Genomic DNA, 446,754 nt, shown 5'->3' with positions numbered 1-446,754 from the left:
GACCATGGCCATCGCCCCGGACGGGTCGCGTAGCGCGAGCGAGCACTGGAAGAGCGGCTTCTGGCGCATCGCCCGGGCGGCTGACATCCCGGTGCTGCCCTGTGCGCTCGACTATGGCCGGCGCAGTGTCCGTTTCGGGCCGCTGATGCGGATGTCCAGCGACATCGCCGCCGACCTCGCGGTGCTGACAGATTTCTATCTGGGGACCCGCGGCGCCCGGCGGACCATCGACCGGCCGCTCTCCTTCAAGGACCTGGGAGGGGAGTCGGCCTGACCGGCCCCGTGCCGCTCCCCGCGCAGGGCGGTGCGGCCGTATTAGCCGACCAGTCCCCTTGCGGGGGGGCGCGGCACCCGCTATCCCGTTGATCCGTTCCGCGCCGATCCCGGTGCGCGTCACGAGGAGAAGGGGCCCATGTCCGCCATCATCGACATCCATGCCCGCGAGATCCTGGACAGCCGTGGCAACCCCACCGTCGAGGTGGAGGTGCGGCTGGAGTCCGGGGCTTTCGGTCGGGCTGCCGTGCCGTCCGGCGCGTCCACGGGCGCCCATGAGGCGGTGGAGCTGCGCGACGGCGACAAGGCCCGCTACGGCGGCAAGGGCGTCCTGCGCGCCGTCGAGTCCGTGAACGGCGAGATCTTCGACACCCTGTCGGGTCTGGAGGCGACCGAGCAGGTCGCCATCGACTCCATCATGATCGAACTGGACGGCACGCCCAACAAGAGCCGCCTCGGTGCCAACGCGATCCTGGGCGTCAGCCTGGCCGTCGCCAAGGCCGCGGCGGATGAGCTGGACCAGCCGCTCTACCGCTATGTCGGCGGCGCCAACGCCCGCACCCTGCCGGTGCCGATGATGAACATCATCAACGGCGGCGCCCATGCCGACAACCCGATCGACATCCAGGAATTCATGGTGATGCCGGTCGGGGCCGAGACCTGCGCCGACAGCATCCGCATGGGCGCCGAGATCTTCCATGCGCTGAAGAAGAAGTTGAAGGACGCCGGCCACAACACCGCCGTCGGCGACGAGGGTGGCTTCGCGCCGAACCTGAAGTCCACCGACGAGGCCCTGGGCTTCATCATGAAGGCCGTGGAGGCCGCCGGTTACCGCCCGGGCGAGGACGTTCTGCTGGCGCTCGACGCCGCCTCCACCGAGTTCTTCAGGAACGGCCGCTATGAGCTGGCCGGAGAGGGCAAGAGCCTGGACGCCGCCGGCATGGTCGCCTACTGGCAGGATCTGGTCGGCCGCTATCCGATCGTCTCCATCGAGGACGGCATGGCGGAGGATGACTGGGACGGCTGGAAGGCCCTGACGGACGCCATCGGCGGCTCGGTCCAGCTCGTCGGCGACGATCTGTTCGTCACCAACCCGGTCCGCCTGTCCGACGGCATCTCCCGCGGCATCGCCAATTCCATCCTGGTCAAGGTGAACCAGATCGGCTCCCTGACCGAGACGCTGGAGGCGGTCCGCATCGCCCAGAGCAACGGCTACACGGCCGTGATGTCGCACCGCTCGGGCGAGACGGAGGATTCCACGATCGCCGATCTGGCGGTGGCGACCAACTGCGGCCAGATCAAGACCGGCTCGCTGTCCCGCTCCGACCGGATCGCCAAGTACAACCAGCTGATTCGCATCGAGGAGGGCCTGGGCCGGGCCCGCATCTTCCCCGGCCGGACGGCGCTGAAGCGCGGCTGAGGCAGATCCGACCCGTTGCAAGGGGGTGGCCGGCGCCGGCCACCCCTTTTCCGTGTCTTTCGGGAGCGCGTTTCCGCTGCTTTCGGCCGACAGCGCAGGCTGGTGCCGGCCTTCACGATCCCGGACAGGGTTCCACCTGCGGAAGCATTGACGGGCGCGGGCGGCAGTGTTTCCATGCCAGCATGATTGCAATGCACGCCCTCGGCTCCGCCTTCAACCGCGCCTTCCGGCAGATCATCGGGCCGGTCCTCGGCGCGTCGGTGGTCGCCTACTTCGCCTACCACACGGTCCAGGGGGACCGGGGGCTGGTGGCGCTCACCCACCTGCAAGGTGAGGTGGAGGAGGCGTCGCGCGTGCTGGCCGACGTGCGCCATGAACGCGAACAGCTCGAACACCGCGCCCGGCTGCTGCGGCCGGACAATCTCGACCCCGACATGCTGGAGGAACGGGCGCGCCTGCTGTTGAACAAGACGCATCCGGACGATCTGGTGATCCTTCTTCCGGGCCGGCCTGCCCCGCAATCGCCGCAGGACACGCAGCCTGTGTCCCGTTAACCTGCTGATCCGGCATCGATTAACGAAAATCCGGTTAACTGTCTTTTTCTCTGCAAAAACAGCATATTGCAGCGCACACACCTTGCAAAGGCCGTGGGGCGGCGCTAGCTCTACCTCCAATCCGCCGGGTGTATCACCACACCTGCGCCCCCGTGCACGAGGGAGGAGCCTGTGGCCATGTCCAAGCGCCGCGCCAAGGGTGCGGCTCCTGAAGCTGCGACGCTGCCCGGTCCCGAAGAGCTGCTGAAGTACTACCGCGAGATGCTGCTGATCCGCCGCTTCGAGGAGAAGGCCGGCCAGATGTACGGCATGGGCCTGATCGGCGGCTTCTGCCATCTCTACATCGGCCAGGAGGCGGTCGTCGTCGGCATCCAGAACGCGCTGCGGCCCGGCGACAGCATCATCACGAGCTACCGCGACCATGGCCACATGCTGGCCTGCCAGATGGACCCCAAGGGCGTGATGGCCGAGCTGACCGGCCGCCGCGGGGGCTATTCCAAGGGCAAGGGCGGCTCCATGCACATGTTCAGCCGCGAGAAGAAGTTCTTCGGCGGCCACGGCATCGTCGGCGCCCAGGTTCCCATCGGCACGGGCCTCGCCTTCGCCCACAAGTACGCCAAGGATGACGGCATCGCCGTCTGCTACATGGGCGACGGGGCGGTGAACCAGGGCCAGGTCTACGAATCCTTCAACATGGCCGCCCTCTGGCACCTGCCGGTCCTCTACATCATCGAGAACAACAAGTACGCCATGGGCACGGCGCAGACGCGCTCCTCGGCCGGCGAGCTTTACATGCGCGGCAGCGCCTACGGCATTCCCGGCCGTCAGGTGAACGGCATGGACGTGCTGGAGGTGAGGGGGGCGGCCGACGAGGCGGTGGCCCATGTGCGCGGCGGCCAGGGGCCGATGATCCTGGAGATGAAGACCTACCGCTACCGCGGCCACTCCATGTCCGATCCGGCCAAGTACCGGACGAAGGAGGAGGTGAACAAGATGCGGTCGGAATCCGATCCCATCGACCACCTCAAGACGATGCTGCTTGAGAAGTCCTACACCGACGAGGACGCCCTGAAGGCCATCGACCGCGAGGTCAAGCAGGTGGTCACCGAGGCCGCCGAGTTCGCCACCCAGAGCCCCGAGCCCGATCCGTCCGAGCTGTGGACGGACGTGCTCGTGGACGCCTGACCCGTCGCCGATCCGGAGGGAACGAGATGCCCGTGCAGGTCCTGATGCCGGCCCTGTCGCCGACCATGACGGAAGGCAAGCTGGCCAAGTGGCTGAAGAAGGAAGGGGACGAGGTCAAGGCGGGCGACGTGCTGGCCGAGATCGAGACCGACAAGGCCACCATGGAGGTGGAGGCCGTGGACGAAGGCACCCTGGCCAGCATCCTGGTGCAGGAGGGGACCGAGGGCGTGGCCGTCAACACCCCCATCGCCGTCATCACCCAGGAGGGCGAGAGCGCCGAGCAGAATCTGGCCCGGACCGAGGAGAGCACGCCGAAATCCGCCGCCGCCCGGCATGTGAAGGGTGAGGAGGGGCCGGCCCCGTCGCTGCCGTCCACCCCGCCGCCCTCCTCCCCGGCGGCCGCCCCCGCCTCCGACGAGGACCGCTTCTTCAAGGACGCGCCGGTCATCACCGTGCGCGAAGCCCTGCGCGACGCCATGGCCGAGGAGATGCGGCGCGATCCGACCGTGTTCCTGATGGGCGAGGAGGTGGCCGAGTACCAGGGCGCCTACAAGGTCAGCCAGGGCCTGTTGCAGGAGTTCGGCGCCGAACGGGTGATCGACACGCCCATCACCGAGCACGGCTTCGCCGGCCTGGGCGTGGGGGCGGCCTTCGGGGGGCTGCGCCCGGTCATCGAGTTCATGACCTTCAATTTCTCGATGCAGGCGATCGACCAGATCATCAACTCGGCGGCCAAGACGCTCTACATGTCCGGCGGCCAGATGGGGTGCCCCATCGTCTTCCGCGGCCCCAACGGTGCCGCCGCCCGCGTCGCCGCCCAGCACAGCCAGGACTTTGCGAGCTGGTACGGCCATATCCCCGGCCTGAAGGTGGTCGCCCCCTATACGGCGGCCGACGCCAAGGGCCTGCTGAAGGCCGCCATCCGCGATCCCAACCCCGTGATCGTGCTGGAGAACGAGATCCTCTACGGCCACTCCTTCCCGTGCCCGACGGACCCGGACTTCATCGTTCCCATCGGCCGGGCCAAGGTGGTCCGGCAGGGCACCGACGTGACCGTCACAGCCTATTCCCTGATGGTGGCGCATGCCCTTGCCGCCGCGGAGCGGCTGGCGGAGGAGGGCACCAGCGTCGAGGTGATCGACCTCCGCACCATCCGGCCGCTGGATGTGGAGACCGTCGTCGCCAGCGTGAAGAAGACCAACCGCCTTGTCTCCGTCGAGGAGGGCTGGGCCTTCGCCGGCATCGGGTCGGAGCTGGCCGCCCTGATGATGGAGCACGCCTTCGACCACCTGGACGCGCCCGTGGTCAGGGTCCATGCCAAGGACGTGCCGCTGCCCTATGCCGCGAACCTGGAGAAGCTGGCGCTGCCGCAGCAGGACGATGTCGTTCAGGCCGTCAAGGCCGTGACCTACAGGCGCTGAGCCGGGAAACCGCTGGAGAATCTACCGATGCCGATCGAAATCCTCATGCCGGCGCTGTCGCCCACCATGACCGAGGGCAAGCTGGCGCGCTGGCTGAAGAAGGAAGGGGACGAGATCAAGGCGGGCGACGTGCTGGCCGAGATCGAGACCGACAAGGCCACCATGGAGGTGGAAGCGGTGGACGAAGGCCGCCTTGCCAAGATCCTGGTCGCCGACGGGACCGAGGGCGTGGCCGTCAACACCCCGATCGGCCTGATCGCGGAAGAGGGCGAGGAGGTGTCCGCCGCCGCGGCCTCCAAGGCCGCCCCTGCGCCGCAGCCGGCCGCCCCGGCCCCGCGCGAAGGCGCGACCGGCCCGGCCGATGCCGCCGTGGCACCGAAGCCCGGCCAGCCCGCGACCGGTCCGGTCGGCGGCGCCAGCCCCAGCCTGCCCGAAGGCCGCGAGCCGGCCGCGCCGGCCCGGCACGACGGCGGGGACCGCGTCTTCGCCAGCCCGTTGGCGCGCCGCATGGCGCAGCAGGCCGGGCTGGACCTCGCCTCCCTCTCCGGCAGCGGTCCGCAGGGCCGCATCGTGAAGGCGGACATCGAGGCGGCCCTGGCCCGCGGCCCGCAGCGGAAGGAGGAGGCCCGGCCCGCGGCGCACCCGTCGCCGGCTCCCGCCGCCCCGTCGGCAGCGCCGCAGCCGGCCGCACCGCGCGGGATCGACGCGAAGGACTATGCCGACAAGCTCGGCATGCCCTACACGGTCGTGCCCAACACCGGCATGCGCAAGACCATCGCCAAGCGCCTGACGGAGGCGTGGCAGACCATCCCGCACTTCGCGCTGACGGTGGACCTGGAGATCGACCGGCTGCTGGCCCTGCGGGCCGAGCTGAACGAGCGGTCCGGGGAGAAGGTCTCGGTCAACGACTTCGTCGTGAAGGCGGCGGCCCTGGCCCTGCGCAAGGTGCCGGCCGCCAACGTCTCCTGGCACGAGGACGGCATCCTCCAGTACGAGAACGTGGACGTGTCCGTCGCCGTCGCAACGGAGGGCGGGCTGATCACCCCGATCGTTCGCAACGCCGACCGCAAGGGCCTTTCCACCATCTCCGCCGAGGTCAAGTCGCTGGCCCAGAAGGCGCGCGACGGCAAGCTGAAGCCGGAGGAGTTCCAGGGTGGCACCTTCAGCGTGTCGAACCTGGGCATGTTCGGCATCCGCACCTTCACCAGCATCATCAACCCGCCGCAGAGCTGCATCCTGTCGGTCGGGGCCGGGGAGAAGCGGGCGGTGGTGAAGGGCGACGCGTTCGCCATCGCCACCCTGATGAGCTGCACGCTCTCGGTCGATCACCGCTCGGTGGACGGCGCCGTCGGCGCCGAGTTCCTGAAGGTCTTCCGGCAGATGATCGAAGATCCCATCACCATGATGCTGTAAGGGAAAATTTAATTCGGAGTTTAGGTATGCGGTATTTTTTACTCTCCCTTGTCGCTAGCATGCTGGGTTCAGCGATTTACTGCGCTCCCTTTTTGCATGGGGGCAACTTATTTGGGGCAATCCATTTGGCGGTATTCATGTCTGTACTTATTTCAATATTGCCGTATTATATTTCTGGGTTTATTTTCCTTCCGCCCGAAGCGAGGAAACTTTTTGCTAGCAACCGTCGCATTCTTAGATTTATAAATCCAATAGATCGAATTGGAAGAAGGTATTTGTATTTTTATTTTTCGATCCAAATAATTTTAATTATTTGGGGGATATCTTCGTCAGATTGGGTTGTTATTTTGGAGAAAATTAACCTAAACACAATGTTCAGAGATTATTTTTACTTATTTTCTTGTTTTATTTTTATTTGTTGTGACGCGAATCGTGTGAGCCACTCTAGAGTGAGTGGACTTTTTACTTTCTACAAGTGAGGCGAGCATGGCCCACACGCAGTTCGATCTGATCGTCCTCGGCGCCGGTCCCGGCGGCTATGTGGCGGCGATCCGCGCGGCCCAGCTCGGCATGAAGACGGCCGTGGTGGAGCGCGAGCATCTCGGCGGCATCTGCCTGAACTGGGGCTGCATCCCGACCAAGGCGCTGCTGCGCACGGCCGAGGTGGCGCACCTGATCCAGCACGCCAAGGACTATGGCATCACTGTCGAGGGCCCGGTCCGCTTCGATCTCGCGCCCATCGTCAAGCGCTCCCGCCAAGTGGCGGCGCAGCTCTCCGCCGGCGTGAAGGGACTGCTGAAGAAGAACAAGGTCACCGTCATCGACGGCAGCGGCCGGCTGCTGGGCAAGGGCCGCCTCGCCGTCGAGAAGGACGGCAAGCCGGTCGGCGAGTACGCGGCGAAGCACATCATCATCGCCACCGGCGCCCGCGCCCGCGTCCTGCCGGGCCTGGAACCGGACGGCAGGCTGGTCTGGACCTACAAGGAGGCGATGGTCCCCGAGCGCATGCCGAAGAGCATCCTGGTCGTCGGCTCCGGCGCCATCGGGGTGGAGTTCGCCTGCTTCTACCGCCAGATGGGGGTGGAGGTGACGCTGGTGGAAGTCCTGGACCGCATCCTGCCGGTCGAGGATGAGGAGATCAGCGCCATCGCCGCGAAGCAGTTCACGAAGCAGGGCATCCGCATCCACACCGCGACCAAGGTCACCAAGCTGGAGAAGGGGGCGGACAGCGTGACCGCCACGCTGGACCTCGGCGGCGGCCGGACCGAGACGGTGACGGTGGACCGGGTGATCGCCGCCGTCGGCATCGTCGGCAACGTCGAGAACATCGGGCTGGAGACGACCAAGGTGACGGTGGAGCGCAACCACATCGTCACGGACGAGTGGATGCGCACCGACGAACCCGGAGTCTACGCCATCGGCGATGTCTGCGGCGCCCCCTGGCTGGCGCACAAGGCCAGCCACGAAGGCGTGCTCTGCGTCGAGAAGATCGCCGGCGTGGAGGGCGTGCATCCCATGGATGTGCGCAACATTCCGGGCTGCACCTACTCCCTGCCGCAGGTGGCCTCGGTCGGGCTGACGGAGCGCAAGGCGCGGGAGGCCGGTCACGAGGTCCGTGTCGGCCGCTTCCCCTTCATCGGCAACGGCAAGGCCATCGCCCTGGGCGAGCCGGAGGGGCTGGTCAAGACCGTTTTCGACGCAGCCACGGGCGAGTTGCTGGGCGCCCACATGGTCGGTGCCGAGGTGACGGAACTGATCCAGGGCTACACCATTGCCAAGACCATGGAGACGACGGAGGCGGAGCTGATGCACACCATCTTCCCGCACCCGACCCTCTCCGAGATGATGCATGAGAGTGTGCTGGCCGCCTACGGACGCGCCATCCACTACTGACCGCAGGCTGCCTGCGCCGCGTCGGTGCGCGGGCGGCATCCGGCCGAAACCCGGTTTCCGAACGCCCCGCCGTCGCCACGGCCGGGGAACCCGCCCGGACGCGGACAAGATCCAAGGCGGCGCAACGCCGCGCTTGGCCTTGTCTGCGCCCGGACCTATGTTGGCGCTGTCACAGCAAGGTCATCTCCGCCATGCCCATCGCTCCCGACCGGGTCCGCCATCCCGAAAAGGCGAACCGGCCCGACAACCCCATCCAGCGCAAGCCGGAGTGGCTGCGGGTCAAGGCGCCGACCAGCCCCGAATACGGGGAGACGCGGTCCCTGATGCGGGGGCTGCGCCTGAACACGGTGTGCGAGGAGGCGGCCTGCCCCAACATCGGGGAATGCTGGAAGAAGAAACACGCGACCTTCATGATCCTGGGCGCGGTCTGCACCCGCGCCTGCGCCTTCTGCAACGTGGCGACGGGCCGGCCGGAGCAGCTCGACCCGCATGAGCCGGAGAAGGTGGCCGAGGCCGTCGCGCACCTGAAGCTGGAGCACATCGTCGTCACCTCCGTGGACCGCGACGATCTGGAGGATGGCGGCGCCGGGCATTTCGCCCGGACGATCCGCGCCATCCGCGCCGCCGCTCCGGAGACGACGATCGAGGTCCTGACCCCCGATTTCATGAAGAAGAAGGGGGCGGTCGAGACCGTGGTCGAGGCCCGGCCCGACGTCTTCAACCACAATCTGGAGACCGCGCCGCGGCTCTACCCGACGATCCGTCCGGGGGCGCGCTACTTTACCTCATTGCAGCTTCTGGCCCGGGTGAAGGAGATCGACCCGTCCATGTTCACCAAGTCGGGAATCATGGTCGGGCTGGGCGAAACGAAGGAAGAAGTGTTCCAGGTCATGGACGACCTGCGGGCCGCCGATGTTGACTTCATGACCATCGGCCAGTACCTCGCCCCGACGCCCAAGCACGCCAAGGTCGATCGGTTCGTGACTCCGGACGAGTTCGCCGGCTACGTGACGGTCGGCCGTGGCAAAGGGTTCCTGATGGTGGCCAGTTCGCCGTTGACCCGCAGCTCCTATCACGCAGGGGCGGATTTCGAGCGGCTGCGGGCCGCGCGGGAAGCGAAGCTCGCCGGACGGCCGGTCGCCGCCCCGGAAGCGACGTCCGCCGAGTAAGCCGGGAGTTTCTTGAGAGCATGCCCAGACATACCGAACAGAAGGTTTTTCCCTACAGCCCGGACCAGCTCTTCGCGCTGGTGTCGGACGTCGAGCGCTATCCGGAGTTCCTGCCATGGGCCGTGGCGGCCCGCATCCGGCGGCGCGACGGCAACGTGTTCTGGGCCGACCTCGTGATCGGCTTCAAGATGGTGCGCGAGCGCTACACGTCGCGGGTCGTGCTGTCGCCGGACAAGCGCCGGATCGACGTGGAATACGCCGAGGGGCCTTTCGAGCACCTGGAGAACCACTGGGTCTTCCACCCGCATCCGGACGGCTGCGTGGTCGACTTCTATGTGGATTTCGAGTTCCGCAACAAGGTGTTGCAGAAGATCATCGGCGCCCTGTTCCATGAGGCCGTGCGCCGCATGGTGGCCGCGTTCGAGACGCGCGCACACCAGCTCTACGGTGCGCCGACCGTCCGGCCGGCCGCCCGCCCGGTGCTCTGACCGCAGGGTTCCGGTCCGGGCAGGACCCGGTCAGAGCAGATCGAGCGCCAGTTCCAGGGAGCGCCGCACGGAGGCCAGACGGACCGCCGTGCGGTCGCCCGGGAAGACGTGGCGCTCGACCCGCACCGGGCCGCCGCGCCGGACCGCCCCCAGCCAGACCAGCCCCACCGGCTTCGTCGGCGTGCCGCCTGTCGGTCCCGCGACTCCGGTGACCGAGAGCGCCACGTCGGCCCGGCTGTGCGCCAGGACGCCGCGCGCCATGGCGGCGGCGACCGGCTCGCTGACCGCGCCGTGGGCGGCGATCAGCTCCGCCGGCACGCCCAGCATCTCCGTCTTCGCCTCGTTCGTGTAGGTGACGAAGCCCCGGTCGACCAGGGCGGAGGAGCCGCTGACCGAGGTCAGGCAGCCGGCGATCAGGCCGCCGGTGCAACTCTCCGCCGTCGCCAGCCAGAGCCCGCGCGCCACGAAGGCGTCGCGGACCCGTTCGGCCAGGGCGGCCAGGTCGTCCGGGAACACCGTCTCACGTCCCCGCCGTCGGCAGGCCCGGCATGGGCAGCCGCACGGTCGCCGTCGCCAGGGCAGCGATGCCTTCGCGCCGGCCGGTGAAGCCCAGCCCCTCCGTCGTCGTCGCCTTGACGCTCACGCGGTCGGCGGCGATTCCCAGAAGCTCCGCCATGCGGGCCTGCATGGCCGGGCGGTGCGGACCGACCTTCGGACGCTCGCAGATCAGCGTCACGTCCACATGGGCGATGACGCCGCCCCGCTCCCGCACCATCTCCGCCGCGTGGCGGAGGAAGACGGCGCTGTCGGCACCCTTCCAGCGCGGATCGGTGGGCGGGAAGTGCTGCCCGATGTCGCCCGCGGCCAGCGCCCCCAGCAGCGCGTCAGTCAGGGCGTGCAGCCCGACATCGGCGTCGGAATGGCCTTCCAGCGCCTGATCGTGGGGCACGCGCACGCCGCACAGGGTGACATGGTCGCCCGGATGGAACTTGTGGACATCGTAGCCGCTGCCGGTGCGGATGTCGGAAAGCCCGGCGTAGATCAGTCGCTCCGCGCGGGCCAGGTCGTCGGCGTGGGTCACTTTCAGATTGTCCGGATTGCTGGGGACGAGGGCGACGGCGAGGCCGGCCCGTTCGGCGACGGCCGCGTCGTCGGTGAGGTCGAGACCGCCCGCCTCGCGGTGGGCACCGACAATGTCGTGGTAGCGGAAGCCCTGCGGGGTCCGCGCCCGCCACAGGCCGGTGCGGTCCACGGTCGTGCTCACGCGCCCGTCGCGCTCACGCTTCAGCGTGTCGGCCAGCCGCGTCGCGGCGACGGCAGCCGGATGCTCCGCCAGCGCGGCGATCACCCGGTCGATGGTCCCGGCATCCACCAGCGGGCGGGCACCGTCATGCACCAGGACCAGATCCGGCTTCTCCTCCGCCAGCGCCTCCAGTCCGTTCAGCACGCTCTGCTGCCGGCTGGCGCCACCGCGGATCGGCTCGGGCAGGCCGAGTCCGACCACGGCCGCGTCGTAGAGGTCGCGGTGCTCGGGATTGATGACGACCCGCACGCCGGTCACGCCGGGATGGCGCAGGAACGCCTCCACCGCATGGCGCAGGACGGTCTTGCCGGCCAGCGGCAGGTACTGTTTCGGAATATCGGAGCCGAACCGCTCACCGCGGCCGGCGGCGACGATCAGGGCGATGCAGGCGGGCATTGACGGAAACGCTCCCCAGGCTGTGGTGCGCGGAGCCTAGCGGGAACGGGGCCGCACGCCAATCCCGGCCGCGTCGATCGGTAGCCCCGGTCCGGTCATGTCGCACCCCGGGAGGGTCGCTTTTCCGCAGGTCATTCATTCGCCGGCCGAACCCTTGCCATGCTTGCAAATTCTCTCCGGCGTGCTAGCGTCCGACGCCTAATTTTCATGCAATCGCCATGGATGCCTAACAGATGGGCAAGCGCCTTGCGCCGCTCCGGATCGGCCCCGTCACGATCGACGACCCGGTGATCCTCGCCCCCATGTCCGGCGTGTCCGACATGCCCTTCCGCCGTCTGGTGAAACGGACCGGCGCCGGCCTCGTCGTGTCGGAGATGATCGCCAGCCAGGCGATGATCCGGGCCTCGCGCGAGAGCATGCTGAAGACGGAATGGTCGCCGGAGGAGGCGCCGATCTCCATGCAGCTCGCCGGTTGCGATCCCGAGGCGATGGCGGAGGCGGCGAGGCTGAACGAGGATCGCGGCGCCCACATCATCGACATCAATTTCGGCTGCCCGGTGAAGAAGGTGGTCAACGGTTTCGCCGGGTCCGCCCTGATGAAGGACGAGCCGCTCGCCGGCCGCATCATGGAGCAGACGGTCAAGGCCGTGTCCGTGCCCGTCACCATGAAGATGCGCAAGGGCTGGGACGCCGAAACCCTGAACGCGCCGCGGCTGGCCCGCATCGCGGAGGAGTGCGGCATCCGCATGGTGACCGTGCATGGCCGCACCCGCTGCCAGATGTACAACGGCACGGCGGACTGGAAATTCATCCGCACGGTGAAGGAGGCGGTCTCCATCCCCGTCATCGCCAACGGCGACATCAACACGCTGGCGGATGTCGTCCGCTGCCTGGAGGAGAGCGGGGCGGACGGGGTGATGATCGGCCGCGGCACCTATGGCCGGCCCTGGTTCCTGGCGCAGGTCATGCACTATCTGCGCACGGGTGAGGCGCGGCCCGACCCGACGCTGGCCGAACAGCTCACCATCGTGCTGGAACACTATGAGGCGATCCTGGAGCACTACGGTGCCGAGGCCGGGCTCAGGATCGCCCGCAAGCATGTCGCCTGGTACTCCAAGGGGCTGCCGGGTTCGGCCGATTACCGCAACGCCATCATGACCATGGACCAGCCGGCGCGGGTCAAGCAGGCCATCGTGGACTTCTACCGCGCCCTGATGGACCGCGGCATCACCGAGCGGGTCGCCGCCTGATGACGAAGCCCGCCACCCTGACGCGCCGGCGGCCGCAGGAAGAGATCGACCCCGCCGTCGTCCTCAACGCCCTGCCGGACCCGGTGCTGGTGGTGGACAGGGCGGGGGCGGTCCAGTTCGTGAACCTGGAGGCGGAAGAGTTCTTCGATGTCTCCTCCGCCCGGGTCGTGGGCACCCCCCTGACCGACCTGATCCCGGCCGACAGCCCGATCCTGGGGCTGATCGAGCAGGCGCGGGAGACGCACGGCAGCGTCTCCGAATACGGGGTCACGCTGGAGACTCCGCGCATCGGCGCGCACTTCATGACGGTGCAGGCGGCCCCTGCCAGCGATCCGCCCGATCTGGTGGTGCTGACGCTGCACCAGCGCTCCATCGCCCGGAAGATCGACAACCAGTTGAGCCATCGCGGCGCCGCCCGGTCCGTCATCGCCATGGCGGCGATGCTGGCGCACGAGGTGAAGAACCCGCTCTCCGGCATCCGGGGCGCCGCCCAGTTGCTCGAAGAGAGCGTCGTGGAAGAGGACCGGCTGCTGACCCGGCTGATCTGCGACGAGGCCGACCGCATCGTCGCCCTGGTGGACCGGATGGAGGTCTTCGCCGACCGCCGTCCCTTGCAGAAGGCCGCCATCAACATCCATTCGGTGCTGGAGCATGTCCGGCGCATCGCCCAGAACGGCTTCGCCCGGCACATCCGCTTCGTCGAGCGCTACGACCCGTCGCTGCCGCCGGTCCTGGGCAACCGCGACCAGCTCATCCAGGTGCTGCTGAACCTGGTGAAGAACGCGGCGGAGGCCTGCCCCGAGCAGGGCGGCGAGATCGTGCTGAGCACGGCCTATCAGCACGGCGTCCGGCTGGCCGTCGCCGGGTCGGACAGCCGGGTGCATCTGCCGCTGCTGGTCAGCGTGCAGGACAATGGCGACGGCATCCCGGAGGACATCCAGGCGAACCTGTTCGATCCCTTCGTCACGACCAAGCTCAACGGAACCGGCCTGGGTCTTGCATTGGTGGCGAAAATCGTCGGGGACCACGGCGGGGTCATCGAGTTCGAGAGCGTGCCGCGGCGCACGGTCTTCAAGGTGTCCCTGCCGATGGCGGCGGATGCTGGAGCCTTGGTGGAGGGTGCCTAAAATGGGTGCAACGATCCTCGTTGCAGATGATGATCGCGCCATTCGGACGGTTCTTACACAAGCCCTGGCGCGGCTCGGCCATGAGGTGCGCTCCGCCGGAAACGCGGCGACGCTGTGGCGGTGGGTGTCCGAAGGGCAGGGCGATCTGGTCATCACCGACGTGGTGATGCCGGACGAGAACGGCCTGGACCTGATCCCCCGCATCAAGCGGACCCGGCCGGACCTGCGCATCATCGTGATGAGCGCGCAGAACACCCTGCTGACCGCCGTCAAGGCGGCGGAGCGGGGCGCCTTCGACTACCTGCCCAAGCCCTTCGACCTGAAGGAGCTGGTGGCGATGGTGCAGAAGGCGCTGTCCTCGCCGCGTCCGCCGGCCGAGCCGGTGGCCCTGCCGCCGGCCGAGGCGGAGGAGGAGACGCTGCCGCTGATCGGCCGCTCCCCCGCCATGCAGGAAATCTACCGCGTGCTGGCGCGGCTGATGGGAACCGACCTCACGGTCATGGTCACCGGCGAGTCCGGCACCGGCAAGGAGCTGGTGGCCCGCGCCCTGCACGACTACGGCAAACGCCGCGAGGGGCCCTTCGTCGCCATCAACATGGCGGCGATCCCGCGCGAACTGATCGAGTCCGAGCTGTTCGGGCACGAGAAAGGGGCCTTCACCGGCGCCACCATGCGCTCCACCGGCCGCTTCGAGCAGGCCCAGGGCGGCACCCTGTTCCTGGACGAGATCGGCGACATGCCGCTGGAGGCGCAGACGCGCCTGCTGCGCGTGCTCCAGGAGGGCGAGTACACGACCGTCGGCGGCCGCACGCCGATCAAGACCGATGTCCGCATCGTGGCTGCCACGCACCGCGATCTGCGCACCCTGATCCGGCAGGGCCTGTTCCGCGAGGACCTGTTCTACCGCCTGAACGTGGTGCCCATCCGCATTCCGCCCCTGCGCGAGCGGGCAGAGGACATCCCGGCCCTGGTCCGCCACTTCTTCCATCTGGCGACGCACCAGGGCCTGCCGCTGAAGAGCCTGGACAACGCCGCGATGGAGCGCATGAAGCGCCACCGCTGGCCGGGCAACGTGCGCGAACTGGAGAACATGGTGCGCCGGCTGGCGGCGCTCTATGCCCAGGAGGTCATCGGACTCGATGTCATCGAGCAGGAACTGGCCGAGGCGGCCCCCGCCAGCCAGCCAGCCGAGGAGCCGGTGAACGAGGGCCTGGGGGCGGCCGTCGAGCGCCACCTGAAGGAGTATTTCGCCGCCCACAAGGACGGAATCCCCGCTGCCGGTCTCTACGACCGCGTCCTGCGCGAGGTCGAGCGCCCGCTCCTCTCCCTCTCACTGCTGGCGACGAAGGGCAACCAGATCAAGGCCGCCCATCTGCTCGGGCTGAACCGCAACACCCTGCGCAAGAAGATCCGGGAACTGGACATCCAGGTCGTCCGTGGCCTGAAATAGCGTGGCTTTCCGGCTGCCGCCCGGCCGAGTGGGACGCTGGCGCGGAGTGTAGCTTTCTGGTAACACGGTGCCCGGAACATGCCGTCCCGGCCGGGATCTCCGGCTCCCTTACGCCTCAGCCAGGGTTACCGCTTGCTCCTCGACTGCTCCGTTGTCCGCTGCCCGCCCGGTGCGTGGCGGCAGGATGCCGTGCCGGAAGGCGCCATGCCGGAAAGCGCAGGGTCACGGCCATGACCGCGGTTGCCGATGCGGCCGCACGGCCGCCCTGGTGGCGCCGGCTCGTCCGTTGGGCATCGGGGCGGGGGCTGGGCAACAAGCTCGCCATCGCGCTTGCCATCGCCGCGGTGCTCGCCGGCTCGGCCACCTATGCCGCCCTGACCGAGACGCCGCCGTTCGGCAAGGACCCGAACACCGTCAGCCTGCTGCTGACGCTTGATCTGGCGCTGCTGCTGCTGCTGTCCTCGATCATGGCCCGGCGCATCGTGACGCTGTGGCTGGAGCGGCGGCGGGGGCTGGCGGGCGCGCGCCTGCACGCGCGGCTGGTTGCGGTGTTCTCGCTCCTGGCGGTGCTGCCGGCCATCATCATGGCCGCCTTCTCCGCCCTGTTCTTCTATGTCGGCGTCCAGTCCTGGTTCAGCGACCGGGTGCGGACGGCGGTGAATGAATCCCTGGCGGTGGCAGAGGCCTATCTGGCCGAACACCAGCAGGCCATCCGCGCCGATGCGCTGACCACGTCCTACGAGCTTCAGCGCGCCGGCGGGGCCTTCTTCCTCTGGCAGCCGGCCATGATGCAGCAGATCCTGCGCAATCAGGCCTATGCCCGCTCGATCACCCAGGCGGTGATCTTCGACTCCCAGGGCCGGATCTACGCCCGCGCCGGTCTGGCCTTCGACTTCGACGTCTCCGACGTGCCCCGGTCCGCCCTGGACGAGGCCCGGCGCGGTGATGTTGCCGTCGTCGTCGGCGGCCGTGCGGACCGGGTCAGCGCCCTGGTCCACATCGACCCGGACTTCGACGTCTTCCTGTTCGTCGGCCGCCCGGTGGAGGCCCGCGTCCTGGCCCATGTCGAGGCAACCCAGAGCGCAGTCCAGGAATACACCCGTCTGGAGGTCGAGCGCTTCGGTCTCCAGACACGGCTCGCCCTGATCTTCGTCGTCGTCGCCATGCTGCTGCTGCTGGCGGCGATCTGGGCCGGCCTCAATTTTGCGACCTATCTGGTGCAGCCCATGAGCGCCCTGATCGCGGCGGCCGAGCGGGTCCGCGCCGGCGACCTGACGGCGCGGGTTCCCGAGATGGAGACCGAGGCGGAGGACGAGCTGACCTCGCTGTCGCGTGCCTTCAACCGCATGACCAGCCAGATCGAGGGCCAGCGCGGCGCCCTGGTGGAGGCGAACCGTCTGCTCGACCTGCGCCGGCGCTTCACGGAGGCGGTGCTGGCCGGTGTGTCGGCGGGGGTGCTGGGGCTGGATCAGGAGGAGCGGATCAACCTGCCGAACCTGTCCGCCGCCGAGCTTCTGGGCGTGGAGGACCCGCAGTCCCTGGTCGGGGAGCGGCTGGACGACGTGGTGCCGGAGATGGCCGAGCTGCTGGCCACGATCCGGCGGCGTCCTGGCAAGCTGGTCGAGGGGCAGGTGCAGATCCGGCGCGGCACGCAGATCCGGACTCTGCTGGTCCGAATCGGCGCCGAGGTGGTGGCGGGCACCATCCGCGGCTACGTCGTCACCTTCGACGACGTTTCGGAGCTGCTGTCGGCGCAGCGCAAGGCGGCCTGGGCCGACGTCGCCCGCCGGATCGCGCACGAGATCAAGAATCCGCTGACGCCGATCCAGCTTTCCGCCGAGCGCCTGCGGCGCAAGTACCTCAAGGAGATCCAGAGCGATCCCGAGACCTTCCGCACCATGACGGACACGATCGTCCGGCATGTGGACGACATCGGGCGCATGGTGGACGAATTCTCCGCCTTCGCCCGCATGCCCTCGCCGGTGATGAAGCCGACCAGTTTGCAGGAGCTGTGCCGTCAGGCGATGCTGCTGCACGCCACGGCGCACCCGGCCATCCACTTCGAGGCGGATCTGCCGTCCGAGCCGCTGGTGGTCGTCTGCGACGGCAGGCAGATCGGTCAGGCCCTGACCAACCTGCTGAAGAACGCGGGCGAAGCGGTCGAGGGACGCGAGGAGACCGCCGTCGGGGAGGAGCTGCCCGCCGGGCGTGTCACGGTGCAGCTCCGGGCCGACGAGGAGCGCGTCACGCTGCTTGTCGAGGATAACGGGAAGGGCCTGCCGACCGAGCAGCGCGACCGGCTGACCGAACCCTATGTCACCACGCGGGCCAAGGGCACCGGCCTGGGGCTCGCCATCGTCAAGAAGATCATGGAGGACCACGGCGGCGCGCTGACGCTTGAGGACCGGCCGGGCGGCGGCGCCCGGGTCGGCCTTGTGCTTCCGCGCGTCCAGCCGGCCGTCGTCGCCGATCCCGGCGCTGCCGACCGGACGGAAGAAACCGCAGTGCCAGCCGGTGCGAAGGGCTGAAACGATGGCGCACGACATTCTGATCGTCGACGACGAATCCGACATCCGGATGCTGATTGCCGGCATCCTCAACGACGAGGGGATGAAGACGCGGGAAGCGGCGGACGCAGACCAGGCGCTGGCCGCCGTGGCCACCCGCCGTCCCAGTCTGGTGATCCTGGACATCTGGCTGCAAGGCAGCCGGCTGGACGGACTCCAGATCCTGGACGAGCTGAAGCGCGACCACCCGGACGTGCCGATCGTCATGATCAGCGGGCACGGCACCATCGAGACGGCCGTGGCTGCCATCAAGAAGGGCGCCTACGACTTCATCGAGAAGCCGTTCAAGGCCGACCGTCTGCTTCTCCTGGTCGAACGCGCCATCGAGGCCGCCCGGCTCCGCCGCGAGAACCGGGAGCTGAAACTGCGGGCAGGGGCCGAAACCGACCTGATCGGCAAGAGCCTTCCCGTCAACCAGCTCCGCCACGGGGTCGAGAAGGTGGCGCCGACGGGGTCTCGCGTGCTGATCTCCGGTCCGCCGGGCAGCGGCAAGGAGGTGGTCGCGCGCATGATCCACGCCCGCTCCCGCCGCGCCGACGGCCCCTTCGTGGCGCTGAACTGCGCCACCATGCGGCCGGACCGGCTGGAGATCGAGCTGTTCGGGACCGAGCATGCGTTGGACGGCGGCGGCCGCAAGGTCGGTACCTTCGAGCAGGCCCACGGTGGCACCCTGTTCCTGGACGAGGTGGCGGACATGCCGCTGGAGACCCAGGGCAAGATCGTCCGCGTCCTCCAGGAACAGACCTTCGAGCGGGTCGGCGGCTCGGCCCGGGTCGAAGTGGATGTCCGCGTCATCGCCAGCACCAACCGCGACCTGACGCTGGAGATCGAACTGGGCCGCTTCCGGCAGGACCTTTATTACCGGCTGGCCGTGGTGCCGCTGAAGGTGCCGCCGCTGCGCGAGCGGCGGGAGGACATTCCGCTGCTGGCCCGCCACTTCATGCAGCGGACGGCCGAGTCCGCCGGCCTTCCCCAGCGGAGCTTCGGCGAGGACGCCATGGCGGCGCTCCAGGCCTATGACTGGCCGGGCAACGTCCGCCAGCTCCGCAACGTGGTGGAATGGCTGCTGATCATGGTGGCGGGCGACCCGCACGAGCCGGTCCGCGCCGACATGCTGCCGCCGGAGATCGGCGCCATCACCCCGACCGTGCTGAAATGGGAGAAGGGAGGCGAGATCATGGGCCTGCCCCTGCGCGAGGCGCGCGAGGTGTTCGAGCGCGAGTACCTGCTGGCCCAGGTCACCCGCTTCGGCGGCAACATCTCCCGGACGGCAGCCTTCGTCGGCATGGAGCGGTCGGCCCTGCACCGGAAGCTGAAGTCCCTGGGCGTGCATGGGACGGACAAGAACGGGACACGCCTGACCGTCGAATGACGGTGGTGGCCCCAGGACGCCACGGCAGCCGGCCTGCGCCGGTCACCATCACCAGGACAGTGGTAGCGCCATGAAAGTCATCGTCTGCGGGGCCGGACAGGTCGGGTCCAACATCGCCCGCTATCTCGCCTCCGAAGGCAACAACGTGACGGTGATCGACCAGTCGTCGGAGCTGATCCAGAAGATCAGCGACACGCTGGAGGTCCAGGCGATGGTCGGCTTCGCCTCGCATCCCCATGTGCTGGAGGCCGCGGGCGCCGCCGACGCCGACATGATCGTCGCCGTCACCCTGGCGGACGAGGTCAACATGGTGGCCTGCCAGGTGGCGCACTCGCTCTTCAACGTGCCCACCAAGATCGCCCGTGTCCGCCACCAGAGCTATCTGGCGCCCATCTGGGCCGACCTGTTCTCCCGCGATCACCTGCCGATCGACGTCATCATCTCGCCGGAGATCGAGGTGGCGCGGGCCGTCGCCCGCCGGCTCCAGGTGCCGGGCGCCTTCGACATGATCCCGATGGCCGACGGCAAGGTGAAGGTCATCGGCGTGATCTGCGGCGACAACTGCCCGATCATCCATACGCCGCTGCGTCAGCTCACCGGCCTGTTCCCGGACCTGAACATCGAGATCGTCGCCATCGTCCGCAACGACAGGCCGATCATCCCGTCGGGTGACGACCAGATGCTGCCCGGCGACGAGGTCTACTTCGTCGCCGATACCAAGCATGTCAGCCGCGCCATGGCCGCCTTCGGCCATGAGGAACCGGAGGCGCGCCGGGTCATCATCATCGGCGGCGGCAATATCGGCCTGTGCCTGGCCGAGGAGATCGAGGCAAAGCACCAGGGCGTCTCCGCCCGCATCGTCGAGATCGACCGCAAGCGCGCCCAGATGGTGGCCCAGCGCCTGTCGCGCACCATGGTCCTGCACGGCGACGGCCTGGACCCCGACATCCTGGAGGAGGCGAACGTTCGCGCCAGCGAGACGGTGGTCGCGGTCACCAACAACGACGAGGGCAACATCCTCGCCTCGCTGCTGGCGAAGCGCTACGGCTGCGAACGCGCCATCACGCTGATCAACAAATCGACCTACCAGCCCCTGGTGCAGCCGCTCGGCATCGACGCGGTGGTCAGCCCGCGCTCGATCACCGTCTCCTCGATCCTCCAGCATGTCCGCCGCGGCCGCATCAAGGCGGTCCACAGCCTGCGCGAGGGCTTCGCCGAGGTGATCGAGGCGGAGGCGCTGGAAACCTCATCGCTGATCAACACCCCCCTGCGGGAGATCAGGCTGCCGGACGGGGTGATCGTCGGCGCCATCGTCCGCGGCGGCGACGTCATCATTCCACGCCCGTCCACCGTCATCAAACCGAACGACCGGGTCATCATTCTGGCGGAGGTCGGACAGGTGAAGAAGGTCGAGAAGATGTTCGCCGTGAGGCTTGAATTCTTTTGACGATTCGTCCCGCTTCAGAAACCGGTTCAAGAACGATCGGACATCCGGATCATGCCCCGCTTCGCCTATGTCAACGGACGTTACCTCCCGCATGACGAAGCCGCCGTCCATATCGAGGACCGCGGCTTCCAGTTCGCGGATGGCGTCTATGAGGTCGCCACCATCGTCGGCGGGCGCTTCGCCGACCTGGAGGGGCACCTTGCGCGTCTGGAGCGCTCGCTCCGCGAACTCCGGATGCCCTGGCCGGTGAAGCCGGCCTCGCTGCGGCTGATCATGCGGGAACTGGCGGCGCGCAACGGCGTCCGCGACGGGCTGGTCTATGTGCAGGTGACCCGGGGTGTGGCGCCGCGCGACTTCCGCTTCCCGGCGGACGCAGTCCCGACCCTGGTCCTGACCTGCCGCCGGTCGCGCTTCCAGACGGCGCGGCAGCTCGCGGAAGGCGTGTCGGTCATCACGATCCCGGACATCCGCTGGCTGCGCCGCGACATCAAGACGGTGGGCCTGCTGGCGCAGTCGCTGGGCAAGCAGAAGGCGGCGGAGGCGGGCGCCTACGAGGCCTGGCAGGTCGATCCCGACGGCACGGTGACGGAGGGCTGCTCCTCCAATGCCTGGATCGTCACGGCCGACGGCACGCTGGTGACCCGTCCGGCCTCGAACCTCATCCTCAACGGCATCACCCGGCTGTCGCTGCTCCGGATCGCGCGGGATCTGGGCATCCCGGTCGAGGAACGCCCCTTCACCGTGGCGGAGGCCCATGCAGCCCGCGAGGCACTGATGTCCAGCGCCGGCAGCTTCGCCCTGCCGGTCACCCGGATCGACGGCCAGCCGGTCGGGGAGGGCAGGCCGGGGCCGCTGACCCTGCGGCTGCGCGCGGCCTATCTGGCCGATGTCGGCGCCCCCGATCCCGTCGGCCGGGTCTGACGCCATGGATGACGCCATCGCTGACGCCAGCGTGTCCGCGCCTCTGCCGCCGCAACGGCTGCCCCGTGCCGTCCTGTTCGACTGGGACAACACGCTGGTCACCAACTGGCGCTGCGTCCATGCCGCGATCAACGCGGCCCTGGAGCGCTTCGGCCACCAGCCCTGGACGCTGGAGGAGAGCTACGGCCGCGTCCGCCACAGCCTGCGCGACAGTTTCCCCGTGATCTTCGGGGATGACTGGATGGCGGCGCGCGACGTGTTCTACGCCCACTTCCAGGAGCACCACCTGGACTATCTGGAACCGCTGCCCGGGGCCGCGGAGCTGCTGGAACTTCTCTCCGGCGCGGGCATCTATCTCGGGGTGGTGAGCAACAAGACCGGCAGCTTCCTGCGCGCGGAGGCGGACAGCCTTGGCTGGACGCGCCATTTCGGGAAGCTGGTCGGCGCCACCGATGCCGCGGCCGACAAACCGTCCGTGGCGCCGGTCGAAATGGCGCTGGCGCCGGGTGGAATCGTCGCGGGTCCCGATGTCTGGTTCGTCGGCGACGCCGATATCGATATGGAATGCGCCCACAGGTCCGGTTGCCTGCCGATCCTCGTCGGCTGTACCCCGGACGTCGCGGCGGGGCTGGGGCGTTTCCCCCCGGCCGTGAGGCTTGATGGCTGCTCAGCGATTTCCGCCTTGGTGCAACAGATGCATGATACCATATCGCTAGACGGTGCCCTACGGACGTCCTGATCCCGCCGGCTGCCGCAGAACCAGAAACCCGGGCGCTCGACAAGAGGCCCCAAGAACGAGCGAAGCGAGGCTGCTCCAATGTCGGAAAAATCGCAGAACGTGCAGGACGTTTTCCTGAATCACGTCCGCAAGAACAAAACTCCGGTGACGGTATTTCTCGTCAATGGCGTCAAACTTCAGGGTATCATTACCTGGTTCGACAACTTCTCCGTCCTGTTGCGCCGTGATGCGCACTCGCAGCTTGTCTACAAGCATGCGATTTCGACGGTGATGCCGGCGCATCCGATCCAGCTGTTCGAGCCCGCCAAGGAGACGGAACACGACTGAGATCCAGCCTGCCGAAGGGCGCGGGCCTGCCACCCGCGCCTTCGTCATCCATCCGGTCCTGCCCGAGGACCGGATGGCGAGCCGTAGCCCGGAGGCGCAGCTGGATGAGGCCGTCGGCCTTGCCCGCGCCATCGAGCTTGAGGTGGTCGGGGCCCGCTCCATCCGTGTGATGCGGCCGCGGCCCGCCGCTCTCCTCGGCCAGGGGGCCGTGGAGGATCTGGCCGCCGCCATCGAGGCGGAGACCGCCGCGCTCGTCATCGTCGACCACGCCCTCACGCCCGTACAGCAGCGGAACCTGGAGAAAGCCTGGAAGGCCAAGGTCATCGACCGCACCGGCCTGATCCTGGAGATCTTCGGCGCGCGCGCCCGCACGCGCGAGGGCCAGTTGCAGGTCGAACTGGCGGCGCTGACCTACCAGCGCTCCCGCCTCGTGCGGTCCTGGACCCACCTGGAGCGTCAGCGCGGCGGCTTCGGCTTCCTGGGCGGCCCGGGCGAGAGCCAGCTTGAGATCGACCGCCGCCTGATCGGGGAGCGCATCGCCCGCCTGAAGGCGGAGCTGGAGGAGGTCCGGCGCACCCGCGGCCTGCACCGCCGCGCGCGGGAGAAGGTGCCCTATCCGGTCGTCGCCCTGGTCGGCTACACGAACGCGGGCAAGTCCACCCTGTTCAACCGGATGGCCGGCGCGGACGTCTTCGCCAAGGACCTGCTGTTCGCCACGCTGGACCCGACCATGCGGGCGATCACGCTGCCGTCCAACCGGAAGATCATCCTGTCCGATACGGTGGGCTTCATCTCCGACCTGCCGCACGGGCTGGTCGAAGCCTTCCGCGCCACGCTGGAGGAGGTGCAGGCCGCCGACATCGTGCTGCATGTCCGGGACGTCTCGCACCCCGACACCGAGGCGCAGAAGGCCGATGTGGAGACGGTGCTGCGCGAACTCGGCATCGAGGTCGACTCGGACGCCCGTGTCGTCGAGGTGCTGAACAAGATCGACCTGGTGCCGGAAGGGGAGCGCGATGCGCTGCTGCGGCAGGCGCGCCGGGCCGGCGACACGGTGGCCATCTCCGCCCTGACGGGTGAGGGGCTGGGCGGGCTGTTCGACCTGATCGACCGGCGGATGGTGGCGGACCGCGATGTCGTCTCCGTGGCCGTCGATCTGGCCGACGGTGCCGCGCTCGCCTGGCTCTACCAGCGCGGCGAGGTGCTGGAGCGCCAGGATGACGACGCCCGGGCCCTGGTCCGCGTGGGGCTGGAGACGGCCGATGTCGGACGCTTCCGCGAGCGGTTCGGCTACCTGCCGATTCCGGCGGCTCCTGTCGGAACAGCCGCCCCGGACTCGGGTCCCTGGGAAGCCCGCCGCGCCTGACCGGCCGGCGGGCTGACCTTCCGGTCAGCGGAACACGACCGTCTTCGAGCCGTTCAGCAGGACCCGACGCTCCAGGTGGTACTTCACCGCCCGGGCCAGGACCATGCATTCGATGTCCCGGCCGACGGCCACCAGATCGTCGGGCCCCAGCGTGTGGTCCACCCGCTCCACCGCCTGTTCGATGATCGGGCCCTCGTCCAGATCCGTCGTCACATAGTGCGCCGTGGCGCCGATCAGCTTCACCCCGCGGGCGAAGGCCTGATGGTAGGGCTTCGCCCCCTTGAAGCTGGGCAGGAAGGAATGGTGGATGTTGATGCAGCGCCCCGGCAGGCGCTCGCACAGCGTCGGGGACAGCACCTGCATGTAGCGGGCCAGCACCACGAGGTCGATGCGCTCTCCCTCGATGATCTCCAGCAGCCGTTCCTCCTGCCGTTCCTTGTTCCCGCCGTTCACCGGCAGATGGTGGAAGGGCACGTCGTGCCAGGCGGCAAGCTGGTAGAAGTCGCGGTGGTTCGAGACGATGGCCGGAATGTCCATGGCCAGCGCGCCGATCCGGTAGCGGTACAGCAGGTCGTTGAGGCAGTGGCCGAAGCGGGAGACCAGGATCATCACCCGCGGCCGCCGGCCGGCGTCGTGGAGGTGCAGGTCCATCCGGAACCGCTCCGCCACCTCGGCCAGGGCGCGACGCAGGGTGTCCACCCTGCCGTCCTCCACCTCGAAGGAGATTCGCAGGAAGAATCGGCCGCTGATCCGGTCGCCGAACTGGGCGCTGTCCAGGATGTTGGCGTCGTGCCCGGCGAGCAGTCCCGACAACGTGGCGACGATACCGACGGCATCGGGACAGGACAGGGTCAGAACATAGCTCTGCATGCGGCTCTCCGGTTACCGGAAAGGACCTATCACGCAGATCCGACCCTTTGGAATGAAAATTCCCAACGTCCGATCGTCCGGGCAAGCAGGGCAGTCTGGCCGCTGATTTGCGATGACGCCGCGCGGCAAGCCCTGCGCGGGTCGCAGGGCTGCGCGCAAGTTCCCTTTGTACCGGGGGGAGCGGACCAGTATGAAGGGCCGTCGGCCCGCGGGGCCGCTCCGGAGGGGTGCCCATGGTCCCGGATATCGCCCGAGTTGCCGACATCGTGCGCGAGGTTGCCGCGAGCGAGATCATGCCGCGCTTCCGCCACCTGGAAGACCGCGACGTGCGGGAGAAGGGGCCGGGTGATCTGGTCACCATCGCCGACGTGGCCGCCGAGCGGCAGCTTTCCGCCCGGCTGACGGAGCTGCTGCCCGGTTCTGTGGCGATCGGGGAGGAGGCGGCGACGGCCGACGAGCGGGTCCTGGAGCGCATCCAGGGCGACGATCCCGTCTGGATCATCGACCCGGTGGACGGCACCGCGAACTTCGTCGCCGGCCGGCCGGTCTTCGCCGTCATGGTCGCCCTGGCCCGTGGAGGCGAGACCCTGGCCGGCTGGATTCACGATCCCTGCGGCGGCAGCATGGCCGTGGCCACCCGGGGCGGCGGCGCCTGGCTGGACGGGGCGCGTCTGCGCGTGGCACCGCCCGTTCCGCTGGAGACCATGACGGGTGCCGTCGGCACACGCTACTTCGAGCGCCGGGTCCGCGAGCATCTGGAGAGCCGGATGCCAAGGCTGGCCGGGACCTTCACCCTGCAATGCGCCGGGCATGAGTATCTCCGGCTGCTGCGCGGGGTGTCCCACTTCTCGCTCTACCGCCGCATCATGCCCTGGGACCATGCCGCCGGTGCCCTGATGCATGCGGAGGCCGGCGGCTATGCCGCCAAACTGGACGGCATCGGCTACACGCCCATGGAACTGGCGGGGGGCCTGCTCCTGGCCCCCGACCGCGCAAGCTGGAACGCCCTGCGCACCCTGCTGTTCGGCGACTGAGCGGGGGCGCAGGGCGTTTCCCGTCAGGCCTTCGGCGAACGATGGACGCCGAGGGCGCCCGGTCCCTGGGTCGTCGGCATCAGTTCGATCCGGTTGATGTTGAAATGCGGCGGCAGGGTGCCGGCCCAGACCACCGCCTCGGCCACGTCGTCCGCGGTCAGCGGCGTGGTGTCGGCATAGACCCTGGCCGCCTTCTCCGCATCGCCCTTGAAGCGGACGAGGCTGAAATCCGTCTCAACCATGCCGGGCTCGATGGAGGTCACGCGGACCCCGGTCCCGATCAGATCCGCCCTCAGGGCCAGACTGAACTGCGTGACGAAAGCCTTTGACGCGCAATAGACATGGCCGCCGGGGTAGGGGTAGCTGCCGGCCGTGGAGCTGATGTTGATGATGTGGCCGCGGCCGCGCGCCACCATGCCCGGCAGGACCAGCCCGGTCATCACCGCCAGCGCCTTGTCGTTGGTGTCGATCATCACCTCCCAGTCGTCCAGGTTCGACCGGAAGGCGGGATCGGCGCCGAGCGCGAGGCCGGCATTGTTGACCAGCAGGTCGATCGCGGCGAAGTCGGCGGGCAGTGCCGCCAGCGCCGCCTCCACCGCCGGACGGTCGCGCACATCGACCCGGACCGTATGGGTCGGCACCGTCAGACCGGCCGCCAGGGCATCGAGTTTCGCCGCATCCCGCCCGACCAGGACCAGCTTGCAGCCGAGCCCGGCGAAGCGGCGGGCGAAGGCGGTTCCGAAGCCGCCGGTGGCCCCGGTGATCAGGACGGTATCGGGGCGGTAGCTCTGGCTCATGGTGCTGTCCTTGCTGTCAGGTCAACAGGTTGCGGCGTCAATCCGGTGCGGCGGGCGAGGGGGCGCGGGTTCAGTCGTGGGGCTCCAGGCGCTTCGCCTGCTGCCACAGCGCCTCCATCTCCTCCAGGGTCGCGTCCCCGGGCGTGCGGCCCTGAGCGGCCAGCCGGTCCTCGATATGGCGGAAGCGGCGCTCGAACTTCGCGTTGGTCCCGCGCAGGGCGGATTCGGGATCGACCTCCAGCCGGCGGGCGAGGTTCACCAGCGCGAACAGCAGGTCGCCCGTCTCGTCGCGGATACGGTCGGGGTGCGGCGTGGCGGCGCGCAGCTCATGGCGCAGCTCGCCGATCTCTTCCTCGATCTTGTCCAGGATCTCGTCCGCCCGGGTCCAGTCGAAGCCGACGCGTGCCGCCCGCTTCTGGAGCTTCACGGCACGGGTGAGGGCGGGCAGGCCGCCGATCACCCCGTCCAGGGCCGAGGGACGGCGGCCCTCGGCGGCGGCTTTCTCCGCCCGCTCGCGCGCCTTCAGGTCCTCCCAGCGCTGCGTCTGGTCGGCGGCCGTGTCCACCACGGTCTCCCCGAAGACGTGGGGATGCCGGCGGATCATCTTGGTCGTGATATGAGCCGCCACGGCGTCGAAATCCCAGGCGCCGCGCTCCTCGGCCATCCGGGCGTAGAAGACGACCTGGAACAGCAGGTCGCCCAGCTCGTCCTTGAGGGACGCCATGTCGCCTTTCTCGATGGCATCGGCAACCTCGTAGGCTTCCTCGATCGTGTGCGGCGCGATGCTGCGGAAATCCTGCTCAAGGTCCCAGGGGCAGCCGCCCTCCGGGTCGCGCAGCTTCGCCATCAGATCGACAAGTCGCTTCATGCTGTCGGACATCGCGGCACCCCGTTGGCGGACGTGCCGCGACCTTAACCGACGCGGTGGCGCGGGAAAACCCGACGGCAGGAGAAGGCCGCCCTGACATCGCCGCGGGGCGTGCGGGGGACCTGCCCTGGGCCACGGCTTAAGTCCGATAAGACATATTATGGAAAATATAGCTGATTTCCGACCCGGCTCTGACACTCGCAGGGCAAGTCCGGTCGGCCTTGGCGACGGTACGCGTCCGGTGAAAACCCTGAGCCCCTTTCGAGTGATCAGGTCGCACTTGGCGAGACCTTCTTACGCGAAGGCGCCAGCGATTCCGAGGCGATCGTTTCCGACGCTACGTTGCGCAGTCCCCAGGCTCTGGTAGAGTTCTGCACAGGGTGCAGGCTACAATGTGGTTCCCCTTCCAACGAAACGGAAGATTGGTTGTTTCAATGGAAGAAATTGCCCGTTTCGGTATCCACGGCCTGGACGATGTCCTGGCCGGTGGCCTTGTCCGCCAGCACCTCTATCTTCTGGAGGGGCATCCTGGGACGGGCAAGACGACTGTCGCGCTGCAATTCCTGTTGGAGGGGGCGGCCCGGGGCGAGAGGTGCCTCTACATCACGCTTTCAGAGACGGAGGCGGAACTCCGCGACTGCGCCGCGTCGCACGGCTGGACCCTTCCGGAAGCGATCACGATCTTCGAGCTGATCCCGCCCGAGGCCCTGGAGGACGCTGCGCACCAGAGCTTGGTCTACGCTGCCGATCTGGAACTGGGCGAAACAACCCGGCTGATCCTCGATGCCATCGCCCGTAGCCGGCCGACCCGCGTCGTCCTCGACAGCCTGTCGGAGATCCGACTGCTGGCGCAGAGTTCCCTTCGCTATCGCCGTCAGATTCTGGCCTTGAAGCATCATTTCACGGTTTCTGGCAGCACCGTCCTGCTGCTCGACGACCTGACTGCCGAGGTCCAGGACAAGACCGTCCACAGCGTCGCCCATGGGGTGATCCACCTGGAGGGGGTCACGCCGCTGTACGGGGCGGAGCGCCGGCGCCTGAGGGTCGTCAAATACCGGGGACGCGCCTTCCGCGGCGGCTTCCATGACTTCACCATCGTCGGCGGAGGTGTCCGGGTGTTCCCGCGCCTGATCGCGGCGGAGCACCACCACGCGTTCGCCCGCGACCGTCAGGGCAGTGGCGATGCGGCTCTCGACGCGCTGCTGGGCGGCGGCATCGAGCAGGGCTCGAGCACGCTGCTGCTGGGCCCGTCCGGCACGGGCAAGTCCCTGCTGGCCTTGCAGTTCATCAGGGCCGCGGCCGCCCGCGGTGAACGCAGTGCCATGTTCGTGTTTGACGAGGAGCTCGGCCTGCTGGTCGCGCGCGCCCGGGGCTTGGGCTTAGACCTGGAAAGGCTGCAACGGGACGGTCTCCTGCTGCTGGAGGCGGTGGACGCCGCGGAACTTTCGCCCGGAGAATTCGCCCACAAGGTCCGCCAGGCCGTGGAGGACCGGAACGTCCGGACGGTGGTTGTGGACAGCCTTAACGGCTATCAGACGGCCATGCCCGAGCAGACCTTCCTGCTGCTGCACATGCATGAGCTCATGACGTTCCTCAACCGCCGGGGCGCCTCGACCTTCCTGACCGGCGCCCAGCATGGGCTGCTGGCCGAAACCGGGTCTTCAGTGGACTTCTCCTATCTTGCGGACACTGTGATCCTGATGCGGTATTTCGAGCGTGACGGGCGCGTCTGTCGCGCCCTGTCAGTGGTCAAGAAGCGCGCCGGTCCACACGAGGACACCATCCGCGAGTACCAGATCACGGCTTCGGGTTTCCGCATCGGTGAGCCGGTCTCTGGCTTCCAGGGCCTCCTGTCGGACGAGCCCTCCTACACCGGGACCGGGGGGCGCCCGATGCCGGATGAGAGCTGATGCCCTCCGCGCCCCAGGATGAGCGGGTGATGATCCTGGCGCCAACCGGCCGGGACGCGCATGTGGCCGAGGCCATCCTCACAGAGGCGGGGATCGTGGGACAATCCTGCCGTGACCTGTCGGATCTGCTATCGGAACTGGCCTGTGGCGCCGGGGCCGCCGTGATCACAGAGGAGGTGTTCAGGGGGGGCGATATCCGGTCGCTGTCCGCTTGGCTGGAGGCACAGCCCTCATGGTCGGATTTCCCCATCATCGTGCTGACCCGCCAGGGCGGCGGGCCGGAACGGAGCCGGCAGGCGCTCAGCCTGATGGAGCTGCTCCACAACGTTACCTTCCTGGAACGTCCCTTTCACCCGACCACCCTGATCGCCGTCGTGCAGACGGCCCTGCGGAGCCGGCGACGACAATACGACGCGCGTGCCCGCCTGGAAGCACTGAGCGCCGCGACCGCCGCCGCCGCGGCCGCCCAGGCGGCGGCCGAACAGGCGAACCGGTCCAAGTCCCACGTCTTAGCGGCGGCCAGCCACGACCTGCGGCAGCCGCTCCAAAGCCTGTTTCTGCTTACCGGCAAACTGGCCACCGGCTCCCTCGGCCCATCGGAGCAGGAGACGGTCGACAATCTCGGGCGGGCGCTGGCGGCGATGAAGGTGCTCCTGGACGCGATGCTCGACGTTTCAAAGCTCGACGCTGGCATCGTCGCGGTCAGCAGACGGGACATCCGCGTCAGCGACCTCCTGAACGACATCACCGCCAGCTACAAGGACCGGGCCCTACAGCAGAATCTGGACCTCCGGGTGGCGCCGTGCTCGGCAGTGGTGCACTCGGACTCTGCGCTGCTGGCGCGCATCCTGCGCAACTTCGTGGAGAACGCTCTGCGCTACACCCGGCGGGGCCGCGTGCTCGTCGGCTGTCGGCGCCGGGGTGGGCACCTGCTGATCCAGGTCACCGACACGGGTATCGGCATCCCAGCTGAGAAGCAGCGCGAAATCTTCGAAGAGTATGTCCAGGTCGACAACAGCGCGCGCGACCGGGAACAGGGGCTCGGGCTCGGCCTCGCCATCGTCCGCCGCATCTCCGATCTGCTGGCCCACCCGGTCAGTGTCCGCTCCGAACCGGGGCGTGGCTCGACCTTCGCCGTCGCCGTGCCGCTCGCCGAGGTGCCGGCCGCAGCCGTGCCGCCCCCACCGGAACCGGATGCGCCGCAGCCGTGGCGCCTTGTGCTGGTAATCGACGACGACGCCCTTGTCCTGATGGGGCTGGTCGCCATACTGGAACGCTGGGGTGCGCGCACCCTGTCCGCCAGTTCCTGCCTTGAGGCGGTGGAGAAGCTGCGCGGAAGCGCCGCCCTGCCCGACCTGATCATCGCCGATTACCGGCTGCGTAGGGGCGAAACCGGGTTCGACGCGATCGACGGGGTGCGCCGCGCGGCCGGCCGCCGGATCCCCGCCCTGCTGCTGACGGGAGACACCGCGCCGGATATCCTGCGCGATGCCCGCAGCCGCGACCTACGGCTACTGCACAAGCCCGTGTCTCCCGCCGATCTGCGGCTCGCGCTGGCGAACCGCTGGGAGTAGGCCCCCGTATTCCTACGGTCCGACCTCGATCACCATGCCGTCGTAGCCGGGCTCGACGCCCGGCGGCAGGATCGCGCGCAGGGTCTCATAGTCCATCATGTGGTTCATATGGGTCAGGATCGCCCGCTTCGGCTTCAGCCGCTCGATCCAGGACAGCGTGATCGCCAGATGCGCATGGACCGGATGCGGCGGCTCGATGCGCACGCAGTCCACGATCCAGGTCTCCACCCCCTCCAGCACCCGGAACGCCGCCTCGTCCAGCCGCACCACGTCCGTCGAATAGGCGAAGCGGCCGAAGCGGAAGCCCAGGCTGGACGACAGGCCGTGGTCCTGTACGAAGGGCTCGATCTCCAGCGAACCGATGCTGAACGGTCCGTCCGCCCGGTGCGAGCGCAGCGCCGGACGCGCATAGAACTCCGAGTCCGGATGCGGCTGGAAGCAGTAGGCGAAGCGCGCATGCAGTTGCGCCAGCGTGTCCGCATCGGCCCAGACGTCGAGGGTCCGGCGCATCAGCCAGTTCATGGCGCGCAGATCGTCGATGCCGTGGCAGTGATCCGCATGGGCGTGGGTGAACAGCACACCGTCCAGGTACTGCACGCCGGCGTCGATCAACTGCTCGCGCAGGTCCGGCGTGGTATCGACCAGCACCCGCGTGGCGCCACTCTCCACCAGGATGGACGGGCGGCGGCGGCGGTTCTTCGGGTTGGACGGGTCGCACCGGCCCCAGACATTGCCGATCAGCGGCACGCCCGAAGAACCCCCGCAGCCGAGGATGGTCACCTGCATGGCGTCACCCTGCCAGGGCGTCGGCCGGCACGCGGTCGAACAGGCGCAGGAAGTTGGCCGTCGTGGCGGTCGCCAACGTGTCGTAGGAGACGCCCTTCACCTCCGCCAGCAGGCGGGCGGTATGGACGGTGAAGGCCGGTTCGTTGCGCTTGCCGCGCAGCGGCACCGGCGCCAGGTACGGCGCGTCGGTCTCCACGAGCATCCGGTCCAGCGGCACCATCCGCGCGACCTCGCGGAGATCTTCCGACTTCTTGAAGGTGACGATGCCGCTGAAGGAGATGTGGAAGCCGAAGTCCAGCGCCTCTTCCGCCAGCCGGCGGGACGAGCTGAAGCAGTGCAGCAGGCCCTTCAGCCCCTTCCCCGCCCCCTCTTCCCGCAGAATGCGGATCGTGTCCTCTTCGGCATCCCGGGTGTGGACGATCAGTGGCAGGCCCGTCTCCAGGCAGACGCGGATGTGCCGGCGGAAACTCTCCTGCTGCACGTCGCGCGGGCTCTGGTCGTAGTAGTAGTCCAGCCCCGTCTCGCCGATGCCGACGACCTTGGGCCGGGCGGCCAGCGCGACCAGATCGGCCACCTCGCTATGGGCGGCCTCGTCCAGGGCGTGGTGCGGATGGATGCCCAGGGTGCAGTAGACATGCGGGTAGGCCTGGGCCACGGCCCAGACCTGCTCGAACCGGCTGACATGGGTAGAGATCGTCAGCATCAGCCCGACGCCCGCCTCCCGCGCCCGCTGCACCACCTGGTACCGCTCCTCCTGGAAGTCGGGAAAGTCCAGATGGCAGTGACTGTCCACCAGCATCAGACCGCCCCCTTCCCGGCCGCGTCCGGCTCCACATAGCGGGGGAACGCCGGCTGCGGCGGCGGAAGCTGGACGCCGGCCGCAAGCACCGTATCGAAGTCGGCGAAGCTGCGGGCCTCGGCCGGGACGACGAGCTGGTCCAGGATGCGGGCTGAGATTTCGGGCATGAAGGGCTGCGTCAGCAGCGCGACCCGCCGGATCGTCTCCGCCAGCGTGTAGAGCACGGTGCCAAGCCGCACCGTATCCGTCTTACGCAGCGACCAGGGCGCCTGTTCGTCGACATAGCGGTTGGCATCGCCCACCACCTGCCAGAGAACGTCCAGCGCCTTGTGGAAGGCCTGCTGGTCCAGCTCGGCCCGGACGGCGGGCAGCAGGGCCCTGGCGGCGTCCAGCAGGCGGTTGTCCGCCTCCCCGAACGCCGCGGGCTCCGGCAGGCGGCCGTCGCAGTAGCGCTGCACCATGGACAGCACGCGCTGGACCAGATTGCCGTAGTCGTTGGCCAGCTCGCCGTTGATCCGCTGCACCATGGCCCGGCGGGAGAAGTCGCCGTCGTTGCCGAACGGGATCTCGCGCATCAGGAAATAGCGGGTCTGGTCCAGGCCGTAGGTGCCGATCAGCTCCTCCGGCTTCACGACGTTGCCAAGGGACTTGGACATCTTCTCGCCTTCCACCGTCCACCAGCCATGGGCGAAGACGCGGCGCGGCGGTTCCAGCCCGGCGGCCATCAGGAAGGCCGGCCAGTAGACGGCATGGAAGCGCAGGATGTCCTTTCCGACCATGTGCAGGTCGGCCGGCCAGTAGCGGCCATAGGGCGTGCCCTCGCCCGTCTCCGGATAGCCGATCGCCGTGATGTAGTTGGTCAGGGCGTCCAGCCAGACATACATCACATGCTTCTCGTCCCCCGGAACCGGGATGCCCCAGTCGAAGGTCGTCCGGCTGATCGAGAGGTCGCGCAGGCCGCCGCGCACGAAGCTCACCACCTCACTGCGCTTGCCGGCGGGCAGGATGAAGTCGGGCCGGGACTCGTAAAGCTCCAGCAGCCGCTCCTGCCAGGCCGACAGGCGGAAGAAGTAGCTCGGCTCCTCCACCCATTCGACCGGAGCGCCGGTCGGGGCGAAGCGCTTGCCGTCGCGCTCGACCAACTCGTCCTCGCCGAAATAGGCCTCGTCGCGGACCGAGTACCAGCCGGAATAGCTGCCCAGGTAGACGTCGCCACTCTCCTGGAGGCGCTGCCAGAGGGCCTGGACCGCCGTGACATGGCGCGGCTCGGTGGTGCGGATGAAGTCGTCGTTGCTGACGTTCAGCAGCCGGGCCAGCTCGCGGAAGTTCTCCGAATTGCGGTCGGCCATCTGCTTCGGCGTGATGCCGGCCAGTTCGGCCGACTTCTGCACCTTCTGGCCGTGCTCGTCCGTGCCGGTCAGGAACTTGACGTCGAACCCGTCCAGCCGCTTGAAGCGGGCCATCACATCGCACGCCACCGTCGTGTAGGCGTGCCCGATGTGGGGCGCGTCGTTCACGTAGTAGATCGGCGTCGTGAGATAGTAGGGCGAGCGCCCGGTCATGGCTTTTCTCCGGCGGACGGAACGGGAGCCCGGGCCGGCGGCCGATCCCCTGCGCGGCGGGCGGCTCAGGCCGCGGCCGCCTCGATCGACAGCAGGGCGTTGAGCAGGACCTGCCGGCGGTCCAGGTTGGCGGAATCCGCCCGGGCGAACAGGCGGGTCGTGTTCTCCCACACCTCCACCCAGCGATCAAGGCCGCCGTCCCGGCGGGCCGGCTCCACCAGACGGGCGATCAGCGGCCCCTCGCCCGCCACCACCTCGCCCGGGAGCTGGCCGCGCGCCGTCGTGCGGGCCAGCCGCCCCAGCCACCAGACCAGCAGATCCGTCACCGCGCTCCAGGCGGCATCGTCGTTGCCGCGCAGCACCTTGTCGATGAAGCCATAGGCGGCCAGCACGTCCAGCCGCGGCAGCGTCTCCAGCAGGCCCAGCATCTGGCGGTAGAGATCCAGGCCGCCCGCGTGGTGCAGGTCGAGCGCGCGGCCGATGCTGCCCTCGGCCAGACGGGCGAGTGCGATCTGCGCCTCCCGGTCCAGCTCCGGCGCATAGCGGCCCAGCAGGCTGACGACCGTCGCCTCCGGCAACGGCTCCAGCATCAGCTTGCGCGAGCGCGAGCGGATGGTCGGCAGCAGGCTGCCGACATTGTCCGCCGCCATCAGGATCAGCGACCGGGCCGGCGGCTCCTCCAGGATTTTCAGCAGCGCGTTCTGGCCGCTCAGGTTCATCTGGTCGGCCCCGTCCACGACGACGACGCGCCAGCCCCCTTCCGCCGAGGTCAGGCGCAGGAAGGGGGCGATGCGGCGGACCTCGTCCACCGGCAGGTCGCGCTTGAACCGCTTGCGCTTCTCGTCCCAGGTCCGCTGCACCGTCAGCAGGTCGGCATGTCCGCCGGCGGCGATGCGGCGGGCGACCGGATGCTCCGTGTCCACGGCGAGGCTCACCGGCGGCGGCGGTGCGCCGAACAGGCCGGCGTCGCCCCCGCCCGTCATTCCCTGCTTCAGCACGAAGCGGGCCATGCGGAAGGCCAGCGTGGCCTTGCCGATCCCGGGCGGGCCGCCGATCAGCCAGGCATGATGCATCCGGCCGGAGGCCCAGCTCTCCAGCAGGAGCCGTTCCGCCTGATCATGCCCCACCAGATGGGGATTGCGGCGGGGAGCGAAGGGATCGTCCCCGCCATCCTCCGGGCGGCTCACGGCAGGTCTCCTCGGGCCGTATCGGAGAGAGCGCCGGGGCTGCGGCCTGCCATCACGTCAGCCTCAGGGGCCGCCGCCGACGACCTGCCGGGCAGCCATCAGCAGCCGGCCGAAGAAGCCCATGCGCTCGACATCCGCACCGGCAAGCACGGGGACCTCCCGGGTCGTGAAATCGGGCGCCTCGATGCGCAGGGTACCGATGCGCGTGCCCTTTGCCACCGGAGCCGCGACCGGACCATCGCTGAGCAGCGTGACCTTCAGATTGCGCTGCTGCGCACGGGTCAGGGTGATCTTCAGTTCCTGGTCCAGGATGGCCGGCACCGTCTCCGCGGCGCCCAGCCAGACAGGCAGGGTATCGATCGTCTCATCGGCCTTGAACAGGGCGACGCTGGTGAACTCCCGCCAGCCCCATTCCAGCAGACGGGCGGACTCGTCGGCGCGGGCCTGCATGTTGGGCAGACCGTTGACCACCAGCACCAGGCGGCGACCGTCGCGCTCGCCCGTGGCGATCAGGCCGTAGCCGGCGCTTTCCGTATGGCCGGTCTTCAGCCCGTCCACCCCCATGTTGCGGTAGAGCAGCGGGTTGCGGTTTCCCTGCTTGATGCCGTGATAGGTGAATTCCTTTTCCGAGTAGTAGTGCAGGAATTCGGGGAAGTCCTTGATCAGGCGCTGCGCCAGGGTCGCAAGATCGCGCGCCGTCGAATAATGGTCCGGGTCGGGCCAACCCGAGGCGTTCATGAAGTTGCTGGCCGTCATGCCCATCTCATGGGCTTTCCGGGTCATGTCGGCGGCGAAGGCGGGTTCGCTGCCGGACAGCCCTTCGGCCAGCACGATGCAGGCATCGTTGCCCGACTGGATGATGACGCCGCGGATCAGATCTTCGACCCGGATGCTGTTGCCCAGCTCGACCCACATCTTGGAGCCCTGCATCCGCCAGGCGTTCTGGCTGACGGGAAGGGTGTCGTCCAGGGACAGGCGACCGGAGCGGATGCGGTCGAAGACCATGTACATGGTCATGACCTTGCTCATCGACGAGGTCGGCGTCCGCTCGTCGGCGTTCTTCTCGAACAGGACCGTGCCGGTGCTGGTGTCGATCAGGATCGCCTCCCGGGCGATCGTGTCGATGGTCGCGGCCTGGGCCGGCAGGATCGTGCCTACCAGGGTCAGGACTGCGATGGCGGCCAGACGGCGCGCGGCATCGACCGCGATGCCGAGGAAATGGCGAGCCTGACCGGAAGATGCCTGATCGGCGGGAGTCGAAGGGGAGAAATCCATCTCTTCAGCCCGGAAAGCGGAAAACGGTCCGCCGCGATGCGGCGGAACACCCTAGATCGGAGGGTAGGACGGAAATATGGCGCCGTCCTGCCCTACTCCACGATGACACGGGCCGCATTGCTGCCGTCCGCGATGACCTGAGCGAGCACCGCATCGGCGCGCTCCACGGTCGGCAGCGGACCGACACGGACCCGGAAGAACTCCGTATTCCCGACCATGGCGGAGGAGATCAAGGTCGGCCCGATGCGGGACAGCTTCGCCCGCAGCCGGTTCGCGTTGTCATAGATGGTGAAGGCACCGGCCTGAACCCAGAGGCGCTGCGGACCGGAGACCGGCCGCTGCTCGACCACCGGTGCCGGCAGGAAGCGGCCATCCTCGGCCGTGCGGCCGGGAACGCCGGTCGGCACCGGCGTCGGGCGGCCCGCCGGCCGCTGCGGCGGGAGGGTTTCCCCTTCCACCTGGACCGAAGGACGGGGCGACGCCTTGGGCACGGGGCCGCCATCGCTGGCGACCTGGACCCGGCCCGACTGGGCCGCCGCCGCGATGGCGCGGCTCTCATCGGCCAGGATCTGCACCCGGACCTTCGCCGTGCCCTGCTGCTCGAAGCCCAGGAGCTGCGCACCGCGGCGGGACATGTCGATGATGCGGCCCGGAACGAAGGGGCCACGGTCATTGATGCGGACGACGATGGAGCGGCCGTTCTCCAGATTCGTCACACGCACCAGACTGGGCATCGGCAGGGTCTGGTGCGCGGCGGTCAGTTCGTTCTCGTTGTAGTTCTCGCCGTTGGCGGTCGCCCGGGTATGGAATCCGGGGCCGTACCAGGAGGCGATGCCGGTCTGATTGTAGGTGTAATCGACCGCCGGATAATACCAGACGCCGTCGATCTGGTAGGGATCGCCCACCTTGTAGGTGCCGCCCGGAACGACGGCGGGGCCGCTCTGGGCCGGTGGCGGGGCCGGTGCCCGGGTCGCGCAGGCCGACAGCAGCAGGATGCCCGCCAGCGCCATCATCGACCGGGCCGGCAGCCGCATCCCCACCAGGGTCGACCGCACAACATCTGTCCGGAGCATCACAACCTGCCTCTATGGATTGTGGGACGGACCCTACATCAAGTCAGTCCGCCCCGCCAATACGGTCGGCGAGCAGGCCGACCGCGGTGGCGAAGTAGGTCGAACGGTTCCAGTCCATGATGGTCCGGTAGTTGTCATAGACGAGGAAGGCGCGTCCCTTCGGGCCGTCGGGCAGCACCAGCGACGCCTCCAGGGCGACGACCGGCAGCGGACCTCCATCGACCCGCCGGACCCCCAGGGTCTGCCAGTCCCGGAGTGTCCTGCGGGTCTGAAGGCCGGCGTCGGACTCTTTGAAATTCTTCGGAATCCGGACCTCACGCCCCCAGGTCCGGTCGGGGTTCCATCCGACGGTGGAGAGGTAGTTGGCAGCCGACGCGAAGACGTCCGGCAGCGTGCCCCAGATGTCGCGCTTACCGTCCCGGTCGAAGTCCACCGCATAGCGCAGGAAGCTGGACGGCATGAACTGGCTCTGCCCCATGGCCCCCGCCCAGGAGCCCAGCATCCGGTCAGCCCCGATGTGATCCTCATCCAGGATACGAAGGGCGTTGATCAACTCCTTGCGGAAATAGGCACTGCGTCGTCCGTCGTAGGCCAGCGTCGCCAGCGCGTCGATGACCTTGAAGCCGCCCTGGTTGGAACCGAAGCTGGTCTCGATGCCCCACAGCGCCACGATGAAACGCGGCTGCACGCCGTACTTCCTCCCGACCTGCTCCAGCACCGCCCGGTGCTGGCGGTACAGGTCCTGGCCGCGCCGGACCCGCTGGGGCGTGACCACCCGCTCGATGTACCGGGCAAAGGTGATGGTGCCTTCCGGCTGGCGTCGGTCGAGTTCCAGCACCCGCGGGATCGGTTGCACCCCGGTCAGCGCCTCGCGCAGCGTGGCCTCGGAGATGCCCTGTGCCCCGGCTTCCTGTCTCAGCGCCTCCAGCCAGACCGCGAAATCCGTTGCAGCCTGGGCAGGGGCTGCCTGCATGACCGGCGCCACGGCCAGGGCGGCTGCCAGGGCTGTCGTGCGCAACCAGCTCAGCATGCTTGTTCCGTCTCCCAGAGAATCGTCAGGTCCGGCCTTCGCCGCGCTGCCGGTTCTGCCACAGGGGGGCGGCTACCTCAATCCCACGAGGACGGTGGCCGCGACCACCCTTAACGATGTCACGCGGGCCCGGCTCAGCCGCCGTCGGCCGGAGAGCCGCCGGGACCGGGCAGCAGGGCATCGGTGCGGTCCAACCAACGGTAGACGGCAAGACCGATATATTCATGAAGCGCGTAGGAGAGATTCCTCAACCCGTCCGTCAGGTCGAAACCGATCCGACGCAGAGAGCGGTCTGTCACCTGGAAATCAACAGGATAAGCAACGACGTTCCAGCCGATTCTGCGGAAGATCCCGACCGACCTGGGCATATGCAGGGCCGAGGTGACCAGGAGCCAGACCTCGCCCTCCAGCGGATGTGCAAGATCGCGGCTCAACACCGCGTTTTCCCAGGTATTCCTGCTCTCCTGCTCGAACAGGACACGGGCCGTGTCGAAGCCCATCCGCTCCCAGGCGGCCCGCGCGACGGGGGCTTCCTTCAGATCCTGCTCGAAGACAAGGCCGGAACCCCCTGTGAAGACGACACGTGCTTCGGGATAGCGCTGCGCCAGGGCGGGAATTTCGGTCAACCGTTCGGCATGTTCATTCAGTGCCGGCTGGCCACGGTCCGCCGTCAGGATCGGGCGGACCGCCCCGCCCAGCACGATGATGCCGTCCACCCGCTCAGGCAGCGTAGCGGGACTCGGGAAGCGGCTTTCGAGCGACCACAGCATCCAGGCGCCGACCGGCAGGGCGGCCACGGCGGTCAAGGCCACCGTGGCGCCGCCCGCCAGCCAGAGGCCCGTCCGCTGCCAGCCGGCCAGCATGAACCCCATGCCGGCCAGCAGGATCAGCAGCAGCGCGTTACCCGGGGCGGCCAGGGTCCAGAACAGCTTGGACAGGATGAAGCTCACGGCCGCCCCCGGTTCCGACCGCCGGTCCCGGTCAGATGTCGGCGAAGCAATGCGTCTCCGCCTTGCCGCCCGGATGGGTCACGGCCCCCTTCTCCGCATCGCCCACCGTCTGGGCGTACTTCCAGAGTGCGCCGGACTGGAAGTCGTGCCGGCGCGGCTGCCACGCCTTGCGCCGCTCCGCCAGTTCCGCGTCGGAGAGTGCCACCGACAGCTCGCCCGTGGTGGCGTCGATGGTGATGACGTCGCCGTCGCGCAGCAGGCCGATCGGCCCGCCCACGGCCGCCTCCGGCCCGACATGGCCGATGCAGAAGCCGCGGGTGGCGCCGGAGAAGCGGCCGTCGGTGATCAGGGCCACCTTGTCGCCCATGCCCTGGCCGTAGAGGGCGGCGGTGGTGGCCAGCATCTCCCGCATGCCGGGGCCGCCCCGCGGCCCCTCGTAGCGGATGACCAGGACCTCGCCCTCCTTGTACTCGCGGCGCTCGACGGCGGCGAAGGCGTCCTCCTCGCGGTCGAAGCAGCGGGCCGGACCGGAGAAGCGCAGGTTCTTCATGCCCGCGACCTTCACGATGGCGCCCTGCGGGGCCAGGTTGCCGCGCAGGCCGACCACGCCGCCCGTGGGCGACAGCGGCGCGCTGGTCGGCCGGATCACCTCCTGGTTCGTGGGGAAGACCACGTCGGCCAGATTCTCGGCGATGGTCCGGCCGGTCACCGTGATGCAGTCGCCGTGCAGGAAGCCACCGTCCAGCAGCGCCTTCATCAGCACCGGCACGCCGCCGACCTCGAACAGGTCCTTGGCGACGAAGCGGCCGCCCGGCTTCAGGTCGGCGATGTAGGGCGTGCGCCGGAACACGGCGGCCACGTCGTGCAGGTCGAACTCGATCCCGGCCTCGTGCGCGATGGCCGGCAGGTGCAGGGCGGCGTTGGTGGAGCCGCCGCTGGCCGCGACGACGACAGCCGCGTTCTCCAGCGCCTTGCGGGTGACGATGTCGCGCGGGCGGAGATTCATCTCCACCAGCTTCATCACGGCCCGGCCGGATGCCTCGGCATAGGCGTCGCGGCTCTCATACGGTGCCGGGGCGCCGGCCGAGCCCGGCAGGGCCAGCCCGATTGCTTCTGAAACGCAGGCCATGGTGTTGGCCGTGTACTGGCCGCCACAGGCGCCCGACCCCGGACAGGCGCAGCATTCCAGCTCGTGCAGGTCCTTCTCGTCCATCCGGCCGGCGCTGTAGGCGCCCACCGCCTCGAACACGTCCTGCACGGTGACATCCTTGCCGCGGAACTTCCCCGGCAGGATGGAGCCGCCATACATGAAGACGCTGGGCACGTTCAGCCGGACCATGGCCATCATCATGCCGGGCAGGCTCTTGTCGCAGCCGGCCAGCCCGACCATCGCGTCGTAGCAGTGGCCGCGCATGGTCAGTTCGACCGAATCGGCGATCACCTCGCGGCTCACCAGCGACGCCTTCATGCCCTGGTGGCCCATGGCGATGCCGTCGGTGACGGTGATGGTGGTGAACTCGCGCGGGGTGCCCTGCTCCGCCTTCACCCCGGTCTTCACCGCCTGGGCCTGACGGTTCAGCGCGATGTTGCAGGGGGCTGCCTCGTTCCAGCAGGTCGCCACGCCGACGAAGGGCCGGGCGATCTCCTGCTCCGTCATGCCCATGGCATAGTAGTAGGACCGGTGCGGCGCACGCTCGGGACCGACGGACACATGCCGGCTCGGCAGCTTGGACTTGTCCCAGGTCTTCTCGGGGCCGGTGGGCATTTCAGGCATCCTCGCGCAATATCGTTGCGCCATAAGGCGCGGTTCGGAAACGAAGCTGAGAATACCCAGCCGTCACCGCCCTGCCTAGCCCCGGATGCCGCGCCTCTTCGTCCCGCACGCGGGGGAGCCATGCGGGGACCGGGAGGCGCTCCGGTCCCCGCAACGATGGCCGTCAGCCCAGCCGCTGCAAGGCCTCGCGCAGCTTGGTCGCCGCCTCCTCGGCGGTGGCGCGGCGCTCGCGCTGCTCCTCGATGACCTCCTCGGCCGCCTTCTCGACGAACTGGGGGTTGGACAGCTTGGCGTCGATCTTCCCGATCTCCTGCTCCAGCTTGCCGATCTCCTTCAGCAGCCGGGCCTTCTCCTTCTCCACGTCGATGAAGTCGGCCAGGGGCAGCACCAGGGTGGCATCCTCGATCACCGCCTGCGCCGCGCCCTTCGGCAGATCGGCGGAGACGAACTCGATGCCGGAGACGCGGGCCAGCCGCAGGATCAGCTCGCGGTGCCGGTCCGACAGCTCGCGCGCCCGGGTCCCGGCATCCTTCAGCAGCAGCGGGATCTGGGCCGAGGGCGGCACGTTCATCTCCGCCCGGACCGTGCGGATGGTGGAGATCAGGCGGACCACCCACTCCATCTCCGCCCCGGCCTCGGCATGCACGAGACCGGGCTGCGGCTCCGGCCAGGCGGCGGAGATCAGCAGCGCGTCCTTGCCGCCCAGCTTCTCGTTCAGCTCCTCCGTCAGGAAGGGCATGATCGGGTGCAGCAGGTGCAGGATATGGTCCAGCACCCAGGCCGTGGTGGCGCGGGTCTCGGCCTTCGCGGCCGCGTCCTCGCCGTTCAGGATCGGCTTGGTGAACTCCAGATACCAGTCGCAGAAGGTGTTCCAGGCGAACTGGTAGATGGCCCCGGCCGCCTCGTTGAACTTGTAGCCTTCCAGCGCGTCGGTCACCCGGGCGGCCGCCTGCTGCGCCGCCCCGATCACCCACTTGTTCACCGTCAGCGTGACCGCGGCCGGATCGAAGCCCGGCGCCGGCGCCACCTCGTTCATCTGGGCGTAGCGGGCGGCGTTCCAGAGCTTGGTGGCGAAGTTGCGATAGCCCTCCACCCGACTGACGGCCAGCTTGATGTCGCGGCCCTGGGCCGCCATGGCGGCCAGGGTGAAGCGCAGCGCATCGGCCCCGTACCTGTCCACCACGGTCAGCGGGTCGATGATGTTGCCCTTGGACTTGGACATCTTCTGCCCCTTCTCATCCCGCACCAGGGCGTGGATGTAGACGGTGCGGAAGGGCACATCGCCCATGAAGTGCAGGCCCATCATCATCATCCGGGCGACCCAGAAGAAGATGATGTCGAAGCCCGTCACCAGCACGTCGCCGGGGTAGTAACGGTCCAGTTCCGGCGCCTTCTCGGGCCAGCCGAGCGTGCTGAACGGCCACAGCGCCGAGCTGAACCAGGTGTCCAGCACGTCGGCGTCGCGGGTGATCTCCACCCCGTCCCCGAACCGGGCCACGGCCTGGGCCCGGGCCTCCTCCTCCGTCTCGGCGACGAAGATGCTGCCTTCCGGGCCGTACCAGGCCGGAATCTGGTGGCCCCACCAGAGCTGGCGCGAGATGCACCAGGGCTGGATGTTGCGCATCCACTCGAAATAGGTGTTCTCCCACTGGCGCGGGACGAACACGGTGCGGCCCTGCTCCACCGCCTCGATGGCCGGCTTCGCCAGGGTCTTGGCATCGCAGTACCACTGGTCGGTCAGCCAGGGCTCGATCACCACGTCCGAACGGTCGCCGTGCGGCACGGTATGGGCGTGCGGGTCGATCTTCTCCAGCAGGCCCAGCGCCTCCAGATCGGCGACGATGCGCTTGCGCGCCTCGAAGCGGTCGAGGCCGCGGTATGCTTCCGGCATCTCCTCGAAGAAGGGATCCATGCCGCCGCCCACTCGCGGCCGGAAGCCTTCGAAGCGGTGCAGCAGCTTCGCGTCGCGGTCCAGCAGGTTGATCAGCGGCAGGCCGTGCCGACGGCCCACCTCGAAGTCGTTGAAGTCGTGCGCCGGGGTGATCTTCACCGCACCGCTGCCCGTCTCCGGGTCGGCGTATTCGTCCGCCACGATGGGAATCAGCCGCCCGACCAGCGGCAGCCGGACCATCCGGCCGATCAGGTCCTTGTAGCGCTCATCCTCCGGATGCACGGCCACGGCCGTGTCCGCCAGCATCGTTTCCGGCCGGGTGGTGGCGACGGTGATGAAGCGCCCCTCCTCCCCGTCGATCGGATAGCGGAAGTGCCAGAGGTTCCCCTTGACGGGCTTCTGCTCCACCTCCAGGTCGGAGATGGCCGTGTGCAGCTTCGGGTCCCAGTTGACCAGCCGCTTGTCGCGGTAGATCAGCCCCTGCCGGTAGAGCTCCACGAACACCTTGCGGACGGCGCGGTTCAGCCCCTCGTCCAGGGTGAAACGCTCGCGCGCCCAGTCGGCGCTGGCTCCCAGGTGGCGGAGCTGGTGGGTGATGGTGCCACCGGACTCGGCCTTCCACTCCCAGACCTTCTCCACGAACCGCTCGCGGCCGAGGTCGAGACGGCTCACGCCCTCCTTCGCCAGATTGCGCTCGACCACCATCTGGGTGGCGATGCCGGCATGGTCCTGGCCGGGTTGCCAGAGAGCGTCCTGGCCGCGCATCCGGTGGAAGCGGATGAGCACGTCCTGAAGGGTGAAGGTCAGCGCATGGCCCATGTGCAGGCTGCCCGTCACGTTGGGCGGCGGCATCATGATGGTGTAGGGCCGCTGGTTGGACTCGACGTCGGCAGCGAAGGCGCCGGCGTCTTCCCAACGCCTGTAGTGCTTCGCTTCAACCTCGGCGGGGGTGAAAGTCTTCTCCAGCATGGCCGGGCCTTTGGTGTTCCAGGGGAATGGCTGTCAGGGGAATGGCGGTGATAACGAGACGGGGCGGCACCATCAAGGCGCCGCCCCGCGATCTGCTCATGCGAATGGGTGGCGCGTCAGTCCAGGCCGCGCCTTACGACCTTCTCGATCTCCCGCTTCACCAGCCGCTCGACGAGCTGGGGCAGGTTGTCGTCCATCCATTCGCGGATCAGCGGACGGACGATGTCATAGACGATCTGCTCAAGCGTGAGGTCGCCACGCCCCACGGGACCTTCGCCCGTCAGGCTGGGGCCACGGCGGAAGCCGGCAAGACCCGAGAAGGCCCGGCTGGCGGCGGCGGCCGTCAGGTCCGACATCAGGGTGTCGTCATCGGGCGGCGGACGCCGACGGGGGGGCGGGGGCGGTTCCGGTTCGTCCATCTCGAACGGGTCCGGAAGCGGCGCCGGAGCCGGCGGCTCCTCCGGGACCATCTGGGTCAGTTCGAGGACGTCATCCTCGGCCGGCTCGTCCAGCATCACCGGCGGAGGCGGTTCCGGCAGCGGCGGCGGAGGAGGAGGCGGTGGCGGAGCCGGAGGCGGCGCCGGTGGTGGCGGCGGCGGGGGAGGCTCGGGTTCTGCGGCGGCGGCCGCAGGCGGCGCGTCACTGTCCTCGGAAATGATCCGCCGGATCGAGGCGAGAATCTCCTCCATCGACGGTTCTTGTTGGGTCTTGTTATCGGCCATCTCAGAGAACCCGACTGCCTGATCCGCAGGCGGCAGACTAGGGCAGAACTTTCGAAAACTCCACGGACTTATCGCCGTCCGGGCGGTCCCCGTCGTGACAAGGGACCGCCGGACGACATGCTACTCAGTCGATGGACGTACCCCAGAGCTTGCCACGGACCTTGTCGTAGTGCGCCTGGAAGTCGTAGGTGGCGACCGGCAGGCCGAGACGGCCCGCGGTGAGCTGACCGGTGGCCGCCAGAACCTGGAACACGGCGACCAGCTCGTCACGCTGGGAGCGGACCAGCTCGACGCGCGCATTCAGGAGTTCCTGTTCGGCGTCCAGGACGTCCAGCACGGTACGGGAGCCGACGGTCGCCTCCTGGCGGACACCCTCGAGAGCGATGTCGGCCGACCGGACCTGTTCCTGGCGGGACAGGATGGAGGCGCGGGCCGTGACCAGGGCTTCCCAGGCGCGGATCGCCGTCTCGCGCGCCGCGCGGGACGTCTCCTCGATCTGGATGCGGCGCTGGTTGGCGACCTGCTTCGCCTCGCGCACGCGGGCGGTGGTGGCGCCACCTTCGTAGATCGGCACCGTCACGCGGGCGACGATGGAGGCCTGCTCGCTTTCATCGACGAGCTGGGACTGGTCCCAGTTCTTCGACAGCGTGCCAGCGACGCTGACGGAGGGCAGCAGCTCGCCCCGGACCAGATCGATGTTGTCTTCCGACGCCTGCTGGTTGAAGCGGGCGGCGATGACGTTGGGGTTGTTCTGCTCCCCGAGCGCGATCGTCTCCTGGAGCGTCTTCGGCAGAGCGACCGTTACCGTCGGCTGCACCAGCCGGGCCGGCGGCGCGCCGATCAGGCGGGCGAACTGGGCCCGGCTGGCGTTCAGCAGCCCTTCGGCCTGGATGCGGTCCGAGGTGGAGCGCGCCAGACGCGATTCGGACTGGCTGACGTCCGTCCGGGTGATCTCGCCGACGCGGAAGCGGTCCTGCGCCGCCTCCAACTGGCGGCGGAGCACCTGCTCGTTGTTGACGGTCAGGTCGAGGACCGCCTGGTCGCGCACGACGTCCAGGTAGGCCGTCGCAGCGTCCAGCAGCACCGACTGCTCGGTGGCGACCAGGGAGGCGCGCTGCGCCTGGACCAGATTTTCGGCGCGGTTGACGGCGGCGACAGTGCGGCCGCCCCGGTAGAGCGGCTGCGTCACCGTCACATCGACCGATCGCGGCGAGATCGCCACCACGTCCGGCCCCTGCTCGTTGCGCACGCGGCCAGCCTCACCGGTAGCGGTCACATTGGGCAGGAATCCGGACCGGGCATAGGGGACCTGCTCGTCCGTGGCGCGGAGGGCGGCCCGTTCGGCGTCGAGCGTCGGGTTCGACTGGTAGGCCTGCGCCAGGGCCTCTTGCAGCGACTGTGCCGCGGCAGGCGTTGCGCCAAGGCCGGCGGCCAGCGCCAGGGCGGGCAGAGTGCCGCTCAGGGCGCGGCGGAGACGGTTTCTCAGACTCTTGGCGTCCATCTTCAATACACCTTCATGGTCGGGTCGATCCGCCGGGCCCAAGCGTCGATTCCTCCGGCGAGATTGACGGCCCGGTCGAACCCTTGGAAGCGGAGCCAGGATATGGCCTGGGCACTGCGGAAGCCGTGATGGCAGACACCCACCAGCGGCCTGTCCGTCGGCAGCCCGGCCGCATGCCGCGGAAGCTGCCCCAACGGAATGGTAATGCTCCCGTCGATGGAGCAAAGGTCCACTTCCCAGGGTTCACGCACATCCAGGATGGCGACCGGCTGGCCCCCCTTCAGCATCGCGTCGAGGGTTTCAACCTCGATCTCGGCGCATCCGGGTCCGGCCATCGGCCACCTCCTGGTGTCGGAACTGTCTGGTTTCAGAACTGGAATCCCGGCTTCGCCTGGAAGCCGGGAAGCGGATGCACGGTCGCGTCGAACAGCGGCCGGCTGGAGACGATGCCGGCGACCTTCTGGTAGATACGGGCCAGCCCCAGACGTTCCGACGCCGCCACCACGGTGACAAGGCGCCCGCCCTCGGCAAGCTGGTCGAGAAGCGCCTCCGGCACCTCGGCCACGGCCCCGTCGATCAGGATGACGTCGTAGGGCTGCTGCGCCGGCCAGCCCTGCTCCAGCGGTCCCTGCATCAGCAGCACATTGTCGGCGCCGGCCTCCCGCAGGGCCCGGCCCGCGGTGGCCGCCAGGGTGGCGTCGCTCTCCACGGCGACGACCGTCGCAGCCAGACGGCCGATCACGGCCGCCGAGTAGCCGGTGCCGCAGCCGACATCGAGCACGACATCCTGGGTGCCGATGCCGGCCGCCTGCAACAGGCGCCCCAGCACCATGGGCTCCATCAGATAACGGCCGTCGCCCAGCGGAACATCCTCGTCCACATAGGCGATACCGCGCAGCGTGCGGGGCACGAAGAGTTCGCGCGGGACGTCCAGGAATGCGTCGACCAGCCGGAGATCCGTCACCTTGTTGGGGCGGATCTGCCCTTCGACCATGTTGACGCGGGCATCGGAGTAGTCCGTCGTGGCAGCCATCGGGGGTCTATCAGGGTCTTCGGGAGGGCGGACGGAGGCGGGTGCGCTCGCGCTTTTCAGCAGGCTATATATCCGCGCAGGCCGGCGAACACAATCTGGCGCGGCACACGGTGACGCTCTAGCGGACGGATATAGCACGGGTGCTTGACCGCGCGCGGCGCGCCATCCTATATGTCCACCCCTCGGCCGGGCACGTCCCGGCGGGCTCTCACCGGCGCGGTGGCAGAGTGGTGATGCAACGGACTGCAAATCCGTGAACCCGGGTTCGATTCCCGGCCGTGCCTCCAGAGAGCCCCATCCTCCGTAACGGGACAGGTCCAGGAAGGGCCGCCCGCTTGCGATCAGGGCGTGGGCGCCTCCTTCCCCGATCCCCTTCTGCTTATTAAGGCCGACCCGTCAGGCCAGCCCCTTGGCGACCGCCGCCGCCAGATCGGGCGGCAGGGTTCCGGTGTCCGCCAGCAGGCGCAGCCGCATCAGCGCGAGCTGGCTGAGGGAATCCGTGATCCGTCCGTCCAGCACCATGGCCAGCGCCTCTCCCAGCGGCAGGCGCCGGACCTCTAGGCGCTCGGTTTCCTCCGGGGCCGGCTCGCCGGCCCGCAGTCCCCAGGCGACATAGGCGAAGCCGACCTCGTCGGTGACGCTGTTGGAGAGGTCGGCGCGTCCGATTTCCAGCAGGTGCCCGGCCACGAGTCCCGTCTCCTCCGCCAGTTCGCGCAGCGCCGCCGCCTCGGGCGTCTGCCCCTCCGGCGCCCCGCCTTCGGGAATCTCCCAACTGTAGCGCCCCAGCGGATAGCGGAACTGACCGACCAGCCAGGTGCTGCCGTCCGCATCCACGGGAACGACCCCGACCGCCCGGTTCAGGAACTGCACCACGCCGTAGATGCCGGGACTGCCGGCCGGCGTCAGCACCCGGTTGTGGACGACGCGGACCCAGGGATTCTCGTAGCGGGTCCGGCTGTCGAGCGTGATCCAGGGATTGTCGCGCCCCGCCTCCGCGCCGGCACTGGCGCCGGTCTGTCGCTGTTCCGTCATGATCTGCAAGTGTCTCTGGTCAGGAAAACCGGCGCGTTCACGATTCCGAAAAAAACCCTCGATTAGGGGTTTGCATCGTCAAAAACCCTTTGCTATATAGCCGCCCACCGCACGACGGGACGCCCCACGGCGCACCGGACGGCGGCACTGATCCCAGGTAGCTCAGCCGGTAGAGCAGGTGGCTGTTAACCACCGGGTCGGGGGTTCGAGTCCCTCCCTGGGAGCCAATTCGGAAACGGGCCGGATGGAAACATCCGGCCCGTTTTCCATTTCCGGGCAGCGGTCCATCGCCGCTCCCGTCCGCCGGAACCGGCATTCCCTTCCCCGTCACAGCTCATCGTAGAGGGTGTTGTCGTCCAGCGCGGCCGCGGCCGGTGCATGGCGCTGCCATTCCCCGCACCAGTCGGTGGACAGGGTGGTCGGAAAGGTGCCCGCGGGGGCGCGGTCGGTCACGACCGGCGGGAAGCGGCGGCAGGTCCCCTTGGGGCCCCGTTCCCGCACACCACCGCCCAGCCAGAATCGGCAGGAATAACAGTTGTCGCTGCGGCGCACCCCGACCTCCTGGTCCCGGCCCTCGAACCACGGCTCGCCGTCGTCGAAGGTGATCTTATCTCCAGGAGCTATATCACGCGGCGACCCCAGGTCGACGAAGGCATGTGCGGCGTCGGTGCGCAAGGCTGCGTCGGGAAGGTGGACGGGGGGCAGAGGCCGCCCGAGCCCAGCGCAAGGGCCGCGCTTGCCCGCCGGCCGCACGGTCATCGGGCCGAATCGACGCTTCCGCAGCGCCGGAACCGATCGAGCCCCCGCGCCCGTGCTGGTAACGGCACGGACGGCAAGGCTGTGCAGGACGGGCTCACCGGGGCGGCTTGGCCCGCCGCATCTCGTCGCCGTTCTGCATGTAGAAGGCCTTGATGTCGGCATCCAGTTCCGCCCGCCGCATCCCGTCCGGGCTGTCGGCGGGGGCATCGCGCAGGCCCTGGAACTCCTGCACCGCGCGCTCGTACTCTTCCTGTGTGCGAATCGCCATGATCCGGCTCCTTCATCGCTGCGTCCCGCCAGCAACCCGGCCACCGGGTCCAGGTTCCCGCCCTTCCCCCTCGTCAAGCACGGTGAGGATCTCCGGCACCGACTCCAGCGTCCGGTGAACGGGGCAACGTCCGGCGATCTCCAGCAGCCGCTGCCGCTGTCCGGCGTCGAGCGGTCCCTTGAGAATCAGCCGGCGGTCGAACCGGTCCACGCGGCCGCCGCCGCTTCCGTCGACCTTGCCATGCGCCAGATCGACCGCGACTCCCGCCAACGGCCAGCCCTTGCGCTCCGCATAGAGGCGCAGCGTCATCACCGTGCAGGCGCCCAGCGCCGCAAGCAGGAGCTGGTAGGGATCGGGGCCGCTGCCGCCGCCGACGGGAGGCGGCTCGTCGGCCCGGAACACCTGACCGCCCGTCGTCACCAGGACGCCCAGGCGCGAGTCCCCGGCTTCCCGGACGGACGCCCGGCCGACCTCGTTGCGCGGCGCGGCGCCGCTGTCGGCCGGTGCCAGCCGCAGGGCACGCGCGGCCCAGACGGCCGCGATCTCGGCGACACGGGCGGCATCGTCACGGTCCGCCACCAGATGGCCGGCTCCGTCCAGGGCGATGAAGCTTTTCGGATGACAGGCTGCGGCCAGGATCCGGTCGGCATTCTCCACCGGAACGACCGGGTCACCCGGATCGTGGAAGACCAGCAGCGGCCGCCCCAGCGCCGTGAGCGCCTCGGCCATGGGCTGATCGCCGATGTCCTCCAGGAAGTCCGCCGTGATGGGAAAGCTGCGCCCGCCGATCTCGATCAGGACCCGCCCCTCGGCCGCGATCTCCGCTTCCCGCCCGGCGACGAGCCGGCGGAGATGCTCCGGGCCGAAGGGCGCGTTCACGGTGACGACCGCCCCGACCTCCGGCAGGGCGGCCGCTGCCCGGATCACCGCGGCCCCGCCCAGGCTGTGCCCGAGCAGCAGGCGCGGCGGGGCGACCGCATCGGCCAGCGCCCGGGCGGCGGCGGCCAGATCGCCGACATTGCTGCTGAAGCCGGTGTTGGCGAAATCGCCGGCGCTGTTGCCCAGGCCGGTGAAGTCGAACCGCAGCACCGCGAATCCCCGCTCGGCCAGGGCGCGGCTGATGCGGACGGAGGCATGGTGGTCCTTGGAACAGGTGAAGCAGTGGGCGAACAGCGCCGCCGCCCGGGGCTCCCCCGTCGGCAGGTCGAGCCGGCCGGACAGCCGGTGCCCGGAGCCTCCCGTAAAATCGAACTGCCGTGTGCTGGTCAGGGACATGCCGTCTCCCCTTCGGTCGCCGGAGACCCGGGCTGGCCTTGCGCGTCTTCCCGGGTCTACCCTGGTTGAACGGCCGGCAGCCCCGGTCGTCACGACCGATCCCGTCATCCGCCGGACCGCCATGACCGACCGCCCTTCCTCCCCGCCCGCCAAGGCACCGTTCGGCCGGGACGATGTCCAGGTCCTGGAGCGGCGTCAGGCCTATCGCGGCTATTTCCGCGTGGACGTCTTCCGGCTGCGCCACCGGCTGTTCGCCGGGGGCTGGAGCGGAGAGATGAGCCGGGAGCTGTTCGACCGCGGCCATGCCGCCGCCGTCCTGCTCTACGATCCGGGCCGCGATGCCGTGGTGCTGGTGGAGCAGTTCCGCGTCGGCGCCCTGGCCGCGGACCGGGAACCGTGGCTGGTGGAGGCGGTGGCCGGGATTGTCGATCCCGGGGAGACCCCGGAGCAGGTGGCGCGCCGCGAATCCGTGGAGGAGGCCGGCTGCACCGTCAGCGATCTGGTCCTGATCGGGGAGTTCCTGCCGAGCCCCGGCGGGTGCAGCGAGGTCATCACCCTCTACTGCGGCCGGGTGGACAGTGCCGGGGCGGGCGGCCTGCACGGGCTGGCGGAGGAGAACGAGGACATCCGGGTCCTGGTCCTGCCGGCGGACGAGGCCGTCGCCCGCGCCGACCGCAACGAGATCCGCAACGGCGTCACCCTGGTGGCGCTCCACTGGCTGGCGCGGCACCGTCTGTCCCTGCGCCGGCGCTGGGCGGACTGAGCCGCTGATCGAGTCGCGGCACTTTCCTTGATCGCCGCCGGATGCGCCGTTAGCATCCGGACTTCGGGAATTTTCCTTTTGTTTCCGGGGGAAATGCCATGACCCTGCTGTTCCGCGAATCCCCCTGTGCCCGGACGGCTGAGGCGACGGTCCTGTCGGCCGGGCCGGAGGGTATCCGGCTCGACCGCACCCTCTTCTATCCGGCCGGCGGCGGACAGCCGGGCGACACCGGCACGATCGCCTGGGAGGGCGGGACGCTGCGGATCGCCGACACGCGCAAGGCCGGGGAGGCCGCACCGCTGTCGGGCGACGACGTGCTGCACATCCCCGAGGACACGTCCGCCCCGCTGCCCGCGCCCGGTACCCCGGTGACCCTGGAGATCGACTGGGAGCGCCGCCACCGTCACATGCGGATGCACACGACGCTGCATCTCCTCTGTGCGGTCGTGCCCGGGTCCGTGACGGGCGGACAGGTCGGGGCCGACCGCAGCCGGCTGGACTTCGACGTGCCGTCCGGCAGTCTGGACAAGGCGGAGATCGAGGCGCGCCTGAACGCCCTCATCGCGGCCGACCATCCGGTGGCCGAGCGCATCGTCGACGATGCCGAGCTGGACCGCCGGCCCGATCTGGTCCGCACCCTCTCGGTGCAGCCGCCGCGCGGCGGGGGACTGCTGCGGCTGCTGCTGATCGGCACGGACGAGGCGCCGGTGGACCTCCAGCCCTGCGGTGGCACCCATGTCGGCCGCACCGGCGAGATCGGCCCCGTCAGCGTCGTGAAGATCGAGAACAAGGGCAGACAGAACCGGCGCATCGTCGTCGCCTTGAAGGAGTGAGAGTCGATGGTTTCCGATCCGCTGGTCAGTCCACGTTGGCTGGCCGAGCATCTGGCCGATCCGTCCGTGCGCGTCGTGGATGCGTCCTGGCACATGCCCGGCGTCGCGCGCGATGCGCGGGCGGAGCATGCGGCGGCCCGCATCCCCGGTGCCGTGTTCTTCGACATCGACGGGATCGCGGCGCCCGACACGGATCTGCCGCACATGCTGCCGGCCCCGGAGGTGTTCGCCCAGGCCGTCTCCATGCTGGGGATCGGCAGCGCGGACACGGTCGTCGTCTATGACAGCAACGGCATCCTCAGCGCGCCGCGGGTCTGGTGGACCTTCCGGGTCTTCGGCCACGCGAAGGTCTTCGTGCTGGATGGCGGCCTGCCGCGCTGGCAGGCGGAGGGACTGCCGCTGGAGGATACGCCCCCCCCGATGCCCGCGCCCCGGCCCTTCCGGGCGCGGCTCGACCCGTCCCTGGTCCGCGATGCCGGCGACATGCTGGCGGGGCTGGAGACCGGCGCGGCGCAGATCGTCGATGCCCGCCCGGCCGGCCGCTTCGACGGCAGCGTGCCCGAACCGCGGCCGGGCCTGCGCGGTGGCCACATGCCGGGCGCGCGCAACGTGCCCGTCTCCGACCTGATGGACGCCGGCACGAAGACGATGCTCCCGGCGGACGCGCTGGCCGCACGTTTCCGCGCCGCGGGCCTGGACCTGGAACGGCCGGTCGTCGCCTCCTGCGGCAGCGGCATCACGGCCTGCGTGCTGGCCCTGGCGCTTCACCGTCTCGGCCGCAGCGACGTGCCGGTCTATGACGGCTCCTGGTGCGAATGGGGTGCCCGCCCCGACCTGCCGGTGGAGACCGGCCCCGCTGGAGGTCTATGATGACGGACGATGCGGTCCCGGCCGGCAAGCTGCGCACGATCGTGACCTTCCTGGAGATGGCGGAGGCGCCGCGGCCGCGGCACCGGCCGCCCCCCTTCGAGCGCATGGCCCTGCTGCGGGCCGAGGGCTGCACCGTCTCCTTCTACCGCTACCTCTACGCCACGGTGGGCGAGCCCTGGCTCTGGCACACCCGGCGTCGGCTGTCCGATGACGCTCTACGCGCCATCATCCAGGACGAGAAGGTCGAGGTCTTCGTACCCTATGTCGCCGGCGTGCCCGCCGGCTATGTCGAGCTGGACCGCCGCAAGGCGGGACAGGTCGATATCGCCTATCTCGGCCTGATCCCGGAGTTCATCGGCCACGGCCTCGGTCCCTGGCTGCTGGACTGGGCGATCGAGGCGGGCTGGAACGGCGCGGGGGTCACCCGGATGGCCGTGAACACCTGCACCTTCGACCATCCCAAGGCGCTGCTGATGTACCAGCGCGCCGGCTTCGTTCCCCTCCGGCAGGAAGAACGGCTGGAGGACGACCCCAGGCTGGAGGGCGTGATGCCCCTCGACGCCGCCCCTCAGATCCCCTTGGCAGAACCTCCCGTCCGATGACCGCCGATCCAGACAGCACCGCTTCCTCCGACCTGGCCCTTTCGACCCGCCTCGCCCATCTCGGCCGCGACCCCGGCGGGCATGCCGGTGCCGTGAACATCCCGCCCTACCGGGCCTCCACCATCCTGCACCCGACCCTCGCGGCCTTCCTGACGCCCGATCCGGAATACCGTTCGATCCGCTACGGCCGCACGGGTACACCGTCCAGCCACGCCTTCGAGGAGGCGATGGCAGAGCTGGAGGGCGGTTGCGGCGCCGTCGCCGTCGGCTCCGGCCTACAGGCGATCACCGTCGCGCTGAGCGCCTTCGTGCAGGCGGGCGACCACATCCTGGTGACGGACAGCGTCTACGGCCCGACCCGTCACTTCTGCGGCCAGATGCTGGCCCGCCTGGGCGTGGAGACGGAGTTCTACGATCCCGGCATCGGGGCCGGCATCGCCGGTCTGATCCGGGAGAACACCCGCCTGATCCTGCTGGAGTCGCCGGGCTCGCTCACCTTCGAGATGCAGGACGTGCCGGCCATCGTCGCCGCGGCGCGGGCGCGCGGGTGCCTGACCCTGATCGACAACACCTGGGCGGCCGGCGTCTTCTTCAAGCCGCTGGCCCTGGGAGTGGATGTCTCGATCCAGGCGGCGACGAAGTATGTCTGCGGCCATTCGGACGCCACCCTGGGCGTCATCATCGCCCGGGAGGAATCCTGCCGGCTGGCGGTGAAGCAGTCGGCCGTGACGCTGGGCGCGGCGGCCGGGGCGGACGACCTGTTCCTGGCGCTGCGCGGCCTGCGCACCCTGCCCGTCCGTCTCGTGCGCCACCAGGAGACCGGCATCCGGCTGGCCCGCTGGCTGGCCGGACAGCCGGAGGTCCGGCGCGTCCTGCATCCGGCCCTGCCGGACGATCCCGGCCATGCCATGTGGCAGCGCGATTTCACCGGCGCCTGCGGCCTGTTCGCGGTGGAACTGGAGCGCATCCCACAGGATGCCCTGGCCGCCATGCTGGACGGCCTGTCCCTGTTCGGCATGGGCTACAGCTGGGGCGGATTCGAGAGCCTGATCCTGCCCGCCTTTCCCGACCGGATCAGGACCGCCGTTCCCTGGCGCGGCCGGGGAACGCTGATCCGGCTGCATGCCGGGCTGGAGGATGCCGAGGACCTGATCCGCGATCTCGACCGCGCCTTCGGCCGCCTGCGGGGGGCCCGCCGATGACGACCGGAGCCCTGGACGCTCTCCTCGCCGAACTGCAATTCGATGCGGACGGCCTCGTCCCGGCCATCGCCCAGCAGCACGACACGGGCGAGGTGCTGATGCTGGCCTGGATGAACCGCGACTCCCTCCGGGAGACGCTGGCCGGCGGCCGCGTCGTCTACTGGTCCCGCTCGCGCCGGGCGCTCTGGCGCAAGGGCGACACCTCGGGGCAGGTGCAGCATCTGCGTGAGCTTCGCATCGACTGCGACGGCGATGCCCTGCTGCTGCTGGTGGATCAGGTGGGCGTCGCCTGCCACACCGGGCGGCGCAACTGCTTCTACCGCGCCGTGCGGGACGGCGCGCTGGCCGTTATCGCCGAGGTCGAGGTGCCGGCGGAGGAGCTGTACGGCAAGGGCTGACGCCGTTCCGGCACCCCGGGGAATATTAGGCACCCTTGATCCATATCAATGTGGGGAGGAAAGCCCCTTCCTAGAAAGGGGTGTCTCTTAACCCTCCCTATCCACTCAGGCCGGCGCTTCCTGTTGGAAACGCCGGCTCTTTCTTTTGCGCGCGGGTCCGGACACCTCTGGTCGTGCGCGGTCGCAACGGCTAGAATCGGGGCGATCAGAACAGGGAATGGCCCCATGAAGGAGCTGCGCTGCATCGTCTTCAACGACCGCGAGGTGGTCGCTTCGGTGATCGACCGGCGCCGGCGCCTGAAGGACCCGCTGCCCGAGGGGGAGATCACGGGCATCCGCTTCGCCATGGAGGACGGGGTGAAGACCTACCTCGACCTTGACGGCGGCAAGCAGGTCCTGACCCTTGCCGAGGAAGAGGTGCAGGCGGCGCTCATCACCCATTGCATGGCGAAGAACATCCCCCTGCCCGTCGATGCGGAGAAGGTGCTCTACGTCATCAAGGGGCATGCGACCCTGATGATCACCATGAACTTCAACCGCCCCGCCCGTCTGGTCGCCATGGGCCCGATCGCGGGCCTCGCCTCGGGATCGGGGCGCTGACCGGCCAGCCCCCGGATCGGCGGAACCGCTTCAGGGGCCGCGGATCCCGGGACAGGGTCGCGGACAGGATCAGGCTGAGGAATCAAAGATAAGGATCGCTGCCGCCGGAACGCCGGCGCTGCCGGATCAGGCGCAGCAGCAGGACAATGACGGCGACCGGCACCACCACGATGGCACCGGTCAGGATATAGGGCACGGCCCAGCCCGCGGCGTCGGCAATGGCCCGCGGCGCATCCTGGATCGCCGCCCAGGCGCCGTTCAGCAGCGCCACGGGGTCGATGCCCAGCCAGGTCAGCAACAGGCCGACCAGGAGGCAGGCGACCAGCAGATTGATCACGAACCGCATCCAGCCACCTCTTCCGCGGCCCCGTCGGCGCGGCCCCCGCTGCCAACGCAGCCGGCGCCCCATGGTTCCGGAAGCGGCCGGGTTGGCGCGCCCTACAGGATTCGAACCTGTGACCTACCGCTTAGAAGGCGGTTGCTCTATCCGACTGAGCTAAGGGCGCCCTGGGTCCGGACCCGTCAGAACCGGCCGATGCGGGGCCGGTCGGACCGGAAATTGTCCGCGTAGCTCTTGGGCGTGACGCGGCGCGTATGGCTCTCGGCCACGTCGCAGGTCCAGCCCTTCTTCTCCGCAAAGGCGATGGCCGCCTCCTTGCTGTCGAAGCGCAGGCGGACCTGGTTCAGCGTATCGCCCGAGGAAATCCAGCCCATCAGGGGTTCCGCCCGGCGCGGCGTCTCGATCTCGTATTCCAGGAGCCAGCCGTTGGTCTTGGCGCGCCCCGACTGCATCGTCGTCTTGCTGGGCTGGTAGATCCTGACCTTCATGACCGCAAGCCGCCTCTCGTCCTCGGGACGGGCCCGTGGGCCCCGGAAGTGCGCCAGCAGGCTGGCGCGGGAAGCTGGTCGGAGCGAGAGGATTCGAACCTCCGGCCTGCTGGACCCAAACCAGCCGCGCTACCAGACTGCGCTACGCTCCGTCACGGTGGAGATACACCACGCTCCCGGCCGGGGCAAGGCCACCGGCCCCGACCGTTCGGATGGGCCGACCGGAGGCCCCGTCCGGACGGGCATGCGGCGGGTCAGCCGGCCTCCCCGGCCGCCATCCTGGGCTTCAGCCGGAGGCTCCCCGGCGCCATCACCAGAATGTTGCCCCCCACCGCCAGCAGCAGACCCAGCGCGGCCGACAGGTTCCACTGGTAATCCTCGAACAGGGTGGAGATGACCAGGGCGAGGATCGGCGTCATCACCGCGGTATAGCCGGCCCGGTCCGCCCCGATCCGCCCCAGCAGCGTGAAGTAGCTGAGGAACGCGGCGACCGACCCGAACAGGGCAAGGTAGAGCAGCGACAGCACATAGGGCAGCGACGGGTCGAAATCGAACGGCACGCCGCGGACGACCGCGGTCAGCGCCGTCAGGGCGGCGCCGCCCAGCATGCCCCAGGCGGTCGCCGCCACCAGCGGCACCTGCGCCCGGCGGGCCTTGGACACGGCCATGTTGCCGAGCGAGGCGCAGTAGTTCCCCAGGAACACCAGCCCCAGGCCCAGCAGCGTGCCGCCGACCCAGCCGTGCCGCTCGATCTCCGGAGAGAACAGCAGCAGCACGCCGCCCACCCCCATGAGACCGCCGAGCAGCACCGCCGGGCGCATCGGCTGGCCGAGGAAGATCCGGGAATTCAGCACGTTCATCAGGCTGAGGGTCGATCCGGCCACCGCCACCAGCCCCGACGGCAGCAGCCCGGTCGCCTTGTAGATCAGCAGGTAGTTCAGCGAGAAGGTGAAGACCCCGGTGACCAGGATGGCCGGCCAGCCGGCCCGCGGCGGCAGCAGGCGCTGGCGTGTGACGGCCAGCCAGCCCAGCATCAGGGAGCCGGCCAGGGCGAAGCGGTACGTCACCGAGACGGCGGGGTCCACGACGCCGAGCTGGAACTCGATGGCATACCAGGTGGAGCCCCAGATCAGCACGGCGGCGGCGTAGAGGACCGGATTGGAGGACATGGCGGCGGACCGGAAGACGGACGTCCGGGCGGAAATGGCACCGGCGGCGGGACCCCGGTCCCGCCCGGACGGTGATAGCACCCGATTGTTGCGCCGGTGACAGGTCCGGTGCCGCGTCCTATGAATGGGTGATCTGCACCACCGACGCGGGAGGGTCCGATGTCGCCGCGAACCATCGGGATGGACGACCGGCTCTATGCCTATTACCGCGCCACCTCGGTGCGGGAACCGGCGGTCCTGGCCCGCCTGCGTGAGCAAACCGCAGCGCTCGGCAGTCAGGCGTCGATGCAGATCGCCCCCGAACAGGGGCAGTTCCTGGCGCTGCTGGTGGAGCTGACCGGCGCCGTGCGTCTGCTGGAGGTGGGGACCTTCACCGGCTATTCCGCCCTTGCCTGCGCCCTGGCGCTGCCACCGCAGGGGCGCCTGATCTGCTGCGACGTGTCAGAGGAATGGACCGCGGTCGCGCGGCGCTACTGGGCCGAGGCCGGTGTCGCCGGCCGGATCGAGCTGCGGCTGGGACCGGCGCTGGACACGCTCGACGCTCTGCTGGCCGAGGGGCTGGGGGAGACGTTCGACATGGTCTTCATTGATGCCGACAAGCCCAACTACGATGCCTACTACGAACAGGCGCTGCGCCTCGTCCGGCCGGGCGGGCTGGTGGCGCTGGACAACACGCTCTGGAGCGGCCGGGTCGCCGATCCTGAGGACACGACGCCCCGGACGGAGGCGATCCGGGCGCTGAACGCCAAGCTGGGGCGGGACGACAGGGTCTCGCTCTGCCAGGTGCCGATCGGCGACGGGCTCACCCTGGCGCGGCGACGCTGACGGCCGGCCCCGGGGTCAGACGTCCAGCCCGGGTCAGACGTCCAGATCGACCACATGCACCTCGCGCGTCGCCACCATCAGGCCATGGATGTAGGCGGCGATCTTGGTCGCCCGGTCGCTGTGCAGCATCAGCAGGCGCCGCACCTCCTCCCTGAGGCGGCGGCGGTTCTCCCGCTCGTCCGCCGGCAGTTCCGCGCTCGGCGCGGGAGCCATGGCGGCGACGACGGTGTCTGCCGCCTCTTCCGGCGAAGGGGGCGGCGGAACCGGCTGGTCCGGGGACCGCAGCGACTGGCGCTGCACGAATCCGCGCAGATTGTCCCGCACCAGAGCCTTCTGGTCAGGCTCTAGTTCCCGGATCTCATGGACCTCCTGCATCAGGAAGTCGAAGAGGGCACGGCGCCGGCGGTTGGCATCGCTGCCCGACCGGCGGTCGCGGCGGTCGCTGATGGCCGCCGCGGGCACGACCTTCACATCCTGCCGGACGGGGGCGGCAGGCTGCTGCAAGGGCGGCACATGGTTGGGAACCCAGACCATGTGTGTACTTTAAAGGGTGTGACGCGCCCCGGTCCATCGGATTTACGGAAGACGTCGCTACCCCTTTAGGACGGGATTTCCCGCAGCAGGCCCGTCCTTTCCGCAGAAATTCTGATGATGTCCGGAACTGCCCCGGAAGAAATCTGCTGAGGGTCCCGGAATTACTTTCCCTTCTCGAACGCACTGTGGACGACGCGGTCGCCGGGTCTGATGCCCAGCTTCGCGGCCAGCCCGCCGCCGATCTCCAGAACACCCAGGATGGGGCCGTCCGAGGGGAGCGGCGTCTCGTCCAGCGGTCTGGCCTCGGCCGCGATGTTCACGATCCGCCCGTCGGCGGCGATGAAGATGATGTCCAGCGGGATCAGGGTGTTGCGCATCCAGAACGAGGCCGGCTGCGGCCGGTCGTAGAGGAAGAGCATGCCGGCCGCGGGATCGAGATGGTCCCGGTACATCAGCCCGCGCGCCTGATCCTGCGGGGTCAGCGCCAGTTCCACCTCGAAGCGGTGGCTGGCACCGGAGGCAGTCTCGACACGGACGCTGGAGCGGTCCAGCCGAGCCGCCGCCGGCAGCGCGGTGACGAGGACCAGCAGGAGCGGGAGAAGGCGGCGGAGAACGGTCTGCATCCCTTGCAGATACTCCAGCGGGAAACCGGAGTAAACGGGGAGCCTTGTCCCGCCGCCCGGACAGGGCAGGTGCGGAGGCGGGCCGGCTGTGCGGACCTTGCCATACCGGCTTGACAAGCCCTGCCTGGCGGAGAATGGCTATCCCGAGAGGCTGACTGGGGAAATCCCCGGTCCTGGCAAGCATCGGCCGGCGCTGGTGGCCTGTCGCAGCACGGATTTCGGAGTACCACTGCCTTGCGCCTGTTGAAATCGCTCGCCCCGGCCGTCGCCCTTGCTTCCGCCTGCGCCTTCCCGGCCTGGGCCGCAGACGGGCCGGCGGAGACACCGCCTCTGGACGCTGCGGCACCCCATCTCGACGGGTCCGATCTCAGCCTGCTCTGGGGGCTCCCCTTCGTCGGCATCCTCCTGTCCATCGCCCTGATGCCGCTCTTGCTGCCAAGGGTCTGGCATCACAATTTCGGCAAGGTCGCGGTTTTCTGGGCGCTGGCCTTCGCCCTGCCCTTCGTCGCCGTGGAAGGGATCGACATCGCGGGACACGAACTGCTGCATACGCTGCTGCTGGACTACCTGCCCTTCCTGATCCTGATCTTCACTCTGTTCGTCGTATCGGGCGGCATCCTGGTTTCGGGGAACCTGATCGGGACTCCGAACACGAACCTGTCGCTGCTGGCCTTCGGAACGCTGATTGCAAGCCTTGTCGGCACCACGGGCGCCTCCATGCTGCTGATCCGGCCGCTGCTGCGCGCGAACCAGGAGCGCAAGACCAAGGTCCATGTCTTCGTCTTCTTCATCTTTCTGGTTTCCAACATCGGCGGTTCGCTGACCCCATTGGGCGACCCGCCGCTCTTCATCGGCTATCTGCAAGGTGTGGACTTCGACTGGACGGTCGAGCACATGTTCGGCCCGATGATGCTGATGTCAGTGGTCCTGCTGGCGGTATTCTACGTGATCGACAGCATTGCCTGGCGGCGTGAGGGCCTGCCGATGCCCGAAGAGGAATCCCGCCAGATCCGCATTCAAGGCGGGCACAACATCCTCTATCTCGCCGCTGTCGTCGGCGTCGTGCTGACGACCGGCCCGTGGGAGCCGGAGTGGTCGCTGCACATCTGGCACCTGAGCTTCCCTCTGGACAGTCTGGTCCGCGATCTGGCGCTGATCTCCATCGCGGCGATGTCGCTGAAGTCGACGCGCAGGAGCATCCGTGTCGAGAACGCCTTCACCTGGACTCCCATCCAGGAAGTGGCGATTCTCTTCTTTGCGATCTTCGTGACCATGATCCCCGCACTCGCCATCCTGCGCTCCGGGACCGACGGCGCGCTCGCAGGTCTGGCGCACTTCGTCACAGGCCCCGATGGCAACCCGATCCCCGCCGCCTACTTCTGGCTGACGGGAGCGCTCTCCAGCTTCCTCGACAACGCGCCGACCTATCTGGTGTTCTTCAATCTGGCCGGAGGCGATCCCGAGATTCTGATGGGTCCGTTGGCTACAACGCTGGCCGCCATCTCCGCTGGGGCGGTCTTCATGGGTGCGAACACCTATATCGGCAATGCCCCCAACTTCATGGTTAAGTCGATCTGCGAGGAGCAAGGCATCCGGATGCCCAGCTTCTTCGGCTATATGGCGTGGTCGATTGTCTGCCTCGGGCCGTTGTTCATCGCACTGACATTCCTGTTCTTCCACCACGCCTGACCGAAGCAGGCACAACCACACGGCCGCGGTGGACGTCCGGGAAGGTTCCGACCCGGTACGTCCCTGCGGGTGTGCGGCCCGGACCCCGCTTGCCGGGGTCCCGTAACGGGTTTACCGTCCCGGATATCCGATCGGCTTGCCAGAGGGAGCCGCACCATGGATATCAACGGCGAATACCGCATCGACGCGCCGCGCGAGCATGTCTGGTTGGCGCTGAACGATCCCGAGGTGCTGCGCCGCTGCATTCCGGGCTGCGAGACTCTTGAGCAGACCTCTGACACCGGGTTCGCCCTCAAGGCCAAGGTCAAGATCGGTCCCGTCAGCGCCCGTTTCGCCGGCAAGGTCACCCTGACCGACCTTGATCCGCCGAACGGCTATACTCTTTCCGGTGAGGGTCAGGGCGGTGCAGCCGGCTTCGGCAAGGGCATCGCCAGGGTCGCGCTGACACCGGAAAGCGACAGCATCACCATCCTGACCTATACGGCCGAGGCCCAGGTCGGCGGCAAGCTCGCCCAGTTGGGCTCCCGCCTGATCCGGGGCACGGCCCGCAAGATGGCGGACGACTTCTTCGATAAATTCCACGAAATCCTGGGGGTGCCCGTGAAATCCCTGAACCAACCCGAAACCGCCGACGAAGCTGCGACCGAACTGCTGGTCGAAACGGCCGAAGAGGTCGAAGCCGCGCCGGAAGTTCCCTCCTCCGGTGTCCCTGGTCTGGCCTCGGTGCCGCTGGTGACGCGCCCGGACAGTGTCGCCCAGGTGGACGAGGAGACCGCGCCCGTCCTGAACGAACTGGCCGAACCGCACCACCGGCTGGATGACGAGACGGCGGAGCCCGCCCCGGCGTCCGAACCGGCAGCGGAACCCGTGGCACCGGAACCCGTAGCCACTGAGCCCGTGGCGGTGACGGAAAGCCCTGCCCCCACCGCGGTCGATGCCGCGCCGCGCGAGCCTGCCCCGACGCCGCAGGCCTCTCCGGATGCGCCCTTCGGGTTGCGCCCGGCGGTCTGGGTGCCGCTGCTCCTGCTCGTGCTTCTGGTGCTGGTCATGCTCGTCTGAGCGGGACCGGTTGCCTTGACCGGCAAGCGCCCCCCGGGATACGCTCACCTCGAATCCCTGACTGCCCTGGATTCTCCGGCCCGAACCATCCGGCGGGGACAAGCCGGTACCGGTCCGTGAAGGTGAGAACGCCACGAACCGGGAGGGCGCATGCCGATCACCGTATCGCTGACCGTCAACGGTCGGCCCGTCTCGCGCGCGGTCGAACCGCGCACCCTGCTCGTCCAGTTCCTGCGTGAGGAACTGGGCCTCACCGGCACGCATGTCGGCTGCGACACCAGCCAGTGCGGGGCCTGCGTCGTCCATCTGGACGGCCGCTCGGTGAAGAGCTGCACCCTGCTGGCCGCAAGCGCCGACGGGGCCAGCATCACCACCATCGAAGGGCTGGCGGCGCCCGACGGCACCCTGCACCCGATGCAGGCCGCCTTCCGCGAGAACCACGGGTTGCAGTGCGGATTCTGCACCCCCGGCATGGTGATGAGCGCGGTCGAGCTGCTGCACCGCACCCCCTCCCCCAGCGAGACCGAGGTCCGCGGCTGGCTGGAGGGCAACATCTGCCGCTGCACCGGCTACCACAACATCGTGAAGTCCGTGCTGGCCTGCGCGGAAGAGATACGTGCGGGATCGGCGAGCGCGGCGGTGGCGGCCGAATAGGCCGCCCTGCGCACGCCGCCCCGGCCGGTACAGACGACGACAGGCATACACGACGACCGGCACAGACGACGACAGAGCGGATTTCCGGCCCAGGCGCCCGACAGAGGCTCCGGGCCTTCGTCCCCCAGGGAGGACACGCATGACCGCACCCCTCGATACCGCTCCGACCGGCATCGGCGCCGCCGTGCGCCGCCGCGAGGACCTGCGCTTCCTGACCGGCCGCGGCACCTACACCGACGACATCAACCGGCCCGGCCAACTCCACGCCTACATCCTGCGCAGCCCGCACGCGCACGCCCGCATCCGGTCCATCGACACGGACGACGCGATGCAGGCGCCGGGCGTGGTCGCCATCTTCACCGGGGCCGAAATGGCGGCGGACAAGGTCGGATCCCTGCCCTGCGGATGGCTGATCCACAACAAGGACGGTACGCCGATGGCGGAGCCGCCGCACCCGCCGCTGGTGCCGGACGTGGCCCGCCATGTCGGCGATCAGGTGGCGGTCGTGATCGCGCAGACGCGCAACCAGGCGAAGGACGCGGCCGAGCTGATCCTGGTGGACTACGAGCCGCTACCCTCCATCGTCGTCACCGCCGACGCCGGTGCGCCCGATGCCCCGCAGGTGCATCCGCAGGCGCCGGGCAACCTCTGCTACGACTGGCACATCGGGGACCGCGACGCGACGGAAGCCGCCTTCGCCAAGGCCGCGCACGTCACCACGCTGGATCTGGTGAACAACCGCCTCGTCCCCAACGCCATGGAGCCGCGCGCCTATATCGGCGAGTACGACCGGGCGACGGACGAGACGACGCTGTGGACCACCAGCCAGAACCCGCACGTCATCCGTCTGCTGATGGGCGCCTTCGTGCTGGGCATCCCGGAGCACAAGCTCCGGGTGGTGGCACCGGACGTCGGCGGCGGCTTCGGCTCGAAGATCTATCATTATGCCGAGGAGGCGATCGTCACCTGGGCGGCGCGCCGGCTCGGGCGGCCGGTCAAGTGGGTGGCGGAGCGCGGCGAGGCGTTCATGTCCGACGCCCACGGCCGCGACCATGTCACCCGCGCGCAACTCGCCCTGGATGCGGACGGGCACTTCCTGGGCCTGCGGGTCCGGACCACGGCGAACATGGGGGCCTATCTCAGCACCTTCTCCACCTCCATCCCGACCTATCTCTACGCCACGCTGCTGGCCGGCCAGTACAGGACACCCGCCATCTATGCGGAGGTGACGGCCGTCTTCACCCACACGGTGCCCGTGGACGCCTACCGCGGCGCCGGCCGGCCGGAGGCGTGCTACCTGCTGGAGCGACTGGTGGACATGGCGGCGCGGGAAACCGGCATCGACCGGGTCGAGCTGCGCCGGCGCAACCTGATCCCGAAGGAGGCGATGCCCTACGCCACGCCGGTCGCCCTGACCTATGACAGCGGCGACTTCGTGAAGAACCTGGAGGATGCGCTGGCGCTGGCCGACCATGCCGGCTTCGCCGCCCGAAAGGCCGAATCCGCCCGGCAGGGCAAGCTGCGTGGCCTGGGCATCTGCGCCTATATCGAGGCGTGCGGCATCGCCCCGTCCAACGTCGCCGGTGCCCTGGGGGCGCGTGCCGGTCTCTATGAGAGTGCCGAGGTGCGTTTCCACCCGACCGGCTCCGTCACGGTCTTCACCGGATCGCACAGCCACGGCCAGAGCCATGAGACGACCTTCGCCCAGATCGTCGCCGACCGGCTGGGCGTCCCCATCGAGAACGTGGAGATCGTCCATGGCGACACCTCCAAGGTGCCGATGGGCATGGGCACCTACGGCTCCCGCTCGCTGGCTGTCGGCGGTTCGGCCATCGCCAAGGCGATGGACAAGGTGGTGGCCAAGGCCCGCAGGATCGCGGCGCACATGATGGAGGCGGCGGAAGGCGATATCGAGTTCAAGGACGGACGCTTCACCGTGGCCGGCACCGACCGCTCCATCGGCATCGCCGACGTTGCCCTGTCGGCCTACGTCCCGCACAGGTTTCCGCTGGACGAACTGGAACCCGGCCTGGACGAGCAGGCCTTCTACGACCCGAAGAACTTCACCTTTCCCAACGGCACCCAGATCTGCGAGGTGGAGATCGACGCCGACACCGGCGTGACCCGCGTCGTCTCCTTCATCGCGGTGGACGATTTCGGCCGCATCATCAACCCGATGGTGGTCGAAGGGCAGGTCCATGGCGGCGTCGTCCAGGGCATCGGCCAGGCGCTTTATGAGAACTGCGTCTACGACCCGGAGAGCGGCCAGCTTCTGACCGGCTCCTTCATGGACTACTGCATGCCGCGGGCGGACGACGTGCCCTGCATGACGGTGAAGACGAACGAGCACGCCCCCTGCACGCACAACCCGCTGGGCGTGAAGGGCTGCGGTGAGGCCGGCACGATCGGCGGGGCCGCCTGCGTGATGAACGCCGTGGTCGATGCCCTGTCGGACCTGGGCATCCGCCATCTCGACATGCCGGCCACGCCCGAACGGGTCTGGCGCGCCATCCAATCCGCCCGCCACGTTCCCGCCGCGGCTGAGTGAGGGAGCCCGCCCATGTACAGCTTCGAGTACCACAGGCCCCTGTCGCTTGCCGATGCGACCGCCCTGCTCCAGGGTCGGGAGGATGCGAAACTGCTGGCCGGGGGGCAGACGCTGCTGCCCACCCTGAAGCAGCGGCTGGCCCAGCCCACGGATCTGATCGACCTTGGCCGTATCCCCGACCTCCGGGGCATCTGCGCCGAGGGCGACGGCGTCACCATCGGCGCCGGCGTCACGCATCACGAGGTCCGGTTCGACCCGACCGTCAAGGCCACGATCCCGGCGCTGGCCGAGCTGGCCGGGCTGATCGGCGACCCGCAGGTGCGCAACCGCGGCACGCTCGGCGGCTCCATCGCCAACAACGATCCGGCAGCGGACTATCCCGCGGCACTCCTGGCGCTGGGCGCCACCGTCCGCACCGACCGTCGCCGGATCGCGGCCCACGACTTCTTCACCGGCCTGTTCGAGACGGCCCTGGAGCCGGGAGAGATCGTCGTGGCCGTGCATTTCCCCCGGCCGGAGCGGGCGAAGTACACGAAGTTCCGCAACCCGGCCAGCCGCTATGCCGTCGTCGGCGTCTTCGTGGCCGTCATCGGGGGCGGGGTGCGCGTGGCCGTGACGGGGGCCGGCGCCTGCGTCTTCCGCTGGACGGAGGCCGAGCGCGCCCTGGCGGCCGACTTCTCCCCCGCCGCGCTGGACGGGCTGACGGTCGATGCGTCGGACCTCAACAGCGACCTGCACGCCAGCGCGGAGTACCGGGCGCATCTGGTCCGGGTCATGGCGCAGCGCGCGGTGGCGGGCGCGTGACCGGGGGTCCCATGCCCCGCGCGCTTCCCGCGTCGGTCGAGGAAACGCTGGCCCTGCTCCAGGCCGGGGACTATGTCGCCGACCGTGCCCTGGCCACGGCCCTGTTCCTGGCGCTCAAGCTGAAGCGCCCGCTGTTCCTGGAGGGAGAGGCGGGCGTCGGCAAGACGGAGATCGCCAAGGTGCTGGCCGGCACGCTGGGCCGCCGGCTTCTCCGCCTGCAATGCTATGAGGGGCTGGACATCGCCTCCGCCGTCTACGAATGGAACTATCCCCGCCAGATGATCGCCATCCGGCTGGCGGAGGCCGCGGGCGACCGCGACCGGGCGGCGCTGGAGCGGGACATCTTCGCCCGCGACTTCCTGATCGAACGGCCCGTCCTCCAGGCGCTGGAGCCGCGCCCGGAGGGGCCGCCCGTGCTGCTGATCGACGAACTGGACCGGGCGGACGAGCCGTTCGAGGCGTTCCTGCTGGAGGTGCTGTCCGACTGGCAGGTGACGGTGCCCGAACTGGGCACCATCCGGGCGGAGGAACCGCCGCTGGTGATCCTCACCTCCAACCGGACACGGGAGATCCACGACGCGCTGAAGCGGCGCTGCTTCTACGCCTGGGTGGACTATCCGACGGCGGCGCGGGAGCTGGAGATTCTCCGCCGCAAGGCGCCCGGCGCCCCTGAACGGCTGGCGGCCGAGGTGGTGGGCTTCGTCCAGGCCCTGCGGCGGCAGGACCTGTTCAAGCTGCCCGGCGTGGCGGAGACGCTGGACTGGGCGCAGGCGCTGGTGCAGCTCGACACGCTGGAACTGTCCCCGGAGACGATCAACGACACGCTGGGAACGCTGCTGAAGTACCAGGACGACATCGCCCGCATTCAGGGCTCCGAGGCCGCCCGCATCCTGACCCAGGTGCGGACGGAACTGGCGACGGCGCGGCTGGGCCAGGAGGGCGCATGACCGCCCCGTCCCGCCTGCTGGACAACCTGATGCATTTCGGCCGGGCCCTGCGCGCCGCCGGGCTGCCGGTCGGCCCCGGACAGGTGCTGCGCGCCGTGGAGGCGGTGGAGGCCGTGGGGCTGGGCGACCGGCGGGATTTCTACTGGGCCCTGCACGCCGTCTTTGTCACCCGCCGCGACCAGCGGGAGCTGTTCGACCAGGCGTTCCACCTGTTCTGGCGCAACCCGCAGATCCTGGAGCGGATGCTGGATCTGCTGCTGCCGACCGTGCGCACCGAACTCCGGCCCCAGGGGCCGGACCTGTCCCGCCGGGTGGCGGACGCCTTCGGCCGCCCCGACGCGGAGGAGCCCCCGCGGGATGCCGCGGACGAGGTGAGCATCGACGCAACCCTCACCTTCTCCGCCGAGGAACGGTTGCAGACCCTGGATTTCGAGAAGATGAGCGCGGCCGAGGTCGCCGCCGCGAAACAGGCCATCGCCCGGATGCGGCTGCCGCTCCCGGAGGTACGCACCCGGCGTTCCGAACCCGCCCGGGCCGGCCGGCGGGCCGACCTGCGCGCGACCCTGCGCCGGAGCCTGCGCACCGGCGGGGCGCTGGTGGAGATCGCCCGCCGCCGGCCGCGCACCCGGCACCCGCCGCTGGTGGTGCTCTGCGACATCTCCGGGTCGATGGGTCCGTACAGCCGGATGCTGCTGCATTTCCTGCACGCCGTCACCAACGACCGCGACCGCGTGCACTGCTTCCTGTTCGGAACGCGGCTCAGCAACATCACGCGCCATCTGCGCACCCGCGACGTGGACCTGGCCCTGGAGAAGGTCGGCAGGACCGTGCAGGACTGGTCCGGCGGCACCCGCATCGGCCCGTGCCTGCACGAGTTCAACCGCGTCTGGTCGCGCCGCGTCCTGGGCCAGGGGGCGCTGGTGCTGCTGATCACCGACGGTCTGGACCGTGACGCAGCCGAGGGGCTTTCGGCCGAAATGGAGCGGTTGCACCGGAGCTGCCGCCGGCTGATCTGGCTGAACCCGCTGCTGCGCTGGGAGGGATTCGCCCCGAAATCGTCGGGCGTCCGCGCGATGCTGCCCCATGTCGACGACTTCCGTCCGGTGCATAATCTGCGCAGCCTGTCCCAGCTCGCCGCCGTGCTCGCCCCCACCGGGCCGCGGCGGGCACCCGGCATGGAGCGCTGGCTCGGGGACGCAGCACGAACGGAGGCCGCATGAGCACACTGTCCGCCGACACCACCCAGGTCCTGGCGCAGGCTGCGGACTGGCTGGAGAGCGGCCGCCGCGTGGCGCTTGCCACGGTGATCGCCACCTGGGGCTCTTCCCCCCGCCCGGTCGGCAGCCAGATGGCCGTGAACGACACCGGCGCCATGGCCGGGTCCGTCTCCGGCGGCTGCATCGAGGGCGCCGTCGTCCACGAGGCCATGGCGGCACTCCAGGACGGCGAGCCGCGGCTGCTCCAGTTCGGCGTCACCAACGAGATGGCCTGGGAGGTCGGCCTCGCCTGCGGCGGGCAGGTCCAGGTCTATGTGGAGCCGGTGACGTGAAGCGCCGCATCTTCGACGCGCTGCGCCGCGCGACGGCGACGAAGCTGCCCACCGCCCTGGTGACGGACCTCGGCACCGGGATGCAGACGCTCGTGCATCCGGAGCATGTGGAGGGCGACGCCGGGCTTGAGGACGAACTGCTGGAGATGGTGCGGCAGGCCCTGCGGGAAGACCGCAGCGGCATCATCGAGTTCTATGAGGGCCGCTACTTCGTCCAGACCGTGAATCCGCCGCTGCGGCTGGTCCTGGTCGGTGCCGTCCACATCGCCCAGGCGCTCGCGCCGATGGCGGTGCTGGCGGGCTACGAGGTGGTGGTGGTCGATCCGCGCCGCGCCTTCGCCACGGATGCCCGCTTCCCCACCGTGAGCCTGAACGGGGACTGGCCGGACGATGCGCTGCGCGCGCTCGCACCGGACCGGCGCACGGCCGTCGTCACCCTGACCCACGATCCCAAGCTGGACGATCCCGCCCTGATCGCGGCGCTGGGGTCCCCGGCCTTCTATATCGGTGCCCTGGGCAGCCGGAAGACGCATGCGGGCCGGCTGGCGCGGCTGCGGGAGGCGGGAGTCGCGGAGGACGGGCTCGCCCGCATCCACGGCCCCGTGGGGCTGGACATCGGCGCCCTCACGCCGGCGGAGATCGCCGTCGCCATCATGGCCCAGGTGACGCTCGCCCTGCGCGGCGGCCCGAAGGCCCGGACGGACGGGGCGTGAGATGCGCTTCGGCCCCCTGCCGCTGGCCGACGCCGCGGGGGCCGTCCTGGCCCATTCCCTGAAACTGGCGGGTCTGTCCTTCCGCAAGGGCCGCGTCCTGTCGGGGGAAGATGTCACCGCCCTGGCCGCGGCCGGGCTCGACACGGTGGTCGCGGCCCTGCCGGAGCCGGGGGACGTGGCGGAGGATGCGGCGGCGGCGCGTCTCGCCCGTGCGGTGGCAGGGTCGGGCCTGACGGTCAGCGCCGCCTTCACCGGCCGGGTCAACCTGTTCGCCGCCGTGGCCGGTCTTGCGGTCGTGGACAGGGACCGGGTGGACCGCCTGAACCTGCTGCACGAGTCCCTTACTCTTGCCACGTTGCCCGCCCATACGCCGGTGGAGGCGGGGCAGATGGTGGCGACGGTGAAGGTCATCCCCTTCGCCGCGCCGGGGGACGCGGTCACGGCGGCGGAGGCCCTGGCGGCCCCCGGCCCGCTGCTGCACGTCGCCCCCTGGCAGGGCCTGCGGACCGGTCTCGTGCAGACGCTGCTGCCGGGGCTGAAGCCGGCCGTGCTGGAGAAGACCGTGGCCGCCACGCGCGACCGGCTGGCCGGCGTCGGCGCGACCCTGGCGGCGGAACGGCGGGTGCCGCATGAGGGCGCCGCCGTGGCCACGGCGCTGACGGACCTGCACGATGCCGGCTGCACCCTGCTGCTGGTCGCCGGCGCCTCCGCCATCACGGACCGCCGGGACGTGGTGCCGGCCGGGATCGTCGAGGCGGGCGGTGAAGTCCTGCATTTCGGCATGCCGGTGGACCCCGGCAACCTGCTGCTGCTGGGCCGGCTGGGGGACGTGCCGGTGCTGGGGCTGCCCGGCTGCGCCCGCTCCCCCAGGCTGAACGGATTTGACTGGGTCCTGCACCGGCTGGCCGCCGGTCTGGAGGTGACAGGCCCGGACATCATGCGTATGGGCGTCGGCGGGCTTCTCTCGGAGATCCCGACCCGCCCGCTGCCGCGCGCCCAGGCCACGGCCCCGCCCCGCGCGCCCCGGATCGCGGCGCTGGTGCTGGCGGCCGGCCTGTCGCGCCGGATGGGTCGGAACAAGCTGCTGGCCGATGTCGGCGGGGTTCCCCTGGTCGCCCGCGCCGTGGATGCGGCGCTGGCCTCCCAGGTCCGGTCCGTCACCGTCGTCGTCGGCCATCAGCAGGATGCCGTGCGCGATGCCCTTACCGGCCGCGCAGTCCGGATCGTGGAGGCGGCGGAGCATGCTGCCGGCCTGAGCGCGTCGTTGAAGGCCGGTCTGCGCGCCCTGCCGGACGATGCCGACGGCGTGCTGGTGCTTCTGGGGGACATGCCGCGGGTGGAAGCGGCAGCCATCGACCGTCTGATCGCTGCCTATGCTCCGGCGGAGGGTCGGGCCGTCTGCGTCCCCGCCTTCCGGAGCCGGCGGGGCAACCCGGTCCTCTGGGACCGCCGCTTCGTCCCGGAGATGCTGGAGCTGATCGGCGACACCGGGGCGAAGGCCCTGCTGGACCGCCATGCCGACCTGGTCTGCGAGGTGGAGATGCCGGACGACGGCGTGCTGGTGGACGTGGACACGCCGGAGGCGCTGGCGGCGCTGAGGGGGGGACCGTAACGGGCGGGAGGGGCCATCAGCGGCGGGGCCATCAGGGGCGTGGAATGAGGGCGGTTCCCCGCGGACGCTCCTGCTCGATCACCGCTGGCTCGACCCGCCCACCTGGTCTGTCGAGGGTGGCGACGAAGTCCACCACCACCTCCGCCAGCCCGTGCTCCATCATGTCGTTGTGCCCCGCGCCGGGCAGACGGACGATGTACTTGGGCTCCGCCGCCGCCCGGAACAGGGTATCGGACAGGGCGGTGGGCACCACCGCGTCCCGCTGTGCCACCACCACCAGCAGGGGCGCCGCGATCTGGCCGATGCGGGACAGGCTGTCGTAGCGGTCGCGCAGCAGGAGGCGCACCGGAAGGATCGGGTAATGCGCGGCAGCCACGTCGGTCATGGAGGTGTAGGGCGCTTCCAGCACCACCCCGCCGACCCGGCGTTCCGCGGCCATCTGGACGGCCACGCCGGTCCCCAGCGATTCCCCGTAGAGCACCAGCTTCTGGCCGGATACCCCTTGCTCCACCAGGAAGTCGAGCTGGGCACGGGCATCCGCCATCAGCCCGGCTTCCGTGGGCTGGCCGGGATTGCCGCCATAACCGCGGTAGCCCGCCAGCAGGACACCGACCCCGGCGTCGCGCAGCACCCGCGCCTTGTCCGCCCGCAGCCCCAGGTGCCCGGCATTGCCGTGGAACAGCACGACCGTGGGCCGGCCCGCCGCGGCCGGGGCGTACCAGCCGTCGATGCCCAGCCCGTCGGCCGTCGTCACCGTGACGACGCGGAAGTCCGGCAGACCCTGGTCCGCCGGAACGACAACGGCGGTCGAGGGGAAATACTGGAGCTTGCGCTGGTTGGCGTAGAGGGTGGCGAGACCGCCGCCGACGACCAGGACGATCAGCAGAAGTGCCCAGAGCATCGCCGCCGTCCCTCTCCCCGTCATCCCACGGCCGCCCGCTCGAACCCGGCCTGGAGCGCATGGTAACGGCTGTAGGGGCCGCCATGGCGGATCAGCTCCGCATGGGTGCCCCCTTCCACCACCTTGCCGTTCTCCAGCACGTAGATGCGGTCGGCGTCGATGATGGTGGAAAGGCGGTGGGCGATCACCAGGGTCGTGCGCCCCTTCTGCAACCGCTTCAGCGCCTCCTGGATGGCGCGCTCGGACTCGCTGTCCAGCGCCGACGTCGCCTCGTCCAGCAGCAGCACGGGCGCGTTCTTCAGCATGGCGCGGGCGATGGCGATGCGCTGGCGCTGGCCGCCGGAGAGCTTCACCCCCTGCTCGCCCACCATCGTGTCGTAACCGTCGGGAAGCTCCAGGATGAAGTCGTGCGCCGCGGCGTCGCGCGCGGCCTGCACGATCTCCGCCTCACTGGCATCGGTGCGGCCGTAGGCGATGTTGGCGCGGACCGTCTCGTCGAACAGCGCCGTCTCCTGGCTGACGATGGCGATGTTGGCCCGCAGCGAGGCGAGGGTCAGGTCGCGCACATCGTGGCCGCCGACCATGACCCGGCCGTCGCTGACATCGTAGAAGCGGGGGATCAGGTTCAGCACCGTGGACTTGCCCGCCCCCGAGGCGCCGACCAGGGCCACCATGCGGCCGGCGGGCACCTCCAGGTCCAACCCGTCCAGCGCCTCCCGCCCACCGTCATAACGGAAATGGACATTCTCGAACCGCACATCGTGGACAGCGCGCGGCAGCACGGCCGCATCGGGCCGCTCCACGATCTCCGGCTGCGTGTCCAGCACCTCGAACACCCGCTCGGCCGCGGCCAGACCGACCTGGAGCTGGGCGTTCAGCTTGCTGAGCTTCTTCATGGGGTCGAAGGCCAGCATGAAGGCGGTGATGAAGCTGAGCAGCGAGCCGGGGGAATTGGCGCCGCTGATGACCTGCATGCCGCCATAGACGATGACGGTGACGATGGCGATGCCGCTGACCACCTCGTTGATCGGGGTCAGCATGGCGGAGGTCCGGAAGCCCTTGTTCGTCAGGCTGAACAGCTTCTCCACCATGCCGTCCACCCGGCGCACCTCGTGCCCCTCCATGCCGTAGGCCTTGACATGGCGGACCCCCTGGAAGGTCTGGCCGAGGAAGGTGGCGAAGACGCCCAGTTCATGCTGCGTGCGGGCGGAAACCCGGCGCAGCCGGCGGCCGATCCGGGCCAGCGCCAGGGCGGCGAGCGGAAAGGCCGTGAAGGCGATGAGCGAGAGCCCCCAGTCCTGGTGGAACATGACCCCGACCAGGATGAGCAGCGACAGGGTGCTCTTGCCGATGCCGGTCAGACACTCCGCGACCGCGTTCCGCATCAGGCTGACATCGTTGACCAGACGGGAGATCAGGTTCCCCGACGGGTTCGCATGGAAATAGGCAAGATCGGCCTGCATCAGGTGGCCGAAAAGCGCCGACTGCACATTGGCGACGATGCGCTGGCCGACACGGTTCAACAGCACCGCGTGCAGATACCCCGCCAGCCCGCGCACGACGAAGGCGGCGAACACCGCCCCCGCGACGGGCCAGAGGGCGGAAGCCCGCTGCTGCGTGAAGATGTCGTCGATCATCGGCTCCATGAGCTTGGCCAGCGCGCCGGTGGCGGCGGCATCCAGCGTCATCATGAAGAGCGCGAGCGCGAGGCTGGCCCGGTGCGGCAGCAGATAGCTCCCGGCAAGGCGCTTCACGAGCGGCCACGTCGCCGTGTGGCGGGGGGGTTGGCTTGCGGATGAAGACAAGTCGGTTACCGGCAGACTGAACGGCACGAAAGGCCACCGTCGCCGGTGGCGACGGTTTGAATAGCACAGATGAACGGACGCTTCACTGCGGAAGCCCTGCACCCCCGTCCAACCGCCTCCGCAGAGGTTTCTGCCCCCTCCGGTCGGGGAGGCCATGGAACCTGTCGGGGATAACCGGGGTTTAGGGCGCAGAGGGAACCCGGACGGGAGACAGTGCCATGCCTGCACGACGGACAGCCGCCGCCTGCGCGATCGCCGCCCTGCTCCTGGCCGGATGCCAGCAGGGCACAGGCGGCGGGATCGACCGGGAGACGGTAGGCACCCTGGGGGGTGCGGCCGGTGGTGCCTTGCTCGGCTCCCAGATCGGCGGCGGCGGCGGCCGGACGGTGGCGACAGCCGTCGGGGCCGTGCTGGGGGCACTGGCCGGGCGCGAGCTGGCCCGCAACCTCGGCGACCAGGACAAGGAGCGTGCCATCGCCGCGGAGGAAGCGGCCGTGACCCGCAACGAGCAGATCACCTGGAACAATCCCGACACGGGCAACCGCGGGACGATCGCACCGACGCGCAGCTACACGAACGACGCCGGCAATCTGTGCCGGGAGTATACTCATACCGTCCATGTGGACGGTCGGGCCGAAACGGCCCGGGGCACCGCCTGCCGCCAGGACGACGGTACCTGGCGGCTGGTGGGCTGACGGAACACGCCGGAGCGCGTGAGGGGGCGACGGGGCCGGGGGCACGGTCCGCGAGCGGAGATCTGTCCGATGGTGAATCACATCCGTACACGAACGGTCCTGGCCTGCGGCATCGCTGCCCTGGTCTGGACGGCGCCCCCGGCGATGGCGGGGGTTGATGAGGGGATCGCCGCCTATCAGGCAGGTGAGTACGAACAGGCCCTGACCGAACTGGAGCCGGCGGCGCGCCAGGGCGATGCCCAGGCCCAGTATTACCTCGGCAGCATGTACGCCGAGGGACAGGGGGTGCTGCGCGACCCGTCCCTCGCCCACACCTGGCTGACCCTGGCCGCGAACCAGGGCATCACCGAGGCGCTCTACGCCAAGGCAAGAATCGGCGACAGCCTGAGCCAGCGGGACATCGTCACCTCGCTGCGCCGCCAGAACGAAATCCTGACGGCCTCCGCCGACGGCGGCAGCGGTCAGGAGGAAGTGGCGATGGCCAGCCCGGCCGCAGCTTCATCGAATGAGAGCGCCCCCGCGCAGACGGCGGCCGTGGACGACATCGCCTCCATGGGGCGGCGGGAGCTGGTGCGCAACATCCAGCAGGAACTGAACCGGCTGGGCTATTCCGCCGGAAAACCCGACGGGCTCTACGGGCCCAGCACCCGGTCGGCCATCGAAGGCTTCCAGAAGGACCGCGACCAGTCGGTCGATGGCGAGGCGACGGCGGACCTGCTCCGGGCACTGCGCTCGGCGGAGGCGGGCTGACGAGAGTGAGGGGCGGCCCGGTCCGGGCCGCTCACTCCCCGTCCGGGGACGGGACGTCCGTGGCGGACGACCGCCCCTGGACCCAACCGGCGACGATGGCGCCGATACCGTCCTTCAGGAACTCGACCCCCGATCCCGCCGGCGTGCTGCGGACGATCCGCACCTCGGCGCGGATGAGGAGTTCCGGAACCTCCAGGACAGCGATGATGCCGTCGGCGGCGTCCAGCCGCGGGCTCAGAAAGGCGCCGCCGGGAGAGACGTCCTCGATCCGGCAGAAGCTCGGCACATCATCAAGCCAGAGGCGGACGGCGGCGCCGACCGACCGTCGCTCGAACTCGCGCCGGTCGGGACATCCGGGACAGGATTCATCGGGGCTGGGGGACACGATCGCTGACACCGTTACTGGCCCGAGTACTGGCCCGTGACCTCCCCCGTCCGATCGCCGGACGGGTCGATCACAGCGCCCGGAAGCGTAGCAGAGATCGGTTTCCGGGGAGAGGGGTATCGCTGAGCCCGCCCTGCGGATCAGGCGCGGAGCAGCACAGGCTGGGACTGTTCCGCCAGGTCGAGGAGGAAGGCTTCCAGTTCAGCCCGTTCCTCGTCCGTGGCCAGGGAATAGACCTCGGTCAGCCGGAACGCCTCGATCAGGAGGTCTTCGGCATCGAACGAATCCCGGACTGCGGCACGCTGGATCATTCCACCCTCATGGCTTGATGACCCCAGTCTAAATTTCGAGGTGCCTTTCCTCTAAGTGTGCAAAAGGAGTAGCCAGTCCTTGGGATAGTCGGTCCCGTCATGCAAGGGACAGTGCGGTTCGTCTCTGTCATCTCATGACATTCGGACGTATTCGAAACACGAAAGGATATGGCTGCCGCTCTTTTCACTTCGGCAGGTATGCAATTCCGCTGCATGAAAACAGGAACACAGTCGGACGGGCAGAGAGCATGCGGACTCCGGGAGGTATCTCCCCTGCCCGGAGGCACAACCGGAGGATCAACTCCTCATCTACGGACTGGATTCCGCGCGAACCGGTTCCGCGGAGGACAGGGGGGACCGCTGTCGACCCCTTGAAAAATTGGTGATCCCGCTGGGACTCGAACCCAGGACCCTCTGATTAAAAGTCAGATGCTCTACCGGCTGAGCTACGGGATCGTTGCCGCGGCGCACCATAGGCAGGACATGCCGTCCGGTCAACAACGCGGGAGATTGCCGGAGCCACACTGTCCGTCAAGCATACCGACGGACAGGTCCGGCCCCGGGCGGGTGTTGGCGGCGTATCGTCCCCGGGATCAGGGCGCCGCCTGGAGCGGCAGCGTCTCATCCGCCGGAAGGCTTTCCTGCGCGAAACGGGACAGCAGCCGCTTCGCCACCCGCGGACTGACGAAGGGGCGGATGTCGCCGCCCAGCCGCCCGATCTCCTTCACGAAGCGGGAGGAGATGAACTGATGCCGGTCCGAGGCCATCAGGAACAGGGTCTCAACCTGCGGATTCAGCCGATGGTTCATCCCCGCCATCTGGAACTCGTACTCGAAGTCGGAGACGGCGCGCAGGCCGCGGATGATGACCTGCGCCCCCATCTCGACGGCGAAGTGCATCAGCAGCGAATCGAAGGCCCGCACTTCGACCGTCGCTCCATGGGTCGAGATGTGCGGCAGTTCGTCGCGGACCATCTCCACCCGCTCGTCGGTGGAGAAGAGAGGCCCCTTGCCCGCGTTGCGCGCCACCCCGACGATCAGGTGGTCCACGACCAGGGTCGCACGCTGGATGATGTCGAAATGCCCGTTCGTGATCGGGTCGAAGGTGCCGGGATAGACCCCGATGCGCTTGCGTACCGACATCCGCGCCCTCTCCTCTCGGCTCAAGCCCCGTCCGGACCCGGCGCGTCAGCCGCACCGTTTCCGTTGCCCTCGATCCCCTGACCGTCGCCGGCGGCCTCCTCGGCCAGCCGGGCGACAGACACCACACGCTCGTCAGGCCCCAGCCGGAACAGGGTGACGCCCTTGCTCTTGCGGCCGGTGAGGCGGATGTCGTGGACCGGCATGCGGATGACCTGGCCGTTGTCGCTGATCATCATCACCTGATCCGTTTCGGAGATGGGGAACACGGCCGCGATCGCCTTGTTGCGCTCGCCCATGTCCATGTTCCAGATCCCCTGCCCGCCGCGGCCGGTCAGCCGGTACTCGTAGGCGGAGGTGCGCTTGCCGAACCCCTGTTCGGAGACGGTGAGGATGATCTCCTCCGCCGCCTGCATCTCGATGAACAGCTCCGGCGGCAGGACGAGGGAGGTCTCGACCGGTTCCGCCTCCACGTCCGGCGCCTCGTCCGCGTCGGTCGGCTCGCCCATCGCCTGACGGAGCTGGCGCGCCTGCTTCAGGTAGGCGGCCCGCTGCTCGGCGGAATAGTCGGTGTGGCGGAGGATGGACATGCCGATCACCTCGTCGCCGTCCTCCACCAGCTTGATGCCGCGCACGCCCGTCGAAGTGCGCCCGCTGAAGACGCGGATCTCACCCACGGGGAAGCGGATGCAGCGGCCCAGCCGGGTGGACAGCAGCACGTCGTCCGCCTCGCTGCACGGCCGCGCCGCGATCAGGCGCTCGCCCTCCTCCTCAAGCTTCATGGCAATGAGGCCGTTGGAGCGGATGTTGGCGAAGTCCGACAGCCGGTTGCGGCGCACGCCGCCGCGGCTGGTGGCGAACAGGACGTGCAGGTCGCCCCAGCTCGCCTGATCCTCCGGCATCGGCATGACGGTGGTGATGAAGTCCCCCTCCTCCAGCGGCAGCAGGTTCACCAGCGCCTTGCCGCGGGTCTGCGGCGTGCCCTGCGGCAGGCGCCAGACCTTGAGGGTGTAGACCATGCCGCGGTTCGTGAAGAACAGCATCGGCGTGTGGGTGTTGGCGACGAACAGGTCGGAAACCGTGTCCTCCGCCTTCAGGCTCATGCCCGAGCGGCCCTTGCCGCCGCGCGCCTGCGCCCGGTAGGTGGAGACCGGGACGCGCTTGATGTAGCCGCCCTGGGTGACGATGACGACCATGTCCTCGCGCTGGATCAGGTCCTCGACGTCGGCCTCGAACTCCAGCTCCTCGATGGTCGTGCGGCGCGGGTTGCCGAACCGCGCCTTCATGTCCACCAGCTCGCCGCGCAGGATGTCCAGCAGCAGGCCGCGGTCGGACAGGATGGCCAGCAGGTGGCGGATCTGGTCCACGACCTGGTTCAGCTCCTCGCTGATCTTGTCGCGCTCCAGCCCGGTCAGGCGGTGCAGGCGCAGGTCCAGGATGGCCTTGGCCTGCCCCTCCGACAGACGGTAGGTGCCCGCCTCCGAGAGGCCGCGGCCCGGCTCGTCGATCAACTGGATCAGGGGCGCCACGTCCAGGGCCGGCCACTCGCGCGCCATCATCTGCTCGCGCGCCGTGCCCGGGTCGGGCGCGTTGCGGATCAGGGCGATCATCTCGTCGATGTTGGCGACGGCGACGGCGAGACCGACCAGGGTGTGGGCCCGTTCGCGCGCCTTGCCCAGCTCGAACTCGGTGCGGCGGGTGATGACCTGTTCGCGGAACCGGACGAAGGCGGCGATGATGGACTTCAGGTCCAGCAGCTCCGGCCGGCCGCCGTTCAGCGCCAGCATGTTCACGCCGAAGCTGGTCTGCAACGGGGTGAAGCGGAAGAGCTGGTTCAGCACCACGTCGGCCACGGCGTCGCGCTTCAGCTCGATCACCACCCGCACGCCGTCGCGGTCGGATTCGTCGCGGACGTCGGAGATGCCCTCGACCAGCTTCTCGTGGACGACCTCGGCGATGCGTTCCTGGAGCTTTGCCTTGTTGACCTGATAGGGGATCTCGGTGACGACGATGGCCCAGCGGTCCTTGCGGATCTCCTCGATGTCGGTCTTCGCCCGCATCACGACAGAGCCGCGGCCCGTGTGGTAGGCGGAGCGGATGCCCGACCGGCCCAGGATCAGCGCGCCGGTGGGGAAATCCGGGCCGGGGATGATGTCGATCAGCTCGTCGATCGTGATCTCGGGATTGTCGATATAGGCGCAGCAGGCGTCGATCACCTCACCCAGGTTATGGGTCGGGATGTTCGTCGCCATGCCGACGGCGATGCCGCCGGCGCCGTTGACCAGGAGATTCGGGAACTTGGCTGGCAGAACCGTGGGTTCGAGGGACGATTCGTCATAGTTCGGCTGGAAATCGACCGTTTCCTTGTCGATGTCGTCCAGCAGGAATTCCGCCGCCTTGGCCAGCCGCGCCTCGGTATAGCGCATCGCCGCCGGCGGGTCGCCGTCCATGGAGCCGTAGTTGCCCTGCCCGTCGATCAGCGGCAGGCGCATGGAGAAATCCTGCGCCATGCGGACCATGGCGTCGTAGATCGCACCGTCGCCGTGGGGGTGGTACTTACCCATCACGTCGCCGACGATGCGGGCCGACTTCTTGTAGGGCTTCGTGCTGTCGTAGCCGCCATCCTTCATGGCGTAGAGGATGCGGCGATGGACCGGCTTCAGCCCGTCGCGGACGTCCGGCAGGGCACGGCTCACGATCACGCTCATGGCGTAATCGAGGTACGACCGCCGCATCTCCTCTTCGATGGTGATCGGCGAGATGTCGGACGGAGTCGGGATCGTGGAAGTCACCGAATACAGCTCTGACGTCAGCGGAAAACAATGCCGGAGGCCGCATTTCGGCGGGGTCTCCGAGGTTTGCGACCTTTTATCATCATTCCCGGGGACGAACAACGTGCCCGGCCCCGCCGCGTCCTGCCGGGAACTGCCCCTGCTCCTGGGCGGTCAGCGCCGGGACAGCCAGGCGAAGCGGGCCGAGAGCACGCCGACCGAGATGACGCTGGCGACGAAGATGCCCTCGAACAGGCCCATCACCCCCCGGTCCGCCCGGATGCCGAGGAACCAGCACAGCGGCACCATCACGGCGAAGTAGCTGAAGAAGTGCAGCACCGTCGGCATCCAGGTGTCGCCGCGGCCGCGCAGGGCCTGCGCCATCACCACCTGTCCGCCGTCCGCGACCAGAATCCAGGCACTGAAGCCGACAACGGGGATGATGACCGCGATCAGGGCCGGATCGGCCGCGAAGCCCCGGGCGATCTCCGCCGGGAACAGGGCGAAGGCCAGCGCCGTCAGCCCCAGCAGCAGGGTGGTGACACCCAGCCCGGTCCAGCCGGCCAGGGCCGTCTCCCGCCGGTCCTTGGCTCCGTGCGCGTTACCGACCCGCACCGCGGTGGCCGCGGCCAGCCCCAGCGCGCTCATGAAGGGCAGCGCGATCAGGTTCAGCCCCACCGTATAGGCGGCCAGCGCCAACGGCCCCATCCAGCCCGCGAACAGGGTCAGCGTGGCGAAGGCCGATGCCTCCAGCCCGTTGCTGGCCCCGGCGGCATAGCCCAGACGGCGCTGCTCCGCCCCGGCCCGCCAGCCACCGCCCGCCTGACGCACCCCGTGCGCCTGCTGGTCCGGCATCCACCAGACATAGGCGATCAGACCGGCCGCCATGCCCCAGCGGATCAGCGTGGTCGCCCAGGCCGACCCCTCCGCCCCCAGCTCCGGCAGGCCGAACAGGCCGAAGACCAGCACCCAGTCCAGTCCCAGATTGACCAGGTTGGCGATCACGATGGCGACCATGCCGGGCAGCGGCCGCTTCAATCCCTCCAGGAACAGGGTCGTCGTGGCGAACAGGGCGCCGCCGACCATGCCGTAGCCGTACACTTCCATCAGCCGGCCGCCGCCGGCCGCCAGTTCCGCCGACTGGCCGGTCAGCAGGAAGAACGGCTCGCCCAGGAAACTCAGGGCCGTGCAGATGAGGCCGACCAGCAGCGCATAGGACAGCGACTGCCGCCAGATCCGCCCCGTGGCGACACGGTCGCCGGCACCGACCGCCTGGGCCGTCATCACCACGGTGCCGAGCAGCAGGCCGACAAGCACGGCGAACATGGTGCTCTGCGCCGCGCTGGCGAGCCCCAGCCAGGCGAGGTCCGAAGAGCCGTACTGGCCGACCACCAGCGTATCGACCACCACCATGGTCATCATGCCGGCGCGCGCCACCATCACCGGGACGGCAAGCCGGATCAGGTCAACAGCATGGCGGCGGATCTGCGCCGCAAGGGGGGGCGTCTCGGTTACGGCGGTGGACATGGGAAACCCGGGGTCTGAAGACAGGAAAATCATCCGATATCGGAACAATGACGGATCAACAACAGTTGACCATGGGCCGTCAACCCTGATGCGGCGCAATCCCGCCCCGCGGGCAGGCTCCGACCGCAGGGGGAACCCGGACACGCCGGGCCGGTTCTCCCGGAAGCGCTGGCGTCGCAGGACGCCGGACAGCCCACGGCCGGACTGACCAAGGGGCGGACTGACCAAGGGTCGGACGGCTTACAGACTGGAGACGGTGAGAATGGCCATCGCACCCAGCCCGCCCGGCACGCCGACGCCGGGGCAGACGGAAATCCCGCCGCCGGGGGAAACCCCGGCCCCCGGCCCGACCGAGCCCGCGCCGGTGCCGCCGGGGACGGACAATCCCGGCCCGGAGACGCCGGCCCCCGCCCCGGCACCGGACCCGCCCGGCGCCCCGAAGGCCGGCAGGTGACCGGGCGCCCGCTCAGCGGCCGGACGGTCCGGTCGTGTCGGCGGCCCCCGCGTCCGGCATGTCCGGGGCGGCCTTGTCGAAGCGGAAGCCACCCTCGACCGTGTCCCGGACCGCCTCGCCAGCGCCGGTGAAGCCACGCTCCCAGACGCGGGTGAAGGCGGACTGAACGGACATCTGGATGATCAGATAGGCGGCCCTGCCGTCGGGATCGGCGCAGTCCGTCCCGACGGTGTTGCCGGAAAAGTTCCATTCGCCGCGGCGGTACAGCACCACCTCGCAGCCCGCGATCCGGTCGAGCTGCTCCGGCATCAGTTCCTTCAGGCGCGACGGATCGCGCCAGGCCCCGACCGCGGCGGCGGGGTCGGGCAGACGGTAGCTGCGCAGTTCCACCCCGCCCCGCTCCGGTGCGAAGCGGATCTGCACGATGCGCTGGCGGGCCGGCCGGCCGCGGTCAGCCTCCGGCGCCTCTTCCACATAGAGCCAGGGCCCGTCATGCCGGCGCGGCCAGATCGGCGTGACCTGGCGCCGCAGGAGCGGGACCTGCGGGTCGCCCGCCGCCTGCTGTGCCGTGCTGAAGCTGCCTGTGAGCAGCGCCGCCAGGGTCTGGCTCTCATCGGCACGCGCCGCCCCGGCCGGTGCCAGCCCCCCGATCAGAACCCCGACCAGGGTCAGGGCGACGAGGGCCGGACGGCCGGGCCGGACGACAGCGCGGGAGAACGGCATCAGAACGGGATCTCGTCGTCGAGATCATTGCTGGCCGGCGGACGGCCACCGCCCTGGCCACCGCCCTGCCCGGCGCCCGCTCCGCCACGGGCGCCGCGCTGGGGCGATGCGCCATAGCCGCCCCCGCCACCGCCATAGCTGCCGCCGTAGTCGCCGCCACGGTCGTAGTCCCCGCCGCCGCCGTAATCGCCCCCACCGCTGCCACCACCACTGCCCTCACGGCCGTCAAGCAGGGTCAGCTCGCCCCGGAACTGCCGGAGCACGACCTCGGTCGTGTACTTCTCCTGCCCAGACTGGTCGGTCCATTTCCGGGTTTCGAGCTGGCCCTCGATATAGACCTTGGAGCCCTTGCGCAGGTAGCGCTCGGCGATCTGGGCCAGATTCTCGTTGAAGATGACGACGGAATGCCACTGGGTGCGCTCCTGGCGCTCCCCGGTGTTGCGGTCCTTCCAGTTCTCCGAGGTGGCGATGCGCAGATTGCAGACCTTGCCGCCGTTCTGCATGTTCCGGATTTCCGGGTCCTTGCCCAGATTGCCGATCAGGATGACCTTGTTGACGCTGCCTGCCATGGGTCGTTCTTTCGCTGTCGTTCCGTTCTTTCGCCAAACGTCCTGAGCGCCAACCGGCCGGGCCCCCTGTGGCGGGTCCTGACCGTCGGCTGCGTACCGGTAACCGTCCGGGCGCAGAAGGACGCCACCCTACACGGCCCGACCTGCGCAGGGAAGTCGCCGCCATGGCGCCGCCCTTACCCCGGCCCGTACCCCGGCGACACCCACCTGGAACAGCGGGCCGTGCGCGTTCCGCTCAGCCCGATATATGAAACACTTACGGAACTTCTGGAAGGGGCGCGGGCCGGACAGGGAACGCCCCGATGCAGCCGCCCGAGTCCCGCCCCGTTGCCGCCCGCCGGACCGTCCGAGCCGTCCGCCAGGGGCCGGGGCGGTATGCCCATCCGGCATCGCATCCGGGTTTTTCCGTCCTGCGTTCCGATCCATATTGGTGGCACCGTGCTTGCCCCTTCCCCTGCGGCCGGGCCTCATATACAGAACACAGCATGAACAAGACGATCAGCGTCCGCGGTGCGCGCGAGCACAACCTCAAGAACGTCGACGTGGATCTGCCGCGCGACAGTCTGGTGGTGATCACCGGGCTGTCCGGGTCCGGCAAGTCGTCCCTGGCGTTCGACACCATCTATGCCGAGGGGCAGCGCCGCTATGTGGAGAGCCTGTCGGCCTACGCGCGCCAGTTCCTGGAGCTGATGCAGAAGCCGGACGTGGACAGCATCGAGGGGCTGTCCCCGGCCATCTCCATCGAGCAGAAGACGACCAGCCGCAATCCCCGCTCCACCGTCGGCACGGTGACGGAGATCTACGACTACATGCGGCTGCTCTATGCCCGTGTCGGCGTGCCCTATTCGCCGGTCACCGGCCTGCCGATCGAGAGCCAGACGGTCAGCCAGATGGTGGACCGCATCCTGGCGATGCCGGAGGGCACCCGCCTCTACCTGCTGGCCCCCATCGCCCGCGGCAAGAAGGGCGAGTTCAAGAAGGAACTGGCGGAGCTGCGCAAGCGCGGCTTCCAGCGCATCAAGCTGAACGGCGAGTTGATGGAGATCGAGGACGCGCCGGCGCTGGACAAGAAGCTGAAGCACGACATCGAAGTGGTGGTGGACCGCATCGTCGTGCGCGAGGGACTGGGCAACCGGCTGGCCGACAGCATCGAGACGGCGCTGGAGCTGTCCGACGGGCTGCTGTTCGCCGAGAACGCGGACACCGCCGAGCGCACCACCTTCTCCGCCAAGTTCGCCTGTCCGGAGAGCGGCTTCACCATCGAGGAGATCGAGCCGCGCCTGTTCTCCTTCAACAATCCCTACGGCGCCTGCCCGGCCTGCGACGGGCTGGGGGCGCGGCTCTACTTCGATCCCGGTCTGGTCGTCCCGGACGACCGGCTGAGCCTGCGGGAAGGCGCCATCGCCCCCTGGGCCGGCAGTTCCTCCCAGTACTATCTCCAGACACTGGAGAGCATTGCCCGGCACCACAAGGTCAGCCTGGACACGCCCTGGAAGGACCTGCCCGAGGCGGTCCGGCGGACGATCCTGTTCGGATCGGACGGCAAGGCGATCACCATGCGCTATGACGACGGCCTGCGCGCCTATGAGACCAACAAGCCGTTCGAGGGCGTGGTCACCAACCTGGAACGCCGCTGGAAGGAGACGGAGAGCGCCTGGGTGAAGGAGGAGCTGGGCAAGTACCAGTCCTCGCAACCCTGCGAGTCCTGCGGCGGCGCCCGGCTGAAGCCGGAGGCGCTGGCCGTCCGCATCCGCGGCCTGAACATCTCCCAGGTGTCGGCGAAGTCGATCCGGGAGGCCGGCGACTGGTTCGGAGAACTGGACGCACACCTGACGGCGAAGCAGCGCGAGATCGCCCACCGGATTCTGAAGGAAATCAACGAACGCCTTGGTTTCCTGAACAATGTCGGGCTGGACTATCTGGCGCTCGACCGCGCCTCGGGAACCCTGTCGGGCGGCGAGAGCCAACGCATCCGGCTGGCCTCGCAGATCGGCTCCGGCCTGACGGGCGTGCTCTACGTGCTGGACGAGCCCTCCATCGGCCTGCACCAGCGCGACAACGACCGCCTGCTGGAGACGTTGAAGCGCCTGCGCGACCTGGGCAACACCGTGCTGGTCGTGGAGCATGACGAGGATGCCATCCGCCAGGCCGACTATCTGGTCGACATGGGACCGGGTGCCGGCGTGCATGGCGGCACGGTGGTCGCGCAGGGCACGCCGGAGGAGGTCAAGGCCAATCCGGAGTCCGTGACGGGCCAGTACCTTACGGGCCAACGCTCGATCCCGGTGCCGGGCCTGCGCCGGAGCGGTCACCGCGATCAGGTGCTGGAGCTGACCGGCTGCCGGTCGAACAATCTGCGCGACGTGACGGCGCGCATCCCGCTGGGCACCTTCACCTGCGTCACCGGCGTGTCGGGCGGCGGCAAGTCCACCCTGGTGATCGAGACGCTGTACAAGGCGCTGGCGAAGAAGCTGATGGGCGCGCGGGAGCATCCCGGCGAGTTCGACACCCTGCGCGGGATCGAGCACCTGGACAAGGTGATCGACATCGACCAGTCCCCGATCGGCCGGACACCGCGCTCGAATCCAGCCACCTACACGGGCTGCTTCACCCCGATCCGCGACTGGTTCGCCGGCCTGCCGGAAGCCAAGGCGCGCGGCTACGGCCCCGGCCGGTTCAGCTTCAACGTCAAGGGCGGCCGCTGCGAGGCCTGCCAGGGCGACGGCGTCATCAAGATCGAGATGCACTTCCTGCCGGACGTCTACGTCACCTGCGACGTCTGCCACGGCCACCGCTACAACCGCGAAACCCTGGAGATCACCTACAAGGACAAGAGCATCGCACAGGTCCTTGAGATGACGGTGGAGGAAGGGGCCGAGTTCTTCCGGGCCGTGCCCTCGATCCGGGACAAGCTGGACACGCTGGCGCGGGTCGGGCTCGGCTACATCAAGATCGGTCAGCCGGCCACCACCCTGTCCGGCGGCGAGGCGCAGCGCGTCAAGCTGGCGAAGGAACTGTCGCGCCGGGCCACCGGCCGCACCCTCTACATCCTGGACGAACCGACCACGGGGCTGCATTTCGAGGATGTGAGGAAGCTCCTGGAAGTCCTTCATGCCCTTGTGGAACAGGGCAACACGGTGCTGGTGATCGAGCACAATCTGGAGGTCATCAAGACGGCCGACTGGATCATCGATCTGGGGCCGGAGGGCGGTGCCGGCGGCGGCCAGATCGTGGCCGCCGGCACGCCGGAGGACGTCGTCGGCGCCGAGCGCAGCTACACCGGGCGTTATCTCCGGCCGTATCTGGAGAGCGCCCGGAAGTCCCGTAGACGCGCCTCCTGACACCGCCCGGGCCCGCACCGTTCAGCCGCGCTGGTGGCGGGCGTCGAGCAGACGCTTCAGCCGCTTCACCTCCGCCTCCAGCCGCGCCACCTCCGCCGCCATCTGGCGCAGCCGCGACTGCGCCGCCGCGGCGGGATCATGAAAGGCGTCGTGGAACGGCCCGCGCGGCCGGCGGCGCTCCGTCTCGCTCATGCGGCGCGGCGCCAGCAGGGCCGCCCAGTCCGTTCCCCAGCCCCGGACCAGCCGGTGCGCCGCCAGCGCCGCCGCGGCCCGCTCTCCGGCATGGTCGGAGCCCAGCATTCCCAGCACGCGGACCAGCTTCAGCCACTGCCCCCGGGACAGGACGGCGGTTCCCCCCGTCGTCTGCATGCCTTCCTCCCTGCCTGTCGCCGCCCGGAGATGAGGCCGGACGGCACCGGGCGCCACGGCCGGTTCCGCCGGCCAGATCCGCAGAACCGGCGCTGGTTCCGGACGGGGGGTTCGCATAGGCTGACACCATCGCGCACCTGTGTTCGGCCCCTCTCGGGGCGTGCGCGGCGGCTGCGTTCAATCGATCGGGGTCGATTCCCCGCACTTCAATCATTCCGCCGAGGCGCGGGCACAGAACCCGCTTTGCGGGCTTTTCCCTTCGGAACACAACCATTTCATTGACTTGCAACGGCCTGCCGGTATCTTTTGTCTCTGTCCCGTCCGCGCGGCCGAAAAGAGGGCTCCGGCCGGTGTTCATCAGCTTTCTGGCGCCAAGGAGGGCGAAGCCATGCAAGTCAGCCCTGTTCGTCTTGCCACCTCTCCCATCCGGTTCCTTTTTCCCGTCAGGGACATTGAACAGCTTTTGATTTTCATACTTTCGCCACTCACCTGCTACTTCCTCATAGAATTGATAAGGGGTGGCGGAAAGGGTTGGGATGCAGCCCTTGCATGTCTTGTTGCCATTTGGATCTTATTGCTTTTGCGCTTGCCGGTTCTTTTTGCCGTCGGAAAAGTCGGCAGCGATGACGTGCAGGAAATTTTCCGTTCCGTGGAAAAGAACGGATATGTGAAGGATGATCAGAAATCAGGAGAAAGCCTCCACTTCTTTCGGCCACCCGGCTCTCGCCTGTTCCGGTTTGGCTCCGATCTGGTTTCGGTATCCATTCATGATGGACGAGCGGAAATAACCGGACCGTTCACTGAGATCCGCCATGTCCGGTCCAGGTTGCTGACAGCAGCGCCTTCGTAACTCTGGCATGGCAACGTGGGATCTGAGAGCTTTACCGATTACTGTTTAGACCTGTAGTTGCCAGCAGATCCCGTCCGTCGTGCCGTCCGATGGCAGCCGAGCGCGGCTTGGCTGCCGCGGCGGCGACGCCCTATAGTGGGCGGATGTCAGAACCGTCCGCCCACCCGTTCCCCTGGTCCGCCTGGGCCATCCATCTTCTGACCGCGACCGGCGCCGTCTGGGCCTTCCTGGCTCTGCTGGCGGTGATCGACGGCGACGCCCAGGCGGTGTTCCTCTGGCTTGCCCTCGCCCTTCTGGTGGACGGGATCGACGGTCCCCTGGCCCGCCGCTTCGAGGTCAAGGCGCGGGTGCCGCTGTTCGACGGGGCGGCCTTGGACCTGATCGTCGACTACCTGACCTATGTCTTCGTTCCGGTCGCCTTCCTCTGGCGCTTCGACCTGCTGCCACAGTCCCTTGATCTGGTGGGCTGTGCCTGGGTCCTGCTGACCTCGCTGCACCTCTTCGCCAAGCTCGACATGAAGGAGCCGGACAACCATTTCCTGGGCTTCCCGGCCGTCTGGAACGTGGTGGTGCTGTACCTCTTCCTGCTCGACGGCGGCCCCTGGACGAACGCGGCGGTGGTGCTGGCCTGCGGTATCCTGACCTTCCTGCCGGTGCGCTTCCTGCACCCGTTCCGGGTCCGCCGCCTCCGGCCCGTGACGGTGGCGCTGACCGCGGGCTGGGGCGCGGCGGCGCTCTGGCTGGTGCTCGCCTACCCGGCGCGTCCCCTGTTTCCCCTGGTCCTCTTCCTGGCCGCCAGCGCCTGGGTCGCCGGCCTCAGCCTGTGGCGCACGGTCTCCGGCCCCTGGCGCTGAGGGCGCGCACACACGCCATTCTTCCGTCGGGAGGGCTGTGCTAGGGTCCGGGCACATCGCGCAGAGAACTGCGCAACAGGCTTCGTTCTGGGGGAGCGACACAATGCAGTTGAAGATGTCCCTTCTCGCCCTGGCGGCGGTGGCGACCCTCGCCGCGGCGCCGGCGCGCGCCGACATCGTGGTCGGGCTGGGCGCCCCGATCACCGGCCCCAACGCCGTGTTCGGCGAGCAGATGCGGCGCGGCACCGAGATGGCGGTCAAGGACCTGAACGCAAAAGGCGGCGTGCTGGGCGAGAAGCTGCGCTTCGTCGTCGAGGACGATGCCTCCAATCCCAGCCAGGGCGTCGCCGTGGCCAACAAGATGGCGACGGCCGGCGCCGCCCTTGTCGTCGGTCACTTCAATTCCGCCGTGACGATCCCCGCCGCCAAGGTCTATGCGGACGAGGGCATCCTCCTCATCACCCCCGCCTCGACCAACCCGCAGCTCACCGAGCAGGGCCTGGAGACGGTGTTTCGCACCTGCGGCCGCGACGACCAGCAGGGCGACGTCGCCGCCAGCTACCTGATCAAGAATCACAGGAACGACCGCGTCGCGGTGATCCACGACCAGACCACCTACGGCAAGGGTCTGGCCGACGCCACCAAGGCGGCGATGAACAAGGGCGGCCTCCAGGAGGTCATGTACCAGGCGGTCACGGTGGGCGAGCGCGACATGTCCGCCCTCATCACCCGCATGCGCGACGCCGGCGTGAATGTCGTCTATTTCGGCGGCCTGCACACCGAGGGCGGCCTGATCGTGCGGCAGATGGCCGATGCCGGCATGAAGGCCGTCTTCATGTCGGGCGACGGCACCGTCAACCAGGAGTTCTGGAACATCACCGGCCCGACCGGCGAGGGCGCCCTGGTGACCTTCGGTGCCGACTACCGCGACGAACCGATCGCGGCCGACGTGGTGAAGCGCTTCCGCGACCAGGGTTATGAACCCGAGGCCTACACGCTCTACAGCTACGCCGCCGTCCAGGCCTGGGCCGCGGCGGCGGAGAAGGCCGGAAGCCCGGATTCGGATAAGGTTTCCGAAGCCCTGCGCGATGGCGAGTACCAGACCGTGATCGGCCCGCTCTCCTATGACGGGAAGGGCGACCGCCGCTCCACCGACTACATCATCTACCGCTGGTCGAACGGCGCCTACACGCCGATCAAGTGATCCGGCGCTCCGCCTTCCCGCCTGCCGCCGCCCGGTCCTGCCGGGCGGCGTGCGGAGCTGCGGGCAGTCCGATCCAGCCCCAGTGACGCCCCTCCGATCGGGAGAGTTCCCGTGCGCATCCCCTCTCTGTCCGCCGTGCTGATCCCGGCGGTGCTGGGCACCGCCGTCCTCATGGCGGGTCCGGCCGCGGCGGAAACGGCCGTTGGCCTCGCCGCCCCGCTGACCGGCCAGCTTGCCGCTGTCGGCGAGCAGCTCCGCCGCGGTGCCGAGCAGGCCGTGGCCGACATCAACGCGGCCGGCGGCGTCCTGGGCGAGCCGCTGCGCCTGATCCCTCTGGACGACGGCGGCGTGCCGGCGCAGGCGGTGGCCGTGGCCAACCGGCTGGCGACGGAGGGCGTCGCCCTGGTCGTGGGCCACCTCCAGTCCGGCACCACGATTCCGGCCTCGCAGGTCTATGAGGACGAGGGGATCGTCACCATCACCCCCACCGCCACCAGCCCCGAAGTGACGGAAGGCGGACGTACCCTGGTCTTCCGCACCTGCGGCCGCGACGACCAGCAGGGCGACATCGCCGGCGGCTGGCTGGCGCGCCATTTCGCCGGCCGGCGCGTGGCCGTGGTCCACGACCAGACCACCTACGGCAAGGGGCTGGCCGACGCCACCCGTGCCGCGATGGCCGCCAAGGGGCTGCATGAGGTGCTCTACACCTCCCTGACCCTGGGCGAACGGGACTTCACGGCCCTGGTCACCCGGATCAAGGCCGCCAATGTGGACGCCGTCTATTTCGGCGGACTCTATACCGAGGCGGCCCTGCTGGTCCGGCAGGCGCGGGAGGCCGGCGTCACCGCCCTGTTCGTCTCCGGCGACACGCTCGCCTCGGACGAGTTCCAGGCCATCGCCGGGCCGGCCGGCGAGGGCATGACGATGACGTTCAGCGCCGATGCCCGCGCGAAGCCGGAGGCACAGGACCTGATCGCCCGGCTGCGCGGCAACGGGGGCGAGCCGGGGGCCTACACACTCTACGCCTATGCCGCCGTGCAGGTCTGGGCCAAGGCGGCGGAGAAGGCCGGCAGCACCGACGGCGCCCGGGTCGCCGCGACGCTGCGCCAGGGTGACTATGCCACGGTCGTCGGCCCCCTCGCCTTCGACGCCAAGGGCGACCGCACCAGCACGGACTATGTCATGTACCGCTGGGGTACGTCCGGCTACGCCCCGCTTGCCGCCGACTGAGGACGGATGTGGGGCGTAGGCGGGAGGGACCCGCCTACGCCCCGCCGATCCGGTCCGGCAGCCGGGCCAGCCAGCCCTCCACCCGCGCCCGGTTGACCCCGAAGTCGCGGACACCGAACACGGCCCGGCTGTAGACCAGCAGCGTGCTGCCGCCGCCCTCCGCCGGGCGGATCTCAATGCTCACGAAATCCGGGAAGCGCATGGCGCGGGACTGCTGCACGGCAGTCAGACGCATGCCGTCGTCGGAGCGTCGGACGATGCGGGTCCGCGGCTCCGCCTCCACCAGGGCGGTGACGGCATCGCGCAGCCGCCCGGCCGGCACGGAAAGGACGGGGGCGGCGGCGTGGGGCTGTGCCAGCGGCGTCGCTCCCCGCGGGGCGACGAGGAACTGGTTGGGCTTCCAGTCCAGCTCCAGGGTCTGGAAGTCGATCAGGCCGCCATGCTCCTGCTCGATGGCGCCGATCCGGGCCGTGATGAAGACCTGCCAGCCGACGAACAACACGGCGACGATGCCGATCGCCCAGACAAGGAGCTTGCCGAGAAACGCAGTCACCTCTTTCCTCCCTCTTATTCTTAGGTGCCACCTTACCGAGGCTGCGACCGTCCCGTCAGCCCCTTTCCCACGCCCGCCGCGTTCCTCCGCCCGCGAGGCTTGACGGCGCGCGGGCGGGTCGCCACACCTAGCCGCATGACTGACACAGCCCCCATCCATGTCGTCGGTGCCGGCCTCGCCGGCAGCGAAGCCGCCTGGCAGATCGCGCAGGCCGGCATCCCGGTCGTGCTGCACGAGATGCGCCCCGTCCGCCGCACGGACGCGCACCAGACGGACCGCTGCGCCGAACTGGTGTGCTCCAACTCCTTCCGCTCGGACGATGCCGAGTACAACGCCGTCGGCCTCCTGCACGAGGAGATGCGGCGCTGCGGCTCGCTGATCCTGACCACCGGCGACGCGCACAAGGTCCCCGCGGGCGGCGCCCTGGCGGTGGACCGCGACGGATTCGCGGACGCGGTGACAGCCGCCCTGGAGGCGCACCCGCTGGTCCGGATCGAGCGAGGCGAACTGACCGGCCTGCCGCCGTCCGACTGGGACAGCGTGGTGCTGGCCACCGGGCCGCTGACCTCGCCCGATCTCGCGCGCGCCATCCTCGATCTGACCGGAGAGGCGCAGCTCTCCTTCTTCGACGCCATCGCGCCGATCGTCTATTTCGAGAGCATCGACCTGTCCAAGGCGTGGTTCCAGTCCCGCTACGACAAGGAAGGCCCCGGCGGCACGGGCAAGGACTACATAAACTGCGCCATGGACAAGGAGCAGTACCTGGCCTTCATCCAGGCCCTGCTGGAAGCGCCGAAGACCGAGTTCAAGGACTGGGAGAAGGGCACGCCCTACTTCGAAGGCTGCCTGCCCATCGAGGTCATGGCGGAGCGCGGGGTGGACACGCTGCGCTACGGCCCGATGAAGCCGGTCGGCCTGACCAACCCGCACACCGGCCGCCGTCCCTATGCCGTGGTCCAGCTCCGCCAGGACAACGCCCTGGGCACGCTCTACAATCTGGTCGGCTTCCAGACGAAGCTGAAGTACGCGGAGCAGACCCGGGTCTTCCGGATGATCCCCGGCCTGGAGACGGCCGAGTTCGCCCGGCTGGGCGGCATGCACCGCAACACCTTCCTGAACAGCCCGCGGCTGCTGGACCCGGTGCTGCGCCTGAAGGCGATGCCGCGGCTGCGCTTCGCCGGCCAGATCACCGGCTGCGAGGGCTATGTCGAGAGCGCGGCCGTCGGGCTCCTGGCCGGGCGGTTCGCCGCCGCCGAGCGGCTGGGCCGCACGCCCTCCGTCCCGCCGGCGACCACGGCCCTGGGGGCGCTCCTGAACCATATCACCGGGGGGGCGGAGGCCGAGACCTTCCAGCCGATGAACGTCAATTTCGGCCTGTTCCCGCCGCTGGACGCCCGCCAGCCCAACGGCAAGGAACTGCACGGCAAGGACCGCAAGCGCGCCTATACCGGCCGCGCCCTGGCCGATCTGGACGGCTGGCTGGGCCGCGACCCGGCCGCCGCGGCCTGAGCGACCGGCCGGGCGCCTTACCAGCGCCCGGTCAGCGCGGCCCAACCCAGGCGGAGCTGGCGCAGCGGATGGGGCATCTGCATCCGCGGCGCGAAGGGATCGAATCCCGCCTTCACCAGCGCGGACAGATAGAGGTCGCAGAGCGGCCCCGTCAGCAGGGCCGGCAGGGCCGCCGCCGGCACCTGCCGGCGCAGGGCGCGGGCCTGTGCCTGCCGCCGTGACGCCTCCTCCGCGACCGCCCGGACGACGGCCGCCAGCCCGGCCGGCGGCGTCCCGGCGAACAGCGCCGCCTCCGTCACGCCATGGCGCGCCATGAGGTCGGCCGGCAGCAGCAGACGCTGGCGCGAGGCGTGGAACGGGACCGCGCGCAGCACGCCGGTGAGCGCCCAGGCCGTGGCGGCATGGCGCGCCGCCTCCATCGCAGCGTCATGGCGCACCCCCAGAACCTCCAGCGCGAGCTGGGCCAGCGGCGCCGCGGTGGACTCGGCGTAGGCGGTGAGGGCATCGAGGCTGGCCGGCGGCGGCTCCTCCAGATCGGCCTCGCGCGCCTCGATCAGCCGGTCGAGACGGGCAGGGTCCAGGCCGTGTCGCCCGATGGCACCGGCCAGCGCCTCCACCACCTCGTGCCGCCGCACCTCGCCCCGGCCGATTCCCTCCAGCGCATCCCGCCACCATTGCAGCCGGATCAGACCCAGCGTCGCCTCGCTCACCACCTCGCGCGTCTTGGCGACCTCCAGATTGCAGGCGTAGAGCGCAAACAGGGCCTCCCGCCGGTCGGCAGGCGCGAACAGAGCCGTCAGGAAGCGGTCATTGTCGAACCGGCGTACCTGATCTGCGCAGTAGGAGAGATCGGAGGAGGCCATGAGGGGCCGGGTGGTTGCGGACGGGCGTCGCGCTTATATGGCAAAGCGGGAGCCGGCCGGAAGTCCCGGCGGCTGGAAAAGCGGCCCCGCCTGCCTTGACCCCCTCCGGCACCGGACGTATCTCTCGCGCGGCGCCCCGCGCCTGGGAGTTAACGAGACAACCACAGGAGCCGAAACATGGCCTTCACCCTCCCGGAGCTTACCTATGACGTGACGGCGCTGGAGCCGCACATCGATGCGCAGACCATGGGCCTGCACCATGGCAAGCACCACCAGACCTACGTCACGAACCTGAACAACGCCCTGGCTGAGCACAGCCAGCTCCACGGCCTGTCGCTGACCGACCTGCTGAAGCGCCTGGGCGAGCTGCCGGAGGGCATCCGCACCGCCGTGCGCAACAATGGCGGCGGCCATGCCAACCACAGCATGTTCTGGACCATCATGGGACCGAACGGCGGCGGTGAGCCGACCGGCGCCGTCGGAGAGGCCATTGCCCGCGACTTCGGCGCCTTCGAGGACTTCAAGAAGAAGTTCAACGAGGCCGGCACGAAGCAGTTCGGCTCGGGCTGGGTCTTCGTCACGGCCGACACGGAAGGCAAGCTGGAGATCGTCGCGCGTCCGAACCAGGACACCCCGCTGATGGACGGCAAGCCGGTGCTGATGGGCAATGACGTGTGGGAGCACGCCTATTACCTGAAGTACCAGAACCGCCGCGCCGACTATCTGGCCGCGTGGTGGAACACGGTGAACTGGAGCGCCGTCAACGAGCGCCTGTCCGCCATCCGTAACGGCGGCGTCCTCTGACGCCCCCGCCCCCGATGCCCCCGATCGGGCATCCCTGACCCGGCCGTGCGCGCCCTGGGGAGACGGCTCCCCGGGGCGCCGGCAGGAGGGCCGCCAGGGAGCCGGTCGTCCGGCTTACCCTGGGGCAGAATGTCGGCCAAGCGTCCTAGGCGCTATCCCGTCTTCATTGCACCGTCGGGTTCTGGCACAGTAGCTGTCCAAGCCCGTTGCCGAGGGCCGTGATGGCCGATTTCCGCACCGCCCCCCTGGTTCCGGAGCAGTCGGAGCCCGCTCCCCGGAAGAGCGCGGGGGAAGAGAATTTCCCGGTCGCCTCGCGGCTGGTGCCCAAGCACCTGCGGCCGCACGTCATGGCGTTCTACGGCTTTGTCCGGCTGGCGGACGATATCGCCGACGACCCGAACCTCGATCCCGAGGTGAAGATCGCCCAGCTCGACGCGCTGGAGCGCGCGCTGGTCAGCGGCATCGGCGCCCAGCCCTGGCTGGCCCCGGCCCTCCAGCTCAAGGCCAGCCTGGCCGCCACCGGCGTCTCCGGCCTGCACGCCCGGCAGATGCTCCAGGCCTTCCGGCGCGACGCCCATTGCGGCCGCTGCAAGCAGTGGGCGGACCTGCTGCTCTATTGCCGCTACTCCGCCAATCCCGTCGGCCGCTACCTGCTGGAACTGCACGGCGAGCCGATGGCGGCCGCGCCGGCCGCGGATGCCCTGTGCAGCGCGCTCCAGATCATCAACCACCTTCAGGACTGCCGGACCGACTGGGTCGATCTCGGCCGCTGCTACCTGCCCACGGCCTGGTTCCGCGAAGCCGGCGGAGACCCCGAACAGCTTGTGGAGACGGCGGCGACGCCGCCCGTCCGCGCCGTCATCGACCGCTGCCTGGACGAGGTGGACGCCCTGCTGCTGCGGGCGGACACCCTGCCCCGCCAGATCGCCGACCGCGGCCTGCGGCTGGAGACGGCCGTCATCATCCGGCTGGCCCGGTCTCTGGCGCGCGAGCTGCGCCGCCGCGATCCCCTGGCCGAACGGATCGAGCTGAAGGGCCTCGCCAAGCTGGGCGCCGTGCTGCGCGGGGTCGGCGACGGCATCGCAGCCCGGCCGAAGGCGCACCGGCGGACCGGCGGCGCGGCCGGGTCGCGCACCAGCACCTTCTACTGGCCCCTGCGTTTCCTGCCCGCCGCCAAGCGCCGCGCCATGTTCGCCGTCTACGCCTTCTGCCGGCAGGTGGACGACATCGCGGACGAGCCGGGGCCGCTGGAGGCCAAGCGCGCCGCCCTGTCCGACTGGCGCCGCCGGCTGGACGCCGTGTACGGCGACGAGGGCGACATCACCGATCCGCTGCTGCGCGATCTGGCCGAAGCAGTACGGCACTATGCGCTGCCCCGGGCCGAGTTCGATGCCATCGTGGACGGCATGGCGATGGATCTGGAAGGCCCGATCCGGGCGCCGTCGCAGGAGGACCTGACCCTCTATTGCCGCCGGGTCGCGGGCGCGGTCGGCATGCTGGCGGTACGGGTCTTCGGCTCCCCCGACGACCGGCACGACCGCTTCGCCATCGCCCTGGGAGAGGCGTTGCAACTGACCAACATTCTGCGCGACCTGACGGAGGATGCGGCCCTGGGCCGCCTCTACCTGCCGCGGGAGGCGCTGGCCCAGGCCGGCCTGCTGACCGACGGCACGGAGGTGGAGCCCGCCGCGGTACTGGCCGACCCCGCCGTCGCCCGCGTCTGCGAGAGCATGGCGGCCCGCGCGGACGCCCGTTTCGCGGAGGCGCAGGAAGCGCTGCCCCGCCAGGACTGCCGGATGCTCTGGCCCGCGGTGGCGATGATGCTGCTCTACCGCCGCCTGCTCGACCGCATGACGGCGCGCGGCTGGTCCGATCTGGCCGACCGCCCCACCCTGACGAAGCGGGAAAAGGTGATGACGGCGCTGCGCTGTGCCGTCGGGCATCCGCCCCGGACCTGAGCGAGCAGATCGGTCCGCGCATGTCCGCCTTCCCCCGATCCCCCGCCCGGCACGGTGCCGGCGCCGTTTCCCGCATCCATGTCGTCGGCGCCGGACTGGCCGGGCTTGCCTGTGCCACGGCCCTCGCCGCGACCGGCCGGCCGGTCACCCTCTACGAAGCGGCGACGCAGGCCGGCGGGCGCTGCCGCAGCTACGGGGATGCCCGGCTGGGCTGCCGGATCGACAACGGCAACCACCTGATTCTGGGCGCCAATCCGGACACCTTCCGCTATCTCGACCGGACCGGCGGCCGGGACGGGCTCTGCCCCGTCGCCCCGGCGGCGATCCCGTTCCACGATCTGGCCGATGGCAGCACCTGGACCGTGCGCCCCGGCGCGGGGCCGCTGCCGCTCTGGCTCCTGGACCCGGCGCGCCGGGTGGCCGGGGTCGCGGCCCTGCCGCATCTGGCGCCCCTGCGGCTGGCACTGGCCGGCGCCGATGCCACCGTGGCGTCGATGCTGCCGCTCGACACGCCGCTGGGCCGGCGGCTCTGGCGGCCGCTGGCCGTCTCCATCCTCAACACCGAACCGGAGGCCGCCTCGGCCCGGCTGCTCTGGAGCGTGCTGTCGCAGACGCTGCTGAAGGGCGAGGCGGCGTGCCGGCCGCATATCGCCCGTGAGGGCCTGTCCGAGGCGCTGGTCGATCCGGCCCTCGCCTTCCTGAGCGGTGCGGGAGCGGAACTGCGCCTCCCTGCCCGGCTGCGCGCCCTGGAGGTCGGGAACGGCGCCGTGACGACCCTGCGGTTCGACGGCGGGCAGAGGGTCGATCTGTCCCCGGGGGAGCGGGTCGTGCTGGCGGTGCCCGCCTGGCAGGCGGCGGACCTGCTGCCCGGCCTGCGCGTGCCGACGGAGCACCGGGCCATCCTGAATGCGCATTTCCGGCTGCCCGCCCCGGTTGCCCCCGCCCCGGCCGCCCTGCCCGGCGGGCTGCCGCTGCTCGGGCTCGTCGGAGGCACGGCGGAGTGGCTGTTCCAGCGCGGCGACGTGCTGTCCGTCACGGTAAGCGCCGCCGACCGCCTGACCGGGGAAGACAGCGATACCCTTGCCGTCCGGCTCTGGTCCGATATCGCCCGCGCCCTGTGCCTGCCGGACGCCTGTCCGCCGGCCCATCGGATCGTGAAGGAGAAACGCGCGACCTTCGCCGCCACGCCTGATGTCGTGGCTGACCGGCCGGGACCGCGCACGGATCTGGGCAACCTGCTGCTGGCGGGGGACTGGACCGATACCGGCCTGCCGGCCACCATCGAAGGGGCCGTGCTCTCCGGCCACCGGGCGGCGGAAATTCTGCTCCGGGATCAGATCGGCAACAGTGCCGCCGCGACGCGGCGGCCTTCGGCCAGCAGGACGTTGTAGGTCCGGCAGGCGGCCGGGGTATCCATCGCCTCGACCACGATGCCGGCACGGCGCAGATCCTGCCTCACGGCTGCGGGCAGCAACTGCATCCGCGGCCCGCAGCCCAGCAGCAGCAGTTCGACCGGCGGTTCCGCCGTGCGCACGGCCTGGAAGCTCGCCGTGTCCAGACCGTCGAAGGTACGGATATCCCAGAGGAGGGTCCGATCCGGGAAGACCAGAACCGCCGTCTCATAGAGCGTGTTGCTGATCCGGAAGCGGCCCGGCCCGTAGGTGTCGATCACCTGCCGGTCGGCAGGGATCAGCGGCGTGATGTCCATGCACATTTCCTCCCCGGGGCGCATCTCCTCCCCGGGACGGGGGACCCGGCCAACCGGGTCCCCCTCCGCCGGGAGCGGTCAGATGGGGACGGTCTTGGGCCGAGTCCGCCGCAGCCAGACCACCACCATCAGTCGCGTCACCATGATCGCGGTGAACATGGAGGCGAGAATGCCGATGGACAGCGTAACGGCGAAGCCCTTCACCGGTCCCGATCCGAACATGAACAACAGCAGCGCGGCGATGAGTGTCGTCAGGTTGCTGTCGATGATGGTCGTGAGGGCGCGGTTGTAGCCCGCGTCAATGGCCGCGATGGGCGTGCGGCCGAACCGCAGTTCCTCACGGATGCGCTCGAAGATCAGCACGTTGGCGTCCACCGCCATGCCGATCGTCAGGACGATGCCGGCGATGCCGGGAAGCGTCAGCGTCGCCTGGAGAATGGACAGCGCCGCGAAGATCAGGGCGATGTTGAAGACCAGGGCAAGATTGGCGAACAGGCCGAACAGCCCGTAGCAGAGCGCCATGAAGGCGACGACCATCACCAGACCGGCGATGCTGGCGATCCGCCCGGCCTCGATGGAGTCGGCGCCCAGGCCCGGACCGACCGTGCGCTCCTCCAGCACCGTCAGCGGTGCCGGCAGGGCGCCGGCCCGGAGCAGCAGTGCCAGATCGTTGGCCGTCTCCACGGTGAAGCTGCCGCGGATGATGCCGCTGCCGCCCAGGATGGGCTCCTGGATACGGGGGGCGGAGATCACCTGGTTGTCCAGGACGATGGCGAACCGCTTCTCCACGTTGGCGCTGGTCGCCTCGCCGAAGCGGCGGGCCCCCAGGCTGTCGAAGCGGAAGCTGACGACCGGCTGACCGTCCTGGAAGCTGGGCTGCGAGTCGACCAGGGTCGAGCCGTCCACCATCACGCGCTTGCGCACGACCTCGACGCCGCCGTCCCTGCTGGGAAGCAGTTCCGAGCCGGGCGGGATGCGACCGGCCTGGGCATCGGCCGGAGAGATGTCGTCATCCACCAGCCGGAAGGTCAGCTTCGCCGTCTGACCCAGGAGGCGCTTCACGCGCTCCGGATCATCCACACCCGGAAGCTGGACGAGAATGCGGTCCTCGCCCTGCCGCTGGATGGTCGGCTCGCGCGTGCCCGTCTCGTCGATACGGCGACGGACGATCTCGATGGACTGGTCCACCGCCGCCCGGCGCAACCCCTCCACCGTCGCATCGGTCAAGGAGGCGACGATGCGGTTGCCGCCCTCGATCTGGATGGAAAGGTCGCTCTCCACGTTGCGCACGGCGGAGCGGGCACTGTCCAGGTCCGCCGGATCGCGCAGCGTGAAGGCGATGCCGTTGCCGACGACGCCCAGATCGGTATAGCCGATCCTGGCATCACGCAGCCCGGCGCGCGCGCCATCCTGCAAGGCGTTCAGGCGCTCCTGAACGACCACGTCGACCTTCACCTCCAGGAGCAGGTGGGACCCGCCCTGGAGGTCAAGTCCGAGATTGACGGTCTTCGTCGGCAGCCACCCCGGAAGGCTGGCCGCCCAGGAGTCGACCTTGGCGCGCCCCAGCACGTTCGGCGCCGCATAGAGCACCGACAGCAGGCAGACGCCCACGACGAGGACGACCTTCCACTTGGCAAAATAGATCATGGTGCGTGCCGACCCCGGGAAAACGGCTCAGGCGGAAGAGCGGAATTACTTCTTGGCCGCGGCATCGGCCGCGTCGTCTGCCTTGGAATCGGCCTTGGCCTTCGCCGGTTCGGTCTTTGCCAGAACGGCGGAGACGGTACCGCGGATCACGCGCACGCGCACGCCCTCGGCGATCTCGACGGTCAGTTCGTCGTCCGGCCCGACCTTCACGACAGTGCCGACGATGCCGCCGCCCGTGACCACCCGGTCACCCCGGCGCAGCGCCTCCAGCATGGCCTTGTGCTCCTTCATCTTCTTCTGCTGCGGACGGATCAGCAGGAAATAGAAGACGACGAAGATCAGGATCAGCGGGAGCAGGGACACCAGCGCATTCGGCTCCGCGGGTGCGCCCGCACCCTGGGCGAAGGCCGTGGAAATGAACATGGAACTCTCCTTGGGGATGTCATTCGCGCGGACGGCGCGACTATACCCGCCCCGGCCACGCTTGCAATGGAAACCGGCCCGGTCCGATCGGCGCAGGCCGCAGGGGAAAGCCACCCCGCTTGCGGCCGCACCGGCCTGTAGCTACGGTCGGGTCGTGGCTTCAAATGGTGACGGACGACGGTCCCCGCAAATGACCCAGAGCGAGATTTCCACCCTTCTCCCGGTCCTGACCCGCATCGCGGACGCGCTGGACCGCCTGACCCCGCCCCCGCCGCCCGCCGCCGATGCCATGGCCGCCGACGCCTTCGTCTGGCAGGCGGAAGGCGGGCGACTGGTGCCGGTCACCCAGGTCAACCGGGTGGAGATCGGCCTGCTGAAAGGGGTGGAGCGGCAGCGGGACACCCTGCTGGACAACACGCGCCGCTTCGCCGCAGGGCTGCCGGCGAACAATGCCCTGCTCTGGGGGGCCCGCGGCATGGGCAAGAGTTCGTTGGTGAAGTCTGTCCATGGAGCCGTGGCGGCGGAGCATCCTGGCGCCCTGGCGCTGGTGGAGATCCACCGGGAGGACATTCCCTCCCTGCCCCGGCTGCTCACGCTGCTGCGGGCCGCCCCGCGCCGCTTCCTCGTGTTCTGCGACGACCTCTCCTTCGCGGCGGAGGATGCCCATTACAAATCGCTGAAGGCGGTGCTGGAGGGCGGGATCGAAGGCCGCCCGGCCAACGTCCTGTTCTACGCCACGTCCAACCGCCGGCACCTGATGCCACGCGACATGATCGAGAACGAACGCTCGACCGCGATCAACCCGGCCGAAGCGGTGGAGGAGAAGGTCAGCCTGTCCGACCGCTTCGGCCTCTGGCTGGGCTTCCACAACTGTGACCAGGAAACGTTCTTCGCCATGGTCGAAGGCTATGCGGCCGCCTACGGCCTGGACATCGCCCCGGAGGCCCTGCGCGCCCAGGCGGTTGAATGGTCGGTGACGCGCGGCGCCCGCTCCGGCCGCGTGGCCTGGCAGTTCTTCCAGGATCTGGCGGGCCGGCTGGGCCACCGGCTGACCTGATTCTCACCAGGGCCGGAGCCGGTTTCCGTGCGGCGGGAATCGTCAGGAGAGACCCACGGGACCAGCTTTTCGTCAGCGTTTACGCCGCCAACAGCAGTTGCCGCAACGCTCCTGCTTCCGAAATCGGAATAACCGTTGCCACGTCACGGATACGTCCGATGTCGTCTTCCCGATACAGCGCGCGGCGGTCATCCAGTGCCGCGACGCGCTGCCCCTGCCAGTCACGCAGGTCGTAACAGCGGGCGAACACCTCGTTGGCTCGGGTCTTCGCGGCGCTGGGATAGCTGCTTTCGGCGGGCAATGTGAACACCGCCGTGTCAACGCGCGGCGCGCGGATCAGGAAATCGACGGGAACGATCACGTTGCCGCGCCCCGGCAGCTTGGCGTTCGGTTCATAGTCCAGGCCAGTGTCGTCGATCAGGCTTTCCACCTCTTCGGCAAAACTGCCCTGTGCGGCGAGGCGCTGGGTAAAGGTCAGATCAGCGACGCGAATGCACGCCTGTCCCAAGCGGATGACGCCGGCAAGCAGTTCGTCAACGCTCACCTCACATGACAATGCGCCCCTGGTGTGGGTGACGCTGTAGGTTTTCAGAACGTCTTCGGTCAGCCGCTTGCGTCGCGCCGACTTCAGCGGCCGGATGTCGAGTTGGTCCAGCCACAGGAAGGTGTTGCCGAAATCGGTCAAGGTCAGCGGGCCAAGCTCGGACAGCAGATCACGGCGGTTGACGATGAACAGATCGACCGTCGATCCATCCGGGTAGCGGAAGGCCGTGGCGATGCGCAGATGCCCCTTCGGAACGGTATCGACCGTTTCGATCAAGGGGGTGTGGTGCAGGATTGCCGCCGCTTCGTTCATCCCCATCATGGTCTACATGCCCCGTCCGCTTCGGGAGGCACGATCAACTCACCGACATGAATTATGTGGGCCATCCGGCAGAAGGCGTCAAACACCGCTTTCAGCGATTGCCCGTTCAGGTCGCCACGGTCGATGACGCCCCGCTTCAGGTTCTCGCGCGGGCAATCAGGGGTGTGCAGCGCGTGCTTGTGGCTGCGCCCGGCGGGCTTGTGCGGACGACCGTCCACCTCAAGCCGACAGATCGGCCCGATACCCGTGACTTCGCCCGGAGCGGTTTCCGGGCGACGGCAATCGGGAAGGACTCCCACGGGTCCGATTCCGTGATCCGTCCTGCCGGTGGGTATCGAGACCAACCTGCATGGGGCTTGGTCTTGCGCAATCTCTTCACCGCAGCAGGATAAGACCCTGACTGAACGGAGACCGCTCTACCGTAGCTCGCTGGTCTGCCGTGCCGCCGGTCCGGAAGCGTCGAGATGGTCGCGGGGATCGAGCACCCGGCTGCCGCGCCGGACCTCGAAATGGAGCTGCGGACTGCGCACGTTGCCCGTCTGCCCGACGGTGCCGATCTGCTGGCCCCGCCGCACCGTCTGGCCCCGGTCCACCTGGAGCGTGTCGAGGTGGGCGTAGGCGGTGACAAGGCCGCCCTCATGCCGGATCAGGAGCAGGTTGCCGAAGCCGCGCAGCTCGTTCCCGGCATAGGCGACGACGCCGGACTCGGCAGCCAGGACGGGGGTTCCCCGTGCCGCACCTATGTTGATGCCGTCATTGTGCAGGCCCCCCTCCTTCGGCCCGAACTCCGACACCACGGGTCCCTCCACCGGCCAGGCAAAGCGGCCGGCCTTTCCGGGCGGCGGTCTGGCCGGCGCGGCGGCTGGCGGCGGAACGGACGGCGCAGCGGCGACGATACCGCCTGCGGCTGAAGGCGCGGGGGCCGGCTGCGACCGCGGCGGGGATGCGGCCGGCGGCAGAGGCGCGGGGTCGCGTGCAGCCGTGGACGGACCGACCGTTGACGGGGCAACCGTTGACGGGGCGTTGGTGGACGGGGCGATGGTGGACGGGCCGGCCGCTGACGCGGCTGAGCCCGCCGGGGTCGGCGGGCTGCCCGCGGGGGAAGCCGGCGCCGGCGCGGGATCGCCCAGGGCCGGCAGCTCCTGCACCTCCACACCACGCCGCGCCGACATCGTCGTCGGGGCGGGGCGGCTGGCGGGCGCCGCCGGCGCGGTCCCGTCCAGCGGCGGCAGTTCCGCCGTCTCGATGGTACGGCTCGACCGGGACGGCGGCGGCACGACGGTGGGGGGCGGCCCCTCCGGCTTGCGCACGGGCATGCCGGCGGCCGGCGCCTGTGCGATCATCGTTCCCTGTCCCGGCCGTCGGCCGGGCAGACGGAGCGTCTGTCCCACGCGGATGGTGTAGGGCGCGCCGATGCCGTTGAGCCGGACCAGCTCGCCCATGTCGAGCTGGTACTGGCGGGAGATGGCGTAGATCGTATCGCCCTTGCGGACCACGTATTCCTGCGGCACCGGCAGAACCAGCGGCTGCCCGGCGCGCAGGGCATAGGGCGGTTCCAGGCGGTTGGCTTCGATCAGGTCGCGCAACGGCACACCGTAGCGCCGGGCCACGTCGTAGACCGTTTCCCCCTTGGACACGAAGATGGTGCCCGTCGGCGCCTGCCGGACCGGCAGGGGCCGCGCTCCGGGATCGGCGCAACCAGCCAGGAACAGAAGGCCGACCAGGGCGGCGGTCAGGCGGCGCATCGCCATTCCCCGTCAGGAAGCCCGCTCGGCGCGGGGCGCTTCGGGAGCCACGTCCGGCAGCAGCGGCACGAAGCGGACGGGCCACAGATCCTCCCGCGCCAGCCCGCTCTCCGTCCGGCGCAGGCGGACAACGCGCTGCTCGCGGCGGTCCGGCCCCAGCGGGATCACCATGATCCCGCCCATGGCCAGTTGCTTCACCAGTTCCGCCGGCGGTTCGGCGCCGCCGCCGGCGGTGACCAGGATACGCTCGAACGGCGCCGCTTCGGGCCAGCCGCGCATCCCGTCGCCGAGACGGGCGGTGATGTTGTGAAGACGCAGGGTGCTGAAGCGCCGCTCGGCCTCCAGCAGCAGGGGGCGGTGGCGCTCGATGGTGTAGACCCGGCGGACGATCCGGGACAGAACCGCTGCCTGATAGCCGCTGCCGGTGCCGATCTCCAGCACCCGCAGCCGGTCGTGCAGGTCCAGCACCTGGGTCATCAGTCCCACGACCAGGGGCTGGCTGATGGTCTGGCCATGGCCGATGGGCAGGGCGGTATCCTCATAGGCCTGATCGTGGAAGGTCGGGGGCACGAACACCTCACGCGGGATCATCTCGATCGCCCGCAGGACGCCGGTGTCGCTGACGCCGTTGCGGCGCAACAGCATCAGCAGCCGGATCTTGCGGGCGGCCGTGCTCACGCGAACGCCCCCTTCAATGCCTCCAGGCAGGCATAGTGAGTCAGGTCGAGATAGAGCGGGGTCACCGCCACACCGCCATGGGTCACCACATGGATGTCGGTATCCTCCGGCACCTCCGCCTCGCTGCGCACCGCGCCGACCCAGAAGTAGCGCCGGCCACGCGGGTCGATCCGCTCGTCCAGCTCGTCGCCGATCTTGCGGTTGCCGTGGCGGACGACCTGGATGCCGGTCACCTGCTCCGGCGGCCGGTGCGGGAAGTTGACGTTGACCAGCACATGCCGCGGCCAGTCCAGCGCCAGGGCCTTGCGCACCACCTCCGGCCCGAACCGCTCGGCCGTCTCCCAGAAGGGAGGCTCACCCGGCTCGATCCGCTGGCTCATGGCGATGGCCCGCACCCCCAGCAGGGTCGCCTCCATCGCGGCCGCGATGGTGCCGGAATAGGTGACGTCCTCGCCCAGGTTCTGGCCGTGGTTGACGCCGGACAGGACCAGTGCCGGCCGCTTGTCGGCCAGCAGGTGGTTGAGCGCCAGCAGCACGCAGTCGGTCGGCGTGCCGTCCACGCTGTGGCGCCGCTCGCCCACCTGCCGCAGCCGCAGCGGCCGGTGCATGGTCAGGGAGTGACTGGCGCCGGACTGTTCCAGTTCCGGTGCCACCACCCAGACATCGTCGCTGAGCCCCCGCGCGATCCGCTCCAGCACCTGTAGTCCGGGGGCGTTGATGCCGTCGTCGTTGGTGACGAGGATGCGGGCGCCCCGCAGATCCACCTCAGCCATGGGCCGTGATCCGTTCCTGCCCGCCCATGTAGGGCCGCAGGGCCTCGGGCACGAGGATGGACCCGTCCCGCTGCTGGTAGTTCTCCATCACGGCGATGAGGGCACGGCCGACGGCCACACCGGAGCCGTTCAGCGTATGCACCACCTGGGTCCCCTTCTCGCCCTTCGGCCTGGACCGGGCCTTCATGCGCCGGGCCTGGAAGTCGCCGCAGTTGGAGCAGCTCGAAATCTCGCGGTAAGCGCCCTGGCCGGGCAACCAGACCTCGATGTCGTAGGTCTTGCGCGCGCTGAAGCCCATGTCGCCGGTGCAGAGGACGACCGTGCGGAACGGCAGCCCCAGCCGCTCCAGCACCGTCTCCGCCGCCTTCGTCATCCGCTCGTGCTCGGCCTCCGACTGCTCCGGCAGGGTGATGCTGACCAGTTCCACCTTCATGAACTGGTGCTGCCGGATCATGCCGCGGGTGTCCTTGCCGGCGCTGCCAGCCTCGGACCGGAAGCAGGGCGTCCGCGCCGTCAGGCGCCAGGGCAGCGCCTCGGCATCGATGATGCTGTCGTTGGCGAGGTTGGTCAGGGTGACCTCCGCCGTCGGGATCAGCCAGTGGCCGGTCGTCGTGCGGAACAGGTCGTCGGCGAACTTCGGCAACTGTCCGGTGCCGAACACCGCCTCATCGCGCACCAGCAGCGGCGGCGACACCTCGGTATAGCCGAACTCGCGGGTGTGCAGGTCCAGCATGAAGTCGCCGAGCGCCCGCTCAAGCCGGGCGAGCTGCCCTTTCAGAACGGTGAAGCGGGCGCCGGACATGCGGGCGGCCCCCTCGAAATCCATCAGGCCCAGCGCCTCGCCCAGCTCGAAGTGCTGCTTCGCGCCGGGGATGTCCTGCGGGGTGCCGACGCGGCGGATCTCCACGTTGTCGTGTTCGTCCTTGCCCTCCGGCACATCGGCGGCCGGCAGGTTCGGCAGGGCGGCCAGCAGGGCGTCCAGCTCGGCGCCCAGGCGCTTGTCCTCTTCCTCCAGGGCGGGGATGCGCTCCTTCAGCGCCGCCACCTCGTCGAGCAGGGGCTGCGCGTCCTTGCCGTCCTTCTTGTAGGCGCCGATCAGCCGGGACGCCTCGTTGCGCCGGGCCTGACACTCCTGGAAGGAGGTCTGGGCGGCGCGGCGGCGCTGGTCGAGGTCGAGGATGGCGGCGGACGCCGGCGGAAGCCCGCGACGGGCAAGCCCGGTATCGAAAGCCTCGGGGTTGTCGCGGATGGCGCGGAGGTCGTGCATGATCGTCGGGTACGGTGAACGGGTGTGGACTTATACGGCGCAGCCGCCGCCCGGTCCAGTGACCCCGGGCGGCGCGGACCGCGCAAACCGTGGGGTCCGCCGTCCCGCCGTAAATCCTGCCGTAACCCTTCAGTGCGCCGATGCGCCCGTCAGGCGGTTCAGTCGCCCGCGGTCTCGGCCGCTTCGTCCTCGTCCCGCTTGCGCTCCATGCGCCGCGCCAGGAAGACGGATACCTCGTAGAGCGCCAGCAACGGTATGGCGAGTCCGACCTGGCTGATGACGTCCGGCGGCGTCAGCACGGCAGCGACGACGAAGATGGCGACGATCGCATAGCGCCGCTTCGAGGCCAGCCCGTCGGCCGTGACGATCCCCGCCCGCGCCAGCAGCGTCAGCAGCACCGGAAGCTGGAAGGCGATGCCGAAGGCGAAGATCAGCGTCATCACCAGCGACAGGTACTCCGCCACCCGCGTCTCCGCGACGATGGGAAGGGTCCCCTCACCGCCCACCGTCTCGAAGCTGACGAAGAAGCTGAGCGCCAGCGGCATGATGAAGAAATAGACCATGCAGCCGCCGATCGTGAACAGGACCGGAGTCGCCACCAGGAACGGCAGGAAGGCCTTCCTCTCATGGCGGTAGAGGCCGGGGGCCACGAATTTCCAGATCTGGTTGGCGATGATCGGAAACGAGACCAGGGCCCCGGCCCAGAACGCCACCTTCATGTAGGTGAAGAAGGCTTCCTGCGGAGCGGTGAAGATCATCCGCCGGTTCACCGCGTCCGGGCCGTAGGCCTGGACCAGCGGCCACATCAGGGCCTGATAGATCTGCGGTGCCACGAAGTAGCAGCCGATGAAGGCCACCAGCAGCGCCGCGGCGCTGTACATGAGGCGGTTGCGCAGTTCGACCAGATGGTCGAGCAGCGGCATCTTGGCCGCATCCAGCTCGTCGATCTCGTCGGGACGGTCGGTGCCGGACATGGTGCCCTACCCCCGCTTCTCGGCTGCCGGCTGGTCCGCGACCGGGACAACGGCCGCAGGCACGTCCCGCGGCGCCGCCGGGGGTGCCGCTGAAGGTATGACGGACTGCGGGGCGGCTACCGGAACCGTGGATACCGGGGCCGCGGAGGCCGGAACGGTACCGGCCGGTGCCGGCTGCGGCGCCTGGGCGTCCGTCGTGGCCGTCCGGGCCAGGGGAGTCGGCGCCGGGCGTCCGCCCTCGTCCTCCTCCGCCTCGTCGCCGTCCAGCGGCACGGGATCGAAGCTCAGCGACTCCTTGAGCGTACCCTTCGGGTCGATGTGCTTTTCGAGCTGGTCCTTGAGGTTGAGCTGGCGGGCGCGCTCGACCTCCTTCTTCAGGTCCTCAAGCTCCGCCTGCCGCACCATCTCGTCCATGTTGGACTGGAACTCGCGCGCCAGCATCCGGGCCTTGCGCACCCACTTGCCGACGGTATGCATGGCGCGCGGCAGGTCTTTCGGCCCGATCACGATCAGGGCGACGATCAGGATGACCGCCAGTTCGGGCCAGCCGATATCGAACATGGATCAAACGTCCGGCTGATGCGGAAGCGCGGCGACAGTCGCGTCGGAAACAGGGTACGGCGGGACGGGGCGTCAGCCCTTGACCGTCTCGTCCTTCTTCACGGTGGCGTCGGTCGCGACCGGCGTCTCCGAGCGGAGGACCTTGGGCTCGTCTGCCCCCTGATCGTCGCTGTCGTCCTTGAGGCCGGACTTGAAGTTCCGAACCCCCTTGGCGACGTCCCCCATCACCTTGGGCAGCTTGCCGGCGCCGAAGATGATCAACACGATCAGAAGGATGAGGACGACCTGCCAAATACCGATGGACATTGCCACAACTCCTTGGCGCCGGGGGACCCCCGGCCGACGGGCGGGGATAATGGCAGAAAGGTCCCGGCGCCGCAACGACGGCACCCGGCCCTTTCCTGCCCCCGGACAGGTGGGAACGATCATCGGTGGAACAATGGCTTGGCCCACGCCCGCACCGGGAAGCAGCCGCGCGGGCTCAGCCCTCCGCCGGCTCCTCCTCCCGCTCGGACAGGAGGCCCGGCCCGCCCGGCAGGGAGGTGATGGCCGGCCGCGCGTCCAGCAGTCCGGCCGCGCGCAGATCCTCCACCCCCGGCAGGTCGCGTAAGGACTCCAGTCCGAAATGGTCCAGGAAATGGGGCGTCGTCACCCAGGTCACGGGCCGCCCCGGAGTCTCCCGCCGGCGGCCGGGCTTGATCCAGCCCGCCTCCATCAGGATGTCCAGCGTGCCCTTGCTGGTGGCGACGCCGCGGATGCTCTCGATCTCCGCGCGGGTGACCGGCTGGTGATAGGCGATGATGGCCAGCGTCTCGACGGCGGCGCGGGACAGCTTCGCCGTCACCTCCGTCTCCGTGCGCAGGAAGACGGCCAGGTCCGGCGCCGTGCGGAAGGCCCAGCGGCCGCCGCTGGCCACCAGGGTGACGCCGCGGTTCTCGTAAAGCGCCGCCAGCTCCTGCAACAGGGCGCGCACGTCCACCCCGTCGCCCAGGCGGTACTGCAAGGCCGCCTCCTCCACCGGCTCGGCAGAGGCGAAGAGGACCGCTTCGAGAAGGCGCAGGCGCTGGACATGGTCATCGGGAACGATCATGGGGACTCTGCCTGTGTGCTGCCTGTGCGTGCTGCCTGTGCGTGCTGGCTGTGACTGGGGGCGCCGGGGACCCGCGGGGGCGGGTCAGGCCGTCGGCCGGCGGAGATAGATCGGGTCGAAGGGGCGGTCCTGGCGCAGCTCCACCTGCCCGGCCTTCGCCAGCTCCAGCGTGGCGACGAAGGTGCTGGCCAGCGCCGAGCGCGCCTTCAGCGGATTGCCGCGCCAGCCGGCGGGCAGGAAGCTGCCGAGGCGGGTCCAGTCCGGCAGGCGCCCCAGCATCTCCGTCATCCGCTCCAGCGCCTCCTCAATGGAGTACAGCTCGGTCGGCCGGATGTGCAGCGGGTCGCTGCGGCTCTGGCGCTGCTTGTGCTCGCCATAGGCCTTCAGCAGGTCGTACAGCGTGACGTCCACCACCCGCTTCTCCAGCACGGGCAACGCCTCGGGCGCGCCGCGGGCGAAGCGGTCGCGGCCGAGCTGCGGCCGTGCCAGCAGCCGGGCGGCCGCACCCTGCATCGCCTCCAGCCGCTGGAGCTGGAAGGCCAGGGCGGCCGCCAGCTCCTCCCCGCTCGGCTCCTCCTCCTCCGGCTCGGGCAGCAGCAGGCGCGACTTCAGGTAGGCCAGCCACGCCGCCATCACCAGATAGTCCGCCGCCAGTTCCAGCCGCAGGCGCCGGGCCTCCGCCACGAAGGCCAGATACTGTTCGGCCAGTTGCAGGATGGAGACGCGGGTGAGATCGACCTTCTGGTCGCGCGCCAGCGTCAGCAGCAGGTCGATCGGCCCCTCGAACCCGTCGATGTCCAGCAGGAACTGCTCGGCCGGATCGACCGGCGGACGTTCCGCGGTTTCGAACGTGTCGGGCGCGGGGGCGCGGGCCATCGGGACCTCAGGAGAGCCCGGTCACCCGGGCGATCAGGTCGATAATGTAGTCCACCGGCGGGCCGATGATCCAGCGCAGCGGATCCACCGGATACCCGAACTCGCGCGAGGCGAAGGGCACCAGGATCAGCGCCAGCAGCAGGATCAGGATGCCGTAGCGCTCCAGCCGGGCCAGCGGAAACGCCAGCACGTCCGGCAGCAGCCCCACCGCCACCCGGCCGCCGTCCAGCGGCGGCAGCGGCAGCATGTTGAAGACGGCCAGGATCACGTTGATCAGGATGGAGACCTGGAGGTTGTTGCCGAGCCACTCCCCGACATAGGGCGGCAGCAGCGGCACGACATGCAGCAGCAGCGCGGAGACGAGCGCGAGCGCGATGTTCACCCCCGGTCCGGCCAAGGCGACCCAGACCATGTCGCGCCTGGGGTCGCGCAGGTTCCGGAAATCGACCGGGACCGGCTTCGCCCAGCCGAACAGGAATCCGGTGGTCAGGAACATCAGTCCCGGCAACAGCACCGTGCCGACCGGGTCGATGTGCTTCAGCGGATTGAACGTCACCCGCCCCTGGAGATAGGCGGTGTCGTCGCCCAGCCGTCTGGCGACCCAGCCGTGCGCCGCCTCGTGGAAGGTGATGGCGATGACGACCGGCAGGGCGATGATGGAGATCTGGAAAAGAACGGAACCGATATCGGGCATGTCTCAGGCGATCCGCGCGGCCAGCAGGGCGTCCAACTCCCGGCGCAGGGCGCCGGCATCGGCCGGTTCGACCGCATCGCGCAGGGCCGCCGCGCGGGCCCAGCGCGCGGCACCGGTTTCACTCAGATGGGGGGCCGCGGCCGCGATTTCGAGCATCTCCGCCAGGATGCCGTTGCAGTGCAGGGCGACGTCGCAGCCGCCGGCGAGCACGGCCCGGGCCCGCTCGCCAGGACCGCCGCGGAGCGCCTGCATGGACAGGTCGTCGCTGAACAGCAGTCCCTGGAAGCCGATCCAGCCGCGGATGACGGTCCCGATCACCGCGGCCGAGGTGCTGGCCGGCCGGTCGGGATCGAGGGCGGTGTAGACGACATGGGCCGCCATGCCGCAGGGCAGATCGGCAAGCGCCCGGAAGGGGGCGAAATCCGTCGCCTCCAGCACCGCCCGCTCCGCCGTCACCACCGGCAGCTCCTTGTGGCTGTCGGCACAGGCGCGGCCGTGGCCCGGCAGGTGCTTCACCACGGGCAGGACACCGCCGGCCAGCAGCCCTTCCGCCTGCGCCCGGGCCAGCCGGGCGACCAGCCCCGGATCAGCGCCGAAGGCGCGGTCGCCGATCACGTCATGCGCGCCCGGCACCGGCAGGTCGGCCACGGGCGCACAGTCCACGTCGATACCGACATCCGCCAGCAGGTGCGCCAGCAGGCGACCGTCCAGCCAGGCCGCCCGCGTCCCGGCCTCCGGGTCGCGCTCGGCGAGGTCGCCGAGGCGCCGGGCGGCGGGGAATTCCGGCCAGTGCGGCGGGCGCAGCCGGGCCACGCGGCCGCCCTCCTGGTCGATCAGCACCGGGGCGTCGCGGCCGACGGCATCCCGCAGGTCGCCGGTCAGGCGGCGGACCTGCTCCGGCGTCTCCGCATTGCGCCGGAACAGGATGAAGCCGAAGGGATCGGCCTCGCGGAAGAAGGCCCGCTCCTGCGCCGTCAGGTCGGGACCGGCGCAGCCGAAGGCGACCGCCAGCGGCTGCCGCGGAGGCTCATTTGACGATGATGCAGCCGACATTCTGGGCCTTGAGCTGGGTACAGATCTCGCGGGCCCGGCTGTCCTCAACGGGACCGGCCTGGATGCGGTAGTAGGTGCCCTTGGCGCCGAGATCGGCCCGCACATAGCGCACGCCGAGCCCGCCGAGCTGGGCCGCATAGCGCTTCTGCAAGCGGCTCCATTCCGACTGCGCCTTGGCCTCGCTGTCCACAGCGGCGATCTGCACCCGCACGCCGCCCGTGACCGGAGCGGGCGGTGCGGCAGGCGCCACGGCCGCCGGAGCCGGCGTCGCCTTGGGCGGGGCGGCGGCGGGGGGCACGACGACCGGCGGGGCGGCGGCGGCCACGGTCGGCGGAGCGACCGGCTGGCGGGCCGCAGGGGGCGGCGGGGCCGGCGCGGGAGCGGGTTCCTCCACCGGCGCCTCCTCCGGTTCCTCCGTCAGGGCGGCCGAGGCCGGCGGCTCGCCCAGCCCGGGCTCCCCCTCCGCCAGGGCGGCGGGGTCGGAGTCCGGCTCGGGCGGACGCGGCCGGTCCAGCGGGGCCTCGGGCGGCGGCAGCAGCCGCTCGACGCCCGGTTCCGGTGCGGCGGCGGGGTTCAGCCGATCGTAGACGAGCTTGTCCTGATGCGGGACCTGCATGCCGCCGGGCTGTTCCGGGCGCACCTTGGTCGGACCCGCGTCGGCCCGCAGCACGGGGGCGACGCTTTCGCTGCCGGCACGCATGCCCTGGCTGTAGGCGTACCAGATGATGCCGCCGAAGGCGCCGACGCCGAGCGCGACGACCAGGATGCTGGTCAGCCGGCGCCGCGGCGGCGTCTCCGCCTCGTAGCCGTAACCGTAGCCGTCGGCGCTGTCGCGCCGGTAATAGCCCTGGTCCGCCCGGTAGTCGTCCCGCGGATACTGGTCGCGCGGATACTGGTCGTCGTCATGCATGGACATGGCTCGGGGTCCTCAGCGCATTTCCTCGACCGGCACCACCCCCATGACCTGGAGGCCGGAGGCGATCACGATGGACACCGCCTTCACCAGCGCCAGCCGCGCCTTGGTCAGGTCGGGATCGGACTCGATCAGGAAGCGCAGGGTGGCGTCGTCCTTGCCCTTGTTCCAGAGGGCATGGAAGGCGGAGGCGAGGTCGTACAGGTAGAACGCGACGCGGTGCGGTTCGTGCGCCTCCGCTGCGGCCTCGATCTGACGCGGCCAGGACAGCATCTGGCGGATCAGCTCGATCTCCTCGGGCGAGGAGAGCCGAGAGAGGTTCACCCCGGCCAGCGCCGGGCCGGAGATGTCCCAGTCCGGATGCGCCTCCTCCGCGTGCCGCAGGACGGAGCGGCAGCGGGCATGGGCGTACTGCACGTAGAAGACCGGGTTGTCCTTCGACTGCTCCGTGACCTTGGCGTAGTCGAACTCCAGCGTCTGGTCGTTGCGCCGGGTCAGCATGATGAAGCGGACCACGTCGCGGCCCACCGCCTCCATCACGTCGCGCAGGGTGACGAAGGTGCCGGCGCGCTTGGACATCTTCACCGGCTGGCCGTTCTCCAGCAGATGGACGAGCTGGCAGATCTTCACGTCCAGCATGCCGGCGCCGCCGGTGACGGCCTTCACCGCCGCCTCCATCCGCTTGACGTAGCCGCCATGGTCCGCGCCCCAGACGTCGATCAGGGTGGGGGTGCCGCGGCGCACCTTGTCGTAATGGTAGGCGATGTCGTTGGCGAAGTAGGTCCAGCTCCCGTCCGACTTCTGCAAGGGCCGGTCCACGTCGTCGCCGAACTGTGTGGCCTTGAACAGGGTCTGCGGGCGCGGTTCCCAGTCGTCCGGCTTCTTGCCCTTGGGCGGCTCCAGCACGCCGACATAGATCAGGTCCTGGTCGCGCAGGGTCTGGAGCGCGGCGTCCACCGCCCCGCTCTGCACCAGCGCCCGCTCGGAGGTGAAGACATCATGGTGGATGTTCATGGAGGCGAGATCCTCCTTGATCCAGCCCATGATCATCCCGACGGCGTAGTCGCGCATCACCGGCAGCCATTCCGCCTCTGGCGCCGTGAGCCAGCGGTCGCCGTCGCGCTGGGCGATGGCCTGTCCGACCTCCTTCAGGTACTCGCCCGGATAGAGGCCGGCGGGAATGCTCGCCTCCTCCCCCGTCACCGCCTCGCGGTAGCGCAGGTAGGTGGAGCGGCCCAGCACCTCGACCTGCGCGCCGGCGTCGTTGATGTAGTACTCGCGCGTGACCTCGAAGCCCGCCTTCTCCAGCAGCGCCGCCAGCGCATCGCCGACGACGGCGCCGCGGGCATGGGCGGCGTGCAGCGGCCCGGTCGGGTTGGCGGAAACGTATTCGACATTGACCCGGCTGCCGTTGCCCAGCGTGCTGGCGCCGTAGGTGACCCCGGCGACCAGCACGTCGCTCAGCCGGCGGCACCAGTAGTCCGGCGCCATGCGCAGATTGACGAAGCCCGGACCCGCGACCTCCGCCGCCGTCACGTCGGCCACGCCGCGCAGCCGCGCCACCAGCGCCTCCGCGATGGACCGCGGCGGCTTGCCGGCCGGCTTCGCCAGCACCATGGCGGCGTTGGTGGAGACATCGCCATGGCTCGGATCGCGCGGCGGCTCCACCGTCACGCGGGAAAGGTCCAGACCCTGCGGCAGCGACCCGTCCGCCATCAGCTCTTCAAGCGCGGCCTTGATCTTGGCCTCGAAATCTTTGAATACGTTCATTTTTCCGATCGGACGCAGAACTGGGTTCCGTAGGCGCCGGCGTGCCGCCACCCACCTTTCATGCTGCGCACCCTAGCGCATCCCTTCGCACGCGCACAGGGGCCTTGCGGTGACCGCCCCGGCCCGGCCCGCCCTCATCCGGCGATGAGCTGCGCCTGACGCAGGGCGAAGCGGTCCGTCATGCCGGCGATGTAGTCCACCAGCCCGCGCACCCAGGACGGGCGGTCATAGGGCATCTGCCGGATCGTCGGCATCGTCTCCAGCAGCGATGCGAAGCGCCGCGGCAGGTCCGCCCCGGGTCCGGCCTCCTCCCGCGCCAGCAGGGCCTCGCCGAAGGCGTCCAGCAGCGTCGTGATGGTGCGCGCGGCGACGATATCTGTCTCGCAGCGCTGCTGGCCGCGATAGATGCGGGTATAGCTGATCTGCTCGATGGCCTTCAGCGCGGTCGCCCGCTCCGTCATGTGCAGGAGCGCCGGGCACGGCCTGCCCTGCATCAGCTCCGGCAGGCGCTCCAGGAACATCTCCGCCGCGTCGTGGACCAGCCGGTCGATGGCGCGGGCGCGCAGGTAGATCAGCCGGCGGTCCTCGTCGTCGATCTCGTCATATTCCTGCCGGTCCACCACGACCAGCGGCGCCAGCAGGGATTCGGCATCGGCGAAGCTCAGCATCCGCATCTTCACCGCGTCCTCGATATCGACGACGCGGTAGCAGGCATCGTCGGCCGCCTCCACCAGATAGGCGAGCGGGTGGCGGCACCAGGTGTCGTCGCCGGTGGGGATCAGCCCGACCTCCTCCGCCATCTCGCTGAACAGCGCGCGCTCGCTGCCGAAGAAGCCGTACTTGCGCGGATGCGGCCGCGGCAGCCCGTCGTCGCCGGGCGCGCTCCAGGGATACTTGCTGTAGGCCGCCAGCGTGGCGGCCGTGAGCTGCAGGCCGCCCGTGGCCCGCCAGCCCTGGAGCCGGGTCAGCACCCGGAAGCCCTGGGCGTTGCCCTCGAAATGGCGCAGCTCGTTGCGCTGCTGTTCCGGCAGGCCGGACAGGATCTCGCGGCCCACGGCACTGCCCCGGAACCAGTCGGAGACGATGTCCTCACCCGTGTGGGCGAAGCAGGGCGTGCCCAGATCGTGGGCCAGCGCGGCCGCGGCCACGACGTGGCCGATGTCGAAGGGGGTCGCCCCGACCTCCTCCCCGCCGTAGCGCTCCACGATCTCCCGCCCCGCCCAGGTGCCGAGAGAGCGGCCGACCCGCGCCGCCTCCATGGAGTGCGTCAGGCGGGAGCGGACATAGTCGGAGCCGCCGATGCCGTGGACCTGCTGCTTGTCCGACAGCCGGCGGAAGCTGGTGGAAAAGGTGATGCGGTCTATGTCGATCTCGAAGGCGCTGCGGTAAGGCAGTTCCGGATCGCGGACAGGCTTGGCGAGCCGCTTGCGCGACAGCAGGCTCTTCCAGCGCATCATGGCTGCCTCCTCGGGAGTGCCGGGTTCTCGCCCGTGACCGGGGTACGGACCAGATCCGCCGGCCGCGCTTTGACGGAACGCAATTCGGCGCTTACATAGTCAGCGACAGTTTGTCCAGTAGCGACGAGACGGAACCGGCTCATGGCAACCCTGGCGACCCACGGACCCGCATCCCCTCCCCCCGCCGCCGCCCCGTCCGGGCGGCGCGTTCTGCTGACGGCCAGTGCGGCACGGCGGATCGCGCATCTGGCGCAGCAGGAGGGCAACCCCGCCCTGATGCTGCGCCTGTCGGTGTCGGGCGGCGGCTGTTCGGGCTTCCAGTACGGCTTCTCCTTCGACGACCGCACGAACGACGACGACCATGTCTACGAGCGGGACGGTTCCCGCCTCGTGGTGGACGAGGTCTCGCTCGATCTGCTGGCCGGGGCGGAGGTCGATTATGTCGAGGATCTGATGGGCTCGGCCTTCCGGATCAACAACCCGAACGCCTCCTCCTCCTGCGGCTGCGGCTCCTCCTTCTCGCTCTGATCCGCCTCCGTTCCCCTGCCCGCGCCGTCAAGGAAGCGCCGTGAAGATCGCCACCTGGAACGTCAATTCCGTCAAGGCCCGCCTGCCCAACGTGCTTTCCTGGCTGACGGCCGCCGCCCCCGACGTGGTGCTGTTGCAGGAGATCAAGTGCGAGACGGCATCCTTCCCGGCGCTTGAGTTCGAGCAGCTCGGCTACCGTGTCCACGCCGTCGGGCAGAAGAGCTACAACGGCGTGGCGATCCTCTCCCGGCTGCCGGTGGAAGACCTGATCGAGCGCCTGCCCGGCGAGCCCGAGGACCCGCAGGCCCGCTATGTCGAGGGCACGGTCGGCGGCCTGCGGATCGCCAGCCTGTACCTGCCGAACGGCAACCCGGTGGGCTCGGAGAAGTATCCCTACAAGCTGCGCTGGATGGAGCGGCTGAAGGCGCACGCGCAGGGGCTTCTGGCGCGGGAGGTCCCCTTCGTCCTGGGCGGGGACTACAACGTCATCCCCGCACCGGAGGACGTCTACGATCCCGAGGGCTGGAGCGAGGACGCCCTGTTCCGCCGACAGACGCGGGAGAAGTTCCGCGAGATCCTGAATCTGGGCCTGACGGAGGCGTTCCGCGCCCTGCATCCCGCTGCCCGCCACGCCTACAGCTTCTGGGACTACCAGGCGGGCGCCTGGCCGCGCGACCTGGGTCTGCGGATCGACCATTTCCTGCTGTCCCCGCAGGCGGCCGACCGGCTGGCCGCCTGCACCATCGACCGCGGCCCCCGCGGGCAGGAGAAGGCGTCGGACCATACGCCGGTCCTGCTCGAACTGGCCGACTGACCCGGCGGCGCGTTTCCGGGCAAGGCATTTCGCGGTAGCGGGCGACGGGACGGAGACCATGGCGGACAGGGGCGACGCGGACACGGGCGATCTTGAGGGCGGCTGCCTCTGCGGTGCCGTTCGCTACCGCATCGCGGGCGCGATCACGCCGACCGGCGTCGCCTACTGTCACTGCCGCACCTGCCGCCGGTCCTCCGGCGCGCCGGTGATGGCCTGGGCCACCTTCCCCACGGCGGCGGTCTGGCTGACGCGGGGCGCACCGGCGGCGCATGCCTCCTCCCCGAAGGCGCTGCGCCAGTTCTGCCCCGCCTGCGGGACGCAGCTCTTCTTCGCCTACACGGAGGGCGAACCGGAACTGGACGTCGCCCTGGGCAGCCTGGACGATCCGACGGCGCTGGTGCCCGCCTACCATATCTGGACCTCCAGCCGCCTGCCCTGGTTCGACACGGCCGACAGCCTGCCGCGCCACGCCGACGACGGCCCGGACTGGTCCCCCTACCGGACCGATCCCTGATCCGTGGCGTCGGCCCGGGTTTCGCGTTAAACTGGCGCAGGATGTGACCGGCTGGAGATTTTCCATGCCCAGGGACTATGTCTTCGCCTTCTGGAACGTGGAGAACCTGTTCGACGTGGCCGATTCGCCCCGGCGGGAGGAGCGCATCCGCTCCCGCATCGCCCGCGAACTGGTGGGCTGGGACGAGGCGGTGCTGTCGCGCAAGCTGGCGCAGCTCGCCGCGATCATCCCGGCCCTGGGCGGCGGTCGCGGCCCCGACGTGCTGGGCGTAGCGGAGGTGGAGAACGCCCATGTGCTGGGCCGGCTGGCGGCGGCGCTCGGCCCCGGCCGCGACTACGGAATCGTTCATGCGGAGGGACAGGACGGGCGCGGTATCGACGTCGCCCTGCTCTATGACCGGACCCTGTTCACGGTGAACCGGGAGGAGATCTTCTCCCGCTTCATCGTCCGCCGCTCGGCCACGCGCGACATCCTCCAGGCGACGCTGACCACGGTGGCCGGCGGCAACGCGATCGTGGTGCTGGTCAACCACTGGCCCTCGCGCAGCGGCGGCGCGCATGAGAGCGAGCCCTACCGCATCATGGCCGGGGAGAGTCTGAGCTACTTCCACCAGCGCATCCTGGAGGAGAAGGGCCGCGACGCCGCCATCCTGGCCATGGGCGACTTCAACGACGAGCCGTTCAACCGCTCGCTCCAGGATTATGCGCTGGCGACGCGGGCGCGCAGCAAGGCGACGCATCCGCAGAGCCAGTCCTTCTACAACCCGATGTGGCGCTTCCTGGGATCGGCCGGCAGCTATGTCTATGACGGGGAGCCGAACGTGCTGGACCAGATCCTGGTCTCCCGCGGGCTGCTGCGCCGCGGGGCGCCGCTGACCCTGCGGGAAGAGACGCTGGCGATCGAGGCGCTGCCGGCCCTGCGGACCGCCAAGGGCGGCGGCCGGAAGTTCGGCCGCCCGTCGGAGCCGAAGAGCTACAATCCGGACGGCTATGCCGACCATTTCCCCGTGTCAGTGACCGTCAGCGAGGCGTGAGGCGGGGATCGGCCGCCGGGATCAGAACCGGTCCGCGGCCGCGACCTGGAGGGCCGCGCCACGCTCCAGGCAGGCCGAGAGTTCGCGCGCCCGGACATCGCGGTTAGCCTCCCCCGGCCAGGCCGCCTGGACGGTCTGCGCACAGAAGCCGAAGCCCGGATGCTCCACCGTCGTGCGGTCGGCCGAACCGGCCGGAATTCCGGCACAGGCTGCCAGGGCCAGCAGCGCCGGGATCGGGAGGAGACGTGCAAGGGGGCCGCGCATGGGAAGTGCCGCAGGTTGACGATGCGGCAGACCCTATGCGGCCCCCTGAACCCGGTCAGTGCGCCCGGTCACAGGGGGATACCCGTCCCGTGCCCCGTCCGGTATCCCCGTCAGGCGACCTTGACCGCGGCATCGCCGCCGGTCCGGCTGCCTTCCTGGGTGCTGTACTTGGACAGTTCCAGCTTGGCGATCTGGTTGCGGTGGACCTCGTCGGGGCCGTCCGCCAGCCGCAGGGTGCGCGCCCCGGCATAGGCGTAGGCGAGGCCGTGGTCCTCCGTCACGCCGGCACCGCCGAAGGACTGGATGGCCCAGTCGATCACCTTACAGGCCATGTTGGGCGCCACGACCTTGATCATGGCGATCTCGGCCCTGGCGACCTTGTTGCCGACCGTGTCCATCATGTAGGCGGCCTTCAGCGTCAGCAGCCGGGCCTGATCGATCAGCAGGCGCGATTCGGCGATGCGCTCCTGCCAGACGGTCTGCGCGGCCAGCGCCTTGCCGAAGGCGTTGCGGTTCAGGGTGCGGCGGCACATGCGCTCCAGCGCCCGCTCGGCCAGCCCGATCAGGCGCATGCAGTGGTGGATACGGCCCGGCCCCAGGCGGCCCTGCGCGATCTCGAAGCCGCGCCCCTCGCCCAGCAGCATGTTGGAGGCGGGCACGCGGACGTCGCGGAAGACGATCTCGGCGTGCCCGTGCGGCGCGTCGTCATAGCCGAACACGGGCAGCATCCGGCGCACGTCGATTCCGGGCGCATCCATCGGGACCAGGATCATGGACTGCTGGCGGTGGCGGTCCGGGCTGTCCGGATCGGACTTGCCCATGACGATCAGCACCTTGCAGCGGGGATCGCCGGCCCCGCTGGTCCACCACTTGCGCCCGTTGATGACGTATTCGTCGCCGTCCCGGCGGATCTCGGTGCGGATGTTGGTGGCGTCGGAGGACGCGACCTCCGGCTCCGTCATGGCGAAGCCGGAGCGGATCGAGCCGTCCAGCAGCGGCTCCAGCCAGCGCTTCTTCTGCTCCGGGGTGCCGTAGCGGACCAGCACCTCCATGTTGCCGGTATCGGGGGCGGAGCAGTTGAAGACCTCCGGCGCCCAGTGCGACCGCCCCATGATCTCGCAGAGCGGGGCGTATTCCAGGTTGGTCAGCCCCGCGCCCAGCTCGCTTTCCGGCAGGAACAGGTTCCACAGCCCCTCGGCCTTGGCCTTGGCCTTCAGCTCCTCCAGCATCGGCACCGGCTGCCAGCGGTCGCCGCTCTGCCCGACCTGGGCGAACAGCGTCGCCTCGTTCGGGTAGATGTGCTCCGCCATGAAGCGGGAGAGCCTTTCCTGAAGGGCCTTGGTCTTGTCCGAGTACTCGAAATCCATGGAAGCGTTCCTCCGGTACCGTCATTGGCCGCATTTCCGCGGCGAATCCTGGGCCCGCCGCCGGGCGGGCCACGCTCAGGATAGCGTCGGCCCGGACCCGCATGCCACCGGCTCATGGCGACGCACCGCCCATCGGTTAACCCGAGCTTGCGAGGGGGTTAAGGCAGGCACCGGAAACCGCATGGCTGCGGCACGACTTCCCTGAAAGTGTTGCTTGCGGACTGATATGGGACTGATAACGATTAGGGGCTCCCCTCGCGGGGTAACCCTGGAGTCCCGCTCCGCCGATGACCGTCCCACGAACGCGCCGCGCGCCGCAGTCCGTTCCGCCCGTCCCTGTCATCACCCTCGACCCTCCGCACCCCCGCTCCCTCTATCCGGCCGCCTTCGCCTTGGGCGACGGCTACCCCACGGAGGAGGATTTCGCCGTCTCCCGCCGGGAGGACGGCAAGGGCCTCGGCGTCTATGCCCGCCAGGCCTTCGCCCGCGGCCACCGCATCTGCCGGATCAGCGGCACCGTCGTTCACGCGGTGCGCCAGCACACCTTGCAGATCAGCCCGGACAGCCATCTCTACGACCCGTACTTCACCGGCTATCTGCTGCATTCCTGCGACCCGAACTGCTTCCTCGACATGCAGCGGTTCGAGCTGTGGGCGATCAAGGACATCGCCCCCGGTGAGCCGCTGACCATGGACTACGCCAGTACCGAGGACGTGCTGTTCAAGCAGTTCCCCTGCCTGTGCGGCGCGCCCAACTGCCGGCGCTGGATCACCGGGCGGCGCGAGCCGATCCAGGCCCCCGCCACGGCCGAGTGAGGATACCCGCCATGACCCCGGATGCCCTCGCGGCGACGTCCGCCGCGGCTTTTCCTTGCGCGCCCGCGCTCTGGTGGGAGCGGCCGGACCTGCGCTATGTCGGCCGCGACCTGCACCTTGCCGGCCGGAACCTGGCCGACCTGGCGCGGCAGGCCGGCACGCCGGCCTATGTCTATTCCGGCCCCAGGGTGCTGGAGAATCTGCGGCGGCTGACGGCGGCGCTGGAGTCCACCGGCCTGCCGCACGCCCTGCGCTATGCCATGAAGGCGAACCGCCACGGCCCGCTGCTGACCTGGATGAAGGCGTCCGGCCTCTGCGGCATCGACGCCTGCTCCCCCAACGAGCTGCGCTTCGCCGTGCAGTGCGGCTTCCGGCCGGAGGAGGTGTCCTACACCGCGACCTCCGTCTCGGAGGCCGATCTCGCCGTGCTGGCGCGCCATCCGGAGACCTGGGTCAACGCCGACAGCCTCTCCACCATCCGGCGGCTGGCCGCCGTCAGCCCGGGGCGGGAGATCGGCATCCGGGTCAACCCGGCCCTGGGGGTGGGGTACGGGGAGAACCAGCTTCTCCGCTACAGCGGCGAGCGCACCTCCAAGTTCGGCATCTACCGCGACCGGTTCGAGGAGGCGCTGGCGCTGGCCGCGTCCCACGGGCTCACGGTCCGGGGCATCCATTTCCATGTCGGCTGCGGCTATCTGAACGCCCAGCTTCCCGCCTGGGCGGAGGTGGTGCGCGAATGCCTCTGGTTCCTGGACCGGGTGCCGCAGGCGCGCCTCGTCAACCTGGGCGGCGGCCTGGGCGTGCCGCATGTGGCCGGCGACCGGCCGCTGGACCTGGAGGCCTGGGCCGCGGTGATCCGCGACAGCTTCGCCGGCCGCGGGGTCGAAGTCTGGGTCGAGCCCGGCGACTATGTCGTCAAGGATGCGGGCGTGCTGCTGCTCCAGGCCAACACGGTGGAGCGCAAGCGCGCCACCACCTTCGTCGGCGTGGACGGCGGCTTCAATCTGGCGGTGGAGCCCGTGTTCTACCGCCTGCCCTGCGAGCCGGTGCCGGCCCGGCTGCGCCAGGACCCGGCCCGCGCCTGGGCGGCGGACGCGCTGGCCCCCGTCACCATCGCCGGCAACATCAACGAGGCGCTGGACCTCTGGGCCGAGGCCCTGCCCTTCCCGGCGGTGGAGGAGGGCGACGTGATCGCCTTCCTGAACGCCGGCGGCTACGCCGCGGCCATGGGCTCGAACCACTGCATGCGGGCACAGGCGAGCGAGCACCTGCTGCTCTGACCGCCCCGCCCGCCTGGGCAGCCCTTCGGCGCGGCGGGCCCCTCCCCGGCCCCCGCGACCGAGGGTCCCGGATCAGGCCCCGGGGAGAACGCCGGCGGGACCGCCGGAGGAAACGCCCGAAAGGACCCCGGCGTGCGAACCCCCTTGCGAAGCCGCCGCGCTGCGGTTACCAGTTGGCCCAGCCGGATGGGTGGCCGAGCGGTTTAAGGCAGCGGTCTTGAAAACCGCCGTGGGTGTGAGCCCACCGTGGGTTCGAATCCCACCCCATCCGCCAGTCTGGCCACAAAAGCCCGTTTGAAAGGTTTGGCGTTAAGGGCCTGATGTGTTCAAACTTCGGATGTGGACCGAAGCGACGCGCAGCCGGGTCGCCAGGATCGAGAACCACACGGAGCGGTATTCGACGGACCTGACCGATGAGGAATGGTCTTTGATAGAACCGCTGATGCCGCAGAAGGCCGAGACCGGCCGTCCAAGGTCTGCTGACCTTCGGGACGTCTTGAACGCCTTGCGCTACCTGGCCCGGACGGGCTGTGGCTGGCGGCTTTTACCGAAGAACTTTCCACCGTGGCAGGCGGTGTATTAGTAGTTCCGGCATCTCCTGCGGCGATTGCTGTTTCAGACGATTCACGACGTGGCGTTGATGATCGACCGTGAGCAGGCCGGCCGCAACGCCAGCCCGAGCGCCGGGATCGTGGACAGTCAATCGGTGCAGGCTCCCGCCGCCAGGGAGCGTGGATACGATGCGGGCAAGAAGATCAACGGAGGCAAGCGGCACATCGCGGTGGATACTGATGGCCGCCTGCCGATGGTCAAATGACCACCACCGACATTTCCGACTCCGCCGGGGTCCGGAAGATCCTGGACGCGCTGCGCAAGCGCTGGCCGTAGATGAAGCATCTGTTCGCCGACAGCGCCCATGACCGGACCAAGCTGATGCTCAAGGCCGCCTTCCTCGACTTCACCGTCGAGGTGGTACGCCGCACCGACAGCGATCCCGGCTTCAAGGTCGTGCCACGGCACTGGGGGCGAGCGGACCTTCGGATGGATGACCCGCTGGAGACGACTGGTTCGAGACGACGAAGCCAGGATCGATGTCTCCGTCGGCATGATACAACTCTTCAGGCAAGCCTGCTGCATCGAAGAGTCTGCAACTGAAGCGGTTCTCGAACAAGCTCTCACTATAGGACCCAGAATGAAGAACCCCTGGAACGCCCTCAGGCAGTGGTGGTATCGTATGAATCGTCTCGAACTCTACGAGAACGACCCAGCGTCACCCGTGATCTTGATTCATTTTGAGCGCGGCCCCATCAGGCAGTTTCGTGAAGAATTTGCCGCTTGGTGGGCGAAGCACTGGCAATGGACAATAGGCACCACACTGGCGGTTGCTGGTCTCATAGTCTCAATCATGACAATGTAACAAGACGATTAGGCAGGAGCGAAAAATGTCGGATTGGATCTACGTAGACAATTCGAATGTTTATATAGAAGGACAGCGAGTGAGCGCTGTGCGTCAGCAGATGGCATTGGACATTTATGACGCCATTCAGAATCGTGTTCTTGATTTAAATTATCGCATTAGTTTTGGGAAGCTCTATCAATTTGTAGCTGGAACAGATCGCACAAGAACCTCAAGAGCGATGTTGTTCGGGTCGCGTCCCCCGCAGAACGATGAAATTTGGAATCTGGCGCGCAGGGCGGGATTCGAGGTTATTACGCATGATCGGAATGCATCTAACAAAGAAAAGAAGATCGATACGGGAATAGTCGCTGCACTTACGCGCGATGCGTACCGCAGCGCGCAGCAGGGGGATGTGTTCACCTTGGTTGCGGGTGACGGTGACTATGTGCCGGCCATTGAACATCTGATTAGCGACGGTTTCGAGGTCGATGTGGTGTTCTGGGGACATGCATCCCGTGAACTACGCAAAGTCTGCTCGAGATTTATCGATCTGGACCCACACCTGGATCTTCTGCGCCCCTAACAACCCGTTTCGAAAGGCTTGAAGCCGAGCTAGCTGCGTGATTCAAGCTCGGGATTTGAACGCGAGCGAGCCATGGCCGGATGGCCGGGATTGAGCAGAGGACGAAGCGCAACCCGCGGACCTGACCTATGCGGAATGGTCGCGGACAATACCGCCGCCGGGCAGGACCGGCCGGAAGCTGCATGTGGAGTTGCGCGAGGTCCTGAATGCGATCTGCGACAGGACCCACTCCGGCGGGCGAAGCCGCTGAAGGTTTTCCCGCCCTGGCAGACGGTCTACGGGCTGTTCCGCGTGTTCGCGCGCCGCCTGCTGTTCTGAACCGTCCACGACATGGCCCTGATGATCGACTCCGGCCCGGAGGCTTCAGCGGCGCCGCGATCCCCCTGCGTTCCCCGCCATTTTCTGCCGGGAGTTCGGCGGGAAGGCCGATGGTCGCCTCCACGGGCGGGGTGAGCGGAGCCGTCACGTCGTCGGACCGGCCATGGGGTTCCGGTGCTGACCGTCTCCACGGCGTGCCATCCGGTCGCACCCTTCAAATGCGCCCCCCAGGTTTCATGCCCCCAGGCCGGCCCGGCGCCGCTCCCCCTGACCGGAAGGCCAAGGTGACCGGAAGTGCGCTCGCCCTTTGTCCGCATTTGACGCAAATCAATGGGATGCGCCCCGTATGAGCGGAAGGTCGCGCGGTGGTCGGTACCTTGGACCGGGACGGGTGGAGGACGGGAGTGCCCCAGGCAGTGGCGGGCAAGGCTGGGCGTAAAGGCGGCGGACGGACGGGCGGATTCCTGGCGACGACGGTGCTGGGCGTGCTGGCGACGGCGGCGCTGCTCTGGTTCGTGGTCGGCACCGGCGGCAGCGCCGTCTTCTTCTACAATGAGGAGGGGCTGGTCATCGTGGTCGGCGGCGTCGCCTGCGTGGCGCTGCTGGCCTTCCGCGGCGACGAGATCTGGCACGCGCTGGGCGCCCTGGCCTCGGTCGTGCGCGAGCATGTCTCCATCGACGCCGACGTGGCGGAGCTGCTGGACGTGGCCCGGATGCTGCACGAGAAGCGGGTGAAGCTGGCGGAGGACCGCGTGCGCACGGTGCGCAACCCGTTCCTGCGCCTGGGCCTCCAGCTCGTCGTGGACGATACCGACCTGGACGATCTGATGCATGTCCTGACCTGGCGCATCCAGAAACAGTCGGAACTGGACGCGGCGCAGTCGCGCGTCTTCCGCGTCCTGGCCTCCTTCGCGCCGGCCTTCGGCCTCTTGGGCACGCTGGCCGGCATGGTCGGCATGCTCAAGCAGCTCGGGTCCGGCGACATCGGCCTGATCGGCAACAGCATGGCCGTCGCCATGCTGGCCACGCTCTACGGGCTGATCCTGGCGAACCTCGTGTTCAAGCCCATCGCCATCAAGCTGGAACAGCGCTCCGCCCGGCGGGTGGCGATGATGAACGTGCTGATGGACGGCGTGGTGCTGACCCGGCTGGGCCGCTCGCCCCTGGTGATCGAGGACCTGCTGCGCACCTATCTCCGCGACGGCGACGGGGCACACCGTGCCGCCTGAAACCGGCGAGCCCCGGCGCGGGTCCCGGCGGGAGAACCGCCGCGGCCGCGGCCTGCGCACCACCCCGCCGCCGCCGGCACCGGCGGCGCAGGAGGAATCCGAGGAGTGGGTGATCAGCTACATGGACATGGTCACCCTGCTGATGACCGTGTTCCTGGGCATGATCGCCATCCTGGGCATGCAGGGCCGCCTCGCCCCGCCCGACCCGGGACCGGACCCGGCCGGGGAAGCCACCCAGGCGGCAGCCCAGGCGGGAACGGAGGCCGTACCGCCGCCGGCCCGCACCACGCTGGCCGCCCCGGTCAGCCCGGCCCCTGTCAGCCCGGCTCCGGTCGATCTGACCCCCAGCCTGCCCGGCCCGGCGCCGACGGTGCCGGTTGCAGGCTCCCCCGACCCGGGGCCGGCGGGCGGGGACACGGCAGCGGCGCCGGAGGGACCGCCCCCGCCGCCGCTCTCACCCGCGGCCCGGGCCTGGCTCCAGGCGCTGGAGGCGGCCGGGCTGCCCCCGGATGTCGGCTTCACCGTGGAGGACCGCCGGATCGCCATCGAGCTGCGTGACCGCGTGCTGTTCCGCTCCGGCTCCGCAGCGCTGGAGACGGCGGGCACGGCGGTGCTGGACCGGCTGGCGCCCATGCTGGCGCGGATGCCGGGGACGATCACGGTGGAGGGGCACACCGATCCCGTCGCCATCGCCACCGCCCGCTTCCCCTCGAACTGGGAACTGTCCGCCGCCCGCGCCGCCGCCGTGGTCCGCCACCTTGTCGCGGCGGGACTGCCGGCGCAGCGCCTGCGCGCCACCGGCCTTGCCGACAGCCGGCCGCTCACCACCGACCCGGCGCGCTGGGCCATGAACCGGCGGGTGGAGATCGTCATCGAGGGCGGCCCGGCTCCCGGGGACACCGCCGCGCCCTGAACAGACGCGCCCTGAAGAGACGTGCCCGGGAACACCCTACCGATCGGGGGGGCTTCTTCACGCCGGCTTCTTGACGGCATCGGGGGGCCTTCCCATCTAGGCCCTCTGTCAGGGTCCGGGCCCCTCTGGCGACATAGACGTGGTCGCGATGTCGGATTCCTTCACCTGCCTTGCGCCGACGGGCGCGATTGCACCTGGAGGGACAGCGATGCCGTTTCCGCCCGGCACCCGTCGCACCGGCGCCCTGGCGCCCCTTCCCTGACCTGACCTGATCGTCCGCCCGCCCTTCCGGCCGCGGCCCTTGCCGGCTGGACCGGACCGGCGTCCCGCGGACCCTTTCCGGAGATCCCCATGGACCATACCGAACGCCAGATCATCGACGAGCTTTTCACCAAGCTGCGCCAGGCCGAGGCGCAGTCCGGTCCCCGCGATGCCGAGGCCGAGGCCCACATCCGCGACCAGGTCGCGCGCCAGCCGGCATCCCCCTACCTGATGGCCCAGGCCATCGTGATGCTGGAGCAGGCGCTGGCGACCGCGCAGACCCGCACGGAGGAACTGGAGCGCCAGCTCCGCGAGCGCCCGGCCAGCACGGGCGGCATCTTCGGCGGCCTGTTCGGCGGCGGGCCGAAGCCGCCGCCGGCGCCCGTGCCGCAGCGTCAGGCCGCCTCGCCCTGGGGGGCGCCCGCCGCTCCCACCTACGGCGATCCGCGCGTCGCCGCCTATGCCAACCCCAATGCCATGGGCGCCACCGCGATGGGCCGCCCGGGCGGCGGCTTCATGGCGGGGGCCTTGCAGACGGCCATGGGTGTCGCCGGCGGCATGCTGCTGGGCAACGCGCTGGCGAGCGCCTTCTCCGGCGGCGAGGCCATGGCGCAGGAGGCCGTGAACGAGGTCATCCCGCCGGCGGAGGACACCCCGCCCGAGGAACCGGCCGCCGACGAGGCGGGCTGGGATGACGGCGGCTTCGACGACAGCGGGTTCGACGAGATCTGATCGGCCGCTCTCCCGCATGAAAAGGGCACCCGACGGTCGGGACAATTCCCGGCCGTCGGGCCCCGCCCGTCAGTCCTCCGCCGTCGCCGGCGTGCGGCCGTACTCCCGGTGAGACGGCATCCCGCCGCGCTGGTGCCCCAGGGACGGACGGCCGCCCGGGTCGCCGGACAGGGCGCTGCGCACCGGGCAGCGGCCGTAATAGCCGCCCAGGGTCAGGTAGGCGCCGCCGGCAAGCGCCAGCACGTTCAGCAGCGGGTTCGGCCGGGGCTTCGCGGCCGCCGCGGCAAGCCCCAGGCCGCCGACGACGTACAGGGCCCGCTCGCCGAACGACAGGTTCGGTTCACCGCCGAACAACGGTTCGATCAGGGACGGCATCTCGCTCATCGTGCTCTCCTTCCGGGGGGACCCTTGTCCGGGCTCCCCCCGCGAACGCCTGTCCCCCCGGATGGTTCCGATCCCGGGCCGGCCGCGCTGCCGGCATCCCATGGCCGGCGCCCCGTGGAAGTCCCCTTTGTCGTTCCCTGTGGCGTTGCCTGTGGCGTCCCCGCCCTTGCCCACCGGCGGTCCCGCCGTCTAGCCTCGGCGGCAGGCCGGCAGCGTGACCGGCGACCGGACCAGGGACCAACGGGCATGCCTCTCGACCTTACCCGCCGCGACGTCCTGCGCGGCACCGCCGCCGTCGCACTGACCGCCGTCACCGGCCTGCCCGGGCGAGCGCGCGCGGCGGACGATCCTCGACTCGCCGCCTTCTTCGAGGAGACCTGGGCCGAGCAGATGGCCCGCAGCCCGGAAGGGCAGACCTATCTGCGCTGGCCCGGCGCGGGCAACGACCGCTGGGACGATGTCTCCGACGCCGTGGCCGACGAGTCCGCGACCCTGGTCCGGACCCGGCTGGAGCAGCTCCGGACCCTGGCCGGGTCGGCGGACCTGTCCCCGGCCGACCGGCTGAACGTCCGGCTCTACGACTATGCCGCCCGGCAGGCGCTGGAGGACCACCGCTGGCGGCTGCACGACTATCCGCTGGAGCATTTCTACGGCCGCCACCTGTCCTTCCCGGCCATGCTGACGGACATCCAGCCGATCCGGAACCGGGCCGACGTGGACGCCTGGCTGGCGCGGGTGCGCGCCCTGCCTGCGGCCGTGGACCAGACCATCGCCATGGCGGAGACGCGGGCAGCCCTGGGCGCCATCCCGCCGAAATTCTCCGTCCTGAAGTCGCTGGGCGCCATCCTGGGAACGCTGGAGGGCGAGCCCTTCGACGGCAGCGGCACGGACTCGTCCCTGCTGGCCGACATCCGCAAGGACATCGCCGCGCTGGACCTGCCCCCGGCGGAGAAGGACACCCTCGTGGCATCGGCCAGGACGGCGCTGGCGGAGTCCTTCGGCCCGGCCTACCGCCGGCTGGCCGACTATGTGGAGGCCCTGCACGGCCGGGCGGACGAGAATGACGGCGTCTGGAAGCTGCCGGAGGGTGACGCCTATTACCGCGCCTGCCTGAAGCGGCACACCACGCTCGACCTGTCGCCGGACGAGGTGCACGAGACCGGCCTGCGCGAGGTGGCGCGCATCCACCGCGACATGCACGCCATCATGGCGCGGACCGGCTTCACCGGCAGCCTCCAGGACTTCTTCCGGTTCCTGCGCGACGATCCGCGCTTCTACCTGCCCGGCACGCCGGAGGGGCACGAAGCCTATCTCGCGGAGGCGCGGCGGGTGCTGACCGCGGTGGAGGCGGCACTGGACGGACAGTTCGGGATCAAGCCGAAGGCCCGCGTGACCGTGCAGCGGTTCGACCCGTACCTGGAGGGCAGCCGCGCCATCGCCCAGTACGGTCCGGGAACGCCGGACGGCTCGCGCCCCGGCATCTACTACGTCAACTTCTCCAACATGAAGGAGATGCCGCTCTACCAGCTCGAAGTGCTGGCCTTCCACGAGGCGATCCCGGGTCACCACCTCCAGATCTCCATCGCGCAGGAGCTGACCGACGTACCGGCCTTCCGCCGCTTCGCCTCGCCCACCGCCTATGTCGAGGGCTGGGGCCTCTACAGCGAGCGGCTGCCGAAGGAGCTGGGATTCTACAAGGACCCCTATGCCGATTTCGGCCGCCTCTCGTTCGAGCTGTGGCGCGCGATCCGGCTGGTCGTGGACACCGGCATCCATGCCCGGCGCTGGACGCGGGAGCAGGCGACCGACTACTTCGTCACCAACTCCTCCTTCGCGCGCGAAACGGCGGCGCGCGAGGTGGACCGCTACATCGCCATTCCCGGCCAGGCCTGCGCCTACATGATCGGGATGCTGAAGATCCTGGACCTGCGGGAGAAGGCCCGGACCGCGCTGGGCGGGCGCTTCGACATCCGCGCCTTCCACGACACGGTGCTGCGGAACGGGGCGGTGCCGCTGGCGATCCTGGAGGAGATCGTGGACGACTGGATCGCCGCGACGAAGGCGTGAGACCGACCGGAGCGGCGGCGCGGGCCGCCGCCGCTCACGGCACGCGGGAATAGCGGGCCGCGGCCTCGCTGCGATCGACCATGACGATGGTATAGGGAGAGGTCAGCATCTGCGCCCGGGCGCCGCCGGGCGGCGGCTCCGTCTCCCGGTAGCGCACCAGCAGTCGGTCGCGCTGGCCCGGTCGCCGTTCCAGCCGGACATCGACGATCTCCACCCCGTAGCCCGCGGTCGTCCGCGTGCCGAGGAAGACCGCCAGCGCCATCAGCCGGTCCGGCAGCTTCGCCGGAGGCGGCTGGCCGACCAGATCCCAGAGCGCCCGCCACTCGGCCTCCGTCCGCGCGACCAGGAAGCTGGCGCTCTGCGCATTGCTGACGGCTCCCGCCCAGGAGCCGCGGCCGACAAGGCCGGGAGAGGCGATGTCCCGCATCTCCGCCATCACCGCCGGGGGAGGCTCGCCGGCCAGCCAGTTGGTGGCCGAGGCGCACCCGGTCAGGCTTCCGGCCAGCAACAGGCAGAGCGCCGGCAGCGGCGCCCGCCGGCCCTCATTCCGCAGCGGCACGCGCGTCTTCCCGCGGCAGGGCCGTCTCCACCAGGAGCGCCCAGTAGCTGGCACCGATGGGCAGGATCTCGTCGTTGAAGTCATAGCGCGCATTGTGAAGCATGCAGCCGAGCGCCGAGCCACCCTGGCCGATCCAGGCATAGCTGCCCGGCCGTTCATTCAGCATGAAGGCGAAGTCCTCCGCCCCCATGCTGGGACCGACATCGCGCAGCACCCGCTCGCTCCCCAGCAGCGCCGCCGCCACGGCGGCGGACAGCTCGCTGGGGCCGTCGGCGTTGATGGTGGGCGGGTAGCCCGCGATGTAGTTCAGCGACGCCTCGGCGCCGAAGGCGGCCGGCAGCGTATCCACGATCCGGCGCAGGCCGGACTCCAGCAGGGTGCGGACCTCGTTGGTCAGGGCGCGGACGGTGCCGCGCAGCACCACCTCGCCCGGGATGACGTTGAAGGCGCTGCCCGCCTGGATCTGGGTGACGGAGACGACGCCCGCCTCCGTGGGGCTGACATTGCGGCTGACCAGGGTCTGGATCGCCAGCACCATCTGCGCCGCGACCACGACGGGGTCCACGGTGTGGTGCGGCAGGGCGGCGTGGCCGCCATGGCCCGTCACCGTGATCTCGAACTTGTCGGCGCCGGCCATCACCGGGCCGCTGCGCACGGCCATCCGGCCCGGCTCCAGCTCCGGCCAGTTGTGCAGGCCGAAGACCATGTCGCAGGGAAAGCGCTGGAACAGCCCCTCTTCCACCATGCGCTTGCCGCCGCCGGCCCCTTCCTCCGCCGGCTGGAAGATGAAATGCACGGTGCCGTCGAACCGCCGCGTCTCGGCCAGGTACTTTGCGGCCCCCAGCAGCATGGTGGTGTGGCCGTCATGGCCGCAGCCATGCATCTTCCCCGGCACGGTGGAGCGGTGGGCGAAGTCGTTGTCCTCCTCCATCGGCAGCGCGTCCATGTCGGCGCGCAGCCCGATGGAGCGGCCGGTGGGTCCGCCGGCCCCGTGCAGGACCCCGACGACGCCGGTGCCCGCGATGCCCCGGTGGACCTCGATGCCCCATTCCTCCAGCCGGGCCGCGACGGCGGCGGAAGTCCGGTGCTCCTCGAAGGCGATCTCCGGATGGGCGTGGAAGTCCCGACGCCACGCGGTCATCTCGTCATGGAACTCGGCAATGCGGTTCAGGATCGGCATCGGGATCGGTTCCTGGGCCTCGCGGACAGAAGCGCGCACCCTATCAGATGGTGCGTCGCCACACTACCCGCCAACAGGCGGAAACGGGGGGGAATCCGGCCCGTCACGGCCGGCCGATCTCAGCGCCCCGCCGTCTCCAGCGGCAGCACGACGGCGACCCGCAGCCCCCCTTCCGGCCGGTTGGACAGCCGGATCTCCCCGCCATGGGCGCGGACCACGTCGTTGGCGACGGACAGGCCCAGCCCGGTCCCGCCGGTATCGCGGGAGCGCGACGCCTCCAGCCGGTAGAACGGCCGGAAGACGTTCTCCATCTCCGCCTCCGGAATGCCCGGACCGTGATCGTCGATGGTGACGACGACGCTCTCCCCCGTACAGATCAGGCCAACCTCGGCGGCACCGCCGTACTTCACGGCATTGTCCATCAGGTTGCCCAGCGCCCGCTTCAGCGCGGTGCGCCGGCCCATGATCCGCACCGGGCAGGCGGGCGGGACCAGACCGACGGGATGCCCGGCCTCGCGCGCGGACTCGGCCAGCTTGGCCACCAGGGAACCGAGATCCAGCGGTTCGATCGCCTCCTGGCTCGCCTCCTCGCGGGCGAAGGCCAGCGTGGCGCCGATCATGGCCTCCATCTCCTGGAGGTCCTCCAGCATCTTTTCGCGCACCGTGTCGTCGTCGATGAACTCGGCGCGCAGGCGCATCCGGGTCAGCGGCGTGCGCAGGTCGTGGCTGATCGCCGCCAGCATGCGCGTGCGGTCCTCCACGAACGCCTTCAGCCGGCGCTGCATCTTGTTGAAGGCGCTGGCGGCCAGCCGCACCTCGCGCGGGCCAGCCTCGTCCAGCGACGGGGCGTTCATGTCCACGCCCAGCCGGTCGGCGGCGGCGGCGAAGCGGCGCAACGGCCGCGTCGTGAAGCCCAGCACCCAGGCCGAGAGCAGGATGGCGACGGCGGCGCTGCCGGCCAGCGAGGCGAGGAAGCCCGGTTCGCGCAGCGCGTCCGTCGCCGTCACCGGGGCGTAGAACTTCATCCAGGTGCCGTCCTTCATCTGGCGGCTGACCTGGATCGTCTTCGGCTCCGGCGGGGGCGTCGTGACCAGCCCGAAGGGCGGCACGGACACGGCCGGGGAGATGTCCCGCTTCGGCAGGCTGCTGCGCTCGTAGACGTCCAGCACCACCTCGTGACCGGCGTTGGTGCGGATCGTGACCTGACGTTCCTTGAGGTTGCGCAGGATCATCGTGCGCACCTCGGGCGGCTGCTCCTCGATCGCGCCGACCATGCCGTCCAGGCAGTTGGCGAGCTGCCCCCCTTCCGCGTCGGCCACGGCCTCGGCCCTGTCCGTGCGGTAGAGGCCGAGCGCGATGGCCTGCGACAGCAGGATGCCGCCGACCAGCACGGCGAAGATCGAATAGGACATCCGATCCGTCAGCGCTCTCATTGCGGGGTCACCTCGGGCGAGAAGATGTAGCCGCCGGAACGGACGGTCTTGATGATGGCCGGGTCGGCGGGATCGCGCTCGATCTTGCGCCGCAGCCGGCTGATCTGCACGTCGATGGAGCGGTCGAACGGACCGGCCGAGCGCCCGCGGGTGATCTCCAGCAGGTCGTCGCGGGAGAGCACCCGGCGCGGCCGCGTCGCCAGCGCCACCAGCAGCTCGTATTCGCCGGCGGTCAGCGTCACCTCCGCCCCCTGCGGGTCGGTCAGCCGGCGCTGCGCCTGGTCCAGCACGTAGCCGCAGAAGGCCAGCGCCCCGGCGCCGTTGGCGGGCGTCGCTCCGGGGGTCTGCACCCGGCGCAGCACCGCCTTGATGCGGGCCACCAGTTCGCGCGGGTTGAAGGGCTTGGGCAGGTAGTCGTCAGCACCGATCTCCAGCCCCAGGATGCGGTCCGCATCCTCTCCCATGGCGGAGAGCATGACCACCGGCGGGCCGCCGTCGGCGCGGATGGCGCGGCAGAGCGACAGCCCGTCCTCGCCCGGCAGCATCAGATCCAGCACGACCAGGTCGATGTTCCGGTCCGCGAGATACCGGCGCATCTCCTGCCCGTCCTTGGCCGCGGTGACACGGTAACCGTGCCGGGCCAGATACCGGGTCAGGAGATCGCGGATCTCGCGGTCGTCATCGACGATGAGAAGATGCAGGGAGTCCGTCATGGCCCGATAGTACCGCCGCTCCGAAAGGGTGCCGACAGACGAGTTGTTACCACAGCGTAACGCCGGGCCACCCGGGAAACGAACTGTTTCAAATCCCGCGGCCGCCCGACAAACGCCAGCAAAGCCCGGGTGCTTAGCTTTCCCTGTCGCGGCGGCCGCCATCCCTTCCCCACCCGGGAGCGGCAGCCGCGTCAGAGCTTCCGCCGGACTGCCCCGTCCGGTGGAGACGGGGGGCGGCCAACCCCGGTCAGCCGGCCGCCCCTCACCCCGATCCGGCGGGCGGTTCCTCCCGCAAGGCCGCCCGCCGGTATCGACCCGCTCCGACGGGTTTCCCGCTCCTGTTCCGGGGGCTGGCCCGCCGGCGCCAAGACCCGGAGCCGCATCCGCATGAAGGTCTCGCAAGGTCCCCTGCTCGCCCTGTTCGACGACGGCCAAGGCCCCCTCCAGCACCGCCTGTTCGAGCGGCTGCGCGAAGCGATCGTCGGGGGCGCCCTGCGGCCCGGCGAGCGCCTGCCTTCGACACGGACCCTGGCCCGGGACCTGGACGTCTCCCGCAACACGGTGGTGGCCGCCATCGACCGGCTGGCCGCCGAGGGCTATCTGGAGGCGCGGGTCGGGTCCGGCACCTATGTCGCCCGCGTCCTGCCCGACGAGATGATGACCCCCGCCCTGCGGCTGGCCGACACGGCCGGACGGGCGGCCTCATCCCGCGCCGCCGCGGCCGAAGCGGTGCAGCCCTTCCGCCCCGGCCTGCCGCCGGGGGACCTGTTCGATGCCGACGGCTGGCAGAAGCTGCTGGCGAAGCGCTGGCGCAGCTCCGGCGCCGCCATGCAGGAGCGCGACGGTGCCGGCGGCTGGCTGCCGCTGCGCCGCGTCCTGGCAGCGCATCTCCAGGCGTCGCGCGGCATCCGCTGCGAGGCCGACCAGATCCTCGTCCTGCCCGGCCGCACCGCGGCCGCGTCCCTGGCCGCGGCCCTGCTGCTGCGGCCAGGCGATCCGGTCTGGCTGGAGGAGCCGGGCTGTCCCCGGCTGCGGGCCCTGATGGAGGGGCGCGGCCTGCGCCCGGTCGCGGTCCCGGTGGATGCCGACGGCCTGGACCCCGAGCGCGGTCGCCGGCTGCTGGCGGAGCCGCGGCTGGCCGTCGTCTCCCCGGCCTGGCAGTTCCCGCTGGGCGGCACCATGCCGCTGCGGCGCCGGCTGGCGCTGCTGGCCTGGACGCAGCGGTCCGGGGCGTGGCTGCTGGAGGACGACAGCGACGGCGGCTACCGCTACGAGGGTCGGCCGCTGCTGTCCCTCGCCGGGCTGGACGAGGCCGGGCGGGTGCTGCATCTGGGCACGCTGGAGCGCATGGTCGCCCCCGCCCTGCGCGTCGCCTGGCTGGTCGTTCCCCCGGCGCTGGCGGCGGAGGCGGCACGGCTGCGGACGCTGCTGGACCTGTCCGTGCCGGTGGCCGAGCAGATGGCGCTGCACGACTTCATCGCCGAGGGGCGGCTGGCCGCGCATCTGCGCCGGGCCCGCTGCGCGGCGGAGGAGCGCCAGCAGGCCCTGGTGGAGGCGGCCCGGCGGCACTGGGCCGGCGGCATCGAGGTGGCACCGGCCCCGGCCGGCCTGCATCTGCTCGGCCGGCTGGACAGCCGGACAGGTGCTGGCGACCGGGCGCTCCAGGCCCGCGCCGCCGCCGCGGGGATCGAGCTGGCGGCGCTGTCGGACTTCCATGCCGGCCCGGCGGAGGGCGGCGGGCTGGTGCTCGGCTTCGCGGCGCACCCGCCGGAGCGGATCGAGCGCGCCGTTGCCCGCGTCGGCCAGCTTCTGCCCGCCCTGACCGGACGGCGGGCGGCCGTGGGCTGAGCGCAGCTCCGCCTTCCCTTCCGGAGGCGTGACAAAGCGCAACCGGCGTCGCACCATTCCGCCCGTTCTCTCGACTGAACGGGACGGAACCCATCATGCCCTCCACTGCCCCCCATCTCGGCAATTCCATCGCCAGCCGGGACATCGCCTCGCTGCTGCATCCCTACACGAACCTGAAGGCGCACGAATCCGTCGGCCCCATGGTCATCACCGGGGGCCGCGGCGTCACCGTCGTGGACGATGCCGGTCGGGAGTATATCGAGGGCGTGGCCGGCCTCTGGTGTACGTCGCTGGGCTTCGACGAGCCGCGGCTGGTGGAGGCGGCGGTGCGGCAGCTCCGCACCCTGCCGTTCTACCACGCCTTCGCCCACAAGTCGCACGAGCCCGGGATCGAGCTGGCGGAGAAGCTGGTCGCCCTGGCCCCGGTGCCGATGAGCAAGGCCTTCTTCGCCTGCTCCGGGTCCGAGGCGAACGACACCGCGGTCAAGCTGGTCTGGTACTACAACAACGCCCTGGGCCGGCCGCAGAAGAAGAAGATCATCGGCCGCATCAAGGCCTATCACGGGGTCACCGTCGCCTCGGCCAGCCTGACCGGCCTGCCGAACAACCACCGCGACTTCGACCTGCCGATCGACCGCATCCTGCACACCGACTGCCCGCACTGGTACCGCTTCCACGAGGAGGGCGAGGACGAGGAGGCGTTCGCCAGCCGCCTTGCCGCCAGCCTGGAGGCGCTGATCCAGCGCGAAGGGCCGGAGACGGTGGCCGCCTTCATCGCCGAGCCGGTGATGGGGGCCGGCGGCGTCATCGTGCCGCCGCGGACCTATTTCGAGAAGGTGCAGGCCGTGCTGCGGAAGTACGACGTGCTGCTGATCGCGGACGAGGTGATCTGCGGCTTCGGCCGGACCGGCGCCATGTTCGGCAGCGAGACCTTCGGCCTGAAGCCCGACATCATGACCATGGCGAAGGCGCTCACCTCGGCCTACATGCCGCTGTCGGCCGTGCTGGTCAGCGAGCCGATCTACCGGGCCTGCGTGACGGAGTCCGAGAAGATCGGCGTGTTCGGCCACGGCTACACCTATTCCGGCCATCCGGTGAGCTGCGCCGTCGCCCTGGAGACGCTGAAGATCTATGAGGAACGGGACCTCGTCGCGCATGCCCGCACCGTGGGCGCGCGCTTGCAGGAGGCGCTGGGCCGCTTCCGCTCCCATCCGCTGGTGGGGGAGGTGCGCGGTGTCGGCCTGATCGCCGGCGTCGAGCTGGTGGCGGACAAGGCGACCCGGCAGCCCTTCGACCCGAAGCTGGGCGTCGCCGCCCGGCTGGCCGGGTTCGCCCAGGGCCATGGCGTCATCCTGCGCCCGATCGGGGACACGCTGGGATTCTCCCCGCCGCTGATCATCACGCCGGAGGAGGTTGACGAGCTGGTCGCCCGCTTCGGGCGGGCGCTCGACGACACCACCGCCTGGCTGGAACACGAGCACCGCTTCCGTCCGGCGTGACCAACCGCCGCGCTCGGCGGGGAATTGCGGACTTGCGCAGGCCCCGCCGACGGACCAAAGAATTGACCGACATCAACGCTCCCTGGTTTCCCGAGGGATCATGTTGATCGAGCGCGACGTGAGGCCGCGCGACCTCCGGTGAACGGAGTGCCCCACCGCCGATACGGCGTGTACGGGCCGCTCCGGCCGGGGTGGAAATCGATGGCCATTAGGACGCAGGGCCCATGGATTACGAGAGCTTCTTCAAGAGCCAGATCGACGGCCTCAAGCGGGAGGGACGCTACCGCGTCTTCGCCGATCTTGAGCGGCGCGTCGGCGAATTCCCGGTCGCCTCGTTCTTCCCCGAGCCCGAGGCGACTCCGCGTGACGTGACCGTCTGGTGCTCCAACGACTATCTCGGCATGGGCCAGCACCCGGTGGTGATCGGGTCCATGATCGACGCGCTGCACAAGTGCGGCGCCGGTGCCGGCGGCACCCGCAACATCTCCGGCACGAACCACTACCACGTGCTGCTGGAGCAGGAACTCGCCGACCTGCACGGCAAGGAGAGCGCGCTGCTCTTCACCTCGGGCTACATCAGCAACGAGGCGACGCTGAGCACCCTGCCGCGCCTGCTGCCGGACTGCGTGATCTTCTCCGACGCCCTGAACCACGCCTCGATGATCGAGGGCATCCGGCACAGCGGCGCCGAGAAGCACATCTTCCGGCACAACGACCCCGAGCACCTCGACCAGCTCCTGGCCCGCTACCCGAAGGAGCGGCCGAAGCTGGTGGCGTTCGAGTCCGTTTACTCCATGGACGGCGACATCGCCCCGATCGCCGAGATCTGCGATGTGGCCGAAAAGCACGGCGCCATGACCTACCTGGACGAGGTCCATGCGGTGGGCATGTACGGCCAGCGCGGTGCCGGCGTGGCCGAGCGTGACGGCGTGATGCACCGCCTGACGGTCATCGAAGGCACGCTGGGCAAGGCGATCGGCGTCATGGGCGGCTACATCACGGGCTCCAGCGCCCTGGTGGACTGCGTCCGCAGCTTCGCCTCCAGCTTCATCTTCACCACCTCGCTCGCCCCGGTGCTCGCCGCCGGTGCCGCCGCCAGCGTGCGCTTCCTGAAGGAGCACAACGAGCTGCGCGAGAGGCACCAGGAGCGCGCGGCGACCCTGAAGCGCCGCCTCTCCCAGGCCGGGCTGCCGGTGCTGCCGTCGGTCAGCCACATCGTTCCGGTGCTGGTCGGCGACGCGCGCCTGTGCAAGCAGGCCAGCGACGACCTGCTGCGGCTCCACAACATCTATGTGCAGCCGATCAACTACCCGACCGTTCCCCGCGGGACGGAGCGGCTGCGCATCACCCCGACGCCGTTCCACGACGACGCGAAGATGGACCATTTCGTCGACGCGCTGCTGGACGTCTGGAGCCGCCTGGAGATCCGCCGGGCCGCCTGATCCGTCGGCATCGTTCCGGTTCGAAGGTCAGGGCCGTCCCGTCCGGGGCGGCCCTTTCCTTTTCCACCCTCTCCCGAGCCCGCGACCTAGCGCTGCCGCGCGTCCCCGCCGCTGTCGAAGGCCTGTTCCTGCGGCCCCAGTTCCGCCCGGGTCATGGCGACGCGCAACTCGCGGCCGCCGGTATCGACGGCGACGACCTTCTCCCACTGGATGGCATAGCGCGTCTCCCCGACGCCCAGAAGACCGCCGGTCGCCACCAGGATGCGTTCGAGCCGACCGGTCTCCAGGTTCAGGACCACCTGTGCCACGGTTCCGAACTCCTCCGTGTCGGCCAGATGGACCGCGTAGTCCTTGAGTTCCTCGGCGAAGACGCGGCCCTCGCCCGGCACGGCGCCGCCGGCGGGTCCGGGAACGCCGCGGTAGGCCTGGGACGGCTCCGGCACGGCGGGCAGGCGGTCGCGACCCTCCGCCTCCAGGCGACCGGACCCCGGGCGGCCAGGACCGTCCGCCGGCGGACGCGCCGTTCCCTCCGTCCCGTCCGGCCGCGGCCCCTCGGCCGTCTGGGCCATGCCAGCGCCGGGAAGGACGGCCAGCAGGATGGCGAGGGCCAGCGCGGCGGCGGACGGCGATCGGGACATCGTGATCCTCGGGTCGAAGGCAGGGAGGGGACGTCCTGGGAAACAGCCCGCCCCCCGCCCCGTTCCCGCTTCCTGTCACACCCGTCGGTCGCGCCCGCCGGCAACACCCGCAATCCACACCCGCCGGGCGCCCCGGCGGGACCCTCCGCCGCATCCCCCTTGCGTCGGGCCTTTCCGGCATGCAAAAGGCGTCGCGCCAGGGGTGGCGCGTCGCTATAGTGCGCCGCGACCGCTTCCGTTCCCGCGACCAGGATCGTCAGCAGACCATGAAGCCGCTCCGTTTGGTTCCCGACAATACCGCCATCGATTTCGCGAAATGGCGTTTCTTCGGGTTCGGCATCTCCCTGATCCTGATCCTCATCACCGTCGGCGGCCTGTTCTCCCCGGGGCTCAATCTGGGCATCGACTTCCGCGGCGGCATCCTGATCGAGGCGCGGGCGCAGCAGACCATCGATACGGCCGCGCTACGCCAGCAGCTCGGCGGTCTGGGCCTCGGCGAGGTGCAGCTCCAGCAGTTCGGCGGCCCGAACGACGTGCTGATCCGCGTGCAGCAGCAGGAGGGCGGGGACGCCGCCCAGAACGAGGCCGTGCAGAAGGTCAGGACCGCGCTGGGCGACGCCTACGAGTACCGCCGGGTCGAGCTGGTCGGCCCCCGGGTGGGGGGTGAGCTGATGCGCCAGGGGGCGATCGCCACGGTGCTGGCGATCCTGGCGATCGCCGCCTATGTCGCGTTCCGCTTCGAATGGCAGTTCGGCGTGGCGGCCCTGATCGCGACCTTCCACGACGTGTTCGTGACGCTCGGTCTGTTCATCGTCCTGCAACTGGAGTTCGATCTCACGGCCGTGGCGGCCCTGCTGACGCTGGCGGGCTATTCGATCAACGACACCGTCGTCGTCTTCGACCGGATGCGTGAGCAGATGCGCAAGCACAAGTCCGCCGACCTGAAGACGATCATCAACATGTCGGTGAACCAGACCCTGGGCCGCACGATCCTGACCAGCGGCACGACGCTGCTGGCCATCCTTCCGCTGCTGCTGTTCGGCGGCAGCGCCCTGCACAACTTCACCCTGGCCCTGTTCTGGGGCATCCTGGTGGGGACCTTCTCCTCGATCTACGTCGCGGCCTCGATCCTGCTCTACCTGCCGGCGATCCGGCGCGGCGGCGAATCGGCGAAGCAGGGTCCGGCCGACGCCGCTGCCTGACCCGGCATCTCTCACGGCGCGACTTCCGGATAGGGGGCCGCGACGGGCCTTGGAGTCCGTCCGGCTTCCGCTATCTTCGACCGGTATCGCGGCTGTTGGGCGGCCAGGGGCCGCATCGGGGACACCATAGAACCGCAGCAACGCACCTCCGACATGCTAACGGCGCTGCTGTCGTCGGCCGGTCCGGACCGCGTCAGCATCGGCGAGTTGATCGACGGCCTGGGCGACCGGGCCTTCGGCGTGCTGATCCTGCTCTGCGCCCTGCCCAACTGCATTCCGGGACCGCCGGGCGTCAGCACCGTCACGGGCCTGCCGATCCTGCTGTTCGCGTTGCAGCTCCTGGTCGGGGGAGACCGGCCCTGGCTTCCCCGGTCGTTACGGAACCGGTCGTTCTCCCGGGCCGACCTGCTGGGCGTCGTCCGCCGTGCCGATCCCTGGCTCCGGCGCCTGGAGCGCCTCTCCCGCCCCCGCCTCCCCGCCCTGGTGGCCGGCTGGGCGGAGCGCGCGGCGGGGTTCGTGGTGTTCCTGCTGGCCGTCATCCTGATCCTGCCGATCCCGCTGGGGAACCTGTTCCCCGCCATTGCCATCGCCGTCATCGCCGTGGCGCTGATGGAGCAGGACGGCGCGGCACTCCTGGTCGGCTATACCTGCGCCGTCCTGTCCATGGCGATTTCCTTCGCCGGCCTGCTGGTCGCCCTCCTGATCCTGGCGGAAGTGCTGGAGCGGCTGCTCGGATAGTCTCTGGCTCCGCTGGAGTATTGATCGCTGCGGGAAGCCCAGCCTACAGTGGCAGGGTAAGAGCCGACTTCCCACCCGGGAGCAACCCGGGCCGGCATTCCCGGCAGAGGACGGCGGCTGGAGGAACAGGCCCGACATGACGACCCGTGCGCCCGACAGCCATGCTCCGTCCGTCCGCAGCATCCTGGTGGCGGATGACGAGCCCAGCATCGTCCTGTCGCTCGAATTCATCCTGAAGAAGGCCGGCTTCCGCGTCCGCGTCGTCACGACCGGCGGGGCGGTACTTCCCGCCATGACGGAGGAGGCACCGGACCTCGTCCTCCTGGACGCGATGATGCCGGAGCGCGACGGCTACGACGTCTGCCAGGAGATCCGGTCGAATCCCGCCTGGGCCGGCATCCCGGTGATCATGCTGACGGCCCGGAGCCGCGAGGTGGAGCGGCAGAAGGGGCTGGCCCTGGGTGCCAACGACTATGTGACGAAGCCGTTCTCCACCCGCGAACTGGTGGAGACGGTGCGGCGGCACCTGGATGCCGCCGGCGCCACCGGCTCGGCCGCATGAAGCGCGGCCCCGGCCCCGGCGCGCTGTTCTCCGGCATCGCGGCGGCGGCGGTCGTCTTCGCCTTCACCCTGCCCCTGTTGCTTTCCGAACAAGGCACGGACGTGCCCGCGGCGGCCATCGGGACCGCGGCGGCCTTCGGCACTGCGCTGTTCCTGGGCCTGCTCTGGCTGGTGATGCAGCGCCAGCTCCTCGCCCCGGCCCGCCGGCTGGAGGCGGAGGTGCGGATGCTGGCGCAGGCGGGCGGTGAGATGTCCCTGACCACCGACACGGGGTTCGGGGCGCTGTCGCCGCTGGCCGCCGCCGTCGCCGACCTCTCCGGTCGGCTGGCTGCCGTGCGGGCCGACCGGGAGCGCGCCGTGGCCGAGGCGACCCGGCGGGCGGCGGATCTGTCGGACCGGCTGGCCGCCCTGCTGCGCGACCTGCACGAAGGGGTGCTGGTCTGCAACCTGCGCCACCAGATCCTGCTCTACAACGAGGCGGTACGGGCCATGCTGCCGGCCACCGCCGACCTCGGGCTCGGGCGGTCGCTGCTGCACCTCGTCAGCCGCCAGCCGGTGCAGCACACGCTGGAGCGGCTGCTCCGCCGCATCCGTGACGGCCGCCACCGCGACCATGCCGACGGCAGCACGGCCGGCTTCGTGGCCGCGACGGCGGAAGGCCGCCTGCTGCACTGCCGGATGGCGGCGATCCTGGGCGAGGGCGACGAGGTGACGGGCTATGTCGTCACCGTGGAGGATGCCACGGTGGAACTGGCCTCCCTCGCCCGCCGCGACGCCCTGCTGCGCTCGGCGACGGAGGATGTGCGCCAGCCGCTCGCCAACCTGGGCGCCGCCGTCGGGGCGCTGGCGGACCATCCCGACCTCGCCGCGGAGGAGCGGGCGCCGTTCGACGGCATCATCGCGGAATCCTCGCAGGCCCTGAACCGGACGCTGGAGCGGATCACCCACGAGTACCGCGCCGGCATCACCGCCTCCTGGCCGATGGAGGACATCCATTCGGGCAATCTGTTCGCCCTGGTGGCGGAACGCAGCCTGGGGGCCGACGGGCCGGAGCTGATCCCGACCGGCCTGCCCGACTGGCTGCACGGCGACAGCTACAGCCTCGTCCTGCTGCTCTCCCATCTGGCCGACCGGGTGGCGGAGGCGACCGGCCGGCGCCAGTTCGACCTGTCCGTGGAGGCCGATCCGGAGCGGCGCTTCGTCTTCGCCGATCTGACCTGGACCGGGGAGCCACTGGGGGCCGCCCGGCTGAACCAGTGGCGCGCCGATCCGCTGCCGGAGGCGCTGGCCGGCCTGACCGTGGGCGACATCCTGGAACTGCACAGCAGCGATCTCTGGTGCGTCCGCCACAAGGAGGGCTGCGCCAAGCTGCGGCTGCCCCTGCCCCGGCCGCAGGAGGCGCATGGCCGTCGCGGGGGCGGCCCGGCACCGCGGCCGGAGTTCTTCGATTTCGACCTGCTGCACCAGCCGCTGCCCGAGGGTTCCCTCGCCCGTCAGCCGTTGCGCAGCCTGTCCTATGTCGTCTTCGATACGGAGACGACGGGGCTGAACCCCAGCCAGGGGGACGAGATGGTAGCCCTGGCCGGGGTCCGCATCGTCAACGGCCGCATCCTGACCGGGGAGACCTTCCAGACCTTGATCAATCCCGGAAGGACGATCCCGGCGGCGTCGGCCGCCATCCACGGCATCACCGACGCCATGGTGGCGGAGGCGCCGCGGGCGGAAGCGGTCCTGCCGCAGTTCCGCGCCTTCGTCGGCGACGCGGTGCTGGTCGCGCACAACGCCGCCTTCGACCTCAAGTTCCTGCGCCTGAAACAGCGCGCCGCCGGCGTCCGCTTCGACGGGCCGGTGCTGGACACCATGATCCTGTCCCGCCAGATCCAGGGCGAACACGGCGAGCATTCCCTGGACGGGCTGGCCACCCGCCTGGGGATCGGGGTGGTGGACCGGCACTCGGCCATGGGCGACAGCCTGATGACGGCCGCCATCTTCCTGCGGCTCATGGAGATGCTGGAGACCCAGGGCATCCGCACCCTGGACGACGCGATCCGCCGCTCGAACATGGCGGTCGAGCTGGTGGCGCGGGGGCGGGCCTTCTGATGGCCGGGGAACGTCCGCCACGGGAGGAGAAGCCCCGGCTGGCCCGGATGGCGGCGCTGTTCGGCTTCGGCCTGCTGGCCTTCAACCCGCCGCTGCTGACCGCCTTCGACAAGCCGACAACGGTCTTCGGACTGTCGGTGCTGCTGGTCTGGATCTTCGGGGCCTGGAGTCTGCTGATCCTGCTGGTCGCCCTGGCGGTGGAACGCGACCACCCCGGCAGCGGTCCTGACAGCCGTCCCGACAGCCATCCCGACAGCGGGGCCGGGGGGCGCGGATGATCCCCGCTCCTATCGTCATCGCCGTCGGCCTTGTCTACATCCTGCTGCTGTTCGCCATCGCCTACGGCGCGGACCGCCGGGCCGCGGCCGGAGGGCCGATCTCCGGTCCCTATGTCTACGCGCTCTCGCTGGCCGTGTTCTGCACGAGCTGGACCTTCTACGGCAGCGTCGGACGGACGGCGACGGACGGGGTCGGTTTCCTGCCGATCTATCTCGGCCCGACCCTCGTGATGACGCTGGGGCTGGTGCTGCTGACCAAGATCCTGCGCATCGCGCACCGGCAGCGCTCCACCTCCATCGCCGACTTCATCGCCGCCCGCTACGGGCGTAGCCAGCTCCTCGGCGGGCTGGTCGCCCTGGTGGCGGTGGTGGGGATCACGCCCTACATCGCCCTCCAGCTCAAGGCCATCTCCGTCAGCTTCCAGGTCCTGACCGGCGGCCCGCCGCAGGCCGCACCCTCGGTCCTGGCCGACACCGGGCTCTGGGTCGCGCTGATCATGGCGGCCTTCGCCATCATGTTCGGCACCCGCTCCATCGACGCCTCGGAGCACCATCCGGGCCTTGTCACCGCCGTCGCCTTCGAGAGTCTGGTGAAGCTGCTGGCCTTCGTGGCCGTGGGCGTCGCCGTCGTCTGGGGCGTCTTCGAGGGGCCGGCCGACATGGTGGAGCGCGCGCTGTCCGACCCGGAGACGGCACGGCTGTTCACGATCGAGCCCGCCTTCGGCGGCGGCAACTGGATTGCGGCGATGCTGCTGTCCATGGCCGCGGCCATCTGCCTGCCGCGGCAGTTCCAGGTCATGGTGGTGGAGAACACCGACGAGCGGCACCTGAACCGGGCGCTCTGGGTCTTCCCGCTCTATCTGCTGCTGATCAACCTGTTCGTCGTGCCGATCGCGCTGGCGGGGCTGCTGACCCTGCCGCGGATCGGGATGGACCCGGACATGATGGTGCTGTCCCTGCCGCTGGCGGCGGGGTGGGAGGTGCTGGCCATGGCCGCCTTCATCGGCGGCCTGTCCGCCGCCACCGGCATGATCATCGTGGAGACGGTGGCGCTGGCCACCATGGTCTCCAACGATCTGGTGCTGCCGCTGCTGCTGCGCTGGCGGCAGCAGTCGCTGTCGCGGGTGCAGGATCTGGGCCGGCTGATGCTGGTGGTCCGCCGCGTCGCCATCGTCGTGCTGCTGCTGCTGGGCTATCTCTACTTCCGGGCGGCCGGCAGCGCCTATGCGCTGGTCTCCATCGGCCTGATCTCCTTCGCCGCCGTGGCCCAGTTCGCCCCGGCGCTGATCGGTGGCCTGTTCTGGGCCGGGGGCACACGCCGCGGCGCGCTGGCGGGACTGGGCGGCGGCACGCTGGTCTGGCTCTACACCCTGCTGCTGCCCTCCTTCGCCCGCTCCGGCTGGCTGCCGGTCGAGTTCCTGGAGGCGCCGTTCGGGCTGGACTGGCTGAATCCGCACGAACTGTTCGGATTGCAGGGAATGGTGCCGCTGGCGCACAGCCTGTTCTGGAGCATGGTGGCGAACATCGGGTTCTATGTCGGCGTCTCCGTCCTGGACCGGCCCGACCGGGGCGAGCGGGCGCAGGCCACGGCCTTCGTGGAGGTCTTCCAGCAGGAGGAACCCGCCGGCATCTGGCGCGGACAGGCGACGGTGGGGGAACTCCAGACCCTGCTGGCCCGCTTCCTCGGCCCGGAGCGCTCCGAACAGGCGTTCCAGGAGATGGCGGTCGGGCGGCAGCAGCCCCTGTCCGCCGGCGCGCTGGCCGATGCCGACCTGATCCGGCGGGCGGAGCGGCTGCTGGCCGGCGCCATCGGGGCGGCCAGCGCCCGCGTGGCCCTGGCGTCCGCCGTCGGCCGGGCGGAGGTCGGCCAGCCCGAGCTTCTGCGCATGCTGGACGAGACCAGCCATGTCATCGAGTACAGCCGCCGGCTGGAGCAGAAGTCCGCCGAACTGGAGCGCGCAACGGAGGCCCTGTCCGCCGCCAATGTCCGGCTGATGGAGCTGGACCGGATGAAGGACGACTTCCTCTCCACCGTGACGCACGAGCTGCGCACGCCGCTCACCTCCGTCCGTGCCTTGTCGGAGATCCTCTACGACACGCCCGAGCTGCCGGAGGAGCAGCGCCAGCAGTTCCTCGCCACCATCATCAAGGAGAGCGAGCGCCTGACCCGCCTGATCAACCAGGTACTGGACATGGCGAAGATCGAGGCCGGGGAGATCGACTGGCACATCACGACCCTGGACATCGCCGCGCTGGCCCGGGAGGCGGCGGACTCGACCCGCCAGCTCTTCCGCGACAAGGGCGTGGCGCTGGAGCTTGAGCTGCCGGCGGACGGCCTGCCCCCCGCCCTCGGCGACGGGGACCGCGTGATCCAGGTGATGGTGAACCTCTTGTCCAACGCCGTGAAGTTCGCCCCGGCCGAGGGCGGCCGTGTGCGTCTGTCCGTGCGTCCGGCGCCGCACACGCTGGAGGTGGCCGTCGGCGACAACGGCCCCGGCATCGCGCCCGAGTACCACGAGGCCGTGTTCGAGAAGTTCCGGCAGGTCGGCTCGGCCAAGACCGGCAAGCCGCAGGGCACCGGGCTGGGCCTTTCCATCTGCCGCCGGCTGGTGGACGGCATGGGCGGCCGCATCTGGGTGGAAAGCGCGCCCGGCGCCGGCGCCACCTTCCGCTTCCGCATTCCCGCCGCCGTCCGGCAGGCCGCCGCCCCTGCCCTGGCGGACGGCACGTGAGCTGCCGGCGGGCGGGCGGCGCGCGGGCCTGCCATCGCTGCGACGCGCGGGCGGAACGGACAGGGTTCCTTGCATTCGCCCCGTGCAGGCATTAGCTTCGCGGCCAAATCCGGACCGGCGTGTGCCGGACTTTCCGGGCTGCGCTTCCCTTCAGAAAGTGTGGTGCCGCGGCATGAAATCCGCCGTCATCGTCTTCCCCGGATCGAACTGCGACCGCGACATCGCGGTGGCGTTCGAGAAGGCCTCCGGCCGCAAGCCGCACATCGTCTTCCACAAGGACACGGAATTGCCCGAGGTGGATGTCATCGGCATCCCCGGCGGCTTCTCCTACGGCGACTATCTGCGCTGCGGGGCGATGGCGGCGCACTCCCCCATCATGCGGGTGGTGCGCGAGCGGGCGGCCAAGGGCGTCCGCGTCATCGGCGTCTGCAACGGCTTCCAGATCCTGACCGAGGCCGGGCTGCTGCCCGGCGCGCTGATCCGGAACCGGACCCTGAAATATCTCTGCAAGACCGTCGCCCTGCGGGTCGAGCGGACGGACAGCGCCTTCACCACGCGCTACGCCGAGGGCCAGACGATCCGCATCCCGATCGGCCATGGCGAAGGCAACTACGTCGCCGACGCATCGACGCTGGACCGGCTGGAGGGCGAAGGTCTGGTGGCCTTCCGCTATGTCGGGGTCGCCGGCTCCACCGATGCGGAGGGCAATCCCAACGGCGCCGCCCGCAACATCGCCGGCATCTACAACGAAACCCGCACGGTGCTCGGCATGATGCCGCACCCCGAGCGCGCCTTCGAGCCGCTGCACGGCAACACCGATGGCCGCGCCCTGTTCGATAGCCTGGTGGAGAGCCTGTCGTGACCGTGTCGCTTCCCAAGGAACCCGAGGTCACCGAAGCCCTCGCCCTGGAACACGGCTTCAAGCCGGACGAGTACAGGCGCCTGCTGGAAATCCTCGGCCGCACCCCGACCTTCACCGAACTGGGCATCTACTCGGTGATGTGGTCGGAGCACTGCTCCTACAAGTCGTCGCGCGTCTGGCTGCGCAAGTTCCCGACCAAGGCGCCCTGGGTGATCTGCGGCCCGGGCGAGAATGCGGGCGTCATCGACATCGGCGACGGGCTGACCGCCATCTTCAAGATGGAGAGCCACAACCACCCGTCCTACATCGAGCCGTTCCAGGGCGCGGCGACCGGCGTCGGCGGCATCCTGCGCGACGTCTTCACCATGGGCGCCCGCCCCGTCGCCAACCTGAACGCGCTGCGCTTCGGCGAGCCGGCACACCCGAAGACCCGCTCGCTGGTGGCCGGCGTCGTGGCCGGCATCGGCCACTACGGCAACTGCGTGGGCGTGCCGACGGTGGGCGGCGAGACCAACTTCGACAAGGCGTACAACGGCAACTGCCTGGTCAACGCCATGACCGTGGGCATCGCGCCCGTCGACCGCATCTTCTATTCGAAGGCGGCCGGCGTGGGGAACCCCGTGGTCTATGTCGGCTCCAAGACCGGCCGCGACGGCATCCATGGCGCCACCATGTCGTCGGCCGAGTTCAGCGAGGACACCGAGGAGAAGCGCCCGACCGTGCAGGTCGGCGATCCCTTCACCGAGAAGCTGCTGATCGAGGCGTGCCTGGAGCTGATGGCGACGGACGCCATCGTCTCCATCCAGGACATGGGGGCCGCCGGCCTGACCAGCTCGTCGGTGGAGATGGCCGGCAAGGGCGGGCTGGGCATCGTGCTGGACCTGGACGACGTGCCCCAGCGCGAGACGGGCATGACGCCCTACGAGATCATGCTCTCCGAATCCCAGGAGCGCATGCTCATGGTCCTGAAGCCCGGCCGCGAGGACGAGGCGCGCCGGATCTTCGAGAAGTGGGACCTGGACTTCGCCGTCATCGGGCGCCTGACCGACACCGGCCGCTTCGTCATCCGCATGCACGGCAAGACGTGGTGCGACCTGGAGCTGGCCCCGCTGTTCGACGAGGCGCCGCTCTACACCCGCCCGACCGAGCCGACGCCGAAGCCGGCCCCGCTTGCCCTGCCGCCGGAGGCGCTGATCCGCGGTGCCGCGGTGAAGGAGGCGCTGCTGACGCTGGTCGCCTGCCCCGACCTCGCCTCGAAGCGCTGGATCTGGGAGCAGTATGACAGCCAGGTCATGGCCGACACGAAGTTCATGTCGGGTCAGGCCGATGCGGCCGTCGTGCGCGTCCACGGCACGGCCAAGGGTCTGGCGCTCACCTCCGACGTGACGCCGCGCTACTGCCATGCCGATCCCTTCGAGGGCGGCAAGCAGGCGGTGGCGGAGGCGTGGCGCAACCTGACCGCCACGGGCGCGCAGCCGCTGGCCATCACCGACAACATGAACTTCGGCAACCCCGAGAAGCCGCGGATCATGGGCCAGTTCGCGGACTGCGTGGAGGGGATGGCCGAGGCCTGCCGCCTGCTGGACTTCCCCGTCGTGTCGGGCAATGTCAGCCTCTACAACGAGACCAACGGCGAGGGCATCCTGCCGACCCCCACGGTCGGCGGCGTCGGCCTGCTGAAGGATGTGGAAACGGCGGTGCCGCTGGCCTTCCAGGCCGTGGGCCAGAGCGTTCTGCTGGTGGGCGACGGCGCCGGTCATCTGGGCCGCAGCCTCTACCTGCGTGAGGTGCTGGGCCGCGAGGACGGCCCGCCGCCGCCGGTCGATCTGGAGGTGGAGCGGCGCAACGGCGACTTCGTCCGCGCCCTCATCGCGGACGGGCTGGTCACGGCCTGCCACGACATCTCCGACGGCGGGCTGTTGATCGCCCTGGCGGAGATGGCGATGGCGTCGGGCATCGGCTGCCGGATCAGCGGGCTTGAGGAGCGCGACGCCGGCTTCCTGTTCGGCGAGGACCAGGCGCGCTACATCCTGACCGTGGCGCCGCAGCAGGCTTCCCTGGTCCGGGAGCGGGCCGCCGCGGCCGGGGTGCCCCTGTCCGACCTGGGCATCACCGGCGGCGATGCGTTGACAGGTGACGCTGGCATGATCATATCGGTCGCGGACCTGAAGCGGGCCAACGAGAGCTGGCTGCCGGCCTACATGGCGGGCGACGCCAGGGCGTGACCCGGTCGGGCCGTCAATAATCGACCAAGAACAAGAGGGCGGGACGAAACATGGCCATGGATGCGGGGGAGATCGAGCGGCTGATCCGCGACGGGATTCCCGATGCGGTGGTCCGCATCGACGATCTGCGCGGCGACGGCGACCATTATGCCGCCTATGTCGAATCGCCCGCCTTCGCGGGCAAGACCCGGGTGCAGCAGCACCAGATGGTCTACGCCGCCCTGCGCGGCCAGATGGGCAACGAGCTGCATGCCCTTGCCCTGACCACCGTCGCGCCCAAGTCGTGACGGTTCCGGGTGGCGCCGCGTCGGTCGCGCCCCCGGAGACAGGACGGACCAGAACGACCGCAGGTCGGGTCGGGCGGAAAACCGCCGGATACCGACGGACACGAAGGAAACCAGACAGATGGACCAGACCGTTCACGAGCGTATCCGCCGGGACATCACCGACAACGACGTCGTCCTGTACATGAAGGGAACGCCGGTCTTCCCGCAGTGCGGGTTCTCCGCCGCCGTCGTCCAGGTGCTGAGCCACCTCGGCGTCAAGTTCAAGGGCATCGACGTGCTGGTGGACCCGGCCCTGCGCCAGGGCATCAAGGAGTTCACCAACTGGCCGACGATCCCCCAGCTCTACGTGAAGGGCGAATTCGTCGGCGGCTGCGACATCGTCCGCGACATGTTCGAATCGGGTGAGCTGGTTCCCTTCTTCAAGGAGAAGGGCGTCGAGGTCCCCGAGAACGTCTGAACGACTCCCCCGAGATCTCGGTGACGAAGGCCGCGCCTCCTGGCGCGGCCTTCGTGCGTTTTCAGGACCGGTCGCCTGCACGGACCACCTCTCCGCTGCCTCGCCTGACCACCCCGCGGACGGAACCCGGACGGTTGTAACGGCGGTTGCCGAAGCCCTCCGGAGTCGGCATCGTCCTCGGCTGACTTAGCCGGGAGGCTCCATGCCGAAGACTTTCACCGACCGTTTCCTTGATGTCATCGAACGCGCCGGTAACCGTTTGCCGGACGCCGTCACCCTGTTCCTCTGGATGATGCTGATCCTCGTGGTGGCCTCGGTGGCCGCCGGTCTGGCCGGCGCCTCGGTGCCGCATCCGACCACCCACGAGCCCATCGCCATCGTCAGCCTGCTGCAACCGGCCATCATCTCCCGCTGGCTGGCGGAGATGCCCCACACCTTCACCGGCTTCGCGCCCCTGGGCACGGTCCTGCTGGCCATGGTCGGCGTCGGCTTTGCCGAGAAGGTCGGCCTGATCGGCGCGGCCCTGTCCGGCTTCGTGCGGAAGATGCCGCAGCACCTGTTGACCGTCTCCATCGTCTTCGCCGGCGTCATGTCCAGTCTGGCGGTCGATGCCGGCTACGTGGTGCTGATCCCGCTGGCGGCCGTCGTCTTCGCCAATGCCGGGCGGCACCCGATCGCAGGCCTGACGGCAGCCTTCGCCGGCGTCTCCGCCGGCTTCTCCGCCAACCTGTTCCCGACGCCGCTGGACGCACAGCTCGCCGGCCTGACGCAGGAGGCGGCTCGGCTGATCGCACCGGGCTACGAGGTGATGATCACCTCCAACTACTTCATCATGGTGGCGCTCGTCCCGCTGTTCACCCTCATCGGCGCCTTCGTCTCCGAGCGGATCATCGAGCCGCGGCTGGGCCCCTGGCAGGGCGGTGCCGGCATCGGCGACGATGCTGACGAGCACGCCCTGACGGAGGAGAAGCGCCGGGGCCTGCGCAACGCCGGGCTGGCCTTCCTGGGCATCAGCATCGGACTGGTCCTGATGACGGTGCCGGAAGGGGCGATCCTGCGCGACGCCGAGGGCTCGCTGCGTCCCTTCCTGAAGGGGATGGTCGCCATCCTGTCGCTGACCTTCCTGATCTGCGGCATCGTCTACGGCATCACGGTCGGCGCCGTGCGCTCGGACAAGGACGTGGTGCGGATGACCACGGCCAGCATGGCGGATCTGGGCTACTACATCATCCTGGTCCTGGCGATGAGCCAGTTCACCACCCTGTTCTCCTGGTCCAACTTCGGCCCCTGGCTGGCAGTACACGGGGCGGCCTGGCTGGAGGCGATGCACATCACCGGCTCGCCCCTGATCGTCGGCTTCATCCTGCTGGCCGGTCTGATCAACCTGCTGATCGGCAGCGCCTCGGCCAAGTGGGCGCTGCTGGCGCCGACCTTCGTGCCGATCTTCATGCTGCTGGGCCTGTCGCCGGAGTTCAGTCAGGCCGTCTACCGCATGGGCGATGCCTTCACCAACGTCATCACCCCGCTGATGGCCTACTTCCCGCTGGTGGTGGTCTTCGCCAGCCGCCACATGAAGGGCTTCGGCATCGGCAGCCTGATTTCCCTGATGCTGCCCTATTCGCTGGCCTTCGGTATCGGCTCCACGGCGCTGACCATCGGCTGGTATCTCCTGGACCTGCCGCTCGGCCCCGACGGGACGGGCATCCACTACAAGGCGGGGTGAGCACCACCCTGACCGGCAGCGCCCGGACCAGGGGCGCCGGATCAAAACGGACGGGGCCGGTCGCCCGGCCCCGTCCCCTTTTCCTTAATCGCCCTTGAGAAAGGCCCGGACTTCACGTTGGAAGATCCCGGGCTGGTCGAACATGATGAAGTGGTAGGCGTCGGGGATGCGCGTCAGCGTCACCGCCGGAGCCGTGGCGTAGAGCGCCCGGTAGGCGCCGGCCAGTTGCTCCTCCGTCAGCGGCGAGTTCGGCGCCCGCACCCAGAGGACCGTCAGCGGACCCTGGATGGCCGGCAGCTCCGGCCGCAGGTCGGTGACGATCAGCTCGTACATGGCCTGGGCAGAGACGGCCCGGTCGCTCGCCAGCGAATGCGCGACGGGCCGGGCACGCAGCCCCTCCTCCCGCACCATGGTGGCGATCGTCGCCTCAATCCGGGCCTTGCGGTCGGCATCGCTGGACTTCAGCAGCCCCTCACGGATCTGGGCGGCAATGGCCTGCACCCCCTCCGGCGGGGTGCCCGGCGGCGCGTAGAGCGCGCCGAGATAGGGCAGCATGTCCACGACCATGACCCGTGATGCCGTCTCCGGATGACGCGCCGCCACCATCATGGCCCAGAGCCCGCCGAGCGAATGCCCGATCAAGGCCGGACGCTTCAGCCCGCTCTCGGTGATGTAGCGGGCGATCTCCTCCGCCACCGGGGCGACGACCGGCCCCTCGGCGTTCGCCCCCACCGGCGTGCCGGCGAACCCGGCGACCTGGATCAGATGATAGCGGTAGCCGGGGATGGCCTCGACCGTCCCCTCCCAGACCTCTGGGGAGGAGCTGAGGCCCGGGATCAGCACCACGTCGGGGCCGCTGCCGCGGACGCTGACGCTGATGCGGTCGCTTCTGAAGGCGGCGTCGGCCGGCGGGGCCAGGGCTGTCGAGAAAACCAGCAGGAACAGCAGGAGAAGCGGACGGATCATCGCGCGACCTTTCCACGGGGGTGTGCGGACATGGCCCCATGGTCGCCCGGCCGGCCGCCGCAGACCAGCGTCCTGTGCCCGGCTGCCCACGCTCCGGTGCGGACGGCAGGCGGAAACGAAAAAGGCCGCCCCGGGGGGCGGCCTTCCGCGTCGATGTCCGTCGCGCCAGGATCAGCGCGAGTAGAACTCGATGACCAGATTCGGCTCCATCTGGACCGGGTACGGCACGTCCGCCAGCCCCGGGGCGCGCACATAGGTGCCCTTCAGCGCCTGCGAGTCCACCGACAGGTAGTCGGGGATGTCGCGCTCGCCGGAAGCGGCGGCCTCCATGACGAAGGCGAACTGCTTCGCCTTGGAGCGCACCTCAATGCTGTCACCGTCCTTCACCGTGTAGGACGGGATGTTCACGCGGCGACCGTTGACCAGGATGTGCCCGTGATTGATAAGCTGGCGGGAAGCGAACGGGGTGGCCGCGAACTTCATGCGGTAGACGACGGCGTCCAGGCGGCGCTCCAGCAGCTGGATCAGGTTCTCGCCGCTGTCGCCCTTGCGGCGCACGGCCTCCTGATACAGCCGGCGGAACTGCTTCTCGCCGATGTTGCCGTAGTAGCCCTTCAGCTTCTGCTTGGCCATGAGCTGCATGCCGTAGTCGGACGGCTTCTTGCGGCGCTGGCCGTGCTGACCCGGACCGTATTCGCGCTTGTTGACCGGGGACTTGGCGCGACCCCAGAGGTTCACACCAAGGCGGCGGTCAATCTTGTACTTGGCTTCTTGACGCTTGCTCATCTTCACTCCGCGGGCGCGTGCGCCCTGATCAGGCGGTGCCTGCGCACCTTGTTGTCCCGGTAGTTCCTCCGCCTTTCCCCCTGCCGACCGCCAAGGCGGACCGGAACGGGCAAAGCCGGTGACGGGGCGCCGAACCGCTCGGCACCCGCCTTCCCGGGAATAGGGTCGCGGATATAGGGGATTCCGGGGGGCCTGTCAAATCCGGCGGGCCTGTGAACGCCCGCAGACCCTGTCCGCGCGCAGCGCAGTCCCCGGCGGCGGCCCTCAGACGCGGATGTCCACCCCCGTCGTGACCGGCAGGGAGGCGGCCAGGGTGTCCACCGTCCGCACCTGCCGCGCGATCTCCGCCTCCATGCGGGCGAAGTCCTCCTCTTCCCGCGGGGTGCCATGCGCGACCGTCGCGCGGCGCACCACCGCCTGGAGCAGGCGCAGGGCCTTCACCGCTTCCTTCAACGTGTCGCGGACACCGTCGTCGTCGCGCCGTCCGTCGGTCCCGTCGCGGTCCGTCGAGCCGGAGGGAGCGCCTGACGTCTCCGCGGCAGCGTCGCGCGCGGCGGCGTCCGCCGCAGCAGAGGCGTCACGGCCGGCAGTATCCGCCTCGCCCGCAGCCTCACCGGCCGCACGCTCGGCATCGGCCGCCTCGGCCTGTGACGCCTGTGCCTCGGCGGCCTTCGCCTCGGCTTCGGCATCGCCCCCCTCGCCCGTCTCCGCCTCTCCGTCCGCCCCCGCCCCGGCCGCGGCGGTCGTTCCCTGCGGCACGGCTGCGGCAGCGGCGGCGGACGACAGGGCGCCGCCGCCGGTGTCGGCAAGGCCAGCGAGCTGCTTCGCCACGGCGGCGATCTGCTTGGCAAGGCGCGCGGCCGCCGCAGCGGCGGCCTTGGGCTCCAGGAAGGAGGCCATGGACCGCGCCTGCGCGATCAGGCGCTGCAACTCGGACTTCAGCACGCCCCGCCGGCGGGCCTTCGCTTCCTTGACTACGCTGCTGGTCTGGCTGAGCGCACGGGGAATGTCCTCGCGGATGCGCTTCAGCGTCTCCAGCGCCGTCCGCGCCCCGTCCTCCCTGGGGGCAGTTCCGGCCGCGGCATCGGCCGGCGTTGCGCTGCCCACCCCGCTACCGCTGCCCACCCTGCTACCGCTCACGGCCCCGTTACCGCTTCCCGCAAGGGCCGGAGCGGTCGGGCGGGCTGTACTGGTCGGAAGTGCCGTTCTGGCGTCCACACGCATGGCTTTGCCCCGCGGTCGGTTCTGATCCGGCCTACAGGGTGACACCGCCGCCGCCCCGTGGCAACTCCGGGGCACTCCTTCGGACAGGTCTACTCGGTCCGCGCGCGCTGTTTCTTGCGCCCCACCAGGGCGGCGATGATGCCGTGGAAGGTGCGGACTTCCTGCTCGGTCATGTGGGCGCGCTGCAACGTGTTGCGCACGTTGCGGACCATCGAGGGCTTCTTGTCCGGATGGGTGTAGAAGCCGGTCTGGTCCAGTTCCCCCTCCAGATGGTCGAACAGGTTGTGCAGTTCTTCCTTCGTCGCCGGGGGGCTCTGGCCGGTGTGGGTGTAGAACTCCTCCGCCTGGGCGGCCTCCATCCACCACTCGTAGGCCACCAGCAGCACGGCCTGGGCGAGGTTGAGCGAGGAGAAACCGGGATTCAGCGGCACGGAGATCATCGTGTCCGACAGCACGATGTCGTCGTTGACGAGGCCCGTGCGCTCCGGCCCGAACAGGATGCCGACCCGGCGCCCGGCAGCGACATGGGCGTGCAGGTCGCGGGCGGCGCGGCGCGGGGTGACGATATCCTTCACCATGTCGCGCACCCGCGCCGCCGTCGCATAGACCTTGTGCAGGTCGGCGATGGCTTCGCGCGTGCCGGTAAAGACCTGCGCGCGGTCCAGCACCTCCGTCGCGCCGGCCGAGGCGGAAACCGCCTTCTCGTTCGGCCAGCCGTCGCGCGGGTTGACGAGGCGCAGCTCCGTCAGCCCGCAGTTCAGCATGGCGCGGGCGCAGGCGCCGATGTTCTCCCCCATCTGGGGTTCGACCAGGATCACGACGGGACCGCCCTGGGCGTTCAAGGCGGCCTGGGACTTGGCCAGTTCCGGACGGTTGGTGCCGCTGCTCATTCTGTTCCGGGGACCGTGGTGGGAGCCTCACGCCGCGGGGGCGTGCGCCTCCCTACCCGCGCCCGAGCGGTAAAGGCAATAGGTGATGCTGTCGAACAGGGCATTGAAGGAGGCGTCGATGATATTGGCGGAGACGCCGACCGTGGACCAGCGGTCGCCGGTCCGGTCCTGCGTCTCGATCATCACGCGGGTCACGGCCTTGGTGCCGTCATTCGGGGTCAGGATACGGACCTTGTAATCCACCAGCCGCATGCCTTCGAGCTGCGGGTAGACGTCGCGCAACGCCTTGCGCAGGGCCTGATCCAGCGCGTTCACCGGGCCGTTGCCCTCGGCCACCGTCATGACCGGCTGGCCGGGCACGGTCCCGACCTGGGCGAAGGGCGGCACCTCCACCTTCACCGTCGCCTCGGACAGGGTCACCAGTTCGTTGCGGGCGTTCCAGCGCCGTTCGTCCAGCACCCGGAAGCTGACCAGCCGGAAATAGTCCGGCACCTGCCCCAGGGCGCGCCGGGCCAGCAGCTCGAAGCTGGCCTCCGCCCCGTCATAGGCGTAGCCCTCGTACTCCCGCCGCTTCACCGCCTCGACGAGCTGGCCGATGCGGCTGTCGCCGGGATCGACCTCCAGCCCGACCTCGCGCAGCCGGGCCAGCACGTTGGACCGTCCCGCCTGGTCGGAGACCAGGATGTGCCGGCGGTTGCCCACGAGGCCGGGGTCGATGTGCTCGTAGCAGGCCGGGTCCTTCTCCACGGCCGAGACGTGCAGCCCGCCCTTGTGGGCGAAGGCGGATTCCCCGACATAGGGCGCATGGCGGTTGGGGGCGCGGTTCAGGCGTTCGTCCAGCATGCGGCTGACATGGACCAGCCGCTTCAGGTCCGCCCGCGCCACCCCGGTCTCATAGCCCAGCTTCAGCATCAGCGTCGGCAGCAGGGAAACGAGGTTGGCGTTGCCGCAGCGCTCCCCCAGCCCGTTCAGCGTGCCCTGGATCATGCGCGCCCCGGCGCGGACCGCCGCCAGACTGTTGGCGACCGCGTTCTCCGTGTCGTTGTGGCAGTGGATGCCCAGCCGCCCGCCGGGAATGCTGCGGGCGACCTCCGCGACGATGCGCTCGACCTCGTGCGGCAGGGTGCCGCCATTGGTGTCGCACAGCACGATCCAGCGTGCGCCGGCCTCATGCGCGGCGCGGGCACAGGCGAGCGCGAAGTCCGGGTTGCGCTTGTAGCCGTCGAAGAAGTGCTCCGCGTCGAACAGCGCCTCCCGCCCGCGGGCGACGATGGCGGCGACGCTGTCGTGGATCAGCTCCAGATTCTCCGCCCGCGGGATGCCCAGGGCCACGTCCACATGGAAGTCCCAGCTCTTGCCGACGATGCAGACGGCCGGCGCCCCGCTGTTCAGCAGCGCCGCCAACCCGCCGTCGTTGGCGGCGCTGCGGCCCGGCCGGCGGGTCATGCCGAAGGCGGTGAAGGTGGCGCGGGAAAGCGCCGGGGGATCGGCAAAGAAAGCGTCGTCCGTCGGGTTCGCGCCGGGCCAGCCGCCCTCCACATAGTCGATGCCCAGCGCATCCAGCTCGCGCGCGATGGCGATCTTGTCCGCGACGCCGAAATCCACCCCGGACGTCTGCGCGCCGTCGCGCAGCGTCGTGTCATAGAGATAGACGCGGTTCGTTTCGTTCATTACCGGCAATCCAGGCGCAACGGAATTGCGAGAATGCCGGAAGCGTCTCCCGGGATCAACGGGCTTGTGCCGCCCGGTCCCGGGAGACGCGGAAGGTCAGGCCCGCTTCCAGCTCGTGCCCTGGGGGCCGTCCTCCAGCACGATGCCCTGCTCCAGCAGCGTCGCCCGGATGCGGTCGGCCTCGGCGAAATCCTTCGCCTTGCGCGCATCCTTGCGGGCCTGGATGGCCGCCTCGATCGCCGCCTCGTCCAGTCCGCCGGCCCCCTTGGGCGTGCCGCGGAACCAGGCGTCGGGGTCCTGGCGCAGGAAGCCGAGCAGCCCCGCCGCGGCCTTCAGCCGCCCCGCCAGCCCGGGCCGCGCTGCCGCATCTGCCTTGTGGAAAGCGGTCGCCAGCTCGTGCAGGTGGCTGATCGCCAGGGGCGTGTTCAGGTCGTCCTCCAGCGCCGAAAGCACCTCGACCGGCACCTCGGCGTCCGGCACCTCCCCCAGCCCGCGCAGCACGCCGTACCAGCGGTCCAGGGCCTGCTTCGCCTGGGCGATCTTCTCCTTGGTGAAGTCCAGCGGCTGGCGGTAGTGGGCGGACAGGAGCGCCAGCCGGATCGCCTCGCCGGGGAACTCGTCCAGCAGCTCGCGCACCGTGTAGAAGTTGCCCAGCGACTTCGACATCTTGTCGCCGGCGATGGTCAGGAAGCCGGAATGCATCCAGACATTCGCCATCACGGCCGTGCCGTGGGCGCAGCGGCTCTGCGCGATCTCGTTCTCATGGTGCGGGAAGATCAGGTCCAGCCCGCCGCCGTGGATGTCGAACACCTCGCCCAGATGCGCGGCCGTCATGGCGCTGCATTCGATGTGCCAGCCCGGCCGGCCGGTGCCCCAGGGGCTGTCCCAACCGGGCTCGCCCGGCTTCGCCGGCTTCCACAGCACGAAATCCGCCGGGCTGCGCTTGTAGGGCGCCACCTCCACCCGCGCGCCGGCGATCAGCTCGTCCTGGCTGCGGCGGGACAGCCGGCCGTAGTCGGGCATGGCCGGCACATGGAACAGCACATGCCCCTCAGCCGCATAGGCGAAGCCCTGCTCCACCAGCCGCCCGATCATGGCGATCATCTGCGGGATGTGCGTCGTCGCCCGCGGCTCGATGTCCGGGCGCAGCAGGCCCAGCGCGTCCATGTCGGCATGGAACTGGGCCGTGGTCCGGGCGGTGACGCCGTCGATCGGCTCGCCCGAGCGGTGCGAGCGGTCGATGATCTTGTCGTCCACGTCGGTGATGTTCCGCGCGTAGGTGACGCGCGGATAGAGGTGCTTCAGCAGCCGGGCCAGCAGGTCGAAGGCGCTGAAGGTGCGGGCGTTGCCGACATGGGCATAATCATAGACCGTCGGGCCGCAGACATAGAGACGGACGTTCGACGGGTCGATCGGGGTGAACGCTTCCTCGGACCGGGTCAGCGTGTTGTAGAGCGTCAGCGCCATGGCAGGGAATTCCGGACGTCGCGGGCCTGGTGAAGGGGAAAAGGCTCAGCCGTGCGGACGACAACAGGGGCCGCGCCCCCGGTCCTCCCCGGAACGGGCCGCGCGGGTCGCGGCCGGATCTGCTGGCGTGAAGACGGTCATCGTGGTCGGCTGCCGATGGAAGAGGGAGGAACCGCCCTCAGGCGGTCCGGCCGGACAGGCGCTTCAGCGCCCGCTCCCGGCCGATGAGTGGTAACAGCGTTTTCAGCTCCGGTCCATGCTCGCGCGCGGTCAGCGCCAGCCGCAGCGGCAGGAACAGCGCCTTTCCCTTCGCCCCGGTGCGCTCCTTGACGGCGGCGGTCCAGCCGCCCCAGGTCTCCGGCCCCCACGGCTCCGGCGGCAGCAGCTCCGCCGCGGCGGCCACGAAGGCGGCGTCCGCGATCACCGGGGTCAGCGGCGCGTGCGCGACCTGCCACCACTCCAGGGCATCGGCCAGCCGGGTCAGGTTCGGCCGCACGGCCTGCCAGAACGCCTCGTCGGCGCCGTCCAGGCCCAGCGCCCGCAGCCGCTCCCGCACCGCCGCGAAGGGCTGGGCGTGCAGCACCTGCGCGTTCAGCCGGGCCAGCTCGTCCGGATCGAAGCGGGGGGTGCCGCGGCCCATCCTGGCGAGGTCGAACTCCGCCGCCAGCTCGGCCAGCGAGAGCCGCGCCTCGATGGCGTCGGAGGTGCCGAGCTTCGCCATGTAGGAGCAGAGCGCCAGCGGCTCCACCCCCTGCTCCCGCAGCGAGCGCAGGCTGAAGGAGCCCAGCCGCTTCGACAGCCCCTCGCCCTCCGCCCCGGCGATCAGGGGGAAGTGGGCGAAGACCGGCACGCCGCCCTGCCCTTCCGCCGCGGCCAGCGCCTGGAAGAGCTGGACCTGCACGGCCGTGTTGGTGACATGGTCCTCGCCGCGGATGATGTGGGTGATGGCGAAGTCCAGATCGTCCACGACGGAGGTCAGGGTGTAGAGCGGCCGGCCGTCCTCCCGGATCAGCACCGGGTCGGACAGGTCGGCGGCCTGGAAGCTCTTGTGCCCCTGGATCAGGTCGTCCCAGACGATCTCCCCGGGCTCCAGCCGGAAGCGCCAGTGCGGCCGGCGGCCCTCCGCCTCCAGCCGGGCGCGGTCGGCGTCGCCAAGCTTCAGGGCGGCGCGGTCGTAGATCGGCGGGCGCCCCTGGGACAGCAGGGCCGCGCGCTTCAGCGCCAGTTCCTCCGCCGTCTCATAGCAGGGATAGAGCCGGCCCGCCCGCTTCAGGGCCGCTACCGCCGCATCGTAGCGGCCGTAGCGGTCGCTCTCCCGCGCGAAGCGGTCCCAGTCCAGGCCGAGCCAGCGCAGGTCCTCCTCGATGGCGGCGGCGAAGGCGGGCGTGGAGCGTTCCTCGTCGGTGTCGTCCAGACGGTAGAGGAAACTGCCCCCGGCCTTGCGCGCGAACAGCCAGTTGGTCAGGGCGGCGCGCAGGTTCCCGATGTGCAGGAGCCCGGTCGGGCTGGGGGCGAAGCGGACGGCGACGGTCATGGACGGCTCGGGTCGAAGGGGCGGCGACCGATAGCACGCGGGGGCGGCGACGCCAACTCCGGCGGCCCCACGGCGGTCATGGCAGCCCGTACACCGTGGCCGGCCGGCTGAGCCCGCGCACGGGGTGGCTGCCCAGATCGTGCAGGTCGTTGCGGCCGGAGCAGCCGGCGAACTCGGCGGAGACGACGACCCGACGCTCCACCCCTTTCGCCACGTCCAGCAGGCGGCTGGCGAGGTTGACCGCCGGCCCCACCACCGTGAAGTCCAGCCGCCGCGGGCCGCCGATGTTGCCGAAGGCGACATAGCCGAGATGCAGCGACAGGCCGTAATCGAGCGGGGGCATGCCGTCGGGCGGGGCGGCGTTGAACCCTTCCACCCCGCGCGACAGCCGGTCCGCCGCCTCCAGCGCCCGGTGGCAGGCCTCCCGCGGGTTCAGCTCCTCCGCCGGGAAGATGGCCAGAAGCCCGTCGCCCATGAATTTCAGCACCTCGCCGCCCTGCCCCTCGACCGCCTCCACGGCCAGGTCGAACCAGCAGTTCAGGCGCTGGATCACCCTGTCGGAGACGTTCTCGTGGGTGAAGGCGGTGAAGCCGCGGAGATCGCAGAAGCAGATGGCGGCGAAGATGCTGGTACAGTCACCCCGCCGGATCTGGCCGCGGAACACCCGCTCGCCGGGGCCGCGGCCGAGATAGGTGGTCATCAGGTCGCGGGCGATCTCCGCCACCACGCGCGCCTCGACATGGGGGCAGAGCATCCGCACGACCGCCTCCAGATCGGCCAGATCGGCCGGACTGAAACCGCCCGGCCGGGTGGTGGCAAAGGACATGGCGGCCGTCCGCTCCCGGTCCTGGAACGGGAAAGGCGCGATGACGTAATCGGTGAAGCCTTCCCCGCGCAGGCGCCGCAGCAGCGGCATGCCGGCGTCTCCCGCCTCCAGATGCTGCCGGAACGGGCGGTCCGTCTCGTCCACGACGCGCACGGGGCTGGCGAGATAGTCCTCGCTCACCTCCAGTCCCCGCGGGGCGTGGTACAGGCTGACCCGACCGCCGCCCTCGCTGAGCCAGACGCGCCCATGCCCCCCGACCTCGGGATGCAGCATCTCCAGGTTCAGGGAGACGCGGTCCAGCGGCAGGCCCAGTTCGCACAGCCGGGCGCAGATCCGGGGCAGCAGCGTGTCCAGATCGCAGGGGTCGGTGCCGGCATGCAGCAGCCAGTCCTGGAAGGATGACGGGCGGGAGGCGGAAGCTGGCTCGCTCAAGGGCTGGGTCCGGAACGGCGCGGAAGGCGTCGGACAGAGTCACCGCGGCCGCGGTACAATGCAACCGCGGTTCGGGTCGGGCATGCTCATCCGAACCGGTCGGCCCACCCCGTCCGGACGCGACCGCCGCGGATGAGATGCGGCTCCAGAAGGCGGCCGGATCAGAAGCAGCTATGCTCGATCCCCTGCGCCGTCAGGTCCTGGAAACGCGTGAGATAGCGCCCGTCCGTGAGCATGGCCGGATCGCGGACGGTGTCGGCATTGAGCTGGCGCAGGTCGTCGCGGATGCGGTCGCAGGGGCTGGCGCAGGCGGTCAGAAGGGCCAGGGCGGCGAGCGACAGGGCGGCACGGACTCTCAAGGCGGAACTCCGGTGGAACGGAAACACCCGCTGCGAAGCTGAGCCGACGGCGCCGGCGAATCCAGGGCGCGATCGGGGAATCTTCCGGGCACGGCAGTAATCCGTCCGCCTTTCTCAACCTTTGACCGCCACCATGACGATCTTCGGGCTGTGCGGCTCGAACGGCTCGCCCCGGAAGCCGCCCGCGACCAGTTCCAGCCTCAACCCTGCCAGCGACAGCAGCAGGCCCAGCTCGAAGCGGAAGACCAGCCGCCAGTCGAAACCGTAGGGGACCCGGCGCACGGCGCCGTCGGGCAGCACCTCGTCGTACCAGCCATGGATGCGCTGCACCTGTGCCGCATCCATCGGATCGACCAGAGCGATCTTGCTGTAGGGATTGCCGGTGTCGCGGCGGATGCGGGTGAAGGAGACCTCCGGCACCGCCTGCCCGTTCAGGGGCATCACCAACGGGTTGACGACGTCCAGCGCCAGCCGCCCCCCGGGGGAGAGATGGTGGACCGCGGCGACAAGGGCGGAGAGCTGCCGCCCCGCATCCGGAACGAGGTTCAGACCGTTGAAGGCCCAGACCACCAGGGCGTGATCCTTGCGCGGCAGGTCCAGGGTGGCGACGTCGGCCTGCACGGGCGTGACCCGCGCGCGCACCGCCTCCGGCTCACGCTCCAGGCGGGAGTGCAGCCGGTCCAGCATGGGCGTGGCGATGTCCACCGCCGTGACCGGCGCGTGCGCGGCAAGCGACCGGGTAATGCGACCGCTGCCGCAGCCCAGTTCCAGCACCGGCCCCGGGCTGCGTTCCGCCAGCGCCCGGTAGAAGGCGGTATCGTGCAGCACCCCCTGGCGCGCGAGCATGGCCCGCAGTGCCGGGTCGTCGCCGATCTCCTCCGGTGCGGGATAGTCGCTGTCGTAGTAGAGCCAGCTCCCGTCCGTCCCGGGCACGTCGGAGTTCATGCCGGCTCCATCGTCGCTGCCATCATTCCGGCCACCATCGTTCCGGCGGAAACAGTCTGCGGCCCCGCGCCGCGCGGCGCAAGCTGAACGATGGCTGCCGCCCGGCTGCCTCAACCCCAGGTGAAGCGGGGGCGGCGCTTGGCGACGAAGGCGCCGTAGCCTTCCCGGAAGTCCGGCCCCTCGAAGCCGGCCTCGAACAGGGCGCGGGAGGCCGGCGTCTCCGTATCGAAGCCGTCCATGATATCCTGCACCATCCGCTTGCTGGCGCGGATCGTGTACTGCGAGCGCTCGCTCAAGTCGGCGACATAGGCCAGCGTCTCCGCCTCCAGCCGGTCCTGCGGCACGACGCGGTCAACCAGCCCGATGCGCAGCGCCTCCTCCGCCTCCACCAGCCGGCCGGAGAACAGGATGTCCTTGGCCCGGGCCGGCCCCACCGTCTCTACCAGCCGGCGGGTGTCGGCATAGCCGTAGACCAGCCCCAGCTTCGCCGGCGTGATCCCGAAGCGGGACCCCTCAGCGGCGAAGCGGAGGTCGCAGGCCAGCGCCAGACCGCAGCCGCCGCCGACGCAGATGCCGCCGATGCTGGCGATGACCGGCCGGGACAGCCGCTCGACGGCGTGGAATCCGGCCCGCACCGCCTCGTTGTAGGCGCGCGAGCTTTCCGGGGTGGCGTAGACCTCCGCGAACTCCGAGATGTCGGCCCCGGCGGAGAAAGCCCGCCCGCCGGCGCCGCAGACGATGACGGCCTTGACGTCGGGATCGGCCTCGACCGCCGCCACGAGTCGGGGCAGCGCCCGCCACATCTCCAGCGTGATGGCGTTGTGCTTGTCGGGTCGGTTCAGCACCAGCCGGGCGATGGGGCCGTCACGGTGCAGCAGCAGCGGGTCGGGGTGATCCGTCATCGGTCCGGTCCGGAAACGCAGGCGGGAACGGGACGCTGTCTAGCATCCGGGCCCAGGCCCCGCTACGCAAAGGTGGACCGGGTCCTCACAGCGGACCCTGGCGCAGGGGACGGAAGTACTTCAGCACCTGCTGCAACTCCGCCCGGAGCTGCTCGTCCTCCCGCAGCTTGGCCTGGAGCCCCGCATCCCGCTTGGCGAGGAAGACCACATGCTCCTTCGGCGGCAGCAGCCGGTAGGAGGGTTTGGCGGCGATGGTGCCGTCTTCCTGGATGGTGGAGAGGAAGAAGCTCACGCGCATGAACTTGGAGAAGAGCTTGCTGCCCGACTCCGGCGGTTCGCGCGCGATGATCGAGAAGATGTAATTGGTCCGGAAGAAGTAGTAGTTGCGGTAGATCCGCTGCACCGTCTGGAAATGCTCCGCCGGGCTGGAGATGCGGCCGACGAGCTGCTGCTCCTTGAAGCCCGCCATGAAACAGGCGGACGCCTCCCGGGCGAAGACCAGCGGCCGCTCGCGCGCCTGGCTCAGCCGCCGTCGGTATTCCACCAGCCCCCGCCCCAGCAGCGCCTGCATCATCCGCCGCTCCACGTCCAGCTCCGCCGGCGTGCCCATCATGAACTCGATGGCCGGCATGAGCTGGAGCGGGTGGGTGATGCTGGCCCGCCGGCTCCGTCCCTTGCCCAGCAGCGATCCCTGGAGCCAGTCGATGACGTCGTGCGCCTGCCAGCGCAGCCGGACCACGCCGGGGATGGTGGTCAGACCGCTGGCCTGGAGGAACAGACGGAGCTGGTCGCGCCATGTCTTCTGCGGCAGGGAGACGGCGTCCATGTCCGCCACCCGGATGCCGTTGGGCAGGACCTCGGCGGCGGGGGGCAGCGGACGCTGGTCCAGGCTCCGGCCATAGATGACGCCGCGCGTCTTCTGCTCGCCCCCGACGACCGACATCCGCCCCCGATCCCTCCGGCAGCGCCAGCCACCGTCCGGCACCGCCAGTTACAACGAATCCGGAAACGGATTTACCACATCCGGACAGGATCGCGCATCCTCCACGGCACCCTGTTCCGGGCCTGCGCAGGGTTCCGTCGCCCCGTCCGTACAAGGGATGACGGCGGGACGGACCCCCGCCGGAACCCTGACGAGGTGTTGAGATGAAGACCCTGCTGCTGTCGGCCTCCCTGACCGCCTTGCTCGCCCTGCCGGCGATGGCCCAGCCCGGCCCGGGCCCGGGCGCTCCCGGACCCGACGGGCTCTTCGCCGGCCCCGCCATGGCGGCGTTCGACGCCGACAAGAACGGCGTGATCGACCGGGACGAGTTCAAGGCGTTCCGCGAAGCCCAGTTCAAGGCGCTCGATCCGAAGGGGACGGGCCGCATCAACCGCGAGGAATTCCCCGATCTGATGGAGAAGGCCCGCGAGGAACGGCGGGAAGAGCGCCGGGAGGCCATGGCCGGCCGCCTGTTCGATGCCCTGGACACGAACAAGGACGGCATTGTAACCAAGGAGGAATACGCCGCCCGCAACGACGAAGCCTTCGGCCGCTGGGACCGCAACGGCGACGGCAAGATCGACAAGAACGACCGGCCCGGCCGTGGCGACCGCGGCGAGCGCTGGAAGGACCGATGAAATCGCCGGCGGCCGTGCGTACCCTGTCCACCGGGGACCCCGGCCGGCACCGGGGCCAGCCGGTCCTGACGGTGGCACAGGTGAGCAGCACGCCCGAGAACACGACACGGTCGGAAAGCGACGAGGCCCTGGTGGGCCGCGTCGCGGCCGGCGACCGGGCCGCCTATGCGGAACTGGTCGCCCGCCACCTCGACCGCACCGTGACCGTGGCCGTCCGTGTGCTGGGCAGCCGCGCGGCCGCCGAGGACGTCGCGCAGGAAGCGTTCCTGCGCCTGTGGCAGAGCGCGGACCGCTTCCGCCCGGAGGCGGCCCGCTTCTCCACCTGGTTCTACCGGATCACTGTCAATCTCTGCCTGGACGCCCGCCGCCGCCCGGTCCATGACGATCTGGAGTCGGCCGACGAGCCGGCGGACCCGGCGGAGGATGCCGTCACCCGGATCGAGCGGCGGCAGACGGCCGAGGCCGTGGCCCGCGCCGTCCAGGACCTGCCGGAACGCCAGCGGGCGGCGGTGTCCCTGACCTACGATCTCGGTCTCAGCAATGCCGAGGCCGCGACATCGCTGGGCATCGGCGTGAAGGCGTTCGAGGCCCTGCTCGTGCGTGCCCGTCGCGCCCTGCGCGAGCGCCTGACCGGCGGCGGCGGAGAGTCCGGTACGGATGGAACTGAAGGAGGGCGGACATGACCCCGACCCGATTCGCGGACCTGCTCGACCGGCTGGGTCCCTGCCTGGAAACCTGGCCCGACCATGAGCGCACCGCCGCCCTGGCCCTGCTGGACAGCTCGGAGGCGGCGCGCCGGGACCTGGAAGCGGCGACGCTGCTGGCCGACATCCTGCCGGACCTGCCCACGCTGGAGGCCGGCGCGTCGCTGCGGCGTGCCGTCCTGGCGCTGCCGTTGGAACATCCGCGCACGGTGGCGCAGCCCGGCCTCGTCGCATGGCTGGGATCGGTCTTCGCCGCCCCCTGGAAACAATGGACCGCCGGCTTCGGCAGCGCCGTCGCCTGCGGTCTCGTCGGGTTCATGCTCGGCTATGGCGGGCATGTCGCCATCCCCGGCGTGACGCCGGTCACCGACCAGACCGCCGACACGGACCTGGTGACAGCCCTGACGACGGACCTTCCCGACCTGGACAGCTGGCCATGACCCGCACGACCCTGACCCTCTCCATCCTGCTGGCGGTTTCGCTCTGCATCAACCTGCTGATCGCCGGCATCGCCATCGGCCATGCGGTCGGACGCGACAGCCGCGACGGGCGCGACGGACGCCCCCCCTGGGAAGGACCGGCGGTGCTCCAGTTCATGGGGCCGGGCGTGGCGCTGATCCCGGATGAAACCGTGGGTAATGTCATTGCCCGCCTTCGGCGCGAGGGACCCGGCGACGGCGCCCGCTACTTCGCCGATCTGCGCAAGGCCCGCGAGGGCATCCGCAGCGCGCTTACCGCCCGCCCGTTCGACCCGGCAGCGGCGGAGGCGGCCTTCGCCTCCGCGCGGCAGGCGACGACGACGATGCAGCAACGGCTGCACGAGGCGGTGGTCCGGACCATGGCCGAGGAACAGGCCCGCGGCACCCTGCCCCCGCCCCCGCCGCCGAAGGAGCGCCGCTCCTCCGGGCGGGAGCGGCCGGACCGGGCCGACCACGACAGGGACCGCGACAGGGGCACCGTCGAACGCCACGGCCCGGACAGGCCCGGTCCCGACGGGCCAGAACCGGGAGGGCCAGAACCGGGAGGGCCAGAACCGGGAGGGCCAGAACCGGGAGGGCCAGAACCGGGCGGCGAGCGCTGACAGCGAACGGCCCCACCCCCGCCCGGGGATGGGGCCGTACCCGTCTTCCGTCCGCGGCGGGAACCGCCGTCAGGCGGCCTGCTGCATCGCCCGCCTGTTCACGTCCTTGACGGCGATGTCGTTGAGCAGCCTGTCCGTCTCCTTCTCCTCGTTCAGCGTCTCCTCCAGCAGGGAGGCCAGTTCCTCGTTGCCGAGGCCCTGCGCATAGGCGTGGACGGAGCCGTAGGCCGCGATCTCGTAATGCTCCATCTTCTGAGCGGCGGCGATGATGGCCACGTCCAGAAGCTCCGAGGGCAGCCCCTCGTCGAGGAGCGCCTGCGCCTCCTGGATCAGCCCTTCCATGGCGTCGCAGTGCTTGCCGCGGGGGCGCTGATCGAGCAGTTCGAACGCCTGCTTCAGGCGCTCGATCTGGCCTTCCGTCTGCTCCTTGTGCGTCTGGAAGGCCTCCTTCAGCTTGTCGTGGCTGACGGCCTTGATCAGCTTGTTGTAGGCCTTCAGGGCCTGCTTCTCGGCGTCGTAGATGTCGCGCAGTTCCTCCAGCAGGAGGTCCTGCATGGTCTTGGTGGCCATGGGTGCGTGCTCCTTCGATCTTCTGGTTCGCCGGGGCGGACGCGGCGGCCCGCCGGCCGGCCCCGGGGAGAACAGGCCGCGGCGCCGTCCGTTGCATCGGCTCTCGCCCGGCGCCGGAAGCGCCGCTATGTTCGCGCGATCACCCTCTATGTTCGCGCGATCAACTGTCCGGAACCCCGCAGCCATGGCCGATCCCGACCGACCGACCGCCACCCCCACGCCCCCCGCCGCCGCGGACGTACCGCGCTGGACGGACGCCTATTTCCAGCGCACCCGGCAGGTGGTCGAGCGGTTCGGCGACCGGCGCGTCACCTATGCCGTGTTCATGCGCCGCCCGGTGGTGGCGGCGCACCGGCTGGCGCTGGACTGGCTGGAGGCCATGGCGGCGGCGCGGGGCTTCGCCATCGAGGTCGAGGTCAACTATCCCGAAGGCAAGTGGGTGGGCGCGGGCGAGCCCATGCTCTGGATCACCGGCCCCTTCACCGGGCTGGTGGAGTTGGAGACCCTGTTCCTGATGAAGCTCGGCCCGGCCTGCGTGGCCGCCTACAACGCCTGGACCATGTGCGCCGGCCTGCCGAAGGTCGCCTTCCTGGCGATGGACGCGCGGCACTGCGCCGGGACGGAGATGGCGGAGATCATGGCCTATGCCGCCTCCGTCGGGTCGGAGCGGGCGAAGCGCAAGGCCGGCGCCGTCGGCTTCGTCGGCAACGCCACGGACGCGACGGCGCACTGGTTCGGCCGCGACCGCGGCCTCGGCACCATGCCGCACGCCCTGATCGGCTATGCGGGTTCCACGGTGCGGGCGGCGGAGATGTACCGGGAAACCTTTCCCGATCAGCCGATGACCGTGCTGGTGGACTATTTCGGGCGCGAGGTGTCCGACAGCCTGGAGGTCTGCCGGCGCTTCCCCGATCTGGCCGCGGCCGGGAAGCTCGCCATCCGGCTGGACACGCCCGGCGGGCGCTTCTGCGAGGGGCTGGACCCGCCGCAGTCCTATGCCGTGCTGGACCGCCGCGTGCCGCACGCGATCCGCGGCTACCGGGACGAGACGGAACTGCGCTACCTGGTCGGTCCCGGCGTCTCCGCCGCCGCCATCCATTGGGTGCGCGAGCGGCTGGACGAGGCCGGGTTCGAGCGGGTGAAGATCGTCGCCTCCTCCGGCTTCAATCCGGCCAAGTGCCGGCTGATGGCGGATGCGGCCGCGCCCATCGACGTGATCGGCACCGGCTCCTACCTGCCCGATGCATGGGCGGAGACCTACGCCACCGCCGATATCGTGGAGTATGACGGTGTGAAGCGGGTGAAGGTCGGGCGCGAGTTCCTGCTGCGCCGCTGACGGTCTCTTCCGGAAAGGCGCCCCGGCCCTTGACCGGCCGGGGCGCGGACCCGCTTGCGTCAGCGCGGCGGCATGGCGCCGGGCGGCAGGATCTCCAGCAGCTCGACCTTGAACAGCAACGTGGCGTTCGGGCCGATGCCGGCCTGCGGAATGCCGCGGGCGCCATAGGCCAGCCGGCCGGGAATGGCGAACTCGTAGGTCTCGCCCACCTTCATGAGCTGCACGCCCTCGGTCCAGCCGGCGATCACCCGGTTCAGGGGGAAGCTGATGGGCTCGCCCCGCTCGTAGGAACTGTCGAAGACGGTGCCGTCGATCAGCCGGCCCTCGTAGTTCACGAGCACCGCGTCGGTCGCCAGCGGCGACGGGGCGGCGGGATTGGCGACCGGCTTGACCGCCTTGTACTGGAGGCCGCTGGGCGTCGTCTTCCAGCCCGGGCGCTTGGCGTTCTCGATCAGGAACTGCTTCTGCGGATCGGGCTTCTCGGCACGGATCGGCGCGTCGTCCGCCGGCGACGGGGGCTGCTGGGCGGCCGCCGGGCCGGCCAGCAGGGCCGCAAAGGCGAGAAGGGCGAAGGAACGGCGCAAGGTCATGGCTGACAATCCTCCAGGCTTGGATCAGGGCTCGGTACGGCCTCCCGCGGTCCCCGTCAACCATGCGTGCGGACGCGGGGTGGCGGTGCCCGGCCGCGGCGACGCCGTCAGGGCGCGTCCTCGCGGTGCCAGTTCTCCACGGCCATGGTGCTGGCGAACTGGTGCCCGGTGGGCACGACGCCCTTCAGCCAGGGGGGGAAGAAGTAGGCGTTGGCCATGTGGAAGATCGGCAGGGCCGGCAGATCGTCGGCATAGAGATGCTGCAACCGCGACCACAGTGCCCTGTTGGCCTCCGGCTCGCAGACCCGCTCCAGATCGTCCAGCACCCGGTCCAGCCCGGGGTTGCGGTAACCGCCGTAGTTCAGGCCGCTCCAGCCGTTGTCGGCCGACGGGACCTGGCTGGAATGCAGCACGCTGCGGGGAACCTCCCGCGGTGCGGTGATCCAGCTGAACAGGGCGAGACCGGAGAAGCGCCGCTGCGGCAGGATCTCCCCGAACAGGACCCGGGCCGCCGTCCGCCGCGGCACCATGCGGACGCCCAGGCGGCGCCAGTTCTCCTGGATGATCTGGAGTTCCAGATCGACGGTGCGGTCACCCAGGCCGGCCCACAGATCGACCTCCAGTGGCTGCCCGGCGGCATCGACCCGGATGCCGTCCGGCCCGCGGCGCCAGCCCGCCTCCTCCAGCAGCCGGATCGCCTCGGCCGGATCGTAGGGATGCCGGCGCACGTCCGGATCGTGGATGCCGTCGAGCGGATTGGTGTCGCTGTCGGCGATGACGTTGCGGCCGTAATAGAGCCGCTCGTTCATCGTGTCCCGGTCCAGTCCCAGCAGCAGGGCGCGGCGGACACGCACATCCGCCAGGACCGGATTGTCGTGGTTGACGTCCAGGTGCCGGTATCCCAGCCCCTGCATCCAGAACACGGTGAAGCGGAAGCCGTAGTGGCGCTCGAACTGCGACGACTGATGCACGCTGAAGCCATGCTCGCCCGAGACGTAGTCCACCTCTCCGGCCAGCAGCGCCCGTTCAAGCTCGGCGGACCTGTCCAGGGTGCGCACGACGATCCGGTCGAAATAGGGCCGGCGGCCGTTCCAGTGCGGGTTGCGTTCGAGCTGGATCGCCTTCCCCGCCTCGACCTCCGCCAGCCGGTAGGGGCCGAGCCAGAGGCCGGGGTCGGTCACGTCGGCTTCGTACCGGCTGTTGATCCGGTAGGTGGCGGGGTCCGACTCGAACGCCTTGCGTTCCAGATGCTCCGGCAGCAGCACCATCTCGTTCAACTGCGCCGCGGCACAGCTCCTGTGCCGGCGGTGGACGATGAAGGTGCGGTCGTCCACCGCCTCGATCGACCGGATGTCGCGGGCGAAGACGTCGTAGGCATTGCTGCCGATGTCGGGATGCCGGCCGACCTGCCAGGTGAAGACCACGTCGCGCGTGGTCACGGGCGTGCCGTCCCCCCACTTGAGATCCGGCAGCAGGGTGTAGCGCACCGCCACGCCGGTATCCCCGTCGGGCAGCTTCTCCTCCCGGATACGACCGTTGCCGACGGTGGGCAGTTCGGTGCAGAGAACGCAGGCCAGCTCCCAGTCCGGCGTGAAGGCGGTCAGGGGCCGCTGCGCCATCCAGACCACGTAGTCGCGGATGCCCTGGCTTTCGATCAGCGGATGGAAGGTCCCGGGAAAGTCGTTGACGCCGATGGTCAGGGTCCGGGACACGGGTCCCGGACCCTCTCCGTCCGGTGTCGGAACAGTCGCCATCAGGGAGCGGGCGGATGACGGAAGGAGCGCCATCAGGATGACGGCGACCAGGATAAGGACCGGTCGAGAGATCATCCGCCTATAATCGCTGAAAAATCTCCGGGAAATAAAGGGTCGTCGCATCATGCAGGCGGCGCTCCCCGGGGAAACTCTATTTCCGGTCCGTCCGGAACGCCTCCGGCACCCGCCCCTGGATCGGACCCAGCGTCATGGTCCGCATCCCCGGCGGCACGCTGAACAGGGCCGGGTCCTGCGGCCCGCGCTCGACATCCGCCAGTTCCATCGTCACCGGCACGGACCGTCCCTCCTCCGTGACCGTGCCCTCGACCCGGACATAGATGCCGTCCGCGGTGGACCAGACGCGTCCCTCGAAGCCGCCCGACGCCTCCCCGCGCCGGACCCTGTAGCGCGTCGTTCCGAGTCCCGCCAGCGTCTCCTGTCCTTCGGCCTCGGCGTCCAGAGTGCTGAGGTTGCCCGGATCGGGACCGGCCTCCGGCCCCTCACCCGGTTGCATCTCCAGGGCCATGCCCAGTTCCGGCTGGAGCTGGAGGATGCGCTCCGGCGTCCGGATCAGGATGCTGCGCACCCCGTCGATGACGAACTCGCGCCGCTCACTGCCCTTGGAATGGAACAGCCTGGCCTCGATCGTATCGCCCGCGGCCGTCACGCGCTGGCGGGCGCTGTAGTCGGCCGTCGGCGGCGGCAGGCCGTCGGCGCGGGCGGCGCCGACGGCCGACAGGCAGAGCAGGCCGGCGGCCAGGGAAAGGGCGGCGGCATGGAAGGATCGGCGGATCATGGCGGGACCGGCGGCAGGCTGCGGGACGGGTGTCCGACGGTAGTCCTCGGCCCCCGCCCCCACAAGGCCGCCTAGCGCTCCTCCCCCATCGGGGCGAGCGGCTGCACGGCCGGTCCGCCGATCACGCCTCCCTCGGGGGTGAAGCGGCTGCCGTGGCAGGGACAGTCCCAGCTCCGCTCCAGATCGTTCCAGCGCACCGTGCAGCCCAGATGGGGACAGATCGCCGACACGCGGGTGACGCTGCCGTCCTCGGCCCGGTAGACGGCGACCTTGGCGACGCCCTCACGCAGCACGGCGCCCTGCCCGGGGGCGATGGCCGCCTCGCTCGACACTTCGGCGGGGCCCAGATGCCCGCGGGCGAACTCCCGGGCGACGTCCAGATTCTCCTTCACGTACTCCCGCAGGTTCCGCTTCGGCTTGCGGTCGGGATCGTAGAGGCCGGCCCAGGCGTTGTCCCGCCCCTGGAGCATGTCGGTCAGCAGCATCCCGGCGATGGTGCCGTGGGTCATGCCCATGCCGCTGTCGCCCGTGGCGATCAGGATGTTGGCCGTGTCCGCCGGATTGCGGCCGATGAAGCCCAGCCCGTCGAACGGTTCCATCACCTGGCCGGACCAGCGGTAGAGCACCTCCCCCGCCATCGGGAAATGGTTGCGTGCCCAGTGCTCCAGCCGGGTGAAGCGCTGGCCCATGTCGTGCGCCTCGCCGGTCTTGTGATCCTCGCCCCCGACGATCAGCACGTCCCCGCCGGTCCCGGCCTGAAGCCGGACGTAATGGTAGTCCTCGCGGGTGTCCCACCACAGCGCCGGGGCGACGGCACCGCGCGGCACGGCCAGCCCGACGACATAGCTGCGGTAGGGCGCCTGCTTGGTATGGATGGCGACGCGGTCCAGGAAGGGCGTGTTCGTCGCCACGACGCAGGCCTGCGCCCGCAGGACGCGGCCGTCGTCGGCATGGATGGTCGCCACCTCTCCGCCCTCGACCTCGACGATCCGGTGCCCGGTGACGATATGGCCGCCGTGCGCCCGCAAGGCGCCGGCCAGTCCCCGGACATACTTCATGGGATCGACCTGGGCCTGCCGGGGGAAGCGCAGCGCCGGGCCGCGGTAGTCGCCCAGGGAGAAATCCTCGACCAGCTCGACATCGGCGAGTCCGGCGCGGTGCGCCGCGGCCAGTTCCTCCTCCAGATGGTCGCGCCGGTGCTCCGGCGACAGGAACAGCCAGCCGTCCACGCGGCGGAAGTCGCAGTCGATGCCCTCCTGCTCCGCGATCCGGCCGATCATCTCGATGGCGGCGGTATGGCTCTCCGCCGCGAGCCGCGCACCTTCCTCCCCGACCTGCTGCTCCAGGAAGCTGTAGCGGTCGTCGATCGCGTTGGAGAGGTGGGCCGTGGTCCGGCTGGTCTCCCCGCCGCCGACGGGCCCCTTGTCCACCACCAGGACCTGCCGTCCCTCGCGGGCCAGCAGATAGGCCGTGGTCATCCCGGCGATGCCCGCGCCGACGACCACCACGTCGGCCGGCGGATCGCGGTTGATCAGGGTATAGGGGGCGAAGGCCAGGGCCGACGGCATGTCGAGGTCGGACTCGTGGGCCGGCTCCCCCGGATGGGGCAGCGTCGTATCCGTCTCCGGAAAGGGCGCCGTGTCCATCCAGAGCGATTTCGTCATGCCGCTGCCGCGCATCGTCAAGCCTCCTGCACCGTCGGGATCGGTTTCCCGGCAACAGCCCGCTCCCCCGGACGTTGCGTCCGCCCCGCGTCGGGCGCGGGAGGAAAATGCCGGGAAGGAAACGGACCGGGCGGTGATTGAGGTGCCGCGGGCGGGTTGCTAGGGTGCTGCATCCTTCCGCATCCCGGCGCTCCCCATGACCGACAGCCTGACCATCGCCCTTGCCCAGATCAACCCGACGGTGGGGGCCCTGCGCGCCAACCTCGACCGGATCAGGACGGCGCGGGCGGAAGCCGCGGCCCGCGGTGCCGATCTGGTGGTGCTCTCCGAACTGGTCGTCTCCGGCTATCCGCCGGAGGATCTGGTGCTGAAGCCCTTCTTCCTGGACGCCGTGCAGGAAGCCGTGGAGGAACTGGCGGCCGATACCGGCGACGACGGCCCCGGCCTGCTGCTGGGCGCCCCCTGGCGCGAGGCCGGCCGCACCCACAACGCCGCCCTGCTGCTGGACGGCGGCCGGGTGGCGGCGGTGCGGTTCAAGCACGACCTGCCCAACTACGGCCCGTTCGACGAGAAGCGGGTGTTCGATCCCGGCCCGCTGCCCGGCCCGGTCAGCTTCCGCGGCGTGCGGCTGGGCATCGTCATCTGCGAGGACATGTGGACCCCGGACGTGGCCGAGACGTTGGCCGAGACGGGGGCCGAGATCCTGATCGTGCCCAACGGCAGCCCGTTCGAGACGGACAAGGCGGACCGCCGCCTGTCCCTGGCCGTCGCCCGGGTGACGGAGACGGGGCTGCCGCTGGCCTATGTCAACCAGGTCGGCGGGCAGGACGAGCTGGTCTTCGACGGCGGTTCCTTCGTTCTGAATGCCGACCGGGGGCTGGCGGCGCAGCTTCCCTCCTTCGAGGAGCATGTCGCCATCACCCACTGGACCCGGGGCGACGGGGGCTGGACCTGCACCTCCACCGAGATGACGGCTCCGGCCGAGGGGCTGGAGGCGATCTACCGGGCGATGGTGCTGGGGCTGCGCGACTATGTCCGCAAGAACCGTTTCCCCGGCGTCATCCTGGGCCTGTCCGGCGGCATCGACAGCGCCCTGTCCGCCGCCGTGGCGGTGGACGCGCTGGGCGCCGACCGCGTCCACTGCGTGATGATGCCGTCGCCCTATACCTCCCGCGAGAGCCTGGAGGATGCGGCCGAGTGTGCCGAGCTGCTGGGCTGCCGGATCGACACGATCTCCATCGAGCCGGCCATGAAGGCGTTCGAACACATGCTGGAACCGGCCTTCGCCGACCGCGAGCCGGACATCACCGAGGAGAACCTGCAATCCCGCGCCCGCGGCGTCACCCTGATGGCGCTGTCCAACAAGTTCGGCGGGATGGTGCTGTCCACCGGCAACAAGTCGGAGATGTCGGTGGGTTACGCCACGCTCTACGGCGACATGTGCGGCGGCTATTCGGTGCTGAAGGATGTCTACAAGACAACCGTCTACCGCCTGTCGCACTGGCGCAACCGGACCCTGCCGCGGCAGGCGCACGGCCCCGCCGGCCGCGTCATCCCGGAACGGATCATCACCAAGGCCCCCACGGCCGAACTGAAGCCGGACCAGACCGACCAGGACACGCTGCCGCCTTACGAGATGCTGGACGACATCCTGGAATGCCTCGTGGAAAAGGATCTGGGGCTGGCCGGGATCGTGGCCCGCGGCCACGACCGGGAGACGGTGAGCCGCGTCTGGCGCATGCTGGACCGGGCCGAGTACAAGCGCCGCCAGGCGCCGCCGGGCGTGAAGATCACCAGCCGCAGCTTCGGCAAGGACCGCCGCTACCCGATCACCAGCGGCTTCGTCACCCTGGTCGAGGCCGACGGGCATCCCTGACCCGGAGAACCCGGCCCCGGGGGTCTGATCCGGGCGCGCCGCGCTCCTTCTGCGGGCCGGTGCTAAGGCAGGAACAGCGGCCCGCCGCCGGACAGGCGCTCGACCAGCCGGCCCGCGTCCGCGGGCGAGAGCGGCCGGCCGAAATGGTAGCCCTGGGCGCTGGTGCAGCCCATCCGGGCCAGCTCGCGCCCGGTTTCCGGGTCCTCCACCCCCTCGGCCACGATGTCCACGCCCAGCGCATGGCCGAGGGCGACGACGGTGCGGACGATGTTGCGGCAGTCCTCGTCGTGCAGCATCGGACGGACGAAGCTCTGGTCCACTTTCAGCCCGTCGAAGGGCAGCCGGTGCAGGCGGGAGAGCGAGGAATAGCCCGTGCCGAAATCGTCGATCAGGATGCGGAACCCGCGCTGACGCAGCCCGTCCAGCCGGCTGGAGACGATGTCCAGATCCTGCGCGAGCGCCGTTTCCGTCACCTCCAGCTTCAGGCGGCGGACGTCGGCGCCGGTGGCGGCGATCACCCCGTCCACCAGTTCGAACAGGTCGGGCCGGGCGAGTTGGACCGGAGAGACGTTGACGCTGACGGTCAGCGCGGTCGCCCCCAGCCGTGGCTGCCAGGTCCGCAGCAGGGCGCAGGCCTTGCGCAGCACCATCTCGCCCAGGGCCACGATCAGCCCGCTCTCCTCCGCGATGGGGATGAACTCCGCCGGGGGAACGCTGCCGCGGCCGGGATGGGCCCAGCGCGCCAGCGCCTCGAACCCGATCAGGCGCCGGCCGGGCAGGTCCACGACGGGTTGCAGCGCCAGCCCGATCTCATCCCGCTCCAGCGCCCGGCGCAGCTCCGTCTGGAGGCGCAGCGCCTGCAACGGGGCCGTCCGCATGGCCGGCTCGAAGCTGATGCAGCGGGCACGTCCGCGCGCCTTGGCGTAATGCACCGCGATGCCGAGATCGCGCAGCACCTCGTCCGGCGTCTCGCGCTCGCCATGATCGAGCACGACGGCGACGCTGACGGAGGGGAACAGGTCGTGGTGGCCGGGCACCTCCATCGGCGCCATGACGGCGAGGCGCATCTCCTCGGCCCGGCGCAGGGCGAGATCGGGCGTCCAGGACTGTTCGCAGAGCACGGCGAAGTCGTCGCTGCCCAGCCGGGCCAGCGTGTCGCCCGGCCCCAGCAGTCGGGACAGCCGGCGCGCGATCTCCGCCAGCATACGGTCGCCCAGCGCATGGCCCAGCGTGTTGTTCACCATGCGGAAATTGTCACAGTCGACAAGGAAGACGCCGAATCCCGGCGACTGACCGGCCCGCCGGCGCCGCAGCGCCTGGGCCAGCCGGTCGACCAGCAGCGTCCGGTTCGGCAGGCCGGTCAGCCCGTCATGCAGGGCGACATGCGCCGCTTCCTGCTCCATGCGGCGGCGGTGGCTGATGTCCTCCAGCGTGCCTTCATAGCCCGACGGCTCGCCTCCGGCACCGAGATGGCGGCGCAGGTTCAGGGACACCCAGATCAGATCGCCGTCGGCCCTCTGGACCGTCGTCTCGAAGCCACGGACGGTGCCCTCCCCACGCAGGCGGGAGCGCAGTTCCGCCCGGTCCGCGGGGACGGCGACCAGGGCCCGACCGTCCGGCACCGCGGCCAGCAGCGCGTCGGCCGTGCCGTAGCCCAGGATCTCCACCAGCGCCGGGTTCACTGCCCGCAGCCGGCCGGCGAGATCCATCCGGAACACCCCCTCGACCGCGTTCTCGAACAGGTCGCGCCAGCGGCGTTCCGCTTCCCGCGCCCGTTCCTCCGCCCGGCGTGCCTCGTCCGCGGTCAGGGCGAGCGCGACGAAGTCGGCGAGCGAGGCGGCGATGGCCTCCTCCTCCTCCGTCCAGGCGCGCGGTCCCCCGGTATGCTCGCAGCAGACGACTCCGGCGAGGCGGCCCTGGTGGACGACCGGGGCATCCAGGCGCGCGGAATTCCCTTCCGGGACCAGGGGGGAGCCGCGGAGATCCGCCAAGGGGGAACTCCGGCCCACATCCTCGATCCGCAGCAGCCGCTCGGTCTCCAATGCCGCGCGGTAGACGCCACGCCCGCCGAGATCGAGGGTGACGCCGGCGGCATGGCTGCCGCCCGCCACGTCGAAGAGATCGGCCGCCCGCAATGACCGCCCGTCCTCGCCGAAGAACCAGACGGACGCGCGCCCGACGGCCAGGATTGCGGCGGCCGTCTCCGTCACCGCCCGCAGACAGCCCGCGAGATCACGCTTCAGGAACGGCCCGCTGCGGGCCAGATGTCCGAGCGCACGGCTCCCGCTCATCCCTGCGCTCAGACCTAGGGGCGCTATGGCCAAAGGGGCCTCTCATCGCCGACGGTTGTTCAATCTACCTCTAATCTTCCGGGATAAACAAACGGACTGCCGCCCGCAACCGCTCGCGTGGCGTGACCGTCCTCACCCGGATGAGCCTGGCCGAAGGGATGGCGATGATCTTTGGACGAACGTATTAGTACCCTGTCTTGACAAGGGAGAGAGCGGGCACCAAAGTGCCGCCTCATCTCCGATCGGGAGGGAGGGTTGGATTCTTGGGAACCAGACCTTAACCCTCCGCCGGTACGGTGGATGGGGCGACCGGGTGGCGGTCGAACCGTACGGCAACACGTCTGGTATTGGGGGTCTGCGCGTGTCCAACACCAACCTGCAGGTGCTGGTCGTCGATGATTACGCGACGATGCGGCGCATCATCAGGAACCTGCTGACGCAGATCGGCTTCACTCGCATCGAGGAAGCCGCCGACGGTGCGGAAGCGCTGGCCAAGCTGCGCGGCGGCACGTTCGGGCTGGTGATTTCCGACTGGAACATGGAGCCGATGACCGGCCTCCAGCTCCTCAAGGAGGTCCGCGCGGACATCCGGCTGAAGAGCATGCCCTTCATCATGGTCACGGCCGAATCGAAGACGGAGAACGTGATCGCGGCGAAGGAAGCCGGTGTGAACAATTACATCGTCAAGCCCTTCAACGCCGATACTCTGAAGAAGAAGATCGAGAGCGTCATCGGCGCGATCGGCTGAGCGACCCGATGGCAGCCGACGACCGCCCCCTCGATCTGGACGCCGCGGACTACGACCGCTTCGAGGATGATCTCCTCTCCAGCCCGCGCGGCCGTGCCTTCCTGCGCATGCGGGACAGGCGCAGCCGTGTCGTCGCCGTAGAGGATGTGCGCCGCCTGCTCGGGCAGCGCACGGCGCCGGAGGCTGACCCGCAGTCGCACATCCGCATCCTGCGCCGCGAGCTTCAGGAACTCTCCTCCCACATCGCGCAGACCCGGCGGGAGATCGCCGCCCTGCGGCCGGACGATCCGTCCGCGAACCGCATCATGCTGGCGACGGAGGAACTGGACGCCATCCTCCAGGCGACCGAGCACGCGACGACGGAAATCCTGAACGGGGCGGAGCGCATCCAGGCGGTCGCCGACCGGCTGCGCGAACCGGACGGGGATCTGGCCGGGCAGCTCGACAACGAGGTCATGGGCATCATGACCGCCTGCTCCTTCCAGGACATCACCGGCCAGCGCATGACCAAGGTGGTCAACACCATGCGCTACATCGAGCGCCGGGTGAACGCGATGATCGATATCTGGGGCGGGCTGGACGGATCGGACGCCCCGACCGCGGACGAGCCGGCCGACAAGCGCCCCGACGCACACCTGCTGAACGGCCCGGCCCTGCATGGGGGCATCAACCAGGACGTGGTCGATGCCCTGCTCTCCGGACAGCAGGCGCCGGCAGCGGCCGCTCCCGCCCCGCCGGCAGCGCCAGCCGCCGGGAAGGCGGATGCCCCGGCACCGGCGGAGGAGGACAAACCCACCGTCGGACCGCTGTCGCAGTCGGCCGTGGACGACCTGTTCCCCTGACCACCTTTTTCGGCCGGACCTGTCCTGACCGGACTTTCCTGCCCCCTGCCCCGCCCGCAGCCCCCCGGCGGACCGGGGGCTGTGGGAGGGACGCAGGGACGGACGTGCGCCTCAGCGCACGTCCTTGACCACCTCACCGCCCTTGATGACGACCGGGATCGTCTCCAGGGTCGCGATGTCGGCCAGAGGATCGGCGGCGACCGCCACCATGTCCGCATAGCGGCCAGGGGCGATGCTGCCCACCTCCTCCGCCATGCCCAGGGCGTCGGCCGCGACGACGGTCGCCGCCTGGATCGCCTGCAACGGCGTCATGCCGAACTTCACCATGCGGGAGAACTGCTTGGCGTTCCAGCCGTGCGGGTAGACGCCGGCGTCGCTGCCGAAGGTCAGCTTCACGCCCGCCTTGACCGCCTCGCCGAAGCTGGTGCGCTGCGTCTGCCCGACCGTCCGCTCCTTCGCCAGGGACTCCGGGAGGATGCCGGCCTTCTCGCCTTCGCCAAGGATGAACTCGGTGTTGTAGATGTCCATCGCCAGGACGGTGCCGTTCTTCTTGGCCAGGGCGATGGCCTCGGCGTCCAGGAAGCTGGCGTGCTCCACCGTGTCCACGCCGGCGCGGATCGCCGCCTTGATCCCGGCATTGCCGTGGGCGTGGGCGGCGACCTTCATGCCCAGCATGTGGGCTTCCTTGACGATGGCGGCCATCTCCTCCTCGGTGAGCTGCTGGGCGCCCACCTCCGTGCCCTTCGACAGCACGCCGCCGGTCGCCATGATCTTGATGACGTCCGCCCCGAACTTCCTGTTGTAGCGGACCTTCTCCGCCAGGGCCCAGGGACCGGTGGCGACACCTTCGGCCTCGCGCTGGAGATCGTAGGGCATCAGATTGGCGTCGCCGTGGCCGCCGAGCGCCGAGAGTGGCGGCCCGGAGACGATCAGGCGCGGGCCGGGCACCCGTCCCTCCTCCACCGCCCGCTTCACGGCCACGTCGGCGAAGCTGCCGGCGCCGAGATTGCGCACGGTGGTGAACCCGGCTTCCAGCGTCGTCCGGGCGTTCACGACGCCGTCGATCGCCAGATCCGTCGCGTTGCGGGTCAGCCGCCGATAGCCGTGCAGGTCGTGCCGGCTGGTCAGGTGGACATGCATGTCGATCAGGCCGGGCAGCAGGGTCAGGCCCGGCAGGTCGATCCGCGTCGCCCCCTGCGGCGCCGGCAGGTCGGTGACCGTGCCGACCTTGGCGACACGGCCGTCCTCCACCAGCACCGCCGGCCGGGCGACCATGCCGCCGGAGCGCACGTCCAGCATGCGGTCGGCGGTGATGTAGACGGTCTCGGCCGCTGCGGGCGCGGCGCCGGTCAGGACGGACCCGGCCAGCAGCCCCCCGGTCAGCAGGGCGGCGGCAAGGCCGCGCAGAACGCTCCCCCGCCGGAAGCCCCCGCGGGGACGCGGGCGGCGCAGAACGGACGGAACAAGGCCGGCGGAGCTGCCGGACGGACACGCAGACGGCATGGAAGACTCGCTCGCAGAGGGAACCCGGGAGCGAGCTTCCGATCCGAAGGGATACAGGTCAAGCGATTGGATACGCTTTCCTATTCGTTTTCTTATTCGGCAGCCGCCTGCTGCGACAGTTTCAGTCCCCGGCGCGTCCGCTTCAGTTCCTCCGCCACCAGGAAGGCCAGTTCCAGGGACTGGCTGGCGTTCAGGCGCGGATCGCAGGCCGTGTGGTAGCGCAGGGCCAGCGAATGCTCCGTGATCGCCTGGGCGCCGCCGGTGCATTCGGTGACGTCCTGGCCCGTCATCTCGAAATGCACGCCGCCCGGATACACCTCCTCGGTGCGGCAGACCTCGAAGAAGCCCCGCACCTCGGCCAGCACGCGGTCGAACGGCCGCGTCTTGAAGCCGGTGGAGGATTTGATCGTGTTGCCGTGCATGGGATCGCAGGACCAGACCACCGTGCGCCCCTCCCGCTTCACCTTGCGGACCAGGGCGGGCAGCCTGTCCTCCACCTTGTCGTGGCCCATGCGGCAGATCAGGGTCAGGCGGCCGGGCTCGTCCGCCGGGTTCAGCAGGTCGATCAGCCGGATCAACTCGTCCGGGTCCAGCGACGGGCCGCACTTCAGCCCCAGCGGGTTGCGGATGCCGCGCAGATATTCGATGTGCGCGCCGTCCGGCTGGCGGGTGCGGTCGCCGACCCAGAGCATGTGGGCCGAGACGGCGTACCAGTCGCCCGACGTGCTGTCGATCCGGGTCAGCGCCTGCTCGTAGGGCAGCAGCAGCGCCTCATGGCTGGTGAAGAACTCCGTCTCGCGGATCTGCGGCGTGGTGGCGCCGGTGATGCCGCAGGCGGCCATGAAGGCCAGCGCCTCGTCCAGCCGCCCGGCCAGATCGCGGTAGCGTTCGCCCTGCGGGCTCTTCTCCACGAATCCCAGGGTCCACTGGTGGACCTTGTGCAGGTCGGCATAGCCGCCCTGGGCGAAGGCGCGCAGCAGGTTCAGGGTCGCGGCCGACTGGTTGTAGGCCTGCACCATGCGGTCGGGATCGGGGACCCGCGCCTCGGGCGTGAAGTCGAAGCCGTTGATGATGTCGCCGCGGTAGGCCGGCAGTTCCACCCCGTCCACGACCTCCATGTCGGCGGAGCGGGGCTTGGCGAACTGCCCGGCCATGCGGCCGACCTTCACCACCGGCGTGGCGCCGCCGAAGGTCAGCACGATGGCCATCTGCAACAGCACCCGGAAGGTGTCGCGGATGTTGTTCGGGTGGAACTCCGAGAAGCTCTCGGCGCAGTCGCCGCCCTGGAGCAGGAAGGCCTGCCCCTGCGCGGCACGGCCCAGGCACTCCTTGAGGCTGCGCGCCTCGCCGGCGAAGACCAGCGGCGGATACCCGGCGAGCCGCGCCGCCGCGGCCTGGAGCTTCGCCGGATCGGGATAGGTGGGCATCTGCATGGCCGGCTTCGCGCGCCAGCTCTCCGGCGTCCAGCGTCCGCCCGTCCCCATCGCAGTCTCCGTTGCCATCTCACACCTCTTCCCGGACCGCACGCCGGACGGCGCTGGCGGTCCTGTCATCGCGCCCGCCTTTCTACGCGCATGCACCGGACGTTTCCAGTCCCGCCCATGGGTGCTGCACGCAACAAAGGTACGCAATTTGCTCACCCTCTGCCGGCGGGGGTCATTATACTCCGCCGCCCGCCGCAGCAGAACCCGCAAGGGCGGCCCCCGCAAGGACGGACCCGCAGGCTCCGCGCGCCCCCCTGTCTTTTGCACTGACCGCAGAGATCTACGCGCACCATGGTCTCCCCCTCGTCCGTCTCGTCCGCCTCCCCCGCCCCGGCCGGAACGGCCGCACCCCGGCCGCCCGCGACGGGATGGCGTGACGTGCTGCGCGCGCTCCGCCGCCCGCGGGTGGCGGTGATGCTGCTGCTCGGCTTCTCCTCCGGCCTGCCCTTCATGCTGACGGGCAACACGCTGGGATTCTGGCTGCGCGAGGGCGGGATCGAGCTGACGGCCATCGGCTTCCTGTCCTGGGTCGGCCTCGCCTATTCCTTCAAGTTCCTCTGGGCGCCGCTGATCGACAGGCTGGACGCGCCGCTGCTGGGGCGGCTGCTGGGCCGGCGCCGCGGCTGGATGCTGACGGCGCAGATCCTGGTCGCCGTCGGGCTGGCCGGCATCGCCGCCACCGGCCCCGGCGGCGGGCTGGCGGCGCTGGCGGGGTTCGCCCTGCTGGCAGCCTTCGCCTCGGCCACGCAGGACGTGGTGGTGGACGCCTGGAGGATCGAGACCGCCGACGACAAGGAGGAGCTGGGGCTGCTGACGGCGGCCTACCAGCTCGGCTACCGCGCGGCGCTGCTGCTGACGGATGCGCTGATCCTGATCCTGGCCGGGCAGATCGGCTGGCCCGGCTCCTACCTCGCCATGGGGCTGGCGATGGCGGTGGGAATCGGCGCCACGCTGGCCGCGACGGAGCCGGCCCGGGCAGGAGGAGCGGCGACGGCGACCGCGGCCGGCACGCCGCCGCTGTGGAGCCCGCGCGGCCTCATCGACGCGGTGGTCGGCCCGTTCGTCGCCTTCTTCCGGACCCATGGCGAGCTGGCGCTGCTGATGCTGGCCGCCATCAGCCTGTACCGGCTGGCCGATTTCGTCATGGGGCCGATGGCGAATCCGTTCTATGTCGATCTGGGGCTGAGCAAGGAGGTGGTCGGGTCGGTGCGCGCGACGATCGGCCTCTGGGCCTCGGTCGTCGGTGTCGCCGTGGGCGGCATCAGCGCGGTGAAGCTGGGCTTCGGGCGCACCCTGCTGATCGGTGCCGTGGCCGGACCGGGGTCGAACCTCGCCTTCTCAGTGCTGGCGCTGACCGGGCCGGACCCGACCGCCTTCGCTGTCGCCATGGCGGTGGACAATCTGGCGACGGGGTTCGCCGGCACCGCCCTGGTCGCCTACATGTCCAGCCTGACCAGCGTCGGCTACACGGCGACGCAGTACGCCCTGCTCAGTTCCTTCTACGCGCTGCTTGGCAAGTTCCTGAAGGGCTTCTCCGGCGGGGCGGTGGAGATGCTGAAGACCGGGCACGACACGCTGACGGCCTACGCCCTGTTCTTCGCCGGGACGGCCGCCATCGGCATCCCGGCCCTGCTTCTCTGCATCCGGCTGGACCGGAGCACGCGCCGCCGCCTGCCCGCGGCAGGGACGCTTCCGGGGCCGGCCGACTGACCGGAGCCCCCGCCCCTGACGGGACTCAGGTCAGGGCACGGTGCAGGGACAGTAGCAGAGGCCCGGCTGGCCGGGCACGGGGGTAGAGGGCGGCTGCGGGCCGGTCCCGCTGCCGGAACCGCCCGTGCCCCCTGGCGACCCGCCACCGGACCAGCCACCGCCGCCGGTTCCACCGCCGCTGCCGCCACTGTTTCCGCCACCGGAACCGCCCGTCCCCCCCGGAGAACCTCCGCCCGGCCAGCCGCCACCGCCGGTTCCACCGCCGCTGCCGCCGCCGGAACCGCCCCCCGGAACGACGCCGCCTCCCGGACCGCCCAGCACCCCGTCGATCACGGGGCCGACGACCGACCCGATGACCGTTCCGATGACCGGCGCTGTGGTTCCGGGGCCCCCGCCGCTCCCGCCCGTCTGGCCGCCGCCCGGCGGCGGCGCCGGCGGGACCTGCACCGTGGTGTTGCCGAGGTCCACCACCTCGACCCCGCCCCCGACGACCTGGCCGCCGACCAGCGTCACCCCGGTGGCGACCCCGAGCGCGCCCGTCAGCGCGGCGGAGAGCTGGGCCAGGCTGAAGGGCCGGTCGGCATGGATCACGGGATCGCGGATCTCCGCCACCAGCACCATGTGGCCGGCGGCGAGACTGGCCGCCGTGTCAACCCGCAGCACCGCCTCCTCCGCCTCCAGGGACGGCCGGGCGCCGCGGCCCTGGCGGGCGATCCGGATGTCGCGGAACCGCACATTGGGCGGCAGCCCCGCCGCCGACACCGGTGTGGCCGAGACCTGGAGGTCCTTCAGCTCGACCTGGTTCAACCGGGCGATGAAGCCGGCCGCCGCCGCCTCGACATCGAACGCCACCGGCAGCAACAGCAGCATGAGCACCCCGGCGACGATGACGAAGGTGACGATCTTGAAGGCCCAGCGGAAGGGCGCGAGCAGCAGGCCTAGCATGAGGGGTATCCCTGTCGGTGGACCGGCGACACTGTAGAAGGCAGGGTAGGCTCTGAAAAAGGCCGAATGGACGGAAGCGGGGCCCGCCCCGCCTTTCCGCCCCGGCCCCCCTCCGGACCAGCACCGCCCTGGACCAGACCACATGGACAGCCCCCCACCCCCGTCCCCCGATGTCCGGCCCTTCGAGTTCCGCTGGCTGGCGCCGGACGGCAGCCGGACCCGCATCGTCTGCTACGCCCGCACCGAATCGGAAGCGGAGGAGAGTGCCCGCCGCGCCGGTTGGCCCGGCCACGACGGCACCCGCCTGGGCCGGTTCCGCTCCTGGCTGAAGCAGGAGCTGCGGCGGTAGCGGCCCGACCGCCCTACGGTGCCCCCGGCCCGACCGCTTGGTCAGGCCGGGTCCTGCGGGCTAGGCTCCCGTCCGGGAGGGGCGCCAGATGAGAGCGCCCCCGGGAGGAGACACGGAATGCTGGACATCGCCGCCTGGCGCGCCGCCGGGAGCATGGCCGGGTGCGCCGGCCACCGCATCTTCCATGTGGACAGCTTCCATGTGGACAGCGCGCCGGGGGATGCCGAACGCCCCGCGATCCTGCTGATCCACGGTTTTCCCACCTCAAGCTGGGACTGGACGGGCGTCTGGCCCGACCTGTCGCGCGACCACCGGCTGGTCGCGCCGGACCTGCTGGGCTTCGGCTGGTCGGCCAAGCCGCGTCGGCACCGCTATTCGATCATGGAGCAGGCGGACATCTGCGAGGATCTGGTCCGCCACCTGGGCCTGCGCCGCTTCCATGTGCTGGCGCACGACTACGGGGATACGGTGGCGCAGGAGATGCTGGCCCGCCAGAACGCCCGACCGGCGGCGGAGCGGCAGTGGCTGTCCGTCTGCTTCCTGAACGGGGGGCTGTTCCCGGAGACGCACCGGGCGCGGCCGGTCCAGAAGCTGCTGGCCGGCCCGCTGGGGCCGCTGCTCTCCGCCGTGCTGGGCAAGCGCTCCTTCGCCCGCAGCTTCGGCGCCGTGTTCGGACCGGAGACGAAGCCGTCGGCGGCGGAGATCGACGCCTTCTGGTCGCTGATCAGCCACGACGGCGGCCGCATCGTCTTCCACAAGCTGATCGGCTACATGGCCGAACGCCGCGCCCACCGGGAGCGCTGGCTGGGCGCGTTGCGGGAGGCGTGCTGCCCGGTGCAGCTCATCAACGGTTCGGCCGATCCGGTTTCCGGCGCCCACATGGTGGCGCGCTACCGGGAGCTGGTGCGCGTCGATGACGCCACCACCGAACTGCCCCGCATCGGGCACTACCCGCAGGTGGAGGCCCCGGCCGCCGTGGTCGCGGCCTACCGTGCCTTCCTGGCGGGGAGCGCCGCCGACCGCCGGCGCCCGCCGCCCTGACGCGGGACCCGGCGACGGATGCCGGTGCCCGTCACCCCGCCGCCAGGATCGCCCCCGGCGTCAGGGCCAGGGACAACAGCACCAGCCCCAGGGCCGGATAGGCCCACACCCCCATGCCGCGCCAGGCCCGGACCCAGCCGTTGGCGGTCGGTGCCGGGGTCCGGCGGCCACCGTGCAGGCGCAGGCTGTAGATCATCACGCCGGTGACCGACAGGCCGGTCAGGGCCAGCCCGGCGATGAACCAGATGATCTTGGTGGCGAAGCCGCCCAGCGTGCCGAAATGCAGCGGATCGGCCATTTCGGAGATGCGCTGGTGCAGGGACAGCTCCTCGCCCTTCGTCACCAGCCGGACGCCGCCGTCTGCCGGATCCAGCCAGACGGCGTTGGCGCGGTCGCGCACCAGCCAGGCATCGGCCTGCCCCATCAGCACCAGTCCCCGGTCGCCCTCGGGCGTGGGAAAGCGGATTTCCCGGATCTCCAGCCCCGGCCGGGCCGCCAGACCGGCTGCCACCAGCCGGTCCAGGGCCGCTCCGTCGATGGGCGGAGAGGGAGCGGCCAGCAGCGGCGGATGCGGCTGGTCGGGCGCGCCGCCGCCCAGCGATTCCACCAGATACCAGAGGCCGGTCACGGCGATCAGGGCGGTGAACCACAGGCTCCACAGCCCGGCCAGCCGGTGCAGGTCGCCGGCCAGCCGCCGCCCGTCCCCGCGGCGCGGACGCTTGAAGAAGCCCCGCCACCATTTCCTGTAGGTGACGATGCCGCTGACCAGCGACGCCGCCAGCAACAATGCCAGGGTGCAGACGATGGGCACGCCGATCTTCACCGGCAGCATCAGGTGGCGGTGCGTCTCCCGCAGGAAGCGGTGGATGTTGTACCAGGGGGCGGTGCCGGTGACCGCCCCCGTATAGGGGTCCAGATGCACCCGCACCATGCGCGGCCCGCCCGCATCCATCCAGGCCTCGGCGGCGAAGCCGGGATGGATCGGGGCGTAGAGGCTGGCCACGCGGGCGCCCGGCACCGCGCTGCGGGCGCCGTCGGCCAACTGGCCCCAGCTTGCGGGGGCCGCGTCGCGCGGCATCACCCGCATCGAGGGCGTCACCAGCCAGTCCAGCTCATGCGCGAACACGGCCAGCGTGCCGGTGGCCAGGATGAAGCCCATGAACAGGCTGAGCTTCAACCCCGCCCAGGCATGGACGGACCACCAGAAGGATCGGCCCTTCGCTGCCATCAGAACTGCTTGCGCAGCTCGATGAACCAGGTGCGCGGCTCACCGGGGAAGTGGCCGTTATGCACGGTGAAGCCCGAGGCGGCATATTCCTTGTCGAAGATGTTCTTCACCCGGAACATGGCCTCGGCAAAGCCCAGATCGGTGATGATGGAGGCATCGAAGATCGTATAGGGCTTCACCGTCTGACCCGACAGGCTGAGCCGCCGGGAAACGTATTCCCCGCCGAACGCGAAGGCGGTGTTGATCTCCTGCACCTGATAACGGGTCCAGAACCCGACCTTGTTGCGCGGCGCATTGGCGAAGCGGTCGCCCACCGCGTTGGTCAGGCTCTGTCCCGGAACGGTGCCGGTGATCCTGGTATCGTTGTAGCCGTAATTGGCCGTGAACACCCAGTCGGGGGTGATGTCGGTGGACAGGTCCAGCTCGAAGCCCTTGGAGGTCACCTCCCCGATGGGAGAGAGCTGGTTGACGCCATTGACCGGGGGCCTGGTCGTGTCGGTCTGGAGCATGTTCTCCCGCACGATGCGGTAGACGGCGGCATTGGCCTGGAGGCGGCCGCCCAGGAGGGCCGTCTTCACCCCCGCTTCCACCTGCTCGCCGGTGATCGGGTCGAACGGCCCGCCGGCGCTCCCGTCCTGGTTGGCCACCGACTGCGGCTCGAAACTGGTGGACCAGCTCGCATAGACCGAAACATCCTCCACGGGCTTGTAGATCAGCCCGGTCCGCCAGGAATAATCCCCATCGGCATAATCGGTGTCGTTGACCCGGTTCGTATCCGTGAAATGGTCATAGCGCAGGCCGGCCACCACGTCCCATTGCTCGGTCAGGCTGATCTGGTCCTGGAGATAGACGCCCTCGCGCTCCGCCCGGGTATCGGTGCGGGTATAGGGGCGGGTGGCGAAATAGCTGGCGTAACTGGTCGCCGATGTCAGGCCGTAGACCCGGTTGGTCAGGCTGGCATCGGGAACGGGTCCCCTGGAGGCCCTGGTCGGGGCGATGCGGCTCAGCAGCAGCGAATCCTCCCGATACCAGTCGGCACCGAACAGGATCTTGTGCCGGATGCCGCCCGTCTCGGCATCGCCGATCAGGTTGGCGGCCAGGGCCAGCGCGTCGCCTTCCCGGCGCTGATCGCGGAACTCCCGCCGCACCATGTCCAGCACGCCGTCGCCGTCGCTGTCATAGGTGCCACGCGGTTCATGGTAGTTCTGCTGCTCCTTGGACTTGAACCAGCGGATGCCGGCATCCAGACGGATGCGGTCGGTGAGGCGGGCATCCAGCTTGGCCTGCAACACGTTGGAGGTCAGCTTGGAGAAGTCGGTCGGTTCGTTATGGTTCCACCGGATCGACCCCAGATAGACGCCGTCATCGTTGACCGGGATACCGCGCAGACGGTTGGCCGGCAGCGCCTGATCGAACCGGATGGCCTGGAGGGTCAGCTTGACGTCGTCCGTCAGCTTGATGCCCAGGCTGGCGTCGCCCACCTTGGTGTCGCTGCCGGCACCGGTGCGGAAACTGTCCATCTTCTCGTAGAAGGCGCCGACGCGGTAGGTGAAGCGCCCCTCCGCATCCGCCGGCCCGGAGAGCTGGGCCGATCCGCCGATTCGGTCGAAATTGCCCAGGGTCAGGCGCACATCGCCCTGGAAGTCCTCCGTCGGCCCCTTGGTGACGTAGTTGATGGTGCCGCCGGGGGCCGCCGGGCCGTAGAGCATGCCGGCCGGGCCCTTCAGCACTTCCACCCGTTCGATGTTGAAGAGCTGCGGCACCGCGAACCCGATGAACGGATCGCCGCGCATGCCGTCATAGTAGTTCTGCTCCTGCCGGAAGCCGCGGAAGGTGACGCCGCCATAGGTGAAATAGCTGACGCCGGAGATGTTGCGGTAAAGGTCGATGACGTTGCGGGCGCCAAGATCGCTGATCAGCTCCTGGTTGATGACCTGCACCGCCTGGGGAATATCCAGGACATTGGCCGGCACCTTGCCGATGCTGGTCTCCTCCACCCGGTAGAGCCGCTGGACGCGACCGGTGATGATGATCTCCTCCACCGGGCCGGCATCCGCGGCTTCTTGCGCCTGGGCCGGGGTCAGAAGCATCAGGGCCGGCACCAGGGCGGCGCCGGCCATCCGCAAGGCTGAACGCATGTCTCTGTTCCCACTTTCTTTTGCGTTTGCTCTCCCGCAGCGGTCTACCGGCGGACAACAATGCGAGTCAATATCAATTGCATACCAGTGCAGGAACCCTGCCCCGGGACGGGCGGTCCCGACGACGACGGTGGGATCGGGGATCGGGTCAGGCCCGGAAACGACGAAGGCCCGCCACGGCGTGCGCGGCGGGCCTTCGGGGATTGGTAGCACCTGGTTATGAGTACGGACCTTAGGAGACCGCCTGCACAGTCAAGGCAGCATGTTCGGCCCGCAGGCTGTTGATCACGCTGGCCCAGTCCCCGAGCGCCGACTGGCGATGGATGCGGTGGTTGGGGTACCAGGGTGATCCTGTGGTGCCGATCTCCCACCGCCAGTCCACCGAATGGGCCAGCAGCAGCGACACCGGCTTGCCCATGGAACCGGCCAGATGGGCCACACCGGTATCCACCGCCACCACATGATCCAGGTTGGCGATCACCGCAGCCGTGTCGATGAAATCCTGCAACTGCCCACTCATGTCATGCAGCCGGCCGCGGAAGGCGAGCGCATCCCCCGCCCGGTTGCCCACCTGTAGCGAAATCCACTGCGCATCGGGAATGGCGTCCAGCACCGATCCCAACAGGGCCAGCGGCAAGGACCGGCGGGCATCCTCGGAATGCTGCGGCCGGCCGGCCCAGACCACGCCGATGCGCCGCTTGCCGGGCTGGGCCGGCGGCAGCAGGGTGGCGCCGCGCGCAATCTCTTCCGCCGGCAGTTGCAGCCAGCCGGGCAGCAGCGGCAGGTCGGGCACGCGCAGGGACAGGAAATGCGGCAGGCTCAACAGGGGGATATGGTAATCAAAGCCCTCTTCCACTCCGAACCGGTGGGGATTGTCGGGCCGGGAAATTACCCGCATACCGGGCCGGTCCAGCACGGCGGACAACATCCGCACCAGCGGGGCCGAGACTTCCAGCACCACATCATCCGGGCCGTAACGGTCGGCCAGAATCTGCGCCAGCGGCGTGAATTGCAGGATGTCGCCGAAGCCCTGTTCCCCCCAGACATAGATGCGCTTGCCGGCCAGTTCCTCCCCCCGCCATTGCGGGGCACCCAGCATCCGGCGCGGTTCGGGGAACTGGTCCCAGACCCAGCGCCATTCATAATCGGCCCAGCCCTGGGCATAATCGCCCCGCGCCAGACAGGACAGCGCATGGTTCCAGCGGGCCAGCGCATTGCCGGGCGCCAGCTTCAAGGCCACGGTCAGCGAGGCGGCGGTGGCATCAATGAAACCGGCCGTGCGCAGCGCCTTGTCCAGCGTCTGCAAGACCTCCTCCAGCCGTTCCAGCCGCCCCTCCGGCAGGCCTTCGGGCAGTACGGCCAAGGCGGCGGTCAGTTCCGGCAGCCGGTCACCGATATCGGCCAGCAGCCGGTCCCCCAGTTCGCGCGCCTCGGGCAGGAAGCGGCCGAACAGGATGACGCCGATGATCAGCGGCACCACCGCCTCGCGCGAGCAGTTGGTCCAGGCCAGACCGGTGCCCATATTGACCCAGGCCGAGTAATTCAGCGGCGAGAGCTGCAGGATACGGCGATAGAGCGGGATGGCATCATCATGCTTGCCCTGGGTCTGCAGCATCACCGCCAGATTGACCATGGTGGCCACGGCGCGCGGCAGATCGCCCATCCGTTCGAACACGGTGCCCAGCGAGCAGTAATAAAGCGGCTCGGCCGGCTCCAGCTTCATGGCATGTTCGAACAGGCCGGCGGCGCGGCCATTATCGCCCTGGAAGGCGGCGATCACCCCCAACTGGTGCAGGGCCGGTGCCGTCAGTTCCGGCCGTTCGGTCAGTTGCAGGAAGACACTGCGGGCCTGATCCAACTGCCCGGTCGATTGCAGGTGCAGCCCCTGGGCAAAGGCGGGCACGCGACGGCCGATCTCCATCAGCACCGCCCCGCTCCGTTCCACGATGGGGATCGAGAGGTCGGGGTTATTGCTGGCGCTCATCGCTTTCTTTGCCTTTGATGGGATTGGACGTCATCTGGATCTGGCTATAGACAATCTCGCCACCGTCACCGCCGCCGACAAGGATGGGCAGGGCCTCGCCATTCGCGCTGCTGCCTCCGGTCGTGCCGGATGCCGTGCCGGTTTCAGCGGTTGTTGCCGATGCCCCACCTCCATTGCCCCCCCCGTTTTCCGTCGCGGTTCCGCTGGAAGAAGACGAGGAGGAACCGGTGGTAGACGAAGCGGTGCTGCTGCTGGCGGACGAGGTGGCGGCGGGGGTGCCCGCCGTTGACACAGGGGCGGGGGTGCTGGTTGCCGCAATCGTCACGGCGGGCGTCGCCACGGCGGCCACCACGATGCGCTGCACCGCGCTGGTGGTCAGGGTGGAAGCGGCCGGCGTGACCGTCAGCTGGCCGTCCTGGTAACGGATGGTGTAGTTGCCCAGGCCGGTGCCGGCGGCATTGCTGGCGACAATCTCATAGGTGCCCGCCACGGCGCTGGCCGGCGTGCCGGGGCTGGACAGCGTCACCGACGACACGGCATCGCCATTCACCAACCCGGCGGCGCTGAAGGCGGTCAGTGACAGGTCGGAACCGGCCACCTTGCTGGCATTGCCGGCGCTGATGGTCAGCGCCGCCGGGGTCACCACCAGCGTACCGTCGGCATAGGTGATGGCATAGTTCGACAGGCCGGTGCCCGTCGCCCCCGACGCGGTGACGGCATAGCTGCCGACCGTCGCCGCCGTACCGGTGCCAGCGCTGGAAAGCGCCACGCTGCCGATACTGTCGCCGTTCAACAGCCCGGCCGCGCTGAAGCCGGTCAGGCCGGCGCTGGTGCCATAGGTCTTGGTCGCGTTGCCGGCGCTGATGATCAGCGCCGCCGGGGTCACCACCAGCGTACCGTCGGCATAGGTGATGGCATAGTTCGACAGGCCGGTGCCCGTCGCACCCGACGCGGTGACGGCATAGCTGCCGACCGTCGCCGCCGTACCGGTGCCAGCGCTGGAAAGCGCCACGCTGCCGATACTGTCGCCGTTCAACAGCCCGGCCGCGCTGAAGCCGGTCAGGCCGGCGCTGGTGCCATAGGTCTTGGTCGCCCCGCTGGCCGCGATGGTCAGGGGCGCCGGCGTCACCGTCAGCGTACCGCCGACATAGGTGATGGCATAGTTGTCCAGTCCCGAACCGGAGACATTGCTGGCATTGATGGCATAGCTGCCGACGGCGGCCGTCCCCGCCAGACCACCGCTGGACAGGGTCACGGTGCTGACATTGTCGCCGTCCAGCAGGCCGGAAATGGTGAAGCCCGACAGGCTGCCGATGCTGCCATAGATCTTGGCAGCATCCGTGGCCTTCACGGTCAGGATGGCCTTGCCCACCGTCAGGGTGCCGGCGGCATAGGTGATGGAATAGTTGGAAAGCCCGGTGCCGGTGGCGCCGGTGGCCTGGATGGCATAATTGCCGATGCTGGCATTGGCGGCACTGCCATCACTGGCAAGGGCCACGGCGCTGATGCTGTCGCCATTGACCAGGCCATTGGCGCTGTAGCCTGTCAGACTGATGGTACTGCCATAGCTCTTGATGGCGTCGCTGGCGGTGATGGTCAAGGCCGCCGGGTCCACCACCAGCGTACCGTCGACATAGGTGATGGAATAGTTCGACAGGCCCGTGCCCGTGGCATTGCTGCCGACGATGCCGTAGCTGCCGACGTTGGCCGCCGCGTCTGCCCCGCCGCTGGTCAGGGTTACGGCCGTGACCGTATCGCCGTTGATCAGACCGTTGCTGGTGAAGCCGGTCAGGCCGGCGCTGGCGCCATAGGTCTTGGTGGCCCCGCTGGCGGTGATGGTCAAGGCCGCCGGGTTTACCGTCAGGGTCCCGTTGGCGTAGGTGATGGAGTAGTTCGACAGGCCCGTGCCCGTGGCATTGCTGCCGACGATGCTGTAGCTGCCGACGGTGGCCGCCGTGCCTGCCCCGCCGCTGGTCAGGGTTACGGCCGTGACCGTATCGCCATTGACCAGACCGTTGCTGGTGAAGCCGGTCAGGCCGGCGCTGGTACCATAGGTCTTGGTCGCCCCGCTGGCCGTGATGGTCAGGGGCGCCGGCGTCACCGTCAGCGTACCGCCGACATAGGTGATGGCATAGTTGTCCAGTCCCGAACCGGAGACATTGCTGGCATTGATGGCATAGCTGCCGACGGCGGCCGTCCCCGCCAGACCACCGCTGGACAGGGTCACGGTGCTGACATTGTCGCCGTCCAGCAGGCCGGTAATGGTGAAGCCCGACAGGCTGCCGATGCTGCCATAGGTCTTGGCCGCATCCGTGGCCTTCACGGTCAGGATGGCCTTGCCCACCGTCAGGGTGCCGGCGGCATAGGTGATGGAATAGTTGGAAAGCCCGGTGCCGGTGGCGCCGGTGGCCTGGATGGCATAATTGCCGATGCTGGCATTGGCGGCACTGCCATCACTGGCAAGGGCCACGGCGCTGATGCTGTCGCCATTGACCAGGCCATTGGCGCTGTAGCCTGTCAGACTGATGGTACTGCCATAGCCCTTGATGGCGTCGCTGGCGGTGATGGTCAAGGCCGCCGGGTTTACCGTCAGGGTCCCGTTGGCGTAGGTGATGGAATAGTTCGACAGGCCCGTGCCCGTGGCATTGCTGCCGACGATGCTGTAGCTGCCGACGGTGGCCGCCGTGCCTGCCCCTCCGCTGGTCAGGGTTACGGCCGTGACCGTATCGCCATTGACCAGACCGTTGCTGGTGAAGCCGGTCAGGCCGGCGCTGGCGCCATAGGTCTTGGTCGCCCCGCTGGCCGTGATGGTCAGCGCCGCCGGGTTTACCGTCAGGGTCCCGTTGGCGTAGGTGATGGAATAGTTCGACAGGCCCGTGCCCGTGGCATTGCTGCCGACGATGCTGTAGCTGCCGACGGTGGCCGCCGTGCCTGCCCCGCCGCTGGTCAGGGTTACGGCCGTGACCGTATCGCCATTGATCAGACCGTTGCTGGTGAAGCCGGTCAGGCCGGCGCTGGTGCCATAGGTCTTGGTCGCCCCGCTGGCCGTGATGGTCAGGGGCGCCGGGTTTACCACCAGGGTGCCGGTGGCGTAGGTGATGGAATAGTTCGACAGGCCTGTGCCCGTGGCCCCTGACGCGCTGATCTCATGGCTGCCGGCATTGGCGGCCGTGCCAGCCCCCGTGCTGGTCAGCGACACGGCGCTGATACTGTCACCATTGATCAGGCCGTTGCTGGTGAACCCCGTCAGATTGATCGAATTGCCGTAAGTCTTGGTGGCGCCGTTGGCGGTGATGGTCAAGGCCGCCGGGGCCACCACCAGCGTGCCGTTCACATAGGTGATGGAATAGTTGGAAAGCCCCGTTCCCGTGGCGCCGGATGCGCTGATCGTATAGCTTCCGGCATTGGCCGCCGTGCCCGTGCCGCCGCTGGGCAGCAATGTGACGCCATCGATGCTGTCCCCCGTCACCAGCCCGGACGTGGTGTAGCCGGTGACGTTGACCGAGTTGCCATAGGTCTTGGTCACACCGCTGGCGGTGATGGTCAGCGCGGCCGGCGTGATGGTCAGCGTGCCATCATAGGCGAACTGATAGAGCCCACCGGAATAGCTGGCGCCGCTGCCGCCCAGCGTCGCGGTTCCAACCGAGGCATTGGCCGAGGCGGGGGCCCAGGTCAGCCCCACAGTGGACAGGCCGCTGGTGATGCTGTTGCCGTTCTGGTCAATCGCGCTGACGATACTGACGGAATCCGGTGCCTGACCATAGGTGCTGGTGCCGGATCCGGTGAGGGTGATATAGGGCAGTGCCTTCAGTATCGGATAGGGATAGCCCTGCACCCAATCATTGCTGCTGAAGACCGATTGCACCAGCGGGCCGTTGCTGAACCATTCGGCCGTGGAAAGCCCGGCAACAGTGCCAGACGTCGAAACGCCGGTAGAGCCCACCGTCAGGCCGGATCTGGTCGCATCCCAGAAACTGTCGATGATAATGGCGCTACCGGACCCCGATCCGACCAACCCGCTCACAGAGCTCGAATCCGCCCCGACACTGATTCTGTTGGCGGCATAGGACGTGGAAATGGTGCTGTTCGTGTTAATGCCGACAAGCCCGCCAATGGAAGTGGCACTGGCCCCGATCGACAAATCAACGGTGCTGTAGGCCTTGGTGATGAGCCCACCGGCAACATGCGTTCCAACCAACCCGCCGATCCGAGACGACCCGTCACCGCTGGCGATGGAGCCTGTAGCATAGCCACCGTAAATGGATCCCGCGGAATTTGAACCAACCAGCCCGCCGATCTGTTGCGCCCCGCTGCCGGCGATGACCGAACTGTTGGCATAGGAACCGGTGATATCGCCGGTGTTACGCCCGATCAGGCCACCGACCGCTACGGCATTGTCGCCAACCACGATGCTGGTCGCGGCATGGCTGCCGGACAGCACGCTCTGGTTCTCACCAACCAGCCCCCCCACGGACCCGATGCTGGAGCCCGACGCGGTGACGGTGCCGCTGACGCTGACCCCGCTGACGGTGCCCAGATTCTGGCCGGCCAGCAGGCCCAGATAATCCCCGCCACCGGTAACGGATGCCCCGGTCAGGGTCAGGTTGGAAACCGAACCGCCGGCACCGATGGTGCTGAACAGGCCCAGGCTGCCCGATGCCGTCTGGTTGATGGTCAGGCCGCTGATCGTATAGCCCTGGCCGTTCAGCGTTCCGGACAGCGCGACGGGCGCAAAACCCGTTGCCGGGTTCCAGATGCCGTTGTCCAGGGCCAGTTCGGCCATGTTGATATTGGCGCCCAGCACATAGCTGCCCGACGGGTTGATGGCGATCGCCTGCAACTGGTGGGCATTCAGGATGGTGCCCTGGTTCTCCGTCCGCAGGAACGGCCGCGTATAGCCCTCCATCTGATACCAGATGGAGGTGAAATCGAAATTGCTGTAAGTGGCGGAGGAAAAGGCATCCGTCCCGCTGACGGAGGTAGCAGAGAAGCTGCCGCCAGAACTGGTGCCATAGGCATTCAACTGGCCCGTGCTGCTGGTGTCCCAATAGCTGTTGAGCACCGTGCTGCTGGCCATGAGGCCGACCAGGCCGCCCACGGAAACGCCGGTGGCCGCCGTAACCGGGCTGCCGGACCAGACATTGGCAACCGTGGCCAAAACCGTACCACTCGTGGCGACTTGCCCGATCAGGCCGCCAATATTGGTGGACCCGACGCCGGCCGTCACACTCCCGGTTGAATAGGCACCGGTGACGATGCTGCCAAAGACACGGCCGACCAGCCCGCCGACATTGCTGGCGACGGAGCCCCCGACGACCCGCCCGGTGGCAAAGCTGCCCAGCACCGACGATGAGGTCAGGTTGAAGGCCTCTGCCGACCCGACCAGCCCACCGACATAGGTAGCGGAACGGCCAACCGAAACGGTGCCAGAGGCAAAGCTGCCGCTGACAACGCCATTCTGCATATGCCCGGCAAGCCCACCGATATATTGCGCGGAGGCATTGGTTGCCGCCGCGTTGCCAACCGCAATATCGCCGGTCGCATAGCTGTTGAAAACCCGGGCACTGACAACGGTGGCGGTTGTCTGGGAATTGACGCCAACCAAGCCACCAACATACTGGTTGCCGGTGCCACCAAGCGTGATATTACCCGTCGCATAAGAGTTGGTGATAAGACCTGAACTGCTGCCGACCAGGCCGCCAATGCGGGTTGACGCGTTCTGAAGCCCGATGTTGACCGCTGAATTGGCGTTGGCGATCGTGCCGTTGAGATTGATCCCGACCAGACCACCGACATACGACGCCAAACTGCTGGTGCTGGTGGTGGCCGTGATCGTACCGGTGGAGTAGGAATTGAGCAGGGTCAGTACATTGGTGTCGCCCGCCACCCCGCCGATGCGCACATTCGACATGCCAAGGACGAAGTTGATATTGGCGTAGCTGTCGCTGATATACGAATTGGCGGTGGCCTGCCCGGCCAGACCACCCAGGGCTGTCACCCCCGAGCCGTTTGCCGATGTGATACTGGCGCGGCTGTTGAGGATGGTACCGCCATTCAGCACACCCACCAGCCCCCCCAGGCCCGTCAGGCGGGAGCCCGTGATGGTGCCATTGACGGAGCTGTTGAAAACGGTGCCGGACATCCGCCCGGACAGGAAACCCCAGGCCGTCGTGGCCGACGACGGGACACCGCCACTGATGGTGGCGCCGGTCAGCACCAGATTGGCCAGCGACCCGGTACTGCCGACGGTGCTGAACAGCCCGATGTTTGACCACCCGGCCTGGCTCAGGGTCAGCCCGCTGATTGTGTGGCCCAGCCCGTCCAGCGTGCCCCCAAAGGCAAATGTCGGCGTGGCGTTGGCGCCGGTGCTGTTAAACCCGATGGGCGTCCAGGCGCCGGACAGCGTCAGGTTGCTTGCCAGGGCATAGGAACCCGTCGCACTGATGGCTGCCAAGTCCGCCGCCGACGTGATCATCGTATAGGCGGTGCCATTGATATCCAGGCCCGTCGTCAGATCCACCGGGGCATTGGCGGCAAAGCGTCCACCGGAGCCACCATTATTGGTGACAACCGACAGGCTGCTGCCGGACATGGCGGCATTGACGGTGACACCACGATAGGCATCCAGCGTCAGGGAATTGGCCGAGGTCCAGGTGATGCCGGAATTGACGAAGATATCGCCATTGCCACTGGCATTGGTGGTGCCGCCCGCCCCCACGCCCGTATTGTTGACGGCAGTGTTGGTGGTTTGCAGCGTGACATTGCCCGATTCCAGGGCCGCCTGGATGGCGCTGGCATAGGCGGCGTTCACCGTCAGGTCATAGGGGTCCAGCAGCCAGTTGCCGCCCTTGCCGGCAGCGGCGCCGACATCCACCTTGATCCCGTCGAAGGCCAGTTCATGGCCCGAGGTTTCGACGAATCCGCCATCGCCCCACAACTTGCCGCCACGGGCCAGGATAACGCCACGGGCCACCGTGTCCTGGCTGTTGACGATGACGGTGCCACCCTTGCCGCTTTCCGTTGCAGAAGCGTCGATACGGCTCTTGGCATCCATGGCGACGGATGTCGCCTGGGCATCGCCCACCAGCACCGTACCGCCGCCCGTCGCCCCCTTGGCGCTGAACAGCGCGCTTTGCAGGGTGATCGGGCCGCTGGCATCCAGCACGATCTGGCCGCCCTTGTCGGTCAGGCTGTCGGCCTCGATCACGCCGGTCGCCCTGATGACGCCGGCATTGACCTTGTTCATCGCCTGGGCGGACAGGTACACGGCCCCGCCGCCGGTCTGGATGATGCCGCCGGCCTCGATCTCCGCCCGGATCAGGGAGGCATCGACCTTCAGCGGTGCGCCGCCATCAGGGGTCAGGGTGACGGTTTCACCCGCCGCCAGCACCACCGACCCCAGTTCCGCCCGGATATAACCCAGGTTGGTGATCTGCGAGGCCAGCAGGGCCACCGACCCGCCGCGCGCATTGATGCGGCCCTGGTTGACGATGGCGCCATCAGACGTACCGCGCGTGAAGGACAGGTTGCCCTTCTCGAAATCCTCGTCCGCGATATCCAGGGTGGACGCGATGATGCCGCCGACATCCACCGTGCTGCCGCCGCCGAAGACCACACCGCTGGGGTTGACCAGGATCACCGTGCCGGGTGCGCGCAACGCCCCCTCGATCAGGGAAGTCTCGCCGCCCCGCACCCGGTTCAGCGTCATCGAACTGGTATTGGGTTGCTGGAAGGTGACGCTGGCACCGGACCCGATATTGAACTGGTTCCAGGAGATGATGGCCTTGTCCGTCGTCTGGTTGACGGTCATGGCGGTGCCGGTGGTGGCGATGCTGGCCACACCCGATTGCACCTGGCCGCCGGTGGGCAGGGTGCCCGGCGCCTGGCTGGACTGGGCCCAGGCGGCGCCGCTCAATGCCTGTACGACGGACAGAACGGCGGTGCAGCCCAGCAGATGGGCGCGGAAGACGGAGGCTTTGCGGCGACGGGGCGGGTTGTTCATGGTCATTCCTGCCTCAAACCGTCAGAACCAGTTGTATCCAGGCGCGCAACTCCGAGCGCCGCTCATTCGCTACTCTCAGATCAAGCCCGCGGCCCGCATCCGGGCCGACGCGCTTGGCCAAAGTCGTCTTCAACTGCAAATTGTCAATCAGCTGCCATTGCACCGACGCGCCGACATTATGCTGGAAATAGGTATTGTGGGGAGAGCCCAGGCCCTCCCAGCCGGTCCAGCGTTCCTTGTGCTGCTCGATCAGGCCACCATCCCAGAAGATGGCGCCCCGCAGGTCATCGCGCAGCATGTGCCCCAGTTCCACCCCCAGCATGGCGCCCTGGTCGCCGCTGCCGGCATTGACCGGGTATCCGCGCGTGCCGTTCAGCCCGCCCAGAGAGAATTGTTCGGCACTGTTCAGGTTCTTGCTGGCCAGCTGGCCGGACAGGGTGATCTGCAGGTCGCCGCCCTGCCACAGGGCCTGCCGGCGCGCTGCCGAGAGGGTCACCTTGGCATAATTGCCCTGGGTATCGGCGGTGGCGCGGTCCAGCGCCTTGTTGCTGGCATTGCCGGACAGGTCGACATTGCCGATCTTGACAGCGCCATCCAGTATGAAGGCGCCGCCGCCCTGCCATTGGTCACGCATCACCCGGCGGGCGGAAAAGGTCAGGGCGGCCAGCCGGTTGCTGGCCGTGGTCAGCCCGCCCACCTTGTCGCTGGTCCATTTATGTTCGACGCCGACCGACAGGTTCACCGGCTCGCCGCTGGCCTGCAGGCCCAGCCAGCGCGCCGTCAGCCCCGCCGTCTGGGCATTGCCCGCCGGCTGTGTGGTATTGACGCTGCGGGGGATGTCATAGGTCAGAGCGGCGCCGCTGCCTTCCAGCCAGAAGGCGCCATCCATGAACGGCGCACCGGCCGAGAACTGCCCATAGCGGGAGGATTTGGTGACCTGTGCGATCAGGGACGCCTGCTCGCCGAAGCCGCTTGCATCGGTCATCGTCACGATGCCCAGGGCACGCGCGCGGCCGATTTCGCTGGCTGAATTATTGTCAAGGACCAGGAGCCCGGTCACCAGCGGCGGCTCCTGCATTTTCAGGATGACATCGGTGGTGCCTTCTTCCTCCCCCGCATCCAGGATGCCGATCGCCTGCATGCCGGGGATGATCCCCAGATTGGTGACGCCGGCGGCTATGGCGCCGGGGCGCACCGCGTCACCCGCCGGGTTGCGGGCATGGATAAAGGCCTCCGCCCGCGCCGGGTCCAGGCGGGTATTGCTGCTCGGATCGATCTTCACCCGGCCCATGCGGGCTTCCAGCACCTGGATGGTGACGATGCCGCCCTCCAGGCTCTGGCGCGGCAGCACGGCGCGGGCCAGCAGATCGCGCTTGGCGTAATACCGGCTGATTCGGGCCGCCGCCTCTTTCAGGTCTCCCAGGGTGCAGTCGCGGCCTACATAATCGGCCAGTTGCGCGGCCAGTTCCTTTTCCGGGATCAGGCTGGACTGAATCCTGAAACCGGTGACGCGCACCGTCTGCCCGTCTTTCAGGAAATCGTCATCGGGCATCGCCGGGGCCAGACCGGGCACCGACGGTGTCGGTGGCGGCGCCTTGGGGATGTTGCGCTCCACATCGCGCAGAATCTGCCCTGCATCCTGGCCCAACGCTACCTGACTGGCCCCCGTCATCAGCATGGCGGCGGCGGCAAGGGCGATCTTTCTTATCTGCAAAGCAGCACCCGGAGGGTTATGAACGTGGCAAGAGGCAAACGGACGATCTCTTTATCGTTGGACTTTATCTCTCATTCTTCCTTAGCGCAATCAAAAGGCCACAGATGGAAACACCGTTAACGGAATATAAACTCTTTTATTTTCAATATTTAAGCCATCTGAAAGGTGTAATGCGAACCCCCCGTTGCACGCTAAAAATGTCGTCGTTTCTATTTCGGAAATAAACCGTTGCCGAGAGTCCGTTTTGATAACCTTTCAGTGACATGCTCGCCTGAGCAGCAGACTTGCCATGACGAGTTGTATCATGCTCTTGGAGGCGCCGATCCGGGCTTCGTCGTCTCGAACCAGCCGTCTCCGGCGGGGCATCCATTCGACGGTCCGCTCGACCACCCAGCGCCGCGGAACGGCCTTGAAGCCGGGATCGCTGTCGGTGCGGCGCAGCACTTCGACGCTGACGTCAAGGAAGATGCGCCGGTCTCGTCGATGAACACCGGGCGCTCGGGGACCGGATCGGGCCGCAACTCGAACCAGGCCCGCCGACGTTTCAGCACGTCAGGCCGCTGCTGCCCGGCGGCGTGCGCGGTTTTTTCTGACGCTCATGCCGGGGCGGTCCAGCAGGCGCCAGACGCTGCTCAGGGCGGCCCGCACCCCATGCGCCCGCTCCAGATGTGCTGCCATCTCGGCCAGCGTGGTATCGGGCTTTGCCTCGATCAGCGCCAGGATTTCTGCCGCATGTGCCTCCCGCCGATGGGAGTGGCGGTCGCCGCCCATCGGCCGGGGCCGGGCATTGCCTTCCTCGCGCCAGATTGCGGCATGGCAGACGCTCAACGCCAACCTGCGGGCTAGCCGGGTCTGAGCCGGTCCGGTGTCGTCGCCGCGGAGCGTGACAGCGTCATCGAAGCTGACGAGCGGATCGTGGAATTGCCCCCCGGCGCGGGCGACGTGATTCGGGAGTGCCTGGAGGAGGTCGAATCGTGGCTGGCCGGGGACAAGTCGGTCGAGAAGGCGCACGCCGCTACACGATCCAGTCGTTGATCGACCGGATCGAGATCACACCGTCATCGGGCTCACACCGTCAGGGCAGCAAAAAGCCCGCCAAGTCGTTGACCTAGCGGGCTTTCTTCGATGGTAGCACCGGGGTGATTTGAACACCCGACCAAGGGCTTATGAGTCCCCTGCTCTACCACTGAGCTACGGTGCCTCAGTGCCGCTGCCGGATCGTCCCCGGCGGCGGGACCCGTGATGTAGTCAAATCGATCCGGGCTGTCAAGCACGACCCGAACGGACAGTGAAACCCGCCCGGACGGAGCCTCAGAGAACGGTCCCGGCGGCCACCGGGAGCAGGGCGTCCGCCAGGGCGGGCGACGCCTCGGCCCGGACGATCCAGCCGCCGCCCAGCACCCGGTCGCCCTGGTAGAAGACGGCCGCCTGACCGGGCGCCACGCCGTACTGCGGCTGCTGCAGCGCCACGACGGCACCGCCCTCCGCGGTCAGGCTGACCCGCGCCGGCAGCGCCGGCTGGGCCGAGCGCAGCTTCACCGTCACCGGCACCTCCGCCGTATCCGTCCCGCCGAGCCAGTTGACCTCGCGCACCAGCACGCGGTCGCGGGCCAGGGCCGTGCGCGGGCCGACGACGACGCGGTGCGTCTCCGGCTCCACCCGCACGACATAGAGCGGGTCCAGCTCCTCCCCCTCCGGGGTCCGGCGGCCGCCGATCCCCAGGCCCCGGCGCTGGCCGACGGTGTAGCGGATGACGCCGTCATGGCGGCCCAGGACGCGGCCGTCGAGATGCACGATCTCCCCCGGCTCCACGGCACCGGGGCGCAGCTTCTCCACCACCTGGGCATAGTTGCCGGCGGGCACGAAGCAGATGTCCTGGCTATCCGGCTTGTCGGCCACGGAGAGGCCCAGCCGGTCGGCCAGGGCGCGGGTCTCGCTCTTCGGCAGGTGGCCGAGGGGGAAGCGCAGATAGTCGAGCTGCGCCGGTGTCGTGGCGAACAGGAAATAGCTCTGGTCGCGGGCCGGATCGGCGCCGCGGTGAAGCTCGGGGCCGGCCGGCCCCGCGACGCGGCGGGCATAGTGTCCGGTGGCGAGGCAGTCGGCGCCGAGGTCGCGCGCCTGCTCCAGCAGGTCGCGGAACTTGACCCGCTGGTTGCAGCGGACACAGGGGATCGGCGTCTCCCCGCGCAGGTAGCTGTCGGCGAAATCGTCGATCACCGACTGGCCGAAGCGGCTTTCGTAATCCAGGACGTAGTGCGGGATGTCGATGCGGTCCGCGACCTGCCGGGCATCGTAGATGTCCTGTCCGGCGCAGCACGCCCCCTTCCGGCCCACGGTGAGCCCGTGGTCGTAGAGCTGCAACGTGATGCCGACCACGTCGTAGCCCTGTTCCTTGAGCACCGCCGCCGTGACGGACGAATCGACCCCGCCCGACATGGCGACGACCACGCGGGTATCCTGGGGAGCCTTGTCGAAACCGAGGGAGTTCATGCCGGCAATATAGAGAACGCCGCCGCCCGGACAACGGACAGCGGCCGCGTTCCGCCCCGCGCCCGGCGCAAGGCCCCTCGCCGATCTACCGCCGGCCCCGTTATGCTGGGGCCAAGCCGCGGGAATGACGGCAGAACGGGACGGGAGGAGAGCATGGACGGGCCGAAGAGCCGCTTCGCCCAGACGAACGGCATCCGCATGCATTATCTGGAGATGGGCGAAGGACCGCTGGTCCTGCTCTGCCACGGCTGGCCGGAACTGTCCTGGTCCTGGCGCCACCAGCTTCCAGCCCTGGCCGCGGCCGGGTTCCGCGTCGTCGCGCCGGACATGCGGGGCTTCGGCGACACCGATGCGCCGGAGGCGGTGGAGGCCTACACCCTGCTGCACACGACGGGCGACATGGTCGGGCTGCTGGAGGCGCTGGGCGAGGAGCAGGCCGTCATCGTCGGCCACGACTGGGGGGCGCCGGTGGCCTGGCAGTGCGCCCTGTTCCGCCCGGACCGCTTCCGCGCCGTCGCCGGCCTGTCGGTGCCCTATTCGCCGCGCGGCTCCGTCAGCCTGATCACGCTGCTGCGGGCGATGGGGCTGGAGCGCTTCTACATGGTCTATTTCCAGGAGCCCGGGCAGGCCGAGCGGGAGCTGGAGGCAGACCCGCGCGAGACCTTCCTGCGCCTGCTCTACAGCGCCAGCGGTGCCGCCGCGGCCACGGGCGCGGGCTGGCCGGCGATGATCCCGCCCGGCCGCACGATCGTGGAGGCCTGCGCGCGGCCCGATGCCCTGCCCGGCTGGCTGGCTGAGGAGGATCTGGCGCGCTATGCGCAGACCTATGCCCGCACCGGATTCCGGGGCGGTCTGAACTGGTATCGCACCCTGCACCGGACCTGGGAGCTGACGGCCGCCTGGGCCGGCGCCCGCATCCGGGTGCCGGCGCTGTTCATCGCCGGCGCAGAGGACGGCGTGCTGAAGATGCCCGGCCTGGACAAGGCGGTGCAGCAGCTCGACGATACCTGCCTGGACCTGCGCGGCCGGCACATCCTGCCCGGCGCCGGGCACTGGGTGCAGCAGGAGGCGCCCGAGGCGGTCAACGAGGCGCTGATCGGATTCCTGACGGGGCTGTGACGCAAGGAGGGGCCTGGCACCGGACGGTCCTGGGAAGCCCAACACCAAGCCAGATACCAAGAATGAGTCGCAGCGCCGGTACGGAACCGCAAGCAACGTCGGAGCGGGAAACGGGGTCGCCGGGCGCGACTTCGAACAGAATATTGTGCCCTTCCCGTAACTTACTTCTTTGCGGCATAATACCGCAAAGAGCCCCGGCAGCGGGACCTTGACGATTCGTCGGGGGGCCTGTCTTCTCGGGGTTCGACCCACCGTGCCGGATGCCCCGGCCGGTCCGTCCGTAAGCGGTTTTACTCCCCATGACAGGAACTTCACCTGCGGTCTGGTCGGATGCCGGCGGCGCCAGCGGGCACAGCACCACCCTGACGGCCGACCAGATCGCTGCCGCCGCGGCGGTGATGCGCGTCCTGCCCGCCGCCGTGTTGCAGCCGGCGATCGGCCTCGCCATCAACCACCTGACCCACCGCCATCCGGGCATTCTGGAGGCGCTGGCGGATCTCGGGTCCGACACGGTCGTGATCGACCCGATCGATCTGCCGATGGCGTTCCTCGTCCGCCTGGAGAACAACCACCTGAGCGTCCGCTGCCTGGATGCCAAGTGGGCGGTGATCAAACCGAAGTCCCGCATCCGCGGCCGGCTGGACGTGCTGATCGGGCTGGTGGACGGCACGCTGGACGGCGACGCCCTGTTCTTCTCCCGCGACCTCTCCGTCGAGGGTGACACGCGGGCGGTGGTCGTCCTGCGCAACGCGCTGGACGGGGCCGGCCTCGACATGATCGAGGAGGTGCGCTCCGCGCTGGGGCCGCTCGGCAACCCGGCGCTGCGCCTGCTCGACATGGCCGGCGGCCTGCTCCGCCGCCGGGGCAGCCGGTACGCCGCCGACGCCGATTCCCTTCATCCCGATTCGCTGCGGAGCCCGAAATGACGGCACCGACCCTTGCACGGCCCGCGCCCGGGCCGGCCGGCACCCTGTCCGCGCCCCGGAGCCACGAGGCGCTCACCCCGCTGGAGCTGGTCTGCCCGGCCGGCACCCCCGCCGCCCTGCGCAGCGCCGTCGATGCCGGCGCGGATGTCGTCTATGTCGGCTTCCGTGACGAGACGAACGCGCGCAACTTCCCGGGCCTGAACTTCACCCCGGCCGATCTGGCGCAGGGCGTGGCCTACGCGCACCAGCGCGGCTGCCAGGTCTATGTCGCGATCAACACCTTCCCCACGGCCGGCAATCCCGGGCCCTGGCACAAGGCCCTGGCCGAGGCGGAGAAGGCCGGCGTGGACGCCGTGATCCTGGCCGACATCGGCCTGCTGGACCACGCCTCGCGCCACCATCCGAACCTGCGCCTGCACCTGTCGGTCCAGGCCTCCGCCTCCAACGCGGACTCCATCGCCTTCTACCAGGAGCAGTTCGGGGTGAAGCGCGTGGTGCTGCCGCGCGTGCTGACGATCGAGGAGATCGCCAAGCTGAACTCCGAGATCAGCGTCGAGACGGAGGTGTTCGCCTTCGGCGGCCTGTGCGTGATGGCGGAGGGCCGGTGCAGCCTGTCCTCCTACGCCACCGGCCGGTCGCCGAACATGAACGGCGTCTGCTCGCCGGCGGAGTGTGTGCACTACAAGCAGGAGAACGACACGCTCTTCATGCGGCTGGGCGAGTTCACCATCAACGCCTTCCGCGACGACGAGCCGGCCGGCTATCCGACCCTGTGCAAGGGCAAGTTCGTCGTGGACGGCAAGCCCTACCATGTGTTCGAGGATCCGGCTTCGCTGAACGCCGTCGCCATGATCCCCGAACTGATGAAGGCGGGGGTCACGGCCCTGAAGATCGAGGGACGCCAGCGCGGCCGCGCCTACGTCACCAGCGTCGTCCAGGCGTTCCGCCGGGCGGTGGACGCGGTGGCGCGTGGCGAGCCGGTGCCGGAGGACGTGCTGACGGCCTACACCGAAGGCTCGCGGACCACGACGGGCGCCCTGCAAAGGAAGTGGAAGTAAGGCAATGACCGTGTCCCGGCCCGTTCTCACGCTCGGCCCGATCCTGTTCAACTGGCCGACGGAGAAGAAGATCGACTTCTACAAGCGGATCGCCGACGAGGCGCCCGTGGATGTCGTCTATATCGGTGAGGTGATCTGCTCCAAGCGGACGCCCTTCTTCGAGCCCGCGATCCCGGAACTGATCGAGAAGCTCCAGCGCGGCGGCAAGACCGTCGTGCTGTCCACGCTGTCCCTGATCATGGCGAGCCGCGAGCTGAAGCAGCTCCGCGAGACGGCGGCCTCGGCCGAGGTGATGATCGAGGCGAACGACGTCTCGACCATGCGCATGCTGGAAGGCAAGCCGCACATCGTCGGCCCGTTCGTGAACATCTACAACGAGGGCGCGCTGAACTACGCCCTGGGCAAGGGAGCCGTCCGCGTCGCCCTGCCCTGCGAGCTGCCGGCCACCTCCATCGCGGCGCTGGCCAAGGCCGCACCGCAGGCGGAGCTGGAGGTGCAGGTGTTCGGCCGGCTGCCGCTGGCCGTGTCCTCGCGCTGCTACCACGCCCGCAGCCGCGACCTGCACCGCGACGGCTGCCAGTATGTCTGCGCCGACGATCCGGACGGCATGACGGTGGAGACGCTGGAGGGCCAGAAGTTCCTGGCCGTCAACGGTACGGAGACGATCTCCTACACGATCTGCAACCTGATCGCGGAGCTGGCCCAGCTCCGGGAGATCGGCGTCAGCCACTTCCGCCTGTGGCCGCACGATGTGGACATGGTGGCGGTCGCCACGCTGTTCCGTGACGTCATGGACGGCCGGATGCCGGCCATCGACGCCTACAAGGAGCTGGAGCGGCTGGTCACCTTCGCCCCCTTCTCCAACGGCTATTTCAGCGGGGTGGAAGGGTTCCGCTTCACCCATCCGGAGATGGTGTCCGACCTGGGCGCCTGATCCCCGGGCGGGCGGGCAGAAAAAAGCCGCGGCGACCCTCCGGTCGCCGCGGCTTCTTCTTTTCCGGAAGCTGGCGTCCCCGTCAGGGTGTCCAGGCGCGGATGCGGCGGCCGGCCTCGACCACGTCCGCCTCGCTGCCGGCGAAGCTCAGCCGGACATAGCGGTGGCCGCGCTCGCGGTCGAAATCCACGCCCGGCGTGATCGCCACCCCCGTCTCCGCCAGCAGTCGGCGGCAGAGGACCTGGCTGTCGTCGGTCAGGTGCGAGACGTCAGCGTAGAGGTAGAAGGACCCATCCGCCGGCGCCAGCCGGGTCCAGCCCGCCCCGTGCAGCTCCTCGATCAGCCGGTCGCGGTTGCGCCGGTAGCGGGCGACATGGCCGTCCAGCTCCTCGGTACAGTCGAAGGCCGCGATGGCGGCGAACTGCGAGAGCGCCGGCGGCGAGATGAACAGGCTCTGCGCCAGGCATTCCACGGCGCGCAGCAGCTCCGGCGGAACGATCATCCAGCCCAGGCGCCAGCCGGTCATGCTGAAATACTTGGAGAAGCTGTTGATCACCAGCGCCCGGTCGCCGAAGGACAGGGCCGTGGCCGGCGGCACGCTGCCGAAGTCGATGCCGTGGTACAGCTCGTCGGAGATCAGGCGCACGCCGTTCTCCGCGCACCAGTCGGACAGGCGCTTCAGCTCCGCCGGGGCCAGCATGGTGCCGGCCGGATTGCTGGGGCTGGCGACGATCAGGCCGCGCACCGGCCGGTCCAGCGCCTGGAGGTGCTCCACCGTCGGCTGGAAGCGGGTTTCCGGGCCGGCCGGGATCTCCACCGGCACGAGGTCCAGCGCCGTGAGGATGTTGCGGTAGGCGGGATAGCCGGGCGCCGCCAGCGCCACCCGGTCGCCGGGCGAGAAGGCGGCGAGAAAGCTCAGAAGGAAGGCGCAGGACGATCCCGTCGTAACGGCGATGCGCTCGGCCGGAACAGAAACGCCGTAGCGGTCGCGGTACCAGCGGGCGATGCCGTCGCGCAGGGCGGGCAGGCCCATGGCATCGGTATAGCCGATCGCCTCCCGGTCCAGGGCCGCATGCGCCGCCGCCACCACCCCGCGCGGGGCGGAGGTGGAAGGCTGGCCGATCTCCAGATGGAGCACGTCACCGCCCGCCGCCTGACGCTCGTTGGCGGCGCGCAGCACCTCCATCACCATGAAGGGAGCGACCCGCCCGCGCCGGGACGGGTCCCAGCAACCGGGTCCGTGCAGCACCTGCCCTCGAAAATCCGCCCTTCCTTCGCCAGATTTTTCGTGCTGATCATCGCGGGACGGCGTCACGCCGGAGGAAAGCATCATGGGTCCGTATCCGAAGCGGCTCGCCTACGCGGCCGTGGCCTGGGTTGTCTCGGTTCTGCTGGCGGTTCAGCCCGCCATGGCGCAACGCCAGCTCAGCTTCATCCGCGATGCGGAAATCGAGCACATCCTGAAGGCCTATACCACCCCGCTTTTCAAGGCATCAGGTATCATCCCCGAGGCCGTGACGATCGGTCTCATCAAGGATGATTCGCTCAATGCCTTCGTCGCGGGCGGACAGAATATTTTCGTCCACACCGGACTTCTGATGGAAAGCACCGATGCCTCGCAGGTCATCGGGGTGCTGGCGCACGAGACGGGCCACATCGCCGGCGGCCATCTGGCGCGCAGCCGCGACGCCATCGAGGATGCCAGCACCGTGGCCTCGCTGGCGATGCTGCTGGGCCTCGCGGCGGCCATCGGATCGGGCCGCGGCGACGTCGGCACCGGCGTCATCGCCGGCGGCCAGGAACTGGCGCGGCGGACCTTCTTCTCCTTCTCCCGCACCCAGGAGGGATCGGCCGACGAATTCGCCATGTCCACCCTGGAGAAGATCGGCTGGTCCTCCCGCGGGCTGCTGGCCTTCATGGAGAAGCTGGCGAGCCAGGAACTGGTGCCGGAGAGCCGGCAGGTCGAGTATGTCCGCACCCACCCGCTGACCCGCAACCGTATCGAGGTGATCAAGCACTTCGTCGAGCGGGAATCGAAGCACTCCGACTCCCCGCTGCCGGCGGAGTTCACGGAGATGCATGCGCGCATGAAGGCCAAGCTGGTCGGCTTCCTGCGCCCCGATCTGGCCCTGCGCCGCTACACCGAGGCCGACCGCAGCGTGGCCGGCCGCTACGGCCGCGCCATCGGGCTCTATCAGAAGGGCGAGATCGGCAAGGCGCTGGAAATCCTGGACGGGCTGCTGGCGGCGGAGCCGACCAACCCCTACTTCCACGAGCTGCGCGGACAGATCCTGTTCGAGAACGGCCGGGCGGCGGAGGCCGTGCCTTCCTACCGCCGCGCCGTGGAACTGCTGCCGGAGTCGGGCCTGCTCCGCTCGGCCCTGGCGCACGCCCTGCTGGAGGTGCAGGACGACCGGTTGCTGGACGAGGCCATCGCCAACCTCCAGGCAGCGGCGCTGAAGGAACGCTACTCCTCCTTCATCTGGCGGCTGCTGGCGAGCGCCTACAGCCGCGCCGACAACCAGCCCCTGCTGGCCTACTCCATGGCCGAGGAGGCGCTGGCCCGGGGTGACGTGCGGGCCGCGAAGTTCCATGCCGACCGGGCAGAACAGCTCCTGCCCGCCGGCTCGCCCGAGTGGATCAGGGCGCAGGACATCCGGGTCATGGTGGACAGCCGACCGACCGACCGCAACGGCTGATCCCGGCCGGCCAGCTTGCACAGCCGGCCGCCGGGAACATGCCTTGCTGCCGCCGCAATCGCATCCGATCCCTGCCCTGTCCCTTTTCCCCATCCCCTTGCGTCGGGATGCGGGCTCGCGCAAGGTGGCGCCGCCCTTCCCCAGGAGTCCCCGATGGTCCGCCGTTCTTCCGTTGCCGCCGCCCTGCTGGCCGCCTGTCTCCTCGGCACCGCCGCCCTGCCCGCGTCGGCCGCCGAGCCCCTCGACCGCAAGGCGGTGGAGCAGATCGTGCGTGAGTACCTGCTGGCCAACCCGGAGATCATCCTGGAAGCCGTGCAGGCGCTGGAGAAGAAGCAGCAGGACGAGAGCGCGGCCGCCACGGTGGAGGCCATCCGGGCCAACCGGGAGCAGCTCACCGCCAGCAAGGCTTCGCCGGTGCTGGGCAACCCCAAGGGCGACATCGTGCTGGTCGAGTTCTTCGACTACCAGTGCGGCTACTGCAAGCACAGCCAGCCGGAGCGCAACGCCGCCCTCAAGGAGGACGGCAAGGTCAAGCTGGTGCTGAAGGAATTCCCGATTCTGGGGCCCGGTTCGGTCGTCGCCACCAAGGCAGCGCTGGCCGCCCGCGCCCAGGACCGCTACGCCCCCCTGCACGAGGCGCTGATGCAGCACCAGGGCCGGCTGGACGAGGACACGGTGATGCAGATCGCCGAGAAGGCCGGCCTGGACGTGGCGAAGCTGCGCAAGGACATGGAGAGCCCGTCCGTGCAGGCGGAGATCGACGCCAATCTGGCGCTCGCCCGCCAGTTGGGCATCCAGGGCACCCCGGCCTTCGTGATCGGCGATACGCTGGTTCCCGGCGCCATCGAGAAGGACACGTTCCTGGAGCTGTTCAAGACCGCACGCGCCGCGGCCAAGGAAAAGCAGGGCTGATCAAGGGTCGATGCGGCCCGATGAGCATTGCCCTCGGGCCGCGCCGTGCTATAAACGGCCCGCTTCCGGCGACATCTGAACAAAGCGACTTCCGTGGCGATCCAGCCTTCCGTGCTTGTCCTGAACGGGCCCAACCTGAACCTGCTCGGCACGCGGGAACCGCATATCTATGGCTCGGAGACGCTCGACGACATCGAAGCCTCCTGCCAGGAGACGGCGGCCCGGCTCGGACTGGACATCGACTTCCGCCAGTCCAACCACGAAGGCGAGCTTGTCACCTGGATCCAGGAGGCGCGCGGCGAGCATGACGCGATCCTGATCAACGCCGGGGCATACAGCCACACCTCCATCGCCATACTCGACGCGCTCCAGGCGGTCGATCTTCCCGTGGTCGAGGTGCATTTGAGCAACATCTTCCGCCGCGAACCGTTCCGACACCATTCCCATGTGTCCACGGTCGCGCGCGGGGTCATTTGCGGCTTCGGTTCGCATGGCTACATCCTGGCGCTTGAGGCCGTCGCCCGGCTGATCGACGCGCCCGGCGCAGCCTGACCGGAGCCGCAGGGGGACAGGACTGCACGACATGAGCACCTTCGACTTGGACAGCGAGTTCGTCCGTAAGCTGGCGAACCTGCTGGAGGAAACCGGCCTTACGGAGATCGAGTACGCCGAGGGCGACCGCCGCATCCGGATGACGCGGCAGTCGCTGGCGGCGCAGACGGTGGTCCAGGCGGCCCCGGTGGTCGCCGCCGCCGCACCGGCACCCGCGCCGGCAGCCCCGGTCCCCGCCGCCCCGCCGGCGGCGCACCCGGGGGCGCTGAAGTCGCCCATGGTCGGCACCGCCTACGCGGCACCGGAGCCGGGCGCCGCCCCCTTCGTCCGCCAGGGCGACACGGTGAAGGCCGGCCAGACCGTGCTGATCATCGAAGCCATGAAGGTGATGAACCCGATCAAGGCCCCGAAGGCCGGCACCGTGACCCAGATCCTGGTCGAGGACGCGCAGCCGGTCGAGTTCGGTGAAGTCCTTCTGGTCATCGAGTGACCACGGCATGTCCTCCGACGCTCTTTTCGAGAAGGTCCTGATCGCCAACCGCGGCGAGATCGCCCTTCGCATCCACCGCGCCTGCCAGGAAATGGGCATCCGCACGGTCGCGGTCCATTCCACCGCCGACGCTGACGCCATGCATGTCCGGCTGGCCGACGAGAGCGTCTGCATCGGGCCGGCGGCTTCCAAGGACAGCTATCTCAACATCCCGGCGATCCTGTCGGCGGCCACCATCACGGGGGCCGACGCCATCCATCCGGGCATCGGCTTCATGGCCGAGAACGCCCAGTTCGCCGAGATGGTGATCGAGCACGGCTTCACCTGGATCGGCCCGACGCCGGAGCATATCCGGATCATGGGCGACAAGGTCACCGCCAAGAAGACGGTGATCGAGCTGGGCCTGCCCTGTGTCCCCGGCTCGGACGGGCCGGTGCGTGACTTCGAGGACGCCTCGGCGGTGGCCGAGCAGATCGGCTATCCGATCCTGATCAAGGCCGCGGCGGGCGGTGGCGGCAAGGGCATGAAGGTGGCCTGGAACCGCGACCAGCTCCGCGAGGCCTATCAGCTCGCCCGCGGCGAGGCGCGCGCCGCCTTCGGCAACGATCAGGTCTACATCGAGAAGTATCTGGCGAACCCCCGCCACATCGAGATCCAGCTTCTCGGCGACAACTACGGCACCGTCGTGCATTTCGGCGAGCGCGACTGCTCGGTCCAGCGCCGGCACCAGAAGGTGATCGAGGAAGCCCCCTCGCCCGCGCTCACGGTCGAGCAGCGGGAGTGGATCGGCGCTCTGGCCGCCCGCACGGCCCAGTCGCTGGGTTACCGCGGCGTCGGCACGATGGAGTTCCTGTACGAGAACGGGCAGTTCTACTTCATCGAGATGAACACCCGCCTCCAGATCGAGCACACCATCACCGAGATGGTGACCGGCGTCGATCTGGTGCGCGAGCAGATCCGGGTCGCCGCCGGGCAGCCGCTGGGCTACACCCAGGCGGACATCCGCTTCAACGGCCACTCCATCGAGTGCCGCATCAACGCCGAGCACCCGGACACCTTCACCCCGTCCCCAGGGCTGATCCGGCAGTACCATGCGCCGGGCGGGCTGGGTGTGCGGGTGGATTCCGCGCTCTATGACGGCTACCGCGTGCCGCCCCACTACGACAGCATGATCGCCAAGCTGATCGTCCACGGGAACAACCGCACCGAATGCCTGATGCGGCTGCGCCGGGCGCTCGGCGAGTTCGTGATCGACGGGGTGGACACCTCCATCCCGTTGCATCAGCGGATCATCTCCGAGCCCGACTTCGTCGCCGGCAACTACGACATCAAGTGGATGGAGGAGTGGATCAAGCGCCGCACCTGAGCCGCGCCGCCATCCGGTCCCACGAGAAGGGCCGCCTCCCCGACCGGGAGGCGGCCCTTCGTCATTCCCGCGAGACCCCGTGCCTCAGACCGCCTGCCGGCTGCCGTCCAGGATGCCGGCGAGACGCTCGCGGAGCTGCTGCACCTGGGCCGTCACCTGGCTGGCGCGGGCCGCGAGGTCGCGGGCGAGCTGACCGGTCTGGCCGGCATCCTCCGCCACCGCCTGGATGCGGTCGGACACCTCGATGGTGCCGCCCGCGGCACTGGCGGCGCTGGCGCTGATGGACTCCGTGGCGCTGCCCTGCTCGCCGACGGAGGCGCTGATGATGCCGGCGATGCCGTCGATCCGCCGGATCACCTCGTGCAGGCTGTCCATGTCCTCGATCACCTGCGCCGTGGCGGACTGTACCGCCGCGATCTGGCCCGTGATCTCCTCCGTCGCCTTGCCGGTCTGGCCGGCCAGGGTCTTGACCTCTCCCGCCACGACGGCGAAGCCCCTGCCCGCCTCCCCGGCCCGCGCCGCCTCGATCGTGGCGTTCAGCGCCAGCAGATTGGTCTGGCTGGCGATGCTTGAGATCAGCTCGGTGGCCTGACCGATGTTGCGGGCGGCATCGGCCAGCCGCCCGACGATGCGCTGGGTCTCCGCCCCGCGCTGCACCGCCTTCGTCACCATGTCGGCGACGGTGCTGACCTGCCGGCCGATCTCCCGCGAGCTGGCGGCAAGCTGCTCCGTCGCCGCGGCGACGGTCTGCACGTTGCCGGTGGCGTCCTGCGCAGCACCGGCAACGACGCGCGACTGTTCGCCGGTACGCCGGGCCGCATCCTCCATCCCCTCGGCCAGCCGGGCGATGTCCGCCGCCTCCGCCAGCACGGCCTCCACGGTGGCGGCCACCTCCTGCTCCAGGGCCGCGGCCAGCTCCGACAGGCGGGTCTCGAAGGCCTGCTTGCGCACCCGCTCGCGCCGCATGTCCTCCGCCTTCAGGCGGTCCACCTCCTCCGCGTTGCGGCGGAACACGTCGATGGCGCGGGCCATGGCGCCGATCTCGTCGCGCCGGCCGATGCCGGGGATGACGGACAGGCGCTCGCCCTTGGCCAGGGTCCGCATGGCCGCCTCGATCTGCGCCAGCGGCCGGGTGATGGAGCGCAGCAGCAGCAGCGACAGGCCGAGGAACAGCAGCAGCAGCACGCCGCCGACGGCCAGCGTCGCCACCCGCGTCTGCTCGCGGATCGACAGTTCGGCTGCCTTGGCGGCAGCGGTGCCGTCGCGGGTGAAGGCGAACAGGGCATCGAACAGCGGCCGCAGCTCCCCGAGCGCGGCGGTCAGGGCGGAAGCCTCCGCCTTCAGCCGGGCCACGGTGCCGCCGAGCGCGACGAGGTCGTTGCGGTAGGCGCGGACCTGGGCCCCGAGATCCGTCTTCGTCGCCTCGTCGAGCTGCGAGGCGGGAAGCTGGAAATCGAACTGGTTGTAGGCGCGACGGTGCAGGCCGAGGAAGCTCTCATCCTCGGAGATCAGGAAGGACTTCTCCGCATTGCGCATCTCCGCCAGGAAGATGTACAGCTCCGCCGCCAGCGTCGGTGGCCATTTGCGCAGCTCCTGGTCGGCCAGTGCGACGGAGGCCAGCATGCGGGCGCGCAGCCCGTCCTGGTCGGTGAAGCCGATGCTGCGCATGGTCGCCAGCACCGTCTCGAACGCCGTGCCGACGCCCTGGAGGCGGGCACCGATGGCGTCCAGCGTCTCCCGGCTGCCGCCGGCGGCCGGCAGCGCCCGCATCCGCTCGACGCTGGCATCGACCTGGGCCAACGTGGTGCGCAGGGACTCCGCCAGACCCGCGTCGCGGGCGCGGAGAAAGCCCTGAGTCACCAGTTGCAGTTCCATGGCCTGCCGCTCCAGCCCCGCCGAGGCCTCGGCAAAGGCGTTGAACGCCGCCATCCGCTCGGTAGCGTTCTGCATCCGGGCATCGCCCAGGACGAACAGACCCGCCGTCAGCAGCACCGTGAGCAGGGCGATGATGACGAGCAGCCCGATGCGCGTACCGATCTGGACATTGGCAAGCAGGCCGACGAGGGAGAGTTTTGTTAGGATGCTGCGGCGCGGGGCCGCGTCGGAACGGGAAAGGGGGCCGAACGTGAAAGCGCCGGATGCCGTCAGCGCAGCGTCGGTCATCTCTCGAACTCCGGATCATGAAAAGGATTACGGACCCGCGGGGCCCATTCCCCGGCGGGTTGGCCGTGCATTCCGCCCGAAACCGGCCGCCCGACACCGGACAGAGACCCGGACCCTAGGTCGGCGACGGCGACACCCGTGTCTCGGTCTTGAAAAACTTTCGTGAAATGTGAATGTGGTAACATACCCGAGTGCCGGGCACGGTTGTTCCGGCCAGAGCCATGGACATGATGCTGACCCCGGACCTGCTGCTGCGCGCCTATGCCGCCGGGATCTTCCCGATGGCGGAGAGCGCCGCCTCGGACGAACTGATGTGGTTCGACCCGCCGATGCGGGGGATCATGCCGCTCGACGGCTTCCATGTGCCGCGGCGGCTGCGCCGGACGGTGCGGCAGCAGCCCTTCACGGTGCGCTGCGACAGCGATTTCCGCGGTGTCATGGAAGCCTGCGCGGAATCAGGCCCCGGCCGGCCGCAGACCTGGATCAACGGGGAGATTCTGGCCGCCTACTGCCGCCTGCACGAACTGGGCTTCGCCCATTCCGTGGAATGCTGGTCGGGCGACCGGCTGGTCGGCGGCCTGTACGGGGTGGCGCTGGGCGCCGCCTTCTTCGGGGAAAGCATGTTCTCCCGCGAGACGGACGCCAGCAAGGTGGCCCTCGTGCATCTGGTCGCGCGGCTCAAGGCCGGTGGCTACATCCTGCTGGACACGCAGTTCGTCACGGAACACCTGGCGCAGTTCGGCTCCGTCGAAATCCCGCGCGCCCGCTACAAGGCCCTGCTGACGGCGGCGTTGCGCCGGCCGGCGCGCTTTCAGTCCGCGGGGGACGAGGCGGCGCTCGTCTCCGCCTTCCTGCAATCGATCACCCAGACATCGTAGACCGGGTGCTCCAGCGCCGAGAGCGCCGGGCTGGAGGCGAACATCCAGCCCGAGAACAGCGGCACCGCCCCTTCGTCCGGGCGCAGTTCGGTGATCTCCAGGAAGGCCGCCGATTCCGGCGGCTCGATCGGCGGCGCCTCGCGGCAGGCGCGGACATGCACCAGAAGCTGGCCGAAGCGCGCCACCTCCCCCACCTTCGCCTCGAAGGAGGAGGCGCGGCCCGTGATCTTGTCCAGGCCGCGCAGGAGGGCGACCGGCATCTCCTCGAAGCTGCGCTGCGGGGCGGCGGGTGCCGGCGGCAGCCGGCGCAGGCCCAGGCTCCCCGGGGTCAGGGCACCGGCGTCGGACGCCCCGTCTTCCGGCTGAGTCTCCCCGGGGGCGGCCGGAGGCTGGGCGGGGGCGGCCGGCGCCTCCGTCGGCGTCTCCGTCGGGACGGTGGGAGCGGGCGCGTCCGGCAGAGCCGGCGGGACCGCCTCGGGGGTCGGCGCCGGGGGGGCGACCGGCGCGGAACCGGGCTGCTCCGGGGCATCCAGGGCAGCGGGCGGCGGAGGGACAGGCGTGAGCACCTGCGGCGCCGGGTCGGGCGCGGCCGGTGGCGGCGTGAGCTGACGCGGGGCCGAGGAGGGCGCCTCCGGCTGCGGCGGCTGCTCGACCCGGGGCTGCAAGGAAATCTGCGCCCGGGCCGGGCCGGCGGCCGCGACGGCCCCCAGCAGAGCCAGCGCGACGACCCAGCTTCCGGTCCCCATGCCCGCGGGGAAACCGCCCCGGGCCCTGCCTGTCGTAAACCTGACGCCCGTGAACCTGACGCTCACCACTGTCCTTGTCCTCAGCTTGCCGGGTCCTCAGCTTGCCGCCCATCGGACCGGTCTGAACCCCGATTCCGGTAAAATCATGGAGGCTGTCCGCAGGCCGGCGGTCCTTTTACGTTGCACTGCCGGCGGTCAGGGTCCCGCCTTCACCGCCTGGAAGCGCAGGCGGACATAGTCGGCCCACCAGGAGCCGTCGGGCCGGTGCAGCACCGGCGCCAGCGCCGCCGTGACCTCGTCCAGAAAGGCGCCCCGCTCCGCCGCCGGCAGCCGCGCGGTGAACGCGCCGGCGAAGGTCTCCAGCCAGGCGCGCATGCCGGCCGCCAGATCGGTGGGGCGCGGGATCAGGGTGATGGAGCGCACAGCGAAACCCGCGCGGGCGAGCCGCCCGGCATAATCCTCCACCGTCGGGAAGAACCAGGGATCGGCCGCCGCCCCGTCCAGACCGCGGGCGTCCAGCGCCGCCACCAGGGCGTTCCGCACCGTCTCAACGTTGCCGGCCCCGCCCATCTCGGCCACGAAGCGGCCGCCGGGCCGCAGGGCGCGGGCGACGCCGGCGATCACCCGGTCGGGATCGCGCATCCAGTGCAGGGCGGCGTTGGAGAAGACGGCGTCGAACTCCGCCTGGAACGGCAGGTCATGGCCGTCCACCACCCGGGTGGCGAGGCCGCGCGCCGAGGCGGCGCGGACCATGTCGGGATCGGCGTCCGCCGCCACGACGGCCACGCCGCGGGCAGCCAGTTCCGCGGTCAGCGCCCCGTCGCCGCAGCCGAGGTCCAGGATGCGCTCGCCCGGGCGCGGGTCGAGCAGGTCCAGGACCGGGCGGCCCAGCTCCGCGACGATGCCGAAGTCCCGCGCGTAGCGGTCGGCATCCCAGGACTGGGCCGGGCCCGGCGGACGGGCGCCGGACACGCTACTTCCCCCCGCCGAGCAGGCCGCCCGACGGCGGTTCCGCCGGTTGCTGGCCCTGCTGGCCCCCACCTTGCTGCCCGCCCCCCTGGCCGCTGCTGAAGATGTAGCGGCCCAGCAGATCCTCCAGGTTCACCGCGGACTGGGTGTACTGGATGCGGTCGCCAGGGTTCAGCAGATCCTCCGCCCCGCCGGGCTGGAGATCGAGGAAGCGTCCGCCCAGCAGGCTCTCGCTGGCGATGATGGCCGTCGTGTCCTCCGGCAGGCGGACGGAGGTGTCCACCTCCAGGACCAGCACGGCCTGGAAGGTCTGCTTGTCCAGGTACTGGTTGACGACCGTGCCGACCCGCACGCCGCTGATGCGGACGTCCGCGCCGGGCTGCAAGCCGCCGGTGCTGGAGAAGCGGGCCTCCAGCCTGTAGCCGCTGACAGTCCGGACATTGCTGGACTGGTAAGCGAAGAAGAGGAAGAAGCCGGCCACCACGAGCACGACGGCGCCCAGCACGGTTTCGATGACGTTCCTGCGCATGCGGACTCTTCAGACGGTACGGGCCCCCGCCGGGGAGGGCCGGAAGACAGGGAAAGGGCGCTGGCGCGTCAGCTCGGCGTCCAGGGTTCGTAGTCACCCGTAGCGCGCGCCCGCTGGCCGCCCTGGAGCATGTGCCCCGGCGGCCGGTAGGCGTTCACCGTGCCGGTGCGGTTGGGCTGGTGCTCCTTCACCCAGGGCTTGTGGAAGGGGCTGTTCTCCGGCAGCGGCGCATCCATCGTGTAGTGCAGCCAGCCGTGCCATTCGGGCGGCACCTTCGTCGCCTCCGGCTCGCCGTTGAAGAGCACCCAGCGGCGGCGGCGGGTGCCGGGACGCGCCTTGCGCTCCAAGAAGTAGCGGTTGCCGAACTTGTCGGTCCCCACGAGCTGGCCGCGCCGCCAGGTCAGGACGTTGATGGCGACGTTCGCCATCCGGGTGACAAGGGAAATGCGTTCCTGCTGGGCCATGTCCTGGACAGTCCAATCCACGGGTCGGAGGTCGGGCGGCGCGAGGCGGCCCGCCGGTCGCGGCGGACTATGGCACCCCGGGGCGCCCCCGTCCACTCCGGTGCACCCGGGACGGCCGCGACCTGACCGGAAAGATGGGGATCAGGACTCCCGGTTGAAGACCCGCCGGGACAGGGCGCGCAGCGCCGCAGCCGGCCCGGAGGCCGTCTTCAGTTCCCATGCCGCCAGCAGCATGCCGGCCACGACGAGCGGCAGCACATAGTAGATGAAGCGATAGGCCAGCAGCGCGCCGAGCACGCCGCCCGCAGAGCCCTGGGCCGACAGGCCGAGCAGCAGGATCGTCTCGAACACGCCCAGACCGCCGGGGATGTGGCTGACCATGGCGACGACCAGGGCTGCACAGTAGATACCCAGGAACTCCATGAAGCTGGCGCCATGGGTCTGCGGCAGCAGAAGCCAGAGCGCGGCACCGGCGATCAGGATCTCCAGCGAGGCAATGGCGATCTGGGCCAGCATCAGCCCCGAGGACGGAAGCTGGAACGACCAGCGCCAGACCTTCACCGGCTTGCGCGTCACCTCCGCCAGCACGCAGAGCGCCAGCAGCCCCGCGAGCGTGACCCCGGCCAGCACCTGCACCAGCCATTCCGGCAGGGAGAGCAGCGAGGCCACCGGATGCGGACCCACCAGCATGCCGATGGAGCCGGTGAAGCTGACGCCCAGGGTGAAGGTGGTGGTGGAGAAGACGACGACCTTGGCGATCGTCCCCGCCGACAGGCCCGCCGCCGAATAGACCCGGTAGCGGACGGAGCCGCCGCTGATCACGGCCCAGCCGACATTGTTGGAGATCGCGTAGCCGGCGAAGCTGGCCAGCGCCACCGTGGGATAGCGGACCCGGAGGTTCAGGTACCGCAGCGCCGACACGTCGTAGAGGGTCAGCACCATGTAGCCGGCCGCAGTGAGGGCCAGGGCCTCCAGCACCTTCCAGAGCGGCAGCGCGTCGAGGTAGGCCCAGACATCCGCGACATCCACCTCATGCATGACATGGCGGACGGCCACGACGGCCAGGATGACGAGGATCACGAAGCTGGCGATGCCGGACCATGTCCTGGCCCGGGCGGACAGGGACGGCCGCGCCGTCTCCGAGCCCCCGGCCGTCGGCGTCGGTTCGGACCGGGCGGCCTCGCGGGCGGTGTCGAAGGAGGAGTCCATAATCCTATGGGGGTGAACGGGCGTGCCGCCCTGGCCGCCGCACCCTGCCATCCTTCCTTGCAGATGAAAAGCCCCGCGTGCCCCCCGTCCGTTCCGCCGCAGACGCGACTCCGGCACCACCCCGCCCGCCGCCGGTCCGGTCGCCGCGGGCCGAGGATTGCCGCGGCTTCCGGCCGGGTGGCCCCGGACCACGGCGCCCTTTCCGGGCCGAGTCCCTGTCAACCCTATAAGCGGTGTGTCCGGCCGTTTCGGGCCACAAAATCTCGTTGCCGCACGAGAACTCGTGGCTTACGCTTCCGTTACACACAGCATCTTGGGGAGGCGGTGCCGGAGGCGCTGGTCGCGCGCGGCCGTTCCCCTTTCCTGAAACGCGGATCGAGAGAGGCACGGGGCGCCATGCGATTTGAGCGACGCTTCACCACCGAGGGACAGGACGCCTACGAAGGCATCGGCTTCCGCCGCGCGACCAGCGAGATCCGCAACCCCGACGGCTCGGTCGTCTTCCAGCTCAAGGATGTCGAGGTGCCGGCCGACTGGAGCCAGGTCGCCTGCGATATCCTGGCCCAGAAGTACTTCCGCAAGGCCGGCGTGCCCGCCGCCCTGAAGCCGGTGGAGGAGAACACCGTCCCCTCCTTCCTCTGGCGCCATGTGGCGGACGAGGAGGCGCTGGCCGCCCTGCCGGCGGAGAAGCGCACGGGCAGCGAGACCTCGGCCCGGCAGGTGTTCGACCGGCTGGCCGGCACCTGGGCCTACTGGGGCTGGAAGGGCGGCTATTTCGACGGCGAGGCGGACGCCCGCGCCTTCTATGACGAGCTGCGCTTCATGCTGGCGCGCCAGATGGCGGCGCCGAACTCGCCGCAGTGGTTCAACACCGGCATCCACTGGGCCTATGGCGTCGACGGCCCCAGCCAGGGCCACTTCTACGTGGACTTCCGCACCGGCGAGCTGGTGAAGTCCGAAACCGCCTATGAGCATCCGCAGCCGCACGCCTGCTTCATCCAGTCCGTCGACGACGATCTGGTGAACGAGGGCGGCATCATGGACCTGTGGGTCCGCGAGGCGCGCCTGTTCAAGTACGGCTCCGGCACCGGCACCAACTTCTCCCGCCTGCGCGGCGAGGGCGAGAAGCTGTCCGGCGGTGGCAAGTCGTCCGGCCTGATGTCCTTCCTGAAGATCGGCGACCGCGCCGCGGGCGCCATCAAGTCGGGCGGCACCACCCGCCGCGCCGCCAAGATGGTGACGGTGGATCTCGACCACCCGGACATCGAGGCCTACATCGACTGGAAGGTGGCGGAGGAGCAGAAGGTGGCCGCGCTGGTCACCGGCTCCAAGACCGTGCGCAAGCACCTGACCCTGGTCATGGCCGCCTGCACCGAGGGCTTCGGCCCCGATGCGGAGCGCCTGGACCCGCAGAAGAACAAGGCGCTGAAGCGCGCCATCATCGCCGCGCGCAAGGCGCTGGTCCCCGAGAACTACATCCAGCGCGCCGTCCAGCTCGCCGGCCAGGGCTACACGGACTTCGACACCCGGGTGTTCGACACCGACTGGGATTCGGAAGCCTACCTGACCGTCTCCGGCCAGAATTCCAACAACTCCGTCCGCATCCCGAACGGCTTCCTGGAGGCGGTCGAGACGGATGCCGACTGGACGCTGATCCGGCGCACCGACGGCAAGCCGGCGCGGACGCTGAAGGCCCGCGCGCTCTGGGACAAGATCGCCTATGCCGCGTGGCAGTCGGCCGATCCGGGCGTGCAGTTCGACACCACCATCAACGAGTGGCACACCTGCCCGGCCTCGGGGCGGATCAACGCCTCGAACCCCTGCTCCGAGTACATGTTCCTGGACGACACGGCCTGCAATCTGGCGTCCATCAACCTGATGGAGTTCCGCCGGACGGACGGCAGCTTCGACATTCCGGCCTTCGAGCATGCCTGCCGGCTGTGGACCGTGGTGCTGGAGATCAGCGTCCTGATGGCGCAGTTCCCCTCGCGGGAGATCGCCCGGCTGTCCTACGAGTACCGCACGCTGGGCCTGGGCTTCGCCAACATCGGCGGCCTGCTGATGGCGTCGGGCATCCCCTACGACTCGGCCGAAGGGCGCGCCATCTGCGGTTCGATCACGGCGATCATGACGGGCACCGCCTATGCCACCTCCGCCGAGATGGCGCAGGAGCTGGGCCCCTTCCCCGGCTACGCGCAGAACCGCGAGGCGATGCTGCGGGTCATCCGCAACCACCGCCGCGCCGCCCACGGCGCCCGCTCGGGCTATGAGGATCTGTCGGTGCTGCCGGTGGCGCTGCGCGCCGACGACATCCCGGACGGCGATCTGATGGACGCGGCGAAGGCCGCCTGGGACAGGGCGCTGGCGCTGGGCGAGGCGCACGGCTTCCGCAACGCGCAGGCCACGGTGCTGGCCCCGACCGGCACCATCGGGCTGGTGATGGACTGCGACACCACCGGCATCGAGCCCGACTTCGCGCTGGTGAAGTTCAAGAAGCTGGCCGGCGGCGGCTACTTCAAGATCATCAACCGCGCCGTGCCGGAGGCCCTGTCCCGGCTGGGCTACGCGCCCGAGGAGATCACCCGCATCGAGCGCTACGCGGTCGGCCACGGCACGTTGCAGGGCGCGCCCGGCATCGACCACGACAAGCTGCGGGCCAAGGGCTTCGGCGACGCCGAACTGGAGAAGCTGGAAGCGGCTCTGGGCTCCGCCTTCGACATCAAGTTCGCCTTCAACCGCTGGACCTTCGGCGAGGCGTTCTGCACCGAGACGCTGGGCATTCCGCAGGCGGCGCTGGACGATTTCGGCTTCGACATGCTGGCCTTCCTGGGCTTCGCCAAGGCCGAGATCGAGGCCGCCAACGTCTACTGCTGCGGGGCGATGACGCTGGAGGGCGCGCCGGGCCTGAAGGACGAGCACCTGCCGGTGTTCGACTGCGCCAGCCCGTGCGGCAAGATCGGCAAGCGCTACCTCTCCACCCAGAGCCACATCCGCATGATGGCGGCGGCGCAGCCCTTCATCTCGGGCGCCATCTCCAAGACCATCAACATGCCCAACCACGCCAGCGTGGACGAGTGCAAGGACGCCTATCTGCTGTCCTGGCGCCTGGGCCTGAAGGCGAACGCACTCTACCGCGACGGCTCGAAGCTGAGCCAGCCATTGAACGCGCAGGTGCTGGAGGAGGACGAGGAGGAGACGGCCGAGGAGGAGACGCTGGTCGAGCGCATCGTCGAGGCCCCGGCCGCGGCGCGCGCGCCCCTGATCGCCGAGCGCATCGTCGAGCGGGTGGTGGAGAAGGTGATCCGCCAGACCGAGCGGGAGAAGCTGCCGCACCGGCGCAAGGGCTACACCCAGAAGGCCATGGTCGGCGGGCACAAGGTCTATCTGCGCACCGGCGAGTACCAGGACGGCCGGCTGGGCGAGATCTTCATCGACATGCACAAGGAGGGCGCCGCCTTCCGGTCGATGATGAACAACTTCGCCATCGCCGTGTCGCTGGGCCTCCAGTACGGCGTGCCGCTGGAGGAGTATGTGGAGGCCTTCACCTTCACCCGCTTCGAGCCGTCGGGCATGGTCCAGGGCAACGACGCCATCAAGATGGCGACCTCCATCCTGGACTACGTGTTCCGCGAGCTGGCGATCTCCTACCTCGGCCGCAACGATCTGGCGCACGCCACGCCGGAGGACCTGCTGCCCGACACGATGGGCCGCGGCGAGCGCCAGGCCGAGCTGCCGGAGTCCGCCGCGCGGGTGACGAAGGAGACGCTGGACGTGGTGGCGCGCGTCGCCAGCACGGGCTATGTCCGCTCCAACCTGCGCGTGCTGCCCGGCGGGGCCGCCGGCAAGGCGGTGCAGGCGTTCGAGAGCGTCGCGGCCCCCGTCGCCTATGCCGCCACCGGCACGGAGACGGCCCGCCCGGCCACCGCCTTCGCCGGCGGCGGCACGACGACGACCACCACCACGACCGTCCACTACCACCGGGAGAGCAGCAGCGACGCCCGGCTGGAGAGGGTCAAGGAGGCCCGCGCCAAGGGCTATGAGGGCGATCCCTGCCCCGAATGCGGGAACATGACCCTGGTGCGCAACGGCACCTGCCTCAAGTGCGATACCTGCGGCTCGACGACCGGCTGTAGCTGAGCCCCGCGCCAGCCGGAGCGTTCCTGCCTTCACCCCGGGCGCGGCCTGACCGCCGCGCCCGGGGTTTCTTCTGTCCGGAGGGAGGCGGATTATCCGCACCCTGCGCGCAGACGATGGGGGACGCCTGAAAGTCTTCCCGTATTTCTCATAGTCTTTCCAGACACGGATGAACACGGATGCCGGCGGCGCCGGCCCACGGATGGACACGGGAAAGACGAAAGACACAATCCGCGTTCATCCGTGAAGATCCGTGTTCATCCGCGTTTCAGGGCGCCTCTTTGCGCCGACCTTGCCGCCGGACTATGTACGCTTGACGTACACAGGAGCGCACGGCATCCTCCCTCCATAATCCTCTCCTTCGCCGACCGACGGACGGCAGCCCTGTTCAAGGGACTGGTGCCGAAAGGCGTTCCGGCCGACGTTGCTTCCGTCGCCAAGCGGAAGCTGGACCAGATCGACGCGGCGGCGACATTGCAGTTCCTGCGCGCCCCTCCCGGAAACAGGCTGGAAGCGCTGAAGGGATCGCGGAAGGGGCAGCACTCGGTCCGGGTCAACGACCAGTGGCGGATCTGTTTCCGCTGGAGCGGGCAGCATGCCGAGGACGTGGAATTCTGCGACTATCACGGGGGTCGATGATGAGCATCCGCCGCGAGGACCTGGACGACCTCGACCTTACCGATCTGGTGGAACCCGGCGCCGGCCGCATCGCGCCGATCCATCCCGGCACGACACTTCTGGAGGACTATCTGCGGCCGCTGGGGATGAGCGCCTATGCCCTGGCGCGGGCCATCGAGGTGCCGCCCAACCGGATCAGCGAAATCGTGAAGGGCCGTCGGGAAATCACGGCCGACACGGCCCTGCGGCTGGCCCGGTACTTCGGCACCGACGCCCAGAGCTGGCTGAACCTCCAGACCGCCTTTGACCTGTGCCGCGCCCGGGCGGACCTGGCCGGCTCGCTGGAGCGCATCCGGCCACGGGCGGCCTGACACTCCCCCTCCCCCGGCCCTGTCCGACGGCCCTGCACCTGAGACCGGGCAACGCCCGGCCCCGGCCTACCCGAAGATCCCCACCGACTGCCGGTGGAGCGCCAGCAGGCGGCCGTCGGCGGACCAGCTCGCCATGGCCTGACCGCTGAAGCCGCCGCCGCCATGGTCGGCGCTGCTGCGGGTCAGGACCCAGCCGGGGCCGGCATCCTCGCCCGCCGGGTCGGCCCCCGTCGCGACGGGCAGCACGGCCGGAGCCGGCCCCGCCGCCGGCAGGCCGCCGGGGAAGTCGATGAACCAGGTCAGGCTCGCCACCGGCACCAGCCCGCGCAGCCGGGCCGAGGCGGCCGGCGGCAGCACGTCCAGCGCGGCGATCAGGCCGGCCTCGCTGGTCCGTGCCGCCGGGTCGTGGTGGCGGGTCCACCACTCGATCTCCGCCTCGGCGCCGCCGCCGAAGGGCACGCCGCGCACCACCCGCACGTCGAACTGCCCGAGGAAGACCGGCCCCATGCCGCGCAGCGGCGGCAGGCGCATGCCGGCGGCGGGGTCGGGCAGGGACGCGCGCCGCGGCGACTCCAGGGTCAGACGGGACTCGCGCTCCGGCCCGAAGCAGGCGGTCAGGCTGGCCGCCACCTCCTGCCCGCCGCCGGTGACGACGGTCGCCTCGATGAAGCTGGCCGTGCGGCCCCGGCGCAGCGGCCGGACCTGGATGTCGATCTCCCCCAGCGCCGGGCCGATGAAGGCCATGGTGAGGGAACGCAGGGGAGCCGCCTCCCCCGTCTCCCGCCGGATCGCCTCGACGCAGAGCGCCGTGACCAGCCCGCCGAAGCCGGCGCGGCCCTGGCTCCAGTTCGGCGGCACCGGCACCCGACAGCCGGACGGCCCCGGCGCCAGGGCGGCCAGGATGTCGCCGAGCCAGGGGCGCTCCGGCGCGGCGGAGTCGTCGGGGGCGGGCCTGCCAGGATGGCTGTCGGGAGGGCTGTCGGTCACGCGGGGTCGTCTCCGGAGCGGAAGGGAAGGACGGCAGTGTAGCCGCGCGCCGGCGCCGGTCGCCGTTCCGGCCACAAGCCCATCCGCCCTGCGGACCCGGGCCCGCGAGGGGAAAGGACGGGCGGTATTGCGGAGCATTTCCGCATCTTCGGGCCTGAAATGCGCAAAAGCAGGGTCAGAACCCGGCCCGGCTCTGCTTGTTGAGGTCCCCGGCGATGACCATCTGTAGATGACCGTCATTGCTTGCGGGGCCGGTCCGGCGCCCCGCCGGCAACTTGCACCGCCGGCACAGAGAAGCCCCATGCCCTCTAAGACCGCCCACGATCCCGTCCAGCGCCAGGCCGACGCCCTGCTCCGGCTGTGGGGGGTGGGCGCGGCGGACACCGCCCGGCGCTATCTCGCGGAAGCGGAGAAGACCCGCAAGGCTGACCGCATCCAGTACTGGCAGCAGGTTCTGGAGATGCTGTCCCCCAGCCCGCCCCCCCGGGAGGCCTGAGCCACCCTTTCTCCCATCCGAAAGGCCGCGTCCTGCGGCACACTGATCTGGCGGCCGGTCGGCGATGACCGGCGGGTGCACGGGTGTGTCTTCTGCGGGCCGGCAGGGCTGCCTCTGGAAATCGGCAGTCCACGGCAGGACGGCAGCCTGTTATCAGGGCTGCCCCGCGCCCTGTCCCTGTCCGGACGGAAGGCTGGCGCGCGCGGACGAGCGGGCGATCAGTCGAAGAAGGAATACCGGAATGTCGAACCTCCACAAACGTGCCATGGAAGCGGTGTTGCAGGCAGCCGAGATGGATGTGCTGGGCAGCCTGGAGGAGCGGGAGATCCGCGACCGCCACAGCGAGGAGGGCGACGAAGCCGTGCTGGACGTGGCGATCCTGCACGCCTACCGGGTCTTCGTGCGCATCTGCGAGAACCAGGGCCTGACGGCGGACGGCTGGCTGTTCGCCGACCTTGCCGGCGAACTGGCCGAGGAGATGGCGCAGGAGGAGCAGGCCTGATCCGGACCGCCGGCCCCCGGCGACGGCGGTTCAGCCGTCGTCGTCGGGGTCGCGGCGGGTCTGATCCAGCAGGCCGGACGGGGCCGGCAACAACCGTAAGGACAGGTTGAGCCTGTCCACGTGTTGCGCCACGATGGCGAGTGCCTGACGATCGAGCATGTCGTCGGCATCGACGGCGAAACAGTCGAGTTCCGGATAGCGCCGGTGCATCTCGTTCACCAGCCTGACCATGCGGACCACCGCCTTGGCGAGGGGGGCCGGCAGATCGGTGAGGTCGGGATAGGGGATCATGCCTCTGTCCAAGGGCATCGGACGCTGCGCTCCCCCGCAGGGCCGCAAGGGTAGCCCGGGCGGGAAGCGCCGGACGCTGCATGGACCAGTGTTAAGCACACGTTTCCAGACGGGCCGCCGGGTCCGGAGCCGGCCTCTGCGGACGGCGAAAGAACTGGACCGGAACAGCCGGTACGGTTAGGTACGGATGACCCTCTGAGTGGAGCACGGGCGAGGCCATGGGCGTGACGCAGTCGCTGGAATCGGTCGCCAAGCTGGCGCTGGAGGTGACCAAGGGCGGGCTGCCGCTCGGACCGGGGGCGCTCAGCGTCAACGACGACGGCATCGTCGAGATCAGGCGGCCGCCGCCGGCTTCCCGCCACCATTTCCGCCTGGACGGGCTGCTGTTCCATGTCTCCGTGACGCCGGACGCGGACCGGACCCTGTTCCAGATCTGGGCCGAGATCGGCTACCTGCCCTATTCCATCGAGGCGCCGGAGAAGCGGCAGACCCTGTTCACCCTGCTGCGCGCCACCAGCCATCTGCGCAAGGCGCGCTTCGTGGTGGACGAGAAGCAGAAAATCCTGGTGCTGGGCCAGCGCGAACTGCCCGGCCACATGACCCTGACGGACCTGATGTACGAGGCCGTCCAGTTCCTCCAGGAAGCGCGCCCCTATCTGCGGGTGTTCGGCCAGTATCTCTGATCCCAGCATTTCTGATACGCGGTTCTGCTCTGATACGCGGTTCTGCCCGGCGACGGGGCCGGCGCTGACGACGACGGAAAAAGAAACGGGGGACGGCGTGCCGTCCCCCGTCGGCGTTTCAGGCGCCCGGTTCAGCCGAGGCCGACCAGGACCCAGACCACGACCGCCGCGGCCGCCGCCACCAGCAGCGCCCGCCAGGGCGAGGCGATGCGCGGGGCCGGCACGTCGCCCGGCAGGTCCACCCAGCCGGTGAGCATCGGCTCGATCAGGTCGCGCCGCTTCACCACGGCGTAGAAGACGATGGCCGAGACATGCACGACCACCATGATCTGCAACAGGGTGAAGTTGACCTCGTGGATGGTCTCCAGCAGGTCCTCGGTCCGGGAGCTGACCAGATGGTTCAGCGGCGCGTCCACCACGAAGATGTCGCCACCGCTGAGGAACAGGCCCGTGCCGACCTGCACCGTGACCAGCACCAGCAGCGCCACCACGGCCCAGGCCCCCAGCGGGTTGTGTCCGACATGGACCTCCGCCGGGCCGGGCCGCAGCAGGCTGCGGACATGCTCCACCGCCACCATCGGGTTGCGGATGAAGCTGCTGAACCGCGATGTCTCGCTACCGACCAGCCCCCAGGCGAGGCGGAACAGGATCAGGCCCAGCGCCCCGTAGCCGAACAGCAGGTGCTGTTCGAGCTGGTCGGTTTCAGCCGTCCACCACGCGCCGAGCAGGCAGGTGAGCAGCACCCAGTGGAAAAGCCGCGTGGCCCCGTCCCAGACGGTGACCATCCGCGACGCCTTCTCCGTTTCCGCCATCACCGGTCCCTCAGTCCTCGTGGTAGGCTTCGTGGCAGGACTTGCAGGTCTCGTAGAGCGCCCCGAACTGCTTGCCGATCGCCGCGCGGTCGCCGGTGTCCGCGACCTTGACCAGCAGTTCGGCCTGCTGACCCATGGCCTGGAAGCCCTTGGCGAACTTCTCCATCTCCGTCCAGATCGCGGCCTTGGCCTCGCTCTTGCCGAAGCCGACGGCCGTGCCCTCCGGCCACAGGCCCTCGAACTTCGGACCCGTCGTGACGACCGTCTCGGCCGCCGTCTTCACATCCGCCGCCGTGCCCTTGCCGTCCTTGACGAAGGCCTGGATCGACTTCATCGCCCCGCCAATCTCCTTCATCTGCGACTGGCGCTGCTTGACCGCATCCGCGGGGTCCTGGGCCGCGGCGGTGCCGACGGCCGCCACGGCGACCAACCCGGCGGACAGCAGGGCGCTCTGGAAAAGCTTGGAGATCGGACGCTTCATTTGCTCATTTCCTCTCGATCCTGTCAGGGAAGCCAGCCGTTCCGCCTTGTGGAAGGGGTCGGCGATGGTGTAACGGGCTTGGACCGGCCCATCGGACGGCCCAAGAGTGCCCGCGCCCCCGGTGTGACGCAAGCCGTCCCCACCCCGTTCGATCGGGGGGGCAGGCCTGCGGCGACGGGCGCGCCGGAGAACCGCCGATGGACGCAACCGCGCCGATGACGGCATCGGCGTCCGCATCGACAAGGGAAGGCGAATGTCCACCATCCGGTCCGTCTGCGTCTACTGCGGGTCTTCAGGTCAGGTCGCGGACACCTACAAGCAGGCGGCACACGATCTGGGGCGGCGCATCGGCGCAGCGGGACTGCGCCTCGTCTACGGCGGCGGTCGCGTCGGCCTGATGGGGATCACGGCCGATGCTGCCCTTGCCGAGGGCGGCGAGGTGGTGGGGATCATTCCCGAGCACATCCAGGCTCTGGAGGTTGACCACACCGGCCTCACGGAACTGCATGTGGTGGACAGCATGCATACCCGCAAGGCCATGATGGTTTCTCGGTCCGATGCCTTCGTGATTCTGCCGGGCGGACTCGGCACCCTGGACGAGGCGTTCGAGATCATCACCTGGCGGCAGCTCCGCCTGCACGACAAGCCGATCATCATCGTCGACGTGGACGGCTACTGGGCGCCGTTGCGCGCGCTGCTGACGCATATCCGCGAGACCGGCTTCGGCCGGATGGAGATCGAGCGGCTCTACACTTTCGTGGACCGGGTGGAGGACGTGCTGCCGGCCCTGGCGGTGGCGCCTGTCCCGACGGTGGAGGCGCACGTCGCCCGCCTCTGAACGGGCGCACCGGAGCGACCGGACGGGACCCGCGGGACTGCACCTTTGGACAGGGTGCGGCGGGGCCAGGTGCGGTTGCACCGGGGGTCCTGTTAGGCTCTTATGTCGCAACGCCGGCAACGATCCGGCGTCTGGATAACGGAAGCCGGGAGAGGCCCGCACCATGCCGAAGATCAAGGTCGCCAATCCGATCGTCGAACTCGACGGCGACGAGATGACGCGCGTCATCTGGCAGTTCATCAAGGACCGCCTGATCCTGCCCTATCTCGACGTCGACCTGAAATACTACGATCTCGGCATCGAGAACCGGGACGCGACGGACGACCGGGTGACGGTCGAGGCGGCCGAGGCGATCAAGCAGTACGGCGTGGGCGTGAAGTGCGCGACCATCACGCCGGACGAGGCGCGGGTCAAGGAATTCAACCTGAAGGAGATGTGGAAGTCCCCCAACGGGACCATCCGTAACATCCTGGGCGGCACCGTCTTCCGCGAACCGATCATCTGCAAGAACGTGCCGCGGCTGGTGCCGGGCTGGACCCAGCCGATCGTGATCGGCCGCCACGCCTTCGGTGACCAGTACCGCGCCACCGACTTCATCATCCCGGCGGCCGGGCGGCTGTCCATCACCTTCACCAGCCGCGACGGCACCAGCAACATCCGCCACACGGTGTTCGACTTCGACGGCCCGGGCATCGCCATGGGCATGTACAACGTGGACGAGTCGATCCGCGGCTTCGCGCGCGCCTGCTTCAACTACGGGCTGCTGCGCAACTACCCGGTCTACCTCTCGACCAAGAACACGATCCTCAAGGCCTATGACGGGCGCTTCAAGGACCTGTTCCAGGAGGTGTTCGACGCCGAGTTCGCCGAGGCGTTCAAGGCCAAGGGCCTGACCTACGAGCACCGGCTGATCGACGACATGGTCGCGTCGGCGCTGAAATGGTCGGGCAACTTCCTCTGGGCCGCGAAGAACTATGACGGCGACGTGCAGTCCGACCTCGTGGCGCAGGGCTTCGGCAGCCTGGGCCTGATGACCTCGGTGCTGATGACGCCGGACGGCCGCACCATCGAGGCGGAGGCCGCGCACGGCACCGTGACCCGCCACTTCCGCGACCACCAGAAGGGCAAGCCGACCAGCACCAACCCGATCGCCAGCATCTTCGCCTGGACCCAGGGCCTGTCCTACCGCGGCAAGTTCGACCAGACGCCGGAGGTCACCCTGTTCGCCAAGACGCTGGAGAGGGTCTGCGTGGAGACGGTGGAGGCCGGCTTCATGACCAAGGACCTGGCCCTGCTGATCGGCCCGGAGCAGCCCTGGATGACCACCCAGGACTTCCTGGCGAAGCTGGACGACAATCTGAAGCTGGCGATGGGCTACTGACCCCGGCGGGCGCCGCTGCCCCATCCGCGATGTCCTGTCCAGACCCCCCGGAGGCCCGGCCTCCGGGGGTTTTCCATGGCCGCGCCGCCCGGAGAGGCGCCGGGCGTTCTCCGCTCAGTCCGTCACCGCGTCCCAGGTGGGCGTGCGCCCGCCGGCCCAGGTGACCCGCAGCACCCGGCCCGGCGCCACCGACTGGACGGCATGGGGGAACAAGGCGACGAGGCAGGTGCCACCCGGATGCCGCACGGAGGGGTAGACGACGCCGTTGCGCCCCTCCGCCCGCAGTGTCTCCGCCAGGGCATTGCCCGCCGGGTATCCCACGGCGGGATCGGGATCGAGGCAGACCGGGACCGGGACGATGCCGCGGAGATCGCAGAACTCCCCGGCGAAGGAGGCGAACAGCTCCGCATACTCCACCACCGCGCGGAAGTCCCCGACCCGCTCCAGCTCGCGCGTCAGATGGAAGATGACCTCGGCCAGACAGGTCTCGACCGCGAAGGCCGCGTACCACGCCCCGCGGCCCGGCCCGTTGAAGCGGTTCAGGTCGCGCGGACGCCAGTAGGAGAAGGCAGCGTTGATGAAAAGGGCCTGCGGAAGGCCGGCGACGAACTCCGCGCTGCCGATGCCGTCCGCCCCGCGGGCCTGCGCCATGATCCGACCGCTGGTCGCGCCCTCGATCTCGGCCAGATCGTCCTCCATGTCCGCTGGCACGAGGCCCCGCAGCACCGGATCGCGGAGCCGGGCGCTGGCCACCAGCCGCACCGTCCGCTCCAGCGCGAGGCGACGCACGGGCGGCGTCATCAGAGCCCGCCGCGCAGGGCATCGACGTGACGGCGCACCTCCAGCATCAGGGGGATGCCTCCTTCGACCATGGCGTCGATGGGGGTCTGTCCGGCGAACAGCGGCCCCCGGTTCCGCAGCCGCGGCCAGCGGTCGGCCATGGTGTCCGCGAAGAGAAGGTGCAGGCCCTTGTGGAGACCGACGAGGGCCGAGACCCTGTAGAGCTGGTCCTGACTGAGATTCTGGGTCCAGGCGCCTGTCCTGATCCTGTCCCAGGTGCTTTCCGACACCCCGAGAAGGGCGGCCGCCTCCGGGCGGGACAGGGTCCAGGTTTCCGCCAGACGCCGCATGGCCTCCAGCGAGGCCGGGGTCAGGCGGGCGCGGTCCGAGGGATCGGCAAAGGTCTGCTGCCGGGGCCGCGAGGTCGGCAGGCGGTCGTCCGAGGTCTGCGCAAGCGGTGGCATCGTGCCCTCCGGTCGTGATCCCCGGGCACCACCATATCATCAGATGATGATTTCCGCTTCATCATCTGATGGCACTACCCCCGCTCCCCACCGCCCTCGTCATGGGTGAGCGGCAGGACGATCTCGCAGAGAAGGCCCTGCGGGCGCCAGTCCTGGCGCAGGGTGCCGCCGAGCTGGCCGCGAATGCTGCGGACCAGCAGGGAGGAGCCGAAGCCGCTGCGCCGGGGTGGGCCGGCGACCGGGGGGCCACCGCTCTCCTCCCAGACAAGGCGGAGCGCGCGGCCGCCGCCTGCAAGATCCCAGCGCAGATCGACCCGGCCGTCCGGGCTGGACAGGGCGCCGTGCTTGGCCGCGTTGGTCGCCAGTTCGTGCAGCGAGAGCGACACCGCCTGGATGTAGTCGGCCGGCAGATCGACCGCGGGGCCGGCCATGCGGACGCGGCCCGCATAGGGCTCCAGCTCCTCCCCCGCCAGCCCGGCGAGATCGCCGCCCAGCCAGCGGTTGGCCGCCAGCAGCGAATGCGCCCGCGCCATGGCGGAGACGCGGCCCGTCACCGCCTCCTTGAATGCCGCCACGCTGTCGGCCGAGGTCAGCCCGACCAGGGCCTGGACCACGGCGAGCGCGTTCTTGGCGCGGTGGTCCACCTCGCGCATCAGCAGGGCCCGCGCCTCCTCAAGCTGGCGGCGCTCGGTGATGTCCATGATCGACCCGATCAGGCCCAGGAAGTCGCCCCCCGCCGACAGCCGCGGCACGGCCACGTTCATGGCCCAGCGATAGCGGCCGTCCCGGTGCCGGAGGCGGTATTCCTGGCGGAAGGCCCGCTGCCCGGCAACGGCCCCCGCCAGGGCCTGCCGCGCCGTCGGCGCATCGTCGGGGTGCAGGGCGGCCAGCCAGCCGAACCCGGCGGCGGCATCCTCGTCCTGCCCCGTGGTCTCGCGCCAGCCCCGGCTCATGTAGGTGCAGGCGCCGTCGGGAGCGGCCATCCAGATGGTGACCGGGGCGCTGTCGGCGAGCACGCGGAAGCGCGCCTCGCTCTCCGCCAGCGCCTGTTCCGCCCGCTTGCGGGCCGTGATGTCGGTGGAGATGCCGCCGACTGCGACGATCCGGCCGGCCGCGTCGCGCAAGGGGAACTTGGCCGAGATGTAGGTGCGGCGGCCGTCGGCGAAGTCGGCCTCCTCCTCCGCCTCCAGCGGTTCGCCCGTCGCGGCCACCCGGCGGTCGTTCAGGGTCCAGTCCACCTCATGGCCGAACCGGTCGCGGTCAGTCAGCCCCAGCAGCGCGTCGAGGGAGGAAAAACCGAACAGGTCGAGATAGGCGCGGTTCGCCAGGATGTAACGGCCCTGGAGGTCCTTGGCGAAGATCAGGCTGGAGGAATGGTCGATGAAGCTGCGGAAGCGCGCCTCGCTCTCCACCAGATCGCGGGCGGCCGTCCTGGTGCCGGTGATGTCCACCGTGAAGCCGACGACCCGCAGGGACCCGTCCGGCAGGACGACCCCTTCCCCCGCCAAGCGCAGCCAGCGCACCCCGCCGTCGGGCAGCATCACCCGGAAATCGCACAGGCAGACGCCGCCGGGCCGGCACGCCTCGGCGAAGCGCCGCCGCACACGGGGACGGTCGCGCCGATGGATGGCATCGAGGATGTCACGGACGCTGGCGGTGGCCGGCAGGCCGAACAGCTCCAGCACGCCGGGCGGACCCGTGGCCGCCCAGGTCGCGGGGTCGATCTGCCATGCCTGAAGCCCGCCGCAGGCCTGCGCGAGCCGGACCCGGGCCGCGGTGACCGGATCGCCGGCCTCTGTGGACACGGCCTGACCCCTGCCAGCCGCAAAGGCCGGCCGATCCGCCGGGAGCGGCGGAAGCGTCCGTCTGATCATACCAAAGGACAAGGAACCCGCCTGCCGTCCGCCCCCCAGGAATCCCCCTAGTCCTATACGAGGATGCCGCCGGACCAAACTGAGACGAAGGGCATAGGGGCGTGCGGCGGACCACATGCCCGCCAGGGGTCACGGCCGTGCCGTGGCGACGGCATGCATCCGGACCGGGCGGGCCGGGGAGCCCCGGGCCGAGGTCGGTCAGGCGTCGCCCGTCAAGCGCCGGCTGTCAGGCAACGGAGAACTTGCGCTCCTCTTCCCGCTTCTTGGCCGGCTGATAGGCCATGGCGGCATGTTCGGCGCAGTAGGGCATGCCCGGCAGGGCCGTCTTGCCGCAGAAATGGAAATCGGGGTGCTTGGGATCGCCGACCGGCCATTTGCACATGCGCTCGGTCAGCGACAGGATCGTGGCGCCGCGGGTCGGCTTCTTCTTGATCGGGGAGGGACGACCGGACAGGCCGAGGCGGTGGGCCTTGCCGATCACCGCGTTCCGGGTGACGTTGCCCAGAAGCTCGGCGATCTCACTGGCGCTCATCCCCTGCCCCCAGAGCTCGCGCAGCTTCCCGATCCGCTCTTCCGTCCAACTCATGAAGGTTTCTCCCCCAAGCTCCCGCGCGGCATCGGCGCCCGGGACCGTCCGTCCCGGGGCATGACCGCGACCGCAGGCCCGGCTGCCTGCCATAGGTCACCTGTCAACACAAGAGGCTACATCTTGTGTCGCACAGTGCCCAACCGTACCAAATTTGCTTCCGGATGGGTAGGGGGCGGCTGCGATTTTTCTGTGGGAAACTCCGCAGACGCCCCCCGCGGGGGGTATGATGGCCGGCCGCCATTGCGGCCCGGGCTACTGGCCCTGGGCCAGGGAGAAGCCGGGTGCGCCGTCGAAAGTATAGAGACGCGCCGTCTGCACAATATCGAATCCTGCATCCGCCATGCGCACGATCAGCGCAGCGATGGCGTTCTGGGTCACGGCGGCGGTGCCCTCCCCCATCACCCGCAGGCGCCAGTGGTCGATGCAGAAGGTTTCCGGTGCGCCGTCGGGCCAGACCTTCTGGCCGCGGTTGGAGATGACGGACAGTTTCAGCCCGTCCTGCACCAGCGGCAGAACGCGGGCCGCCATGGCGTCGCCGTCGCCGCCGGTGTGATCGACGAAGATGTCACAGCCGACCAGCCGCTTCTTCGCATCGTTGCGGGTCTTGAGCTGAATGCCGGCGAAGCTGGCCTTGGCGCCGACCTCGTAGCTGGCCGGGGTCAGCGTCACCGGCCGCTCGCCCAGCCGGTCGATCAGATTGGCCGCGAAGTCGCGGGTGCCGACGCGGGCCTTGGAGATGCCGCGCTTGAAGATGTCCACCGTATGGATGCCGTCCTCGACCATCCGCAGCCAGGCATTGTGGATGCGCTCCGCCGCTTCGGCCTGCCCGACATGCACGAGCATCATCACCGAGGCCAGGATCAGGCCCGAGGGGTTGGCGATGCCCTTGCCGGCGATGTTCGGCGCCGAGCCGTGGATCGCCTCGAACATGGCGCACTGGTCGCCGATGTTGGAGGACCCGGCAAGCCCGACCGAGCCCGTGATCTGGGCCGCGATGTCGGAGATGATGTCGCCGTAGAGGTTCAGGGTGACGATGACGTCGAACTGCTCGGGCGTGTCCGCCAACCGGGCGGCGCCGATGTCGATGATCATCGTCTCGTGCTCGATCTCCGGATACTCGGCGGCGATCTCGTCGAAGACGCGATGGAACAGGCCATCGCTGATCTTCATGATGTTGTCCTTGACGAAGGCCGTCACCTTGCGCCGGTGGTTGGCGCGGGCATACTCGAAGGCGTAACGGATGATCTTCTCCGACCCCGGCCGGGAGATCAGCTTGACCGCCTGGGTCACGTCCTGGGTCTGCCGGTACTCGATGCCGGCATAGAGGTCCTCCTCGTTCTCGCGCACGATCACCACGTCCATCTGCGGGTGCTTCGTGTTGACGAACGGGTGGTAGCTGACGCAGGGCCGGATGTTGGCGTAGAGCCCCAGCGCGCCGCGGATCGTCACGTTCAAGGACTTGTAGCCGCCGCCCTGCGGCGTGGTGATCGGCGCCTTCAGGAACACGCGGGTGCGGCGCAGGCTGTCCCAGGCCGCCGGCTCCATGCCGTTCAGGATGCCGCGCCGGTAGACGCTCTCGCCGATCTGGATCTCCTCGTACTCCAGCGCGGCACCCGCCGCCTCCAGGATCTCCAGGGTCGCGTCCATGATCTCCGGACCGATCCCGTCGCCGCGCGCGATGGTGACCTTCGTCACGTCACTCATGCTGTCCGTCCTTTTCTGCCACTCCCCATCCATCGGGGGTATCCGGGCGCCGGGCAGACTATGCGCGGGCCGGACCCGTTTCAATCTAGCCCGATGCGCGGCCAGGGGCGGTAAACGGAGCGGCGGCCGGGGCCCCTGAAAGCCGCCGGATCAGTGGTTCAGCTCCCGCATGCCGCGGTCCAGCCCCTCCAGGGTCAGGGGGTACATGCGGCCGTCCATGAGCTGGCGGATCATGGCGATGGACTGGGTGTACCCCCAGTACTTCTCCGGCGTCGGGTTCAGCCAGATGGCATGGCGCCAGGTGTGCAGCAGCCGTTGCAGCCAGACCTGCCCGGCCTCGGCGTTCCAGTGCTCCACGCTGCCGCCGGGCTGCACGATCTCGTAGGGGCTCATGGCGGCGTCGCCGACGAAGACCAGCTTGTAGTCCGACCCGTAGGTGTGGATCACGTCCCAGGTAGACATCCGCTCGACATGGCGGCGGCGGTTGTCCTTCCAGACGCCTTCATAGACGCAGTTGTGGAAGTAGAAGTATTCGAGGTGCTTGAACTCCGTCCGGGCGGCGGAGAACAGCTCCTCGCAGACGCGCACATGGTCGTCCATGCTGCCGCCGACATCCAGGAACAGCAGCACCTTCACGGCATTGTGCCGCTCCGGCACCATCCGCAGGTCGAGCCAGCCGGCATTGCGCGCGGTGGAACGGATGGTGTCGGGCAGGTCCAGCACCTCGGCCGCGCCCTGGCGGGCGAACCGGCGCAGCCGCCGCAGCGCCACCTTGATGTTGCGGGTGCCCAGCTCCACCCGGTCGTCGAGATTGCGGAACTCCCGCCTGTCCCAGACCTTCACGGCGCGGCGGTGGCGGCTCTCCTGCTGGCCGATGCGGACGCCCTCCGGATTGTAGCCATGGGCCCCGAAGGGCGAAGTGCCGGCGGTGCCGATCCATTTCGAGCCGCCCTGGTGCCGCCCCTCCTGCTCGGCGAGGCGCTTCGCCAGAGTCTCCATCAGCCGGTCCCAGCCGCCCAGGGCCTGGATCTGGGCCTTCTCCTCCTCCGTCAGCAGCTTTTCGGCCAGCTTGCGCAGCCATTCCTCGGGGATCTGCGCGAAGATCTCCTGCGGCGTGGCGCCGGACGTCTCCAGCCCCTTGAAGACCTGGCCGAAGACCTGGTCGAAGCGGTCCAGGTTGCGCTCGTCCTTCACCAGCACGGCGCGGCAGAGATAGTAGAAGTCGTCGATGCTGTAGGCGGCGACGTGGGCCTGCATCGCCTCCATCAGCGCCAGATATTCCTTCAGGCTGACGGGCACCTGCGCCTTGCGCAGTTCGTAGAAGAAGGTGGTGAACATCGGCGCTGCCCTGCGGCGTTCCGGGACCGGAACTGTAGCAGAGGCGCCGGCCGCGGATGAAGGGCGGGCCTATTCCGCGGCCAGGGCCTCCGCACGGCGGTGATACCAGACGCCCAGTGTCTCGCGCCGGCCGCGCAGGGAGACGCTCTCCGCCGAGGAGAAGCCGTCCAGGGCCTGCGGACCGCGCACCGCCACCGCGGCCTGCACGAGATCGTCGCTGGCGACGATGTCGGCGTCGAGATCGCGGGTGATCTTCTCCAGCCGGCTGGCGACGTTGACCGTGTCGCCAATCACCGTGAACTCCACCTGCCGGTCGCCGCCGATGTCGCCCAGGATCACGGGGCCGTAATGCAGACCGATGCAGAGCCGCAGCGCCGGTTCGCCCCGCTGCCGGCGCTCCCGGTTCCAGTCCCGCAGCGCCTCTGTCATGGCGCGGGCGCAGGCCAGCGCCTCGGCCGGATCGGCGTCCGTCGCCGCCACCGTACCGAAGGTGGCCATGACGCAGTCCCCGACATACTTGTCGATGGTGCCGCCATGGGCGAAGACACAGCGCTCCATGCGCTGACGGAAACCGCGCAGCAGCTCGATCACCTCGGGCGGCGGCGTCGTCTCGCAGATCCGGGTGAAGCCCATCAGGTCCGCGAACAGCACCGCCACCGGGCGGGTCTGTGGCTGGGCGAAGGGGCTGTCCTTGGCGGCAAGGCGGTCCACCATGTCCGGCGAGAAGTAGCGGGCGAGGTTCGCCCGCTCCCGCTCCACCGCCACCGTGTCCGCCACCAGCCGGCGGGAACGCCCGACCACCACCGCCAGCACGAAGGCGACCAGCAGCAGGAGCAGCACCTGGCTGCCCCAGTTGACGACGTCCACGAACATCGGGTCGAGATAGACCGCGAGGAAATCCCCCACCGTGTTGGCGCCGCCATAGGCGAGATCGGAATGGTAGCTGCCGGGCTGGGCCATCACCCAGAGGGCCCCCACGGTCCAGACGAGGGCAGCGGACAGCCCGGCCCAGACGACGAGGCCGGGCGACTGCGCCAGCGCCGTGCCGGCGATGAAGAGGAAGAACAGCGAGAACCAGACGCTGCGCAGCATCACCGGCGGCGGCAGCACCTCCCCGCCGATGGTGGCCATGCCCAGCAGGCCGTAGCCGATCAGCAGATTGTCCAGCGCCACCAGGGGATAGAGCATCCAGGGCCGGTACCAGTCCGTCCGGGTCAGCCAGACGGAGACGAGCGACAGGCCGGAGAGGAGCCCGACGATGACATAGGGCCGCAGATTCTCCATCGCCACGTCGATGGACAGGACCCAGCCCAGGATCACCACCATGGTGATCAGCCGCGCGATCGCCAGCAGGCGCACGCCGCGGCGCTGTTCGCGCAGGAAGGCCGCATCCAGGCGCGCGACCTGCCGCTCGACCAGAGAGTCCGCCATGGCACCATCCCCCAGACACGCCCGCTCACGCACGCCCGCTCACGCCTGTTCCCTGCCGGGCAATCCCGGCGGAAACAAGGCATCCGGAAGGCGTGATCCTGCCCCTTCCGAGCGGGGGCGGAAAAGCACGGATTCCGCTCAGGCGCCGAACCAGATCAGGCGACGAGCCAGAACAGGGCGAACAGACCGTCCGGGTCGGTCCAGGTCCGTTCCGCCCGCAGCCCGGCGCGGGCCCCCAGGGCCGCGAATCCAGGCAGCGTATACTTGTAGGAGTTCTCCGTGTGGATCGTCTCTCCCGCCTGGAAGGCGAAGCTCCGTCCCGCCGCCCGGACGATCTGGTCGCGGCGGCTGACCAGATGCATCTCCACCCGGCCGCGGTCGGAATCGTAGAAGGCGCGGTGGGCGAAGGCGTCCAGATCGAAGCTGCCGCCCAGCTCGCGGTTGATGCGTGCCAGCAGGTTCAGGTTGAAGGCCGCCGTCACCCCGGCCGCGTCGTTGTAGGCGGCGTGCAGCAGGGCCGGGTCCTTGCGCAGATCCACGCCGACCAGCAGGCCCCCGGGCCGTTCATCGGCCGCCCGCGGCCCGGCCCGGCGCAGCCAGCGGCCCCAGAGGGAAAGGAAGGCCAGCGCCTCGACCGGGTCCAGGTTGCCGATGGTGGAGCCGGGAAAGAACACCACCCGCCGCCCTGGCAGCCGCGACGCCGGCGGCGGCACCGCGATCCCGGACAGGAACTCGGGATGCAGGCAGTCGGCGCACAGGGCCAGCACGTCCAGCCCCGGATAGTCCGCCGCCAGCCGGTCGCAGGCGGCGCGCAGATGCGCCCGGCTGATGTCGATGCCGACATAGCCGGCCGGGTCCTTCAGCCGGTCGAGCAGGAGCCGCACCTTGACGGAGGAGCCGCTGCCCAGCTCGATCACCTGGCAGCCCGGCCCCAGCAGGTCCGCCATCTCCGCCCCGGACTGCGCCAGAATGCCGATCTCCGTTTGCGTCGGATAGTATTCGGGCTGGTCGGTGATGCGGTCGAACAGGCGCGAGCCCTCGGCATCGTAGAAGAAGGTCGCGGACAGGGTCCGCGGCCGTGCCGACAGGCCGCGCAGCACGGCCTCGCGGAACCCCTCCTCGCGCGGGGCGAGGTCGAGGAAGCTGGCGCGCGCCGGGCCGTGGCCCGGCCCGGGTGCGGTCGTCGCGTCGCGGGACATCGGCCCCCCTCCTCCTGGCTTCCCCTCAGCGGGCCAGACGGAGGCCGCTGAACTGCCAGCGCGCGGCCGGCGGGAAGAAGTTGCGGTAGGTGGGCCGGACATGGCCGACGGGGGTGGCGCAGGAGCCGCCGCGCAGGACCATCTGTCCGCTCATGAACTTGCCGTTGTACTCGCCCACCGCCCCGGCCGCCGTGCGGAAGCCCGGATAGGGGAGATAGGCGGACGCGGTCCAGTCCCAGACCTCCCCGTACCAGGACGGACCCGACAGCGGAGCGGGGTGATAACGCCCGGCATCGGCAAAGGTGCCCGAGGGCGCGCGCAGGGCGGCCACCGTCTCCCACTCGGCTTCCGTCGGCAGCCGGCCGCCGGGACCGGCCTGGACCCCGGCGGCCCAGCGGGCGAAGGCGTCGGCCTCGTACTGGCTGACATGGGCGACCGGCTCCGCCGGGTCGGGGCGGCGCTCGCCGGAGAGGGTGAAGACCCGCCAGTCGCCGTCCCCGGCGTCGCGCCAGTAGAGCGGCGCCCGCCAGCCTTCCGCCTGCACCAGGGCCCAGCCGTCGGAGAGCCAGAGCGACGGCGTGGCATAGCCGCCGTCCGCCATGAAGGCCAGCCACTCGCCGCAGGTGACCGGCCGGTCGGCCAGCGCGAAGGGCTCCAGCCAGACGCGGTGGCGCGGGCCTTCATTGTCGTAGGCGAAGCCGGAACCGGCATGGCCGACCTCCACCAACCCGCCGGGATGCTCGACCCAGCCGAGCGGCGGCGGCACCCCCGACGCCCTGTCCTCCGTCCCAGGGCGGGCGGGCCGCAGGAGATGCCGCAGGGGGTTCTGGGCCAGCAGGTGCTTGAGGTCCGTCAGCAGCAGTTCCTGGTGCTGCTGCTCATGCGCGATGCCCAGGTCGATCAGGTCCAGGGCATCGGCCGTGGGGTCGGTTTCCAGGAAGGCGGCCAGCCGGCGGTCCACCTGCGCCCGCCACTCCAGCACCTCGGCCACGCCGGGCCGGGTGACGAGCCCGCGCCGGGACCGCGGATGCCGCTCGCCCGCGGCGACGTAATAGGAGTTGAAGAGATAGGCCCAGGCGGGATCGTGCGGCGGCTGGCCGGCATGCGGCCCCAGCACGAAGGTCTCGAAGAACCAGGTCGTGTGCGCCAGATGCCACTTCACCGGGCTGGCATCGGGCATGGACTGCACGACCATGTCCTCGGTCGACAGGCCGTCGGTCAGGGCGACGCTGCGGGCGCGGGTCGCGGCAAGGCGGGCGGCCAGCAGGGCGGCCCGGTCGGGGCAGGCATCGGGCATGGACGGCTCCGGCGGCGGGGATCATTCCGCCTCCAGGATAGAGGCATCCACCGCAGCCCCGGCCGGCAACTCCCGTCAGGTCCGGCGATTCCGCCCTAGGCCGATGGGCCGGGGACCGGCCCTCCGTCCGCCAGGGGCAGAGGACGATGCTTCTACTCCGTCCCCCGCTCCCGCCGGGTCATGAAGGCGAGGCGTTCGAACAGGTGGACGTCCTGCTCGTTCTTCAGCAGGGCGCCATGCAGCGGCGGGATCAGCTTCTTGGGATCGCGCTGGCGCAGCGTCTCGGCCGGGATGTCCTCCACCAGCAGCAGGCGCAGCCAGTCCAGCAGCTCCGACGTGCTGGGCTTCTTCTTCAGACCCGGCACCTCCCGCACCTCGTAGAACAGGGCCAGCGCGTCGCGCAGCAGTTCCTGCTTCAGGTCCGGAAAGTGGACGCCCACGATGCGGCGCATCGTGTCGGGATCGGGGAAGCGGATGTAGTGGAAGAAGCAGCGGCGCAGGAAGGCGTCCGGCAGTTCCTTCTCGTTGTTCGAGGTGATGATGACGACGGGCCGTTGCCGCGCCTTCACCGTCTCCCCCGTCTCGTAGACGTGGAACTCCATGCGGTCGAGTTCCAGCAGCAGGTCGTTGGGGAACTCGATGTCCGCCTTGTCCACCTCGTCGATCAGCAGGACGGGCGCGGGCTCGGTTTCGAACGCCTGCCACAGCCGACCCTTGCGGATGTAGTTGCGGATGTCATGGACGCGCGGATCGCCCAGCTGACTGTCGCGCAGGCGGCTGACCGCATCGTACTCGTAGAGGCCCTGCTGCGCCTTGGTCGTGGATTTGATGTGCCAGGACAGCAGCGGCCGGCCGAGCGCCCCCGCCACCTCCTGCGCCAGCACGGTCTTGCCGGTGCCGGGCTCGCCCTTCACCAGCAGCGGACGTTGCAGGGTGATGGCGGCGTTGACGGCGACGCGCAGATCGTCGGTGGCGACGTAGCTGGAGGTGCCTTCGAAACGGGTCATGCCCTGCCCTTCCTTCACCCTTTCAGGAACCGCCGCCCTTTCAGGAACCGGCGCCCGGTCAGGGCCCGAGCCCGTTCCGGAGCGGTGCCCGCCCGGGCCTGCGCGGTGCGGAGGTGGGCAGCTAACCACCCCGCCCGCCGGCTGCAAAGCGGCAATACGGGCCGGTGCCGCGGGTATCCGTCAGGCGGAACGGCGGGGCGCCCGGACGGCGGCATGGCCGTCCGGCGCCCCCGGTCCGCCAGCCCGTGCCGGCTACTCCGCCGCCGCCGCGGTGCCGGCCAGCACCGCTTCGATGGCCGCGACGGCGGCGTCGGCCTTACCGGCGTCGGGGCCGCCGGCCTGGGCCATGTCGGGACGGCCGCCGCCGCCCTTGCCGCCCATCGCCACCGACCCGGCCCGGACGAGATCGACGGCCGACAGCCGGCCGACCAGATCCTCGGTGATGCCGACGACGAGGGAACCCTTGCCGTCCGCCTGGGAGATGGCGACGACGACGCCGGAGCCGACCTGCTTCTTCAGGTCATCGGCCAGGGGCTTCAGGTCCTTCGCCGGCAGGTCGGGCAGCACGCGGGCCAGCAGCTTCACGCCGCCGACCTCCTTCACCGCGGCGCCGGCGGCAGGCCCGGCCCCGCCGCCCAGCGCCACCTGACGGCGCAGGTCGGCCAGTTCCTTCTCCAGCCGGCGACGCTCCTCGACCAGGGCCGCGACCTTGGCCGGCACCTCCGCCGGCGGGACCTTGAGCGCCGAGGCAGCCTGGATCAGCCGGCCCTCCTGCTCGTCCAGATGGGCGAGCGCGCCGCGCCCGGTCATTGCCTCGATGCGGCGGACACCGGCGGCCACCGCCCCTTCGGAGACGATCCTGAACAGGCCGATGTCGCCGGTGCGGCGGACATGGGTGCCGCCGCACAGCTCGACGGAGAACTCCTTGTTGCCGCCGGCATCGACCCCGCCCATGGAGACGACGCGCACCTCCTCGCCGTACTTCTCCCCGAACAGCGCCATGGCGCCCAGCTCGATCGCGGCATCCGGCGTCATCAGCCGGGTGGTGACCTCGGAATTGCCGAGGATGCGGCGGTTCACCTCCGCCTCCACCGCCTGCACGTCCTCGGCCGAGAGCGGCGTCGGCTGGCTGATGTCGAAGCGCAGGCGCTCCGGCGCGACCAGCGAGCCCTTCTGCGTGACATGCTCGCCCAGGCGGCGGCGCAGCGCCTCGTGCAGCAGGTGGGTGGCGGAGTGGTTGGCGCGGATGTCGGCCCGGCGCGCCCCGTCCACCCGCAGTTCCACGACGTCGCCGACCGCGAGCGTGCCGCGCGTCACCGCACCGATGTGGGCCCAGACGGCACCCAGCTTCTTCTGCGTGTCGCGCACCGCGACCTCGGCCCCGCCGGCCGAGAACAGCACGCCGCTGTCGCCGACCTGACCGCCGGATTCGCCATAGAACGGCGTCTGGTTGACGACGACGATGACCTCCTGTCCGGCCGCGGCCCGCTCCAGCCGGGTCCCGGCGGGATCGAGCAGGGCCGTGACCTTGGCCTCCGCCATCTCGGCGTCGTAGCCGAGGAACTCGGTGGCGCCGACCTCGTCCTTCAGCTCGAACCAGACCCGCTCGGTCGCCGCCTCGCCCGACCCGGCCCAGGCGGCGCGGGCCTTGCGCCGCTGCTCCTCCATGGCGGCGTTGAAGCCGTCCACGTCCACGCCGCGCTGGCGGCCGCGCAGCACGTCCTGCGTCAGGTCGAGGGGGAAGCCGTAGGTATCGTAGAGGGTGAAGGCGACCTGCCCGGGCAGCGCCTGCCCGGGCACGAGCCGGGCTTCCTCCTCGTCCAGCAGGCGCAGGCCGCGGTCGAGCGTCTGCTTGAACTTCGTCTCCTCCAGCCGCAGCGTCTCGGTGATCAGCGGCTGGGCGCGCTGCAACTCGGTGTAATGGCCGCCCATCTCCCGCACCAGCGCCGGCACCAGCCGGTACATCACCGGGTCCTTGGCGCCCAGCATGTGGGCATGGCGCATGGCCCGGCGCATGATCCGGCGCAGCACGTAGCCGCGGCCCTCGTTCGACGGCATGACGCCGTCGGCGATGAGGAAGGAGCAGGCGCGCAGATGGTCGGCGATGACGCGGTGGCTGACCGCGTGCGTCCCCTCCGGCGGGGCGCCGGTGGCATCGGCCGAGGCGACGATCAGCGCCCGCATCAGGTCGGTGTCGTAGTTGTCATGCACCCCCTGGAGCACGGCCGCCAGCCGCTCCAGCCCCATGCCGGTGTCGATCGAGGGCTTCGGCAGCGGCACCCGCTCATGGCCGCCATCCTTCGGGAACTGCTCGTACTGCATGAAGACGAGGTTCCAGATCTCGATGAAGCGGTCGCCGTCCTGCTCGGCACTGCCCGGCGGGCCACCGGCGATATGCGGGCCGTGATCGAAGAAGATCTCGGAACACGGACCGCAGGGGCCGGTGTCGCCCATCATCCAGAAATTGTCGGAGGTGTGAATGCGGATGATCTTGTCGTCGCCGAAGCCGGCGACCTTCTTCCAGAGGTCCGCCGCCTCGTCGTCGGTGTGGAAAACGGTGACGCAGAGCCGGTCCTTCGGCAGACCGTACTCCTTCGTGATCAGGGTCCAGGCCAGTTCGATCGCATCGGCCTTGAAGTAGTCGCCGAAGCTGAAATTGCCCAGCATCTCGAAGAAGGTGTGGTGCCGGGCCGTGTAGCCGACATTCTCCAGGTCGTTGTGCTTGCCGCCGGCGCGGACGCACTTCTGCGCGGTGACGGCCCGGCTGTAGGGCCGCGTCTCATTGCCGGTGAAGACGTTCTTGAACTGCACCATCCCGGCGTTGGTGAACATCAACGTCGGGTCGTTGCGCGGCACGAGCGGCGAGCTGTCCACGACGGCGTGGCCGTTCTTCTTGAAGAAATCCAGGAAGGTGGCGCGGATCTCGTTCGCGGTCTTCTTGCTCATGACGGGTACGGCCCTGCTGCTCGTCAAACGTGCCGGATGGCGCGGAACGGGGGTTTTACCGTGGGCAGATGGGGGATGTCCACGGCAAGGCACAGGGACAGGCGCAGGCACCGGAGCGACCTACCCCGGCGATGCTTCGGACGGCGGGGCCGGCCCGAAAACAGAGGGGGCGCGGGCGCCGCCGCAGGCCCTTGCGCCCCCACCGGCCGGCCACCGGAACGGGGCCGATCAGTCCGGGCTGGAGGCGTCGCCGTCGGACTCGGGCGCTCCCATCATGGCGCTGGCGACAAGACCGGCATTGGCGCGGACCTTGGTTTCGATCGCCTCCGCCACGGCGGGATTGTTGCGCAGGAAGGTCTTGGCGTTCTCCCGCCCCTGCCCGATGCGCTGGCCGTCGTAGGAGAACCAGGCGCCCGACTTCTCCACCACCCCGGCCTGGATGCCGAGGTCGAGCAGTTCGCCCACCTTGGACACGCCCTCACCGTACATGATGTCGAATTCGACCACCCGGAACGGAGGCGCCATCTTGTTCTTGACCACCTTCACGCGGGTCTGGTTGCCGACCACGTTGTCGCGGTCCTTGATCGCACCGATGCGGCGGATGTCGAGACGGATGGAGGCGTAGAACTTCAGCGCGTTGCCGCCCGTCGTCGTCTCCGGGTTGCCGAACATGACGCCGATCTTCAGACGGATCTGGTTGATGAAGATGACGAGGCAGCGCGACTTGGAGATGGAGCCGGTCAGCTTACGCAAGGCCTGGCTCATCAGCCGGGCATGCAGGCCGACATGGCTGTCGCCCATCTCCCCTTCCAGCTCTGCCCGCGGCACCAGCGCGGCCACGGAATCCACCACCAGCACGTCGATGGCGCCGGAGCGGACCAGCGTGTCCGCGATCTCCAGCGCCTGCTCGCCGGCGTCGGGCTGGGAGATCAGCAGTTCGTCCACGTCCACGCCCAGCTTGCGGGCATAGGCCGGGTCGAGGGCGTGTTCCGCGTCCACGAAGGCGCAGGTGCCGCCGGCCTTCTGCGCTTCCGCGATGGCATGGAGTGCGAGCGTCGTCTTGCCCGAACTTTCCGGCCCGTAGATCTCGACGATGCGGCCGCGGGGAAGCCCGCCGATGCCGAGCGCGATGTCGAGGCCGAGGGAGCCGGTGGAGATCGCCTCCGTCTCCGACATCGCCTCCCGCGCGCCGAGCTTCATGATGGAGCCCTTGCCGAACGCGCGTTCGATCTGGCCGAGGGCGGCGTCCAGCGCTTTCTGCTTATCCATGGGGGTGTCTACCAGACGGAGTGAAGCTGCCGACATTGGCGGTTCCTTTCCTTCTCGCACGGCGGGGAAGCGCGTTCAACCGCGGGAAAATGTACCCGTTCCGTTCCTGTCCGCCAAGCGAAAATGTTCCCCCTATGTTCACTTTTCCCGTTCACCGACAGGAGTACCCGGAACTTTCAGAACAAGACGGTATTTTTCGCGCATTAAGTGTATTAGAATTTTCTGTCATTCAGTTTTCGAATATCACATATGACGTTTTAGCCAGCAAACCATTGAAATATCAGGGAGCCGCAGAAATGCAGGGGGTACAGCGCAGGCCGGGACTAAATGAATATGCACAAGTGGTCCTGCAACTCGCGGTCTACGTTTCATTAACAGAAGACGGCTGAGAAATGCACTTATCACCAACTGAATCGTATAGTATGCATAAGAACGTCCATTTTTCTTGAGATGCTGCCACCGGTGTGGGCTGGCGGCGGGGGAGGCTTGCGCCGATGTCCAGCATCCTGAAGTCTGTTGCAGCGGCTCTCGCCTCGCGGGCCGTTACCGTCAAGCTCTATGCCATCGCCGCCGGGCTGCTTCTTCTGATTGCCGTTGTCGGCGGTCAGGCTCTGATCGAGATGCGCAAGGATCTTCTGCATAGCCGCATCGAAGCGCTGGGGGATCTGGTCGAAACAGCCCAGAGCATCGCCGCGGAACTCAACCAGGAAGTGCAGGCCGGCCAGATCAGCCGGGAGGAGGCGATCACCCGTTTCCGGGACCGGGCCCGGGCGATGCGCTACAACGGCGGCAGCGACTACATGGTCGCCTATGACATGAACGGAACCCAGCTTGTCGGGGCCGATCCCCGGCAGGAGGGAACCAACCGGCTGGACGTCCAGGATTCCAATGGCGTCTACATCGTCCGGGAATTCCTCCGGGTCGCTTCGGCCGGCGGCAGCGGCACGGTCGAGTACCATTATCCCCGCCCGGGCAACACGGAGCCGTCCCCGAAGATCACCTATGTCCACGCCTACGAGCCGTGGAACATGGTGATCGGCACCGGGGTCTACATCGACGACATCGACGCCGCCTTCCAGCGCAAGCTGGCCAGCTTCGGCATGACCATCGCCGTCATCATCGCCGGTGCCCTGTTCGTCGTCTGGCTGGTGGCCCGCGGCATCACCGGCCCGCTCTCCACCCTGGAGGGCTGCATGGGCCGACTGGCCGCCGGCGACCTGACGACCCCGATCCCGGCGGTGAAGCGGCTGGACGAGATCGGTCGCATGGTCAAGGCGGTGGAGGTCTTCAAGACGAACGCGCTCGACCGCCAGCGCCTGGAGAAGGAGCAGGTCGAGGCCAAGGCCCGGGCCGAAACCGAACGGCGCGCCTCGCTGATACGCCTCGCCAACGAGTTCGAGGCCAGCGTCGGCGAGATCGTCAACGCCGTCTCCAGCTCCGCCACCGAGACGGAAACCGCCGCCGTCGCCATGAGCAGCTCCGCCGAGCAGTCCACCCGGCAGGCCGCCGCCGTCGCCGCCGCCGCCGACCAGGCCTCGACCAACGTCAACATGGTGGCCGGCGCCACCGAGGAACTGTCCGCCTCCATCCAGGAGATCAGCCGGCAGGTGGACAGCTCGACCAAGATCGCCGGGCAGGCCGTCTCGGACGTGGAGCGGACCAACTCCATCATGTCGGCCTTGCAGGCAGCCGCCCAGCAGATCGGTGCCGTCGTCGAGCTGATCAACACCATCGCCGGCCAGACCAATCTGCTGGCGCTGAACGCCACCATCGAGGCTGCCCGCGCCGGCGAGGCCGGCAAGGGCTTCGCGGTGGTGGCGTCGGAGGTCAAGGCCCTGGCCAACCAGACGGCCAAGGCCACCGACGAGATCCAGCTCAAGGTCGCGGAGATCCGCAACGCCACCGGCGACGCCGTCGCCGCCATCCGGCAGGTCGCCGAAACCGTGACCCGCATCAACGGCATCACCACCACCGTCGCCGCCGCGGTGGAGGAACAGAGCGCCGCCACCCGTGAGATCGCCGGCAACGTGCAGCAGGCCGCCGCCGGAACCCAGGAGGTCTCCAGCAACATCGCCGGGGTCACCCAGGCCGCCGGCGAAACCGGGGCTGCCGCATCGCAGATGCTGTCCGCCGCGGCCAACCTGTCGAAGGAAGCCGCCAACCTGCGCAATCAGGTGCAGACGTTCCTGGAGACGGTCCGGCGGGGCTGAGGCAGTCCCCCGCCGGTCCACCCGCCCCGGGCATCGGAACCGGGGCTCCGTCTGGCATCCGAAGGAGAGCCGCTGATACCGGCGCAGGATGCAAGGCGATGGCCGGACAGAGGCCCGGGGTTCCGGGCCTTGTCCGGTTCTTCAACGGCTGTTCAAGCGAAAACGGTTCAAGAATAACTGTATTGTCGATCTTTATTCAGCACTCCGAGTTTTCGCCGCTTTCGCCAAGACCGCCCCGTTCCATGACAGGCCGCCACCCCAGGGTGGCGGCGAAGGGAGATCTTTGCCTATGACCGGCTTTCTCAGATCCACCGTTACCGCCCTCGCATCGCGGGCCGTCACGGCCAAGCTCTACGCCATCGCCTCTGCATTACTGGTCCTGATCGCCGTGGTCGGCGGTCAGGCCCTGATCGAAATGCGCCGGGACCTGATGGCGAGCCGTGTCGAAGCGTTGGAAGATCTCGTGGACATCGTCCACAGTCTGGCGGCCGACCTCGACAAGCCGGTGCAGGCCGGCCAGATCACCCGGGAAGAGGCCCTGGCCCGCTTCCGGGAGCAGGCCCGCGCGCTGCGCTACAACGACGGCAGCGACTACATCTTCGCCTATGACATGAACGGCGTCAGTCTGGTCCTGCCGGACCCGAAACAGGAAGGCGAGGACCGGATCGACCGTCAGGACGCGGTCGGCAACTACTTCGTCCGGGACTTCGTGCGGGCAGCATCGAGCGGCGGCGGCATCGTGGAGTACTGGTATCCGCGGGCCGGCACCACGGAACCGATCCCGAAGATCGCCTTCATCCGCGCCTACGAGCCGTGGAACATCCTGATCGGCACCGGGGTCTATACCGACGACATCGACGCCGCCTTCCAGCGCAAGCTGGCCAGCTTCGGCATGACCATCGCCGTCATCATCGCCGGTGCCCTGTTCGTTGTCTGGCTGGTGGCCCGCGGCATCTCCGGCCCGCTCTCCACCCTGGAGGGCTGCATGGGCCGGCTGGCCGCCGGCGACCTGACGACCCCGATCCCGGCGGTGAAGCGGCTGGACGAGATCGGCCGCATGGTCAAGGCCGTGGAGATCTTCAAGACCAATGCGCTCGACCGCCAGCGCCTGGAGAAGGAGCAGGTCGAGGCCAAGGCCCGGGCCGAAACCGAACGGCGCGCCTCGCTGATACGCCTCGCCAACGAGTTCGAGGCCAGCGTCGGCGAGATCGTCAACGCCGTCTCCAGCTCCGCCACCGAGACGGAAACCGCCGCCGTCGCCATGAGCAGCTCCGCCGAGCAGTCCACCCGGCAGGCTGCCGCCGTCGCCGCCGCCGCCGACCAGGCCTCGACCAACGTCAACATGGTGGCCGGCGCCACCGAGGAACTGTCCGCCTCCATCCAGGAGATCAGCCGGCAGGTGGACAGCTCGACCAAGATCGCCGGGCAGGCCGTGGCCGACGTGGAGCGGACCAGCACGATCATGACCGCCCTTCAGGCGGCAGCCCAGCAGATCGGCGCCGTCGTCGAGCTGATCAATACCATCGCCGGCCAGACCAATCTGCTGGCGCTGAATGCCACCATCGAGGCTGCCCGCGCCGGCGAGGCCGGCAAGGGCTTCGCCGTCGTCGCCTCTGAGGTCAAGGCCCTGGCAACCCAGACGGCCAAGGCCACCGACGAGATCCAGCTCAAGGTCGCGGAGATCCGCAACGCCACCGGCGACGCCGTCGCCGCCATCCGGCAGGTCGCCGAAACCGTGACCCGCATCAACGGCATCACCACCACCGTCGCCGCCGCGGTGGAGGAACAGAGCGCCGCCACCCGCGAGATCGCCGGCAACGTGCAGCAAGCCGCCGCCGGAACCCAGGAGGTCTCGAGCAACATCGCCGGGGTCACCCAGGCCGCCGGCGAAACCGGGGCTGCCGCATCGCAGATGCAGTCCGCCGCGGCCAACCTGTCGAAGGAGGCCGCCAACCTGCGCAATCAGGTGCAGACGTTCCTGGAGACGGTCCGGCGGGGCTGAGGCAGTCCCCCGCCGGTCCGCCCGCCCCGGCCCATGAGGGGGACGGACGGAACCGGAACCGGGCGGCCGACGGGAGAGCCCGCATATGGGGGCCTCCCCGGCCGGGACAAGCGGGCCCGCGGCCGCTCCGAAGGGGCAGAGCCGGGGGCCCGTCCTGCTGTCCCGGGGTTCCGGTGCAGACCGGCGGACGGAATCAGCCCTGGGCCATGACCTCCTTCACCTTGGAAGCGAGCTGCTTCAGGCTGAAGGGCTTGGGCAGGAACTCGATGCGGGTGCCGGCGTCCACCGCGTCGCGGAACCTGTCTTCGGTGTAGCCGGAGATGAAGATGACCTTGATCTCCGGCCGGAGCCGGCGCACCTCCCGGATCAGGGTGGGACCGTCCATCTGCGGCATCACCACGTCGGTGATGACGAGATCCACCTTCGGCCCGCCCTCGCGCCGGAGCTGTTCCAGCGCCACCTCACCGCTCCTGGCCTCCAGCACCAGATAGCCCTTGTTGCGCAGGGCGCGGGCCCCGAACACGCGCACCGCATCCTCGTCCTCCACGAGCAGGATGGTGCCCATGCCGGTAAGGTCGGCCGTCGCCCGCTCCTTCGGCTCGGGCGGCGGCGCGGCCGTCACCGGCTCGCTGTGCCGTGGCAGGAAGATGGAGAACTTCGCCCCCTGGCCGGGGGCGGAATCCACGAAGATGAAGCCGCCCGTCTGGCGCACGATGCCGTAGACGGTGGAGAGCCCGAGGCCCGTGCCCGATCCCACCTCCTTCGTCGAGAAGAAGGGGTCGAAGATGCGCTGGAGGTTCTCCTTCGGGATGCCGACACCCGTATCCGCCACCTCGATCACGACATAGTCGCCGGGCGGCATCTCCTCCGACTCGCGCCGCACCGGCCCCGTGGCAGAGAAGTTGCTGGTGACGATGCTGAGCCGACCGCCGCCCGTCATGGCGTCGCGGGCATTGACGGCGAGGTTGATGATGACCTGTTCGAGCTGACCCTGGTCCACCTTGACCAGCCCGAGATCGCGCCCGTGCAGCATGCGCAGCTCGATGTTCTCGCCGATCAGCCGGCGCAGCAGGTTCGACAGTTCCGCCAGCACGTCGGTGACGCTGAGCACCCGCGGCTGCAAGGTCTGCTGCCGCGAGAAGGCAAGGAGCTGGCGGACCAGATTGGCCGCCCGGTTGGCGTTCTGCTTGATCTGCATGATGTCGGAGAAGGACTGGTCCCCCGGCTTGTGGCGCAGCAGCAGCAGATCGCAGAAGCCGATCATCGCCGTCAGCAGGTTGTTGAAGTCGTGCGCCACGCCGCCGGCAAGCTGGCCGATCGCCTGCATCTTCTGCGACTGGACGATCTGGTTCTCCAGGCTCTTCTGTTCAGTCATGTCCACGACGTGGAGGACAAGGCCGCCCTCCCCGTCCAGATCGATGCGGCGGGCGAACAGGTGGACCATCGGACCGCCGGCGCCGCGCATGCTGATCTCGATGGGCGTGCTGCCGGCCACCACCTCGCGCCCGTTCAGGATGTCGAGCAGCCGCCCGACCAGTTCCGCGCGCTTCTCCCGCTGGAAGGCCATGCCGATGGGCCGGCCCTGCACCTCCTCCAGCGCCGACCCGGCCAGCGACAGGAAGGTGGCGTTGCATTCGGCCAGCCGCAGTTCCGGATCGACCAGCGCCACACCGATCGGCGCATACTCGAAGAACCGTTGGAACCGCCGCTCCGCCCGCTCCATCGCCTGCCGCCGCGGCAGGTCCGGGGAGAGATCGCAGAGCAGCAGCACGTCGCGCCGGCCGTCGGGGCCGTCCTCCACGATGCGGTAGCCGTTGGCCGGCATGGCGCTGCCGTCGGGACGCAGCAGCGCCACCTCGGACGGCAGGTCGGACGGCCGGGCCTCCGCCACGGGCAGCCCGGCCACGACCTGATCCAGGCGCAGGCCGCGGGCCGCCACGTCGCCGGGCGGAATGTCCAGCCAGCCGGCGGCGCGGGGGTTCGCCGCCAGCAGCACCCCGGCCGCGTCGGCGACGAGCACGCCCACGGGCGCCCCGTCGAGGGCGTCGGGGAAGGCATAGGCCGGCGCCGGCAGGGACGCCGCCCGCCACAGCACATGGCCCGGCCGTCCGGGCACCGGGACCGCAGACACCCGCCAGCGGGACGACCGGACGGATGGCGAGGACACCTCCAGGGCGGTCTCCCGGCCCTGCCGCGCCGCCGCGTCCATCCGGGCCAGCGCGACCGGGTCCAGATCGGGAAAGACGGAGGCCAGCGCCGCCCGGACACCGTTCCCGCCAGCGGCGGCGGTCCCGCCGCCCCCCGGGGGAAGCAGTTCCGCGAAGGAGCGGTTGATCAGCAGCAGGCGGTCGTCGGGGGCCAGCAAGGCCAGCGCGTCGGGCGCGGTGTCGAGCACGGCGCCGAGAAGCCCGCGGTCGCCCTGCCACCCGGCAACCGCCCGCTGCACCAGCCAGACCAGCCCCAAGGCACCGAATCCCAGAAGGCTGCCGACCAGCCAGACCAGCACGGTGCCATCGACGCTGGAGCCGGACACCGCCTCCAGCATGCCGCCGACGCCGATCAGGGCCAGCAGCGCCGCCCCCAGTGCTGCCACGCGCACGGGGTTTCCGGACAGGCGCTCCGACGGCGCTCGAGGCTGCGGATCGGGCGGCACGGGGCGGCTCTCCTTTCCGGAAGACGGGTGCGGCACCATAGCAGGCCACAGGCCGGAGACCAGAGCCCCCTCAGCCGGGAATCGGTTTGCGCTTCAGCTTGAAGACGTAGGAGATGACCTGGGCAACGGCTTTGTAGTGCTCGGCCGGGATTTCCTCGTCGACCTCGGCCGTGGCGAACAGGGCGCGGGCCAGCGGCGGGTTGGAGACGATGGGCACCCCGGCCTCCTCCGCCAGTTCGCGGATGCGCTTGGCGACCAGATCGGCCCCCTTGGCGACCACCCGGGGCGCCGACATGGCCGAGGCATCGTACTTCAGCGCCACGGCGAAGTGGGTCGGGTTGGTGACCACCACGTCGGCCGAAGGCACGGCCGTCATCATCCGGTTGCGGGCCCGCTGCATGCGGAGCTGCCGGATCTTGCTCTTGATCAGCGGGTCGCCCTCGGTCTGCTTGTACTCGTCCTTCACCTCCTGCTTGGTCATGCGCATCTGCTGCATGAACTGGTAACGCTGGAAGGCGTAGTCGGCCCCGGCGATGGCCCCCAGGACGATGACGACGGCCGCGATCAGCTTCGCCGCCTCATGGCGTGTCTCGACGATGACGGCGGGCAGCGGCAGGGCCAGGAAGTGCTCGATGGACGTCCACAGCGGCAGCAGCAGCACGCTGACGACGATGCCGACGAGAACCAGCTTGCCCAGCGACTTCAGGAACTCGACGAGATTCTTGAGCGAGACCTTGTTCTTCAGGCCGGTGAGCGGGTTCAGCTTGTTCAGGTCGAACTTGAACACGTTCTCGGCGGAGACCATCAGCCCGACCTGGACGATCGGCGCCGCCAGTGCCGCCAGCAGCAGCAGCACAAGCGTCGGCGCCAGCGCCAGCGCGATGTCCAGCGTGAGGTCCGTCAGCACGTCGCCCAGGGCTGCCGGCGCCATCAGGATGGCGTGCGGACGCTCCACGAACGGCATCATCGCGTCCCAGAGAATCCGCCCCGACCAGGGCAGCAGCAGCAGCACCATGACGAGCCCGGAGGCGAGGATGAACAGATGCCCGACCTCCATCGACTTGGCGACCTGCCCCTTCTCCCGGGCGTCGCGGAGTTTCTTGTCTGTCGGTTCTTCTGTTTTGGAGTCCTGGTCCTGATCCTCGGCCATCGCCGCTCCCCCCGGTCAGGGCCGCAACAGGCCGACGAGCTGATCCTCGAAATGGGTCAGCCAGAACAGCATGAGGGCGGAGAGGCTGAGGCTCAGCATCAGCGAGCCGATGGCGATCTGGATCGGCAGGCCGACGAAGAAGACCTGCACCTGCGGCACCAGCCGCGCGACCAGACCGAGCCCGAGATAGAAGAGGAAGCCGATGACGAAGAAGGGCACGGCAAGCTGCACCCCGATGGCGAAGCTGGTGTTCACGGTCTGGGCCAGATGCTCCGTCGCGTCCCCCAGCGGCAGCCCGTCCGCCGGGCTGAACAGGGTATAGCTGTCCACCACCGCCAGGATCAGCATGTGATGCAGGTCCGTGGCGAAGATGACGACCACCGCACCGATGCCCAGCAGGGCGCCGATCGGATTGCCCGGCGCCGCCAGCGCCGGGTTGAACGCCTGTGCGGCGGCGAGGCCGAGCTGGTTGGCGATGAGGAAGCCGCCCGTCTCAAGCGCGGTCAGCAGCACCCGCGCGATGGTGCCGATGAAGAGGCCGACCAGGATTTCGCTCACCACGAGCGCCGCCAGCTCGGCCGGGGCCGAGGGCTCCGGCGGCAGGTACTGGCGCACCACGGGCGTCACCACCGCCGCCACGACAAGGGCGAAGATCAGCCGGATGCGGGCGGAGATGGCCTGTTCCCCGATCGCGGGGATGATCATGAAGGCGGCGGCCAGCCGCACGAACACCAGCAGGAAGGCGAAGACCGAACCGCCGACGAACGCCGCGAGGTCCATCCCCCACCCCGCCTCAGCCGCCCGAGCCGATGGCGACGATCTTGTCCGCGATCCCTTCCATGAAGGAGCGCAGGTGCCCCAGCATGAACGGCATCAGGAAGACCATCGCCGCGAACATGATGACGATCTTCGGCACGAAGGTGATGGTCTGCTCCTGGATCTGAGTCAGCGCCTGGAACAGCGAGATCACGAGGCCGACGACGAGGCCGATCAGCATCAGCGGGCCGCCGACGATGACGACGACGAGAAGCGCCTCGCGCCCGATGGCGATGACATCCGCATCCGTCACGGCCCTGCCCCGTCCGTCAGATCGGCATCCGGAGGATTTCCTGATAGGCGGTGATGACCCGGTCGCGGACGTTCACCACCGCCTGGAGCGTGACCTCGGCATTGCTCACCGCGGTCACCACATCCGCCAGATCGGCCTTGCCGACGATGCCCTCGATGCTCTTCTGCTCGCCGGCCTTCATCGTGTCGATGGACTCCTCCGCCGCGTGGCGCAGCAGATCGCCGAAGGATTCGCCCTCCTCGGCAGGGGTCTTCATGCCGGGCTTGAGGCCCTGGACGGCGGCGTTCGCGTAGGCGGCGGCGGCACTGGTGAAGGGAACGGCCATGCTCGGTCACTCCTGCGGAAAAGCCTGCGCGCCTAGCTGCGCAGAAGCTCGATGGTACGGGTCAGCATCTGGCGCGTCGTGTCGATCACGTTGAGGTTGGCCTCATAGGACCGCTGTGCTTCGCGCATGTCCATGGATTCGACCAGCGTGTTGACGTTGGGCATCAGCACGTAGCCCTCGGCATCGGCGCTGGGGTGGCCGGGATCGTAGCGGCGCTGGAAGTCGCTGCGGTCCACGTCGATCTTCTTCACCTTCACGGTGGGCATGCCCAGCTCGCGGTTCAGCACGTTCTGGAACAGGATCACCTTGCGCCGGTAGGGCAGGTCGCCCGGCGTCGGCGCCGTGGAGTTGGCGTTGGCGAGATTCTCCGCGATCACCCGCAGCCGGGTGCCCTGCACCTTGAGGCCGGCGGCGGAGAGCGACAGGGTGTTCATCAGATCCATGGTTCAGTCTCCTGTCACGACCGTCACTGCCCGCCACGGCCGAGCGCCGTCTTCAGCATGGCGATCTGCTTGCGGTAGATGTTCGTGATGCCCTGGAACTCGATGGCGTTCTGGCCCAGCTTCGTCATCTGCTCCTCCAGCACCACCGCGTTGCCGTCGGGCGCCGTCTCGTAGGTGCCGCGCTGGCGGCCGTCCTTGAAGGGCCGGTCCCGGGGCAGGGTGCCGGCCATGTGCATCGGGTTGGTCCGCGCGATCTCCATCCGGCCGCTCTCGCGCAGCTCCTTGCGGAAATCGAAGGCCACGAGGTCCTGGGGCTTGTAGTCGGGCGTGTCGGAGTTGGCGACGTTCTGCGCCAGAACGCCCTGGCGCTGGCTGTGCCAGGCCATCTTTTCCGAGATGAGCTTGAACAGGCCGATCTTGTTCAGGTCCATGACACCCTTCCCTGCCCGATCTGGCTTCCGCCAGACCTGATTCGCACCACACTGACAAGCAAGAACCGTGCCCGGATACCGCCCCTGCCGGTTCCCGCCGGTCCGGCCGGCGGCATGACGCGGAATGCATAAAATTGAATCTATCTTTTCCTATCATACTCCACCCATAGGGTTAAGAGTTGGAAAACCGTGATCCATCCGGGGCAACCCGCAGGGTTTACCGGGGGGAAGGATTTGTTAAGCTGCGCCGCGCAGGATCGGCCCGCCACGGCGCGCGCCTGCCTGAGACCGTCGCCGTGAGCCCGCATCTGTGAGCCAGTCGCCTTGAGCCAGCCGGAGACACCGCCGCGCCGTCCCGTGGCCGTCGCCCTGAGGCACCAGCCGGGCGGCGAGTCGCTGCCGCGCATCGTCGCCAGCGGACACGGGGCCGTGGCCGAACAGATCCTGGAGATGGCCTTCGCCGCCGGGGTCAAGGTGCGCGAGGACGCCGATCTGGCGGAAATCCTGTCCGCCCTGGACCTGGACAGCGAGATCCCCCTGGAAGCGATTGCCGCCGTGGCGGAAATCCTTGCCTACGTCTACCGGGCGAACGGCACGCCGCCGGGCGCGCCGGCCCCGACCGGAAAAGCCGCGCCATGACCGATACCCTCCCCCCCGCCTCGTCCTCTCCTGCCTCGCCGGAGGAGATCGCCGCGGCGCTGACGGAGCTGCGCACCGTGCTGGAGCGCAGCGCCGGGCTGGTGCGCCAGCGCGATCTGGTGGACCTGGCCGGGCTGGAGACGGAGGCGCGGCAGCTCCTGGACGCCGCCGTAGCCCTGCCGCCGGAGCATGCCCGCCTGCTGCTGCCCTTCCTGGAGGAGGTGCTGGCGGCGCTGGAGGGCGTGCAGGCGGCCTTGACCGAGACCCACGGCGAGACGCTGGGCGGAGCCGAGCCGGCCAGCCGTCGCATGCGCGCCGCCGTCGCCTACCGCAAGCCGGAAGAAGCCTGATGCCGCGTCCCCCTTCCCGCCCGCCCGCGGGCGCCTCCGGAGCCTGAGCATGGACGCGACGAGCTATCTGCGCTTCATCGTGGCCCTGGTCTTCGTGCTGGCCCTTATCGGCGTCTTCGGCCTGCTGCTGCGCCGCTTCGGCCCCGGGGCCGGGCTGATGGCGCGGGCCCGGGGCGAGCGGCGGCTGGCCGTGGTCGAGGTCCTGCCGCTGGACGCCAAGCGCCGGCTGGTGCTGGTGCGCCGCGACGGCGTGGAGCACCTGCTGCTGCTGGGGGCCGCCACCGATCTGGTGGTCGAAGGCGGCCTGCCCGCCGCTGCTCCGCCGCCGCAGGCCGCCCCGCCCCGCCCCCCGGCACAGCCGTTCCGCGAGGCGCTGGCGCGGGTCCGGGGCGAGCCGGTGCGGACCGACGGGACGGACAGCGCAACCGCCGGCGGGGACGGGGCCTGAGCATGCGCATCCTGCCCCCGCCGAAAACGCTGCTCTGGCTGCTGCTGCCGGTCGCCATGGGCGGCCTGTTCCTGCTGCTGGCCGGTCCCGCCGCGGCCCAGAACTTCCAGCTCGACCTGGGTGAGCAGAACGGCACCGCGACCGGCCGGATCATCCAGCTTGTCGCGCTGCTGACGGTGCTGTCGCTGGCGCCCAGCATCCTGATCATGATGACCTGCTTCGTGCGCATCGTGATCGTGCTGTCGTTCCTGCGCTCGGCCATGGGCACGCAGCAGGTGCCGCCGAACCAGGTGCTGGTCAGTCTCGCCCTGTTCCTGACCTTCTTCATCATGGCGCCGGTGATGCAGGAGTCCTATGCCAACGGCATCCGGCCCCTGATCAATGAGGACATCGACGAGCTGACGGCGTTCAACCGCGCGGTGGAGCCGTTCCACGGCTTCATGATGAAGCATGTGCGCGAACGCGACCTGCAACTCTTCCTGGATATCGCCAAGACGGGGCCGGTGGCGGCCCCCAAGGACGTGCCGCTCCAGGTGGTGATCCCGGCCTTCATGCTGTCGGAGCTGAAGCGGGCCTTCGAGATCGGCTTCCTGGTCTTCGTGCCGTTCCTGGTCATCGACATGGTGGTGGCGTCGGTGCTGATGTCGATGGGCATGATGATGCTGCCCCCCACCCTGATCGCCCTGCCGTTCAAGGTGATCTTCTTCGTCCTGGTGGACGGCTGGTATCTGATCGTCGGCAGTCTGGTGCAGAGCTTCGGCACGACCTGACCGGCCCCGGCGCCGCCGCGCAGGGGCGCGACCGGGCCGGGTCAGTTCATCCCGGCCGGGGCCGGGGGCGTGTCGGCGGCGGGCGGGGTCGCGGCCTGCTGGCGGGTGCGGTAGCCGTCCAGGAAGCTGCGGAACATGTCGATCTCCGCGATGCGGGACCGGATCGTCGCCGCATCGACCAGCCCCGCCGCCTCGTCCGGGCGGGTCAGCACGCGGAAGGCCGTGGCGTCCGCCGTCTTCTCCATCGCCGGGCCGAACTGGTCGCGGATCTGGCGCAGGCCGGCATCGTCCTGGGCGAGCGCCAGGGCCACGGCCCGGTTGATGACCAGCCGCGACTGCTCGGGCGCCAGCTCCGTTCCCGCAGCGGGGGGCGGACCGATCAGATCGGCCAGGGCGGCGGCGGCGGCCGGCCACTGCTTGTCGCGCCAGGCGACGTCGATGCGCAGCAGCTTGGCCGGGCGCGACCCGTCGGCGGCGAGCAGGCCCACCGCTTCCGATCCGCGCCCAAGATCGGCCAGGGCGCGGGCGCGGAGCAGCCTGCGTTCCTCCACCAGCGCGGCGGGCAGGTCCGGCATCTCGCTGGCGTCCAGCGTCGCCAGCGCCTTGTCCGGCTTGCTGTCCAGCAGCCGGATACCGGCCGCGCGGGTGCCGACCTGCGCCTTCTCCGTTCCGGCCAGCCGGTACTGCACCTGATGTTCCAGCAGCTCCGCCGCGCGGTCCAGCAGGTCGATCTCGACCAGCCGTTCCGCCAGCCGGCGGATCACGAGGTCGCCGTCGGGGCCGGGCGGGGTCAGCTCGCGGTACTGCTCGTAGAGCGCCAGCGCCTCCAGCGGCGGCATCGACGCCGCCCCGTCCTGGACGAACAGGTTGGCGAAGATCTCCGACATCCGCTTGGCGATCTCCGCCGCCTGCGGGCTGTCGGGATAGAGGGTGATGGCGCGCTTGAGCGTGTCGAAGGCGGCCGGGTACTGCTTCGCCAGGGCGTGGACCTCCCCCAGCCGCCGCTGGATCTCCAGCTCCAGGTCGTCGCCGCGCCAGGCGAAGCGCAGCTTCTCCATCTCCTCCGCCGCCTTCTCCGGAGGCAGCTTGCCGTTGGCGAGGCGCAGGTCGATCAGGTCCTTGGTGGCACGGGTCCTGTACAGCCGGTCGTTGGAGGCGGCCGCCTTCTCCCACGCATCCTCCGCCTTGCGCTCGTCGCCCTGCTTGTGCGCCAGTTCGCCCGCGAAATAATGGAAGGCGGCGGCGCGCGGGCCGTCGTCGGCACCGCGACGGTCCAGCCGGTCGATCAGCCGTCCCGCCGTGTCGAGATCGCCCTGGCGCAGCGCCGCATCCGCGGCGAGCAGGGCGAGCCGGGAGAAGAAGGGCTCCGGATAGTCGCGCAGCAGGCGCGCCTGCCGGGCGAACAGGGTCGCTGCCCGGTCCCACTCCCCCTTCTCCGCATGCGCGGCGGCCTGCCAGAGGTCGGCATCGGGCTCGCCCACCAGACTGCGCGAGGAAAGGTCGGCGATGGCGCCGTCCGGGTCGCCCGCCAACGCCCGCGCAGCACCGCGGACGGCCAGGAACTCGGCCCGGCGGTCCAGGTCGGGCTGTTCCTCCAGGATCAGGTCGAGCAGGCCCAGCGCCTCCGCCCCCCAGCCGTTGGCGAGGTAGAAACGGGCCAGTTTCAGGCGCTCGCGGCCACGGTTGCCCGGCGGAGCGGCCACCACCTCCTGCCACAGCGCCTGACGGCGCCGGATGTAGTTCTGCGGCGGCACCTGTCCCCAGGCCGCATAGTCGTAGAGCCGCTCCGGCTCCGCCGGAGGGGGCGGCAGGGCGGCGGCGATATCCTCCGGCGGGGAGAGGCGGAGGCCGCCGGGAATGGTGATCTCCACCCCCTCGCGCACCGGCTGCACCAGGAGCTGGTCGTTGACCGGGCGGACGACGATGCCCTGCGCCGAGGAGAGAATCTGCGCGTCGGCCAGACGCAGCGGCTCGGGCATGTTCTGCCCGGCCAGCGGAAGCGGCACGACCTTGAGGGTGTCCCCGACCACGGGATCGGTGAAGTCGATCACCCGGGCGGCGTCCGGGGTCTTCAGCACCAGCCGCGGCCCGAGCGCGAAATCCGGCTCCGCATCGACGGGAATACCGTCGCCGGGGGCGGGCTGCGCCTCCGGCCGGGCCAGGACGACGCGCCAGACCGTGCCCTCCTTCTCCACCCGCGGGGTCAGGATGACGGGGTGGGTGAAGCGGAAGCCGCCGCCGTCGGCATGGGTGACGGGTTCGATGGCGCCGGTCAGCCCGGGCACCGCCGCGGGAGCCGCGGCGGGCGGCACCGGACGGTCGAACAGAATGTAGAGCCAGCCGGCCCGCTCGAACACGGCCGCCGCCGTCGGGGCCTGCGGATCGAAGGCGACGATGACGGGGGCCGCCTCGACCGCCGCCACGGGCTCGGCGGGCGACGGAGGGGCGGGTGCCGGAGGGGTGGCCGGCGGCGCTCCGGCCGGAGCCGGCGCGGGCTGGGCCGGCACAGGTTGGGCAGGTGCGGGCTGTGACGGTACGGGCTGGGTGGGCGCGGGCTGTCCCCCTGCCGGCGGGGTTCCGGCGGGCGTGCCGGCCTGGGCCGCGGCCCGCTGCTGGCTGAGCTGCCAGAGCGGTTCTCCCTCCGCCTTCCGGCGTTCCTCCTCCATCCGCGCCTCCATCCCCCGTGGACGGGCAGCGGGCGCGGCAGCCGACGGTGCCGGCTTCGGGGCTTCCCTGGCCGGCCGGGCGCCGGCGGGCTGGTCGGCCGGCGGTGTGGTCGCCGGCGGTGTGGCGGGCGGCGCAGCGGCAGGTGGCGTCTCCGCGACGGCCGGGGCAGCCGCCGCGGGCGACGGGCCGGCGATGTCCACCACGACACGGGCGCCGCTGCGGAAATCCTTCAGCGTGGCGTCGGCGGCGACAGTGAAGCGGACGGCAAGGCCGGGCGTATCGGAAACCTGGGTCAGCCCCTGCACCCGGGGGGGATTGATCCGGCGGGCCTGGGCGAAGTCGGCCCGCGCGGCACGGTCGAACCGCAGCATCACCTGCGTTCCATCCCGCTCGACGCGGTAGCCGACATCGGACGGCCAGTCGAACACCAGCCGGGTATAGCCGGGATGGATGCCGGCCCGGACAGCCACACGCGGCACGGCAGCCGGAGCCGTGGCGGGCGCCTGTTGCGCCGGAGGCTGGGCCTCCGGCCGGGCCGGCTGGGCGAACGCCTCCGTTCCGGCCAGCAGCGCGAGCACGGACGCCAGGGTCGTCAGCCGCTCGTGCAACGGGGGCCGCCGCATCACCGCGCCCCCCCGTGCTCGGCCACGATCACGTCCACCCGGCGGGCGAGGCGCATCCGCTCCGCCACCGGCAGAAACGGTGCCGTTTCCGGGAACTGGGCGTCGGCCTGTCCGCGCACGGTGATGGCGCGGAGATAGCCCGCACCGTGCAGGGCGTCCGCGACCGCCTGGGCACGGGCCAGCGACAGTTCCCAGTTCGACGGCCAGCGGCTGCCCGCGGGCCGCGGATCGGTATGCCCCACCACCTCCAGCGCGTTGCCGATGTTGCCCGCCACGCCCCCCAGCACGAACAGCGCCTTTCGCCCCGCGGGCGACAAGGCGGCGTCACCGGGAGCGAACAGCAGGTCGGCCGGCAGCGCCAGCACCAGCCGGCCGTCGCGCCGGGTGATGAGGACCTGCGCCAGCTCGGGATGGTCGGCCATCTGCGTCTCGAAGACCCGGCCGAGATAGCCGAGATCGATCGCCTTTTCCCGGTTCAGCCCATCCACGTTGAAGGCCGCCTCCGGGGCCGCCTGCCCGTCGGCCCGCACGGCACGGTCGCCATGCAGCCCGCCGGCAAGGGCGCGGTAGCGCGGGTCGGCGGGGTCTGACATGGCGTAGAGCATGACAAAGAAGGTCAGCATCAGGCAGACCAGATCCGTGAAGCTCACCAGCCAGGCCCGTCCGGACGCGGTGTTCCGCGACGGCAGCAGGGCGAGCAGACGCATCCCGCCGCTCATGGCGCCGCACCCGCACCGGCGGAGAGGCGCACGGCCGGCGCCGCAGGATCATGGATGCGGAAGAGGAAGCGCAGCTCCCCCGCCGGGCGTCCCGGCTCGATCCCGATGGAGAGCGCCGCCGCGGGCGCGCCCTGATCGACCAGCCCGCGCGCCAGCGCTCCGGCGCGGGCGACCTCTGCCGGTGCAGGGCGGCGCACCGCATCACCGGGCGCGACCAGGGCATCCGTGCGAACCTGCACGCCCGAGGGCCGCGGTGCCAGCACGTCGGCGATGCGGTGGACCAGTCCCGCCCGCTCCGGCCGGAAAGCCAGGGTGCCGGGCGTGAAGAGATCGTCCGCGCCCAGCGTCACCACCAGGGTGCTCCCGTCGGCCGGAGCCTCCACCTTGGCAAGCGGGATCTCTGCCTGGAACAGGTCGCCCAGGTCACGCAGCGCGCGCGACGCCTCCGCCAGCGCCGCCTCCCGGTCACGGTCGCCCTGGCGACCGCTGAGGCTGGTCCGCAACGAGAAGGCGCGGTCCACGCTCTCCAGCACCTGACCGGCCCGTCGCTCATCGTAGCTGGCAAGGGAGGTCAGCAGGATGAAGAAGGCGAGCAGAAGGATGAACAGGGCAAGGTAGAGCAGCATGCCGCCGCCCCCGTCGTCCTGATCCGCGGCGTGGTCGCCCCCGGACAGCATCAGCGCCGGTCCCGGTCAGTCGAACAGGCTGTCGATGAAGGACTGGTCCACGCCCTGGCCGGAGAGCTGCGGCCCGTGCAGCAGGAACTTGTCCTCGTCGTCCTTCTTCACTTCCTCGACCACGTTGGGATGGCGGCGCTGCACCTCCTCCCCGAAGGCCAGCAGCAGCGCCTCGACCTTCGCCTCGATGTGCTTGAGCGCGCGCACGACCTTGGAGATGCGCTGGCCCGTGATGTCCTGGAAGTTGCACGCCTCGTAGATGCCGGTGGTGATCATCATCAGCCGGTTCGAGACCTCGCCCGGCACCTCGCCCGACATGGCCATGATCTGGTCGCAGGCATCCATGATCCGGTTGGTCGCCTCCTCCGTGTGGCCGACGACGGCATCCAGCTCGTCCGTGGCGCGGGGGATGTGCTCCTCGTGGATGTCGGCCGGCCGGATGGCCGCGATTTCCTTCTTGGCGTTGTTGATGTAGCGCGCCAGCGCCTCCAGCTCGGAATAGAGCTTCACCTCCGTCTGGCTGATGTCGCCGCCCATGGAGGCGACGACCGAGGAGACGATCTCGGCGACCTCCTCACGGGTCAGTGGCTGGCCGGCCTGGGTACGGGCGGAGTCCAGGCGCTCCTGGAGAACTGGGTCGGAAGCACGGATCATGGATCACCTCACCCAAGCGCGGTAACGGCCCGCGCGGCCATGCGGATCATACGGATACGGGACAGAAGCCTGCGGACGCACATCGCGGTCACTCCGGCAGGCTGGGCAGTTTCTTGCGGTCGGCCAGCATGATCGTCACCTCCTGCGCCCGCTTGGGGTCCATGGAGGCGAGGATCGGTGCCGCCTTGGTTTCCTTCATGCGGCTGAGCACGTTCAGCAGCACGGTGTCGTCCAGCGCCTCGAAGATGGCGGCGGCCTCCTTCGGCTTCATCGTCTCATAGATCTTGACGATGCTGTCGAGCTGGGCCTGCTGCTCCTCGTTCACGGTCCGCAGCAGGGCCTGGATCTCCCCGCGCAGGGTCTGAAGCTCGCCGATCTTCTGGTCGAGGCGCTGCTCCGCCACCTGCAACAGCGCCTCCCGCTGGTCTAGGCCGCGCGAGCGCTGGTCGAGCTGCTCCCGCCGGTCCTGGAGGCGCTGGAGGATCTCCAGCTCCGACGGCGTGAAGGTCTGGCCCGGCGGGGCCGAGGGCGCCTCGGGGGCGGCCGGCGGGGCGGACTCCGGGGCAGCCGGCTGTGCCGCTCCCTGCCCGGCCGTCTCCGCCGGCTTCGCCTGCCCGTTGTCGGCAACCTGGGTGCGGGTCTCCCGCGGCAGGCCGCCCGCCGTGCCGGGATCGGCGACGGAGGACGCGATCTCCGGAAAGGCGGTGCCGGAGGCGACGGAGGTCCAGATGTCCACGACCCGCGCCCCCAGCAGCAGGACCGCGGCGAAGATCGTCAGCGGCAGCAGCCGGAAGCGGGAGAACAGGCTGCGCGGCGGCGGCTTCGGCGCCGCCGCCGGCTTCGCCACGCGGCGCGGCGCGGCCTTGGCGCGGGCCGGCGGCGGTGGAGCGGATGAGCGGGAGAGCGGGGCAGAGGTCATTGCCGCATGTTCTCCAGCGCCTGCAACAGCTCACGTTCCGCCTTGGAGCGCGGTTCCGTGCCGGCGGCCGGGGCCGGTGCGGGGGCGGTCGGCATCGGGGACGGCATGGCAGGGGCGGGCATCGGTTCGTCCGCCGCGGCCGACGGTGGCACCGGACGGGGCTGGGGCGGCCGGGGCTGCGCCGGACGCGGCGGCATGGCGACGGGGGCCGGCGCCGGCGCGGGGCGGACGGCCGCCGACGGCGTGGCGGCGGGGGCGATGGCCTGCCGGGCGCGGCCCGAGACCACCTCCAGCCGGTTGGCCAGCCCGTCGGCCGCCTGCACGATGATCTCCAGCTCTTCCTTCAGGGTCTGGGCGCGGTCCAGCAGGGACTGGAGCTGCTCGCCGGATTCGCCGGCGGCCTTGCGCATGCCGCGCACGCTGGCGTCGGCCTGGGCCGTCGCCTCGGCGAAGCCCTTGACCAGCCCCTCCAGCTCGGCCCGGCTGTCCTTGACGGCGGAGAGCTGTCGGTTGAGGCGGACGGCGTAGACGATGGTGGCGACCAGGAGCCCGATCACGACCACGTCCAGCAGCAGGGAAACAAGGCCAGACATCATGGCTGCTGCTCCGGCTTGGGGGCTTCACGGTCGATGCGCACGGCGATGTTGCCGCCCTTGCGGCCCATGCGGCCGAGGAACATGGGAACGTCGCCGCAGCGCAGTTCGATGGTGTCGTCCGGCGCCACGTTCAGCAGCACGCGGCTGCCGATGCGCCAGTTCAGGACGTCGTAGAGGGACAGGGTGATTTCGTCGAGCACGGCGGAAAGATGCACGTCGGTCATCCACAGCTCACTGGCGAGGTGCGTCTCCCAGATGCTGTCACGGCCGAATTTCTCACCCATGAACATCTGGAGCAGCAGCTCGCGTACCGGCTCCAGCGTCGCATAGGGGATCAGCAGTTCCAGACGGCCGCCGCGGTCCTCCATGTCGATGCGCAGCTTCACCAGCACGGCGGCGTTGGCCTGACGCGCGATGGTGGCGAAGCGGGGATTGGTCTCCAGCCGGTCGAAGCGGAAGGTGACGGGCGACAGCGGATCGAAGGCGGCGGACAGGTCGGAGAGCACGACATGGACCATGCGCTCGACCAGATTGCGCTCGATGGTCGTGTAGGGCCGCCCCTCGATGCGCATCGCCGCGGTGCCGCGCCGGCCGCCCAGGAGCACGTCCACGATCGAGTAGATCAGCGCCGAATCGATGACCATCAGGCCATAATTGTCCCACTCCTCCGCCTTGAAGACGGCCAGCATCGCAGGCAGCGGAATGGAGTTCAGGTAATCGCCGAAGCGCACCGAGCTGATCTGGTCGAGCGACACCTCCACGTTGTCGGAGGTGAAGTTGCGCAGGCTGGTGGACATCATGCGCACGAGGCGGTCGAAGACCACCTCCAGCATCGGCAGGCGTTCGTAGTTGACGAGCGCCGAGTTCACCAGCGCCATCACGCCGGTGTTGTCGCCGTCGCCGGCGCCGTCCCGGTCGAAGCCGAGCAGGCTGTCGATCTCGTCCTGGTTCAGGACGCGGGTGGCCCCGCCCCCGCCGCCCATCTCGCCGAAGCTGTCGTCGCCACCGCCGCCGCCCTCATCTGCGAGGGCGGCCCACTCGGCAGCCATACGCTCTTCTTCGCTAAGCTCCGGACCCGCCATGGTTACCCCTCGCCCCCCGGCATCACTGTACCAGAATTTCCTGGATCAGCACGTCCTGCACGCGTGTGGGGTAGGCCGCGGTGTTGACCCGCATCAGGAGTTCTTCGCGCAGACGGTAGACGCCGGCAGACCCGTTCAGGTCGTCCACCCGCAGCTCACGCAGATAGACCTGGAAGGTGTCGGTGATGCGCGGCAGCACCGCGGTCACGGCCGGCACGTCCAGGGCCGAGCACAACTCCAGCTTGATGTTGAGCTTCAGGAACTGCGGGCGCCGTTCCTTGGTGTTGAGATTGACCAGCACGTCGGGGAAATCGACGAAGGCCGGCGGTCCCTTGCATTCGGCGGGCGGGGCGGCATGCGTCTCCTCCTCCTCGGCGTGCTCGTCCTCCCCCTTGTGGAGGATGCCGGAGAAGACGACGCCGGCAGCCGCGGCGCCGATCACGAGGATCGGCAGCACGATGAAAAGGACGATCTTCTTGCCGCTGAGCTTCTTGCGCGGGAGTTCCTGTTCGGTTCCGCCGCCATCCGTTTCGATGGCCGTCATGGCGCCCTCGTCCCCTCCTGGCCCCGATACGCGCGTCCCCGCCTCCGGGGAAAATCGCGTACCACAAAAGACCGCGCACCCGCGCGGTAACCCGTTTTAATCATGGGGTGGTTAACAAGGGCTTTCAACAATTTCCGGGCCCCTGCTGCGAAGAAGTATGAGGCGGGAGACCGCCCCCGTCGCCACCGGCACCTTCCGCCCGCCATCCCTGACGCGCGGAGCATCAGCATAGGGGCCGATGGTAGCGGAACCGTTACAGTGCGGGGACGGCCACGCCGACTCCGCCGCCATTGTGCATCGCAGCTTAACCGACCCCGCCGTTGGTGGTAGGCTTCCCCGGCCCAGGGTCCCCGCGAGGGGCTGGATCATCGAGGGGGACGGGCATGGGAATCCACGTCGCGCTGAACCACCGGACGGTCTACCGGTACGACAGGCGGATTTCCCTGGGGCCGCAGATCGTGCGGCTGCGCCCGGCGCCGCACTGCCGGACGCCGATCCTCTCCTACTCGCTGAAGGTCACGCCGAAGCAGCACTTCCTGAACTGGCAGCAGGACCCGCAGTCGAACTGGCTGGCGCGCTTCGTCTTCCCGGAAAAGACGACCGAGTTCACGCTGGAAGTGGATCTGGTGGCCGACATGGCGGCCCTGAACCCGTTCGACTTCTTCCTGGAGCCGCAGGCCGAACGCTTCCCCTTCACCTACGAGCCCTGGCTGCACCGGGAGCTGCGCCCCTTCCTGGAAACGGAAGAGCCGGGGCCGCGGCTGACCCGACTGCTCGCCGGCATCGACCGGTCGAGCCAGCCGACGGTGGGCTTCCTGGTCGGGCTGAACCAGCGGCTGCAAGAGGCGATCCGCTACGTCATCCGGCTGGAGCCGGGCGTGCAGAGCTGCGAGGAGACGCTTGAGCGGGGCAAGGGCTCCTGCCGCGACAGCGCCTGGCTGCTGGTGCAGGTGCTGCGGCATCTGGGGCTGGCCGCCCGCTTCGTCTCAGGCTACCTGATCCAGCTCACCCCCGACGTGAAGCCGCTGGAGGGGCCGGAGGGACCGTCGGCCGACTTCACCGACCTGCACGCCTGGACCGAGGTCTACCTGCCCGGCGCCGGCTGGATCGGGCTGGACCCGACCTCCGGCCTGCTGGCGGGCGAAGGGCACATCCCGCTGGCGGCGACGCCGGACCCGGCCAGCGCCGCCCCCGTCGCCGGGGGGCTGGACGCCTGCGAGGTATCGTTCGAGCACCACATGCAGGTGACCCGCATCCGCGAGGAGCCGCGGGTCACGCGCCCCTACGCGCCGGAGCAGTGGGCCGCCATCGACGCGCTGGGCCGCCGGATCGACCGCGATCTGGCGGAGGGCGACGTGCGCCTGACCATGGGCGGCGAGCCGACCTTCGTCTCCATCGACGACATGGACGGGCCGGAATGGACGGTGGCGGCGCAGGGACCGACGAAGCGGCTGCTGGGCGGCGACCTGATCCGCCGGCTGAAGACCCGCTTCGGCCCCGGCGGTGTGCTGCATTTCGGCCAGGGCAAGTGGTATCCGGGCGAGAGCCTGCCGCGCTGGGCCTTGCAGCTCTGGTGGCGGCGCGACGGCGACGCGCTGTGGACCCACGCCGAGTACCAGGCCGACGAGCGCCGCGACTACGGCTTCGGCCTGGCCGAGGCCGAGCGCTTCATGGCCGCACTGGCCGCACGGCTGGGCGTCCCGGCGGACTACGCACGGGCGACCTACGAGGACCCCTGGCACTTCATCCGCCAGGAGCGGGCGCTGCCGGTGAATGTCGATCCCGCCGACTCCCGCCTGGACGATCCGGAGGAGCGGGCGCGGCTGGCGCGGGTGTTCGAGCGCGGTCTCGACACCCCCATCGGCTTCGCCCTGCCGCTGAACCGCCGGCACGAGGCGCACGGCCCTGTCTGGCTGTCCAGCCCGTGGCCGACGCGCAGCGACCGGCTGTTCCTGGTGCCCGGCGACAGCCCCGTGGGCTACCGGCTGCCGCTGGGCAGCCTGCCCTGGGTGGACCCTGACGACCGCCCCTGGTCCTGGGAGCAGGACCCGTTCGACGACCGCGGGCCGCTGCCGCCGCACGTCGATCTGGCCCAGCGCGCCGAACTGAAGGGCCGGACGGAGCCCGTCCACCGCGGCGGCCCCGGCCGCATGGCCGATGTGCGCGACGCTGACGGGCGCAACCGAGATCGGGCACCGGAGGACCGCGCCCCGGACCGGGGCGAGAGCGCCTGGTGGGTGGTGCGGACGGCCCTGTGCGTGGAGCCGCGCGACGGGCGCCTCTATGTCTTCCTGCCGCCCACCAGCGTCCTGGAGGACTGGGTCGAGCTGCTGGCCGCCGTCGAGGCGACGGCGGTGGCGCTGGACCTGCCGGTGGTGCTGGAAGGCTATCCGCCGCCGAAGGACCCGCGCCTGAACGGCATCGCCGTGACGCCGGACCCCGGCGTCATCGAGGTCAACATCCACCCCGCCCACGACTGGGACGAGCTGGCCCGGACCACGACGGCGCTCTACGAGGATGCGCGGCAGAGCCGGCTGGGCACGGAGAAGTTCGCCCTGGACGGCCGGCATGTCGGCACCGGCGGCGGCAACCATGTCGTCGTCGGCGGGGCGACGCCGGCGGACAGCCCGTTCCTGCGCCGGCCGGACCTGCTGCGCTCGCTGCTGACCTACTGGCAGAACCACCCCGCCCTGTCCTACCTGTTCTCCGGCCTGTTCATCGGGCCGACCAGCCAGCATCCGCGGGTGGACGAGGCCCGGCACGACAGCCTGTACGAGCTGGAGATCGCCTTCGGCGTGCTGGACGGGGCCGGGCCGGGCTGCCCGCCCTGGCTGGTGGACCGGGCACTGCGGCACCTGCTGGTGGACGTGCAGGGCAACACCCACCGCACCGAGTTCTGCATCGACAAGCTCTATTCGCCGGACAGTTCCAGCGGCCGGCTGGGCCTGCTGGAGCTGCGCAGCTTCGAGATGCCGCCGCACGCGCAGATGAGCCTGGTGCAGCAGTTGCTGCTGCGCGCGCTGATCGCCTGGTTCTGGCGCGAGCCCTGGCGGGCCCGGCTGGTGCGCTGGGGCACGGAGCTGAACGACCGCTGGATGCTGCCGCATTTCGTGATCCAGGACATGCAGGACGTGGTGGCCGACCTGCGCGCCGCCGGCTACGGCTTCGAGGAATCCTGGTTCGCGCCGCACACCACCTTCCGCTTCCCGGTGATCGGGCAGGTCAGCCACCGCGGCCTGACGCTGGAACTGCGCACGGCGCTGGAGCCCTGGCATGTCCTGGGCGAGGAGCCGGGCGGCGGCGGCACCGTGCGCTATGTGGACAGCTCGCTGGAACGGGTGCAGGTACGCCTGACCGGAGCCCCGGGCGAGCGCTACACCGTCGCCTGCAACGGCCGCCGGGTGCCGCTGCGCCCCACCGGCACGGAGGGCGAGGCCGTGGCCGGCGTGCGCTTCCGCGCCTGGCAGCCGCCCAACTGCCTGCACCCGACGATCGGGGTCCATGCCCCCCTGGTCTTCGATATCCTGGACACCTGGACGGGCCGGTCGATCGGCGGCTGCACCTACCATGTGGCGCATCCGGGGGGACGCAACTTCACCACCTTCCCGGTCAACGCCAACGAGGCGGAGGGACGGCGGCTGGCGAGATTCTTCCCGTTCGGGCACACGCCGGGGCCGATGAGCGTTCCCACCGGGACGCCGAACCCCGACTTCCCCCTGACACTGGATCTCCGCCTTGGCTGATCCCGCCGCGATGCCGCCCCAGGTCGCCGTCTCCCGCCCGGAGGCGCAGCCGTCGCTGTTCGGGGAGGCCGACGCGCTGGGCTACGAGGGCTGCGGCCCCGTCTGGGACGAGATGGTCACCGGCACCGGCCGGCTGCGTCCGCACTGGCAGGGTTTCTTCTCCGCGCACGGCCCGTTCGCGCCGGAGGTGATGGGGCAGCGCTGGGAGGCGGCGCGGCGGCTGCTGTTCCAGAACGGCGTGACCTACAACCTGTACGGCGATGGCGGCGACGCCCAGGGGCACGAACGGCCCTGGCCGCTGGACCCGATCCCGTTGCTGCTGCCGGCGGAGGAGTGGCGCGCCATCGCCGCCGGCGTGGTGCAGCGCGCCCGCCTGCTGGAAGCCGTGCTGGCCGACCATTACGGCGGCCAGTCCCTGGTGCGCGATGGCATCATCCCGGCCGCCCTGCTGCATGCCGATCCCGGATTCCTGCGCGCCTGCCACGGGGTGGAACCGCCCGGCGGGGTTCGGCTGGCGCTCTATGCCGCCGATCTGGTGCGCGGCGGCGACGGCGTCTGGCGCGTTCTGGCCAGCCGCACCCAGTCGCCCACCGGAGCCGGCTACGCGCTGGAGAACCGGGTCATCCTGAGCCAGACGCTGCCGGACGCCTTCCGCGCCTGCAACGTGGACCGGCTGGCCCCCTTCTTCGAGGCGCTGCGCGACACGCTGGTGCAGATCGCCCCCCGCGCCTCCGGCCCCGACGGGACGCCGCGGGCCGTGCTGCTGACCCCCGGCCCCCTGAACGAAGCCTATTTCGAGCACGCCTACCTGGCCCGCCACCTGGGCCTGACCCTGGCCGAAGGCGCGGACCTGACGGTGCGCGACCAGGCCGTCTACCTGAAGACCCTGTCCGGGCTGGAACGGGTGGACGTGATCCTGCGCCGGGTGGATGACGGCTTCTGCGATCCGCTGGAACTGCGCGCCGACAGCGCGCTGGGCGTGCCGGGACTGCTGGAGGCGGTGCGGGCCGGCAGCGTGGCCGTGGCCAACGCGCTGGGCTCGGGCCTGACGGACAGCCCCGCCCTGATCCCCTGGATGCCGGCCCTGTGCCGGCATCTGCTGGGCGAGGATCTCAGCCTGCCGGACGTGCCGACGCTCTGGGCCGGGGAGCCGGGGCAGCGCCGCGAGATGCTGGAGACGCTGGAGCGGCTGTCGCTCCGCCCCGCCTTCTCCGCCCTGCCCGGCCGCCCGGTGCTGGGCAGCGAGCTGGACCGGACCCGGCGCGCGGCACTGGCCGGCCGTATCGATGCCTGCCCCGTCCGCTGGGTCGGGCAGGCCATCGCCCCGCCCTCGACAGTGCCGGTCTGGCGCGACGGCAAGGTGGAGGCGCAGCCGCTGGTGCTGCGCGTCTTCGCCTGCGCCACCGGCGCGGACTGGACCGTGATGCGCGGCGGGCTGGTGCGCATCTCCGCCGATCCCCGCCACCCCTCCGTCTCCTTGCAGGAGGGCGCCGGCGCCAAGGACGCCTGGGTCGTCGGCTCCGGCCCGGATACGGGCGGTCGCCGCCGCAACCAGGTGCCGGAGGCCGGGCAGCGGGAACCGGCGCCCGTCTCCGGTAGCCTGCCCAGCCGCGCGGCCGACCACCTGTTCTGGCTGGGCCGCTATGCCGAGCGGGCCGATGCCCGGGTGCGGGTGCTGCGCGCGGCGGCGGCCCGGCTGGTGGATGAGGACCGGCCCGGCGCCACGGAGGAGCTGCTGCCGCTGCTGCGCCTGATGGGCTGGATCGGGCTGGTGCCGACGGCGATCGCCGCCCTGCCGCCGGCGGACAGCGCCCGCGGCATCCGCCAGTCCATCGAGATCGCCTTCGACCCGGCCAACCCCGGCGGGCTGCGCGCGGCGCTGGACCGGCTGCGCCGCGCCGCCGTCGGCGTGCGCGACCGGCTGCCGCCGGAACTGTCGCGCGTGCTGGCCCAGCTCGACACGCTGACGGCCGACGCCCCCGGCGGCGGGCTGGCCGCCGCCATGCTGCGGCTGGACGATCTGGCGACGGCGATGGCGGCGCTGGCCGGGCTGGAGCAGGACGGCATGGTGCGCAGCCCCGGCTGGCGCTTCCTGGTGCTGGGCCGCCGGCTGGAAAGGGCGATCGGCATCGCCGCGGGGTTGCGCGGCACCGGGCTCCTGACCGGAAGCACGGCCCCGCACCCGGCCCTGGCCGTGCTGCTGGAACTGGCGGCCTCGGGCGGGGAATACCGCGCCCGCTTCCCCGCCGGGCTGCGGGTGGCGCCGGCCCTGTCGCTGCTGCTGGCCGAGTCCGACCATCCGCGCTCGCTGCTCTACCAGCTCGACGCCGTGGCGGCGCAGCTGGTCTCCCTGCCCCGCGCGGAGACGGAGCAGGAGGGCCGGCCGCCGGTGGAAACCGCGCTGGGCCTGCTGCACGACCTGCTGTTCCAGGCGATGCGCGAGGACGCCGGCCGCGACCCGGCCGTGCTGCTGCATCTGGTGGAGCGGCTGGACACCGCCCTGCCGCAGATCTCCGACCTGATCTCCCAGGCCTATTTCAGCCATGCCTTCGCCCGTGCCACCTGACGCGCCCGCCCCGGGCGCCGCTGCCGCTGCCGTGCGCTACCGCTGCCGGCACGTCACCCGCTACGCCTATGGCGAGCCGGTGACCTCCTCCCAGCTCCTGGCGCATCTGGCCCCCCGGCCGCATCCGCGGCAGACGGTGCAGGGCGCGGCCCTGGTCCTGGCGCCGCAGCCGGCCGTGGCCGTGGAGCGGCTGGACTGGTTCGGCAACCCGGTGACCTATGCCGCCGTGCAGACGCCGCACCGGGACCTGACCGTCACCGCCGAGCTGGAGGTGGAGGTGCGCGTCCCCGCCCCGTCCGACCCGGCCCTGACCCCGGCCTGGGAGGTGGTGCGCGACGCCGCCCCAGCCCTGCCGGAGACGGCGGAGTACCTCTATGCCAGCCCGCGCGTGCCGGCCCCGGACGAAGCGCTGGCCGGCTTCGCCCTGCCGAGCTTCCCTGAGGCGCGGCCGGTCGCCCTGGCCTGCCTGGACCTGATGCACCGGATCAACGCCGACTTCGCCTTCGACCCGACGGCGACGACGGTCAGCACGCCGGTGCGGCAGGTGCTGGCGCAGCGCCGCGGCGTCTGCCAGGACTTCGCGCATCTGATGATCGGCGCCCTGCGCGCCCTGGGGCTGCCGGCCCGCTATGTCAGCGGCTATCTGCGCACCGACCCGCCGCAGGGGGCGCCGTCCTGGCGCGGGGCTGCGGCGGGCCATGCCTGGGTGCAGGCGTGGTGCGGAACCGCTGACGGCTGGCTGGACCTGGACCCGACCAACGACGTCACCGCCGGGCTGGACCATGTCACGCTGGGCTGGGGCCGCGACTATGACGATGTCTGCCCGCTGCGCGGCGTCATCCTGGGCGGCGGGATGCACACGCTGACGGTGGAGGTGCGGGTGGAGCCGCTCTCAGCCGCCGGCTGACGCCGTCCCGGCCAAGCTCCCGGCCCAGCCGGCGAGCGCGTCGCGCACCCCGACCCTGCCGAACCCCGCCATGTAGGCCGCCGTCGCCGGCAGATAGACGGCCTTGTGCCGCGCCCGCCACGCCGCGAACGACCAGGCTTCCGCCTCGATCCGCAGTGTATCGGCGCTGGTGCAGACCAGAGCGGTGACCGGGCCGTCGCGCCGGCAGCGCACGGTGTGGTCGCGCAGGATCTGGTGCAGCCCCTCGAAATACTGCACCCGCTCGCACTCCCCGGCCGAGCGGAGCGGCAGCAACAGGCCCGCCACCGCTCCGCCCGGATCGGGAACGACAGCCGGATAGACCTCTCCCGCCACGCGCACGCGCCGATGGTCCGGCAGGACGGCCGGCCGCGCCTCCGCGTCCGGGCTCGCGCGCCCGAGCACGAGCGCGCGCACCTCCGCATCCATCAATGTCCCGAAGGCGAAGAGCAGCATGAGGGGAAGCGTAGCAGGTGCTGCCTCCGCCGGGGAAGGTCCGCCCGTCTGCACAGCCCCGAAAGGCTATATGATTGATACGATCTATCGGTTGTGTTATCCGGAAGAGGCAAACTCACCCCACAACCGACCGAGGGAGCGACGCATGCCCTATGTTCTGGCACCGGGGGCGAATGCCCAGGCCATCGCGGAACGGGAGTACGCCTCCGATCCGCAACAGGTGATGTTCACCGCCTTCACCTCCTGCATCGGGGTGCTGTCGCTGCGCAACGGGCAGGTGACGGGCGTCCACCTCTCCATCTCGGCGCCGGACGGGTCGCTCTTCGACAATGCCGCCGCCGACCAGGTGGTGGCCGCGGTCGGCGCCTGGCAGCAGATCAAGGTGATCGGGCAGATCGCCTTCTGGGAGAACCCGGCCAACGGGGTCAGCGCGGCCTTCGCCTACCTGATCCAGCAGCTCAACGTGCCGCAGGACGATCTCTATCCGCTGGCCGACGGCACCTATGGCGGGGAGAACGACAACGGCACGCTGGAGCTGACCTACTGATGCGCTTCCGCGGCCGGCGCCGCCGCCTCACGCCGCCTTGAGGCGGTCGACGAAGGCGGCGACGGCGGCGCGGAGCTGGGCCACCTCGTCGGCCAGTTCACCGGCGGCGCCGACGACCTGCCCGACATGCCCGCCGGTATCCCGCGCCGCGGCGGCCACCTCGGAGATGGTGGCGGACACGGCGCGGGTGCCGTTGGAGGCATCGGTGACGTTGCGGGCGATCTCCCGCGTTGCCGCATCCTGCTGTTCCACCGCGGCGGCGACGCCGGCCGCGATCTCGTTCAGCCGGTCCATGGTGCCGCTGATCTGGCCGATGGCAGTGGCGGCTTCCGTCGCCACGGCCTGGATGGCGGCGATCTGCTGGGTGATCTCCTCCGTCGCGCGGGAGGTCTGGTTGGCGAGGCTCTTGACCTCGCCGGCCACCACCGCGAAGCCCTTGCCCGCCTCCCCGGCCCGCGCCGCCTCGATCGTCGCGTTAAGCGCCAGCAGGTTCGTCTGCGAGGCGATGGAGCCGATCAGGTTCACCACCTCCCCGATGCGGCTGGCGGCATCGTTCAGGCCGGCCACGGTCCGGTTGGTGCGCCGGGCGTCCTCCGTGGCGACCTCCGCCATGCGGCTGCTCTCCGCGACGCGGGCGGTCAGCTCGCGGATGGTGGCGGCAAGCTGCTCGGCGGCGGCGGCCACGCTCTCCACCCCGGCGGCGGCCTGCCCGGCGGACTGCGAGACGGCCTCCGTGCGGGAGCCGGTCCGGCGCACGAGATCGCCCATGGCGGTGGCACTGTCCCGCATGCCCTGGGCCGATCCGGCCACCCGGTCGATCAGGCCGCCGACCTCCGACTGGAAGCGGTTGCCGACGCCGGCGAGGGCCGTGCGCCGCTCCTGGCTGGCGCGCGCGTCCGCCTCGGCCTGGCGGCTGGACAGCTCGGCCATGCGGCGGGTGTTCTCCTCGGCCTTGGCGATGGCCTCGTCAGACTGGTGCAGCAGCCGGCGCAGCGTCCGGGTCACCCAGATCAGCATGCCGCATTCCAGCACCACGATCAGGGCATGCAGCAGGACGCGGGACAGCCGGGCGCCGTCGGGGAAGACGGCGTAGGGCATCACGAAATTCAGGGTCAGATGGTGAACCGCCGTGACCGCCGCCGCCACCAGGATCACCCGCCAGTCGCAGTAGACGGCCAGCATGGCGAAGACGGCGAAGAAGTACATGTGCAGGTCGATCTGCCAGGGGCCGGCCGCCTTCGCCACCAGGAGCGCGACCATGCCCACCATGCCGACGGCCACCATGAAGCTGGTCGCCTCCCCGTCGCGGTCGCGCAGCAGGGTCAGCGTCACCGCGGCGGCGATCAGGGCCGCCAGCGCCTCATGCCCCCAGCCGCCGGTGCCGTTCAGCCAGCCGACCAGCATCAGGACCGGCAGATGCGCCCAGAGGGCGCCCGTGAAGAGGCGGTTGCCGATCCGGCGGAGCCGGAGAAATTCGGTGTCGGTGGCCATCAGGCGTCCCATCCCTCGGTTCAAGCTTGCTCCGCCGCCCGGCATCCGCCGGCGGCGATCGGGTCCAGCAGTAGAAGAAGACCGGCCGCATGCAGCCGCGCGGCCAGTCCCGGCCGGTCGGAGCGCACCACCCAGATGAAGGGGGCGCCGCCCGCGCGGACGGCCACGGCATCCGCCGCTTCCAGCGCCGCGAACCGGCCTGCGGCCGTGCTCCACGGGCTGAAGACGACCGCGACTTCCGCCGCGTCGGGTGCAGGACCCGCCGATACGAGCGCGATCGCAGGCCAGGTGCAGAGAAGAAGCGCCAGGGCGGGAAGGAATGTTCGCACGATCGCGGGGTCACATGCCGATGCCGGGTTCAACCATCCGGGTTGAAATGACACCGCCCCCACGGAAGGAAAGCAGCACCATGCCTGACCAAATGGATAGGGCATGGTCCGCCGGTTCTATTGAAATTCTCCTAATGAAAACCCCCGGATCGGCCGATCCGGGGGCGGGTAAACTTTGAAAGGGCAGTTTGAAAGATCATGCCGCCTGGGTGGTAACAAGACGGTTCTGTTCGCGGGTCTTCATGAAACGGATCTCGGGGAAATCCTCCTGCGCCCGGTTGAGCTGCCAGCCGTTACGGGCGAGGTAGACCAGCGCCCCGTCATGGTCCTCGGCCAGATCGGCGCGGCGGCTGTCCACGAAGGACTTCAGCTTCACCGGATCGTCGCATTCCACCCAACGGGCGCTGTCGTAGCCGGCCGTCTCGAACCGGGCCTTCAGGTCGTATTCCGCGTGGAGCCGGGCGGCCAGCACCTCGAACTGCAACGGGCCGACGACGCCGACCACCCAGTCCGCCCCGACCAGCGGCTTGAAGACCTGGGACGCCCCCTCCTCCGCGAAGTGCTCCAGCGCCTTGCGCAGGTGCTTCACCTTCATGGGATCGTCCAGGCGCACGCGCTGCAACAGTTCGGGCGCGAAGCTGGGAACGCCGGTGTAGCGCAGCTCCTCCCCCTCGGTCAGGGTGTCGCCGATGCGCAGCGTGCCGTGGTTGGGGATGCCGATGATGTCGCCGGGGAAGGCGTCCTCGGCCAGTTCGCGGTCGCGGGCCAGGAACAGCACGGCGTTGTTCACCGCCAGCAGCTTGCCCGAGCGCATGTGTTTGAGCTTCGTGCCGCGCCGGAAATGGCCCGAGCAGAGGCGGAAGAAGGCGATGCGGTCGCGGTGGTTGGGGTCCATGTTGGCCTGGACCTTGAAGACGAAGCCGGTGACCTTGCCCTCTTCCGGATCGACGGCGCGGCCGTCGGCCTTCTGCGGCCGCGGCGGCGGCGCATACTCGGCCAGCCCCAGCAGCAGCTCGCGCACGCCGAAATTGTTGATGGCGGAGCCGAAGAAGACCGGCGTCTGGTGACCGGCGCGGTAGGTCTCCAGGTCGAAGGGCGGGCAGAGGCCGCGGATCATCTCCACGTCCTCGCGCAGCTTCGCCGCCAGATCGGCGGGGACCAGCTCGTCGATCCTGGGATCGTCCACGCCCGTGCAGACGATGCCTTCGGAGGCGACGTCGCCCTGCCGCCGGTCCATCAGGATCAGCCGGTCGCGGATCAGGTCGTAGCAGCCCTTGAACTCCGAGCCCGAGCCGATCGGCCAGGAGGCGGGCGTCACCTCAAGCTGGAGGTCGCTCTCGATCTCGTCCATCAGCTCGAACGGGTCGCGCGCCTCACGGTCCATCTTGTTGACGAAGGTGGCGATAGGCACGTCGCGCAGGCGGCAGACCTCGAACAGCTTGCGGGTCTGGCTCTCGATGCCCTTGGCCGCGTCGATCACCATGACCGCGCTGTCCACGGCCGTCAGCGTCCGGTAGGTGTCCTCGGAGAAGTCCTCGTGGCCCGGCGTGTCCACCAGATTGAAGGTACGGCCGGCATAGTCGAAGTTCATCACCGAGGCGGTGACGGAGATGCCGCGCTCCCGCTCCACCTTCATCCAGTCCGAGCGCGCGCGCCGCTGCTCGCCGCGCGCCTTCACGGCGCCCGCCATCTGGATGGCGCCGCCGAACAGCAGCAGCTTCTCGGTCAGGGTGGTCTTGCCGGCGTCCGGGTGCGCGATGATCGCGAACGTGCGGCGCTTGCGGACCTCTTCCTCAAGGATGTTGGCGGGCATGGGGACGCTCTGGGTCGGTTCTCATGGCGCGGATACCGCGCAGTGATCTAGCCGATGCGTCCGGAAATTCGAAGCCCCGGAACGCTGGGACTCCGGAAATCCGGACCCGCACCGCCGGCCGGGGGGCGACGGGGGCGGCACGGGCCGCCCCCGGAACGCGCCTGCGTCAGGCCGGGCGACGGCGGCTCAGCGGCGCCGAGCCGGCATCCTGGCGGAAGCTCCGGGCCGGACGGTCGCTGTGGCCGCGTTCCCCGTGGGGGCGGTGCTCGCCATGCGGACGGTCACCCCGCGGCCGGTCGTTGCGGAACCGCTCGCCCTGGGGACGGTCGCCATGGGGACGCTCCCCGAAGGAGCGCTCGCCGTGGGGCCGGTCACCCTGGGGACGGTCGCCGCGCGGCCGATCCCCGAAGGCGCGGTCCCCGTGCGGACGGTCGCCCTGCGGGCGATCCCCGAACGGACGGTCCCCGAAGGGTCGGTCACCCTGGGGACGGTCGCCGTCGCGGCGCTCGCCCCAGGGGCGGTTGCCGCGGTAGCCACCGCCCCCGCCATTGCCGCCGCCGAAGCCGCGACCCTTGAAGCCCGGCTTGCCGCCACCCGGCCGGCCCTTGTTGAAGCCGCCCGGCCGGCGCTCCGGCTCGGGCATCGGCTCCAGGCCCGGCAGGACATGCATGTCGGCTGCCTTGTTGGTGTAGGCCTCGATGGCGCGGACCTGCCGCCACTCCATGCGGGTGAACAGGCTGTAGCTGACGCCGCTGGCCCCCGCCCGGCCGGTGCGGCCGATGCGGTGGACATAGTCCTCGGCCTGCTTCGGCAGGTCGAAATTGATGACATGGGTCAGGTCGGCGATGTCGATGCCGCGGGCGGCCACGTCCGTCGCCACGATGACGTTGATGCGCCCGTCGCGCAGCCACTGGACGACGCGGTTACGGTCGCGCTGCTGCATGTCGCCGTGCAGCGGCATCGCCTTGTGGCCCTTCTCCGACAGGGTATCGGCCAGCCGGTCGGCGTCCAGCTTGGTGGCGATGAAGACGATGCCCTTGCCGAACTCCTCCCCGGACAGCAGGTTCTCAAGCAGCTTGTGCTTGTGCTCCAGCCCGTCGGCGCGCAGCCAGCGCTGCTCCACCTGGGCGGTGACGACGGCCTTGCCGGCCACGTCGATGCGCACCGGGTCGCGGGTCAGGGTCTGGGCCAGCCGTTCCGCCGTGCGGTCCAGCGTGGCGGTGAACAGCAGGGTCTGCCGCTCCGCCGGGCAGGCGGCGGCGATGAACTCCACGGCCTCGCGGAAGCCCATGTCGAGCATCCGGTCGGCCTCGTCCAGCACCAGGACCTCCACGCCCGACAGGTCCAGCCGGCCGCGCTCCATGTGGTCCATCAGGCGACCGGGGGTGGCGACGATCAGGTCCACGCGCCGGCGCAGCATCTCAAGCTGCTGCCGGTAGGGCATGCCGCCCAGGATCGTGCCGGTCTGGATGCGGCCGAACTTGGAGAGGTTGCGCACGCTCTCCAGCACCTGTGAGGCCAGCTCGCGGGTCGGGGTCAGGACCAGGACGCGCGGCCCCCACGCCGCCTCGGCCCGGGCCGTGGTGGCGATGCGCTGCAAGGACGGCAGCACGAAAGCCGCGGTCTTGCCGGTGCCGGTGTTGGCGGAGGCGACAACATCACGGCCGGTCAGTGCCGCCGGCAGCGCCTGCTGCTGGATCGGCGTCGGCGTGGTGAAGCCAAGCTCCTCCACCGCCTTCAGGAGATGGGGAAGCAGACCGAGATCGGAAAAGGAAACGGAACCAGTCACGTCAACCATACCTTTCGAACAAGCGCCACCCCACCCGGACCAGGGACCCGGATGCGACGGCGCAGGACGGCGCCCGGCCGGATCCTACCGGACAGGTGCGCCGCGATTGCGCAAAGAGCGGCTCGGCTTGTTCGGAGAGCGAGGGACACGCCGCGCGGTGGCGGCGGACAGGCACGACCCGAAAATCTCGACGGGGCGATGCGGTGGCGCCGGTTACGGAAACGGAACGGCGCCGGGGCCCCTCAGCCACTCGGTGACGGCTTCATATGGCCCAAGCCGGCGGAGGATTCCAGTATTTTCCGCATACCGCGCCGGGTCGGACCGCGCAGGGCTGCATGTCGCCGGGCGCAGACGGCCCGCGCGACGCGGTTGCCGACAAGAACAGAACGAGTACAATCGGGCGCCTGGAACCGGAGACATGCGGAGAACGGGGATGTCCAGGCCGAGGGGGGACGCGCCGGAAAGCGATGCCGGCGCCGTGGTGACGGCGCTGTGGGAGGGCATGGCCAGCCACCGCTGGGACGCCGTGCGCCGGCTGGTGGCCGAGGAACTGGTGGTGGAATGGCCGCAGACGCGGGAGCGAATCCGCGGCGCCGACGCCTTCGTCGCGCTCAACCGCCGCGCGGCCGGCGGCCGGCGGGTCCAGCTCGGTGAGGTGGTCGCCAGCGGCGACCGCGCCGCGGCACGGGTCCGCATCACGACGGGGCGGGCGGTCCTGCTGTGCAGCGGCTTCTACCGGCTGCGCGGCGGCCTGATCGCGGAAGCCGTGGAAACCTTCGCCGAGTCCGTCAGCCCGCCGGGCGACCGTATCCATCTGGCGGAGCGGTATTAGGGAGCCCGCGGCCGCGCTTCCCGTCCCGCCCCGGGACGGCCAGAATGGCCGCCCCGCCCGGACCGCAGACAGGCCCCCGCGAAGAGGGCAACCGGGCGGCAGAACGACCAGGGAGCTTCCATGTCCACTGTCATGTCCGCTGTTCCGTCGCCCGTCCCCGCCGCCCCGCCGCGCCGGCGGTTCCGCGGCAGCCGCCTGCTGGCGGGGGCCGCGCTGGCCGGGCTGCTCGCCCTTGCCGGCACGCCATCCGCGCTGGCGCAGACCACCGCGCCACAGACCACCGCGCCACAGAGCACCGGGCCACAGCCGCCCCCTGCCCTGTCGGGGCCGGTGACCCTGATCCATGCCGGCACCCTGCTGGCCGTGCCGGGAGAGAAGCCGGTGACGCAGCAGACCATCGTCGTGCGCGACGGCAAGGTGGCGGAGATCCGCGCCGGATTCGCCCAGCCGGCGGACATCCAGACGCCGGACGCGCAGGTGGTGGACCTGCGCGATGCCTTCGTCCTGCCCGGGCTGATCGACAGCCATGTCCACATCATCTTCGAGCTGGGACCCGACAGCCAGCTCCGCAGCGTCACCGACGATCCGGAGCGGTCGATCCTGGACGGCACGGTGTTCGCCGAGCGTACCCTGATGGCCGGGTTCACCACCGTGCGCGATGTCGGCTCCAGCGCCCGCACGGGCGTGGCGCTGCGTGACGCCATTGCCGCCGGCAAGGTGCGCGGCCCCACCCTGCTGGTCGCCGGCCAGGGGCTGGCGGTCACCGCCGGGCACGGCGACATCAACGGCTTCAACGAGAAGGTGACGGAAGCGCTGTCCGACAGCCGCATCAATGTCTGCGACGGCAGCGACACCTGCCGCCAGGCCGTGCGCGAACAGGTGCGGCGCGGGGCCGATCTGATCAAGCTGTCCGCCACGGGCGGCGTGCTGAGCCAGATCGCGGCCGGCACCGGTCAGCAGATGTTCGATGACGAGCTGCGCTCCATCGTGGAGACGGCGCACCTGATGGGGCGCAAGGTCGCCGCCCACGCCCATGCGGCCGACGGCATCAACGCCGCCCTGCGCGCCGGCGTGGACAGCGTGGAGCACGGCAGCTACCTGGACGACGAATCGATCAGGCTGTTCCGCCAGACCGGCGCCTATCTGGTGCCCACGCTGCTGGCGGGAAAGACGGTGGTGGACATGGCGAACCGGCCCGGCGTCATGTCGCCGGCCGTCAAGCGCAAGGCCCTGACCGTGGGGCCGATGATGCAGCGGAACTTCGCCCGTGCCGCCAAGGCCGAGGTGAAGATCGCCTTCGGCACCGACAGCGGCGTCAGCGCCCACGGCATCAATGCGCAGGAGTTCAAGCTGATGGTGGAGGCCGGCCTGTCCCCGATGGACGCCATCCGGGCGGCGACGGTGAACGCCGCGGACCTGCTGGGCATCGCCGACCGCGCCGGCAGCCTGGAGCCCGGCAAGGATGCCGACATCATCGCCGTGTCCGGCAGCCCGCTGGAGAATGTGACAGCACTGGAAACGGTGGACTTCGTGATGCGCCGCGGCGCCGTCCACAAGATGGACGGCCGCCGCACCCCGTTCGAGCCGAAGGGCTGAGCGGGTCGGAAACGGCGCGCCTGTCCGCGGCGGCAGGCGCGCCGGCGACCGCTACTCCGCGGCCTCCAGCCCGCCGTCATCCTGGGACGCGCCCCCCGGGGAACCGTCTTCCCGGGAGCCCGGACGCGGACCGTCCGCCATGGCCGCTCCCGCCGGCGCCTCCGCCGGCTCGGCGCTGCCGGGCAGAACCGGCGTCACGCCCCAGATCTCGCTCGCATATTCCTTGACCGTGCGGTCGGCGGAGAACCAGCCCACCGAGGCGGTGTTCAGGATCGCCCGGCGCGTCCACCCGGTACGGTCGCGGTACAGCTCCACGGCGGCGGCGTGGGTGTTGCAGTACTCCTCGAAATCCGCCGTCACCAGGAAGTGGTCGGTGTTGTAGAGGCTCTCCACGATCGGCCGGAACCGCTGCGGATCGTCGGGCGAGAAGACGCCGGAGGCGATCATGTCCAGGGCCCGCTTCAGCCGCGGGTTGGTGGCGATCACCTCGCGCGGGTGGAAGGCCCCGCCCTGGCGCAGTTCGCGCACTTCATCCGCCGTCAGGCCGAAGATGAAGATGTTGTCCGCCCCGACATGCTCGCGGATTTCGACATTGGCGCCGTCCAGCGTGCCGATGGTCAGCGCGCCGTTCAGCGCCAGCTTCATGTTGCCGGTGCCCGACGCCTCCATCCCCGCCGTGGAGATCTGCTCCGACAGGTCGGCGGCGGGCATGATGACCTCCGCCTGGGTGACGTTGTAGTTGGGCAGCATCACCACCTTGAGCGCGCCGCGCACAACCGGGTCCTGGTTGATGACGGCGGCGACGTCGTTGATCAGCTTGATGATCAGCTTCGCCATCTGGTAGCTGGGCGCCGCCTTGCCGGCGAAGATCTTGGTGACGGGCACCCATTCCTTCGTCGGGTTGTCCCGGATGTCGTTATAGAGTGCGACCGTCTGGAGAAGGTTCAGGAGCTGGCGCTTGTATTCGTGGATGCGCTTGACCTGCACGTCGAACAGGCTGTCCACGTTCACATCCACCTGGACATGGCGGGCGATGTAGGCGGCCAGCCGCTTCTTGTTCTGCCGCTTGGCCCGGCGGAACTCCTCCTGGAAGGTCTCGTCGTCGGCCTTGGGCCTGAGATCCGCCAGCAGCTCAAGATCGGTGATCCAGCTCTGCCCGATGCGGCTGCTGATGAGCCGGGCGAGCGGCGGGTTGGACTGATGCAGCCAGCGCCGCGGCGTGATGCCGTTCGTCTTGTTGACGATGCGGTCGGGGAATTCCTGGTGGAAGTCCGCGAACACCGTCTGCTTCATCAGATCCGTGTGCAGGGCCGAGACGCCGTTGACCTTGTGGCTGCCCAGGAACGCCATGTTGCCCATGCGCACGCGGCGGTCGCCATGCTCGTCGATCAGGGACAGGCGCTGGATGCGCGCCAGATCGCCCGAGGACCGCTTGGCCCGTTGCAGGAAGCGCGCGTTGACCTCGTAGATGATCTGCATGTGGCGCGGCAGCACCCGCTCCACCAGCCGCACGGGCCACGCCTCCAGCGCCTCCGGCAGCAGGGTGTGATTGGTGTAGCTGAAGGTCCGGGTGGTGATGTCCCAGGCGTGTTCCCACTCCAGCCCGTGCTGATCCACCAGCAGGCGCATCAGCTCGGCGATGCCGATGGCCGGATGCGTGTCGTTGAGCTGGATCGCCGCCTTCTCCGGCAACTGGTCGAAGCTGCTGTGGTACTGGCCGTAGCGGCGCAGCACGTCCTGGATGGAGGCGCTGGTGAAGAAATACTCCTGCTTGAAGCGCAGTTCGCGCCCCACCTCCGTCGCGTCGTTGGGGTAGAGCACCCGCGACAGGTTCTCCGACAGCACCTTCTGCTCGACCGCCTTCAGATAGTCGCCCTCGTTGAAGTGGCCGAAGTTGAAATCGCTGGTCGCCCGCGCGGACCAGAGGCGCAGCGTGTTGATGGTCTGCCCGCCGAAGCCCACCACCGGCGTGTCGAACGCCATGGCGAAGACCTTGTCGGTATCGGCCCAGCGGTAGGATTTGCGCCCGCTGCCGTCGCGCACCTCCTCCACCCGGCCGTAGAACTGGATCGGGTAGAGCACCTCCGGCCGCGGGAACTCCCAGGGGTTGCCGAAGCGCAGCCAGTTGTCCGGGTACTCGACCTGCCAGCCATGCTCGAAGCGCTGCTCGAACAGGCCGTATTCGTAGCGGATGCCATAGCCGAAGCCCGGCAGGTGATGCGTGGCCATGCTGTCCAGAAAACAGGCCGCCAGCCGGCCGAGGCCGCCGTTGCCCAGGGCCGGGTCCGGCTCGACCTCGATCACGTCGTCCAGGCGCACGCCGATACCGTCCATGGCAACCCGGCAGGCATCCATGATGCCGAGATTGGCAAGGCCGTTGGTCAGCAGGCGACCGACCAGGAACTCCATGCTGAGATAGTAGACCCGCTTGGCATCCTGGGCGTAGACGGTGCGGGTCGTGTCCATCCAGCGATCGACGACGCGGTCCCTCACGGCCAGGGCTGCCGTGGCGAACCAGTCCCGTCGGGTCGCGGAGCGCAGGTCCTTCCCGACCGAGTAGACCAGCCATTCGACGAAGGAGCGCTTCAGCGCTTCGACATCCAGAGACTTGCGACCGATCTCGCGCGGCTTGGTTCGAACATCCATGGGCGTCGACTCTTCCTTGTCAGCAGTCCGTTCCACCGGTCACGGCAACGCAGGGTGCGGGACGGCGGAACCATGCTTGGCGACGATAGGGTTAAAGCTCCATTGACCGAACAGCCAGCAGGCCCCCGATACCCCATTGCGCACCGGTCCAGGTTCGTTGGCAACACAATTCGGGCGTGGTGGACGCCCCGCCGCCGCTCCTTCCGATAAACCCTGACCGTTCGCCCGGGGGGGTCCGGCGCCCCGCTCGCCTTCCGGAGGATTAACTAAGGAACTTACGGAAGTTCAAGACACTGAAGCCGATTCTTGCAACGAGAACGGAACATCGCCGAACGCCTTCCGTTACCCTGCCGACGACGCCAAGCGCCGTAGCACTTCTGAGACCTGCGAGGTTCCGTCTGCGCGGACCGAAGTGACCGGGAGGCAACAATGTCACCCAAGGCCGGAAGAGCCCCAGTCCTTTCCTTCCTGTCACATCCCGCCCTTGCGGCACCGCGGCGGCACGACCGCCCGGGCCGTCCGGGCTCCTGACGCCCGACGGGCGCACCGGCAACGGACCACCCGACATCGTGACAGTTCCCGGACGACGGCCGCAGGCGCGGCCGCGGCGGGACAGCCGCGACTGCCGGCGCCCGCTCCGGACGCGCAACGGATCTTCGACCGCGACGCCACCACGACGATCGAAAAGACGGAGCCGAACGATGGCCTACTCCTTCACCGATGAACTGGTGAGTTGCATTCCGGCCCTGCATCGATACGCCTGCAAGCTGACGCGCGATGCCAATGCCGCGGAGGACCTGACACAGGACTGCATCGCCCGGGCGCTCTCCCGGTCGCACCGGTTCGAGCCTGGGACCAACATGCAGGCCTGGCTGACGACGATGCTCAAGAACCTGCACTTCAACAATCTTCAGCGCGAAAAGCACATGACGAAGGTGGAGCTGTGGGACCATGCCGCCTCGGTCGAGGCGACGCAGCTCTCGCGGCTGGTCTGCCGCGACGTGGACCGGGCCTTCCGGACGCTGACCCCGTGCCAGCGCAAGGTGGTGAAGCTGGTCGCCATCGAGGGCCGGCCCTATCAGGAGGCGGCGGAGAAGCTGAACGTCTCCATCGGCACCATCCGGTCCCGCCTGTGCCGGGCGCGCGAACGGCTGAACACCATGATGGCGGCCTGACGCCGTAAGCGGCCCCAGGACGGAAGCGGCCAGGGCGGGATGCGGGAGGCCGACGGACCTCCCGCATCCACCATGACCGGTCGCACAGGCACGACCGGGGCGTCCCGCCGCAGGCACGACCGGGAGCGTCCCGCCGGCGGATCAGCTCTCCACCGGCTCGCCGCCGTTGGGGTGCAGAACCTGCCCGCTGATGTAGGCGCTGTCGGCCGAGGCGAGGAAGACATAGGAGGGCGCCACGTCGGCGGGCTGTCCGGGCCGACCCAGCGGTTCATCGCCACCGAACTGCCCCACCGTCTCCTCCGGGAAGCTGGCCGGGATCAGCGGGGTCCAGATCGGCCCCGGCGCGACGCCGTTGACGCGGATACCGTCGGGTGCGAGCTGGGCCGCCAGCGAGCGCACGAAGGTGACGATGGCGCCCTTGGTCGCGGAATAGTCCAGCAGCTTGGGATTGCCGCGATAGGCGGTGACAGAGGTGGTGCAGATGACCGCGGCCCCCTTGCGCAGATGCGGCAGGCAGGCCTTCGTCAGATAGAACTGGGCGAAAATGTTGGTGCGGAAGGTGCGTTCGAGCTGCTCGGCGGAGATGTCCGTCAGGCTCTCGCGGACATGCTGTTCGCCCGCATTGTTGACCAGCACGTCCAGCCGGCCGAAACGGTCCATCACCTGACCGACAAGGTCGCGGCAGACGTCCTCGCTTCCGAGATCGCCGCGGAAGGTCAGGCACCCCCTGCCTTCCGCCTCCACCAGGCGCTTCGTCTCCCCGGCGTCCTCATCCTCCTCCAGATAGGCGATGGCGACGTCCGCCCCCTCCCGGGCGAAGTGAACGGCGACAGCGCGGCCGATGCCGCTGTCGCCACCGGTTACGAGCGCCACCTTGCCGTCCAGCTTGCCGCTGCCACGATACTCCTCCCGGATGAAGACCGGGCGGGGCGACATCTCGTGCTCGCGTCCCGGTTGCCTTTCCTGGTGCTGTGCCGGCTGGCCTTGCGGCATTTCCCGTTGCTGATCGGGGGGCATGGGTCCTCTCCGTTGATCGTGTCCCCGGCTCAACAGGACCCGGAGCGCCCCGTTCCGGGAACAAGGTCCGGATCGCGATGTTGACTGTCTGGCCGCTGCGGCGACATTTTCTGCCTCGATCCTTCGGGGGAGCGGCAGAGGGTGGTCCGGACGATGTTGATGAAGAAACTGACCATGACCGACATCAACGCCTACCTCGACGGCGCACTCAGCGAGGATGAGCAGCGCGAGATCGAGGCGGCGATCGAACACGATCCGACCGCCCGCAGTCTGCTGGACCGCTATCGCCAGCAGGCGGACGAGCTGCACCGTCTGTACGACCCGGTGCTGGAGGAACCCGTCCCGGCAAGCATGCTGGCGCTGTTGCGCGGGCGGGGTCCTGCGCACGGGTGACGGCACGGCATCTTCCGGCGCCGCGCTCCAGCGGCGGCCACCCGTCACAGCATGACAGTCCGTCCGCCGCAGCCGCCGTCTCCCCCGGGTCCGTTCCCATGATGCCCTGTCCTCCCGGTCACCGGCCGGAGGCCGCGCGGCCCGTCCGGTCGAAGCCGCGCCGCCCGCCCCGTCCCGAATTGCGGCTCGGTCCCGTCCTGCTGGCGCGCGGCACGCAGGGCGGCCGCTGGCGCGTGTCCTGCTGCATGCTGTTCCGCGGCGACGCGGAACCGGCCGACCTGCGGGTTGAGGGCGTCTCGCTGCCCGTGCCGCCGCGGTTCCTGGCCGAGTGGAGCCTGGACGGCGGCGCCACCGAACGGCTCTGGCGCTACGATTTCGCGGTCCCGCGGGGGGTGCAGGACGGTCGCGCCGGATACGGGCTGGACGGCGACGAACGGCGCTGGCACTTCGCCCTGCCCGGTACGCTGGTGCCGCCGCGGATCGCCTTCGCCTCCTGCGGCGGCTGCGAGGACGAGGCGGCGATCCCCGCTGCCGGCCTGTCGCGCAACGCCCGCTGGGGCCACCTGCTGGGCCGCCACCGGGCGGAACCGTTCCACCTGCTGCTGCTGGGCGGTGACCAGGTCTATGCCGACGGGCTGTGGCAGGGGGTTGACGGGCTGGCCGCCGCGACCGCCGCCCGCCGCGGCTCCGCCCCCTTGCCGCCCGACCTGCCCGCCCGGCTGGACCGCTGGTATCTGGAGGTCTACCGGCACGGCTGGTCGCAGCCGGAGACGGCGGCCGTGCTGGCGTCGGTCCCGGCGCTGTGCATGTGGGACGATCACGACATCCTGGACGGCTGGGGTTCCCATCCCGACGCGGTGCTGGAGTCGGCCCCCTACCGCGCCGTCTTCGCCGCGGCGCGCAAGGCGTTCCGGCTGTTCCAGCTCGGCATGGCGGACGACCCGCCGGAGACCCTGCTGGCCGATCCCGGCACCGGCGTGCTGAGCCAGGGCCTGACCCTGAACGGGGTCGGGGTGCTGGCGCTGGACCTGCGCAGCGAGCGGCGGCCGGACCGGGTGATGTCGGAGACGACGTGGAAGGCGCTGCCCGGCTGGCTGGACCGCTACCGCGGCACCCGCCATCTGCTGCTGATGTCGGGCGTGCCGGTGCTGTTCCCCGGCCTGGGACTGGCCGAGCGCATCCTGAACCTGATCCCCGGGCGGCAGCGGCTGGAGGACGATCTGCGCGACCAGTGGCGCAGCCCCGCCCACCGCGAGGAATGGACCCGCCTGCTGCGGCTACTGGCCGGGTTCGTGCGGGAGACGCGGTGCCGCGTGACCGTGGTGTCCGGCGAGGTGCATCTGGGCGGCGTCGGGGTGCTGCGCGGGCTGGACCTGGAGATCTGGCAGCTCATCAGTTCGGGCATCGTGCATCCGCCGCCGGCCGGCTTCGCGGTCGATGTGCTGGAGCGGCTGGCCGGCCGGCGCGAGCCCCTGGCCGACGGGCTGACGCTGGAGTTCCCCGGCTTCGCCGAGACCGGGCGCCGGCTGCTGCCGGCCCGCAACTGGCTGTCCCTGACGGGCCGGCCGGACGGCGCGCTGGAGGCGGAATGGCATGCCGAAGGCGCCCCCGCCCTGCTGCGGTTGACCCTGCCCACGCTGTTCTGAGGGGGCCGGCGGCTTGACCCCGGCCGCGCGCGGGCGCATGCCGTGGACCCGCCACATCGTCCGGGTTCCGGAGGGATCAACCCGCCATGGTTTCCGCCATCGCCGTGCTGCTGACCTGCCAGTTGGCGGGGGAGCTGGCCGCCCACGCCCTTGGCCTGCCGGTGCCGGGCCCGGTGCTGGGCACGCTGCTGCTGTTCGCCTGGCTCTTGCGCCGGCATGGACCCGACCCGGCCCTGGAAGGGCTGGCCAAGGGCCTGCTGGGCAACCTGTCGCTGCTGTTCGTGCCGGCCGGCGTGGGGATCATGCTGCACGCCGGCCGGATCGGCGCCGAATGGCCGGCCATCCTGGGCGCGCTGCTGGTCAGCACGGTGCTGACCCTGGCCGTCACCGGCGCCGTCTTCCGCCTGCTGGCCGGGCGCGGGGAGGACCCGGCCGGGGGAACCGATGCCGGCAGCGGGAGGGCCGGGGAATGAACGGGCTGGCCGACATCTGGGTCTATCTGAAGGCCAGCCCCCTGCTCTGGCTCACGGCCACCGTGCTGGCCTATCTGGTCGGGGTCCGGCTGTTCGAGTGGGCCGGCCGGCGGCCCTGGATGAACCCGGTGGCGCTGGCCGTGGCGCTGCTGATCGCCGTGCTGGTCACGACCGGAACCGATTACCAGACCTATTTCGACGGGGCGCAGTTCGTGCATTTCCTGCTGGGCCCCGCCACGGTGGCGCTGGCCGTGCCGCTCTGGCAGCACCGGGCGGAGGTGCGGCGCAGCGCCCTGCCGCTGGCGGCGGCGCTGCTGGCGGGATCGGTGACGGCCGTGCTCTCCGCCGAGCTGACGGCGCGGCTGCTGGGGGCGACGCCGCAGGTCGCGTCCTCGATCGCGCCGAAGTCCGTCACCACCCCCATCGCCATGGGCATCGCGGAGAAGATCGGCGGCCTGCCGTCGCTGACGGCGGCACTGGTGATCTGCACCGGCATCCTGGGGGCCGTGCTGGGCGGCAGCGTGCTGCGGCTGCTGCGGGTGCGCGATCCCCGGGCCGTGGGCACGGCCATGGGCACTGCCGCGCACGGGATCGGCACGGCTGCCGCCTTCCAGGCGCATCCCCTGGCCGGCACCTTCGCCGGCATCGCCATGGCCCTGAACGGGCTGCTGACGGCGCTGCTGGTGCCGGTGCTGCTGTCCCTGTTCCGCTGACGGAACGATGCCGCCGGTCAGACCGGCTTCGTAACGACACCGAGAAAGCCGGGGACCGGCCGGCCCTTCTCCCAACGCGGCTGGTGCTCCTCCAGCAGCTCCAGGGTCAACCCGGCCGCCGCTACGGCGGCGTGCAGATGGGGCAGCGAATGGGCATAGCGGCGCCCCTCATGCAGGCGGAAACCGTCGCCGTCGATCACTTCCCCGGTGAAGGCGAACCGCCCGCCCGGCGCCAGGGCCGCCGCGGCCGCGGCCATCACCGGATGCAGGTCGCCGAGATAGACCAGCACGTCCGCCGCCACGACCAGATCCCAGGCCCCCGGCCGGGCGGCGAGGCCGGCCGTCAGTTCCGCCACCCACACCTCGTCATAGAGGCCGCGGGCGCGGGCCTTCTCCACCATCCGCGGCGACAGGTCGAAACCGGCGAGGCTGCCGGCCAGGGACCGGAGTTCCGCCCCGGCCAGTCCGGTGCCGCAGCCGGCATCCAGCATCCGCAACGCAGCGCCGTCCACAAGCCCCAGGCGCAGGAGCGCGGCCCGGATCGCCTGCGGCGCGACATAGTGCAGGCGGCCCACCAGATCGGTGTCGAACCGGTCAGCATACCGGTCGAACAGGGCACGCACATAGGCGGGGGCGAGGCTGCCGCGTGCGGCGCCGTCCAGATCGGCAAGCAGGGCGGCGGCACGGGCGCCGGCATCCCCCCCGCCCTCCAGCACCTCGGCCAGCAGACGTTGCGCCTTCTCCGCCTCCGACAGGGCGATCCAGGCGCGGCCGAGCAAGAGCCGCGCGGCCGGCAGGCCGGGACCGTCGGGATCGGCGCGGCGCAGGGCCGGCTCCAGCATCTCGGCCGCGGTGAGCGGCTCCCCGGCGGTGACGAAGACTTCCGCCAGATCGGTGAGCCCGGCGAGATCCGCCGGCCGGTCCGGCGCCAGGAAGCGCGCCTCCCGCGCATGCTCCAGCGCGGTCTCCGGCTCCCCCAGGCGGAGCAGCAGACGGGCGAGACGTCGGTGCGTGGCGGCATCGTCCGGCCGCCGTCCGAGGATCTCCCGGCAGGTGGAGGCCGCCTCGGCGTCGTGACCCGCTGCCTCCAGGGCGGCAGCAAGATCACGCTGCCAGGAGAGAGGGCCGGTCCCGTCCGCCAGGGCCACGCGATAGTGCGCCGCCGCCGCTTCGAAGCGGGAACGGCCGGTCAGGATCTCCGCGATCAGGGCATTGGCTTCCGGCGACGCCGGGTCGATCTCCAGGGCCATCCGGGCGGAGGATTCGGCCGCGGCGGTATCCCCGCGCTCCAGCCCGGCATAGGCGGCGATCAGCGCCTCCTCCAAGGCTGCGGCGGGCACGGCCGCAAGGGGCAGCGACACGGCAGGCACAGCGGTGGCGTCGGCGCACCGGCAGGCGGAACACTCGGAGAGCGGCAGGGCCACGGTCGGGTCTGGGTCCGGAAAGGGAATCGGCGCCGTCCGTGGGGACAGCGCCGATGGGAAAGAATGCCCGTTTCCGGTGCGGGACGCAATGTCGCGCCCGCGGTCGGAGGAGGATCAGGCCTCCGCCGCCTTCATCATCGCGTACAGTTCGTCCTTCAGGTGGAGCCGATGGCGCTTCATCGCCTCCATGCGCTCGTCGCAGGCAGGTTCGATGTTGTCGACCATGCGATGGATGGACTGGTCAACCTCGTGGTACTCGTCGAACAGACGAGCAAAATGGTTGTTGGTAGCTTTCAGTTCATGAATACGGTCCCGATGCTCGGGAAATTCATGAAGAAGGTCGTGCCGGTCGCTCATGGACGGTCTCCTGATCCCGGCGTCTCTTCCAGCGAGGCCGCCTTGGTCGATCATCATCCAGGTCGATCAGGCCCGGGACATTGACCCAGGTCAACCCGGAGGGAGGGGCCGCGCACATCAATTGTTGACCTGCTGCGATTCTTCTGGGATGGGTATGCGGCCGACGCATGGTGCGCCGGACACAGTCAAGGGAGCGGTCACTGCATTCGGTAGCGGTGGCCTGATCGGAATGCCCGCAGGAGCGGGCCATAACGCCCCGCGGAGCGCGGGGCCGCAACAAAGGAGCGGCCAATGATGGAGCGGATGCGCCGGCGGAGAACCGAGCTTCCTCGCCCTGAGTCCGTTCCCGATGTGGCCGATCCCGATATCTCCCCCGTCCGGCGCCCGCGGCTGGCGCGTTTTCTCGCCGCCTCCGCCGTCTGCCTGCTGGCCGCTGCCGGAACGGCCCGCGCCGACAGTTGCGTCGATCATATCCTGAAGGCGGAGAAGGAACACGGCATCCCGCGCGGCCTGATGCTGGCCGTGGCGCTGGTGGAAAGCGGTCAGGACGGCCTGCCCTCCCCCTTCGCCGTGAATGTCAAGGGCCGCGCCGTCTACGCCCGGTCGGAGACAGAGGCCGCAAGCTATCTGCGTGACGGGCGCGGTCAGGTCCGCGGCGCCGTCACCGCCGGCTGCATGCAGATCTCCCTGGCGCATCACAGCGCCGCTTTCCGACCGGTCGAGAAGATCGTCGATCCTCAGCACAATGTCGGCTACGCCGCCCGGTATCTGGTCCGGCTGCGGAACGAGACCGGGAGCTGGGCCAAGGCCGTGGCTCGCTACAACGGCAGTGCCGGCAAGACGGCCCGCACCTACCAGTGCAAGGTTCAGCGCCAGCTTGCCGCTCTGGGCGTGACCGAGGTGGCCCTGGTGGACGCGACCAACTGCGGCAAGCGCCAGGAAGCGTCGATCGCCCCGCGCACCCGCCGCGCCTTCCAGCAGGCCGCCCTGGACCCCGTGAGCTGATCCCCCGCGCCGAGACGCCCCAGGGCTGATATTTCCCTCTACTGACACCCGTGCAGCCCTCGGCCCGCACGGGCTTGCCGCAGTTCCCCTGCACCCCGGAACAGTGCCTTCCGGAAGCCCCCGGGTGGACCCTGCCATGCTCAGGCAGGACTTGGCGCAGACGCGCCGGGAGGCCCATCCTCCGGGTCGCCCCCGCACCGCCCCCGCGACCCCATGCCGCTTCTCCCGGCGCAGGCCGACTCCCCCACCGTCTCCATCGCCTCCGCCGTCGGCAGCATGGCCCTGGCGATCTTTCTGTTCGCCAGCATGAATGCGATGGTGAAGGCGCTGGGCGACACCTATCCGCTGAGTCAGATCGTCTTCTTCCGCGCCTTCTTCGCGCTGATCTCGATCTGGCCGATGGTGCGGGCCGCCGGCGGCCTGCACAGCCTGCGCACGGAACATCCCTGGGGACATGCCTGGCGCTGCGGCGCGGGCGTCACGGCCATGGCCTGCGGCTTCGCGGCGATCATGCTGCTGCCGCTGGCGAACGCGGCGGCGCTGAGCTTCACCGCACCGCTGTTCACCACCGTCCTGGCCGTCCTGATCCTGGGCGAGCGGGTGCGTTGGCGCCGTACCCTGGCCCTGGTCCTGGGCTTCTGTGGCGTGCTGGTGATGCTGAGCCCGAAGCTGGGCCTGACCGGCGATGCACCGGCCACCGCCACCACGGAAGGCATGGTGCTGGGCAGCGTGCTGGCCCTGGCGGGGGCTGCCTCCGCCGCGCTGGCCATGATCTCCATCCGCCGCCTGTCGGCGACGGAACCGAGCACCACCATCGTCTTCTGGTTCATGGTCACGGCCTGCGTGGCGAGCGGCATCCTGCTGCCCTTCCAGTTCGTGGTGCCGGACCTGAAGGGGCTGGTGCTGCTGGTGACGATCGGCCTGTTCGGCGGGGTAGCGCAGCTCCTGCTGACCCGCGCCTACCGCTCCGCTCCGGTGGCGGTGGTCGCGCCGTTCGACTATACCGCGATGCTGTGGGCGACGCTGTACGGCTACCTGATCTGGGACGAGGTTCCGGAGACCGCCGTCTGGATCGGGGCGGCCATCGTGATCGGCAGCGGCGTCTACATCACCCTGCGCGAGATCAGGCTGGGCGTCAGCAAGACCCCGCCCGCCCGTCTCCGTGGCGAGTTGCCCTAGGACCAGAGCCGCGATGAACTACCGCCACGCCTTCCATGCCGGCAATGCTGCCGACGTCATGAAGCACGCCGTCCTGGCCCTGCTGCTGGAGCGGCTGCGGGCAAAGCCGGCCCCTTTCTGCGTGCTGGACAGCCATGCCGGGATCGGCCGCTACGATCTGGACGGCGAGGAGGCGCGGCGCACCCGCGAAGCCGACGAGGGCATCCGCCGCCTGCTGGCGAGCGCCCTGCCCCTGCCGGACGAGCTGTCGCCCTATCTTGACGCCGTGCGCGCCCTGAACGGGGACGCCGGCCCCCGGGATACCAGCACGCGCTGGTATCCCGGATCGCCGCGGCTGGCGCGGTCCTTCCTGCGCGAGGGCGACCGGCTGATCCTGGCCGAGCTGCACCCCGAGGATGTCGCCACCCTGAAGGCGGAATTCCAGGGCGACCGGCAGGTGGCCGTCCATCACATGGACGGCTGGCTGGCGCTGAAGGCCCATCTGCCGCCGAAGGAGAAGCGTGGGCTGGTGCTGATCGATCCGCCCTTCGAGGCGGAGGACGAATCCGTGCGTCTGGTCGAGGGGCTGAAGCTGGCCTGGCGTCGCTGGTCCACGGGCGTCTACGCGCTCTGGTATCCGGTGAAGGACCGGGCCGCCGTCTGGCGCCTGCACCAGGCGCTGGAGGATACCGGCATTCCCCGGGTCCTGGCGGCCGAACTGGTCTGGGGCAGCGACGACCGGCACGACCGGCTGAACGGTTCGGGCATGATCCTGGTGAATCCGCCCTGGCAGACGGACACGGCGCTGGAGCGCGTCCTGCCGGCCCTGCACGCGGCCCTGGGCTTCCGCGAGGGCGGCGGCAGGACGGAGTGGATCAGGGGCGAGTGAGGGTGGACAGGGAAAGGGCGCCACGGCCAGACCGGGCGCCCTTTGACCGTCAGCGCCGGGTCACGCCGCCCGGCGCTCGTCGTCCTGGGGCCGGTTCCCGGTACGAAGCTGCCGCATGGCGGCATCGGTGGACTGCGAGGCCAGCTCCGACAGGCGGATCGACCGCCGGACCATGTGCTCCATCTCCACCCGGACGATGTCCGACTGGGCGGCGATGACGTCCTGCATGGTGCGGGCCCGCAGCAGGTTCTGCATCTGGTCGGCCCAGCGCTGCACCGAGCCCTGGGTGTAGTCCATCCACTCCTTCCAGAAGGTCTGGACGCCGTCCGCCATGATGCTCTGCATCTGCACCATGGTCTCGACGCTGCGGACGGTCCTGTCGGCCGCTTCCCGCCCGACCCGGGCGGTCTGGTCCCGGGCGGCATCGGCAGCGTTGCGGGCGACCACTGCGGTCCGCCCGGCCGTATCGGCACCGGCGGAGAGCAGCTCGCCCGCCGTCCGCTCGACCGCTGCGGCTGTCCCGTGGGCGGCCTCCCCGGCCGTGCCCGCCGCCTCCCGGACGGTATCGCGCACGGTCTCCTCCTTGCTGCCGGTGTCCTTGCCGGTGGTGTCCTTGGCGGCTTCCCGCTCACCGGTCCGCCGGGGCGTCGCCTCGCGGGCCGATGCCTCACGGGTCGCCGCCTCCTTGCCAGCAGTCTCGCGGGCGGCCGTCTCGCGCCCGGAAGCCGTATCCTTCTCGTTCGCCATGGGTTCCTCCAGAGAATGGGCAGTGTCTGGTGCGGTGGTCTGTCCGGCCTGAAATCCGGCCGCGGGCATGTTCCGGGCCTCTCCCGCACAACGGGAGCGCGGGAAGACCGTCGTTCATGCTGCGCCGCATTATTAGCATGCCCGCATCCGGAGGTGGCGCGGAAACGGCCTTGGCCGCTGCGCGCCCGGCCATTACTCCGGATTACCTCCAAGGTCGTATCCCCGGGACCGCAGCCCGGGGATGTCCACTCAGCGGCGGGGAGCGCCGTCGGAGCTTTCCGCGGTATAGGCGGGCGGATCGCTGGCGGGGAAGGACATCTCCGATGCCTGCTCCACCAGGTCTTCCTCCTCCAGCCAGGTGCGTGTCGGCCGGGCCTCCCCGCCGGGGCGGCGCAGCACCTCCGCCACGCCGTTGTCCGGAGTCCGGGGATAGGCAGGATTGTCACGGCCGGCCCGCGGCAGATCGGGTGCCAGCCCGCCGCCAGCCCTCCCCTGCGACTGCCGCGACGGGCCGGCCTGCATCCGGTCCGCCTGCCCGTCCCCGGTGATGCCCATGGCCCGGTAGGCGGGACAGTGGCCGGTGACGGCCCGGGTCAGCAGCAGGCCGCCGGCCAGCACCGCCAGAGTGCCGCCCGGACCTCCGCGGCCGAGCCCCCCCAGCAGCAGGACGCCCCCGAGACCGGCCGTCACCATCCGCTCGGCAGGGCCGACATTGACGGGACCGAACGGCAGGGTGCTGGAGATGAACGTCTGGGACCTGTTCACGATCGACCGCTCCGCTTGTTGCGTGGGCACGGTTGCGCCCTCCGCCCCGGAACAGCCACGGACCCGGGGCGTTCCCCGGTCCGCTCCGCAAGCCCGCCGTTACGGCAGCAGCGCCCCCAGCAGCGCCGCCTGGGTCCGGTTATGGACGTCCAGCTTCTGGAGTATGGTCCGGACGTGCACCTTCACGGTGCCCTCCCGCATGCCGAGCAGCCGCGCCATCTCCTTGTTGGAACGGCCCTCCCGGAGCAGATCGTAGATCTCCCGCTGGCGGGCGGTGAGGCGCTTCAGCCGATCCGTCGGTGACAGCCCGATCCCGTCCACGCGACCGCGCGGAAGGCGCGGCAGGGGCACCAGATCGACCCCTGTCAGAACCAGGGCGATCGCGTGCTCCAGCGCCTCCGGTCCGGCCGATTTCGGCAGCAGGCCCCGGGCCCCGGTGGAAACGGCCGCGCGCACGGCGCCGGGGCCGGCATCCGCAGCCAGCAGCAGCACGGGCACAGGGGCGACGTCCCGGACCAGTGCCGCCAGCACCGACGCATCGGGCGGCACGATGGCATCCAGATCGAGCAGCAGCAGGTCGGCACCGAAGGCACGGCAGAGGTCGCGGGCATGGCCCAACGACAGCGCTTCCACCGCCGCGGCGCCCGGGACGGCCCGGGCCAGCAGGGCTTCCGCCCCCCCGTCCGCCGGCGGCATATCCCCGACCACGACGATGCGGCGGACACCCGGGCGCGGAACGCCCCCCGGCGCCCGGACCGACGTCATCATCCCTGCCGGAAAAGCCTGAACCGGCATCGTTTCGCTGAACAGGATAGACATGGCCGCCTCCCCACCCGGATCAGCGCACCGGTAGACAAGATGACAGCGCATCGCGCGCGCATCGTGGCGCCAGTACAGCTTTCCATGAGACGCTAGCATTGCTGCGCGCTTTAGTCTAGTCTGCACCACTTGCGGTATCTATTCAAAAAATGCGGATTTATTAACCATTCAATTTCTTGATGCTCCTAATATTTAATGAAAACTTTTGCTAAAATTGAATCTATTCCCGGGAATTCTCGATCTTGAGGCGGAGGCCGGCATGCGGACGATCATGTTGATCGACCACGATCTTCTGTTCGGTGCGGGACTCAGCGCCCTGCTTGCGGAAACCGGACTGCTGGTGGCGCCGGTGGTGGCGAGCCTTGCCGCCGCCCTGACCGAACTGGAAGCCGGCTCCGCACCGGCGGCCATCGTGCTGGACCCGGCCGGCATCTCCGATCCGCTTCCCGTGGCGGACCAGATCGCCCAGCTCCGTCAGGCGGCCCCCGGCGCGGGGCTGGTGGTGCTGACCGGGGGGCTGGACAGCGATATCCTGCGCGCCTGCCAGCAGGGCGCGGCCGACGCCTGCCTGTCCAAGGCGATGCCCCTGGAAGCGGTTCGGCGGACCTTGCATCTGGTCATGCTGGGGCAGCGCGTGCTGCCGGGCGCGGCCCTGGCGGCCAGCGCTGCGGAGGCCCCGCCGCCGCCGGACGAGCCGGGCCGCGCCATCGACCTGCTGACGGTGCGGGAGCGGGAGATTCTCGGCTGCCTGCTGGCCGGCGGTTCCAACAAGGCCATCGCCAGCCGTCTGAATGTCGCGGAATCCACGGTGAAGATGCACTTCAAGGCGCTGCTGCGGAAACTGCATGTGCAGAACCGCACCCAGGCCGCGATGTGGGCACTGTCCAACGGGATCGAACCCCGCCCCTGAGACCGCCGCAGGCGGAAGGCCCGGCCCCGAAGAAAGGGGCCGAGCATGCCCCCTTCCCCGGGTGGTACACACCGGCCGGCTACAGGAAGATCCTGCTACGGGAAGATGATGACGGAGCGGCGGTTCGACGGTTCACGCACACCGTCCGCGGTCGGAACCAGCGGATCGGTCTCGCCACGGCCTTCGATGACGATCTGACCGGCCGGGATGCCCTGGGCGACCAGGAAGTCGCGCACCGCTTCCGCCCGGCGCATGGACAGGCGCTGATTGTAGTCGGCCGGGCCGGAGGTGTCGGCATGGCCGGTCACCTGGACCGCGGAGATGTTGCCGGTGCGGGCGTCCCCGGCGACCGAGCGGAGCACCTGCTGGGCATCGGCGGTCAGGTCGGACCTGTCCCAGTCGAAGAAGACCGTGAAATTGCGGGTAATGGCCGGCGGGGGCGGCGGTGGGGCCGGCGGCACCACGGGCGCCGGAGCCGGCTCCGGTGCCGGGGGCGGCGCCGGAGCGGCGCCGAAGGTCCAGCGCAGGCCGACAAGCGCCGTATGGCTCTGGTAGTCGAAGTCGGTGGGAGCCGATCCGACGCCCGCGCCTGCCGCCCGGATCTTCACCGTGCCGGTGTCCAGGAAGCGGTAGCCCAGGGTCAGATCGAGAGTCGGTGTGAGCGCATAGGCCACGCCGGCTGCGAGCTGCCAGGCGACGGCGCGGTCGTCCTCGTCAACGATCAGGCCGGGCGCGAACAGCTCACCGGCGTCGTTCAGCCCGACCGTGGCCATGCCGGCACCGATGCCGACATAGGGCCGGAAGGCGCCCATCTCCGTGACCTCGTAGTAGAGCACGCCCATGAAGGTCCAGGCGCTGACGTCGCCCGCGCCACCGGCCCGGCCCGGCAGGCCGCCCGCGATGTCGCCGATCGTGTTCTCGCTCCGGCCGATCTCGACACCCGCCCGGAGTCCGTTCCCGAGACGGTAACCGCCTTCGACCAGCAGCGTGTAGCCGTCCTTCAGCTCGATGTCGTTGCGGACCGTCGACAGGCTCGCCTCGATGTCCTTCGCCCAGGTATAGCCCCCCTGGACACCGAGATAGGGACCCTCGACGGTCCGGGCGGCCAGACCCTGCGGCAGGACAAGGACCGCCACGCCCCCGAGCAGCGCATTGCGAAGTTTCATCCTTCTTCCTCCTTTTTGCGGCTCGCCGCTCCGGCAGCCGTCCGAGGACGGCGTCTGCGGGAAGGCAGACGCAACTCCACCGCAAAAAAAGCCCCAAGCGAAAGAATACTTCACGGATGGCGACGAATTGGAGCGGGCGTGACCTTCATGCAACTATACCGACAGGACAGGAGGCCGACTTCGGGAGCCCTGTCGATATCCCCGAACGAAAAAGGGGCGCCCCGGAGGGCGCCCCTTTCCCGACGTGAATCGGACTTTCCGCTCAGGGGAAGATGATGACCCCGCGGCGGTTGGACGGCTCGCGCACACCGTCCGCGGTCGGGACCAGCGGATCGGTTTCGCCACGGCCTTCGATCGCAATCTCGCCCGCGGGGATGCCCTGGGCGATCAGGTAGTCCCGAACGGCCTCGGCCCGGCGCATGGACAGGCGCTGGTTGTAGTCGGCCGGGCCGGACGTGTCGGCGTGGCCGGTGACCTGCAACGCGGCGATACCGCCGGTGCGGGCGTCGGCGGCGACCGACTGCAACACCTTCTCCGCGTCCGGGGTCAGGGTAGCCTTGTCCCAGTCGAAGAAGACGGTGAAGTTGCGGGTGATCGCCGGCGCCGGCGGCGGCGGCGGCGGGGCCGGCTGGGCCACGGGAGCAGGCGCAGGCTCGGGCGCGGGCGTCGGCGCCGGGGCGGCACCGAAGGTCCAGCGGACGCCGACCAGCACGGAGTGGCTCTGGTAGTCGGTGTCGAACTGGGTGCCGCCGGTCGGGCGGATGTCCAGATCCTCGCTGCCCAGGAAGCGGTAGCCCAGGGTCAGGTCCAGGTTCGGCGACACGGCATAGGCCACGCCCGCCGCGACCTGATAGGCCAGGGCGCTGTCGCTGTCGGAGACCCGGTTGCCGGGGGCGAAGACATCGGCGGCACCATCGACCTTGGCGCGGATCACACCGCCGCCGAGGCCGATATAGGGCCGGAAGGCGGTGCCGGTGTCGATGTCGTAATAGGCGGTCGCCATGAAGGTCCAGGCGTTGATATCGCCCGCACCGCCGGCGCGGCCGGCCGCACCGCCCTTGATCTGGTCGATGGTGTGGTCGGTGTAGCCGACCTCGGCGCCGAAGCGGAAGCCGTTACCGAGACGGTAACCGCCCTCGATCACGCCGGTCCAGGCGCCGTCGAAGGTGGCCGTGTTGCGGATGGCACCGTCGAACTCGGTATCCTGGAGCCAGTTGATACCGGTCTGGGCACCGACATAGAAGCCCTCGCCCGTGGCCTGCTGGGCCGACGCGGCGGCCGGCACGACCAAGGCGATGGCCGAGCCCAAGAGCATGTGGCGAAGTTTCATTCTGTTTGTCCTTCTCCTTATGGGCCTTACGGCCTCTCCCTTCGGTTCTCCACCGAAGCGCACAGCGCTTTGTCCCGTGAAAGGGACCCAGGCGCCAGAGCCTCGGCAGAGGTACCGCAACCTTGATGACGCCTCAAGGCGGCGAGACTGTGGCGGAGCTTACCCCTCCGGAAGGGGTAAGCCCGACAGCCCGGGCTCGCCCCGGGTGGTCAGGCGGCACGCCCCATCGCCACCGAGGCCGCGCGCGTCGCCTGCTGCGGATCATCGAAACTGCGCCCGTGCAGCGCCTGTGCCTTGGGATGGACCGCATGGAAGATCACGCCGGACCGCCGGTCGTCGTTCGTCGGAATGACAAGGCCGACGGCCTCGTCTTCGATCTCAATGACATAGCTGAAGCGAGCGGACATCTGTGACCCCTGTCACACTTCGGGGCCCGACGGCCCCGGACTGAGGGCGGGGCTGGCAGGTGAAGCGGTCATATCAGGGCAGCCGACGGCCTTTCCATCTCGCTTCGGTGACAAAGCCCTCGGCCAACCGGCCGCCTCCTCTCCCGCGGAAGAAGTAGCCGCCGGGCGGACAGGCCGATCTTGACGCTTTGCCGCAGGCATCCAGCCGCTAAGGTCGGAGCCCCTCCCCGCCGGCGGCGGAATGCCGCGACCGCTGTCCGGACCGTCCCCAGCCGTAATGACCGGCGCAGCCGGTCCGGACCGGCGGGGGCCCGACGACCACGGAGATGCGACAGTGACCGCTCCCGCGACGACCGTTCCCGCGACCGCAGCGGCAGGAACCGCCCCCGGCCTGTCCTACCCGTTCCCCGCGGTTCCCGCGGAAGGCGCCGTGCTGGACGTGGCCGACGGGATATCCTGGGTGCGGATGCCCCTGCCCTTCGCCCTGGACCACATCAATCTGTGGCTGCTGCGCGACGGCGACGGCTGGGTGGTGGTGGACTGTGGCGTCGCCAGCAACCGCACCCGCGCCGCCTGGGAAGCGGTGTTCGACACCGCACTGGCAGGGCGGCCGGTGACGCGGGTGATCGTGACCCACTTCCACCCCGACCATATGGGCCTGGGGGCCTGGATCTGTGAACGGTTCGGCGCCGAGCTGCTGATGACCCAGACCGAGTGGCTGTACGCCCGGCTGCTGAGCCAGGACCGCAGCGCCTCGATGGCGGAGTCGTCCCGGCAGTTCTACGCTCTGGCCGGACTGGACGGGGAGCGGCTGGCCGCCATGGCACAGCGGGGCAACCCCTATCCGCACGGGGTCCCGGAGGTGCCGGCCACCTACCGCCGGCTGCGCCACGGCACGCGGCTGGGCATCGGCGGACGGACGTGGCAGGTGATCGTCGGTGGCGGCCATTCGCCCGAGCATGCCTGCCTGTGGTGTGCGGAGGCCGGCATTCTGATTTCCGGCGACCAGGTGCTGCCCCGGATCAGCCCGAATGTCAGCGTCTGGCCGGCAGAACCGGATGCCGACCCGATCATGGACTTCCTGGACGCGCTGGCGCGGCTGGAGACCCTGCCGGAGGAAACGCTGGTGCTGCCCTCGCACGGGCTGCCGTTCCATGGCCTCCGCCCCCGCTGCCGCCAGCTCACGGAGCACCACCGGGAGCGGTTCGAGGAGACGCTCGCCGCCTGCGCCGAAGCACCGCGGACGGTGATGGACCTGACGGCGATCCTGTTCCGCCGACCGCTGGACACCCATCAGTTGAGCTTCGCCGTGGGGGAGGCGCTGGCGCACCTGAACCACCTGCTGGTCCAGGGCACGCTGCGGCGCGAGCTGGACCGCGCGGGCATCCTGCGCTTCCGCACGGTCGGCTGACCCGCCCGGCGGCGTCACGCCGGCAGTGTCACTCCGGCAGTGTCACTCCGGCAGCGGTTCGAACTGCCGGGGGTCGAGCAGGACGGAGACGGCCAGCGTCTTCACCGAACTGGGATCATCCTCCCGGCGCAGGCGCGCATGCATCTTGCCGACACCGTCGGTCTGGATGGCGATGACCTCCCAGATGCCCAGGCCGACCCCGATCCTGCGATACCGCTGCCCTTCCGCGACCTGCGCCCGACGTCGCCGCATGCCGCCCCCGCCTTCCGTTCCGGAAATCCGCTTCTGTCCCCGCCAACGCGCGGAGCGCCCGCCGGTTCCCATGCTGCGTTGCGGGAAGCGCCGGAACGGATCGACCGGCCGACCGTTATCGCGCCATGACACACGATCCGGAAATCCTGATCTTCGCCCGCCGTCTGGTCCAGGAACTGGGCGGCGACGCCATCACCCTGAGCCGGGTGAAACTGGTCGAACTCACGGCCGCGAACCATGTGCGCGGCGCCCGCTTCTGGCGCGGCGTGATGCAGGCCTGCCAGCACGAGCTGAAGGAGCGGGAGGAACCGGCCGCTGCCCTGACGGCGACGCGCCCTCCGGAACCGGTCGCGCCGACGGAACCGCTCTTCAGCTCCGCAGCCTGTTGAGTCAGCCCCCGGCCACCATCAGCAGCAGCGCCCCGACTCCGGCCGCCAGCCCGAGCAGGAGACTCCGCCGGGTCAGGAAAAAGATGGCCAGCGCGATGCCGGAGGCGGACAGCCGGACCGTCAGCGGGACTTCCGCCAGGGGACCGATGGGCAGCAGGATCATGCGGGCGATCAAGCCGGCCAGGAGCGCATAGGCGACGCAGCCGACCCAGTCGAAGAGCGGACTGGCCGGGTCGATCCGCCCGGCGAACAGCACGCCCAGCCCACGCGAGGCATAGGTGACCAGGGCGGCCCCCAGCACGGCCGCCCAGACCATCCAGGAGTCGCCCAGGAAACCTGCCGCCTCAACCACGCCCGGCCTCCCGCGCCTTCAGATGGCGTTCAGCCAGGAAGGCCAGGGTGCCGGCGACAAGACCCGTCGCCAGCAGGCCCCAGTCCGGGTGGACCAGATGGAACAGCGGCCCCAGCACCGCCCCGAAGACGAGCGCCAGCGACTTCGCCCGCTGGCGCAGGTCGGCCGCGAAGATCAGCATGAAATAGACGGGGTTCAGGAAGACGAGCGCCAGCGTCACCGCCTGCGGCACCACCCCGGCCAGGAAATAGCCGGCCGCCGTGGTCACCAGCGTCACCGCCCACAGGCTGACGGCGAAGGTGCCGAACCAGGCCAGCCGGTACTCCTGCGGCAGGGTCGGGCAGATCCGCATGGCGTTCGCCCAGCTTGTCACCGCGATCAGGTGGGCGGCGGCGTAGTAGCGCCAGGCCGGCGTGCCCGGCCGGCGCAGCCAGGGCATCAGCGCCACCGTCATGGGCATCAGCCGGGCATTGGTCAGCGCCACCGCCATGCAGACGAGCAGGAGCGGCGTGCCCACGGCCATGAGCTCGACCATGGCGATCTGCCCCGGCAGGGCCCAGCCCGTGGCCGTGGCCGCCAGCGCCATCCAGAGGCCGTAGCCGCTCTCCCGCACCAGCGAGCCGAAGCCGAGGAAGCTGGCCCCCAGCACCAGACCCGGAACGCCGCAGGCCTCCAGCAGGGCGGACCGGACGACGGCGCGCCGCCCGGCGCGGCCCTCGGGCGCGTCGGTCATGGGAGAACCGGACCGGGATCAGCGCGCGCTGGCGGCGGCCGGGCTCACGCCGGAAGACGCGACCTGGATGGTTCCCGACCCCGCCCCGCCCGCGGCGGCGACACGGGCCGCCGCCGGCTTGGCCGGGGCGTCGCAGCGCGGCACCACGGCCAGCCGCATCGGCCGGTCGGCCTTGAGGGACTCCATCAGATCCTGCCGCGACATCGCCAGCGCCTTGACCACCGCCGGCACATAGGCCTGACAGAACACGGGGTTGGAGAGGGCGATGGCGCGCTGCGAGGTCTCGTTGGCGAGGCGGGTGCGGAAGCTGTCGAACTCGCGCGTGGCGTTGCCACCGCGGGACCGCTTGAAGTGCCCGATCAGGGCCTTCTCCCAGCTCACGATGTCGTTGCGGTGCTGAAGCGTGAACTGCTTGTACTGGGCGAACAGGCTGGGGCCGCCGGCCTGGCTCATCTCCCCGCAGGTAAGGCCGACGACCATCAGCTCGGTATGCAGGCGGATGGCCTGCTCCGCCTCGAACTCCGCCTGCGTGTAACAGGGGGCCTTGGCGTGGGCGCTCCCGCTCACGAAGACGGACCCGCCGGCAAGGGCGACGGCGGTGGCCAGAGCGGCAAGACGGCGGAGACGCGGCATCGGGGGCTTCCCTGGGTTGCGTACCGGACGAAGGTCGAAAGGCGGTGGAAAATGCGGGCCGGATCGGCGGAAACCGCTGGAATCCGGAGGTTTCCGGGGCCGGATTGTGCCGGAGCCGGAAGCGCCCAGCAAGTGCCCGCTGACGCCGGGACGCAGGAAGTCTAAAGTGTGGCTCCCTTTCCACACCCCTTTCTGTCCCATGATCCGGATCGGCATCGACCTCGGCGGCACCAAGATCGAAGGCATCGTCCTGGCGGAAGACGGGCGCCAGATGGCCCGCCGCCGCGTGGCGACCCCGCGCGGCGACTATGACGGCACCGTGGCCGCGATCGTCGGTCTGGTCCGCGACCTCGACCGCGAAGCCGGCGACCGCGGCACCGTGGGCGTCGGCATCCCGGGCGTGATCTCCCCGCGCACGGGGCTGGTGAAGAACGCCAACTCCACCTGGCTGATCGGCCATCCCCTGGACAAGGACCTTGAGCGCGCCCTGGACCGCCCGGTGCGGCTGGAGAACGACGCCAACTGTTTCGCCGTATCGGAAGCGACGGACGGCGCGGCTGCCGGGGCCGCCACCGTGTTCGGGGTCATCATCGGCACCGGCGTGGGCGGCGGCATCGTCGTCCACGGCCGGCCGCTGACGGGCCGCCACGCCATCGCCGGAGAGTGGGGGCACAATCCGCTGCCCTGGCCGACGGCGGCGGAATGGCCGGGGCCGGACTGTTTCTGCGGGCGCCGGGGCTGCCTGGAACGCTGGGTATCCGGCCCGGCCTTCGCCCAGGACCACGAGCGGAGCACGGGAGAGGCCCTGGCAACGGCGGAGATCGTGGCCCGGGCCGCGGCCGGCGACGGCGCAGCCGCGGCCAGCCTGGACCGCTATGCCGACCGGCTGGCCCGCGGGCTGGCCGGTATCGTCAACGTGCTGGACCCGGACGTGATCGTGCTGGGCGGCGGCATGTCGAACGTGGCGCGCCTGTACGAGGCGCTGCCGCGTCTGCTTGGCGACTACTGTTTCTCCGACGGTGTGGACACACCGATCCGCCCCGCGCGCCATGGCGATTCGAGCGGCGTGCGCGGGGCGGCCTGGCTGTGGCAGCCCGGTGACGTCTGAACGGGCCGTGCCGGGCGGTCGCCGTTTTTGAAAGCGTGCGGCCGTGGATTTTGAAAATCGGCGGGGTGTGCCCGATGGATACGGGGACGCTGCCCGATTCCCGTGGACGGAATTTTGAAAATGCCGCCCTATGTCCTGCCCGCCCCCGCTCCCGGCGACGGAAAGCCTGCGTTTCAGGACACGACGCCGCGGCCAGGGGAGCGGAATTCACCGACTGTCCACTTTTTCAAAGGCCGGCGCATTGTTTCACTGGCAATTCGTTGCGGCATGTCCAATATGAGGGTTGTTATTCCTGTCATCCTCCGGCACCAGATGGCCGCCGCCCTATGCGGGGACGATGCCTGTGCGGAGCTTGGCTTCCGACCAACCGGCCTTGAAATCGTGAACGCGCCTCATGACGCAAGAGCCTCTCTGGCAACCGAGTGACATCTTGAAAGCCGAATCCGACACCGACGCCGATACCCCCAAGCGCCGTGGACGTATCCCGCAGTCCGCGTGGCCGCGAATCCTGGAGATGTACAGGTCGGGCGCCACCCTGACGGCGATCGCACGGGAGTTCGACTGCACGCCCAGCGCGATCTCCTACATCGTGCGCAAGGCCGAGGCCGCCGGCACCCGGGAAGAGCAGGAAACCGGGACTGAGACCGCCGCGGTGGTCGAGGCTCCGGCCGAGCCGGTCCGCGAGACCGTGGCTCCGGTGGATGACGCACCGCGCCAGCCGCGGCTGGAGATGCCGGCCCAGGAAGCCCGCCCGGAACGGCCGCAGGGCGACCGCCCGCCGCGGGCCGAACGGTCCACGGACCGGACGGCCGAACGGAGTGCCGAACGGACGACCGACCGTTCCGAAGGCCAGGACCGGAACCCGGCCGAGCGGATGAACGCCGAGCGGGTGAACGGCGAACGCTCCTACGGGGACCGCCAGCAGGGTGAGCGGTCGCAGGTTGAGCGCCCGCGCGACCGGCAGCCGCGGGAGGCGCGCTTCCAGGGCGGCGACCGCCAGGGGGGGGAGCGCCAGGGCGGCGACCGGAACCAGGGCCAGGGAGGCGACCAGCGCCGCACCATGCAGCTCCAGGGCCGTGACCGGAACCAGGGTCGCAACCAGGGCGAACGCTTCGACCGCGACCGCAATCAGGGCCGGAACCAGGGAGAGCGGGGCCAGGGCGAGCGCGGTCAGGGCGAGCGCGGTCAGGGTGACCGGAACCAGGCGCCGCGCGGTTTCGCGGACCGGGGACAGGTCGAGAGCTTCGATCCGGATGTGCAGATCGGGGAATTCATCGACCGCGAGCGGCCCTACCCGTACCACCGGCAGCAGCGCAACGCCGCCCGGATCGAGGCGCAGGAAACCCCGGCCGAACCGGCTGATACGCGCATGGCGACCGCCGCGCAGACCTGTGCCGAACTGTACCGGACCTGGAAGGCGAACCCGGCGGAAGCCGGTATCCAGGGACTGGACGATGCGTTGCACGAGCTGCGCCGTGTCATTGCCCGCATGGAGATCGAGATGTCCGCCAGCCGCCGCGAGGAGCAGCGGCCGATCCCGATCCCGTCCTACCGCACGAACCAGCCGTCCCCGCAACAGCCGCGCGGTTGACCGGAGCCCCGGCGTTTCCCCAGGGAAACATGCCGGGGAAAGCTGCCCGGGAAGAGAATTTTGAATGGAAACGGCCCCGTCTGGCGCAGGCGGGGCCGTTTCCGTACCGGGCCGGCGGCCGCACCCGGGGTCAGTAGCGCAGGAGGGCGGCGTTTCCGCCAGATCCAGCAGCTCACTGTCATCTCACGCCGTTCCGGATGCGGTACGGCGCAGGCGGCGCCAGACGCATCCGCACGGCCTTGCTCCCGGAAGCGGCAGCGGCGATCGAGCCTGTCCGCCCCTTCCTGCCAATCTTCCCGACCGGCCACCGGTTCCGCCGGAACGGAGGATCAGGCCGACAGGGCAGACCCGAGGACGAACCAGCCGTAGAGCATGCCGAACAGCAAGGTGACAGCGACGAAGTCGCGGACATATCCCAGGGTCCTGCGGGACAGGATCGTCGGCCGACCCGTCAGCGCCGGCCTCAAGGAACCGGGGGCGGGGAAGCCTTCGGCACGGAGGCGCCCGGCATGGCCGTGCCCGGCACAGGGGCTGCCTGGGAAGGGGCTGCGGGCGATTAGGATCGGGTTCACGCGTCGCCTCCGTCGTCTGGCGCCCCGGCCGGGGCGGGTGGGCGGGTCCGGATCGGCGGGGCCTTCCCCTGCGCGTCGAACCTGCATCGAGCATGAACGAACGAACCATGAACATCAAGCGGAATGTTCTGCGTCCGTTCTATCGCCTCGAGAGTGAACGGGGCGGGTAGAACGGTGGCGGGAACCGGCAGGACGGATGCGGATACCGGGCCGTGCCCGCCGGTTTCCCGGCGGGCTCCGGAACCGGATCGTCAGCGGCTGGCGGCCTGCGGGGCCGCGCCGCTGTCGCGGGCAAGATAGTCGCGGGTGACGGACGGGACGTTCTCGTCCAGCCACTGGATCATCGCCTCCTCCTCCTTGAGGATCTCGTTGGCGATGCGGGCGACCTCGGGCTCGCCGGCGATCTCGGCGGTGGTTGCCAGGATCTTGTAGTTGACCGCTTCGTAGTTCTCGAACGCGTAGTTGGAGATCATGTCCTTCATGATCTCGTCACTGGCGAACATGTTCATCATCGCCTGGAGGTTCGAGCCGAGCTTGGCGACCCCCGTCTTCACGGCGGAGGTGTCGCTGCCCAGCCGTTGCAGGCAGGTTTCCAGCCGCTCGGCCTGGCTCTCCGTCTCGGTCCGGTGCTGCTGCAACCGCTGCTGCACCGACGGATAGTTGGCCACCCGCTCAAGCTGGCGGTCGATGACGCTCAGCGCCTGCTGCTCCATGGCATAGGCATCGCGCAGATAGTCGATCAGGGTGTCGCGGGGCGTGGGCATGGTCATGTCTCCCGTTGTCTCCGGCCCCGTTGTCGCCGGGGCACCCGGAAGAACAGTCGGGCGGCCCACCTGTCACGCCCTCCCCCTCACGCCCGCCCCAGACCCGGCCCCCATACCTGGTCCCACGCCCGCGGCGACACGCCGGCCGGTCAGGCCGGCAGGCGTGCGTGGACGGCCCAGAACCGGTGCGGAACCCGGAGCGGCTGCTGCGGGAAACGGTCGCGCAGCAGCATCCGCAGCAGGTCCTCCAGGCGGCGCAGCTTCTCCCCGGCCATGATGCCGGAGGCCATGCGCTGCCCGGTGAGGGCGACCCAGGCGGCGTGGCCGTAGCTCTCCACCGTGTCGAAGGAGAAGGTCTCGATCCCCGTCAGCCCGGCTTCGCCGATCTCGCGCAGCCAGCCCGGGAAGGTGCCGCTGCCGCCATGACCCCGCCAGGCCGGGGTGAAGGAGCGGATCAGATGCTCCGTGCAGTCCACGACATTGTCGTTCAACGGCAGCCGGTCGTATTCCAGGATCAGCAGCCCCCCGCCGGGGCGGAGCAGCCGCTTCGCCTCCGTCAGCGCCAGCCGCCGGTCGAACCAGCCCCAGGCGCGGGCCGCCACGACCAGATCGAAGGACTGTTCCGGCAGGCCGGTGCCTTCGGCCCGCGCCTCGGCATGCCGGATCTCCAGGCCCGCCGCAGCCGCCAGCCGGCAGGCCTCCGCCAGCGCCTCCGGCGCGGGATCGACGGCCGTGACGGTGCAGCCCTGCGCCGCCAGGGTGCGGGCCAGCCCGCCCGTGCCGGTCCCGAGGTCCAGCACCGCCTGCCCCGCCCGCACGAACCCTGCCGCGGACAGCCGTGCCCAGGTTCCCTCCGGCAGGGCGGGGTCCTCGGGCAGGGGCAGGGCGGAGAGCCTGGAGGTCATGGTCGGTTCCGGAGACCGCCACCGCATCCGCGGACGGCGGCGGAACGGGCGGCATCAAGGGCGGGGACGGGCAAGAGCGGGGACGGGCAAGAGCGGGAATGGAGAGCGTTTTAGCCAATTCCTGCCGACCGCGACAGCGGATACCGGCGGAAGCGGCGCACAGACGGGGCCGCGCCGGAAGACTGGCATCCCCGTCCGCCATACGGACAGGGAGCGACGATCATATTGCGCGCAATGTTTTTGTTCGCAATATTACGGCCACCCATCCCCCCGTCCCCGGAGCCCCCATGAGCACGCTCTATTCCACCACCGTCACCGCCGTCGGCGGCCGCAACGGCAGCGCCCGCAGCGAGGACGGGCTGATCGACCTCCGCCTCTCCCTGCCCGGCAGCCTGGGCGGCAAGGGCGGCGCGACCAACCCCGAACAGCTTTTCGCCGCGGGCTATGCCGCCTGCTTCGGCAACGCCATCCTGCATGCGAGCCGCAGCGGCGGCCCGCGCCTGCGCGACGGCGATGTCGCGGTGGCGGCCACGGTCGGGCTGTCGCCCACCCCGTCGGGCGGCTTCGGCCTGTCGGTGGCGCTGGCCGTCACCCTGGCCGGCATCGACCAGAGCGCGGCGGAGGCGCTGGTCGCGGCCGCCCACCGGATCTGTCCCTATTCCAATGCGGTCAGGGGGAACATCGATGTGGCACTATCGGTCACGACCCGGTAAGCCCGGCCGGCCGCCGGCCCTTCCGGGCCGGCATGATGTGACCGTTACGGAAGGTGGCGATGATCGACCCGGAAAAGGACCCCCTGCGTCTCGACCGCCAGGTCTGTTTTCCGCTCTACGCCGCCTCCAACCTACTGACGCGGCTGTACCGGCCGGTGCTGTCCAGGCTGGGGCTGACCTATCCCCAGTATCTGGTGATGCTGGTGCTGTGGGAAGAGACGCCCCACAGCGTCGGCTCCCTGGGCGAGGCGCTCTACCTGGACAGCGGCACCCTGACCCCGCTGCTGAAGCGGATGGAGCAGGCGGGCCTCATCAGCCGCAGCCGCGATCCCCTGGACGAGCGGCGGGTGCTGATCGACCTGACGCCAGAGGGACGCGCCCTGCGCGCCGCAGCCGAGCATGTGCCGGCCACGCTGATGGCCGGCTTCGGCCCGGCGCCGGACGGGCTGGACACCCTGCGCGACAGCGTGCGCGCCCTGGTCGCGGCCCTGAACGCCCATGTCGCCGCCCGGCCGGACGCCCCCCTCCCGGACAGGGAAGCGCCGGACAGGCAGGCGCCGGACAGGCAGGCCGGGTAAGGCGCGCGGCGCGCGCGGCCGCCGCCGGTCCCGTGCTGTCAGCGCAGCAGCGGGCGCGCGGGGTTGCCGACGACGGTGAGGTCCGCCGGAACGTCGTCGACGACGACGGCGCCGGCCCCGACCACGGCCCCGCGGCCGATGCACAGCCCGGGCAGGACGACGGCGCCGGTGCCGAGGAAGACATCCTCCCCGCAGCGCACCCGGCCCGCTAGCCGGACCCCGGGGCCGACCTGCACCCCGTCCAGCAGCACGCCGTCATGGTCCACCGAACAGGCGGTGTTCAGGATGCAGAAGCGGCCGACGCGCGCGCCCGGTTGCAGGATGGCCCCCGCCGCCAGGATGGACCCGTCGCCGACCGTCGCGCTGGGAGACACCACGGCGGCCGGGTGGACAAGGGTGGCGAGCGTCCCGCCGGCGTGCAGGACGGACAGCGCGAAGGAGCGGCGGGCCGCCTGGTCCCCGAGGGCGATGAACAGGTCCGCCCCGTCGGCAAGGCCGGCGGTCAGTCCGCTGCCGCCGAGCACCCGGACACCATCGACAGCGGTGCCCGGCGCCATGGTGTCGTCGAGGAATCCCTGGACGGTGCGGCCGGCCAGACGGGCCGTGTCAAGCGCGACGCGGCCATGACCACCCGCACCGACGATGACAAGGGGACGCCGGACCATGGAACCCGCACCTCGCGCAGCCGTGAACGCGCCCGTCGGAACGCCCCCCTGCATAGCACGGCCGCCCCCTGCCCCGCCTGCCCGATCTGGCACCGGCCCGCCGGTGCGGAAGGCGCTTGACCTGCCCGCCGCGCCATGGCTGCCTGCCGCCGCCGGACGGCGTGCCGGGCGGCGCGGACCAGCAGCGGACAGAGGACGGGAGCGGACATGACAGAGGCCGGCAGCCATCGTGTGCGCGCGGCGCTGGAGGAGACGGCGGCGAACTTCCTGGCGCTGACGGCACAGGCGGAGGAGATCGCCCGCGCCGCGGCCCGCATCGCCGCCTGCATCCGGGCCGGGGGCAAGATCATGTTCTGCGGCAATGGCGGGTCCGCCGCGGACAGCCAGCACATCGCCGCCGAACTGAGCGGCCGCTTCCTGGCGGAGCGGCGCGCCCTGCCCGGACTGGCGCTGACGGTGGACACCTCGGCCCTGACGGCGATCGGCAACGATTACGGTTTCGAGCGCATCTTCGCCCGGCAGGTGGAGGCGCTGGGCCGGCCCGGCGACGTGCTGGTGGCGCTGAGCACCAGCGGCAACAGCCCGAACGTCCTGGCAGCCGTGGCCGCGGCGCGGCGCCTGGGGATCGTCTGCATCGGCATGACCGGGGCGCGGGGCGGCGCCCTGCGCGCCGCCTGCGACCTCTGCCTCTGCGTCCCGTCCGAGGCGACACCGCGCATCCAGGAGATGCACATCGCCATCGGGCACGCCCTCTGCGACCTGCTGGACAGCGACCTGAGCGGGGGCGACCTGAGCGGGGGCGCCTTCTGAGCGGGGGGGCCGACGGCGGTCCCGCACGGGCCGGCGCCCGTGCGGGGGTGAGCGGTAGCGGCACCGCCGCGGGCGGTCAGGCGATCTGCAAGGCCCGCAGGAGCGGCAGACGCCGGTCCGCGAAGGTCCGCGCCTGGGCCGTCAGTTCGGCCATGTTCTCTTCCGCCGTCTCCAGGGGCTTGCCCTCCTTGACCAGTTTCTGGCCCTGGACCGAGAGCGTCTGCCAGACATGGGCGGCCCAGTCCGCGGGCTGCTTGCCCCCCTGGCTGATGGCGGCCAGGAAAAGCTGCTGGATGCGATCGACCACGACACCGCCGCCGGTCACCGGGCTGGCGAGAAAGGCGATGTCGCCCCCGCTGCGGGCCTTGCCGCAGAGATGGGCGTTGAGCCTGTCGGTCTGCCGGCGGACCTTGGCGGCGACGTTGTCCTCCTGCACCGCGCAGAGATGGCCCGCCCCGGTGAGCACCAGACAGGCTTCGACGATCTGGGCGAAGCTGATCCCCTTGCCCCGCAAGGACTGCTCGATCTGCCCCAGCGAGCGCGGCCGGAGATCGGCCAGCAGGTCCAGAACCGGACCATAGACGGCATCGTTCAGGCTGGCCTCTCCCAGCGCGCCGGAGATCTTCATCGACACCTGGTCGCGGACGTTGGCCAGCATGACCCGGCGGGAGCGCAGCGCCTCGGCCCGTTCCAGCGCGCTCAACCGGCGCGCCCCCTTGACCCAGTAGTCGCGGCGGAACTGCTGGTTGACCATGAAGTCGCGGACCGTCTCCCGGAACATCGGGTCCGGCACCTCGGCCAGGAAGCTCTGCTGCGCCGGCGTCAGGTTCACCGCGTCGAGATGGTCCAGGTAATGGGCGGAGCAGGCATAGTCCAGCTTCGCCCCGTCCAGCCAGTCGGCCATGGTGGCGAAGTGCATGGGATGCCAGTCCCGGTTGAAGTATTCGTGCGCCAGATAATGGCGGTTCTGTTCCTTCATCTTCTTCAGCCGTTCGCCCACCAGGGGGTTGGCGCGGCTGAACAGGGGATTGGTCGCCAGCAGCTTCTCCGCGAAGTCAACGGCGCCATCGACGCGGTTGACGATGCCGCGCCCTTCCGCCCCCAGCAGGTCGGCATGTTCGGTCATCAGATGCCGCATCGGGGCGAAGGCGGCCCAGCCCGGCAGGGTGTTGTAGCTGATGTAGAGCACCCCGCCCACCTTCAGCCGGCGGCGGACGAAATCCACGATCACGGCCCGGTTCGCATCGGAAATCCAGCTCCAGATGCCGTGCAGCCCGATGAAGTCGAAATCGGGCAGGTCGGGCCGGGCGCAGAATTCGGCGAAGGCGTCATCCCGGAGCCGGGCATCTGCGCCCGACGCGGCGACCAGATCGCGGGCGAAGGCCGCCTGGGAGGGGTTGAAGTCGGTGCCGTGCCAGCCGGCCGTGGAGCCGGCGGCATGGATGGCCACGGAAAGGCCCTGGCCGAAGCCCAGTTCGCAGGCCGTCGTCACCTCCGGGAACACCAGCCCCCGGTTCAGGAAGGCCAGCCCGATCCGCTGCGGATTCAGTTCCGAATAATAGCCGTAGGTATACCCGATGTCGGTCATGTAACCGGCGGTCCAGTCGCTCATTCCCTTTTCCCCCGGGCCGTTCCGGCCCCCCTGCTGACCCACGCATGCCCTGCCCGCTGCCGACCTGCCGGTCCCTGCCGGGTCCTGCGGTCGCCGCCGGGCTGATGCGGTCCATTCTTCCACGCCCGATGAAATCTTTCACGCCCAATAAAAAACCCCACCCCCTTGTCGGGGGTGGGGTCGAAGGCTGTCAGCTCAGGTCCCGGCGGACCGGAACCTGTCTCCCGGAAGGGAGATCAGACGTCCAAGCCAGTGAAGGCGGCCTCGGTGATGGTGGTGACGCCGGTCAGCTTGATGACCGAGTCGACCACGCCGTCCTGGTTGAAGTCCATGTACAGCAGGTTGGTGCTGCTATCCAGGGCGAAGCCGGTGAGATCACCAGCCGCGTTGCCGGTGTTCTGGATGAAGGTCTGGGCGTCGGCAGCGTTGCTGGCGACGAAAACCTTGATCCCATCGGCGCCGTCGGCCAACAGGCCGTTCAGGTCGATCACGTCGCCGTCGCGGTCGGCGAGGGCAGCGGCACCCTCGGAGGCATCGTCCTCATCGGCCAGCACGGTGTTGGCCTTGAAGTCGAGGATGGTGTCGTACTTCGCCAGGACCGAGTGGGCGGTGTCGACCAGAACGTAGGTGTCGTTCCCGTCGCCCAGCGTGATGGTGTCCGCACCGGCGCTGGAGTTGACCTTGTCGTTGCCGGCCCCGGCGTTGATCACGTCGTTCCCCTGGGAACCCGTGATGGTGTCGTTGCCGGTGCCGGTGTCGATCGTGGCGCCCTTGGTGTTGCTGGCGACGATGATCGTGTCGTTGCCGTTGCCGGTCTTGACGGTCAGGGCCTTGTCCGTGACGGACGACGTGAAGGTCACCGTACCGGCCGTGGCCGCCGCCGCCGCCGTGGCGCCGGTGCCGACGACACCGGAGGCATCCAGATCGACGAGCTTCGTCAGGGTGGAGCCGGTGAAGTTCACACCATGATTGCCGGTGAGGACGATCTTGGTGGTCCCAGCCGCATCCAGGTTGATCGTGGACGCAGCGGCCGGATTGCTGGCCGCGGTGGTGTCGGTCGTCACGATGTTGATCGTCTCGACGCCGGCGACGACGACCTTGCCGGTGTTGACGATGTTGCTGGCGCCGTTCAGCGTGACGTTCAGCACATCGGCGGTGCCGGTGGCGTCCTTCAGGCTCACGGTGGCCGTGCCGGTGACCGCGCCGGTCAGCTCGAACGTGCCGCCATTGGCCATGTTGGTGACGGTCAGGACCGACCCCGGGGTGCCGTTGGTCGGCGTGTTCGACGTCACGGTCGGGGCAGGAGTACCGGCGACGGTCGGAACCAGATTGGGAACGTCCGTGTTATCGGTGGTGCTGGTGAACGTAACCGTGGCACCGGCGGCGGGAGCCGCAGTCCAGTCAGCCAACGCCCCAGTGACCTGAATGGTGCCAGCGCTGCCGCCGGCAACCGCAGCCGCGACCTGAGCCGCCGTCGCCGCGCCAGTGACCGCCGAGATGGTCAGCCCGGCAACCGTGACGCTCTGGCCGATGGCCAGATCCGTGAAGGTGACAGCAGCGGTTTCATCGCTCGCGCCGGTGCCATTGGTCGTGGCAACGGACGGTACAACCGGGGCCGCGACACCCGTGAAGGTCGGGGTCAGATCGGTGACGTTGCCGGAGTTCGAGCTGGTGAAGGTGACCTGGCTGGCGCCGGTAACGGCACCGGCCGTCCAGTCGGTCAGCGTGCCCGTCACGGTCAGAGCGCCGGCCGACGTGCCGGTGCTGAAAGCCGTAGCAACCTGAGCACCGGTGGCGTTACCGCCGGTCGCCGTCACGGTGCGACCCGCGATGGTGATGCTCGCGCCGGCAGACAGCGTCGTGAAGACGATCGCCGCGGTCTCGGCGACACCAGCGGCGCCGGTGCCGGCGGAAACCACATGGCTGATGTTGCCCAGGTTCGTCAGGTTGACGGTATTCGTGGTGTCGGCAGCCACGGCGCCCAGGCTCACCTTCTCGAAGCCTTCGATGGCCTTCGAGAACGCGGTCGAGCCGGTGAGGGTCTGCGCCAGGGCAGACGTCATGACCAGCGTATCGGTGCCTTCGCCGCCGACCAGCTTACCGCCCTCACCCAGCGCGGCCGTCACGGTGAGCGTGTCGTTGCCGGCGCCCAGGTCGATCGTCTTGGTGGACGCGCCGATGGTCAGGCTGTCCTTGCCGGCGCCGCCGGTGAAGGTCACGTCCGTGTCGAGGGCGTTGTTGACCAGCGTCACGCCAGCGGTGTTGCTGGAGGTGATCACGAGGTTGGCAGCCTGAGCGGCCGCGTTGCCGATATCGACGGAGATGCTCTCGCTGCCGGCGAACTCGATCGCCTTGGCCTTGGCCGCCGCGAGGGTGATGCCTTCGGAGGCGTCGCCGGTGGCGGTGACCTTCAGGCCGGTCGCCTCGGCGTCGGTGATCGTGCCGGCGGTAAGCCCGTTGATGGTCAGGTCAAGGGTGCGGGTGCCCGCCGCCGCGGTGACCGTGGCGCCGCCGTCGGACTCGATCAGGGTCAGCTTGGTCAGCACATCGGAGGCGACGGTGATCGCGCCGGTGGCATCCTGGACGGTGACGGACGCCAGCGTGTCCTTCTTGGCAGCGCCGCTGTCGGTCACGGCCACGGTGGTGCCGCCCGTGACGCTCACGCCCGTGGCGTTGCCCTTGGTCGTGACGGCGACGGCGTCGTTGTCCTTCTGGTCAACGGTGATGGTCTGCAGGCCTTCCCAGCCCGAAACGTCGGCCGTGATGGCGTTGTCCGCGCTGATCAGCTCGAGCTTCTCGATGCTCTTCACCGTGACCGAGGTGGCCAGGGTCATCGTGCCGACTTCGTTGGTCAGGCGCATCGTGTCGGTGCCCGCACCGCCATCGACCACGTCCAGGCCGCCGAAGGTCTGGGTGACCGGCTGGCCGGCGCCGACCGTGATCGAGGTCACGCCGTCCGCCACACCGATGAAGGTGTCATTGGCGGCCGTGCCGGTGAGGGTGTCCGTCCCCGTGGTCAGGGCGATGGTGTTGCCGACCGGCTCATCGACCTGGGTGCCGTCCGTGCTGAAGGCCGGGCGGGACTCGGCGCGGCCGTAGGCCAGGTAGTGCTCGAGGGCGGACTTGAAGTAACCGGCATCGACGGCCGCCTTCACGTCCAGGTTGTCGGCGAGGTACTTGGCGGAGTCGAAGGTAGCCAGCTCGGCATTCGGGGCGACGCCCGTCTTCACACCGGTATTCACGTACCAGTCGAACACGTCCTTGGCGGCGCCGCTCTGGATCGCCGCGAGCACCGTGTCGGCGTTCTCGGTCAGGATGTAGGTCAGATTGACCACCGCGTTCGGATTACGCAGCTCCTTGACACCGAACTGCTCGAAGTGGGCGCGGGCGCTCGGAAAGCCACCGTTCAGCACCGCCTGGAGAACGTCCGGATTGTTCTTCAGGTAAGCGGTGCTGTCGAAAGCCAGAAAATTCGACATGTCTTTCCCCCTCAAGGGTTGCTGATCAGCCATTCAAACCATCCGACCAGGCGGGACTGGTGCGCCCGCGTACCGCGACGGATGCCGGAGCCGCCTCCCGATTCGGGGAAGCGGTTCCGGGATCGGTCCCGGGACCAGTCGTCTGCTTCGCTACCACGCCAATGTTTAACCCATTGTTACAGAAGGCGCTTTTCACCAACACCCGGAGCGGACGGCGGCAGGCCGGCGCATCGGAGCCTGGGATTTTGAAGTAATCCCGACTTCCAGTGACCATGGAAGCGTGCAGTTGTCACGGATTTTCTCCGAACAGCAGCCGGTAGGTCACCGGCTCGTAGTAGCGGAGCATCAGTCTGGCGAAATCCTGATGCGGCACGCCCAGGGCGTCGGCATAGGACTGGTAGCGGTCGGGCGGCAGACGACCGCGCCCACCCTCGATCTGCGCAATGAAGGTGTAATAGTCGAACCCGACCCGGTTCGCCAACTCACGCTGGGTCAGGCCGCATTGCTCCCGCAGACGCTTCAGCTCCGCCCCGCCCTCCCGCCGGAGGCGGTCGGTTTCTGATTTGCCGAGTTTTACGTCTGCCTGCGCCATGGTGGTGCCCCCGCCCGGAAACCACCCCTTTGTAGCCCCGTTCAGTGAACCACGCAACAGCAATTCGCTTATCTAGCGGGCATGCGTTCAGCCGAACGGAGAATGTCCCGGGAATATCCCCGGAATGTCTCCTGAACGCCACGGCCCGGTCCGCCGAGGGGGACCGGGCCGTGGGCCGTGGGCCGCGGGCCGTGGGAAGGAACGGGAAGCGGGTGGGGAAGAAGGGGCGGCGGCCTATTCCGCCGCGGCCCGGTCCGGGGGAGCGGCCACCGGAACGCCGAGGTCGGCAAGCAGGCGCGCGATGCGCCGGCCATTCACCGGAAGGCCGAACTCGCGCCGGCAGAAGGCCGCCCCCTCCTCCGCCAGCCGCCGCCACAGCGCGTCGTCGCGGTGCAGGCGGATCACCGCATCGGCGAAGCCGGCCGGATCGTCGGCGACCAGCACGGCCTCGTCCGGGTCCAGGACCATGCCCTCCACCGCCACCGGCGTGGCCACCGCCGGCAGGCCGTGCATGAAGCTGGTGGCGAGCTTGCCCTTCAGGCCCGCGCCGTAGCGCAGCGGGGCGACGGAGACGAGCGCCCGCTCCATCAGCGGCGCGATGTCCGGCACGAAACCGACCACCTCCACCCCGTTGCCGGCCAGCGCCGCGACCTCGGGCGGCACGTTGCTGCCGACGATGCGGAAGACGGCATCGGGCAGCGCACGCCGGACCCGCGGCCAGACCTCGGCCACGAACCAGCACACCGCATCGACATTGGGATCGTGCCGGAAACCGCCGACGAAGATGACGCCCGCGCGCCCCTCACGCGGCGGCATGCGGTCGGGAACCTCGCGGATCAGCGGCAGGATGGACACGCGCTCCCCCACGCCCTGCGCGTCCAGCAGGCGCTTCTCCTCGATGCTGCGGACCAGGGTGGCGTCGCTGCGGCGGATCATGTCCAGCTCCAGCGTCCGCAGCCGGGCCGCCTCCGCCCGCAGGGCCGGATCGCCGGTCAGCTCCGCCCGCCGGTCGACGCGCAGGAAGTGCAGGTCCACCGTGTCGAAGATCACCGGCGCCTGCGGGCAGTGGCGCCGCACCTCGTCGATGTGCCGCGCCGCATGCGGCCCGCGCGCCATCAGCACGACATCGAACTCCGCCCCCCGCGCCCGCAGGAAATCGTGCATGGTGCGGAAGAACGGCGCATGGATGCACTCCACCCCGGCGCCCTGAAGCTCCTCGGTATAGCGCCCGGCATGGGCGAAGTTGTCCTCCGGGACGAAGGTCACCCGGCCGCCGAGATCCGACACGATGCGCAGCAGGTTGACCATGTCCACCGAGCCGGAATCCTGGTCGGGCGTCGGGGTCGTGGCGTCCACCACCAGCATGCGGAAGGCCGGCCGCCGGTCGGCCGCCGCCGGCAGGTCCGCCGGGCTGCCGTGCCGCGCCAGATCGGCCTGCCACTTCTCCAGGAAACGGGGCCGGTTCAGGGTCTGGTGACGCTTGATGCCGGCCCCCAGATCGGTGCCCGAGGTCACGCCCTCGTAATGCACCACCCGCGACAGGGGCTGATAGAGCACGCGGAAACCCAGCGACCGGATGCCGAACGCCAGATCGGTATCCTCGTAATAGGCCGGCGCGTAGCGGGTGTCGAAGCCGCCCAGCCGGCGGAACAGATCCGCCCGCACCAGGATGGCCGCGCCGGAGCAGTAGTCCACGTCGCGCAGATAGTTCACGGCGGGATCGTCAGGGCTGCCCAGCCGCCCCCAGTTCCACCCCGAGGCGTCGGCGAAGACGATCCCGCCCGCCTCCTGAAGCCGGCCGTCGGGATAGATCAGCTTCGACCCGACCAGACCCGCCTCCGGATGCTGCTCCAGCGTCTCCACCAGCCGGTCGAGCCAGCCCGGCTCGACGGTCGTGTCGTTGTTGAGGAACATCAGCAGCCGCCCCCGGGCCTCCGCCGCGCCGCGGTTGCAGGCGCCGATGAACCCCAGATTCTCCGGGTTGCGCAGGTAGCGGATATCGTCACGCCCGGCGAGTTCGGACGCGGTCGCGTCGCTGGAGGCGTCGTCCACGACGATGACCTCGAACGGCACCCGCGGCAGTGCGCGGGCGATGCTGTCCAGGCAGGCCAGGGTGTAGGGGATCTGGTTGAACACCGGGATGATGACCGACACCTCCGGCGCGGCGGCGGCCAGGGTGGCGATCCGCAGCCGTTGCGCGGCCGGCGGCGGCGGCCGCCCGGGACGGGGCGCGGACAGGGCCGGCGGCTCGGCCGGCGCCGCGGCGGGCAGGGCGGACGTCGCCTCGCCCCCCACCCGCCCCAGCAGCATCCGGAGCCGGCGCAGCAGCCGGCCGATCACCCGGACCGGCGCGGTCAGACGCCAGGACCGGGAGGCGAAGATCTCGCGCAACCTGAGCTCGCGGTCCGCCAGCTCCTGACGGGAAACGGTCAGCTCCGCCGTGACTCGGCCAAGCTCCTGGTCCGATGCCAGCAACTGCTGCTCCAGCCGCGCCGCGGCAAGCCCGGCCGCCTCCAGCTCCCGCCGGAGGGCGGCGGCGTCGATCCGCCCGCTTCCCTGGTCGGCAGGCGTCCGGGGCGCCTCAAGCAGCCGTAGACAGGCATCGAGACGGACCAGCAGGTCGCCCCGGGGGGCATCGCCCCGCACGGGAGGGGTCGGAGCGGAACTGGTGGACAGCGGTTCGGCGGGAACGTTCATCAGGGACAGCGTTTCGTTGCGGAGAAGAGCGGTCGCGCCGGATTGACCGACCGGGTCCTGGAACGGCGGCATATCTATCACCGAGCCCTACCGCCGCCAACGTCGCGGAGGGCGTGGAGCAGCCGCCCCACGGCACGCACGGGTCGGCTGAACGCCCAGGAGGTCGATGAATAGATCGCAGCCAGACGGGCCTCATAGTAGGCGCGGGTGGCCTCGGCATTCTCCCGTTCGGCCTGGAGCGCCTGCCGGAGCCCGTCGGCCTCCAGCGCAGCCGCGGCGCGTTCCGTTTCCAGGACACGGGCGAACCACTCCCGTTCCTGCGCCCGCTCGGCGCCCAGACGGTCGATCTCCGTCCGGTAACCGTGGTGCACCTGGACCAGCTCGGCGTCCAGGGCGTCGATCCGGGTCCGGTAACCGGCATGCAGCCGATCCAGGTCGGCCCGGTGAGCCGCGTGGACACGGTCCAGCTCGGCCCGGTATCCGGCGTGAACCTCGGCCAGTTCGGCCTCGTGCGCCGCGACGGTCCGGCCGACCGCCTGGGCGGCGGCGGTGCGGCGGGCATCGCGCCCGAACTCCCGCATGCGGGCGATGCCGGGGGCCCACTCCGGCAACCGCCGGAGCAGCGCCCGCCGCAGCAGCAGCTCGATCTCGAAGCTGCTGCGCAGGCCCGCCCCGGAGATCGTGTTGGCGCCGTGCAGGCGGTAGCTGAACAGCGCCTCGTCCGGCAACCAGCCGGCCCGCGCCGGGGCGGCGGCGATGGCCCGCAAGGCCCAGTCCCAGTCCAGCACGTAGCGGTAATGGGCGAACGGTCCGATCCGGCGCCAGAGGTCGCGGCTGAAGAAGAAATTGGAGGTGGAAACCGTGAAGTTGCCAAAAAGGATGCCCGGCCAGACTCCGTGGCTCCGGGCGTAGTTCAGCACCGGATCCGTGCGACGTCTCAACCAGTGGTCGGGCGCGTCGATGGGTGCCCCCTCGCCATCGATCAGATCGAAGCCGCTGACGGCGAAGTCCCACCTGTTGGACCGGCAGGAGGCGAGCATCCGCGCCAGACGGTCCGGATGGAAGAGGTCGTCCGAATTGAGAATGGCAACCCAGGGCGCCCGGGCCAGGGCGACACCCCGGTTGATCGCCGCATGCGATCCCGCATTCGCCTGCCGCTCCAGCCGGACCCGCGGGTCGCCCAGGTAGGCTTCGACCCGCTCCGCGGTCGCATCCCGCGACCCGTCATCGATGACGATGAGCTCGACCGCCTCCAGGCTCTGGCAGAGAACGCTCTCGATCGCCGCACCGACATAGGGGGCGTGGTTGTAGGCCGGGATGACGACGCTGACCGCAGGGTTGGACATCTCAGCGCCCGCCATCCAGGGGCAGGTCCTGACCACCCACCAGCCGGTGGAACTCTGCGCAGGTCGGGCCTCCCGGGCCGGCCGTGCCGGTCGGTCCCAACGCCCTGTAGAGCTGATCCAGGGCGAAGGACCGGTGCGCCGGCAGGCAGCCCTTGAGCGCCAGCCGCGCCAGAGCGACCGGACGGGCCGCATCCGACGGCACCCCGAGGTCACGCAGGTCCTCGCGGAAGGCCTCCCGGAACACCGCCTCGTCGAGATCGAGAAAGCGCTCCAGAATCCGGCCCCTCTCCCAGGCGTCGCGGGCCAGCACGTCGGGCCGCGCAGCGCTGGCGTTGCGCTGCCCGGAGAGGATGCGGAATTCGACCATCTCCTGCTCCATGACATGGATCTCGTGGTGCGCACAGATACGCACCCACATGTCCAGATCCGGCAGTTGCGCGAGACGCGGGTCGTACCCCCCCACCTCGGCGTAGACGGACCGGCGCACCATCGCCGTCGGATGGCAAAGGCAGTTTCCCCAGAAGAAGAAATGCCGGAGCCAGCCGCTCCGGGGCCTGTTCGCCTGCCGGAAGACCGAAAAGTCCTTGTGGCTTGAATCGGTGAAGGTCGCCCCTGTCTCCGTGATGAACCGGGGCAATCCGAAGACGGCGGCCGTGCCCGGATTCGCATCGAGAAAGTCTGCCTGATTCTCCAGCCGCCGCGGAAGGCTGCGGTCATCCGAGTTCAGAACGGCCACATAGTCTCCGCGCGCCCGGGAGATGGCATCGTTCATGGCGATGCAGGCGCCGCGGTTGCTTTCGAAGAGGTTCAGCCGGAGTCGCGGCTCCGCCCTGGCGACAGCCCTCAACCTCTCGGCGGTGCCGTCCGCGGACCCGTCATCGGTGACCACGACCTCCAGAGGAAACGCAGCCTGTCCCAGGACGCTGTCGATGGCCTCCACGACGAAGTCGGCATGATTGTAGGCGGCGATGACGACGCTGACTTTCGGGGTATCCATGATTCAGCCGGCGAGAAGATGATCGAGGATGTCACAGATCCGTGCGGCACCGTCCGTCCCGAGAGCGCTGAAGAGAGGGAGGGACAGAACCTCCCGAGCGGCGCGATGCGCCTGGGGCAGGTTCTCCGGCGCGGCACTCGGCAGGGACCGGTAACAGTTATATTCTGAGCAGAGCGGGTAGAAGTATTTGCGCGGAAAGACATTGAAATCACGCATACGCTCATAAAGTTCGTCGCGCGTCAATCTTGCCACCGCCGCATCAACCCGGATCACGAAATACTGATGGCTGTCGCGGACGTTCTCCGGAACGGCGACGCAACGCACACCGGAAAGCCGCGACAATCTCTCACGATAGACGGCAGCGATGCGGGATCGCTCCCTTCTCTCTTCCTCCACCATCTTCAGCGTCAGCAATCCCAAGGCGGCCTGAAGCTCATTCATCTTTCCGTTTATACCAGGGAGAATGACTTCTTCTTCATTTTTGATTCCAAAATTTTTCAGAAGATCTATTCTTTTCTTCAGTTTCTCGTCCCTGACCGCGAGAGCCCCCCCCTCCGCGGTATGGAACAGCTTCGTGGCGTGGAACGAGAGCATCGTGATGTCGCCGAAATCCGTGATCGGCTGCCCGTCGATCTCGCTTCCGAAGGCATGCGCACCGTCGTAGATCACCTTGAGGCCATAGGTGTCCGCGACCTGCTGGATGGCCTCGACCGCGCACGGAATCCCATAGACATGCACCGCCAGGATGGCACTGGTCCGCCCCGTGACCAGACGCTCGATCCGCGATGCATCGATGCAGAGGGTTTCCGGATCGACGTCGCAGAAGACCGGCGTCACGTTGTTCCAGGACAGGACATGGGGGGTCGCCGGGAAGGTGAAGGGCGTGGTGATCACTTCACCCGAGACGCCCAGGGCCTGGCAGGCGACGATCAGCGCGATCGTGCCGTTATTGAACAGGCTCAGATGGGGAGCCCGGAGATAGGCGGACAGCGCCCGCTCCAGTTCCTGATGTTGCCGGCCTCCGTTGGTGAGCCAACCCGAATCCCATACCGTCTCCAGCAGGGAATTGTAGTCTGCCAGAGGAGGCAGCATGGGCCGGGTGACATAGATCGGGTCCGAAAACGGCTGCGGAGTTCTCGCCATGACGACTCTGCCTGGATCGCGGAGATGCGCGACTTTGCCGGATGGGACCCCCGCCGCGCCAGGGGTCGGGATACAGATCAGGCCGTTGACCTTAGGGTCAACGGCTCCTCGTCCGCTTCCGCTCTGTCCGTCGGTGCCGCGCCGGTGACCCTGATCACCGCCGGAAGACGTGCACAGCCATAAAGCGGGGATCCCGGACGGCGTCCCACCTCGATCTGGGCCGCGATCGGAACGTAGTCACAGAAATCGACCACGGAGTTTTCCAGATCGACCGGTTCCGAGGCCACGGCCGTGATGGTGTAGCGTCCCTCCGCCAGGTCGGCGGGAAACTCCCAGTCCACCACCAGTTCCTGACCGGGAACCAGGTTCTTGATCGGAATCCCTTCGACGATCGTGTCGGTGTAGAGCACGTCGAGGCCGGTGGTGTTCCGCACATGCGCGCCCAGCAGGAGTTCAGGGATCTCCGCCCGGGCGACCAGCCACATGCGCAGGATGATCCGGCTGCCATAACCGGCGAAGGCGACGGGCCGGTCAGCATCGTCGAACAGCCCGATGCAGATGAAATCCGCCCGGCCGTTGCTGACCCGATTGTACGCGGCAAGCCTCTCGAATTCCGCCTGCACCCCGGGAGGCGGGCAGGCCTGTGGCCCCCCGGCCGAATCCGAGGAGGCATCCACCACGTCAGACGGACTTGCCGGTGCTCCCTGCACCAGACCGGTGCGCCCCGCCAGTCCCGCCTGCCGCTCCGTGAAGAGGTCATTGACGTAGCATTCGACCACGTCATCAATCGGCCCCGCCGCGCGGATCCGCCCCCTCTCCAGATAAAGCCCACGGCTACAGACCGACTTTACGGCGCTCAGGTCATGGCTGACGAAGATCACGGTCAGGCCGGACTCGATCATGTCGCGCATCCTGGCCATGCACTTCGCCTGGAAGAACGCATCCCCTACGGAAAGCGCCTCGTCGACAATCAGGATGTCCGGGTCCGTATGCACAGCGACGGCAAACGCCAGACGGACGAACATGCCGCTCGAATAGGTCTTCACGGGCCGGTCGAGGAAGTCGCCGATCTCGGCAAAGGCGGCGATCTCTTCGAAGCGATCAAGCGCCTGTTGTCGCGTCAGCCCGAGCAGCTGGGCATTCAACAAGGCATTCTCACGCCCTGTGAAATCCGGGTTGAAACCTGCGCCCAGTTCGAGCAGCGCCGCGATCCGTCCACGAACCTCCAGAAGACCCGCTGTCGGGGTCAAGGTCCCGCACAGAAGTTGCAGGAGCGTGGATTTCCCGGCTCCATTCCGACCGATGATGGCGAGTTGCTCCCCCCGCCCGATTTCGAAGGAGACATCATCCAATGCGCTGAAATGGCTGGACGGCCCGCGGCCGCCGAACAGTTCGCGCAGACGATCCCATGGCCGGTCATAGTGCGGATACCGCTTGCACAGACCGCTCGCTCGGATGACCGGTTCAGAGGACATCGGCGAACCCCCGACGCGACCGGCGGAACAGCGTCAGTCCGCCCAGCGCAGTCAGCAGCGCGGCAACCGAGTAGATGCCGAGACTTCCCCAGTCCGGAGCCCGTCCCTGTAGCAGCACCTCGCGGGTCGCCTCGATCGGCGCGGCCAGAGGCCCCAGCGCGACAACGCTCCGTAATCCCTCGGGCGCGGCTGCAAGCGGGAAGAAGACGGGGGAAAGGAACATCAGGAGCGTAGACAGGAAACTGCTCAACTGACCGATGTCTCGGATGTAGACGGCAAGAGCGGCCAGCGCCCAGGAAATACCGCAGCACAGGAGCACAAGCGGCGCGACGGTAAAAGGCAACAGCAGCATGGTCGCCTGGAATCCCCCGGTCCCCAGCATCCCCGCGGCCAGCACCAGAATGACCAGTCCCAGGGCCAGATGAACGGTGGCGCTGCCGACCTGCACCAAGGGCAGCAGGCCAAGCGGGAAGACCACCTTCTTCACGAAATTGGAATTGCTCACGATGCAGGCCGGGGCCTGCGTCAGGCTGTCGGCCAGAAGACCATGGAGGAGGACCCCGGAGTACAGCATGAGCGCGAAGTCCGCGAGCCGATCAGGATGTGCTCCGGTGGCGACCCGGGGGGAGAACAGCACGCCGAAGACCAGCACGTAGGCGCCGAGCAGAAGCAACGGCGCGATCCAGGCCCAGGCGAGCCCCAACCATGTCTCGCGGTACCGTTCCGCGATCCGACGGCGAAGCAGGGACAGGAACAGGCTGGAATGGCGCGACAGAAGACGAGGAAGCGTCTGTGGATTCCGAAGAAGGGCAATGACCATCTGCTACTGCTTTGTGGTTACGCCCCGTTGGAGGCCGTCTCCGGATACCGGTCAGACCACCTGCCAACGGGCAACGTCCGTTCCGACGCCCCGTGGAACGTATGCCAGCCCCTCATCCGCCCGGGGTTATGGAGCAACACCCCGGCCGCTTCAAGCCCGTTCTCCGCCTCCGCTCGACCCGGTTGCACCAGGGTGCCGATTCGGTGGAGAACGCATACGGACATGATAGCCGGGTGCGGGGAGATCAAGAGGAATGACGGGAACCAGGAGCCCGCTGCGGGAAACGCTGCGGGCGGCGGCTTTTCTCGATCGGGATGGCGTGCTGAACGTCGACCACGGCTATGTTCACCGGATCGAGGATGTGGAGTGGATCGACGGAGCGATCAAGGCCGTCAGGATTCTCAACGATCAGGGCTACCTTGTTTTCGTCGTAACCAACCAATCGGGGGTCGCCCGGGGTCTCTACGCCGAAGACGAGGTCAAGAAGCTGCACCGCTGGATGCAGACTGAAATGGCGCGGCAGGGGGCGAGGATCGATGACTTCCGGTATTGCCCCCATCACCCGGACGGAACCGTCCAGGCCTACCGCACAGCCTGCCGCTGCCGCAAACCGGAACCGGGAATGCTGCTCGACCTGTGCGCGTGCTGGCCGGTTGACAGGGCGCGGAGCTTCCTGATCGGGGACCACCTGCGCGACGTTCACGCGGCAGAGGCGGCCGGCATCCGCGGCCATCTCTTCACCGGCGGCGATCTGTCGGAGTTCGTCGGCGCGCTGCTTGGCCGGGAAACCGGGGACGGGCCTACAGCATCCCCTCCGCCACCCGCATGAGGAAACGGCCGTACTCGTTCTTGAGGAGCGGCCGGGCCAGTTCGACCAGATGGTCTGCCGTGATCAGGCCGCGTTCAAAGGCGATCTGCTCGATACAGGCAACCTTGACGCCCTGCCGCTTCTCCAGGGTCTGCACGAACTGCGATGCGTCCAGGAGGCTCTCATGGGTGCCCGTGTCCAGCCAGGCGAACCCCGTTCCCATCCGCTCGACCTTCAATGCCCCCATTTCAAGATAGCAACGGTTGACGTCGGTGATCTCCAACTCGCCCCGCGCCGACGGCCGGATACCGGCAGCAATATCGAGCACCCGGTTATCGTAGAAATAGAGTCCGGTGACGGCGTAGTTGGATTTCGGAACAGCCGGTTTCTCTTCGATCGCCAGAACCCGGCCCGACTCGTCGAAATCGACCACGCCGTAGCGCTCGGGGTCGCTGACATGATAGGCGAAGACCACGGCACCGTCCGTCGTGGCCGCCGCCCTTTGCAGCATCGGCGCCAACCCCTGGCCGAAGAAGATGTTGTCGCCCAGGACAAGGCAGACGCTGTCCTGGCCGACGAAATCCCGCCCGATCACGAACGCCTGGGCCAGCCCTTCCGGCCTTGGCTGCTCGGCGTAGCTGATCTGGATGCCCCATTGGCTGCCGTCTTGCAGCAGAGCCCTGAACAACCCCGCATCCTGCGGCGTCGTGATGACCAGGATCTCCGTGATCCCGGCCATCAGCAGCACGGAAAGCGGATAATAGATCAGCGGCTTGTCATAGACAGGCAGGAGCTGCTTGGACACCACCTGGGTCACCGGATAGAGCCGGGTCCCCGAACCGCCCGCCAGGATGATTCCCTTCACGGCATTTTCTCCTGCACTTCACCCGCGGGGGCGGTCGCTCCGGCAAGGCCGAGCCGCTGGCCGGCATAGCGGCGATCCAGGATGGGCCGCCACCACGCTTCGTTCGCCAGATACCATTCCACCGTGGCGCGCAATCCGGTTTCAAAGGTCTCCTGCGGGCTCCACCCCAGATCACGACGGATCCTGGACGCATCTATGGCGTAGCGCAGATCGTGGCCGGGCCTGTCGGAGACATGGGTGATCAGCCGCCGCCTGGACCCCTGCGGATCGGGCACCAGATCATCCAGCAGGTCGCAGATGGCGTGAACCACGTCGATGTTCCGCCGCTCGGCGTTGCCGCCGATGTTGTAGGACTCGCCGGGCCGCCCCCGGGTCAGCACCTGCCAGAGCGCCCGGGCGTGATCCTCCACATGCAGCCAGTCCCGCACATTCAACCCCCTGCCGTAGACCGGCAGCGGACGACCGGCGATCCCGTTCAGGATCATCAGGGGGATCAGCTTCTCCGGAAACTGGAAGGGGCCATAGTTGTTGGAGCAGTTGGATACCAGCACCGGCAGGCCGTAGGTGTGGAACCACGCCCTTGCCAGATGGTCCGATCCCGCCTTGCTGGCAGAATAGGGAGAGTTCGGCGCATAGGGCGTCGTCTCCGTGAAGGCCCCGACATCGCCCAGGCTTCCGTAGACCTCGTCGGTGGAAACATGGTGGAAACGGAAGGATGCGCGGCGCGCGTCAGGCAGCCCACGCCAGTAGGCGGTCGATGCGGCGAGAAGCGCGTAGGTGCCCACAAGGTTGGTCATGATGAAGGCCGCGGGATCGTCGATCGAGCGATCCACATGCGACTCGGCAGCCAGATGCATCACCGCATCCGGCTGCTCGCGCTCGAAAAGCGCGGCCAGTCCGGGACCATCGCAGATGTCCAGCTGCTCGAAACGGTAACGCGGACTGCCTGACACCTCGGCCAGGGCTTCAGGGCTGGCCGCATAGGTCAGCTTGTCCACGTTACAAATCGATATCTCGGTCGTCCGGATCAGGGTCCGGATCACGCAGGAGCCTATGAACCCGGCCCCTCCGGTGACGATCAGCTTCACGATCTGACTCATCCCGAAAAAGACCCGACCGCTGGGCCGGGCCGAAGGAAGGTCCCGATTGCCTCATCGGCCGTCGATGGTCAAGGCGGAAGCCGCACAGGGCCTGAGCCCGGCTGGGGGGCCGTGGCGCGGCCGGCCCGTTTCCGGTGCCGGCCGCAGCGTCCCGCGGACTGCGTTTAATCAGGCTGCCTCAATGGTGCCCGTGATGGTCCCCGTCATGATCGTCGTGGTCCCCGTCGGCATCCCTGTCTGGATCGGCCAGCCCCTCCGGCCGGGTGGACAGGTCGTAGCGGGCCTGGACGGCGCCCTTGCCGGCCAGCCGGATGGAGGCGACCAGCTTGGCGTCGGTGGTCGGCTCGACCTCCAGGGTGCCGCGGAAGCTGTTGCCGCCGGCCGGCGCCAGCACGACCTTCTCGGTCCGGCCGCCGGCCAGCAGGGTCACCGCGACCTCCCCGCCGTCGGTTGGGATCGGCTCGTCCTGCATCGTGTACATGTTGAGGGTCACCTCGCGGCCCTGGAGCAGCAGTTCGGCATGCATCGGGCCGGCATGCACCTGCCGGCCGCCCTGCGGACCGATGGGCGAGCCGTGCGCCAGGGCCTGAAGCGGCAGGGCCGCGACCGTGAGCAGAAGGGCGGCAGCGGCCAGCTGCCGGGGAAAACGCCGGGGACGGATGGACATGGTCGTGTCTCCTTCGATCAAGGAAAGCGTGGAAACGGACGGAGCGGAAAGGGTCAGTAGGCTTCGGCCGTGCGCGTGGCATCCCGGTCCGCCAGCAGGCGGTCCAGGGCCGTGCGCCCGAAGCGGTGGAAGAGGACGGGGGTCAGGGCGGCGTCCAGCAGGGTGGCGCTGATCAGGCCGCCGAAGATGGCGACCGCGACCGGGTGCAGGATCTCCTTGCCCGGCGCATCGGCCCCGACCAGGAGCGGCAGCAGCGCCAGCCCGGCGGACAACGCCGTCATCAGCACCGGCACCAGCCGTTCCTGGCTGCCGCGCAGGATCATGCGCCGGCCGAAATCCTCGCCCTCGTGCAGGACCAGGTTGATGTAGTGGCTGATCTTCAGGATGCCGTTGCGGGTGGTGATGCCGGTCAGGGTGATGAAGCCCACCATGCTGGCCACCGAGAGCGGCTGACCGGCCAGCCAGAGCGCCGTGACGCTGCCGACCAGCGCCAGCGGCACATTGCCCATGATGATCAGGGCCAGCGCCGCCGAGCGGTAGCGGCTGTAGAGCACGAGGAAGATCAGCGAGAGCGAGACGGCGGAGAGCAGCGCGATGGTCCGCGTCGCCTCCTCCTGCGAGCGGAAGGTGCCCTCCAGGCTGGTGAAGGTGCCGGGCGGCAGCGCTGTCTGCGCCACCACCGACCGGATGGCGGCGACGATGGCGGCGGTGTCCGTCTCGCCGTCCGTGTTCGCCAGCACGGCGATGCGGCGCTTGCCGTTCTCCCGCTGGATCTCGTTGGGACCGTCGGTCTCCTCGATGCGGGCCACGGCGGACAGCGGCACCGGACCCGAAGGCGAGTCCAGCAGCAGCCGGCGCAGCCCCTCGGCCGTCCGCTGCTCCTCCGGCAGGCGCAGCACCAGGGAAAAGCGGCGGCTGCCGTCCACGATCTCCGACAGCACGCTGCCGCCTGAGAGCAGTTCCACCGCGTCGGTGACGGCACCGGGCGTCAGGCCGTAGAAGGCGGCCCGCTCATGGTCCACCTCCACCCGCACCTGCGGAATGCGGACCTGCCGTTCGACCTGGAGATCGACGAGGCCGGGAATGCCGGCGAGCCGGGCCTCCAGATCCGCCGCGGTGCTGCGCAGCGTGTCCAGGTCCTCGCCATAGATCTTGAGCGCGATCTGCGCCCGCACGCCCGAGAGCATGTGCTCCAGCCGGTGCGAGATCGGCTGGCCGACATTGACCGAAACCGGAAGCGCCGCAAGCTGGGCCCGGATGTCGGCCAGGATCTCAGCCCGTGGGCGGACGGAATCGTCCAGGTCGGCGTCCAGTTCCGTGACGTTCACGCCCAGGGCATGCTCGTCCAGTTCGGCCCGCCCGGTGCGCCGGCCGACGGAGCGCACCTCCGGCACCTGGAGGACCAGCTTCTCGGCCAGCGCCCCCAGCCGGCTGGACTCGGCAAGCGAGATGCCGGGGTTCAGGGTCAGGGCGATGGTCACCGTCCCCTCGTTGAGGGGCGGCAGGAAGGTGCGGGGCAGCAGCGGCACCGAGGCGGCGGCCGCCGCCACGGCGACCAGGGCCGCTCCCGCGAGCAGCCGCGGATGGCCGAAGGACCAGCCCAGCAGGCGCGCATTGGCCCGCTTCAACCGGCGCACCAGCCAGCCTTCGTGCGCCTCCAGCCGCTTCATCCGGGGCAGCAGGTAGTAGGACAGCACCGGCGTCAGCGTAACGGCGGTGACCAGGCTGGCCAGGATGGAGACGATGTAGGCGATGCCCAGCGGCGCGAAGAAGCGCCCCTCGATCCCTGTCAGCGCGAACAGGGGGACGAAGACCAGGATGATGATGAGGGTGGCGTAGACGATGCCGGAGCGGACCTCGGCACTGGCGTCCAGCACCACCTGGAGCGGCGGCCGGGGGCTGCCGGCGGCGCGGTTCTCCCGCAGCCGGCGGAAGATGTTCTCCACGTCCACCACGGCGTCGTCCACCAGCTCGCCGATGGCGATGGCGAGACCGCCCAGCGTCATGGTGTTGATGGTGAGCCCGAGGGCGTCGAACACCAGCACCGTGATCAGGATGGAGACGGGAATGGCGGACAGGCTGATGACCGTGGTCCGCACGTTCAGCAGGAAGAGGAACAGGACCACGGTGACCACCGCCGCCGCCTCGACCAGCACGCGCTCGACATTGGCGATGGAGGTCTCGATGAAATCGGCCTGGCGGAACAGGATCGTGTCCGCCGTGATGCCGGGCGGCAGGGTCGGGGCCAGCTCGGCCAGGGCCGCCTCGATCTCCCGCGAGAGCGACACCGTGTCGGCGCCCGGCTGCTTCATGACGGAGACGATCACCGCCGGGGCGCCGTTCATGCCGGCGTCGCCGCGCTTGAGCCGCGGGGCGAAATCCACCGCGGCCACCTGCGACAGCGGCACCGGCAGCCCGTTGCGGACATCCACGGTCAGGGCGCGCAGATCCTCCAGGTCGGTGCTGCGGCCGATACCGCGGATCAGGTACTCGGACTGCCGCTGATCCACGAAGCCGCCGCCGCCGTTGCTGCCGAAGCGGCGCAGCGCGGCCACGATCCGGTCGGCGCCGATCTCCAGGAGGGCCATGCGGTCAGGGTCGGGGGCGACGCGGTATTCCCGCACCTCCCCGCCGATGGGGATGACCTGGCTGACGCCGGGGACGGCCAGCAGGCGCGGCCGGACGATCCAGTCCGCCGTCTCGCGCACCTGCATCGGGCTGGCGCTGCCGTCCGGCGAAACCATCGCCACCTGGATGATCTCGCCCATCATGGAGCTGATCGGCCCCATCTGCGGCACCACCCCTTCGGGAAGCTGCGACGCGACGAGGGTCAGCCGCTCCGCCACCTGCTGGCGGTTGCGGAAGACGTCCGAGCCCCAGTCGAAATCGACATAGACCACGGACAGGCCGACGCCGGAGACGGAGCGCACCCGGGTCACCCCCGGCATGCCGTTCAGCGTGGTCTCCAGCGGAAAGGTGACGAGCTGCTCCACCTCCTCCGGGGCAAGGCCCGGCGCCTCCGTCATCAGCGTGACGGTCTGGGGATTGACGTCGGGCAGCACGTCCACCGGGAGCGTGCGCAGGGTGAACGCCCCGAACAGGATCAGCAGGGCAGCGGCGGCCAGCACGAAGACGCGGTTGCGCAGGCTGGTGGCGACGATGGTCGTGAACATGATCCGCCCTCACCGCACCTGGGTCAGAAGGGCGGCGCCCGCCGTGACGATGCGGCTGCCGGGCTCCAGCCCCGCTTCGACCAGCACGCTGGCGCCGTCCAGCGGACGGTAGCGGACGGTGCGCGGCTCGAACCGCTGCGGCGAGACATGCTCCCAGACGACCGGCAGGCCGGCCGGGCCGCGCACCACCGCCTCACGCGGCAGCACGATGCCCTCCACCTGCGCGGTGCCGGAGACCTGGACGCGCACCGGGGCACCGGGATGCCTCCCTTCCCCGCCGGCCTCCACCCGGAACAGCAGGGGTACGGCCTGGCCGCGGCGGGCCGGACCGGTGCCGAGCAGGCCGAGTTTCAGCACCGCGCCGTCGTCGCCCGTGGCGGTGGCGGCGACGATGTCCTGCGCCGCCGCAGGATCGAAGGCGACCGCCTCGACGAGCAGCCGGCCGGGATCGACGATCTCGAACAGCACCGTCTGGTCGCGGTCGTCGATCACCTGTCCCGGCACGGCATCCGCCGCGGCGATGATGCCGGAAACGGGCGCGCGCAGGGGTTCGCGCACCTCCAGTACCGGCGACAGGGCCTTGCGCTGGCGCTGGAGGCCGGCCAGCACCGCCTTGGCGTCGTCGATCTCCTTCTGGGCGACGGTGCCCTTCAGGCGGCTGAGACGGTCGAGCTGCTGGCGGGCGACGACGATCTCCTTGTCGATGGAGGCCATCTGCTCGCTCAGCGTGCCCCGCTCCCCCGCCGCGATGGCCGGAACGATGTAGGCCAGGACCTGCCCGGCCTCGACCTTCTGGCCGACATAGGGCAGCCCGTCCTCCGGCGCCTCCACCCGGCCGACCTCGCTGGCCTGGACCCGGCCGGAGGCGTTGGGATCGGCGATGATCCGGCCGACCAGGGAATGGCTGCTGCGGGCGCGGGTGATCTCCGCCGGCAGGGTGCGGACGCCGAGCAGGCGCTGCGTGCGCTTGGGCACGAACAGGCTGCCGTCGGGCAGGCGCCTCGGCTGGTCGGGCAGCGCCTGGACCGGGCCCTCGTCACCATGGTCGTGGCCCTCATGCGCTGCGGCCGGGAGGGATGCCGTCAGAACGACGCCCAGCAGGAGGACGGCGGCCAGACCGGCCGACCGGCGGCGGCCGGCGAGCACCGCCAGCAGGACCGTGGCAGCCACCCCGGCGGCGAAGGCCGCCAGCAGCAGGGGCCAGCCCGGCAGAACCGGCGCATCATGGTCGTCGTCTGCATCGGCCGCTTCCGGCACGGCCAGGGAACCGATCAGCAGGTCGGAGACGTCTCCGGCGGCGACCGTCACCACCAGTTCGTGGGTCGGGCCGTGCAGCTCCTCCGCCTCCAGCAGGTAGGAACCGTCGGGCAGCGCCTCGGGCCGGACCTCGGCGCCGCCGTCGATGCTGACGCTCACGTCGGCACCGATGACCGGCTCGTTGGTCGCGTAGCGGTCGAGATAGAGGATCAGATGGCCGGCCTTGAGCACGGCGACGAGTTCGACGTCGCTGCCCGTCGCCTCCAGGGTCGGCACCGGCGCGGGGCCGGCTGCCGGGGGCGGGGCATCGTCATGGCCCTCATGGGCCGCAACGACGGCGGGCAGGGCGAGAAGGGACAGCAGGAAGCAGGCGCGGAAGACGCGCCGGAAAGATCGCAGCATGGGGAAACCGTTCCGTCCGCAGCACGGGGACAGCCGGGACGCGCAAAGGGGTCCCGACGCGGAGGCGGACAGCAGAACCCCAGGTTGTGACCCGGGGCAGCCGCCAGCTCAGGCAGCGTGGAGCGGCGGCGGGCAGGGCGGGGTATGGCCGATGCCGGCGTGGCCGAGATCTGCCGCGGGACGCAGCGGCATCGCCCGGACGCTCGGCCCGGCAAGGACAGCCAGCACCGGCATGCCCGTCATGTGCGAGGCGATGCAGTGCGCAAGGCAGCACGGGGCCGAGGGATCGTGCCCGTCCGGGCAGGCCGGCGCGGACGCCGGCGAACCGGCGGCATGGCCCGGATCGCATGGCACCGCAGCAGTTGCTGCCGGCTGGTCATGGCCGGCCGGCCGGACCGCCTCCCCCGCATCGACCGCGGGCAGGGAAGCGGTAGCCCCATGGAGGTGGTGATCCTGCACCCGGAGATGACCCCCGGCTTCCGCATGGGCGTGGCCGATATGGGCAAGGGCCGGGATCGGGGCGAGCAGCAGCAGCGCAGCCAGGGCAAGAAGCCCCCCGCCTGCCAGCAGCCGTGCCAGTCCGTTCCTAAGCCTCATCCCGCGGTCGTTCCGATCATGCGTCACAAGGGTGCGCAGATTGGACCGGTCAGACCTTCCTGGCAAGCCCCGTGTCGGCCGGCACGATGCATCCGGCGCGGAGTGAGTACCCCGGGAGCCCTCCCCCACCCGGGTCCTGTACGATGCCGCCCGCGGGCGCGATCCTCCTTGAGGTACGCTGTTGCAGAACCGTCAGGCCGTGCAGGTCCGGACGAGAGACCGCACCGTCACGGCAGGACATGCGACCACCGCCCCTCATGGATATGGAGGCCCGTCATGTTCATGCCCGCCCAGTACCGCCAGGGCGACGTTCTCCTGGTTGCGGTCAACTCGCTGCCCACGTCCGTGAAGCCCGCCGCCCTGGATGGCGGGCGCGTCGTCCTGGCCTATGGCGAGGTCACCGGCCACGCCCATGCGATGCCCGGCAGCCGGGTCCACTATTTCCGCGAGGACGGATCGGGCCGCGGCTTCATCCAGGTCCATGGCGGTGATCCCGTCGCCCTGTCGCACGAGGAGCATGATGCCATCCCGGTGCCGCCGGGCACCTATGAGGTGGTGCGCCAGCGTGAGTACCAGCCAAGGGCCCTGCCCCGCGCGATCGCGGACTGACCCGGCAGCGGCCGGCACGATGTCCGACGCGCAGCACCGCCAGGAAGCCCTTGCCGAGTGGAAACGGCGGCTGACCTGGCAGATCCCCCTCGACCGCGACGCGGCGGAGAGAGCCATCGCCGACGCCTACTGTGTCTCCGGCCTGCCGCCCCCCGGACGCATCGTCTGGGCCCGGGGTCCCCGGGACGCCCAGGCGATCCTCGCCCGGATCGGGTGGCGTCGGTGGTGGCCCTGGGGACTGGTGGCGGCAGCGCTCCTGCTGCCGTTCACCCTGTCCACACTGCCGGCCCTGCCGACGGACGGGCGGGAGGTGCTGTCGGGTCTGCCGGCCGTCGCCCTGGTGCTCTGCCTCAGCGCCCTGTGGGCGCATACGATCCTGCTTCTGGGCTCCCCCGGTCCGCGGGCCGCCGCGGACTGGAAGATGCGTGTGCTGCCGGCCATCGCCCTGGTGGTCGCCCTGGCGGCGCTCGCCTTCCACGATCAGGGAGACGGAATGCCGCTCTCGTGGTTTCTGGCCGGCTTCATCGCCCTGCCCGGCATCGTCGCACTGGGGATGCGGCCGCCACGACCGTCGGTGGCCGTATCGACGCGCAGCGGCCGGACGGTCGGACCGAAGCTCAGCCGCGCCTTCCAGCGCGCCCTGAACGAGGGGGGCGGCCGGCCGCGCACCTGGTTCCCCCTGGGCGAAGCAGGAGAACGGCTGCCCGACCATGTGCGGGTAATGGCGATGGCCGCCCCGCCCAGCTTCGTCGCCCCGCTCATCTACTACGGTCTGGACCGTCTGCTGCGGAACCAGATAACCGAGCCGGAGGAGACGGCGGGACCGGGCCGACCGCGCGGCCGGCTGGCCACCTTCGCCGCCCTCGTCCGCCATGTGGACTGCGTCTGGACTTTCGAGCGCCTTGCCGTAGCGCTGGAGCCCCCGGTGGAGGTGCATCTGGACGACCGCGGGCGCTTCCATCGTATGGACGGGCCGGCTGTGGTCTGGCGCGACGGTTGCGCCCTGTTCGCCGTGGAAGGGCGCTTCGCCGGCGATCCGGCCATTCTGTTCGCGCCCGAAACCCTCACGCTGGCCCAGATCCGCGACGAACCCGATCCGGGCGTGCGGCGGGCGCTGCTGGCCCGGTACGGACCCGAACGGGTGATGGAGCAGGCCGGACACATGGTCTGCCGCGATTCCTATGGCGAGCTGTGGCGCGCCGAGCAGTTCGACGGTGAGCCCCTGACCATGGTCCGGGTCATCAACAGCACGCCCGAGCCGGACGGCAGCCACAAGGTGTACTGGCTGCGGGTGCCGCCGCACACCCGCTATCCGCGGGAGGGCGTGGCCTGGACCTTCGGGCTGGCGCCGGCCTTCTATGCGCCGTCGGTGGAGACGTGAGCAGGCTTTGCGCTTGAGCCAGGGCCGCACTCCCCCATATCGCTGGGGCCGGACTCCCCGGGGTCCTGTCGCTATGGAGGATGAGCATCATGGGCCTGTTCAGGTCCCCCAGCCAGAACCTGCCGACCGCTGCCGATGCCCTGCCCGGACGGGCCGAGCCCCTGCCGGTGGGCAATGTCCACGCCGTCAACGGCCATCCGCTGAAGCCGCCCTTCCCCGCCGGCCTGGAGACGGCGGTGTTCGGCATGGGCTGCTTCTGGGGCGTGGAGCGGAAGTTCTGGCAGGTTCCGGGCGTCTACAGCACCGCCGCGGGCTATGCCGGCGGCCCCACCCCGAACCCGACCTATGAGGAGGTCTGCACCGGCCGCACCGGCCATGCCGAGGTGGTGCTGGTGGTCTACGACCCCGCGGCGGTCAGCTACGCCGAGCTGCTGAAGGTGTTCTGGGAGAACCACGACCCGACGCAGGGCATGCGCCAGGGCAACGATGTCGGCACGCAGTACCGCTCCGCCATCTACGCCACCACGCCGGAACAGCTCCGGCTGGCGGCGGCGTCGCGTGACAGCTACGCCGGCCGGCTGACGGCCCAGGGATACGGCGCGGTGACGACGGAAATCCGCGAGGCCCCGACCTTCTACTATGCCGAGGACTACCACCAGCAGTACCTGCACAAGAAGCCCTGGGGCTACTGCGGCCTGGGCGGTACGGGCGTGAGCTGCCCGCTGCCGACCGGCGTGGCCGCCGACTGACGGCGGACGGGCAGCGGCGGGTTCCGCCTGCCCTGCCCGCCCTGCCCCGGCGTCAGCGTCCCCGGCCTCAGCGCCGGCGCAGCGCCTCCAGCGCCGCGGTGTCGGTGAAGTCGAAGCCCAGCGGGGTCAGCGACACGGCGCAGCGACGCAGGGCGGCGATGTCGCTGTCCTCCGGCTGGTCGCAGACGGCACGGCGGAAGGCAAGCCAGCGGTAGTCGATGCCGCGGGTATCGGTCCGCCGTTCCGTGTCGATGGCGACGATGTTCCCCTGCGCCTGCCGGGTGAACTCGAAGCCCGTCACCTCCTCCGGTTCGACATCGGGGAAGTTCACGTTCAGCACCGCTTCCGGCAGGCCGCCGCGCCCGTCCAGCACCTCGAACACCCGCGGGATCATCGCCATGGCCGTATGCCAGCGGACCTGCTCGCGGTCCCGGAACGCCTGGCTGAAGGCAATGCCCGGCACGCCCAGCAGCTTCGCGGTCAGGGCCGCGCTGACCGTACCGGAATAGGCGACCTCCTGGCCCAGATTGGCGCCGCGGTTGATGCCGGAGATCACGATGTCGGGCGGGGTGGCGGCCAGCACCTCGCGCAGGCCGACGATCACGCTGTCGCCCGGCGTGCCGGTGACGGCGAAGCGGCGCTCCCCCTTCGCCAGCAGGCGCAGCGGATCGTGCAGGCTGATGGCGCGGGACATGCCGCTCTGGTCGTGCTCCGGCGCCACGATCCAGACCTCCTCCGCCAGTTCCTGGGCGACACGGGCCAGGGCCGCCATGCCCGGTGCGTCGATGCCGTCGTCGTTGGTCAGGAGCGCGCGGGCGAAGCGGCGGGCGGAGCGGGCTTGCATCAACGGTGCCTCTCGTGCTGTCTGCGGACGGTTGCCAGGAAAGCCGATCCGGCACCGGGAGTCGAGGCTTGGGAGCATCCCCGTGAGCGAACGCCTGAATACCGCCCTCTGGGTCCAGGCCCATCTCTGGCGGTGCAGCGCCGAGGGCATCCCGGCCTATGTGGTCCGCAAGGGCGAGCCGGAAAGCGGGATGGTCGTGCTGAAGCTCGCCCTGCCGGGCCGGCGCGCCAAGGTGTTCAGCCAGAGCCGCGACCTGGACGGCCGGCTGGGCTGGCTGGCCGGGCTGAACGGTGCGGAGGTGGACGAGCACGAGGCGGACGAGTATGTCGCCCGCCAGATCAGGCGCGACCCGGACCTCTGGGTGGTCGAGGTGGAGAGCCGGACGGGCGAGCATCCCTTCGAGGGCCACACGTTCTGAGACCTGACCTTTCTGCCCCTTGATTCGCGGCCAGGATGGCGTAAACCCGCGCATCCCGCGACCGTGCCGATGCCATGCCGAACCGTTCCCGCTCCCTCACAGGGGCGGCCCTCGCCGCCCTTGCCTTGCTCGCCCTGCCCCGTTCCGCGCCGGCCGAGCCGTCGCCGCTGGACGAGATCGTCGTCACCGCCACACGGCGGCCGGCAGCGCTGCGCGACGTGCCGGCCAGTGTCTCCACCCTCGACCGCACTACATTCGAGAGGCAGCAGACCCGCTTCATCGGGGAGGAACTGCGCGGCCTGCCGGGCGTCGTGCTGCGGAGCAACGACCAGGGCACCTATACCGACCTCGTGATCCGCGGCGTGCCGAACCGCGTCCACAATGACACGCTGGTCGTGATGATGGACGGCGTTCCCTTCGTCACCGGCGATGACGAGGGCGACCTGGAGCAGCTCCCCTTCGCCGCCATCGGCCGGGTCGATCTGGTCCGCGGCCCGATGTCGGCGCTGTACGGCCGCGGCGCCATCGCCGGCACGCTGAACTACATCACCCGCGAGGTCGGGACGGAGGACCGCGCCGAGACCGAGGCCGGGTTCGGCAGCCATGGCTGGCGGCAGGTCGGAGCACTGGTGCAGACGCCCACCCTGGACCGGGGCGCGCTGCTGCTGACCGGGGAGGTGCAGCGCGGCGACGGCTGGCGCGACCGCACCGGCAGGCGTCAGGACAGCCTGTTCGCCAAGCACCGGCTGGATCTGGCGGAGTGGGGCCGGCTGTCGCTGACCGCCACCTGGGTCGATCAGGCGCAGCGGCTGGCGGGCGAGCTGCCGGTGACGGCGGACGGTGCCCTGGTACCGCTGCCCGGTGGGCGCAAGGGCAACTGGAACGAGGACGACGCCGGCTTCTACAAGCGCATGCTGACCGGCACCGCGATCCTGGAGGCGGAGGCGGCCCCCGGCCTGTCCCTGACCACCCGGCTGCACGCGCGCCGCAGCCTGACCAGCGCCTTGCAGGGCTTCTTCAAGCGGTTCGAACCCGGCGACGATGCGGTGACCTTCACCGGTTTCCGGGTGGACAACAGAACCCGCACAGCCTTCGCGGAACAGTCCTTCGACTGGCAGCGCGGGCCGCTGCGGCTGCTGGGCGGGGCGAGCGCCGAACAGGTGGACAGCCGGCCGGTGGAGACCTGGAGCGGCAGCTTCGACTTCGCCGACCTGTTCTACGCCCAGCGCCGCCTGATCCTGACCGGCCGTCCCGTGGATCCGGAGGCGTGGCGCAGCGACACCCTGCTGAACGCCGACGCGCGCAGCAGCACCTACGGCGCCTATCTCCAGGGCGAATGGACCCTGGGTCCCGTGACGCTGGCCGGCGGCGGCCGCTTCGACCGCTTCTCCCGCCGGGTCCATTACGGCCCGGGCGGCAGCGGCTACGGACCCGATCCGGTGGAGACGGTGCGCGACGCGGACCAGCGGGTCAGCCCCAAGGCGTCCGTCACCTGGGCCGTCGGCACCGATCTCAGCGTCTATGCCGCCTACGGCGCCGGCTTCTCCCCCGGCTTCGGGCCGGTCTGGTCCTTCCGCAGCCGCGACACCGGCCTGGCGCCGGAACTGGCGGACAACGTCGAGGCCGGGATCAAGGGCGCCCTGCTGGACGGGCGTCTGGTGGCGACCATGACCGCCTACCGGCTGAAGCGCCGGGACCTGTTGCAGCTTCTGCCCGTGGACGGCACGGCGCGGACCATCAATACCGGCCGGCAGCGCAGCCGCGGGCTGGAGGTCGAGGTGCTGGCCGACCTGTCCGACGCGGTAGAGGGGCTGTCCCTGGACCTGACCTACGGCCTGACGGACGCGGTCTGGACCGAGAACCGTTATCTGGAACCGGATACCGGCCGGCCCTTCGACTTCAGCGGCAAGGACGTGGCCGGCGTACCGCGGCATGCCGGCCGGGTGGCACTGACCCAGGCAATCGAGAGCCTGGGGCTGGAGGCGCGGGCCTGGGTGGACCTGTCCGGCGACTATGCCTATGACAGCGCCAACAGCGTGCGTTCCGGCGGCTACGCCCTGTGGAACGCGGCGCTGACCTGGACGCCGCTGCCGGCGCTGGAGCTGACGCTGACCGTGCGCAACCTGTTCGACCGGGAGGTCAATCTGGTGGTGGCGGACAATGACGGCCCCTATGCCGCCTTCCCGCAGCCGCCGCGGGAGGTCTTCCTCAGCGGGAAAGTCCGCTTCTGAGGTCCGGCCCGGTCAGCGCGGATGGAAGGGGCTGACGGCGACCCGGCCGCCCTCGGCCGTCAGGAAGCTGCCTTCCGGCACCTCGGTCCAGTGTGCCGCATCCTCGTCCAGCGGTTCGGACAGCACGATCGTGCAGCCGCCGCCGTCACCGAACTCGACCATCGCTCCCTTGCAGTCGATGCGGCCGCCATTGCCGTGGAACAGCGTCGGGCTGCGTCCGTCGCTGGACCAGCGCACGGCATGGATGCGGCGGCCATCCGTCACGGCCGCGGTCATGCGGAACGGGTCCGCCACCCCCTCCGCCCGCATGATGTCCGTCACCTGCCGGACCGTGCGGGCGAAGGCGCGTTCCGGGTCTTCGGCCAACCCGTTGCCCAACAGCAGGTAGAAGAACGCCTCGCTGTCGGTCGAGCCCTCGCGGTAGCGGTACAGCTCCTTGCGGATGCTGCGTTCGATCTCCTGCCGCACCTCGGCCCAGCCGCCGATCTGGCCGTTGTGCATGAACAGGTAGCGGCCGTAGCGGAAGGGATGGCAGTTCAGCCGCGCCGTCGCCGGGCCGGTGGAGGCGCGGACATGCGCGAAGAACAGGGGCGAGCGGATCTGCTCGGCCAGCGAGCGCAGGTTGGCGTCGTTCCAGGCCGGCATGGTGTCGCGGTAGAGGCCCGGCTTCTCGATGGCGCCGTACCAGCCCAGGCCGAACCCGTCGCCGTTCGTCGGCGCCGGCGCCCGCTGGGCATACAGGCTCTGCCGGATCAGGGAGTTGCACGGCCTGAACAGCAACGTGTCCATGGCGATCGGGTCGCCCCCGTAGGCGAGCCATCGGCACATGATGATCCCCTGCTCCCGACACCGGGTCCCGGACGGCACCCGCCCGCGGAGGTTAGACAGCCGATCCTGTCGGAACAAGGGCAACGGCGATGATCTTTTAGGACGGCGTGGCGATCCTGATGGATCGTTGCGCGGAGATGCCCTGTGAAGATGCCATCCCAGCCCTGCGCGGGGCCATGGGGCGGTAGCCGTGGGGGATGCCCTGAAAGAAAGTGCCGGCCCCGGGAACCGGGACCGGCACCTGACGGGTGCGGCGGCGCGGCGGAGGGTCGCCGCGCCCCCGACCTTACGGCTGCGGCGCGGACGCCGGCGTCACCGCCGCCGCCTGCTCGGCCTTCTCCTGCTCGGCAAGCTGGGCCTTCTCCACATGGGTGAGCCACTGCCGGGCCGTCCGGGCCGTGCTGGAGAACTCCGCCGCCCGGGTGAAGGCACGCTCGGCCTTGTCGAGGTCCTTCAGGTTGAAGCTGGCGACACCTTCCAGCAGGAAGGCGCTGCCCTGGTTCTTCAGCCCGCCCTTGGCGATGCCCTTCTCCAGAGCATCCACCGCACTCTTCCAGTCCTCCCGTTCCAGGTAGGCCTGGGCCAGACGGATGAAGCCCTCACCGTCGTTCGACAGTTCGGCGGCACGACGCAGCGGATCGATGGACTTGGGAATCTCCCGCGACGCGATCCACGCGTTGGCGAGAAGCTCCCAGTTCTCCTTCGTCCCCTTGATCCGGCCTTTCTCCATGTTCGTCTGGAGCAGCAGGGCGCCCCGGTAGGGAACGTCGTGATACATCCAGAGCTGGGCGAGCTGCACCAGCTCCTCGCTCTTGTCCAGATGACCGGCCTTGTAGGCCAGCTCCATGACAGCCAGCGTCTCCTTCTCCTTCTTGATCTCGGAGTAGATGCCGGCGAGCTGGATGTAGTAGCGCTTCTCCTTCGGATACCTGGAGATCAGCAGTTCCAGGGTGTCGGCCACCTTGGTGAACTGCTTGGTTTCGAAGTAGAGCCCCAGGATGAAATCGTACCATTCCTTCTTCGGATTGGGCGACATGGAGATCGCCTTTTCCATGAGGGGAATGGCACTGCGCATGTCCTCAAGCTGGGCGTAGACGTTGGCGTAGGCCACATACGCTTCAGCCTGGGGGTTCTGCGCGACGGCGAACCACTCCTTGAACTTCTGGAGCGACTTCTGGAACTGGTCCGTCGCCATGTAGAGCTGGGCGAGGTTGTAGAGCAGGCTGTGCTGCTGGGCCTCGGGCAGGATCTTGAGGGCAAGAGCCTGCTCGAAAATCTCCGCGGCACGGCGGTAGTTGTCCTGCTCCGTGAACACGTAGCCCATGGTCTGGAGGACGATCGCCCGCTCATACGGCTGAAGCTCACCCTTCAGCAGGCCGTCGAGGATCTGCTGCGCCTGAGCGTAGCGCTTCTCCTCGATGGCCTTCTGGGCCTCCGTCACCTGCTTGAACGTCCGCTCGGTCAGGACCTGACCCTTCTTCGCGGCGTCTTCCTGCTCCGTCTTCTGATCGTCGCCGGCCGCACGCTGCGCATAGGCCGTGCCGGACACGCCGGCAACGGCCACGGGCAGGCCGAGCAGCAGAGCCGCAAGCCAGCGGCGGCGGCGGGAGGAAGCGTGCCTGTGATCCATCGTCATGCTTCCCCTCTCCCTACTTCTGCAATTCGAAGGTCAGCTTGTTCTGGACGCCGTGGCGCTTCACGGGCTTCCCGTCGACGATCTTCGGCTTGTACTTCCACTTCTCCATGGCCTTCACGGCCGACCGCTCGAAATAACCGGGCGGGTTGGCCTCGATGACCTTGATGTTCTCCACACCGCCCGTCTCGTTGATGGTGAACTCCATCACGACGTAGCCTTCGATGCCGCGGGACGCGGCACGCTCGGGATACTGCGGGGCCATGCGGAAGAGCGGAATGGCTTCCGCATCCGCCACGGCCATCGCCCCGGGCCCGGCGATGTCGAGACCGGTGTTCAGTGCACCGGGATCGATGTTGACCGCGTTGCCGCTGGGAGCGGCCGTCGGATCGGCCGACATCTTCGGCGGCTCCGGCGGCGTTTCCGGCGGCGGCGGCCGGTCAGGTGGTTTGCGCTCCTTCGTCTCCGTCTGCGTGTCGCGTTGCAGACGGACGAAGTCGATAAGCTTGACGCGTGCCGACTCGTCCAACTTCGCCGTCTGGCCGATGATCAGGTACTGCATCAGCCAGAACAGGGCGAGGGTAACGAGGATCGCGGCAAGCAGCGCAGTAGCGTAGCGCGCTATCATGGCCTTGCCCTCCTCCGCGAACCCGGGATCACTTCTGGTCCGCGGCGATCGAGACGTTGTAGACGCCCGCCTGACGGGCCTGATCCATCACCTCGACCATCAGGCCGACATCGGCCTTCTCGTCGGCGGTGATGACGACGGCACCCTGGGGATTCTCGGCGTGCAGACGCTCGATGTTGGCCCGGATCGCGCGCCGGTCGATCTGACGGCGGTTGATCCACACCTCCCCGCTCTCGGTGACGGCAACCACGATGTTGGCTCGTTCCTGGACCACGGCGGTCACCGCGTCCGGGCGGGAGACGTCGATGCCCGCTTCCTTGATGAACGACGCCGTCACGATGAAGAAGATCAGCATGATGAAGACGACGTCGAGCATCGGGGTCAGGTCGATCTCCGGCTCTTCCCCACCCGCATGGCGCTTTGCTCGCATGGACTCACTCCTGAACCAAAGTGTCGGAGAGGCGTTCGACCTCGCGGTCGGCCCGCCGCCTCAGCATGAAGCTGAAGTAGAGGCCGGAGATCGCAACCACCATGCCCGACATCGTGGGGATCGTTGCCTTGGACACGCCGGAAGCCATGGCCCGCGCGTTGCCGGAACCGAGCACGGCCATCACGTCGAAAACCTCGACCATGCCCGTCACGGTTCCCAGCAATCCGAGCAGCGGCGCCATCGCCACCAGCGTCTTGATCATCGAGACATTCGCTTCGATCTGCGCCTTCGCCTGCGAGATCAGCATCGTCCGGTACTGGGAGGCGTACCAGGACTTCTTGTCCTGGCGGGCCTCCCACTTGGCGACCGTATCGTTGAACAGTTTCCGATGCTGGAACAGGTTGAAGTAGAAGCGCTCGAGGATCAGCAGCCACAAGGCAAAGGTGACGAACATGATCAGCAGGAGGACGTCACCGCCGGTCTCCAGGAAGATCCCGATCGCCCTCTGTGCCTCAAGCAGCTCGGTCACGGAAATGCTCCTCGTCTGCGCGTTGCGCGATCAGGCCGGCGCTCTGTTCCTCCAGCACCTCGATCACGCTCTTCGCGCGACCGGCGCAGAGGCTGTAGAGCAGCACCATCGGAATGGCGACGACCAGACCCAGCACGGTGGTGACCAGCGCCTCGGAGATGCCGCCGGCCATCAGCTTCGGATCGCCGGTGCCGAACAGCGTGATCGCCTGGAAGGTCTTGATCATGCCGGTGACGGTGCCGAGCAGACCCAGCAGCGGGGCGATGGCGGCGAACACCTTGATGGTGCTGATGCCACGCTCCAGCTTCGGGATCTCCTTCAGGATCGCCTCGTCGAGCTTCAGCTCCAGCGTCTCCACGTCGGCGTGCTGGTTCTCGTCGTAGACGGCGAGGACACGGCCGAGCGGATTGTTCTTGCGGATCTCGCGGGCCTTCATCTGGCCGCGGACCTTGGCGCCGGTGATGGAGAGGTTGATCATCCGCTCCAGCGCCAGCAGGACGCCGATGATGCCGATGCCGATGATCACGTAGCCGACGACACCACCCTGGTCCACGCGCTCGCTGAGCGTCGGCTCCTGGATCAGCAGCGACAGGAGCTGGCCGCGCGACGGGTCGATGCCGACATCGACCAGACCGCTCTGGGCCTCAAGCGCCGGACCGGTCAGGCGGACCAGACGGTCGGCGGGCTGACGGCCCAGCTCGACGAACTTGGCCTGGCCCGGCTCGAAGCGCAGATAGGCGCCCTCGGTGAAGGCCACGAACGGGCCGACACGGACGACCGGAGCCTGGAGCTGCTCGCCGTCGGTGTTGATGATGGTGGTGTCGAACTTGGCGACACGACCGGTCTCGGTCATCTCCTGCTGAAGCAGGAACCACAGTTCCTGGAGCTGCTGGATGCTCGGCAGCTCCTTGCTCTGGGCGAGCTGATCCAACGGCTTCGAGCGGCCCGGGAACTGGCCGGTGATCAGGGACTCGTCCAGCACGCCACGGGTGTCGCCGGCGACCTGACGGACGACGCCGAACAGCTCGCCCAGGGTGCCCATGCGCTCCTGGAGCTGCGCGGTCAGCTCGCCGAGCTGCTGCTCGCCCTTGGCGAACTCCTGCTCAAGCTGCTGCGAGCGCGACAGCTCCTGGTTCAGGGCCGCCTTGGCCTTCTCCAGAATGGCCGCCTGCTCGTTGCGGGCGGCGCGGAACTCGGCCTCGCGCTGCTTGTTGCGCTCCGCGGCCTCCTGGCTGCCGCGGCGGACCTGCTGCAAGAGCTGGTCCAGGGTCTGGGGGGCGGAGGCGTCCTGCGCCACCGCCGGCACGCCGGTGAACAGGCTGGCGACGGCACCGGCGATCAGAAGACCGCGGATCTTCGGGGTGAAGCGGATCATTGGGCGGCCTCCGGCGCCGGAACGGGGAGAACGATCAGGTCGGGGGCGGCCTGCCTGCGCGCGACGGCCAGACCCTGGCGGATGGCGCCGCGGTAGCTTTCGGGCAGCACCACCCACTGGCGCTGTCGCTGGTCCCACATCCCCTGTTCCTTGCCGTCCAGGGTCTGGTAGGCCAGCAGCACGCGGCCGAAGCGCAGGAACGACACCTGGCGGACGCGGCCGTCCTGCTCCAGCGGGCCGTCATAGGCCTCGATGGTGCGGCCGTACTCGTTCTCGATCTGGTAGGCTTCCATCAGGCGGCGGTACTTCTCCGAGGTGGAGACGTCCGCACGGGCCATCAGGGTGCGCAGGCTCTGGACCCGGTCCTGCCGCTCCTGGCTGAGGAAGGGCACGTCCAGGTTCACGAACTGCTCCAGCGTGCCGATCATGCGCTGCATCAGCGGAACGATCTCACGCTCGACGGCGCTGACATTCTCGATCTGAGTCGCCAGCGACTGCCGCTCGGTCCCCTGGGCCTTCACGAGGTCCTGGAGCTGAGCGTTGTAGACCTTGATATTGTCGATCTGCGTCATGACCGTCCGGTACTCCTGGAGGAGCCGGTCGGTTTCGTCCGCGATCTTGTCCACGTTGGCCTGGCTCTGCGCACCGGCCTGGGCGACCTGCTTCTCCAGGTCGATGAGCTGCTCGATCTGCTGGGCCTGGGCGGTTCCGGCACCGGCTAGCAGGAATGCGGTCACGGCCACGACGGCCGCATACCGCGCGCGGTTCGACTGGGTCATGTAGTCTCCAACTGCCCTAGGGCGCCTAGTTTGGCGCCTTGATGCACATTATCTGTGCTGATGTCCGGTGAATCAGTTTGCTGAACGTATCATTTACTATACACCATGGCGCTGTCCCCTGGCCCTCCTGCCTTGCTCCGGTACGCAGCCTTGATGTTCTTGATGATCCGGACAGCCTGTTCGCGGGTCCCGCCCGCTTCGACACGTCCGCCGGACTGGTTCGGCAGCTTAACCGTCGCTATGGCTTTTTTCAGCCACTTTCTGTCCGCCGCATCGCCATGCACAATGGGTAGAGGGCGAATGTGTCAGACGCATATCCGACACGTTCCGCCCTGTCAATTGAGCATGGAATTTGGAAGAGCGCCACCGGCGTGAAAGAGTCTGTCCTGAAGTCGGGGGGCGAGCATTCCGGGCAGTCAGACCGGGAACGGCGAAGGGAGCGGAGTCCATGGCCGAGCGCTATGCGGGCAGGAGCGGTGTCGTCGGCGGCGTGCAGGAAGCCTTCATCGGTGTGCGCGACCCGGTTGCCGCCATCCGCCACTGGGAGCGGTTCGGCTACCGGGTCGGACCGGCCGGCCAGCTCGCCGCGGACGCCGCCCGCACCCTCTACGGGGTGGACAGTCCCCTGCACTCCGTCCGCCTGCTGCACCAGGATGCCGACCAGGGCCTCCTGCGCCTGATGGTATGGGACCGGCCGGCCGGTCCCGGCCTGGGAACCGGTCCCTGGCGGGTGCAGGGGAACCGCTGGCTGGCGTGCCTGACCGACGACATCCTGAACATCGCCAACCATGCCGAGGTTCTGCGCGCCCAGGGGGGCCCCATCGGCTTCGTGGACCCTGTCCATGTACCGCCGCAGCGTCCGGAGGCGGCGCTACGCCCGTTCGACCAGCCGGTGCCGGCGACGCGCCAGATGACCCTGACGCAGCCGCTGTGGCGGCTGCTCTGCGTCCAGGTCTTCGGCGGCAGCGGCCGGGCGCAGCCGACGATCAACCCGGCCTGCCTGATGCGGACGGGACCGGCCATGCATTTCGGCATGGTGATCCAGGATGACCGGCCGGAGATCCTGGAATTCTACGACCGCACCCTCGGGTTGCTGCGCGCCACCGACCAGTCCCTGCCCTACGATCCGTCCCGGGGCGCTCCCCGCCTGCTGGATCTGCGGGAGGGCGAATGGCACGGGCTGGTGGATTTCGACGCGGCGGTGGCCGCGACCGATCCCGCCCCGGTCCGGGCGGCGCGTCTGCGCGTTCTGCGCTTCCGCAGCGCCAGCGCCCTGCCCGACGCCCGCCGGGAGAGCCGGCCCGGACAGCTTGGTCTGTCCGGCTACTGCCTGCGGGTCCACGGGCTGGCCGCGTTGCGGGACCGGATCGCGGCGGCGGGAGCCGGCGAGGTGACCCCGGTGGTCGAAGATGAGTTCGGCCGCCCGGCCTGCGCCTTCGTCGCCCCCGACGGCTATCACTGGACGGCGTTCGAGGCCTGAGCGACCGGCTGCGTGACGTTTTCCCGATCCGGCTGTTCACCCCATGCTCGCGCCGCGATGGCGCCCAGCGAAGGGAAAACCGGACATGACGAACAAGGACAAGGTCTCCGGCAAGGTCGGGGAGATCAAGGGCGACGTCAAGGAGACGGCCGGCGACGCCCTCGGCGACAAGGACCTTCAGCGGGAAGGCAAGGCCGACCGCGTCGAAGGCCGTGCGCAGCAGGTCAAGGGCGACGTCAAGCAGACCGCCAAGGACATCACCCGCTAGACGCCACGCTTCTGGCATGACGCTGACGGGAACATCCCCGCGTTTCCAACCGGACGCCCGGGCGCCACAGGCCGACAGCCTGCTGCGCCCGGGCGAAACCTGCTGGCAGGTCGCCAGGGCGGACCGGATCGCGCCGATCGTGGACGCGGCCGACTATTTCGCGGTCCTGAAACAGGCGCTGCTCAAGGCGCGCCACCAGGTTCTGCTGATCGCCTGGGACTTCGATACCCGGATCCGCCTGGAACCGCCCCGCCGTGAAGCCGGACAGCCGCAGAAGCTTGGGCGCCTGCTGTCCGCGCTGGTGCGGTCGCGCCCCGACCTGCGGGTGCATGTGCTGAAATGGCGGCTGAGCGTCTTCCAGGCCGCGGCACGCGGGATGGTGCCGCTGTTCCTGCTGGATCTGCGCTCGGGCGACCGGTTGCAGTACCGGCTGGCGTCCGATCATCCCGTCGGGGCCTGCCACCACCAGAAGATCGTCGTCATCGACGACGCCCTGGCCTTCTGCGGCGGCATCGACGTGACGGCGGACCGCTGGGACACCCGCGCCCACCACGATTTCGAGCATTTCAGACGCCGTCCCGGCGGCGCCCGCTATGCCCCTTTCCATGATGTCACCATGGCCGTGGACGGTGAAGCCGCCCGGGCGCTGGGCCAGCTTGCCCGCGACCGCTGGGAGTCCGCCACGGGCGACCGGCTGCCGGCGCCGCCCGCCGGGTGCGATCCCTGGCCGGCGGATCTCGTGCCCCTGCTCCGCGACCTGCCCGTCGGCATCGCCCGCACGCAGCCGGCCTACGGCGACCAGCCCGCGGCGCACGAGGTGGAGGCCCTCTGGCTGGCGGCGATCCGCAGTGCCCGCCGCTGCCTCTACATCGAAGCGCAGTACCTCGCCGGCCGGAGCATCGCCGAGGCCCTGGCGGAACGCCTGAGCGAGCCGGACGGGCCGGAGATCGTCGTCATCAACCCGACCGAAGCCCCCGGCTGGCTGGAGGAGCAAGCCATGGGCATGGCCCGCGACCATATCCTGGCGGCCCTGCGCGGGCTGGACCCCGGCGGTCGTTTCGGCATCTACACGCCGGTGACCGCCCGGGGCCGCGGGATCTTCGTGCATTCAAAGGTGCTGGTGGTGGATGACCGGCTGCTGCGCATCGGCTCCTCCAACATCAACAACCGCTCCATGGGCTTCGATACCGAGTGCGACCTCGCCGTCGAGGTGCCCCCCGGCGGGCCGGACAGCGATGCCCGACGCGGCGCGCTGCTGGATTTCCGCGACGGGCTGGCGGCCGAACATCTGGGCTGCACCGTCGCCGATCTGCGCCGCGCCATGGCCGCGGCCGGCGGCTCCCTGCTGGCCGCCATCGAGGCGCTGCGCCAGCGGCCCGGCCGGACCCTGGTGCCGCTGAAGGCGGGCGAGGTCGGGACGGCCGAGAGCTTCTTCGTCGAGAACGAACTGCTGGACCCGGAACGGCCGCGCTGGCCGTTGCAGACTCTGCTGCACCGGATCGACTGGAGCTGGCTGAACCGCCGGCGGCGGCGCGCCTCGAAGCCCGGATAAGAACCGGGCCGCCCGGCCGCCGCGCCTCCCCGTACCCCCTCCCCGCCCGCGCCCATCAATGCAGAATGCAAGGCCCTCGGCGACGCTGAAGGCCATGTTCCCTGTTGCATGATCGTCGCACCTCTTCCAAATTGGGCAAAATTTGCCCAGTGGCTTAATCCCCCATTCACCGAATGTTCGCATCCTGCCTCGAAATGGGTGATGGGCCTGTGTAGAATCAGGACAGACCGGCCGTCGCCCAGCCGCGTCGGATCCTTGTGGGAGCGGTGCCCGTGGACTCCTTCCTCCAGACCCTGCGGAATCTCGGCGCCGTGCGCCTTGCGGCCATCGGCGGTGCCACGCTGGTGATCGTCGGCCTGTTCGTCTACATGATGTCGCAATGGTCCTCCCCGGGGATGTCGCTGCTCTACAGCGACCTTACCCCGGCCGACGGTGGCGCCATCGTCCAGCAGCTCGAACAGCAGCAGATCCCCTACAAGGCCAGCGCCGACGGCACCCGCATCGAGGTCCCGTCCGATCAGGTCGGCCGTGTCCGCATGCTGATGGCGCAGCAGGGCCTGCCCAGCGGCGGCAATGTCGGGTACGAGCTGTTCAACCAGCCCGAAGGGCTGGGCACCACCAGCTTCATGCAGAACATCCAGCAGCTCCGCGCGCTTGAGGGTGAGCTGTCGCGCACGGTGCAGACCCTGCAACCGGTGCAGGCGGCGCGCATCCATCTGGTGCTGCCCAAGCGGGAGCTGTTCTCCCGCCAGAACCAGACCGCCACCGCCAGCGTCTTCGTCCGCCTGCGCCCTGGCGCCAGCCTGGGCAAGGAGCAGGTGCTGGCGATCCAGACCCTGGTCGCCGCCGCCGTGCCGCAGCTCGAACCCGACATGGTCGCCATCGTGGACGACAAGGGCAACGTGCTGGCGCGTGGCATGGGCTCGGACTCCCAGGAGGCGATGCTCGCCACCGCGGAGGAGAAGAAGCTGGCCTATGAACAGCGCCTGACCCAGACGGTGGAGGACCTGCTGTCCCGCACCGTCGGCTTCGGCCGCGTCCGGGCCCAGGTGTCGGCCGAGCTGGATTTCGACCGCATCACGACGAACAGCGAGATCTACGACCCCGACAGCCAGGTCGTCCGCAGCACGCAGACGGTGAATGAGCAGTCCGAGGACCAGAACCGCGACGGCATCGACCCGGTGACCGTGGCGAACAACCTGCCGACCGCGGACGCCACCAACACGGCCTCCGGCCTCTCCTCCTCCAAGACCAGCCGGGCCGAGGAGTCGATCAACTACGAGATCAACCGCACCGTGAAGGTGCATGAGCGGGAGACGGGCCAGATCCGCCGGCTGTCCGTCGCGGTGCTGGTGGACGGCACCTACACGGCGGCGGAGGACGGCACCTCCACCTACCAGCCCCGCCCGGAGGCGGAGCTGGACCAGCTCCGCCGGCTGGTGGAATCCGCCATCGGCTTCGATGCCGCCCGCGGCGACACGGTGGAGGTGGTGAACATGCGCTTCGCCACCCCGGACGATCTGGCCGGACTGGGCGAGGAGACGATCTTCGGCCTGCCGAAGGAGGATGTCTTCCGCATCGCCCAGACCATCGTCCTGGCGATCGTGGCGATCCTCGTGATCCTGCTGGTCATCAAGCCCCTGGTCGCGCGCGCGCTGGACCGCACGCCGCAGCTTGAGGACGAGCCTGACCTGCTGACCGGCGGCGACGGCGTGCCGCAGCTCGCCGGGCCGGGCGGCGGCGCGCTGGCCCGCGAACTGGCGCTGGAGGCGGCCCAGGCCAACGAGGAACTGGAACAGATGATCGACATCAACCGGGTGGACGGCCGCGTCCGCGCCTCCTCGCTGCGCAAGGTGGGCGAGATCGTGGAGAAGCACCCGGAGGAGGCCGTCTCCATCATCCGCAACTGGCTCTACCAGGAAAGCTGAGCGGCCCCCGCTCAGGACGTGACGCCCGGCCATGCCGACGATCCAGAAGTTCCAGTTCGACATCTCCTTCGACGAGTTCGGACGGCAGATCATGCCGGAGCCCGAACCCGAGCCGGAGGCCGAGCCCGCCCCCCCGCCGGAGCCGACCGTCACGCTGACGGAAGCCGAGCTGGCGGCGAAGCTGGCCGCCGCCCGCGACCAGGGCTACGCGGCAGGGCATGAGGCCGGCACGGCCGCCGGCCGGGAAGCGGCGGAGACGGCTGCACAGCAGGCCCTGACCGAAGCGCTGGGCCGGGTCGACGAGGTGCTGCGCCGGCTGCTGGCGGCGGAGCCGGAGGCGCGGCACCGGCAGACGGAACAGGCGCGGGAGCTGGCGCTCGCCATCGTCCGCAAGCTGTTCCCGGCGCTCGCCCGCCAGCACGGGCTGGCGGAGGTGGAGACGACCACAGCCGCCTTCCTGCTGGAACTGGCGGAGGAGCCGAAGCTGGTGCTGCGGGTGCATGAGAGCCGGCTGGAGGCGCTGCGCCCGCATCTGGAGGAGATGGCCGTCCGGGCCGGGTTCGGCGGCACCCTGTCGCTTCTGGCCGATCCCCGGATGGGCGAGCTGGACGTGCGGGCCGACTGGGGCGATGGCGCGGCGGAGCGCGACGTCACCCACCTGTGGACCGAGATCGAACGCATTGCCGGCGGTCTGCCGGCCGGGATTCCGGGCGGTCCCGCGGCGACTGCCGCGACCGCCCGTCCCTGATCCGCTGAGGGAGCCTGACGAATGGCCGCCAAGGATGAAATGGGCCTGAACGAGTTCGACGGCGCCGGCCGCTCCGAGATGGACGCCGACGCCGTGATGGTCGTGAAGGACCTGGAATCCGTCTACGACATCCCGGTCCAGATCTCCGCCGTGCTGGGCAAATGCACCATGCAGGTCAGTTCGCTGATGAAGCTGGGCCGTGGCGCCGTCGTGGAGCTGGACCGCAAGGTCGGCGAAGCGATCGACATCTATGTCAACAACCGGCTGGTGGCCCGCGGGGAGGTCGTCGTCGTCGAGGACCGGCTGGGCGTGACCATGACCGAGATCATCAAGTCCGACAGGGGATGAGGGCGATGACCGACACCAGACAGCCCGGTCCCGTTCTCGCCCAGGCCCGCGCCCGGTCGCAGGCCCTGGCGCAGCAGCCCCCCGTCGCGGCCGACGCCGGGCGCGGCGGAGCCCTGCCGCGCCCGCTGCGGCCGAAGGGCGGCATCGATCTGGCGACGGTTCTCGGTCTGGTCGGCGGCTTCGGGCTGGTCGGGGCGGCGCTGGCGCTGGGCGGCAGCCTGGGCGCCTTCTTCAATCTGCCCTCGGTCGCCATCGTGCTGGGCGGCACCGTGGCGGTGACCGCCGTCTCCTTCTCCATGCGGGACGTGGCGTCCGCCGGCCGCCTGCTGCTCGGCGCCGTGACCCGCACGGTGCACGACCCGCAGGCGGTGGCGCGCTACGTGCTCCAGCTCGCCGACATCGCCCGGCGCAACGGCCCCCTGGCCTTGCAGCCGCTGGCGCCGTCGCTGGCCGCGGAGCCGGTGCTGCAACGCTCCATCGAGATGATCGTGGACGGGCTGCCGGCCGACGACGTGGAGCGCATCCTGCGCACCGAGATCGAGGCCGACCAGGCCCGCGCCCGCGCCGGCGCCGCCGTGCTGCGCCGCGCCGCCGAGGTCGCCCCCGCCATGGGGCTGATCGGCACCCTGGTCGGTCTTGTCCAGATGCTGGACAACCTCCAGGACCCGGCCAGCATCGGCCCGGCCATGGCGGTGGCGCTGCTGACCACCTTCTACGGCGCGGTGCTGGGCAGCATGGTGCTGTCCCCCCTCGCCGGAAAGGTGGAGCGCAACGCCGAGGTGCAGGCGCTGGTGAGCAGCCTCTACATGCTGGGCGCCGGCTCCGTCGCGCGGCAGGAGAATCCGCGCCGGCTGGAGATTCTGATCAACACCGTGCTGCCGCCGGAACTCCGGCTCAGCACCTTCGACTGAAGGCGGATGCCATGCACGGCCCGCTCCCGACCCGACCGACCGAACCGACCATGCCCCCGATGACCCGGAGAGGGTTGCCCCGATGCGCCTGCTGATCGTTGGAACGCTGGAAGGCTACATCACCGCGGCCGGCAAGATCGCCCTCCAGCGGGGCGCCAAGGTCGCCCACACGGAGAGCATCGACGGCGCGCTCACGGCCCTGCGCAGCGGCCAGGGCGCCGACCTGGTGATGGTGGACGTCAAGCTGGACGTGGGCCTGCTGATCGACGGGCTGAAGGCCGAGCGCTTCGCCGTGCCCGTCGTCGCCTGCGGCGTCGGCACCGACGCGCAGGCCGCGGTCAAGGCGATCCGGGCCGGGGCGAAGGAATACATCCCCCTGCCCCCCGATGCCCAGCTCATCGGCGCCGTGCTGGAGGCCATCGCGGAGGAGAGCCATGCCATCGTCAGCCACGACCCGGCCATGGCGGCCGTGCTGCGGCTGGCCGAGCAGATCGCGCCGTCCGACGCCTCGGTCCTGATCACCGGCGAGTCCGGCACCGGCAAGGAGCTGATGGCCCGGCACATCCACCGCAAGTCGCGGCGGGCGAACGGTCCCTTCATCTCCGTCAACTGCGCCGCGATCCCGGAGAACCTGCTGGAAAGCGAGCTGTTCGGGCACGAGAAGGGCGCCTTCACCGGCGCCGTCGCCCGCCGCATCGGCAAGTTCGAGGAGGCGAACGGCGGCACCCTGCTGCTGGACGAAATCTCGGAGATGGACCTGCGCCTCCAGGCCAAGCTGCTGCGCGCCATCCAGGAGCGGGTGATCGACCGCGTCGGCGGCAGCCAGCCGGTGAAGGTGGACATCCGCATCCTGGCCACCAGCAACCGCGACATGCTGGCCGAGGCCAAGGCCGGACGCTTCCGCGAGGACCTCTATTTCCGCCTCAACGTCGTCAACCTGACCCTGCCGCCGCTGCGCGCACGTCCGGCCGACGTGGCGCTGCTGGCACAGCACTTCGCCCGCAAGTACGCCGAGGCCAACGGCCTGCCGGACCGCACCATCGGCCGGGAGGCGATGGCGATGCTCCAGGCCCACCACTGGCGCGGCAACGTGCGCGAGCTGGAGAACACCCTGCACCGGGCGGTGCTGCTGTCGTCCACGGCGGAGATCGGGCCCGAGGCCATCCTGCTGACGGGGGCTGACCCGGTGGCGGCGCCGAAGCCGGCGGAGCCCGCGGCCCCGCTCGCCTCCCGCGCCGCCGCCGCGGCCAACGCCTACGGCGGGGCTTCCGGTGGCTTCGCCGGGGCCGCGGCCGCCTATGGCGGGCAGCCGCCCGGCAGCCCGACCCAGGCGCTGGTGGGCCGGACCGTGGCGGAGGTGGAGCGCGACCTGATCCTGGACACGCTGTCCCACACGCTGGGCAACCGGACGCACGCGGCGACCATCCTGGGCATCTCGATCCGGACCCTGCGCAACAAGCTCAAGCAGTATTCCGAGGAGGGGATCGCCGTTCCGCCGCCCGCGGGATCGGACGCGGACGAACGGGCGACGGCATGAGCGTCATGGCGCCTAAGCAGACATACCCCGGACGGGGAGGTCGCGGATGACCGACGAGACCGGCCGCAGCCCGTTGCAGGCGCTGAACCTGCCGGCCATCTGGCAGTCGATGAAGCGGAGCGAAGTCGCCTTCGCCCTCGCCATCGTCGCGCTGATCGTCGTCCTCATCCTGCCGATGCCCACCTGGCTGCTGGACATCGGCCTGACGATTTCCTTCAGCTTCTCGATCCTGATCCTGATGGTCGTGCTGTCGATCCAGAAGCCTCTGGATTTCAGCAGCTTCCCCACCATCCTGCTGATCTCGACGATGCTGCGGCTGGCGCTGAACATGGCGTCGACACGCCTGATCCTGGCGGAGGGCCACAAAGGCTCCGACGCCGCCGGCAATGTCATCGAGACCTTCGCCTCCTTCGTCATGGGGGGGAATTTCATCATCGGCATCACGGTCTTCGCGATCCTGACGCTGGTGAACTTCATGGTCATCACCAAGGGTGCCGGCCGCATCGCCGAGGTGGCGGCGCGCTTCACCCTGGATGCCATGCCCGGCAAGCAGATGGCGATCGATGCCGACCTGTCGGCCGGCCTGATCGACGAGGCGTCCGCCCGCGCCCGCCGCAAGGAGCTTGAGGACGAGAGCCAGTTCTTCGGCTCCATGGACGGTGCCTCGAAATTCGTCCGCGGCGATGCCATCGCCGGCCTGATCATCACCTTCGTCAACGTCATCGTCGGCATGATCATCGGCATCGGGCAGGAGGACATGACCTTCGCCGCCGCCGCCGATGCCTATACCAAGCTGACCATCGGCGACGGGCTGGTCTCCCAGATCCCGGCCCTGCTGGTGTCGCTGGCCGCCGGCCTCATGGTGTCGAAGTCCGGCACGCCGGGATCGACCGACAAGGCGGTGGTGGGCCAGCTCACCTTCTACCCGGTGGCGCTGGGGCTGACCTCGGTGCTGGTGGGCGTGCTGGGTTTCCTGCCGGGGATGCCCTGGTTCATCTTCCTGCCGGCCGCGGCGGCCCTGGGCTTCGCCGCCTACTACCTGCCGCGGGTGCGGGAGAAGGAGGCGGAGGAAAGGGCCCGCGAGGAGATCGCCGCGACCCCGCCGCCGCCGGTGCCGGAGGAGCCGATCTCCTCCGCCCTCGCCATCGACCTGATCCGGCTGGAGCTGGGCTACGGCCTGCTGGCCCTGATCAACAGCCCGGCCGGCCAGCGCCTGACCGACCAGATCCGCGGCCTGCGCCGGCAGCTCGCCGGGGAGATCGGCGTGATCCTGCCGTCGGTCCGCATCCAGGACAACCTGCAACTCCCGCCCAACACCTACGTCATCCGGATCAAGGAGATCGAGGCGGGCAAGGGCGACATCCGCCCGAACATGCTGCTCTGCATGGACCCGCGCGGCGAGCCCATCGGCCTGCCGGGCGAGACGACGACGGAGCCCACCTTCGGCCTGCCGGCCATGTGGATCGAAACGGCCTACCGCGAGGAGGCCATGTTCAAGGGGCTGACGGTGGTCGATCCGCCCACCGTCATCACCACCCACCTGACCGAGGTGGTGAAGGACAACATGGCCGATCTGCTGTCCTACGCCGAGACGCAGAAGCTGCTGGACGAGCTGGGCAAGGAGCACCAGAAGCTGGTCGCCGACGTGGTGCCCGGCCAGATCAGCGTCGGCGGGCTGCAACGGGTGCTCCAGAACCTCCTGTCGGAGCGGGTCTCGGTCCGCGATCTGCCGACCATCCTGGAGGGCATCGCCGAGGCCACGGCCTATACCCGCGCCATCACCCAGATCACCGAGCATGTGCGCGTCAGGCTGGCGCGGCAGATCTCGGATGCCAACACCAACCATATGGGGTACATCCCCCTGGTCACCCTGTCTCCGGACTGGGAGCAGTCGTTCGCGGAAGCCATCGTGGGGGACGGCGAGGACCGCCAGCTCGCCATGGCGCCGTCGCGGCTGCAACAGTTCATCACGGTGGTGCGCCAGACCTTCGAGCGCTTCGCCATGCAGGGTGAGGCGCCGGTGCTGCTGACGAGTCCGGGCGTCAGGCCCTATGTCCGCTCCATCATCGAGCGGTTCCGTCCGGCGACGGTGGTGATGTCTCAGAACGAGATCCACCCCAAGGCCAAGATCAAGACGCTGGGGCAGATCTGATGCGGGGAACGGGGAGACGACGAGGACACGGGGATGGCTGAACGAAGAGACCTGCCATGCGGCTGAAGTCCTTTCACGCCCCGACCATGGCCGATGCCATGCGGCTGGTCCGCGAGGTGCTGGGCGACGATGCCATCATCGTCGCCACGCGCGAGGAGGAGGGCGTCGGCGTCCGCGTCACGGCGGCGATCGAGGAGGACGAGATGCTGGGCGGCCTGGGCGCCGCCCCCCTGCGGCTGGCCGCCCCGCTCGGTCCGGACGTGCAGGACCAGGTGTCCGACGTGCTGCTGCGCCACGGGGTGCCGCAGGAGCTGAGCGCGCAGATGCTGGACAGCATCGCCGACCTCAACGCCCGCGACCCGCTGACAGCGCTCTCGGCCGCGCTGGACGCCGTCTTCACCTTCTCCCCCCTGCCGGAGACACGGGCACCGCGGCCGATCATGCTGGTCGGCCCGCCCGGCTGCGGCAAGACCCTGACCATCGCCAAGCTCTGTGCCCGTTCCGCCCTGCGCGGCCGGCCGGTCGGTGTGATCTCCACCGACACGGTGCGCGCCGGCGGCATCGAACAGCTCCAGGCCTTCACCCGCGTGCTGAAGCTGCGCCTGATCACGGTGGAGGACCCGCCCGCCCTGGCCGGTGCGCTGGAGGTGCAGCGCGGGATCGAACAGGTCGTGATCGACAGCGCCGGCCGCAACCCCTACAGCGCCGCCGACATGCGCGACCTGCGCGAGTATCTCGCCGCCGCCGACGTGGACCCGGTGCTGGTGATGCCCGCCGGGCTGGACGCGGTGGAAGCCGCGGAGACGGCCCGCGCCTTCGCCGATGTCGGGGTCACCCGCCTGCTGCCCACCCGGCTGGATCTGGCCCGACGGCTGGGCAGCCTGCTCGCCGCCGCGCACGAGGGGGGCCTTGCCCTCACCGATGCCAGCACCACCCCGAAGGTGGCGGAAGGGCTGACCCCGCTTTCGCCCACCCAGCTCGCCCGACTGATGATGCCTGAAGCCGAGGCCGGCCAGCGCCGTGCCAAGCAGACAGGGACGCATTCATGACCGAACTCGCCTTTCCCGCAGCATCGGCCGCGCGCCGGAACGTCATCGCCATCGCCAGCGGCAAGGGTGGCGTGGGCAAGACATTCTTCTCCATCACCCTGGCCCATGCGCTGGCCGGGATCGGCCGTCGCACCCTGCTGTTCGACGGCGATCTGGGCCTCGCCAACGTGGATATCCAGCTCGGGCTGATGCCCAAGCGCGACCTCGGTCAGGTGATCGAGGGCCAGGTCAATCTGGCCGGCGCCGTCACCCGCTTCGGCGACGGCGGCTTCGACATCATCGCCGGCCGCTCGGGCTCGGGCAGCCTCGCCAACCTGCCGCCGCAGCGCTTGCAGCAGCTCCGCACGGACCTGCTGGACCTGTCGCGCAGCTACGACACCGTGGTGATCGACCTGGGTGCCGGCGTGGACCGCAATGTCCGCACCTTCGCCGGGCCGGCCCGCACCACGCTGGTGGTGACGACGGACGAGCCGACCTCCATCACCGACGCCTATGCCTTCCTGAAGCTGGGCTACCAGTCGAATCCGGGGGCGGACCTGCGGGTCGTCGTGAACATGGCGGAAACGCGCGGCCAGGGAGAGAAGACCTACGACACCCTGCTGTCGGCCTGCCGCCGCTTCCTGAAGAAGGAGCCGCCGCTGGCCGGCATCGTCCGCCGAGACCAGAAGGTGCGCGAGGCGATCCGGTCGCAGACGCCGCTGCTGATGCGCTCGCCGGGCAGCGACGCGGCCCAGGACGTGGAGGCCATCGCCCAGCGCCTCGCCGCCCTGCCCTGAAAGCCGGGCGGCCGCCGTGACCACCGCCGTCCCGCCCGGTTCCGGCAGCACCGGCCTTCCCCAGGCCGGGCAGATGCTGCTGCCGTTGGGGGAGGTGACGATCGAGCGGTTGCCCGACCGGCTGGCCGGGCTGAACCGCTCGGTGATGCTGACCGGTCAGGTCGTGGCTCAGGAGGGCGGCAGCGCCACGCTGCGCACCTCCGCCGGCGATGTCGTGGTGCGGACGGCGCAGCCGCTGCCGACGGACCGGCCCGTCTCCCTCCAGATCGTCGCCCCTCCGCCGACCGCTGCCGGAACGGCCGCGGCCCTGCTGCGCGCCGTCGCGCTTGCCCCTGCGACTCCGACCGCCACGCCGGCGCCGCGGGTCCCCGCGCCGGCCACTCCCCCGACGGCTGCCCCCCCCGCCGCGGGGCAGGCACAGCCCCCCGCGACGGCCAGGACCGGGCCCCCGGCCGCTCCCGTGCCTTCGCCGACGGGAACGCCACCGCTGCTCCAGCCCGGGGCGGTGGTGACGGCGGTCGTCATCGCCTCCCCGGTCCGGCCGGGCCAGGACCTCCGATCGGCGGCAACCGGCCAGGGCTCGGCCGCCTCGTCCGCGCCGACGGGCAGCGCCGGCACCCCACCGGCGCCGGCTGCCCCGGGGCTGGGCCTGATCCTGCCGGGGAGCGCCGGCGGCCAGACCGCCCTGCCGCTGCCGGCCGAGGCCCTGACGGCCGCCGCCGGATCGTCGCCGGCCCCGGCGGGTCAGGGCCAGGCCGCCGCATCCCCGCCGACCTCGGCCCCGCCCCCGCAGGGGACGTCGGGCACCCCCCAGGGCACGGCACCGGCCGGCGGGCCGCCTGCACCGGCGCTTTCCCCCGCTCCCGGCCAGCCGACGGCGCCGGGACAGATCCAGGCGCCGACCGTGGCAGGAGCCCCCCCGGCAGGGGGACCCGGCACAGCACTCCCGATGGTGGGGCTCCCGATGGCGGGACTGCCTGTGGCCGGGGGCATGACGGCAGCCGGCATGGCGGCAGGGTTTCCCGCGGTCACCGCCCTCCCCCCGTTGCCCGTCGTCCCCCTTCCGACCGTACCGTTGCCGCCGGTCCCGGCCCTGCCGACGTTTCCCGTCCTTCCGGTCATCCCCGGGGTGGTGCCGTTCCCGGCGCCGGCGGGCGGAGCCTCTCCGGAGGGGGGAGACGGGCCGCCCTTGCCCCGCCTCGCCCCGCCCTCCGCCGGACCGACCCTCTCCGGTCCGGCAGCGGCGGCTTCCCTGGGAGGAACCGGCGCTCCCGCCGGGACGCCCGTACCATCGCACAGTGCGGCAGTCCCGGGCGCGGCAGTCCCGGGTGCGGCAGTCCCTGGCCCGGCAGCATCCGGAGCGCCCCTCGACCGTCTCACCGTCCCGCCGGAGCCGGAGCCGGAGCCGGAGGGCAGCGGAACACAAGGCCCCGCGGCACCGGCCCGTCCCCTGACCGCAACGCCCGGCGGGCCGCCGGGGGCCGCTCCGGAGGCTGCCGGGCCGCCACGTCCGTCCGCGGCGGCACCCCCGGCGGGCACCCCCCCGGTTCCGGCCGAGGCAGAGGGAATGACGGAGACGCCCGGGGCGCCGGCCGCCCCGCCGCCGCAGCCGGCGCCCCCGCAGCGGCTGATGCCGGGACAGAGCCTGCTGGTCCGTATCCTGGCGACCGACACGGCCGCCGCCGCACCCCCCGCTCCCTCCGGTCCCGCTCCCGGCCCCGCCGGTCCGCTCCCTGCCGAGACGAGCATCCCTGCGGACACCGGGCCGGCTCCCCGGCCGCCGGGCGGGATCGCCGGAACGCTGACGGGCAGCACCGCCGGCGGGCTGGCGGTCGTCACCACGCCGCACGGGACGCTGCTGTTGCAGGCGCGCACGGACCTGCCCGCCGGATCGGGGCTGCTGCTGTCCGTCGAGGCACCGGCCGCCCGGTCCGCGCCCCCGGCGCGCCTGGACCCGGCCGCCGGACACGACTGGCCGGCCCTGCGCGAGGTGATGGAGACGCTGGCCGCCAGCGACCCGACCCTGGCCCGCGCCGTGGCCGCGGCGGTGCTGCCCCAGCCGAACCGCCGGCTGGCGGCCAACCTGCTGTTCTTCCTCTCCGCCATCCGGGGCGGCGATGCCGCCGGCTGGCTCGGGGATGCCGCCGTCTCGGCCCTGGAAGGCAGCGGCCGCGGCGAGCTGCTGCACCGTCTGACAGAGGATTTCCGGACCCTGTCGCGGCAGGCGCAGGAGCCGCTGCCGGACGGCTGGCGTGCCTGGACGGTGCCCTTCGGGGAGGCGGACCGGCCGGGCCGCCTCCAGCTCTATCTCCGCCAGGGAGAGGACGGCCCGGCGGCGCCGGGGGGGCGCGGGCGGACCGGCGCCACCCGCTTCCTGCTGGAGGTGGAGTTCAGCCGCTTCGGCCCGATGCAGCTCGACGGGCTGGTGCGCCCGCGCCAGCTCGACCTCATGGTCCGGACCCGCGAGCTGCTGCCGGCCGCCATGACCCGCGACCTGAACGCTCTGTTCCGGGAGAGCCTGGAGCTGTTCGGCTATGCCGGCAGCCTCGGCTTCCAGACCGGCGCACACGGCTGGGTCGCCATCCGCCGCGGCGGCGGGGCCGGCGGGACCGTGCGCGCCTGACCGGGCCTGCTCAGAACAGGCTGCCGAGCGGCAGGCAGGGCACCATGTCGCCCTCGGCCACCGCCGTCACCGCCTCGTCCAGCTCGACCAGCCCGTCGGCCTCGACCATGGCGGAGAGGACGGCCGATCCGTCCCGGGACAACCGGCGGGCCTCCAGCGTCCCGTCGGCCGCCCGGGTCAGCGTCACCCGCAGATAGTCCCGCCGGTCCGGCTTCTTGGTGTAGGCGAAGGCGGCACGCACGGGGAACGGCGGCGGGTCCGCCGCTTCGCAGCCCTGCAACCGGTGGACCAGGGGCCGCACCAGCGTCAGGAAGGCGATCATCGCCGCCACCGGGCTGCCGGGCAGCCCGACCACCGGCGTCTCCCCGATCCGGCCCAGGGCGACCGGCCGGCCGGGCTTGATCGCCAGCCGCCAGAAATCCAGATGGCCCGCGGCCTGGAGGGCGGCCCGGACATGGTCCTCCTCCCCCTCCGAGACGCCGCCGCTGCTCACCACCAGGTCGTGGCGGCGGGCCGCGGCGGTCAGCGCCTCGCGCATGGCGGGCGCCGCATCCGGCACGATGCCCAGGTCGGTCACGTCGCAGCCCAGACGGCGCAGCAGGGCCGTGACCGTGTAGCGGTTGCTGTCGAAGACCGCGGCCGGCGGCAACGGCCGGCCGGCAAGGGAGGCCGGGTCCACGATCTCGTCCCCGGTGGACAGCACGGCCACGCGCAGCGGGCTGCGCACGGCGAGCCGCGTCGCCCCGACGGAAGCGGCGAGCCCGATGTCCTGCGGACGCAGCCGGCGCCCGGGCCGCAGGATGGCCGTTCCCTTGCGCACATCCTCCCCGGCCCGGCGGCGGTTGGCGCCCGGCTCGATCCCGGCGGGCAGCACGACGCTGGCGCCCTCGGCCCGCGCGTCCTCCTGCATCACCACGGTGTCGAACCCCGCCGGCAGGCGGGCGCCGGTGAAGATCCGCACGGCCCCCTTCTCCCCGGCCGCCGCGGCCGGATGCCCGGCGGCGATCCGCGCGACCAGCGGCAGCGTGGTCCCGGCATCCGGTTCCAGGTCGGCGTGACGGACGGCATAGCCGTCCACGGCCGCGCTGTCCTGCGGGGGAACGTCCAGGGCGGCGACGACCTCCTCCGCCAGCACGCGGTCGAGCGCGGCCGGCAGCGGCACGCGCTCGATCGGCGCCACGGGAGCGAACCGGTCGCGCAGCAGTTCCTCCGCCCTGGCGACAGGCAGAATCGGCCCGGCGGAAGCGGGGCGGTCGTCGGGAAGCGGAGCCAAGGGGCACCTCGTGGCAAAGCTCGGAAACGGCCCGGCCCCGTCGACGGGGCGGGCGGCATCGCAGATGGCAGACTTGGGCGGCAGACTTGGGCGGCGGGCCGCGGAAGTCGATGGCGCATTCGGCGAAACCGGCGCCATCCTCTCCGGCAGGGCCGCCGCTGCCAATCGGACAGATCGACATGCCGGCTCTGCCGGAACGGCAACCGCGGATCTGCACCAGGGTCCTTTCTAAGGGGTTGAATCGACCTATCTAAAGGTGCGGCTTCCCCCGGCCGGCACGGACACCGGGGCACCGGCCCGGGGGGAGCGTTGACAGCCCGCCGTCCTGTTCCGATCGACGCCCCCGCCCGCAGGAGACCCGCATGGACGTTCAGGTCCAGCCCGTGGCGCAGCACCATCCCCAGCGCCGCCGCCTCAACGACGAGGTACATGCCCGGCCGAGCCTCTATGTCCGCACACCGTCGCGGGTAACCCACCTCGCCATCCTGACGGGAGAGCCCGCGTCGCTGGAACGGGAGATGGTGGCGGAGCTGTGCCGCTGTCATGGTGTCCCCCCGCCGGGGCCGGGCGACCGCCACATGCTGGCGCGGATCGGCACCCGCCAGCTCAAATGGGAACGGCATACGGAATTCACCTCCATCACCGTGGCGGCGGACGGGCTGGCGGGCGACGATGACTGGTCGGCCCTGGGCCCGGAGCTGGAGGCCTGGGCCGCCCGGCTGCCGGGAGAGCGGCTGGTCGCCGTGCATGTCCGGGTGGAACCGGGGGCGGGTCAGGCCCACTGGCAGGAGCGCATCTCGATCCTGTTCCCCAGCGGAGAGGCGGTCGGCTCCTCCGTCTATGCCGGCGATGCACTGGCCTGGACGGACTTCCGCATCCGCCCCGACGGTTTCAGCCGGATGCTGCTGCGCGATGTCCGGCTGCTGACGCCGGACCGCACGGGCCGGCTGGTGCAGCGACTGGTGGAGCTGGAGACCTACCGCATGATGGCGCTGCTCTCCCTGCCGCTGGCGCAGGAGGTTGGCGGTCAGCTCTCCGCCATGGAGCACCGCCTGTCCGAGATCGTCAGCAGCACCGCCAGAGCGCTGACGCCCGATGCCGAACAAGGGCTGCTGAACGAGCTGACCCTGCTGGCGGCCGAGGCGGAGGCACTCGCCTCGCGCACCCGCTACCGCTTCAGCGCCACCACCGCCTATGCCGAGCTGATCTCCCGCCGGCTGGACGAGCTGCGGGAGGAGCGGATCGGCGGCTTGCAGCGGATCGGCTCCTTCCTCTCCCGCCGCTTCTTCCCGGCCGTGCGCACCTGCGAGGCGGTCGGCCGCCGGCAGTCCGAGCTGGGCGAAGGTCTCGCCCGCGCCAGCGGCATGCTGCGTACCCGCGTGGACGTGCGGCTGGCGGAGCAGAATGCCGGCGTGCTGCGCTCCATGGACCGGCGGACGAAGGCGCAGCTCCGCATCCAGCAGACGGTGGAGGGGCTGTCCGTCTTCGCCATCAGCTATTACGCCGTGGGGCTCCTGAAGTACGTGGTGGACGGGCTGCCGGCGCTGGGCATCCCCGTCTCCAAGGAGCTGTTCGCCGCCATCGCCGCCCCCGTCGTGGTCGGCGCGGTCTGGCTGGCGGTCCGTCGCCTGAAAGAGGCGCTGATGGCGAAAGGATGACGCACCGGAGGATAACCTCCCGGCTCTGTTGTTCTTTGACGGTTGACATCGGCGCAGCCATGCCTAACTCTGGTGCCTGGATCCCATGGGGGGTCCAGGCATGGCCCGGTATCAGGGCCCGCGGGCATTTGATCGAAGCAGCTTGCGCCGCGTCACCAAACGCTAAAGCGCCACGAAGTCCCTTCGTGGCTCTCGATGGAGAGAAAGGAAGGGCACCATGGTCGCCATGGCCATCGCCTCCCCGCATCCCCTTTTCCCGGATTTTTCCCGTGGCCCCGTGCGTTTGCGCACACGGGTCCTGAAAGGCGCCGGTCGGGCCATGCCCGCTTCCCGGGTGTCCCTGGATCCCCCGGGCATGGACACCACGGGCATGGTCCCGATGGCCATGGCCGCGATGACCATGGCCATGATGCCCATGGCGCGCAGGTCGTCATGTCGCAGCCGAATGCCGGCCTGCTGACCTGTTGAGGCCCACGACCCGGACGCCGCGACCGCGGCGCTGACGGGTCTCCCGAACGATAGAACGTCTGATACGCGGGCAGCGCCGCTGCCCGCGGGAGGTATTTTTCATGTCCAGTACCGCCTTTGTGATCGAAACCGCGACCACCACCGCCGGCATCGCTGTCGCCGATGGCGACGGTTACCGCTTCTTCGCTTCCCACCCGTGCTACGGCACGCTGGAAGGCCGCCGCTTCACCAGCATCGCCGCCGCCGAACGGGCCGCCCGTCAGCGCGAAGCGGCGCTGGCCGGCAACGGTGGCCGCCGCCAGGACAGCCGGGGCGAGGTGTTCCGCAGCTTCGGTGCCTGCTGCGGGATGGTGGCCTGAAGACGTCCGCGGCGCGGACCGGTACGGGACCGGCGGGCGGCGTCAGGGCTTCCGGTCCGGTCCCGACGCGGGATGCCTGCCGGGACCGCTGTCCGCCTCCGCGGCGGACAGTTCGAAATACTGTTCCTCGAACTCGCGGATCAGCTCCGCCGCCTCCGCAACCATGGCGCGCACGATGCGCCGGTCGGGCTCGGTACACAGGGTCTCGTTGACCGCCTTGCCCAGCGCGGCCTGCGCCTGGGCGAGGAGTTTCACCGCCAGCCTGTCCTCAAGCTTCATGACCTTCCCCTGCGATGGCTCCCCAGATGTAGCGCACCGGGCCCGTCCGGGCCAACCATCCACAAGGCACCGGCAGACGCAGAAAGGCCGCCCGGGTCATCCCGGACGGCCTTTTGCTTTGCCCGATCTGTCTGACGCTCCCCGGCCTACTTGATGCGCGGCAGCGTCTCGAACTGGTGGAAGGGCGGCGGGCTGGAGAGCGTCCATTCCAGGGTCGTGCCCCCCGTCTCCCAGTAGTCGGAACCGACGCGCCGGCCGGCGAAGATCGTGTAGAGGATCGTGACGACGAAGACGGCGTGCCCGGCGAAGGACAGATAGCCGCCCCACGACGCCAGCGCGTTCCAGCCGGCATAGGCGTCCGGATAGTCGGGAATGCGCCGCGGCATGCCCGCCGTGCCCAGGAAGTGCATGGGGAAGAACAGCAGGTTGGCGCCGATGAAGACCAGCCAGAAATGGATCTTCCCCAGGATCTCCGGATACTGGCGGCCGCTCATCTTGCCGATCCAGTAGTAGATCCCCGCATAGATCGAGAACAGCGCCCCCAGGCTGAGCACGTAGTGGAAGTGCGCCACCACGTAATAGGTGTCGTGCAGCGTGATGTCGATGGAGCCGTTGGCGAGCACTACCCCAGACACACCGCCCACCGTGAACAGGAAGATGAAGCCCAGCGCGAACAGCATCGGCGTCTTCAGGCTGAGGGAGCCGCCCCACATGGTGGCGATCCAGGAGAAGATCTTGATGCCCGTCGGCACGGCGATGATCATCGTCGCCGCGGTGAAATAGGCCTTCGTGTCCACGTCCAGACCGACCGCGAACATGTGGTGGGCCCAGACGACGAAGCCGACCACGCCGATCGCCACCATGGCGTAGGCCATGCCGAGATAGCCGAAGATCGGCTTGCGGCTGAAGGTGGAAACGACGTGGCTGATGATCCCGAAGCCGGGCAGGATCATGATGTAGACTTCGGGGTGCCCGAAGAACCAGAACAGGTGCTGGAACAGCACCGGGTCGCCGCCGCCGGCCGGTTCGAAGAAGTGGGTGCCGAAGTTGCGGTCGGTCAGCAGCATGGTGATGGCGCCGCCCAGCACCGGCACGGCCAGCAGCAGCAGGAACGCCGTCACCAGCATGCCCCAGGCGAACAGCGGCATCCTGTGCAGCGTCATGCCCGGCGCGCGCATGTTGAAGATCGTCGTGATGAAGTTGATCGCGCCCAGGATGGAACTGGCGCCGGCCAGATGCAGGGCGAAGATCGCCATGTCCACCGCCGGCCCCGGATGGCCCAGATTGCTCGACAGGGGCGGGTAGAGCGTCCAGCCGGTGCCGGCGCCGAGATCGACGAAGGCCGAGCCGAGCAGCAGCAGGAAGGCGGGGACCAGCAACCAGAAGCTGATGTTGTTCAGGCGTGGGAACGCCATGTCCGGGGCGCCGATCATGATCGGCAGGAACCAGTTGCCGAAGCCGCCGATCAGCGCCGGCATGATGGCGAAGAACACCATGATCAGGCCGTGTGCCGTGACGATGACGTTCCAGAGCTGCCCGTCCTCCACCACTTGCAGGCCGGGACTGTGCAGCTCAAGCCGCATGATGATGGAGAAGACGGCTCCGATCAGCCCCGCGACCGCGGCGAAGATCAGGTAGAGCGTGCCGATGTCCTTGTGGTTGGTGGAGAACAGCCAGCGCCGGACAAAGCCCGGCCGGTGATCCCCGTGCCCCTCCGGGGAGTGGCTGCCGGCCCCGTCGGAGCGCGGCGTGCCGGTGTGGTTCACTTCGACCATGATGTCACTCCTGGCCGGACGCCGGCCCGGCGGGCTGGGCGGAAGGTCCGACGGTTGCAACGTCGGGGGCGGGCGGAATGACGGGCGGGTCCGCCGCCGCCATGCCGCTGGCGATGCCGTCGGGTACGTCAGCCCGCGCGTCCTCCTGCGCCGCTTCGTCCGACGGAGCATCCTCCGAGGAAGCGGCAAGCGGCGCGAAGGCGACCTGGGCCGTCATCGGCTCCAGCCCGGCCTCCGCCCGGCGCTCGTTGATCCAGGCGGCGAAGCGTTCCGGCTCCACCGCCTCGATCACCATGGGCATGAAGGCGTGGTTGGTGCCGCAGATCTCGGAGCACTGGCCGCGAAAGACGCCCGGCCGGTCGATCCGCATCCAGGATTCGTTCAGCCGGCCGGGAATGGCGTCGCGCTTGATGGCGAGCGAGGGCATCGCCATGGAATGCAGCACGTCGCCCGCCGTGATCAGCAGGCGGATGTTGGCACCCACGGGAACGACGGCGCGGTTGTCCACCTCCAGCAACCGGAGGCCGTCCTCCGGCAGGTCGTCATCGGTGACGATGAAGCTGGAGAACTGGAGCCCGCCATGGTCGGGATACTCGAAGTCCCAGTACCATTGCCGGCCGGTGATCTTGATCGTCATGTCCACCTGCGCCGGCTCCCGGTCCATGTAGTAGAGGGACTGGAACGACGGGATGGCGATGGCGATCAGGATCACGACCGGGATGACGGTCCAGGCCACCTCCAGCACGGTGTTGTGGCTGGTCCGACTGGGGGTCGGGTTGCGCTTCTCGTTGAAGCGCACGACGACATAGGCAAGCAGGGCGACCACCAGCAGGCAGATCAGCACCATGATGCCCAGCAGCATCCAGTGGAAATCCTCCAGCCGCTGCATGACCGGCGTCGCCGGCACCTGATGCCACATCTGCCAGTCGACGGGCTGGCCCAGCGGCTCCTGGGCCCATGCGCCGCCGCACAGCAGCGCCGCCAGCGCGAACGGCACGCCCGTCCGGCGCTTCGGCCAAATCCTCATGCATCCTACTCCCTGGCTGCGGGCTCCCTGACTGCGGGGAGCACGCCCGGCCTGAGCCGCCGGGCTCCGCAGGGAGAACACCGCCGCACGGGAATATGCCCGGACAGGGGACGGGCTATTTCGGGGAGGAGAGATCCGGCAGGGCTGCCGCGGTCAGCCCGCCAGCACCCGGGCGAAAAGGGCCGAGTCCACATTGCCGCCGGAGAGCACGACCGCCACGGTGCGCCCCGCGACCGGCAGGCGTCCGCTCAGCAGGGCGGCCAGCGCCACGGCCCCGCCCGGCTCCACCACCAGCTTCAGATGGTCGAAGGCGAAGCGCATGGCGGCGAACGCCTCGTCGTCGCTGACCGCCAGCCCCGGCGCCAGCTCCCGGCGGGCCAGCGCCAGGGTGATGTCGCCCGGCGTCTGCACCATCAGCGCGTCGCAGGCCGAACCGGTGCTGCGGTCGTTGCGCTCCTTGCGGCCGCTGGCGAGCGACCGGGCGAAATCGTCGAAGCCCGCGGGCTCCACCGTGTGGACACGGGCGCCAGGGTGGCTGAGATGCAGGCCCAGCGCCGTGCCGGTGGCGAGCCCCCCGCCCGAGCAGCAGACGAGGCAGTGATCCACCGCCGCGACACCCAGCTCGCGCGCCTGCCGCCCGATCTCAAGGCCGACCGTGCCCTGCCCCGCGATGATGTGGACATCGTCGAACGGCGGCACGATGGTCGCCCCCCGTTCCGCCGCGATGCGACCGCCGATCTCCTCCCGGCTCTCCGTCGCGCGATCGTAGAGGACGACCGCGGCGCCGAGCGCGCGGGTGTTGGCGATCTTCCGCGCCGGCGCGTCGGCCGGCATCACGATGGTGGCCGGCATGCCCAGCCGTCGCGCGGCCTCCGCCACGCCCTGGGCATGGTTGCCGGAGGACCAGGCGACGACGCCGCGCGCCCGCTCCGCCGCCGGAATGCGCGACAGCCGGTTGAAGGCGCCCCGGAACTTGAAGGAGCCGGTGACCTGCAACACCTCCGGCTTCACCAGCACGGTGGCCCCGGTCAGGCGGTCCAGCTCCGCATGGCGCAGCAGCGGCGTAACGACCGCCTGCCCGGCCAGCCGGCGGGCGGCCTCCTCCACGTCGGCGGCGGTGGGAAGCGTCGGCAGGGCAGCGGCATCCATGGCGGGCTCGTCGGCAGCGGGCCCGGTCCGGGCCGCAGGTCTGGGGCGCCCTTGTTGCCCCAGGGCCGGACCGGGCGCAAGGACCGCCGCGTCGCGCGGCTCAGACCGGCGGGCAGCCCGCCGCCGTCGCCCCGGGCACAGGCCAGCTCAGCCGGTAGACGACCAGGTATCCGTCATGGTCGGAGAGCAGACGGCCACGCAGGGCGGCCGGTTCGTCGGAAGTGTCGGGAACCGGCTCGTCGAACAGGGCGGCGACCCGGACGGGACGGACGGCGACGCAGGCACCATCGTCGAAGCCCTGGAGATCCTGGGTCGCCAGCCAGGGTTCGTCACCGTCCCAGGACATCCGGACGTCGCAGTCGTTGGCGGTAACCGTGCAGTAATAGCGGACGAAGGGATAGGGTCGCCTGGACATGGCATAGTCGAGACGTTCCCGCGCCCCCCGCATGTTGAAATCGCCGCCGAAGATCAGCGGATTCCGGGGATCGCGGTGAGTGTCGAGGAAGTCGTCGATCTCGTCGATCTGGCGGTTGTGGGCATAGAGGGCCCGCTTCAGCGAGACGCCCGAGGCGCGCTGCGCGTTGAGGTGCGTCGTCATGATGTCCACCGGCACCGGCACGCCGGGCACCTGCACCCGCACCAGCAGCACTCCCTTGTTCGCCAGGCAGTCATAGCCGGCGCATTCGTACTGCTTGAACGGCCGCTCCGCCTTCTCCACGATCGGATAGTTGCTGAGCGCGTAGAGGCCGCTGGAGACGACCTTGCCCGCCCGCTCGCCCTTCAGGAAACGGCGGTTCTCCAGGAACTCCGGGTCGATGTCGGGCGAGGCCGGCGGCGACGGATCGCGGCGGCGGGGACCCCGCACCCGGTTGGGATAGCCGGCGCGCTCACCGATCCGTGCGGCCCGGGGAATGAAGGCCTCCTGGAGCAGCACGATGTCGGGCTCCTGCCCGGCCGCACGCATCCCGGCCAGTTCCTCCCCGATACGGTCGAGCGCCTGCCCCGGAGTCCGCCGGAACGGCCAGGGCAGACCGTGGACATTGTAGATCAGCACGCTCAGCTCGACGCTGCGCTCGCCGCTGACCGGGTCGGTCCCGATCGCCGGCTCCCGGGCCACGGCCGTCTGCGGCAACGGGGGTTCCTGCGGGTGCGGTCCGGCGCAACCTCCAAGCAGAAGGCCGGCAAGCAGAAGGCCGGCAAGCAGGTGGAAGGCCGCCAGCGGCAGGCCAGCCGGCCAGCGGAACGGCTTGGAAGGCGTCATGACGGTAAAGAACGCCCGGCGCGCCGTTCCCATCCCGGAGCAGAGACCTTTCCGGCACCACGGCGCGGACGGAGCAACTCAGGGCCCCTGCCCCCTGTTGTGCGCTCCGTCCCGCCGGTACTGCCGGCCGGACCGGCGATGCAGGCGGGGGACGGACGATGACAGCGGACACGGGGTCGCGCACGAGCAGGCCCGGCGGCCCCGACAGGCCCGGACACCCTGTGCGCCGTCTGCCGCAGGGGGCCGAGGTGCAGCCGGGCGGCGGCGTGCATTTCCGCCTCTGGGCGCCGGACCACGACCGCGTCACCCTGGTGCTGGAGGACGGTCCCGCCGTCGATCTGGACGCCGCCGGCAGCGGCTGGTTCGAGGGGCTGGTGCCGGAGGCCGCGGCGGGCAGCCGTTACCGCTACCGCCTGGACGGCGACGAGACCCTGCTTCCCGACCCCGCCTCGCGCTTCCAGCCCGAAGGCGTCCACGGCTGGTCGGAGGTGGTGGACCCCGGCAGCTTCCGCTGGAGCGACGGGGCATGGCGGGGCGTCGAGCGGCGCGGCCTCGTGCTCTATGAGATGCATATCGGCACCTTCACCGGCCCCGGCACCTGGGAGGCCGCCATCGGGCACCTGCCGGCCCTGGCCGAGACGGGCATCACCTGCATCGAGCTGATGCCCGTGGCGGAGTTCGCCGGCCGCTTCGGCTGGGGCTATGACGGGGTGGACATCTATGCCCCCACCCGCCTCTACGGCCGGCCGGACGACATGCGCCGCTTCGTCGATGCCGCGCATGGCCTGGGGCTCGGCGTCATCCTGGATGTCGTCTACAACCATCTGGGACCCGACGGGAACTATCTGGGCCGCTTCGCCAGGGGCTACTTCACCGACCGCTACGAGAACGAATGGGGCCGGCCCCTGAACTTCGACGGCACGCCGGCGGACGACGGCGACAGCGGCCCGGTGCGGGAGTTCTTCGTGGCGAACGCCGCCTGCTGGATCGACGAATTCCACCTGGACGGGTTGCGGCTGGACGCGACGCAGCAGATGTTCGATGCGGGCCGCCCGCACATCATCGCGGAGATCGCCCGCGCCGCCCGCGCGGCGGCACCGGACCGCCGCCTCTTCATCGTCGCGGAGAACGAGCCGCAGGACTGCGCCCTGCTGCGGCCGGAGGAGCAGGGCGGCTGCGGCCTGGACGCGCTCTGGAACGACGACTTCCACCATGCCGCCATCGTCGCCCTGACCGGCCGGCGCGAAGCCTACTACACGGACTACCGCGGCACGCCGCAGGAGCTGGTGTCGTCGGCACGGCACGGCTTCCTCTACCAGGGCCAGTACTATGTCTGGCAGGACCAGCGCCGCGGCTCCTCCTGCCTGGGGCTGCCGGCCGAGGCGCTGGTGAGCTACCTCCAGAACCACGACCAGATCGCCAATTCGGCCCGCGGCTGGCGCATCGACCGGCTGGCGGAACTGGGCCGGGTGCGGGCGCTGACCGCTTACATGCTGTTGATTCCGGCGACGCCCATGCTGTTCCAGGGGCAGGAGTTCCGCGCCAGCACCCCCTTCCTCTATTTCGCCGACCATGGGCCTGAACTGGCCGGCACCGTCGCCCGCGGCCGGCTGGAGTTCCTCTCGCAGTTCCAGTCCATCGCCCACAGCGACGTGCGGGAGGACATCCCCGAACCGCACGACCCGGCGACCTTCGCCGCCTGCAAGCTGGACCATGGGGAGCGGGAGAGGAATGCCGACTGGGTCCGGCTGCACCGCGACCTCTTGCGGCTGCGGCGCGAGGACCCGACCTTCCGCCGCCAGGATGCGGCGCGCCTGGAAGGAGCCGTGCTGGGGCCGGAATCCTTCGTTCTGCGCTTCCTGGGGGACAAGCCGGGAGAGGACCGGCTGCTGCTCGTGAACCTGGGCAACGACCAGGAACTGCGCCCGGCGCCGGAACCCCTGCTGGCCCCGCCCGACCGGGCCGGCTGGCGCATCCTCTGGTCCAGCGAGGACCCGGCCTATGGCGGCCTCGGCCAGCCGCCGGTGGAACAGGAGGACGGCTGGTATCTGCCCGCCCGTGCTGCCATCGTGCTGGCTCCCGCCTCGGGAACGGAGGACGGGGCGGAGGACGGGACAGAGAGCGGAACGGAGAGCGGGATGGAACGCTGACGCCCCCTCTGCCCGTTATCCGGACTGACCCCAGCCTCGGAGGGCGCGCTTCCATGGACATCCAGGGCGACAGCATCGGCCAGGACGGCACCGTCACCACCGCCGCGGGGGCGCCGCCCGGCCCGGCCCGGCCCGGCGGATCGGGCGCCGGTCCCGGCGGCGGGCCGGTCGTCCGCCGGATCGACAGGGAGAATGCGGATGCCGACCGGCTGCTGGACGGCGAATGGGTGGTGGCGAACGGCCTGGGCGGCTATGCCTCGGCCACCCTGTCGGGCGCCCTGACCCGGCGCTACCACGGCCTGCTGATCGCCGCCCTGCCGGCGCCGCTGGGGCGGATGGTGCTGCTCTCCCACCTGATGGAGCAGGTGGTGATGCCGGACGGCACGACGGTGCCGTTGGCGCAGATCGACGGTGCCGATGCTCCCGCGGGCAACGGTACCCTGAGCACCTTCCTGATGGAGGACGGGCTGCCGGTCTGGCGCTACCGGATCGGCGGGGTGGAGATCGAGAAGCGGCTGAGCATGCCGCACCGGCAGAACATCGTGCATGTCAGCTACCGGCTGGCGGCCGGCAGCCCGGCGGTACGGCTGCGCCTGCGCCCGTCGGTCGGATTCCGACCGATCGAGGGGTCCGTCGCGTCGGGCGGTGGGCGCGAGTACCGGCTGATCGTGGAGGGGGAGCGCTTCGAGATCTCCGCCGGACCGGAGCTGCCGACGCTGCGCCTGAAGCTGTCCGGGGAGCAGGTCAGCTTCACCCTGGACGGCGAGCGCCGGCGCGAGGTGCGCTTCCGCCTGGAGGCCGAGCGCGGCTACGACAGCCGCGGCACGCTCTGGAGCCCCGGCGGATTCGAGGCACGGCTGGAGCCGGGCGCCGCCCTGACCGTGACGGCGGGGTCGGAGGAATGGCGCGTGCTGGACGCGCTGGAGCCGGAGGATGTCCGCGCCTGGGAGCAGGAGCGCCGCCGGCATCTGGTCGCCATCGCCCCGCCCTGCGCCCGCCAGGGACCGGCGGCGGAGCTGGTGCTGGCGGCCGACAGCTTCCTGATGACGCCGGCCGGCCGCGTCGCCGACATCATCCACGCCTATGCCACGGGCGACGAGGTGCGTAGCGTGATCGCCGGCTATCACTGGTTCACCGACTGGGGCCGGGACACCATGATCTCGCTGGAGGGGCTGACCCTCTGCACCGGCCGGCCTGTGGAGGCCGGCTGGATTCTGCGCACCTTCGCCAAGCACATCCACCGCGGCCTGATCCCCAACCTGTTCCCGGAGGGGGGCAACCGCGGCCTTTATCACACGGCGGACGCCACGCTCTGGTTCTTCCACGCGCTGAACCGCTATCTCTCTCACACGGGCGACCGCGACACGCTGCGCCGGCTCCTGCCGCGGCTGCTGGAGATCGTTGAGTTCCACCGCCGCGGCACGGAATTCGGCATCCGCGTCGATCCCGACGACGGCCTGCTGATGCAGGGCGAGGCCGGCTACCAGCTCACCTGGATGGATGCGAAGGTGGACGACTGGGTCGTCACCCCGCGCCGGGGCAAGGCGGTGGAGATCAACGCGCTCTGGTACAACGCCCTGTCCCTGACCGCCGGCTGGCTGGCGGAGGAGCGGGACGCGGCGGCGGCCCGGCCGGTCCACGAGCTTGCCGCGCTCTGCCGCGACAGCTTCAACCGGCGCTTCTGGAATCCGACGACCGGCCACCTGTTCGACGTGGTGGACGGCGAACACGGCGACGACCCGGCCTGCCGGCCGAACCAGATCTTCGCCGTCTCGCTCGACCATCCCGTGCTGGCACGGGAACGCTGGCAGCCGGTGCTGGACACGGTGCGGGAGCGGCTGCTGACGCCGGTCGGGCTGCGGTCGCTGGCGCCGGGGCACCGCGACTACAAGGAGCGCTACTTCGGCGATCTGCGCGCCCGCGACGCCGCCTACCATCAGGGCACGGTCTGGGGCTGGCTGATCGGTCCCTACGTGGACGCGCACCTGAAGCTGAACCCCGACGACAAGGCGGGCGCCCGCGCCCTGCTGGAGGGGTTCTGGCCGCACCTGTCCGACGCCGGGGTCGGCACCATCAGCGAGATCTTCGACGCCGAGCCGCCCTTCACCCCGCGCGGCTGCATCGCCCAGGCCTGGAGCGTGGCGGAGGTGCTGCGCTGCTGGGTGAAGACGGCATAGAAGGAAGATCCCTCATGCCCCGACCCGGGCCGCCATGACCGGCTCCCAGCGGTCGAAATTCCCGTTCTGGCAGTCGCTGGCCGGCCGGCCGTACCAGTCCCAGGGCAGGTTGCGGGCGTTCAGCCCGACGAAATGGGCGCCGTCCGTCCCCAGTTCGGGCCGCTTCGGCCAGAAGGGGGAGCAGATCGACACCTCCCCCACCCCGACGACCACGGGATCGGCGGCCGCCTGCATCGCCGCGACCTGGAGCCCCTGTTCGTCCAGCTCGCTGCGCAGCGGTACCGGATGCCGGGCCAGCACCGCCAGCAGCGCTTCCTCCAGGTCGTAGCCCGGCGGGAAGCCGCGGATGCCGGTGTTCAGCGCCAGCGGACCGCACAGCCCGTCGAAGGCACCCAGCGCCCGCTCCACGTCCGCGGCCAGGACGCAGCGGCCGGGATCGCCCGCCGCCAGCCAGCCGCGCAGGGAGTCCGGCAGCGACCAGAGAATCAGATCGTTGTCGAAGGCCAGTTCCCAGCGGTCGGGGAAGAGGCGCAGGGGCGCCAGCTTCCAGGCCACGCCTTCGGCCATGCCGGCGTCGAGATGGCCCCGCAGCCCCTCCGGCAGATCGCCGGCCGGCAGCCAGCGCACCCCGGCCGGCGCGTCGCCGGTGCGTCGCTGCGCCTCTTCCGGCGGAAGCGAGTTGACGACGACGGCAAGGTCGGCCGCGGGGCCGAAGACCCGCCGGGCGCCGAGCAGCGACAGGCGCAGCGCCCGGAACCCGCGCGGGCTGACATCGCCCACGGTCCAGCGCAGGCCCAGGGGGGGCAGTGGGATCATGGGCGGTCTCCCCGGTATCCGTCGCGGACGAAGCGGCGGGTGCGGCAGGGCCGGTCCACGGCCCCCCAGCCGTACTTGTAGGGCTCGCGGCCGCGCAGGAAGTCGAACAGGGTACAGCCTTCCGCCGTCGCGGCGCCGATCGCCTCCCCGACCAGGAGCGTGCCCGGCCCGGCCTCGGCCAGCGCCGGATCGAAGCCGCCGAGATAGTAGTGGAAGCACCCCTTGGCCTGGAGCCCGTAGAGCACGGCCACCGGACGGCCGTCGAGGTCGAGCGACAGCAGCCGCAGCAGCCCCGCCGCCTCCAGCGCGGGCAGGGCCAGCCGGTGGAACGCCGCCACCTCCGGGTCGGCCAGCACGCCCGCCTCCCCCCGCTCCCGCCAGCGCGCCGCGTGCAGGGAAGCGAGCGCGTCGAACGTCGCCGCCACCTCCCCGCCCCGCACCTGCCGCACGATCGGCAGGCCGAGCCGCCGCAGCCGGTTCCAGCCGGTGCGCAGGTTCTGGCGCCGGCCGCGGGAGAGGGGGGCAGGCAGAGCCAGCGCCGGCGCCGGTTCCCCCTCCCCGTCCTCACCCGGCCAGGGCGCGGCGGCCCCGGCGAGCGGGGAGCCCGGCGGCAGCCGGTCGGCCTCGCACGAGCACCAGTCCGGGTCGCGCTCCAGCAGCGCGAACAGCGGCGCCAGATCGGCCCCCGTCAGGCCCGGCGCTGCCACGGGCCCCAGCCAGTCCGTCGTGCCGCAGCCCAGCGGCAGCAGCCGGTCCCCCAGAAGGAACAGCGGCCAGAGCGCCAGCAGCCGCCCGCCGTCGCGCAGCGTCAGGGTACGGCAGCGGTCCGGCTGGAAGATCCGCGCCCAGGGCACCAGCCAGGCCGGGTGGTGGAAGGGCGTGGCCGCGGGATCGTCCCGCCAGAGGCGCTCCCAGGCGGGAGCGAGTGCCGCCAGGGCCTCGGCGCCCCGGACCTCCTCCGCCAGCCGCACCGCTCAGCCGGCCATGGCGCGGGACCAGTCCGCGCCGTCCCGGCGGGACCGCAGCGCCGTCCGGTAGCGGGCAAGATAGCCCTCCACCATGGCGTCCAGGCCGAAACGGGCGCGGGCCGCGGCGCGGCAGGCGTCGGGGTCGATGAAGCGCGCGCCCTGCATGGCCTCCGCCATGCAGTCCACGTCCGGCACCAGGAATCCCGTGACGCCCTCCGTCACCACTTCCGGCAGGGCGCCGCGCGGGAAGGCCACCACGGGCGTGCCGCAGGCCATCGCCTCGATGGCGACGAGCGAGCTTGTCTCGTCGCACAGGCTGGGCACGGCCACGCACTGCGCCAGCGACAGCAGGTGCCGCTTGGCCCGGAAGCCCAGCGGCCCCAGCCAGCGGTGCGGGCGCACCAGACGCGGCCGCAGCACGTCCTCGAAGTAGCGCCGGTGCGCCTCGTAGGCATAGACCTGCCCCGCCAGCAGCAGCGGCATCCGGGCCAGGGTCGCGGCCTCCAGGGCATGCTCGAAGCCCTTCTCCGGGCAGATGCGGCCCAGGGCGGCGGCGACCGGACGGCGGCGGGCGACGCGCCCGAACGCCTCCACCGGCACGCCGTTCAGCACCGGGGGCAGCAGGGCCGCGGTCCCCCGCGGGCAGGCGTGCGCCTGCGTCTCGGAGACGGGCACCAGCCAGGTGTCCGGCCGCTCCAGCCGCCAGAGCAGATCGGGATACCAGCCCGGCGGCAGGTGCAGGGTCAGCAGCGCGGGCACGCCCGACGGCGGCAGATAGGCCATCGCATCCACCCCGTGCAGGTGGACGAGATCGACCGGATGGCGGTCGAGGACGGCCCGGATCGCGTCACGCACCCGCGCCTGGGCGCGCTGCCGGGCCGGCTCGTCCAGCACGCCCGTCTCGGCCGGGATCGCCAGCAGCTCGCCGGCGACGGTCGAGCCCTCGCTGGCGATCACCAGCGAGCGGTGGCCGCGGTCGACCAGACCGCGGTCGAGCCAGGCCAGGATCTGTTCCGCCCCGCCCACGGCGTCGGCACTCACGGGGGCCAGCGGGTAAGCGACCTGCAACACGGTCAGCGCCATGGCGGAGCCTCCAGTTCCAGCGCGCCGATCGCCCCGGCCGCCAAGGCACGCCAGCCCGCACCGTCCAGCCCGCCCCAGCGGAAATTCTCATACCAGGGCGGCCCCTCATGGGGCGGACTCAGGAAGTCGTAGGCGGGCGCGGGGCGCAGCCGCTCGCAGTCGAGGTGGAACTGCGCCAGGACCGCCTGCTGAGTGTGGTGGCATTCGAGAAGGCGTCTCTTCAGGATGCGCGCCTCCTCGTCGAGAGGCAATTCCACCTCCGGACAGTCCGGCCGCCATAGGAAGCGGTTGGTCACCAGATTGCCGTCCGGCCCGGCGTGATAGCTCGCCATCTCCAGAACGGCGGGGGCGGGTCTGCCCTGGCGGGCCAGCAGACGCGCGGCCGCATGGACGGCGAAGCAGGCGGCGTCGTGGTCGGGGTGTCCGCCCTCGTAGGGATGGGTGATGGCCAGGGCCACGCCCTGCGCATCGAACAGATCGGCCAGCCGGCGTGCCAGCCCCGCCATGACAAGGCTGGCCTCCTGGTCGGCCACGCCCAGGCCGACCAGCCGCACCGGCGGGATGCCGGCCACGGCCATGGCCGTCTCCAGCTCCTCCCGCCGGGCGGCGGCATAGTCCTCCCGGCTGGCGAAGCCGTGCTCGCGGGCGTCGCGCATGTCGGCGGGGGCGCCATCGGTGATGTGGACGATGCGCAGGCCGGCCAGCCGGGGAAGCTGCGCCCCCAGCCCCACCGTCTCGTCGTCGGGATGGGCGGCGACCAGGGCGATGCGGCGGGCATCCAGGACCGTCACCTCCGGCCGGCGCAGCTCCCGCAGGAACGCCTGCACGACCGGCGCCCCCCGCGCCTGCCCCCGCAGCGCCCTGCCGAACGGCCCGGGTCCGCCGGGGCTCACGCCCCGGCCGGCGCCAGCCGCTGGTCGGCCCGCACCGCTCCCGTCTGGCCGGAATAGCGGCGGGTCATCTCGACGCAGAACTGCGCGAATTCCTCCGCCGCCTGCGGCGGGCTCGTGTGGTGCGGCTGGACGCCCTTGTGCTCCGGGGTGAAGCAGTAGGTGACGGTGACGTCGAAATCCCGGAGCGCCTCCATCTGCCGGTCGAACCAGTCGAGCGCCCCGGGCCGGAAGGAGTCGGCCCAGGAAAGGCCGGTGCGGAGATAGGTGACGCCGAGATCCTTCATCAGGCGCACGGCATCGTCCAGCCGGTGGTCCTCGAAGTGGAACCACTGGCAGAACCCCATCTCCGGGGTGTAGCGGGCGAAGTCGTGGAAGGCCCGCTTGGGCGTTCCGTCCTCGCGCACCAGCCCCATGTAGAAGTGGCGGTAGTAGCTCGACCCTTCCGCCTCGCGGTGGCGGGTCGTGGCGGGCCAGGCCTTGGGCAGGTCGAACAGGCTGTACCAGTGGATGCGGGGGACCCGGCCGATCAGCAGCTCGGCCGTGCGGTTCAGGCCGAACTCCTGCACCTCCTCCGCCCCGAAGGTGGAGATGCCGACCTCCGACACCCAGAGATCCTTGGAGGTGACCTGTCGGATCTCCTCCAGCTTGTCCGGCCACTCGTCGATCTGCCAGTGGTTCCAGTCCAGCGGGAAGCCGTGGACGGCGACCGCGTCCACCTCGTCCAGCACGCCACGGCCCTGCATGTTGCGCAGGAATCCAGGGTCGATGGGCGAGATGCCGCCCAGCACCCGCGGCACGCCGGGGCATTCTTCGCGCAGGGCCTTCCCGGTCAGCCGCGCCATCGCGGCGAACAGCGCCCAGTCGCTGTCGAGCTCGATGTCCCAGTGGGACTTGTTGTTCGGCTCGTTCCAGATCATGACGCTGTCGAGCATGCGTCCTCCCCTCCCCTTGCAAGCGGTGCGGCCGGCCTCAGCCGGGGCCGCGGGCCGGATAGGCCGCCAGATCGCCCGGCGGCCGGGGACCGCGGCGGCAGACGAAGACTTCCTGTTCCGGATTGGCCAGGATCTCGAAGCCAGCACTTCTCAGCATGGCCTCGGCGCAGGCCCTGTTGGGAACCCACCAGTTGGTATGGTCGTCGGCATAGCGCCGCTCTATGAAGTGCAGCCGCGGATAGCCCGGCCGGTCGAAGGGCGCCGTCTCCGCGAAGGGGTAGTTCTCCGCCACGGGCTCGATCTCGGGGCTGCCGCGCTGCATCGACTGGAAGACCAGCAGATCGCCGGCGACATGCTCGTGGATCAGGTCCAACGCCAGCAGCGGGTGGCGCAGGTGGTAGAGCACCCCCATGAACAGCACGAGGTCGAAGCGGCGGCCCAGCCGCGCCACGTCGTAGACGGACAGCTCGCGGAACTCGATGTCGCGCAGGCCCAGCACCTCGGCGGCGAAGCGGGCCTGACCCAGATAGCGGGGGTCGCTGTCGATGCCCAGGACATGGGCGGCCCCCCGGCGCTTCATCTCGATGGCGTAGAAGCCGGCGTTGCAGCCGATATCCAGCACGCTGCGGCCATCCAGGTCGGCCGGCAGGGCGTCCGCGAAGGAGCGCCATTTCACCGCCGGATAGTCGCCCAGGAAGTGCTCCGGCGCCGTCCGCACCCCGCACAGGTCCATGTTGTGGAACCAGGGACCCAGCGCCTCCGCGCGGCGGCGGATCGCATCCGCGTCCGCCGGTCCCGCCCTGTCCGTCACATCCGTCATTCCGCCTCCGTCCGTTCGACCGGTGGCAGGCCGGGGTCCCGTCCGCCGACCTGCCCGGCCAGCAGGCCGATGGCGGCACGGTAGCCGTGGACGGTGCCGACATCGACATACGCCTCCCCGGCCTTGACCCCCACGGCGCGGCCGCCACGGGCGATCCAGGCGTTGACCAGGGTGCCGACATACTCGTCGCGGCGGTCGCGCTCCCGCCAGAGCTGGTGCAGCTCGCGGAAGACGCGGCCCGGCATCCTGAAGGCGCCCCAGATCCAGCGGCTGGCGGGATCGGGGCGCTTCACCTGGATCTCCTGCACCACGCCCTCGGGGGACAGCACCACGGCATCGAACAGCTCCGGCCTGTCCACCGGAAACAGCAGGAACGAGAGTTCGTCCTCCGGCAGCGCGCGCAGGGCATGCTCGGGGAACCAGACCGTGTCCGGCAGGCCGACGATCACCGGCTCGTCCGGCCCGACCAGGGGCAGCGCCCGGAACAGGGCGTCGCACAGCCCCCCCGGGCGCGGCTGCACGACATAGGCGATGGCGGCCGTGCCGTAGCTGCCGCCGTAATATTCCAGGATGTCGGACTTGCCGGGGGAGATCACCAGGCAGAGCTTGTCCGCCCCGCCCAGCACCATCCGCTCCAGCAGGTATTCGCTGACCGCCCGCGGGCGTTCCGTCTCCCCGTCCAGGCGGCTGCCGACGGGCAGCAGCTCCTTGGAAAAGGCCAGCGGCTGGATGCGGGTGCCGTTCCCCGCGGCCGGCACGATGCCCCACATGGCGCCCCTCCTCCGCTTCCTCAGGTCCCGGCCCGCGCCGGGCGGCGGGCCTGCTCCAGAAGGGCCAGCAGCTCCGCCGCCCGGCGCTCGGCCGTGTGCTCGGCCAGCACGCGCTCCCGCGCGGCGGCGGCGATGCGGCCCAGCTCGGCGTCCTCCCGGTCGATGGCCGCCACCGCCTCCTCCGTCGTGCCGGCGACCAGAATCTCCCGGCCCGGCGCGAAGAAGGCCTCCAGCCCCTCCCAGCGGTCCGACAGGATCGGCGTGCCGCAGGCCGCCGCCTCGAACAGCCGGCCCGACGGGCACCAGCCCATGGCGGCCATGGCCGCGCGCGTCACGTTGAGCGTCAGGCGGGACGCGGCGAAGAAGGCCGGATGCTCCGGCGGCGGCAGGTGGCGGACGAACCAGATGTTCTCCGTCCAGGGAAAATCCGCCGGGTACTGCGCCCCGCCGATCACGAAACGGCGCCGCGGCAGCCGACGCGCCGGCTCGACCAGCAGCGTCTCCAGCGCCGCCTGCCGGTCGGCGGCATAGGTGCCCAGGTAGGACAGGTCGGCACGGTACCGGGGCTGCGGCGGCACCGGGCGGTGGACGGCCGGATCGACATGGCCGTAGAGCGGCGCCACCCGTTCCGCGCCCAGCCGGGTCCGCAGCGCCTCCAGGGCGAGCCCGCCGGTGTAGCTCAGCACCAGATCGAAGCCGCGCAGCCCCCGCGGGCCGACATAGGCCAGCGTCTCCCCGGCCTCCAGCCGGGCCAACGTGACCGGCGTGTCCAGATCGTAGAAGAGGCGCAGGCCCCGCGCCTCCTGAAGCACCAGATCGGTGGCGGCGATGCCGTCGGGGCAGTAGCTGGTGACCATGGCGGCGTCGGCCTCCGCCAGCGCCGCGCGGGCGCGTGGCAGCACGTCCGCCCAGTCGCGGTAGAGCACCAGCCCGCCGCCGGGAACCTCCCGGTAGTCGCGCGTCTCCGCGTACCAGTCCTGGTCCCGCTCGAAGAAGGTGACGTGGTGCCCGGCCCGGGCCAGCGCGGCGCACAGGCCGCGCCAGAGCGTGGCATGGCCGTTCCCCCAGGAAGACGAGATGGTGAGACCGAAGACGACCAGCCTCATCCGTCCACCCCCGGCCGCGGCGTCTCGTTGACCGACAGGACCCGCGGTCCCCAGGGGGACAGTTCCACCCGGCTGACGGAGGCGGGATCGACCTCCAGCCGGTGCGCGAGGTCCAGCGGGATGCCCAGCCAGAAGGCCAGCACGGCGCGGATCGGATCGCCGTGGGAGACGAGGGCGACGGTGCCGTCGGGCCACCGCATCCGCGCCGTCTCCAGGTGCCGCAGCAGACGGACCTGGACCTCCGCCATCGTCTCGCCCCCGGACGTCTCTCCCCCGGACGTCTCTCCCCCGGGCGGGCGGGAGCCGGTGCGCCAAGCATTCCAGGAGCGCCAGCCGGGATCGGGCTCCAGGGCGTCGAACGCCTGCCCGGTCCAGGCGCCGAAGTCGATCTCGTCCAGCTCCGCCGCCGTCTCCACCGCCAACCCGTGGCGCCCGGCGATGGCGGCGGCGGTGGCACGGGTGCGCGCCCGCGGGCTGGACTGCACCGCAGCCAGCGGCTCTCCCGCCAGCCGGTCGGCCAGAGACGCGGCCAGCCGCGTCCCCTCGTCGGACAGGGGCACGTCGCTACGGCCCACCAGCGTCCGGCCCTGGAGGGCGTGCGGCGCGTGCCGGACCAGCAGGAACCGGGTCATGCCACCCCGCCGGTCCCGGGGTCCCTGCCGTCGATGAAGTCGCGCGTGCGCTGCCGCGCCTCGGCATCGGTCCACTGGTGCGGCGGCGACTTCATGAAGTAGCTGCTGGGGCCGTCGAGCGCCCCGCCGATGCCGCGGTCCAGCGCCAGCTTGGCGCAGCGCACCGCGTCGATCACCACGCCGGCGGAGTTGGGGCTGTCCCAGACCTCCAGCTTCAGCTCCAGGTTCAGGGGCACGTCGCCGAAGGCGGTCCCCTCCATCCGGATGTAGCACCATTTGCGGTCGGTCAGCCACGGCACGAAGTCGCTCGGCCCGACATGGGCATCGTCGTTCGCCAGCGGGCGGTCGAGCTGGCTGACCACCGACTGGGTCTTCGACTGCTTCTTCGATTCCAGCCGCTCCCGTTCCAGCATGTTCAGGAAATCGGCATTGCCCCCGAAATTGAGCTGGTAGGTCCGGTCCAGCCGGACGCCGCGCTCGCGGAACAGGTTGGCGAGCATGCGGTGGACGATGGTGGCGCCGACCTGGGACTTGATGTCGTCACCGATCAGGGGGAGCCCCGCATCCTCGAAGCGACGGCGCCATCCCGGCCGGCTGGCGATGAAGACCGGGATGCAGTTGACGAAGGCGCAGCCCGCCTTCAGCGCCTGTTCGGCGTAGTATTCCGTCGCCCGCTGCGATCCGACCGGCAGGTAGGAGACCAGGACGTCCGTGCCGGTGTCGCGCAGCACGGCGGCGACGTCCACCGGCGCCGCCTCGGACTCCGGCACGCGGTCGCGGAGGTAGCTGCCCAGCCCGTCCAGGGTGGGGCCACGGCGGACCGGCACGCCCAGCGGGGGCACCTCCGCGAATCGCTGGGTGTTGTTCGGCGGGGCGAAGGCCGCCTGCGCGACGTCCAGGCCGACCTTGGCGTGGGCGACATCGAAGGCCGCCGCGACCTCCACATCCCCGACATGGTAGCCGCCCAGGCGGACATTCATCAGGCCAGGCACGGAATCGTTGTCCCCGGCGGCGCGGTAGAACTCGATGCCCTGGATCAGCGACGAAGCGCAGTTGCCCACACCCGCCAGCGCGATCCGGACCCTGGGTTCCGTCTTGACCGCCCGTGCCACCACGATCCGCTCCGCCCCGTCCCGCCGGGGCACGACCGGCCGCGCCCCGCCTACCCTGGGCTCAACGACCGCCGGCCCCGCTTGTTCCCATTCACGTTCGTTCGGGGCAGCGGCGATCGGACCGGCGGCGGGGTGGAAGGGCGGGATCAGGCGCCGGAGCGATGGTCGTCGCAGGACCGGAGCGGCAGGAAGGGCAGGCCCGCCATCTCCATGGCCCGGTCGATCTCCTCCTCGCTCTTGCCGTCGAAGAGCTGCATCAGCAGTTCGTCCACCGCATGCTCCTCGATATGGCCGCACTCGGCATGGACGCGGGCCAGCACGGCAAGCTGGAAAGCGCGCCGGTCCGCCGCGCCGCCCTCGTAGCCGGTCTCCCGCACGACCTTGAGGGCGGAGCGGAAGGGCGGCGTCAGGTGCGGATGGATCTGCGCCCGCTCGAACAGCGACCGGACCCCCAGCGGACCATCGTCGGCCAGCAGGATGCGGGCATTGGCGACGGCGATCCCGGCGCGCACCGCCATGCCGGCCGTGAACAGCGCCAGATCGCCGGCACACAGCGCCCGGAACAGCAGGGTCGGGGTAAGGCGGCCGTTGACGTGCAGGTGCCGGGCCAGCAGCTCGACATCCGTGCCGTCGCGCGTCAGCGGCGCCAGCAGCAGCATGGTCGCCGCCTCGCGCCCGCGCCCGACCAGATCGGCCACCACGGATGGAGTCAGGTGGTAGCGCTCGACCAGGGTCCGGCGCAGATCCTCCGAGACGCGGTGGATCAGCTTCTCCACCACCGTCGGCGGCAGTTCCGGCCGGTCGGCCAGCGGCTCCGCCACCATCGCCACGTCGCCGTAGCGGTCCGCCACCCGTTCCAGGGTCGGGGTGGGGATCTCCGCCCCGTCGTTGCGCAGCAGCGTCCCGATGGCCGGCAGGTTCGCCGTCTCCACGATGGCGTCGGCCACGGCGGGGGAGATCCGGGCGCTGCCGGCGATGGCGACATGCTTCTCCGCATCCCGGCCGCTCAGCACCTCCAGCAGGAAGTCGTCCGCCAGCCTGGCGAAGCGCAACACCGGGAAGGCCACACGGCCGACATCCTCGGCCAGAGTGCGCGCCAGATCGTCGGTCAGGAGCGGGCTGTTGTGGATCTGCCAGGCGACCGCCTCCCGCACCGCCACCTCGGCATCGCGGGCGAAGCGCAGCAGCACCTCCCGCGCCAGCTCGGCCTCCCGCGGCTCCAGCCGGTCATCGGACAGTTCGGCGACGACCTTCGACATGGTGTCGATCCGCGCCTGGGCCGAGCGGTCGGCCAACAGCTTCTTGACGTCAACGGCAGACAGGGCGCGCGTGCCCGGGCGGGGCGTCTCGGCGGTCGGGGTCCTGCTCATGGCGATCGGCTCCGGGGTTGCGGACCGGCGGAACGGGTCGGGTCAGGTCGGGAAGCGTCGGAGCGGATGCCATCGGTCCAGGCCCGCACCTCCCCCGTCGGGGAGGCGCTGGTCGATATGGCCACCCCATGGAATAATCCGGCCACCATTCCCGACATTTCGCTTCAAATTTTCAGACAATTCAGCGTGAATTCAAGAACAGGCCGAAGCGTTTCTTGTGTCTTCTTGCGGAAGATACCAAGATCAGTCGGAGAATTCCATATTCATGCGGGATTCATATGGGGGATGACGCGAATGGGGGATGACGCGAAGACATCCCAGTTCGCGCGTCACCTTTTCCCGTTCAGGTCCGGCATAGCCCCACGGCACACGCACAGCGGCGCTGCCGCGTTCCACATCGGAACACAGGGGAACGCGATGAAACCGGCAGGTCCGGGGATCAGCGCCCCGCGCCGGCGGCATAGCCGGCGAGGACGGGCCGCAGCGGCTCCAGGTCGTAACCGGCGCGGGCCGCGCGGGCGGTCACCTCGTCCGGGGTGAAGCGGCCGTCCCGCGTCGCCGCCATGGCCCAGAGATGGGTGGACCGGGTGCCGGTGCGGCAATGCAGCAGCACGGGCCCCTCCACTTCGGCGAGGGCGCGGGCGAAGGCATCCACCACGGCCGGCCCCATGGTCCGGGCATCCACCGGGACATAGGCGTAGGCGAGACCGTTCCGTGCCGCGGCCGCGGCCGCCCGCTCATGGTCGAGCTGGCCCGGTTCCTCGCCGTCGGGGCGGTTGTTGATGATCGCCTTGAAGCCCTGCCGGGCGGCCTCGGCGATATCGTCCTCGCTGATCTGCGGGGCGGTGAAGACAGTGTCTTCCAACTGGCGGGCCTTGAGGTCCATCGCGTCGCCTCCGGACTGCGGATCGGACACTCAGCCTATCCCACGGTCCGGCCCCGCGCCAGGGGGCAGCCCGTCGCCCGGTCGGGCTGCGGAAGCGCCCTTTCTAGGAGGCCTGCTTCAGGGCCGGGGCCACATGGTCGGCGGCCCGGGCGCGCTGGCGCAGGGTCAGCAGCGTGTGCAGCAGACGCTCGCGCTCCGTCGGGCTGAGATCGGCCAGCAGCATGTCGTTCACCGACTGGCGCAGCGGCTGCAACCGGCGCAGCACGGCCAGACCCTGGCCGGTCACGGACAGCAGCTTGCGGCGGCGGTCCTGCGGATCATCGTCCTGGCGGATCAGGCCCTTGCGGATCAGTTCCGTCACGGTGGCGCTGATGTGCGGCCGCGACAGGCCGCGTGCGGCCGCGATCTCCGACGAGAAGATGCTGCCGGTCATCTTCGTCTCGTCATGGAAATTGGCGTCGCCGGCCACGTTCAGGAGAACGGTCCACTGCGGCGCGGTGAGGCCGGCCTGCTCCAGGATGGCTTCGCTCTGCCGCGACAGGGCGTTCGCGACATCGACGAGGCACAGGGCGACGGCATCCTCCGCCCTGAAGCGAAACAGGCTGTCCGGCATGGGGTGACCCACCTGAAGGAGAGAAAACGAACTGTAACGATCCTGCATGGGGCAGCGGCCGGCGACATTGACCTTGATCAATAAAGGTTGGGACGGCGAAAGGTCGTTCCGCCGCATCAGGGCTGCCATATCAGGGCCGCCGCATCACGCCTGTCCGGAACGCTTCCCCGGAACGCCCGCCCGGAACGCCGCTTGCCCCCGCCTGTTCGCCCTTCCGGAGACCGATGACGGGGGCCGCCGGCCATGAGCAAGCGCACCATCCTAGGCCGCGAGGTCGAGACCGACGTGCCGACACGGGACGACGGCAGCGTCGTCGAGCCGCCCGGCGGCTTCTACAGCGACGATCCACCCGGCGGTCCGCAGGAGGCGGGCCAGGATACCCTGGCCCGGATCGCCGCGGCCCTGGAGGGGATCGGGACGGAACTCGCGGAATTGCGTAAGGTGCTGGAACGGTCCGTCGGAACCGCCGCGCCCGCAGCGCCGGCCAAGTCCCCGGCAGACCGGACCGGATGACCCGATCGCGGACGGCGCATGTTCCAGCTCACCTTCCTCGGCACCGGGGCAACCGTGCCTTCGGCCCGGCGCGGCCTCTCCGCCCTTCTGGTGGAGCATGAGAGCGACCGCTTCCTGGTGGATTGCGGCGAGGGCACGCTGCGGCAGATCCGCCGGGGCGGCGTCGGCGTCCGCCGGCTGGACAGGATCCTGCTGACCCACGGGCATCTGGACCACATCCTCGGCCTCGCCTCCCTGGTCGGCACGCTGGACCTCTGGGACCAGGCCGACCGGCTGACGCTCTACGGCTCGGAAGAGGCGCTGCACATCGCCCGGGTCCTGCTGGACCAGGTGGTCTGGCCCGACGACCATCCCGGACTGGACGTGACCTACGCCGCCCTGAAGCCCGGCCGCTTCTGCGAGACGGGCGGGGTCGTCGTCACTGCCTTCCCGGTCCGCCATCACGAGACGCAGAGCTTCGGGTTCCGCTTCGAGGAGACGGAGCACCGGCCGCTGGACGGCGACCGCCTGGACGCGCTGGGCGTTCCGGAGGGCCGCGAACGGCATGAACTGGCCCATGCCGGCGCCGTCACGCTGGCGGATGGCCGCACCGTCCGGCGGGAGGACGCGCTGGGTCCGGCCGAGCGGGGCACCAGTCTGGCCGTGGTGGGCGACTGCGGCGACGCCGACGCCCTGGTGGAGTCGGTGCGCGGGGTGGACCTGCTGGTGATCGAGGCGACCTACCGCACCGCCGACGAAGCGACGGCACGCAGCCGCAGCCACCTGACGGTGGCGGACGCCTGCCGGCTGGCACAGGCGGCGGGCGTCGGCCGACTGGTGCTGACGCACCAGTCCGACCGCTACGACCCGGCCGAGGTGGAGGCGGAGGCCCGCGCCCACTTCGAACCGGTCATGGTGGCGAAGGATTTCGACCGGGTGGAGGTGCGGCCGGCCGGCGCCCGGAGGTGACGGCCTGCCGATCCCCCGCCCTGGGGGTTTCTCCGCCCTGGGGTCGTCAGGCCCCGATCGCCGTCCTGGCGGGCACCACATCGCCGAGATGCGCCAGACCCGGATGGGTCAGCCGGCCCTCGAACACGTTGAGGCCGTTCAGCAGGTGGACATCGTCCGTCAGCGCCTGGCGCCAGCCCTTGTCCGCCAGAGCCAGCACGAAGGGCGCCGTGGCGTTGTTCAGGGCGAAGGTGCTGGTGCGGGCGACCGCACCGGGCATGTTGGCGACGCAGTAGTGGATCACGCCGTCCACCACATAGGTCGGGTTGTCGTGGGTGGTGGCGTGCGAGGTCTCGAAGCAGCCGCCCTGGTCGATGGCGACGTCCACCAGGACGGAGCCGGGCTTCATCCGCCGCACCATCTCGCGGCTGACGACCTTGGGGGCCGAGGCGCCGGGCACCAGCACGGCACCGATCACGAGATCGGCCTCCAGCACCGCCTGCTCCACCGTCTCGTCGTTGGAATAGACGGTGTTCAGGCGGCGGCCGAACTGCATGTCGAGCTGGCGCAGCCGGTCCAGCGACTTGTCCAGCACCGTCACATAGGCTTCCAGCCCGATGGCCATGCGGGCGGCATTGGTGCCGACGACGCCGCCGCCGATGACGGCGACCTTGGCCGGCGGGGTGCCGGGCACGCCACCCAGCAGGATGCCGATGCCGCCGTAGCTCTTTTCCAGGCAGTGGGCGCCGGCCTGGATGGACATGCGACCGGCGACCTCGCTCATCGGCGCCAGCAGCGGCAGGCCGCCGTTGCGGTCGGTCACCGTCTCATAGGCGATGCAGACGGCGCCGGACTGCTGCAACAGCCGGGTCTGCTCCGGATCGGGGGCGAGATGCAGGTAGGTGAACAGGATCTGGCCGGGGCGCAGCATGCAGCATTCGTGCGGCTGCGGCTCCTTGACCTTCACGATCATCTCGGCGCGGGCGAAGATCTCCTGCGGCTCGTCCACCAGGGTGGCCCCGGCCGCGGTGTACAGCTCGTCGGTCAGACCGATGGCGGTGCCGGCGCCGCGCTGGACGATGACCTGATGGCCGTGCGCCACGAGCTGGCGCACATTGCCCGGGGTCAGGCCGACCCGGTACTCGTGATTCTTGATCTCCTTCGGCACGCCGACGAGCATGACATCCTCCCTGTCCGGAACGGTCGCGGATGATAGTCGGGCCGGGCCCGGAATGTCCTTGCAAAGGGGGCTGGCGCCGTGGCTCCTATGCGCAGGATCGTGCGCGCAATCCCATCCGGCGCGCAGATCCTTCGGCCCACGATGCTGCAATGCGCAAGATCGACCTCGACACGATGGATCGCCGCATCCTGGACACGGTCCAGGCCGACGGGCGGATCAGCAACGCCGACCTCGCCGACCGGGTCGGCCTCTCGCCCTCGGCCTGCCACCGGCGTCTGCGCCGGCTGGAGGAGGAGGGCGTGGTGGAGGGCTATGTCGCGCTGCTGAACGGCGGCGTCCTGGGCCGCGGCATGTCCGTCTTCGTCTCGATCACGCTGGACCGGCAGCAGGAACAGGACCTCGCCGCCTTCGAGGCGAAGGTCCGGGACTGCCCCGAGGTGATGGAGTGCTACCTGATGGCGGGCGACAGCGACTATCTGCTGCGCGTGCTGGTGCAGGACGGCGCCGACTATGAGCGGCTGCATACCCAGATGCTGACCCGTCTGCCCGGCGTGGCGCGGGTGCGCTCCAGCTTCACCCTGCGCACGGTCGCCAAGCGCACGGCGATCCCGACGGATTAGGCCGCGCGCAGCAGCCGCTCGGCCAGGACAAGGTCGGCGGCCTTGTCCACATCCACCGCCGCCTCACCCCAGGGCATCTCGACGAAGGCACCGCGCACGCCGGAGAGTTTCTCCAGCCGGGCCAGCGCCTCCGCCGAGGACAGACGGCCCAGGGCGAAGCGGGCGACGGCGACGGGGCCGAGCAGGCCGATCAGCTTCAGCGGGTTCTTGCGCTCGGCCTCCACCGTCCGCCACAGATCGGCCACCCGGGCCGAGGCCGGGGTGCGGAAGGCGAACAGGTTGCAGCCGGAATAGGCCGCATCGGAGAAGCGGATCCAGGTCCGCTGCGTCTCCGGCACGGCGGCCAGCACCGTCTCCGAGCGGGCGAGCCCGACGGCAACGTCCGCGTCGGCCGGCAGGTGCGTCCAGAAATGCGCGACCCAGTCCGGGCGCAGCAGCGGATGGTCGCCCGTCGTCACCAGCAGCGGGGTGCCCAGGTGCTCCAGCGCCTCTCCCACCGTGCGGGCGGGCGACGGGGCCGTCCCCAGCACCTCCAGCCGACCGCTGTCCGCCAGGGCGGCCAGTTCCGGCTCCGCCCGCACGACCCCGGCATCCTCGATCGCCACGGCGATGCGCCCGACGAAGGGCACCGCCAGCAGCGTGCGGACGACGCGGACCAGCATCGGCACGCCCGCCACCGGGGCCATCGCCTTGTGGCTGACGCCGGCGGCCAGCGCCACCGGATCGCCCGGCCCGCGGGAGCCGGCAAGCACCAGGGCCGTCACCCGACCGGCGGCCGGCAGTGTCGCAGCATCGCTCACAGCGGCTTCCCGTAGATGCGGTAGGTCTTGTAGATGCGGGCGTTGATGTTCTCCAGCATCCGCCGCATGGCGCCGTTCTCCTCCAGAATCCAGCCCAGCTCGAAGGCCTGGATGCCGCGCTTCAGGCAGGATCTGCGGCAGGCGTCGATCAGCAGCCAGGAGAACTGGCCGCCCGAGAGTCCCTTGGCGAACTTGCGCTTGACGCCCATCAACGGCACCCGGGCCGTCTTCAGGCCGCGCACCTTCAGCCGCCACAGCAGCTTGGCCCAGCCGAAGGGCAGCAGCTTCCCGTCCAGGTCCGTGATGGCCTCGTTCAGATTGGGCAGAACGACGATGAAGGCCGCGGGCTCTCCCCCGATCTCGATGAACCAGACGAGGTCCTTCTCGATCAGCGGGCGGATCGAACTGGCGAGATAGTCGGTGTCCGTGGGGGTCAGGGGGGCGAAACCCCAGTTGTCGAACCAGGCCTCGTTGAAGATCTCCGTCAGCGACCGGATCTCTTCCAGGAAGCGGGACATGTCCACGGGGCGCAGCACGGTGCCGGGCGGCAGCGGCCGGTCCAGCATACGGCGGACGGCCTTCGGGAACTCGTCGCGGATATCGTAATAATAGGCGTAGACGTCCTTCTCCTTGCCGTAGCCCAGCGCTTCCAGCCGCGGAGCGACATAAGGGAAGTCGTGCGCCATCAGCAGCATGGGCGGCGTGTCGAAGCCATCGACCAGCAGGCCCATCTGCTCGTTGATGGACAGGTCGAAGGGGCCCATGACATGGGTCATGCCGTGCCGGCGCAGCCAGTCCTCGGCGGCGGCGGTCAGCGCGGCGAAGATGGCCGGGTCGTCCTCCCCGTCGATCAGGCCGAAATGGCCGACCCCGTCCGGCCGCAGCGACAGGCGCTGACGGTCCACCTGCGCGCTGATGCGGCCGACATCCCGCCCGTCGCGCACGGCCAGGAAGAAGGCGACCTCGGCGTACTGGAAGAACGGGTTCTTCTTGCGGTCCAGCGTCTCCCGCCGTTCCAGCAGCAGCGGCGGCACCCAGTTGGCATGGTTCGCGTGCAGCCGGTACGGCAGGCGGATGAAGCGGTCCATCTCCGCCGGCGTCGTCACCGGCACGATCTCCACCCCCGCCCCGGCGGGCTCCAGCAGTTCGGCCGCGCTCACGGCGCCACCTTCGTGTCCGCCGGCGTCTCGCCGCCGCGCCGCCCCGCCCCGTCCGGCCGGTCCCGCGGCGGTGCGCCGGTCAGCTCCATGACCCAGGGATAGCGCCTCGCCTCCTCCAGGTCGTAGCCCAGGTTGAAGACGTGCCGCGACCGCGGCCGTTGCCGCGCCTCCGCATAGTAGGTGCCGAACAGCCTGTCGGGCAGGAAGCTCACGATGCCGTAATTCCCGTCTTCATCATGAAAGTGGTGGGCCAGATGGAGCTGCTTGATCCGCGCCACCCAGGCCCAGCGGGGTTTGTAGTTCAGATGCTGGATGCAGTGGAAGAACTCGTAGACGCAGGTGGTGACCAGCCCTGTCGCCAGCGCCGCCGCCGCCCCGGCCCGACCGTCGATGGCCCAGCCGACCGGCAGCGTCACCAGGGCGATGGTGGGCAGCGTGTTGGCGAGACTGCCGAACAGCACCTCCAGCCGGTGCGGGTCCTGATGATGGTCGAAATGGATGCGCTTCCAGAGCGCCGCCGTCCACGGCATCCGGTAGAGCCAGCGGCCGTGCAGGATGAAGCGGTGGATCGCGTACCACGCCAGCGGATAGACGGCGGACGCCACCAGCACGGTCAGCACGAGGGCGGCCCAGTCGCCGGCCCAGGCGAGGGCCATCCCGGCGCTGACCAGCGCCAGGGCCGTGTAGACCTGGATCGCCGGATAGGTCCAGTAGGCGACCGCGAGATCCCGCAGAGTCATGCGCCCGAGATCGTAGCTCCGTCCCCGCCAGGCTTCGCCCCACATGCGCGATCTCCTGTTCCTCCACCGAGCCGCCGGGAAGGTAGGACCGCCGGTGGGCGGCATCAAGCGACCGCCGTCACACCAGGGCCGTGGAAAGACGCCCTGCTGCCCGGATGCGTGCCTACCCCTCCACATGCACCAGGATGGCACCGCCCACCGCGGCGAAGAAGACCGTCGGCGCCCAGGCGGCGATGACGGCCGGCATGGCACCCGCCTCCCCCAGCGCCGCCAGCATGCCGTCCGCCAGCAGGTAGGTCAGCCCGATGCCGATCCCCAGGGCCATGCTGCCGCCCACGGCTCCGCTGCGGCGCATGCCGTGCGCCACCGGCGCCGCCAGCAGCACCATGATCAGGGTGGCGAGCGGCCCGGCATAGGTTTCGTGCAGGCGCGTCTCGTAATAAGCCGGACTCTGCCGTCCGGCCCAGTCGCCGCGCAGGATGCTGCGCAGACGCAGCAGCGGGATGTTCTCCGTCGGCTGCAACACCTCGACCACGTTGGCGGGATGCAGCCGCACCGGCCAGGGCGCCCGCACGAACGGCTCGGCTTTGAAATCGCCCCGGGTCAGGTCGAGCCGGGTGCCGTCCAGCAGGGTCCAGTTCCCCTCACCGTAGATGGCCGCCGCAGCCCGGATCCGCTCCGTCACGCGGCCCTGGTCGTCGCGGGGATAGAGGCTGACCTGCTCCAGCCGGGCGCCGCGCTCAAGCACCCGTTCGGCGGCGACGATGGTGTTCCCGACCCGCAGCCAGAGCTTCTTCTCCGCCAGGGGGAGGTCGTCGTCCGTCGGCGGTTCCGTCTCCGCCCACCAGGTGAGGAAGGCGCGTTCCGCCCGCGGCGCGATCTGATCGGAGAGGATCAGATGGAAGACCGCGATGGCGACGGCCGCCGGCATCAGCGTCGCCAGCAACTGGTAGGGCGTCAGCCCGGCCGACCGCATGGCGACGATCTCGTTGTTCTGGACCAGCCCGTAGAGCGTCGTCAGCGAGCCGACCAGCACCGCCAGCGGCACCAGCCGCTCGACGATGGAGGGCAGCCGCAGCAGGGCATAGGTGCCGAGATCCCCCAGAGCGCCCCCCCGCTCCAGCACGCGGCTGGCGGCGTCCAGCAGGTCCAGGAGCTGGAGCAGCGCCGTCAGCGCCACCAGCACGGCGAGGCTGCGCACCAGGAACTGGCGCGACAGATAGCGGGCGAGGGTTCCGGTCATGGCCGCTCCTTGCGGCGACGGGGCAGCAGCCGGATGACGCCGTGCAGCACGGCATCCAGGCGGTCGAAGGCATGCGCGAACGGGTTCTCGCCCGGCCGGTCCTGGGTGCGGTAGAACAGCCAGCCGCACAGCAGCGCGAAGACCACGAACGGCACCCAGATCCCCAGGGCGGCAGGCACGCGCCCGATATCGGCCAGGCTTTCGCCCATCTGGATGGAATGGTGGTAGAGGACGAGGATCGCCGCGGCCAGGGCGATGCCCAGCCCGCGCCGCGCCCGTTTCGCCGCCATGCCCATCGGCAGCGCCAGCAGCGGCATCAGCGGCAGCGATACCGCGCGGACGAGCCGAGCATGGAATTCCGCCTCCAGCGTGGCGCGCGGGACCAGGGTGATGGGCTGGTGCATCTCCTGCCACAGCTCCAGCAGGGTCAGCTCGCGCTCGCTGCCGCCGCGCGGGCGGAAGGGCGGCGCCTCCAGCGTGAATTCGCGGTCCAGCGTCAGCCGGCCGAAGCGCACGACCTCGACGGTGGCGTCCGGCCGGGTCCGCACCTGGACCCCGTTGTCGAGCGTCAGGAGAATGCGCTTGCGGTCGTCGCTGACGCCCAGCCGGCCGGATTCGGCCGTCGTCACCCATTCCTCCCCGTCGCGGAGCTGCTGCACGAAGACCCGCTCCAGGTTGCGGCCGGTGGGATCGACCATGTCGGCCGTGATCGTCACCCCCTGCCCCGCATCGACGAAGGCGGACTGGGGCACGGTCGCGTCCCAGGCGGCGTTGACGACGGCGTAGTGGATCGCCTGATAGGCGTAGCGGCTGTAGGGCTGGATGAAGCCGAACAGGAGCACGCTGAACACCATCAGCCCGGTCCCCAGCCAGAGGAAGGGCCGGGTGATCCGCGGCACGGACAGGCCGCTGGACTGGAGCGCGTCCAGCTCATTCTCGTCCCCGAATCTGGCGACGACGACGAACATGCTGATGAAGAAGGCGGCCGGCAGCGCGAGGCCGAGATAGTGCGGCACCAGATTGGCCGCCATGCGCAGGACGAGCTGGAACGGCCCGCCATGGTTCGCCAGCAGGTCGAACAGGCGCAGGATGCGCTCCAGCAACAGGGCCAGCATGACGACGACCAGCGACAGGGCCAGCGGCTTCGCCGTCTCGGTCAGGATGTAGCGGTCGATCAGCCGGGTTCCGAAGGGAATCCGGGTCCGGTCCATTCCCGCGGCGCTGTTGGCGACCTCGGTCACGCGCCGGTTCCCGTCGCCCGGGCATCCCAGGCGGCGCGCAGCCGGGCGACCAGCCGGTCCAGCACGGCCGGATCGGGATCGACCGCATCGCCCAGGGCGGGCGGTCCCGGCCAGCCGGGATCGGGGAACGTCACCCCTTCGAACTCCCGCGTGCCGTCATAGCGGGGAATGACATGGAAATGCACGTCGGGGTCCACCATCATCAGCATCAGGTGGTTGATGCGCTCGTATCCCACGACGTCGCGCAGCACCGCCTCCACCCGGGCCACCACCGGCTGCAAGCCGGCGAAGGCGTCCACGCCGAGCTGACCGAACGCGCTGGCCGGCTGCCGGGCGGCCACGACCAGCGATCCCAGCGTCGGCTGCTTCGGACGGACCAGCACCGCCCAGTGCGGTGTCTCCGCCACCAGCGTGCGCGGATAGCCGAACTTCGTCATGGTCGCGGTGGGAACGGCGGACATCTGGGAATCCCTGCACGGCGGAGTGACGGCGGGCACAGCGCCTCGGCGATGGGCGCGTACTCTAGTGATGGATCGCCGCGGGCGCAAACCGTCACTGGGCAGCCGTCACCGGTCCTGCCCGTCCGGGACCCGCTGTTGTTCTCAGGCGGCCCGCTCGGCCACCCCCTCCTCCTTCGCGCCCGTCTGCGCGGGCATCAGCAGGTCGTAATGGCCCAGGGTCCCGAAGGCTCCCGCCGACGCCTCCCAGCCGCGCACCGTGACCGCGGTGCGCCAGCCGTCGGGCGTGCGCCGGACCGCGACCAGGGACCAGCGCGCCGCATCGTAGCGGCCATGGGCGACGGCGGACGCGCTGGGTGCCGTCAGCGACGGGATCGGGCCGAGCGGTCCCGGCAACGCCGCGAAGCGGGCGCAGTGGGCATGCCCGTGCAGCACCAGTTCGGCCCCGGCGCGGGCCAGCACGGCGCGCACGGCGGCCCGGTCGGTCAGGGCCTTGCGGGCGCGGACGGTCCCGTCGGCCAGCGGATGATGCAGCAGCACGACACGGTAGCGCCCGGCAGCACCCTGATCCCGCAGCAGCGCCTCCAGGCGCCGGAGCTGAGGGTGGCCGACGCGGCCGGTGGCCAGCAGGGGCGCGGTCGGCACGGCCGAGCTGAGACCGATGAAGGCGACGGCGCCACGCACCCGCAGCGAGGGGAACAGCCCCCCCTCCCCGGGGGCGCCCTCCGGTTCGGTGCCGGGATCGCCTCGCATCCACGGCTCCCACAGCCCCAGGCCCCGCGCCCAGGGAACGGGCACCAGGGCATCGTGATTGCCGGGGACGAGCGTCAGGTCCTGCGGGGCCGCGGTGGCCTCCAGCCAGACCCGGGCCCGCTCGAACTCCTCCGGCAGGGAGATGTTCGCAAGATCCCCCGTGCAGACGAGGTGGTCGGGACCCTGCGCCCGGATATCGGCCAGCAGGGCGGCCAGCACCTCCGGCCGGTGGATGCGGTGCCGGCGGCGGCGCCAGGACAGATAGCCGAACAGGCGCTTGGACATCAGTTCCGTCCAGCCCGGGCCGTCCGGCGGCAGCGGCAGATGCGGGTCGGTGAAATGCGCGAAACGAAGGGCAAACATGCAACACCCGCTGAAGAAATCCGTCACATCACCGCCAAATCAGGCGTTGCGGCCAGTCGGTGCGTAGGCAGCGCCCGCCCGAACAGCTATCTAACCCGAAACATTGCGTTAAGAAGCATTGATGACAATGACTGATTCCCTGAACGACACTGTGACGCCCGGCGCTGCGACCTCCGCTGCGGACACTCCCGATGCCTCGCCTGGGGAGAGCCAGGCCATCGAGAACCGGACCGTCCCGGCCCTGCCGCAGGCAGCGATCATCGGCGACAGCCCGGCCGACATCTGGGGCATGTCCTCCGTCGAGCGCCTCCGCCGCCAGCTCGTGCGGGCCGGCGTGACCGCCGTGCGCTCCTGGTCGGAGGCACCCGATCCGGGAACGGCCCCGCAGATCCTGCTGCGCGCCGACTTCGTCTTCGACGAGGTGCTGGTGCGCGATCTCGTCCGCGCGCCCGGCACGCTGCTGCTCGATCCGGCCTCGGGCGAGGCGGTGGCCGCCCATGTCGATGCGGATAACGCCCCGGCCGTGGCTTTAGTCCTTCTCTCGGGGCAGGCGCTGCCGGACGGTCAGTTCCCGGCCCTGCGCACCGTCCGGCCGGGAGAGCTGTCCTCCGACTACAATAATGCCCTGCGCAAGAAGGAGCCGCCCTTCCTGCTGCGGCTGACGCCGGGGACGGTCCCTGCCATCGAGCGGCGGACCTTCGACGGCTCCTACAAGGGCGTCACCGATCTGGTGACCAAGTATGTCTGGCCGCGCCCGGCCCAGGCCGCCACCAAGTGGTGCGCCCTGAACGCGGTGACGCCGAACCAGGTGACGACCGCGTCGGCCGCGCTGGTGGTGCTGGCGTTCATCTCGTTCTGGATGGGCTGGTTCGTGATCGGCCTGCTGTTCGCCTGGGGGATGACCTTCCTCGACACGGTGGACGGCAAGCTGGCGCGGGTGACGCTCACCTCGTCGAAGTGGGGCAACGTCTTCGACCACGGTATCGACCTCGTGCATCCGCCCTTCTGGTGGTGGGCCTGGGTCGTCGGCCTGGGGGCCGCGGGCATGCCGCTGGGGAACGAGGCGCTGGTGCTGGCCATCGTCGTCGGCGGCTACGTCGCGCAGCGCCTCCAGGAGGGTCTGTTCCTCGCCCTGTTCAAGATCGAGATCCACATCTGGCGCCGCTTCGACAGCCAGTTCCGGCTGGTCACGGCGCGGCGCAACCCGAACCTGCTGCTGCTGACGGCCTTCACCCTCTTCGGCCGCCCGGACCTGGGCATGCTGGCCGTGACCATCTGGACGGCGGCGAGCTTCCTGGTCCACACGGCGCAGATCCTCCAGGCCTTCGAGGCCAAGCGGCACGGTCCGGTGCGGTCCTGGCTGGCCCCATGATCCGCCTGGGCCTGATCCGCAATCCGAGGAGTCAGCGCAACCGCTCCAGCCACGGCGACGTGGCCGGCCGGGCGGCGGAGATGCTGGGCCTGTTCTATGCCGAGCCCGCCACCCCGGCCGAGCTGACGGAGGTGCTGGCCGACTTCGCCCGGAACGAGGTCGGCATCATCGTCGTGGACGGCGGCGACGGCACGGTGCGGGAGGTCCTGACCGCCCTGCCCGAGGCCTATGGCGACCAGCAGCCCATGCTGTCCATCCTGGCCTCGGGCAAGACCAACCTGATCGCCGCCGACGTCGGCACCACCGGCCACGGCACCCGCGCCTTCTGCCGGCTGGTGGAGGAGGCGCGGCGCGGCTACCTGGGCAGCCATATCCAGCGCCGCCCGATCCTGGAGGCGACCTGGGCCGACGGCTCGCGGCCGCCGGTGCGCGGCATGTTCATGGGCACCGCCGCCTTCACCCGCGGCACGGCGCTGGCGCAGGAGAAGGTGCATGCCCGCGGCCTGTACCAGGGGCCGGCGGTGGCGCTGACCATCGCCGGCGCCCTGGCGCGGGCCCTGCGCGGCAAGGACGGCTGGCTGGACGGGGAGCCGATGAACGTCGTCGTGGACGGCTCGAACGGGCCGGACGCGAACCGCTTCCTCTTCCTGGCGACGACGCTGCACCGGCTGGTGCTGGGGATCTGGCCCTTCTGGGGCGAGGGGCGGGAACCGATCCGCTATCTGGACATCTCCGCCCATCCGGAGTCGCTGCACCGGGCGGTGCTGCCGCTGATGCGCGGCCGCCCCCAGCCCTTCATGCTGGCCGACGGCTACCGCAGCGGTGTGGCGGAGAAGCTGACGCTGGGCATCCGGTCGCCCTTCGTCATCGACGGCGAGATGTTCGATCCCGGCCCCGGCGGCACCGTGCATCTGTCCGCCGGCCGCAGCATGGACTTCGTGATCCCATGACTTCGGCCGCCCCGGAGACGCCGGCCGCCGGCGCTGCCGAGGCGCTGGTCGGGGCGATCGCGGCGGAACTGGCGGAGCCGGTCCCGCCGGCTGCCACCGCCCTGGCGCTGGATCTGGTCCGGCACGGGGGCGGCAGCGTCGCCGCCGTCCTCTTCTACGGTTCCGTGCTGCGCACCGGCGACCTGGACGGGGTGCTGGACTTCTACGTGATCGTGGACAGCCTGACCGGCTGGCACGGCCGGGGGACCTGGCAGGCGCTGGCGAACCGGCTGCTGCCGCCCAACGTGTTCTTCCATGAAACTCCCTGGCAGGGCCGTACCGTGCGGGCCAAGGTGGCGGTGATGTCCCGCAGCCAGTTCGAGCGCGCGGTGCGGCCGGACAGCCTGGACACGACGATCTGGGCCCGCTTCGCCCAGCCGGTCCGCCTTGTCCATGCACGCGACGCCGATGCCGGGCGCTGGGCGGCGGGGGCCGTCACGGCGGCCGTCGCCACCGCGGCTTGGTGGGCAGCGCGGCTGGGGCCGGAGAGCGGCACCCCGGTCGGATTCTGGGACGCCCTGTTCCGCCATACCTATGCCGCCGAACTGCGGGTGGAGAAGGGCGACCGCGCCAGCGGCATCGTCGGGCACGCCGCCGACCGCTACGCCGCCCTGTTCCGCCCCGCCCTCACCCTGGCCGGCACCGGCTTCGACGGGTCCGGTGACGGCATACTGCGCCCCGACCTCACCGCAGGCGAGCGGGACTCGGCCCGGCGGCGCTGGCGGCGGCGGCAGGTCGCCGGCAAGCTGCTGAACGTCGCGCGGCTGGTGAAGGCCGCCTTCACCTTCCGTAACGGGGTCGATTACATCGCCTGGAAGGTGGAGCGGCATTCCGGCGTGCGGCTGGCGCTGGCCCCCTGGCAGCGGCGCTGGCCGCTGCTGGCCGCGCCCGGCCTGCTCTGGTTCCTCTGGCGCCGCGGCGCCATCCGCTGACCCTGCCGTGACCGGACCCGGTTCCATCGGCCATTATGTCGCGCACGCCGAGGCCTATGCCGAGGCGCTGCTGGGCCACGACACCAGCGACAGCCGCGCCCGCTTCCTGGCCCTGCTGCCTGCGCGGGCGGCGATCCTCGATCTCGGCTGCGGGCCGGGCCGCGACCTGCGGGCCTTCGCGGCGGCCGGCCACGCGGCGGTCGGGCTGGACGCCTGCCCGGCCCTGGCCGCGCGCGCCCGGGCGGAAAGCGGCTGCGAGGTCTGGGAGCGGGACCTCCTGGCCCTGACCCTGCCACCGGAGCGCTTCGACGGCATCTTCGCCCAGGCCGTGCTGATGCATGTACCGACGCCGCTGCTGGAGCCGCTGCTGGCGGAGCTGGCCCGCGCGCTTCGCCCGGCGGGCGTGCTCTACTGCTGCGATCCCACGGGCGACGGTCTGGAGGGCTGGGATGGCGACCGCTGGATGTCCTTCCGCCGGCCGCAGACGACGCGGCGGCTGCTGCACCGGGCGGGGTTCGTTCCGGTGGAGGAATGGCGCCGGCCGCCGGGCGTGCCGCGCCGCCGGCAGACCTGGCTGGCCGGTCTCTGGCGCCGGGAAGCCTGACCGGGAAAGCCTGAACAGAAAAGGGCGGGAGCCTGCGCCCCCGCCCTTCCCGGACCGTGCGGAATACCGCGCCGTCACTCGGCGGCGGCATGCACCTTGGTGGCCGGCAGCAGCCCGAGGCTGCGCCCGATCTGGGCGAACAGGCCGATGGCCGTCTCGATCTGCTGCGGCGTGTGCGCCGCGCTGACGCTGGAGCGCAGCAGGGGGAGATTGTCCGGCGTGGCCGGCGGCAGCGCCAGATTCAGGTACAGGCCGTTGTCCAGCAGCATGTTCCAGAAGGCGATGGCGATCTCCCGGCTGGGCAGGGCGATGGAGACGATGGGGTTCGCCTCCGGCCCGACCCGGAAGCCGAGGCCCTTCAGCCCGTCGTACAGGCGGCGGGCATTGGCCGTCAGCCGCAGGCGCAGCGCCGGTTCCTCCTGCATGCGGTGCAGCGCCTGCATGGTGGAGGCGATGACCGACGGCGGCAGCGAGGCCGTGAACATGTAGGGCCGGCAGGCGACGCGCAGAATGTCGAAGTCCGGCAGGTCGGAGACGCAGAAACCGCCGACGGCGCCCAGGCTCTTGGAGAAGGTGCCGACGATGAAATCGACATCCTGCTCCACGCCCGCGGCCTCGGCCAGACCGCGGCCGTGCGCGCCGAGCACGCCCATCGAGTGCGCCTCGTCCACCAACAGGAAGGCGCCCGTCTCGCGCTTGACCTGGGCGATCTCCTTCAGCGGCGCGGTATCGCCGAGCATCGAATAGATGCCCTCCACCACCACGAGCTTGTTGCCCGGATGCGTGGACAGGCGGTTCAGCCGCTTGTAGAGATCGTCGGGATCGTTGTGGCGGAAGCGCACGACCTGCGCCTGCCCCATCTTGCAGGCGTCGTAGATGCTGGCGTGGCTGTCGGCGTCGATCACCAGGATGTCGTCCTTGCCCACCAGCGTGGACAGGATACCCAGGTTCGCCTGATAGCCCGTCGTGAACACCATGCAGTGCTGGCGCCCGTAGAAGCGGGCGAGGGCGGCCTCCAGATCGCGGTGGCCGGCATAGCTGCCATTCGCGATGCGGGACCCGGTGGTGCCGGTCCCCTGCTCGACCACGGCCTCCACGGCCTTGTCGATGCAGCTCTGGTCGAAGGTCAGCCCCAGATAGTTGTTGGTCCCGAGCAGGATCGTGCGGCGGCCCCCGAGAATGCCCTCAGTCGGCGAAACGATCCGATCGAACTGGACCGAGAAGGGATCGTGACCAAACTCTCTGAGCTTCTCATAGGCCTCCCGCAGCGGTGCGAATTTCGCGAGTATGGTCATGTTCTAGTTGCCGCCCCGGAGTTCATTGATGGTTCTCGCAAGGTCGCCCACGGTTTCCACTTCCGCGATCTTGTCGAGAGGGATTGAGACGTCGAACTTGTCTTCAAGAACCATGACGAAGTTCATCACTGCCAGCGAATCCAGCCCCAGATCGCGGGTGATGTTCGTTTCAGGGGTTATGACGACGCCCGGAGTCAAGCTGGGCCCGAGAGCACGGATAATCTCTTCAATGATGGCGCCGTTATCGGAGTTCATCTAACCATGCCGTCAAGTTTGCAATGTGACCGCGGTCACTCCACCCGTGAACTCGCCCTATCAGAAATCGGTCACGTCGCCGTAAGGTAAGTGCAACGTCCGCTGATGCAAGCAGAAACCTTCCAGGGCGATTCCCGTCCCCCGGATAACCGGGGAAATGATTGTAAATCAGCAACACCCCGCTAGACGACGGCCAGCCAGCCCCTCTCGCGGTACCATGCGGCGGTCGCCGCGAACCCGTCGGCCAACCCGAGTCGGGGTGACCACAGCTCCGGCGGGGGCATCCGGTCGGGCCGGACCGACCAGTCCTCGTGCAGGATCTCCCGGACCTTGTCCGCGGTGAGCATGACCGGCCGGCCGCTGACCCGGGCGCGGAGGCTGCCCATACGGCCAAGCAGGTGCAAGGCCGAATTCGGCAGGGGGATGCGCCTTGCGCGCCGGCCCACGGCTGCCGCTGCCGCGTCCAGCAGTTCATCCCAGCCATAGCCGGCGGATCGCGGATCGGCCAGTTCGAACGTGCTTCCGGCCGGTCCGCCGGGCCGGGCCAGCGCCGCCACGGCCGCCGCCGCCTCCTCCACCTGGATCAGCGCCAGCCGTGCTTCCGGGCCGCCCAGGACGGGCACGACGGGGCCTGCCGCGGCCTTGAACAGGGCCAGCGTCTCCCGGTCCCAGGGACCGTACACCGCCGGCGGCCGGACGACGCACCAGTCCGCCGTCGCCGCCGCGGAGACGGCCGCCCCCTCCCCCGCCCGCTTGCTGGCGGCATAGGGGGAAAGCTCCGGCTCCCGCGCGGCGAGGCTGGAGACGACCAACAGGCGGGCGCCCGCGGCATGGCCGGCCAGCGCCGCCCCCACCCGAGCGGCCCCGCCCTCGTTGACGGCGAAGAAGTCGCTGGCGGTGGCGGCCTTGATGAGTCCGGCCGCATGCACCACGGTCGCCGCCCCGGCGACCAGCCGCGCCAGCGCCGGCGCGCAGGCGAGGTCACCCGGCACCACCTCCAGCGGGATGTCGCGGAACAGCGGATGCACCGGGTCCTGGCGCGCCAGGATGCGGACCTGGAAGCCCTGACGGTGAAGCGCCCGGACCAGGAACCGGCCCAGGAAGCCGGTGGCGCCGGTGACGGCGGCGACGGGAGACGGGCCGTCCATGCCCGGCGGGATCAGGCGGCGGGACCGGCCGCGGCGGCAGCGCCGGCGGACGGGGCGGCCGGCGGAACGAAGGCACCGGCGAGGAACATCTGCCGGGCGCGCGACCGGCTGAGCTTGCCCGATGAGGTCTGCGGCAGCGAATGCGGCGGCACCAGCACGACCGCCACCTCCAGCCCGTGGGCGGCGCGCAGCACCCCGGCCACGGCCCGGCGCAGATCCTCGCGCGCTTCGGGGTCGGTGGCGCGGCACTGGACCAGAACCGTCACCGTCTCGCCGGCATCGCTGTCCACGGAGAAGGCGGCCGTGTCGCCGCTGCGCAGCGACGGCACCCCCGTTTCCGCGGTCCATTCCAGGTCCTGCGGCCAGATGTTGCGGCCGTTGACGAGGATCAGGTCCTTGGCGCGGCCGGTGATGACGATCTGGCCGTCCGCCACGTAGCCGAGATCGCCCGTGTCCAGCCAGCCGTCCGGCGACAGCACCTGCGCCGTCTCTTCCGGCCGGCCGCGGTATTCCCGCATCAGCGACGGGCCGCGGGCGAAGATGCGGCCGACGCGGCGTTCGGGCAGGACCGTTCCGTCCTCCCCGCGCACCTGGACCTCGTGCTCCGGCAGGGCCGGGCCGCAGAGCACGAACTCCCGCGCCCGCACCGCCTCCCCGTCGGAGGGCACGGCGACGCCGTCATTCTCCAGCCGGTCGAGGTCGGCAGTGTCGGTGACGATGCCGCGGTCCAGGGGGGCGAAGCTGAGCGCCAGGGTGGCCTCGGCCATGCCGTAGCTGGCGACGAAGGCCTCCCGGCGGAAGCCACGCGGGGCAAAGGCCTCGGCGAAGCGGGACAGCACCCGCGGCCGCACCATGTCGCCGCCGATCCCGGCGACGCGCCAGCGCGACAGGTCCAGCGTCCCGGTCGAGGCCGTCTCCGCCCGGCGCGCCGCCAGCTCGTAGCCGAAGCTGGGGCTGTAGGAGAGCGTGGCGCCGTTGTCCGTCATCAGTTGCAGCCACAGCAGCGGCCGCCGGGCGAACTCGCGCGTCGCCAGGAAGTCCACGCTGAGCTGGCTGGTCAAGGGCGCCAGCAGGAATCCCACCAGCCCCATGTCATGGTAGAGCGGCAGCCAGGAGACGCAGCGGTCTCCAGGGCGCACCTGGAGGCCATGCCGCGTGATGCCGGCCGCGTTCGCCATCAGCGCCCGCTGCGTCACCGCGACGCCCAGGGGGAACCGGGTGCTGCCGGAGGAGAACTGGAGATAGCAGAGGCTGCCCGGCTCCACCCGCGGCAGGTCCACGCCGTCGGCCGGACCGTCGGCGATCTGCGACAGCGTGCCCGCCGCCTTCAGGTCCAACCCGGCCACGGCCGCGGCAAGCCAGTCCTGGAGGAAGGCGGGGGCCAGGGCCGCGGCGGCGCCGGCACTCTCGATCATCCGGCGGATATGGTCGATATAGGCTTCCTTGCCGCCGAAGGCCGCCGGCAGCGGCATCGGTGCCGGCACCAGCCCGGCATACTGGCAGGCATAGAAGGCGCGCAGGAAGTCGCCGTCGGTCTCCGCGATCATGGCGACGGTGTCGCCCGGCCGCAGCCCCGCCTTCAGCATCCGCCGGGCGAGGTCGATCGCCTGCTCGCGCAGCAGCGCATAGGGCAGGACCTCGGTCAGTTCCCCCTTGCCCGAATAGAAGTTGAGACCGCTCCGCCCCCGCGCGGCGTAGTCCAACGCCTCCGTCACGGTGTCGAAGTCGGCCAGACGCAGGGCAGGGAGGGTGCTCTCGGTCGGGGTCGGACTCTGCATGCCTGCAACACACCGCCCTTGCAGGCGGAAAGGGGTTGATCCCGTAGGATGAAGGCGATTGGTTAGCATCGACCGCCGCGCCGGGCAATCGTCGTCCCCGTGGCCGCCCCCGGGGAACGGCCCGGGCCATACCGTCGGACCAGCGATGCCCATGGATTCCACAGAAGCCGACAGCCCTTCCGCGGAACGGATCGCCCTGGTCCTGCATGGATTCGAGGCCGGTGGGGCGCAACGCCGCACCCTCGCCCTGGCCGGCGCCCTGGCCGGGCTGGGCGCGCACATCGACCTGCTGGTGGTGCGGGCCGACGGCCCGCTGCGGGCGGAACTGCCGCCGACGGTCCGGCTGACGGTGGTCGGCGGCCCGGCCGCCCGCCTGCCGGGCCGCTCCCTGCGCATGGCCGCGGCGATCCCCGCCCTGGCCGCCTGGGTCCGGCGGGAGCGGCCGGACGTGCTGATGGCCGCGGCCAACCATGCGGCGCTGGCCACCGTGCTGGCCCACCGGCTGGCCGGCGTGCCCGGCACGGCGCTGGCCGTGCGGGTCAGCAATGCCATGGTCGGCGGCCGCGAGCGCCTGCGCGACCGGCTGCGCCGCTGGGCCGTGCGCCGGACCTACGGCGCAGTGGATGCGGCGCTCTGCGTCTCCGCCGATCTGGCGCGGGAGACGGCGGCCCTGGTGCCGGAGCTGGCGGACCGCGTGGCCGCCATCCCCAACCCGGTGGTGGAGGATGACGTGGCGGCGCGGGCGGCGCTGCCGCCGCCGCACCCTTGGCTGGCCGACGGCGGCCCGCCGGTGATCCTGGGGCTGGGGCGGCTGGTCCGGCAGAAGGACTTCCCCACCCTGCTGCGCGCCGTGGCCCGGGTCTGGAGCCGGCGGCCGGTGCGCCTGCTGATCCTGGGCGAGGGGGAGGAGCGCGGCTGGCTGACCCGGTTGGCGGAGGATCTGGGCATCGCCGCCAGCGTGGCGCTGCCGGGTTTCGTGCCGAACCCCTTCCCCGCCCTGGCGGGGGCGGCGGGCTTCGTCCTGTCCTCCCGCTGGGAGGGCATGCCCGGGGCGCTGATCGAGGCAATGGCCGTCGGCTGCCCCGTCGCCAGCACCGACTGCCCCGGCGGCAGCAGGGAGATCCTGGAGGACGGGCGGCTCGGGCCGCTGGTCCCGGTGGGCGACGATCTGGCGCTCGCCCAGGCCATCGAGACGTTGCTCGACCGCCCGGCGGACAAGGCGGCACTGATGGCGCGGGCGCGGGACTTCTCCGTCGCCGGTGCGGCCCTCGCCTACCGCGACGCGCTCAGGGATGCTGCGGCCCGGGCTGCCCGCCGCTGCGGCCGAACCAGCGGATGACCGGCAGCAGCAGCGCGACGAAGATGAAGAGGGATGCCGCCAGCGCCGCCCAGCCGGCACCGATCAGCCCCACCGTGTCCAGCAGCAGCAGCAGCAGCGGCACGTAGAGCGCGGTGGACCAGAGCCGGACCCGCAGCGCGGCACCGGCATGGCCGGTGGAGATCAGCAGCGGCTCCAGCGGGAAGGCCCAGATGCCGACCACCGCCCCGGCGACCAGCCAGAGCATGACCGGGAACGCGGCCACGAACTCCGGCCCCACGATCACCCGCAGCACCCATTCGCCCAGCAGCCAGACCGCCACCATCATGACGGTCGCCACCAGTCCGGCCAGCAGGGCCGAACGCTGCATCAGCCGTCGGATGCCGGCGATGTCGCCGGCGGCGTAGAGCCGGGCCAGCTCCGGATAGATGGCCGGCACCAGCAGCTTCGCCGGCTTGGCCAGGGCGTCGGCGAACTGACGCGCGATGCGGAACAGCGCCGCCTCCCGCGTGCCCAGGAAGGCGCCGGCCGCCAGCGTGCCCATGTGGGTGAAGGCCAGTTCCAGCGTCGTGTTCAGGTTCGTCGTCCAGACGAAGCCCCAGATGCCGGGGAACCCCGCCGTCAGCCCGCCGCCCCGCCAGCGCCAGCCCGCCAGCAGGCCGCCGCGGGACAGCTCGCGCCAGCCCGCGGCGATCAGGAAGACACCGGCCGCGGCCGTCGCCACGTACCAGGCCACAAGGAAGGCGCCGAGTCCCCCGCCCGCCGCCCAGACCGCCGCCCCGGCCAGGCAGCGCACGGCGGCGCCCACCGTGCTCTGCCAGGCCAGCAGGTCGAAGCGGTCGACCAGGCGCAGCACGCCCGTCGGCGTCGCCGTCACCATGAACAGACAGGAAGTGACGTACAGCATGGCCGCCGGCAGCACCTCGTCCGGCCATCCGAAGGCCGGCCCGGCCAGCCCGGCCACGGCCACCGCCAGCGCCATGCCCAGCACGGCGCTGATCCCGTCCAGCAGCACCGTGAAGCGGATCAGACGCTGGAAGTCGCCCCGCCTCTCCTCCCGCAACGCCGGCGTGCCGTAGCGCAGCACCGCCTGCCAGGACTGGAACTTGGCGATCTCCCCCACCGCCTGGGTGAAGGTATGGATCAGCACCAGCACGCCGAACTGCTCCACCCCCAGCCCGCGCGCAGCCACCGCCAGGGCGCCCAGCCCGAAGACGGCGTTCAGCGCCTTGCCGCCCAGCAGCTTGGAGGCGTTGGCGAGCAGCCGGCGCAGCAGCGTGTCGCGCAGCCAGCTTCCATGGGACGGGGAGGGACCGGGGGGCGTAGTCATCGCGGATCACCTAGCAGGAAGCCGCAACCGCCGCCAGAGGACCGCGGACCCGGCCCAGGGCCTGCGCCGGACGAAGAGCTGACCGCCGGAAGCGCGCCTTGTGACCCATGTCACTTTTCGCCTTTCTGCTGCATTCTACTTCTATCCTGAGAAGAAGGTTTGCCTGCGCTCCGGTCGGCAGCGCCGCCCCAGCCGGTTCGCCCGCGTACCCCGACATGTCCGAGGTCCCCTCCGTGCCCCCCTTCCGCACCGTGCTCCGCTCCGCCCTCCTCGCCTCCGCCCTCGGGGTGTTCCTGACCGCCACCCCCGGACCCGACGGTGCCGCGCGGGCCGAGCAGTGGGCACCGCGCACCTCCCCCATCGTGCCGGTGCCGACGGCGCCGGTGCCCCCCGCCGGCAGGGCGCCCGTCGGGGCCGAGGAGGACGTGAACGATCCGCTGGAGCCGGTGAACCGCGGCATCTTCTGGTTCAACGAGGCGTTCGACGTGGTCCTGTTCCGGCCGCTGGCCGAGATCTACCGGGCGGTGGTGCCGGACCCGATGCAGGTGGGCGTGCGCAACGTGCTCCAGAATCTGCGCGCGCCGCTGGACCTGACCAACCAGATCCTGCAAGGCGACTGGGACGGGGCGGGCACGGTCACCAAGCGGTTCGTCATCAACAGCACGGTCGGGCTGGCCGGGCTGATCGACGTGGCGGCGAAGAACGGCCTTCCCTACGAGTATGAGAGCTTCGACCAGACGCTGGCCGTCTGGGGCGTGCCCGAAGGGCCGTACATCGTGCTGCCGCTGCTCGGCCCCTCCTCCCTGCGCGACGGCCCGGCCCTGTTCGCCGAGTCCTGGGCCGATCCGGTGGCGCGTCTGGCCGACGGCACCGACCGCGAATGGATCAACTACACCCGCATCGGGCTGGTCGCCATCGACGCCCGCGCCAGCTATATCGAGGTGGTGGACGATCTGCGGGCCAACAGCTTCGACTACTACGCCGCCCGCCGGTCGCTGTACCGGCAGCAGCGCAACGGCCTGATCCGCGACGGCCGCAGCGATCCGAACCAGTTCCCCGAAATCCCCGATTACGACTGACGCGGGAACAGCGCCCCGTCAGGAACCGTCGCGGCCCCTTTCCGGTTGTCCGGCCATGCCGGAACGGACGGAGGCCGCATGGCCGAGGACCTGTCGCCCGCCGCGGCCCCGCCGCTGATCGCCGATGACGCGCTGGAACCACTGCTGGCCGCCGATCTGGACGGCTGGCAGATGGCCGGCCAGGGCCGCTTCTTCTGGGCCGCGGACGGAGTCCTGGAGAGCGAGGGCGGGCCGGGCATCTTCTGGTACGCCGACTCGGTCTATGCCGACTTCCTGCTGCGGGTGGACTGGCGCGCCCGGTCACCGGAGGACAATTCCGGTGTCTTCCTGCGCATCCCGCCCCTGGCCCATGATCTCGGCCCCGCCATCCGGCTGGGCTACGAGGTGCAGATCGACGACCGCGGCGTCGATCCCGAGGCGGACCGCCTGGACAGTCCGCTGCATCTGACGGGGGCGGTCTACCGGCTGGCCGCAGCGCAGGAGCGCCTGTCCCGTCCCCTCGGCGGGTGGAACCGCTTCGACATCGCCTTCCGTGGCCCCTGCCTGAGCGTCTGGCTGAACGGCACGCCGGTCAGCCGGCTCGACCGCGGCAACCGCCGGCCGGAAGGGCATGTCGGGTTGCAGGCCCACCACCCGGGCTCCCGGGTCCAGTTCCGTAACCTGCGCATCGCCCGGCTGTGACGGCCGGCCTCCCTTTCCCCCAGTCCGACAGACCCAGTCTGAAAGGAGTGCGAGCATGAACCAGCCGCAGCCGCTTCCCCCGACCCGCCCGCCCCTGCCGAACGAGGACCTGCCCGGACAGGGCATCCCCGGACCGGGGCGGGACCTGCCGGGCCGCGACCTGCCGGGCCAGGACATCCCGCCCCAGCCCGGGGAGCCGCAGCCTGTTCCCGTGCCGCAGCGCCCGCCGCCCGGCACCTTCCGCGCCTGACGAATTCGCCGCCCCTCACAGTCACCGGGGCATACTGTGTCGCAACGATAGGAGTGGTGCGGATCGGCAACAGGCATCGGTAACCGGGACCGGCCGACCGGCAAGGGATGACGATTCGCTGCGCTGCGGTGTTGGGGCGTCGTGGAACGCAACAACACGGAGATATCTGATGAAGCATCGTCTCGCCGGCGCTACGGCGCTCGTCCTTCTCGTCGCCACGGCCCCGGCGCTCGCCCAGGGCACCCGCAGCGGGGACAGCGGTCCCTACATCCGCGGCAGCCTGGGCTATTCCTGGTCCTCGGAGGACGAGATCGACTATTCGCCGCTCTGGGGCATCGGCGCGGGCTACCGGATCAATCCCAACCTGCGCGTCGATCTGACCGCCGACTGGCGCGACCGCTACATCGTCGAAGGCGGCCGCGGCTTTGCCGCCGGCGGCCTGCCGATTAACAGCGAGGTCGACAACCGGACCCTCATGGTCAACGCCTACTACGATTTCGGCGCCTTCGAGCTGATGGGCAACCGCCAGCAGGTGCGGCCCTATCTGGGAGCCGGCATCGGCCTGTCCACCACGAAGGTGGACGACGTGGACGTGATCATCGCCGACCAGAACCGGCTGGAACGGTTCTTCGGCAGCGATGACGACCAGTTCTCCTGGCAGCTCATGGCCGGCGCGCAGGTGGAGACCGGCAGCGGCCTGTTCTTCGACCTGGGCTACCGCTACGTGGACCTGGGTAAGGTGCAGCTCTCCTCCACCAGCGGCGTCCTGGACGAGGATCTGCGCGCGCACGAACTGGTCGCCACACTCGGCTACCGCTTCTGACGGGAACGGCCACGATCGCACCGGCCGCCGGAACTCCCGGCGGCCGGTTCCGGTTTCCCTGTCCTCTCCCGTAGACGCAGCTGTAAGGACCCGGCATGGACAGTTCCCGCGCCAGGACGCCCCGCACCGTCATCGTCACCGGCGGGACCGCCGGGGTGGGCCGCGCCGTCGTGGCGGCGCTTGCCCGCCGCGGCGACCGCATCGGTATCATCGCCCGCGGCACCGACGGGCTGGCGGCGACCCGGGCCGAGGTCGAGCAGCTGGGCGGCCGCGCCCTGGAGCTTCCCTGCGACGTGGCGGATGCGGCCGCGGTCGAGGCGGCGGCCGACCGGGTGGAGCGGGAATTCGGGCCCATCGACCTCTGGATCAACGCGGCCATGTCCACGGTCTTTTCCCTGGTGAAGGACCTGGAACCGGCGGAGCTGCGACGCGTCACGGAGGTGACCTATCTCGGGTCCATGCACGGGGTGATGGCGGCGCTGCGGCGGATGCTGCCACGGAATGCCGGCACCATCGTGCAGGTCGGGTCCTCCCTCGCCTACCGCGGCATCCCCGTGCAGGCCGCCTATTGCGGGGCGAAGCACGCCATCAAGGGATTCCTCGACAGCCTGCATGCCGAACTGCTGTACCTGCGTAGCGATGTCCGGCTGACCACCGTTCACATCCCCGCCGTGAACACGCCGCAGTTCGACTGGGCGCGCACCCGCATGGGCACGCAGCCCCGGCCCGTCGCCCCCGTCTTCCAGCCCGAAGGCATCGCCGGCCACATCCTGGAGGCGGCGGACAACCCGGCGCGGGAGCACTGGGTCGGCGGCTCCACCCCGCTGGTGATCCTCGGTTCCTTCGCCGCCCCGGGGCTGGCGGACCGCTATCTCGCCGCGACGGCGGTGAAGGGCCAGGGCACCGGCGACCCGCTTCCCGCCGACCGCGAGGACAACCTGTTCGAGCCCGTGGCGGGGCTGCACCGGGCGCACGGCCGCTTCGATGCGGAGTCGAAGCAGGTCGGTCCCTCCCTCACCGCCGCGGCGGCGCGCCTGGTGGCGGCCGGAAGCCTGCTGGCCCTGGGCGGCGGGCTGGCGCTGGCGGCCGCGGCCGGCAGCCGGAAAGGCAGCGCCCGCCCCGGCCGCGACTCCCGTCTCAGAACGTCCCGTCTCAGAACGGCAGCCAGGGTGCGATGACCGGCAGGAGGTTCCGCAGGCTCAGCAGCACGATGACCACGCCGACCAGGATCATCAGCGGCCGGTCCGGCAGGCGCCGGGTCACATAGGCCGCGAACGGCGCCGCCAGCACGCCGCCCAGGATCAGCCCCGCGATCACCGGCCAGAGATGCAGCCCGATGGTCACGACGAAGGTCGCGGAGACGACGGCGGTGACGAAGAACTCCGCCAGATTGGTCGAGCCGATGGCGTAGCGCGGCACCGTGCCGCCGCCGATCAGGGTGGAGGCGACGAGCGGCCCCCAGCCCCCGCCGCCGATCGCGTCAAGAAAGCCGCCGGTCAGTCCCAGCGGAACCAGCCGCTTCGGAGGCGCGTCCGTGACTTCCGTCCGGCGCAGGGCCTTCCAGAGAATCAGGCCGCCCATCGCCATCAGGTAGAGGGAGACGAACGGTCGGATCGCGTCGCCGGGCACGGATGACAGCACATAGGCGCCGAGTGCCCCGCCGACCATGCCGGGCAGCGCCAGCCGCAGCACCAGCCGCATCCGCACATTGCCCGCGATCCAGTGGGAAAGACCCGACGCGCCGGTCGTGAACACCTCCGCCGCATGGACGCTGGCACTGGCGGTTGCGGGGGGAATGCCGAGGCTGAGCATCACCGTGGTGGCGGTGACGCCGTAGGCCATGCCGATGGCCCCGTCCACGATCTGCGCCGCGAAGCCGACGGCGGCGAAAAGAAGAATCTGGTCGAGCATGCCCCTCCGTCGGCGGAGACCGGCCCTTGCGCCCCGGCACAGGCCGGTCGATGCCGGGGCGGCATCCTATACCGGGAGCGGGAGCCTCGTCGCCAGCGTCGGCAGCGGGATCGCCCGGAGCCGGAAGCGGCAGGGGAACAGACGGCAGGGGGAACAGGTGGTGCGGCGCTGCGTTGCCGACCAGACATCACCGCCTCGCCCCATCGCCCCGACCGCCCCGATGGCCGGATGCCCCAGCTCTTCCGCCCCCGTGCCGACATCCTGTTCCGCTCGGCCCTGGCTGCCGCCGCGGTCCTGTTGTCGGGCTTGGTCCTGCTCGCCGCCGGCGTGCCGGACCCTGCGGTGTTCCGCCGGGCCGGGCCGGCACCGGCGCAGCCGGTGGCCTTCAGCCATGCCCGGCATGTCGGAACGCTGGGGCTGGACTGCCGCCACTGCCACAGCTCCGTGGCGACCGCCCCCGAAGCCGGATTTCCGCCGATGTGGACCTGTATGACCTGCCATCTGGCCATCGACCCGCCGGCGGAGATGCCCTTCGTGCTGATCTGGCAGCGGGTGCAGGCGCTGCCCTCGCACACCTATTTCCACCATGGCACCCATGTCGCGGCCGGGGTGGGCTGCGCCACCTGCCACGGCGATGTCTCCACCATGGAGCAGACCCGCCCGGTGCGCGACTTCGGCATGGGCTGGTGCCTGGACTGCCACCGCGATCCGGCCCCGCATCTGCGCCCGCCCGAGGCGGTGTTCGATCTGGACTGGCGGTCACCGCCGCACCGACCGGAGAACGGGCCGGCCCTGCTGGCGGCCCGCGGCATCGAGCCGACCCTGCTGGACCACTGCCATGTGTGCCACCGATGAGCGGCGGCCGGCGGCATCCCCTGCGCCGGGACTGGCCGGCGCTGGACGCCCTGCCCGAGGCGTCGCGGCGCGACGTGCTGCGCAGCATGGCGGCCAGCTTCGCCCTTGCCGCCGCCGGCTGCGACGGCCCGCCGCCGCCGGAGGCCGTGCCCTATGTCCGCCAGCCGGAGGAGCTGGTGCCCGGCCGGCCGCTGACCTATGCCACCGCCGTCTCGCTCTCCGGCTGGGCGCGGCCCGTGCTGGCGGAGGTCCACATGGGCCGGCCGACCCGGCTGGACGGCAACCCGCGGCACCCGGCGGGCAGCGGCGCCGCCGATCCCTTCATGCAGGCGGAGGTGCTGACCCTCTACGATCCCGACCGCTCCCGCACCGCCGTGATCGACGGCCGCCCGGCCGGGGAGGAGGAGGCCGACCGCGCCCTGGCAGGACTGGCCGACACGCTCCGGCGGACCGGCGGGGACGGCGCCCGGCTGCTGACCGGGCGGATCACCTCCCCCACCCTGTCCCGGCAGATCGCGGCCCTGACGGCCCGCCTGCCCGGCCTGCGCCGGCATGTCTGGGAGGCGACGGGCAGCCCCGCCGCCGATGCCGCGATGCGGATGGCCTTCGGCCGGCCGCTGCGGCTGCGTCCCCGGCTGGACCGGGCCGCCGCCCTGGTCTGCCTGGGCGCCGACCCGCTGGGTCCCGGCCCGGAGCAGCTCGACCATGCCGCCCTCTGGGCGGAGCGGCGGAAGGCCGTGCGGGAGGGCCGGCTGCCGCCGGGGCCGCTGCTGGTGGCGGAGGCGACGCCGAGTCTGACCGGGATGCAGGCCGACGGCCGGCTGCCGGTGGCGGAGGCGCGCCTGCCGCTCCTGCTGACGGCGCTGGCGCAGGCCCTGGGCGAGTCCGGGGCGGAACCGCCGGACCTGACCCCGGCGGAGCATGCCTTCGTCGCCCGCGCCGCCGCCGCCCTGGCGGAGCATGCGGGACGGGCGCTGCTGCTGACGGGCGGGCATCTCCCGCCGGCGGCGCAGGCGCTGGGTCACCGGCTGGCCCTGCGCCTGGCACCGCGACTGGCCCCCCGACTGGACGCGGCCGGCACGCTGCTGGAAGCGACGGAGCCGGTCGCGGACCCGCTGGATGACCCGGACACCGGCCTTGCCGCGCTGGCGCAGGACATGGCGGACGGCCGCGTTTCCGCACTGCTGATGATCGGCAGCAACCCCGTCCAGGATGCGCCCGCCGGGCTGCACATCGCGGAACTGCTGGCACGGGTGCCGTTGACCCTGCATGCCGGGCTTTACCGCGATGAGACGGGCATGGCCGCCGCGTGGCACCTGCCGCTGGCGCATGAGCTGGAGAGCTGGGGCGATCTGCGCGCACCGGACGGTACCGCCACCATCGTGCAGCCGACGGTGCGCCCCCTGGCCGGCCGGCCGGCGGCCGGGCTGCTGTCCCGTCTGCTGGGCGAGCCCGCGTCCGCCCTGGACTGCGTGCAGGCCACCTGGCGGGAAGCCTGGGGCGACGCGGCGTTCGCGGCCCGCTGGCAGGAGGCGCTGCGGCTGGGCTTCGTCCGCGGCAGCGCGGCCCCGCCGGTCCCGCTGAGGGGGACGACCGCCGCCCCGCCGGCGGCACAGGAGAGTCAGGCCGGGACAGGGCCGGAGGGCGACGGGCTGGAGATCGTCTTCCGTCCGGACCCGACGGTCTGGGACGGCCGCTACGCCAACAACGCCTGGCTCCAGGAACTGCCGAAGCCCCTGACCACCCTGGGCTGGACCAATGCCGTCGGGGTGTCCCCCGCCCTGGCCCGAGCGCTGGTCCTGACGGACGGGGATCTGGTGGAGGTGGCGGCGGGGGGCCGTGCCGTCCGGGGTCCCGCCCTGGTCCTGCCCGGACAGGCGGAGGGGACCCTGACCCTCTGGCTCGGCTACGGACGGACAGCGGCGGGGCGCAACGGCACCGGGCTGGGCTACAACGCCGCCACGGTGCGCGGCTGGGCGTCGTTCTGGCGGCGGAGCGGGGCGGCGCTGCGGCCCCTGGGCGGACAGGCACCGCTGCCGCTGGCCCAGCGCGAAGGGCGGATGCACGGCGGGGAACTGGCGCGCAGCGTGCCGCTGGCGGACCCGACGGTGCCGGTCCCCGCCGCCGCCCCGCCGCCGCCGTCGCTGCATCCCGACTGGCCGATGCCCGGACAGCGCTGGGCGATGGCGGTGGACCTGGACGCCTGCATCGGCTGCATGGCCTGCGTCGTCGCCTGCCAGGCGGAGAACAACATTCCCTCCGTCGGTCCGGCGGAGATGGCACGCGGCCGTGCCATGCACTGGCTGCGGGTGGAACGCTACTGGACCGGCGCGGAAGAGCGGGAGGGCGCGCGCTTCCTGCCGGTGCTCTGCATGCACTGCGAGAAGGCACCCTGCGAGGTCGGCTGTCCCGTCAACGCCACGGTCCACGGTCCCGACGGGCTGAACCAGATGGTCTACAACCGCTGCATCGGCACCCGGACCTGCGAAGCCTACTGCCCCTACGAGGTGCGGCGCTTCAACTACCTGGACCACGCCGCGGCGGACATCGCGGCGGCCGTGCCGCAGCGCAATCCGGACGTCACCGTGCGCGCCCGCGGCGTCATCGAGAAATGCACCTACTGCGTCCAGCGCATCCGGACCGCGGAGAACGACGCCGCTGCCGCCGGCCGGCCACTGGCGACGGACGCCGTCACCACCGCCTGCGCCGCCGCCTGCCCGACCGGTGCCCTGGTCTTCGGCGACCTGGACGATCCCGCGAGCCGCGTTGCCGCCCTGCATGCCCAGGGCCGGGCCTATGTCCTGCTGCGGGAACTGGGAACGCGGCCGCGCACCTTCTATCTGGCGCGGGTCGATGCCGGCGGCGGAGGCGCGGCATGACCGGGACCACCCCCGCCCCCCTGCCGCAGCGCCCGGACGCCGCCGTCACCGGAGAGCTGACCGCGCTGGCGCTGCGCCCCCCCGGCCACGGCTGGGACCGGCCGGCCCTGCTGCTGGCGCTCCTGCTGACGGGGGTGTTCGGGCTGTCGGTCTGGAAGCTGCTGGCCGACGGCGTGGGCGTCTGGGGCCTGAACCACCCCAACGTCTGGGGCTTCGACATCGTGAACTATGTCTGGTGGATCGGGCTGGGCAATGCCGGGGCGATCATCTCGGGCCTGTTGCTGCTGCTCGGCCATGGCTGGCGCAACGCGCTGAACCGGCTGGCCGAGGCGATGACCCTGTTCAGCGCCGCCGTCGCCGGCCTGTTCCCGATCCTGCATCTGGGCCGGCCCTGGCTGTTCTGGTGGACCATCCCGCACGAGAACGCGCTGGGCCTGTGGCCCAACTTCCGCAGCCCGCTGATCTGGGACGCCTTCGCCGTGATGACCTATCTCGGCGTCGTCGGCCTGTTCTGGTATGTCGGCCTGATCCCCGATCTGGCCACCCTGCGCGACCGCGCCGCGCATCCCGTCTGGCGGCGGGTCTACGGCATCGCCGCCCTGGGCTGGCGCGGCTGCGGCAGCCACTGGGCGCGCTGGCGCCTTGCCTACCGCACCATCGCCGCGGTCAGCGTGCCCTATGTCGTGCTGATCCACACCGGAGTCGGGCTGCTCTATGCCGGGGCGCCGCTGCCCGGCTGGCACAGCACGGTGTTCCCGCCGCTGCTGATGATCGGCGGCACGCTCGCCGGCTTCGCCACCATCGCGCTGCTGTCCGCGGCGTTGCGCCGGGGGTTCGGGCTGGCCGACCTGATCACGGCGGGCCACCTGGACCTGCTGGCGAAGATCATGCTGGCGACGGCGCTGCTCTATCTCTACGTCCACATCGCGGAGATCTGGACGCTGCTCTACCGCGCCACCCCGGCGGAGCTGCACATCCTGCGCGACCGTGTCTCCGGCCCCTTCGCGCCCTATGCCTGGGCCGGCTGGATCGGGTCCATCGCCGTGCCGCAGTTCTTCTGGCTGCCGGCCGTGCGCCGCCGGCCCTGGGCGGTGGCGCTGATTTCCGCCGTCATCATGCCGGCGGTCTGGGCCTCGCACTACATGCTCCAGATGGGACCGCTGTCGCGCGGCATCTTCCCGGCCATGTGGCAGCCCTATCTGCCGACGGTGTGGGACTGGGGCGTCTTCGCCGGCTCGATCGGACTGTTCCTGCTGCTGCTGGTGCTGTTCCTGCGGGCCGTGCCGGCCGTCTCCATCTTCGAGGTGAAGGAGGCCCTGCGCGACGAGCGGGAGGCATCGGCATGAGCACGGCGGCCCTGCTGGGGGAATTCGCCGGACCCGACGCGCTGGAAGCCGCGATGGAGGCGCTGCGCCGCCGCGGCTTCACCCGGCTGGAAGCGCACGCGCCCTATCCGCTGGACTGGATGCGCCGGCAGGCCGGCGTGCGGCGCTGGCCCCTGCCGGTCGGAGCCGCCGTGGCGGCGGCCGGCGGGTTCGCGCTGAGCCTTGCGGTACAGGCCCATGCCCATCTCGACTACCCGCTGAACGTCGGCGGGCGGCCGGTCCTGGCCTGGGCCGCCTTCCTGCTGCCCGCCTTGCAGTTCGCCGCCCTGTCCGCGGTCATCGCCGCGGCGGTCGGGATGCTGCTGGCGAACGGGCTGCCCCGGCTGCACCACCCGCTGTTCGAGGTGGAGCGGTTCCGCGCCGTCACCGACGACGGCTTCTTCCTGTCCGTGGCGGCGGCCGACCCGCTGTTCGCCCCGGGACGGGTGGAGACGGCACTGCGGGAGGCGGGCGCCCTGCGGGTCTGGGAGGTGCCGGGATGAGACGCGCCCGCTTCCCGCTGCCGCCGCTCCTGCTGCTGGCCGGCCTGACCGCCTGCGGCGACGGGGCGATCCCCGCCCGCATCGACGCCTACGACGCGCCGCGGACGCTGTGGGACCTCTCGGGGGCCGAGCCGCCACCGACCGGCACGGTGACCGTGGGGCAGACCGCCGCGGAGGGCGGCACCGACGCGGGGCGCGGGGCCGAACTGTACGGCATCCTCTGCGCCCCCTGCCATGGTGCCCGGGGCGCCGGCGACGGGCTGGTGGTGGGGCGCTACGTGCCCGCCCCGCCGCCCCTGGACCTGCCCCGCCTGCGCGCCGCCGACGACGCGGCGCTGCTGGCCGTGATCGCCCATGGCCACGGCCGGATGTACGGCTTCGCGGACCGGACCGACGCCGCGGCGCGGCGGGCGATCCTGGCGCATCTCCGGATGCTCCAGTCCGGCGGCATGCCCGAGGGGGACACCCCATGAGCACCACCCCGCCCCGCCGTTTCGCCGCGGCATCGCTGGCCGTCGCGGCGGTCGGTGCGGCCCTGTCCGTGGCCCTGGCCCTGGGCGGCGACGCGGATGCGGCCGTGGCCGCGTGGCACGCCGCCGTCGTGGTCTGGAGCGCCATCCCGGTCGGCTGTGTCCTTCTGCTGCTGCTGAACCACCTGATCGGGCGCGCGGTGGTGCTGCCCGCCGTGCTGGAGGCCGGCTGCCGGACGCTCTGGCTGCTGGCCGTAGCGATGCTGCCGGGCCTGCTGGCGCTCGACCGCATCTATCCCTGGACGGCGGCGGACTTCGTGCCGAGCGGACCCTTGCAGTCCTGGTGGCTGACCGGCCCCGCCTTCCTGCTGCGCACCGCGCTCTACTTCGCCGTCTGGATCGCGCTTTCCGAGGCGATGATCCGGGAGGACCGCAGCGTCGGCCCGCGGCACAAACGGCCGGGACTGGCGGCGGCAGGATTGGTGCTGCACTCGATCATCGCCTCCTTCGCGGCGGTGGACTGGATCATGACCCTGACGCCCGACCATGCCTCGGCCGCGTTCGGCATCGTCTACGCGGCGCACCAGGCCGCGGCGGCCCTGGCCTTCGGGGTGCTGGCCGACCATCTGGTCTCACGCGAGCGGGAGCCGGAGGCGACTGCGCGGGGGCTGCTGATCGCCGGGGCGCTGGCCTGGGGCTATATCGCCTTCTTCGAGTATCTGACGGTCTGGACGGGGGACCTGCCGCATCTGGCCGTCTGGTTCCTGGAGCGGCAGGGTGGCGTCTGGCCGTCCCTGCGCTGGCTGGCGGGGCTGCTGACCCTGGCCGGCGTCGCCCTGGCGCTGGCCGCCCCCCTGGGGCGGGCGCGGCGCTGGCTGCCGGCGGCGGCCGGGCTGCTGCTGGCGGCGCAGATCGCCGAGGCGTTCTGGCTGGTGCTGCCGGCGGCCAAGGCCGGCCCGGCCCTGTCCGCCGCCTTCGCGCTGACGGTCGGCGGGCTGTGGTCGGCGCTGTTCTTCCGCGTCCTGGCCCGGCGTCCGGAACACCGGCCGGGGCGACAGACGTTGCCCCCCGGAGCCGCACCCCTGCGGCACCGGACCCGACAGCAACCGGAAGGAACACCATGATCACGGCGATCCCCGCCCGGGAGCCCCCGGCCGGCATCAGGCCGGACCGTGCCGGCCCCTATCCGACACCCCCCCAGCCACAGCCGGACCGCCCGCCGCCGGACCCGGACGCCCCTCCCCCGATCGAGGAACCGCCGGGTCCCATTCCGGTCCCGCCGCAGGAGCCCCCACCCCGACCGGAGCGTCTCGCGCCCCCGCTGCGGAACCCGTCCTGATGCCCGCCCCCTGCCCGCCTATCCGGACGATGGGGGCAGGGCCGGCGGCACCGGGCCGCAGGGGGAGCCGTCGGTTATATCCATTCGCCCCCGGAACGCCTCCCCCTTTCTCGGGTTTGAACAGCGACCCCCCTGAGGCGAACCCCCTGAGGCGGACCGGAAGGACGGGACCGGCGATCGGCAGCAGCCCGGCACCCGTCGAGACGAGGGAGAATCGTCGATGCGAGCGAACCTGTTGACGGCGGCCGTGGCGCTCACGGTCATGGCCGTTCCCGGTTATTCCCTGGCCCAGCAGCTCCAGCAGGAGCAGACGGCACCGCAGGCGCAGCAGCCGACAGGCCCCGACGGCGCCCGGCAGCAGGTGATGGCCGAACTCCGCGGCCACCAGCAGGCGGCCCAGCAGGCCTACCAGTCCTTGCAGCAGGCCCGCGGCCAGAACGATCCGCGGGCGCTGGGCGAGGCCCGGCGACAGACCCACCGCGCCCTGGCCGCGTTGCGCCAGTCCCTGGCCCGCGCCCAGGCTCTGCCGGCGATCCAGAGCGACTCCGACGCCAGACGCGCCTTCTCCGAAGCCGGACAGCGGGTCGAGGAGGCCCTCCTCGCCCTCTCGGGTCCCGGCCGGAGCGACGACCAGGAGAGTTTCGCCGCCTTCCGGGGGATTCAGCAGGCCACAGGCCTGGAGGTGCAGGGCGAGCCCGCTACCGTCGCCGTGGACCAGGGCGCGCCGGAAGTTCAGGTGCAGCAGGTCAGGCCGGAGGTCAGCGTGCAGCAGCCGGCGCCGCAGGTGGTCGTCGAGCAGGCACCGCCGCAGGTCACGGTGAAGCAGAACCCGCCGCGCATCGTCGTCCGCTACTTCCCGCCCGAGGTCACCGTCCGCCAGTTCGAGCCGGAGATCATCGTCCGCCAGCGCGACCCCGAGGTGATGATCGAGCAGCCCGATCCGGAGGTCTCCATCCAGCAGGCTGAACCCCGCGTCGCGGTGCAGCAGGCCCGGCCGGAGGTCCAGGTACAGCAGGCGCCGCCGCGGGTGGCCGTGCGGCAGCCCGAGCCGGAGATCGAGGTGACCCAGCCCGAGCCGCGGGTCCAGACCACCCCGCCGTCTGGCGCTCAGGCCATGACGGCGCCGGAGAACCAGCAGCAGCAATCCCGGCAGACCCAGCAGCCGCAGCAGCGGGCGGACACCGACCCGACCTCCGACAGCGAAGCCTCCAGCACCCGCCCGGCGCCGGTCCAGACCGCTGAACCGACGCAGACGGCTCCGACCCGGACGGCCCGAACAGAGGCGGACCAGTCACAGGCGCCCCAGCCACAGGCGTCAGAGACCACCGGCACCTCCCGCCAGCAGCAGGAACAGGAGCCGCAACAGCCACAGCAGCAGGCCGCCGCAGGTCCGTCCACCGACGAGGCCTCCAGCGCCCGCCCGGCGCCGGCACAGTCGGCCCCGCCCGCCCGGATCGAGCCGCCGCCCAGCGCCCAGGTCGGGACCGTGCCGCGCTCGGCCCAGCGCGACCCGTCCACCCTGCCGGCTCCGACCCGGACCGCCCCGGCACAGACGGCCCAGTCACAGGCGGCCCAGTCACAGACGTCAGAGACCACCGGCACCTCCCGCCAGGAGCCGCAGCAGGCAGACTCCGGCGGGCAGCAGCAGGCGGCAGCCGGTGGAGAGCAGCCCCGGACGCAGACCGCCGGAACCCGGCAGGGACAGCCGCAGGCTGAAACCCGGCAGCCGGCGACGGGCGGCCAACCGGCGGCGGGCGGCCAACCGACGACGGGCGGGCAGCAGGCCCGGCAGCAGGCGGCGACGGAGGAACAGCCGCAGGGCACCCTCCAGGCTCCTGCCACGGGACCGGACCAGATCTCGCCCACCCGTCGGATCGATCCCCCGCCCAGCGCCCAGGTCGGCGCGGTTCCGCGCTCGGCGCAGCGCGAGCCCTCGACCCTTCCCGTCGCGCAGGGCGACCAGCCCGGCGGCATGGCCGCGGCCTCGATGACCGGCGCCATGCACCGGATCGTGGGACGGGAAGCGGTGGACCCGCAGGGCACGACCGTCGGGACCGTGCGCGACGTGCTGCTGTCGCAGGACGGCAGCGGGGTCGAGGCGCTGGTGATCGCGCTGGAGGAAGACAGCCGTCTGGTGCGGGTCCCCTTCTCCGGCACGCGGATCGACTCCCGGGCGGAGGAGATCGTCCTGCCGATGCCGCGGGACGAGGTGATGAACGCCCCGGCCTTCACCGGTACGCGGCGCGCGACGGCCGAACCCGCCGGACAGACCCGCTGACCGGACGCCAGGACAGGAGGAGCGAGATGACCATCGCCAGACTTCCCATCGCCGCCGCCCTGCTGCTGGCCCTGCCCGGCACGGCGGCCCTGGCCCAGGACCGCCCGCAGGACCCGGGACAGGCCCAGGGCAACCAGACCGTGACGCGGACGCAGCAGGAGACCGAGATCCAGGTGCGCCAGCCGCCGCCGCAGGTCCAGGTCGCCCCGCCCCCCGGCGGGCCGGTCCAGGCCGAGGTCCAGGGCGGACAGGCGAACGTCCAGATCCGCCGGGCCGAGGCCAACATCCAGGTCGAGACGGCGGAACCGCAGGTCGTCGTCGAACAGGCCCAGGAGAAGCCGCAGGTCCGGATCGAGCGGATGAACCGGCACGAGGCGTCGCTCTACGACGCCGGCCTGGACCGGCAGAAGCTGATCGGCCTCGATGTCGTGGATCAGGGCGGCGACGATGTCGGCGAGGTCCACGACCTGGTCCTGGCCAAGGGCGGCGGGATCGAAAGCCTGGTCGTGCAGACCAGCACGGGCTTCCTCGGCATGAACGAGCGGCTGGTCGCCGTACCCTTCGACACGGTCCGCGTCGGCCAGGACGGCGATCAGGTGCGGCTGCCGATCTCCTCCGACGCGCTGCGCGAGGCACCGGACTTCAGCTATGACGGGCAGCGGCAGGTGATGCTGGGCCCGGACGGGGAACGCGATCAGCGCCAGTCCGCCGGGCAGCAGCCCGGACAGGCACAGCAGCCCGCGCAGGCCCGGCAGTCAGGCCAGGGGCAGCAGTCAGGCCAGGGGCAGCAGTCAGGCCAGGGGCGGGCCACCGGTCAGGCGCCGCAGCCCGGTCAGGGGCAGTAGGGCCCGCATTCCCGACGAACGATCCGGCCCCGGCGGTGCGCCGCCGGGGCCGCCGGCACACCGAACAGAGGGAGACCGAGAATGACCTACGAGACGTCGCGTCTGCTGCGACTGGCCGCGGTGGCCGCCTTCGCCCTGCCCCTGCTGGCGGCCTGCGGCGACGACCAGCAGAACGCCCAGGAGCCGGCCAGCCAGCCCGCGACCACCACGGGGACGGCGGAGCCCGGCACCACGACCACGGTGCCACCGTCGGGCACGGCCTCCGATACGACCACCACCCCGCCCGCGGGCACCGCGACGGAGCCGGAGGTCGGCTTGCAGGAGGAGCCGGTCACCCCGACCCCGCCGGGAGCGGCGCCGGGCCAGTCGGACGAGCCGGTCGAAGGGGCGCTGGAACAGACCGACGAGGCGATCCGGACCGTGCCGGAGAAGCCCGACGGCCAGCAGTGATCCGCGCAGTGCGGACCAGATGGCACGCAGCAAGGACGGGCGGCTTCGGCCGCCCGTTCAGTGTCTGGCCCGTTCCGTGTCTGGCCCGTTCCGTGTCTGGAGTGAGCCCGACGGAAACGACCGCCGGGTCCCTGAAGCAGAAAGGGCGGCCCGCCGGGGCCGCCCTTTCTCAACCGATCGGACCGGAAAGGCTCAGCCTTCCTCGGACTCGTCCTTCACCTCGACCGGGCCGCTGTCCTGGCCCTTGGCCTCCGGATCGCGGTCCACCAGCTCGATCACGCCCATCGGGGCGGCATCGCCGTAGCGGAAGCCGGCCTTCAGCACGCGGGTGTAGCCGCCGGGGCGGCCCTTGTAGCGCTCGGCCAGGGTGGTGAACAGCTTCTCGACCATGTCGTGGTCGCGCAGCTCGGCATAGGCGCGGCGCTTGTTGGCAAGGCCGCCCTTCTTGCCCAGGGTGATCAGGCGCTCGACGATCGGACGCAGGTCCTTCGCCTTCGGCAGGGTCGTCTTGATCTGCTCGTGCTTGATCAGCGCGTTGGCCATGTTGGAGAACATGGCCAGACGGTGGGAGGTGGTGCGGTTGAACTTACGCCCGGCGATACCGTGACGCATGGCGGCTCTCCTTCATGGCTTGGGGCCCCGCAGGTCCCCGGTGGTGATCCCCGCGCGCCCTGACCGGATGGTCTGCACGGCGGAGGCGGGCCCGGACGGCCCGGAGGGAACGGCCCCCGGAAGAAGCTCCCGGAGGCCGGCGGAACGCGTGGCTCAGTACGGCTCTTCCAGACGCTTGGCCAGATCCTCGATGTTCTCGGGCGGCCAGTTCGGGATTTCCATACCGAGGTGCAGACCCATCTGGGCCAGCACTTCCTTGATCTCGTTCAGCGACTTGCGGCCGAAGTTCGGAGTCCGGAGCATCTCCGCCTCGGTCTTCTGCACCAGGTCGCCGATGTAGACGATGTTGTCGTTCTTGAGGCAGTTGGCCGAGCGGACCGAAAGTTCCAGCTCGTCCACCTTGCGCAGCAGGTTCTTGTTGAAGGGGATCTCGTCCGCCTTCGTCTCGGCGACCGCCGCCTGCGGCTCCTCGAAGTTGATGAACATCTGGAGCTGGTCCTGGAGGATGCGGGCGGCGATGGCCACCGCGTCCTCCGGGCTGACGGCCCCGTTCGTCTCCACGTTCAGCAGCAGCTTGTCGTAGTCCGTGGTCTGGCCGACGCGGGTGTTCTCCACCTTGTAGGCGACCTTGCGGACCGGGGAGAAGATCGCGTCCACCGGGATGAGCCCGATCGGCGCATCCTCCGGACGGTTCTGGCTGGCCGGGACGTAGCCCTTACCCATGGCGACCGTCAGTTCCATGTTCAGCCGCGCGCCGGAATCCAGCGTGCAGATGACATGGCCGGGGTCCAGCACCTCGATGTCGGCGCCGGTCTCGATCATGCCGGCGGTCACCTCGCACGGACCTTCGGCCCGCAGGCGCATGCGGCGCGGGCCCTCGGCGCCCATCTTCAGCGCCATGGCCTTGATGTTGAGGACGATATCCGTCACGTCCTCGCGCACGCCGGGGATCGAGGAGAATTCGTGCAGCACACCGTCGATGTGGATCGAGGTGACGGCGGCCCCCTGAAGCGAGGACAGCAGCACGCGACGGATCGCGTTGCCCAGCGTCAGACCGAAGCCCCGCTCCAGCGGGCCGGCGACGATGGTCGCCTCGCGCTTCGGATCGGAGCCCGGGGTGATGTCGAGCTTGCTGGGCTTTTCGAGGGTCTGCCAGTTCTTCTGGATCACGGGATAACCTCATGCCATCGGGGGTCGAGCATCCCCGGACACGGAACCCCGCCCCAATGCTTGGACGGCCGCGATGGCATGCGGCCGTCTGTCCCGGGGCGGGGTGTGTCCGGAGCGCGTTGGCGGGCGCCGGTCAGACGCGGCGCTTCTTCGGCGGACGCACGCCGTTGTGCGGAATCGGCGTCACGTCGCGGATCGAGGTGATCTGGAAGCCGATGGACTGGAGCGCGCGGAGAGCGGACTCACGCCCCGACCCCGGCCCCTTGACCTCGACCTCAAGGGTCTTCATCCCGTGCTCCTGCGCCTTGCGGCCGGCATCCTCGGCGGCCACCTGGGCGGCGTACGGGGTGGACTTGCGCGAACCCTTGAACCCCATGGTCCCGGCCGACGACCAGGCAATGGCGTTGCCCTGCGCGTCGGTGATGGTGATCATGGTGTTGTTGAAGCTCGCATTCACATGCGCAACACCGGCGGTGATGTTCTTGCGCTCACGGCGACGCAGGCGCGCGGCGGAGGCTGAAGGCTTGGCCATGGTCTGATCCTGCTCTCGCGATTACTTCTTCTTGCCGGCGATCGGCTTGGCCGGGCCCTTGCGGGTCCGCGCGTTCGTGTGCGTGCGCTGACCGCGGACCGGCAGGCCCTTGCGGTGGCGCAGGCCGCGATAGCAGGCCATGTCCATCAGGCGCTTGATGTTCATCGCGACTTCGCGACGCAGATCGCCTTCGACCTTGTAGTCGCTGTCGATCACTTCGCGGATGCGGAGCACTTCGTCGTCGGTGAGCTGGTGCACCCGGCGCTCGACCGGGATGCCGACCTTGCCGCAGATCTCCTTGGCCTTGGCCGCACCGATACCATGGATGTACTGAAGGGCGATCTCCACGCGCTTCTGCGTGGGAATATTGACGCCAGCGATACGCGCCACGCGCTCTCTCCTCGTCTCCTGCCCGCCTCCCGCGGAGGTCGGGCGATCTTCGTCCACACCCCGCCTGCCGCGACCCCGGACCGGGGCGATGCGGCGGAGCATCTCATCCGAAGAAACCCTGAGGGTGTCAGGATTCCCAAATCAAAGATGACCGCACGCCATCCCGCGCCCCATCAAAGGATGCGCTGGATCGGCTGCGGCCCGGTGACACCACCTCATACGGTGCGGCGTCGCCGCCAGCATCCGTAAGGCGCGCGAGTATACGCGCGGGGTGCATCGTGTCAACACATTCCCCCCCGACACACATTCCCCCCCGACGCGGACCGCCGAACCCGCCCGGATCCCGCATGCAAGAAGGGGCCGGTGGCGTTTCCGCCCCGGCCCCGATGCTTGCAGCAGAACGGCGTCGTCCCCTGGATCAACCGGCGATGATCGCCTCGATCTGGCGGGCGACTTCCGCAATGTCCGCCATGCCGTCCACCTGCTTCAGCACGCCGCGGTCGGCATAGTAGGGCAGGATCGGCGCGGTCTGGCGGTGATAGGCCTCCAGACGCTTGCCCACGGTCTCGGCATTGTCGTCGGCCCGGCGGGTGAACTCCGTCGAGCCGCAGACATCGCACACCCCGTCCTTGGCCGGACGCTTGAAGGTGTCGTGATAGCCCGTGCCGCACTTGGCGCAGGTGAAGCGGCCGGTGATGCGCTCGGTCAGCGCGGCATCGTCCACCACCATCTCGATCACATGGTCGAGGCGCAGGCCCTTCTCCGCCAGCATCCGGTCCAGCGCCTCCGCCTGCACCACCGTGCGGGGGAAGCCGTCCAGGATGAAACCCTTGGCACAGTCCGGCTGCTCGATACGGTCGGCGATCATCTCGATCATGACCTCGTCGGGCACGAGCTGGCCCGCTTTCATGATCGCGTCCGCCCGCTGGCCCAGCGGCGAGCCGCTGCGGACCAGGGCCCGCAGCATGTCGCCCGTCGAAAGCTGGACCATGCCCCGCGTGCGTTCGAGCCGCTGCGCCTGGGTCCCCTTCCCGGCGCCCGGCGGCCCCAACAGGATCAGATTCATCCCTTTCTCCCCCGAAGCTTGGCCTTCTTGATAAGGCCTTCGTACTGGTGAGCCAACAGGTGGGAATGGATCTGCGCCACGGTATCCATGGTGACGGTAACGACGATCAGCAGGCTGGTGCCGCCGAAATAGAAGGGCATCGAATACCGGGAGATCAGGAATTCCGGCAGCAGGCAGACCACGGTGAGATAAGCCGCACCGATCACCGTCAGTCGCGTCAGCACGAAATCAAGATAGTCGGCGGTGTTCTTGCCCGGACGGATACCCGGAATGAAGCCGCCATACTTCTTCAGGTTCTCCGCCGTCTCCGTCGGATTGAAGACGATGGCGGTATAGAAGAAGCAGAAGAAGATGATCAGTGCCGCATAGAGCGACATGTAGAGCGGCGTCCCGTGCCCGAGATAGGCCGACAGGGTCCGCAGCCACTCCGGCCCTTCGCCACCGCTGAACCCTACCGCGGTCAGCGGCAGCAGCAGCAGAGAGGACGCGAAGATCGGCGGGATGACGCCCGAGGTGTTGAGCTTCAGCGGCAGGTGCGAAGACTCGCCGCCGAACATCTTGTTGCCGACCTGACGCTTCGGATACTGGACGATCAGCCGGCGCTGCGCCCGCTCCATGAAGACGATGAAGGTCACGACCGCGACCGCCATCACCATCATGAAGATGATGAACCAGGTCTCGATCGCCCCGGTCCGGCCCAGCTCCAGGAGCTGCGCCAGCGCACCGGGCAGCGCCGCCACGATGCCGGCGAAGATGATCAGCGAGATGCCGTTGCCCACGCCGCGCGCCGTGATCTGCTCGCCCAGCCACATCAGGAACATGGTGCCGCCCACCATGGTGATGACGGTGCTGAGCTGGAAGAACACGCCGGGGTCCCGCACCGCGCCGATGCCGGCGCTGGTGCTCAGCCCTTCCAGACCGGCCGCGAGGCCGTAGGACTGGAAGATGGCGAGCGCCACGGTCAGGTAGCGGGTGTATTCGTTGAGCTTCTTGCGGCCCGATTCGCCTTCCTTCTTCAGCGCCTCCAGCGACGGCGACACGGCCGTCATGAGCTGGATGATGATGGACGCCGAGATGTACGGCATGATGTTCAGGGCGAAGATGCTCATGCGCTCGATGGCGCCGCCCGCGAACATGTTGAACATGCCCAGAATACCGCCCGACGCCTGGCTGAAGATGTCGGCGAAGGCCTGGGCGTTGATGCCGGGCAGCGGGACGTAGGTGCCCAACCGGTAGACGAGGAGGGCGCCCAGGGTGAACCAGAGGCGCTTCTTCAACTCGGTCGCCTTGGCGAAGGCGCCGAAATTGATGTTGGCGGCAAGCTGCTCGGCGGCGGATGCCATTCTCAGTCCCTTGAATTCAGAGTGCCCGACGGGCGCGCGGGGAAGGTAGCGATCCCGGCGTTGACAGACAACATCCATCGACCGCGGCGTCGTGTCGACAGTCATCGACGGGGGCGTCGCATCGGAAGCGGCCGCACGTCGATCCCATGGCGAGCGACCCCACGCTCCGGAACGTCATCCGGCGTCCGCTGCGTCGCCGACAGGACGGATATGGCCGGCCGGCCCTCGCGGATCAAGCCGCCGGCGATCTGCGACAGCCGTCGCGGGCCCGGTCGCCGCGACCCGGAACGGCCTGCGGCATGCCAGGAGCACGGCCGTGGCCCTGACGGGGCGCTTCAGCAGGGGAAGGCCCGGAGCCGATGGTTCCGTGCGCCCGGGACCCGCCCTGCCCTTCCGGCCGGACGGGTTCCCTTGGAAACGGAAAGGCCGGCGTCTGGCGCCGGCCTTCCGGATCACTCGGCCGCGGCCGCCGGCTCGCCGCCGGTGACGACGACCTTGCCGCCCGCCTTCTCGACCGCCTCGACGGCGGCGGCGGAAGCCCCCGCCACCTCGAAGGTGACGGCAGTGGTGAGAGTGCCCTTCGCCAGCAGGCGGACACCGTCACGCGAGGCCTTCACCAGCCCGGCCTTGCGCAGCACGTCCACCGTGACCGGGGCGCCCGTCTCCAGACGGCCCGCCTCGATGGCAGCCTGGATCTTGCCCAGGTTCACCACCGCGTAGTCCTTGGCGAAGATGTTGCGGAAGCCGCGCTTCGGCAGCCGGCGGTGCAAGGGCATCTGACCGCCCTCGAACCCCTTGATCGACACGCCGGTACGGGACTTCTGACCCTTCACGCCGCGGCCACCGGTCTTGCCCTTGCCGGACCCGATGCCGCGCCCCACGCGCATCCGCTGCTTGCGGGCGCCGGGGTTGTCCTTCAGTTCATTCAACTTCATGGGAGCGTTCCTTCAAGCCGTATCGAGAAGGCCTCAGGAGGCCTTCTCGACGCGCACGAGGTGATGCACCTTGGCGATCATGCCCCGCACGGCCGGAGTATCCTCCAGCTCGCGCGTCCGGTGCAGCTTGTTCAGGCCGAGGCCGACCAGGGTGGCCCGCTGGTCGGACTTCCGACCGATCGGGCTGCCGATCTGCGTGACGACGATGGTGTTCTTCTCGCTCATGCCGCGGCCTCCTTGCTCTCGCCAGCGCCCGTCTCGCGCTTGCCGAGGATGTCGCTGACGCGGCGGCCGCGGCGGGCAGCGACGGCCCGCGGGCTGACGCAGCGGCTCAGCGCGTCGAACGTCGCCTTGATCATGTTGTGCGGGTTCGACGTGCCGACCGACTTGGTCACCACGTCGGCCACGCCCAGCGCCTCCAAGATCGCGCGCATCGGACCGCCGGCGATGATGCCGGTGCCCGGAGGAGCGGCCCGCAGCACGACCCGGCCGGCACCGAAGTGGCCGTACACGTCATGATGCAGGGTCCGGCCTTCCCGCAGGGGGACGCGGATCATGGAGCGCTTGGCCTGGTCGGTGGCCTTGCGGATGGCCTCCGGAACCTCGCGCGCCTTGCCGGCGCCGACGCCGACGCGGCCCTTCGCGTCGCCCACGACCACCAGGGCGGCGAAGCCGAAGCGACGGCCGCCCTTCACCACCTTCGCCACGCGGTTGATGCCGACGAGCTTTTCGACAAGCTCCTCGCCATCCTCCCGCCGCTCGGCGCGGTCGCCGCCGCGCTCGCGCCGTTCGCCGCGGTCACGACCCCGGCGTTCCCGCTCGCCGCCCGCGGCCTCAGACTCGTTACGTGCCATGGTCGATACCCCTTAGAACTGCAGGCCGGCTTCGCGCGCGGCGTCGGCCAGAGCCTTCACCCGGCCATGGAACAGGTAGGCGCCACGGTCGAAGACGACCGCGGTGACGCCCTTCGCCGTGGCGCGCTCGGCGATGAGCTTGCCCACCGCCTTCGCCGCGTCGATATCGGCACCCGTCTTGAGGCCTTCGCGCAGATCCTTGTCCAGGCTCGACGCCGCGGCGAGCGTGTGGCCCGCCGTGTCGTCGATGATCTGGGCATAGATGTGCTTGCTGGAGCGGAACACGGACAGACGCGGACGGCCGCTGCCGTACTTCTTGATCCGGGCCCGGACGCGCTGCTTGCGCCGCGCGTTGAGTTCGTTTTGCTTGCTCATGTCCCGCGCCCCTACTTCTTCTTGCCTTCCTTACGGATGATCACCTCGTTCTCGTACTTCACACCCTTGCCCTTGTAGGGCTCGGGCCCACGGAACGCGCGGATCTCCGCGGCCACCTGGCCGACCTGCTGCTTGTCCGTGCCACTCACCGACACCGAAGTCGGCTTATCGCACTTGATCGTGATCCCCTCGGGGATGGGGTACCGGATCTCATGGCTGTAGCCCAGGTTCAGGACCAGGTCCTTGCCCTGGACGGCAGCCTTGTAGCCGACGCCGTTGATCTCGAGGTTCTTGGTGAAGCCGTCATTGACGCCCTTCACCAGATTGAACACCAGGGTCCGCGCGGTGGCCCAGTTCTGGCGGGCGCGCTTGGTCTCGGTGCGGGGCTGCACGACGACCTTGCCATCCTCCATGGAGACGGCGATGTCGTCGATGAGGGACAGGCTGAGCTGACCCAGCTTGCCCTTGGCGGTGAGGTTCTGGCCGGCGACCGTGACGGTCACACCGGCCGGCACCGGAACCGGATGCTTGCCGATACGCGACATGTCCGTTCTCCTTAGAACACCTTGCAGAGGACCTCGCCGCCGACATTGGCAGCGCGGGCCTCCGCATCGGACATGACGCCCCGCGGCGTCGACAGGATCGCAATACCCAGCCCGTTGTAGACGCGGGGCAGGTCGGCGATCTTCGAATAGATGCGGCGGCCCGGCTTGGAGACGCGGTGGATCTCCTTAATCACAGGCTCGCCTTCATGGTACTTCAGCTCGATGCGCAGATTGCGCACACCGGGGCGGACATCCTCGACATTGTAGCCGCGGATGTAGCCCTCACGCTTCAGCACTTCCAGGACATTCGTGCGCAGCTTCGAGGCCGGGCTCGTGATGACCGACATACGGGCCTTCTGACCGTTCCGGATACGGGTCAGCATATCGCCCAGGGGATCGCTCAGGTTCATTACCCGACCCTCCTTACCAGCTCGACTTGGTCATGCCGGGGATCTGGCCCGTAGAGGCCAGCTCACGCAGCGTGACGCGGGAGAGACGGAACTTGCGATAGTAGGCGCGCGGGCGCCCCGTCAGCTCGCAGCGGTTCCGGATGCGGACCTTGCTGCCGTTGCGCGGCATCTCGGCCAGCTTCAGGACCGCCTGGAACCGCTCCTCCGGGGGGAGGTCGCGGTCGCGGGCGATGGCACGCAGCGCTTCGCGCTTCGGCGCCTGCTGCGCCACCATCTTGCGGCGGCGCTTGTTCTTCTCGACAGAGCTCTTCTTAGCCATGGTCTCGCTCCCGCCGCTCAGTTGCTGAACGGCATGTCGAAGCCCTTCAGGAGCGCCTTGGCCTCCTTGTCGGTCTTCGCCGTCGTCACGATGATGATGTCCATGCCCCGGACCTCGTCGACCTTGTCGTAGTCGATTTCCGGGAAGATCAACTGCTCCTTCAGGCCCATGGCGTAGTTGCCACGGCCATCGAAGCTGTTGCCGGGGATGCCGCGGAAGTCGCGGACACGCGGCAGGGCGATCGTCACCAGACGGTCGAGGAACTCGTACATGCGGTCGCGGCGCAGGGTGACCTTGCAGCCGATCGGCATGTTCTCGCGCAGCTTGAACTGGGCGATGGACTTGCGGGCGCGCGTCACAACGGGCTTCTGGCCGGTGATCGCGGTCAGATCGGCGACGGCGGACTGGATCTTCTTGCCGTCGCCGGCCGCTTCGCCGACGCCCATGTTGATGACGATCTTCTCGATGCGCGGCACTTCCATGTCGTTGGCGTAGTTGAACTCCGCCTTCAGACTCGGCCGGACCACGGTGTCGTAACGCTCTTTCAGTCGGGCAGCCATGGTCCGCCTCACAGGTCGATGATTTCGCCGGACGCCTTGGCGACGCGCACCTTGCGGCCGTCTTCGAGCGTCTTGAACCCCACGCGGGTCGGCTTGCTGGTCTTCGGGTCGATGTGCGCCACGTTGGACACGTGCAGCGCCGCCTCGATCTCGACAATGCCGCCCTGCTGGGTCGGGGTCGGGCGCTGGTGCTTCTTCACCAGATTGACGCCCCGCACCTTGACCCGGTTCTCCTTCGGCAGGACCTCGATGACCTCACCCGTCTTTCCCTTGTCCTTGCCGGTGAGGACGACCACGCGGTCGTTCTTGCGGATCTTCGCGGCCATCACAGCACCTCCGGCGCCAGGGAAATGATCTTCATGTACTTCTTGGCGCGCAGCTCACGCGTCACCGGCCCGAAGATGCGGGTGCCGATCGGCTCGCCCTGCTTGTTGATGAGCACGGCCGCGTTGCGGTCGAAGCGGATGCAGGAGCCGTCCTCACGACGGATCTCCTTGGCGGTGCGGACGATGACGGCGCGATGCACGTCACCCTTCTTCACGCGGCCGCGCGGGATCGCCTCCTTCACCGAGACGACGATGACGTCGCCAACGGCGGCGAACCGGCGACCCGCGCCGCCCAGCACCTTGATGCACTGCACCCGGCGCGCGCCGCTGTTGTCCGCGACCTCCAGGTTGGTTTGCATCTGGATCATGGGATGATTTCCTTATGCTCAGCTTGCAGCGCCGGCCTCGGCGGCCGCGCCGGTAACCACGGTCCACCGCTTCCGCTTCGAGATCGGACGGCATTCCTCGATCTGGACGACATCGCCGATCTTGAACGCGTTCGCCTCGTCGTGGGCGGCGTACTTCTTGGACTGCTTGATGAACTTCTTATAGACGGGGTGCATGACGCGGCGTTCTACCAAGACGATGATCGTCTTGTCGCCCTTGTCGCTCACCACCGTGCCCTGCAAAATACGCCGGGGCATAACAGGCTCCCCCTACTCAGGACGCGGGCTGAGCGGACCGGGTCCGCTCGCCCAGGATGGTCTTGATGCGCGCGATGTCGCGACGCACCTCCCGGACCCGCGCCGTATTCTCCAGCTGCCCGGAGGCGCGCTGGAAGCGCAGGTTGAACTGCTCCTTCTTGAGCTGGAGGAGCTGCTCGTTCAGCTCATCCGCGCTCTTGGTGCGAATGTCGGTGGCCTTCGTCATGCCTCACCTCCCTCACCCAGGCGGGTGATGAACCGCGTCTTGATCGGCAGCTTGGCAGCCGCCAGCTCGAAGGCGCGCTTGGCGAGATCGAGCGGAACGCCGTCGACCTCGAACATGATACGACCCGGATGCACGCGGGCCGCCCAGAATTCGGGCGAGCCCTTACCGGAGCCCATTCGGACTTCGGCCGGCTTGGTCGAGACCGGGAGGTCGGGGAAAATCCGGATCCAGACCCGCCCCTGACGCTTCAGGTGGCGGGTGATGGCCCGGCGCGCGCTCTCGATCTGGCGCGCGGTGACGCGCATCGGCTCCACGGCCTTCAGGCCGTAGGCGCCGAAATTGAGGGAGGTACCGCCCTTGGCCGTGCCGTGGATGCGGCCCTTGTGGGCCTTGCGGTACTTGGTACGCTTCGGACTCAGCATGGCAATCGCCTTTCGTATCCCTGCCAGTATCCGACCGGTCAGCGGGCCGGCGCCTGCTCCATGGCGCGCTTGTCCTGCGCCATGGGGTCGTGCGCCAGGATCTCACCCTTGAACACCCAGACCTTCACGCCGCAGGTGCCGTAGGTGGTCTTGGCCGTGGCCGTCCCGTAGTCGATGTCGGCGCGGAGGGTGTGCAGCGGCACGCGGCCTTCGCGGTACCACTCCAGACGCGCGATCTCCGCCCCGCCCAGACGGCCGGAGCAGTTGATCCGGATGCCCTGGGCGCCCAGGCGCATGGCCGACTGCACGGCGCGCTTCATGGCGCGACGGAAGGCGACGCGGCGCTCGAGCTGGCTGGCGATGTTCTCGGCGATCAGCCGGGCGTCGAGTTCCGGCTTGCGGATCTCGACGATGTTCAGGCTGACCTCACCGCCGGCCATGGTGCCCAGCGTGCCACGCAGCTTCTCGATGTCGGCGCCCTTCTTGCCGATCACCACACCCGGACGGGCCGTGTGGATGGTGACGCGGGCCTTCTTGGCCGGCCGCTCGATGACGATGCGGGACACGCCGGCAGCCTGCAACTTGCCTTGCAGGAACTTGCGCAGCTTCAGGTCCTGGTGCAGCAGCTCCGCATAGTCGCGCGCGGCGAACCAGCGGCTGTCCCAGGTCCGGTTGATGCCGAGCCGCAGCCCGACGGGATTGACTTTCTGACCCATTACTCGGCGGCCTCCTGGACCGGCTCGTCGGCGCGCTCACGCACGACCACGGTGAGGTTGCTGAACCACTTCTCGACACGGGCGCCGCGACCGCGGGCCCGGGCGTGGAAGCGCTTCATCACCAGGGCGCGGCCCACGGTGGCGTGGGACACGTACAGCCGGTCGACGTCGAGCTGATGGTTGTTTTCGGCGTTGGCGATGGCCGACTGCAACACCTTCTTCACCTCGCCGGCGACGCGCCGCTTGGAGAAGGTGAGCAGGGCCAGCGCCTCACCGGCGGTCTTCCCCCGGATCAGCTGCGCGACCAGGTTCAGCTTACGCGGGCTCGACCGGATCAACCGGGCGAAGGCCTGGGCCTCGTTTTCGGAGAGGCGCCGCTCTGCCGCTGGCTTGCCCATGTTACTTCCTCTTCGCCTTCTTGTCGGCCGCGTGGCCGTAGAACGTCCGCGTCGGCGAGAACTCTCCGAACTTGTGGCCGATCATGTTCTCGGTCACCAGCACCGGCAGGAACTTCTGGCCGTTGTACACCCCGAAGGTGAGGCCCACGAACTGCGGCAGGATGGTGGAGCGGCGCGACCAGATCTTGATGATCTCGTTGCGGCCCGACGCGCGCGCCTTCTCTGCCTTCTTCAACAGGTAGCCGTCAACGAACGGCCCCTTCCAGACGGAACGGGTCACGGCTCCACTCCTTACTTCGCACGACGACGGATGATGAACTTGTCCGTCGCCTTGTTTTGACGCGTCTTCTTACCCTTGGTCGGCTTGCCCCACGGGGTGACCGGGTGGCGGCCGCCGGACGTGCGGCCTTCGCCGCCGCCGTGCGGGTGGTCGATCGGGTTCATGACCACGCCGCGGACGGACGGGCGACGCCCGAGCCAGCGGTTGCGGCCGGCCTTGCCGATCACGACGTTGGCCTGGTCCGGGTTCGAAACCGCGCCGATGGTGGCGAAGCATTCCCCGCGGACGACGCGCAGCTCGCCCGAGGGCAGCTTGAGCTGGGCGTAGCCCTGGTCGCGGCCGACGAGCTGCAGGTAGGTACCGGCGGCGCGCGCCAACTGCCCGCCCTTGCCCGGCTTCAGCTCGACATTGTGCACGATGGTGCCGACCGGGATGTTCCGCAGCGGCATGGCGTTGCCCGGCTTCACGTCGACCTTCTCACCGGAGACGACGGTGTCGCCGGCCTTCAGCCGCTGCGGCGCCAGGATGTAGGCCAGGGTGCCGTCCGTGTACCGGATCAGGGCGATGAACGCCGTCCGGTTCGGATCGTACTCCAGCCGCTCCACGGTCGCCGGCATGTCCGGCTTCATGCGGCGCTTGAAGTCCACCAGGCGGTAGCGGCGCTTGTGGCCACCACCCATGCGGCGCGCGGTGATGCGGCCGGTGTTGTTGCGGCCGCCGGAGCCGGTGAGGCCCTCGGTCAGAGCCTTGACGGGCTTGCCCTTCCACAGCTCCGAGCGGTCGACCAGCACAAGCTGGCGCAGGCTCGGCGTGATGGGACGGAACGTCTTCAATGCCATCGCTCTACCCTCACACGCCCGTCGTCACGTCGATCGTCTGTCCCTCGGCGAGGGTGACGACGGCCTTCTTGTAGTCCGACCGGCGGTAGACAGTGCCGCGGAAGCGCTTGGTCTTGCCCTTGACCACGACGGTGTTGACCGCCGTGACCTTGACCTTGAACACGCCCTCGACCGCCGCCTTGATCTCCGGCTTGGAAGCCTCCAGGGGCACCTTGAAGGTGACCTGGTTGTGCTCCGAGCCCATGGTGGCCTTCTCGGTGATGACAGGAGCGAGGATCAGATCGTACATCCGCTCCTGGCTCACCGTCGGCTTCGTCGTGGTCTTGCTCATTTCAGGCGGGCCTCCAGCTGCTCGACCGCGTTGCGGGTGAGCACCAGCACATCGCGACGCAGGATGTCGTAGACGTTGGCCCCCTGCTCCGGCAGCACATCCAGGTGCGGGATGTTGCGGGCAGCCCGCACGAACGTCTCGTCCAGGTTGGCGCCATCGATGATCAGGGCGGAGGTCAGCCCCAGCGTCTTGAGCTGGGCGGCCAGCGCCTTCGTCTTGTGCGTGTCGGCCTTGGCGGCCTCCAGCACGAAGAGCTTGCCCTCGGCGGCCTTGGTCGACAGGGCGGTCTTCAGGGCCAGCTTGCGGACCTTCTTGGTCAGGTCGTGCTCATGGCTGCGCACGACCGGCCCGAAGATGCGCGCGCCGCCGCGGAACTGCGGCGAGCGGGTCGAGCCCTGGCGGGCGCGGCCGGTGCCCTTCTGGCGCCACGGCTTCTTCGTGGTGCCGGCGATCTCGCTGATGCCCTTGGCCTTGTGCGTCCCCTGCCGGCGCTTGGCGAGCTGCCACAGCACCATGCGGGTCAGGATGTCCTGCCGGGTCGGCAGGCCGAAGACCTCGTCGGCCAGCTCGATCTCGCCGACCGTCTCGTTGTTCAGGTTCTTGACCGTCGTCTTCATGATACTCAGCCCTCCTGCGCGGCAGGAGTATCGGCCGCCGGTGCGCGGATCGCGCCCGGGAACGGCGCGCCGTCCGGCAGCTTCTTCTTCACGGCGTCCCGGATCAGGACCCAGCCGCCCTCGTGGCCGGGGATCGCGCCCTTGACCAGGATGAGGCCGCGCTCGGCATCCACCTGGACGACCTTCAGGTTCTGCACGGTGACCTTCTCGACGCCGTAGTGACCGGCCATCTTCTTGTTCTTGAAGGTCTTGCCGGGGTCCTGACGGCCGCCGGTCGAACCGTGGCTGCGGTGCGACACGGACACGCCGTGGGTCGCACGCAGACCGCCGAAGTTCCAGCGCCGCATCGGGCCCGTGAAGCCACGGCCGATGGTGGTGCCCGTCACGTCGACGAACTGACCGGGGACGAAGTGGTCGGCCGTGATCTCGGCGCCCACCTCGATCAGCGCGTCGGGGGTCACCCGGAACTCGACGAGCTTCTTCTTCGGCTCGACCTTGGCGCGGGCGAACTGCTCACGCTGGGCCTTGGCGACGTTCTTCACCTTGGCCTTGCCGGCGCCGAGTTGCAGGGCGGTGTAGCCGTCCCGGTCCTCGGTCCGCTGAGCGACCACCTGAACCTGGTCCAATTTCAGCACAGTCACCGGAACGTGCTCGCCCTCGTCCGTGAAGACGCGGGTCATGCCCAGTTTCTGCGCGATCAATCCGGATCGCATCGTCTTTCTTCTCCTACTGCGGGACGTCCTCTGTGGGAGAGGTCCCGTACGCCACATTCACTCAGATCTTGATCTCGACGTCGACGCCGGCGGCGAGGTCGAGCTTCATCAGCGCATCCACGGTCTGCGGCGTCGGATCGACGATGTCCAGCAGACGCTTGTGGGTGCGGATCTCGAACTGCTCACGCGACTTCTTGTCGATGTGCGGGCTGCGGTTGACCGTGAACTTCTCGATCTGCGTCGGAAGCGGGATCGGACCGCGAACCCGGGCACCGGTCCGCTTGGCGGTGTTGACGATCTCGCTCGTGCTCTGGTCGAGCACGCGGTGATCGAACGCCTTCAGGCGGATCCGGATGTTCTGGCTTTCCATCTTCGATACCCTTCTTCGGGGCGGCGCCGGGCGATCCCGGCGCCGGCCACCATTCCCGGCTGTTACTCGATGATCTTGGAGACGACGCCGGCGCCGACGGTGCGGCCGCCCTCGCGGATGGCGA

Annotated in this window: 419 protein-coding genes, 7 tRNA genes and 1 pseudogene (1 of these 427 only partly in view); 184 read left to right on the top strand and 243 right to left on the bottom strand. The window is 70.0% G+C overall.

Annotated features, from left to right (window positions below):
* From ACFQPS_RS02660 to ACFQPS_RS02620, 9 genes are all read left to right on the top strand, one after another.
* Positions 1-274, top strand: partial view of a lysophospholipid acyltransferase family protein gene (locus ACFQPS_RS02660; protein WP_377356211.1) — the 3' portion only. 350 nt of this gene lie to the left of the window's left edge; only the last 274 of its 624 coding nucleotides appear in the window; the start codon falls outside the window, past its left edge; the stop codon is at positions 272-274.
* Positions 275-412: 138 nt separating this feature from the next.
* Positions 413-1,693 (top strand): phosphopyruvate hydratase, encoded by a 1,281-nt coding sequence (gene eno / locus ACFQPS_RS02655; protein ID WP_377356210.1) that lies wholly within the window; start codon positions 413-415, stop codon positions 1,691-1,693.
* A gap of 191 nt (positions 1,694-1,884) precedes the next feature.
* Positions 1,885-2,247, top strand: a complete 363-nt coding sequence (locus tag ACFQPS_RS02650; protein WP_377356209.1) for an FtsB family cell division protein — start codon at positions 1,885-1,887, stop codon at positions 2,245-2,247.
* Positions 2,248-2,418: 171 nt separating this feature from the next.
* Positions 2,419-3,432: a pyruvate dehydrogenase (acetyl-transferring) E1 component subunit alpha gene (gene pdhA, locus ACFQPS_RS02645; protein WP_377356208.1), complete on the top strand. Its 1,014-nt coding sequence runs from the start codon at positions 2,419-2,421 to the stop codon at positions 3,430-3,432.
* A gap of 26 nt (positions 3,433-3,458) precedes the next feature.
* Positions 3,459-4,853 carry a pyruvate dehydrogenase complex E1 component subunit beta gene (locus ACFQPS_RS02640; protein WP_377356206.1) on the top strand — a complete coding sequence of 465 codons (1,395 nt, stop codon included), beginning with the start codon at positions 3,459-3,461 and terminating at the stop codon, positions 4,851-4,853.
* A gap of 27 nt (positions 4,854-4,880) precedes the next feature.
* The gene (locus ACFQPS_RS02635) at positions 4,881-6,266 is read left to right on the top strand and encodes a pyruvate dehydrogenase complex dihydrolipoamide acetyltransferase (RefSeq protein WP_377356204.1); all 1,386 of its coding nucleotides are present in this window, start codon (positions 4,881-4,883) and stop codon (positions 6,264-6,266) included.
* A 486-nt stretch (positions 6,267-6,752) separates the two neighbouring features.
* A complete protein-coding gene (gene lpdA, locus ACFQPS_RS02630; protein WP_377356202.1) occupies positions 6,753-8,159 on the top strand; it encodes a dihydrolipoyl dehydrogenase in 1,407 nt (468 codons plus the stop codon).
* A gap of 191 nt (positions 8,160-8,350) precedes the next feature.
* On the top strand, positions 8,351-9,328 hold the full coding sequence (gene lipA / locus ACFQPS_RS02625) for a lipoyl synthase (RefSeq protein WP_377356200.1): 978 nt from the start codon (positions 8,351-8,353) through the stop codon (positions 9,326-9,328).
* A 20-nt stretch (positions 9,329-9,348) separates the two neighbouring features.
* Positions 9,349-9,816, top strand: a complete 468-nt coding sequence (locus ACFQPS_RS02620) for a type II toxin-antitoxin system RatA family toxin (RefSeq protein ID WP_012565364.1) — start codon at positions 9,349-9,351, stop codon at positions 9,814-9,816.
* Between the two features lie 30 nt (positions 9,817-9,846).
* Here the strand turns inward: ACFQPS_RS02620 and ACFQPS_RS02615 are convergent, their stop codons facing one another.
* Both ACFQPS_RS02615 and ACFQPS_RS02610 read right to left on the bottom strand, forming a co-directional pair.
* A complete protein-coding gene (locus ACFQPS_RS02615; RefSeq protein WP_377356198.1) occupies positions 9,847-10,332 on the bottom strand; it encodes a CinA family protein in 486 nt (161 codons plus the stop codon).
* Positions 10,333-10,336: 4 nt separating this feature from the next.
* On the bottom strand, positions 10,337-11,515 hold the full coding sequence (locus ACFQPS_RS02610) for a bifunctional 2-C-methyl-D-erythritol 4-phosphate cytidylyltransferase/2-C-methyl-D-erythritol 2,4-cyclodiphosphate synthase (RefSeq protein ID WP_377356196.1): 1,179 nt from the start codon (positions 11,513-11,515) through the stop codon (positions 10,337-10,339).
* 233 nt (positions 11,516-11,748) lie between these two features.
* Between ACFQPS_RS02610 and dusB the strand changes: the two genes are divergently transcribed.
* The 10 genes from dusB (at position 11,749) to hflX (ending at position 24,081) form a co-directional block, all read left to right on the top strand.
* Positions 11,749-12,765: a tRNA dihydrouridine synthase DusB gene (dusB, locus tag ACFQPS_RS02605; protein ID WP_377356195.1), complete on the top strand. Its 1,017-nt coding sequence runs from the start codon at positions 11,749-11,751 to the stop codon at positions 12,763-12,765.
* Positions 12,765-13,892: a two-component system sensor histidine kinase NtrB gene (locus ACFQPS_RS02600; protein ID WP_377356193.1), complete on the top strand. Its 1,128-nt coding sequence runs from the start codon at positions 12,765-12,767 to the stop codon at positions 13,890-13,892. Before dusB ends, ACFQPS_RS02600 begins: the two co-directional genes overlap by 1 nt.
* Position 13,893: 1 nt before the next feature.
* Positions 13,894-15,342 carry a nitrogen regulation protein NR(I) gene (gene ntrC / locus ACFQPS_RS02595; protein WP_377356191.1) on the top strand — a complete coding sequence of 483 codons (1,449 nt, stop codon included), beginning with the start codon at positions 13,894-13,896 and terminating at the stop codon, positions 15,340-15,342.
* A 230-nt stretch (positions 15,343-15,572) separates the two neighbouring features.
* Positions 15,573-17,870, top strand: a complete 2,298-nt coding sequence (locus tag ACFQPS_RS02590; protein WP_377356189.1) for a sensor histidine kinase NtrY-like — start codon at positions 15,573-15,575, stop codon at positions 17,868-17,870.
* Between the two features lie 4 nt (positions 17,871-17,874).
* Entirely contained in the window at positions 17,875-19,281 is a 1,407-nt protein-coding gene (ntrX, locus tag ACFQPS_RS02585) for a nitrogen assimilation response regulator NtrX (RefSeq protein WP_377356187.1), read from the top strand.
* 70 nt (positions 19,282-19,351) lie between these two features.
* Positions 19,352-20,728, top strand: coding sequence for a Trk system potassium transporter TrkA (gene trkA / locus ACFQPS_RS02580; RefSeq protein WP_012565372.1), 1,377 nt, complete (start codon positions 19,352-19,354; stop codon positions 20,726-20,728).
* A gap of 51 nt (positions 20,729-20,779) precedes the next feature.
* A complete protein-coding gene (locus ACFQPS_RS02575) occupies positions 20,780-21,649 on the top strand; it encodes a D-amino-acid transaminase (protein ID WP_377356185.1) in 870 nt (289 codons plus the stop codon).
* Between the two features lie 4 nt (positions 21,650-21,653).
* Positions 21,654-22,388 (top strand): HAD family hydrolase, encoded by a 735-nt coding sequence (locus tag ACFQPS_RS02570; protein WP_377356183.1) that lies wholly within the window; start codon positions 21,654-21,656, stop codon positions 22,386-22,388.
* A 78-nt stretch (positions 22,389-22,466) separates the two neighbouring features.
* Positions 22,467-22,715 carry an RNA chaperone Hfq gene (gene hfq / locus ACFQPS_RS02565; protein WP_012565375.1) on the top strand — a complete coding sequence of 83 codons (249 nt, stop codon included), beginning with the start codon at positions 22,467-22,469 and terminating at the stop codon, positions 22,713-22,715.
* A 73-nt stretch (positions 22,716-22,788) separates the two neighbouring features.
* Positions 22,789-24,081, top strand: a complete 1,293-nt coding sequence (gene hflX, locus ACFQPS_RS02560; RefSeq protein WP_377356180.1) for a GTPase HflX — start codon at positions 22,789-22,791, stop codon at positions 24,079-24,081.
* 24 nt (positions 24,082-24,105) lie between these two features.
* Here the strand turns inward: hflX and purU are convergent, their stop codons facing one another.
* Positions 24,106-24,951 (bottom strand): formyltetrahydrofolate deformylase, encoded by an 846-nt coding sequence (gene purU / locus ACFQPS_RS02555; RefSeq protein ID WP_012565377.1) that lies wholly within the window; start codon positions 24,949-24,951, stop codon positions 24,106-24,108.
* Between the two features lie 233 nt (positions 24,952-25,184).
* Between purU and ACFQPS_RS02550 the strand changes: the two genes are divergently transcribed.
* Positions 25,185-25,985 carry an inositol monophosphatase family protein gene (locus ACFQPS_RS02550; RefSeq protein WP_377356177.1) on the top strand — a complete coding sequence of 267 codons (801 nt, stop codon included), beginning with the start codon at positions 25,185-25,187 and terminating at the stop codon, positions 25,983-25,985.
* Between the two features lie 23 nt (positions 25,986-26,008).
* On the opposite strand, the gene ACFQPS_RS02545 is transcribed toward ACFQPS_RS02550, so the two are convergent.
* Both ACFQPS_RS02545 and mazG read right to left on the bottom strand, forming a co-directional pair.
* Positions 26,009-26,782 carry an SDR family NAD(P)-dependent oxidoreductase gene (locus ACFQPS_RS02545; protein WP_377356175.1) on the bottom strand — a complete coding sequence of 258 codons (774 nt, stop codon included), beginning with the start codon at positions 26,780-26,782 and terminating at the stop codon, positions 26,009-26,011.
* Positions 26,783-26,852: 70 nt separating this feature from the next.
* Positions 26,853-27,662: a nucleoside triphosphate pyrophosphohydrolase gene (gene mazG / locus ACFQPS_RS02540; RefSeq protein WP_377356174.1), complete on the bottom strand. Its 810-nt coding sequence runs from the start codon at positions 27,660-27,662 to the stop codon at positions 26,853-26,855.
* Between the two features lie 422 nt (positions 27,663-28,084).
* Here mazG and ACFQPS_RS02535 point away from each other — a divergent pair, with 422 nt between their 5' ends.
* A complete protein-coding gene (locus ACFQPS_RS02535; RefSeq protein ID WP_377356173.1) occupies positions 28,085-29,560 on the top strand; it encodes an ATPase domain-containing protein in 1,476 nt (491 codons plus the stop codon).
* Positions 29,560-31,134 (top strand): ATP-binding response regulator, encoded by a 1,575-nt coding sequence (locus tag ACFQPS_RS02530; RefSeq protein WP_377356171.1) that lies wholly within the window; start codon positions 29,560-29,562, stop codon positions 31,132-31,134. Before ACFQPS_RS02535 ends, ACFQPS_RS02530 begins: the two co-directional genes overlap by 1 nt.
* A 12-nt stretch (positions 31,135-31,146) precedes the next feature.
* Here the strand turns inward: ACFQPS_RS02530 and ACFQPS_RS02525 are convergent, their stop codons facing one another.
* The 14 genes from ACFQPS_RS02525 to ACFQPS_RS02460 form a co-directional block, all read right to left on the bottom strand.
* Positions 31,147-31,920 (bottom strand): MBL fold metallo-hydrolase, encoded by a 774-nt coding sequence (locus ACFQPS_RS02525; RefSeq protein ID WP_377356169.1) that lies wholly within the window; start codon positions 31,918-31,920, stop codon positions 31,147-31,149.
* Between the two features lie 4 nt (positions 31,921-31,924).
* On the bottom strand, positions 31,925-32,719 hold the full coding sequence (locus ACFQPS_RS02520) for a TatD family hydrolase (protein WP_377356167.1): 795 nt from the start codon (positions 32,717-32,719) through the stop codon (positions 31,925-31,927).
* Entirely contained in the window at positions 32,719-34,281 is a 1,563-nt protein-coding gene (metG, locus tag ACFQPS_RS02515) for a methionine--tRNA ligase (protein ID WP_377356165.1), read from the bottom strand. The genes ACFQPS_RS02520 and metG overlap by 1 nt, the downstream gene beginning before the upstream one ends.
* 65 nt (positions 34,282-34,346) lie before the next feature.
* Positions 34,347-35,468: a DNA polymerase III subunit delta' gene (locus ACFQPS_RS02510; RefSeq protein ID WP_377356164.1), complete on the bottom strand. Its 1,122-nt coding sequence runs from the start codon at positions 35,466-35,468 to the stop codon at positions 34,347-34,349.
* A 63-nt stretch (positions 35,469-35,531) separates the two neighbouring features.
* Positions 35,532-36,743, bottom strand: a complete 1,212-nt coding sequence (locus tag ACFQPS_RS02505; RefSeq protein ID WP_377356162.1) for a D-alanyl-D-alanine carboxypeptidase family protein — start codon at positions 36,741-36,743, stop codon at positions 35,532-35,534.
* Between the two features lie 92 nt (positions 36,744-36,835).
* A complete protein-coding gene (locus ACFQPS_RS02500; protein WP_377356160.1) occupies positions 36,836-37,798 on the bottom strand; it encodes a septal ring lytic transglycosylase RlpA family protein in 963 nt (320 codons plus the stop codon).
* A gap of 61 nt (positions 37,799-37,859) precedes the next feature.
* Positions 37,860-38,846 (bottom strand): lytic murein transglycosylase, encoded by a 987-nt coding sequence (locus ACFQPS_RS02495; protein ID WP_377356158.1) that lies wholly within the window; start codon positions 38,844-38,846, stop codon positions 37,860-37,862.
* A 134-nt stretch (positions 38,847-38,980) separates the two neighbouring features.
* Positions 38,981-39,796 carry a YdcF family protein gene (locus ACFQPS_RS02490; RefSeq protein WP_377356156.1) on the bottom strand — a complete coding sequence of 272 codons (816 nt, stop codon included), beginning with the start codon at positions 39,794-39,796 and terminating at the stop codon, positions 38,981-38,983.
* A 31-nt stretch (positions 39,797-39,827) separates the two neighbouring features.
* A complete protein-coding gene (ilvD, locus tag ACFQPS_RS02485; RefSeq protein ID WP_377356155.1) occupies positions 39,828-41,561 on the bottom strand; it encodes a dihydroxy-acid dehydratase in 1,734 nt (577 codons plus the stop codon).
* A gap of 172 nt (positions 41,562-41,733) precedes the next feature.
* Positions 41,734-44,430, bottom strand: a complete 2,697-nt coding sequence (locus ACFQPS_RS02480; RefSeq protein ID WP_377356154.1) for a valine--tRNA ligase — start codon at positions 44,428-44,430, stop codon at positions 41,734-41,736.
* A 116-nt stretch (positions 44,431-44,546) separates the two neighbouring features.
* Positions 44,547-45,119 (bottom strand): DUF2497 domain-containing protein, encoded by a 573-nt coding sequence (locus ACFQPS_RS02475; protein WP_465269610.1) that lies wholly within the window; start codon positions 45,117-45,119, stop codon positions 44,547-44,549.
* 157 nt (positions 45,120-45,276) lie between these two features.
* Positions 45,277-46,653 (bottom strand): TolC family outer membrane protein, encoded by a 1,377-nt coding sequence (locus tag ACFQPS_RS02470; RefSeq protein WP_377356152.1) that lies wholly within the window; start codon positions 46,651-46,653, stop codon positions 45,277-45,279.
* A 2-nt stretch (positions 46,654-46,655) separates the two neighbouring features.
* On the bottom strand, positions 46,656-46,988 hold the full coding sequence (locus ACFQPS_RS02465; RefSeq protein ID WP_377356151.1) for a rhodanese-like domain-containing protein: 333 nt from the start codon (positions 46,986-46,988) through the stop codon (positions 46,656-46,658).
* A gap of 32 nt (positions 46,989-47,020) precedes the next feature.
* Entirely contained in the window at positions 47,021-47,686 is a 666-nt protein-coding gene (locus ACFQPS_RS02460; protein ID WP_377356149.1) for a protein-L-isoaspartate O-methyltransferase family protein, read from the bottom strand.
* Between the two features lie 213 nt (positions 47,687-47,899).
* Between ACFQPS_RS02460 and ACFQPS_RS02455 the strand changes: the two genes are divergently transcribed.
* Positions 47,900-47,973: transfer RNA gene (locus ACFQPS_RS02455), tRNA-Cys, on the top strand.
* A 109-nt stretch (positions 47,974-48,082) separates the two neighbouring features.
* On the opposite strand, the gene ACFQPS_RS02450 is transcribed toward ACFQPS_RS02455, so the two are convergent.
* Positions 48,083-48,718, bottom strand: a complete 636-nt coding sequence (locus tag ACFQPS_RS02450) for an NUDIX domain-containing protein (protein ID WP_377356148.1) — start codon at positions 48,716-48,718, stop codon at positions 48,083-48,085.
* Positions 48,719-48,869: 151 nt separating this feature from the next.
* On the opposite strand from ACFQPS_RS02450, the gene ACFQPS_RS02445 reads away from it, so the two are divergent.
* Positions 48,870-48,945, top strand: a tRNA-Asn gene (locus ACFQPS_RS02445).
* A 100-nt stretch (positions 48,946-49,045) separates the two neighbouring features.
* On the opposite strand, the gene ACFQPS_RS02440 is transcribed toward ACFQPS_RS02445, so the two are convergent.
* The 3 genes from ACFQPS_RS02440 to ACFQPS_RS02430 form a co-directional block, all read right to left on the bottom strand.
* A complete protein-coding gene (locus ACFQPS_RS02440) occupies positions 49,046-49,393 on the bottom strand; it encodes a hypothetical protein (RefSeq protein ID WP_377356147.1) in 348 nt (115 codons plus the stop codon).
* A gap of 178 nt (positions 49,394-49,571) precedes the next feature.
* Complete coding sequence (locus ACFQPS_RS02435) at positions 49,572-49,745, bottom strand: hypothetical protein (RefSeq protein WP_377356145.1); 174 nt, start codon at positions 49,743-49,745, stop codon at positions 49,572-49,574.
* Positions 49,746-49,757: 12 nt separating this feature from the next.
* Entirely contained in the window at positions 49,758-51,020 is a 1,263-nt protein-coding gene (locus tag ACFQPS_RS02430; RefSeq protein ID WP_377356144.1) for a bifunctional alpha/beta hydrolase/OsmC family protein, read from the bottom strand.
* A gap of 121 nt (positions 51,021-51,141) precedes the next feature.
* Between ACFQPS_RS02430 and ACFQPS_RS02425 the strand changes: the two genes are divergently transcribed.
* From ACFQPS_RS02425 to ACFQPS_RS02395, 7 genes are all read left to right on the top strand, one after another.
* Positions 51,142-51,783: an NUDIX domain-containing protein gene (locus ACFQPS_RS02425; RefSeq protein WP_377356142.1), complete on the top strand. Its 642-nt coding sequence runs from the start codon at positions 51,142-51,144 to the stop codon at positions 51,781-51,783.
* 98 nt (positions 51,784-51,881) lie between these two features.
* Positions 51,882-52,616 (top strand): alanyl-tRNA editing protein, encoded by a 735-nt coding sequence (locus ACFQPS_RS02420; protein ID WP_377356141.1) that lies wholly within the window; start codon positions 51,882-51,884, stop codon positions 52,614-52,616.
* Between the two features lie 6 nt (positions 52,617-52,622).
* On the top strand, positions 52,623-53,486 hold the full coding sequence (gene sseA / locus ACFQPS_RS02415) for a 3-mercaptopyruvate sulfurtransferase (RefSeq protein WP_377356139.1): 864 nt from the start codon (positions 52,623-52,625) through the stop codon (positions 53,484-53,486).
* Positions 53,486-54,088, top strand: a complete 603-nt coding sequence (locus ACFQPS_RS02410) for a GNAT family N-acetyltransferase (RefSeq protein ID WP_377356137.1) — start codon at positions 53,486-53,488, stop codon at positions 54,086-54,088. The genes sseA and ACFQPS_RS02410 overlap by 1 nt, the downstream gene beginning before the upstream one ends.
* Positions 54,085-55,290: a cystathionine beta-lyase gene (gene metC, locus ACFQPS_RS02405; protein WP_377356135.1), complete on the top strand. Its 1,206-nt coding sequence runs from the start codon at positions 54,085-54,087 to the stop codon at positions 55,288-55,290. Before ACFQPS_RS02410 ends, metC begins: the two co-directional genes overlap by 4 nt.
* Entirely contained in the window at positions 55,287-55,688 is a 402-nt protein-coding gene (hisI, locus tag ACFQPS_RS02400) for a phosphoribosyl-AMP cyclohydrolase (protein ID WP_377356133.1), read from the top strand. Before metC ends, hisI begins: the two co-directional genes overlap by 4 nt.
* Positions 55,689-55,913: 225 nt before the next feature.
* Complete coding sequence (locus ACFQPS_RS02395) at positions 55,914-56,288, top strand: hypothetical protein (RefSeq protein ID WP_377356131.1); 375 nt, start codon at positions 55,914-55,916, stop codon at positions 56,286-56,288.
* 82 nt (positions 56,289-56,370) lie between these two features.
* Here ACFQPS_RS02395 and ACFQPS_RS02390 read toward each other — a convergent pair whose 3' ends face one another.
* The 5 genes from ACFQPS_RS02390 to ACFQPS_RS02370 all read right to left on the bottom strand — a co-directional run bounded on the left by ACFQPS_RS02390 (position 56,371) and on the right by ACFQPS_RS02370 (position 58,285).
* Positions 56,371-56,634: a hypothetical protein gene (locus tag ACFQPS_RS02390; protein ID WP_377356130.1), complete on the bottom strand. Its 264-nt coding sequence runs from the start codon at positions 56,632-56,634 to the stop codon at positions 56,371-56,373.
* An 83-nt stretch (positions 56,635-56,717) separates the two neighbouring features.
* Positions 56,718-56,794 (bottom strand) — tRNA-Arg (locus ACFQPS_RS02385).
* A gap of 16 nt (positions 56,795-56,810) precedes the next feature.
* Positions 56,811-57,116, bottom strand: a complete 306-nt coding sequence (locus ACFQPS_RS02380) for an ETC complex I subunit (RefSeq protein WP_377356129.1) — start codon at positions 57,114-57,116, stop codon at positions 56,811-56,813.
* A gap of 75 nt (positions 57,117-57,191) precedes the next feature.
* Positions 57,192-57,268 (bottom strand) — tRNA-Pro (locus ACFQPS_RS02375).
* A gap of 102 nt (positions 57,269-57,370) precedes the next feature.
* On the bottom strand, positions 57,371-58,285 hold the full coding sequence (locus ACFQPS_RS02370) for a DMT family transporter (RefSeq protein ID WP_377356127.1): 915 nt from the start codon (positions 58,283-58,285) through the stop codon (positions 57,371-57,373).
* Between the two features lie 159 nt (positions 58,286-58,444).
* Between ACFQPS_RS02370 and ACFQPS_RS02365 the strand changes: the two genes are divergently transcribed.
* Positions 58,445-59,110, top strand: a complete 666-nt coding sequence (locus tag ACFQPS_RS02365) for an O-methyltransferase (protein WP_377356126.1) — start codon at positions 58,445-58,447, stop codon at positions 59,108-59,110.
* A gap of 33 nt (positions 59,111-59,143) precedes the next feature.
* Here ACFQPS_RS02365 and ACFQPS_RS02360 read toward each other — a convergent pair whose 3' ends face one another.
* Positions 59,144-59,644 (bottom strand): hypothetical protein, encoded by a 501-nt coding sequence (locus tag ACFQPS_RS02360; RefSeq protein WP_377356124.1) that lies wholly within the window; start codon positions 59,642-59,644, stop codon positions 59,144-59,146.
* Between the two features lie 161 nt (positions 59,645-59,805).
* A complete protein-coding gene (locus ACFQPS_RS02355; protein ID WP_377356123.1) occupies positions 59,806-60,267 on the bottom strand; it encodes a DUF192 domain-containing protein in 462 nt (153 codons plus the stop codon).
* 234 nt (positions 60,268-60,501) lie between these two features.
* Here ACFQPS_RS02355 and ACFQPS_RS02350 point away from each other — a divergent pair, with 234 nt between their 5' ends.
* The 10 genes from ACFQPS_RS02350 to ACFQPS_RS02305 all read left to right on the top strand — a co-directional run bounded on the left by ACFQPS_RS02350 (position 60,502) and on the right by ACFQPS_RS02305 (position 71,842).
* Entirely contained in the window at positions 60,502-61,956 is a 1,455-nt protein-coding gene (locus tag ACFQPS_RS02350; protein ID WP_377356121.1) for a sodium:proton antiporter, read from the top strand.
* A 156-nt stretch (positions 61,957-62,112) separates the two neighbouring features.
* Positions 62,113-63,015: an SRPBCC family protein gene (locus ACFQPS_RS02345; protein ID WP_377356119.1), complete on the top strand. Its 903-nt coding sequence runs from the start codon at positions 62,113-62,115 to the stop codon at positions 63,013-63,015.
* A 150-nt stretch (positions 63,016-63,165) separates the two neighbouring features.
* Positions 63,166-63,669, top strand: a complete 504-nt coding sequence (locus tag ACFQPS_RS02340) for a (2Fe-2S)-binding protein (RefSeq protein ID WP_377356117.1) — start codon at positions 63,166-63,168, stop codon at positions 63,667-63,669.
* Between the two features lie 139 nt (positions 63,670-63,808).
* Positions 63,809-66,217, top strand: a complete 2,409-nt coding sequence (locus ACFQPS_RS02335; protein WP_377356115.1) for a xanthine dehydrogenase family protein molybdopterin-binding subunit — start codon at positions 63,809-63,811, stop codon at positions 66,215-66,217.
* Positions 66,218-66,229: 12 nt separating this feature from the next.
* Entirely contained in the window at positions 66,230-67,021 is a 792-nt protein-coding gene (locus tag ACFQPS_RS02330; protein WP_377356114.1) for an FAD binding domain-containing protein, read from the top strand.
* Between the two features lie 11 nt (positions 67,022-67,032).
* Positions 67,033-67,968, top strand: coding sequence for an AAA family ATPase (locus ACFQPS_RS02325; protein ID WP_377356112.1), 936 nt, complete (start codon positions 67,033-67,035; stop codon positions 67,966-67,968).
* Positions 67,965-69,188, top strand: a complete 1,224-nt coding sequence (locus tag ACFQPS_RS02320; protein WP_377356110.1) for a vWA domain-containing protein — start codon at positions 67,965-67,967, stop codon at positions 69,186-69,188. The genes ACFQPS_RS02325 and ACFQPS_RS02320 overlap by 4 nt, the downstream gene beginning before the upstream one ends.
* A complete protein-coding gene (locus ACFQPS_RS02315) occupies positions 69,185-69,517 on the top strand; it encodes an XdhC family protein (RefSeq protein WP_377356108.1) in 333 nt (110 codons plus the stop codon). The genes ACFQPS_RS02320 and ACFQPS_RS02315 overlap by 4 nt, the downstream gene beginning before the upstream one ends.
* Positions 69,514-70,230 (top strand): XdhC family protein, encoded by a 717-nt coding sequence (locus ACFQPS_RS02310; RefSeq protein ID WP_377356106.1) that lies wholly within the window; start codon positions 69,514-69,516, stop codon positions 70,228-70,230. Before ACFQPS_RS02315 ends, ACFQPS_RS02310 begins: the two co-directional genes overlap by 4 nt.
* A gap of 1 nt (position 70,231) precedes the next feature.
* On the top strand, positions 70,232-71,842 hold the full coding sequence (locus ACFQPS_RS02305) for an NTP transferase domain-containing protein (RefSeq protein WP_377356105.1): 1,611 nt from the start codon (positions 70,232-70,234) through the stop codon (positions 71,840-71,842).
* A 31-nt stretch (positions 71,843-71,873) separates the two neighbouring features.
* Here the strand turns inward: ACFQPS_RS02305 and ACFQPS_RS02300 are convergent, their stop codons facing one another.
* Together ACFQPS_RS02300 and ACFQPS_RS02295 are read right to left on the bottom strand one after the other, a co-directional pair.
* Positions 71,874-72,743, bottom strand: coding sequence for an alpha/beta hydrolase (locus ACFQPS_RS02300; RefSeq protein ID WP_377356104.1), 870 nt, complete (start codon positions 72,741-72,743; stop codon positions 71,874-71,876).
* 20 nt (positions 72,744-72,763) lie between these two features.
* The gene (locus tag ACFQPS_RS02295) at positions 72,764-74,497 is read right to left on the bottom strand and encodes an ABC transporter ATP-binding protein (protein ID WP_377356103.1); all 1,734 of its coding nucleotides are present in this window, start codon (positions 74,495-74,497) and stop codon (positions 72,764-72,766) included.
* A gap of 269 nt (positions 74,498-74,766) precedes the next feature.
* On the opposite strand from ACFQPS_RS02295, the gene ACFQPS_RS02290 reads away from it, so the two are divergent.
* Both ACFQPS_RS02290 and ACFQPS_RS02285 read left to right on the top strand, forming a co-directional pair.
* A complete protein-coding gene (locus tag ACFQPS_RS02290; RefSeq protein WP_377356102.1) occupies positions 74,767-75,243 on the top strand; it encodes an RT0821/Lpp0805 family surface protein in 477 nt (158 codons plus the stop codon).
* A gap of 69 nt (positions 75,244-75,312) precedes the next feature.
* Positions 75,313-75,993 (top strand): peptidoglycan-binding protein, encoded by a 681-nt coding sequence (locus tag ACFQPS_RS02285; protein WP_377356101.1) that lies wholly within the window; start codon positions 75,313-75,315, stop codon positions 75,991-75,993.
* 31 nt (positions 75,994-76,024) lie between these two features.
* On the opposite strand, the gene ACFQPS_RS02280 is transcribed toward ACFQPS_RS02285, so the two are convergent.
* The 6 genes from ACFQPS_RS02280 to ACFQPS_RS02255 form a co-directional block, all read right to left on the bottom strand.
* Complete coding sequence (locus tag ACFQPS_RS02280; RefSeq protein WP_377356099.1) at positions 76,025-76,378, bottom strand: PilZ domain-containing protein; 354 nt, start codon at positions 76,376-76,378, stop codon at positions 76,025-76,027.
* 140 nt (positions 76,379-76,518) lie between these two features.
* Entirely contained in the window at positions 76,519-76,689 is a 171-nt protein-coding gene (locus tag ACFQPS_RS02275; protein ID WP_377356098.1) for a hypothetical protein, read from the bottom strand.
* A 380-nt stretch (positions 76,690-77,069) separates the two neighbouring features.
* Positions 77,070-77,145, bottom strand: a tRNA-Lys gene (locus ACFQPS_RS02270).
* A 137-nt stretch (positions 77,146-77,282) separates the two neighbouring features.
* Complete coding sequence (gene coaD / locus ACFQPS_RS02265) at positions 77,283-77,831, bottom strand: pantetheine-phosphate adenylyltransferase (protein ID WP_377356097.1); 549 nt, start codon at positions 77,829-77,831, stop codon at positions 77,283-77,285.
* Between the two features lie 20 nt (positions 77,832-77,851).
* Complete coding sequence (gyrA, locus tag ACFQPS_RS02260; protein WP_377356625.1) at positions 77,852-80,563, bottom strand: DNA gyrase subunit A; 2,712 nt, start codon at positions 80,561-80,563, stop codon at positions 77,852-77,854.
* A gap of 210 nt (positions 80,564-80,773) precedes the next feature.
* A complete protein-coding gene (locus tag ACFQPS_RS02255) occupies positions 80,774-82,126 on the bottom strand; it encodes an MATE family efflux transporter (RefSeq protein WP_377356095.1) in 1,353 nt (450 codons plus the stop codon).
* A gap of 262 nt (positions 82,127-82,388) precedes the next feature.
* Here ACFQPS_RS02255 and ACFQPS_RS02250 point away from each other — a divergent pair, with 262 nt between their 5' ends.
* A complete protein-coding gene (locus ACFQPS_RS02250; protein WP_377356093.1) occupies positions 82,389-82,580 on the top strand; it encodes a hypothetical protein in 192 nt (63 codons plus the stop codon).
* A gap of 12 nt (positions 82,581-82,592) precedes the next feature.
* Here the strand turns inward: ACFQPS_RS02250 and ACFQPS_RS02245 are convergent, their stop codons facing one another.
* Both ACFQPS_RS02245 and ssb read right to left on the bottom strand, forming a co-directional pair.
* Complete coding sequence (locus ACFQPS_RS02245; protein WP_377356091.1) at positions 82,593-83,303, bottom strand: chromophore lyase CpcT/CpeT; 711 nt, start codon at positions 83,301-83,303, stop codon at positions 82,593-82,595.
* A complete protein-coding gene (ssb, locus tag ACFQPS_RS02240) occupies positions 83,303-83,872 on the bottom strand; it encodes a single-stranded DNA-binding protein (protein WP_377356090.1) in 570 nt (189 codons plus the stop codon). Before ssb ends, ACFQPS_RS02245 begins: the two co-directional genes overlap by 1 nt.
* A gap of 485 nt (positions 83,873-84,357) precedes the next feature.
* Here ssb and uvrA point away from each other — a divergent pair, with 485 nt between their 5' ends.
* Positions 84,358-87,213, top strand: coding sequence for an excinuclease ABC subunit UvrA (uvrA, locus tag ACFQPS_RS02235; RefSeq protein WP_377356089.1), 2,856 nt, complete (start codon positions 84,358-84,360; stop codon positions 87,211-87,213).
* A 21-nt stretch (positions 87,214-87,234) separates the two neighbouring features.
* Here the strand turns inward: uvrA and ACFQPS_RS02230 are convergent, their stop codons facing one another.
* Complete coding sequence (locus ACFQPS_RS02230; protein ID WP_377356087.1) at positions 87,235-87,582, bottom strand: hypothetical protein; 348 nt, start codon at positions 87,580-87,582, stop codon at positions 87,235-87,237.
* A 160-nt stretch (positions 87,583-87,742) separates the two neighbouring features.
* Between ACFQPS_RS02230 and ACFQPS_RS02225 the strand changes: the two genes are divergently transcribed.
* The 4 genes from ACFQPS_RS02225 (at position 87,743) to ACFQPS_RS02210 (ending at position 91,720) form a co-directional block, all read left to right on the top strand.
* The gene (locus ACFQPS_RS02225; protein WP_377356084.1) at positions 87,743-88,432 is read left to right on the top strand and encodes a hypothetical protein; all 690 of its coding nucleotides are present in this window, start codon (positions 87,743-87,745) and stop codon (positions 88,430-88,432) included.
* 89 nt (positions 88,433-88,521) lie between these two features.
* Entirely contained in the window at positions 88,522-89,286 is a 765-nt protein-coding gene (locus tag ACFQPS_RS02220) for a CDP-alcohol phosphatidyltransferase family protein (RefSeq protein WP_377356081.1), read from the top strand.
* A 103-nt stretch (positions 89,287-89,389) separates the two neighbouring features.
* A complete protein-coding gene (locus ACFQPS_RS02215; RefSeq protein WP_377356078.1) occupies positions 89,390-90,490 on the top strand; it encodes a branched-chain amino acid ABC transporter substrate-binding protein in 1,101 nt (366 codons plus the stop codon).
* Between the two features lie 111 nt (positions 90,491-90,601).
* Positions 90,602-91,720 (top strand): branched-chain amino acid ABC transporter substrate-binding protein, encoded by a 1,119-nt coding sequence (locus tag ACFQPS_RS02210; RefSeq protein WP_377356077.1) that lies wholly within the window; start codon positions 90,602-90,604, stop codon positions 91,718-91,720.
* A 34-nt stretch (positions 91,721-91,754) separates the two neighbouring features.
* Here ACFQPS_RS02210 and ACFQPS_RS02205 read toward each other — a convergent pair whose 3' ends face one another.
* A complete protein-coding gene (locus tag ACFQPS_RS02205; protein WP_377356074.1) occupies positions 91,755-92,273 on the bottom strand; it encodes a DUF1499 domain-containing protein in 519 nt (172 codons plus the stop codon).
* A gap of 135 nt (positions 92,274-92,408) precedes the next feature.
* On the opposite strand from ACFQPS_RS02205, the gene trmFO reads away from it, so the two are divergent.
* On the top strand, positions 92,409-93,782 hold the full coding sequence (gene trmFO, locus ACFQPS_RS02200) for a methylenetetrahydrofolate--tRNA-(uracil(54)-C(5))-methyltransferase (FADH(2)-oxidizing) TrmFO (protein ID WP_377356072.1): 1,374 nt from the start codon (positions 92,409-92,411) through the stop codon (positions 93,780-93,782).
* Positions 93,783-93,799: 17 nt separating this feature from the next.
* On the opposite strand, the gene ACFQPS_RS02195 is transcribed toward trmFO, so the two are convergent.
* Complete coding sequence (locus tag ACFQPS_RS02195) at positions 93,800-94,645, bottom strand: phytoene/squalene synthase family protein (RefSeq protein WP_377356070.1); 846 nt, start codon at positions 94,643-94,645, stop codon at positions 93,800-93,802.
* A 177-nt stretch (positions 94,646-94,822) separates the two neighbouring features.
* On the opposite strand from ACFQPS_RS02195, the gene ACFQPS_RS02190 reads away from it, so the two are divergent.
* The 3 genes from ACFQPS_RS02190 (at position 94,823) to hpnE (ending at position 98,798) form a co-directional block, all read left to right on the top strand.
* Positions 94,823-95,449 (top strand): superoxide dismutase, encoded by a 627-nt coding sequence (locus tag ACFQPS_RS02190; protein WP_377356068.1) that lies wholly within the window; start codon positions 94,823-94,825, stop codon positions 95,447-95,449.
* A 221-nt stretch (positions 95,450-95,670) separates the two neighbouring features.
* Positions 95,671-97,407: a presqualene diphosphate synthase HpnD gene (hpnD, locus tag ACFQPS_RS02185; RefSeq protein WP_377356066.1), complete on the top strand. Its 1,737-nt coding sequence runs from the start codon at positions 95,671-95,673 to the stop codon at positions 97,405-97,407.
* A 20-nt stretch (positions 97,408-97,427) separates the two neighbouring features.
* The gene (gene hpnE / locus ACFQPS_RS02180; protein ID WP_377356064.1) at positions 97,428-98,798 is read left to right on the top strand and encodes a hydroxysqualene dehydroxylase HpnE; all 1,371 of its coding nucleotides are present in this window, start codon (positions 97,428-97,430) and stop codon (positions 98,796-98,798) included.
* On the opposite strand, the gene ACFQPS_RS02175 is transcribed toward hpnE, so the two are convergent.
* From ACFQPS_RS02175 to yajC, 3 genes are all read right to left on the bottom strand, one after another.
* Positions 98,741-99,115 (bottom strand): Mth938-like domain-containing protein, encoded by a 375-nt coding sequence (locus tag ACFQPS_RS02175; protein ID WP_377356062.1) that lies wholly within the window; start codon positions 99,113-99,115, stop codon positions 98,741-98,743. The genes hpnE and ACFQPS_RS02175 overlap by 58 nt on opposite strands.
* Positions 99,116-99,193: 78 nt before the next feature.
* Entirely contained in the window at positions 99,194-100,762 is a 1,569-nt protein-coding gene (secD, locus tag ACFQPS_RS02170) for a protein translocase subunit SecD (protein WP_377356060.1), read from the bottom strand.
* A 45-nt stretch (positions 100,763-100,807) separates the two neighbouring features.
* Positions 100,808-101,185, bottom strand: coding sequence for a preprotein translocase subunit YajC (gene yajC, locus ACFQPS_RS02165; RefSeq protein ID WP_012566253.1), 378 nt, complete (start codon positions 101,183-101,185; stop codon positions 100,808-100,810).
* Positions 101,186-101,375: 190 nt separating this feature from the next.
* On the opposite strand from yajC, the gene ACFQPS_RS02160 reads away from it, so the two are divergent.
* Positions 101,376-102,242, top strand: coding sequence for an ATP-binding protein (locus tag ACFQPS_RS02160; protein ID WP_377356059.1), 867 nt, complete (start codon positions 101,376-101,378; stop codon positions 102,240-102,242).
* A 79-nt stretch (positions 102,243-102,321) separates the two neighbouring features.
* Here the strand turns inward: ACFQPS_RS02160 and ACFQPS_RS02155 are convergent, their stop codons facing one another.
* From ACFQPS_RS02155 to dgt, 16 genes are all read right to left on the bottom strand, one after another.
* Positions 102,322-103,107, bottom strand: coding sequence for a DUF1828 domain-containing protein (locus ACFQPS_RS02155; protein ID WP_377356057.1), 786 nt, complete (start codon positions 103,105-103,107; stop codon positions 102,322-102,324).
* Positions 103,104-103,406, bottom strand: coding sequence for a hypothetical protein (locus ACFQPS_RS02150; RefSeq protein ID WP_377356056.1), 303 nt, complete (start codon positions 103,404-103,406; stop codon positions 103,104-103,106). The genes ACFQPS_RS02155 and ACFQPS_RS02150 overlap by 4 nt, the downstream gene beginning before the upstream one ends.
* A 117-nt stretch (positions 103,407-103,523) precedes the next feature.
* Positions 103,524-104,852: a peptidoglycan DD-metalloendopeptidase family protein gene (locus tag ACFQPS_RS02145; protein ID WP_377356055.1), complete on the bottom strand. Its 1,329-nt coding sequence runs from the start codon at positions 104,850-104,852 to the stop codon at positions 103,524-103,526.
* A 12-nt stretch (positions 104,853-104,864) separates the two neighbouring features.
* Complete coding sequence (locus ACFQPS_RS02140; protein WP_377356052.1) at positions 104,865-105,530, bottom strand: protein-L-isoaspartate(D-aspartate) O-methyltransferase; 666 nt, start codon at positions 105,528-105,530, stop codon at positions 104,865-104,867.
* Positions 105,527-106,303, bottom strand: a complete 777-nt coding sequence (surE, locus tag ACFQPS_RS02135) for a 5'/3'-nucleotidase SurE (protein WP_377356050.1) — start codon at positions 106,301-106,303, stop codon at positions 105,527-105,529. The genes ACFQPS_RS02140 and surE (ACFQPS_RS02135) overlap by 4 nt, the downstream gene beginning before the upstream one ends.
* A complete protein-coding gene (gene serS, locus ACFQPS_RS02130) occupies positions 106,296-107,570 on the bottom strand; it encodes a serine--tRNA ligase (RefSeq protein ID WP_377356049.1) in 1,275 nt (424 codons plus the stop codon). The genes surE (ACFQPS_RS02135) and serS overlap by 8 nt, the downstream gene beginning before the upstream one ends.
* A 158-nt stretch (positions 107,571-107,728) precedes the next feature.
* Positions 107,729-108,544 carry a twin-arginine translocase subunit TatC gene (gene tatC, locus ACFQPS_RS02125; RefSeq protein WP_377356048.1) on the bottom strand — a complete coding sequence of 272 codons (816 nt, stop codon included), beginning with the start codon at positions 108,542-108,544 and terminating at the stop codon, positions 107,729-107,731.
* A gap of 6 nt (positions 108,545-108,550) precedes the next feature.
* Positions 108,551-109,105 carry a Sec-independent protein translocase protein TatB gene (gene tatB / locus ACFQPS_RS02120; protein ID WP_377356047.1) on the bottom strand — a complete coding sequence of 185 codons (555 nt, stop codon included), beginning with the start codon at positions 109,103-109,105 and terminating at the stop codon, positions 108,551-108,553.
* Between the two features lie 72 nt (positions 109,106-109,177).
* Positions 109,178-109,411, bottom strand: coding sequence for a twin-arginine translocase TatA/TatE family subunit (tatA, locus tag ACFQPS_RS02115; protein ID WP_377356045.1), 234 nt, complete (start codon positions 109,409-109,411; stop codon positions 109,178-109,180).
* 175 nt (positions 109,412-109,586) lie between these two features.
* Positions 109,587-110,195: an SMC-Scp complex subunit ScpB gene (gene scpB / locus ACFQPS_RS02110; RefSeq protein WP_377356044.1), complete on the bottom strand. Its 609-nt coding sequence runs from the start codon at positions 110,193-110,195 to the stop codon at positions 109,587-109,589.
* Positions 110,196-110,279: 84 nt separating this feature from the next.
* Positions 110,280-111,071 (bottom strand): segregation and condensation protein A, encoded by a 792-nt coding sequence (locus ACFQPS_RS02105; RefSeq protein ID WP_377356042.1) that lies wholly within the window; start codon positions 111,069-111,071, stop codon positions 110,280-110,282.
* Between the two features lie 7 nt (positions 111,072-111,078).
* Entirely contained in the window at positions 111,079-111,765 is a 687-nt protein-coding gene (locus ACFQPS_RS02100) for a site-2 protease family protein (protein WP_377356040.1), read from the bottom strand.
* Between the two features lie 3 nt (positions 111,766-111,768).
* Entirely contained in the window at positions 111,769-112,818 is a 1,050-nt protein-coding gene (gene nagZ / locus ACFQPS_RS02095; RefSeq protein WP_377356039.1) for a beta-N-acetylhexosaminidase, read from the bottom strand.
* Positions 112,793-113,734: an SPOR domain-containing protein gene (locus ACFQPS_RS02090; protein ID WP_377356037.1), complete on the bottom strand. Its 942-nt coding sequence runs from the start codon at positions 113,732-113,734 to the stop codon at positions 112,793-112,795. Before ACFQPS_RS02090 ends, nagZ begins: the two co-directional genes overlap by 26 nt.
* A gap of 12 nt (positions 113,735-113,746) precedes the next feature.
* Entirely contained in the window at positions 113,747-115,501 is a 1,755-nt protein-coding gene (gene argS / locus ACFQPS_RS02085) for an arginine--tRNA ligase (RefSeq protein ID WP_377356035.1), read from the bottom strand.
* 134 nt (positions 115,502-115,635) lie between these two features.
* The gene (gene dgt, locus ACFQPS_RS02080; protein WP_377356033.1) at positions 115,636-116,958 is read right to left on the bottom strand and encodes a dGTP triphosphohydrolase; all 1,323 of its coding nucleotides are present in this window, start codon (positions 116,956-116,958) and stop codon (positions 115,636-115,638) included.
* 141 nt (positions 116,959-117,099) lie between these two features.
* On the opposite strand from dgt, the gene erpA reads away from it, so the two are divergent.
* The 4 genes from erpA to ACFQPS_RS02060 all read left to right on the top strand — a co-directional run bounded on the left by erpA (position 117,100) and on the right by ACFQPS_RS02060 (position 119,847).
* A complete protein-coding gene (gene erpA, locus ACFQPS_RS02075) occupies positions 117,100-117,486 on the top strand; it encodes an iron-sulfur cluster insertion protein ErpA (protein WP_377356031.1) in 387 nt (128 codons plus the stop codon).
* Between the two features lie 40 nt (positions 117,487-117,526).
* Positions 117,527-118,300, top strand: coding sequence for an exodeoxyribonuclease III (locus tag ACFQPS_RS02070; protein ID WP_377356030.1), 774 nt, complete (start codon positions 117,527-117,529; stop codon positions 118,298-118,300).
* A gap of 58 nt (positions 118,301-118,358) precedes the next feature.
* Complete coding sequence (locus ACFQPS_RS02065) at positions 118,359-118,814, top strand: GFA family protein (protein WP_377356029.1); 456 nt, start codon at positions 118,359-118,361, stop codon at positions 118,812-118,814.
* A 64-nt stretch (positions 118,815-118,878) separates the two neighbouring features.
* Positions 118,879-119,847, top strand: a complete 969-nt coding sequence (locus tag ACFQPS_RS02060; RefSeq protein WP_377356027.1) for an endonuclease/exonuclease/phosphatase family protein — start codon at positions 118,879-118,881, stop codon at positions 119,845-119,847.
* A 21-nt stretch (positions 119,848-119,868) separates the two neighbouring features.
* Here ACFQPS_RS02060 and ACFQPS_RS02055 read toward each other — a convergent pair whose 3' ends face one another.
* Entirely contained in the window at positions 119,869-120,111 is a 243-nt protein-coding gene (locus ACFQPS_RS02055) for a hypothetical protein (RefSeq protein WP_377356025.1), read from the bottom strand.
* A gap of 110 nt (positions 120,112-120,221) precedes the next feature.
* Positions 120,222-121,478: an acyl-CoA dehydrogenase gene (locus tag ACFQPS_RS02050; protein WP_377356024.1), complete on the bottom strand. Its 1,257-nt coding sequence runs from the start codon at positions 121,476-121,478 to the stop codon at positions 120,222-120,224.
* Positions 121,479-121,765: 287 nt separating this feature from the next.
* On the opposite strand from ACFQPS_RS02050, the gene ACFQPS_RS02045 reads away from it, so the two are divergent.
* From ACFQPS_RS02045 to ACFQPS_RS02010, 8 genes and pseudogenes are all read left to right on the top strand, one after another.
* A complete protein-coding gene (locus ACFQPS_RS02045; protein ID WP_377356022.1) occupies positions 121,766-122,293 on the top strand; it encodes an SET domain-containing protein-lysine N-methyltransferase in 528 nt (175 codons plus the stop codon).
* An 11-nt stretch (positions 122,294-122,304) separates the two neighbouring features.
* The gene (locus ACFQPS_RS02040) at positions 122,305-123,573 is read left to right on the top strand and encodes a diaminopimelate decarboxylase (RefSeq protein WP_377356021.1); all 1,269 of its coding nucleotides are present in this window, start codon (positions 122,305-122,307) and stop codon (positions 123,571-123,573) included.
* Positions 123,574-123,757: 184 nt separating this feature from the next.
* A tRNA-Ser gene (locus tag ACFQPS_RS02035) sits at positions 123,758-123,847 on the top strand.
* A 63-nt stretch (positions 123,848-123,910) separates the two neighbouring features.
* Positions 123,911-124,684 (top strand): annotated as a pseudogene (locus ACFQPS_RS02030) (IS5 family transposase); the annotation flags it as partial.
* Positions 124,685-125,015: 331 nt separating this feature from the next.
* Positions 125,016-125,555, top strand: a complete 540-nt coding sequence (locus ACFQPS_RS02025; protein ID WP_377356019.1) for an NYN domain-containing protein — start codon at positions 125,016-125,018, stop codon at positions 125,553-125,555.
* A 722-nt stretch (positions 125,556-126,277) separates the two neighbouring features.
* On the top strand, positions 126,278-127,102 hold the full coding sequence (locus ACFQPS_RS02020; RefSeq protein ID WP_377356017.1) for a motility protein A: 825 nt from the start codon (positions 126,278-126,280) through the stop codon (positions 127,100-127,102).
* The gene (locus tag ACFQPS_RS02015; RefSeq protein WP_377356015.1) at positions 127,092-128,015 is read left to right on the top strand and encodes an OmpA family protein; all 924 of its coding nucleotides are present in this window, start codon (positions 127,092-127,094) and stop codon (positions 128,013-128,015) included. Before ACFQPS_RS02020 ends, ACFQPS_RS02015 begins: the two co-directional genes overlap by 11 nt.
* 351 nt (positions 128,016-128,366) lie before the next feature.
* A complete protein-coding gene (locus ACFQPS_RS02010) occupies positions 128,367-129,008 on the top strand; it encodes a DUF2076 domain-containing protein (RefSeq protein WP_377356014.1) in 642 nt (213 codons plus the stop codon).
* Between the two features lie 69 nt (positions 129,009-129,077).
* On the opposite strand, the gene ACFQPS_RS02005 is transcribed toward ACFQPS_RS02010, so the two are convergent.
* Positions 129,078-129,392 carry a hypothetical protein gene (locus ACFQPS_RS02005; protein WP_377356012.1) on the bottom strand — a complete coding sequence of 105 codons (315 nt, stop codon included), beginning with the start codon at positions 129,390-129,392 and terminating at the stop codon, positions 129,078-129,080.
* Between the two features lie 246 nt (positions 129,393-129,638).
* On the opposite strand from ACFQPS_RS02005, the gene ACFQPS_RS02000 reads away from it, so the two are divergent.
* Positions 129,639-131,459, top strand: a complete 1,821-nt coding sequence (locus tag ACFQPS_RS02000) for a DUF885 domain-containing protein (protein WP_377356011.1) — start codon at positions 129,639-129,641, stop codon at positions 131,457-131,459.
* 34 nt (positions 131,460-131,493) lie between these two features.
* Here the strand turns inward: ACFQPS_RS02000 and ACFQPS_RS01995 are convergent, their stop codons facing one another.
* The 4 genes from ACFQPS_RS01995 to ACFQPS_RS01980 form a co-directional block, all read right to left on the bottom strand.
* Positions 131,494-132,018: a protease complex subunit PrcB family protein gene (locus ACFQPS_RS01995; protein ID WP_377356009.1), complete on the bottom strand. Its 525-nt coding sequence runs from the start codon at positions 132,016-132,018 to the stop codon at positions 131,494-131,496.
* Entirely contained in the window at positions 132,002-133,198 is a 1,197-nt protein-coding gene (locus ACFQPS_RS01990) for a M20 aminoacylase family protein (protein ID WP_377356007.1), read from the bottom strand. The genes ACFQPS_RS01995 and ACFQPS_RS01990 overlap by 17 nt, the downstream gene beginning before the upstream one ends.
* Positions 133,199-133,317: 119 nt before the next feature.
* The gene (locus ACFQPS_RS01985; RefSeq protein WP_377356006.1) at positions 133,318-134,631 is read right to left on the bottom strand and encodes an ATP-binding protein; all 1,314 of its coding nucleotides are present in this window, start codon (positions 134,629-134,631) and stop codon (positions 133,318-133,320) included.
* The gene (locus ACFQPS_RS01980; RefSeq protein WP_377356004.1) at positions 134,628-135,344 is read right to left on the bottom strand and encodes a response regulator; all 717 of its coding nucleotides are present in this window, start codon (positions 135,342-135,344) and stop codon (positions 134,628-134,630) included. The genes ACFQPS_RS01985 and ACFQPS_RS01980 overlap by 4 nt, the downstream gene beginning before the upstream one ends.
* 387 nt (positions 135,345-135,731) lie before the next feature.
* Here ACFQPS_RS01980 and pdxR point away from each other — a divergent pair, with 387 nt between their 5' ends.
* The 3 genes from pdxR (at position 135,732) to hemA (ending at position 140,133) form a co-directional block, all read left to right on the top strand.
* Positions 135,732-137,192, top strand: coding sequence for a MocR-like pyridoxine biosynthesis transcription factor PdxR (gene pdxR / locus ACFQPS_RS01975; RefSeq protein WP_377356002.1), 1,461 nt, complete (start codon positions 135,732-135,734; stop codon positions 137,190-137,192).
* Positions 137,193-137,287: 95 nt separating this feature from the next.
* The gene (locus ACFQPS_RS01970; protein ID WP_377356000.1) at positions 137,288-138,691 is read left to right on the top strand and encodes an aspartate aminotransferase family protein; all 1,404 of its coding nucleotides are present in this window, start codon (positions 137,288-137,290) and stop codon (positions 138,689-138,691) included.
* Between the two features lie 224 nt (positions 138,692-138,915).
* Positions 138,916-140,133, top strand: a complete 1,218-nt coding sequence (hemA, locus tag ACFQPS_RS01965; protein ID WP_377355999.1) for a 5-aminolevulinate synthase — start codon at positions 138,916-138,918, stop codon at positions 140,131-140,133.
* Positions 140,134-140,219: 86 nt separating this feature from the next.
* On the opposite strand, the gene ACFQPS_RS01960 is transcribed toward hemA, so the two are convergent.
* The gene (locus tag ACFQPS_RS01960; RefSeq protein WP_377355997.1) at positions 140,220-140,771 is read right to left on the bottom strand and encodes a PRC-barrel domain-containing protein; all 552 of its coding nucleotides are present in this window, start codon (positions 140,769-140,771) and stop codon (positions 140,220-140,222) included.
* A gap of 266 nt (positions 140,772-141,037) precedes the next feature.
* Here ACFQPS_RS01960 and secF point away from each other — a divergent pair, with 266 nt between their 5' ends.
* The 11 genes from secF to ACFQPS_RS01905 all read left to right on the top strand — a co-directional run bounded on the left by secF (position 141,038) and on the right by ACFQPS_RS01905 (position 153,936).
* Entirely contained in the window at positions 141,038-141,973 is a 936-nt protein-coding gene (gene secF / locus ACFQPS_RS01955) for a protein translocase subunit SecF (protein WP_377355995.1), read from the top strand.
* Positions 141,974-142,126: 153 nt separating this feature from the next.
* Positions 142,127-142,711, top strand: a complete 585-nt coding sequence (locus ACFQPS_RS01950; protein ID WP_377355993.1) for an exopolysaccharide biosynthesis protein — start codon at positions 142,127-142,129, stop codon at positions 142,709-142,711.
* Between the two features lie 136 nt (positions 142,712-142,847).
* A complete protein-coding gene (locus ACFQPS_RS01945) occupies positions 142,848-143,273 on the top strand; it encodes a response regulator transcription factor (protein ID WP_377355991.1) in 426 nt (141 codons plus the stop codon).
* Positions 143,270-145,372, top strand: a complete 2,103-nt coding sequence (locus ACFQPS_RS01940) for a 3'-5' exonuclease (protein ID WP_377355989.1) — start codon at positions 143,270-143,272, stop codon at positions 145,370-145,372. The genes ACFQPS_RS01945 and ACFQPS_RS01940 overlap by 4 nt, the downstream gene beginning before the upstream one ends.
* Positions 145,372-145,650, top strand: a complete 279-nt coding sequence (locus ACFQPS_RS01935; RefSeq protein WP_377355987.1) for a hypothetical protein — start codon at positions 145,372-145,374, stop codon at positions 145,648-145,650. Before ACFQPS_RS01940 ends, ACFQPS_RS01935 begins: the two co-directional genes overlap by 1 nt.
* Positions 145,647-148,382: an ATP-binding protein gene (locus ACFQPS_RS01930; RefSeq protein ID WP_377355985.1), complete on the top strand. Its 2,736-nt coding sequence runs from the start codon at positions 145,647-145,649 to the stop codon at positions 148,380-148,382. The genes ACFQPS_RS01935 and ACFQPS_RS01930 overlap by 4 nt, the downstream gene beginning before the upstream one ends.
* Positions 148,383-148,554: 172 nt before the next feature.
* Complete coding sequence (purQ, locus tag ACFQPS_RS01925) at positions 148,555-149,244, top strand: phosphoribosylformylglycinamidine synthase subunit PurQ (protein WP_377355984.1); 690 nt, start codon at positions 148,555-148,557, stop codon at positions 149,242-149,244.
* Positions 149,241-151,469: a phosphoribosylformylglycinamidine synthase subunit PurL gene (gene purL / locus ACFQPS_RS01920; protein ID WP_377355982.1), complete on the top strand. Its 2,229-nt coding sequence runs from the start codon at positions 149,241-149,243 to the stop codon at positions 151,467-151,469. The genes purQ and purL overlap by 4 nt, the downstream gene beginning before the upstream one ends.
* Before the next feature lie 50 nt (positions 151,470-151,519).
* Complete coding sequence (locus tag ACFQPS_RS01915) at positions 151,520-151,756, top strand: BolA family protein (RefSeq protein ID WP_377355980.1); 237 nt, start codon at positions 151,520-151,522, stop codon at positions 151,754-151,756.
* Between the two features lie 118 nt (positions 151,757-151,874).
* The gene (gene grxD / locus ACFQPS_RS01910; RefSeq protein WP_377355978.1) at positions 151,875-152,213 is read left to right on the top strand and encodes a Grx4 family monothiol glutaredoxin; all 339 of its coding nucleotides are present in this window, start codon (positions 151,875-151,877) and stop codon (positions 152,211-152,213) included.
* Between the two features lie 202 nt (positions 152,214-152,415).
* Entirely contained in the window at positions 152,416-153,936 is a 1,521-nt protein-coding gene (locus ACFQPS_RS01905) for an AbgT family transporter (protein WP_377355977.1), read from the top strand.
* A gap of 84 nt (positions 153,937-154,020) precedes the next feature.
* On the opposite strand, the gene ACFQPS_RS01900 is transcribed toward ACFQPS_RS01905, so the two are convergent.
* The 12 genes from ACFQPS_RS01900 to ACFQPS_RS01845 all read right to left on the bottom strand — a co-directional run bounded on the left by ACFQPS_RS01900 (position 154,021) and on the right by ACFQPS_RS01845 (position 166,881).
* Positions 154,021-154,902: an alpha/beta fold hydrolase gene (locus tag ACFQPS_RS01900; protein WP_377355975.1), complete on the bottom strand. Its 882-nt coding sequence runs from the start codon at positions 154,900-154,902 to the stop codon at positions 154,021-154,023.
* Between the two features lie 171 nt (positions 154,903-155,073).
* Entirely contained in the window at positions 155,074-155,688 is a 615-nt protein-coding gene (gene rpsD / locus ACFQPS_RS01895) for a 30S ribosomal protein S4 (protein WP_012566194.1), read from the bottom strand.
* Positions 155,689-155,952: 264 nt separating this feature from the next.
* Positions 155,953-156,828: a hypothetical protein gene (locus ACFQPS_RS01890; protein WP_377355973.1), complete on the bottom strand. Its 876-nt coding sequence runs from the start codon at positions 156,826-156,828 to the stop codon at positions 155,953-155,955.
* 173 nt (positions 156,829-157,001) lie between these two features.
* Positions 157,002-157,802, bottom strand: coding sequence for an RNA methyltransferase (locus tag ACFQPS_RS01885; RefSeq protein WP_377355971.1), 801 nt, complete (start codon positions 157,800-157,802; stop codon positions 157,002-157,004).
* Positions 157,803-157,829: 27 nt separating this feature from the next.
* The gene (gene cimA / locus ACFQPS_RS01880; protein ID WP_377355970.1) at positions 157,830-159,473 is read right to left on the bottom strand and encodes a citramalate synthase; all 1,644 of its coding nucleotides are present in this window, start codon (positions 159,471-159,473) and stop codon (positions 157,830-157,832) included.
* 96 nt (positions 159,474-159,569) lie between these two features.
* Positions 159,570-160,940 (bottom strand): cysteine--tRNA ligase, encoded by a 1,371-nt coding sequence (gene cysS / locus ACFQPS_RS01875; RefSeq protein WP_377355968.1) that lies wholly within the window; start codon positions 160,938-160,940, stop codon positions 159,570-159,572.
* Between the two features lie 178 nt (positions 160,941-161,118).
* Positions 161,119-162,474: a glutamate--tRNA ligase gene (gltX, locus tag ACFQPS_RS01870; protein ID WP_377355967.1), complete on the bottom strand. Its 1,356-nt coding sequence runs from the start codon at positions 162,472-162,474 to the stop codon at positions 161,119-161,121.
* 76 nt (positions 162,475-162,550) lie between these two features.
* The gene (locus ACFQPS_RS01865; protein WP_377355966.1) at positions 162,551-163,732 is read right to left on the bottom strand and encodes an adenylate/guanylate cyclase domain-containing protein; all 1,182 of its coding nucleotides are present in this window, start codon (positions 163,730-163,732) and stop codon (positions 162,551-162,553) included.
* Between the two features lie 161 nt (positions 163,733-163,893).
* Positions 163,894-164,091, bottom strand: a complete 198-nt coding sequence (locus ACFQPS_RS01860) for a hypothetical protein (protein WP_377355965.1) — start codon at positions 164,089-164,091, stop codon at positions 163,894-163,896.
* Positions 164,092-164,205: 114 nt separating this feature from the next.
* Positions 164,206-165,036 carry a class I SAM-dependent methyltransferase gene (locus ACFQPS_RS01855; RefSeq protein ID WP_377355964.1) on the bottom strand — a complete coding sequence of 277 codons (831 nt, stop codon included), beginning with the start codon at positions 165,034-165,036 and terminating at the stop codon, positions 164,206-164,208.
* A 110-nt stretch (positions 165,037-165,146) separates the two neighbouring features.
* Positions 165,147-165,938, bottom strand: coding sequence for an enoyl-CoA hydratase-related protein (locus tag ACFQPS_RS01850; RefSeq protein ID WP_377355962.1), 792 nt, complete (start codon positions 165,936-165,938; stop codon positions 165,147-165,149).
* A gap of 85 nt (positions 165,939-166,023) precedes the next feature.
* Positions 166,024-166,881, bottom strand: a complete 858-nt coding sequence (locus tag ACFQPS_RS01845) for a hypothetical protein (protein WP_377355961.1) — start codon at positions 166,879-166,881, stop codon at positions 166,024-166,026.
* Positions 166,882-167,084: 203 nt separating this feature from the next.
* On the opposite strand from ACFQPS_RS01845, the gene ACFQPS_RS01840 reads away from it, so the two are divergent.
* From ACFQPS_RS01840 to ACFQPS_RS01825, 4 genes are read left to right on the top strand one after another with little or no spacing between them, the layout of a single operon-like run.
* Positions 167,085-167,558: an EF-hand domain-containing protein gene (locus tag ACFQPS_RS01840; protein WP_377355960.1), complete on the top strand. Its 474-nt coding sequence runs from the start codon at positions 167,085-167,087 to the stop codon at positions 167,556-167,558.
* Complete coding sequence (locus ACFQPS_RS01835; protein WP_377355958.1) at positions 167,555-168,241, top strand: RNA polymerase sigma factor; 687 nt, start codon at positions 167,555-167,557, stop codon at positions 168,239-168,241. The genes ACFQPS_RS01840 and ACFQPS_RS01835 overlap by 4 nt, the downstream gene beginning before the upstream one ends.
* Entirely contained in the window at positions 168,238-168,702 is a 465-nt protein-coding gene (locus ACFQPS_RS01830) for a hypothetical protein (protein WP_377355956.1), read from the top strand. The genes ACFQPS_RS01835 and ACFQPS_RS01830 overlap by 4 nt, the downstream gene beginning before the upstream one ends.
* Entirely contained in the window at positions 168,699-169,343 is a 645-nt protein-coding gene (locus tag ACFQPS_RS01825) for a periplasmic heavy metal sensor (protein WP_377355954.1), read from the top strand. Before ACFQPS_RS01830 ends, ACFQPS_RS01825 begins: the two co-directional genes overlap by 4 nt.
* 69 nt (positions 169,344-169,412) lie before the next feature.
* On the opposite strand, the gene ACFQPS_RS01820 is transcribed toward ACFQPS_RS01825, so the two are convergent.
* Entirely contained in the window at positions 169,413-169,913 is a 501-nt protein-coding gene (locus ACFQPS_RS01820) for a ferritin-like domain-containing protein (RefSeq protein ID WP_377355952.1), read from the bottom strand.
* Between the two features lie 184 nt (positions 169,914-170,097).
* Here ACFQPS_RS01820 and ACFQPS_RS01815 point away from each other — a divergent pair, with 184 nt between their 5' ends.
* Positions 170,098-171,249, top strand: a complete 1,152-nt coding sequence (locus ACFQPS_RS01815) for a beta/alpha barrel domain-containing protein (protein WP_377355951.1) — start codon at positions 170,098-170,100, stop codon at positions 171,247-171,249.
* Between the two features lie 59 nt (positions 171,250-171,308).
* Here the strand turns inward: ACFQPS_RS01815 and ACFQPS_RS01810 are convergent, their stop codons facing one another.
* The 4 genes from ACFQPS_RS01810 to ACFQPS_RS01795 all read right to left on the bottom strand — a co-directional run bounded on the left by ACFQPS_RS01810 (position 171,309) and on the right by ACFQPS_RS01795 (position 176,068).
* Complete coding sequence (locus ACFQPS_RS01810; protein WP_377355949.1) at positions 171,309-171,839, bottom strand: FKBP-type peptidyl-prolyl cis-trans isomerase; 531 nt, start codon at positions 171,837-171,839, stop codon at positions 171,309-171,311.
* Between the two features lie 107 nt (positions 171,840-171,946).
* Complete coding sequence (locus ACFQPS_RS01805; RefSeq protein WP_377355948.1) at positions 171,947-173,551, bottom strand: peptide ABC transporter substrate-binding protein; 1,605 nt, start codon at positions 173,549-173,551, stop codon at positions 171,947-171,949.
* 193 nt (positions 173,552-173,744) lie between these two features.
* The gene (locus tag ACFQPS_RS01800; RefSeq protein ID WP_377355945.1) at positions 173,745-174,389 is read right to left on the bottom strand and encodes a hypothetical protein; all 645 of its coding nucleotides are present in this window, start codon (positions 174,387-174,389) and stop codon (positions 173,745-173,747) included.
* 71 nt (positions 174,390-174,460) lie between these two features.
* Positions 174,461-176,068 (bottom strand): FAD-dependent oxidoreductase, encoded by a 1,608-nt coding sequence (locus ACFQPS_RS01795; RefSeq protein ID WP_377355944.1) that lies wholly within the window; start codon positions 176,066-176,068, stop codon positions 174,461-174,463.
* Positions 176,069-176,249: 181 nt separating this feature from the next.
* On the opposite strand from ACFQPS_RS01795, the gene ACFQPS_RS01790 reads away from it, so the two are divergent.
* On the top strand, positions 176,250-177,929 hold the full coding sequence (locus ACFQPS_RS01790) for an NAD+ synthase (protein WP_377355942.1): 1,680 nt from the start codon (positions 176,250-176,252) through the stop codon (positions 177,927-177,929).
* Positions 177,930-177,991: 62 nt separating this feature from the next.
* Here ACFQPS_RS01790 and ACFQPS_RS01785 read toward each other — a convergent pair whose 3' ends face one another.
* Complete coding sequence (locus ACFQPS_RS01785; protein ID WP_377355940.1) at positions 177,992-180,220, bottom strand: putative bifunctional diguanylate cyclase/phosphodiesterase; 2,229 nt, start codon at positions 180,218-180,220, stop codon at positions 177,992-177,994.
* 361 nt (positions 180,221-180,581) lie between these two features.
* On the opposite strand from ACFQPS_RS01785, the gene ACFQPS_RS01780 reads away from it, so the two are divergent.
* Both ACFQPS_RS01780 and ACFQPS_RS01775 read left to right on the top strand, forming a co-directional pair.
* The gene (locus tag ACFQPS_RS01780) at positions 180,582-180,968 is read left to right on the top strand and encodes a response regulator (protein ID WP_012566171.1); all 387 of its coding nucleotides are present in this window, start codon (positions 180,582-180,584) and stop codon (positions 180,966-180,968) included.
* Positions 180,969-180,976: 8 nt separating this feature from the next.
* On the top strand, positions 180,977-181,810 hold the full coding sequence (locus ACFQPS_RS01775) for a protein phosphatase CheZ (protein ID WP_377355938.1): 834 nt from the start codon (positions 180,977-180,979) through the stop codon (positions 181,808-181,810).
* A 111-nt stretch (positions 181,811-181,921) separates the two neighbouring features.
* Here ACFQPS_RS01775 and ACFQPS_RS01770 read toward each other — a convergent pair whose 3' ends face one another.
* Together ACFQPS_RS01770 and ACFQPS_RS01765 are read right to left on the bottom strand one after the other, a co-directional pair.
* The gene (locus ACFQPS_RS01770; RefSeq protein WP_377355936.1) at positions 181,922-183,313 is read right to left on the bottom strand and encodes a Xaa-Pro dipeptidase; all 1,392 of its coding nucleotides are present in this window, start codon (positions 183,311-183,313) and stop codon (positions 181,922-181,924) included.
* A gap of 92 nt (positions 183,314-183,405) precedes the next feature.
* The gene (locus ACFQPS_RS01765) at positions 183,406-184,815 is read right to left on the bottom strand and encodes a class II 3-deoxy-7-phosphoheptulonate synthase (protein WP_377355934.1); all 1,410 of its coding nucleotides are present in this window, start codon (positions 184,813-184,815) and stop codon (positions 183,406-183,408) included.
* Between the two features lie 360 nt (positions 184,816-185,175).
* On the opposite strand from ACFQPS_RS01765, the gene ACFQPS_RS01760 reads away from it, so the two are divergent.
* On the top strand, positions 185,176-186,507 hold the full coding sequence (locus ACFQPS_RS01760) for an AmpG family muropeptide MFS transporter (RefSeq protein ID WP_377355932.1): 1,332 nt from the start codon (positions 185,176-185,178) through the stop codon (positions 186,505-186,507).
* A gap of 30 nt (positions 186,508-186,537) precedes the next feature.
* On the opposite strand, the gene ACFQPS_RS01755 is transcribed toward ACFQPS_RS01760, so the two are convergent.
* A complete protein-coding gene (locus ACFQPS_RS01755) occupies positions 186,538-187,452 on the bottom strand; it encodes a hypothetical protein (RefSeq protein ID WP_377355930.1) in 915 nt (304 codons plus the stop codon).
* A gap of 142 nt (positions 187,453-187,594) precedes the next feature.
* On the opposite strand from ACFQPS_RS01755, the gene ACFQPS_RS01750 reads away from it, so the two are divergent.
* Together ACFQPS_RS01750 and ACFQPS_RS01745 are read left to right on the top strand one after the other, a co-directional pair.
* Entirely contained in the window at positions 187,595-187,801 is a 207-nt protein-coding gene (locus ACFQPS_RS01750) for a hypothetical protein (protein ID WP_377355928.1), read from the top strand.
* Between the two features lie 117 nt (positions 187,802-187,918).
* Positions 187,919-188,842 carry an alpha/beta hydrolase gene (locus tag ACFQPS_RS01745; protein WP_377355926.1) on the top strand — a complete coding sequence of 308 codons (924 nt, stop codon included), beginning with the start codon at positions 187,919-187,921 and terminating at the stop codon, positions 188,840-188,842.
* A gap of 31 nt (positions 188,843-188,873) precedes the next feature.
* Here the strand turns inward: ACFQPS_RS01745 and ACFQPS_RS01740 are convergent, their stop codons facing one another.
* From ACFQPS_RS01740 to mnmA, 8 genes are all read right to left on the bottom strand, one after another.
* Complete coding sequence (locus ACFQPS_RS01740) at positions 188,874-190,070, bottom strand: PepSY-associated TM helix domain-containing protein (protein WP_377355924.1); 1,197 nt, start codon at positions 190,068-190,070, stop codon at positions 188,874-188,876.
* Positions 190,070-192,208: a TonB-dependent siderophore receptor gene (locus ACFQPS_RS01735; protein WP_377355922.1), complete on the bottom strand. Its 2,139-nt coding sequence runs from the start codon at positions 192,206-192,208 to the stop codon at positions 190,070-190,072. Before ACFQPS_RS01735 ends, ACFQPS_RS01740 begins: the two co-directional genes overlap by 1 nt.
* Before the next feature lie 232 nt (positions 192,209-192,440).
* Positions 192,441-194,192, bottom strand: coding sequence for a tetratricopeptide repeat protein (locus ACFQPS_RS01730; RefSeq protein WP_377355920.1), 1,752 nt, complete (start codon positions 194,190-194,192; stop codon positions 192,441-192,443).
* Positions 194,176-202,200 (bottom strand): MBG domain-containing protein, encoded by an 8,025-nt coding sequence (locus ACFQPS_RS01725; RefSeq protein WP_377355918.1) that lies wholly within the window; start codon positions 202,198-202,200, stop codon positions 194,176-194,178. The genes ACFQPS_RS01730 and ACFQPS_RS01725 overlap by 17 nt, the downstream gene beginning before the upstream one ends.
* Positions 202,201-202,207: 7 nt before the next feature.
* Positions 202,208-203,908 (bottom strand): ShlB/FhaC/HecB family hemolysin secretion/activation protein, encoded by a 1,701-nt coding sequence (locus ACFQPS_RS01720; protein ID WP_377355916.1) that lies wholly within the window; start codon positions 203,906-203,908, stop codon positions 202,208-202,210.
* A gap of 552 nt (positions 203,909-204,460) precedes the next feature.
* Entirely contained in the window at positions 204,461-204,919 is a 459-nt protein-coding gene (locus ACFQPS_RS01715; RefSeq protein WP_377355914.1) for a hypothetical protein, read from the bottom strand.
* Positions 204,920-205,034: 115 nt separating this feature from the next.
* A tRNA-Met gene (locus ACFQPS_RS01710) sits at positions 205,035-205,109 on the bottom strand.
* Between the two features lie 110 nt (positions 205,110-205,219).
* Positions 205,220-206,398, bottom strand: a complete 1,179-nt coding sequence (gene mnmA / locus ACFQPS_RS01705) for a tRNA 2-thiouridine(34) synthase MnmA (protein WP_377355912.1) — start codon at positions 206,396-206,398, stop codon at positions 205,220-205,222.
* Positions 206,399-206,551: 153 nt separating this feature from the next.
* Between mnmA and ACFQPS_RS01700 the strand changes: the two genes are divergently transcribed.
* From ACFQPS_RS01700 to ubiV, 4 genes are all read left to right on the top strand, one after another.
* Positions 206,552-207,517, top strand: a complete 966-nt coding sequence (locus ACFQPS_RS01700) for an alpha/beta fold hydrolase (RefSeq protein ID WP_377355910.1) — start codon at positions 206,552-206,554, stop codon at positions 207,515-207,517.
* A gap of 299 nt (positions 207,518-207,816) precedes the next feature.
* Positions 207,817-208,443 carry a ubiquinone anaerobic biosynthesis accessory factor UbiT gene (gene ubiT, locus ACFQPS_RS01695; protein ID WP_377355908.1) on the top strand — a complete coding sequence of 209 codons (627 nt, stop codon included), beginning with the start codon at positions 207,817-207,819 and terminating at the stop codon, positions 208,441-208,443.
* Positions 208,440-209,501, top strand: coding sequence for a ubiquinone anaerobic biosynthesis protein UbiU (gene ubiU, locus ACFQPS_RS01690; protein ID WP_377355906.1), 1,062 nt, complete (start codon positions 208,440-208,442; stop codon positions 209,499-209,501). Before ubiT ends, ubiU begins: the two co-directional genes overlap by 4 nt.
* A 4-nt stretch (positions 209,502-209,505) precedes the next feature.
* The gene (gene ubiV, locus ACFQPS_RS01685; RefSeq protein ID WP_377355904.1) at positions 209,506-210,435 is read left to right on the top strand and encodes a ubiquinone anaerobic biosynthesis protein UbiV; all 930 of its coding nucleotides are present in this window, start codon (positions 209,506-209,508) and stop codon (positions 210,433-210,435) included.
* A gap of 82 nt (positions 210,436-210,517) precedes the next feature.
* Here the strand turns inward: ubiV and ACFQPS_RS01680 are convergent, their stop codons facing one another.
* A complete protein-coding gene (locus tag ACFQPS_RS01680; protein WP_377356624.1) occupies positions 210,518-211,627 on the bottom strand; it encodes a pyridoxal phosphate-dependent aminotransferase in 1,110 nt (369 codons plus the stop codon).
* Between the two features lie 139 nt (positions 211,628-211,766).
* Between ACFQPS_RS01680 and ACFQPS_RS01675 the strand changes: the two genes are divergently transcribed.
* From ACFQPS_RS01675 to accC, 5 genes are all read left to right on the top strand, one after another.
* Entirely contained in the window at positions 211,767-213,134 is a 1,368-nt protein-coding gene (locus ACFQPS_RS01675) for a M48 family metalloprotease (RefSeq protein ID WP_377355902.1), read from the top strand.
* 153 nt (positions 213,135-213,287) lie between these two features.
* Entirely contained in the window at positions 213,288-214,046 is a 759-nt protein-coding gene (locus ACFQPS_RS01670) for a DsbA family protein (protein ID WP_377355900.1), read from the top strand.
* 93 nt (positions 214,047-214,139) lie between these two features.
* Entirely contained in the window at positions 214,140-214,598 is a 459-nt protein-coding gene (gene aroQ, locus ACFQPS_RS01665) for a type II 3-dehydroquinate dehydratase (protein ID WP_377355898.1), read from the top strand.
* A 31-nt stretch (positions 214,599-214,629) separates the two neighbouring features.
* Positions 214,630-215,088 (top strand): acetyl-CoA carboxylase biotin carboxyl carrier protein, encoded by a 459-nt coding sequence (accB, locus tag ACFQPS_RS01660; RefSeq protein ID WP_377355896.1) that lies wholly within the window; start codon positions 214,630-214,632, stop codon positions 215,086-215,088.
* Between the two features lie 7 nt (positions 215,089-215,095).
* The gene (gene accC / locus ACFQPS_RS01655) at positions 215,096-216,454 is read left to right on the top strand and encodes an acetyl-CoA carboxylase biotin carboxylase subunit (RefSeq protein WP_377355894.1); all 1,359 of its coding nucleotides are present in this window, start codon (positions 215,096-215,098) and stop codon (positions 216,452-216,454) included.
* Positions 216,455-216,538: 84 nt separating this feature from the next.
* On the opposite strand, the gene ACFQPS_RS01650 is transcribed toward accC, so the two are convergent.
* Complete coding sequence (locus ACFQPS_RS01650; protein WP_377355892.1) at positions 216,539-218,617, bottom strand: methyl-accepting chemotaxis protein; 2,079 nt, start codon at positions 218,615-218,617, stop codon at positions 216,539-216,541.
* A 227-nt stretch (positions 218,618-218,844) separates the two neighbouring features.
* Between ACFQPS_RS01650 and aat the strand changes: the two genes are divergently transcribed.
* Positions 218,845-219,495 (top strand): leucyl/phenylalanyl-tRNA--protein transferase, encoded by a 651-nt coding sequence (gene aat, locus ACFQPS_RS01645; protein WP_417715156.1) that lies wholly within the window; start codon positions 218,845-218,847, stop codon positions 219,493-219,495.
* Here the strand turns inward: aat and ACFQPS_RS01640 are convergent.
* The 5 genes from ACFQPS_RS01640 to ACFQPS_RS01620 form a co-directional block, all read right to left on the bottom strand.
* The gene (locus tag ACFQPS_RS01640) at positions 219,429-220,241 is read right to left on the bottom strand and encodes a DUF2155 domain-containing protein (RefSeq protein WP_377355888.1); all 813 of its coding nucleotides are present in this window, start codon (positions 220,239-220,241) and stop codon (positions 219,429-219,431) included. The two genes, aat and ACFQPS_RS01640, sit on opposite strands and share 67 nt — an antisense overlap.
* Before the next feature lie 195 nt (positions 220,242-220,436).
* Positions 220,437-221,213, bottom strand: coding sequence for a class I SAM-dependent methyltransferase (locus ACFQPS_RS01635; RefSeq protein ID WP_377355886.1), 777 nt, complete (start codon positions 221,211-221,213; stop codon positions 220,437-220,439).
* Position 221,214: 1 nt separating this feature from the next.
* On the bottom strand, positions 221,215-221,739 hold the full coding sequence (mlaD, locus tag ACFQPS_RS01630) for an outer membrane lipid asymmetry maintenance protein MlaD (protein WP_377355884.1): 525 nt from the start codon (positions 221,737-221,739) through the stop codon (positions 221,215-221,217).
* Between the two features lie 68 nt (positions 221,740-221,807).
* Positions 221,808-222,203, bottom strand: a complete 396-nt coding sequence (locus tag ACFQPS_RS01625) for an NADH:ubiquinone oxidoreductase subunit NDUFA12 (protein ID WP_377355882.1) — start codon at positions 222,201-222,203, stop codon at positions 221,808-221,810.
* Between the two features lie 141 nt (positions 222,204-222,344).
* Positions 222,345-223,412 carry a lysylphosphatidylglycerol synthase domain-containing protein gene (locus ACFQPS_RS01620; RefSeq protein WP_377355880.1) on the bottom strand — a complete coding sequence of 356 codons (1,068 nt, stop codon included), beginning with the start codon at positions 223,410-223,412 and terminating at the stop codon, positions 222,345-222,347.
* A gap of 396 nt (positions 223,413-223,808) precedes the next feature.
* Between ACFQPS_RS01620 and ACFQPS_RS01615 the strand changes: the two genes are divergently transcribed.
* From ACFQPS_RS01615 to ACFQPS_RS01605, 3 genes are all read left to right on the top strand, one after another.
* Positions 223,809-227,549, top strand: a complete 3,741-nt coding sequence (locus ACFQPS_RS01615; RefSeq protein ID WP_377355878.1) for a vitamin B12-dependent ribonucleotide reductase — start codon at positions 223,809-223,811, stop codon at positions 227,547-227,549.
* 396 nt (positions 227,550-227,945) lie between these two features.
* On the top strand, positions 227,946-228,185 hold the full coding sequence (locus ACFQPS_RS01610) for a type II toxin-antitoxin system RelE/ParE family toxin (RefSeq protein WP_465269607.1): 240 nt from the start codon (positions 227,946-227,948) through the stop codon (positions 228,183-228,185).
* Positions 228,185-228,535 (top strand): HigA family addiction module antitoxin, encoded by a 351-nt coding sequence (locus tag ACFQPS_RS01605; RefSeq protein WP_377355876.1) that lies wholly within the window; start codon positions 228,185-228,187, stop codon positions 228,533-228,535. Before ACFQPS_RS01610 ends, ACFQPS_RS01605 begins: the two co-directional genes overlap by 1 nt.
* A 66-nt stretch (positions 228,536-228,601) precedes the next feature.
* Here the strand turns inward: ACFQPS_RS01605 and ACFQPS_RS01600 are convergent, their stop codons facing one another.
* A complete protein-coding gene (locus ACFQPS_RS01600) occupies positions 228,602-229,522 on the bottom strand; it encodes a thioesterase family protein (RefSeq protein WP_377355874.1) in 921 nt (306 codons plus the stop codon).
* 301 nt (positions 229,523-229,823) lie between these two features.
* On the opposite strand from ACFQPS_RS01600, the gene ACFQPS_RS01595 reads away from it, so the two are divergent.
* Together ACFQPS_RS01595 and ACFQPS_RS01590 are read left to right on the top strand one after the other, a co-directional pair.
* A complete protein-coding gene (locus tag ACFQPS_RS01595) occupies positions 229,824-230,018 on the top strand; it encodes a hypothetical protein (RefSeq protein ID WP_377355872.1) in 195 nt (64 codons plus the stop codon).
* A 241-nt stretch (positions 230,019-230,259) separates the two neighbouring features.
* On the top strand, positions 230,260-230,520 hold the full coding sequence (locus tag ACFQPS_RS01590; protein ID WP_012566136.1) for a hypothetical protein: 261 nt from the start codon (positions 230,260-230,262) through the stop codon (positions 230,518-230,520).
* A gap of 30 nt (positions 230,521-230,550) precedes the next feature.
* Here the strand turns inward: ACFQPS_RS01590 and ACFQPS_RS01585 are convergent, their stop codons facing one another.
* Positions 230,551-230,811 carry a hypothetical protein gene (locus ACFQPS_RS01585; protein ID WP_377355870.1) on the bottom strand — a complete coding sequence of 87 codons (261 nt, stop codon included), beginning with the start codon at positions 230,809-230,811 and terminating at the stop codon, positions 230,551-230,553.
* Positions 230,812-231,029: 218 nt separating this feature from the next.
* On the opposite strand from ACFQPS_RS01585, the gene ACFQPS_RS01580 reads away from it, so the two are divergent.
* On the top strand, positions 231,030-231,494 hold the full coding sequence (locus ACFQPS_RS01580) for a hypothetical protein (protein WP_377355868.1): 465 nt from the start codon (positions 231,030-231,032) through the stop codon (positions 231,492-231,494).
* Between the two features lie 131 nt (positions 231,495-231,625).
* Here ACFQPS_RS01580 and ACFQPS_RS01575 read toward each other — a convergent pair whose 3' ends face one another.
* On the bottom strand, positions 231,626-232,306 hold the full coding sequence (locus ACFQPS_RS01575) for a cytochrome b/b6 domain-containing protein (RefSeq protein WP_377355867.1): 681 nt from the start codon (positions 232,304-232,306) through the stop codon (positions 231,626-231,628).
* Between the two features lie 10 nt (positions 232,307-232,316).
* Complete coding sequence (locus tag ACFQPS_RS01570; RefSeq protein WP_377355865.1) at positions 232,317-232,787, bottom strand: c-type cytochrome; 471 nt, start codon at positions 232,785-232,787, stop codon at positions 232,317-232,319.
* 253 nt (positions 232,788-233,040) lie between these two features.
* Between ACFQPS_RS01570 and ACFQPS_RS01565 the strand changes: the two genes are divergently transcribed.
* Positions 233,041-233,625: an LOG family protein gene (locus ACFQPS_RS01565; RefSeq protein WP_377355863.1), complete on the top strand. Its 585-nt coding sequence runs from the start codon at positions 233,041-233,043 to the stop codon at positions 233,623-233,625.
* 163 nt (positions 233,626-233,788) lie between these two features.
* Positions 233,789-235,006 (top strand): NADP-dependent isocitrate dehydrogenase, encoded by a 1,218-nt coding sequence (locus tag ACFQPS_RS01560; protein ID WP_377355862.1) that lies wholly within the window; start codon positions 233,789-233,791, stop codon positions 235,004-235,006.
* 114 nt (positions 235,007-235,120) lie between these two features.
* Here the strand turns inward: ACFQPS_RS01560 and ACFQPS_RS01555 are convergent, their stop codons facing one another.
* From ACFQPS_RS01555 to recA, 12 genes are all read right to left on the bottom strand, one after another.
* Entirely contained in the window at positions 235,121-235,807 is a 687-nt protein-coding gene (locus ACFQPS_RS01555; RefSeq protein WP_377355860.1) for an RES family NAD+ phosphorylase, read from the bottom strand.
* A complete protein-coding gene (locus ACFQPS_RS01550; protein ID WP_377355858.1) occupies positions 235,807-236,250 on the bottom strand; it encodes an antitoxin Xre-like helix-turn-helix domain-containing protein in 444 nt (147 codons plus the stop codon). The genes ACFQPS_RS01555 and ACFQPS_RS01550 overlap by 1 nt, the downstream gene beginning before the upstream one ends.
* Before the next feature lie 74 nt (positions 236,251-236,324).
* On the bottom strand, positions 236,325-238,055 hold the full coding sequence (locus ACFQPS_RS01545) for a PAS domain S-box protein (RefSeq protein ID WP_377355856.1): 1,731 nt from the start codon (positions 238,053-238,055) through the stop codon (positions 236,325-236,327).
* Between the two features lie 295 nt (positions 238,056-238,350).
* Complete coding sequence (locus ACFQPS_RS01540) at positions 238,351-238,710, bottom strand: GcrA family cell cycle regulator (RefSeq protein WP_377355854.1); 360 nt, start codon at positions 238,708-238,710, stop codon at positions 238,351-238,353.
* A 255-nt stretch (positions 238,711-238,965) separates the two neighbouring features.
* Positions 238,966-240,417 carry an NADP-dependent isocitrate dehydrogenase gene (locus tag ACFQPS_RS01535; protein WP_377355853.1) on the bottom strand — a complete coding sequence of 484 codons (1,452 nt, stop codon included), beginning with the start codon at positions 240,415-240,417 and terminating at the stop codon, positions 238,966-238,968.
* Between the two features lie 150 nt (positions 240,418-240,567).
* Entirely contained in the window at positions 240,568-241,755 is a 1,188-nt protein-coding gene (locus tag ACFQPS_RS01530) for a vWA domain-containing protein (RefSeq protein WP_377355852.1), read from the bottom strand.
* A gap of 69 nt (positions 241,756-241,824) precedes the next feature.
* Positions 241,825-243,186 (bottom strand): adenylate/guanylate cyclase domain-containing protein, encoded by a 1,362-nt coding sequence (locus ACFQPS_RS01525; RefSeq protein ID WP_377355850.1) that lies wholly within the window; start codon positions 243,184-243,186, stop codon positions 241,825-241,827.
* A 155-nt stretch (positions 243,187-243,341) separates the two neighbouring features.
* Positions 243,342-244,385 (bottom strand): L-histidine N(alpha)-methyltransferase, encoded by a 1,044-nt coding sequence (egtD, locus tag ACFQPS_RS01520; protein WP_377355849.1) that lies wholly within the window; start codon positions 244,383-244,385, stop codon positions 243,342-243,344.
* Positions 244,386-244,410: 25 nt separating this feature from the next.
* Positions 244,411-245,682: an ergothioneine biosynthesis protein EgtB gene (gene egtB, locus ACFQPS_RS01515; RefSeq protein WP_377355848.1), complete on the bottom strand. Its 1,272-nt coding sequence runs from the start codon at positions 245,680-245,682 to the stop codon at positions 244,411-244,413.
* Positions 245,683-245,834: 152 nt separating this feature from the next.
* Positions 245,835-246,689: an AAA family ATPase gene (locus tag ACFQPS_RS01510; protein ID WP_377355846.1), complete on the bottom strand. Its 855-nt coding sequence runs from the start codon at positions 246,687-246,689 to the stop codon at positions 245,835-245,837.
* Positions 246,690-246,941: 252 nt separating this feature from the next.
* Positions 246,942-249,635, bottom strand: a complete 2,694-nt coding sequence (alaS, locus tag ACFQPS_RS01505) for an alanine--tRNA ligase (RefSeq protein WP_377355845.1) — start codon at positions 249,633-249,635, stop codon at positions 246,942-246,944.
* Positions 249,636-249,863: 228 nt separating this feature from the next.
* Positions 249,864-250,940, bottom strand: coding sequence for a recombinase RecA (gene recA / locus ACFQPS_RS01500; protein WP_377355843.1), 1,077 nt, complete (start codon positions 250,938-250,940; stop codon positions 249,864-249,866).
* On the opposite strand from recA, the gene ACFQPS_RS01495 reads away from it, so the two are divergent.
* The 3 genes from ACFQPS_RS01495 to ACFQPS_RS01485 all read left to right on the top strand — a co-directional run bounded on the left by ACFQPS_RS01495 (position 250,925) and on the right by ACFQPS_RS01485 (position 255,116).
* On the top strand, positions 250,925-251,293 hold the full coding sequence (locus ACFQPS_RS01495) for a hypothetical protein (RefSeq protein WP_377355842.1): 369 nt from the start codon (positions 250,925-250,927) through the stop codon (positions 251,291-251,293). The genes recA and ACFQPS_RS01495 overlap by 16 nt on opposite strands.
* A gap of 105 nt (positions 251,294-251,398) precedes the next feature.
* Entirely contained in the window at positions 251,399-253,114 is a 1,716-nt protein-coding gene (locus ACFQPS_RS01490; RefSeq protein ID WP_377355840.1) for a methyl-accepting chemotaxis protein, read from the top strand.
* A 289-nt stretch (positions 253,115-253,403) separates the two neighbouring features.
* On the top strand, positions 253,404-255,116 hold the full coding sequence (locus tag ACFQPS_RS01485; protein WP_377355838.1) for a methyl-accepting chemotaxis protein: 1,713 nt from the start codon (positions 253,404-253,406) through the stop codon (positions 255,114-255,116).
* Positions 255,117-255,309: 193 nt separating this feature from the next.
* Here the strand turns inward: ACFQPS_RS01485 and ACFQPS_RS01480 are convergent, their stop codons facing one another.
* The 7 genes from ACFQPS_RS01480 to flgB all read right to left on the bottom strand — a co-directional run bounded on the left by ACFQPS_RS01480 (position 255,310) and on the right by flgB (position 261,187).
* Positions 255,310-257,715: a hybrid sensor histidine kinase/response regulator gene (locus tag ACFQPS_RS01480; RefSeq protein ID WP_377355837.1), complete on the bottom strand. Its 2,406-nt coding sequence runs from the start codon at positions 257,713-257,715 to the stop codon at positions 255,310-255,312.
* A gap of 124 nt (positions 257,716-257,839) precedes the next feature.
* Positions 257,840-258,919 carry a flagellar biosynthesis protein FlhB gene (gene flhB / locus ACFQPS_RS01475; RefSeq protein WP_377355836.1) on the bottom strand — a complete coding sequence of 360 codons (1,080 nt, stop codon included), beginning with the start codon at positions 258,917-258,919 and terminating at the stop codon, positions 257,840-257,842.
* 15 nt (positions 258,920-258,934) lie between these two features.
* Complete coding sequence (gene fliR, locus ACFQPS_RS01470; RefSeq protein WP_377355834.1) at positions 258,935-259,699, bottom strand: flagellar biosynthetic protein FliR; 765 nt, start codon at positions 259,697-259,699, stop codon at positions 258,935-258,937.
* Between the two features lie 13 nt (positions 259,700-259,712).
* On the bottom strand, positions 259,713-259,988 hold the full coding sequence (fliQ, locus tag ACFQPS_RS01465; protein WP_012566113.1) for a flagellar biosynthesis protein FliQ: 276 nt from the start codon (positions 259,986-259,988) through the stop codon (positions 259,713-259,715).
* A gap of 16 nt (positions 259,989-260,004) precedes the next feature.
* Positions 260,005-260,313, bottom strand: coding sequence for a flagellar hook-basal body complex protein FliE (gene fliE / locus ACFQPS_RS01460; RefSeq protein ID WP_377355831.1), 309 nt, complete (start codon positions 260,311-260,313; stop codon positions 260,005-260,007).
* Between the two features lie 32 nt (positions 260,314-260,345).
* The gene (gene flgC, locus ACFQPS_RS01455) at positions 260,346-260,756 is read right to left on the bottom strand and encodes a flagellar basal body rod protein FlgC (protein ID WP_377355829.1); all 411 of its coding nucleotides are present in this window, start codon (positions 260,754-260,756) and stop codon (positions 260,346-260,348) included.
* A 23-nt stretch (positions 260,757-260,779) separates the two neighbouring features.
* Positions 260,780-261,187 (bottom strand): flagellar basal body rod protein FlgB, encoded by a 408-nt coding sequence (gene flgB, locus ACFQPS_RS01450; RefSeq protein ID WP_377355827.1) that lies wholly within the window; start codon positions 261,185-261,187, stop codon positions 260,780-260,782.
* 324 nt (positions 261,188-261,511) lie between these two features.
* On the opposite strand from flgB, the gene ACFQPS_RS01445 reads away from it, so the two are divergent.
* Genes ACFQPS_RS01445 through fliP form a run of 4 tightly spaced genes read left to right on the top strand, consistent with a single transcriptional unit; the run spans position 261,512 to position 263,394 of the window.
* Positions 261,512-261,826 carry an EscU/YscU/HrcU family type III secretion system export apparatus switch protein gene (locus ACFQPS_RS01445; protein ID WP_377355825.1) on the top strand — a complete coding sequence of 105 codons (315 nt, stop codon included), beginning with the start codon at positions 261,512-261,514 and terminating at the stop codon, positions 261,824-261,826.
* Positions 261,823-262,176: a hypothetical protein gene (locus tag ACFQPS_RS01440; protein WP_377355823.1), complete on the top strand. Its 354-nt coding sequence runs from the start codon at positions 261,823-261,825 to the stop codon at positions 262,174-262,176. Before ACFQPS_RS01445 ends, ACFQPS_RS01440 begins: the two co-directional genes overlap by 4 nt.
* 49 nt (positions 262,177-262,225) lie before the next feature.
* Entirely contained in the window at positions 262,226-262,624 is a 399-nt protein-coding gene (locus tag ACFQPS_RS01435) for a FliO/MopB family protein (RefSeq protein ID WP_377355821.1), read from the top strand.
* Positions 262,625-262,626: 2 nt separating this feature from the next.
* On the top strand, positions 262,627-263,394 hold the full coding sequence (gene fliP / locus ACFQPS_RS01430) for a flagellar type III secretion system pore protein FliP (RefSeq protein ID WP_377355820.1): 768 nt from the start codon (positions 262,627-262,629) through the stop codon (positions 263,392-263,394).
* A 41-nt stretch (positions 263,395-263,435) separates the two neighbouring features.
* Here fliP and ACFQPS_RS01425 read toward each other — a convergent pair whose 3' ends face one another.
* The 8 genes from ACFQPS_RS01425 to ACFQPS_RS01390 form a co-directional block, all read right to left on the bottom strand.
* Positions 263,436-266,684 (bottom strand): tetratricopeptide repeat protein, encoded by a 3,249-nt coding sequence (locus ACFQPS_RS01425; RefSeq protein WP_377355818.1) that lies wholly within the window; start codon positions 266,682-266,684, stop codon positions 263,436-263,438.
* On the bottom strand, positions 266,684-267,391 hold the full coding sequence (locus ACFQPS_RS01420; RefSeq protein WP_377355817.1) for an OmpA/MotB family protein: 708 nt from the start codon (positions 267,389-267,391) through the stop codon (positions 266,684-266,686). Before ACFQPS_RS01420 ends, ACFQPS_RS01425 begins: the two co-directional genes overlap by 1 nt.
* An 8-nt stretch (positions 267,392-267,399) precedes the next feature.
* The gene (locus ACFQPS_RS01415) at positions 267,400-268,080 is read right to left on the bottom strand and encodes a flagellar motor protein MotB (RefSeq protein WP_377355815.1); all 681 of its coding nucleotides are present in this window, start codon (positions 268,078-268,080) and stop codon (positions 267,400-267,402) included.
* A gap of 15 nt (positions 268,081-268,095) precedes the next feature.
* The gene (locus tag ACFQPS_RS01410) at positions 268,096-268,734 is read right to left on the bottom strand and encodes a protein phosphatase CheZ (protein WP_377355813.1); all 639 of its coding nucleotides are present in this window, start codon (positions 268,732-268,734) and stop codon (positions 268,096-268,098) included.
* Positions 268,735-268,822: 88 nt separating this feature from the next.
* A complete protein-coding gene (locus ACFQPS_RS01405; RefSeq protein ID WP_377355811.1) occupies positions 268,823-269,653 on the bottom strand; it encodes a MotE family protein in 831 nt (276 codons plus the stop codon).
* Positions 269,650-270,249, bottom strand: a complete 600-nt coding sequence (locus tag ACFQPS_RS01400) for a DUF6468 domain-containing protein (RefSeq protein ID WP_377355810.1) — start codon at positions 270,247-270,249, stop codon at positions 269,650-269,652. The genes ACFQPS_RS01405 and ACFQPS_RS01400 overlap by 4 nt, the downstream gene beginning before the upstream one ends.
* Complete coding sequence (gene fliM / locus ACFQPS_RS01395) at positions 270,246-271,331, bottom strand: flagellar motor switch protein FliM (protein WP_377355809.1); 1,086 nt, start codon at positions 271,329-271,331, stop codon at positions 270,246-270,248. Before fliM ends, ACFQPS_RS01400 begins: the two co-directional genes overlap by 4 nt.
* A 22-nt stretch (positions 271,332-271,353) precedes the next feature.
* A complete protein-coding gene (locus ACFQPS_RS01390; RefSeq protein ID WP_377355806.1) occupies positions 271,354-271,875 on the bottom strand; it encodes a flagellar basal body-associated FliL family protein in 522 nt (173 codons plus the stop codon).
* A 383-nt stretch (positions 271,876-272,258) separates the two neighbouring features.
* Here ACFQPS_RS01390 and ACFQPS_RS01385 point away from each other — a divergent pair, with 383 nt between their 5' ends.
* The 3 genes from ACFQPS_RS01385 to ACFQPS_RS01375 are packed head-to-tail and all read left to right on the top strand — an operon-like array spanning position 272,259 to position 279,091.
* Complete coding sequence (locus ACFQPS_RS01385) at positions 272,259-275,618, top strand: transglutaminase family protein (protein WP_377355805.1); 3,360 nt, start codon at positions 272,259-272,261, stop codon at positions 275,616-275,618.
* Positions 275,611-278,184, top strand: a complete 2,574-nt coding sequence (locus tag ACFQPS_RS01380) for a circularly permuted type 2 ATP-grasp protein (RefSeq protein WP_377355803.1) — start codon at positions 275,611-275,613, stop codon at positions 278,182-278,184. Before ACFQPS_RS01385 ends, ACFQPS_RS01380 begins: the two co-directional genes overlap by 8 nt.
* A complete protein-coding gene (locus tag ACFQPS_RS01375; RefSeq protein WP_377355801.1) occupies positions 278,174-279,091 on the top strand; it encodes a transglutaminase family protein in 918 nt (305 codons plus the stop codon). The genes ACFQPS_RS01380 and ACFQPS_RS01375 overlap by 11 nt, the downstream gene beginning before the upstream one ends.
* Here the strand turns inward: ACFQPS_RS01375 and ACFQPS_RS01370 are convergent.
* Positions 279,077-279,565, bottom strand: a complete 489-nt coding sequence (locus ACFQPS_RS01370) for a gamma-glutamylcyclotransferase family protein (protein WP_377355799.1) — start codon at positions 279,563-279,565, stop codon at positions 279,077-279,079. The genes ACFQPS_RS01375 and ACFQPS_RS01370 overlap by 15 nt on opposite strands.
* Before the next feature lie 145 nt (positions 279,566-279,710).
* On the opposite strand from ACFQPS_RS01370, the gene ACFQPS_RS01365 reads away from it, so the two are divergent.
* Positions 279,711-280,112 (top strand): hypothetical protein, encoded by a 402-nt coding sequence (locus tag ACFQPS_RS01365; protein ID WP_377355798.1) that lies wholly within the window; start codon positions 279,711-279,713, stop codon positions 280,110-280,112.
* 27 nt (positions 280,113-280,139) lie between these two features.
* Here ACFQPS_RS01365 and ACFQPS_RS01360 read toward each other — a convergent pair whose 3' ends face one another.
* The 4 genes from ACFQPS_RS01360 to ACFQPS_RS01345 form a co-directional block, all read right to left on the bottom strand.
* Positions 280,140-281,603, bottom strand: a complete 1,464-nt coding sequence (locus ACFQPS_RS01360; RefSeq protein WP_377355796.1) for a methyl-accepting chemotaxis protein — start codon at positions 281,601-281,603, stop codon at positions 280,140-280,142.
* Positions 281,604-281,623: 20 nt separating this feature from the next.
* On the bottom strand, positions 281,624-281,932 hold the full coding sequence (locus ACFQPS_RS01355; protein WP_377355794.1) for a hypothetical protein: 309 nt from the start codon (positions 281,930-281,932) through the stop codon (positions 281,624-281,626).
* Positions 281,933-282,128: 196 nt separating this feature from the next.
* Positions 282,129-283,745, bottom strand: a complete 1,617-nt coding sequence (locus tag ACFQPS_RS01350; protein ID WP_377355792.1) for a peptide chain release factor 3 — start codon at positions 283,743-283,745, stop codon at positions 282,129-282,131.
* 166 nt (positions 283,746-283,911) lie between these two features.
* Positions 283,912-285,534 (bottom strand): DEAD/DEAH box helicase, encoded by a 1,623-nt coding sequence (locus tag ACFQPS_RS01345; RefSeq protein WP_377355790.1) that lies wholly within the window; start codon positions 285,532-285,534, stop codon positions 283,912-283,914.
* A 433-nt stretch (positions 285,535-285,967) separates the two neighbouring features.
* Between ACFQPS_RS01345 and ACFQPS_RS01340 the strand changes: the two genes are divergently transcribed.
* Both ACFQPS_RS01340 and ACFQPS_RS01335 read left to right on the top strand, forming a co-directional pair.
* Positions 285,968-286,366, top strand: coding sequence for a nuclear transport factor 2 family protein (locus tag ACFQPS_RS01340; protein WP_377355788.1), 399 nt, complete (start codon positions 285,968-285,970; stop codon positions 286,364-286,366).
* Positions 286,367-286,486: 120 nt separating this feature from the next.
* Positions 286,487-287,962 (top strand): metal-dependent hydrolase family protein, encoded by a 1,476-nt coding sequence (locus tag ACFQPS_RS01335; protein ID WP_377355786.1) that lies wholly within the window; start codon positions 286,487-286,489, stop codon positions 287,960-287,962.
* Positions 287,963-288,013: 51 nt separating this feature from the next.
* Here ACFQPS_RS01335 and ACFQPS_RS01330 read toward each other — a convergent pair whose 3' ends face one another.
* Complete coding sequence (locus ACFQPS_RS01330; protein WP_377355785.1) at positions 288,014-290,608, bottom strand: glycogen/starch/alpha-glucan phosphorylase; 2,595 nt, start codon at positions 290,606-290,608, stop codon at positions 288,014-288,016.
* Positions 290,609-291,309: 701 nt separating this feature from the next.
* Between ACFQPS_RS01330 and ACFQPS_RS01325 the strand changes: the two genes are divergently transcribed.
* A complete protein-coding gene (locus ACFQPS_RS01325; RefSeq protein WP_012566082.1) occupies positions 291,310-291,783 on the top strand; it encodes a sigma-70 family RNA polymerase sigma factor in 474 nt (157 codons plus the stop codon).
* A 141-nt stretch (positions 291,784-291,924) separates the two neighbouring features.
* On the opposite strand, the gene ACFQPS_RS01320 is transcribed toward ACFQPS_RS01325, so the two are convergent.
* Positions 291,925-292,776, bottom strand: coding sequence for an SDR family oxidoreductase (locus ACFQPS_RS01320; protein WP_417715163.1), 852 nt, complete (start codon positions 292,774-292,776; stop codon positions 291,925-291,927).
* Positions 292,777-292,953: 177 nt separating this feature from the next.
* Between ACFQPS_RS01320 and ACFQPS_RS01315 the strand changes: the two genes are divergently transcribed.
* The 4 genes from ACFQPS_RS01315 to ACFQPS_RS01300 all read left to right on the top strand — a co-directional run bounded on the left by ACFQPS_RS01315 (position 292,954) and on the right by ACFQPS_RS01300 (position 296,025).
* Entirely contained in the window at positions 292,954-293,193 is a 240-nt protein-coding gene (locus ACFQPS_RS01315) for an anti-sigma factor family protein (protein WP_377355781.1), read from the top strand.
* A gap of 179 nt (positions 293,194-293,372) precedes the next feature.
* On the top strand, positions 293,373-294,839 hold the full coding sequence (locus tag ACFQPS_RS01310) for an alkaline phosphatase D family protein (RefSeq protein WP_377355779.1): 1,467 nt from the start codon (positions 293,373-293,375) through the stop codon (positions 294,837-294,839).
* 86 nt (positions 294,840-294,925) lie between these two features.
* Positions 294,926-295,312, top strand: a complete 387-nt coding sequence (locus ACFQPS_RS01305) for a CidA/LrgA family protein (RefSeq protein WP_377355777.1) — start codon at positions 294,926-294,928, stop codon at positions 295,310-295,312.
* Complete coding sequence (locus tag ACFQPS_RS01300) at positions 295,309-296,025, top strand: LrgB family protein (protein WP_377355774.1); 717 nt, start codon at positions 295,309-295,311, stop codon at positions 296,023-296,025. The genes ACFQPS_RS01305 and ACFQPS_RS01300 overlap by 4 nt, the downstream gene beginning before the upstream one ends.
* A 17-nt stretch (positions 296,026-296,042) precedes the next feature.
* Here ACFQPS_RS01300 and ACFQPS_RS01295 read toward each other — a convergent pair whose 3' ends face one another.
* Positions 296,043-297,386: a tetratricopeptide repeat protein gene (locus tag ACFQPS_RS01295; protein ID WP_377355772.1), complete on the bottom strand. Its 1,344-nt coding sequence runs from the start codon at positions 297,384-297,386 to the stop codon at positions 296,043-296,045.
* A gap of 177 nt (positions 297,387-297,563) precedes the next feature.
* Positions 297,564-297,806 (bottom strand): YdcH family protein, encoded by a 243-nt coding sequence (locus ACFQPS_RS01290; RefSeq protein ID WP_041785122.1) that lies wholly within the window; start codon positions 297,804-297,806, stop codon positions 297,564-297,566.
* 351 nt (positions 297,807-298,157) lie between these two features.
* Between ACFQPS_RS01290 and ACFQPS_RS01285 the strand changes: the two genes are divergently transcribed.
* From ACFQPS_RS01285 to ACFQPS_RS01275, 3 genes are all read left to right on the top strand, one after another.
* The gene (locus ACFQPS_RS01285) at positions 298,158-298,811 is read left to right on the top strand and encodes a transglycosylase SLT domain-containing protein (protein ID WP_377355769.1); all 654 of its coding nucleotides are present in this window, start codon (positions 298,158-298,160) and stop codon (positions 298,809-298,811) included.
* Positions 298,812-299,024: 213 nt separating this feature from the next.
* Positions 299,025-299,990 (top strand): DMT family transporter, encoded by a 966-nt coding sequence (locus tag ACFQPS_RS01280; protein WP_377355767.1) that lies wholly within the window; start codon positions 299,025-299,027, stop codon positions 299,988-299,990.
* A gap of 13 nt (positions 299,991-300,003) precedes the next feature.
* On the top strand, positions 300,004-300,858 hold the full coding sequence (locus ACFQPS_RS01275; RefSeq protein ID WP_377355765.1) for a 23S rRNA (adenine(2030)-N(6))-methyltransferase RlmJ: 855 nt from the start codon (positions 300,004-300,006) through the stop codon (positions 300,856-300,858).
* A 60-nt stretch (positions 300,859-300,918) separates the two neighbouring features.
* Here the strand turns inward: ACFQPS_RS01275 and ACFQPS_RS01270 are convergent, their stop codons facing one another.
* The 3 genes from ACFQPS_RS01270 to ACFQPS_RS01260 all read right to left on the bottom strand — a co-directional run bounded on the left by ACFQPS_RS01270 (position 300,919) and on the right by ACFQPS_RS01260 (position 303,189).
* Complete coding sequence (locus ACFQPS_RS01270) at positions 300,919-301,605, bottom strand: phasin family protein (protein WP_377355764.1); 687 nt, start codon at positions 301,603-301,605, stop codon at positions 300,919-300,921.
* Between the two features lie 249 nt (positions 301,606-301,854).
* Positions 301,855-302,400, bottom strand: a complete 546-nt coding sequence (locus tag ACFQPS_RS01265) for a YgaP-like transmembrane domain (RefSeq protein ID WP_377355762.1) — start codon at positions 302,398-302,400, stop codon at positions 301,855-301,857.
* Positions 302,401-302,469: 69 nt separating this feature from the next.
* Positions 302,470-303,189 carry a response regulator transcription factor gene (locus tag ACFQPS_RS01260; protein WP_377355760.1) on the bottom strand — a complete coding sequence of 240 codons (720 nt, stop codon included), beginning with the start codon at positions 303,187-303,189 and terminating at the stop codon, positions 302,470-302,472.
* A gap of 259 nt (positions 303,190-303,448) precedes the next feature.
* Here ACFQPS_RS01260 and ACFQPS_RS01255 point away from each other — a divergent pair, with 259 nt between their 5' ends.
* Positions 303,449-304,099 (top strand): LuxR C-terminal-related transcriptional regulator, encoded by a 651-nt coding sequence (locus ACFQPS_RS01255; RefSeq protein WP_377355758.1) that lies wholly within the window; start codon positions 303,449-303,451, stop codon positions 304,097-304,099.
* Between the two features lie 95 nt (positions 304,100-304,194).
* Here the strand turns inward: ACFQPS_RS01255 and ACFQPS_RS01250 are convergent, their stop codons facing one another.
* From ACFQPS_RS01250 to ACFQPS_RS01240, 3 genes are all read right to left on the bottom strand, one after another.
* Positions 304,195-305,265 carry an OmpA family protein gene (locus ACFQPS_RS01250; protein ID WP_377355757.1) on the bottom strand — a complete coding sequence of 357 codons (1,071 nt, stop codon included), beginning with the start codon at positions 305,263-305,265 and terminating at the stop codon, positions 304,195-304,197.
* A 262-nt stretch (positions 305,266-305,527) separates the two neighbouring features.
* On the bottom strand, positions 305,528-306,595 hold the full coding sequence (locus ACFQPS_RS01245) for an OmpA family protein (RefSeq protein ID WP_377355755.1): 1,068 nt from the start codon (positions 306,593-306,595) through the stop codon (positions 305,528-305,530).
* A gap of 209 nt (positions 306,596-306,804) precedes the next feature.
* Entirely contained in the window at positions 306,805-307,002 is a 198-nt protein-coding gene (locus ACFQPS_RS01240; protein ID WP_377355753.1) for a hypothetical protein, read from the bottom strand.
* Between the two features lie 334 nt (positions 307,003-307,336).
* Between ACFQPS_RS01240 and ACFQPS_RS01235 the strand changes: the two genes are divergently transcribed.
* A complete protein-coding gene (locus ACFQPS_RS01235) occupies positions 307,337-308,413 on the top strand; it encodes an MBL fold metallo-hydrolase (RefSeq protein ID WP_377355751.1) in 1,077 nt (358 codons plus the stop codon).
* Positions 308,414-308,455: 42 nt separating this feature from the next.
* Here ACFQPS_RS01235 and ACFQPS_RS01230 read toward each other — a convergent pair whose 3' ends face one another.
* A complete protein-coding gene (locus tag ACFQPS_RS01230; RefSeq protein WP_377355749.1) occupies positions 308,456-308,665 on the bottom strand; it encodes a hypothetical protein in 210 nt (69 codons plus the stop codon).
* 125 nt (positions 308,666-308,790) lie between these two features.
* Between ACFQPS_RS01230 and ACFQPS_RS01225 the strand changes: the two genes are divergently transcribed.
* Complete coding sequence (locus ACFQPS_RS01225) at positions 308,791-309,054, top strand: hypothetical protein (protein WP_377355747.1); 264 nt, start codon at positions 308,791-308,793, stop codon at positions 309,052-309,054.
* A 1-nt stretch (position 309,055) separates the two neighbouring features.
* On the opposite strand, the gene ACFQPS_RS01220 is transcribed toward ACFQPS_RS01225, so the two are convergent.
* The 3 genes from ACFQPS_RS01220 to ACFQPS_RS01210 are packed head-to-tail and all read right to left on the bottom strand — an operon-like array spanning position 309,056 to position 310,772.
* Entirely contained in the window at positions 309,056-309,406 is a 351-nt protein-coding gene (locus ACFQPS_RS01220) for an AzlD domain-containing protein (protein ID WP_377355745.1), read from the bottom strand.
* Positions 309,399-310,139, bottom strand: a complete 741-nt coding sequence (locus ACFQPS_RS01215) for an AzlC family ABC transporter permease (protein WP_377355744.1) — start codon at positions 310,137-310,139, stop codon at positions 309,399-309,401. The genes ACFQPS_RS01220 and ACFQPS_RS01215 overlap by 8 nt, the downstream gene beginning before the upstream one ends.
* 18 nt (positions 310,140-310,157) lie before the next feature.
* Positions 310,158-310,772 carry a hypothetical protein gene (locus ACFQPS_RS01210; RefSeq protein WP_377355742.1) on the bottom strand — a complete coding sequence of 205 codons (615 nt, stop codon included), beginning with the start codon at positions 310,770-310,772 and terminating at the stop codon, positions 310,158-310,160.
* A 199-nt stretch (positions 310,773-310,971) separates the two neighbouring features.
* Between ACFQPS_RS01210 and ACFQPS_RS01205 the strand changes: the two genes are divergently transcribed.
* Both ACFQPS_RS01205 and ACFQPS_RS01200 read left to right on the top strand, forming a co-directional pair.
* The gene (locus ACFQPS_RS01205) at positions 310,972-311,880 is read left to right on the top strand and encodes an ROK family protein (protein WP_377356621.1); all 909 of its coding nucleotides are present in this window, start codon (positions 310,972-310,974) and stop codon (positions 311,878-311,880) included.
* Between the two features lie 514 nt (positions 311,881-312,394).
* The gene (locus ACFQPS_RS01200; protein ID WP_377355740.1) at positions 312,395-313,471 is read left to right on the top strand and encodes a hypothetical protein; all 1,077 of its coding nucleotides are present in this window, start codon (positions 312,395-312,397) and stop codon (positions 313,469-313,471) included.
* Between the two features lie 329 nt (positions 313,472-313,800).
* Here the strand turns inward: ACFQPS_RS01200 and ACFQPS_RS01195 are convergent, their stop codons facing one another.
* From ACFQPS_RS01195 to ACFQPS_RS01185, 3 genes are all read right to left on the bottom strand, one after another.
* Positions 313,801-314,043: a hypothetical protein gene (locus ACFQPS_RS01195; protein ID WP_377355739.1), complete on the bottom strand. Its 243-nt coding sequence runs from the start codon at positions 314,041-314,043 to the stop codon at positions 313,801-313,803.
* A 251-nt stretch (positions 314,044-314,294) separates the two neighbouring features.
* Positions 314,295-314,807, bottom strand: coding sequence for a ferritin-like domain-containing protein (locus ACFQPS_RS01190; protein WP_377355737.1), 513 nt, complete (start codon positions 314,805-314,807; stop codon positions 314,295-314,297).
* Positions 314,808-314,956: 149 nt separating this feature from the next.
* Positions 314,957-315,712, bottom strand: a complete 756-nt coding sequence (locus ACFQPS_RS01185; protein ID WP_377355735.1) for a class I SAM-dependent methyltransferase — start codon at positions 315,710-315,712, stop codon at positions 314,957-314,959.
* Between the two features lie 287 nt (positions 315,713-315,999).
* Between ACFQPS_RS01185 and ACFQPS_RS01180 the strand changes: the two genes are divergently transcribed.
* Both ACFQPS_RS01180 and ACFQPS_RS01175 read left to right on the top strand, forming a co-directional pair.
* A complete protein-coding gene (locus ACFQPS_RS01180) occupies positions 316,000-316,425 on the top strand; it encodes an organic hydroperoxide resistance protein (protein ID WP_377355733.1) in 426 nt (141 codons plus the stop codon).
* A 59-nt stretch (positions 316,426-316,484) separates the two neighbouring features.
* Entirely contained in the window at positions 316,485-317,003 is a 519-nt protein-coding gene (locus tag ACFQPS_RS01175; RefSeq protein ID WP_377355731.1) for a MarR family winged helix-turn-helix transcriptional regulator, read from the top strand.
* A 38-nt stretch (positions 317,004-317,041) separates the two neighbouring features.
* Here the strand turns inward: ACFQPS_RS01175 and ACFQPS_RS01170 are convergent, their stop codons facing one another.
* Entirely contained in the window at positions 317,042-317,668 is a 627-nt protein-coding gene (locus ACFQPS_RS01170) for a NeuD/PglB/VioB family sugar acetyltransferase (RefSeq protein ID WP_377355730.1), read from the bottom strand.
* A 207-nt stretch (positions 317,669-317,875) separates the two neighbouring features.
* On the opposite strand from ACFQPS_RS01170, the gene ACFQPS_RS01165 reads away from it, so the two are divergent.
* Positions 317,876-318,478 carry an SIS domain-containing protein gene (locus ACFQPS_RS01165; RefSeq protein WP_377355728.1) on the top strand — a complete coding sequence of 201 codons (603 nt, stop codon included), beginning with the start codon at positions 317,876-317,878 and terminating at the stop codon, positions 318,476-318,478.
* 76 nt (positions 318,479-318,554) lie between these two features.
* On the opposite strand, the gene ACFQPS_RS01160 is transcribed toward ACFQPS_RS01165, so the two are convergent.
* The 9 genes from ACFQPS_RS01160 to ACFQPS_RS01120 all read right to left on the bottom strand — a co-directional run bounded on the left by ACFQPS_RS01160 (position 318,555) and on the right by ACFQPS_RS01120 (position 332,639).
* Positions 318,555-320,090: a class I SAM-dependent methyltransferase gene (locus ACFQPS_RS01160; protein ID WP_377355727.1), complete on the bottom strand. Its 1,536-nt coding sequence runs from the start codon at positions 320,088-320,090 to the stop codon at positions 318,555-318,557.
* 236 nt (positions 320,091-320,326) lie between these two features.
* Positions 320,327-323,602: a beta strand repeat-containing protein gene (locus ACFQPS_RS01155; RefSeq protein WP_377355725.1), complete on the bottom strand. Its 3,276-nt coding sequence runs from the start codon at positions 323,600-323,602 to the stop codon at positions 320,327-320,329.
* Between the two features lie 256 nt (positions 323,603-323,858).
* Positions 323,859-324,161 carry a helix-turn-helix domain-containing protein gene (locus tag ACFQPS_RS01150; protein ID WP_377355724.1) on the bottom strand — a complete coding sequence of 101 codons (303 nt, stop codon included), beginning with the start codon at positions 324,159-324,161 and terminating at the stop codon, positions 323,859-323,861.
* A gap of 234 nt (positions 324,162-324,395) precedes the next feature.
* On the bottom strand, positions 324,396-326,858 hold the full coding sequence (locus tag ACFQPS_RS01145; protein WP_377355722.1) for a glycosyltransferase: 2,463 nt from the start codon (positions 326,856-326,858) through the stop codon (positions 324,396-324,398).
* Between the two features lie 77 nt (positions 326,859-326,935).
* Positions 326,936-328,219 (bottom strand): glycosyltransferase family 2 protein, encoded by a 1,284-nt coding sequence (locus ACFQPS_RS01140; protein ID WP_377355720.1) that lies wholly within the window; start codon positions 328,217-328,219, stop codon positions 326,936-326,938.
* The gene (locus ACFQPS_RS01135) at positions 328,206-329,201 is read right to left on the bottom strand and encodes a glycosyltransferase (RefSeq protein ID WP_377355719.1); all 996 of its coding nucleotides are present in this window, start codon (positions 329,199-329,201) and stop codon (positions 328,206-328,208) included. Before ACFQPS_RS01135 ends, ACFQPS_RS01140 begins: the two co-directional genes overlap by 14 nt.
* Before the next feature lie 3 nt (positions 329,202-329,204).
* The gene (locus ACFQPS_RS01130; protein ID WP_377355718.1) at positions 329,205-330,344 is read right to left on the bottom strand and encodes a DegT/DnrJ/EryC1/StrS family aminotransferase; all 1,140 of its coding nucleotides are present in this window, start codon (positions 330,342-330,344) and stop codon (positions 329,205-329,207) included.
* 77 nt (positions 330,345-330,421) lie between these two features.
* Positions 330,422-331,819 carry an ABC transporter ATP-binding protein gene (locus tag ACFQPS_RS01125; protein WP_377355716.1) on the bottom strand — a complete coding sequence of 466 codons (1,398 nt, stop codon included), beginning with the start codon at positions 331,817-331,819 and terminating at the stop codon, positions 330,422-330,424.
* Positions 331,809-332,639: an ABC transporter permease gene (locus ACFQPS_RS01120; RefSeq protein WP_377355715.1), complete on the bottom strand. Its 831-nt coding sequence runs from the start codon at positions 332,637-332,639 to the stop codon at positions 331,809-331,811. The genes ACFQPS_RS01125 and ACFQPS_RS01120 overlap by 11 nt, the downstream gene beginning before the upstream one ends.
* A gap of 253 nt (positions 332,640-332,892) precedes the next feature.
* Between ACFQPS_RS01120 and gmhB the strand changes: the two genes are divergently transcribed.
* Complete coding sequence (gene gmhB / locus ACFQPS_RS01115; RefSeq protein ID WP_377355713.1) at positions 332,893-333,468, top strand: D-glycero-beta-D-manno-heptose 1,7-bisphosphate 7-phosphatase; 576 nt, start codon at positions 332,893-332,895, stop codon at positions 333,466-333,468.
* Here the strand turns inward: gmhB and rfbA are convergent.
* The 6 genes from rfbA to ACFQPS_RS01085 all read right to left on the bottom strand — a co-directional run bounded on the left by rfbA (position 333,440) and on the right by ACFQPS_RS01085 (position 341,508).
* Positions 333,440-334,312 (bottom strand): glucose-1-phosphate thymidylyltransferase RfbA, encoded by an 873-nt coding sequence (gene rfbA / locus ACFQPS_RS01110; RefSeq protein ID WP_377355712.1) that lies wholly within the window; start codon positions 334,310-334,312, stop codon positions 333,440-333,442. The genes gmhB and rfbA overlap by 29 nt on opposite strands.
* Positions 334,309-335,400 (bottom strand): dTDP-glucose 4,6-dehydratase, encoded by a 1,092-nt coding sequence (gene rfbB / locus ACFQPS_RS01105; protein WP_377355709.1) that lies wholly within the window; start codon positions 335,398-335,400, stop codon positions 334,309-334,311. The genes rfbA and rfbB overlap by 4 nt, the downstream gene beginning before the upstream one ends.
* Before the next feature lie 190 nt (positions 335,401-335,590).
* Positions 335,591-336,079: a hypothetical protein gene (locus tag ACFQPS_RS01100; protein WP_377355708.1), complete on the bottom strand. Its 489-nt coding sequence runs from the start codon at positions 336,077-336,079 to the stop codon at positions 335,591-335,593.
* A gap of 53 nt (positions 336,080-336,132) precedes the next feature.
* Entirely contained in the window at positions 336,133-339,252 is a 3,120-nt protein-coding gene (locus ACFQPS_RS01095) for an efflux RND transporter permease subunit (RefSeq protein ID WP_377355706.1), read from the bottom strand.
* A gap of 9 nt (positions 339,253-339,261) precedes the next feature.
* A complete protein-coding gene (locus ACFQPS_RS01090; protein WP_377355704.1) occupies positions 339,262-340,911 on the bottom strand; it encodes an efflux RND transporter periplasmic adaptor subunit in 1,650 nt (549 codons plus the stop codon).
* Positions 340,912-341,019: 108 nt separating this feature from the next.
* Positions 341,020-341,508, bottom strand: coding sequence for a hypothetical protein (locus ACFQPS_RS01085; protein WP_377355703.1), 489 nt, complete (start codon positions 341,506-341,508; stop codon positions 341,020-341,022).
* Positions 341,509-341,784: 276 nt separating this feature from the next.
* Here ACFQPS_RS01085 and ACFQPS_RS01080 point away from each other — a divergent pair, with 276 nt between their 5' ends.
* The 3 genes from ACFQPS_RS01080 (at position 341,785) to msrA (ending at position 344,247) form a co-directional block, all read left to right on the top strand.
* A complete protein-coding gene (locus ACFQPS_RS01080; RefSeq protein WP_377355702.1) occupies positions 341,785-342,117 on the top strand; it encodes a hypothetical protein in 333 nt (110 codons plus the stop codon).
* Between the two features lie 19 nt (positions 342,118-342,136).
* Positions 342,137-343,498 (top strand): DUF6745 domain-containing protein, encoded by a 1,362-nt coding sequence (locus tag ACFQPS_RS01075; RefSeq protein ID WP_377355701.1) that lies wholly within the window; start codon positions 342,137-342,139, stop codon positions 343,496-343,498.
* Positions 343,499-343,587: 89 nt separating this feature from the next.
* On the top strand, positions 343,588-344,247 hold the full coding sequence (gene msrA / locus ACFQPS_RS01070; protein WP_377355699.1) for a peptide-methionine (S)-S-oxide reductase MsrA: 660 nt from the start codon (positions 343,588-343,590) through the stop codon (positions 344,245-344,247).
* A gap of 67 nt (positions 344,248-344,314) precedes the next feature.
* Here the strand turns inward: msrA and surE (ACFQPS_RS01065) are convergent, their stop codons facing one another.
* Positions 344,315-345,091, bottom strand: a complete 777-nt coding sequence (gene surE, locus ACFQPS_RS01065) for a 5'/3'-nucleotidase SurE (protein WP_377355697.1) — start codon at positions 345,089-345,091, stop codon at positions 344,315-344,317.
* Between the two features lie 82 nt (positions 345,092-345,173).
* Here surE (ACFQPS_RS01065) and ACFQPS_RS01060 point away from each other — a divergent pair, with 82 nt between their 5' ends.
* Complete coding sequence (locus ACFQPS_RS01060; RefSeq protein ID WP_012566028.1) at positions 345,174-345,509, top strand: DUF1491 family protein; 336 nt, start codon at positions 345,174-345,176, stop codon at positions 345,507-345,509.
* A 74-nt stretch (positions 345,510-345,583) separates the two neighbouring features.
* Positions 345,584-347,740: a TonB-dependent receptor gene (locus ACFQPS_RS01055; RefSeq protein ID WP_377355696.1), complete on the top strand. Its 2,157-nt coding sequence runs from the start codon at positions 345,584-345,586 to the stop codon at positions 347,738-347,740.
* A 12-nt stretch (positions 347,741-347,752) separates the two neighbouring features.
* On the opposite strand, the gene ACFQPS_RS01050 is transcribed toward ACFQPS_RS01055, so the two are convergent.
* From ACFQPS_RS01050 to ACFQPS_RS01020, 7 genes are all read right to left on the bottom strand, one after another.
* Positions 347,753-348,568 (bottom strand): class II glutamine amidotransferase, encoded by an 816-nt coding sequence (locus tag ACFQPS_RS01050; protein WP_377355694.1) that lies wholly within the window; start codon positions 348,566-348,568, stop codon positions 347,753-347,755.
* A 286-nt stretch (positions 348,569-348,854) separates the two neighbouring features.
* Positions 348,855-350,204 carry a hypothetical protein gene (locus tag ACFQPS_RS01045; RefSeq protein ID WP_377355692.1) on the bottom strand — a complete coding sequence of 450 codons (1,350 nt, stop codon included), beginning with the start codon at positions 350,202-350,204 and terminating at the stop codon, positions 348,855-348,857.
* 13 nt (positions 350,205-350,217) lie between these two features.
* Entirely contained in the window at positions 350,218-350,829 is a 612-nt protein-coding gene (locus tag ACFQPS_RS01040; RefSeq protein ID WP_377355691.1) for an energy transducer TonB, read from the bottom strand.
* Positions 350,830-350,857: 28 nt separating this feature from the next.
* Positions 350,858-351,259, bottom strand: coding sequence for an ExbD/TolR family protein (locus tag ACFQPS_RS01035; RefSeq protein WP_012566023.1), 402 nt, complete (start codon positions 351,257-351,259; stop codon positions 350,858-350,860).
* Between the two features lie 4 nt (positions 351,260-351,263).
* The gene (locus tag ACFQPS_RS01030) at positions 351,264-351,788 is read right to left on the bottom strand and encodes a MotA/TolQ/ExbB proton channel family protein (protein ID WP_377355690.1); all 525 of its coding nucleotides are present in this window, start codon (positions 351,786-351,788) and stop codon (positions 351,264-351,266) included.
* Positions 351,772-353,163 (bottom strand): MotA/TolQ/ExbB proton channel family protein, encoded by a 1,392-nt coding sequence (locus ACFQPS_RS01025; protein WP_377355689.1) that lies wholly within the window; start codon positions 353,161-353,163, stop codon positions 351,772-351,774. The genes ACFQPS_RS01030 and ACFQPS_RS01025 overlap by 17 nt, the downstream gene beginning before the upstream one ends.
* Entirely contained in the window at positions 353,160-353,942 is a 783-nt protein-coding gene (locus ACFQPS_RS01020) for a DUF3450 domain-containing protein (RefSeq protein ID WP_377355687.1), read from the bottom strand. The genes ACFQPS_RS01025 and ACFQPS_RS01020 overlap by 4 nt, the downstream gene beginning before the upstream one ends.
* A gap of 448 nt (positions 353,943-354,390) precedes the next feature.
* Here ACFQPS_RS01020 and ACFQPS_RS01015 point away from each other — a divergent pair, with 448 nt between their 5' ends.
* From ACFQPS_RS01015 to ACFQPS_RS00960, 12 genes are all read left to right on the top strand, one after another.
* Positions 354,391-355,422, top strand: coding sequence for a VOC family protein (locus tag ACFQPS_RS01015; RefSeq protein WP_377355685.1), 1,032 nt, complete (start codon positions 354,391-354,393; stop codon positions 355,420-355,422).
* A gap of 85 nt (positions 355,423-355,507) precedes the next feature.
* The gene (locus ACFQPS_RS01010) at positions 355,508-355,690 is read left to right on the top strand and encodes a CsbD family protein (protein ID WP_377355683.1); all 183 of its coding nucleotides are present in this window, start codon (positions 355,508-355,510) and stop codon (positions 355,688-355,690) included.
* Between the two features lie 16 nt (positions 355,691-355,706).
* Positions 355,707-357,242 (top strand): phospholipase D-like domain-containing protein, encoded by a 1,536-nt coding sequence (locus ACFQPS_RS01005; RefSeq protein WP_377355682.1) that lies wholly within the window; start codon positions 355,707-355,709, stop codon positions 357,240-357,242.
* Between the two features lie 272 nt (positions 357,243-357,514).
* A complete protein-coding gene (gene fliF / locus ACFQPS_RS01000; RefSeq protein ID WP_377355680.1) occupies positions 357,515-359,170 on the top strand; it encodes a flagellar basal-body MS-ring/collar protein FliF in 1,656 nt (551 codons plus the stop codon).
* 31 nt (positions 359,171-359,201) lie between these two features.
* Positions 359,202-359,918, top strand: coding sequence for a FliH/SctL family protein (locus ACFQPS_RS00995; protein WP_377355678.1), 717 nt, complete (start codon positions 359,202-359,204; stop codon positions 359,916-359,918).
* 78 nt (positions 359,919-359,996) lie between these two features.
* Positions 359,997-360,266 (top strand): flagellar motor switch protein FliN, encoded by a 270-nt coding sequence (gene fliN, locus ACFQPS_RS00990; protein ID WP_234703861.1) that lies wholly within the window; start codon positions 359,997-359,999, stop codon positions 360,264-360,266.
* A 5-nt stretch (positions 360,267-360,271) separates the two neighbouring features.
* Positions 360,272-361,177 (top strand): motility protein A, encoded by a 906-nt coding sequence (locus tag ACFQPS_RS00985; protein WP_377355676.1) that lies wholly within the window; start codon positions 360,272-360,274, stop codon positions 361,175-361,177.
* Between the two features lie 82 nt (positions 361,178-361,259).
* Positions 361,260-362,714 (top strand): sigma-54-dependent transcriptional regulator FlbD, encoded by a 1,455-nt coding sequence (gene flbD, locus ACFQPS_RS00980; protein ID WP_377355675.1) that lies wholly within the window; start codon positions 361,260-361,262, stop codon positions 362,712-362,714.
* Positions 362,715-362,760: 46 nt separating this feature from the next.
* Entirely contained in the window at positions 362,761-364,866 is a 2,106-nt protein-coding gene (gene flhA, locus ACFQPS_RS00975) for a flagellar biosynthesis protein FlhA (RefSeq protein ID WP_377355673.1), read from the top strand.
* A gap of 56 nt (positions 364,867-364,922) precedes the next feature.
* On the top strand, positions 364,923-365,915 hold the full coding sequence (locus ACFQPS_RS00970; protein WP_377355671.1) for a flagellar biosynthesis protein FlhF: 993 nt from the start codon (positions 364,923-364,925) through the stop codon (positions 365,913-365,915).
* A complete protein-coding gene (locus tag ACFQPS_RS00965; RefSeq protein WP_377355669.1) occupies positions 365,912-366,691 on the top strand; it encodes a MinD/ParA family protein in 780 nt (259 codons plus the stop codon). The genes ACFQPS_RS00970 and ACFQPS_RS00965 overlap by 4 nt, the downstream gene beginning before the upstream one ends.
* A gap of 1,567 nt (positions 366,692-368,258) precedes the next feature.
* Positions 368,259-369,314 carry a hypothetical protein gene (locus ACFQPS_RS00960; protein ID WP_377355667.1) on the top strand — a complete coding sequence of 352 codons (1,056 nt, stop codon included), beginning with the start codon at positions 368,259-368,261 and terminating at the stop codon, positions 369,312-369,314.
* Positions 369,315-369,324: 10 nt separating this feature from the next.
* Here ACFQPS_RS00960 and ACFQPS_RS00955 read toward each other — a convergent pair whose 3' ends face one another.
* A complete protein-coding gene (locus tag ACFQPS_RS00955) occupies positions 369,325-370,587 on the bottom strand; it encodes a molybdopterin molybdotransferase MoeA (RefSeq protein WP_377355665.1) in 1,263 nt (420 codons plus the stop codon).
* Positions 370,588-370,949: 362 nt separating this feature from the next.
* Between ACFQPS_RS00955 and ACFQPS_RS00950 the strand changes: the two genes are divergently transcribed.
* Together ACFQPS_RS00950 and ACFQPS_RS00945 are read left to right on the top strand one after the other, a co-directional pair.
* Positions 370,950-372,245: a DUF3422 family protein gene (locus tag ACFQPS_RS00950; protein WP_377355663.1), complete on the top strand. Its 1,296-nt coding sequence runs from the start codon at positions 370,950-370,952 to the stop codon at positions 372,243-372,245.
* A gap of 569 nt (positions 372,246-372,814) precedes the next feature.
* Positions 372,815-373,072 (top strand): hypothetical protein, encoded by a 258-nt coding sequence (locus ACFQPS_RS00945; protein WP_377355661.1) that lies wholly within the window; start codon positions 372,815-372,817, stop codon positions 373,070-373,072.
* A 42-nt stretch (positions 373,073-373,114) separates the two neighbouring features.
* Here ACFQPS_RS00945 and ACFQPS_RS00940 read toward each other — a convergent pair whose 3' ends face one another.
* The 5 genes from ACFQPS_RS00940 to ACFQPS_RS00920 all read right to left on the bottom strand — a co-directional run bounded on the left by ACFQPS_RS00940 (position 373,115) and on the right by ACFQPS_RS00920 (position 378,434).
* Positions 373,115-373,351: a hypothetical protein gene (locus ACFQPS_RS00940; protein ID WP_377355660.1), complete on the bottom strand. Its 237-nt coding sequence runs from the start codon at positions 373,349-373,351 to the stop codon at positions 373,115-373,117.
* Between the two features lie 146 nt (positions 373,352-373,497).
* Entirely contained in the window at positions 373,498-375,126 is a 1,629-nt protein-coding gene (ctaD, locus tag ACFQPS_RS00935) for a cytochrome c oxidase subunit I (RefSeq protein ID WP_377355658.1), read from the bottom strand.
* A gap of 4 nt (positions 375,127-375,130) precedes the next feature.
* Positions 375,131-376,153: a cytochrome c oxidase subunit II gene (gene coxB, locus ACFQPS_RS00930; protein ID WP_377355656.1), complete on the bottom strand. Its 1,023-nt coding sequence runs from the start codon at positions 376,151-376,153 to the stop codon at positions 375,131-375,133.
* Between the two features lie 153 nt (positions 376,154-376,306).
* Positions 376,307-377,302 (bottom strand): threonine ammonia-lyase, encoded by a 996-nt coding sequence (locus tag ACFQPS_RS00925; RefSeq protein ID WP_377355654.1) that lies wholly within the window; start codon positions 377,300-377,302, stop codon positions 376,307-376,309.
* Positions 377,303-377,402: 100 nt separating this feature from the next.
* Positions 377,403-378,434: an endonuclease/exonuclease/phosphatase family protein gene (locus ACFQPS_RS00920; RefSeq protein ID WP_377355652.1), complete on the bottom strand. Its 1,032-nt coding sequence runs from the start codon at positions 378,432-378,434 to the stop codon at positions 377,403-377,405.
* A gap of 350 nt (positions 378,435-378,784) precedes the next feature.
* Here ACFQPS_RS00920 and treZ point away from each other — a divergent pair, with 350 nt between their 5' ends.
* Positions 378,785-380,713 (top strand): malto-oligosyltrehalose trehalohydrolase, encoded by a 1,929-nt coding sequence (gene treZ, locus ACFQPS_RS00915; RefSeq protein WP_377355650.1) that lies wholly within the window; start codon positions 378,785-378,787, stop codon positions 380,711-380,713.
* A gap of 53 nt (positions 380,714-380,766) precedes the next feature.
* Positions 380,767-382,890 carry an amylo-alpha-1,6-glucosidase gene (locus ACFQPS_RS00910; RefSeq protein WP_377355649.1) on the top strand — a complete coding sequence of 708 codons (2,124 nt, stop codon included), beginning with the start codon at positions 380,767-380,769 and terminating at the stop codon, positions 382,888-382,890.
* A gap of 12 nt (positions 382,891-382,902) precedes the next feature.
* Here ACFQPS_RS00910 and ACFQPS_RS00905 read toward each other — a convergent pair whose 3' ends face one another.
* The 13 genes from ACFQPS_RS00905 to ACFQPS_RS00845 all read right to left on the bottom strand — a co-directional run bounded on the left by ACFQPS_RS00905 (position 382,903) and on the right by ACFQPS_RS00845 (position 394,891).
* The gene (locus ACFQPS_RS00905) at positions 382,903-383,706 is read right to left on the bottom strand and encodes a hypothetical protein (RefSeq protein WP_377355648.1); all 804 of its coding nucleotides are present in this window, start codon (positions 383,704-383,706) and stop codon (positions 382,903-382,905) included.
* Positions 383,703-384,677 (bottom strand): GNAT family N-acetyltransferase, encoded by a 975-nt coding sequence (locus tag ACFQPS_RS00900; RefSeq protein WP_377355647.1) that lies wholly within the window; start codon positions 384,675-384,677, stop codon positions 383,703-383,705. The genes ACFQPS_RS00905 and ACFQPS_RS00900 overlap by 4 nt, the downstream gene beginning before the upstream one ends.
* Before the next feature lie 3 nt (positions 384,678-384,680).
* Entirely contained in the window at positions 384,681-385,757 is a 1,077-nt protein-coding gene (locus ACFQPS_RS00895) for a glycosyltransferase (RefSeq protein ID WP_377355646.1), read from the bottom strand.
* The gene (locus tag ACFQPS_RS00890; protein WP_377355644.1) at positions 385,748-386,584 is read right to left on the bottom strand and encodes a PIG-L deacetylase family protein; all 837 of its coding nucleotides are present in this window, start codon (positions 386,582-386,584) and stop codon (positions 385,748-385,750) included. The genes ACFQPS_RS00895 and ACFQPS_RS00890 overlap by 10 nt, the downstream gene beginning before the upstream one ends.
* 62 nt (positions 386,585-386,646) lie before the next feature.
* On the bottom strand, positions 386,647-387,582 hold the full coding sequence (locus ACFQPS_RS00885) for a beta-xylosidase (protein ID WP_377355642.1): 936 nt from the start codon (positions 387,580-387,582) through the stop codon (positions 386,647-386,649).
* Between the two features lie 37 nt (positions 387,583-387,619).
* On the bottom strand, positions 387,620-388,402 hold the full coding sequence (locus ACFQPS_RS00880) for a TIGR04290 family methyltransferase (RefSeq protein ID WP_377355640.1): 783 nt from the start codon (positions 388,400-388,402) through the stop codon (positions 387,620-387,622).
* Positions 388,399-389,172: a sugar phosphate nucleotidyltransferase gene (locus ACFQPS_RS00875; protein ID WP_377355638.1), complete on the bottom strand. Its 774-nt coding sequence runs from the start codon at positions 389,170-389,172 to the stop codon at positions 388,399-388,401. Before ACFQPS_RS00875 ends, ACFQPS_RS00880 begins: the two co-directional genes overlap by 4 nt.
* A 20-nt stretch (positions 389,173-389,192) precedes the next feature.
* On the bottom strand, positions 389,193-390,278 hold the full coding sequence (locus ACFQPS_RS00870) for a CgeB family protein (RefSeq protein WP_377355637.1): 1,086 nt from the start codon (positions 390,276-390,278) through the stop codon (positions 389,193-389,195).
* Positions 390,275-390,910 carry a histidine phosphatase family protein gene (locus tag ACFQPS_RS00865; protein ID WP_377355636.1) on the bottom strand — a complete coding sequence of 212 codons (636 nt, stop codon included), beginning with the start codon at positions 390,908-390,910 and terminating at the stop codon, positions 390,275-390,277. The genes ACFQPS_RS00870 and ACFQPS_RS00865 overlap by 4 nt, the downstream gene beginning before the upstream one ends.
* Positions 390,907-392,055: an inositol-3-phosphate synthase gene (locus ACFQPS_RS00860; protein ID WP_465269606.1), complete on the bottom strand. Its 1,149-nt coding sequence runs from the start codon at positions 392,053-392,055 to the stop codon at positions 390,907-390,909. Before ACFQPS_RS00860 ends, ACFQPS_RS00865 begins: the two co-directional genes overlap by 4 nt.
* Before the next feature lie 113 nt (positions 392,056-392,168).
* A complete protein-coding gene (locus ACFQPS_RS00855) occupies positions 392,169-393,392 on the bottom strand; it encodes a DUF2336 domain-containing protein (protein ID WP_377355635.1) in 1,224 nt (407 codons plus the stop codon).
* Positions 393,393-393,831: 439 nt separating this feature from the next.
* Positions 393,832-394,308 (bottom strand): protein tyrosine phosphatase family protein, encoded by a 477-nt coding sequence (locus ACFQPS_RS00850; protein ID WP_377355633.1) that lies wholly within the window; start codon positions 394,306-394,308, stop codon positions 393,832-393,834.
* A gap of 73 nt (positions 394,309-394,381) precedes the next feature.
* Positions 394,382-394,891 (bottom strand): MarR family winged helix-turn-helix transcriptional regulator, encoded by a 510-nt coding sequence (locus tag ACFQPS_RS00845; protein WP_377355631.1) that lies wholly within the window; start codon positions 394,889-394,891, stop codon positions 394,382-394,384.
* A gap of 243 nt (positions 394,892-395,134) precedes the next feature.
* Here ACFQPS_RS00845 and ACFQPS_RS00840 point away from each other — a divergent pair, with 243 nt between their 5' ends.
* Together ACFQPS_RS00840 and ACFQPS_RS00835 are read left to right on the top strand one after the other, a co-directional pair.
* Complete coding sequence (locus ACFQPS_RS00840) at positions 395,135-395,404, top strand: hypothetical protein (RefSeq protein ID WP_377355630.1); 270 nt, start codon at positions 395,135-395,137, stop codon at positions 395,402-395,404.
* Positions 395,405-395,422: 18 nt separating this feature from the next.
* On the top strand, positions 395,423-396,352 hold the full coding sequence (locus ACFQPS_RS00835) for an MBL fold metallo-hydrolase (protein ID WP_377355629.1): 930 nt from the start codon (positions 395,423-395,425) through the stop codon (positions 396,350-396,352).
* A gap of 46 nt (positions 396,353-396,398) precedes the next feature.
* Here ACFQPS_RS00835 and ald read toward each other — a convergent pair whose 3' ends face one another.
* Entirely contained in the window at positions 396,399-397,511 is a 1,113-nt protein-coding gene (gene ald / locus ACFQPS_RS00830; protein ID WP_377355628.1) for an alanine dehydrogenase, read from the bottom strand.
* Between the two features lie 149 nt (positions 397,512-397,660).
* Between ald and ACFQPS_RS00825 the strand changes: the two genes are divergently transcribed.
* The gene (locus ACFQPS_RS00825; RefSeq protein WP_377355626.1) at positions 397,661-398,131 is read left to right on the top strand and encodes an Lrp/AsnC family transcriptional regulator; all 471 of its coding nucleotides are present in this window, start codon (positions 397,661-397,663) and stop codon (positions 398,129-398,131) included.
* Here the strand turns inward: ACFQPS_RS00825 and ACFQPS_RS00820 are convergent.
* The 7 genes from ACFQPS_RS00820 to ACFQPS_RS00790 form a co-directional block, all read right to left on the bottom strand.
* Positions 398,128-398,931, bottom strand: coding sequence for a nucleotidyltransferase family protein (locus tag ACFQPS_RS00820; protein WP_377355624.1), 804 nt, complete (start codon positions 398,929-398,931; stop codon positions 398,128-398,130). The genes ACFQPS_RS00825 and ACFQPS_RS00820 overlap by 4 nt on opposite strands.
* Positions 398,928-400,091: a dATP pyrophosphohydrolase gene (locus tag ACFQPS_RS00815; protein ID WP_377355622.1), complete on the bottom strand. Its 1,164-nt coding sequence runs from the start codon at positions 400,089-400,091 to the stop codon at positions 398,928-398,930. Before ACFQPS_RS00815 ends, ACFQPS_RS00820 begins: the two co-directional genes overlap by 4 nt.
* The gene (locus tag ACFQPS_RS00810; RefSeq protein ID WP_377355620.1) at positions 400,088-400,876 is read right to left on the bottom strand and encodes a sterol desaturase family protein; all 789 of its coding nucleotides are present in this window, start codon (positions 400,874-400,876) and stop codon (positions 400,088-400,090) included. Before ACFQPS_RS00810 ends, ACFQPS_RS00815 begins: the two co-directional genes overlap by 4 nt.
* A 118-nt stretch (positions 400,877-400,994) precedes the next feature.
* Complete coding sequence (gene lptG, locus ACFQPS_RS00805; protein ID WP_377355616.1) at positions 400,995-402,074, bottom strand: LPS export ABC transporter permease LptG; 1,080 nt, start codon at positions 402,072-402,074, stop codon at positions 400,995-400,997.
* Entirely contained in the window at positions 402,071-403,315 is a 1,245-nt protein-coding gene (locus ACFQPS_RS00800) for an LptF/LptG family permease (RefSeq protein WP_377355614.1), read from the bottom strand. The genes lptG and ACFQPS_RS00800 overlap by 4 nt, the downstream gene beginning before the upstream one ends.
* On the bottom strand, positions 403,312-403,776 hold the full coding sequence (locus tag ACFQPS_RS00795; RefSeq protein ID WP_377355613.1) for an HIT family protein: 465 nt from the start codon (positions 403,774-403,776) through the stop codon (positions 403,312-403,314). Before ACFQPS_RS00795 ends, ACFQPS_RS00800 begins: the two co-directional genes overlap by 4 nt.
* 141 nt (positions 403,777-403,917) lie before the next feature.
* Positions 403,918-404,889 (bottom strand): metallophosphoesterase family protein, encoded by a 972-nt coding sequence (locus tag ACFQPS_RS00790; RefSeq protein ID WP_377355612.1) that lies wholly within the window; start codon positions 404,887-404,889, stop codon positions 403,918-403,920.
* 127 nt (positions 404,890-405,016) lie between these two features.
* Between ACFQPS_RS00790 and ACFQPS_RS00785 the strand changes: the two genes are divergently transcribed.
* From ACFQPS_RS00785 to ACFQPS_RS00770, 4 genes are read left to right on the top strand one after another with little or no spacing between them, the layout of a single operon-like run.
* The gene (locus ACFQPS_RS00785; RefSeq protein WP_377355610.1) at positions 405,017-406,261 is read left to right on the top strand and encodes a CDP-alcohol phosphatidyltransferase family protein; all 1,245 of its coding nucleotides are present in this window, start codon (positions 405,017-405,019) and stop codon (positions 406,259-406,261) included.
* Positions 406,258-407,211, top strand: a complete 954-nt coding sequence (locus ACFQPS_RS00780) for a diacylglycerol kinase family protein (RefSeq protein WP_377355608.1) — start codon at positions 406,258-406,260, stop codon at positions 407,209-407,211. Before ACFQPS_RS00785 ends, ACFQPS_RS00780 begins: the two co-directional genes overlap by 4 nt.
* Complete coding sequence (locus ACFQPS_RS00775; protein ID WP_377355606.1) at positions 407,208-408,182, top strand: hypothetical protein; 975 nt, start codon at positions 407,208-407,210, stop codon at positions 408,180-408,182. Before ACFQPS_RS00780 ends, ACFQPS_RS00775 begins: the two co-directional genes overlap by 4 nt.
* 7 nt (positions 408,183-408,189) lie before the next feature.
* Positions 408,190-408,786 (top strand): class I SAM-dependent methyltransferase, encoded by a 597-nt coding sequence (locus ACFQPS_RS00770; RefSeq protein WP_377355604.1) that lies wholly within the window; start codon positions 408,190-408,192, stop codon positions 408,784-408,786.
* 74 nt (positions 408,787-408,860) lie between these two features.
* Here ACFQPS_RS00770 and spt read toward each other — a convergent pair whose 3' ends face one another.
* The 4 genes from spt to ACFQPS_RS00750 form a co-directional block, all read right to left on the bottom strand.
* The gene (spt, locus tag ACFQPS_RS00765; RefSeq protein ID WP_377355602.1) at positions 408,861-410,081 is read right to left on the bottom strand and encodes a serine palmitoyltransferase; all 1,221 of its coding nucleotides are present in this window, start codon (positions 410,079-410,081) and stop codon (positions 408,861-408,863) included.
* Positions 410,082-410,084: 3 nt separating this feature from the next.
* On the bottom strand, positions 410,085-410,336 hold the full coding sequence (locus ACFQPS_RS00760; RefSeq protein WP_377355601.1) for an acyl carrier protein: 252 nt from the start codon (positions 410,334-410,336) through the stop codon (positions 410,085-410,087).
* A gap of 182 nt (positions 410,337-410,518) precedes the next feature.
* Entirely contained in the window at positions 410,519-411,484 is a 966-nt protein-coding gene (locus ACFQPS_RS00755; RefSeq protein ID WP_377355599.1) for an NAD-dependent epimerase/dehydratase family protein, read from the bottom strand.
* A gap of 11 nt (positions 411,485-411,495) precedes the next feature.
* Positions 411,496-413,262, bottom strand: a complete 1,767-nt coding sequence (locus ACFQPS_RS00750; RefSeq protein WP_377355597.1) for a fatty acyl-AMP ligase — start codon at positions 413,260-413,262, stop codon at positions 411,496-411,498.
* 151 nt (positions 413,263-413,413) lie between these two features.
* Between ACFQPS_RS00750 and ACFQPS_RS00745 the strand changes: the two genes are divergently transcribed.
* A complete protein-coding gene (locus ACFQPS_RS00745; RefSeq protein ID WP_377355596.1) occupies positions 413,414-414,601 on the top strand; it encodes a glycosyltransferase in 1,188 nt (395 codons plus the stop codon).
* Here ACFQPS_RS00745 and ACFQPS_RS00740 read toward each other — a convergent pair.
* Complete coding sequence (locus ACFQPS_RS00740) at positions 414,549-415,910, bottom strand: lipopolysaccharide biosynthesis protein (RefSeq protein WP_377355594.1); 1,362 nt, start codon at positions 415,908-415,910, stop codon at positions 414,549-414,551. The two genes, ACFQPS_RS00745 and ACFQPS_RS00740, sit on opposite strands and share 53 nt — an antisense overlap.
* Positions 415,911-416,125: 215 nt before the next feature.
* Here ACFQPS_RS00740 and ACFQPS_RS00735 point away from each other — a divergent pair, with 215 nt between their 5' ends.
* The 5 genes from ACFQPS_RS00735 to ACFQPS_RS00715 all read left to right on the top strand — a co-directional run bounded on the left by ACFQPS_RS00735 (position 416,126) and on the right by ACFQPS_RS00715 (position 419,921).
* Positions 416,126-416,989, top strand: coding sequence for an MlaA family lipoprotein (locus ACFQPS_RS00735; RefSeq protein ID WP_377355593.1), 864 nt, complete (start codon positions 416,126-416,128; stop codon positions 416,987-416,989).
* 78 nt (positions 416,990-417,067) lie between these two features.
* A complete protein-coding gene (locus ACFQPS_RS00730) occupies positions 417,068-417,670 on the top strand; it encodes a 3-keto-disaccharide hydrolase (RefSeq protein ID WP_377355591.1) in 603 nt (200 codons plus the stop codon).
* A 55-nt stretch (positions 417,671-417,725) separates the two neighbouring features.
* The gene (locus ACFQPS_RS00725; protein WP_377355589.1) at positions 417,726-417,920 is read left to right on the top strand and encodes a hypothetical protein; all 195 of its coding nucleotides are present in this window, start codon (positions 417,726-417,728) and stop codon (positions 417,918-417,920) included.
* Between the two features lie 169 nt (positions 417,921-418,089).
* Positions 418,090-418,743 carry a porin family protein gene (locus ACFQPS_RS00720; protein WP_377355588.1) on the top strand — a complete coding sequence of 218 codons (654 nt, stop codon included), beginning with the start codon at positions 418,090-418,092 and terminating at the stop codon, positions 418,741-418,743.
* A 95-nt stretch (positions 418,744-418,838) separates the two neighbouring features.
* A complete protein-coding gene (locus ACFQPS_RS00715; RefSeq protein WP_377355586.1) occupies positions 418,839-419,921 on the top strand; it encodes an SDR family oxidoreductase in 1,083 nt (360 codons plus the stop codon).
* Here ACFQPS_RS00715 and ACFQPS_RS00710 read toward each other — a convergent pair.
* Positions 419,896-420,654 carry a sulfite exporter TauE/SafE family protein gene (locus tag ACFQPS_RS00710; RefSeq protein ID WP_377355584.1) on the bottom strand — a complete coding sequence of 253 codons (759 nt, stop codon included), beginning with the start codon at positions 420,652-420,654 and terminating at the stop codon, positions 419,896-419,898. The two genes, ACFQPS_RS00715 and ACFQPS_RS00710, sit on opposite strands and share 26 nt — an antisense overlap.
* A gap of 228 nt (positions 420,655-420,882) precedes the next feature.
* On the opposite strand from ACFQPS_RS00710, the gene ACFQPS_RS00705 reads away from it, so the two are divergent.
* The 9 genes from ACFQPS_RS00705 to ACFQPS_RS00665 all read left to right on the top strand — a co-directional run bounded on the left by ACFQPS_RS00705 (position 420,883) and on the right by ACFQPS_RS00665 (position 431,637).
* Entirely contained in the window at positions 420,883-421,509 is a 627-nt protein-coding gene (locus ACFQPS_RS00705) for a cytochrome c3 family protein (protein ID WP_377355582.1), read from the top strand.
* Positions 421,506-424,388, top strand: a complete 2,883-nt coding sequence (locus ACFQPS_RS00700) for a 4Fe-4S dicluster domain-containing protein (protein WP_377355580.1) — start codon at positions 421,506-421,508, stop codon at positions 424,386-424,388. Before ACFQPS_RS00705 ends, ACFQPS_RS00700 begins: the two co-directional genes overlap by 4 nt.
* The gene (locus tag ACFQPS_RS00695) at positions 424,385-425,734 is read left to right on the top strand and encodes a hydrogenase (RefSeq protein ID WP_377355578.1); all 1,350 of its coding nucleotides are present in this window, start codon (positions 424,385-424,387) and stop codon (positions 425,732-425,734) included. The genes ACFQPS_RS00700 and ACFQPS_RS00695 overlap by 4 nt, the downstream gene beginning before the upstream one ends.
* Positions 425,731-426,255, top strand: a complete 525-nt coding sequence (locus ACFQPS_RS00690; protein WP_377355577.1) for a DUF3341 domain-containing protein — start codon at positions 425,731-425,733, stop codon at positions 426,253-426,255. Before ACFQPS_RS00695 ends, ACFQPS_RS00690 begins: the two co-directional genes overlap by 4 nt.
* Positions 426,252-426,728, top strand: coding sequence for a c-type cytochrome (locus ACFQPS_RS00685; protein WP_377355575.1), 477 nt, complete (start codon positions 426,252-426,254; stop codon positions 426,726-426,728). The genes ACFQPS_RS00690 and ACFQPS_RS00685 overlap by 4 nt, the downstream gene beginning before the upstream one ends.
* Positions 426,725-427,849, top strand: a complete 1,125-nt coding sequence (locus ACFQPS_RS00680) for a hypothetical protein (protein WP_377355573.1) — start codon at positions 426,725-426,727, stop codon at positions 427,847-427,849. Before ACFQPS_RS00685 ends, ACFQPS_RS00680 begins: the two co-directional genes overlap by 4 nt.
* Positions 427,850-428,284: 435 nt before the next feature.
* Positions 428,285-430,342 (top strand): PRC-barrel domain-containing protein, encoded by a 2,058-nt coding sequence (locus tag ACFQPS_RS00675; RefSeq protein ID WP_377355571.1) that lies wholly within the window; start codon positions 428,285-428,287, stop codon positions 430,340-430,342.
* Between the two features lie 26 nt (positions 430,343-430,368).
* Positions 430,369-431,187: a PRC-barrel domain-containing protein gene (locus ACFQPS_RS00670; RefSeq protein WP_377355569.1), complete on the top strand. Its 819-nt coding sequence runs from the start codon at positions 430,369-430,371 to the stop codon at positions 431,185-431,187.
* An 81-nt stretch (positions 431,188-431,268) separates the two neighbouring features.
* Positions 431,269-431,637 carry a hypothetical protein gene (locus tag ACFQPS_RS00665; protein ID WP_377355567.1) on the top strand — a complete coding sequence of 123 codons (369 nt, stop codon included), beginning with the start codon at positions 431,269-431,271 and terminating at the stop codon, positions 431,635-431,637.
* Between the two features lie 192 nt (positions 431,638-431,829).
* Here ACFQPS_RS00665 and rplQ read toward each other — a convergent pair whose 3' ends face one another.
* The 27 genes from rplQ to rpsJ all read right to left on the bottom strand — a co-directional run bounded on the left by rplQ (position 431,830) and on the right by rpsJ (position 446,630).
* Positions 431,830-432,249 carry a 50S ribosomal protein L17 gene (gene rplQ, locus ACFQPS_RS00660; protein WP_377355565.1) on the bottom strand — a complete coding sequence of 140 codons (420 nt, stop codon included), beginning with the start codon at positions 432,247-432,249 and terminating at the stop codon, positions 431,830-431,832.
* Between the two features lie 153 nt (positions 432,250-432,402).
* Positions 432,403-433,419, bottom strand: a complete 1,017-nt coding sequence (locus ACFQPS_RS00655) for a DNA-directed RNA polymerase subunit alpha (RefSeq protein WP_012565957.1) — start codon at positions 433,417-433,419, stop codon at positions 432,403-432,405.
* 133 nt (positions 433,420-433,552) lie between these two features.
* On the bottom strand, positions 433,553-433,951 hold the full coding sequence (gene rpsK, locus ACFQPS_RS00650) for a 30S ribosomal protein S11 (RefSeq protein WP_012565956.1): 399 nt from the start codon (positions 433,949-433,951) through the stop codon (positions 433,553-433,555).
* 21 nt (positions 433,952-433,972) lie between these two features.
* A complete protein-coding gene (gene rpsM / locus ACFQPS_RS00645) occupies positions 433,973-434,341 on the bottom strand; it encodes a 30S ribosomal protein S13 (RefSeq protein ID WP_012565955.1) in 369 nt (122 codons plus the stop codon).
* Positions 434,342-434,759: 418 nt separating this feature from the next.
* Positions 434,760-435,407: an adenylate kinase gene (locus ACFQPS_RS00640; protein WP_377355561.1), complete on the bottom strand. Its 648-nt coding sequence runs from the start codon at positions 435,405-435,407 to the stop codon at positions 434,760-434,762.
* Positions 435,404-436,750: a preprotein translocase subunit SecY gene (secY, locus tag ACFQPS_RS00635; RefSeq protein WP_377355559.1), complete on the bottom strand. Its 1,347-nt coding sequence runs from the start codon at positions 436,748-436,750 to the stop codon at positions 435,404-435,406. Before secY ends, ACFQPS_RS00640 begins: the two co-directional genes overlap by 4 nt.
* Positions 436,751-437,202: 452 nt before the next feature.
* Positions 437,203-437,685, bottom strand: coding sequence for a 50S ribosomal protein L15 (rplO, locus tag ACFQPS_RS00630; RefSeq protein WP_377355557.1), 483 nt, complete (start codon positions 437,683-437,685; stop codon positions 437,203-437,205).
* A 33-nt stretch (positions 437,686-437,718) separates the two neighbouring features.
* Entirely contained in the window at positions 437,719-437,910 is a 192-nt protein-coding gene (gene rpmD, locus ACFQPS_RS00625) for a 50S ribosomal protein L30 (protein ID WP_012565951.1), read from the bottom strand.
* Positions 437,907-438,539, bottom strand: a complete 633-nt coding sequence (rpsE, locus tag ACFQPS_RS00620) for a 30S ribosomal protein S5 (RefSeq protein ID WP_012565950.1) — start codon at positions 438,537-438,539, stop codon at positions 437,907-437,909. Before rpsE ends, rpmD begins: the two co-directional genes overlap by 4 nt.
* A gap of 12 nt (positions 438,540-438,551) precedes the next feature.
* A complete protein-coding gene (gene rplR / locus ACFQPS_RS00615) occupies positions 438,552-438,914 on the bottom strand; it encodes a 50S ribosomal protein L18 (protein ID WP_012565949.1) in 363 nt (120 codons plus the stop codon).
* An 11-nt stretch (positions 438,915-438,925) separates the two neighbouring features.
* Positions 438,926-439,459: a 50S ribosomal protein L6 gene (gene rplF / locus ACFQPS_RS00610; RefSeq protein ID WP_012565948.1), complete on the bottom strand. Its 534-nt coding sequence runs from the start codon at positions 439,457-439,459 to the stop codon at positions 438,926-438,928.
* Between the two features lie 11 nt (positions 439,460-439,470).
* Positions 439,471-439,869, bottom strand: a complete 399-nt coding sequence (gene rpsH / locus ACFQPS_RS00605; protein WP_012565947.1) for a 30S ribosomal protein S8 — start codon at positions 439,867-439,869, stop codon at positions 439,471-439,473.
* Between the two features lie 13 nt (positions 439,870-439,882).
* Positions 439,883-440,188, bottom strand: coding sequence for a 30S ribosomal protein S14 (gene rpsN, locus ACFQPS_RS00600; protein ID WP_377355553.1), 306 nt, complete (start codon positions 440,186-440,188; stop codon positions 439,883-439,885).
* Positions 440,189-440,205: 17 nt separating this feature from the next.
* Entirely contained in the window at positions 440,206-440,748 is a 543-nt protein-coding gene (rplE, locus tag ACFQPS_RS00595) for a 50S ribosomal protein L5 (protein WP_012565945.1), read from the bottom strand.
* 8 nt (positions 440,749-440,756) lie between these two features.
* Positions 440,757-441,074 (bottom strand): 50S ribosomal protein L24, encoded by a 318-nt coding sequence (gene rplX / locus ACFQPS_RS00590; RefSeq protein ID WP_012565944.1) that lies wholly within the window; start codon positions 441,072-441,074, stop codon positions 440,757-440,759.
* Positions 441,074-441,442: a 50S ribosomal protein L14 gene (gene rplN / locus ACFQPS_RS00585; protein ID WP_377355550.1), complete on the bottom strand. Its 369-nt coding sequence runs from the start codon at positions 441,440-441,442 to the stop codon at positions 441,074-441,076. Before rplN ends, rplX begins: the two co-directional genes overlap by 1 nt.
* 18 nt (positions 441,443-441,460) lie before the next feature.
* The gene (gene rpsQ, locus ACFQPS_RS00580; RefSeq protein WP_377355548.1) at positions 441,461-441,718 is read right to left on the bottom strand and encodes a 30S ribosomal protein S17; all 258 of its coding nucleotides are present in this window, start codon (positions 441,716-441,718) and stop codon (positions 441,461-441,463) included.
* A 16-nt stretch (positions 441,719-441,734) separates the two neighbouring features.
* Positions 441,735-441,944, bottom strand: a complete 210-nt coding sequence (gene rpmC, locus ACFQPS_RS00575) for a 50S ribosomal protein L29 (protein WP_012565941.1) — start codon at positions 441,942-441,944, stop codon at positions 441,735-441,737.
* Positions 441,941-442,366: a 50S ribosomal protein L16 gene (rplP, locus tag ACFQPS_RS00570; RefSeq protein ID WP_012565940.1), complete on the bottom strand. Its 426-nt coding sequence runs from the start codon at positions 442,364-442,366 to the stop codon at positions 441,941-441,943. Before rplP ends, rpmC begins: the two co-directional genes overlap by 4 nt.
* A gap of 38 nt (positions 442,367-442,404) precedes the next feature.
* On the bottom strand, positions 442,405-443,082 hold the full coding sequence (rpsC, locus tag ACFQPS_RS00565; RefSeq protein WP_377355545.1) for a 30S ribosomal protein S3: 678 nt from the start codon (positions 443,080-443,082) through the stop codon (positions 442,405-442,407).
* Positions 443,082-443,480, bottom strand: coding sequence for a 50S ribosomal protein L22 (gene rplV / locus ACFQPS_RS00560; protein ID WP_377355543.1), 399 nt, complete (start codon positions 443,478-443,480; stop codon positions 443,082-443,084). Before rplV ends, rpsC begins: the two co-directional genes overlap by 1 nt.
* A gap of 1 nt (position 443,481) precedes the next feature.
* A complete protein-coding gene (gene rpsS / locus ACFQPS_RS00555; RefSeq protein WP_012565937.1) occupies positions 443,482-443,760 on the bottom strand; it encodes a 30S ribosomal protein S19 in 279 nt (92 codons plus the stop codon).
* 11 nt (positions 443,761-443,771) lie between these two features.
* Complete coding sequence (rplB, locus tag ACFQPS_RS00550; protein ID WP_012565936.1) at positions 443,772-444,599, bottom strand: 50S ribosomal protein L2; 828 nt, start codon at positions 444,597-444,599, stop codon at positions 443,772-443,774.
* A gap of 10 nt (positions 444,600-444,609) precedes the next feature.
* Positions 444,610-444,930: a 50S ribosomal protein L23 gene (locus ACFQPS_RS00545; RefSeq protein ID WP_377355541.1), complete on the bottom strand. Its 321-nt coding sequence runs from the start codon at positions 444,928-444,930 to the stop codon at positions 444,610-444,612.
* The gene (rplD, locus tag ACFQPS_RS00540) at positions 444,927-445,547 is read right to left on the bottom strand and encodes a 50S ribosomal protein L4 (protein WP_377355540.1); all 621 of its coding nucleotides are present in this window, start codon (positions 445,545-445,547) and stop codon (positions 444,927-444,929) included. Before rplD ends, ACFQPS_RS00545 begins: the two co-directional genes overlap by 4 nt.
* 5 nt (positions 445,548-445,552) lie before the next feature.
* Entirely contained in the window at positions 445,553-446,260 is a 708-nt protein-coding gene (gene rplC / locus ACFQPS_RS00535; RefSeq protein ID WP_377355537.1) for a 50S ribosomal protein L3, read from the bottom strand.
* Between the two features lie 61 nt (positions 446,261-446,321).
* A complete protein-coding gene (gene rpsJ, locus ACFQPS_RS00530; protein ID WP_012565932.1) occupies positions 446,322-446,630 on the bottom strand; it encodes a 30S ribosomal protein S10 in 309 nt (102 codons plus the stop codon).
* Between the last annotated feature and the right edge of the window lie 124 nt (positions 446,631-446,754).

This window comes from Rhodocista pekingensis (assembly GCF_042665545.1).
Classification (GTDB): domain Bacteria; phylum Pseudomonadota; class Alphaproteobacteria; order Azospirillales; family Azospirillaceae; genus Rhodocista; species Rhodocista pekingensis.
This window is presented reverse-complemented; position numbering and strand designations above follow the sequence as displayed.

Bases quoted from the DNA above. Each gene is read 5' to 3' on its own strand.
- ACFQPS_RS02465 (WP_377356151.1), bottom strand. From the start codon at position 46,988: ATGGCCGGACCCGGATGCGCCGAGATCGAGGTTGAAACCCTCGACGCG.
- ACFQPS_RS01390 (WP_377355806.1), bottom strand. From the start codon at position 271,875: ATGACGGCCATCGAAACGGATGGCGGCGGAACCGAACAGGAACTCCCG.
- ACFQPS_RS01055 (WP_377355696.1), top strand. From the start codon at position 345,584: ATGCCGAACCGTTCCCGCTCCCTCACAGGGGCGGCCCTCGCCGCCCTT.
- ACFQPS_RS00810 (WP_377355620.1), bottom strand. From the start codon at position 400,876: ATGTGGGGCGAAGCCTGGCGGGGACGGAGCTACGATCTCGGGCGCATG.
- ACFQPS_RS01855 (WP_377355964.1), bottom strand. From the start codon at position 165,036: ATGAACTCCGACGTGCCCGGGACGGACGGGAGCTGGCTCTACTACGAC.
- ald (WP_377355628.1), bottom strand. From the start codon at position 397,511: ATGCTCGTCGGCGTGCCGAAGGAGATCAAGAATCACGAGTACCGGGTC.
- ACFQPS_RS02065 (WP_377356029.1), top strand. From the start codon at position 118,359: ATGGCGGACAGGGGCGACGCGGACACGGGCGATCTTGAGGGCGGCTGC.
- grxD (WP_377355978.1), top strand. From the start codon at position 151,875: ATGGACCAGACCGTTCACGAGCGTATCCGCCGGGACATCACCGACAAC.
- ACFQPS_RS00795 (WP_377355613.1), bottom strand. From the start codon at position 403,776: ATGTCCGCCGTTCCCACCGCGACCATGACGAAGTTCGGCTATCCGCGC.
- ACFQPS_RS02285 (WP_377356101.1), top strand. From the start codon at position 75,313: ATGGTGAATCACATCCGTACACGAACGGTCCTGGCCTGCGGCATCGCT.
- ACFQPS_RS00665 (WP_377355567.1), top strand. From the start codon at position 431,269: ATGACCTACGAGACGTCGCGTCTGCTGCGACTGGCCGCGGTGGCCGCC.
- lptG (WP_377355616.1), bottom strand. From the start codon at position 402,074: ATGACCGGAACCCTCGCCCGCTATCTGTCGCGCCAGTTCCTGGTGCGC.
- ACFQPS_RS02590 (WP_377356189.1), top strand. From the start codon at position 15,573: ATGACCGCGGTTGCCGATGCGGCCGCACGGCCGCCCTGGTGGCGCCGG.
- ACFQPS_RS00710 (WP_377355584.1), bottom strand. From the start codon at position 420,654: ATGCTCGACCAGATTCTTCTTTTCGCCGCCGTCGGCTTCGCGGCGCAG.
- ACFQPS_RS00925 (WP_377355654.1), bottom strand. From the start codon at position 377,302: ATGGATGCCGCTGCCCTGCCGACGCTTCCCACCGCCGCCGACGTGGAG.
- ACFQPS_RS01050 (WP_377355694.1), bottom strand. From the start codon at position 348,568: ATGTGCCGATGGCTCGCCTACGGGGGCGACCCGATCGCCATGGACACG.
- ACFQPS_RS01015 (WP_377355685.1), top strand. From the start codon at position 354,391: ATGGCCGAGCGCTATGCGGGCAGGAGCGGTGTCGTCGGCGGCGTGCAG.
- surE (WP_377355697.1), bottom strand. From the start codon at position 345,091: ATGCAAGCCCGCTCCGCCCGCCGCTTCGCCCGCGCGCTCCTGACCAAC.
- msrA (WP_377355699.1), top strand. From the start codon at position 343,588: ATGGGCCTGTTCAGGTCCCCCAGCCAGAACCTGCCGACCGCTGCCGAT.
- ACFQPS_RS01080 (WP_377355702.1), top strand. From the start codon at position 341,785: ATGTTCATGCCCGCCCAGTACCGCCAGGGCGACGTTCTCCTGGTTGCG.
- ACFQPS_RS02000 (WP_377356011.1), top strand. From the start codon at position 129,639: ATGCCTCTCGACCTTACCCGCCGCGACGTCCTGCGCGGCACCGCCGCC.
- ACFQPS_RS01275 (WP_377355765.1), top strand. From the start codon at position 300,004: ATGAACTACCGCCACGCCTTCCATGCCGGCAATGCTGCCGACGTCATG.
- ACFQPS_RS00780 (WP_377355608.1), top strand. From the start codon at position 406,258: ATGATCCGCCTGGGCCTGATCCGCAATCCGAGGAGTCAGCGCAACCGC.
- flhA (WP_377355673.1), top strand. From the start codon at position 362,761: ATGACCGACGAGACCGGCCGCAGCCCGTTGCAGGCGCTGAACCTGCCG.
- sseA (WP_377356139.1), top strand. From the start codon at position 52,623: ATGGTTTCCGATCCGCTGGTCAGTCCACGTTGGCTGGCCGAGCATCTG.
- ACFQPS_RS00715 (WP_377355586.1), top strand. From the start codon at position 418,839: ATGGACAGTTCCCGCGCCAGGACGCCCCGCACCGTCATCGTCACCGGC.
- mlaD (WP_377355884.1), bottom strand. From the start codon at position 221,739: ATGCGCAGGAACGTCATCGAAACCGTGCTGGGCGCCGTCGTGCTCGTG.
- ACFQPS_RS02495 (WP_377356158.1), bottom strand. From the start codon at position 38,846: ATGCTGAGCTGGTTGCGCACGACAGCCCTGGCAGCCGCCCTGGCCGTG.
- ACFQPS_RS01280 (WP_377355767.1), top strand. From the start codon at position 299,025: ATGCCGCTTCTCCCGGCGCAGGCCGACTCCCCCACCGTCTCCATCGCC.
- ACFQPS_RS01125 (WP_377355716.1), bottom strand. From the start codon at position 331,819: ATGTCCTCTGAACCGGTCATCCGAGCGAGCGGTCTGTGCAAGCGGTAT.
- ACFQPS_RS01590 (WP_012566136.1), top strand. From the start codon at position 230,260: ATGTCGAACCTCCACAAACGTGCCATGGAAGCGGTGTTGCAGGCAGCC.
- hemA (WP_377355999.1), top strand. From the start codon at position 138,916: ATGGATTACGAGAGCTTCTTCAAGAGCCAGATCGACGGCCTCAAGCGG.
- ACFQPS_RS01595 (WP_377355872.1), top strand. From the start codon at position 229,824: ATGCCCTCTAAGACCGCCCACGATCCCGTCCAGCGCCAGGCCGACGCC.
- ACFQPS_RS01075 (WP_377355701.1), top strand. From the start codon at position 342,137: ATGTCCGACGCGCAGCACCGCCAGGAAGCCCTTGCCGAGTGGAAACGG.
- ACFQPS_RS00895 (WP_377355646.1), bottom strand. From the start codon at position 385,757: ATGGCGCTGACCGTGTTGCAGGTCGCTTACCCGCTGGCCCCCGTGAGT.
- ubiU (WP_377355906.1), top strand. From the start codon at position 208,440: ATGACGGCACCGACCCTTGCACGGCCCGCGCCCGGGCCGGCCGGCACC.
- ACFQPS_RS01035 (WP_012566023.1), bottom strand. From the start codon at position 351,259: ATGCGAGCAAAGCGCCATGCGGGTGGGGAAGAGCCGGAGATCGACCTG.
- ACFQPS_RS02320 (WP_377356110.1), top strand. From the start codon at position 67,965: ATGACCGCCCCGTCCCGCCTGCTGGACAACCTGATGCATTTCGGCCGG.
- ACFQPS_RS01320 (WP_417715163.1), bottom strand. From the start codon at position 292,776: ATGCCGCAAGGCCAGCCGGCACAGCACCAGGAAAGGCAACCGGGACGC.
- ACFQPS_RS02155 (WP_377356057.1), bottom strand. From the start codon at position 103,107: ATGATGGGGATGAACGAAGCGGCGGCAATCCTGCACCACACCCCCTTG.
- ACFQPS_RS02340 (WP_377356117.1), top strand. From the start codon at position 63,166: ATGCCGATCACCGTATCGCTGACCGTCAACGGTCGGCCCGTCTCGCGC.
- ACFQPS_RS02575 (WP_377356185.1), top strand. From the start codon at position 20,780: ATGCCCCGCTTCGCCTATGTCAACGGACGTTACCTCCCGCATGACGAA.
- ACFQPS_RS01205 (WP_377356621.1), top strand. From the start codon at position 310,972: ATGATCCGGATCGGCATCGACCTCGGCGGCACCAAGATCGAAGGCATC.
- mnmA (WP_377355912.1), bottom strand. From the start codon at position 206,398: ATGAACTCCCTCGGTTTCGACAAGGCTCCCCAGGATACCCGCGTGGTC.
- accC (WP_377355894.1), top strand. From the start codon at position 215,096: ATGTCCTCCGACGCTCTTTTCGAGAAGGTCCTGATCGCCAACCGCGGC.
- fliN (WP_234703861.1), top strand. From the start codon at position 359,997: ATGGACGCCGACGCCGTGATGGTCGTGAAGGACCTGGAATCCGTCTAC.
- ACFQPS_RS01885 (WP_377355971.1), bottom strand. From the start codon at position 157,802: ATGAGCAGCGGCACCAACCGTCCGGAACTGGCCAAGTCCCAGGCCGCC.
- fliM (WP_377355809.1), bottom strand. From the start codon at position 271,331: ATGGCGGGTCCGGAGCTTAGCGAAGAAGAGCGTATGGCTGCCGAGTGG.
- ACFQPS_RS01770 (WP_377355936.1), bottom strand. From the start codon at position 183,313: ATGCCGTCTGCGTGTCCGTCCGGCAGCTCCGCCGGCCTTGTTCCGTCC.
- ACFQPS_RS01620 (WP_377355880.1), bottom strand. From the start codon at position 223,412: ATGGACTCCTCCTTCGACACCGCCCGCGAGGCCGCCCGGTCCGAACCG.
- ACFQPS_RS01580 (WP_377355868.1), top strand. From the start codon at position 231,030: ATGGGCGTGACGCAGTCGCTGGAATCGGTCGCCAAGCTGGCGCTGGAG.
- ACFQPS_RS02255 (WP_377356095.1), bottom strand. From the start codon at position 82,126: ATGTCCACCGCCGTAACCGAGACGCCCCCCCTTGCGGCGCAGATCCGC.
- ACFQPS_RS00740 (WP_377355594.1), bottom strand. From the start codon at position 415,910: ATGACTACGCCCCCCGGTCCCTCCCCGTCCCATGGAAGCTGGCTGCGC.
- rplE (WP_012565945.1), bottom strand. From the start codon at position 440,748: ATGGCTGCCCGACTGAAAGAGCGTTACGACACCGTGGTCCGGCCGAGT.
- ACFQPS_RS01950 (WP_377355993.1), top strand. From the start codon at position 142,127: ATGCTAACGGCGCTGCTGTCGTCGGCCGGTCCGGACCGCGTCAGCATC.
- ACFQPS_RS01985 (WP_377356006.1), bottom strand. From the start codon at position 134,631: ATGAGAGCGCTGACGGATCGGATGTCCTATTCGATCTTCGCCGTGCTG.
- ACFQPS_RS02600 (WP_377356193.1), top strand. From the start codon at position 12,765: ATGACGAAGCCCGCCACCCTGACGCGCCGGCGGCCGCAGGAAGAGATC.
- ACFQPS_RS01180 (WP_377355733.1), top strand. From the start codon at position 316,000: ATGAGCACGCTCTATTCCACCACCGTCACCGCCGTCGGCGGCCGCAAC.
- ACFQPS_RS02620 (WP_012565364.1), top strand. From the start codon at position 9,349: ATGCCCAGACATACCGAACAGAAGGTTTTTCCCTACAGCCCGGACCAG.
- ACFQPS_RS01535 (WP_377355853.1), bottom strand. From the start codon at position 240,417: ATGAGTGACGTGACGAAGGTCACCATCGCGCGCGGCGACGGGATCGGT.
- cimA (WP_377355970.1), bottom strand. From the start codon at position 159,473: ATGAACGAAACGAACCGCGTCTATCTCTATGACACGACGCTGCGCGAC.
- ACFQPS_RS02010 (WP_377356014.1), top strand. From the start codon at position 128,367: ATGGACCATACCGAACGCCAGATCATCGACGAGCTTTTCACCAAGCTG.
- ACFQPS_RS02360 (WP_377356124.1), bottom strand. From the start codon at position 59,644: ATGGTCTGGGTTCCCAACCATGTGCCGCCCTTGCAGCAGCCTGCCGCC.
- ACFQPS_RS00725 (WP_377355589.1), top strand. From the start codon at position 417,726: ATGAACCAGCCGCAGCCGCTTCCCCCGACCCGCCCGCCCCTGCCGAAC.
- ACFQPS_RS01550 (WP_377355858.1), bottom strand. From the start codon at position 236,250: ATGCCACCGCTTGCGCAGACCTCGGACGACCGCCTGCCGACCTCGCGG.
- serS (WP_377356049.1), bottom strand. From the start codon at position 107,570: ATGCACGACCTCCGCGCCATCCGCGACAACCCCGAGGCTTTCGATACC.
- ACFQPS_RS02335 (WP_377356115.1), top strand. From the start codon at position 63,809: ATGACCGCACCCCTCGATACCGCTCCGACCGGCATCGGCGCCGCCGTG.
- hfq (WP_012565375.1), top strand. From the start codon at position 22,467: ATGTCGGAAAAATCGCAGAACGTGCAGGACGTTTTCCTGAATCACGTC.
- ACFQPS_RS02220 (WP_377356081.1), top strand. From the start codon at position 88,522: ATGGCAGCCGAGCGCGGCTTGGCTGCCGCGGCGGCGACGCCCTATAGT.
- ACFQPS_RS02195 (WP_377356070.1), bottom strand. From the start codon at position 94,645: ATGGCCTCCTCCGATCTCTCCTACTGCGCAGATCAGGTACGCCGGTTC.
- gyrA (WP_377356625.1), bottom strand. From the start codon at position 80,563: ATGCGGCGGTCGTACCTCGATTACGCCATGAGCGTGATCGTGAGCCGT.
- ACFQPS_RS00695 (WP_377355578.1), top strand. From the start codon at position 424,385: ATGACCGGGACCACCCCCGCCCCCCTGCCGCAGCGCCCGGACGCCGCC.
- rplF (WP_012565948.1), bottom strand. From the start codon at position 439,459: ATGTCGCGTATCGGCAAGCATCCGGTTCCGGTGCCGGCCGGTGTGACC.
- ACFQPS_RS00730 (WP_377355591.1), top strand. From the start codon at position 417,068: ATGGCCGAGGACCTGTCGCCCGCCGCGGCCCCGCCGCTGATCGCCGAT.
- ACFQPS_RS01970 (WP_377356000.1), top strand. From the start codon at position 137,288: ATGCCCTCCACTGCCCCCCATCTCGGCAATTCCATCGCCAGCCGGGAC.
- ACFQPS_RS00950 (WP_377355663.1), top strand. From the start codon at position 370,950: ATGGACGTTCAGGTCCAGCCCGTGGCGCAGCACCATCCCCAGCGCCGC.
- ACFQPS_RS01810 (WP_377355949.1), bottom strand. From the start codon at position 171,839: ATGACCTTGCGCCGTTCCTTCGCCCTTCTCGCCTTTGCGGCCCTGCTG.
- ACFQPS_RS01255 (WP_377355758.1), top strand. From the start codon at position 303,449: ATGCGGACGATCATGTTGATCGACCACGATCTTCTGTTCGGTGCGGGA.
- purQ (WP_377355984.1), top strand. From the start codon at position 148,555: ATGAAATCCGCCGTCATCGTCTTCCCCGGATCGAACTGCGACCGCGAC.
- ACFQPS_RS02365 (WP_377356126.1), top strand. From the start codon at position 58,445: ATGTCGCCGCGAACCATCGGGATGGACGACCGGCTCTATGCCTATTAC.
- lipA (WP_377356200.1), top strand. From the start codon at position 8,351: ATGCCCATCGCTCCCGACCGGGTCCGCCATCCCGAAAAGGCGAACCGG.
- ACFQPS_RS01905 (WP_377355977.1), top strand. From the start codon at position 152,416: ATGCCGAAGACTTTCACCGACCGTTTCCTTGATGTCATCGAACGCGCC.
- ACFQPS_RS01325 (WP_012566082.1), top strand. From the start codon at position 291,310: ATGGCCTACTCCTTCACCGATGAACTGGTGAGTTGCATTCCGGCCCTG.
- ACFQPS_RS01330 (WP_377355785.1), bottom strand. From the start codon at position 290,608: ATGGATGTTCGAACCAAGCCGCGCGAGATCGGTCGCAAGTCTCTGGAT.
- secD (WP_377356060.1), bottom strand. From the start codon at position 100,762: ATGATCTATTTTGCCAAGTGGAAGGTCGTCCTCGTCGTGGGCGTCTGC.
- ACFQPS_RS02160 (WP_377356059.1), top strand. From the start codon at position 101,376: ATGACCCAGAGCGAGATTTCCACCCTTCTCCCGGTCCTGACCCGCATC.
- rplD (WP_377355540.1), bottom strand. From the start codon at position 445,547: ATGAAGACGACGGTCAAGAACCTGAACAACGAGACGGTCGGCGAGATC.
- ACFQPS_RS02330 (WP_377356114.1), top strand. From the start codon at position 66,230: ATGTACAGCTTCGAGTACCACAGGCCCCTGTCGCTTGCCGATGCGACC.
- ACFQPS_RS01725 (WP_377355918.1), bottom strand. From the start codon at position 202,200: ATGACCATGAACAACCCGCCCCGTCGCCGCAAAGCCTCCGTCTTCCGC.
- metG (WP_377356165.1), bottom strand. From the start codon at position 34,281: ATGACCGGGCGCTCGCCCTACTATCTCACGACGCCGATCTACTACGTG.
- ACFQPS_RS01425 (WP_377355818.1), bottom strand. From the start codon at position 266,684: ATGCGGCGGCCCCCGTTGCACGAGCGGCTGACGACCCTGGCGTCCGTG.
- ACFQPS_RS01525 (WP_377355850.1), bottom strand. From the start codon at position 243,186: ATGGCGGACTCTCTGGTCGAGCGGCAGGTCGCGCGCCTGGATGCGGCC.
- rplB (WP_012565936.1), bottom strand. From the start codon at position 444,599: ATGGCATTGAAGACGTTCCGTCCCATCACGCCGAGCCTGCGCCAGCTT.
- ntrC (WP_377356191.1), top strand. From the start codon at position 13,894: ATGGGTGCAACGATCCTCGTTGCAGATGATGATCGCGCCATTCGGACG.
- ACFQPS_RS01830 (WP_377355956.1), top strand. From the start codon at position 168,238: ATGACCCCGACCCGATTCGCGGACCTGCTCGACCGGCTGGGTCCCTGC.
- ACFQPS_RS01400 (WP_377355810.1), bottom strand. From the start codon at position 270,249: ATGATGTCTGGCCTTGTTTCCCTGCTGCTGGACGTGGTCGTGATCGGG.
- ACFQPS_RS01315 (WP_377355781.1), top strand. From the start codon at position 292,954: ATGTTGATGAAGAAACTGACCATGACCGACATCAACGCCTACCTCGAC.
- ACFQPS_RS01790 (WP_377355942.1), top strand. From the start codon at position 176,250: ATGACCGACAGCCTGACCATCGCCCTTGCCCAGATCAACCCGACGGTG.
- ACFQPS_RS02190 (WP_377356068.1), top strand. From the start codon at position 94,823: ATGGCCTTCACCCTCCCGGAGCTTACCTATGACGTGACGGCGCTGGAG.
- ACFQPS_RS02370 (WP_377356127.1), bottom strand. From the start codon at position 58,285: ATGTCCTCCAATCCGGTCCTCTACGCCGCCGCCGTGCTGATCTGGGGC.
- ACFQPS_RS01305 (WP_377355777.1), top strand. From the start codon at position 294,926: ATGGTTTCCGCCATCGCCGTGCTGCTGACCTGCCAGTTGGCGGGGGAG.
- ACFQPS_RS02305 (WP_377356105.1), top strand. From the start codon at position 70,232: ATGCGCTTCGGCCCCCTGCCGCTGGCCGACGCCGCGGGGGCCGTCCTG.
- ACFQPS_RS00985 (WP_377355676.1), top strand. From the start codon at position 360,272: ATGACCGACACCAGACAGCCCGGTCCCGTTCTCGCCCAGGCCCGCGCC.
- ACFQPS_RS00720 (WP_377355588.1), top strand. From the start codon at position 418,090: ATGAAGCATCGTCTCGCCGGCGCTACGGCGCTCGTCCTTCTCGTCGCC.
- ACFQPS_RS00675 (WP_377355571.1), top strand. From the start codon at position 428,285: ATGCGAGCGAACCTGTTGACGGCGGCCGTGGCGCTCACGGTCATGGCC.
- ctaD (WP_377355658.1), bottom strand. From the start codon at position 375,126: ATGGTCGAAGTGAACCACACCGGCACGCCGCGCTCCGACGGGGCCGGC.
- ACFQPS_RS01485 (WP_377355838.1), top strand. From the start codon at position 253,404: ATGACCGGCTTTCTCAGATCCACCGTTACCGCCCTCGCATCGCGGGCC.
- ACFQPS_RS02425 (WP_377356142.1), top strand. From the start codon at position 51,142: ATGACCGACCGCCCTTCCTCCCCGCCCGCCAAGGCACCGTTCGGCCGG.
- ACFQPS_RS01575 (WP_377355867.1), bottom strand. From the start codon at position 232,306: ATGGCGGAAACGGAGAAGGCGTCGCGGATGGTCACCGTCTGGGACGGG.
- ACFQPS_RS02395 (WP_377356131.1), top strand. From the start codon at position 55,914: ATGAAGGAGCTGCGCTGCATCGTCTTCAACGACCGCGAGGTGGTCGCT.
- ACFQPS_RS02640 (WP_377356206.1), top strand. From the start codon at position 3,459: ATGCCCGTGCAGGTCCTGATGCCGGCCCTGTCGCCGACCATGACGGAA.
- ACFQPS_RS01915 (WP_377355980.1), top strand. From the start codon at position 151,520: ATGGCCATGGATGCGGGGGAGATCGAGCGGCTGATCCGCGACGGGATT.
- coxB (WP_377355656.1), bottom strand. From the start codon at position 376,153: ATGAGGATTTGGCCGAAGCGCCGGACGGGCGTGCCGTTCGCGCTGGCG.
- ACFQPS_RS02390 (WP_377356130.1), bottom strand. From the start codon at position 56,634: ATGCGGTTCGTGATCAATCTGCTGGTCGCCTGCCTCCTGGTCGGCCTG.
- ACFQPS_RS02175 (WP_377356062.1), bottom strand. From the start codon at position 99,115: ATGGACATCACGCCGCTGATCCCTGCCGACCGGCAGGTGATCGACACC.
- tatB (WP_377356047.1), bottom strand. From the start codon at position 109,105: ATGTTCGATATCGGCTGGCCCGAACTGGCGGTCATCCTGATCGTCGCC.
- ACFQPS_RS01100 (WP_377355708.1), bottom strand. From the start codon at position 336,079: ATGTCCATCCGTCCCCGGCGTTTTCCCCGGCAGCTGGCCGCTGCCGCC.
- ACFQPS_RS02420 (WP_377356141.1), top strand. From the start codon at position 51,882: ATGACCCTGCTGTTCCGCGAATCCCCCTGTGCCCGGACGGCTGAGGCG.
- lpdA (WP_377356202.1), top strand. From the start codon at position 6,753: ATGGCCCACACGCAGTTCGATCTGATCGTCCTCGGCGCCGGTCCCGGC.
- ACFQPS_RS00825 (WP_377355626.1), top strand. From the start codon at position 397,661: ATGCGCAAGATCGACCTCGACACGATGGATCGCCGCATCCTGGACACG.
- ACFQPS_RS00960 (WP_377355667.1), top strand. From the start codon at position 368,259: ATGACGGAGACGCCCGGGGCGCCGGCCGCCCCGCCGCCGCAGCCGGCG.
- trkA (WP_012565372.1), top strand. From the start codon at position 19,352: ATGAAAGTCATCGTCTGCGGGGCCGGACAGGTCGGGTCCAACATCGCC.
- fliR (WP_377355834.1), bottom strand. From the start codon at position 259,699: ATGGACCTCGCGGCGTTCGTCGGCGGTTCGGTCTTCGCCTTCCTGCTG.
- ACFQPS_RS00840 (WP_377355630.1), top strand. From the start codon at position 395,135: ATGAGCAAGCGCACCATCCTAGGCCGCGAGGTCGAGACCGACGTGCCG.
- ACFQPS_RS01990 (WP_377356007.1), bottom strand. From the start codon at position 133,198: ATGCCGATCCTGAACCGCATTGCCGAGTTCCATGACGAGATGACCGCG.
- erpA (WP_377356031.1), top strand. From the start codon at position 117,100: ATGGCAACCCTGGCGACCCACGGACCCGCATCCCCTCCCCCCGCCGCC.
- ACFQPS_RS02290 (WP_377356102.1), top strand. From the start codon at position 74,767: ATGCCTGCACGACGGACAGCCGCCGCCTGCGCGATCGCCGCCCTGCTC.
- ubiV (WP_377355904.1), top strand. From the start codon at position 209,506: ATGACCGTGTCCCGGCCCGTTCTCACGCTCGGCCCGATCCTGTTCAAC.
- ACFQPS_RS01350 (WP_377355792.1), bottom strand. From the start codon at position 283,745: ATGCCCGCCAACATCCTTGAGGAAGAGGTCCGCAAGCGCCGCACGTTC.
- recA (WP_377355843.1), bottom strand. From the start codon at position 250,940: ATGTCGGCAGCTTCACTCCGTCTGGTAGACACCCCCATGGATAAGCAG.
- ACFQPS_RS02460 (WP_377356149.1), bottom strand. From the start codon at position 47,686: ATGGCTGCCACGACGGACTACTCCGATGCCCGCGTCAACATGGTCGAA.
- dgt (WP_377356033.1), bottom strand. From the start codon at position 116,958: ATGATGCGCTGGAAGAGCCTGCTGTCGCGCAAGCGGCTCGCCAAGCCT.
- ACFQPS_RS01155 (WP_377355725.1), bottom strand. From the start codon at position 323,602: ATGGCTGATCAGCAACCCTTGAGGGGGAAAGACATGTCGAATTTTCTG.
- ACFQPS_RS01090 (WP_377355704.1), bottom strand. From the start codon at position 340,911: ATGCTGCGATCTTTCCGGCGCGTCTTCCGCGCCTGCTTCCTGCTGTCC.
- ACFQPS_RS00670 (WP_377355569.1), top strand. From the start codon at position 430,369: ATGACCATCGCCAGACTTCCCATCGCCGCCGCCCTGCTGCTGGCCCTG.
- ACFQPS_RS01615 (WP_377355878.1), top strand. From the start codon at position 223,809: ATGCGATTTGAGCGACGCTTCACCACCGAGGGACAGGACGCCTACGAA.
- ACFQPS_RS01025 (WP_377355689.1), bottom strand. From the start codon at position 353,163: ATGATCCGCTTCACCCCGAAGATCCGCGGTCTTCTGATCGCCGGTGCC.
- ACFQPS_RS00775 (WP_377355606.1), top strand. From the start codon at position 407,208: ATGACTTCGGCCGCCCCGGAGACGCCGGCCGCCGGCGCTGCCGAGGCG.
- ACFQPS_RS01410 (WP_377355813.1), bottom strand. From the start codon at position 268,734: ATGATCCGTGCTTCCGACCCAGTTCTCCAGGAGCGCCTGGACTCCGCC.
- ACFQPS_RS02345 (WP_377356119.1), top strand. From the start codon at position 62,113: ATGGATATCAACGGCGAATACCGCATCGACGCGCCGCGCGAGCATGTC.
- ACFQPS_RS00940 (WP_377355660.1), bottom strand. From the start codon at position 373,351: ATGAAGCTTGAGGACAGGCTGGCGGTGAAACTCCTCGCCCAGGCGCAG.
- ACFQPS_RS02055 (WP_377356025.1), bottom strand. From the start codon at position 120,111: ATGCGCGGCCCCCTTGCACGTCTCCTCCCGATCCCGGCGCTGCTGGCC.
- ACFQPS_RS00750 (WP_377355597.1), bottom strand. From the start codon at position 413,262: ATGCAGAGTCCGACCCCGACCGAGAGCACCCTCCCTGCCCTGCGTCTG.
- ACFQPS_RS02530 (WP_377356171.1), top strand. From the start codon at position 29,560: ATGCCCTCCGCGCCCCAGGATGAGCGGGTGATGATCCTGGCGCCAACC.
- ACFQPS_RS01585 (WP_377355870.1), bottom strand. From the start codon at position 230,811: ATGATCCCCTATCCCGACCTCACCGATCTGCCGGCCCCCCTCGCCAAG.
- rpsH (WP_012565947.1), bottom strand. From the start codon at position 439,869: ATGAACCTGAGCGATCCCCTGGGCGATATGCTGACCCGTATCCGGAAC.
- yajC (WP_012566253.1), bottom strand. From the start codon at position 101,185: ATGTTCATTTCCACGGCCTTCGCCCAGGGTGCGGGCGCACCCGCGGAG.
- ACFQPS_RS02025 (WP_377356019.1), top strand. From the start codon at position 125,016: ATGTCGGATTGGATCTACGTAGACAATTCGAATGTTTATATAGAAGGA.
- ACFQPS_RS00735 (WP_377355593.1), top strand. From the start codon at position 416,126: ATGTCCGAGGTCCCCTCCGTGCCCCCCTTCCGCACCGTGCTCCGCTCC.
- rplR (WP_012565949.1), bottom strand. From the start codon at position 438,914: ATGAGCAAGCAAAACGAACTCAACGCGCGGCGCAAGCAGCGCGTCCGG.
- ACFQPS_RS02315 (WP_377356108.1), top strand. From the start codon at position 69,185: ATGAGCACACTGTCCGCCGACACCACCCAGGTCCTGGCGCAGGCTGCG.
- rpsK (WP_012565956.1), bottom strand. From the start codon at position 433,951: ATGGCCAAGCCTTCAGCCTCCGCCGCGCGCCTGCGTCGCCGTGAGCGC.
- ACFQPS_RS02250 (WP_377356093.1), top strand. From the start codon at position 82,389: ATGGCCATCGCACCCAGCCCGCCCGGCACGCCGACGCCGGGGCAGACG.
- ACFQPS_RS01775 (WP_377355938.1), top strand. From the start codon at position 180,977: ATGGCAGCCGACGACCGCCCCCTCGATCTGGACGCCGCGGACTACGAC.
- ACFQPS_RS01225 (WP_377355747.1), top strand. From the start codon at position 308,791: ATGACACACGATCCGGAAATCCTGATCTTCGCCCGCCGTCTGGTCCAG.
- ACFQPS_RS01420 (WP_377355817.1), bottom strand. From the start codon at position 267,391: ATGCGTCTGCTCGCCCTGCTGCCGTCGCGGAACACCGCGTCCGGACGG.
- ACFQPS_RS01755 (WP_377355930.1), bottom strand. From the start codon at position 187,452: ATGCTAGGCCTGCTGCTCGCGCCCTTCCGCTGGGCCTTCAAGATCGTC.
- ACFQPS_RS01150 (WP_377355724.1), bottom strand. From the start codon at position 324,161: ATGGCGCAGGCAGACGTAAAACTCGGCAAATCAGAAACCGACCGCCTC.
- ACFQPS_RS01850 (WP_377355962.1), bottom strand. From the start codon at position 165,938: ATGACGGATCACCCCGACCCGCTGCTGCTGCACCGTGACGGCCCCATC.
- rplO (WP_377355557.1), bottom strand. From the start codon at position 437,685: ATGAAGTTGAATGAACTGAAGGACAACCCCGGCGCCCGCAAGCAGCGG.
- dusB (WP_377356195.1), top strand. From the start codon at position 11,749: ATGGGCAAGCGCCTTGCGCCGCTCCGGATCGGCCCCGTCACGATCGAC.
- ACFQPS_RS01510 (WP_377355846.1), bottom strand. From the start codon at position 246,689: ATGACCCGTTTCGAAGGCACCTCCAGCTACGTCGCCACCGACGATCTG.
- ACFQPS_RS01415 (WP_377355815.1), bottom strand. From the start codon at position 268,080: ATGCTGTCCGGGGGCGACCACGCCGCGGATCAGGACGACGGGGGCGGC.
- ACFQPS_RS01825 (WP_377355954.1), top strand. From the start codon at position 168,699: ATGACCCGCACGACCCTGACCCTCTCCATCCTGCTGGCGGTTTCGCTC.
- ntrX (WP_377356187.1), top strand. From the start codon at position 17,875: ATGGCGCACGACATTCTGATCGTCGACGACGAATCCGACATCCGGATG.
- ACFQPS_RS02105 (WP_377356042.1), bottom strand. From the start codon at position 111,071: ATGGCCCGCGCCCCCGCGCCCGACACGTTCGAAACCGCGGAACGTCCG.
- ACFQPS_RS01625 (WP_377355882.1), bottom strand. From the start codon at position 222,203: ATGGCCCAGCAGGAACGCATTTCCCTTGTCACCCGGATGGCGAACGTC.
- ACFQPS_RS00760 (WP_377355601.1), bottom strand. From the start codon at position 410,336: ATGAACTCCGATAACGGCGCCATCATTGAAGAGATTATCCGTGCTCTC.
- ACFQPS_RS01820 (WP_377355952.1), bottom strand. From the start codon at position 169,913: ATGGCCACCAAGACCATGCAGGACCTCCTGCTGGAGGAACTGCGCGAC.
- ACFQPS_RS02535 (WP_377356173.1), top strand. From the start codon at position 28,085: ATGGAAGAAATTGCCCGTTTCGGTATCCACGGCCTGGACGATGTCCTG.
- aat (WP_417715156.1), top strand. From the start codon at position 218,845: ATGATGCTGACCCCGGACCTGCTGCTGCGCGCCTATGCCGCCGGGATC.
- ACFQPS_RS02635 (WP_377356204.1), top strand. From the start codon at position 4,881: ATGCCGATCGAAATCCTCATGCCGGCGCTGTCGCCCACCATGACCGAG.
- ACFQPS_RS02090 (WP_377356037.1), bottom strand. From the start codon at position 113,734: ATGTCCATGCATGACGACGACCAGTATCCGCGCGACCAGTATCCGCGG.
- fliP (WP_377355820.1), top strand. From the start codon at position 262,627: ATGCGCATCCTGCCCCCGCCGAAAACGCTGCTCTGGCTGCTGCTGCCG.
- ACFQPS_RS01020 (WP_377355687.1), bottom strand. From the start codon at position 353,942: ATGACCCAGTCGAACCGCGCGCGGTATGCGGCCGTCGTGGCCGTGACC.
- ACFQPS_RS02475 (WP_465269610.1), bottom strand. From the start codon at position 45,119: ATGGAGGAGATTCTCGCCTCGATCCGGCGGATCATTTCCGAGGACAGT.
- ACFQPS_RS00700 (WP_377355580.1), top strand. From the start codon at position 421,506: ATGAGCGGCGGCCGGCGGCATCCCCTGCGCCGGGACTGGCCGGCGCTG.
- ACFQPS_RS02040 (WP_377356021.1), top strand. From the start codon at position 122,305: ATGACCCCGGATGCCCTCGCGGCGACGTCCGCCGCGGCTTTTCCTTGC.
- ACFQPS_RS00885 (WP_377355642.1), bottom strand. From the start codon at position 387,582: ATGCTCGACAGCGTCATGATCTGGAACGAGCCGAACAACAAGTCCCAC.
- ACFQPS_RS02005 (WP_377356012.1), bottom strand. From the start codon at position 129,392: ATGAGCGAGATGCCGTCCCTGATCGAACCGTTGTTCGGCGGTGAACCG.
- ACFQPS_RS01085 (WP_377355703.1), bottom strand. From the start codon at position 341,508: ATGAGGCTTAGGAACGGACTGGCACGGCTGCTGGCAGGCGGGGGGCTT.
- rpsE (WP_012565950.1), bottom strand. From the start codon at position 438,539: ATGGCACGTAACGAGTCTGAGGCCGCGGGCGGCGAGCGGGAACGCCGG.
- ACFQPS_RS01190 (WP_377355737.1), bottom strand. From the start codon at position 314,807: ATGCCCACGCCCCGCGACACCCTGATCGACTATCTGCGCGATGCCTAT.
- ACFQPS_RS01605 (WP_377355876.1), top strand. From the start codon at position 228,185: ATGAGCATCCGCCGCGAGGACCTGGACGACCTCGACCTTACCGATCTG.
- ACFQPS_RS02650 (WP_377356209.1), top strand. From the start codon at position 1,885: ATGCACGCCCTCGGCTCCGCCTTCAACCGCGCCTTCCGGCAGATCATC.
- argS (WP_377356035.1), bottom strand. From the start codon at position 115,501: ATGAACGTATTCAAAGATTTCGAGGCCAAGATCAAGGCCGCGCTTGAA.
- purU (WP_012565377.1), bottom strand. From the start codon at position 24,951: ATGCAGAGCTATGTTCTGACCCTGTCCTGTCCCGATGCCGTCGGTATC.
- flgB (WP_377355827.1), bottom strand. From the start codon at position 261,187: ATGGACCTGAACAAGATCGGCCTGTTCAAGCTCATCTCGGAAAAGATG.
- ACFQPS_RS02435 (WP_377356145.1), bottom strand. From the start codon at position 49,745: ATGGCGATTCGCACACAGGAAGAGTACGAGCGCGCGGTGCAGGAGTTC.
- rpsD (WP_012566194.1), bottom strand. From the start codon at position 155,688: ATGAGCAAGCGTCAAGAAGCCAAGTACAAGATTGACCGCCGCCTTGGT.
- ACFQPS_RS01040 (WP_377355691.1), bottom strand. From the start codon at position 350,829: ATGATAGCGCGCTACGCTACTGCGCTGCTTGCCGCGATCCTCGTTACC.
- ACFQPS_RS02355 (WP_377356123.1), bottom strand. From the start codon at position 60,267: ATGCAGACCGTTCTCCGCCGCCTTCTCCCGCTCCTGCTGGTCCTCGTC.
- ACFQPS_RS01675 (WP_377355902.1), top strand. From the start codon at position 211,767: ATGGGTCCGTATCCGAAGCGGCTCGCCTACGCGGCCGTGGCCTGGGTT.
- ACFQPS_RS02450 (WP_377356148.1), bottom strand. From the start codon at position 48,718: ATGACGGAACAGCGACAGACCGGCGCCAGTGCCGGCGCGGAGGCGGGG.
- ACFQPS_RS01980 (WP_377356004.1), bottom strand. From the start codon at position 135,344: ATGACGGACTCCCTGCATCTTCTCATCGTCGATGACGACCGCGAGATC.
- ACFQPS_RS00865 (WP_377355636.1), bottom strand. From the start codon at position 390,910: ATGACCCGGTTCCTGCTGGTCCGGCACGCGCCGCACGCCCTCCAGGGC.
- ACFQPS_RS02410 (WP_377356137.1), top strand. From the start codon at position 53,486: ATGACGGACGATGCGGTCCCGGCCGGCAAGCTGCGCACGATCGTGACC.
- tatA (WP_377356045.1), bottom strand. From the start codon at position 109,411: ATGTCCATCGGTATTTGGCAGGTCGTCCTCATCCTTCTGATCGTGTTG.
- ACFQPS_RS01440 (WP_377355823.1), top strand. From the start codon at position 261,823: ATGACCGATACCCTCCCCCCCGCCTCGTCCTCTCCTGCCTCGCCGGAG.
- nagZ (WP_377356039.1), bottom strand. From the start codon at position 112,818: ATGTCGGCTGCATCATCGTCAAATGAGCCTCCGCGGCAGCCGCTGGCG.
- ACFQPS_RS01245 (WP_377355755.1), bottom strand. From the start codon at position 306,595: ATGAAACTTCGCCACATGCTCTTGGGCTCGGCCATCGCCTTGGTCGTG.
- alaS (WP_377355845.1), bottom strand. From the start codon at position 249,635: ATGAGCAAGAAGACCGCGAACGAGATCCGCGCCACCTTCCTGGATTTC.
- ACFQPS_RS00995 (WP_377355678.1), top strand. From the start codon at position 359,202: ATGCCGACGATCCAGAAGTTCCAGTTCGACATCTCCTTCGACGAGTTC.
- rpsQ (WP_377355548.1), bottom strand. From the start codon at position 441,718: ATGCCCCGGCGTATTTTGCAGGGCACGGTGGTGAGCGACAAGGGCGAC.
- ACFQPS_RS02245 (WP_377356091.1), bottom strand. From the start codon at position 83,303: ATGCCGTTCTCCCGCGCTGTCGTCCGGCCCGGCCGTCCGGCCCTCGTC.
- rpsJ (WP_012565932.1), bottom strand. From the start codon at position 446,630: ATGGAAAGCCAGAACATCCGGATCCGCCTGAAGGCGTTCGATCACCGC.
- ACFQPS_RS02045 (WP_377356022.1), top strand. From the start codon at position 121,766: ATGACCGTCCCACGAACGCGCCGCGCGCCGCAGTCCGTTCCGCCCGTC.
- ACFQPS_RS02380 (WP_377356129.1), bottom strand. From the start codon at position 57,116: ATGAAGGTCAGGATCTACCAGCCCAGCAAGACGACGATGCAGTCGGGG.
- ACFQPS_RS01745 (WP_377355926.1), top strand. From the start codon at position 187,919: ATGCTGGACATCGCCGCCTGGCGCGCCGCCGGGAGCATGGCCGGGTGC.
- ACFQPS_RS01835 (WP_377355958.1), top strand. From the start codon at position 167,555: ATGAAATCGCCGGCGGCCGTGCGTACCCTGTCCACCGGGGACCCCGGC.
- ACFQPS_RS01785 (WP_377355940.1), bottom strand. From the start codon at position 180,220: ATGAGCGGGAGCCGTGCGCTCGGACATCTGGCCCGCAGCGGGCCGTTC.
- ACFQPS_RS00875 (WP_377355638.1), bottom strand. From the start codon at position 389,172: ATGTGGGGCATCGTGCCGGCCGCGGGGAACGGCACCCGCATCCAGCCG.
- ACFQPS_RS00685 (WP_377355575.1), top strand. From the start codon at position 426,252: ATGAGACGCGCCCGCTTCCCGCTGCCGCCGCTCCTGCTGCTGGCCGGC.
- flhB (WP_377355836.1), bottom strand. From the start codon at position 258,919: ATGGCCGAGGATCAGGACCAGGACTCCAAAACAGAAGAACCGACAGAC.
- ACFQPS_RS01740 (WP_377355924.1), bottom strand. From the start codon at position 190,070: ATGGCAGCGAAGGGCCGATCCTTCTGGTGGTCCGTCCATGCCTGGGCG.
- gmhB (WP_377355713.1), top strand. From the start codon at position 332,893: ATGACGGGAACCAGGAGCCCGCTGCGGGAAACGCTGCGGGCGGCGGCT.
- ACFQPS_RS02215 (WP_377356078.1), top strand. From the start codon at position 89,390: ATGCAGTTGAAGATGTCCCTTCTCGCCCTGGCGGCGGTGGCGACCCTC.
- ACFQPS_RS01490 (WP_377355840.1), top strand. From the start codon at position 251,399: ATGTCCAGCATCCTGAAGTCTGTTGCAGCGGCTCTCGCCTCGCGGGCC.
- spt (WP_377355602.1), bottom strand. From the start codon at position 410,081: ATGACCATACTCGCGAAATTCGCACCGCTGCGGGAGGCCTATGAGAAG.
- ACFQPS_RS01260 (WP_377355760.1), bottom strand. From the start codon at position 303,189: ATGTCTATCCTGTTCAGCGAAACGATGCCGGTTCAGGCTTTTCCGGCA.
- flbD (WP_377355675.1), top strand. From the start codon at position 361,260: ATGCGCCTGCTGATCGTTGGAACGCTGGAAGGCTACATCACCGCGGCC.
- ACFQPS_RS02525 (WP_377356169.1), bottom strand. From the start codon at position 31,920: ATGCAGGTGACCATCCTCGGCTGCGGGGGTTCTTCGGGCGTGCCGCTG.
- ACFQPS_RS01140 (WP_377355720.1), bottom strand. From the start codon at position 328,219: ATGGCGGGCGCTGAGATGTCCAACCCTGCGGTCAGCGTCGTCATCCCG.
- hpnE (WP_377356064.1), top strand. From the start codon at position 97,428: ATGTCCGCCTTCCCCCGATCCCCCGCCCGGCACGGTGCCGGCGCCGTT.
- ACFQPS_RS01565 (WP_377355863.1), top strand. From the start codon at position 233,041: ATGTCCACCATCCGGTCCGTCTGCGTCTACTGCGGGTCTTCAGGTCAG.
- ACFQPS_RS02545 (WP_377356175.1), bottom strand. From the start codon at position 26,782: ATGAGCCAGAGCTACCGCCCCGATACCGTCCTGATCACCGGGGCCACC.
- hflX (WP_377356180.1), top strand. From the start codon at position 22,789: ATGGCGAGCCGTAGCCCGGAGGCGCAGCTGGATGAGGCCGTCGGCCTT.
- ACFQPS_RS02505 (WP_377356162.1), bottom strand. From the start codon at position 36,743: ATGGATTTCTCCCCTTCGACTCCCGCCGATCAGGCATCTTCCGGTCAG.
- ACFQPS_RS01765 (WP_377355934.1), bottom strand. From the start codon at position 184,815: ATGGCAACGGAGACTGCGATGGGGACGGGCGGACGCTGGACGCCGGAG.
- fliE (WP_377355831.1), bottom strand. From the start codon at position 260,313: ATGGCCGTTCCCTTCACCAGTGCCGCCGCCGCCTACGCGAACGCCGCC.
- tatC (WP_377356048.1), bottom strand. From the start codon at position 108,544: ATGTCCGGCACCGACCGTCCCGACGAGATCGACGAGCTGGATGCGGCC.
- rplN (WP_377355550.1), bottom strand. From the start codon at position 441,442: ATGATCCAGATGCAAACCAACCTGGAGGTCGCGGACAACAGCGGCGCG.
- ACFQPS_RS01680 (WP_377356624.1), bottom strand. From the start codon at position 211,627: ATGGTGATGGAGGTGCTGCGCGCCGCCAACGAGCGTCAGGCGGCGGGC.
- ACFQPS_RS00690 (WP_377355577.1), top strand. From the start codon at position 425,731: ATGAGCACGGCGGCCCTGCTGGGGGAATTCGCCGGACCCGACGCGCTG.
- ACFQPS_RS00880 (WP_377355640.1), bottom strand. From the start codon at position 388,402: ATGACGGATGTGACGGACAGGGCGGGACCGGCGGACGCGGATGCGATC.
- ssb (WP_377356090.1), bottom strand. From the start codon at position 83,872: ATGGCAGGCAGCGTCAACAAGGTCATCCTGATCGGCAATCTGGGCAAG.
- ACFQPS_RS01640 (WP_377355888.1), bottom strand. From the start codon at position 220,241: ATGGGGACCGGAAGCTGGGTCGTCGCGCTGGCTCTGCTGGGGGCCGTC.
- secY (WP_377355559.1), bottom strand. From the start codon at position 436,750: ATGGCATCCGCCGCCGAGCAGCTTGCCGCCAACATCAATTTCGGCGCC.
- ACFQPS_RS01845 (WP_377355961.1), bottom strand. From the start codon at position 166,881: ATGTCGGTCGTCGGGGGCGAGCAGAAGACGCGCGGCGTCATCTATGGC.
- ACFQPS_RS01750 (WP_377355928.1), top strand. From the start codon at position 187,595: ATGGACAGCCCCCCACCCCCGTCCCCCGATGTCCGGCCCTTCGAGTTC.
- ACFQPS_RS02325 (WP_377356112.1), top strand. From the start codon at position 67,033: ATGCCCCGCGCGCTTCCCGCGTCGGTCGAGGAAACGCTGGCCCTGCTC.
- ACFQPS_RS01670 (WP_377355900.1), top strand. From the start codon at position 213,288: ATGGTCCGCCGTTCTTCCGTTGCCGCCGCCCTGCTGGCCGCCTGTCTC.
- rplX (WP_012565944.1), bottom strand. From the start codon at position 441,074: ATGGCCGCGAAGATCCGCAAGAACGACCGCGTGGTCGTCCTCACCGGC.
- ACFQPS_RS02145 (WP_377356055.1), bottom strand. From the start codon at position 104,852: ATGCGCCGCCTGACCGCCGCCCTGGTCGGCCTTCTGTTCCTGGCTGGT.
- rplC (WP_377355537.1), bottom strand. From the start codon at position 446,260: ATGCGATCCGGATTGATCGCGCAGAAACTGGGCATGACCCGCGTCTTC.
- ACFQPS_RS00790 (WP_377355612.1), bottom strand. From the start codon at position 404,889: ATGTTTGCCCTTCGTTTCGCGCATTTCACCGACCCGCATCTGCCGCTG.
- ACFQPS_RS00545 (WP_377355541.1), bottom strand. From the start codon at position 444,930: ATGAGCAAGACCACGACGAAGCCGACGGTGAGCCAGGAGCGGATGTAC.
- ACFQPS_RS01300 (WP_377355774.1), top strand. From the start codon at position 295,309: ATGAACGGGCTGGCCGACATCTGGGTCTATCTGAAGGCCAGCCCCCTG.
- rplQ (WP_377355565.1), bottom strand. From the start codon at position 432,249: ATGCGTCACGGTATCGCCGGGCGTAAGTTCAACCGCACCACCTCCCAC.
- ACFQPS_RS01385 (WP_377355805.1), top strand. From the start codon at position 272,259: ATGGGAATCCACGTCGCGCTGAACCACCGGACGGTCTACCGGTACGAC.
- ACFQPS_RS01215 (WP_377355744.1), bottom strand. From the start codon at position 310,139: ATGACCGACGCGCCCGAGGGCCGCGCCGGGCGGCGCGCCGTCGTCCGG.
- ACFQPS_RS01335 (WP_377355786.1), top strand. From the start codon at position 286,487: ATGTCCACTGTCATGTCCGCTGTTCCGTCGCCCGTCCCCGCCGCCCCG.
- ACFQPS_RS00905 (WP_377355648.1), bottom strand. From the start codon at position 383,706: ATGATCCCACTGCCCCCCCTGGGCCTGCGCTGGACCGTGGGCGATGTC.
- ubiT (WP_377355908.1), top strand. From the start codon at position 207,817: ATGACAGGAACTTCACCTGCGGTCTGGTCGGATGCCGGCGGCGCCAGC.
- ACFQPS_RS02520 (WP_377356167.1), bottom strand. From the start codon at position 32,719: ATGCTGGTGGACAGTCACTGCCATCTGGACTTTCCCGACTTCCAGGAG.
- coaD (WP_377356097.1), bottom strand. From the start codon at position 77,831: ATGTCGGTACGCAAGCGCATCGGGGTCTATCCCGGCACCTTCGACCCG.
- ACFQPS_RS02300 (WP_377356104.1), bottom strand. From the start codon at position 72,743: ATGCTCTGGGCACTTCTGCTGATCGTCCTGGTCGTCGGCGGCGGTCTC.
- ACFQPS_RS01435 (WP_377355821.1), top strand. From the start codon at position 262,226: ATGGACGCGACGAGCTATCTGCGCTTCATCGTGGCCCTGGTCTTCGTG.
- ACFQPS_RS01945 (WP_377355991.1), top strand. From the start codon at position 142,848: ATGACGACCCGTGCGCCCGACAGCCATGCTCCGTCCGTCCGCAGCATC.
- ACFQPS_RS00945 (WP_377355661.1), top strand. From the start codon at position 372,815: ATGTCCAGTACCGCCTTTGTGATCGAAACCGCGACCACCACCGCCGGC.
- ACFQPS_RS01360 (WP_377355796.1), bottom strand. From the start codon at position 281,603: ATGGCCACCGACACCGAATTTCTCCGGCTCCGCCGGATCGGCAACCGC.
- ACFQPS_RS00845 (WP_377355631.1), bottom strand. From the start codon at position 394,891: ATGCCGGACAGCCTGTTTCGCTTCAGGGCGGAGGATGCCGTCGCCCTG.
- mazG (WP_377356174.1), bottom strand. From the start codon at position 27,662: ATGTCCGACAGCATGAAGCGACTTGTCGATCTGATGGCGAAGCTGCGC.
- ACFQPS_RS02570 (WP_377356183.1), top strand. From the start codon at position 21,654: ATGGATGACGCCATCGCTGACGCCAGCGTGTCCGCGCCTCTGCCGCCG.
- ilvD (WP_377356155.1), bottom strand. From the start codon at position 41,561: ATGCCCACCGGCCCCGAGAAGACCTGGGACAAGTCCAAGCTGCCGAGC.
- ACFQPS_RS02275 (WP_377356098.1), bottom strand. From the start codon at position 76,689: ATGATCCAGCGTGCCGCAGTCCGGGATTCGTTCGATGCCGAAGACCTC.
- ACFQPS_RS02060 (WP_377356027.1), top strand. From the start codon at position 118,879: ATGCCCAGGGACTATGTCTTCGCCTTCTGGAACGTGGAGAACCTGTTC.
- ACFQPS_RS01940 (WP_377355989.1), top strand. From the start codon at position 143,270: ATGAAGCGCGGCCCCGGCCCCGGCGCGCTGTTCTCCGGCATCGCGGCG.
- egtD (WP_377355849.1), bottom strand. From the start codon at position 244,385: ATGTCCCGCGACGCGACGACCGCACCCGGGCCGGGCCACGGCCCGGCG.
- pdxR (WP_377356002.1), top strand. From the start codon at position 135,732: ATGAAGGTCTCGCAAGGTCCCCTGCTCGCCCTGTTCGACGACGGCCAA.
- ACFQPS_RS01230 (WP_377355749.1), bottom strand. From the start codon at position 308,665: ATGCGGCGACGTCGGGCGCAGGTCGCGGAAGGGCAGCGGTATCGCAGG.
- ACFQPS_RS01700 (WP_377355910.1), top strand. From the start codon at position 206,552: ATGGACGGGCCGAAGAGCCGCTTCGCCCAGACGAACGGCATCCGCATG.
- ACFQPS_RS01250 (WP_377355757.1), bottom strand. From the start codon at position 305,265: ATGAAACTTCGCAATGCGCTGCTCGGGGGCGTGGCGGTCCTTGTCCTG.
- ACFQPS_RS02550 (WP_377356177.1), top strand. From the start codon at position 25,185: ATGGTCCCGGATATCGCCCGAGTTGCCGACATCGTGCGCGAGGTTGCC.
- metC (WP_377356135.1), top strand. From the start codon at position 54,085: ATGACCGCCGATCCAGACAGCACCGCTTCCTCCGACCTGGCCCTTTCG.
- trmFO (WP_377356072.1), top strand. From the start codon at position 92,409: ATGACTGACACAGCCCCCATCCATGTCGTCGGTGCCGGCCTCGCCGGC.
- ACFQPS_RS01200 (WP_377355740.1), top strand. From the start codon at position 312,395: ATGTACAGGTCGGGCGCCACCCTGACGGCGATCGCACGGGAGTTCGAC.
- ACFQPS_RS01960 (WP_377355997.1), bottom strand. From the start codon at position 140,771: ATGTCCCGATCGCCGTCCGCCGCCGCGCTGGCCCTCGCCATCCTGCTG.
- ACFQPS_RS01130 (WP_377355718.1), bottom strand. From the start codon at position 330,344: ATGGCGAGAACTCCGCAGCCGTTTTCGGACCCGATCTATGTCACCCGG.
- eno (WP_377356210.1), top strand. From the start codon at position 413: ATGTCCGCCATCATCGACATCCATGCCCGCGAGATCCTGGACAGCCGT.
- flgC (WP_377355829.1), bottom strand. From the start codon at position 260,756: ATGGATCTGATGAACACCCTGTCGCTCTCCGCCGCCGGCCTCAAGGTG.
- ACFQPS_RS01570 (WP_377355865.1), bottom strand. From the start codon at position 232,787: ATGAAGCGTCCGATCTCCAAGCTTTTCCAGAGCGCCCTGCTGTCCGCC.
- ACFQPS_RS01405 (WP_377355811.1), bottom strand. From the start codon at position 269,653: ATGACCTCTGCCCCGCTCTCCCGCTCATCCGCTCCACCGCCGCCGGCC.
- accB (WP_377355896.1), top strand. From the start codon at position 214,630: ATGAGCACCTTCGACTTGGACAGCGAGTTCGTCCGTAAGCTGGCGAAC.
- ACFQPS_RS00965 (WP_377355669.1), top strand. From the start codon at position 365,912: ATGACCGAACTCGCCTTTCCCGCAGCATCGGCCGCGCGCCGGAACGTC.
- ACFQPS_RS01730 (WP_377355920.1), bottom strand. From the start codon at position 194,192: ATGAGCGCCAGCAATAACCCCGACCTCTCGATCCCCATCGTGGAACGG.
- hisI (WP_377356133.1), top strand. From the start codon at position 55,287: ATGACGACCGGAGCCCTGGACGCTCTCCTCGCCGAACTGCAATTCGAT.
- ACFQPS_RS01010 (WP_377355683.1), top strand. From the start codon at position 355,508: ATGACGAACAAGGACAAGGTCTCCGGCAAGGTCGGGGAGATCAAGGGC.
- ACFQPS_RS01210 (WP_377355742.1), bottom strand. From the start codon at position 310,772: ATGCCGCGTCTCCGCCGTCTTGCCGCTCTGGCCACCGCCGTCGCCCTT.
- egtB (WP_377355848.1), bottom strand. From the start codon at position 245,682: ATGCCCGATGCCTGCCCCGACCGGGCCGCCCTGCTGGCCGCCCGCCTT.
- ACFQPS_RS01185 (WP_377355735.1), bottom strand. From the start codon at position 315,712: ATGACCTCCAGGCTCTCCGCCCTGCCCCTGCCCGAGGACCCCGCCCTG.
- ACFQPS_RS01165 (WP_377355728.1), top strand. From the start codon at position 317,876: ATGACAGAGGCCGGCAGCCATCGTGTGCGCGCGGCGCTGGAGGAGACG.
- ACFQPS_RS01540 (WP_377355854.1), bottom strand. From the start codon at position 238,710: ATGAGTTGGACGGAAGAGCGGATCGGGAAGCTGCGCGAGCTCTGGGGG.
- ACFQPS_RS01160 (WP_377355727.1), bottom strand. From the start codon at position 320,090: ATGAGCGACTGGACCGCCGGTTACATGACCGACATCGGGTATACCTAC.
- uvrA (WP_377356089.1), top strand. From the start codon at position 84,358: ATGAACAAGACGATCAGCGTCCGCGGTGCGCGCGAGCACAACCTCAAG.
- ACFQPS_RS00680 (WP_377355573.1), top strand. From the start codon at position 426,725: ATGAGCACCACCCCGCCCCGCCGTTTCGCCGCGGCATCGCTGGCCGTC.
- rpmD (WP_012565951.1), bottom strand. From the start codon at position 437,910: ATGAGCGAGAAGAACACCATCGTCGTCACGCAGATCGGCAGCCCGATC.
- rplP (WP_012565940.1), bottom strand. From the start codon at position 442,366: ATGCTGAGTCCGAAGCGTACCAAGTACCGCAAGGCCCACAAGGGCCGC.
- rpmC (WP_012565941.1), bottom strand. From the start codon at position 441,944: ATGACGAAGGCCACCGACATTCGCACCAAGAGCGCGGATGAGCTGAAC.
- ACFQPS_RS01120 (WP_377355715.1), bottom strand. From the start codon at position 332,639: ATGGTCATTGCCCTTCTTCGGAATCCACAGACGCTTCCTCGTCTTCTG.
- ACFQPS_RS02480 (WP_377356154.1), bottom strand. From the start codon at position 44,430: ATGCTGGAGAAGACTTTCACCCCCGCCGAGGTTGAAGCGAAGCACTAC.
- rpsN (WP_377355553.1), bottom strand. From the start codon at position 440,188: ATGGCTAAGAAGAGCTCTGTCGAGAAGAACAAGCGCCGCCGCAAGATG.
- ACFQPS_RS01800 (WP_377355945.1), bottom strand. From the start codon at position 174,389: ATGATCCGCCGATCCTTCCATGCCGCCGCCCTTTCCCTGGCCGCCGGC.
- ACFQPS_RS01900 (WP_377355975.1), bottom strand. From the start codon at position 154,902: ATGATCCGTCCGCTTCTCCTGCTGTTCCTGCTGGTTTTCTCGACAGCC.
- ACFQPS_RS01555 (WP_377355860.1), bottom strand. From the start codon at position 235,807: ATGACGCCGCCCGTGCGTCGCCTCGCGCTGGAGCGGACGGTGCGGCTG.
- ACFQPS_RS02430 (WP_377356144.1), bottom strand. From the start codon at position 51,020: ATGTCCCTGACCAGCACACGGCAGTTCGATTTTACGGGAGGCTCCGGG.
- ACFQPS_RS01175 (WP_377355731.1), top strand. From the start codon at position 316,485: ATGATCGACCCGGAAAAGGACCCCCTGCGTCTCGACCGCCAGGTCTGT.
- hpnD (WP_377356066.1), top strand. From the start codon at position 95,671: ATGGCCGATTTCCGCACCGCCCCCCTGGTTCCGGAGCAGTCGGAGCCC.
- ACFQPS_RS01005 (WP_377355682.1), top strand. From the start codon at position 355,707: ATGACGCTGACGGGAACATCCCCGCGTTTCCAACCGGACGCCCGGGCG.
- scpB (WP_377356044.1), bottom strand. From the start codon at position 110,195: ATGATCGTTCCCGATGACCATGTCCAGCGCCTGCGCCTTCTCGAAGCG.
- ACFQPS_RS01840 (WP_377355960.1), top strand. From the start codon at position 167,085: ATGAAGACCCTGCTGCTGTCGGCCTCCCTGACCGCCTTGCTCGCCCTG.
- rpsC (WP_377355545.1), bottom strand. From the start codon at position 443,082: ATGGGTCAGAAAGTCAATCCCGTCGGGCTGCGGCTCGGCATCAACCGG.
- ACFQPS_RS01240 (WP_377355753.1), bottom strand. From the start codon at position 307,002: ATGTCCGCTCGCTTCAGCTATGTCATTGAGATCGAAGACGAGGCCGTC.
- ACFQPS_RS01170 (WP_377355730.1), bottom strand. From the start codon at position 317,668: ATGGTCCGGCGTCCCCTTGTCATCGTCGGTGCGGGTGGTCATGGCCGC.
- ACFQPS_RS01930 (WP_377355985.1), top strand. From the start codon at position 145,647: ATGATCCCCGCTCCTATCGTCATCGCCGTCGGCCTTGTCTACATCCTG.
- gltX (WP_377355967.1), bottom strand. From the start codon at position 162,474: ATGACCGTCGCCGTCCGCTTCGCCCCCAGCCCGACCGGGCTCCTGCAC.
- ACFQPS_RS01135 (WP_377355719.1), bottom strand. From the start codon at position 329,201: ATGGATACCCCGAAAGTCAGCGTCGTCATCGCCGCCTACAATCATGCC.
- ACFQPS_RS01530 (WP_377355852.1), bottom strand. From the start codon at position 241,755: ATGTTCACCACCTTCTTCTACGAACTGCGCAAGGCGCAGGTGCCCGTC.
- ACFQPS_RS01095 (WP_377355706.1), bottom strand. From the start codon at position 339,252: ATGTTCACGACCATCGTCGCCACCAGCCTGCGCAACCGCGTCTTCGTG.
- ACFQPS_RS01045 (WP_377355692.1), bottom strand. From the start codon at position 350,204: ATGACGATGGATCACAGGCACGCTTCCTCCCGCCGCCGCCGCTGGCTT.
- ACFQPS_RS01340 (WP_377355788.1), top strand. From the start codon at position 285,968: ATGTCCAGGCCGAGGGGGGACGCGCCGGAAAGCGATGCCGGCGCCGTG.
- ACFQPS_RS00745 (WP_377355596.1), top strand. From the start codon at position 413,414: ATGGATTCCACAGAAGCCGACAGCCCTTCCGCGGAACGGATCGCCCTG.
- ACFQPS_RS02100 (WP_377356040.1), bottom strand. From the start codon at position 111,765: ATGCCCGATATCGGTTCCGTTCTTTTCCAGATCTCCATCATCGCCCTG.
- ACFQPS_RS01815 (WP_377355951.1), top strand. From the start codon at position 170,098: ATGGCCGATCCCGACCGACCGACCGCCACCCCCACGCCCCCCGCCGCC.
- secF (WP_377355995.1), top strand. From the start codon at position 141,038: ATGAAGCCGCTCCGTTTGGTTCCCGACAATACCGCCATCGATTTCGCG.
- ACFQPS_RS00640 (WP_377355561.1), bottom strand. From the start codon at position 435,407: ATGAATCTGATCCTGTTGGGGCCGCCGGGCGCCGGGAAGGGGACCCAG.
- ACFQPS_RS02610 (WP_377356196.1), bottom strand. From the start codon at position 11,515: ATGCCCGCCTGCATCGCCCTGATCGTCGCCGCCGGCCGCGGTGAGCGG.
- ACFQPS_RS00785 (WP_377355610.1), top strand. From the start codon at position 405,017: ATGACTGATTCCCTGAACGACACTGTGACGCCCGGCGCTGCGACCTCC.
- ACFQPS_RS00870 (WP_377355637.1), bottom strand. From the start codon at position 390,278: ATGAGGCTGGTCGTCTTCGGTCTCACCATCTCGTCTTCCTGGGGGAAC.
- ACFQPS_RS01935 (WP_377355987.1), top strand. From the start codon at position 145,372: ATGGCCGGGGAACGTCCGCCACGGGAGGAGAAGCCCCGGCTGGCCCGG.
- ACFQPS_RS01370 (WP_377355799.1), bottom strand. From the start codon at position 279,565: ATGCTGCTCTTCGCCTTCGGGACATTGATGGATGCGGAGGTGCGCGCG.
- ACFQPS_RS02230 (WP_377356087.1), bottom strand. From the start codon at position 87,582: ATGCAGACGACGGGGGGAACCGCCGTCCTGTCCCGGGGGCAGTGGCTG.
- ACFQPS_RS01735 (WP_377355922.1), bottom strand. From the start codon at position 192,208: ATGCGTTCAGCCTTGCGGATGGCCGGCGCCGCCCTGGTGCCGGCCCTG.
- ACFQPS_RS00755 (WP_377355599.1), bottom strand. From the start codon at position 411,484: ATGGACGGCCCGTCTCCCGTCGCCGCCGTCACCGGCGCCACCGGCTTC.
- ACFQPS_RS00835 (WP_377355629.1), top strand. From the start codon at position 395,423: ATGTTCCAGCTCACCTTCCTCGGCACCGGGGCAACCGTGCCTTCGGCC.
- ACFQPS_RS01290 (WP_041785122.1), bottom strand. From the start codon at position 297,806: ATGAGCGACCGGCACGACCTTCTTCATGAATTTCCCGAGCATCGGGAC.
- ACFQPS_RS01560 (WP_377355862.1), top strand. From the start codon at position 233,789: ATGCCGAAGATCAAGGTCGCCAATCCGATCGTCGAACTCGACGGCGAC.
- ACFQPS_RS01145 (WP_377355722.1), bottom strand. From the start codon at position 326,858: ATGAACGTTCCCGCCGAACCGCTGTCCACCAGTTCCGCTCCGACCCCT.
- surE (WP_377356050.1), bottom strand. From the start codon at position 106,303: ATGGCTGAGGTGGATCTGCGGGGCGCCCGCATCCTCGTCACCAACGAC.
- ACFQPS_RS02050 (WP_377356024.1), bottom strand. From the start codon at position 121,478: ATGGATTTCGAGTACTCGGACAAGACCAAGGCCCTTCAGGAAAGGCTC.
- cysS (WP_377355968.1), bottom strand. From the start codon at position 160,940: ATGGCGCTGACGCTCTACAACACGCTGACCCGGTCCGAGGAAGCGTTC.
- rplV (WP_377355543.1), bottom strand. From the start codon at position 443,480: ATGGGCAAGCCAGCGGCAGAGCGGCGCCTCTCCGAAAACGAGGCCCAG.
- ACFQPS_RS00910 (WP_377355649.1), top strand. From the start codon at position 380,767: ATGGACATCCAGGGCGACAGCATCGGCCAGGACGGCACCGTCACCACC.
- ACFQPS_RS01650 (WP_377355892.1), bottom strand. From the start codon at position 218,617: ATGACCGACGCTGCGCTGACGGCATCCGGCGCTTTCACGTTCGGCCCC.
- ACFQPS_RS02470 (WP_377356152.1), bottom strand. From the start codon at position 46,653: ATGGACGCCAAGAGTCTGAGAAACCGTCTCCGCCGCGCCCTGAGCGGC.
- ACFQPS_RS00855 (WP_377355635.1), bottom strand. From the start codon at position 393,392: ATGAGCAGGACCCCGACCGCCGAGACGCCCCGCCCGGGCACGCGCGCC.
- ACFQPS_RS01365 (WP_377355798.1), top strand. From the start codon at position 279,711: ATGCCCTATGTTCTGGCACCGGGGGCGAATGCCCAGGCCATCGCGGAA.
- ACFQPS_RS00705 (WP_377355582.1), top strand. From the start codon at position 420,883: ATGCCCCAGCTCTTCCGCCCCCGTGCCGACATCCTGTTCCGCTCGGCC.
- ACFQPS_RS01795 (WP_377355944.1), bottom strand. From the start codon at position 176,068: ATGCGCGGCAGCGGCATGACGAAATCGCTCTGGATGGACACGGCGCCC.
- ACFQPS_RS00970 (WP_377355671.1), top strand. From the start codon at position 364,923: ATGCGGCTGAAGTCCTTTCACGCCCCGACCATGGCCGATGCCATGCGG.
- ACFQPS_RS01270 (WP_377355764.1), bottom strand. From the start codon at position 301,605: ATGGCGAACGAGAAGGATACGGCTTCCGGGCGCGAGACGGCCGCCCGC.